The organism is Spiroplasma endosymbiont of Panzeria rudis, from assembly GCF_964019705.1.
GTDB classification, from domain to species: Bacteria; Bacillota_I; Bacilli_A; order Mycoplasmatales; family VBWQ01; genus Spiroplasma_E; species Spiroplasma_E ixodetis_A.
On record NZ_OZ026460.1, the window covers coordinates 346029 to 807401 of the forward strand.

Here is a 461373-nt window from a genome sequence, read left to right on the forward strand (position 1 = left end):
AATTTAATAAAAAAACTATTCATCCAATTTCTATTCTTAGTTTTAGTGCTTATTGTTGTCTTTGTTTATGACCTTTACAATTCTATCTTTTAGGATTTCAACTTTCTTTTGGTATTACTTTTTTGATTTTATTTATTAATAATAAATTTAAAAAATATAGTTATTGGATTAGAATGTTATTGATTAATTTTGTTTTATTTTTATTCACTATTCCTATTCAGTGACAAATAAATCATGGTTTTAGTTTATTAACTGTTGCATATTTATTATTTTTTACACCAATCATTATTTTTTGTGATGTTATTTTATTTTTAAATTTATTTTTAAATTCAATTTTAAGTTTTTTTTCTCCAATTTTAAATTTTTTAATTATTATTATTAAGTTAATAAATATGAGTAATATTTGAATTCCGACTTTTAAAATTGAAATTTGAATTTTACAACTTTATTTTTTAATTTTAATAGTTATTTATAACTGTTGACGATATTTTAATTGAAGAATGTTAACAGTTATTATTAATTTTGTTTTACTTTCAACATTATGAATGAATAGTATTATTAAACCTTATTATGAATTAACAATGATTAATGTTGGTAATGCTATGAGTTTTTTAATAACTAGTCCTTATAATAAATCTGCTATTTTAATTGATGCGGGCACAGAAGATTTAAAACCAAATAATCCAACTATTTATAATTATCTTTCAGCAAAAGGAATTCATAGTTTAAAAGCAGTATTTTTAACTCATCATGATTTAGATCATATTAGTAATATTGGATTTTTGAAAATGAACTTAAAAATAGATAAAATTTATGAAAATACCAATCAATTATCGCAATATGTTATTGATGGTTTTAATCCAATTCATAATTTAGTTTATGGTTTTAATTTGCAATATGTTTCTGAAAATAATAAAAGTTTAGTTTTGTTATTAAAAGTTTATAATTATAAAATTTTATTTACTGGTGATATTGAAGAACAAACCGAAAATTTATTAGTTAACACCCATGTATTAAGTAAAATTAATATTTTACAAGTTCCTCACCATGGTTCAAAAACTTCATCAACTATTAGTTTTTTAAAAACTCTTAATCCAGAACTAGCATTAATTTCCGGACATTATCAAAAACGAAGACAGTTTCCCAATATTGAAACATTGAATAATCTTAAAAAAATTAATGCTCAAGTTTATTATTCGGGAAAAAATAAAACTGTGATTATAAGAATATATATGAAACATTATGATATTATAACGTTAATATAAACTGATATAATAATATTGTGAGATTAGAAATAGTATTTATATTATTCATGTTCAATATGAGTATTTAGTAAAAGTATTGAATAATTAAAAGAAAATTACTTTTTAGAAAAGAAAGCTAAAAAATATATAATTAAAACAAAAGGGGAAAAAATATGAAAAAAATAAATCATTTATTAAAAATTTTGTTGTTACCTTCAATGTTAATAACTACTATTACATCCAATAGCAAGGCAGAAAAAACAGTTACTGATTATCATCAATTATACGTTCTTGGTGATAGTCTTTCTGATACTGGTAGTTTTGTTGGAGCTGGGAGTGACTTTGTCCAAAAATCACCATTAGCACCTTTATGAGTCGCTCAAGTAGAATTAGGAGATCCATATTATTTAAATCGCTCTTTCAGCAATGGTAAGGTTGCAGCAATTTTAGCTAATAAATTACATTTAAACTTACAAGCAGGATGAAAATATACGATTTTAAATGATGCAGCAACTTATGAACAATTTGGTAATAACTATGCGGTTGGAGGCGCTGTTGCAGCTGAAAATGATTCATGAACAGGAGAATTTTATTCAAATCGTTTTAGCCTTCAACATCAAATGGCTGCTTTATTATCTCAACATCAAAATTTACAAAGTGATGATTTAGTCTTTCTTGAATCAGGAAATAATGATATGTTGGCTGCTATTGATAGTGGTAACTATTATAAAGGACTTGATATTATTTATAATGCAATTATAAAAGAAGGAGATATAATTCAAGAATTAATTAATAAAGGCATTCAACATATTGTTGCTACTGATGTTCCAGATTTTAGTCTTGTCCCAAAATATTATGGAACTAAATCGCAAGTTTTAGCAAAACAATTATCTGATGCTTATAAAACACTTTGAAATCATGAGATATCTTTATATACAACTAATTATCCTAATTTTATTAGAAGATTTAGTTTAAGAGAAGAATTAAGTAAATATGCGTTGATATTTCAACAAGAAGGAAAAAATATTACTGAAAATGCAATTGAATCTGATTATGCTCATATGGCATTAGATGGTGCTGTTACAGCAACATATGTTAATGGTTCAACAAAAGAAACATATAATTATTTCTTCTTTGATGAAGTTCATCCAACAACATTAGTGCATCAAGCAGTTGCTGAAGATCTTTATAATTTAGTTGAAAAGTGATAATGTTTTAAAACATTAGATATAACAATTAGTATATAAGATAAAAGTTCAAATTTGGAATATTATCAAAAACGAAAGTGTTTTCCGAATATTGAAACACTGAATAATCTTAAAAAAGTTTATTATTGAGGAAAAAATAAAAGTGTGATTATATATGAAACATTATGATATTATAACATTAACATAAAATATATTAATAATTTTGTGAGGTTGGAAACATGGTTTATATTGTTCATGGTCAAGATGAGTATTTAGTAAGAAAAAATATTGAACAATTAATTAAAAAAAATCATAAAAAAGAAAATTATGATTATAATCTATATGAATTACAAGAGGATACAATTGTTAATATTATTAATGAAATTCAAATTATGAGTATATTTGAAGAAAATAAAGTAATCGTAATTAATGATAGCAGTAATTTATGGCAAAAATATATTAAAGAAAAAAAATTTGTTAATGCTTTGCTTAATCATAATCAAAAAACAATGATAATTATTAAAAGTTTAAATGTTGATTTTAAAATTAGTAGAGAATTTCAACAATTTAATATTATCAAAATTAAAAATTATACAAAATCACAATTATTATTATTAATTAATAAAGTTTGCAATAGTTTTAAAGTTAACATTACTCAAGAAGCAACTAATTTTCTTTTAGAATACTTGCCAAATGATGTCAGTATTATTTTAAATGAGTTATCAAAATTAAGGTTAATTGGAAAAAAAATAACTTCAGATATTATTATTGAGGTGGTTCCTAAATATTTTGAAACAAATATTTTTAAAACTGTTGAATGTATATTAAAAAAAGATTATAACAATTTTTGAACACAATATAACTATTATAATGTTATTAATTATGATAAAATTAAATTGATTAATATTCTTGTATATCAATTAGAATTAATTAGAGATATCAAAATTTTAGTTAAACAAAAAAAAAGTAATGAAGATATTTCCAATATATTAAATATTTCCAAGTTTCAAGTAAAAATATTAGAACAATATTTAAATATTAATTTAAATATTAATAATATTTTGTTAAAATTATATGAATTAGATTACAATATCAAAAAAGGAAAGTTTAATAAAAATATTGCAATTGATTTATTTTTTTTGAATATTTAGTATATAATTATAGATGTTTTAAACTCAAGAGGTGATACATATAATGAAAAGTAATAAAAATACTGATGTTACAGAAAAAAAGTTAGTAGAAGAAAATAGTGACATTACATTGGTTAAACCAAAAGTAAAAAGAGTTACAAAGAAAAAAACCGAAAAAGTGTACTCAGAAGAAGATTTAAATGTTGCATTATACTATGAAATATCAAGTACTATATATAACAGTTTAAATAATTTAATTGTTAGAAAATCTATTTTTGCTAATGAAGAACTTTTAAAAATTTTAGAATTACAAATTTCTAATTTATTTTTTCTTGAAAAAGAACTAAAAGAATTAAAAGATAAAAAGTATGCAATAGAATTTTTGCAGTTAATTTCTAATTTGGTAAATCGTAGTTTGAGTATTACTAAAAGTTCTCCTAAAAATCGTATTGAAATTCTTGAAGAGCGTAACTTATTAATAGTTACAATTACTAATATTTGTAAGACTGTGGAAAAAGAAAGTCTTGAACGAATAAGACAGTTTGATAATAATACTTTTAATGAATTAAATGATCAAATTACTGCATTAAATAATTTTAGTGATGATGCTACTGAGGTTAAGCCAAGTGTTACTCCAAATAATCAGAATGTTGATAATAATGTTGATACAAATCCTAATATTGGTGGCATTGGGAATCTAGGTAATAATTTAAATATTAATAATCTTGATAATAATAGTTTAGCAAATTTAGCGAAGTTAGGTGTATTACCGCAACATCCCGCCACAAATCCTAAATTTTACCCTTATATGAATAAACCAAAATATATTCCACTTTTAAAGAAAATATTATCAGCTTTTTTCTTATTAACAACAGTGCTAGCAATAGCTACTTATATACTAACTTATTTTATAGCAGGTACTTTTCAAATTAAAGATAATAGTACATCACCCGTTTATTATAATTTTGCACAACAATCAAAAACTATAGTTTTCACTATTGTTACAACAATAGTTTTAAATGGAGGCTTTTTATATTCAATTTTAAAACCACCAAAATTAGGTCGTGATTTATATCAAACATCATATTTTTTAATAGTTATTTTAATTTTTTGAATAATTTATACAATTTCAAATTTATTTTATATGACAACAGATGATTCATTATTAAGAACATTTACTTCTTTTTTAGATAAAGGTGACAAAATTAATCCTAATGCTTTACCCTGATTAAAAGGATTAGCAACTTTTAAAGCTTTTCAAATATTAACATATATTACAGCAGCATCAGCAATTTTACCAATTGCTATTATACTAGTTATTGCTATTCTTAATCCAAAAATTGATCGTAATAAAATTATGAGAGCCAATTCGGAATATCAAAATGCTATTAATAATGCTTTAAGTGGTAAACCCTATGAAATCGATCCATCACTTTTTGATGATAGTTTAGATAATGATAATAAAAAAGATACAAAAGATCATAAATTTTGACGTAATAGTGATTTATTTAAATAATAAAATTAAAAAGGACTAAAAGTCCTTTTTAATTTTATTATTTTTAATTATTAGTTTTATTATGCTTGTCAACGTAATTTTGAACTTGCAACTATTGTGTAAATACCAATCAATCCAAGTGCAACTCCTAGATATATTCCATAAGTTGTTGTAAAAGTAAAACTTGTTCCACTTCAAGCTTGAATAAATGGATCCATAGCGTATTTGAATGGATTAAAGTAAGTTCCGTATTTTAAAACAGGACTACTATTAATTAACTCAGCCGGGAAAAATACCCCACTTAAAAGTGCAACTGGAAAATAAATTACATTTGATGCTGCAACTAAAGCAGTTACTGATTTGAAAATTGAGGCTAATAACATTCCTAAACCCATTGATGAAAAGAAAATTAAGATAATAAATGGGATAGATTCTCCAATAAAATTTGCTGTTACTATATTACTTCACCCATAAGTACCACCAAACATAATTCCAGCTCATAATAAAGATCATAAGAATGTTGCTATCATAAAGAAAAATCCAATTATCATAACTGAAAGAACAAAGAAAATTGGTTTAATATTTGTTGCTCCAATTCGCTTCATTAAAACACTATTTTTAAATTCAACAATTGTTTGTGGAATAATGAAAATTCCTACTGCCATTGGTTGTAACATTGAAATTGAACCAACTAAAGTATTTAAACTTTTTACAGTATCACCTTCCATTTGTTTAAAAGCAAAACCTTCTAAGAACAACATTAGAATTGGAAATAAAACTAGAAAGAAGGGTACAAAAAATCCTCGATAATAATATTTAAACATTAAGTTTATTAATGGTCGACTTTTTTCGGGCATTTTGGCTTTATGAATTCATTTATTTTTTTTCTTATTTTTTTGATTTCAGCATTTTCTTTTTTTATTTCTTCATATTGTTTTTTTAAATCAACTTTTTTATTTTTATCAAACATTTTTCATGTAAAGTTATGAACTGAGCCATATTTTTTAACAATATCTTTAACATTTCCTGCTTCTTTTATAACTCCATTATGAATGTAAATATACTTTTCACAAAATTCTTCAAGAAAGGGTCACCCCTAAGTTGCAAAAAACAATGTTTTAACTTAGTAAGGAGACCTTTTTTATGACAAGATATAATAAGGAATTAAAATTAAAAATCATAGAACAATATTTTGCTGGTAAATCTGCTACAACATTAAGTAAAGAAAATAAAATTAGCAGAAAGATAATTTATATTTGAATACAAAAATGATACTTACAAGGTGAAAAAGGTTTAGTTTCGATAAGAAGTAAAATTAAAAAACAAGAGGTAAATGCTGTGAGTAGAGATTTTAAGAAAAGACCAAAGGAATCATTAAAAAAATATGAAAAACGTGTTGAAAAAGAATTATTATTACTACAAACTAAAATTGAAATATTGGAAAAGTCGAGGCTTTTTAATAATCTGTGTATCTTTGTTTTACAAAGTTACTAATTTAGATTAATTCTGTCTTCAAATTTTATCATAAAATGAGCAATTGCTGTATTTCAATTTTGAATAGGCAATGTTCATTTTTTTGTTATATTTTCAATTGCCAAGTAAAATATTTTGAAAACTGCCATATCATTAGGAAAAACTTTTTTATTTCTGATGATTTTTCGTAATTGACTATTAACAGATTCAATAGCATTTGTAGTATAAATCACTCTTTTGATTTCTACTGGATAACTAATAAAAACCATTAAATTATCTCAATTTTTATATCAAGATTTAGTAATTTGAGGATATTGTTTATTTCATTTACTTTCAAACGATTCTAAAGCTTGCATTGCTTGTTCTTCACTACATGCACTATAAATTGGTTTTAAATCTGCAACTAGACCTTTTCGATGTTTGTATGAAACATATTTTAAACTATTTCTAATTTGATGAACAATGCATAATTGATGTTCTGTTTTAGGATAAACTGATTGTATTGCTTCTGACATGCCTGTTAAATTATCACTACAAGCAATAAGAATATCATTTAAGCCACGATTTTTCATTTCTGTGAAATTAGATAATCAAAACTTAGAACCTTCATTTTCACTAATTCATAATCCTAAAACATCTTTTTTGCCTTCTAAATCAACTCCTAATGCTATATAAACTGATTTGTTAATAATCCGTTTATCTTGTTGTACTTTAACTACTATACAATCAAAATAAACAATAGGATAAATACTTTCTAATGGTCGATTTTGTCATGCTTTAACATCATCAATAACATCATCAGTAATTTGACTAATAACACTTTCACTAATATCAGCACCATGATATAACTCTTGCAACTGCATTCTAATGTCAGATAATGTCATTCCTTTTGCATACAAGGAAAGAACTTGTTGATCAAAACCATCAAATCTTCTTTGCCTTTTAGGAACTATTACAGGAGTAAAATTACTATTGCGATCTCTTGGTACATCAATTTCAATTTTACCTTGTTGAGTTATTAATTTTTTTGAACTTGTACCATTACGAGCATTTTCAGTAGTACTATGTTGATTTTTTTCATATCCTAAATAATTTTGCATTTCAGAATTCAACATTTTTTCAACTAATCTTTTTGTTAATTCTTTATATAAACCGCCAGGTTTAAAAACTGTTGTTAAATCTTCAGTATTTTCTAGTAATAAATCTACTGCTTTTGATATTGGATCATTATTATTAAAGTTATCTTTTTTAGCCATCTGTAACTCACTCTTTCTAGTCATTTAATTATATTTACTAGAATTAATTAAACATAGTTATTTTTGTAAGTTACACAGATTACTAAACATTTCCAAAGTTTTAAAAAACGACACATTGTGCGAATTTTATATTTAACTTTATTTTTAGCAATAATTTCTATTTTCTGCCTATTATTAGTGCTGCTTGCTTTAAAATATCATTTTCCATTCGTAACTGTTTTAATTCTTTTCTTAATTTAATTAATTCATTTTCTTCAATAGAACGATTATCTTTAGTTTTAAAACTGCCTGAATTAGTAAATTGCTTAATTCAATTATAAGTAGCTGCTCTTGTAACATTGTACTCTTTAGCAAGACAAGACACTGACTTACCGCTTTGATATAAAGCTACTATTTGTTTTTTAAATTCATCGGTATATGAGTTAATATTGGCCATAATTATAGTTCCTTTCTTTTAACTAATTTGTTCACTTGTCTACGTAATTAGTGTCCAATAAAGTGTAACCTATCCAATGCAAAAGGAATGACATTATCTGACATTAGAATGCAGTTGCAAGAGTTATATCATGGTGCTGATATTAGTGAAAGTGTTATTAGTCAAATTACTGATGATGTTATTGATGATGTTAAAGCATGACAAAATCGACCATTAGAAAGTATTTATCCTATTGTTTATTTTGATTGTATAGTAGTTAAAGTACAACAAGATAAACGGATTATTAACAAATCAGTTTATATAGCATTAGGAGTTGATTTAGAAGGCAAAAAAGATGTTTTAGGATTATGAATTAGTGAAAATGAAGGTTCTAAGTTTTGATTATCTAATTTCACAGAAATGAAAAATCGTGGCTTAAATGATATTCTTATTGCTTGTAGTGATAATTTAACAGGCATGTCAGAAGCAATACAATCAGTTTATCCTAAAACAGAAAATCAATTATGCATTGTTCATCAAATTAGAAATAGTTTAAAATATGTTTCATACAAACATCGAAAAGGTCTAGTTGCAGATTTAAAACCAATTTATAGTGCATGTAGTGAAGAACAAGCAATGCAAGCTTTAGAATCGTTTGAAAGTAAATGAAATAAACAATATCCTCAAATTACTAAATCTTGATATAAAAATTGAGATAATTTAATGGTTTTTATTAGTTATCCAGTAGAAATCAAAAGAGTGATTTATACTACAAATGCTATTGAATCTGTTAATAGTCAATTACGAAAAATCATCAGAAATAAAAAAGTTTTTCCTAATGATATGGCAGTTTTCAAAATATTTTACTTGGCAATTGAAAATATAACAAAAAAATGAACATTGCCTATTCAAAATTGAAATACAGCAATTGCTCATTTTATGATAAAATTTGAAGACAGAATTAATCTAAATTAGTAACTTTGTAAAACAAAGATACACAGATTATTAAAAAGCCTCGAAAATGCAGCAAAAATAAAAGGTAAAGGGCATTATAATCCATGAAATTTTTAAATTTTAAATTTTTCTATTAATTTATATAATGTAGTTTACAAAGTTATTGGATTTTTAATTAATAAAATAAAAAATTTCTTCAACCGAAACTAATATACAAGTTGAAGAAATTTTTTTATTACTTTCAAATTTTCCAGCAATAATTTTCATGTTTTTTTACTAAATGCACTATAAATTATTTTAAATTGATTTTCAATAGTCTTTAGTATTTTTCTAAACTGGTTCTAATTTAGTAAACATTATATAAATTTTAAAATTAGTTTAAATATGAAAAAATTATATAATTTAAGGTTAATGATAATATCATTAACCTTAAATTTCATTAACAACTGTTAAAATCATAGGTAACTTACCAGTTTCTTTTTTAATATAATCTTGTAAATCATTTTTCATTTTAGTCTTAACTTCACTAAGACTAAAAGCAGTATTAGTTTTATATTTTTCAATAACATTAATAATAATGTTTTGCAATTTTTTCAACATTTCTTCATTATTAGTTAAATAAACAACACCACGCATTTGTGCATCAATTAAAGAAACAATTTCCTTAGTTTTACGATTTATTGTCACTCCTGTAATTAAAATACCATCACGTTGTAATTGTTTTCTTTCACTAATAACAATTGAACCAATATCACCAACACCAATACCATCTACATATACATCACCAGTTTTTATTAAGTTATCTGTTGTTTTATTAGTAGCATTTTTATCATTAAAACGAGAAGGACGTGCAACATACTGTTTAACAAAATTATCAATTAATTTACCATTTTCAAAAGTAATAACTTCACCATTATCATGAATTAAAGCATTGTTATGTAACACACCAGCATCAATGGCTGCTGCTTGTGCTGCTACAAAATCTTTATATAAACCTTTAACTGGTAAAAAATATTTTGGTTCAATAATATTAACCATTAACTTAATATCTTCATAAGAAGCATTTAAACTTCAAGCTTGTTTTTCTGATATATTAATAACTTTAACATCAGTACGTGCTAAGTCATCTAATAAGGCTGCATGAGCCAATTCATTTCCTGGAATTGGTGGAGTTGCTAAAATTATTGTATCTTGCGATTCAAGTTTTAAATAATCATCATTACCAATAGCAATTTTATTCATTCTAGTAAATAAACGTTCACCACTACCAGTAACAATAATTACTGTATCTTTAGTACCAATTGTTTGTGCTAAATTAATAATTTGTGATTTATCAATATTGAAAGCGTTTAAATCATTAACTTTTAATAAAATATCATATAAAGTTGCACCATAAACTGCAATTTTACGTTTAGAGTCAGTTTCTTTAATAGCATTAAGAATTTCACTAACACGATATAAATCTTGATCATAACATGCAAGAATAACCCTTCCTGGTGCTTCTTTTAATACTGGTTCAATAATAGTTTGAATTTTATGCTTAGGAGCTGTAAAAGCTTTTCTATTGGCACATGTTGCTTCACTAATTAATAATAAAACATCATTTTTAGAAACACTAGCTAAATGTTGAATATCAGTAGTAAAATCACTACGATGTTCACCATCAAAAATATAATCACCCGTATAAACAATTGTTTCATTTAATTTAATATTTTCACCATTATTTACAGTTAAAACAAAACCTAAACTACCTGGAATTGAAGTAGTTGTTTTAAATGTTTTAACAACAACATTACCAAACGATACTTTTTGTTCAGGCTCAATAGTTTTAATTATAATTTCATTTTGATTAATAAAACGAAAACGTTCTAATTTCTGCTTAATCATAAAATCAGTTAATTTACTAGTAAAGATTGGAACTTTATACTCGGGTTTTATTTTATTAAAATCTTTTAAAATATAAGGTAGTGCTCCAAAAGCATCATCAGATGGTTTTGAAATAAATATACCTTGAATACGATGTTTATTTTCTTTTAAATATGTATAATCTGGAATAATAATATCAATTCCTAAAATTTCTCTTTCTGGGAGTCTAATGCCGGCATCAAATACAAATATCTTATCATTTACTTCAACAACATATAAGTTTTTACCACGTTCATCTAATCCACCCAGAGCAAATACTTTTATCTTTGCCATGTTTTCACCAGTTTTCAACTTTCTTTATTTTTATTTTATAAAATTTAATATCTTAGAAGAACATAAAAATTAAAATTTTAACTTAAATTCCCAAGATGCTGCTATATTATGTTATTAGTATTTTAACACTAATTTAATAATAAAACTGTAATTAATTTTCATTAAAAATAGTTTCAAATTATTTATCAATAATTTCTAAGCTAAGCTTACTATTATCTTCAACTTTAATTACTCGAACTTTAATTATATCATTGATTTTAACGACATTATTTAAATTATCAATACGTTTATTAAATTTTTTTGAAAATTCTGAAATATGAATTAAACCATCAATCTTATCTTGTAAATTAACAAAAACACCAAAATTAACAATTTTTACAACTTTACTATCAAATTCAGAACCGATTTTAATTTGAACAGGATTAACAATACTTTCAATAATTTGTCAAGCTTTATCAATGGCTGATTGTTCATTATGATAAATCATCAATCGTCCATCATCTTCAATATCAATTTTAACATTATCACAGTCGGTAATAATTTTATTAATAACTTTCCCACCAACACCAATAATATCACGAATTTTATCAATTGGAATTAACTTTTGAATAATTTTTGGAGCATTAGGTGCCAATGTAGTTCTAGGCTTTTTAATTACTTCATTCATGTTTGCTAATACTTGTAATCTCGCAACTCTGGCTTTTTCCAAAGCTTGTGTAATAATATTAAAATCAATACCAGTAATTTTAATATCCATTTGTAAAGCACAAATACCATTGGCTGTTCCTGCCACTTTAAAATCCATATCACCTAAGTGATCTTCTAATCCTTGAATATCAGTTAAAATTGTAAAATCTTTTTCTTCTTTAATTAAACCCATGGCAATACCAGCAATTGCAGCTCTAATTGGTACGCCACCAGCCATTAATGCCATTGATGAAGCACAAATTGCTGCTTGTGAAGTTGAACCATTTGATGCTAATACTTCTGATACTAATCTAATTGTATAAGGGAAATCTTTTTCAAGAGGAATAATTTGTAATAATGCTTTTTCACCAAGGGCGCCATGACCAATCTCACGTCGTGAAGGAACACCCATTCTTCCGGTTTCACCAACAGAAAATGGAGGAAAATTATAATGATGAATAAAACGTTTATACTCTTCTTTACCTAATCCATCAATAATTTGATGTTCAGCAAGTGCACCCAACGTTAAAACTGATAAAACTTGTGTTTCACCACGAGTAAACATTGCACTACCATGAACAATAGGTAAAACATCAATCATACTTGTTAATTTTCTAATATCATCAGCTTTTCGTCCATCAACTCGTACATTATTTTTTAAAATCATAGTACGCATTGCTTTTTGTAATAATTGATCAATACTTTTGCGTAAATTATGAATAGTTGTTTCTTCACCAATATTTAAAACTTCTTGATTAAATTCATTTTTAAAACTTTGAAATGTTTCTTCAACTAAATTTTTAATCAAGTTGCTTCGACTTTTTTTATCAACAGTAGTACTAATTTTACTAATTTGTGATTGACAATTTGTTTCTACAAATTGTTCAATATTAACAGGAATTAATGCTAACTGTGGCTCAAATTTATTTGGTTTTAATTTTTCAATGATACTTTCTTGAAAAATTATTAATTTAATAATATGTTCATGTGCAAATTTTAATGCTTTAATCATATCTTTTTCTAAAATATCATGACATCCTGCTTCAACCATATTGATGGCATCTTTTGTTCCACCAACAATTAATTCCATTTTTGAATTTAATAATTGCTCTTGTGTTGGATTAAGGACAAGTTCATCATTTATTTTACCAACAACAACAGTAGCACTAGGACCCTGAAATGGCAAACTACTTAATCCTAAAGCAAATGAAGTCCCAAAAGCTGCATTTACTCTAACATCACAAGCATCATCTAACGCAAAAACATTATTTACAACTTGCACTTCATTAACAAAACCTTTTGGAAATAATGGACGAATTGAACGATCAATTAATCTAGCACATAGTGTTGCATATTCACTAGGTCGACCTTCACGCTTTAAAAAACCACCCGGAATCTTACCAACTGAATATAACTTTTCTTGAAAAACTATTTGTAATGGAAAAAAATCTTGATTATTAATAACTTCATTATAAGATACAGTTGTTAATACAACTGTATTTCCATAAGTAATTTTTACTGATTTTTCTGCTAAATTAGCCATTGTACCTAATTCAACAATTAATTCATATTTTCCTTCTTTAAAAAGGAATTTTTCTTTTAACATTATTTTACTCCTTAACTTCCATTTTTTGTCGCAACTATGAGCATTATAGCATAATAAAATGTTAAAATAAGTTATAGAACAATTTTATTTTAGGAGGTCATAACTTATGTTTAAACATAAAATACAAAATGAAATTTCAATTTCAAATAAAGACTTTGATAAAATTAAAAATAAAGCTTTAATTATTGATGTTCGTGATGTTGCTGAATATCAAATTTTAAAAAAAATAACAAATGATAATGGTGAACTTAATATTGTTAATATTCCTTACTATGATTTGATTAAAAATCCTAGTAAATATATTGAAAGCAAAAATCAAGTGATTATAACTATTTGTAATGCAGGAAATCGTTCAACTGCTGCTGCACTAACACTCAGAGAATTGGGCTATACTAACACTTATGTTTTAATTAATGGTATTTATGGATATTACAAAAAATAACTTATTTCTCATTATTTAATTTAATAAGATCATTAATAGCAATACTTAAATTATTACAATAAGTTCCTAGGACTAAACTAACACTATCGTCTTGGTATAAAATACCACGATTTTTAATTTTTTTAAGATTATTAAAATTAATTTTTGAATGATCAATAATCTCTACCTTAATTTTATTTGCTGTTGCTGTTGTCCCTTTAATATTATCAATTCCTCCTAAATCAACAATAAAATTTTGTAATTTAAATGGGAATTTTTGTGGTTTATTAATGGGTTTTAAACTACTTTCTTGTTGATTACGTAATTTTTTAGCTGTACTAACATTTCATATTCAAATCCCAATACTAGCCACAGCAAATAACAATGCAATAACTAATAATACTATTTGTCAAATTGGCATGATTACCTTCCTTAATTAATATATTTTTAAATATTTTCTTAATCTTCTTGAATAAAAGCTTTTTTTACTTTAGCAAGTAAAGAATGATGATTAAGTCGATATTCTAAAACTTGTAACGTTAATTTTGATAATTTAATTGTTACCTTATCATTTAGTTTATCATTAAAATCAAAAGTATCAACAATTAATTTTCCAAAATAGCTCAATTTACTATCTTTTTTAATATTTTTCAAAGTAATTTCATGATTTTCATCCAAAATTAGTGGTGAATTTAAACTGCGATAACTATTATTAGCTACTGGAGCAATTTCATGAAATTGCATTAAGTTATGATTTGAAATTAAAACAGCACCACCAAGTGATTTCATTAAACCCGTCGAACCAGTTCTTGTTGCAATAACTAAACCAGAACCACGAAAGTTTTCAAATAATTGATTATTAATTAACACTTGACATGAAAGAGTTGTTGTTAAATTAACAAATTTAACTTCATTAATAGCATATAAAATCTTATTATTAATATTTACTTCTAATAATGAAAATTTATTTACTATTAAATTATTATCATTTTTATCAATTCACATTAATACTTTGTCAACTTCTGTGTTTAAAAAGTTTTCATAAAAACCAAGATTACCACATTTAAAACTAACAAACTTAACAGTATTGAGTATATTATTATAATCATGAACAGCTTTTAAAAATGTTCCATCACCACCAATAATAAAAACAATATCTGGAAAAGAAGTATCTTCAAGTGCTTTAAGGGCCAATAACTTGGCCCTTAATTCCTTATCTAATGATTGAGAATTCTCATATTTATTAGCAATAATTGTAAATTTATAATTTTTCATCATGTATTCCAATCATATTTCAATTAAAATATTTCACAAGAATCTTCAAATTCGTTTTCAATAGAACCACGTAAAAATAATTCAATCTCATCTTCATTATAACCAATTTGAATACGTTGTTTATTTTCTTGAACAATAATTGGACGTTTTAAAACAGTTGGTGAAGTTTTAATTAAATCAAAAACTTGTAACATTGTTAACTTTTCAATATTAATAGCATGTGTTTTAATAAACTTTGCTCTTGTTGAAATAATATCACCAACACCATTTGGTACAAATCTTAATAATAATTTAATTTCAGTATCGGTCAATGGATTATGGATAATATTACGTTTAATATATGGAATTTTATGCTTATCAAAAAATTGAATAACTTTTTTTGAAGACAAACAACTTGGCGAAACATATATTTTAATCATGACAATACCCCTCTTTGCTTTTAGACTACATTTGATTTAAATACTCTTTTTTTAAAATTAATATTTTTTTATCTTTTAAAGATAAAAGTTAATAAACTCTACATTACTATAATAATATATATTTCCACACTATCTTTGACCAAACTTAGAAAATAAGTACATGAAAGACCTTTTCCGCTATATCCTTCACCCACATATTATATCATATTATTTTTTGAAAAATAGATACTTTTATTCCTTAAATTTTATAAAAAAATTTAACATATATTTTACTGTCAAATTTTATTTATAATTTGAATTATAATATAATGAAATTATAAAATTAAATTTTCTTTATTTTAAAGTAAATAATTAAAAATAAATAATTTTTATGCGTAAAAAACAAGGAGTTAACTAAACATGCCTATTCAAAATAATAACAGTAAATATTTTAAAGAATTTATAATTGGAACTATAATTAGTTCCACCGGAATATTATTAACTGGTCTTAGTTTATCAACTATTTTATTTTTTTTATGATAATACAAGAAATGGAAAATCAATAAAAGATAAATTAAATACTATTTTAAATCCAAATAATTTAGTAGTATGCATAATGGATTCTGTATCTTTAATTCATAGTTTAAACATAACACAATTTGGTAATAAAAAAATAACAAATGCCACTAAGGGATTAATAGAAAATATGCTAGTATCATTTTCAAAATCTAAAAAAACAACTCCTTTATTAGCAAATAATGATGTAACGAACATCAATAACTTTGAATTACAAAACCCAGTCAATAATATAAATAATAAAGTAACAATTAATACTTTATAAATATTTATCTTTTAAAGACAAATAAAAAGACTTAGTATTTTTACTAAGTCTTTTTATTTTATGAATAAAATTTAATTTAAATACTTTAATAAATTAAACTGAACTTATCATTTTAATTGATTCTGTTGTTATATCAATACCAGAATCGTTAGAATTACTCTTTTCTAAGAGTGGCTTTACTTTAGTAAATGGTTCTATTTCTAAAAGTTGTTTTTTTGTTTCAATTTCTACTTCTATCTTAAAATTATCTAAACTAGAATCTGAAATAGATGATTCATTTTCATTAATTTTTATTTTTAATTCACTTTCTCTTACTATTACTGTTTCTATATTTTTATCAAGTTTATCTAAACTAATGGCATTTAATGAATTTAATTTATCACTTTTTTCTTTTTGAAGTATTTCTAAATCAGTTAATGGTTGCGTATTTTCAATTGAAATATTTTTTAATTTTTCTCTTTGTTGTTTAATTTTTAGTATTGTATTTTCTAATAAAAATTGTTTTTGACTATTAGTTACTTTTAAATCTTCTATTTCTTTAGTATTATTCTTTTTGCTTAATTGTGCTTTTAATACTAGTCAATTTTCCTTTAATATATTTGTCTCTTTTTTATGTTTTAATATTTCATCAGACAAATCTTTTTTTTGTTTTATTTTACTTTCATTTGTCATTCGTAAATCAGCAATTTCTTTATTTATATTACTTCGATTAACAAATTCTTTATCTAATTTTTTTTGAACACTTTTGTAACTACAAAAAATGCCAAAAGTTAATATTGCAATAACACGACGTCAATTACTATCTCTTCAATCTTGTAAAAGTAAAAGATTCTGAAAAATATTTTCTGAATCTTTTACTTTTAAATTAATATCTTTATCATTACTTTCATTACTTTCAATTTCTTCTTCTAAACGAGAAATTGAATTAGTTTTTGCATCTATCTTGTCATTTAATGTTTTAATATTTAAATTTATTTCATCTATTTTTGTGATTAATTGTTCTTTAGAAGTTTCATTATCATTAAAAATAGATTGTATTTGACCGTTATTTACATCAATCTCTGTTGTTAATTGTTCCTTGTTTTTTTCTAATCTTTCAATTTCTAATTCAATTTCTGATTTTTGTTTTATTAATGCAATTAACTTTTCTAAACTTTGTAATTCCACTTTCAATTCTTCTTTTTTTAAAATTTCTTTTTTTAAATTTAATATTTTAGTTTTTTCTTCTTGTAATTTTGTCATATTTTCTTTTAATGCTTTTAAACTACCATTAAAAAAGATGATTCTTGAATTATTTTTTTTTAAATTAAATAATTCATTTCTAATTCTTTCTAAGGTTCTTCTGTTATCTACTCTGTCTAGATTTCTGTTTTTTTATATCTTTACTAGTTTCTTTACTTTCAACTTCTAAAGTATATATATATATATTCATTAACTGCTTTTAATTTATCAGTCATCTGATTAACATATTGTTCAATAAATGTTTTTTTATCTTCACTATCTTTGATATTTCTTAATTGACTTTCAGCTTTCTTCAATATATCTTCTAGTTGTTTTCTTTCAAATTCAAAACTTGCTTGTTTTTCAGCAATATTTTGTTTCTTGATTTCTAATTCCTCGAGTTTTAACCCAAGAGTTTGAAGATATTCTTTCACATTGTTTCGATCTTTTATTTTCTTTAAATATTTTTGTAAATCATCCTTATATTTTTCTTCTCCAAATAACATAAAAAAACTCCTTTATAAAGTAAAAAACCCATTACTCTTAAAAAATAAAAGCTATGGGTCAAAAACTATTTTTAATTTATGTTTTTATTATATCAAAATCAAACAAATTTTAATATAATTAATTGAATTATTTAACTTTATCATTGATAATTAATTATATTAAAAAAATAATTTGGAGGAAGCAAAATATATGGCTCGTATTATATCGGGAATAACTAGCACTGGAAAATTAACTCTTGGTAACTACTTGGGAGCAATTAATAATTTTTTAAAATTGCAAGAAGAACATGAACTCTTAATATTTGTTGCAAATTTACATGGATTAACACTACCAATAAAAGCACAAGAATTAAGAGATAATATTAAAGATATTGCCGCTTGATATTTTGCTGCTGGTATTATACCAAATAAATCTCATATTTTTATTCAATCTGATGTTTTAGCCCATAGTCAATTAGGATATATATTATTATGTAATAGTTATGTCGGTGAATTAGAACGAATGACACAATTTAAAGATAAAAGTCAAAAAATGACAAATCAACAAAATAAAACGATTAGTATTCCAACAGGTATTCTTACATATCCAGCATTAATGGCTGCTGATATTTTACTATATGACGCTGATTTTGTGCCAGTTGGTGTTGATCAAACTCAACATTTAGAATTGACAAAAACTTTAGCAACAAGAATGAATAACAATTATAAAACTGATTTATTCAAAATTCCTAAAATCATTATTGATAAACAAGCACAGAAAATTATGAGTTTACAAGAACCTGAAAAAAAAATGTCAAAATCTGATACTAATCTAAAAAATACTATTTTTTTAAGCGATAGCAAACAAGAAGTTGCCAATAAAATTAAAAAAGCAGTTACTGATTCAGAAAATATTATTAAATTTGATCCAGAACATAAGCCTGGAGTTAGTAATTTATTAACTATTTATGCTAGCATTACTAAAAAAGATATCAAAACTTGTGAACAATACTTCAGCAATCACAATTATGGTTTTTTAAAAGAAGAAGTAATTAAAGTAATAAATGATTTATTAGAACCAATGCAAAAAAAACACCAAGAATTTATTAACGAAAAATCATCACAATTAGCAAAATATTTAGAAGAAGGTGCAAATTTTGCTAATAATATTGCTACTAAAAAATTAAACTTTGTTCAAGACACAATGGGTATTAATTTTATCGAGAAAGAAAGATAGGAGGAAGAGATAATGTCTTTATACAATAAAAAACAAAAACATTTAATCCTAGTTGATTTAGATGGTACTCTATTAAAAAGTGGTGGTCGAGAAATTCATATTAATACTAAAAAAGCACTAATTGATGCTCAAAAACAAGGTCATATTGTTTGTATTGTCACTGGTCGACCTTATCGTGGATCAATTAAATTTTATCGTGAATTAGGTCTTAATACATTACTATGCAATTTTAATGGTGGCCATATTCATGATCCAAAAATCAAAAAATTCAAACGATTAGTTTTTCCAATTTCTGAAACAATTGTTAAACATATTTTAAATGAAGACTATATTTTTCAACAAATTGAAAACGCGGTTATTGAATATTACAACAAAGCAGTATGTTGAAAAAAAGATGATTTCTTTGAAACTTATTTTCATTTAGATACTATTGAGAATGATACTTTTACAATTAGTAAATTAATTCGTGATTGAAAAGGGAGCGCTAATGCCATTTTAATTGAATTTAAAGAAAATACTAATCTTGATCAAGTATATCGTAACTTAGAAAAATATTCAAACTCAATTAAGGTAAATACTTGAAATCGCTATGATAATAATAAACTAATCTTTGAAATTTCAAGTAAATTTATTGATAAAGGAATGACAGCTCGCATTTTGGCTCAATATTATAATGTTGATATTAGAGATGTTATTGCTTATGGTGATGAAATTAATGATAAAGAAATGTTGATGGAAGTTGGCTATGGTGTAGCAATGAAAAATGGTAATATTGTTATTAAAAGTATTGCCAATGATATTACTACTAAAACTAATGATGAGGGTGGAGTTGGTGATCATTTAGCAAAATTATTAAATCTTTATGAAGAAAGTGAAATTTATATTTAATAGGAATGAAAATATATTAACTATTATTTCTATATTTGTAATATGATATAGTTTTTAAAAATTAATATAAGTTTTTAACCTATTTACTTTATTTTTAAAGTAAATAGGTTTTTATTTAAAAAAGTTTTTTATAAATTTAATATACTAAAATAAAAAAACCTATTGTTTTATTTTTTAAAACAATAGGGCATTAATTTCTACTAAATATAAATATTTTAATACTATTAATACAAAAAAACTATAAAACTTCTAAAGGCAAGAAGTCAAAAATTTCTGGGTGATTGGCACAAAACTTTAATTCCGAATCATTTTTTTGTTCTTCAATTTTAATTTTTAATTCATTTAATTGCTTTTTTATTTTAAGTAATTGAGCAGATGCTGGTGGTTGTTTATCTCATTCATCAAATAATATTTTACCTGTTTTAAAAAGTTTTTCATACTGACATTTTAAACAACTTTTTTGCTGTGATTCATGATCATGGATATTTTTGCCAAACATAAAATTACCTACTTTCCTCAATTCTTTTATTTAAATTTATTATACCAAATAATAAAAAAGGAGAAATAATTCTCCTTTTTAACTAGTAAAATGCTATAAAACCGTTGATAAATAATGTAAGAAAAAACTATTTTCTAATTCTCATCCTCAATCACGCTGATTCTGGGGCGTTAAAATTCACCTAGCAAAACTTTCGGCAAAAAATTCATCATCAAGATTTATATTATATTTACCATTAAATCAGGCACTACGACCATAATTACTATTAACTGTTATTAAACCAAATAATAATTTTTGCTTAATATTAGTTAATTTTGCTTGTTGACCTAAATAATCAATTAAATATCAAGTACGATCATAAATTTGTTTGTTATCATTGTTAACGGTTAGTTTATGAGAAACTGATGTCATATTAGTATTAATATCACTATAACTGCTATCTGGTCACTTTCAATTAGCATTAAATGAATTTCTTTCATCAGCACTTAAACCAATAAAATTACTTAAAGCATGACCATATTCGTGAGTTGTAACACTAATTATTTGATCTGAAGATCAAAATCCCTCTTGAAATTGTTGATCAATTAAATTAATATTTGCAAATTCAGGACCATAACCCATACGTTGATTATCAGCTTTTGAATTAAAAGCAGTTCATGCTACTGTGCTATCACTTACAGCAACTAGTGCTACTTTTTGAATTAGTTTAATAACAGTGTTTTTATGAAAAACTTTAGCAAAAATATTATAAAAACGTAATTGTTGTTGCTCTGCTAATTGTAATTGTTCATTATTTAAACCAGCTTTTTTATACATTTCAAATCAATTAACATCAATGGTTTTACCACCAATTTTAGTATGAGTTAAATCATATTGTAAACTATCATAATTACTTCAAATTACATCACTTTTATTTATTATCATACAAGTTATTAAATTCATCAATACTTTCTTTACTTGCCATTTGATGTATTTTATATTCATATTTTTTTACCATCTTTGCATCTTCTGGTGAAAGTTTTCATTTTAATAAACTAGCATTAGCATCATGCTTATTTAAATAGACATAATGATCACTGTCTGGAGAAAACGTTAACATTAAACCATTAACTGTTACAAGATTTAATGCTGTAATCATAGTTACTAATTTAATACCTTTTTTCATAATTAACCTCTCCTTCATATCATAATTATAATTATGATTTTACATTGTAGCATTTAAATAAAAATACTGCACTAACTATTCTCATTTATTTTTAATTTTTTTATTAGTAAAAATTTCAACTTCAAAAACAGCAAATTCTTTGCGAACCTTTATAACTTTAAATGAAAAATTTCGAAATTTTAAAAGTGGGCTATTTTTCCTTACTTTCTTTACTTTTGTTTTAAACATATATCATTCTTGGACAGTTTGTTTATTATAATTTGGAGGTTTTCTTTTTAAATAACGTTTAAATAATACTTCAAGTTTTGAAGAACCATCAACACGAAACTTATGTGTTCCTATTTCTTGTATCAATCCAATTTCATCAGTTTCATCATAAATTTCACCAACTAATTCTTCAAGAATATCTTCAAGTGTAATAATACCATTAAAATCTTTTTTATCTTTATTATTGCAGACAATAGCCATATGCATTCTTTCGGTTTGTAAAATTTCCAATGCTTCATTTAACTTAGTACGCTTAGAAATAAAAATTGCTGGTAACATTAATTGTAATAAATCTGGATTTTCATTTTCTAACATATTAATAATAAATTCTTTAATATTTAAAATACCAATTACATTTTGATTAACATGATCTAAAACAGGAATTCTACTATATTTTTCTTCTAAATATAGATGTTTAATAACTTTAGGTAGCGTATCATCATAAATATATTTAATTTTACTTTTGGGATGCATAGCTTGAAAAACTGATTTTTCATCAAATTTAATTGCAGATTCAATTAAATCACGTTCTGCTTTTTCAAGAACTCCTTCTCTTTCAATTATTGAAATCAGTTCAATAAGTTCTTGTTCAGAACTTGTTGGTTTTTTACTTTTAAATTGAAATAAAGTAACAATAAAAGTTATTGGATAAAAAATAATATTAAGAATATACAAAATATATGCATAATTTAAAGCTATTGTCTCAGGATGTAATTTTGCAACACTTTTAGGTATAATTTCACCAATAATTAAAACAACAATCGCCGAAACTAAAGTTGATATTAAAGGACCATAAGTAGGAGAAACATGAAAAGAATCAATAAATAATATGGTACTTAAAGTACCAATTCCAACATTAATTACTGTGTTACCAAGTAAAATTGTTGTTAAAGTTACATTATAATTTTTAACTAACTTAAATACAATATTAGCACGACGACTTTTCTTACTACGTAATTTACCAATAGATTTAATTCTTATAACATTTAAAGAAGTTAATGATGTTTCAGCAGATGAATAAAAACCACTTAAAAATAATAAAACTAGCAATATTATTAAATAAATATACCAATTACTGTCCATATAGAAAAAAAAATACTCCTTTTGATTTTTATATTGTTATTAAGATTATAACATAGTATACTTAGTACGTTATATTTAATTATTAATTTATTACTCATATAACTTTATGATATTATATTGAAGGTGATGAAAATAAATGCGTAAAAAATTTGGACTAATAGCAGCCTTAATAATAGGCACAACAACTAGTTTACAAGTTAGTGCTTGTACAGATGATTCAAAATATCAAGAATTTATTAGTGATGTTAATAGTGGGCATGCTTTTTTTGGCATACTTGGTGCTGCTGATAATCCACTTTCTAAGCAAATTATTGACGGTTTACACACAATGCAAATCAAAAATAATAATGTACCAAGTAAATGAGATAACTGATTAACAGAAAAGAAAACTGAAATAAACAGTGTTACTACTAATGGAACTATTGATATTAAAATTTATGAAAAATCTCCTTATGCCAACCCTAGTAGTGATATTGTTAACCAATTTTGAAATGATAAAAAAATTAGTTGACAACAACAAATTTATCATTGACTACTTGACCATAAAATTTCTGATAATAGTTCAGCACCTGTTGCTGATTCAGGTGTCAAGGAAATTCAAAATCCTGTTGATAAAGAAAGAGCATTTAAAGCTTTACCAATTGTTTTTATTGTTAATAAAGGTAAACTAATAACTGTTGGTCAAGAATGAGGAACTATTGATGGTCCAAATCAGTTTTTTGATCAACTAACAGCTTTAATCACAGGTAATCTATTAAAAACTGCTGCTAAAAAAACTATATAATTTTTAAAAGAAGATAATTATATATCTTCTTTTACTTTTTTATTTCTTAATATTTTTTATTCCATTTTTTATAAATTTATATAACTAAAATACGTGTTTATTTTTTATTGTATTTTATTTATAAGGTGCTAAAATTTTAGTAGATAAGCAGATTTAGTAAAAATAACAATAATTCTAAACATTTCTAACTCATTACTTTAAAAAAAGTAATGAGTTTTATAGTTAAAAAGAGGTATCTAAAATGAATGATTTACTTATTAATAATACCAGTGAATTGGTAACTTTTAATACTAACAGTACAGATCCTACTAATATAAAAAATATTACTTGAAAAAATTCTATTCAAGAATACAAAAATAAAGTTGAACAAACATATCAAAATTTTTTAAAATCACAAGAATGAGGAAAAAAGTTAAGACAACAAATAACAACGCCATTAACAACAACTAAAAACAAAAATAGACATAAAAAAAGAAGCACAAATATATTGGTTTCAACACTCACAACTGAACAAATACAAAGATTATCAACAAAACAAATAAAATGATTAACAAATTGACAAATTAAAACATTTACAGCAGAACAAATAAAAAGTTTTACACTTCAACAAATACAAGCACTCACAAGCGAACAAATACCCGCATTAATTCCACATCAAATTGAACAATTTACATTTTGACAAATCTCTGCTTTTACAACAGAACAAATACAAGTACTAACAGAAAAACAAATACAAGCATTATTACCTGAGCAAATACAAAGTTTTACAAGTGAACTGGATAGGTTACACTTTATTGGACACTAATTACGTAGACAAGTGAACAAATTAGTTAAAAGAAAGGAACTATAATTATGGCCAATATTAACTCATATACCGATGAATTTAAAAAACAAATAGTAGCTTTATATCAAAGCGGTAAGTCAGTGTCTTGTCTTGCTAAAGAGTACAATGTTACAAGAGCAGCTACTTATAATTGAATTAAGCAATTTACTAATTCAGGCAGTTTTAAAACTAAAGATAATCGTTCTATTGAAGAAAATGAATTAATTAAATTAAGAAAAGAATTAAAACAGTTACGAATGGAAAATGATATTTTAAAGCAAGCAGCACTAATAATAGGCAGAAAATAGAAATTATTGCTAAAAATAAAGTTAAATATAAAATTCGCACAATGTGTCGTTTTTTAAAACTTTCTAAATCAACATATTATTTTAATTTAAAGGAAAAAGAAAAAAAACAAAATAATATTTATGATGAAGCTGTTATTAGTGCTTTTAAAGAAAATAAAGAAGTTTATGGAACAAGAAGATTAAAAGTTGTTCTAAAAGAAAAGAATATTTATTTGTCACGCAGAAAAATTAAAGAAATTATGAATAAACATAATTTAATATCAAAATACACTAAATTATCATTCAAAAATCATCATAATAAAGTCAACGATAGTCAAATAACCAATATCGTTAATAGAAACTTTAATAATAGGCTTAAAAATGAAGTTATTGTTAGTGATTTAACTTATGTTCAAGTTAATGGTAAATGAAACTATATTTGCCTATTAATTGACCTATTTAACCGCGAAATTATTGGACATAGTGTAGGTACTAAAAAAGATGCATCATTAGTACATCAAGCATTTATGCACTCAAATCGTTGTTTAAAAGATATTCAAATATTTCATAGTGATCGCGGTAATGAATTTAATAATAAAATTATTGATAAACTTTTACTAGCATTCAATATTAATCGCTCTTTAAGCAAAAAAGGTTGTCCTTATGATAACGCTGTTGCTGAAGCAACTTTTAAAACTTTCAAAATTGAATTTATTAATGATAAAAATTTTACATCATTAATCCAATTAAAATTAGAATTATTTGATTACATCAACTGATATAACAACATAAGAATTCACAGCACTTTAAACTACTTAACTCCAGTTAATTATCAAAAATAAATGTCTACCAAAAAATAGTCCTAAAAAGGGTTGCCATTCCAGAACAAATACCTGCATTCACAATAGAACAAATTGAACTCTTTACAAAAGAACAAAAAGAAGTATTTTGACCAAAACAAGTAATCACAAAAATTAACACCATGGATTCGCAAAATCAATCAATAACAACTGAATTTAAGCCAAATTTACCAAAAATTTAAAAAAAATTGTAACTTAAAAGTTACAATCTTTTTAAAAATCAATTTAAAATAACTTATATTGAAATAAAATTAAATTTTTGACTACTATTAATAGTAGCCTCTCGTTCAGCATTTTCTATTATTTCTTGAATATTAAAAAAACTATCATAACTAATACTATGTTTTAATATTAAAGTTCAGCACTACCAAAAGTATTATATGTTCTAGTAAATCCAATAACAACTACTTCTTATAATGAATCAACTTCATTTTGCGTTATTTTTTTATATAAAACCATTCTTTCATTTTTTAAAAATATCACTAAAAAATAAGCAAGTAAACTATTACTAAAATGATATAACTAACATAGTATCTTTACTAAATTTTTTTAATTTATCTATTTTACTTAAACTATTATTTAAAATAGTTTCTAAACAAAAATTAATCTTTAAAAAAGAAAAACTATAAAAAAGAATTAATTAATTCACTACTAATAAAAGTAGTGGGTCTCATAATAAAGTCATTTCATCCATTTACAAATTCAAATTTGGTAGTATTTTTTCAATAGTTAGTTATTGCCACAATTGGTGACATAATTATTGAAACTGTTCATGATAAACTAATTAAACTAAATGGTTTTATTCCTGATTTTCAAATAGGAGTAGTGGTAGTTTTAATATTATTGTTATTATTAGTTAATAATGGTAATTATGAATCTGTTAATGATTATGACAAAATTAAATCATCCTTTTTATTTTCATTTTAACTATCTAATTTTGTTCTTGTAAAAATGTTAATAATTGCTCAATTGCTGAATTATGATGAGAAATTTTATTTTTATCTGCTAATGACAATTCACCTAAAGTAGCATGTACTACTGGAACATAAAATATTTGATCGTAACCAAAACCATCATTACCTTTTATCTCAGTAGTGATTTCACCTTCAAGTTTACCAATAAATGCTTTAGTAATCTTATGATCAAAATCAACATAAGCAATAGCAGAAATAAATACTGCTGCACGATTAGTTTCACCTTCCATTTGTTCTAAAATGTCTAACATTGCATCATGATAGGACATTTCTCCCTTTCATCGTGCTGAGTTAATACCAGGAAAATTATTTAAAGCCAATATTTCTAATCCTGAATCATCAGCAATAACAGGACCATTCACTAATTTTGCAAGTGTTGTTGCTTTTAAAATTGCATTTTCAATAAATGATGTACCTGTTTCATTAATTTCAAGAGGAGAATTAAGATCTAACATTGATTTGACATTATATCCCTTTGTTTGTAATATACTCTTTAATTCATTAATTTTACCGATATTATTAGATGCAAACCATAAGGTTTTAGCAGTCATTAATAATCAATCCCTTCACGAGCAATTTGACCTTGTTCAAAATAATGTTTAATTGATTTAACTTCACTAATTAAATTAGCACATTGTTCTAAGGCAAAAGATGCATATCTACCAGATAATGCAATTTCAATATGTCTTTTTTTATTTTTTAAAATTTCAATTAAGTCTTGTTCTTTAATCAAATTATTTTGAATACACCCTAAAATTTCATCAACAACAATAAGATCAGTATTATCACTTTGACTTAACAGTTTTAATCTAGTAAGACCATAATTAGTTTCTTGTTTTAATTTATTTTTTTCTTCTTCATCCATTTCTCAAAAAAATTTTTGCGAAGATTCATAAAAACTTTCAATTTTAAGTTTAGTATTTTGTTTTAAAAAATTAATTTCACCAGAAGGACGATTTTTTAAAAAACGTAAGTAACTAACATTAAGATTATTACCCAATGCTCTAATTACCATACCATTAAGAATTGAGGTTTTACCTCTTCCTTCACCTTTATAAATATGAATATAACCTTTTTTTAACATACTATCACTTACTTTCAATAATTTTTATTTAATAAATTGTATAATTTTATTACGGACAATACAAGCAAAATAGAGGTGTCATTTTGAAATTTAAAACTATTAAACCACCATATCAATTAGAACTATTAAAAACAAAAGGTTTAACCAATGACTTATTTTTAGTAAATAAACATTTTTTTTTAAAACAATCTAAAGATATTTTGCAACCTTTTTTGAATTTTACAAATCAAATTAATGTTATTAAATTAATTAAATCAAAAAAATTTACATTACCTATTAATGAAGTCAATATTAATAATAATAAACTATTAACCTTAATGCCATATTATCATAATTTAATTAATTTAAGCGAACAAATAATTAATAAACAAATATTAGAACAAATTTCATCATTGGTAAAACAACTACATAATATTAAATTTGATAATAAATCATTAATTAAAACTTGAAAAGGCTTAGAACAACTTAATTTATACTGTAATTTAACTACTAGTAATCCTTGCTTAGAAAAAATAACCAGTGAGGTAATCAAATGAATTGCTACTTATCAACCAACAACAATTGTTTTATCTCATAATGATTTAACATTAAATAATTTTGTTAAAAAAAATAATTGCTGATATTTAATTGATTGAGATTTTGCCTGTTGAAATGATGAATTATTTGATATTGCCTCTTTTGCTTCTGAAAGTTTAACTTCTGAAACCGAAATTAATACTTGATTTAATTGTTTTAATTTAAATAATGAACAAACAATTATTGCTAAAAAATGAATGAATTATCAAAATTTAATTTGATATTATTGAGCTTGTTATTTATACGAACAAACTAATTTAAACATATATAAAGAAATTAGTGAAAGTAAATTAACTAATCTATTAAAATAAGTTATTTAAATAATTCATCATTTTAAGTCTGATTATGTAGTTTTAACTTCTTAACAAATTGAACCATAATTAGGTAATTTATTAGTAGTCTGTTTTTTTTGTTCAATTTGTTTTCCTTGTAAATTTATTTCTACTATATTATTAACAGCTGAAATGTTTGATTCTATTTCAATAACTATACATTTATTATTTGAAGTGTGTTCTTGTAACAATGGCATTCTTTCATCATTTACAATTTGACAATTATCATTTGAAGTAATATTTTTATGTAAATTTTCTTTATAATCACAGTTTGCACAAATTTCATTATTATCTTTTATTTGATTTATAAATTCTTTTACTCAATATTTCATTATTTATTTACTCCCTTTTTTCTTTTTTATTTTTCATTAGCATATACAATAAAATTTAATTTTACTGGAAATAGTTTTTAATAAATAGTATTTATAATGTTTAATAATTATTGTAAATATAAAGAATATCACAATTATTATGGCTTTAATAATTTACTACTAGAATTAGCAAAATATTTAATTGTTTCTATTAAATCTTTATCCACTTGTTTTTTTAAATCATCTAAATTAGTAAATTTTAAATTATCACGAAGAAAATCTAAAAATCTAACTTTAATGATTTTTCCATATAAATCTTGATTAAAGTTTAATAAGTAAGTTTCAACTAACGGCTTATTATTACGTAACATAATTACTGTCATACTTTGATATCATTTATTATCTACTTCAGTAAGCGTAATATAAGTAGCAAGACCTGGTAGTGCATAGTTTGTTAATAACGATAAATTAGCAGTTGGAAAATTAATCGTTCTAGCCTCTTTAATACCATGAACTACTTTACCACTAATTGTATATGGCTCTTGTTGTAAACAAAGATTAGCACTACTAATATCTTTATTTTGTAAAAGTTGTTTAATATAAGTTGAAGAAACTTTGTTATTATTAACAATAATATCATTACAAAGATAAACTTGTAATGAAGATTGTTGTAATGTTTTAATATTACCTTGCCCTTGATAACCAAACCTAATATTTGGATTAACAACTACTGCTTTAACATTATTTGCCAATAATCACGAAATAAATTGCTCTGGTGAAAGTGTTGCTATTTCTTTACTAAACTTAATTTCCCAATAATAATCAAAATTATATTTAGCAATTGTTTTAATTTTATCTTCATTACTTAATAAAACCTCATTATTTTTATTACTAATTACACTTTGTGGTTTTCTATCAAAACTAATAATACATGTTTGATAATTATTTATTGTTGAATTAACTAATAATTGTTTAAATAAGGCTTGATGACCTTGATGAATACCATCAAAAAATCCTCAACAAGCAATAATTGGTTTAGACATCAATTTTTGATTTTGAATATTTAGATTTTTCAATTTTAATATCTTCATTACATTTAAAACCTCGTTGGCTTACGTATAAATTATTTTTTTGATTACGATAAATAGCTAATGGCAAATGTTCAGAATTAACAACTAAAACATATGGCTCATTAGTACTATCAATAACTAAAGGTTTACCATCAATAACACTTTTACTATTATCAACAACAATCGCTGGCATAATATTTTTAACACCATCATAAATACTAATATGATTTTTACTAACTGTTTCTTCATTGATAACATCTAAATTTAAGGCATTACTTAAATCAAAACCCGATTGATGAATTCTTCTCAAATAAGTTAAAGTTGCTGATGTATGTAAAATTCTAGCAATGTCAGTAACCAAAGCTCGAACATAAGTTCCTTTTGAACATACTACTTCAAAAGTAACTAAATCATTATTAAAACTAATTAATTTTAAAGATTTAATATAAACCTTACGTTTTGGTAATTCAACAGGAATATTCTCGCGAGCATATTCATAAAGTTTTTTACCATTAATTTTAACTGCTGCATAAGCAGGAATTATTTGCTCATATTGACGATTATTATAAAATTCAAGTGCTTTAACAATTTCTGATTCTTTTAAATCAAGATGTGGTTTTGATTCAATAATTTTACCAGTAATATCGCCGGTGTCGGTTTTTAAAAATAGTTGCATTTTTGCAATGTAAACTTTATCACTTTTTAAAATAAAATCACTAATTTTGGTTGCTTCATTCACAAGTACTACCATTAGTCCTGTTGCTAAAGGATCTAACGTACCTGTATGACCAATTTTATTTAATTTCAAACGTTTTTTAATAACAACAAGACAATCTTGTGATGTCATAAATGAAGGTTTATCTATTAATAATATATAATCTTTTAACATGCGTTTCACCTACTTTACTTCTTTATCAGAAGCTATTTCTTGATACTTTTCAACATGTTTACAATTTGGATAATTAGTACACCCTAAAAATTTTCGATTTTGTTTTGAAGATTTAACAACCATTCAACCATCTGTACATACTAAACAAGGTTTAATTTTTTCTAATTGTTTTTGAATATATCGACATTTTGGAAATGCTGAACAACCGTTAAATTTACCATATCTTCCTGTTCTTTGCACAAGTGGGGCACCACAAAGTGGACAATCTTGATCTAATAAAACTGGTTTAATTTTAAACTCAGTCATTTTATCAAAAGCATCATCAATCCTTGGTTCAAACTTAACTCAAAAGTCTTTTACCACTTGATGCATATCAAAATTACCATGAGCAATTTGATCTAATTGAGTTTCAACTTGTGAAGTATATGTCTCATTAATAATATCATAAAAAAACTCTTGAAGTTTATCATTAGTTAAAAGACCTTTCTCAGTAGCTTTAAAAGACTTATTTTCAATAATAACATAACCGCGTTCTTTAATAGTGTTCATAATTGGATTATAAGTTGATGGTCGACCAATTCCTAGTTCTTCTAATGTTTTAATTAATTTAGCTTCTGTGTATCTTGGTTTTGGTTTAGTAAAGTGTTGCTGTAAATTTACTGACTCAACTTTAATAATTTGATTTTTTTCAAATTTTGGTAAAACTAAAAGTTCTTCATTTTCAAGACTTTCTATATCAAGCGTTAAAAATCCTTTAAACTTGATTTGTTGTCCTGTTAAACGAAATTGATAATCATTATTTTTAAATAAAACAGTAGTACTAATTAATTGTGCTGGTGCCATTAATGAACTAAGGGCACGAAAATAAATTAAATTATAAAGTTTTAATTGATCTTTATTTAAAAAATCAATAGCACGTTTATTATTCATTGTTAAATCAGTTGGTCTGATTGCTTCATGAGCATCTTGCACATTTTTTTTATTAGTCTGTTCTTTCTTCTGCCCAAGATATTGGTCACCATATTCATTAACAATTAATGTTTTGGCATTTTCAATAAATTTATCATTTAAACGTATTGAATCAGTACGAGGATAACTAATAAATCCGGTAAGTGTTCCATTAACATCAATTCCTTCATACAATTGCTGAGCAATAAGCGTTGTTTTAGCAGTACTAAAATTTAATTGCGTTGATGCTGCTTGTAATAAACTACTAGTAGTAAATGGATTTAATGAATTACGCTTACGATTTTGTTCAGTAACAGAAATTACTTGATAACTATCACTTAATGCATTTTTAATAGCAACTGCTTCTTGTTCATTATTAATAACTAACAGTTCTTCTTTATATTTTTCACAATTTAATATTATTTTTTTTTGATAAGTACTATTAATTGTTCAAAATTCTTTACTAATAAAATTAGTAATTTCACGTTCTCTTGTTGCTATTAATTTTAATGCTACTGATTGTACTCTCCCTGCACTACGTGAACCGATCTTTTTTTGTAATAGATTACTTAAGCGAAAACCAATGATACGATCAACCATTCTTCTTGCTTCTTGACTACGAACTAATGGTAAATCAATACTATGTGGAGATTTAAATGCTGTTAAAATTGCATCTTTAGTAATTTCATTAAAAGTTATTCGTGATGATATATTACTTGTTGCTAATACTTGATCTAAATGATAAGCAATTGCTTCTCCTTCGCGATCATGATCGGTTGCTAGATAAACATGAGTAATACTTTTTAATTTACTTTTTAATTCTTTTACCTTTGGCATTTTTTTGCGATCAATTTTGTAAATTGGTTCAAAAGTTTCTAAATCAATTCCCAAACCATATTGACCTTTAATTGCTAAATTACGAATGTGTCCATCCGAAGATAACACTAAATAATCATTACCTAAATATGATTGTACTGCTTTACTTTTAACTGGAGATTCCATGATTACTAATTTTGATGGCATCTTATATCTTCCTCTATATATAATTTATTAACTTTATTCAAATACTATTTTGTAATATATATAACTTTAACGCGAAAGTCAATATTTTTTTGGATATATGCTTTTTTATAAAAATTTTAAATAACTTATTAACAATTAATATATAAATTATGCTATATTTATTTAGTAAAAATTTAATATAAGTTTTTATCCTATTTATTTTTGTAAATAAATAGGTTTTTATTTTGATTTGAAAGGAACATAAAAATGAAATTTTTAAACACAAATGAGAGCGAAATTAATTCTGAAATACTTTCTAATTTATTAAAATCAATACTTCCAAATAATCCTCTTACAGTGGGATTAGTGTGTCTTGCTGGTGGAATTGGTTACTATTCATGAAATTTTTACAAAAATAAAAAACAAGAATTAAATATAAAAGTAATAGAAAAAAATGAAAATGAAAAAAAATATTTAGATGAATATAAAGAAAAAACTACATTAGACTCAAACAATCTAGTAAATAATGAAGCAAGTAATATAAGTAAATATAAATGTAATATGACATTAGATAATAACAATAGCAAAAATGTTGAAGAAGAATATGATATGTTAGATGATGCAAAAGAAGCAATAAATGATGAAGATGAATGAGCAATAATTGATTTACCTTCTTATGGAAGTAATCATATTTAAAAATTTAATTATAATAAAAGTTACCATTAGGTAACTTTTATTATAATATGTCAATCTATAATCATTAATTTCATCTACTAATAATTGTTTTCTAAAATTCTTTTATTGCTTTCATAAAAAATAAATTTACTAAAATAATCATTTCAAAATAAAAAAAATAATTTTGTTTTAAAGAATAAAAAAATAATCAATTTCATTATTAAATTTGGAAAATTTTAAAGATATTTCAAAAATATAATATCAAATATCGGGAACTGAATTATTTAATATTATTCCAATTGCCTTTTCATCAGTTTTTTGAAATTTTTTTCACTTATTAATTTTATCTTCAACTATTTTAATTAAATTAATTCAATTTCTATAAAAATTTCCACCTTTTTGTTCATTAATTTGTTTATCTAACTTTTTACCAACTTTTTCAAAATCTCTTACTCCATTAGGAAAAACAAACAACACAGGATTTAATTCAACAATTTCAAGTCCTAATGTTTTTTTATTATTTATATTTTCTAAAATAAAATCTGGGCCATTTAATCTACCTTGTTCTTTTGTAGTACCTATATATTCTTTTAAAATATAATTCTTTCTTATAATTATAGGAATAGATAAATAATGTGTAGATTCATTAAATCATCTAATTTCACTATCAATATTATGCACTTTTGAAAATTTTTCGGTAATTGGTTGTTTCAAAAATGTATTAGGAATTATTTTTTTTAAACTAGGTCTTAAAATATCGGGTCCTTTATTATCATGATAGTATCTTAATCATTCATCATTAGTTTTATTATGTATTAAAAAATTGAAAAATCATGATTCTATTGATTCATTAGAATGGGGAACTAAAAAATTAATAAAATCAATTTCTTTTAGATAAGATAAGTATATCTTAATTAAATAATTTTTACAAAAATCATCTGCATATATAGAGTTACTAAATTTAAATAACTCTTGTTCTTGTTCTAATTTATTTAAATTTGTTAAATGTTCAGAAATCATTTTTTTAAAATAATTTAAATCTAAACTATGACTAAAAATATTTTCTTAACAACTTTTAAGTTGACATTTTTTATTTTGGAATTCATTGAAAGTAATTGGAATGGCAACCCTTTTTAGGACTATTTTTTGGTGGACATTTGTGTTTGATATTTAATGGGGGTTAAGTAGTTTAAAGTGCTGTGGATTCTTATGTTGTTGTATCAATTGATATAATCAAATAATTCTAATTTTAATTGGATTAATGATGTAAAATTTTTATCATTGATAAATTCGGTCTTAAAAGTTTTGAAAGTTGCTTCAGCAACAGCATTGTCATAAGGACAACCTTTTTTGCTTAAAGAACGATTAATGTTGAATGCTAATAAAAGATTATTAATAATTTTATTATTAAATTCATTACCGCGATCACTATGAAATATTTGTATATTTTTTAAACAGCGATTTGATTGCATAAATGCTTGATATACTAATGATGCATCTTTTTTAAATCCAACACTATGTCCAATAATTTCGCGGTTAAATAAGTCTATTAATAGGCAAATATAGTTTCATTTGCCATTAACTTGAACATAAGTTAAATCACTGACAATAACTTCATTTTTAACCCTATTATTAAAATTTCTATTAACAAGATTTGTTACTTGACTATTATTAACTCTGTTATTATGATTTTTGAATGATAATTTAGTGTATTTTGATATTAAATTATGTTTATTCATAATTTTTTTAATTTTTCGTCTTGATAAATAAATTCCTTTATTTTCTAGAACAACTTTTAATCTTCTTGTTCCATAAACTTCTTTATTTTCTTTAAAAGCACTAATAACAGCTTCATCATACATATTATTTTTAATTTTATCTTCTTTTTTATTTAAATTAAAATAATATGTTGATTTAGAAATTTTTAAAAAACGACACATTTTACGAATTTTATATTTAACTTTATTTTTAGCAATAATTTCTATTTTCTGCCTATTATTAGTGCTGCTTGCTTTAAAATGTCATTTTCCATTCGTAACTGTTTTAATTCTTTTCTTAATTTAATTAATTCATTTTCTTCAACAGAACGATTATCTTTAGTTTTAAAACTGCCTGAATTAGTAAATTGCTTAATTCAATTGTAAGTAGCTGCTCTTGTAACATTGTACTCTTTAGCAAGACAAGACACTGACTTACCACTTTGATATAAAGCTACTATTTGTTTTTTAAATTCATCTGAATATGAGTTAATATTGGCCATAATTATAGTTCCTTTCTTTTCACTAATTTGTTCACTTGTCTACGTAATTAGTGTCCAATAAAGTGTAACCCATCCATACATCAACTGATATAACAACATAAGAATTCACAGCACTTTAAACTACTTAACTCCAGTTAATTATCAAAAATAAATGTCTACCAAAAAATAGTCCTAAAAAGGGTTGCCATTCCATTGTTTCTCTTCCTCATTTATTTAAATTTTTTGACATAATTAACACCTTATAAAAATGATTATTACTATATATATATATATATATTATAAATAATAACTACTTTTTCTTTCTTCTTTTTAATACAAATATTGGAATAACAATTGCAAAAAATATTAAAGCAGTAAAACCAATAGTAATAATCATACATATTCTATTTATCTTTTTTTTGTACTGATTTAACTCTTGTGGATTAATAATTTCATAGCCATAATAACTTATAATATTACGTTTACGAAATTTAAAAATAACAATATTAATCATATGAATAAAGAAAATAACACCTAAAATAATTGTTAATGTTATTGCATCTTTAATAATATCAGGAACATTAACTGTTCATTTTTGAATAATAAAAGTTAATTTCTGACCACTAATCAAAAACATAATGCCAATAATAATACCAAGAACAATATAACTACTAATACTTATTCAATTAATAATTATCAAGTTAGCATGAATTTTACGATAATTTCTAATTATAAAATTAGGAGGTAATAGCGATCCTTTTAGTGTTCTTTCAATATATAAATCCACTTCTCTTCTTAATGTCACAAATTCAATAATATTAATCAAAATAATAGTAAGAGCAATAATTGCTAATGGAATAGTAATTACAGGATGAGGAATAATTTTTATGTTAATCATACCAAAATATAAACTAATAAAAGTTGAAGCAATAATTAATGTCATAACACCAATAAATAATAAAATCAATTGTTTTAGCTTCTCTGATTTAATTTCTCTGCTAATTGGTTTTGGAATTTTAAAACTATTTTTATAACTAACTATTTCCATAGTATTAAATGTTTGTGGTTGATCATAATACATATCTTTTTCTTTAGTAAAGTTTTCATTGATCGGCACTGTCTTTTTTTCTTGTAAAGGTATTATATAAGAACTAGTAACTTGTATATTTTTACCATCATATTTTTTTTCATTATAATCGTTTTCATTAAAATCAGAATTATGAATATTTTCTTTATTTTTATTAATTGGTGGTACAACATTGCTAAAATAAGTGTTATTATTAGTTGATTTTTGATAATCTTCTTTATCTGATAACCTATTTTTTTGTGAAAAAAATTTATCAAATAATTTAAATTTTATTTTAGACATATACATCACCTACATTTAATTAGTTAAAATATTTTTTTGTCTTTTTAGAAATATGTTTACTTGAATAAAATTTTCTTTGTAATTTGGCAATTTCATGTTCAATTTCCAAAATTTTATCTTCAAATTGATAATCTTTTTCTTCTAAACTTAAGTATCCTTTAATAGAAATCCTTTTGCGTAAATACATTATTAATAAAATTGATAATAATAACAGAAAAATCAAAAGTGCTAACCCACCCATTGAATATAAAAAAGTAGTAATTGGAATCTCAAAACCTAAAAACTTAATGGTATTAGTACTACTATCATCACTTACTACTGCTAACACTAATTTCACCTCATACATTAGTATATAAATATTATAACAAAAACACCAAATCTAATTAATATTATCTATTTAATAGCTTATTTTCTGTTATAATAATTATTTTAATAATAAAAAAGAATATTAATAATATTCTTTTTCATATGTTCATCCTTCGCTACGTAAATATTTTGCTGCAACAAATTGTGCAAATATTGCTAGAAACAGACCAAAGAAAGTAATCAATAATAAAATTGTATAATCAAGGATTGGACGATTAATTAAAAATAAATCTTCTGGTGGGCGCTGTAACTCTAAAATAAATCTAATTAAATTTCATCCAAAAAAGTAAAGTCCCATTTGAACACCTGCATGCATCATTCGATAATGATGTGGATTATTTATTTCATAAAGTTTTTTGCTTTTATTTATATAATCATTAATTTTCTTACCAGAAAGTTTGACTTCTGCTAATGCTTTATTTACTACATTTTTTGGTACTTGATTATAATAGTAAACTTCATTTCACATTTTAGTTCAAGTCAAATGCTTTGGGTCACGATTTACTTTATTTCAATATTTTGGATTAAAAGTTATTTTTCCTCAGTATTTAAAATTATCTTTAAAATCAAATTGAAACTTATCTGGTTCCACTTTTCATGGCTTTTTACCAAATCATTTACCAAGATTTGGAACAATAAATGTAATCGCTAATCATAAACCTAAATTAGCAATTGATTCATAAAGAAATATTGGTGCACGATAAACAATTTCACCATTAATCGTTTCGGGATTACCACTTGGTCCACCAATTAATTTAAAACAATTATCACGAATAAAAGCAGGTAATCATGATAATGAATCATAACTTACAACGTTACCAAGTAATTCATGATTAAAGAAATTACCTCAACGTCCTAATATCTGCCCTAATAAAATATTAGGAATAATTAAATCGCCATATATTCATAATGATATTTTATACTTACGACCAACAAAGTAAAAAATAATTGCACCAGCAATAATGCCAAATAAAACACCACCATGAATAGACATCCCTGGTTTTCAAAATGCAAATTTTTCAAAAAAACTAATTGACTTATCAGGATCATCCTTACCAAGAAAACTAGCACCAAATAATGAAGCAGGAATAATAAATATTATTGATCATGCTAAAGAATCAGTAGGAACACGATAACGTTTAAATTTTACTCAAGAAGCAATAATTGAAGCAAAAATACCTGACATAATAGCAAATGCATAAACATGAAATCATCCACCATAAGTATCAGTAATGCCGTGAGGTCCAACAAAATCTAAATTTAACATAACAAACACCTCACTTACAAGACCATCTTTTAATATAGAATACCATAATAGAATACCATAACTAACTAAGAATCACAATATAAATAAAGACAAACAATACATATTGCATATATAATTTTGATAAAGTGTAATTGTAATTCACATTTTTTTAGATTTTTTATTGTATATTATTTTTTGCAAATATAAACTTAAATTAAGATTTACCAAAAAACAAATACAAAAAATAATGTATTTTTGATAAATCTTAATTTATTTTTTAAAAAAAGGGGGAATGAAAATGAAATTTAAACAATTGTTATTATTAATTACCAGTGTTACAAGTTTAGGGATGATATTATCAAATAATAAAATAATTAATAGCAATCAAAATACTACTTTTTTAAATAAAAACAATGTTTCTAAAATTAGTTTTAACAAAATGACAGGCACTACTGGTGAAATTAATAGTTTAACTTTTAACGGTGAGCAAACTTATGCTGTTAATAATAAAGGTATTGTTTATAAAAGTGACAATGGTCAATCTTTTGAAGAAATAAATTTACTTAATTATGATTATAAAATAAAATCACTAATTACAACACCTAATGGAACAATTTACGTTGGAACTTATAATGAAAAAAATAATGAATTAAAAGTTTATATTCTTAAAAATGATCAACTTGCTGAAAAATATACTTTAAGTTCACACCAATTATTAGCAATGACTTTTGACAAAGAAAATAATATTTATATAGGAACAAATGAAGGGGTATATACTAATTCAAGTCCAACAACTGAATTAGAAAAAATAGATGGGGCAACAGGTAACATTACAGTTTTAAAAACAACTAAAAATGGCTTAATTTATGCCGGTAATACAGAAGGAATGATTTTTAAAAGTATTGGGGATAATCCTTTTAATTTAGTTGAGCAACTAGAAGATGGTGGTATTACAAGCATTGCTGTTGATAATAAAGAAACAGTCTTTGTTACTAACAACAGTAAAAAAGTTTATTATAAACGTGTTACTATTGCTAATTTTTTACCATATAAGCAAACTTTAGAAACAATAAATACAACAGTAATAACTTTTGGAACAGGAGTTTTAGTTGGTGATAAAGATGGTAATATATGAAAAAGTTATAAAGAAAACAACTTTAATTTAATGAATGAAAATAAACTAAATTCAATTAACGAATTGATTTATAATTCTAATAATTTTACTATTTATGCAACAACTACTGATGGAATATATAAAAATAAATAATCTAATTTAAAATAACTAATTTTAAGTTAGTTCTTTTTTAAAAAAAATTGTAATACTTATTGAAAAATTTAATAGTAAAATTATAAATCATTTTAATTTTTTATAGAGGCTTTTTAATAATCTGTGTATCTTTGTTTTACAAAGTTACTAATTTAGATTAATTCTGTCTTCAAATTTTATCATAAAATGAGCAATTGCTGTATTTCAATTTTGAATAGGCAATGTTCATTTTTTTGTTATATTTTCAATTGCCAAGTAAAATATTTTGAAAACTGCCATATCATTAGGAAAAACTTTTTTATTTCTGATGATTTTTCGTAATTGACTATTAACAGATTCAATAGCATTTGTAGTATAAATCACTCTTTTGATTTCTACTGGATAACTAATAAAAACCATTAAATTATCTCAATTTTTATATCAAGATTTAGTAATTTGAGGATATTGTTTATTTCATTTACTTTCAAACGATTCTAAAGCTTGCATTGCTTGTTCTTCACTACATGCACTATAAATTGGTTTTAAATCTGCAACTAGACCTTTTCGATGTTTGTATGAAACATATTTTAAACTATTTCTAATTTGATGAACAATGCATAATTGATGTTCTGTTTTAGGATAAACTGATTGTATTGCTTCTGACATGCCTGTTAAATTATCACTACAAGCAATAAGAATATCATTTAAGCCACGATTTTTCATTTCTGTGAAATTAGATAATCAAAACTTAGAACCTTCATTTTCACTAATTCATAATCCTAAAACATCTTTTTTGCCTTCTAAATCAACTCCTAATGCTATATAAACTGATTTGTTAATAATCCGTTTATCTTGTCGTACTTTAACTACTATACAATCAAAATAAACAATAGGATAAATACTTTCTAATGGTCGATTTTGTCATGCTTTAACATCATCAATAACATCATCAGTAATTTGACTAATAACACTTTCACTAATATCAGCACCATGATATAACTCTTGCAACTGCATTCTAATGTCAGATAATGTCATTCCTTTTGCATACAAGGAAAGAACTTGTTGATCAAAACCATCAAATCTTCTTTGCCTTTTAGGAACTATTACAGGAGTAAAATTACTATTGCGATCTCTTGGTACATCAATTTCAATTTTACCTTGTTGAGTTATTAATTTTTTTGAACTTGTACCATTACGAGCATTTTCAGTAGTACTATGTTGATTTTTTTCATATCCTAAATAATTTTGCATTTCAGAATTCAACATTTTTTCAACTAATCTTTTTGTTAATTCTTTATATAAACCGCCAGGTTTAAAAACTGTTGTTAAATCTTCAGTATTTTCTAGTAATAAATCTACTGCTTTTGATATTGGATCATTATTATTAAAGTTATCTTTTTTAGCCATCTGTAACTCACTCTTTCTAGTCATTTAATTATATTTACTAGAATTAATTAAACATAGTTATTTTTGTAAGTTACACAGATTACTAAACATTTCCTTAGAATTATTTGATTACATCAACTGATATAACAACATAAGAATTCACAGCACTTTAAACTACTTAACTCCAGTTAATTATCAAAAATAAATGTCTACCAAAAAATAGTCCTAAAAAGGGTTGCCATTCCATAATAATACTTATGCTTGATTTAAAAACGGAATTTATAAGTGTTTAACTAATGAAATGGAATTTAAACAAATGACAGGATTAGCAAGATCTATTACAAATGTAAAATTTGATGATAAAGATAATATTTATGTATTAGCTAAAAAAAATTATCCTTATAAATGCTTAGCTAATGAAATGAATTTTAAAGAAATTTGTAATAAACAAACATTCAATGATGAAAATCAATTTCAAGTAACGTATCGTTTTGCTGCTCACGATTGAATAATTATAAAAATTAGTTATGATATTTTTTTGAATATGGAACAAATATATAATGATGAAAATCAAAGTAATTTTCAAAAATTATTTTATAACATTATTATTGATTTTACTAAAAAAGATGAGACTGGGTTTGCTGGTGGTATTTTAGAATCAGATTATACTACAGCAATTTCAATAATAATTGAACATTTTGAAGAAATTAATCAATTTTTTAAAACTTTATCACAAGGTCAAGGTATAAAAATTATTACAAATAGAATTGGATCATGAGATAAAAATGATAATATGGGAATATTTAATCAGTAAAACCTAATTATAATTAAGTAATATTTAGTTTTTATTTTGATATTTTTTTCTAAAATTAAATTGTAAAAAAATATTAATTTAAAATTCGTGGTTTAGATTGAAAAGTATTACTAATACCATTATTACTACTATTACTATCAATAGTATTATTTATAATTGGCTTAATACGCATATCAAATATAGTAATAGCAACATTTTTAATACTAATAAAAAATTGCTTTAAAAAATCTAATTGTTCAAATGTAAAATTTAGTTCTTGATTACTAATCAAATCATTAATTTTTTTAATATCATAATTATTTTCATAATACACAGCAAAATTATCACATTGATTTTGTTTGATCAACATAAAAAAAGAATCAATAGTATTATTATCCAACTCTTCAATTGGTAATGCTTTTAAAATTTTAGGTTCAGTATCATTATAAGTTGTTGTTACTTTATATAAAATTTTTAAATCATTATCAATTTTATATTTTTCTAATTTATAATTTTTTAATTGATTGTTATCATTAACATAATATGATTTGTTTGCCATTTGATTACCACCTTTAAATAAAATAAATCCTTTTTCAATTTAAATAAATGAAAAGAGATTTAAGAAATCAAGTATTAGTTCTTATTTAATTTTACAACTAAATTATTTAGAAATAAAGTAAATCTATAATAAAATAATATATTTTATTATAGATTTAAATTTAATTTATATTAATTAGAAAATTTATTATTTGCCTGGAGTTCCAACAGCCATTTTTTGTGCAAGAATAACACTATCAAAATGTAACTGTAAAAATGCGGGTTCACCATCATTAAAAGTTTTTATTTCTTCTGTGCCGGTAGGTGAACTAAAAAAATGAGTTGTAAAAGATGTATTTAATACTTTAAGTAAAGTGGAATGGCAACCCTTTTTAGGACTATTTTTTGGTAGACATTTATTTTTGATAATTAACTGGAGTTAAGTAGTTTAAAGTGCTGTGAATTCTTATGTTGTTATATCAGTTGATGTAATCAAATAATTCTAATTTTAATTGGATTAATGATGTAAAATTTTTATCATTAATAAATTCAATTTTGAAAGTTTTAAAAGTTGCTTCAGCAACAGCGTTATCATAAGGACAACCTTTTTTGCTTAAAGAGCGATTAATATTGAATGCTAGTAAAAGTTTATCAATAATTTTATTATTAAATTCATTACCGCGATCACTATGAAATATTTGAATATCTTTTAAACAACGATTTGAGTGCATAAATGCTTGATGTACTAATGATGCATCTTTTTTAGTACCTACACTATGTCCAATAATTTCGCGGTTAAATAGGTCAATTAATAGGCAAATATAGTTTCATTTACCATTAACTTGAACATAAGTTAAATCACTAACAATAACTTCATTTTTAAGCCTATTATTAAAGTTTCTATTAACGATATTGGTTATTTGACTATCGTTGACTTTATTATGATGATTTTTGAATGATAATTTAGTGTATTTTGATATTAAATTATGTTTATTCATAATTTCTTTAATTTTTCTGCGTGACAAATAAATATTCTTTTCTTTTAGAACAACTTTTAATCTTCTTGTTCCATAAACTTCTTTATTTTCTTTAAAAGCACTAATAACAGCTTCATCATAAATATTATTTTGTTTTTTTCTTTTTCCTTTAAATTAAAATAATATGTTGATTTAGAAAGTTTTAAAAAACGACACATTGTGCGAATTTTATATTTAACTTTATTTTTAGCAATAATTTCTATTTTCTGCCTATTATTAGTGCTGCTTGCTTTAAAATATCATTTTCCATTCGTAACTGTTTTAATTCTTTTCTTAATTTAATTAATTCATTTTCTTCAATAGAACGATTATCTTTAGTTTTAAAACTGCCTGAATTAGTAAATTGCTTAATTCAATTATAAGTAGCTGCTCTTGTAACATTGTACTCTTTAGCAAGACAAGACACTGACTTACCGCTTTGATATAAAGCTACTATTTGTTTTTTAAATTCATCGGTATATGAGTTAATATTGGCCATAATTATAGTTCCTTTCTTTTAACTAATTTGTTCACTTGTCTACGTAATTAGTGTCCAATAAAGTGTAACCTATCCAAAAGACTCAAACTTTGTTTTGTTTAATTCATCAGTAAACTCTAATTTAAAACCAGAAGTTGGCTGATCGACCTTGAATCCTTGATCAGCAGTTAGTTTTAAATCATTTAAAGGTTCTTTTATAATATTACTTGTTATTACCTTTGAAACATTTAAATTTGCTGCCTTTATATTAATATTATAAGATTTAACAAGCTTAGCAGCAGTTTTGCTACTCATAATATCAATTTGACAAATACCATCCGCTACTTTAAAGTCAGTTGTGTCAGCAACTGATATTTCACCTGGAGCAGCAGTTTTAATTGTTACAATTAAATTGGTAATAGCATCAACATCGGGTTCTGAATAATCATTATCTTGATTACCAGATGTAAATCCCAATTCCCTTAAAAAGGTTGCAGAATCAGTATTTTTTGCTTTCCATTTACCATCAGTAGAACCTTCAACTAATAACTTTTCTTTAAACAACTTATTTTTAATAAGATTAGTAGAGTCAGCAGTGATAATACAAGTTCCAAGATTATCAAAATTTATTACTTAATCAATTATACTTGTATTTTCATCACTATATCATCCTAATAATTCTGCATATTTGCCATTTAATTGCGGATTATTAGGAATATTTGAACCATTATTACCGCATGCAACAACTGAAGGAGTTGCTCCTGCTGTTAATGCAAGGGCACCCATTAATCTTAATATATTTTTCATATTCACATATACCTCCAATAATATTATTTAAACTTATTATAATAACTATAAATTAACAACTTAGTTACTTTTTTCCAAATATAATATCATATAATAAGTTATCCAATATTTATATGTTTATAATGTTTAAAAATATGAAAAAAATAAACATTTTGTAAAATAAAATACTCCTTTTAAATTAAAAGGAGTATTAATATTATTTTTATTTTATAAAATTATGCAAGTGTTAATTCAGTTTTTGCTTCAAAAGTAACATCACCAGTTTTATAAGTTATTTCTAATTTATCACCAGCAGCTCAAGCATCACCAGCAGCAGTAATTATTCCTAAATTTGCCCCAATTTTTAAAGCAGTTAGAGTATTTAAAGCAGTAAACTGTTTTACTTGATCTGATTCTCCTTTAATTTGTATTGGTTCTCCTGGTTTTTTTGCAGTTTCTGGAATTGTAGTACCATCTACAAACATAATTTTTTGATTTGTAGTAACATCAGTATCTACTATTTTAATTTCAGCAGCTATTGTAGTAAGAGCAGCAGCAATAACACCTTTTGTTTTATCAGCTTTTAACTTAATACCATAAACATCACCAAGTTCCTCTTCACCTTTTTTAAATTGGAAATTAAAAGTACCACCAGTAATAGCATAATCTTTACCATCATCCATTTTAGCTAATTCTGGTTTAAAATCAGTAACTGCACCAGTAATTTTATCTAATTCTTCTTTATTAAATTTTCCATCTGTAGCTGTTTGTTTTAATTTACCAGTAAGAAAATCAGCACATGCTTGATTAGCAGCTTTATTATCTTCTCCTAATAATGCACTAGCTTTAATTGGTGTTTTTAAAGCATCAACAGTTCAAGTAACATTATCCTTGACAGTTGTATCAAGTGAAGCTGCTTGTACACCTTCTCCTTTATCATCTGTTAACCCTAATTGTTTTGATACTTCTACGTTCATGGCTACACCAGCTTTATCACCACAAGCAACAACTGAAGTAGTAGCTGCTGTTGTTAATGTTAATGCACCCATTAATCTTAATATATTTTTCATATTCATATATAGTACCTCCAATAATATGACTTTTGAACTACAAATACAATAACCACAATTTAGAATTACTTCTAAACATAATATTGAAATGAATCCAATTAACATTATACATCATATTTTACTTTCTACCATCAATATACTTTATAATAATATAAAAAAATATTAATTATTAACACCTTTAATATTACTATAAAAATTTGTCAAAAATAATAAATACTAAAAATGTATTAGTTATTATAACTAATACATTTTTAAACTTTTTTTATTCTTCATCTTCACGCCATTCGCCTTCTGACATCAATAATTCTTTACGTACATTTTTAGCAATTATATAATTAGGGTTTTTATCATCACCATTAATTAAAACATTACGTACTAAATAATTTTCAATTTCATTTTGTAGATTTTTTGCAACAAAAGGTCAATCATCTTTCACTCTAAATTCGCTATCCAATTCTTCTTGTAATTTAGGATTTGTAAGTGCTCTTTTTCTTTGCATTGGTTTATAATAAGCAAAGTATCAAATTAGAGCAAATGCAATGCTAGCAATTAAATAAACTAATTGTAAAACATTAGAAGTTATATCAGATATTCCTTTTGTAGTATCAGTTCCACCTTTACCAATAAGATTTGCTCCTGAAATTAAACCATTGATTAAAGATCTTAATCATTCTTCAAATTGTCAAACTAAGAAAAGTGTTGCTGCAAGTCAAATAATAATTTCAAAAATATTTTTTTTCAATTTCTTTTCTATAGACAGTTTAATTGCAATGGAAAGTACAAAAACATAAATAATAACCATAATAATACCGGCTTCAGCAGTTAATGTTCCATAATTAACAATCGAACTTAAAACTAATTGTCCATCCTTATAAACAGGATGTAACGTATCAACTATTACTCCAATAATATCAGGTAAAATTAATCATACAAAAGCTGAAGAAAAAGTAATAATTAAATTTAATCTAGAAGCTTTAAACGGAATGTTATCTTTTGATAATTCTTTATATTTAGGTGAAATATACCCTTCAACAGATAATGGTTCTAAAATAGCACCACTATATAAAGCATTTTGCATTCCAGCATTAGACTTTAATGAAATAGTACAAATTAACATTACAAGGATACCAATTATTCCTAATCATTGTGCATGAGCTTTATCACCTAAAATTTTAAAAATACTTAAGTTGGGATTATCTGAAAAATTGCCAGCAACAGCACCAATCATAAGAATTGTTACTGCCATATAAAAAATAGTAGATAAAATCATAACAATAACTAATGAACGACTAATATTTTTTTCAGGATTTCTAACATTTTTACCAATTGTTGAATAGGTTTCAAATCCTAAAAAGAAAAAGAAACACATGGCAAAAGCTTGTGAAAAGTTATTGGCAGTTAATTGTTGATGAGAAGTAGTCATATCTCAATTTGAAGTTCCTGCCATCACAAATAATATAATAGTTGCTATGATTAATAAAAAAGTTGTTCCTCATTTTAAATAACTAGAAATATTCACAAATTTTTTAAATGCAGCCATTCCTAAAAATAATACACAAGAAGCTAAACCATAAATTAGAATTCCAATCAAATCTAATCCTAAATGTTGTCATACTCCTCAATTAGCATATAAAAAAGAAGATGGATCAGTAAAGTTAATTCTAATCATTGATACAATTTGTGAACTAACTATAACAGGTAAAGTAGCATACTGTAAAAAAGAAATTAATCAACCTCAGAAGCGACCATAACTACTTCTAACATAAATATAAGCAGCACCATTATTACCCGGATGTACTCTTGAAAGTCTTGAAAAAGCTCAAGCACAAGTTCCTGCAATTAATCCTTCTACTAAAAAAATTCAAATCATATGAGAACCTAAATTTAAACTATCTTTATTAATTAAAATTGCAAAGTTAGCAGTAAAAGTAATTCCAACAGTATAATTAAAACCAAACCAGAATAATTCTGATAAAGTTAATTTATGATTTGTCCTTTCTTTTTTCTTAAAAAGTTTTAACATAATATTCTCCCTTCAATTATAATAATTATATATCTTTAAAGTGATTTCATTAATTAATAAAATAGTCAATAAAATCAAAAAAAATAAAAAAATATATGTAATTTATAATAACTAATTTTATTTTAAAATACTACTAATATTTAATTAAATTTTCAAATAATACTAATAAAAAAATAACATTTTTTTAAAAACTATTATTATAATAGTGTTACTTAAATAAAAATACTACTTTTTTAATAAGTTATTTTAAAAAATAAGCTTAAACATCTTTTATTCTACATGATAAATAGTGTATTATATAATAATACTTTTAAAAAAATAAAGAAGGAGGTATTAATCATATATGGGAATTACCAAAAAGAAAAAATTTCGTTTATTTCCATTTAAAATGCCAACAGCAATTACAGTCTTATTCTTTATTATTGCTCTAATTATCATTATTTCTTGGATTCCAGGAACAACAGGTAAATGATTAGAAGATGAATCAAAGCCTGTAAGCACCGATAACCCTTGACAAGACGGTGGGCCATTAGGTATCATGGACTTATTTTTGGCTCCAATTAAAGGTTTCATTGGTAGCAGTGATATTATTGTTTTTGTTTTAGTAATTGGTGGATATATTGGCATAGTTATGAAATCAGGTGCACTAGATGCAGGAATTGGTCGTTTAGTTAAACGTCTAAACGGAAAAGAAATTTGAATTATTCCTTCAATTATGACTATCCTATCGATTGGTGGAACAGTTGAAGGAATGTGTGAAGAAACTATTCCTTACTATTTAATTATTATTCCAGCAATGTTAGCTGCTGGTTTTGATGTTGTTACAGCTGTATTAATGATTTTATTGGGTGCTGGTGTTGGTGTTATGTTTTCAACACTTAATCCCTTTGCTATTGCTACAGCTTCACAAGCTAGTGGTTTAAATCCTGGTGATGGAATCATCTGACGTTTAATTTGTTGATTTTTAGCAACTATCGGTACTATTGCTTTTGTTATGTGATATGCAATCCGTGTTAAACGTAATCCTGAAAAATCAGTTGTTTTTCACTTACATAGCGAGCATCATGAAGAATTTATTAATAAAGAAGAAATACCTGAATTTACTAAACGTCGTAAAATTATTTTAGCACTATTTGGATTAACATTTTTAATTATGGTGCTTTGTATTATTCCATGAGGTAAAATTACAGGAACAACTATTTTTGATGATTTTCACAATACATTAATTAAATATTTTCCATATTTCACAAGTCAAATTAATGCATTTGGTGACTGAAACATTGAAATGTTAGCTTTCTTATTTTTCTTTGTTTCAATTATCATTGCAGCAATTGATTGAAAAGGCGAAGAACAATATGTTCGTAATTTTATTAGTGGTTCTTCAGAATTATTAGGTGTTGCTTTAATAATTGCTGTTGCTGGTGGAATTGGCTGATCATTACAACATTCAGGAATGCAACATGTTGTTGTTGGACAATTGCAAAGTATTGATAAATTACCAAGATTTGCTATTGTTATTATTGGTTTTTTTGCTTTTCTTTTGATTGCCTTTGTTATTCCTTCAACATCAGGATTTGCAAAAGCCGTTTTCCCTATTGTTTCAAAAATAGTAATTCCTTTAGGATTAGGTTCAGGAATGATTACTACTTTTGTTATGGCTAGTGGTTGAATTAATTTATTTGCACCAAGTGCAGGTGTAATGATGGCAGGACTTGCCATTGCTAAAGTTCCCCTAACAAGTTTTTATCGAGCAATTTGACCATATACTATTGGTATTACTGTCTTTGCCTTAATAATGTTAAGTATTGGAACTTTATTACCTCAATCAATATTTTAGTAGAATTTAAAGCACTATGTTAATTAAAACTTTTCTCTAATTAGAGAAAAGTTTTTTTATTTTTTATTTCATTTTTATAAAATTAAACAATATTTGGGAAAACATTCACTTTCAGGATTTGTTTGCGTTTGTTCATTATTTAGTAGACTTAATTGATCATCTGCTAATTCTGAAATTTCTACAACTTCATCTTCTGGTAAAAAAATTTGTTCTAATATTTTATTAATATTATTTCAATCATTTACAAAATTTTCACTCATTTTACTGTCTTTAATTATTTTTCCAGTAGCAGGATCATATTCTGTTGATTGACAAGAATTTAACAACATTTCTTCAACAAAAGCAGAAACTTTATAAATAATTAATAATTTTTGGTTAATATTATCATCACTTTTTTCTTTCTGTAATTGCTGTTTATACTTACTTAATTCATCTCATAATGATTTAATATTTTCCTTTTTTGCTGCTATTTTTCTAAAAATTTCTATAATTTCTTTATAATCAAATTTTATTTCAGATAGTAAAGATTTTAAATTCATATTTTTCCCCTTTCAAAATAAAAAACCTACTTGCTTAAAACTTAAACAATAGGTCAAAAACTTATATTTTTTTATTTATAGAAATATTATACTTTATTATTTTTATTTTTTTCAGATATTACTTTATAACAATAAATACTAATATAATTTTAATTTTTAATATAATAAAAATATATTAAAAATTAAAATTATAAGTGTTTTTTTATTTAATTTTACTATTAATAATTTACAAATACACTCTTAAAGGTTTAAAAAAACAATAAAATTTTTTTTATGTATTATAATAGTGTTAGTGAGTTATTTAAAATAATATGTTTTACATAAGATTATTGAAGATAATTTCTCACATCTATTCTAGATTTAACTGAGGAGGTTAAGAGAAAAATGAGGAATATGAGAACATTATTAAAGTTATTAGGTGCTAGTGTCATAACAACAGTACCAGTAACTACTGTTATAGCTTGTGGTAACAACAAAGAAGATCAGGTAAAAATATTACTAGATCAAGTATCAATAAATTTAGGTTTAACAAATGATGAAGGAAACGGTTTAAAAACTATTAGACTTAATTGAGAAAAAGATACATCCTTTTTCTGAATTGATAATTCCGATATTTTGGTTACTAAATTATTAGAAAAAGAGGCAACTACTGGTCAAGCCAAAGCTAAAGATAAAGACAGTTTCTATTTTTTAAAATCTGTTTTACAACAGAAATTAACATCAGGAACAACACCTGAAGATGGTACTTTTGATGCAGCGGAAGTTGCTAAAATTAAAAATAAAATATCTAATATAAAAGTTTCTACTAGTAAATTTGTAGAACCAAATGATGATGAAAAACTTGTAGTTGGTGATGGGACATATAATTTACAATTCTTTAAAGAAGATGGTAAAACAAATTTAGGGGATAAATATACAGTAAAAGTAATGACTGGAACTGATGCTTTATTTAATATTTTTGCAAGTGATAGTCCTGCTAAGTTAAGTTATAATGAATTTGGTTATGAAGGAAGTTCTATTGAGTATTTCCAAGCGGGTTATAAATTAGAAGAAACTGTTAATAAATGATTAAAAGATAAAACAGAAGTACCATTAATAAGCAAAAGCAGAACTGAAAAAGCTATTAAATTTAATAACTTTGAACAATTGGTTGGTTGAAAAGCAAAATTTAATGTTATAAATTTTGAAAGAACAGGAATACCTCGTCCAAATAATTTAACAGACGGAGATGAACTAACACTTTCTATTGCTTTAGTAAAAAACCAAGAAACTATTTCTTTAAAGTCAACAATAATAATAAGAATAAACAATTAATAGTAAAATAATAATGATATGATTAGCATAAAATTATTATTCAACTTTTCTAAAATATATTAATTAAGGTAATACTAGTCTAGTATTACCTTATTTTTTACTTCAAAATAATATATATTATTTTAATTCTTCGCTATTAATTTTCATTGCTGAGATTTGTTTTAATTAAAATTGTTCATGCACTACTGCTTCAAATTCTAAAACAACACCTACTTTAAACTTAAGAAAAGCATCATTAACATATTTTTTATTATTAAAAATTAAAACTGCCAATTGTTCAAAAGCATAATTTAAAATTTTATCAGAATTTGGTTCTAAAGAAAGATAACAAAATATTTGTTCATTCCTTAAATATTGCGATATCTCAAAACTATTATTTAATTTATCTAATTGTTTTCATAAACATGGTGTTAAAATAATTTTAGCAATACCATTATCACTATACTTAATACCATCTCTTTCGTAAGAAAAACCATTATTAAAAATAATGGTATTCATTCCTAATTCTTTATAATTAATAGTATATTCGGTTATTAACTCTGCAAAAATATTCTCATTACCTACTCAATCAGCACTAAATTCTAGATTTTTATTAACAGTAATAATAAGAGCATTTGTTATTTTTTTACTTCATTGTAAAAATAGTTCTCATCGTTCAAGAATAACAAAAACTATTTCATCAATCAAAGTATATGGCATTAAAGATTCTTCTGCTAAAGCTGAAATTTTAGAAACAATATTACTACTTAAAAAATTAGATAATAATCTTACCTTATCACTTATTTGTAAATTTTTATTTTTCTTGTAAATTTTAATAATATGTTTACATGTACTTTTTTTCAAAACTAATTTAGCAGTACCGCGACGTTGATTTGAAAAATATACAAATGTTAGTAAATTATAACCGAATTTCTTTGTCATTATAATTCCCCTGACTATCTTAAATTATAAATTAAAAACTATTTTACTTTAAATTAATATAGTTTAATTATAACAGAACTAGAAAATTTAATAAACATATAAGTTTATTTCAAAAAAATTAAATTAAAAATCTCAATAAGATTTGTCCATAATTATGAAGAAAAGCAATAATAAAAAATAAATAGTATTATTTCATATTTTTAGATATAATTATTTTAATTTAATAAATGTATATATCTAATATAGCTATTTTTCTATATTAGGATTTTTATTAAATTAAATATCCAAATAAAAAAGGAAAAATAAAATGTTAAAAAAAATATATAAAGAAATATTTTCAACTATGTTAGTAATTGATAATAAAGATAATAAATTTTGTTTTAAAATAAATATAATTAAAACTTCTAATAAAATTAGACAAAAATACAATATTAAAAAAGAAATAATCAATGACTTATTATTACCATATAAAAATGTTACTAGTTATTCTACTGAATTATTTCCACTACACTATTTATTAGAAAATATTAGCAAAGACATTATTAACAATAATGCCTTTCAAAAAATATTAAATAAAAATATAATAAATAAAATAGAAAAAATCTATAAAAAATATCAAGATTTTGACCATGACTTTCAAAAAAGATTCTTTTATTTAGAAGTTGCCTATAATATTAAAACACCTACAAGCCAATTAGAAAAGAATTTACAAAAACATGGCCTTCAATCATTTAAAAATATTTTAATAAATCAAGGAACTAAACCAATTAAAGAAATTTTTAATATTCAAAATAATAAATTATTAGCAACAGATATAAATAAATTAGATAATAACTTATTACCAATAAATAATTGTAATAATAAAAGTTTCTCTATTATATAATCCCACTATATTTTTTAACGGGCGCACAACTAATACGATGAATATCACAAATACCATAATTTTGTAATGCTATCTGATGATTTTTTGTATAATACCCTTTATGATTTTTAAACCCATAATTAGGATATTTAGTATCATAATTAATCATAATTTTATCTCTTACTACTTTAGCAATAATCGAAGCGCTAGCAATATTAAGTGATTTTTGATCACCTTTAACTATTGCTTCAACTTTTCCTAGAAAATTAGGAAATTGTGGTTTTTCAAAATCAACTAAACACACATCAGGTACTATTTTTAATTTATTAAATGCTTCTATCATTGCTAAAATACTAGTCTGCTTAGGATTATGAATATTAACAAATTGATGACTTTTAATACTAACAGAAACTGTTAGTGCATTATCAATTATAATTTGATACATTGCTATTCGTTGTTTTGTTGATAATTGTTTTGAATCTTTAATTAAAGGATGATTAAAGTTTGGTTTAAGAATAACGCTTGCAACAACAATTGGTCCTGCAATAGCTCCCCTTCCCACTTCATCAAAACCAGCAATTAATGTTCCTGATGAATAATTATCAATTTCGTATCGTAAACTACTTTTCATGTTTTAAAATCTTAGGTGGTATTTCAAATGAAATTAATCCTAATTTCCCTACTTGTAAATCATTAATAAATAAATTCATGGCACGATGAGTATTATCTTCATCATTAGCCAATTTTAAATGATATTTTTGTGCTAATTTCTTAAAATAAAGAAATAATGTTTCATCATTAATATTTTTAATTTCAAAATTAATATTATAATATTTTACTAATCTTTCATAATAATTCTCAAGTAAAAAGGTTAAAGCAAAATTAGCCATTTCTTCTAAAAATAAATGTTTAACAGGAATTGCTTTAATTAAAGCTAAAATCATTACTACTTTTTGATCATTCATTTTTGGTGGTAAAATACCAGGACTATCTAACAAATCAATCGTTGGATTTAATTTAATTCATTGTTGACCTCTAGTAACACCAGGTATATTAGCAGTTTGTGTTACTTTACGTTGTAATAAATTATTGATAAATGTTGATTTCCCCGTATTTGGTAATCCCATAATTAATACCTTAATTTTTGGATTAACAATACCTTTTGCCAATTGTTTTTCCATTTGTGGCTCCATTAATTTAGTAATTAAATTTAATAACTGCGGTTTCATTTTTGTAGTTAATGATTTTGCCAATAAAACAGAAAAACCTTGACTTTCAAAAAAATTAACTCATTCTTTAGTAAAATTATCATCTGCTAAATCAACTTTGTTAAGAACAATAATTCTTATTTTTTTCTCTAATAAACGATCTAATAAAGTACTTTTTGTTGCTAATGGTGCTCGTGCATCTAAAACTTCAATTGCAACATCAATAATTGGTAACTTAGTTTCAATTGCTTTAATGGCTTTCATCATATGACCAGGGAATCAATGAATTTGATTATGGGTACTTTCATTAGGCATTTTTTTTAACTCCTTTAATACATTTTATTATTATTTTATATCAATTTAGAAAACCACCATTGATTTTAATAACGGTGGTTTAATTATTATTTAACAGGTTTTACTGTTTTAATTTCTTTAATTCTAGCAGCTTTACCGCTTAATTTACGTAAGTAGAAAATACGTGCTCTTCTTACTTTACCCTTACGAATAACATTAATTTTATCAATTAATGGTGAATGTAAAGCAAATGTTTTTTCGACACCTTTACCACCAACAGTTTTACGAACAATAACATTTTGCGTAATTCCTGAACCTTTGCGAGCAATAACTACCCCTTCAAACATTTGAATACGTTCTTTTTTTTCTTCTTTAATTTTAGAAAATACTTGGATTGTATCTCCAGATTTAAAATTAGGAAGATTATGATTTAGTTGACTTTCACTAACTAATTTAATAATTGCATTTTGCATGTTTTATTTCTCCTTTCGTTTATTTTTTTTAAGTGAAGATTTATATTCTTCAATTATTATTTTATCTTTTGCAGATAATTGATATTTTTTAAATAAATCAATTCTTTTTTTATAAGTATTAATTAATGCTTGTTGATGACGATATTCTGCTATCTTTTCATGGTGACCACCAATTAGAACCTCTGGAACTTTCATACCTAATACTTCTTCTGGTCTTGTATATGTTGGATAATCCAATAATGAATTATTAAAAGAATCATTAAGATGAGATTGATGTTGAATAACATTAGGAATTAACCTAGTAATACAATCAATAATAACCATTGCTGGTAATTCACCACCAGTTAATACATAATCACCAATTGAAATCTCTTCATCAATATAAGACATAATGCGTTCATCAATACCTTCGTAATGACCACAAACTAAAATATAATTAATATTTTTTTGACTATATTTATAAGCTAATTGTTGATTTCATTGTTGACCTTGTGGACTAAGTAAAATTGTTTTAGCCTCAGGATATTTAAGTTTTACGCTATTAATAGCATTAATTACTGGCATTGCTTGTAAAACCATACCATTGCCACCACCATAAGGAGCATCATCAACTTGTTGGTGTTTATTATTAGCAAAATTTCTAATATCAATAATATCAATGCTAATTTGTTTTTTAGTAATAGCTCGTTTGATAATTGATGTTTGCATAAAATCATTAAAAGCATTGGGAAATAAAGTTATAATTGTGAATTGGTTTTTAGTCATTATTAATTAATTCTTCAATAATATTAAAATAAACTTTTTGTTCTTCTTTATTAATTTTATTAATAAATACTTTATTATTAGGAATAAAAAAGGTTTTTTTATTAGTCATTTTTATTTCTCATAAACCTTGATGATTATTATCTAAGAAAGCAATAACTTTTCCTAAAAAAGCATTATTATTAGCATCAAATGCTTCATAATTTAGAATATCTTCATAAAATCAAGGTAAGTTGTCATTAATTATTTCTTCAGTATTAATAACTAAATTTTTATTTTTCATACCTTCTACTAACTCAATAGTATTATAATTTTCAAATGTTAATAATAAAAACTGCTTATGATTTCTTACTCTTGAAATAATTAAAGGTGTTAGTTGTTTAGTTTCTTCTAAATAAACTGTTGTTTTTTCTTTTCATGAAAATTTATTACCATAATAATTACATAAAACCTTAACTTCACCAATAAGACCATGAGTATTAACAATAGTACCTAATTCTAAATATTTCATCTTAAAACTCATTAATTACTAATTTAATAGTATTATTTTCTAAATATGCTTTACTTTCAATAATTGTTGATAATGCACGAATAGTATTTCCTTTTTTACCAATCAATACTGATATTAATGATTTTGGTACCATTAATATTAAATCATAGTGATTTTTTTCTACTAATTCGCGAATCTCAACTTCACAAATTTTATCAAGTAAAATTGGTTCAATTAAATGTTCTAACAATGTTACATACATATTAATTAATCACTTGTAGCATATTTTAATATTAAGTAGCAGGTGCTTCTTCTTTTTTAATAGAATTAGTAGTAGCAGTTTTTTTATTTTTTACAGTAACTTTTTTTGTTATTTTTTTAGGTTTGCTACTTTTTCTCTCTTGTCTTAAATTATGAAATTTAGTCATAATTCCTTCTGTTGATAATAAACTACGAACAGTTTCTGTTGGTTGAGCACCATTTGATAAAAATTTTAATGCTTTTACTTCATTGATAGTTACTTGTTTTTCTTTGCTTGTTGGATTATAAGTACCTAATTTATCAATATATCTACCATTAAGTTTTGTTCTTGCATCAATCGCAACAATTCTGTAACTAGGTTGCACTGATTTACTTTTTCCTGTTGGTATTAAGCGTAATTTAACCATAAATTACCTCCTTCTATTAATTTGTGGCAAATAAACCTTTTTAATAATATCTTATTCACATAATGATGTCAAGTTAAAATACTTAACAGATAAAAAGATTTTAAAATAATAATTTCTTTATTTTTACTAAGTTACATATTTTTTCTAAATAAATAAGTTTTTTTATTAAAAACACTTACTGATATAAGTATTTAAATAATTTATTTATTAATATTTAATTATTAAAATAATTGTTAATTTTAATAACTACATTTATCTATTTATATTTTTGGCAAAATTGGTTTACTAAAAATACTGGTTGATTGAGAACTTACATCATCATCATTAATAAATGGATTTAATTTTTCTGGATAAGAAGATTCTTCACTATCGCTACTTGCATTTGAGTCAAAACCACTATCTTGTGAACAAAATGACCTTCTTTTTTTACTTAGTACTTCAATTGCTTCCTCTGCAATTTCACATTCAGGTTCATTATTAGTTTTTTCACTGAGCATTTTTTTAAATTCTTCTTCTAAAATGTCAACTTCTGCAAGAACACTAGTTATTTCAAACATATTTTTCTTTAGTTTTTCAATCAAAATAGTAGTTTTTTCTTCTTTTAGTTTTTCATTTTCTAATTCTTTCGCTTTTATCAATTCTTCATTATTAATTTTATAATTTTCTAATTCTTCTTGTTGAACTGTTATTTTTTTATTTCAATCTCAAAAACCAAAAGTAATAATTTTTAAAAAATTATTTTTTCATTTACTAATTTTTTTATTATTTAAACTTGTAATAATATTACTACATTTATTATTGACTACTAAACAATTATCAATAGTTTGTTGATTTTGATCTAAAATTTTGGCAATTTGTTCTATTTCATATTTATAATTTTCCTGATATTTTTTCTTAGTTTTTATTATTTCTTCTTTTAAAAAAATAAAAAAATTATTATATTTTTGTTCTTCTTCTATAGTTATATTAAATAATGAAAAAATATTGTTTAATTTTTCAATTAATTCATTATATATTTCTATATTTTCTCTTATTTCATGATAATAATATTGTTGCATCAAATCTATACTATTAATATTATTTGTATTTAAACTTTTTATAAACTTATTTATATTAACTAAATCATTTATCATTCTTCTTTACCTCTTATTTTTTTTATTAATAAACCCATTTACTTAAAAAAAGCAATGGGTAAAAAACTTATATTAAACTTAATAATTATATTGTACATATTATTTTTTGTTTTACAAAATTTATTTATTTTTCATAAAATTAGTTTTTTACTCTTATTAAAGTCAAAATACTACGATTTTAATAATCTATTTTATAATTAATTTATAGTAAAAAATGCTTTTAACCAATAATTATCGCTAATACTAAAGTTTTTTTTACAATTAATAATAATTTCCAAAAAGAAGAAGTTTCAAATATTATGTGTTAGAATAAGAATACAAGATTCACACTATCACATCTTGTCCCATAAGTGTTTAACTAAGTTTTTGATTATAAAATTAATATTTAAAAAATTAGAAAAAATATAAAAGTTTATAAAAAACTTGCATAACAAATTATACTTATTTAAAAATTATTAGACTCCCTTGTATAAAGAATTTGAGATAAAATATGAGCATTACTTCAATTTTAAAGTATATGTTGATGTTATATAAATATAATAATAATAACCTACTTTAAAATCATTAAATAATTTTAAAAATAACATTTTAGAATTTAAAGTTAATAATATTTTTTAACTTGTTTAAAAAATATTAAAATTGGTAATTTTTACTAAAATTTAAAAAAAGTCATTTATAATGATAGAATATTAAAGAAAATAGTTGACCTTAAAACACTTTTTAATTAAATTATTAAAACTACAAAAAAAGAAAGTTAGGTGCCAAATAATGTTAATTAATATAACAACTAATAATTGCATCATTAAAATAGAGTTTTTTATTTCAATGTTTCATTGATGCAAACTTAACTATTGAACAAAAAAAATACATCTGATTATCTAATGATTTAAAAAATTTTTAAATATTTTTTCAAGTCATTTAAAAAACTAAAGTTAATAGTCATTTTTTAACTTGTTTAAAAAAATATTAAAATTGGTAATTTTTACTAAAATTTAAAAAAAGTCATTTATAATGATAGAATATTAAAGAAAATAGTTGACCTTAAAACACTTTTTAATTAAATTATTAAAACTACAAAAAAAGAAAGTTAGGTGCCAAATAATGTTAATTAACAAAACAGCTGATGAGTGTATCATTGAAACTGGCGGTGCTTTATTCCAATGTTTCGTTGATACAAATTTAACTGTTGATCAAAAAAAAATGTGTATAAATTGAATTGTTTTATTTTTAAACTATCAAGATGCAGTTATTCTTTGTGATGAAGAAAAAATTAATAGTTTACAAAAAGAACTTTCAGAAACATTCACAACAGATTATTATAAAAATGCTTTAAAAGAATTTAATAATGCAAATCTTATATATAAAAAAACTATACTTACCAATTTTAAAAACGTATGTTTGGAAAATACTTCACAAGATATTATTAATATTATCACTCAATTCCATCAGTCATTTATTAAAACAATAGATGAACATAAAAAATCACTTACCTTTTTGAATTTAAATAAAATATATGAAAATCTTTTATTATTATTTTTTATAATTCACTACCATTTAGGCTATCAATTTAAACAAGAATTAATTCCAATCATTAGAAGTTTCACTAATATGATTAAAATTCCTATTTATATTGAACAAAATGATAGTCATGTTAAAATGTTATTAATGAAAAAAATTTTGCAAGATAATGAACAATTATTTGAAGATCTTGAATTAATTCAATTGAGAAATTTTATTCATAGTTTAGATGATATATTTGCTAATGGTCTTAATATTAGTAGTGCCATTGAAAAATTAATATTAACTAGACCACATAAAATAAAACATTCAATGAATATGTTATTTAAAAAACACGGTATTAAACTACAAGAAATACTTTGAAAAAATAACAAAGAAAGTAATCCTACCATTGGTAATATGATTATGCACTTATTTGCTTATGAAACATATTATGTGCAAAGAAATCACAACTATGAAACATATGAACAACTAGTATTAAATAATGTTTTAACAGATCCTCTTTTTCAAAAAATATTTGTTGAATATAAAACAAAAAATCAAATTAATAAGGTTATTTAAAAATAATAATTACTTTAATTTTTTACTTAGAAAATTAAAGTAATTTTTTTACACTTTTTTATACAAATTAAAAAACATAAATCAAAATATATATTATTTTTTTTATATCTAATCTTGATATTTAAAAATATAAATATTTTTAAATATCATTATAAAATTAACTTGTCACTACTATTGGTTTTTTCTCCAAAGTGACATAATTAACATTTTTTTATATTGAAAGGAACAATAATAAAATGTCAACAAATAAATATGATTTTGATATTGAAAAAGATAAAAATTGAGAACAAGCAGTGAAATGTAAAGAAAATATTTTTATTAAATGCCGAACAGAAAAAAATAGCATTATATGCAAATTATTAGAAGATAAAGATAAAACAGAAATTCAACAAAATGAAGTAAAAACATTTCAAACACTATTTAAAAAAAGAACGTCAGAAAATAATAATTTATGTAATGAAAATTTAGAAAATATACAATTTGAACAAATAACTACATGAAATAAATATTTACAAAAAGAAATTAACAGTAATACCACTAATTATTTTTTTGATAAAAAAAGAAGAAGCAATACTTTTTAATCAATATTATATTAATTTTACAATAAAAATGTACCTAAAAATTTAAAGGTACATTTTTATTATTTTCTATTTTTTATTAACTTTGTATCATTCTAATTCTAAATCTTGTGCAACATCCATAACTACTTCTGACATTGTTGGATGTGGATGACAAGAAGAGGCTAATTCAACAATAGTACCTTCCGTTTGCATAATATTAACAATTTCAGCAATTATATCAGTAGCCGTTGAACATAAAATATGAGCACCTAGGATTTCTCCATATTTTTTATCAATAATTATTTTAACAAAACCATCAGTCTCACCATCAGCCAATGCCTTACCATTAATAGTAAATGGTATTTTCTTCATCAAATATTCTTTACCTAAAGATTTACATTCAGTTTCAGTTAAACCAACACTTGCCACTTCTGGGAATGAATAAATACAACTAGGCATTTTATTATAATCTACTTCTTGCTCTTTCAATGGATGATTATCAGCATCCGTTCTACCTTCTTTAACTAAAATATTATTAAGCGCTGCTAATCCTTGTGTTGATGCAACATGAGCAAGCATTCTTTGACCATTAGCATCTCCAATTACATATATATTATCAATAACATTATTGTTAGCATCTAAAGCTTCCAATTTATTATTTACGGCAAATGCTTGATTAGGCTTAATTTGAATTCCCAAATTAGTAAAACCTTCAGTAATCGGCGTTCTTCCAGTACTTAATAAACAATAGTCACTAGTTACTGTTAATGGTTTTTTATGTTCTTTATCGGTTGCAGCATAATAAGTTAAAGTTTTATCCTTTAATTCATTAACACTATGACCAGTAATAATATTAACACCATTTTTTTCAAGAATTTTAGTTAAAGTTGTGCTAATATCTTCATCTAGTAATGCTAAAATACGATCTAAATATTCAATAATAGTAACTTTAGTACCAAGTGTACTAAATAAACAAGCAAACTCAATTCCAATAACACCACCACCAATAATAGTTAGTGTTTTTGGAACTTCTTTTAAAGAAAGAATTTCAGTCGAAGTTAATAATGTTTGGTTTGTTTTTAAATCTTTTTCACTTAAACCTTGTGGACCATTAGGATTATCAAACATTTTTACTTTTGAACCAGTAGTAATTATCATATATTTAGTAGTATATTTCTTTTCTTTACCATCTTTAGCTTTCACTAAAATCGTATTTTTATCAATAGCACTTCCAATCCCTAATAATTGTTCTACTTTATTAGCTTTCATTAAAAAGCCAACTCCACCAGTTAAACCTTTAACAACACCAGTTTTACGATCTTGCATTACTTTTCAATTAATTTCAATATTTTTTTTATCTTTAATAGCAACACCATATTTATCAGCATTTTCAATATAATGAAAAACTTTTGCGCCCTTTAGTAACGTCTTAGTAGGAATACATCCAACATTTAAACAGACTCCACCTCAGTTATCTTTTTCAACAATTGCAGTTTTTAAACCCATCTTTGCTGCTCGAGCCGCTGTTACATAACCACCAGGGCCTGCCCCGATAATTATTAAATCAAAATCATAGTTAGACATCTTTTACATTTTCTCCTTAAGCTAAAATTAATGTTGGATTTTCTAATAACTCTTTAAGTCGAGAAAGGAAATAACCAGCAGGTGCACCATCAATAACACGATGATCAATTGAAAGTGATAATGGAAAGAACTTATGTTCAACAATTTTACCATCAGCAATAATTAGTTTTTTTTGCATCATCCCTAGACCCAAAATTGCTACCTCTGGATAATTAATAACTGGTGTTCCCATTTCAATTCCTGCTGAACCAAAATTAGTAATAGTAAATGATCCACCTTGCATTTCATCACCTTTTAATAGCCCCTTACGAGCTTTATCACCTAATGAATTAACTTGTCTTGCTATTTCAAATAATGAAAGTTGATCAGCATTTTTAATAACAGGAACTACTAAACCCTTTTCAGTATCAGCTGCCATACCAATGTTATAATATTTTTTAACAAGAATTTCATTATTAGCCATGTTCAAAGTTGAATTAAGTAATTTAAATCGTTCTTCTTTTAACGCTTTAGCAACAGCCTTTACAAAGAATGGCATAAATGTTAATTTAGCACTACCATCTGGATCTTTTTCCGCTGGTTCTTTTAAAGTTGCACGTAATTGTACTAAGTTTTCAGCATCAACATTAATCATTAAACTAACATGTGGTGCTGTATAAACTGATAATGACATTTGATTAGCAACAGCCTTACGAATTCCTGATAATGGTAAATGTTCAACATTACCAAAACTTTCGATTTTAGTAACATTAATACCTTGTGAACTAATAGTTGTGGCAGAAACTGAAGATATTGAATTAATAGGTGTTGTTGATGCAGTAGTACTGGTTGTTGTACCACCATTCTTGGCATTTAATAAATCATCTTTTAAAATTCTACCACGAGGACCAGTTCCTTTAAATGTTCCCATATCAACACCTAAGTCACGAGCCATTCTACGTGCTAATGGTGTTGCTAATACTTTACCCGTTTGTTGAATAGGTTGCACATTTTGTTTTGGTAATTCAACTGGTGATACTTTAGATGTACTAGCAACTGATTCAGATTTTGGTGAAGAATTTGTTGATGAAGGACTTTTATTATCACTAATCGTTCCACCAAACTCAACAATAACAGCACCTGATTTAATACTATCTCCTTCTTTAACAAGAATCTTAGAAACTTTACCATCCGCTTCGGCTTTAATACTATCTGAAGCTTTATCTGCTTCAATATCAACAACATTATCACCTTTTTTTACATTATCTCCAACTTTAACATGAATTTGAGTTACAGTAACTTCATCGATTCCATCCATATCTTTAAACTTCAATTCCATCTTTTCACTTTCCTTTCTTTAAACAACTAACTAAACTGGATAATTCATCATTAGTTTAACTTTTTCCATAATTTTATCTGGACTAATTATAAATCATTTTTCACCTTTAGACAGTGGAACAGTAATATCATAACCTGTTAATCTTGTTGGAGGACATTCTAAATATTCAAAACACTTTTCATTAACAACGGTAATAATTTCTGAAGCAACTGAAAATGAACGAACCGCTTCTGAAACAACTAATAATCTTCCTGTTTTTTTAACAGAATTAACAACTGTTTCTTCATCTCATGGTTGTAATGTTTGTAAATCAATTAATTCAATTTTAAAATTTTCTTTTTCTTCTAAAATTTTAACAGCAGCTTCACAATCATAAACTTTTGAACCATAAGTTACAATCGTTAAATCAGGTTTTTCTTCAGACTTATATTCTTTAAGAACTTTAGCTTTACCAAGAACAGCCACTTCATAAGCATCACTAACTTCTTCTCTAACATCATATGTATAATTATTGCTAGTATAACTATTGAAATAAGTTCCTAAACATTCTAAAACAATAACAGGATCTGGACTTTCAATTGCTGCCAATAATAATTTTTTAGTATCATTAGGTTTTGAAATCATAACTACTTTTAAACCTGGAATATGACAAAATAAAGCTTCAATTGCTTCTGAATGATGCTCCAAAGCACCATTATTACCGTTATTTCAATCATATGAAGGCATACGTACTACCATTGGACAAGTGAATCTACCACGAGAACGATTTCTCATTCGTGCAGCATGACATAACAATTGTTGAAAAGCAGGGAAAGCAAATCCTGAAAATTGCATTTCAATAATTGGATTTAAACCATTAATTGCCATTCCAACGGCACTACCAGCAATAACTGCTTCAGCAATTGGTGCATCAAAACAACGATTAACGCCAAATTTTGCTTGTAAACCTTTAGTTGCTCGAAAAACACCACCAACATTACCGGCATCTTCACCATAAACAACAACATTAGGATTTTTTTTCATTGCTAATTCTAAGGCTAAAGTAATAGCTTGCACATTATTTCTTTTCATAATTATTTTTTCTCTCCTTCATTGAAGAAAGCTTTTGCTTCTGCTTTTTGTTCTATTAATTGTGGTGTTAATTTTTCATATGTATAATCAAATATTTCATCAATTGAAACATTTTCATTTTTTAATGCTCAAGTAATTGCATCATTAACCTTTTTAGTAATTTGTTTATCTAATTCTGCTTGTTTGTTGTCATCTCAAAGTTTAATTGATTTTAAATATTCTCTAATACGATCAATTGGATCTTTTTTTAATCATTCTTGTTCAATTTTATAATCTTCAGCAGAAAAATAATCTTTTTTAATATCAAAAGCAGAATGCGCATTTTGACGATAAGTAACAGCTTCAATTAATGAAGGACCATTACCTTTTTTTGCTCTTTCAATTGCTTCTTGTGTAGCATAATAAACAGCAAAAAAATCATTACCATCAACACGAATATTAGGTACGCCAAATGCTGTTCCTTTTTGTGCAAAAGTTGGACTCATTGTTGCTTTAGCAGTTGGTGTATCTAATGACCACTGATTATTTTCAACAAAGAAAACAACAGCTAATTTATGGATAGCAGCAAAATTAATTGCTTCAGAAAACTCACCTTCAGAAGTACCACCATCACCAATCGTAGTAATAACAATTCCTTTATCTTTTTTATATTTTTCAGCAAAAGCAATACCTGTTGCATGTGAATATTGAGTAGCAATTGGAATATTAACTGGTAAAATATTAACACCTTTCGGCATTTGACTTCCCATTTCATTTCCTAATCAATATTGAATTACTTTTTCAACTGGATATCCAGCAGTAATTCATGCTGCATTATTACGATAGGCTGGTACTAATCAATCAATACCTGGTCGTAAACAACTAGCATAAGCAACTTCAACACCTTCTTGACCTTTTGAAGATAAAAAGTTAATAACTTTTCCGATTACTTTTGGAATTCCATTTACTAATTTAACTTGTCCTTTTTCATCTTTTTCATAGTTTAATTCCATTTGCATTTGTTCTTGTATTCGTGAAAAACACATGTTTTCATATGCTTTTAATAAAACCTTACTATCAAATTTTTTTAAATAATCAACAAAATTAGGATTAATTACTCCTTTTTCATTTAATATTTGAAAAATTTCTTTTTGGGGATTATCAAATTTCTCAACTCACATTTAAATTTTCCTCCTAAATATTTTAGCTAATTGCAGTTACACTTTTAATTATACTAATTTTTAAAATAATGAATGAACATACCTTTTCATTATACTACTAATAATTGTTGGTTCAAGATAATTTGTACTAAAATATTAATTTATCTCCCGTTTTATTAATATCGTATTTTTTTATTTCCTATTATCATGTAAAAATGAAAAATATATTCTAACAATAAACAAAATAAAAAAATAATTCAAATAATAATATCGTTGTTTATTTATTTTTTTACAACATAAAGTCCTAATAAAATTAGGACTTTATAATAAAATTTATAATCATAAAACATTATCAAGATAATAAATATACAATAAAAATATTTTTATTTAATGTAAGATAAATATTCTTCATATCCTTCTGTAATCATTTCTGATAATGGAATAAAACGTAAAGCTGCTGAATTAATACAATAGCGTAAACCGCCTTCTTTTTGTGGACCATCCTTAAAAACATGCCCTAAATGAATATCAGTTTTTTTAGAACGTACTTCAGTACGCTGCAACATTAGATTAGTGTTATCTTCCTTTTTAAGGATAACTATTTCACTGATTGGTCTTGTAAAACTTGGTCAGCCATGACCAAAATTACATTTATCTGATGATGCAAATAATGGTTCACCTGATAAAATATCGACATAAATCCCCTTTTCCTTATTATCTCAATATTTATTTTTAAAAGGAAGTTCCGTTACTGATTTTATAATGACCTCATATTGTAAAGTAGTTAACTCATTAATAGTTTTAATTTTTCATTTTTGTTTCATATTTTTATTACCTTTTTCTAAATAAAATATTAATTTTTAGTTGAATAATTATTTTCTAACTTTCTTAACTCATCCCTAGTATCTTTAGGTAAACTTTCACCATAATCCATAAGTTTAACCATTTCCTTAAAAGCAGTTTTAGGAATAGCTAATTTTTCAATATCTTTTTCAGTAATATGTAAATTAATTTTATCAATTTGCATAGTTTTTATTTTTCTAACAAAATCAGGTTCGGCTACAAAAACAGAAGATAATCCTATCATATCCCCATATTCTAAGGCTTGGATAGGTTACACTTTATTGGACACTAATTACGTAGACAAGTGAACAAATTAGTTAAAAGAAAGGAACTATAATTATGGCCAATATTAACTCATATACCGATGAATTTAAAAAACAAATAGTAGCTTTATATCAAAGCGGTAAGTCAGTGTCTTGTCTTGCTAAAGAGTACAATGTTACAAGAGCAGCTACTTATAATTGAATTAAGCAATTTACTAATTCAGGCAGTTTTAAAACTAAAGATAATCGTTCTATTGAAGAAAATGAATTAATTAAATTAAGAAAAGAATTAAAACAGTTACGAATGGAAAATGATATTTTAAAGCAAGCATCACTAATAATAGGCAGAAAATAGAAATTATTGCTAAAAATAAAGTTAAATATAAAATTCGCACAATGTGTCGTTTTTTAAAACTTTCTAAATCAACATATTATTTTAATTTAAAGGAAAAAGAAAAAAAACAAAATAATATTTATGATGAAGCTGTTATTAGTGCTTTTAAAGAAAATAAAGAAGTTTATGGAACAAGAAGATTAAAAGTTGTTCTAAAAGAAAAGAATATTTATTTGTCACGCAGAAAAATTAAAGAAATTATGAATAAACATAATTTAATATCAAAATACACTAAATTATCATTCAAAAATCATCATAATAAAGTCAACGATAGTCAAATAACCAATATCGTTAATAGAAACTTTAATAATAGGCTTAAAAATGAAGTTATTGTTAGTGATTTAACTTATGTTCAAGTTAATGGTAAATGAAACTATATTTGCCTATTAATTGACCTATTTAACCGCGAAATTATTGGACATAGTGTAGGTACTAAAAAAGATGCATCATTAGTACATCAAGCATTTATGCACTCAAATCGTTGTTTAAAAGATATTCAAATATTTCATAGTGATCGCGGTAATGAATTTAATAATAAAATTATTGATAAACTTTTACTAGCATTCAATATTAATCGCTCTTTAAGCAAAAAAGGTTGTCCTTATGATAACGCTGTTGCTGAAGCAACTTTTAAAACTTTCAAAATTGAATTTATTAATGATAAAAATTTTACATCATTAATCCAATTAAAATTAGAATTATTTGATTACATCAACTGATATAACAACATAAGAATTCACAGCACTTTAAACTACTTAACTCCAGTTAATTATCAAAAATAAATGTCTACCAAAAAATAGTCCTAAAAAGGGTTGCCATTCCAGCTTCTAAACATTTATCAGGACTATTTATACCACCACTCACAATAATAGGAATACGTTGATTAATGTGTTGATAAACAACTTTATTCACTAATTGATTAAAATATTTCCCCTGAGATTGAACTTTATATTTATATATATTTCTTCCCCAACTGGCTAGTGCTAAATAATCAATTTTAATGTTTATTAATACTTGATCCATGAATTGTAAAAAATCTTCAATTGGATAACCTATTTCTTGACCTCTAGTTTCTTCAGCTGTAGCTCGATATCCTAAAATAAAATTTTCACTAGCGTGCTTATCAATTGTTTCTCTTACTGCTTGTAAAATTTCTAATCCCAAACGTGAACGATTTTCTAAATTTTGATTACCATAAATGTCATTTCTTTGATTACTAATTACTGAAAAAAAGCTTGAATTAAAAGTTTTTGTGCTGAAGAAATTTCGACACCATCAAAACCAGCTTCAATAGCCCTTAAGGTAGCTTTTTGATAATCTTTAATTAATTCTTTGATTTGCTTAATACTCAGTTCTTGAACTTCATGTGGAAAAGGATACATAAAAGATTGTTTAGAAGGTCCAACTACATAACCTAAACGATTTAAACTAATTATAGAAAAACGACCTGAATGTGCTAACTGTAAAATAGCTTTTGCACCTTTTGATTTCATAGCATTAGCAACTTGTTTTAATGAATCAATATGTTCGTCATTAGCAGCAGAAAAACCAAATTCAAAAATTTGTCCCTCTAAATTAATATAAGCAGCACTAGATATCGCTAAGTATGCACTATGAACTCTTTTAAGAGCATAATCAATATCTTCTTTACTAGCAAAACCATCATAACTAGAAACATTTAAGGTAATTGGTGAAAGCACAAACCGATTATCAAAAACAAAATTTTTAATTTTGATTGGTGAAAATAATTTAGAATATTTTTTATTCATGTTAACTCAAAATTAATTCTAACAATTGGTCATTATCTATTTTCTTAAAAAAATATGAAGAAATATCCAATTCTTGTAATTTTATTTTTAAATCTTGTTTAATCATTTTAGTACCTTCAAGACTTTTCTCAAAAATAGTTAAATCTTTTGTAGCAAAAAAATCACCACTAATTTTGCAACTTTTAATTTTACCATTATCAATTATTAATGAAATATTCATTGTTCCAATTTCTAAACGTGCTTCACAATTATATTGATAGCGGGGACTTAAACCATAAACCCATTCTCAATTCTTATACTTTTGATCAACTAACTTGTCAATTTCTAGTCATTGCTCATTTGATAAAACGTATCGTTCAACATCTGCTATTTTTTCTACATTCATCAATCGTTTAATAATTTCATCTTTAAACTCAAAAATAGTTAATTTTTTGAATTGTTCATTAAGGTGATTTTTTAATTTATCTACTCTTTGATTAATTGATTTAATTCCTTTTGATTCAATTTTTTTACGACTTGGTTTAAGTGCCAAGATCATAGCATCCAAATCAATATCATAAAGTAATGAATAACCACCATAAATAATATTTTCTTCTTTTAACATAGCTGCTCCAGAAACTTTTTTACCATTAATTGTCAAATCATTTTTTCCACTTTGCATGATATTTTTAATCCCCATATCTTTAAGCACTTTTATAATTGGCTTATAGAATTCTTGGTAATTAGCATAAATCGAATTAGTATTAGAATTTAATGGAATTAAAAAACAAAAATTTACTGAATTTGAATCAATAAAAATAGCTCCTCCTCCAGTATCACGACGCACAACTGGAATATTATTTTTATCCAAATATTCTTTATTAACTTCAACCTCTGGATTTTGAAAATATCCCAATTGAATATGAGGATCACAAATAAAAGGAAATATTATCGTTTTGTTTTTTACTTTTAAATTATGTAGTGCTCATACTTGAATCGCTAAAGCATAAGCTCCATCTTTGATATATTTACCATTTCTTATAGGTTCAATTAAAATCATAATATTCCTCCAATTTTATTAAGTTTGTAAATCAATTTTAATTATCTTCAAGTTCTAAAAATTCTTTTTCAACTACATCTGTTAATTTCAAAATTCAATTATCTTTAGACTTTTTTGAATTGAAAAGAGTTGGATTTTCAATTGCTCTTTGATTATATTCCAAAACCTTTCCTGTTAGTGGACTGCGCGCATGCAAAATAGCTTTTGAAGCTTCTACTGTTAATACTAAATCATTTTTATTAACTACATCATTTTCTTTATTATATTTAACATAACACGCCATACCCATATCATCTTGTAATTTGGGTGTAGGACTAATTATGTATATATTATCTTTTTTTTCTATTATTAAACAATTTGCATTTTTTTTCATTTTTTACCCCCTAAAATAAAATAAGAAATGTTCAATGAATAAATTAAGACTATAGTAACTTTTCTTAACTCTATCTAATTATTATTCATTTCATATTTATTAATAAAATTTTTTATCTCATTAATATAAGTTTGATGAGCATTTGGCAAAGTTTCAACATGACCAATATTTTCTAAAAATAAATAATTATAATTTTTATTATTACCTTTAATTTGAAAATTATGAATAACATTTGACATGAAAAATGGGACAAAATCATCTTTTTTACCATGAATTAATAAGGTAGGAACTTTAAATCCTGTTTTTAGTTTTTTTAATAAATCATATTCTAAAATATTTGTATTTGTAAATTTTTGATATCTTTTAGATATACCATTACTAATTAATCATCAAGGTTTTTTATAACGATATTGCATAACGTAACGAAATTGAACAAGTAAATTAGAGAATCCACAATCAGTAATTGCTCAATTAATTGAACTGATTGGTGCATAATTCAACAAATAATAATTAATTGTTGATGCACCCATACTATTACCAATTAAACCAATTGTTTCAACTTGATAATTAGTCTTTAATCAATTAATTAAACAATTAACATCTTGCGCACAAGTAAGACCAGTATCACTATATTGACCATAAGTTTTACCATGAGCAACACTATCAAATGTTAAAATATTATATCCTTCTTGATAAAATCAAGACACTAACCTTAAAGCTAAATATTTATTTTCAGTTCAACCATGAAAACCAATAACTCATTTCTTGCTTTTATTTTTTTGAATAACAGCTAAACAACTAATATCTTCATTATTATTATTTTTAATAACAAATTCTTGATAATTTTCTTTTTTTCAATCAATTGGATAACCATATTTATTAAGTTCTTTAATCTTACAATCATAATAATGATAATCAAAACTATTAATATCAACTAATTGATCATCATTAATTTTAACATTTCCTTCTTTTTGATAAGTAAAACAAAATTTAAAAAATTGTTTTTGATATTTTTTTGAATAAAAATAAACAAAAGGAAATAATAAAATAACTAATAAAATTTTGCTAAAAGAATAACAAAATTTTTGATAACCATTCATTAAAATTTCGTCACTAACAGAATCATTTATTACCTTCATTTCCCGGTCTCTCCTATCTAAAAAATTTGTATCAAATCCATATTTGATTAAAAAATAACTAGTTTTATTTCTTATGTACCATGTCCTTTTTTTGTTACAATCTAATTTTCCTTAAAAAATATTTTTTTTCAAGATCTATTTTTAAATTTTATAATTTTTCTTTTTTTAATTATAAAAATAATATATTATTCAATATTTAAATAAACTTATTGTATTTTTAAAAATTAAAAAATAAGAATATATTTTGTTTAATTGCTTATTTTCTAGTACCATGTAAAAAAGAAAAATATGATCCAACAGCAAACAAACCAATAAATGTTAGGCAAGAAAATACTGGTTGATAAATATTGGTGAATGATAGTTTATAATCAACTGAAGGAACAATCTGAAAAAAATTATAATAATTTTTATCACTTTGACTATAAAAAATAAAATTAATTCAAGTTATATATTTTTGTGGTACAAAATATCCAATAATAATGGTTGGTGTTGAAATTGTATATGTCATATCAATAAAAAAGTCACCAAATAAAATAGAAGTTAAAAAAATAATTATATTAATTGTTTGAATTATATAAGGATTTTTTATAGAACCAGAAATTAATAAAGCCAAGAAAAAAATAACAATAATATTTAGACTAATACTAAATATAAGACCAAATCATTGTGAAAAAGTTTTCATTGCTAATATTCATACTGTCATGATATTAGTTCCTTGTAACTGATCAAGAAAAAATAAATATCCAAGTAATATAAATACTGTACAAAAAGAAATAACAAAAATAACAATTAATAAACTTAAAATAAATGCAATCTTATTGATACCAAAATTGTGTAATTGTTTTAAAAAAACTGATTCGCGTCATTGACAAATAAGATGACCAATTAAAAAAATATTAAATAATATTGGTAATAAAATATAACTAGAAACTATAATATAACGATTATATTTAATAATTGACTGTGATGTTAAAAAATAAACTAAACTAAGTAAAATAACGGGCATTATTAAAAAGTAAATATAAGTTCTAAATGTTTTTAAAATTGTTTTAAACATATAACTTATACAATGACTAAAAATTACTATACTATTTTTATTTTTCATATTTCACATTTAAATTTCTATATTAAACACAAATGATTGTTGAGCAATAACATTATTGTTATAAACTGGTTTAATCATTAATTTTAACTGATTATGAATAGATTTTAAATTTTTTAAAAAATAATAGTTTTGATTAGTTTCGCCAACACGATATCATTTTTTTTCATCAAAATAATAAATAGCATAATAACTTAAATTTTCAATATTAACAGCATCTCATTGAAAACGAGCATTGTATAGTATTTGATTATTAACTGTTCGATTAATTACGTATTCTGATTTTGGATTTGAAATTACTGTATTTTCTTTGATTTGATTATTAGTTGTTGGACTATTTATTTCAAATTCACCAACATTAAACTTAAAATTATTATTAGTTGCTTTAATTTGTAATCCTAATTTAGAAATACGATTAAAAGTATTAATACCACCAATTTTCTTTAAATCCAAAGTAATTTTAACTCAACCACCTTGTAACTCTTCTTCATTATTTGGTGAAAAAGTTTGACGGTTTGCTATTAACGATTTTTGATCAGTAGTAGTAACTAAAAAATTAACTTTAGCATTATTATCACCATTAGTATTATAAATAAAACTGATCTGATGGTCATTTTTAATTAAATTAGTTCCCATAATATCTCAATCATAAACTTTACTTGTATTTCAATCGCCATTAATTATACTACCTTCTTCATTAAAACCCGAACCAATAGCAATTGAATTTCCTTTTTCATACACTTGATCATAATCATAAAAACCAGAAATTTTAGAGATATCTAATGGTTGTTCTGGATGAGCATCATCATAAATTTTTCATTGATAAGTTGGTAAAATATCAGTTAATCTACGATTTGTTCATGGATAATCATTAGCAACAATACTATTACCATTTTGATCATGATTAACAAATTTAATACCACTACCCATTGAAAAATTAGTTTTCTTATTTAAAATTTGATTATCATCAAATAAAGTAGTTCGTTCTTTAACTAAATCACCAATGCCATAACTTGATGAGTTATAACCATTATTAGTTAAATAATTATAAATAGTATCTTTAACAAATGGATTTGGTTTTCCTTTAGTAACTGCAGTTTTTATTCTAGGATCCGATATAAATGCTGCCTCTTGATAATTATCACTTGCATTTCAACCTTGATAATCATTTGCATTATTATTTGCTTGCATACCAATATTATTATTTCTAATAAAAGTATTTGTTCCTGAAAATTGAATATTATTAAATAAATTTGTTGTTTGTGTCGCAAATAAATAAGCTCTAGTACCATTAACATTATGATTTTTAGCTCAATTATAAGCATAAGATCCAAATGTTCCAGCACCATTATCTAAAAAATCAGAAATTCCAGTATACACATTTTTATTATATTGAGGTTTACCAGCAATCATTGTTTCTGCATACCCTAATTGTCGAAAATCATAACTTCCAAAAAATTGGGCATTAGCTCCAGCATCAAGAATAGTATTTAAATTTTTACCACTATAATTTGGATAATCTGTTAAAAATGATGTTGTTTTATCTGGTGTTTCACCAAAAGTTAATTGAATATCAGTTGGTGTAACTTCACCATTAGTTTTACGATAACCACTATCTGCCATTTTTAATGTTTCTATATCATTATATCCACTAACACCTTTTGAAACTGTAGCACCATTACGATAAAAAATTATTTTTAATGCTTGAATATTTGGATCACTAGCAGTATCTACTTTATAATTAAATTCTTTAATAATTTCGGCCATAACATTATAACCTAAAACTGTACCATTGGGAGCAGCGCCGTTTGATTCATTATTAATAAATCAACCATCAAAGCCATTATAATTAGCAATATTAATTAAAATATCAACTATTTTATAAGTACCATCACTATTTTTGCTAAGAAAATCTTTTAACATTTCTTTTGTTAAACCATGATATCCATCAAGAAAAAGATTACCAAATATTGGTGTTCCATTAATGTGTGCACTATCAATAACATCAGCTGGTGGTGGAACAATTGGCCCTTCAAATCAAGAACCTGATCAATTAATAAAATAATTAGTATATTGTCAATTTAATGGTGTATTTTCAAATGGATTTTTTGTCCCTACTATTGTATTATCAAAAGTACGATGTTTTCGTGTTGAAAATCTTAGTTGATTATAATTAATATTCTCATCTTGGTTACTTGAGTTGTATGTTGCTACAAATTGACGTTTCTGTAAAGGTACTGTTGCTCGATTATACTTTGCATCATAGTCTTTTTGTGGATTCCAATCTAAAATTGAATTCATTCTTAAATATTTTCGAGCTGAAGAAGTTATACCAAAATCAGAAGCATAATTACCATTAGGCATAAAACCTTTATTCAAAGGAACGCCAGTCACTGCTTGTTTTTTAATGTTTTGTGTTCATTGAAAACCAGTATTAAATTTTGAATAATTTAAATAATGACCAGTATTGCTTGGTTTAACATTTCCCAAATCATTAATATTACCAATATTATTAATAATATTTTGCGAGTTAGTATTATCAAAATTAATACCATCTCCATAATCTGAATTTGTTCAGTCAAAATTTGGTAAACCATTTAAATAATCACTACCATCTAAACTACCAATATTACAAGCAACTACTAAACTAGCAGGAGCAGAAATTAAACTAAAAACACCAAAAAGTAATAATATTTTTTTCATTATTTTTTATCCTTTCATTCCTCAATTAAAAAATCTTTTTGATAAATAAGAAAACAACATAGTAAATATCAAGATTCCAATTAATGTTTGCCAAATACTAGTAAAAACAACAAATGATATTTCATTATAATTTTGAATAATTTGACTTATTCCTAGTGGATCTAAAAATTGATATGAAGTAATCAACATATTAAACCAAATAAAATATTTAGTTGGACACAAATAATCAATAATAATAAATATTAAATTATTGTTAGTTACTGTTGGTTGAATTAAAACATCCGAAAAAATAATGAAAAATATGGTAAAAACAGCAAGCATTACAAATGATAAATTAAACTTAGGGAAAAATGTTGTAATAAATATGTTAGCAACTTTTAAAAAAATGTTAATAATATCATAGCAAATATATAGAAAATTCAAATAAATCATCTAATATTAGAAAGCAAATTTAGATGAAAATTAAATATTGAAATTAAAGAATAAATATTATAACAAATAATATTAATACTTACTGATAATGATACCATTATTAAATTTGATAAAAAAATTGTTAAAATAATATAATATTCATTAATACCAATTATTTTTATTCTTTTTAAAAAGTTTTTCTTTCGCCACTCAATCATAAATATTCCTAAATAAAAAGATGAAATAAAAACTGATATTGATAAAAAATTTAACAAAATGGGAGGTAAAATTTGATAGTAACTATAATTATTTCATAATCATGATGATAATGCAGAAATTAAAAAACCTAATAAAAATACAAAAATGTAAGTTCTAGGATTTACAAAAATTACTTTTGAAATTAAAGAAAAAAGTCTTGAAAATTTAGAAACAGTACTTTGTTTGAATAATTCTTTAGTTACCATTAACTTCATTTTGATAATACTCCACCATTATTTTACGTAAACTACCATATTTTTTTATAATTGCATCAATACTTTGGTCTTGATAAATTTCACCATTTTTTAAAATTACTACCCGATCATAAAGTAATTCAACTTCTTCTGGTGTGTGTGAAACAATTAATAAATTAATTTTTTTAATTTCTTTTCATGACTTAATAAAATTAACAAGTTTAATTTGCATTTTTAAATCTAAACCAGTAACTAACTCATCTAAAATTAAAATTTCAGGATCATTTAAAATTGATAAAAAACAATTAAATCTTTGTCTTTGACCACCCGAAAGTAAAGAAATTTCTTTTTTCAAAATATCATTTAACTCAAAAACATCAATTAATCCTTTGCCTTCTTCACTTTTAATATATTTTTTATTTTTATAAAATTTAATTAAATCAATAATTCGTGTACCAACTGGTCAATAACCTTCTTGAAATTGAACACCAATTTTCCGACTAACCTTTTTACCAACATCATCAAGAAATAATACTTTACCTGATGTTGGTTTTAAAACTTGTGAAATTATTTCAACCAAAGTAGTTTTACCAGAACCATTAGCACCTAAAATAGCAAGTGATTGTGAAGCAGGTATCTCTAAATTAATATTTTTTAAAACCTGATTTTTACCATAATTTTTACTTATATTTTCTAGAATAATCATTTTTATTTTCCTTGTAAATTATTATTTAAAATTTCTTCATATAATTGATTAAACATTTTTTTCATATCAGAATCCAAAATTAATAGTGGCTTTACTGTATTGGCAATGGTTCACATATATTCACCTTTGTTATTTCGTTCCACATATTTATCAAAAGTATAAAAATCAATATCAATTGATTTTTCAATTGTTCTACCTAAATCTTGAATTCAAATTTTTACTCATTGAAAATAAAAACCAGCTTCAAAATACTTCATAACTCATAAGTTTAAATATTCATTTGCATTAATATAATTACTACTTGGATCATTAATTTTATTAATAGTAAACTCAATAAAATATGTTCGCAATGTTAAGGCCATGTATATTTGCATTGATTGTGAATGAATAATTTTATTATTAATATAATCATTAATATCTGCTGTTGGTATACCAATTTCATCATAGCCAGGTTTACCAGCATTTTTACTTGCTGAATCACGGTATTTATCAAATTCAGCAAGATAAAAATTATTAAAACCATTAACAATATCATCATTAGTTTTACCTACTTTATCAATAGCATCTTGATATAAAAATTGTCAAACATTTAATTGATTTCTATCTTTTTTTGGTCAACCACGTGTTGGATAAAGAATATCATTTATACTATTTGTTTGATCAAAACTATTATTTACTAAAAATGTAATAACATTGCTAATTGGTGTTATAAAAATAAACATTATAAATAAAATCCATAAATATTTCTTCATATTTCCTCTTTAATATTAGTTATAAAAGTAAGAATATCATAAATAAGAATTTTATTCATTATTTTATTATACTTTTTATGATTTCTTCAACAAGAAAATTTTCACCAAAAATTTCATTAATATTAGCATTTTCAATGATATTAGTAATAGTTGCTAAATTATATTTTTGTTTTTCTAGTTTTTTTTCTAAACTAGTAGTACCTGCTGAGCCTAGGAAATCACCATATATTTTAATATTTTCAATAATTCCTGCCTTAACATTCATTCAAACGTGAATAGTTCCTTTACTAGGAAAAAGTGTTTTATGCTTTAAATCAAAATCTGGAGATTTACCATAAACTCAATCTCAAGTTCGATATTTAGTATTTGCTAATAATTCAATATCAGCAATCATTTTTTCAGAAAATTCCATAATCTTTGTATTTTTTGTACTTTTTAATTGTTCAATAATTAAATTTTGAAATTCTTCAATTGTTATTGGTGGATTTAATAATGGTAAAATATTTGTTACTCGTGCTTGTACTGATTTAATACCTTTTGATTTTAATTTATCCAAATCAGGTTTTAATACTTTTGGTAACATTTGCATATCAACATTAAAAAGAATAGTACCATGATGTAAAATTCGATTTTTATATGTATATTGGGCATTACCCGATATTTTTTTATCATCAACTAAAATATCATTTTTACCACTAAATTGAGCATTTAAACCTAGACTTTGTAAAACATTAACTATTGGTTTTGTAAAAAGAGCATAATTACGAGCATTATCTTTATTTTTATCAAAAATAAAAGTAAAATTTAAATTTCCTAAATCTTGATAAACAGCTCCACCACCAGATAATCTTCGTACAACATTAACTTTTTTTGTTCTTACATATTCATTATTAATTTCTTCAATTGTATTTTGGTTTCTACCAACAACAATAGTATTATTATTTTGTCATAATAATAAGATTTCATCAGTTATATAAGGATTAGTAATCAAATATTCTTCGGCTGCTAAATTAAAATATGGGTCTTTGCTATTATTAATATAATAAATCATTATTAATTTAATCTCCTTTATCTTCAGTTTTAAAATTTGTTCATTTATTAACAAATTTTAAAGTAGTTTTGCAATATGTATCATAATCGGTAGTGACGGCTCTTATATGTTTAGCAAATGGCATAATTAATAATTCACTTATTGTTTCTTCTTCATAATTTATTTTCTCTTCATACATTTTTTGTGCCATTGTTGCTGGTACAGTTTCATCATCATTACCATGAATAAATAATACAGGAATTGAAGAACAATATTTTAATTTATTAATAGGATCAATACTATTAATATTAAATTTATCTTTTAACCTAAAGAAAAATTTAACACCATAATAAAATCAAAATCAATGAAGGTTAAAGTATTGTTTACCCATAATTTTAATAATATGACTAAAACTATCAAATCCACAATCAGAAATTGCACATTTAACACCAAATTTACCAGTATCAAATCGAGATATTGTTTCCAAAACAGTACTAGCACCCATACTATTACCAATTAAAGTAATATTGGGGGGTTGTTTAAAATCTGTTTCTGTTAAATAATTATTAAGACTTAAAATAACAGCATATAAATCATCTGCTTCTTTATTGCCAAAAGTAATTGCATCATGAATATTATTACTACCATGACCTCTTGTATCATAAGTAACAATACTATATCCCTGCTCATAAAAATGTTTAACTAAATATAAAATGCTATAGCGATTTTGTTGTCAACCATGAGTTGCAATTATTCATTTATGATTTTTATTAGATTGATGATTATTAATGAAAAAAGCTGATAACAAGCGATTATCATAAGTAGTTATCGTCATATCTTGTGCTTCCATCATATCCCAATTACTATCATCAATCATTAGTTGTAGAGAATTTTGTAATTCCATATCTCGATTATAAAAACTCAAAGTATTAAGATCAATTTTATCAAAATTTGGATTAGTACTTCGTCCAATTCGTTGAAAATTTTCCATAACATTTCGCATCATTAAACCAATAAAAAAATTAGTAATTAAAAAATGAATAATCCATAATGGAAAACTAAATATCAAAATAATTTTTAATCATCAAGCAATTTTATATTTACTTTCTTTAACTGGTGAAGTCATTCTTGCTCTAAGTTTTAAATATTTTTCATTACTAACCATTATATTTTATTCCTCTCAAAATTAATTTGATAAGGCAATCTATTTTTTCTTACCTTTTAAATATGGATCTGGATATGTAACATCTTCTTTTGTTAAAATTCCTGTTGCTAAAAGTGCTGCCGCAGTAACAAAGTTATAAGGCTTATTAAAGTGTGGTAAAAAATACATATCAATTAATGGAATTTCATCAATAGTAACCTTTTTCAATATTGCTAATGAAAACATTGCAATTGTTTCTGTATGATCATGAGTTGAACCAATTTCAGCTCCAACAATACGACGAGAACTCTTTTCTCATATAATTTTAATTTTTACTTCATGATTTTCACTCATAAAAGGTGGAAACACTGTATCTTGATAAAAATATGCTTCTACATTATTAGAACCTAAAATTGCTTTTGCAGAAACTTCTGATAAACCAGTAGCACATAACTTTCAACCAAAAACAGCAATTGCATTTGTTCCTTGAACACCAGGAAAGGCGATTCTTGTTTTAGGATCTGTTTTTGCAACATTTAATCCAGCAATTAAACCACTACGTACAGCATTAGTTGCTAAGGAAATATTAACATTTTTATTTCAAGCATTTGAACGAATATTAATACAATCACCAATTGCATAAACATTAGGATCTGAAGTTTGAAAATATTCATTAACTTCAATTGCACCACGAGGATCTAAGTTAAGTTGAACTTTACCATTCTCATCTTTCAAGATAGCAGTATTTGGTAAGAAACCAACAGCCATAATTACTAAATCAGCTTTATATGTTCCTTTATTAGTTTTTACTTCACTCACTTTATCATCTTTAAGAATAAATTCTTGTAAAGTTTCTCCTAATTGTAATTTTACTCCTACTTTTTTCATATCTGCTTCAACATCATTTGTAAATTCTTCATCATAATAACGAGGCATAATACGATTTTCAAAATCAATTAAAGTAACTTCTTTTTTATCTTTATAAAAAGATTCTACTAATTCAATACCAATATAACCTGCACCAATTACTACTACTTTTTTTACTTCCGGTTTACTCAAATCAGAAATAATTTCTTGAGCATGTTGGTATAGTTTTGATAAATGAATGCCATTTGTTAATTTAACACCATTTAAAGTATCTTTAACAATCGCACCATCTTTATGAGCAATTAAACCAGGAATTTCTTTACCACCTGGATTTAAGATTGGTCATGAACCAATTCCTAATACTAACTTATCATAACTTTCAATAAATACTTCATTAGTATCTAAATTTTTAATAGTAACAGTTTTTGCTTTACTATCATATTTAATCATTTCATGTTTTTCTTTAATTTTAACACCTAATGCTCTTAACTTTTCAATTGTGGCATAAAATAATCCTTTTGGATCAGTAAATTCTTTACCAACTCAAAGCGCAATTCCACATCCTAAAAATGAAATATTATCATTACGATCATATGCTACTACTTCACTATTTGGATTAGACCTCATAATTGCCTTTAATGCTGTTGTTCCGGCATGATTAACACCTATAACAACTATCTTTTGTTTTCTTTCCATGCTAAAATCCTCTCTTACTTATTACTTTTTTTCAATTTCTTTTATTGTGTAATCACAAATACAAATATATACATTATTTTATCACTTTTTATTTAATAGTTACAACTCTTTCTTTGTTCAGTAAATGAATATAACAATAATTTTAAGAAACTGAAATTGCCATTGCTGATGGACTACTTCCATCATGATCATGATGATATTTATTAATTTCTAATAAGCCACGACAAGTATCTCAATTATTATTTAAGAACGGCTTATTAGTTTGTTTATTTTTTTTGTCATAATTATTTATTTTATTTATCATGCTTTTATCAAAATTTTCAATTTCATCTTTTTCAAAAATTTTAAAAATTTTCTTTTCTTTAATGTCTTTATATGTCATACTTTTTTCTCCTTGAATCTTTAAAGTATTTATTTTTAATTAAAATTTGATAATTATTAAGTATTTTCACTTAATTTAAACATTATATATCAAAACAAAAAACCTTAATATATTTTTTTCATTTTTTAAATATTTTTTAATAAATTATATGTATCTTGACAAATCATTAATTCTTCATTTGTTCTAATTTTAAAAATAGGAACTTCTGATTGTTTATCACTAATTTCTAAGTAATCATTATACTTATCATTATTTTTATTAGTTACTAATTTTAAAGTAAACACTTTAATTTCCTCAATAACTAATTGACGAATAATTGCAGAATTTTCACCAATACCTGCTGTAAATACTAATGCATCAATATTACTATCTAAATCATTACCATATTCAACAATATAATTAGCAATTCTTTGAACAAACATTTTTATTGCTAATTGTGATTGTAAATGATATTTATGGTTTTTATCATTACTACTTGCAAGAACATCACGTAAATCAGAAGAATGTCCACTAATTCCTAATAAACCTGAACTTTTATTTAAATCATTAGTAATAGTTTCAATAGTTGCTTCTGCTTTAACATTACACATATAACCATGAATAGAAGGGTCAATGATACCACTTCTAGAACCCATAATTAAACCTTCTAATGGTGTTAATCCCATGCTAGTATTAAAACTTTTACCATTTTTAATAGCACAAATACTAGCACCATTACCTAAATGACAAATAATAGCATTAATCTTATCTTTTGGTTTATTTAAAATATTAGTTAATTTATCTAAAATATAACGATAACTAGTACCATGAAAACCATATCTTCTTACCTCATATGTTTTATATCAATCATATGGAACTGAGTAAAGATATTTTTCTTCAGGAATAGTACTATGAAATGAAGTATCAAATACTGCCACATGTTTAGCATGTGGAACTAATTTTTGAAAAGATGATAATCCTTTTAAAGCTGGTGGATTATGTAATGGTGCTAATGGAATACATGCTTTGATACCAGCAATGACTTTCTCATCAATAACAATTGAGTTATTAAATTTTTGACCACCGTGAACCATACGATGACCAATTCGTTTAATATCATCAAAATTATTAATGACCTTATACTCAATTAATGCATCAATAACTGTTTGTGCTCCTATAACATGATCGGCAATATCTTTCGTTACTTCATGTTTAATAAAGTTATCACCATTAGCAATTTCAATAACAAAATTACTATTTTTAATAGCTATCCTTTCAACTAAACCTTTACAAAGAATAGTAAAATGAGGTTGTTTATCATTATTAATAGCATTAAAAAGTTGAAATTTAATAGAACTACTTCCAGCATTAATAACTAAAATTTTATTTTGTTCTGACATATTTGTTTTATCTCCTTATTAATTCTTAATTAATGTTTGAATAGCAGTGATCAATGCTGTGTAATAAATGTCATCAATAGTAGCACCACGAGAAAGATCATTAACTGGCTGATTTAAACCCAAAACAATAGGACCAATAGCTTTATAATCACCTAATCTTTGGGCAATTTTATAACCAATATTAGCAGCATCTAAAGTTGGGAAAATAAATGCATTACAATGATTTTTAATTGTTAATTCTGGTAATTTTTTATTTCGCACTTCTTGATCTCAAGCAGCATCAAATTGAATTGGTCCTGCTACTTGCACATTCTTTAATTTTAAATGCTGAACAAAGTTAGTAGCATTACGTACTTTATCAACACTTTCACCACTACCACTAGTATTAGTAGAATAAGATAACATTGCTAATTTAATTGGATTAAATTCTAAAAGTTCGCCAAAGTGAATTGTAGATTTTGCAATATCTGCTAATTGTTCAGCTGTTGGATTTAAATTAATTGAACCATCACTAAATAAAAATATTTCTTCATTTTTATTCATAATAAATGTACTTGAAACAGTTTTAGTACCTACTTTTGGTCCAATAATTTGTAAAGCCGGACGTAAAATATCAGCAGTAGTAAAAGTAATACCACCAACAAAACCATTAACTTCTTTATTATTTAATAACATCATTCCATAGTAATTACGACTTAATACCAATTTATTAGCTGCTTCTAAAGTTAAACCCTTTGCTTTTCTTAATTCATATAATTGATTAGTAAAATTTGTTACTTGATTTTCTTCAATAGATAATGTTTTAATATTAGAATTTTTAATATTACTAGGAATTTCTTTATCATTATTAAATAATAAAACTGGTGTAATAAAATTTTTAACAGGTGAATTATCATTAATAATTTTTAAAGCTACTGCCTGTACTTTTTCATTATCACCTTCTGGAAATAAAATTCTGATTGATGTTTTGCTTTTTTGTAAAATAGATAAAATAAAATCTAATAGTTTCATATTATTTTCTCTCCTTTAATTTGTTAATTTTGATTGCTAATAATAGTTGCAATTGCTTTATTTTGTACTGCTTTAATGATATTATTTTCAACCTTAATATCAAATACCATAATTTTCAAGTTAGCTTCCATGCACATTGTTGAAGCAGTTAAATCCATTACTTTTAATTGTTTATTAGTAATATCTTGATATGATAAATGTGAATAACGAATAGCATTTTTGTTAATATTTGGATCTTTATCATAAACACCATCAACGCCATTTTTTGCCATTAATAATATATCCGCATTAATTTCAGTAGCACGAAGTGCTGCTGCAGTATCCGTTGTAAAGTACGGTGAACCAGTACCACCAGCAAAAATACAAACATAGCCTTTTTCAAAACTACTAATAGCTTTTTTGTAATAAAAAGGTTCAGCAACTTGATTAATCTCTAATGATGTTTGCACAATAACTTTTACGTTAAGAGCTTTTAACTTTGATTCAATTACCAAAGCATTCATAATAGTTGCTAACATTCCCATATAATCAGCATTAATTCTTTTTAAACCAATCTTTTCTCCTTGTTTAGCACCACGTCAAATATTACCACCACCAATTACTAAACCAACTTCTACTTTTGCCTTAACTAGGGTTTGAATTTGTTGACAAACATTATCAATACTTTCATTATTATATAATTCATTACTACCATCACCTAAAGCTTCACCACTAATTTTTAATAATATTCGTTTATATTTAAATTGTTCCATTTTTGATCATCCTCCTTAAATTTAATATTATAAAAAGCCACAGATTGCTTTGTGGCTTCTTATTTATTTACTGTTATCACTAGATAATGAATCATTATTTGCGCTTTCAGCGACAGTTTCTAATTCAACGTTAGCAATAACTTTTTGTGCTAAATGATCTTTAACAAAAAGTTGTGCTTGTGGAGTAATAATTGTTAAACGTTTTTTAATTTTTTTAATACCCTGTTCATAAACAATTTTTAAAACATTTTTCTTTTGTTCCAATGCAACAATTTTACTAGTATTAACGCTTTGTCCAAAGAAATAAATATTATGTTCATCAACTGCGATACCAAAATCAAAACTAAAAATATATGCTAATCCTAACATGATAACTAAAAATATATACTCTACTATTAATAAACTTAAAAAAGCAGGATCAGATTTAATATATTCTGGTTCAAATGTTCAAACTTGCATTCCAATTGGAACAATCGAGATAACTAAACCAATTACCCCAACTATTAATGTTGCTACTAATAATTTTAAATTCAAAAATTTAATAGTTGTTTTTGGTTTATTAAAACTATATCATCCTCAAACAAGAATAACTAATAATAATATAAACATTACTAATGCAATATAATATATAATTTGAAAATTCACTTTATTTACCTCCTAAATGTTTATTTGGCAGAACTATCAATTTTTTCACCTAATTGATAACGTATCATAGCTATAATTGTAGCATGATTTTTAGTTAAATACTCTTTAACCTTAATTGTATTATCTTTAATATAAAGTTGATCAACAATAGTTAATTCAGATAATACTTTTTCAAAACGACCTCTTATAATATTTTCAAGAATATTATCAGGACGTTTTTTTGCTTTCAATTTTTCTTCTTCTTTTGTTTTTTCACTAATAATTGATAATTCTTTATCACGAACTGTTGCGGGTATGTGATCAATATCAATATATTTAGCATCTGCTGATACTAATTGCATAGCAACATTATTTGGAATATCACTTTCCTTATCAACACCTTTGATAATAACTAAACCACTATATTTACCACCACCATGGACATATGAACCAAAAACTTCATCACTATTTTTACTTAAATATTGAAAACGATTTAAAACAATATTTTCACCTAATTTAGCGATAGCAAATCTTATCTCATCATTTAAACTTTCACTACTTCCATCAGCTTTTAACATTAAAGCTTCTTCAATAGTTTTAGGTTGATGTTTTAAAATTGTTTCTAAAATCTTAGTAAATAAATCATTAAAATCTTCTAAATCAGCAACTTGTTCAGTTTGACAATTTAATTCAGCAATAATTGCATTATTACCACTAATAACAACTTTAGTAACCCCTTCAGTGGCTTTATTAATACTTTTTTTCTCTGCTTTTGCTAAACCTTTAATTTTTAATAGGGAAAGTGCTGCTTCAAAAATATTATTTTTTTCCATCAAAGCTTCTTTACAATCAGTAATTGGTAAATCGGTTGTATCTCTTAATTTTTTCAATAATTTAACATCTACTTTAACTTCTGACATATAAACTATTCTCCTTTATTCTTTATTTTTTCAATTCCATTTTCAGTTTTATTTTGATCAAGACTAGTAGTTTCTTCTACTACTATTTCTTTTTTATCAATAACTGGTTTTACACTTTGTCCTTCATTAATAGCTTCAGCAATTTTCTTTGTAATTAAAGTAATTGATTTTGTAGCATCATCATTACCAGGAATAATATAATCAATATTATCTGGATTTGAATTACTATCACAAATCGCAATAATTTTGATACCAAGTTTAACTGCTTCTTCGACAGCAATTTTATTAGTAATAGTATCAGTAACAAAAATAGCTTCTGGTAATTTATACATATTTCTAATACCACCAAGATTACGTTCTAAACGCGCTTTTTCTTTAATTACTAGCATTTGCTCTTTTTTTGTTAAAAGTTTAATTTCTCCACTTTTTTCTTTATTTTCAATATCAATTAACTTTTTAATACTTGATTTAATAGTTTTAAAATTAGTTAAATTACCACCTAATCAACGTTCTGTTACATAAGGTGAATTACAACTAATTGCAAGTTCTTGCACAGCTTCTTTGGCTTGTTTTTTTGTACCTACAAATAAAACTTTACCACCATTTTCACTAGTTTCTTTAACAAAGTGACAAGCTTCATCTAATTTACGCATTGATTTTTGTAAATCAATAATATGAATACCATTTCTTTGACCAAAAATATATTTACGCATCTTTGGATCTCATCTTTTAGTTTGGTGACCAAACTGAACTCCCGCTTCAAGGAGTTGTTCACGTGTTACAACTGACATATTGTCTCCTTCTAATTTGTTTTTCTTCCATTTATTTCTAACATTGGCCACTTTTTAATTAAAAAGCACTAGGCAATGAATTCACAAATGTGTTGCTTATTTTCATTAAATTAAGCCTATATATTGTAGCATATTTTTTATATTTTAAACAAATTATTTTTAAACATAAAAATAGAATTGTATTTTAATAAACTATATTATAAAAATATTTTTTTATTTTTCTTAAAAAAATAATACCAATAAAAACACACAATATATTATAAAAGTAAAAAGTAAATTACACATATAAAATATTTATTTATGATATAAAATAACAAAAACTTAATATTAAGTTTTTTAAACTAATTACTTTAATTTTAAAAGTAAATAATTTTTTTATATTTAAAAAGGAAGATGGAAGAAAAATGTTTAAATCTAAAACACAAGAAAGACAACAACTTAAATATCATTTGCAAAATCAACAAAATAGATTAAAAGAAACTGTACTAGAAGAACAAACAATATGTGGAGTTACAGAATCATTTGTGAAACTTACTGAACAACAATTAAAAAAGCACAACTATGCTAATAGAAATTGGAATGGCAACCCTTTTTAGGACTATTTTTTGGTAGACATTTATTTTTGATAATTAACTGGAGTTAAGTAGTTTAAAGTGCTGTGAATTCTTATGTTGTTATATCAGTTGATGTAATCAAATAATTCTAATTTTAATTGGATTAATGATGTAAAATTTTTATCATTAATAAATTCAATTTTGAAAGTTTTAAAAGTTGCTTCAGCAACAGCGTTATCATAAGGACAACCTTTTTTGCTTAAAGAGCGATTAATATTGAATGCTAGTAAAAGTTTATCAATAATTTTATTATTAAATTCATTACCGCGATCACTATGAAATATTTGAATATCTTTTAAACAACGATTTGAGTGCATAAATGCTTGATGTACTAATGATGCATCTTTTTTAGTACCTACACTATGTCCAATAATTTCGCGGTTAAATAGGTCAATTAATAGGCAAATATAGTTTCATTTACCATTAACTTGAACATAAGTTAAATCACTAACAATAACTTCATTTTTAAGCCTATTATTAAAGTTTCTATTAACGATATTGGTTATTTGACTATCGTTGACTTTATTATGATGATTTTTGAATGATAATTTAGTGTATTTTGATATTAAATTATGTTTATTCATAATTTCTTTAATTTTTCTGCGTGACAAATAAATATTCTTTTCTTTTAGAACAACTTTTAATCTTCTTGTTCCATAAACTTCTTTATTTTCTTTAAAAGCACTAATAACAGCTTCATCATAAATATTATTTTGTTTTCTTTCTTTTTCCTTTAAATTAAAATAATATGTTGATTTAGAAAGTTTTAAAAAATGACACATTGTGCGAATTTTATATTTAACTTTATTTTTAGCAATAATTTCTATTTTCTGCCTATTATTAGTGCTGCTTGCTTTAAAATATCATTTTCCATTCGTAACTGTTTTAATTCTTTTCTTAATTTAATTAATTCATTTTCTTCAATAGAACGATTATCTTTAGTTTTAAAACTGCCTGAATTAGTAAATTGCTTAATTCAATTATAAGTAGCTGCTCTTGTAACATTGTACTCTTTAGCAAGACAAGACACTGACTTACCGCTTTGATATAAAGCTACTATTTGTTTTTTAAATTCATCGGTATATGAGTTAATATTGGCCATAATTATAGTTCCTTTCTTTTAACTAATTTGTTCACTTGTCTACGTAATTAGTGTCCAATAAAGTGTAACCTATCCAAATGAAGTAACTAATTTAGAAATAGATCAAAGATTAAGAAATAGATTTGCCATAGAAAGAAAGACTAAAGGAACAACAAATTGTGGCATTTGTTCTGGTGATGTTTTATATGATAAAGAAATAAAAGCAAGTAAAATAAAATAGCACAAAACATAAAAACTGTTTATTATGCTCCACCTTCTACCCATTCAATGTGAATCCCTAAAAAACAAGATAAACAATGAAATGAAGAAATGAAAAATAAAAGTAATCAAAATGCTGGAAGTTCTCATTGAGATAGAAAACAAAATAGTAATCCTTTTAGTTCTCCATTTAAATAAAATTAAATATAACTATATAAAAAGAAGAGTGAAATTTCACTCTTCTTTGTTATATTTATTAATTTTAATAATTAAGATATAAATAAAGTCTCTTCAGTAGCAAATTGAATATCACCAATTGATATTTTTACTTTTATGGTATTTCCTTTAACAAAATTTCCTGTACCTTCTGCAGCTTCACTAACTTTAATTTTTAAAGCACCTTGTTTAATAAGGTCAGCAATACTTTTTACTGTTTTACCTTCAAGTTCAGTAGTTTTAAAATATTGTGTTAAATCTGTACCAACTGGAAATTTTGCTTTTGGTTCCCCAACTGCAAATCCAGGAATAGATTCAAAATTAGCATTTGATATTGTAGTTGGTAAAATTGATGTAACTAATCCTTGATCTGATTGACCCAAAATATCTAATGAGAAATTATCACCTAATGACTTATTATTTTTTTGAAAATTAAAAATTAGTGTTCCACCAGTAACTACATAATCAGCATTATCTGCCTTCTTAGAAATTGCAGGTGAATATGATTGAACATTGATACTAATTTCATTTGTTTTTTTAACCTCAAATATTCTGTTTTCACCTTCACCAGTTTTTGCTTCAATTTTTAAAACATTAACTAAAAAATTCGCAGCATCATTTGACTTAGCTTTTTGCTCACCAGTATCACCTTTTAATAAAGCTGTCGCAGTAATTGCTAATTGTTCAGATTTTCATGATGCTAATTTACTAGTTGCATTAATATCAATACTCAATTTAACTAGTGAATTAGCATTTGTATCTAAAAAACCAAAATCTTTTTTAACTTGAACATCCATTTCTTTAGTTGGTGTAGGATTTGGATTTGCTCCTCCTCCACAAGCCACAACTGAACTTGCTGCAACAGTACTTAAACTAACTGCTCCTAATAATTTTAACAACGTTTTTATATTTCTCATAATCGTTCCTCTTCAAAAATTTTTTTCCAAAAATAAAAATTATTTTCTGTTATTATTATACATTCTTTTTTCAGTATACATAATGTTTATAGTAAAAGTCATTTTTTAGTGTTATTTATTCTTTTAAGAAAAAAAATATGTAATTTTATATTAATTAATAAATATTTTTTATTTTTATATAACGATTTACAATAAAAACTATCTGGTAACTTAATACTTCCTGAAACACTATTTCATAAATTTTTAATAACAGGAATTGATATTCCTGCTAACATGGCACCCATCAAAAATTGAGGAAAATTACCACTAACTGCCTGACACTCTTGATCAGTCATTGGTTCTAAATCTTCTAAAATCATATTTATCAACCTCCTAAAACTTATTTTTATTTAAAAAATAGTTTTTTCCTTTTTAAATTTTATAAGTTTAAAAAAATTAAAAAAAAGAATATTTTATTTGAGTATCAAATAAAATATTCCTTTAACTAAAAATTTTAATTGTTAATAATTACAATAAATTCAATTTAAACTATTTTTATAATTTCTAAAATATTAATTAAAATTTTTGCTTATATATAAGTACCCTTCAGTTCCTGCTGCATATAAATTATCACCTTGATCAGTTGTTAAAGCAAGAATATGTTCTCAACCATTTTCTATTCCTATCATTTTATAAAATATAGATGAGTCTTTTACTTTTTTATAAACTTCATTTGAATCAACACCAATAAATAAACTACCTTCTTTATCTATTACTAAACGTTTAATTTCATGGCCTGTTTCTAACATTTTAGCATACATACTACCATTATCAATTTTATAAACATTACCATTATCAGAGCCAACAAAAATATTATTTGTACTATCTATTACTAAACTTTTCATTGACCCAGCATCATCTCGTTGTTTAATTAATTTAAATTCACTTATACCATCATAGCTTTTATAAATTTTACCACGATTATCAGCACCCGCATAAACAGAACCATCTTCACCTACTGCTAAACTATTAATATAATCATTGGATAGGTTACACTTTATTGGACACTAATTACGTAGACAAGTGAACAAATTAGTTAAAAGAAAGGAACTATAATTATGGCCAATATTAACTCATATACCGATGAATTTAAAAAACAAATAGTAACTTTATATCAAAGCGGTAAGTCAGTGTCTTGTCTTGCTAAAGAGTACAATGTTACAAGAGCAGCTACTTATAATTGAATTAAGCAATTTACTAATTCAGGCAGTTTTAAAACTAAAGATAATCGTTCTATTGAAGAAAATGAATTAATTAAATTAAGAAAAGAATTAAAACAGTTACGAATGGAAAATGATATTTTAAAGCAAGCAGCACTAATAATAGGCAGAAAATAGAAATTATTGCTAAAAATAAAGTTAAATATAAAATTCGCACAATGTGTCATTTTTTAAAACTTTCTAAATCAACATATTATTTTAATTTAAAGGAAAAAGAAAAAAACAAAATAATATTTATGATGAAGCTGTTATTAGTGCTTTTAAAGAAAATAAAGAAGTTTATGGAACAAGAAGATTAAAAGTTGTTCTAAAAGAAAAGAATATTTATTTGTCACGCAGAAAAATTAAAGAAATTATGAATAAACATAATTTAATATCAAAATACACTAAATTATCATTCAAAAATCATCATAATAAAGTCAACGATAGTCAAATAACCAATATCGTTAATAGAAACTTTAATAATAGGCTTAAAAATGAAGTTATTGTTAGTGATTTAACTTATGTTCAAGTTAATGGTAAATGAAACTATATTTGCCTATTAATTGACCTATTTAACCGCGAAATTGTAGGTACTAAAAAAGATGCATCATTAGTATATCAAGCATTTATGCACTCAAATCGTTGTTTAAAAGATATTCAAATATTTCATAGTGATCGCGGTAATGAATTTAATAATAAAATTATTGATAAACTTTTACTAGCATTCAATATTAATCGCTCTTTAAGCAAAAAAGGTTGTCCTTATGATAACGCTGTTGCTGAAGCAACTTTTAAAACTTTCAAAATTGAATTTATTAATGATAAAAATTTTACATCATTAATCCAATTAAAATTAGAATTATTTGATTACATCAACTGATATAACAACATAAGAATTCACAGCACTTTAAACTACTTAACTCCAGTTAATTATCAAAAATAAATGTCTACCAAAAAATAGTCCTAAAAAGGGTTGCCATTCCAATTTTTTTCAAAATTAATAAAAACGTTACACAACTCAGCAATTTTTTCTTTTCACTCTACCAATAAAAACTGTTCTAGATTTTCTTCTTGTATAATTTGTTTTCAAAAATTAATCGCATTATTGGGAAGTTTTAATTCAGGAAAAAAGTAATCAAAATTAATTCACGCTTGTTCTTGTTTAAATTTTATAATTTCAAAATATTGTTCTGGAAATGCTTCTTTAGCTATATTTTTTAATTCAGTAATTAAATTATGTTCTTCATTAAAAATTTGCCGTTCTTTTTCAATTCATTGTCATGAATTTTTTAAATTTTCTAATAAAAGTTCATCAAATACTAAAAACTTTTTATTATTATAAAGAGAAAATAACTCTTGATAAAGATGATGAACAATATTTAAAAATCAAAATAATGAATCTGCTTTAATTAAACTATTAAAAAATATAGCAAGGTCATCACTATTAATTGTTTTTATTAATTGTTTGCAATACTTTCTTTCTATTTTTGCACTTGTAATCTTAGAAATTATTTCTTTTCTAAAATGCTTAATATTTTTTTGCTTTTTATTATCAGAACCTATTTCTTGACTTTCTGTAGGCACTTCTTTACATCCTTTCAAATAAAAAACCCATTTATTTTATTAAAAATAAAACAATGGGCTTGAAAAACATATTTTTTTAAATTTTTTATTTTAAATTTTCATTAAAATAAGCAAAGGAACAATTCTAAAATAAATTAGTTATAATTTATTTGAAAAAGTTAATTAACAATTTCTAAAATCTCTTGTTAATTACCTATAATAATGCATATAGTTTATCTCTAATATTTAAGATAACTATTCCTAAATAATAGCATGTATAAAACGTATTGCAAATAATATACAAAAATCATACTTTATATTACATTAATTTTACTAATTAAAATGATAAATAAAAACATCATTGATATTATATAAAAATAATAAACACTGTTATTATGAAATAAATTTTATTATTACATGAAAAAATAACAAATAAACAAATTAAAACAATAAATCCCTTCTAAATTAGAAGGGATTTTTATTCTAAAATTAATGTAAGAACAATTTAAAAAATAAATAATTTTATTTCTTTATTATTAGAAAGAAATAAAAACCTATTTGTTCAAGATTAACTTAATTCATTTTTAAATTCATAAATATGAATATCAGTTTTATCAACAACAAAACCAATAACATACGAAATACCACAAAGAAAATCTATAATTCTTCTTCGATCATTTTCAACAGTTGTTGTTAAATTAACTTTAATTGGTTTTTGTAAAATCATAGCATTAGCAATTGATTCAATTTCTTGATAATTTTTAGGAGCAAATTCTTGTATTTGTTCTTGAAAACTGGTTTTATAATTACTATTTTCATCACTGTCTTTATATTTTTTACTTCTTCATCCCATAATTAATTAAACTTCCTTTCGTCTTCGTAAAAATGATGGTAAATCATCATCTGCTTCCATTGCTGCTTCTTGGACTAAATTTTGTTGTTCTTCTTCTTTTTTCTTTGTTTGTTCTTTAATTTCTTCGCTTAAATATTGAGTCTTATTAGTAATAAATTCATGATTATCAACTTTTGAACTATAAACAAAATTATTGGCATTAGCACCTTCTTCATCAAAACCAGTGGCAATAACTGTTACAATCATTTCATCATTTAAATTTTCATTAACAGCGACACCAAAAATGATATTAACATCATTACCCGCAGCATCACGAACTAAATCAACAGCAATATTAGCATCAGTTAATGTCATTGTTGTTCCACCAGTAACATTAACAATAGCATTTTTAGCACCCTTAATTGTCACATCATCAAGTAAAGGAGAAGAAATAGCTTTTGTTGCGGCTTGTTTAGCTTTATGTTCACCCTTTGACATTCCAATACCAAATAAGGCATTACCTTTATTTTCAATAATAGTACGAACATCAGCAAAATCTAAATTTATTAAAGCAGGAACAGCAATTAAGTCAGTAATAGTCTGTACACCTTGACGTAAAATATTATCTGCTTCTTTAAACGAATCTTTAAGAGGAATATTACCAATTACTTGTAATAATTTATCATTAGAAATAATAATAATTGCATCAACTTGTTTCTTTAAATTTTCAATTCCAACTACGGCATGAGCATTACGATTACGTCCTTCAAATTTAAATGGTTTAGTAACAATAGCAATTGTTAAAGCACCACATTCTTTAGCAATTCTTGCAACAATTGATGCAGCACCAGTACCAGTACCACCACCCATACCAGCAGCAATAAAAACCATATCTGCACCATCTAAAGCACGTTTAATCTCTGCTTCACTTTCAATTGCGGCTTGTTTACCAATTTCGGGATTAGCTCCCGCTCCAAGTCCCTTTGATAATTCTTTGCCCAAAATAATTTTATTTTCAGCTGGAGATGCATTAACTACTTGTGCATCAGTATTAGCAACATAAAAATCAACACCTTGTACCTCTGCTTCAATCATTCTATTAACAGCATTATTACCAGCACCACCAATACCAATTACCCGAATTGATGCTATTGGTTTAAATTGTGAATTATTATGTTCCATTTTATTTTCCTCCTGATTAATCAAATTGTCTTCTTCTATTTACTACCATCATTATACTGATAATTTGGTTGAAAGGGGGAATTATAATGCTTATTATCATGATTATTAGAATGCGTATAATGATTTAATTTTGATACAATTTCTGGTTTATGTATTGATGAAATATAATTATTACTAAAAACATTTACTAAATGTTGGTAGTGAGTATTACCGATTAAAGTAGTTCACTGATAACTATATGCACCAGGAGTTTGGCTAAGCATATATTTTACTTCTTTTAGTTTGCTATTATTTTTAAAATAGTTGGCAAAACCACATAAACCAATAGTAATTCCCGTAAAAATAATTTCCATATCTGAACTATTATTATCACTAACTTCATCAAGAAAATATTCAATACAAGCAATAATTTCATTAATTTGTTTTTTAACTGTTGCTTGTAAATCAGTTTTTGTTAAACGAACAATAGATTTTGTCTGCTCATCAACATACTTATCAACAACAACATCGCATAAATAATTACTACTTATATTAATAATTTTTTGTAAATATCTTTCAGCTTTATCATAACCACAATGCATTTGCTTCATTAATGATTGAATTATTTGATTTCAACCAATTTTAATATTTGTTGTTGCAAATAATACTGAATTACTAAAAACACTAATCTTAGTACTATTAATATTTCAATCAACTAAAACTGTATTACGATTAAAATCAGTATTTTTAATATTACATACTAATGCAAATTGATCTAAAGTAACCGTTAACAATTCTGTTTCGGCATTAGTTAATACTTCGAGGTGAGAATTATATAAACTTTTAGGTAATGAATAAACTAAAGCATCAACATGCATAACTTGTCCTTTTTTAGCAATTGGTAATTGTTCATTACCAATTGCATGATCAACTTTAAAATTGTATGGTTTAGTTAAACAAATAATTTCACTATTATCAATAGTAATGTTTTTAGCCATTTCAATCACTTTACTACAATCTTCATCAGTAATAATGTGGTTAGCATCTTTAAAATCAAGTGATGCTTGTGATTGATAAATTTTTAAATTATTTGAAGGTAAAGTTAAGGCAATACGTTGTACTTTTATATTTAAAGTATTATTAATTTTATTAATAATTTGCCTTAATAACTTACCTGTAGCAATTGAATTAATAATTACACCATTTTCAGAAAACTGTTCAGTATCAACAGTTTCTTTATATAAAACCTGAATTTGATTATTAACATAATTATTAACCATAACTTTTAAACTAAAGTCTTCAATTTGACATACAACATATAATTCTTGAAAATTCATATTGTTCACCTCCAAACATTTTTATGAATCAATATAAGTAATAACTCTTAACTTTGCACTTCGTGCTCTTGGATTTTTATTTATTTCATCAGGCTTTGGTGTAATTGGTTTTTTAATTATTAATTGATATTTTGTTTTTCAATTATTATGAACTGGTAATTTAGCATATAATTGCGCTTGTGGATCAATTAAAACTTCATTAAAAGTTTGTTTAACAATACGATCTTCTAAAGAATGAAAACTAATAACAACAATTCTACCATTAGAATTTAATAATTTCAAAGATTGTTTTAAAGAAGATTTTAATGTTTCTAACTCGTTATTAACAGCAATTCTTAATGCTTGAAAAGTCTTTTTGGCAGGATGATGATGCTTATTTAATACTCTTACTGGTAATGATTTTTTAATAATCGTAACCAATTGTAAAGTGGTATCAATTGGTTGAAAAGTTCTTGTTTTAATAATATTTTTAGCAATACTACTAGCAAATACTTCTTCACCATAATTTTTAATAATTGTTTTTAATTGCTCATAATTATAATTATTAACAATATCTCACGCATTTAATTTTTGACTTTGATCCATACGCATATCTAACTTAGCATCTTTCATATAACTAAATCCTCTAATATCTTCATCAACTTGTGGTGATGATATACCTAAATCATATAATATACCATCAACTTTAGTAATATTTCTTTTTAAAAGCTCAGATTGAATATTAGCAAAATTACTTTTAATTATTTCATATTTATCTTTAAAATCTTTTAAAATAATTTTACTATTATCAATGGCCATTTGATCTTGATCAAAAGCATATAGTTTGCCAGAGGTAAGTTTTGATAGTATAACTTTACTATGACCTGCTCGTCCTAATGTACAATCGACATAAATACCATCAGGTTTAATATTTAAGAAATCAATTGCTTCTGTTAACATTACAGAAATGTGTCTTGCATTGATATTATTCATAATTTTTATATCTCATCTAGAGCTGCTGCCGCTGACTCAAATTTATCCTTGGTATCTTGATTAAAACTATTTCAATTAGTTTCTGATCAAATCTCAATTTTATTGGATAGTCCAATCATAATTACTTTTTGTTTAATATCAGCTAGTGTCAATAATGAATGTGGAATATTAATGCGACCTTTACTATCAATAGTTAATTCTTCTGAATTAGCAAATACTTGTCTTGCCAAAATTCTGGCTTCTTTCTGACCTTCAGATTGTGATAAGATTTTATCTTGTCATTTAATAAATTCAATTTCGTTACGAATAACTAAACAGCCTTCAAAACCTTTAGAAACAATAACAATCTCATTGTTATGAAAATAACTTCTAAACTTAGAAGGAATTATCATTCGTTTCTTTTCATCTAATGTTGACAATGATTGTCCTAGTAGCATAATATCACCCACACTTTCCCACTATTACCCATATTATATAACCTTTGGCATATAATTGCAATTGATTACTTTAAATGTATGACTAGTCAGTAAAATAAAAGAGCAGATGTAATAATAAAAATAAAAACTCATTTACTTTAAAAAAATAAAGAAATGAGTTAAAACTTTTTAAACTTACCGTTTGTCAATATTATATGCTTTTATAAAAAACAAATATAATATTTTATTATACTATTCTAAGTTTTATTATAGTTAATTACTTAGAAATTAAATACTTTTGATCAAATTAAATAGTGTTATTAATAAAAAAGTTTTTAAATTTAGGTAATTTATTAGAATCAGAAATTGCTGAACCAACAGCAAAATGAGTGTGATCTAGTACATTGGATACATCTCACTTTGAAAGATCTTGATCAAATAATACTGAGCCAGCAAACATACCAGTCATAATTCTTACATTGGATACATCTCAAGTTGATAAATCTTGATTAAATGCTAAAGTATTGGCAAATGTACCAACCATATCTTCTACACTAGATACATCTCAAGCTGATAAATCTTGGAATGGCAACCCTTTTTAGGACTATTTTTTGGTAGACATTTATTTTTGATAATTAACTGGAGTTAAGTAGTTTAAAGTGCTGTGAATTCTTATGTTGTTATATCAGTTGATGTAATCAAATAATTCTAATTTTAATTGGATTAATGATGTAAAATTTTTATCATTAATAAATTCAATTTTGAAAGTTTTAAAAGTTGCTTCAGCAACAGCGTTATCATAAGGACAACCTTTTTTGCTTAAAGAGCGATTAATATTGAATGCTAGTAAAAGTTTATCAATAATTTTATTATTAAATTCATTACCGCGATCACTATGAAATATTTGAATATCTTTTAAACAACGATTTGAGTGCATAAATGCTTGATGTACTAATGATGCATCTTTTTTAGTACCTACACTATGTCCAATAATTTCGCGGTTAAATAGGTCAATTAATAGGCAAATATAGTTTCATTTACCATTAACTTGAACATAAGTTAAATCACTAACAATAACTTCATTTTTAAGCCTATTATTAAAGTTTCTATTAACGATATTGGTTATTTGACTATCGTTGACTTTATTATGATGATTTTTGAATGATAATTTAGTGTATTTTGATATTAAATTATGTTTATTCATAATTTCTTTAATTTTTCTGCATGACAAATAAATATTCTTTTCTTTTAGAACAACTTTTAATCTTCTTGTTCCATAAACTTCTTTATTTTCTTTAAAAGCACTAATAACAGCTTCATCATAAATATTATTTTGTTTTTTTTCTTTTTCCTTTAAATTAAAATAATATGTTGATTTAGAAAGTTTTAAAAAACGACACATTGTGCGAATTTTATATTTAACTTTATTTTTAGCAATAATTTCTATTTTCTGCCTATTATTAGTGCTGCTTGCTTTAAAATATCATTTTCCATTCGTAACTGTTTTAATTCTTTTCTTAATTTAATTAATTCATTTTCTTCAATAGAACGATTATCTTTAGTTTTAAAACTGCCTGAATTAGTAAATTGCTTAATTCAATTATAAGTAGCTGCTCTTGTAACATTGTACTCTTTAGCAAGACAAGACACTGACTTACCGCTTTGATATAAAGCTACTATTTGTTTTTTAAATTCATCGGTATATGAGTTAATATTGGCCATAATTATAGTTCCTTTCTTTTAACTAATTTGTTCACTTGTCTACGTAATTAGTGTCCAATAAAGTGTAACCTATCCACAATTAGTAGTTCCAGAAACTCCATCAAGTGTAGCAAAAATTGGAGCAATAATTTTTGAATCAAGACCAGGTGTTCAAAATAATGATCCTCCTCCAATAACTGCAGCAAAAGGACATAATAAATTAAAACCATCTTCAATTGACTTTAATATTTTATTAGTTGTTGAATCTTTATTAGTAAAATAAATACGTGTATAGTGTTGTTGTTCCAGCCAAAACACCAGAAATAGCAGATATTTCAAAACTAATAAATGGTAGTAAATTAGGAATTGTTAAATCTCAATTACTTGCTTTAGTAAATATTGTTTTAATAAAATTAACATCTAATGTTGTAACTATATATGAGGTATTTGTTAATATTTTTCAAACTTCTATTAATGTTGCTACTTTTTTACTATCTGGTAAAAATGTAAATGCTGTCCCAAAAACACCCCTATTTAAAGCATTTGCTAAATTTAATCATTGTGAAACTTGACGAGCATTATGTAATAATTTAGTAGTTGCACCAGCACTACCAGCACCAATAGCATTTAAAGCAATAGTAATAATTTTTTTATACTGTTCTTGATTATTTATCATTTAATTACTCTTCTTTCTAAGTTAAAATTTCTCTAATTAAACAGCAAAAAAACCTGTTTAGGTAATAATACTAAACAGGCTTAATGATTTAAGCACATATTTCTTGTCTGTTCATATACATTATAAAATCAAAACATTTAAAAAACAATATTCAAAATAAAGAAAATAGAAAAATATTAAGTAATGTAAACAACAATCTTTACATTACTTTTTTTCTTCAATGGTATTTAAAAATATTGATTAAATTTCCTATGGTTGTTGCAAGTGTTAAAACACTTAATCTTGTTAATAATGATTTCATAATTAGTCCCCTTTATTTTCCCCAATAACTTTTTCTTAAATCTATAAGTTATCTATATTTTAAATTGTTTAAAGAAAAAATGCAATAACCGTCTTGTATATTAAGATACTTTTTAAATTAAAATATCTAATTATTGAAGAAAATTATTAAAAATTATTGACTAATATGAAATAATTTTATTTTAAAGATTTTACTTGTAAGAAAATTAGCATTTTTAAATGTAATATCATAACTTTTATTATCTAAATTATTTTTAATTTTATAACTTAAAACTGCACTAACACTACCATCATCATGTTTAAATGTATTCATTGCAATATCACTTAAAGTAAAATAACTATTATTGTTAATATCAAAATATTTACTATACATATCTTTATATAAATTTTCTTGGTCCTTTAACATATTATCAAGAATACCATTATGATGTGTTTTATCAACTATTATATTTAGTAAGGAATTTAAACTACTAGTAGAAGTATTTAATCAATTAGAAAAGTTTACAAAAACACTATCTTGTTTAAAATTAGTTTCACCACCAAATTGAACACCTAATAATTGTAATATTTCTTTAGTTTTACTAATATTATCTGTTGTTGGATGATTAATAATATATTTAAGATTATTTAAAGCATTAATAAAATCTTTACTACCTAAAGTTAAATCTAAATATTTTACTAAATCTTTTAAATCAATTAATGGATTTGTTGTTAAATATTTATTAGTAAACTCAAATATTTTATTAATTGTGTCACTAATTGGAACATTTTTAATTGCTGATTCTAAACTATTAACAACTTGTTGAGGAATATCACTAATAGCTGAAATAAAAGAAAATTTCTTTTGAATCTCAGGTAATGTTCAATATGAATCAGTTCATGCAAAGGTATCTTTCGCAATAATATCTTCACCAAAAGGTCCGGTCATTAAATTGGTAACTAATTTAAGCATATTATCTTTTGAAGATATTAATTCTTGAAAAATAGTTAATACTTTTTTTAGTTGAACTGTATTATTTTTAAGTAGTGTTTTATCATCTCAAGTAATACTATCAATGCCAAAAGTTGGATTAGTTAATTTTAATACTTCGCTTTTAACCATTGGTATTATTGTTTTTATTAAATAAGGTCATGCCACTGGATTTGTTAAAATCTTATTAAGAGTTTCACTAAATGTAGCATTAAAATTATCAGAATTAAAACCAATAGGTCCAGCACCTCATAAAGCATATTTAATATTATCGCTAATCATTTCACCAATATATTTTCCTGATATTGACTTAAACATATAATTAAAATTAACACCAGCTATATATTCATAAAATTGATTTCAATTTCAATTTTTTGCTTCATCTTTAACATAGTATCACTTTTCATGACTTGGAATATTTCAAGCTTGAGCAAATGTCGCTTTCTTTGACATATAATCTTGCATTTTTTCAAAAGTAGTATTACCACTAAAATTATCTTCTTGATCTCAATCTGCTAATAATTCATCAATAGTATTAGTTATAATTGGAATATAATTAGTATAAGATAAGTAATCATTAATATTTGGTATTAAATTTTTAATATTTTTTAACATTCCATCAATCATATTAACAGTATCATCATTAGATAAAATAGAATTATTTAAATAATTTTTAACCATTGGCAATATGTCACGATAACTACTATAGCTATTAATATTATTGGCGATAGTGTCAACTTTAGATTGATTAATACCATTACGTTGAAATAAAGACTGAATAGTATTAATACTATTACCATCTAAGTTGCTAGTTCAATCATTAATAAAATCATTTCCATTATTCTTACCTGTAAGATTATCAATTTGAATAGAAGGGGCTTGATTATACATATTATTTAATAAATTATTAGTATTAAAACCTTTATTTTTACCAATTAATAACGATTTACCAACAATAGAGGTTTCATTAGCATACTTAGTTGCTGTTTTAGTATCAACATTGTTGTTAGCAAAATTATTAATACTAATATTGTTTGTATCAATTGTGAATGCTAAAAGCGACATACTAGAACTTAATAAAAGGCTGGTAGTAAAAAATAAATTTAATTTTCGTCTCATATTTTACACTCCATTTATAATGATTTTCTTATTATTATAAACTATTACAAAATAATGTACAGTAAATTTTATTTTTAAAAAAATATCTACTAATAAGTTAAATTAGTAGATTGGATGGGTTACACTTTATTGGACACTAATTACGTAGACAAGTGAACAAATTAGTTAAAAGAAAGGAACTATAATTATGGCCAATATTAACTCATATACCGATGAATTTAAAAAACAAATAGTAGCTTTATATCAAAGCGGTAAGTCAGTGTCTTGTCTTGCTAAAGAGTACAATGTTACAAGAGCAGCTACTTATAATTGAATTAAGCAATTTACTAATTCAGGCAGTTTTAAAACTAAAGATAATCGTTCTATTGAAGAAAATGAATTAATTAAATTAAGAAAAGAATTAAAACAGTTACGAATGGAAAATGATATTTTAAAGCAAGCAGCACTAATAATAGGCAGAAAATAGAAATTATTGCTAAAAATAAAGTTAAATATAAAATTCGCACAATGTGTCGTTTTTTAAAACTTTCTAAATCAACATATTATTTTAATTTAAAGGAAAAAGAAAAAAACAAAATAATATTTATGATGAAGCTGTTATTAGTGCTTTTAAAGAAAATAAAGAAGTTTATGGAACAAGAAGATTAAAAGTTGTTCTAAAAGAAAAGAATATTTATTTGTCACGCAGAAAAATTAAAGAAATTATGAATAAACATAATTTAATATCAAAATACACTAAATTATCATTCAAAAATCATCATAATAAAGTCAACGATAGTCAAATAACCAATATCGTTAATAGAAACTTTAATAATAGGCTTAAAAATGAAGTTATTGTTAGTGATTTAACTTATGTTCAAGTTAATGGTAAATGAAACTATATTTGCCTATTAATTGACCTATTTAACCGCGAAATTATTGGACATAGTGTAGGTACTAAAAAAGATGCATCATTAGTACATCAAGCATTTATGCACTCAAATCGTTGTTTAAAAGATATTCAAATATTTCATAGTGATCGCGGTAATGAATTTAATAATAAAATTATTGATAAACTTTTACTAGCATTCAATATTAATCGCTCTTTAAGCAAAAAAGGTTGTCCTTATGATAACGCTGTTGCTGAAGCAACTTTTAAAACTTTCAAAATTGAATTTATTAATGATAAAAATTTTACATCATTAATCCAATTAAAATTAGAATTATTTGATTACATCAACTGATATAACAACATAAGAATTCACAGCACTTTAAACTACTTAACTCCAGTTAATTATCAAAAATAAATGTCTACCAAAAAATAGTCCTAAAAAGGGTTGCCATTCCATTTCCAAAACTTTTTTATTATTTACTAAATCATTATTACTTTTAAACTTTCTATTCTTGATAATGCTATGATAAGAATTTGGAACACATAAACAATATTTTATTTTCCTTGATGATTTTATTTTCTTTTTTCTTAATTTCAGAAAAAATATTATTATAAAAGCAATTAAAAAAATAATACTCATGATAATAATTAAAATAACTATTAACTTCATATATTGCTCCCTAATTTTATTTTTAATTAATAAGTATTAATTTAACATTTTATTTTATAAAATAAAATACTTTTTATTAAAAATAATAACGTTTAGCAGAACCTATCTTTCTTTCAACTAAACTAAATAAGATAAAGATAAAAATAAATCTTAAAATTTCAATACCAAGTAAAATAAATAATATAATTACTGAATGATTATTAAAATTAAGAATATTATTATCATATTCATCAGGTCTTGGTAGGTTAGGACTAAAATAAAGTACTACTAAAGTTAAAGCAAAAGATAAAGTAGCAATAATCGCATTTAAGGGTACTATTACTAGACCAGCACTTATTTTTTTGATAGTATCTACTTTTAAATTTTTACTTTTATTGCACAATTTAAAAAGATAGTAGTAAATAAAATAAAAAGAAACAATAAATAAAATATTAGCAATATTATCAAAGAAAATTTGAATTGGTGGATGATCACTATCTGCTAATAAATGTAATCAAGGTTCGATAATACCAATTGCTAATGTATAATATAAACCAATAATTGGTAAAGCAAAAGCAATAATTAATGAATCAAAAATTCTTAATGGTAAAATTACTCCCATAAACTGAATAGGTATTTCAATTAATGAAGAAGCAACAGCTAATCCCAATAAAATTCCTGTCAAAGTAATATTAAAAATTTGTTGTTTTGAATTAATCTTTATTTTTTTCTTTGTTTTTATATCTACTTTTTCTTTTTCTTGGTCAACACTTTTAACTCTCATTATAACTTCTCCTTTTTAAAATAGGTATTTAATTAAATAAATAATTATTTATAAAAATTATAAATTAATTTTAATTAAAAAACAAGACATTTATTAAATTTTTATAAAAACTATTAATACTACTCTAATTTAGAAAATTAATTAACAATGAAAATATCATAATAATAATTTGATAAATAATTTTTATTACAATAAAAATAACAAAAACTAAAAAATAAATTTGGATAGGTTACACTTTATTGGACACTAATTACGTAGACAAGTGAACAAATTAGTTAAAAGAAAGGAACTATAATTATGGCCAATATTAACTCATATACCGATGAATTTAAAAAACAAATAGTAGCTTTATATCAAAGCGGTAAGTCAGTGTCTTGTCTTGCTAAAGAGTACAATGTTACAAGAGCAGCTACTTATAATTGAATTAAGCAATTTACTAATTCAGGCAGTTTTAAAACTAAAGATAATCGTTCTATTGAAGAAAATGAATTAATTAAATTAAGAAAAGAATTAAAACAGTTACGAATGGAAAATGATATTTTAAAGCAAGCAGCACTAATAATAGGCAGAAAATAGAAATTATTGCTAAAAATAAAGTTAAATATAAAATTCGCACAATGTGTCGTTTTTTAAAACTTTCTAAATCAACATATTATTTTAATTTAAAGGAAAAAGAAAAAAAACAAAATAATATTTATGATGAAGCTGTTATTAGTGCTTTTAAAGAAAATAAAGAAGTTTATGGAACAAGAAGATTAAAAGTTGTTCTAAAAGAAAAGAATATTTATTTGTCACGCAGAAAAATTAAAGAAATTATGAATAAACATAATTTAATATCAAAATACACTAAATTATCATTCAAAAATCATCATAATAAAGTCAAGGATAGTCAAATAACCAATATCGTTAATAGAAACTTTAATAATAGGCTTAAAAATGAAGTTATTGTTAGTGATTTAACTTATGTTCAAGTTAATGGTAAATGAAACTATATTTGCCTATTAATTGACCTATTTAACCGCGAAATTATTGGACATAGTGTAGGTACTAAAAAAGATGCATCATTAGTACATCAAGCATTTATGCACTCAAATCGTTGTTTAAAAGATATTCAAATATTTCATAGTGATCGCGGTAATGAATTTAATAATAAAATTATTGATAAACTTTTACTAGCATTCAATATTAATCGCTCTTTAAGCAAAAAAGGTTGTCCTTATGATAACGCTGTTGCTGAAGCAACTTTTAAAACTTTCAAAATTGAATTTATTAATGATAAAAATTTTACATCATTAATCCAATTAAAATTAGAATTATTTGATTACATCAACTGATATAACAACATAAGAATTCACAGCACTTTAAACTACTTAACTCCAGTTAATTATCAAAAATAAATGTCTACCAAAAAATAGTCCTAAAAAGGGTTGCCATTCCAATTAGTAATTGATGAAGATTATAAAGAAGAAGTAAATATTTGAAGACCTTGAGAAGAATCAGAAATAAAACAAAATAATGAAGAATCTTTAGTAATAGAAATAAAAAAAGATCAATTAAAATATATTATTTAAATATTAAAATGTTGTACTAAAATTTGTACTGGCCTAACTAATAATAAATATAAAAACAAAACTGAAGTAAATTTAATTAAATTAAATGGTACAAATACAATTCAAATCTTATCTTTAAGATCAGCAGCACCATACATGTCTAAAATAAAAGCTCAATTATAAAAAGCACTAATTAATGATACTAAAATACAAGTAATAACAATTGTTGGTATTTCAATAATCATTAATCGTTTTCAAGAATTATTAGATTGCGTTTTTCAAAATGGTAATTGCTTAAATAATAATTTAAAACTACTATATAATAACAATAAAGTAATAGTATTTAACATATAAGCAAATTCACCAATTGGTTCAGCATTACCAGAAGGAAAATGAGGTAAGATTAAACTTAGTCAAGGAACAATAATGGCAATTAAAAAACTATAAGTAAGTTTAATAATTAACAATGCAATTAAATTAATAGTATTACCAAAATCAATTTTTAAAAAAGGTAAAAAAATAGGTGGTGTTTCTAATAAGGTCATTAATGTCGTAACTGCTAATAAACTACTAACTAATGCTATTCTATGAGTAGTTAGTTTTAAAGAATTATTCATATTACTTTTAAATTGTTGTCACTTTTTCTCATATTTTAAACTCATCTTTTACTCCTTAAAATACATTTATTATTTTAATTATATATAAAAAAACGTTTATTTATTATATAATAAAATTAATTTTTAAAAGGAGATGAAGTATTAATGAATAAAAGCGAAAATAACATTGTGCAAATGGTAGTTGAAATTCCCAAAGGATCAAGTAATAAATATGAATATGATTGAAAATCTAAAACTATGATATTAGATCGTGTTCTTTATGGTGCTAATTTTTATCCCGGTGAATATGGATATATTCCTGAAACTTTAGATTACGATGGTGATCCTTTAGATATTATTAGTTTAATTACTTATCCAACTTTCCCTGGTTGCTTAGTAGAAGTTAGAATTTTAGGAATGATTAAAATGATTGACGGTGGTGAAGTTGATACTAAATTATTTGGTGTTGTTAATTCTGATCCACGCTTTAATGAGTATCAAGATCTAAAAGATGTACCACAACATTTACGTGATGAAATTGTTAATTTCTTTCTACAATATAAAGAATTACAAAAAAAGAAAGTCATAATTGAAGGTTGAGGTAACTTAAAAGAAGCATTAACTGAACTTACAACATGTAAAAATATGTTTAAACAATATCAAAATGAAATGAATAATTTACCAAAAGCACAATTAGTGTCATTATTAAACAAAAAATAAAGAAAAAATTTAATATATTAAAAATATATTAAATCATTTATCATTAAATACAACTAAATAAAATTAAATAGATGAACAACTGTTCATAAAAGGGAATTAAGTAATCTTAAGCTGCCCCAGCAACTGTGATACTGATAAAAGTTACATAATCCATTGAAATCAAAGATTTTGAGAAGGGTAACAAGTAAAATGAAGTTAAGCCAGTAGACCTATCTATTTAATACTACTAAACTAATCTCTGGGTGCAGATAACAGTTATATAATTTTAATTGATGTTTTATCTCCGATTAGTATAACTAAACCACCTTTATGAGGTGGTTTTAAATTTAAAAAATAAAGAAAGCCGAGAACAAATGGAAATGTTTAGTAATCTGTGTAACTTACAAAAATAACTATGTTTAATTAATTCTAGTAAATATAATTAAATGACTAGAAAGAGTGAGTTACAGATGGCTAAAAAAGATAACTTTAATAATAATGATTCAATATCAAAAGCAGTAGATTTATTACTAGAAAATACTGAAGATTTAACAACAGTTTTTAAACCTGGCGGTTTATATAAAGAATTAACAAAAAGATTAGTTGAAAAAATGTTGAATTCTGAAATGCAAAATTATTTAGGATATGAAAAAAATCAACATAGTACTACTGAAAATGCTCGTAATGGTACAAGTTCAAAAAAATTAATAACTCAACAAGGTAAAATTGAAATTGATGTACCAAGAGATCGCAATAGTAATTTTACTCCTGTAATAGTTCCTAAAAGGCAAAGAAGATTTGATGGTGGATAGGTTACACTTTATTGGACACTAATTACGTAGACAAGTGAACAAATTAGTTAAAAGAAAGGAACTATAATTATGGCCAATATTAACTCATATACCGATGAATTTAAAAAACAAATAGTAGCTTTATATCAAAGCGGTAAGTCAGTGTCTTGTCTTGCTAAAGAGTACAATGTTACAAGAGCAGCTACTTATAATTGAATTAAGCAATTTACTAATTCAGGCAGTTTTAAAACTAAAGATAATCGTTCTATTGAAGAAAATGAATTAATTAAATTAAGAAAAGAATTAAAACAGTTACGAATGGAAAATGATATTTTAAAGCAAGAGCACTAATAATAGGCAGAAAATAGAAATTATTGCTAAAAATAAAGTTAAATATAAAATTCGCACAATGTGTCGTTTTTTAAAAATTTCTAAATCAACATATTATTTTAATTTAAAGGAAAAAGAAAAAAACAAAATAATATTTATGATGAAGCTGTTATTAGTGCTTTTAAAGAAAATAAAGAAGTTTATGGAACAAGAAGATTAAAAGTTGTTCTAAAAGAAAAGAATATTTATTTGTCACGCAGAAAAATTAAAGAAATTATGAATAAACATAATTTAATATCAAAATACACTAAATTATCATTCAAAAATCATCATAATAAAGTCAACGATAGTCAAATAACCAATATCGTTAATAGAAACTTTAATAATAGGCTTAAAAATGAAGTTATTGTTAGTGATTTAACTTATGTTCAAGTTAATGGTAAATGAAACTATATTTGCCTATTAATTGACCTATTTAACCGCGAAATTATTGGACATAGTGTAGGTACTAAAAAAGATGCATCATTAGTACATCAAGCATTTATGCACTCAAATCGTTGTTTAAAAGATATTCAAATATTTCATAGTGATCGCGGTAATGAATTTAATAATAAAATTATTGATAAACTTTTACTAGCATTCAATATTAATCGCTCTTTAAGCAAAAAAGGTTGTCCTTATGATAACGCTGTTGCTGAAGCAACTTTTAAAACTTTCAAAATTGAATTTATTAATGATAAAAATTTTACATCATTAATCCAATTAAAATTAGAATTATTTGATTACATCAACTGATATAACAACATAAGAATTCACAGCACTTTAAACTACTTAACTCCAGTTAATTATCAAAAATAAATGTCTACCAAAAAATAGTCCTAAAAAGGGTTGCCATTCCAAAATTACTATTATTTTGTAATAATTTATTATTATGGTTCAATAATTTATTTATATTTTCAGTTATTTTATTAATATTAGTTATTAAATTTTTATGATTTTCTTTTTTTTCATTATAAGTTAAATTTAAAGTTTCAATTTTTTTCTGATTATTTAAATTTGTTTCTTTTAATAATTCACAATTTTTCTCTTCTTGTTGAATTAAATTATTAATATTTTGATTTATATTGATTTTTCCAAATGAAAAAATTTTAATAAAAAAATTTTTAAATATATTAATTTTTTGTTTTTTTAACTTTAAAATTTGATTTTTATAATTAATTATTTTTGTTTCTATTTTTTCCTTTTGTTCACTTCAAAAAATAATATTAGTTTTAAAATTTTTTATTGTAATTTGATTTATTGAAATTTCGTTTTGAAAATAATTTCTTTCTTTTTCTAAATTTTGAATTTGTTTTTCAATTTCTTCAATATTTTTTTGATTTTCTAATATTTGACCATTAATAAAATCTTGTTCTTTTTTTGTAATCATATTTTTTAAATCTCCTTAAAAATAAAAAACTCATTTACTTTAAAAATAAAGCAATGAGTTAAAAAAACTTTATTTAGTTCTTATTGAAATTATATATGTTTATATATAAATATCAATATTATTTGTTAAAATATCCATCGGGATATTTGCCATCTCATTTTATATCTCCTTGATGTCTTGATTTAATATCAAAATACAAAAATATTTTGTGTTGATTATTCATAGGTTGTGACCATATAATTGCTCCTTTACCACCAACAGTTTTTATACGGTCATAATTATAAAATGATAAATCTTTACTATTTTCGTGGGTAAGCACCCCCCATGATTAATCCTATTGTTCCGGTTGTAGCACCAGTTAGTGCTAATGCTAATGTTATTTTACTTAAATTTGTTTTTATTCATGTTTTCATCTTTAATTACTCCTTTTTTCCTTGATTTTACTTATAAATTGTACTATTTTTGATTATTTTTACAAGTATCCTTTTAAATGCAAAATATCGCCTAAATTAAAAGCGTTTATTTTGTGAGACCTATACTATTAATTATATGTAACTTGTTGATTATATTGAAAATATGAAAGTACTTTTTTTCACAATACCATTATTTTAGTAATAATTACGTTCTTATGTGGATTATTGTGAATAAAATAAAGAAAAATAGATTATTATTTTAATTTACCATATTTTAACACTTTAAATTTATGTAAATTAAAATTAATAATTGATGCAGAAACAGATTAGGAGAGTAAAAAAATATGAGTTTTAATTATAAATGAAATTTTAGAGAACAATATGCCAAAATTGATAAATTAGTTTTAGAACATATAACAAAGAAATGAGAAAAACGAGATTGAAGAATATTTAAAACAAGAGATAAAAAGAAATATAAAATAGTTGATTATCAATATCGAACAAGAAAAACATTATATGGATTAGTAACTTATAAAAGAAGAATTTATGAATATTTTGATGAAAAATTACAAAAATGAGTTCGTATTTGTTTAGTTGATGAATGACTAGAATTACCTAAATATAAAAGAATTGGTGAAGATGTTGAACAAACTATTATTGAATATTTTGCTGATGGAAAAAGATATCATGATATTTGTGCTATTTGTAAAAAAGCAGGTATTAGTGTTAGTACTATTCATAGAGTTTTTAAAAATTTAGAAGTAATTGAAGCAAATCCAGTAAAAGTAAAATTAGAAAAAAATCAACCTATTTTTGTAGCAATTGATGATGGACATCGAAAGTTTTGAGATTTTAAACGTAAAGGTATAAAACACTCTATGCGTTTAATAGTAACATATACAGATAATATTAATCACAAGGTACAAAATAAAAGAGTAAAAGCAATTATAAGACCAACAAAAACAGCAATTGGAGTTAAAAAAACTGCTGAATTTGTTAAAAAACATTGTCAAAAATTTTATGAAAATATTGGAGGCTTTTTAATAATCTGTGTATCTTTGTTTTACAAAGTTACTAATTTAGATTAATTCTGTCTTCAAATTTTATCATAAAATGAGCAATTGCTGTATTTCAATTTTGAATAGGCAATGTTCATTTTTTTGTTATATTTTCAATTGCCAAGTAAAATATTTTGAAAACTGCCATATCATTAGGAAAAACTTTTTTATTTCTGATGATTTTTCGTAATTGACTATTAACAGATTCAATAGCATTTGTAGTATAAATCACTCTTTTGATTTCTACTGGATAACTAATAAAAACCATTAAATTATCTCAATTTTGGAATGGCAACCCTTTTTAGGACTATTTTTTGGTAGACATTTATTTTTGATAATTAACTGGAGTTAAGTAGTTTAAAGTGCTGTGAATTCTTATGTTGTTATATCAGTTGATGTAATCAAATAATTCTAATTTTAATTGGATTAATGATGTAAAATTTTTATCATTAATAAATTCAATTTTGAAAGTTTTAAAAGTTGCTTCAGCAACAGCGTTATCATAAGGACAACCTTTTTTGCTTAAAGAGCGATTAATATTGAATGCTAGTAAAAGTTTATCAATAATTTTATTATTAAATTCATTACCGCGATCACTATGAAATATTTGAATATCTTTTAAACAACGATTTGAGTGCATAAATGCTTGATGTACTAATGATGCATCTTTTTTAGTACCTACACTATGTCCAATAATTTCGCGGTTAAATAGGTCAATTAATAGGCAAATATAGTTTCATTTACCATTAACTTGAACATAAGTTAAATCACTAACAATAACTTCATTTTTAAGCCTATTATTAAAGTTTCTATTAACGATATTGGTTATTTGACTATCGTTGACTTTATTATGATGATTTTTGAATGATAATTTAGTGTATTTTGATATTAAATTATGTTTATTCATAATTTCTTTAATTTTTCTGCGTGACAAATAAATATTCTTTTCTTTTAGAACAACTTTTAATCTTCTTGTTCCATAAACTTCTTTATTTTCTTTAAAAGCACTAATAACAGCTTCATCATAAATATTATTTTGTTTTTTTTCTTTTTCCTTTAAATTAAAATAATATGTTGATTTAGAAAGTTTTAAAAAACGACACATTGTGCGAATTTTATATTTAACTTTATTTTTAGCAATAATTTCTATTTTCTGCCTATTATTAGTGCTGCTTGCTTTAAAATATCATTTTCCATTCGTAACTGTTTTAATTCTTTTCTTAATTTAATTAATTCATTTTCTTCAATAGAACGATTATCTTTAGTTTTAAAACTGCCTGAATTAGTAAATTGCTTAATTCAATTATAAGTAGCTGCTCTTGTAACATTGTACTCTTTAGCAAGACAAGACATTATCAATAATTTTATTATTAAATTCATTACCGCGATCACTATGAAATATTTGAATATCTTTTAAACAACGATTTGAGTGCATAAATGCTTGATGTACTAATGATGCATCTTTTTTAGTACCTACACTATGTCCAATAATTTCGCGGTTAAATAGGTCAATTAATAGGCAAATATAGTTTCATTTACCATTAACTTGAACATAAGTTAAATCACTAACAATAACTTCATTTTTAAGCCTATTATTAAAGTTTCTATTAACGATATTGGTTATTTGACTATCGTTGACTTTATTATGATGATTTTTGAATGATAATTTAGTGTATTTTGATATTAAATTATGTTTATTCATAATTTCTTTAATTTTTCTGCGTGACAAATAAATATTCTTTTCTTTTAGAACAACTTTTAATCTTCTTGTTCCATAAACTTCTTTATTTTCTTTAAAAGCACTAATAACAGCTTCATCATAAATATTATTTTGTTTTTTTCTTTTTCCTTTAAATTAAAATAATATGTTGATTTAGAAAGTTTTAAAAAACGACACATTGTGCGAATTTTATATTTAACTTTATTTTTAGCAATAATTTCTATTTTCTGCCTATTATTAGTGCTGCTTGCTTTATGGAATGGCAACCCTTTTTAGGACTATTTTTTGGTAGACATTTATTTTTGATAATTAACTGGAGTTAAGTAGTTTAAAGTGCTGTGAATTCTTATGTTGTTATATCAGTTGATGTAATCAAATAATTCTAATTTTAATTGGATTAATGATGTAAAATTTTTATCATTAATAAATTCAATTTTGAAAGTTTTAAAAGTTGCTTCAGCAACAGCGTTATCATAAGGACAACCTTTTTTGCTTAAAGAGCGATTAATATTGAATGCTAGTAAAAGTTTATCAATAATTTTATTATTAAATTCATTACCGCGATCACTATGAAATATTTGAATATCTTTTAAACAACGATTTGAGTGCATAAATGCTTGATGTACTAATGATGCATCTTTTTTAGTACCTACACTATGTCCAATAATTTCGCGGTTAAATAGGTCAATTAATAGGCAAATATAGTTTCATTTACCATTAACTTGAACATAAGTTAAATCACTAACAATAACTTCATTTTTAAGCCTATTATTAAAGTTTCTATTAACGATATTGGTTATTTGACTATCGTTGACTTTATTATGATGATTTTTGAATGATAATTTAGTGTATTTTGATATTAAATTATGTTTATTCATAATTTCTTTAATTTTTCTGCGTGACAAATAAATATTCTTTTCTTTTAGAACAACTTTTAATCTTCTTGTTCCATAAACTTCTTTATTTTCTTTAAAAGCACTAATAACAGCTTCATCATAAATATTATTTTGTTTTTTTTCTTTTTCCTTTAAATTAAAATAATATGTTGATTTAGAAAGTTTTAAAAAACGACACATTGTGCGAATTTTATATTTAACTTTATTTTTAGCAATAATTTCTATTTTCTGCCTATTATTAGTGATGCTTGCTTTAAAATATCATTTTCCATTCGTAACTGTTTTAATTCTTTTCTTAATTTAATTAATTCATTTTCTTCAATAGAACGATTATCTTTAGTTTTAAAACTGCCTGAATTAGTAAATTGCTTAATTCAATTATAAGTAGCTGCTCTTGTAACATTGTACTCTTTAGCAAGACAAGACACTGACTTACCGCTTTGATATAAAGCTACTATTTGTTTTTTAAATTCATCGGTATATGAGTTAATATTGGCCATAATTATAGTTCCTTTCTTTTAACTAATTTGTTCACTTGTCTACGTAATTAGTGTCCAATAAAGTGTAACCTATCCAAAAATTTTAAAATTTTTAAGAACCCTCTTTAACGCTATTATCAACACGTGTTAGGGAACTAAAAAAGTGAACTACAACACAGTTGTTAAAAATAGTAGCTAGCATGTGGACTTGCATGGATAAATAAAAAGTGGAGTGATACCTAATAAAATATACTAACCATTTAATGGTAATTCTTGGGGTGGGAGCGGATTGGAAACTAGTATATATAGACCTGCTTAGGGAACCTACTATATTAATTCTATTCTTTATTTAACCAACCTTGCCACTCCCCAGTGAGCAAGTGTTGGTTTTATTTTTTTATTTTTTTTGGAAAATTTTTTGGGCGAGAAAATAAATTTCAAACTTGTAAAAAAAATTGAGCGGTGCCGGTTCAATTAAAATATTAATTTGTTTAACACAAATTAAATAAATATTGAATCGAATGCCTTAATGTTTTTTAAAATTTCACAATTTATTTTTGAGCCCAGAATTACTGGAATGAATAAAACTAATAATAGTATTATTAATAATTTAAAAATCAAAATATATGTCCTTTATGCTAGAAGCAACAGGACATATTAGGAAAGGATTATTATGCAAATAGAATTTAAAAAAGAACAAATTGTTAAAGATAAACCACAATCTATTCTTATTGATTATGTTGAATATAAATTATCACTTCCAAAATGAATGATTAAAAATAATTCTTTTATTGTTGATAATAATTACACATATTGGGTTTTTAATTCTGAAAATATTAAAAGAGAATTAAATGGTGATGAATTAACAAAATTATTAGAACCATATATTTCTGAACAGAAAATAACTGTTAATAAACCAGAAACACCCAAAGAATATTATCTTAATGATATAAAACTTGAACCATTAACATTTTATGAACAGCATAATAGTTGATTTATTGGTGAAATAACTGATAGTAAAACAAAGATTACTAATCCTTGTTTTAAATATAATGTTACATGAGAAGAAAACAGAAAAGGTTTTAAACTAAATAATCCATATAACCATAATGATTTGTCAATTAATTATATAGTCACTTCTTATAAACATATTTCAACTCATAATGAAAAGATATTTTATTTATAAAGAAAAAAACTATGAATAATAAAAGAGGCTTTTTAATAATCTGTGTATCTTTGTTTTACAAAGTTACTAATTTAGATTAATTCTGTCTTCAAATTTTATCATAAAATGAGCAATTGCTGTATTTCAATTTTGAATAGGCAATGTTCATTTTTTTGTTATATTTTTAATTGCCAAGTAAAATATTTTGAAAACTGCCATATCATTAGGAAAAACTTTTTTATTTCTGATGATTTTTCGTAATTGACTATTAACAGATTCAATAGCATTTGTAGTATAAATCACTCTTTTGATTTCTACTGGATAACTAATAAAAACCATTAAATTATCTCAATTTTTATATCAAGATTTAGTAATTTGAGGATATTGTTTATTTCATTTACTTTCAAACGATTCTAAAGCTTGCATTGCTTGTTCTTCACTACATGCACTATAAATTGGTTTTAAATCTGCAACTAGACCTTTTCGATGTTTGTATGAAACATATTTTAAACTATTTCTAATTTGATGAACAATGCATAATTGATGTTCTGTTTTAGGATAAACTGATTGTATTGCTTCTGACATGCCTGTTAAATTATCACTACAAGCAATAAGAATATCATTTAAGCCACGATTTTTCATTTCTGTGAAATTAGATAATCAAAACTTAGAACCTTCATTTTCACTAATTCATAATCCTAAAACATCTTTTTTGCCTTCTAAATCAACTCCTAATGCTATATAAACTGATTTGTTAATAATCCGTTTATCTTGTCGTACTTTAACTACTATACAATCAAAATAAACAATAGGATAAATACTTTCTAATGGTCGATTTTGTCATGCTTTAACATCATCAATAACATCATCAGTAATTTGACTAATAACACTTTCACTAATATCAGCACCATGATATAACTCTTGCAACTGCATTCTAATGTCAGATAATGTCATTCCTTTTGCATACAAGGAAAGAACTTGTTGATCAAAACCATCAAATCTTCTTTGCCTTTTAGGAACTATTACAGGAGTAAAATTACTATTGCGATCTCTTGGTACATCAATTTCAATTTTACCTTGTTGAGTTATTAATTTTTTTGAACTTGTACCATTACGAGCATTTTCAGTAGTACTATGTTGATTTTTTTCATATCCTAAATAATTTTGCATTTCAGAATTCAACATTTTTTCAACTAATCTTTTTGTTAATTCTTTATATAAACCGCCAGGTTTAAAAACTGTTGTTAAATCTTCAGTATTTTCTAGTAATAAATCTACTGCTTTTGATATTGGATCATTATTATTAAAGTTATCTTTTTTAGCCATCTGTAACTCACTCTTTCTAGTCATTTAATTATATTTACTAGAATTAATTAAACATAGTTATTTTTGTAAGTTACACAGATTACTAAACATTTCCGAAAAATATGGTAATTTATTTTTTGAAAATTTTGACCAAGCAAATTTAATAGTTTGTGGAGATAGTGCAAAATGAATTAGAAAAACTGCTACAATTTTAAATGCTAAATTTATTTTAGATAAATTCCATGCTTTTCATGTTTTATTTCTTGGCATAATGGCTGGAAGAAGAAAAAATAAAATTGCTAAATTACACTATAAAAATGCAATAAATGGATGGGTTACACTTTATTGGACACTAATTACGTAGACAAGTGAACAAATTAGTGAAAAGAAAGGAACTATAATTATGGCCAATATTAACTCATATTCAGATGAATTTAAAAAACAAATAGTAGCTTTATATCAAAGTGGTAAGTCAGTGTCTTGTCTTGCTAAAGAGTACAATGTTACAAGAGCAGCTACTTACAATTGAATTAAGCAATTTACTAATTCAGGCAGTTTTAAAACTAAAGATAATCGTTCTGTTGAAGAAAATGAATTAATTAAATTAAGAAAAGAATTAAAACAGTTACGAATGGAAAATGACATTTTAAAGCAAGCAGCACTAATAATAGGCAGAAAATAGAAATTATTGCTAAAAATAAAGTTAAATATAAAATTCGTAAAATGTGTCGTTTTTTAAAAATTTCTAAATCAACATATTATTTTAATTTAAATAAAAAAGAAGATAAAATTAAAAATAATATGTATGATGAAGCTGTTATTAGTGCTTTTAAAGAAAATAAAGAAGTTTATGGAACAAGAAGATTAAAAGTTGTTCTAGAAAATAAAGGAATTTATTTATCAAGACGAAAAATTAAAAAAATTATGAATAAACATAATTTAATATCAAAATACACTAAATTATCATTCAAAAATCATAATAACAGAGTTAATAATAGTCAAGTAACAAATCTTGTTAATAGAAATTTTAATAATAGGGTTAAAAATGAAGTTATTGTCAGTGATTTAACTTATGTTCAAGTTAATGGCAAATGAAACTATATTTGCCTATTAATAGACTTATTTAACCGCGAAATTATTGGACATAGTGTTGGATTTAAAAAAGATGCATCATTAGTATATCAAGCATTTATGCAATCAAATCGCTGTTTAAAAAATATACAAATATTTCATAGTGATCGCGGTAATGAATTTAATAATAAAATTATTAATAATCTTTTATTAGCATTCAACATTAATCGTTCTTTAAGCAAAAAAGGTTGTCCTTATGACAATGCTGTTGCTGAAGCAACTTTCAAAACTTTTAAGACCGAATTTATCAATGATAAAAATTTTACATCATTAATCCAATTAAAATTAGAATTATTTGATTATATCAATTGATACAACAACATAAGAATCCACAGCACTTTAAACTACTTAACCCCCATTAAATATCAAACACAAATGTCCACCAAAAAATAGTCCTAAAAAGGGTTGCCATTCCATTTATTTTCCAAAGGTCAATATTATGAATTAATTGATTTTTTACAATCATTGACTTTACAATATAAAAAATTAAAAGTTGGTTATTTTGTTAATGCAAAAGATGGCGTATTAAATCAAGCATTAGTTGAAAATATTGGTTGCTTTACTGAAACTAATATTAAACAAATTTTAAAGCATATGATTGGTGATAGAACTTATAACATTGATATGTATACCAAAATGGTTAATTTTAAATGTTATCAAATAAATACAGCAATACAATTATTATAAATTAACCATTTCAATTTAAAGATAACTAAAAATAAAATAAAACTTATTAAAGTAAAATTTAATAAGAATTTTTGAGTTATAAAAGTAAGTATTATTGTTGACTAATATTTTACAAGTGTTAAGATTAACACACAATTGCATATTGAAGTCTAAATTATTCTCGTCTAATCTTATAATTTAAAGACAAATTTGAATATTATTGACAACATCGGTACGCTCCCGAAAATTTAGAAAAAATTAAAAATGCAATAGTTAGTGGTCAATTATTTGGTAAAAAAACGTTAAAAAAAAGAAAAAGAGAATTAGCCAAATATGAACATGAAATTAAAGAAAAAACAACTCGGTTAACGAAATTAAAACAAAGAAAAGAACAATTAAATGAATATCAAAAGATAAATAGTAATATCCAAAATGAATTAAAAAATGATATTAAACAATTTTTAAATAATGAAGAAAAGAACAAAACCAAAATATTAACAAAAAATAGAAAAAAATAAAAAAACTAAAAATTAAACTTAATAAAATTAACATTTTACAAAAAGAATTAAAATATGAAAATAAAATATTAAAATTAGAAAATGAAATTAAACAAGAAAAAATTGAAAATGGTAAAAAAGTTGAACAAATATATGAAGAAATTTTGACAATAAATAATAATTGTTATTATATAACAACTTTTATACATAATAATCAATCAATTTCAGAAAAAATAATGTTTTTTCATAACTTTGATAATGATAATATACAAATATTAACGCAAACAAAACAATATAAAAATTTAAGTCAATACAAAAATGATCTTTTATTAATAAATAATAATAATAATAATTTTGATAGAATACCAATTAAATAGTTTATAAAAGAACAAACAAAATATAAAGAAAAACCATCTATAGTTGAATTCACAATGTGGGGTGTTATTTCAGTACTTTCTGTTGGTGTTCCAATATTGATTTCTTGTTTACCCTTTGTAAGGAGGGAAATTGCAACAGAATTAAAAGACAAACTTATAATTGGTTTAATTTCAATTACACTTGGCTTATTTATTAAAACTGCTGCAACAACAGTTTCAACTGCAATAAAAAAAGTTGATTCATGAATTTATAATAAAATGTTTAAAAATCAAGAAAAAATTGAAAAAGATAAAAAAGAATTTAAAACAATAATTAGAGACTTGACAAGTGATAAAGTAGAAACTCAATTAGAAAGACAATTTAATATTTTAAAACAAGAATTAGATAATAGGAAAAAGCAAAAAATAAATAAACTATTAAGTAATAAAATAACGTGAGAAAACCCAGATAAAGCAAAACCAACAGTTACTAATCCTGTTGCTAAAAATTTTGATTTAAGTGTTATAGTTAATTCTACTGATATACAACCCCCAATTAGCCCAGTAACAAAACAACGAAGTTATTCAATATAAAATATTGTTTTAAAAATAATTTTAATAGTTTTGTTAAAAAGAGTAAAATTATATATTTTTATATTTACGTTTATAAAAAATATATAATTTTACTGAGTATTTAAAGGGTAGAAAAAATATTCAAAGAATAATAAAGGAAGTAAAAAAATATGCCATGAGAACCACATGAAAAATGAAGTACAAAAGATAAAGATTCACTTGCAAAAAAAATAGATGAAGTAAATAATAGTTTTGGAAAAGAAAAAGAAAGAGAAAGACGAGGAAAAGTTGCTGATACATTTGAAAGTAATAAAAATAAGAACATAATAAATGATAAACCTTTAGTAAACATAGATAATAATGCTATTACTAAAGTTGCAAAATGTATTATTTTATAAATAATTAAAAACTACTTAATTAATTAAGTAGTTTTTAATTTAGTTTCATGATAAAAGAAAAAAGAAATTTTATATTTTATAAATTAAAGATGATAGTTAAAACTTGTTAATTTGAGTTTTACCTTATGTTATAATCAAATTAGAGGTGGACTATGGAATGCTACTTTACTAACCATAAAACTAATAATATTTTAATATTGGATGAAGAAGATAGTAAACATCTAATTAAAGTATTACGTCATAAAATTAATGATGAAATAGTTATTATTCATCAAGAACAAAAATATTTAACAAAAATTATTGAAATTACATCAGTTATTAAATGCGAAATTATAAAAACAGTGCCAAATAGTAATTCAGAATTAAGATGTAAAATCACATTAGTAATATCTTTATTAAAAGAACAAAAATTTGATTTAGTCATTCAAAAAGCAGTAGAATTGGGAGTTTATCAAATTGTGCCATTGCAGTTAAAACGATGTGTTAGTGTTTTAACAAGAACAAAAGCAGAACAGAAAGTTTTACGTTGACAAAATATTGCAAAAGCTGCTGCCAAACAATCAAATCGCAATTTAATTCCGATTGTTACACCCGTTGTTTTTGATTTAAAACAATTAGAGCGATATCGGTCTCATCTTAATTTGGTTGCATATGAAAATTCATCAGAAACTAGTTGAATTAGTCAAATAAATAATAAATTATCATCAATAACAATTATAGTTGGACCCGAAGGAGGAATCACTAAAGAAGAAATTGCAACTTTAACACAACTTAATTTTAGTAATATTAGTTTAGGAAAATTAATTTTACGTGCTGAAACTGCACCTTTATTTTTAATGTCAATCATTAATTATGAAACAAGTTTAAAAAGTTAGAGGAGTACAAGATGATTAGAATTGGTATTATTGGAACTGGAAAAATTGTTCAAAGATTTATAAAGCAAGCGTTAACTAATAAAAAAGTTAAAATAACTTCTATATATTCAAGAAGTTTAGATAAAGCAGAAACATGAGCAAAAAAATATAATATTGCCCATAGTACTGATGATTTAAATAAAATGATAGAACATATTGATGCTATTTATATTGCTTCACCAAATGGTTTGCATTACAAACAAAGTAAATTATTTTTAAAAAATAATATTCATGTTTTGGTAGAAAAAACTATTACTTTTACAGTTGAAGAAGTTAAAAACCTAATTTCTTTAGCAAGAAGTAAAAAAAATAATTTTATTAGAAGCTTATGTTACTGTTCATTTACCTATTTTTTCTAAATTAAAAAAATTAGTGCATGAAATAAATCCAGAAGTAGTTAACCTTAATTTTAATCGTATTTCTTCAAGAATGCCATCAGTTGAAAAAGGAATATATGATTCTGTTTTTGATAAAGATTTTGGTAAAGGTTCAACTTATGATAGTTTAGTATATCCATTACAATTAGTATTGTATTTATTAGGTAAAGTAAAAACAGTTAAAGCGATGGCAATTAAATTACCTAATGGTGTTAATTTAAGTAATCATGTTATTTTGAAGCATGAAAATGGAACTATTACTACTATTACTTGTAGTAAAGGAGTAACCTCTTATGCACAAAGTGAATTTATAGGTCATAATAGTAGTCTTGTTTTATCACAAGTTCATCCATTAAGTGGAATTAAGGTTTATACTAAAAACGGAATAAAAGAAATCGCAGATAATACCAATGAAGAAAGTTTAATGACATATGAATTAAATGACTTTGTAAAAATGATTAAAAATAAAGATTATTTAAGTCGAGATTATTGATTAAATCATAGTTTAATGAATCTTGAAGTTATTGAAGCAATTATTAAAAGTGAAAATGAATTAGGAGTTGAAGTTTATGAAAAGTAATATTAATTTAAATGAATATATTGATCATACATTATTAAAACCAGAAGCAACATTATCAATGATTGATACATTATGTAAAGAAGCTAAAACTTATTATTTTAAAGCAGTTTGTATTAATCCATTTTATGTTAATCGTGCTGTTACTTTATTAAAAAATAGTAATGTTAAAGTATGTACAGTGGTTGGTTTTCCATTGGGTGCCAATACTACACAAACTAAAGTAGCAGAAACAATTAATGCGATTAAAGATGGTGCTCAAGAAATTGACGTTGTTATTAACATTGGGGCACTAAAGGATAATGATCAAAAACTTGTATTGCAAGATCTACAAGCAGTTCGTAATGCATGTCCGTCAAATATTATTTTAAAAGTAATAATTGAGTGTAGTTTATTAACAACAGAACAAAAAATTATTGCTTGTCAGTTAGTAACTAAAGTAAAAGCAGATTTTATTAAAACTTCAACTGGTTTTGCTAATGGTGGTGCAACGGTTGCTGATATTAAATTAATGAAAGCAAATATTGGTCTTCATGTTGCAATTAAAGCTTCTGGTGGTATTAAAAATGAAGATGATGCAATGGCGATGATTAATGCTGGTGCTACTAGAATTGGTACTAGTAATGGTGTTGCTATTATTTCAGGGCATGAAGCTAAGGGTGGTTATTAAATAGATATATTGATAATTATAATAAATAAAAAAAAGAAATTAAGATATTTAAAAATATTAATTATATGTAAAAAATAAAATTTACCTAGGTAACTTTTATTAATAAAAAATCCCTAATTAAAGGGATTTTGCCTAAGAAACCACGTACTTAACATACGCTTAGTAATCAAGTGGTATACGGTTTATCTTAAAGGACTTTATTATATTTTACTATACTTTTATATATGATTCAAGTATAATAAATTTGATAACTTATGAAAGTGTAGTATATAATGGTATTTATAATATTAGATGAATCCGGGACTTTATCAATAAATAATAGACATAAATATTTTGTCATAGCAGGCTATATATGTAAAGATATAAGAAAAGTAAAATTTATATATAACAAAGTAAAAAATAATTTAAAAGAAAGTTTAAAAAATAAAATTGAAATAAAAGCTAAAGATTTAAATGTTACAGAAAAAGCAATTTTTATAAATCAATTATTAACCTTAAATGATGTTAAATTAATAGGAATTTATATTAATGCAAAAAATCCAAAACTTTTAAAAAATATAAAACATATTGCAGATAAATATAATTTTTTAACTAAAGTTATGTTAAATAAAATTTTTGAAAATATTAAAGAATATTTTGAAGATGAAAGTGAAATTAATTTTAGGATTGATGAAAGACAAGATAAAGGATTATTTCCAAATGGTTTAGAACAATATTTAAAACAAAATTGAAAACTATGTAATGTTAATGAAAATATAAAATTAAATGTAAAATATTTAGATTCTAAAACAAATTTAGATATTCAAATGGCAGATTATATTGCTAATATAATTTTTGTAAAAAAAAATTATCCTGAACATTCACAACCTATAAATTTTATTAATGACTGGGAATTAAATAATAAACTAATATGAGATTATGAAGATTATCATAATAAAAAAATAATTGAAAAAGATGAAGTAAAAACAACAAAGAATACACATGTTACACATGTAAATCTAGTAAATGTTAAAAAAATAGATAAAATTAAAGAGTTTAAAAAAGTAAATAATAATGTTTTGATAGAAAATATATATCAAAAGGTGAATTTTTGAACATTAACGCACTATAAAAATGGAAGAATATTAATTCAAGGTAAAGAAATTATTGAATTAATAAAAATTTTAGAAATAGAAAATTTTTAGAAAAAACTGTTTAAAATGGTAATTTTTTATAGTAAAAAATAAGCAGTTTCTCATAATTACATTCTATTTTTAAATATTTCACCAATCTTTTTATCATTCCAAATAAAATATTTGATTTATTAGTATTTTATTTCCAAAAATTTGAAAAACTTATCAAAAAAAATAGATTTTTCTGATAAATCAATATATAATTTATGAGATACGAAAGTAAGGAGGCAACAGACTATGGCAGTACCAGCAAGAAGAACGTCAAAAATGCGTAAAAATACACGTCGTGCCCATGATAGTTTATCTGCAACAACTACAACTAACTGTTTAAATTGTGGAGCAATTACTAAACCACATCATGCCTGTATGAAATGCAAGACATACAAAGGTGTAAGTATTACTAATCCATTACAAGCAGAAAAAACATCATCAACAGAAAAAAAATAAAATATGAATATATCTTATCTTAGATTACCTTCCTCTTATTTATTTAAAATATTATTTTAAATATTAGAGGTTTTTTACTTTACAAAATTATTTTATAATAGTTAATAATATATTAAAATATAGATTATAATTTATTAAAATAGACACTATTTATTAGGAAGTGTAGAGTATGAAAAATAAGGGTTATTATGATTTATTATTAAAGATTAGTGATGATATTAGCAATAATTTCCAAACATCACATATTAATGATGAAAAAGAATTAATTAAAGACATTGATCATTATTTAGTTAAACAACTAAATAATACTTTAATTGAAAAATTAAAAACGATTAAATCACCAGAAGCAAAAATTGATTTTTTAAATCAAATCATAAGTAATTTTACTACTAATAAATTTAGTAATAACATTTTATTACAAGTAAATGATAATATCATAGATAATCCTTTAACTTCTAATATTAGATTAAGTGATAATTATCTATTTACTAATGAAAACCAACAAGTATTAATTAATCATTTAAATCAGGAAATTAGAACTTGTGATGAAGTATACTTCATTTATCCTTTTATATCAAATTCAATTATTAATAAGTTACGTTCATCATTTACTTACGCTTTAAATCATAATATTACTATTAATTTTATTACTACTACTTTTGATGATATGGCTTTATTTGTTAATTTATATGCATTAGTTAAAATAATAAAAAAGTATCCTAATATTAAAGTTAAAGTTGAAAATAATTTAGAAAAACGTAGTGAAAGAATTCATATTAAAGCTGCTATCTTTAAACGAAATTCAGGTTTTTCTTCAGCAATAATTGGTTCATCAAATTTAACGCAAAAAGGTTTAGCTAGTGGTCGTGAATGAAATATTAAAATTAATGAATTTGATAATAAGCAACTATATCAAAACATTTTAAATCAGTATTATAAATTATGAAATGATAATTTAGTTGATTTAAATGATGAACAACAACGATTACAATTACTATCACGAATTGAATATAATCGATTGCTTGTAAATAAAAAAGATGAACAATGATTAGCAACTAATTATTTTCTTTATGATTTTCAAATTGCCTTAATTAATAAATTAAAGTTAAGAAGAAAACTTAAAAAAACAAAACATTTAATTGTCATGGCAACAGGTGTTGGTAAAACAGTAGTATCTGCTTTTGACTATTTAAATCAAATCAAAGAAAATAATAATCAAAAACCTTCAATTTTATTTTTAGCACATCAAAGAGAAATTATTGAACAAGCAATTATTACTTTTCGAAAAGTAATAAATGATAAAAAATTTGCAACTATTTTAAATAGTAAACAAAATAATTTTCAAGAACAATATTTATTTGCAACAGTACAAACTGTACATAGACATCTAAATAAGTTTAAACGTCAACAATTTGATATTATTATTTTTGATGAAGCTCATCATTTGGCTGCCAAAACTTTTCAGACAATTTTAAATTATTTTTATCCTAAACAAATTATTGGTTTAACAGCAACACCAGAACGAGAAGATAATAAAAACATTATTAATTATTTTGATAATGAGTTTTCACATGAATTACGATTGTGAGATGCAATTAATGAAAAACTTTTATCACCATTTGATTATTATTGTATTGATGACATTACTGCTGATTTAACTGGTATTGATTTAAATAATGATCAACAATTATTTAAAAAATTAAATACTGAAGCAAGAAATAAGTTATTATTAGATGTAATTAATGACTATATTGGATTTTATAGTAATCGGATTTGTTTAATTTTTTGTATTAACATTACTCATGCACAAATTGTTGCTAGATTTTTGCAAAATCAGGGCTTAAAATCAGATTTTTTAACAAGTAAAAATAAAACTAATCGTAGTAAAATAATTAATGATTTTAAAAATAGAATTATTAATTATTTATGTGTAGTAAATATTTTTAATGAGGGAATTGATATTCCTGAAATTGATACTATTATTTTATTACGACCAACTAATTCAAAAACAGTATATTTACAGCAATTAGGAAGAGGATTGAGAAAAACAGAAACTAAACATTGTTTAGAGGTTTATGATTTAATTGCTAATATTGATAAAAAATATGACATAACCATTGGTATTAAAAATCTTTCGAACTCACATATTATAAATGTTAATAAACAATTAACTAATAGTTTTAATTTACCTTATGGATGTACTATTACTTTAGAACCAAGAAGTCAAAACGTCATTTTAACTAATTTAAAGCAATGATATCAATCACGAAAAAAAATTTATTTGGTAATTCAATCATATTATCAACTTTATAATGATAATGCTATTTTTAAAATATTAATTGATTATGATTTGACAATTCAAGAATTTTATAATTTTTTAAATGATTTTTATTTACGAATAGCAAAAAAAATAAAAAATTATCAAACCCATGATAATGATACTAATCGTAATCAAAATATCTTAAAACAATTCTTATTTTTAAATGATTATCAAATAGTTAATTATTTTTATTTAAGATTAAGTCAAGAATTAGATACTGAATTAATTAATTATCATTATGACAATTTATTAATAGCATCATTATTATATGAGGTTACAAGTAATAAAGTATTTAATCATATTTTTCCAAATTTTAATGAAATACCATGTTTAGTTACAAATTTCATTGAAAATAACAAATTGGTTGTTAATGAACTAAAAATTATTCTTAAATATAAACTAGATTATGAAACATTGTTACTTAATGAACATTTTAATCAAGATTATCCTTTATTATCTTATCATTCAACATTTACTGTGCATCAGGCACTATGTACAATTAATCGTGTTAATTTTAATAAAAAACTTGGACCTTTAAAAATTATTGCCTTTCAAGCGGGTCATTTGACATTTAATGAAAATAAATCAGTAATTTTTGCAGATATTGATGGAACAAATTATGGTAAATTAACTAGTTATAATAAATTAACAAAAGAATATTACTGATCAATACCAGAAAATAAAACGATTAATTCAAAATTAGTGAAAGATTTACAAAATAATAATATTGAAAAAATATTATTTTTAAATAATGATTGTAATAAAAAATTTAAAAATCTTGCTTTAAAGTTGTATGACTTTATTGGTATTGGTCAATATCAATTAACAATTAAGAGTGATTATATTACTATTAAATTTTTAGTAGAATAAATAATATTTTATTTTTTTAATTTTATAAAAAATTTTAATGATTTTAATTTTAAAAAAATAATGTTTTTTTATGATAATTAGGTTGACAATAATTATGGCATGTTGTACTATTGTTATTGTCCCAAAAATAAATGGGTTACAAACTAGAAAAAACGATCTTTGAAAACTAAATAGAACAAGAATTAATCCGTCAATTTTTTATTAAAAATTAAATAAGTCAGACATCATCTTTTAACAAAAACAATTTTATTGAGAGTTTGATCCTGGCTCAGGATTAACGCTGGCGGCATGCCTAATACATGCAAGTCGAACGAAAGTAGCAATACTTTAGTGGCGAACGGGTGAGTAACACGTATCTAACCTACCATTTAGTGGGGAATAACTGTTGGAAACGACAGCTAATACCGCATATGTTATTTATTTGCAATGATAAATAATGAAAGGAGGATTTGCTTCGCTAATTGATGGGGATGCGGCGCATTAACTAGTTGGTAAGGTAATGGCTTACCAAGGTAACGATGCGTAGCCGATCTGAGAGGATGAACGGCCACATTGGGACTGAGACACGGCCCAAACTTCTACGGAAGGCAGCAGTAGGGAATTTTTCACAATGGGCGAAAGCTTGATGGAGCAATGCCGCGTGACTGATGAAGGTCTTCGGATTGTAAAGGTCTGTTGTAAGGGAAGAAGTGCTAGAATAGGAAATGATTTTAGTATCGACCATACCTTACCAGAAAGCCACGGCTAACTATGTGCCAGCAGCCGCGGTAATACATAGGTGGCAAGCGTTATCCGGATTTATTGGGCGTAAAGCGTGCGTAGACGGTTTTGCAAGTCTGAGGTTAAATTTAGGGGCTCAACCCCTAACCGCCTTGGAAACTACATTACTAGAGTATAGGAGAGGTTAGTGGAATTTCATGTGTAGCGGTGGAATGCGTAGATATATGAAGGAACACCAGTGGCGAAGGCGGCTAACTGGCCTATTACTGACGTTGTGGCACGAAAGCGTGGGGAGCAAATAGGATTAGATACCCTAGTAGTCCACGCCGTAAACGATGAGTACTAAGTGTTGCCATGAGGCAGTGCTGTAGCTAACGCATTAAGTACTCCGCCTGAGTAGTATGCTCGCAAGAGTGAAACTCAAAGGAATTGACGGGGACCCGCACAAGCGGTGGAGCATGTGGTTTAATTCGAAGCAACGCGAAGAACCTTACCAGGTCTTGACATACCTTGCGAAGCTATAGAGATATAGTAGAAGTTAACAAGGATACAGGTGGTGCATGGTTGTCGTCAGTTCGTGTCGTGAGATGTTTGGTTAAGTCCAGCAACGAACGCAACCCTTGTCCTTAGTTGCCAGCATTAAGTTGGGGACTCTAAGGAGACTGCTAGTGTAAGCTAGAGGAAGGTGGGGACGACGTCAAATCATCATGCCCCTTATGACCTGGGCTACACACGTGCTACAATGGCTGATACAAAGAGTCGCTAAACCGCGAGGTCAAGCAAATCTCAAAAAGTCAGTCTCAGTCCGGATTGAAGTCTGCAACTCGACTTCATGAAGTCGGAATCGCTAGTAATCGCGAATCAGCAATGTCGCGGTGAATACGTTCTCGGGTCTTGTACACACCGCCCGTCAAACCACGAGAGTTGGCAATGCCAGAAGTCGGTGTCCTAACCGCAAGGAGGGAGCTGCCAAAGGCAGGGTTGATGATTGGGGTTAAGTCGTAACAAGGTATCCCTACCGGAAGGTGGGGATGGATCACCTCCTTTCTATGGAGTTTAGTTTCTAATAAGAAACCAAGACAACAAGAAAAATTAGATGGATGATTTATTGGATTACTTCTTTTGTTCTGTTTAGTTTTCAGGGATTGTTTTCTCTGAGCAATTGTTCTTTAAAAACTGGATAATAGACATCTTTTAAAAAAATAAGATAATTTTTATCTTGCAATAGGATATTCTAAAAATAAATTATTAAGAGCGTATGGTGGATGCCTTGGAATTGGAAGACGATGAAGGACGCGATTACCTGCGATAAGCTTCGGGGAGCTGGAAATAAGCTTTGATCCGGAGATGTCCGAATGGGGAAACCCACTATCTTTAATCAGATAGTACTGTACAATGAATTCATAGTTGTGCAGAGTGATACCTAGAGAATTGAAACATCTTAGTACCTAGAGGAAAAGAAAGCGAATGCGATTCCCTTAGTAGCGGCGAGCGAAAAGGGAGCAGCCTAAACCAGTCGTCAGACTGGGGTTATAGGACTGTCTATTAGGTTCGACCTATGAAGAGTTACAAAATTTATATATAGCAGAAGTTGTTGGGAAGCAACGCCATAGATGGTGAAAGCCCAGTATGCGAAATGTATAAATCTCTTGACAGTATCCTGAGTACGGCGAGGCACGTGGAACCTTGTCGGAATTTGCGCAGACCACTGCGTAAGGCTAAATACTAACCAATTACCGATAGTGAACCAGTACCGTGAGGGAAAGGTGAAAAGTACCCCGAGAGGGGAGTGAAATAGTTTCTGAAACCATATGCTTACAACAAGTCGGAGCCCGTTAATGGGTGACGGCGTGCCTTTTGTAGAATGAGCCGGCGAGTTACGATTACATGCAAGGTTAAGTTGAAAAGACGGAGCCGAAGTGAAAGCGAGCCTGAATAGGGCGTTTAGTATGTGGTCGTAGACCCGAAACCAGGTGATCTAGCCATGAGCAGGTTGAAGTTAATGTAACAGTTAATGGAGGACCGAACCAACGTTCGTTGAAAAGACCGTGGATGACTTGTGGCTAGCGGTGAAATTCCAATCGAACCTGGAGATAGCTGGTTCTCCCCGATATAGTTTTAGGACTAGCGTCAGAATTAGTGCAATGGAGGTAAAGCTCTGAATGTATGATGGCCCCACCTCGGGGTACTGAATGCAATTAAACTGCGAATGCCATTGTTACATATCTGGCAGTCAGTCTATGGGTGATAAGGTCCATGGACGTGAGGGAAACAGCCCAGATCATCAGCTAAGGTCCCCAAATCAATGCTAAGTGGAAAACGATGTGGAATTGTTCAGACAGCTAGGAGGTTGGCTTAGAAGCAGCCATCCTTTAAAGAGTGCGTAACAGCTCACTAGTCGAATGATTCTGCGCGGAAAATGTACCGGGGCTAAGCATTGTACCGAAGCTATGGGTCTATATATATGTTTACATATATTGTGGGCGGTAGGGGAGCGTTCTAATCTGCGACGAAGTTAGACCGGAAGGACTAGTGGAGCGTTTAGAAGTGAGAATGCCGGCGTGAGTAACGATTGAAGGTGAGAATCCTTCATGCCGATTGACCAAGGTTTCCTGGGCTAGGTTCGTCCACCCAGGGTTAGTCAGGACCTAAGGCGAGGCCGAAAGGCGTAGTCGATGGATAACAGGTTGATATTCCTGTACCACCATGGTGACTGATGGAATGACGGAGAAGGCTAAAATGTCCCAGTGGTTGGTAGTGCTGGGCTAAGTACAAAGAGGGTTGTGTAGGCAAATCCGCACAGCGTTAACCTTGAAGTACGATGGGGAGTGAACGGTTCGCTTAGTAACGAAGCATTTGATGCCATACTTCCAAGAAAAGTTTCTAAAGACATCACCATGGTGCCTGTACCGAGAACGGACACACGTGGTCAAGGAGAATATCCTAAGGCAAGCGAGATAACTATAGCTAAGGAACTCTGCAAAATAACCCCGTAAGTTAGCGAGAAGGGGAGCTCATAGCAATATGAGTCGCAGTGAAGAGGTCCGGGCGACTGTTTAGCAAAAACACAGCTCTCTGCTAAGTCGTAAGACGATGTATAGGGGGTGACGCCTGCCCAGTGCTGGAAGGTTAAAGAGATTTGTTAGCGTAAGCGAAGCTTTGAACTGAAGCCCCAGTGAACGGCGGCCGTAACTATAACGGTCCTAAGGTAGCGAAATTCCTTGTCAGGTAAGTTCTGACCCGCACGAAAGGCGTAACGATCCGGACGCTGTCTCGGCTATAGACTCGGTGAAATCTTAGTACCTGTGAAGATGCAGGTTACCCGCGATTAGACGGAAAGACCCCGTGGAGCTTTACTACAACTTGATATTGAATTTTGGTGTAGTTTGTACAGCATAGGTGGGAGACGTTGATATGCAGACGCTAGTAGGCATGGAGTCACCATTGGGATACCACCCTTGCTATATTGAAATTCTAACTTGAGACCATAATCTGGTCTAAGGACAGTGTCTGGTGGGTAGTTTGACTGGGGCGGTCGCCTCCTAAAAAGTAACGGAGGCGCCCAAAGGTACCCTCAATATGAATGGAAATCATATGTAGAGCGCAAAGGTAAAAGGGTGCTTGACTGCGAGACATACAAGTCGAGCAGGAACGAAAGTTGGGCTTAGTGATCCGGCGGTGCTGTGTGGAAAGGCCGTCGCTCAACGGATAAAAGTTACCCCGGGGATAACAGGCTAATCTCTCCCAATAGTTCATATAGACGGGGAGGTTTGGCACCTCGATGTCGGCTCATCGCATCCTGGAGGTGTAGTCGCTTCCAAGGGTTGGGCTGTTCGCCCATTAAAGCGGTACGCGAGCTGGGTTCAGAACGTCGTGAGACAGTTTGGTCCCTATCTGTCGTGGGCGCAAGAAATTTGAGGAAAGCTGTTCCTAGTACGAGAGGACCGGAATGGACCTACCTCTGGTGCACCAGTTGTCACGCCAGTGGCACAGCTGGGTAGCTATGTAGGGCATGAATAAGCGCTGAAAGCATCTAAGCGCGAAGTCAGTTCCAAGATGAGATTTCTCATTCGAAAGAAGTAAGATCCCTTGAATACTACAAGGTTGATAGGTTAGGTGTGTAAGCATAGTGATATGTTCAGCTTACTGATACTAATAGATCGAGCATTTATTGAAGAATATATTCTCTATTGCAAATCAAAAGTAATCAAATTTAAAGATGTCTGTTTCTAGTTTTTAGGGAGCAATTGCTAAACTATTTGGTGTCCATGGCGGAGTGGTCACACCTGTTCCCATCTCGAACACAGCAGTTAAGCACTCCAGCGGCGAAAATACCAGCAATGGGAAAATAGCACGATGCCAAATTTTTTTGTTTGTGTTAGTATTTAATTTAAAATTTAAATTTTTTTTTATGTTAAGATTGAGAGTATTAAAATGTAAAAAAGATTTTAAGAAAAAAGGAGAAAAAATGGATAAGGTTGAAAAGAAATTAGATAAAAAATTATATATTGGAGCTAAAATTGGATTCATAACAAATATTATAAATATTATTTGAAGTGTAATTATTACAATTATTTTAGCAACAGCAAGTAGTGTCATTTTTAAAAGTTTTACAAAATATGATCACACTTCATTAACATCAGGAGTTAGTACAATATTTATTGTTGGATTGATTTTTGGACTTTTAATTGCTATTGGATTTTCAATAGCAATAATTATTATGTGCAATAATATTTTAAAAGGAAATGCTAATAGTGGTTTAGCTGTTGGAATTGTAACTTTGGTTTTAGCAGGTTTTTCTTTAATAGTTATGTTTTCATCAAATTTTAATTTTATTAGTGGTATTAATATTATTTTTTTAGGACTTAATATTGCTTCAGGTGTATTATTAATTATTGGTAAATATCTTCCAGTTACTAATAAACCAGAAGAAGTAGTTTCTATGGTAAATGAATAATTAAAAATATTTAATAAATTGTATAAATAAGGCTTTAGAAATTAAAATCCTTATTTTATTTTTTATAATTTAAAACCATAAGGATAAGTAATGATTGGAAAATTTGGTTTATCATCATCATGCTTTTTTTTATATTGTATGTTATTAATTCATAAATAAAGGTATTGTAAACCAATACTAATAATTAACAGAAAAATAATAGCAGTAACTAATACTCCTACACCATATTTTTGGTAGTTGAAAAAAAAGTAAGGATAACAAGTATTAATATTTTCTCCTTGTTTAACACGTAGTACACCACGAACCATTACCATTACTACATAAAAACAAGGATAAAATAAAATAAATCACATATAAAGTTTATGATGATTTTTTAGTGAATAAAAATCACGTCCACATGATAAAGCAAAATTTAAAATCATAACAATTGGCATAATTAGATTTAGAATTATTGTTTTAAATCATAAATAAATATCAGTTCCATATTTACTTCTTTCTTGGCTATTACTAATGATACCTATTCAAAATACTAACATTGTAATTGTAATATAAATAGTAATGCTTAATAAAATATAAAAACTTGGTTTTGAATTTTCTTTAAATTTACTTTCAAATAAAAAAGCAAATAAATAAATGAGTACTAAATAATTAGTTTGAGTTGTAAAATAAAAATAATAAATTGCCAATCTTTCAGTTGGTTTATCAACATTAGGAACAATGAAAGCATTGGGATAATTAATAGTAATTATTAAATCAAAAATTAAGAATAAAGAAATAATAAGTAGACCAAATAAACGTCAAATAAATTTAATAAGATTTCTTTTTTTTAATCGGTATTCACTACTATTTTTTCAATTCATATTTTTTCTCCTATTTATATTAGAATTAAATTTAATTAAATTTTTGATAGGAAATTTAATTTTTTATTATGATTGAATATGCTACTTATTTAGTATATCAAGTTTTTTCTTATCACTATTAATATTTACTAACTGATTATTTAAAACACTTAATAAGTTAAAAAAATTAACTTATTAATTATTTAATCTTGATTTTTTGGTAATAAAGTTTATTATTAATGTTAAGGATATAATTTTATCCTTATAATTTTAATGAATATATAAGTAATTATATAAGTATTAAAATTATATATGTTGATTTAACAAAAAGTTTAATAATTGATTATATATCCTTAGTTTTATTTTATTAAAACTAAGATTTTAAGTATTTAATTAAATACTTAATTTAATATTATAATTATAAACACAAATAATAGGTAAAAAAGGAGTAATCATAATGACAAATTTCTTATCTTTTAGTTTTAAAAAAACTAAAAGTTTTAAAACAATAAGTTTGGCTTTGGCATTATCTCTTACTAGTAGTTTAATGATAGTTACTAATCATCAATCTAATATTAGTACTGTTAATGACAGTAACAAACTTTCTGGGTTTCATATTACTGTTAAGGAAAATAATAAAAATTTAATTAGTGAAGCCAATACTTGAAATTCAATTAATAATAAGTATGAAGATTTTATTAGATTGCATAAAGAAGTAATAACAGAACAATTTAATGATTGATCAGACCTTATTAATAAGGTTAATAATAATTCAAATGATGATATTAGTAAAGAAGTTAATAAGAAATTTAAGGAACAAATCGAAAACAAAGCTAATAATATCTTACCAGATAATGGTATTAAATATTTTACTGATAAAGTTATTGGTCGTAGTGTTGCTAAACAAAGTTTTAATGATATTGCTAGTTTTGGTTATGTTTATGTTGGTTACCATGATAATAGTTTACCAGCACAGATTAACAATGGTATTTTTGCAACGGTAAATCCTAGGGCAGATTTTAATAATTATTTTAGTATTCCTTATATGATTAAACCAAGCGATGATTTTTTAAATAGTCATAAAAGCGTTCAAGATCGGTTAGCAATTTTACCACTTAATAATGGTAATCCCAATGATACTAATCAACCAATGTTAGCTATTTTAGCAAAAAATAAAAATGATAAGAATGAACAATTATTAATAAATGATAAAAATGATGAAGTTTTTGATAATGGTTCAATTAGTTATGCAATATTAAATCATAAACCAGACGATCATTTAAAATCAACTAGTTTTAATGTTAGTGTTAAAGATAGTGGCTATAGTAAAACTATTAAGTTAACAAATAATAGTTCAAATATTCAATTTATTACTATTAGTGATGAAAAAGTTAAAGAAAATCCTGTAATTACACCTCAATATTTAGTTCAAAATAATTCACAAGATAATAAAAATACATTAATAGTTATGAATAAAGCTATTGAGAAAGCTAAAGTAAATATTAGTGATTCACAACAACATTGACTAAAATGAAAAGTTGATTCACAAACTTTACAAAAAGCAAAAAATGATTCAGGAACACCTATTAAAGATGGTGATAATTTAACTCTTAATCAAGGAAGTAATTTTCAAGTTTATTGTATAGGTTTAGATACATCTGACTTACAACGTCAAGCTGCTTCTGAACAATATATTACTGTTTATAGAAGCAATACAAAAATACCTAATTTTCCAAATTGTACTGATTTTTTTGAAAAAACTAATAATTTATTAGCAGGTTTTCAACAATATTTAAATAGTACTACTAATAATAGTATTAAAATTGAAGATTTAAAAAATAATGCTGCTGGTGAGTTTTTATCATGATTTATTCAATATCAAGGTGATATTACTAAACAAAATTATGTTAATTATTTACAAAGTAATAATTCAGATCGTCCCTGAGATGTTAATATACCATTAACATCTAAAATGTTAGTTAATAATTGAAATATTATTATCATTTGTGGCTTCATTATTAGTTTTTTAACTATAATTCCAATAGTTGTTGTTATTATTCGTAAAAAGAAATATTTAAAATAAAGTTTATTATTTTTAAGTAGTACTTGTTAAAATGCAATATATTATATAAAAATATAAAATGATAAGTGTAAAAAATGTTATTACTTGTTTTTTCTTTTTAGTGAGTTACAATAAAAATAGCAGTTATAAATGTTTAGAAAATATTTAAGTAATGCCGGTTTTAATTTTATATTTGACTTTAAGTCCTTGTATGCTATATATGCTATACAAGGAGTTTTTATATAATTTTAAAATAAAATATATTAAGAAAAAGGAGGGAAAAAATAACAAAATAATATTTAAAAAAATAATACAATTTCAAATTTTACTTTTCACAAATATATATTCCTCCCTACAATTATTTTACATTAAAAATTTGTATCTCTTAAAGCTGCTATTGGTTTATTATTTTTCTTATAAAGAATATTATTATAAAGAGTAAAAAGTAACATCAAAATTATGTATAAGATTAAAATTGCAAAGATATAAATAAAGAAAGTAGTTAAACTTTTATGAAAATCTAAAAATGGATATGGAAATGAATAATCAATTTCTGTCGTTCCTTTTCTTAAAAAACCAACAAAATTTCCTTTAGCAAGTGCATAACCTAAATATGCAAACATGTAAATAGAAATAATTGGTATTCAAAGATATGTTTGTTTTCCGAGTTTTCAGTAGTATTTACCAGCAGAAAACATAAAATATAAAATCACTATCACTGGTACTATTAAATGTAATAAAAATGTATTTATAAAATTTAATATGCTAATACTATTACTACTATCTAAATTATTTATCATTGGTTTAAATAATACAGCAAAAAATACGATAAGAGTTACGGTAATATAAACAGTAATTGCTAATGAAAATCGCCCAAAAACAAATTGTGCGCGATTGTCATGAAAACGATTTGTTAATACAAAACAAAAGAAAAGAAAAACTAAAAAATTTGATTGAATAGTAAAGGTAGAAATCATTGTTCAAATACCAACTCATGGGCCATCTGGAGTTCATAAATTATGAGGATTAGGTGTTCCAACTGTTATTGGTTTATACTCAATTAAAACTATTGCAAATTTCATTATTAGACCTATAACAGCAATAATTAGCCCAGATCAAAGTAAAAAATCAGAAAATTTACTTTTAAATCCTATATTTTTTCTTATTCCCATATGGATCAACTCACAATTCTATATTTTTTCTATTTTAATTACATTATACATGATATTATAATAAGTATGTAAGATATTAGAAAATTATTAATAGCAACTAAATGAAATAATAAGGTGATGTTATGTATCAATTATATTTAGATACAACAAATAACAAATTAACAGTGGTGATTTTGCAAGGTAATAAAATTTTAGCAAGTTCATCATTTATTGCTTGACAAAAACAAACAGAATTGGCAATTCCAACTATTACTAATTTACTTGTAAAATGTAAAATAAAATTAAAAGATATTTCAAAAGTAGTTATTGCAAATGGTCCTGGCAGTTATACTGGAATTAGAGTAGCAATTACTTTTGTCAAAACACTTAAAGTTTTGAATAGTTTTTTAACAGTTTTTACTATTAATAGTTTATTATTACAGGCAGGATTAATAAAATCAATAAGTGTTTTGTCAGCATACAATAATAAAAGTTATTTGGCAGTATGTGATAATGGAAAAATAATTATTCAGCCGCAATTAGTAGATGAAAATGCTAAAATTGGTATTATTAGTGATTTACTAGATTATAAAATAATTGAAAATTTAGAAAAGTGTAATATTGTGGAAAATTTTCAAAAGTTGTCACCATATTTTATCGAAGTAAAAAACATGGAAGATTTGCAACCATATTATATTAATGATCCATTTTCATCACATAATTAAAAAATAATAATATTTAAATATTTTACATTAGTTTAAAAAGGAGTTTTTACATGCTTATCAATGATAATTTTTGATCTAGAGTATCAAAGGAAGAAAATAATTTCACAAAAAAAGAAAAAGTTCTTATTAACTATATTAATAAGAATAGTCAAAAAATGGATCAAGTTACTATTAGTTCTTTGGCTAAAGAAAATACTGTTGGTTATAGTGTTGTTTATAATTTAATTAAGAAGTTGGGATTTAAAGGTTATCGTGAATTTATCATTAGTTTAGCTGCGCAAGAAACTACTTTCAAAGCTTTAAATCGTGAGTTTTTTGGTGATCGTAGTGTTTTAAAAGAACATTATAAAAAACTGATGGATTTAAATGATTCAACGATTAATTATGAGGAATTACAAAGATTTATTAATTGAATAGATGATAATCGTAAAGCTTGTATTTATTTAGCAGGCATTGGTCATTCTGGTTTAGGTGCGGAGGATTTATCAAATAAATTATATCGGTTTGGTTTACGATCAATCTGTTTAAATAAAGATGATGATAGTATTTTAATGCATGCTTCTTTAATTATTCCAGAAGATGTAATAATTCTTTTTTCATTATCAGGTAAAACCGCTACTATTGTTGAAGCAGCTAAACTTGCTAAAAAGAATAATGCTAAAATTGCAGTTGTTACATCACAAGATAAAACTGAATTAGTGACTTATGCTGATTGAACATTTAATATTGTTTCTTCAGGACTTTATGAATCACAAGAAATATTTATTTCTCCATTATTTGCTATTACTTATTTTAATGATTTAGTAACAACATATTTATTAAAATCAAAGCATAAAGATTGATATTTAGAAAATAGAATTAAAACTAATAAAGTAATTAAAAAATTTAATTAATTTTTTAAATAAAAAAACTGTTTTTTTAAAAATAATAATTTAATATTATGTCATGAATATTTATTAAGTAAGGAGATGAAGTATGGTGTCTAAACAAGATGATATTTTGACAGTAGAACATGTTTTTCTTGAATCTGATTGTAAAACACAAGCAGAAGCTTTTCAAGAAATAGCAACTTCTGCTAAAAAATTAGGTTTTTTGAAAAAAAATATTAGTGAAAAATCACTAGTTAATAGTTTTCTACAAAGAGAAGGAGAAGGAACTACTGGTTTTGGTGATGGTGTTGCTGTGCCGCATGCCCGTAATGAAGATATTGTTAAATCAGGAATTTTTATTATGCGTTTTAAACAGCCAATTCCTTGGAAAGCACTAGATGAACAACCCGTTAAAGCAATAATTGCTTTAATTGTGCCACTAAAAAGTGCTGGTAATGAACACTTGGAAATTTTATCAAAAGTGGCACAAAGATTAACAAAACCGGAATTTCAATCAATATTATTTAATTCAAAAGATAAAAAAGCAATTATTCAATCACTAAATATTAATAATAAACCTAATGTTGAAACTAGTAGTAAAACTATTAGTGAAGATATGAAAGGTTCTTCAAAAAAAACTAAAAATATTATAGCAATTACTGCTTGTCCAGTTGGGGTAGCACATACTTATATTGCACAAGATAAATTAGAAATTGCTGCAAAAAATTTAGGCTATAATATTAAAGTTGAAACTCATGGTAGTATTGGTATTAAAGGTGCTTTTACAGCAACTGATATTGCCAATGCTGATTTAGTTATTATTGCAGTATCAGCCGGTGTTGCAGATTTAAAATTAGAACGTTTTAATAATAAACCATTATATAAAGTAGAAATTAGCAAAGTTATTAAAAATCCTGAAAGTATTGTTAATGATGCTTTTGCTAACGCAAAACCTTATGAAATAAACAAGTCAGAATCGGGACAAAAAGCGGAAAAAGAAAATAAATCAAATGATTTATTTACTACTGATAAACAAGGAATTATGAAACATATTATGGCTGGTGTTGGCTATATGGTTCCATTTGTTGTTTTTGGTGGAATTATGTTAGCATTATCAATTGGTATTGCTAAAGCAGTTTATGGTGCTGACTTTGATATTTCCAAGTTACCACACAATCATTTTCTTTATTTTATGAATCAAGCCGGAAGTATTGCTTTTACATTAATGATTCCAATTTTAGCTGGTTTTATCGCTAATTCAATTGCAGGACGTGCTGCCTTGGTTCCGGCAATGGTAAGTGCATATGTTGCTAATACAGCAGGATTAGTTTATCCAATTGCTGGTTTAGAGCCAAAGGTTTCTGCTGGATTTTTAGGAGCATTATTAATTGGTCCAAGTGTTGGATATTTAGTAAGATGAATTATTACTTGAAAAGTACCAAAGACTATTGCTCCAATTATGCCAATTTTCTTTATTCCTATTGTAGTAACATTTTTAATTAGTTTCACTTTTATTTATGCAATTGGAGCTCCAATTGGTTGAATAATGGAACAATTTCAAAATGGGTTAACCCACATGCCACGTGAAGCAATGGCAGCAATTGGAATGTTGCTAGGAGCAATGGTTGGATTTGATATGGGTGGTCCAATTAACAAAGTTGCTTTTTTAGCAGCTTCAACAACGATAACTGCTGATCCTAGTTCACAATTATTTATGGGAGCAGTAGCTGCAGCTATTCCTGTTGCACCACTTGGAATGGGTTTAACAACTTTGATTTTTCGTAAATTCTTTAATGAAAGTGAACGTACATTAGGTTTAACAGCTATGTTAATGGGGTGTATTGCTATTTCTGAAGGTGCGATTCCTTTTGCAGTAAGAGATCCAAAACGTGCTATTATTAGTAATATTATTGGTAGTGCTGTTGCTGGTAGTATTGCTGGTACTTTCTTATTAACTGATGCTGCGGGTCATGGTGGTCCTATTGTTGCTATCTTAGGTGCAGTTAGTTCAGTTAATTATGTGCTTTGGGTAAGTATTCTTTTATTCTTTTTAGCCATTATTGTTGGAAGTATTGTTACTTGTTTAGTATATGGTGGATTATTAATTATTCAATCACGTAATATTAAGGTTTTTAAATTAATGAATGAAAGAATCATGAAAATATTTAATAGTAAAAAATCTAAATCTAAAAATAGTAAAAATAAAGTTTAATTGAACAAATAATCAAAGTTTAGGAGAATGAATATGAATAATAGCACATCACAAATAATTTTTTTAAAACCTGCTTTTATTCGCAAATTATGAGGTAGTCAAAAATTAGCACACAAATTTAATTTTGATTTACCTAAAAATACACCAATTGGTGAAGCATGATTAGTTAGTGCTCATCCCAATGGAATGAGTTATGTTTTAAATGGCGAGTATAAGGGATTAAGTTTAGCAGAATTGTTTAAACAGCAACCCAGTTTATTTGCTAATCTTGATAGTTCAGGTAATGTGATTAATAAAGAATATCCGTTGTTAACAAAAATTTTAGACGCAAATGATAGTTTAAGCGTTCAAATTCACCCTGATGATAAATTCGCAGAAAAAAATCATCAATGTTTAGGAAAAACTGAATGTTGGTATATATTAGAATGTTTACCCAAAGGTAAAGTTATCTTGGGTCATAATGCTAAAACCAAAGATCAGTTTAATCAATGATTGGTAAAAGAACAATGACATAAACTATTAAAATATATTCCAATTAAAAAAGATCAATTTATTTATGTTCCTTCTCTAAAAATTCATGGCTTATTGGCACATACTATGGTTTTTGAACTACAACAATCATCAGATATTACATATCGTTTATATGATTATGGTCGTAAAGATGAACTTGGTAATTTACGAAATTTGAATTTGAAAGAAGCATCAACTATTGTTTTAGCTCCTGATTTAAATAGTAGTGAAGCTAATGGTCATGATAATTATTTAGTTGATAATAAGTTTTTTAAGTTAATTAAATTAATTAATGAGGGAATTAAGCATTATAGTTATCGTAATACTAGATGATTGCAAATCTCAGTATTGGATGGTAATGGTATAATTGATGATACTAGTATTAAAAAAGGTGACTCATTTATTTTACCAAATGGTTATACTGATTTTTGTTTAAGTGGAAACATGTTATTGATGGTTGCATATTGCTAATAAATTGTTTTATATATAAATAATTATTATAGTTTTTTTAATGCTTGTTCCAAATCATTTCATAAATCTTCAACATATTCAATACCAATTGAAAGACGAACAAGACCTTCTGAAATATTTGCATCTGCTAATTCTTGTGCATTATAAGTAGAATGTGTCATTGAAGCTGGATGTTCAATCAATGACTCAACTCCACCTAAAGAAACTGCCAAAATTATTAATTTTAAATTATTTAATAGTTTGATTCCTCCATCATATCCACATTTTAATTCGAAACTAATCATTGCTCCCGGTAATTTCATTTGTTGTTCATAAAGTACTTGTTCTGTTGCTGAATTAGTTAGTACAGGATAAAATACTTTTTTAATCTTAGGATGTTCTTTTAATCTTGCTGCAATTATTCTTGCATTTTTGCAAGCTCTTCATAATCGTAATTCTAAAGTTGATAGTCCTCTTAAAACAAGAAAGGCATCATGAGGTGATAATACAGCTCCTGTTAAATCTTTTAATCCTTCAAAACGAATTTTATGGGCGTATCAAGTTAATGGTTAGATTTAAAAAGAACTTAAATGAGAGATAATACTCTCATTTTTTAATTGTTTAACAATTATAATTAATTATTTTGATAAATCTGTACTTTATTAAAGTAATTAATTATTACATAACTGAATAAAAATTATTAAAGGCTATAGTGCAGATATAACTAATAGTAATTTTTGTCATGCTCTTTTAAAACTTGATATTTTTTGGTTCCCTTCCCCTAGAACCCCTACCCTCCAAGGCTTTGCTACTTACAGTAGCATAAGCCTATACGTAGTAGATAGATAAGTAGTTAGTAGTAATAAGCCTTTTATCACTGTAGGTGATAAGGCTTATACATAGAAAGGATACGTAATGATTAATGTTAATTTAGATATTAAAAATAAAATTAAAGAAACAACTAAAGGTATGTTATTAGAAATTGGTGAATATGAAACATGATTTCCTATTAAAGATACTATTATTGATGAAAAAAATAAAAAAATAGCATTAAAAATAATTGAAGATTTTTATTATAAATTAGGTAAAAAATCAATAACAAAAGATATTGAAAGTGTTAAAGGTAGTGATATTTTAAAATATATTAAAAATATTCCAAATATTACTAAGAATGAAAATGAATTAATATCTTGTGAATTTTATGAACAATATAATGGTTATTATATTTTTAAAAATGATAAAAATCAAAAATGTTTTAAATATAACATTACATGAGAACAAGATATGAAAAGTTTTAAAATAAATAATCCATATAATGATAATGATTTAGCAATAAATTATATTGTTACACCAATGAAAGATATAAAAACTCATAATCAAAAAATATTTTATTTAAAGTATTAAAGGAAATTAATATGCTATTAAATATTGAAAAAATAGAATTAATTAAAAATTTATGTAATGAAAAATTACTTAAAAATCAAAAATATATTGAAATAAATGAAATATTAAAAATTATAGAAAGAGATTAAAAATGGAAGAAATAGATAATTTAGAAATGCAAGAAGATAATAAAGAATTACAAAATAAGTTATTAAAAGAACAAATTGAATTAATTGAAGAACAAAAAGAATTTTATAAAAAATCATGAAAAAGTAGAATTATATTTTTAGTAATTGGAATAATTATTATGATTTTAACATTAATAATTATTGCTTCTAAACATTAATGAAAGGAATGAATAATTATGGAATGTAGAGAATATAGAATTAAAGGTTCATGTGATATTTGTCATAAAAATTCATCATATGGAAATAGAACTTGTAATAAATGTTTTTATAAATTAATAGGTGAAAAAAATGAAATGTAATATTCATAATGAAAAATATATATGATTTTCTGAATTAGAAAATACATATTATTGTAATAAATGTATTAATGACATGATTGAAGAAGATATGTATTTAACATCAAATAATTGAGATTCTTTATATGAATATTATATTAATGAATTACAATTAGAAAATTTTAAAGGAGTGTAATAATATGCAAAATAAAGGTTTTCAAGATATGAAAAATGATTTACAAATGTTTTTTAAAGATATTGAAAATGGTAAATATGGTCAAAGAATTAAAGAATTATTTATGAATAAAGAAAGTAGTGAATAAATATGGTAGCAGCACCTAAAAAGAAACCAGAAGATTTAATGATTAAACAAATTATTGTTCATTTAAGATTTACTGAAAAAGATTATGAAACATTAAAAGAAATTTGTGAAGAAAAAAATATGAAAATTAATGGATTTATAAGAAGTTTAATTAAAAATGCAATAAATAAATAGAAAGAGTGATTATAATGAATAATTTATATAAAAAAATACTTAAATTACAATTAGAAATTGGTAGTACACCTAAAAATGGTTTTAATAAATTTGGAAATTATAAATATTGATTATTAAGTGATATTTTTAATAAATTTAAATTATTATGTAAAGAATTAAATATTGTTATTACACATGAAGATATATTAACAACTGATAGAAAAATAAATTATTTAGATACTAAAGAAGTAGAAATAACTTATTTTAAAAGATATACAATTATTGATTTAGATAATGATAAAGAAATAAAATATTTTGATATACTTGCTTGTGCTAAAAATACAGATATAGCAAAAGCAAAAGGTAGTGCAGAAACTTATGCTTATAGATATTTTTTAATGAATTTATTGTTATTAAGTGAAGATGAACTTGACCCAGATAATGATAATGTTAATTTAATACAAAATAATAATAAACAACAAAATAATTATATTAATAATAATGTAAAAATACAAAATGAAAAATGAGAACCAAGTGAAAAACAATTAGATTATTTTGAAAAATATATGATTACAAATACAGTTTTATTTGATGAATGTATAAGAGAAGATATGGAAAGATTAAATCCAAATAATAATAAAGATTTTTTAATATTAATGGGTGAAAATTATTTAAAAGTATTATTTGATAAATTTAAAGAAATTCGTGAAAGATTTAAAAATTTAAAAAATAATAATAAAAATGAGTATAGAAATTATGAATAATTATTTACTTTCAGTAGACCCAAGTATAAAAAATACAGGTTTTACATTATGAGAAAATAAAAAACCAATTTGAATAAATAGTTATAGTTTTAAAAATTATAATTATGATTGAAAAAAAATACAAAAACAAATAAGTTATTTAATAGATATGAATAAATATAATTTATTAATGGAACGTGGTACTTTTCATTCAAAAAATGGTATTGGTTATGAAACACAAGAACATTTAAGAGGCTTTATTGCAGGAACATTTAATAAATTATTAACAAAAGATATGTTAATAAGTCCTTCTTCATGAAAGAAATGATATATAGATAATAATATTACTAATATTTCTTTAAAAAATTGAAATAAAAAAATAAGTGAAGATATATGTTTTTATTTAAATGAAAAATATGAATGAAATATTAATATTAATAATCATGATGAAGCAGATAGTTTATTAATTGGTTGATATTATTTAAATAAGGAAGTGAAATAATGACACCCATAGAAATATGAATACTTAGTTTAGTAACAGTAATAATTGGAATATTACTTTTATTTGGAATTACTGTATTTATTGCATATTTAATAGATTTAATTAAAGGAGAATAATTAATGCAAAAACAAAAACAAGAAAAAGTATTATTAAAATGTATTGTTAAAGATTGTAATAGTAAAGTATTAGTTACTTTAAAAACTTTAAATATAGAAGATAGTATTATTCAATTTTTTAATATGTGTTATTTTCATAAAAAACAATTTAAAAATAAAGTAAAAGAAATAAAAGAATATTATAAAAATCAAGTTAAAATGAAAAATAATGGTGTATAATTAAACCAAACTTAATATAAGTTTTTAACTAATTACTTTAATTTTAAAGTAATCAGTTTTTTTATTTTTTAAAAAGTAAAGGAAGATATTCAAGATTATGAAATATTTTAATCCAAGTTATTGATTTAAATTATGAGTATTATCTGCACCATTATTTAATAATGAAACTATAGGTATTAATGCTAAGTCAATTGATAATAAAAAGATTAAAGATTGAGCTAACAACAATACCAGTTTAGATTTAATAAATCAAGAAATAAGTTTTACAAATTCAACTAGTAATTATCAACCATATAATTTAAGTCCAACAAATCAAAATATAAACTCTATTTATCAAACAGAACTAGAAACAAGTACACATAAACATCGTCATAAAAAAAGCAGAAACAGAGATAAAAGACAACCTAATCCAAATCGAAGAGCAATTTTTCAATTAACTGAACAATTAACTATTGATAGTAATAATCGCCAACAATATAGAAATAGTTTTCAATCAGTTCTTCACTCATTAGTAAATAATAATATATTAAGAGTTGTTTTTGATAATACCGAAAATACAAATTGAGGAGAAATTAATAGAATATTTACTTTAAATACTCAAAATTATGGTTATTTTCGGCTTCCAATTGTAATTAGATGACAACAAAATGAACAAAGTCTTCAAAGAAATTTTGAATTAGTTTTAAGAACCGATAATTTATATATTCAAGGTTTTATAGTTACTGAAAGAGGTTCTCATATAGGAGAAATCTCTACTTATTATCATTTTGATTTTAGAGAAATTTATGAAGGAAGAAATTATATAAATCACCAGCAAAATCAATTATCAGAAAATCAAAGAAGATTATTACAAATGTGAAATAGACAACCTGCTGCTGTTAGAGATGATTCAGTTCCTCTTTTAACACAAATTGATGGAATGCAAAATAGACAGTTAACTGGAATTAGTCCAGATTATAGAGATATGATTCCAACTCAAAATAACAATATTAATTGAAATAGTGTTGTTAATTCTTTTATAGTATTAACTAATGATATTAATGTTTCTGAAGAGCATAGTTTAGGAAACTTAGCCAGATCTTTGGGACAAGTTGTTTTTATGACTGCAGAAGCAATAAGATTTCCAGATATTTATGCCCGTATAGTAACACATTTAGTTAATAGAGATGAAAATTTAGAATTTAACCGAAGAAGTGAAATTTATAGAATTTTAGTTAGTTGAAGTCAAAGATCAAGAAATAATCTTCTTCAACAAAGACTAATAGAAGCTATTGATAATATTAATAATCCAAACTGAAATGGTTTCACATTGTTCGACCTTACAAGAGAATTAAATTCACCGTCAGTTCAAGTTTTACTTGGCTATATTAATTTTAGATTAAGAAATAATGGAGGAGATGTAAATTGTCGTAGAGGAAAAAGAGAAATAAAAAATACTTATTGACATGAAAAATTTTGTGATTTAAAGCCAAAAAGTGATAAAATTCAAGGAAAAATAACTTCAATAAAAATTTTAGATGAAAAGACACAAGGTGGTAATTTAAAAGCTGGAACTATTTATGTTGGAACTGAAAATGGTGTATATTTAACTTATCCTGAAGGTGAAGTACATAAATTTAATAATTTAAATTTTCCAATTAAAGATATAATTTTAGATGGAAATGGTAGTGCTTATGTAATTAATGAAAAATGCGAAATTTATCATTTAAATTTAATAGGTTGAGATTCTAAAAAAGAAAATATGGAAAGCTGTGATTTAAATAAAGAATTAAAAATATATTATAATAATGATAAAGCAAGAGAACAAATTAATTTTGAACCAAGTAATTCTGAAATTAGAAAAAAAAGAATTTTTACTTTAAATTTAGGAAAAATTAATCCAGTTGATAACTATAAAAAAATTGAACTTTTAGGTGATTACTATTCCGATAAGTGAGGAACAAGAGTAAAATGAGGCTCTTATATTTATGATTCAAATCATATAACAAACAAAGGAAAAAATTCTGATATCGGTACAGTTATGAGAGAAGGAAGTAATAAATTAGTAGATAATATTAAAAATTATAAAGTTAATGATGATACTACTATGTGATGAATTGAAAACCATTATGCTCCTTTGCTTATTCAAAGTGTTAGTGATACTGATTTTATAGCTTGAGTGGAAGGGTTACAAAAATTTGGATTTACTTTCTATTGAGAAAATGAGAATTATTATTTACAAGCTATAACTTTTCAATATTTAGATTGAAGAGCTTCAGAAGCTAGTCTTGAATGTTGAATGAAAATTGGTAATGGTATTAGATTATATAATGATGATGAAAATATAAGAACAAAAAGAGAAATATTTGATAAAAATAATTTAGAAGACAAACCTAATAAAAGAGTTATTAGTAATGAATTAAAAAATCTAACTAAATGAACTGATGATTTTACAAAAACTATTAATCATGAACAACATTTATCAATTGATAATAAACCTAATTTTTCTACAAATAATATAACAAGTTTATAGTAAATTTAAATATATAAGTAAAAAAAGTTACCAATTAAGGTAACTTTTTAATTAGGTGCCAACCTAATTATTTAGAATTAATATAAATTTGAGAACTTTTTTATTTCATATACTTACATAAGTAAGTAATATAATTATATATTATTTAAGATTGTGGTGGAATATTATTTTGTTTAGGTTTTATTTTAAGTTTAAAAATGGATTTTAATTTTGGAAATTTTTTAATTATTTTTAGAATTATTGGAATAAAGTAAAAACATAATAACTCAATACATCCAAAAATAATAAATATGTAATAAACACTTTTTATATTTAAATTATTAGCAAAAAAATAAAAAAGTAAAGGACATATAAGAAAAAAAGTTAAACTAGTATATATATATATATAGTTTTTAAAATTCTTATTATCACAAAAACGAATAAATAATTTGTATGGTACAAACATTAGAAATAAAAATGTTAGAGATATTGTAATTGAAATTGTGTAAGGAGAATTTATAAAATCATTTCATCATGGTCAAAATTCATTACGATTTAAAAAATACATTTTTATTCACTTCCTAAAATTTAATTATATTTTTATTTTACCAAATTATCTTGCATTTAAAACTATTTTATTAATATTAGATTTAATATTTGATATATATCTATATGCTCAACTTTTATCTGGTTCTCTTTGTGCAGAATTGGTATATTCTATTTTACCTAAATTACCTTGTAAATAAATAATTCAATTTAATTTTTCAGAGTTATTAACTATGCTAAACACTATAGGATAATCATTATTTATTTTTTGTTCATAAGAATTATAACTCTTCTTAATTTTTAAATCAAATTCGTAATTACAGAAAGAATATGAAGTAAAAATATTATATTTACTAAAACTTTTGTAATAAGCATTTGCAAAATAATCAGTAACTTCATTAGGAGCAATTGTACCAAACTTACTAAAAAATTCAGATTCTGGAAAATTGTCTTTATTTATTTTTAAATCTTTTAAATCAATAGTTATACTTGTATTTTTAATTTCTTTTGAAGGATTAAAAGTTTCGTTATTAATATCAATAGTATTTAAATCAGAACTTTTTGAATTTGATATCGTTTCAATTTTATAACTATAATATATTGTTATACTTTTGTAAAATCTTTGTAAATCATTAAAAGTATTAATTAATAATGTAGGGTCTAATAATGAATTTAAATCAATTTCATATTTACTAAATTTACTTATATTTTTTTCTTTTCATTCTTTTATATTACTATATCCTTTTTTTATTAATGATACATCATTTGCTGTCATTTCAATTTTTAAATTTGGAATAATAACAATTGTTTTAGCAATATTTTGTGGACTTGGTGGTAATATTTTTGCAGGATATGAAAATGTTGTTTCTTCACTTTCTTCATATTCATCATGATTTAATTTATATAAAGTTGTTCAATTAAAAGCATTACCAGTTAAATAACCCATATTATTATATCTAAACTGAGCAATTGATATTTCATTATAATCACCTTGATAAGTAAATGGATTATCACTATAAAATGTATGTCTTTCTTCTCCTTGATGTAATGATTGAGTTACAATTGTATCAATAATATAAGCATAATTTGAACCATCAATAACTCCATTACTTGTTGGATTTCATTGACAATCTTTATCTTCATTTGTAAATGGTGAAGCAATATCTAAAAATTCAGTATCTTCTGCTAAAATATATACTTTATTATTTTTCTTTTGTGATAAATCAACAGTTGATATTTGTTCTTTAACTTCTAATTTTTTACCAGTAGTAGGGTCTCATGGATAAACACTTATTCTATCACTTAATTTCATTGTCATAGCAGTTGTTGAAACATTTGCACCTAATAATTTACCAATAGTAAAATCATTATCATTTGTAAAAGCATTTAAAGGAATTAAACCACCATTACCAATAATACTTTCTAAATTACTTGTAAAAAATGCACTCATAAAACCATTAAAATATAACATTTTTTTATATTGTTGAACATTTTGAGTAATAACTCAACTACTTCAAATACCTAATGTTAAAGAATTTAATAATTTACCAATTAAAGGTATATCACTTAATGCAAATGGTAATCATTGTTGACTATCATAAGGCATTTGAATTAAAGGACTAAATACTACACTATTAAAATTTAATATTGCTGACATATATTTTTGTGATATTTTACTATAATCAACAGTTGGACTTCCTATAATTAAATGAGTTTCTGGGTCTTTATATTTAAAATTACTTGACATATCAACATTATAATTACCTTGTAAATTATTTATATTTCATTCACTATCTCAAAAGAATTTAGCATTACCAATGGCTGTACCATTACTTTTTGTTGCTTTATCTTTATCAAAAGAAAGCATACCTTTAAAATCTTTTGTTACAAATAAATTATCTTGAAAATTTAATGAAGTTTTTAATCATTCTGTAAAATTTTTAAAATTAGTAAATCCAGTAGGTTTTGCATCCATAATATTATAAAATGTTGTTTCTGGATGACTACTTGTTGTTATTTTATCATTTATTCCAGCAAGTAAACCACCATTATTTTTAATATCAGTTGTAGATAAATCATTATTACCAGCAATAAATAATCTTCTTGAAGCAAATACTTTACTTTCAAATATTTCTTCATTATTTTGTTGAAGTGGTTCTTGACCTTGAATTATTGGTCTTCCATAATAATAACAACTTGATAATAATTCTAATCCATAACTTTGTCTATGACTATAACGTACACCAATATCACGCATTAAAGTACGATTTAAGGTTACTTTTCCTTGTTGAATAGTAGGAAAAGCATAACCACTACCTGGACTTGCATATTGTACAAAATCAAGTGTATTTTGACCACTTGCAACTACTCTATCATTTAAACTACTAAAAGTTAAAACTTGCATACTAAATGCACCATTATAAGGACTATAATAATTTGTTACATTTGAAATATATAATAATTGTCTATCTTGATTTTTACCAGAATTACCACCAATATTTTCATTTTCATCATTAAATACAACAAAAAATTGTAAATAATCATCAATTGTAATATGTTCTTCAAACATTACTAAAGTATATTGTCTTTTAGTTTGTACTGTTTTAAATATTTGATTATTTGGTAAATTACTAAAATCAACACCACTTGTATCATCAATTAAATAAGCATTTCAATAATCACCAATTTTATATTCTTTTGTATAAAATTCATCTTGACCTGTAACTTTATGTGTTTCTTCATTAATTTTACCTTTATTTTTTTGATATATTTTAGTACTATTTTTTCAAATACATACAACCGGCGTATTACCAGTTAAAATTAATTCATATTGTCCAAAATCACTTATTTTACTATTAATTGGTTTATAACCAGTTTCAGTTAAAGGAATTGCTCCATTATTTATAATAAATGGAAATATTTTTCAATGACTTTGTCTTTTAATTAATATTTGTTGCATCTTTAATCTCATGTGAGCGTGTTTCATTAATTGTATTTGTTGATGTCTGCTCATTTTCATTACCTCCTAAATTTTTATTTAATTTTTGATTTTCATTAATAATATTTTCTAATTTATTTTCAGCCATAAGTTGGTCAATATTATCATATTCACCAATTGCTTCAATTATTGTCATTGTGCCATTATTTAATCTTGAATTAATAATTTGATCTTGTATAATTTGGTCAGTCATTGCTATAGGTATAAATTTAAATGAATAAGGTCTTTCACCAATACCATTTCATAAATTTTCACTAATAAGAAGTAAATCAAATATACGATAAAAATAAGCACTATAAAATGCTATTTTTATTTCTGTAGTTTCCATATCATATTTATTATTAAACATACTTTGTGTTTTATTAGTATAAACATCATTACAATGTTCATCATAATCATAACCAGCACCATTAAATATTGCTTTAGCAGTACCATTATAATCTAATCAATATTCATTAAATTTTGGATTACCTTGAATAATTTGCATACCACCATTACCATTTTTATCATAACCAGCACTACCAACATTAACAAACATATCTTTTTTAGGATTTTCAATAATATTACCATTTTCTTGCATTTCTTTAACTGTTTCATTATCTAATGCAGCAAATAAAGTAGTAACATTTAATTCTCTTTCTAATCTTTTTTGTCTAATAACACGATTTAAATCTCAAATTAAATCTCATACTGGTGTACAATCTGGATATGCATTTAAAGTTGTAGCATTACCATATAAATTTATTATTGGTAAATTAGTTATTTCAAAAATAGGTATATAATTAAATGGATTTTTAATTTCATAAGTTTTTAATGGAGTAATATTTGGTTTTAATTTAGTACGTGTAGAACCTAAAATAATATCTTTATTATTATCTTTATATGTTTCATATTTAACTTTTCCATTTTTAATTGTTACTCATGTTAAAGTTGCACTATCTGCTTGTTCATTAATAAAATAAAATTCTGCTGCTTGTTCTTGTTCATTATATTTAGCAACTCTACCACAAAAACTATTAGGTAATATTTTAAGTGATTTACTATTATCTTCATTAACTATAATCATTATAAATACTTTACCCATTAAACTATTTTGTAAACCAAATTTATAAAATTTTTCTAATCATTTATCTTTTAAATTCATTTCATTTAAATAATCTAATATTTCTTTTTTACTTGAATTAAATAAAAAACCTTTACCTAATCATAATTTAGTTGATTTTTGAGCAATAATCATAGGTATATCAATATATCAATTTGATTTATCACAGCTTAAATATTCCATTGTATTTATCATAATTCATCACCATTAAATTTATTTTTATTAATTAATAATTTATTATTAATACCATTAATTAATCATTTCATTTCATGCATTAAAGCATACATATCACTATCTCAAGTATCATCATGTAAATCTAACATTTTAGGAGTATTATTATTAGTATCTAATTTCTTTTTATCTAATCATTGCATTAAACTATATTGTCTTCTAGTTTCTATACATCTTTCTCAATTAAAACTAATAATATTTTTAAGCATACAAATTGTTGTAAAATCAATTCTATCATTTAAATATAAAATTGATTTATCTACTGCTATAAATTTTAATCATGTTATATTACGTTTTTTAACTCAACTTTTTAAAACATCAATAAATACTAATCCACCATTACCATAATCAACATAACAAATAAAACCAAATAACATTGCTATATAACGTTTACTTTCATTTAAATAATAATTAATAATATCATTTGCTAAAGTATCAGTATCTTTATATTGCATAGTAACATTACTATGATAAAATTCACTTTCTTTATGTGCTCTTCTACCATTATCATTTTCACCAATAAATCATAATGAAGCAGCAGTAGGATGACCACTACTACTTGTTGCCATACCTATATCTAAACCACCAGTTAATCTTTGTACTTGAAAATCTAATTTAGTTCCTACTTTATCAAGATATCTTGCAAATATAGCACCTTGTAAAACACTAGGAACTCCATAATATCAACTTTGTGCTTTAATAGGGTCTAATACTTTTAATTCTTCTAAATCATTAATCATATCTAATGTCAAATTATGAGAGTTTACTTTTCAATTACTATAATGAAATAATTTAAATATATTATTATCAAATATTGATTTAATTTGTTCATTATTAGATTTCATAATTTCTAAATTAAAAGGTACAATTTTATTCATATATTCAATAAAATATTGATAAATATTATCTGGATTACAACTTTTTATTTTAATTCTTTTTTCAGCATTACCTAATGCAAATGTTATTGCTTGAAATTCTGCTTGACTAAATTCATTTGCTTCTTCACATCATTCAATTGCTAAATCAAAACCTTTTATTTCACTACGAGAAAGACCTTTTAAAGGTATTCTATCATTTGAATTACTATATACACCCATTACTCTAATAAATGATTTTGAACCTTTAAAACGAAAGTCTGCTTGTTTATTTGGATATTTTAAAGTAAAATTTTTATAATCATTAAAACTAATTGTTATTAAAGCATTATATATTTCTTTAACTAAATCATTAATATCTTTATTTAATTTTCTAAAACAATATATAGCAATTGATTTATTAACTTTAATTGAAATAGCAATTAATATTGCTAATTCTTCTGCAATACTATATGTTTTACTAGAATATCTACTTCCACTTAAATTATATTCACTATGAGTAAAATCACTTTTATTTAATAATCAATAACTAATTTCATGTAAATAAGTAAATTCTTTATTCATAATATTATTCCTGTAATTCTTCTAATTTTAAAAGTTGACCATATCTTGTAGGGTCACTAACAATAGCAATTGTATCATTTTGCATTTGTAAAGAAACCATTATTCTATCATTAACTTTATCTCAATCCAAAGTTTGAACATCAGTATTTAACTCACCATATAAAAATTCTTTACAAATAAAAGCAAATTTCTTATTACTTGTTTGACTTTCAAAATTATAATAAATTTTATATTTAATATTTGATTTAAAATTATATTTAATATGATTTATATTAACTTTTGTTCCTACTTCTTTTCACTGTGGAATATGTGGTTGTTTTTTATTTAATTCATTAATAGCACCAGAAACAGTTTTATTAGTAGTTTCTAAATTAGGGATTTCAGTACCAATAGTATTAATAGCAAAAGCATATTTAAATTGGTCTTTATCCATTTTATCTTCTAATTTTTTATCTACTTCTTCTTTTTTATAATAATCAGATAAATCTACTTTACCACCAGTAGCACTAATTTTATTATTTTCATCAATAGTAATATTTTCACCAGCAATTAATTTATCTTGTTTTTTATTTAATAATTCATTTGTTTCTTCTTTTTTATAATAACTAGATAAATCAGGAATTTTATTATCAACATATTGTTTAGTAGTAGCATCACTTAAAAATGTAGGTGTACCAACATCAATAATTCTTTTACCATTAACATCAATACCTTTAAAATCTTTTGGCTTTATAAAATTAGGATTATCTGTAATAATTTCTCATAATGAATTATCAATATCAGTTTTAATACCAGTAGTATCAATATTAACTACTGGTCTTAATAAATTTTGTGGATGATTAATAGTAATTTTAGTTCTAGAATCTAATGATTTTATATTATTATAAGGTATGTATGCATTTAATGGACTATCTTCACCACAATTTGAAATAAATTTATTAAATCAATTATTTTTTTGTGGTTCTATACCTTTTAAATTAAAACCTTTAATATTTGGATATTCTTTAATTTTTCTTAAATAATTAAATACTTCTGGTGGTATAAAATAAGGGTCATCTGGATTAGTTTCACTATAAGTTAATCCACCTTGACTAATTGAACCTTGACCACGTAAATAATCTACATCTTTAGTTAATAAAAACCTAACATAGTGAGTAGTTGCTGTTTGAATATTATCTGTAAAATCAGTTGGTGTTATTTCTGGTCATTTTTTTGAAATAGTAAAACCACTTAAATAATCAATATTGCTACTTGCTACAGATATTGCAAATCAAATTTCATTATCTGGAGTAGTTACTTTATCAAATAATAAATCATTAAAATATTTAGAATTTTTAAATTCTTCAACTGTTATAAATAAAATTGGGTCTTTAATAGCCATAATAATTTACTCCTTAATGTAAAATAAAGGGTATTTAAACCCTTTAAATTCCAACTTTAGTTGCTTTTTTCTTATCTTTTTCTGATAATTCTTTTTTAGAAGCTCTTTGACTAATAATAGTATTTTTAAATACTTCATCTTTTTCATTATCATTATTAAAACTATCTAAAGATTTAGCAATTGATGTAGTTTCTAATTGTAATTGAGAATTTATTTGTTTAATATTTGATTTAATAAATTCAATTTCTTTATCTCTTTTTAATTCTTTTGCTAATTTATTTTTCTTTGATTTTTTAATTAATTTACTAAATAAAGCTAATCCTCCTGATATAGCTATTCCAGTAGCTACTGCTCCACATATTGCTGAAATTCATTCTATTGAAAAATTCATTTTTTATTCCTCCAATTGTATTTTATTTGAATGTTGTTTACATAATTGACATTCTTTTTTATGTTTTCTAATTTCTTTATATTGATATATTAAATAAGGACTTGTAATAATAATTGGTATTGTTATTAATATATATTTAATTAATTTTCCATAATTACCTAATTTAGTTACTAAGTTTAATCCAATATGACCAAACATAGGAAATAAAGTTAATATTAAATGGTCTGGTCAAGTAAAATTATATTGATTAGTATAATTACCTATTCCCATTGATATTGGTATTTTAGGTATTAATCAAGGTGTTATTGTAAAAAATAATGTTATTAACATACCTATAATATGACTTGTTATTTTTAAAATATTTGATATTAAAATTTTAATTTTATCAATATGAGTACTATTTTTACTAAATCAAATTTTATTTAATCTTTTGTATTCTTTATTATCTTTTGATATTGGATTAATAGTATTTCATATACCAATTGGTTTAATTGGTTTATCTAATTCAATAATAATTATCACCTACTTTCATGTTTTATATTTACTTTTATTTTTATAAATTGAAATACCAATATTTTTATTTAAATTATTAATTTTATGAAAAGTTAAATATTCTTTTCTTTCTACTCTTCATGCTCTACTACCTAATTCAGTTTTTGGTAAAGTTTTAAATTCTTTAAGTTTAAAAAATCCACGCTCTAATCTATTAATAAATGCAGTTGTTTTTAAAACATTAATATTAGTTGATTTAATAACGTTATAACGTTGTTTACCTTTATTAATACCTTTCTGTTCTTTAAGTTGTTTCTTTACATATAAACGTATTTGACTTGGTAAAAAACCTCTTAAAAAATATCTTCAAAATATTGTTCCAGCACCATTACCATTTTTACCTTTTTGAACTTTCATTAAATTTCAAGTTTCTTCTGGTACATTTGGATAAGTATATACACCATATCATCGTTTATTTTTAGATGTATCACTTTGAAATAAACCTTGTAATATTCCAACTTTTAATGACTGATTAGATTTATAAAATAAACCTTTTTTAAATCATGAACTTGATAATATTACTCAACCTTTATCATCTTGACTATTTTGTTCAATATCTTTATTATTAATATCTTTTTTATCTTCTTTAAATAAATTATTAATTTTCTTTATAGGTTTAAATATTAATTTATCTAATTGTGATTTTAATTCAGTTAATTCACTAGGTTTCATAATTGAAATAAGTTTTTTAATAATATTTGGATTAAAAGTCGAATATGGTTGGTCAAGTTCTGTCTCATTAACATTTTCACTATCTAAAACTGATTTTAAACTTTGATTTTTACTATATAACTTTAATAAACTAATAATTGCAGTTTTAATATCATTAGTTTCTAATGCAGAATAGATAATTCTAATAATTAAAGGTAACATTATAAACTCATATGGTTATAATCTCAATTTAAGGAAGCATTATCTAATATTACTTCACTCATATTATCACTACCATATTGACTAGTTGTTTCACTATTAATTGTGAATCTATTATCATTAATTAATCTTGTAGTTTCATTAGTAAATGTTGTTTCTTGCATTTCTTGATTATGATTTGTAGTTTCCATAGGTAATAAATTATGAATAATTTCACTTGCACCAGCAATAATTGTTGGAATAGCATAAGCATTATTAAAATCATTATTAATACCCATAGCAACACCACTTGATATTAAACATCCCCCAGTAGCCATATTACAAATCTTTCTTATTGTTTCAAATCTATTAGGAATTAATTCAGTTAATCCACTAATAAGATTTGAAATACCATAAGCATTTAAACTAATATATGTATCTCAATCCATTAATTTATTATTTTTTAATAATAAATCTGGAAATGGATTTGGATTTGGATTAATTGAAGAATTAGTAAATTTAGCATAATTTGCTAAACCAATTGTTCCTAAACCTAATAAGATTTTTTTAGAACTATTAATTAATTTAGTTTTAGTAGTTGGTCTTTGATTTAAATTTCATATATCTAAACCTAATTTTTTACCAAATAATAAACTATTAATTGAACCTAATAATGGATTTGCAATTACTTGACCATAATAAGCACTTGTACCAATCATTGCCGATAAAGGACTTATTGAAGAACGAATTATCTTTAATAAAGTATAATTACTTGATTGTATAGTGATATCATTTGGCATTTTCATTTACTCCTTTTAATAAATTAGTTTGTTTTTCAATTTTAATAATTACTTTACCTTCACAATGGATATTATCTCCTACACATATAGCATAATTATCATGTACATCACTAATAATAAAATAATCATTTCTTAATTTAGGATATTCATCTAATAAAATTGCTCTAATATCATTACTTGTAGTTAAATCTTCTGGTTTAGCAGAATAAATAGTAATATGTGCTTTTTCATTAAAATATTTATATATAAATTCCATAATTATTTTTTAGTAAATTCTAATTTTACTGTTCCATAATAATCTTTATTATTACCAGAAATAATAGCACTTGTTGATGTAATATTACTAAATGTTACTTTACCTTTTTCATAACCATTATTACCAATATTTATTATTGTAGTTTCTAATTCATCATTAGTAGGAGTAGTTCCTGCCATAGTAATTTTTCCTAAATTTTTATAATAAATTACATCTTGTAAATCTAAAATATTCATATTATCATAATCAGTTGATTGATAAGTTGCATTAATATTAGTTGCATCAACTTTATAATTTTTTGTTCTTGCTTCTTTAATTTCATCTATTGTTGGCATTTTTTCTTGAATTATATACATTAAATTAGGTCTTATTGCTGATGGTAATGAATATAATGCTTTACCAATAATACGAATATTATCAGTAGCATTATCTAATTTATTTCTTACTTTTGTAAATGAAATAGGCATACCTCACATATAGCGATTATAAACTACTCCAAATAAATCTAATAATTTATAATCTTTTTCTAAATGCATACCAGAAACAGTATCATGTATAAAATCTTGTTCTAAATAAAAACTTTCATAAAATTCCATTCCCATAATTTGATTTGTATATCTTTTACCAGTTGCTAAAGTATTTGCAGCAATTTGTCCATAATTTAATAAAGTAAATGCTTTTGCTAAATTAAAACTACTATCAATACCACAAGCACCAGTTAAATCTGCTTTATTAATACCAACTGTAATATCATCTACTTTTTTAATTAATTTATTATTTTTTTCTCCAATTATATAATAAGCATTTAATGCTTGTTCTTTAGTCATATTATTTAAATTTAAAGGTAATACTAATGATTTAGCAATTGCATAATCTTTTGTACCTTGTAAAAATATTAATTCAAAATTTTCTCTTAAATTTCTCATAAATGAACTTGTTCAATTTGAAACAATTTGTGTTGCTATATTTGCTGGTGAAGTCATAAATCTTTCAATATCAAATTCTGGAATATTAAAATCAATTGTTAATTCTTTATCAATAATTAATGTTGTTGTTTTAACTGTTCCTTTTTGTCTTTTTGTACCAGTAAATTCATCTCATGTTGAACCTCATAATACACGAACAGTTGCTCTATATATTGCCATTGCTACACCACTAATATTTGCTATTTGGTCAGCAGTAACAGTATTTCTCATAAATAAAGTACTTAATTCAGCAGTTAATTCACCACGAACTTGTGCTTCAAGTACACTTAAAACAGCATTTTCAGTAGGAGAATTACCACCAATAATAAATGCTTTAGGTATTTGTGGAATTGCCATATTATCCTCTTTCTATTTAATAGATTGAAGTGCATTTCCTCTTGCTAAATTTACAAGTTTTTCTAATTCATTAGGGTCAGTAATACCTGTAGTTTTTGCTTTTTCATTTAATTTTCTTTCTAATTCTTCTGGATTAATACTATTTGTATGTAAATCTAAAAGAGTTTTAGGATTAAAATCATTTGAATTAGATTTATTTTCTTGTTTAATAGATTCTGTTTTATCAATTAAAAATTCTTTATAATCTTCATTTATTTTATTAAATGCTTCTTGTTTAGATAAAGATTTATAATTATCAGTACTCATTAAATTTTTAATTAAATTTACTTTTTTAGTATCTTTAATATTAGAAAATAATTGTTGCTCTTCAAAACTATTAATTTTATTTTCATATTCTTTTAATTTAGGTTTAAACATTTTATTTTCCATAAATTGTTCATGTTCTTTTATTAAACGTTGTATATTTTCTGGATTAGAATAATCTACATTGTTATCTCATTTAAAATTTTCCATTTTAAACTCCTTATTTAATAATAATTATTCCTATTATTAGGCAAATAGTCACGCCATGTTTCATGTTAATTATATCATTTTTATCCTTTAAAATAAATGAAAAAAACCTATATTTATTATAGGTTTTTAATCATCATTTTCAATTTTTCTTGGTTCACAAAGATTAATAATTATATTACTTTGTGTATTATTATCATCTTCATTAATATCAAATTCATTTGGATGAGATTTTAATCAATGTGTATAAATTAATTCTGGTTTTATTAATGCTTTTTCTAACATATGAGTTGAAATAATACTACGTGCTTTATCATAACTTTTTAAAAAATTACGTTGTCATGGACTGCTTCTGCGTCGGCAATCAAATATAAATTTTCTATCAATTCCAAGAGCATTATTTAATCCTTGTGGTGTTAATGTTTTATTTTTTGTTCTTAAATAATTACTAATTGTAACATCATAATTTCCTAGTTCTTTTCTTTTTGCTGACATATTATCACCTATATTCAATATTTATATACTAATTATAACATTTTCATAAAGTCATATTTCACCACTTTAATAATAATTATTACTATAATCAATTCATAAATTAAGAAAGGAAATAATATTATGAATTTTCTTAACAATGAACTTAATTATGATGAACTTGATAATCAAATTAAAAATAATGGTTTAAATTATTTCACAAATCTATTAAAAGCATTTGATGATTTTTGACATCAATATATATATGATAAAAGTAAACATAAATATGTTAAAACTGCTCCAAGAAGTCCAAATACTCAATATGGTAAAATAAATAATTTTTATCGTAGATGTTATTTAATATTAGAAACTAATGAATATTATTATCCTTTAGATGATTATATAAAAATTAAAAAAAGAAAAAGAACACTTACAAGTTTAGAGCATACAATAATAAAAAATTCAGGCAATGGTAAAAGACAAAGTGATGTACAAGATACTATAAAAAATAGTAATTTTTCAAAAACATATATTACTAATGTAATGAAAAATGCAGTAATAAATGTTGAAGAAATAAAGGAAAAGAAAGTAGTATTACCAACTGAAAAATTATTTGTAAATATGGATGATTGTTTTATAAGTTCTTTATTTGATAATAAAAAACAAAAAAATCGTATTCGTACAATTAGTGCAAATAAAGGTAAAGATTTAGAAAAATCTACTAAAAGTAGAAATGTTTTAAAAGATAAAAAAATTACTTATATGAAAACTAAAAATGGTCAAAGAATTAAAAGACAAGAATTAATTGATAAAATTTATGAATTTCTTGATTTACAATTTATTTATACTAAAAGTAGTTTAGTATTTATTGGTGATGGTGCGCCTTGAATTAAAACTACTGCTAAAAAAGAAAATATTCCTTATGTAATTGATAGACATCATGCATTTAAAGCATTGAAAAAAGGATTTATTTTTAATAGAAAAGTAGATAATAAAAAATTAACAAATGCATATGATTTATTTGTTAATGGTAAATATTATCAATTATTAGATTTTTTAAAAGAAAATAATGGATAGGTTACACTTTATTGGACACTAATTACGTAGACAAGTGAACAAATTAGTTAAAAGAAAGGAACTATAATTATGGCCAATATTAACTCATATACCGATGAATTTAAAAAACAAATAGTAGCTTTATATCAAAGCGGTAAGTCAGTGTCTTGTCTTGCTAAAGAGTACAATGTTACAAGAGCAGCTACTTATAATTGAATTAAGCAATTTACTAATTCAGGCAGTTTTAAAACTAAAGATAATCGTTCTATTGAAGAAAATGAATTAATTAAATTAAGAAAAGAATTAAAACAGTTACGAATGGAAAATGATATTTTAAAGCAAGCAGCACTAATAATAGGCAGAAAATAGAAATTATTGCTAAAAATAAAGTTAAATATAAAATTCGCACAATGTGTCGTTTTTTAAAACTTTCTAAATCAACATATTATTTTAATTTAAAGGAAAAAGAAAAAAAACAAAATAATATTTATGATGAAGCTGTTATTAGTGCTTTTAAAGAAAATAAAGAAGTTTATGGAACAAGAAGATTAAAAGTTGTTCTAAAAGAAAAGAATATTTATTTGTCACGCAGAAAAATTAAAGAAATTATGAATAAACATAATTTAATATCAAAATACACTAAATTATCATTCAAAAATCATCATAATAAAGTCAACGATAGTCAAATAACCAATATCGTTAATAGAAACTTTAATAATAGGCTTAAAAATGAAGTTATTGTTAGTGATTTAACTTATGTTCAAGTTAATGGTAAATGAAACTATATTTGCCTATTAATTGACCTATTTAACCGCGAAATTATTGGACATAGTGTAGGTACTAAAAAAGATGCATCATTAGTACATCAAGCATTTATGCACTCAAATCGTTGTTTAAAAGATATTCAAATATTTCATAGTGATCGCGGTAATGAATTTAATAATAAAATTATTGATAAACTTTTACTAGCATTCAATATTAATCGCTCTTTAAGCAAAAAAGGTTGTCCTTATGATAACGCTGTTGCTGAAGCAACTTTTAAAACTTTCAAAATTGAATTTATTAATGATAAAAATTTTACATCATTAATCCAATTAAAATTAGAATTATTTGATTACATCAACTGATATAACAACATAAGAATTCACAGCACTTTAAACTACTTAACTCCAGTTAATTATCAAAAATAAATGTCTACCAAAAAATAGTCCTAAAAAGGGTTGCCATTCCAGTTTGTCAAGTTTTATTAGATACATATAATATTAATTTATTACCTAATAATCCACATGGTATTAAATGAAAAATAACTAAGGATGGTGGATGTATTATTTTTCCTAATAATCAACAAATTGACTTTATTGGTTATGCTAATGGTAATAAGATTTTTGGAAAAGAAGCCGGTGGTTCAAGTTTTTTAGGTTCAAGAACAGATGAAATTATTATGGCAGAAGAAAAAGAAACACTAACAGAAAAGCAATTAACATATCGATATGAACGTTTACAAAACTCTATGTTTAGAAGTAATCGTATTAAAGTATCAAAAGAACCTATTAAAGAATGAAGTTGAACGTTTATTGATAAAAATATATATAGTCCTAATTTTGGAAAAAAAATTACTCGCTATTTTTATAAAAGTTTCTTTATTACTTTTACATGTAATCCTTATGATAAATATCATCCATTTTATTTAAAATACTGTACGCCATTTTTACCATTAAATGATAAAGTGATGGAAAATCTTAAAAAAAATGGCAAAATTTATTATGAAAATCAAGATATGTTTAGTGGTTTAGGTTTATTTGTTTTAAGATTTACTATTCAACCATTTTGAAATAAATTACCAGATATTCAAAAAAAGAACATTATTAGAAATGAAAAAAAGTAATCCTGATGAATTTAATACTGTTTTTTATGGTTTTGAATTTTTAGATAGTGATGCAACAATTTTCCCATTTCAAAAAACTGTAAAGTGCTGACAACCATATGATTTAAAAGAATTTTATAATTCAAAAAAAGATATGTATAAATTTGATTTTTATTCAGTTGGTGTGGATTGAGCAACTGGTCATAAAGACCATACTGTATTTATAGTAGTGGGTTTTAAAGAATATAATAATACTGGTTATTATGATGCTTATATTATTTGTGAATTAGTAGTTACTCCAAATGATTTTATAAATGAAAATGAAAAAATTAATGCTTATGTTAATGAAATTTTAAGATTAATTGATAATTTTGAAAATTTTGAACAAGCAATTTATTTTTATGATGATAAAGCACGAACTGCCATTGATTGATTAAATCAAAAATTAATAGATGAACATAATACTATTTTAATCACACAAACTGCTATTAAACATGCTTCAAATTTAAATCAAGAAGCAGGATTAACTAATAGAGTAGTTTGAATGAGAAACATTATGAGTTATGGAAACTTTTATGCAAATAAAGATGATTTACCAAAGACTACTCAATGTTTAGAAGAATTACGTTATGACCAAACCAAAACTAACATTCCTGATAAAAATATGTATCAAGACCCGTATGATGGATTATTTTATGCATTGTATCCATATAAAAATGTAATTAGGGGTAAAAATAATGCTACTGTGAAAAAAAGCATCTTCACATTTGCCATATAATAAACAACTACAATATCATTAATAGTATAGGTATCACAAAATAAACGCCTTTTATTTAGGCGTTATTTTGCGTTTAAAAACGTACTTGTAAAAATAATCAAAAATAGTACAATTTATAAGTAAAATCAAGGAAAAAAGGAGTAATTTAATATGAAAACATGAATAAAAGCAAATTTAAGTAAAATAACATTAGCATTAGCACTAACTAGTGCTACAACTGGAGCAATAGGATTAATCATGGGGGGGTGCTTACCCATAATCTTAGTGGACTTAAATATTATTTAAATTCATATAAAGAACCTATAATGGGTGTTCAGAAAATATGAATGTTTGACATTCATGGTATTTCAGTTTCTATAAAAAGTGAATTTAAAATATACTTTGCTGATAATCCTAAAAAAACAAAATTTTATAATGGTGGAGATACTATTGAAAGAATAGATATACCATGAGATGGCAATTATCCATATGGTTATTTTAATAAATAACATTTAAATTTCTAAATTAATATAAGAAATATTTTCATTATATTTGTCAAATAAATTAATATTAGTTAAGTTTATTTCTTGTTTGTCAGTTATTAAAATTAAATAATAATTACCAGCACCAAATATTCCACTAATTTCAATCCGATTTAAATTATTAATTGGATTTTTAATTTGCAATTCAAATTCATTTTTATTATCAATTTGTAATATCTCTTCATAAAATTCTAATTTAGAAAATAATTGAGATTTATTTGAACCATATAAATTTAAAGCATTCTCAATTTTATTGTTACTAATAATTACTCTTGTAAAGTATTTTCCATATTCGCCATTTCCTAATGTTCAATCTGCTGGAATTAATGACGGAATATTATTGCTTTCTAATTCATTTGTAATAGATAATCAATTTAATTGATTATCATCAAGTTTAAATAATTCATTTTGACTAATATCATTATTTTTTAATTTAATATTATTCATATCTGTAAAATCAAAATATTCAGATTTTAGTATTACTTTTACATCTTTATATTTTCAACTATCATCCTTATTAGAATGTATAGGATTTGATTTTAATTCAAAATAATAAGGTAATAAAATTTTTGGAATGGCAACCCTTTTTAGGACTATTTTTTGGTAGACATTTATTTTTGATAATTAACTGGAGTTAAGTAGTTTAAAGTGCTGTGAATTCTTATGTTGTTATATCAGTTGATGTAATCAAATAATTCTAATTTTAATTGGATTAATGATGTAAAATTTTTATCATTAATAAATTCAATTTTGAAAGTTTTAAAAGTTGCTTCAGCAACAGCGTTATCATAAGGACAACCTTTTTTGCTTAAAGAGCGATTAATATTGAATGCTAGTAAAAGTTTATCAATAATTTTATTATTAAATTCATTACCGCGATCACTATGAAATATTTGAATATCTTTTAAACAACGATTTGAGTGCATAAATGCTTGATGTACTAATGATGCATCTTTTTTAGTACCTACACTATGTCCAATAATTTCGCGGTTAAATAGGTCAATTAATAGGCAAATATAGTTTCATTTACCATTAACTTGAACATAAGTTAAATCACTAACAATAACTTCATTTTTAAGCCTATTATTAAAGTTTCTATTAACGATATTGGTTATTTGACTATCGTTGACTTTATTATGATGATTTTTGAATGATAATTTAGTGTATTTTGATATTAAATTATGTTTATTCATAATTTCTTTAATTTTTCTGCGTGACAAATAAATATTCTTTTCTTTTAGAACAACTTTTAATCTTCTTGTTCCATAAACTTCTTTATTTTCTTTAAAAGCACTAATAACAGCTTCATCATAAATATTATTTTGTTTTTTTTCTTTTTCCTTTAAATTAAAATAATATGTTGATTTAGAAAGTTTTAAAAAACGACACATTGTGCGAATTTTATATTTAACTTTATTTTTAGCAATAATTTCTATTTTCTGCCTATTATTAGTGCTGCTTGCTTTAAAATATCATTTTCCATTCGTAACTGTTTTAATTCTTTTCTTAATTTAATTAATTCATTTTCTTCAATAGAACGATTATCTTTAGTTTTAAAACTGCCTGAATTAGTAAATTGCTTAATTCAATTATAAGTAGCTGCTCTTGTAACATTGTACTCTTTAGCAAGACAAGACACTGACTTACCGCTTTGATATAAAGCTACTATTTGTTTTTTAAATTCATCGGTATATGAGTTAATATTGGCCATAATTATAGTTCCTTTCTTTTAACTAATTTGTTCACTTGTCTACGTAATTAGTGTCCAATAAAGTGTAACCTATCCAATTTAATTAATAATGGTCAATATGAACAATTAATTAACTATTTATATAATCAATTAGATAATCATAAAAAATTAAAAAAACAATACTTTAAAAATAATAAAGAAGGTATTGAAAATCAAGGTGCAAAATGAAATATTGGTTGTTTTACAGAAACTAATATTTGACATGTTTTAAAAGAAATGCTTGGTAATAGAACATATAATATTTCAATTTATATTAAAATGGTTATTTTTAAATGTAATAAGATAAATTTAGAAACATAATTTAATGAACGTAATAATTACTTATTATTTCACAATTTGCAATAGCATCTCAAAAATTATTATTTTTGATTTTTACTTTTAAACCAATAATGAAAAAAGTTAACGAAATAGTAATAATTGTTAAAATTGGAACTAAAATATAACAAAAAATAATTCCAATTTGTAACTGAATTCAATTATTATAATTGTTATTATTTTCAGTAAAATAACATATAAAACTTGGAGAATGAATTAAAATATAATTCATACTTAAAATATTTAACAATTTAAATCCATGTATTTGTCTTAAAATTAATTTTGAATTTTTATCAATTTGTACATAATCATAGTAATTTGAAATACCTATTAAAATTAAACCAATAGTAATAATTATAATAGTTAAAATAAATAATGATACAGTTAATAACTGTAATTTTTTAAGTGCTTTAATTGTCATCTTTAAATTCTCCTTAATTTTATTTCATAAGTTTAACACTTACTAAACTTAATTATAAGTATTTTAGTTGCAATAAATTTAAAAAAATTGTATTATTTAAATACAATTTCGGAAATGTTTAGTAATCTGTGTAACTTACAAAAATAACTATGTTTAATTAATTCTAGTAAATATAATTAAATGACTAGAAAGAGTGAGTTACAGATGGCTAAAAAAGATAACTTTAATAATAATGATCCAATATCAAAAGCAGTAGATTTATTACTAGAAAATACTGAAGATTTAACAACAGTTTTTAAACCTGGCGGTTTATATAAAGAATTAACAAAAAGATTAGTTGAAAAAATGTTGAATTCTGAAATGCAAAATTATTTAGGATATGAAAAAAATCAACATAGTACTACTGAAAATGCTCGTAATGGTACAAGTTCAAAAAAATTAATAACTCAACAAGGTAAAATTGAAATTGATGTACCAAGAGATCGCAATAGTAATTTTACTCCTGTAATAGTTCCTAAAAGGCAAAGAAGATTTGATGGTTTTGATCAACAAGTTCTTTCCTTGTATGCAAAAGGAATGACATTATCTGACATTAGAATGCAGTTGCAAGAGTTATATCATGGTGCTGATATTAGTGAAAGTGTTATTAGTCAAATTACTGATGATGTTATTGATGATGTTAAAGCATGACAAAATCGACCATTAGAAAGTATTTATCCTATTGTTTATTTTGATTGTATAGTAGTTAAAGTACGACAAGATAAACGGATTATTAACAAATCAGTTTATATAGCATTAGGAGTTGATTTAGAAGGCAAAAAAGATGTTTTAGGATTATGAATTAGTGAAAATGAAGGTTCTAAGTTGAGGCTTTTTAATAATCTGTGTATCTTTGTTTTACAAAGTTACTAATTTAGATTAATTCTGTCTTCAAATTTTATCATAAAATGAGCAATTGCTGTATTTCAATTTTGAATAGGCAATGTTCATTTTTTTGTTATATTTTCAATTGCCAAGTAAAATATTTTGAAAACTACCATATCATTGGGAAAAACTTTTTTATTTCTGATGATTTTTCGTAATTGACTATTAACAGATTCAATAGCATTTGTAGTATAAATCACTCTTTTGATTTCTACTGGATAACTAATAAAAACCATTAAATTATCTCAATTTTTATATCAAGATTTAGTAATTTGAGGATATTGTTTATTTCATTTACTTTCAAACGATTCTAAAGCTTGCATTGCTTGTTCTTCACTACATGCACTATAAATTGGTTTTAAATCTGCAACTAGACCTTTTCGATGTTTGTATGAAACATTGGATAGGTTACACTTTATTGGACACTAATTACGTAGACAAGTGAACAAATTAGTTAAAAGAAAGGAACTATAATTATGGCCAATATTAACTCATATACCGATGAATTTAAAAAACAAATAGTAGCTTTATATCAAAGCGGTAAGTCAGTGTCTTGTCTTGCTAAAGAGTACAATGTTACAAGAGCAGCTACTTATAATTGAATTAAGCAATTTACTAATTCAGGCAGTTTTAAAACTAAAGATAATCGTTCTATTGAAGAAAATGAATTAATTAAATTAAGAAAAGAATTAAAACAGTTACGAATGGAAAATGATATTTTAAAGCAAGCAGCACTAATAATAGGCAGAAAATAGAAATTATTGCTAAAAATAAAGTTAAATATAAAATTCGCACAATGTGTCGTTTTTTAAAACTTTCTAAATCAACATATTATTTTAATTTAAAGGAAAAAGAAAAAAAACAAAATAATATTTATGATGAAGCTGTTATTAGTGTTTTTAAAGAAAATAAAGAAGTTTATGGAACAAGAAGATTAAAAGTTGTTCTAAAAGAAAAGAATATTTATTTGTCACGCAGAAAAATTAAAGAAATTATGAATAAACATAATTTAATATCAAAATACACTAAATTATCATTCAAAAATCATCATAATAAAGTCAACGATAGTCAAATAACCAATATCGTTAATAGAAACTTTAATAATAGGCTTAAAAATGAAGTTATTGTTAGTGATTTAACTTATGTTCAAGTTAATGGTAAATGAAACTATATTTGCCTATTAATTGACCTATTTAACCGCGAAATTATTGGACATAGTGTAGGTACTAAAAAAGATGCATCATTAGTACATCAAGCATTTATGCACTCAAATCGTTGTTTAAAAGATATTCAAATATTTCATAGTGATCGCGGTAATGAATTTAATAATAAAATTATTGATAAACTTTTACTAGCATTCAATATTAATCGCTCTTTAAGCAAAAAAGGTTGTCCTTATGATAACGCTGTTGCTGAAGCAACTTTTAAAACTTTCAAAATTGAATTTATTAATGATAAAAATTTTACATCATTAATCCAATTAAAATTAGAATTATTTGATTACATCAACTGATATAACAACATAAGAATTCACAGCACTTTAAACTACTTAACTCCAGTTAATTATCAAAAATAAATGTCTACCAAAAAATAGTCCTAAAAAGGGTTGCCATTCCAAATCTTCTATAAAAATATTTTCTTCATCACTAGTATACATTTATTTTTTCTCCTTCTATATATGTTAAAAATAACATTTTTTATAATCTGATTTTTAATTAAATTTAAAAATAAAAATATCAGAATAGTTCTAATTTATATTAGTAGTTTCCTTGTACCAATATTAAGATTCATCAAAAATATAATTTTTTTAATTTTATTTAATATAAACAATTGTAAATTTAAAAAAGTATAAAATAATATTGAATTATATGGTATTTTGATTAAATCCCAATTTAAATTTATAATTGAAAAAATAAATATACAATAAAAAAAGTACTTTAATTTACTAAAATACTTTTTTTGATTTATTAAATTTCAAAATCACATAATTATATAATATAGAAATATTATTATACATTTACTATATACTGTTTTATATAGTAAATGAGCGTGGCTTTGAAAGAAATGATTGTTCAAACTCTGTTTTAAGAATTGAACTACTAATTCCACCATCCAAAGAATTTGTACCCTCACAATAGTTATTGAATGTTCCATAGTTATTTCTTGGCTTAGTAGTAGATCCAAAATTACTATCTACTTTCTGCTCTTCAACAGCATCAAAAAATTCTTCATCACTTTCAAAAGATAGTTTTGATTTTTCAAAATTTCATTCTTCTTCATTACATAATTGTCCAATAACACTAGAAAATTCTTCAATACTTTCTAATTCACTAAAAACATCTACTAAACAAGAATCATTAATAGAGGATTGACATGATGTTACTGATTGTTCAATATTACCATTATTTTGTTGATAACCAGTTCATCTTTTAATAGTATCTATAACAGTACTCAGTTTTGGAAGAAATGGTATTCCTTCTTTATTAACCATACAATTAAGTAAAGATGAAACTAGAGAAAGAGTTATACCACCAATAACTTTTGGAGCATCTGTTGACAGTTTTTTTCAAGTAAATTCTTGATTAGATATATAATTCTCAGTACCTCATGTTATAGCCATTGATATTGGTGTTATAAAAAATAATGGTAAAATATTTTTATAAAAAAAATTACTATTTTCATCACTATTTTGTTCACTATTAAGAAGTTGATTTTCTATATCATTAATATTGTTATTAAATAAACTTTTAACTTTTTCTCAACCTAATTTTATTACTTTTTCTATCCTAGAAATGATTGCACCATGAAAAGTCATATTTAACACATAACTAGTAAATTCAATAGTTGTCTGTCCAAGAATTTCCATTGAAATTCAACTATCTAAAATATTATTAGAAGCTCTATCCAAAATTACACCAGAATAACTTAAAAATAATAAGAAAGGAATAACTTTTATTATTTCTTTTCCTACATTAATATTATTTTCATTGTTTTTTCATTTATCTATAACTCAATTTTCAATATTTTCGATTGAATCAAAAATAAAAGGTTCAATAGCTGTATCACAACCAATAAGTATACCACTAAATATCAAACTATCCTTAATAGTTTGTCAATTTCATGGTGTTTTAGCAACAGTAGTACTAATTATCATTTGAGCAGTGATATTACCAGAAAGAGCAACAATAAAAGTAATATTTTTACCTAAAAGTTTAGTTATTTTTGATAAATATTTGTTTTCTTTAATAGCAGTTTCTTCAAAAATAGATATTGTACTACTATTAGATATGCTAGAAAAATCACCACTTGAACCCAATAAACTTATTGCACTATCATCAGACATTCTACGAATATTAGGATTTTGATTACCTGTAAATAAAGGAGACATTTTAAACACTTCTTTCATATATAATAATATTTTTTTAAGTTGCTACTTTTTTAAAATAAAAAGTAGCTTCCAGTAATATAATTATTACGTGAAACTACTTCTTTTAGTCGCATATATTATTTAACCTAAAAAGGTATGAAAAAATAATAGCATGTGTTTTATAACTTGTCTATATTTTTTTAATTTTTTTAAAACAAAAATAGTTATAAAAGTAATTTTTATTATTAATTTTTATCTTTTCAAAAAGGAACTAAAAATTTATTAATTAACTATTAGTAGTAAAAATAAAAGTTAAACCTTCATATTTATTACCAAAAGCAATATCCTTTGAATTTTTACCCTCTAATCCAATTTTTATATAATCATAATATTTATCACCAAATTTTTTATTACCAGTAATAGCAATAACATTATTATATCCACCAGCATTTAACAAATATGGTTTAAAATTATCAAAAGTTAACCAAGTAACGGGTTTTTTTGGAATAAAATTTAACAATGGAACTAAAATATTACCAAGTAAAGGGTTTTTCACTTCTTCAGAAGGAATTCACTCTTGAAATGATTTTCAAAAATTTTCAGCTGCATCTGAATTATTTCTTAAATATTGTTCTTTTTGATTTTTTTCTTCTCTTTTAAAAGTAGCACCAGCAGTAACTAAATCATTATAAAATCCACCACTATCCTTTTTATTAATTGATAAATATTGTGTTCCATTAACTAATGGTTCTAATTTTTCATTTATATAATCTTGTAATGGACTAAAATTAGCATTAAAACTACAATCTTTTACTGCAGAATTATTATAAATAGTTAAATGAATTTTAATGTTAGTACTATTAATTTTTTTTATTTCATCTTGACCATTAGTAATTTCATAAGTAATATTACTAAAATCTTCTGGAGCAGTATTAAACAAGTTCCAAATATTGTCTTCAATTAATTTTTTAAAATCAGAAACATGAGTTTTATTTTCGGGTTTTAAAAAATTAGTAAAATTGGGATAAGTATTATTAGCAATTAAATTTGCAGCATCTTCTAATAATTGCTGATAATCAACTGATGAATTGTGAAAAACATCACATGCGCTAATATTAATACTAGTAATACTAGTAAATGCAAAAACACTTATAATTTTTAATATTTTTTTCATAATAAACTTCCTTAGATAATCACTACTTTTTTAGTATTATCTTCAAATTTTTCTTTTTTGTATTAATAATTCTATTTTTAATTTGTGAAATTTCAGCGTGATCTGTTATTTCATAAAATAAATGATAATAAATATATTTCAACTCACTAACTTTAATATTTTGTTTTTCAACAAATATTAGAAATTGATAAATTTCATGTAAAAGTTCAAATATTTTATTTTTTTCTTCATTAGTTAATACTTTTTGTTTTAATTCATTTCGAATAATTATTGGTGCTTCTTTAACAAATAGAAAATCACTAATGATATTTTTATAATCTCAATTATAAAATATTTTAAAATCATCAACTTTGGTTTTAACATCTTTAATATTTTTTAAAATAGTTTTAACATCGTTTTTAACTAAACTTTGAATAAAGACTGCTAATATTAATGCTAAAGAACTAGCGGGAATAAAGTACTTTAAAACTTGATCAATGTTAATAGCACCCTTAGTAAAATTCAAAATTGAATTTTTTACAATTAAATATAAAACTTCAAAACCTAAAATAATAAATAATGATCGTTTTTCTATATCTTTTCATCAAGGATTACCAAGAATCTGATTTTTTTCTTCTAATATTTTTTCTAAAATAATATAAATAATAAAATAACAAAATCAATAAGTTAAAACAAATAATGTGGTAAAAACATTAGTAAAACAAAAAATATAAGTAATGTTTCTAGCAACATTTAATACTAATAAAGCTTTAAAAATAAAGAAATTATTTTCAAAATTTGAAATTACCTTATATTTATTTTCAATATATTTTTTCATTCAACATCTGATTTGAATAAATATTAAAGTATTACTTGCAATACAACTACTAAAAATAGCAATATATAAATAAGTTTTTAAAGTAATAATAGTTTCATCAGTAATACTAGCATTATTAAAAAAATCAAATGTTAAAATTTTATTAAAAATACTACTTTTAACTTCTCATAAAATTGCACAAATAATCAAACAAATTGTTAACAATATTCATAAGATCGTCTGCATCAAATATTTATTGTTAAATCATTTTCAACTTGATTTTAATAATTGATAGTTATTCATAATTTTATCTACCTTATTTTTAAATTATTGTAAAGTAATTTATATAAATTATTATTATAATTGTAAGCTATTAACTCACATTTGTGCTTGCGTTAAATTTAAAATATCTTTACTAATCATTGCTAATAATTTATTAATAAACTTTTCAAGATTAGTAGTAGTGGGTAAAACCATCAATTTTCCTTTTCCATCATTATATGGATTTTTTCCTAATTCATATTTTCAACTTAATGTTAATTGTTCATTTTCTATGTGAATAACTGGTAAATCCTTATTTCCTAAACTATAAGCAAATTCATTAAGTAAATTCATTACTTTTGGTTCTAAAATTAATCTTAATTTAATTTGATTATCACATTTTACTTCAAATAAATCTTCAAATAAATGTGATTCTAATTGAACTTTCTTTTTACTACGAAATTTTTTTGAAAATATATTACGTGGTGTTAATGTCATTGTAAAATTATTATTCCTAATAATAGTTGTGTAATAAACAAAACGTGTATAATAACAAGTAATTTTTTCTGTTTCAATAACTTGAGCAGCACTATTATATCCAGAACTTGTTTCATACATAACTTTTTGGTTAATGATACTTCCATAGTTAAAATTTTGACCATTAATACTTCCTATCATTACTTGTTCGCAATAATTATAATAATAATTAGGTTGTTCATCTAAAGGTAAATTACCTTGTGGTTCAATTGTTCAATAATCACTAATAGTTGTTAAATTCATTTGTGAATTATTATCTTTAATAACTCATTGATAATAGTTAATAATTGGTAATTCTTCTATTAATTTTTCATGAATTTTAGTTTTTAATACAAAACTCTGTACTAATAAAAAACATCCAACAATAAATCCAATAATACTAATAATGGTAAATGGTTTTTTAATAAATGATGATTTGTTAATACCAATACTAGCACCAATAGCAATTAGAGCAATAATGGCAGTAATAATTCATAAACTAATTCATAAACGATTATTTATTAATTTAATTCATCAATGATTACTACTATTATTATAGTCAGTATGAATATTATTAACAATCTCATTTACAACCTTTGGCGATAAATTATGTTTCATAATTATTCCATTCTTTTTTAATTCTTAATATAGTTTATAACTAATTTTGTTTTATAAAAAATAGAAAAAGACTAACTATAGATGTAATAATCTATTTAGAAGTCTAAAAACCTATTATTATAAAACTAATTACATTATAACATATATATTATTAGTTTTTTTCTAAAAAATCATTAATTTCAGTAATATTAACAGGTGCATTTTGTGGAGGTTTACCTGCATTACCACCATGCATATATTTTGCAGGAACTGCTACCATAAAAACTTTAGGATCGATTCGAACTATTTTTGTTTTAAAAAAATTATATTCTAATAATGACATTGTTGTCATCATCATTTTATATTCATTACCTGAATACAAACCTTTCACATTTCAAACATTACCACCACGTAAATAATTATTTCGATAAATATCATTACGGATTTGCTCTAATTCATTAGAAATAATAAAGACACTCATCAACATATATTTTGGATAAACTCTATTCATAACAAAAGCTGCTACATAAATATAAACAAGCGTTGACATAAAATAAGGTCTAACTAAAAAATTATCAACAAGACTAGTTTTCTGTAAAAAAGTTCCATCAAGAATTAAAACAATAACAACAATAATAATATTAGTATTTCTAATAATAGTAGCAATTGAATATTTACGTTTCATAGAAATATAAGTACTAATAAAATCCATACCACCACTAGATCCACCAGTTTTAAATAAAATACCAATACCAGCACCATAAATTAATCCACCTAAAGCAGCAAAAATAAAAGTACGTGGTAAAACTAAGTGCCAATAATCTGTAGTACCTTTTAATGGCTCATTACCTAAAACTTGAAAATTTTTAAGAACATCAATTGATGTTAACAAAAAGTTAATTCCGTTTTGAAATAACAAATAAATAATAGTATAAAGAGTAAAACGAAATCCAACCTTGAATAATCCTCAAATAATGATAGGACCATTAATAAGAAAATATACTGGATAAAATCAAAATGCTTGGGTTGTTTCTTGTTCAGTAATACTGCCATTATAAGATAAGGCAATAAATTTAGCTATTAATTGTGCAAAAGCTGATAAACCATTAGTATATAAACCAGCACGATTAATAAAATAAAAAAAGGAAACAGTTGTTAAAAAAGCACCAATAAAAATTAATAATAAATTTTTGGAAGTTATTTTTCAATTAAAGTTTTTTCATGAAGAATGGATCTCTTGCTTAACACCAATATTTTTAAAAGTAAAGGCATCAACAATTAACGGTGGCTCTTTATCTTTATTTTTTGCTTCTGAATTATTGGACATATTAAACTCCTTTTTAACTATTAAATTGAAGTATTGTTGGAACATAATTACTATCATCATAAGGCGAAGGTAAAGACATGTCAATTAATGAATCTTGAAAACTAATCACAAAATTAACTTTAAGTTCTAATTTATTAGGACCAGAACTTGTAACTTTTTGACCATCAATTCCTTTGATATTAATATTAACAGAATTAACATGAGGATTATTATTTAATGCTAAACTTATTCCTTCTTGAACTAAAGTTTTAGTTTTTTGAGAAAAATCAGCATATGTTTTATCAATATCAGGTTTAGTTTTTTCATCAACACTAATTGGTACTATTTGTTCTGATAATTTAGTAACATCACTAACACAACTATAAACTATGTAATCGCTTTGTGTATAAGAACATTTTATATTAAAAGTTTTTTTTATGTATTGTTCAACTTTAAAACTTTTATCATTATTTACTACTCCAACTTGACAAGTAATATTAATACTAATTCTACCAGTTGAAGCATCAACATCTCAAGTTCTTGATTTTGTTAATTCATCTATTTTACCATTATCAATCGTAAAATAATAACATTTAGTACCCACTTCTAATTGACTATCAAATCAAGTTGGTTCTTTAATATTTGCTTTATCTAAAATTAATTTGGCAAGTGATTGTGCAAGACTGTTTTCTAATGCTTCATTTTTAATAACTTGTTCTTTTTCAGGTCTTTGACCATCAATAGGAACATCCACTGGTTTTTTAATACCAACTTTTGACAAAGTTGCTTCTCAACCATTATAATTACCATTACCATTAGTAATTGCTTTTAAAATACTATCTTGTTGTTGATCAGAACAAGCTAAAACTGGCGTTACTATTCCACTACCAAAAGCAATAGTACCCATTAATGTTAAAATTTTTTTCATAATTATAATCATTCCTTAATTTATAAAATATCATATATAAATTGTAACTTATTTTTATTATTTTGCTATACACTATCTTCAAAATCTTTATAATTAATATTAGTTTATATTAAAGGAATTGATAATATGTTTAAAATTTTATATACACTAGTTACTATTTCACTAGTCACTTTTACTAATTTAAGCCAAGTGAAAATAAATAATTATCATCATAAAGAAATAAAATCAGAAAATACTATCCTAAACGAACAAAGTTTAACCTTAGCTTTTGAAAGTGGAAATTTTTATAATTGAAATGAAAATGATTCAACTAATTCTATTGCTGGTATTTTTACAAATTCACAAGCACAATCTTATTTATTAAATAAGGATGGCACATATAATAATTTAGACTTACAAATTAGTAATTTTATTAGATTTGATGATAACTTAGGAATTGCTACTTTAAATAATTTTCATAAAAGTGATGATAGTAATTTTATTAATAATTCATTTTTAATGACTAAAAATGGTATTAGTGATGATGCTACTGCCATTGAAACTCCAAATCATACTTTTACTAACTTTGGTAATAATATCGTTAGTACCGATATTGGTGCTGACTTAATTAATACAGACGGAAAAGTAACTAACTTAGTTACTCCCTATCATTATGGAAAAGGTAAAACTAGTTTTACTACTATAAATGCTACTTTTGGCGTTTTTGTTGGTGGTGATCAAAATTCTTATATTCTAAAAGTTGATGGTAATATCAAACCAATTAATATTAATGTTCCTAATCCAATACTATTAAATTCTTTTGTTGCCATTAATGATAATGGTGGCATTATTCGTGATGTTAATCGGCAATTATTTTATTTAACAATAGATGATAATGGTAATGCTACAACAAAACCATTAATTATTAATAAGGAACCACTGTTTAGTACTACTACTGTTTTTTTTAGCAAGACTGGTAACAATCAAGGAATTTTAAACGTAAATCTCAAAAATAGCTCCAAATTTTTTGGACAACCTTATCATTTAAGCATTACTGATAGTAATGATATTAAACTTACAAAAATTAATGAACATTATATGAATAATTTCATTTTACTTCATGATGGTTTAGGTGTTTTTATTGATGAACAAGAAATTGGCTATTTTGTAAATGAATTAGGTACTTTTACTAAAATTGGTTATTGTGCCAATTTCCAAAGAATAAATGATAATCTTGGTTTTATTAATAATAATACAAGTAAATTATTACTAAGTGATAGTAAAAATAACAATTGAAGTCGAATTAATACTATTAAATTTACTAAAACTAAAGATGAACAATTGACTAATTTTATTAATTCATATATTGATAAAGATAAACTCACTGCAGTTAATCGTACTAATAATTGAATTAGTAATAATAGTTTAATTTTAAATGTAACTAATGATGAGCTAAAAGATATTACTATTAATGATAATCAACCATTATTACCAAATATTAATAATAGTATTACGACTATTATTAATAGTAATTCTGAAATTAATATTAAATTTGAAGATGAAATAATAACTTACTATGTATTAATATATAATCAAAATATTTTGCCAACACTAGATAATAGTACTAATACTAATATTAAATATGTTGGAATAGTAAATAATAATTTATATGATATTAATAGCACTAATACTAATGACGGTTTTACAATTAATTTTGGGAGATTGTCAAAAATCCGGAATAAATTAATTCATATATAGTCTTATTATATTTCAGACAAGAAATAATTTGGATTTTTATGAAATTGTACTTAAATAATATAATTTTTTTGAATTTATTGCAACTAAAATACTTATAATTAAGTTTGTTAAATGTTAAACTTATGAAATAATGTTAAGGAGAATTTAAAGATGAAAATTAAAACACTGAAAAAATTACAGTTAATAACTGTATTACTATTTATTTTAAGCATTTTAACTTTAATTATAGGATTAATATTAATAGATTTTAGTCACTTTAATCTTTTTTATTTTGATAAAAATTTAAATTGTATTAATGGATTTAAAATGTTAAAACATTTTCAATTAAGTTTTATCATAGAGCATTCTGCAAAATATTTTTATAATCTTGGAACTCATCATATTAAAGAGAATTATTATGAATGAACTGAATTACGAAGTGGAATTTTTTTGGTTTTAATTTTAGTTCCAATTTTATTTTTTATAACTATGTTATTTACTTTTTTCATTATTGGTTTAAAAATAAAAATAAAAAATAATAATTTTTGAGATGCTATTCAAAATTGCGAAATAATCAATAATTACTATATTCATTAAATTATGTTTCTAAATTTATTTTGTTACATTTAAAAATAACCATTTTAATGTAAATACTAATATTATATGTTCTATTACCAAGCATTTCTTTTAAAAAATGTCAAATATTAGTTTCAGTAAAGCAACCTATATTTCACTTTGCACCTTGATTTTCAATACCTTGTTTATTATTTTTAAAATACTGTTTTTTTAATTTTTTATGATTATCTAATTCTTTATATAAATAGTTAATTAATTCATCATATTGACCATTATTAATTAAATTTTTACAGTGATTATATTCTTCTAAATATTTTTCTTTATTTCCAGCCATTATTCCAAGATATAATGTTCTAATTAAATGAAATTTATCTAAAACAAACTGTGCACCTAAATAATCAGCAACTTCTTTAATTCATCCTGCACTATCACCACAAATAATAATTTTTGCTTGTTCAATATTTTCATAAAATTTTTGACAATGTTCTTTAACAAATTCAGCAGTTTTTTTAACTCCAATTGGAGTTCTTGTTTTTCTTATAATTGCTTTTACTCTTTTATTTTATACTTTATGATTAATATTATCTGTATATGTTACTATTAATCTCATAGAGTGTTTTGTACCTTTACGTTTAAAATCTCAAAATTTTCGATGTCCATCATCAATTGCTACAAAAATATGGAATGGCAACCCTTTTTAGGACTATTTTTTGGTAGACATTTATTTTTGATAATTAACTGGAGTTAAGTAGTTTAAAGTGCTGTGAATTCTTATGTTGTTATATCAGTTGATGTAATCAAATAATTCTAATTTTAATTGGATTAATGATGTAAAATTTTTATCATTAATAAATTCAATTTTGAAAGTTTTAAAAGTTGCTTCAGCAACAGCGTTATCATAAGGACAACCTTTTTTGCTTAAAGAGCGATTAATATTGAATGCTAGTAAAAGTTTATCAATAATTTTATTATTAAATTCATTACCGCGATCACTATGAAATATTTGAATATCTTTTAAACAACGATTTGAGTGCATAAATGCTTGATGTACTAATGATGCATCTTTTTTAGTACCTACACTATGTCCAATAATTTCGCGGTTAAATAGGTCAATTAATAGGCAAATATAGTTTCATTTACCATTAACTTGAACATAAGTTAAATCACTAACAATAACTTCATTTTTAAGCCTATTATTAAAGTTTCTATTAACGATATTGGTTATTTGACTATCGTTGACTTTATTATGATGATTTTTGAATGATAATTTAGTGTATTTTGATATTAAATTATGTTTATTCATAATTTCTTTAATTTTTCTGCGTGACAAATAAATATTCTTTTCTTTTAGAACAACTTTTAATCTTCTTGTTCCATAAACTTCTTTATTTTCTTTAAAAGCACTAATAACAGCTTCATCATAAATATTATTTTGTTTTTTTTCTTTTTCCTTTAAATTAAAATAATATGTTGATTTAGAAAGTTTTAAAAAACGACACATTGTGCGAATTTTATATTTAACTTTATTTTTAGCAATAATTTCTATTTTCTGCCTATTATTAGTGCTGCTTGCTTTAAAATATCATTTTCCATTCGTAACTGTTTTAATTCTTTTCTTAATTTAATTAATTCATTTTCTTCAATAGAACGATTATCTTTAGTTTTAAAACTGCCTGAATTAGTAAATTGCTTAATTCAATTATAAGTAGCTGCTCTTGTAACATTGTACTCTTTAGCAAGACAAGACACTGACTTACCGCTTTGATATAAAGCTACTATTTGTTTTTTAAATTCATCGGTATATGAGTTAATATTGGCCATAATTATAGTTCCTTTCTTTTAACTAATTTGTTCACTTGTCTACGTAATTAGTGTCCAATAAAGTGTAACCTATCCAATAGGTTGATTTTTTTCCAATTTTACTTTTACTGGATTTGCTTCATTTATTTCTAAATTTTTAAAAACTCTATGAACGCTACTAACACTAATACCTGCCTTTTTACAAATCGCACAAATATCACGATATCTTTTTCCATCAGCAAAATTTTCAATAATAGTATCTTCGATATTGGATAGGTTACACTTTATTGGACACTAATTACGTAGACAAGTGAACAAATTAGTTAAAAGAAAGGAACTATAATTATGGCCAATATTAACTCATATACCGATGAATTTAAAAAACAAATAGTAGCTTTATATCAAAGCGGTAAGTCAGTGTCTTGTCTTGCTAAAGAGTACAATGTTACAAGAGCAGCTACTTATAATTGAATTAAGCAATTTACTAATTCAGGCAGTTTTAAAACTAAAGATAATCGTTCTATTGAAGAAAATGAATTAATTAAATTAAGAAAAGAATTAAAACAGTTACGAATGGAAAATGATATTTTAAAGCAAGCAGCACTAATAATAGGCAGAAAATAGAAATTATTGCTAAAAATAAAGTTAAATAAAGGGAGCGTACCGATGTTGTCAATAATATTCAAATTTGTCTTTAAATTATAAGATTAGACGAGAATAATTTAGACTTCAATATGCAATTGTATGTTAATCTTAACACTTGTAAAATATTAGTCAACAATAATACTTACTTTTATAACTCAAAAATTCTTATTAAATTTTACTTTAATAAGTTTTATTTTATTTTTAGTTATCTTTAAATTGAAATGGTTAATTTATAATAATTGTATTGCTGTATTTATTTGATAACATTTAAAATTAACCATTTTGGTATACATATCAATGTTATAAGTTCTATCACCAATCATATGCTTTAAAATTTGTTTAATATTAGTTTCAGTAAAGCAACCAATATTTTCAACTAATGCTTGATTTAATACGCCATCTTTTGCATTAACAAAATAACCAACTTTTAATTTTTTATATTGTAAAGTCAATGATTGTAAAAAATCAATTAATTCATAATATTGACCTTTGGAAAATAAATTTATTGCATTTTTATAGTGTAATTTAGCAATTTTATTTTTTCTTCTTCCAGCCATTATGCCAAGAAATAAAACATGAAAAGCATGGAATTTATCTAAAATAAATTTAGCATTTAAAATTGTAGCAGTTTTTCTAATTCATTTTGCACTATCTCCACAAACTATTAAATTTGCTTGGTCAAAATTTTCAAAAAATAAATTACCATATTTTTCAATTAATTTGGCAGTTTTTTCAGCACCAATTTCTGTTTTTGATACTCTAATTTTACATACAGCTCTTTTATTAATTAATTTTCCATTCTTCTTTTTACCAGTACAAAATACTAATAATCTCATTGAACATTTTTTACAATTTTTAGTATTATGTTTTTCATTAAACTTAAATTTTCTATGTCCATCATCAATATTTACATATAAATTTTGATATGGTTGTAATGGTATTTTGAGGATATTGGCTTTTGGTAATTGAAACTTTTTATATGTTCTACAAACTGTACTATTACTTATTAAACCTTCAATAAAAGTATCACAAACATCATGATACTTTTTACCATCTGCAAAATATTTCAAAATTTGTTTAATAACATTAGGTGCAAGTTTACTATATTTTTTAACACCAAGATAATTATCTAACAATGAAAGAAATTCCATTTTTTGTGTTTTTGGGTTATAATATGTACAAATACGTCGTTTATAAGTTAATAAACCTTTTTTTGTTTTTAATTTTCTTTTTCTAAATCTATATGACTTATATAAAGATTTATCACATGCATTTCATAAATAATCATCTATTTTTTTAAATAATTCTTCTGTTTGTTGTAAATTTAATTCATCTTGATTAAAATTGTGTTTGTCTCAATCAAAATGATTTACAAATGGTAATATAAACATTTTTAATGTTCCTTTCAAAATTTTATTTGTTAATAATTTAAGTTTAATTTTTTTTAAAAATAAGGAGTAAATATGGCTTTTATCACTAGTTATGTACAATTAAATAAAAAATATAATCTTAATTTTAGTGATAATAATTATGGTTTTAGTTGGGATATTTTTAAAGAATTTGTTGGTGATGAATGAGCAGAATATTTTACTACCAATTGTTTTTATCGTTTTGTACCAACAGCACGTGGAACAAGAAAAACTTGAAATTGTTTAGCATTTGATTTATTTATATGTTGTAATTTTAGTGATAGTAGTGTTCAAGAAGTAAGAAGATATGAAAATACTCATAGTGAAACTACAATTGGTGCTTTAATGAATGTTTGTCAAGTTTTATTAGATACATATAATATTAATTTATTACCTAATAATCCACATGGTATTAAATGAAAAATAACTAAGGATGGTGGATGTATTATTTTTCCTAATAATCAACAAATTGACTTTATTGGTTATGCTAATGGTAATAAGATTTTTGGAAAAGAAGCCGGTGGTTCAAGTTTTTTAGGTTCAAGAACAGATGAAATTATTATGGCAGAAGAAAAAGAAACACTAACAGAAAAGCAATTAACATATCGATATGAACGTTTACAAAACTCTATGTTTAGAAGTAATCGTATTAAAGTATCAAAAGAACCTATTAAAGAATGAAGTTGAACGTTTATTGATAAAAATATATATAGTCCTAATTTTGGAAAAAAAATTACTCGCTATTTTTATAAAAGTTTCTTTATTACTTTTACATGTAATCCTTATGATAAATATCATCCATTTTATTTAAAATACTGTATGCCATTTTTACCATTAAATGATAAAGTGATGGAAAATCTTAAAAAAAATGGCAAAATTTATTATGAAAATCAAGATATGTTTAGTGGTTTAGGTTTATTTGTTTTAAGATTTACTATTCAACCATTTTGAAATAAATTACCAGATATTCAAAAAAGAACATTATTAGAAATGAAAAAAAGTAATCCTGATGAATTTAATACTGTTTTTTATGGTTTTGAATTTTTAGATAGTGATGCAACAATTTTCCCATTTCAAAAAACTGTAAAGTGCTGACAACCATATGATTTAAAAGAATTTTATAATTCAAAAAAAGATATGTATAAATTTGATTTTTATTCAGTTGGTGTGGATTGAGCAACTGGTCATAAAGACCATACTGTATTTATAGTAGTGGGTTTTAAAGAATATAATAATACTGGTTATTATGATGCTTATATTATTTGTGAATTAGTAGTTACTCCAAATGATTTTATAAATGAAAATGAAAAAATTAATGCTTATGTTAATGAAATTTTAGGATTAATTGATAATTTTGAAAATTTTGAACAAGCAATTTATTTTTATGATGATAAAGCACGAACTGCCATTGATTGATTAAATCAAAAATTAATAGATGAACATAATACTATTTTAATCACACAAACTGCTATTAAACATGCTTCAAATTTAAATCAAGAAGCAGGATTAACTAATAGAGTAGTTTGAATGAGAAACATTATGAGTTATGGAAACTTTTATGCAAATAAAGATGATTTACCAAAGACTACTCAATGTTTAGAAGAATTACGTTATGACCAAACCAAAACTAACATTCCTGATAAAAATATGTATCAAGACCCGTATGATGGATTATTTTATGCATTGTATCCATATAAAAATGTAATTAGGGGTAAAAATAATGCTACTGTGAAAAAAAGCATCTTCACATTTGCCATATAATAAACAACTACAATATCATTAATAGTATAGGTATCACAAAATAAACGCCTTTTATTTAGGCGTTATTTTGCGTTTAAAAACGTACTTGTAAAAATAATCAAAAATAGTACAATTTATAAGTAAAATCAAGGAAAAAAGGAGTAATTTAATATGAAAACATGAATAAAAGCAAATTTAAGTAAAATAACATTAGCATTAGCACTAACTAGTGCTACAACTGGAACAATAGGATTAATCATGGGGGGTGCTTACCCATAATCTTAGTGGACTTAAATATTATTTAAATTCATATAAAGAACCTATAATGGGTGTTCAGAAAATATGAATGTTTGACATTCATGGTATTTCAGTTTCTATAAAAAGTGAATTTAAAATATACTTTGCTGATAATCCTAAAAAAACAAAATTTTATAATGGTGGAGATACTATTGAAAGAATAGATATACCATGAGATGGCAATTATCCATATGGTTATTTTAATAAATAACATTTAAATTTCTAAATTAATATAAGAAATATTTTCATTATATTTGTCAAATAAATTAATATTAGTTAAGTTTATTTCTTGTTTGTCAGTTATTAAAATTAAATAATAATTACCAGCACCAAATATTCCACTAATTTCAATCCGATTTAAATTATTAATTGGATTTTTAATTTGCAATTCAAATTCATTTTTATTATCAATTTGTAATATCTCTTCATAAAATTCTAATTTAGAAAATAATTGAGATTTATTTGAACCATATAAATTTAAAGCATTCTCAATTTTATTGTTACTAATAATTACTCTTGTAAAGTATTTTCCATATTCGCCATTTCCTAATGTTCAATCTGCTGGAATTAATGACGGAATATTATTGCTTTCTAATTCATTTGTAATAGATAATCAATTAAATTGATTATCATCAAGTTTAAATAATTCATTTTGACTAATATCATTATTTTTTAATTTAATATTATTCATATCTGTAAAATCAAAATATTCAGATTTTAGTATTACTTTTACATCTTTATATTTTCAACTATCATCCTTATTAGAATGTATAGGATTTGATTTTAATTCAAAATAATAAGGTAATAAAATTTTATTATCATCATTTAGACCTTTATTTATTGATAATGTTGAATAAATATACTTTGATAACATAATAAATACTTGTTTAAATATTTTAACTTGTTGCAAATTTATGTAATTTGGATAATCAAGTTCTCATTTTCTAAATAAATTAGTAATAACTTCATCAGGTTTTTGACCTGAGAATTTATCACGTAATTTTGCTATTTCATTTGTTGGTTTACCTTTATCATCATAATCTGCGCCATCAAAATTACGATTATAATTATAGGTATAACTTAGCATATCTAATAATAATTGTTGTAAGCTATCAATAGTTGGTGCATCTTTAATTTCAATTTCAATATCATTAAATTTATTATTAGTTGCAATATAACTATAAAATTGACTTTCACCTACAAAATCTCAAACTTCTTTATCCTTTAATTCTTTTTGACTTTTTAATGGTCATTTACCACCTAAAACATTACTAAACTCATATCCTAATCAAGCATGAGTTATTCTTGCATTATTAATAACTTCTCTTCTTGTTACAGAACCACTACTAATTTTAATTAAATCTAAAACTGATTTTTCTTGTCCGATAAATTGTTTTGCTAAATTTCAAGGTAATATTTGCTCACTAAATCATTGTTGTAAAATTCTAACTTTTGGTTGAGTTTCAATAGGCATTGATAACAGCGGAAATGCTATCTTATTTTTAACAAATAACTTTGGGTATACTTCCATATTGTCAACTTCACCAAGTACCTTTATATTGCCAAAAATCATGCTTCTAGGGGCTTTAATTTTTAAACCAGTAACTTTTTTATCTTTATCTAATGGTTTTTGTAATTTAATAATGATTGGATAACCATCTCTTGTTTTAAAATCTTTAATTTTAATAATAGTTATACTTTTAGTACTTCTAGTTTTTGGATTTTGATAAGGTTGTGAATAATTATTAATTATATATAAATTATCAATATTATTTTCAGTTAAAGGTTCATTTATACTAACTGCATATAACTTAAATTGATTTAATAAATTTATTTCTTGAAATATTAAATTTTTAATATCAGTCATACTATATTCAATTGTATTATCATTAATATTAGTACTTGCTCTTTGATTTAATTGCATAGTAAAATCAGATGTTTCAACAGCAGTAGTTTTTAATACTTTATCAATATCAATAAAACCTATTTTAATAGTATTTGCTGAAAATTTTAAACTATTATTTTCATTATTTTTAAATAAACGTTCAATTTCATAAATATATATCGTTCTTTTTTTAAATTCATCATATGCTCTATTAATATCTGGGTCACTAGTAGCACGCATCATATTAGTAAAGTCATAAGGAATGTTATCAATTAAATAATCATTTTCTACTTCTGCTTGATTAAGTTTAGTTTGTTTCTGTGGAAATTTCGTTTGTGGTTTGTTGTTGTTTTCCATTGTTCTCTCCTATTAATTGGTTATTTTCGGGATTAAATAATTTTAATTTAACTATTAAATTATTAATTTCTTGATCATCATTAATATTAAATGTTTTACTATTTAATAAATCTTTATCTACACTTACTAATATTTGAATAAATTTAAGAATATCAATATTAAATTGTCATAATTTTTGTTCAATATAATTAATAGTTGAAATATTTACTGCTGTACTTTCGGGAACTGATTGTTGTGCTGATTTCTTTTGACTTGGTATATGAATACCACAACGTTTAAATATTTCATTAACATTTCAATCATATATATCAGTTAAATTTTTACCTTTAAAATTACTATTTGTCATATTGATATTTTCGTTTTGTTCATTATTATCTCCACCGCTTTTAAATATGTAATTTTTAGTAACTAATGTTCTTACTGCGTCTTCTATTAAAGATTGAACATTGCCATAAGTTTGACTAAATATAAATTTAGGTGAGTTTAAAATAGTATCTAAAACAATTTGTTCATAAATAACATCTAATGCTTTAATTTTATCCATTACTTTATTACAATCTGCTAGCTCATTTGCTTTATTTCTCATAATTGCTATTGGTATATAGTTAATATTTAGTGTTTGTTCTTGTGCTAAATTAGGGTTATTAATGAATGATTTAAAATCTAATGGAAATTGTTTTTTATTATCATTAATACTATAAATTGCACGATTAATAGTTATTTGTTCATTATTTAATGTATAAACTTCAAATAATCTTACCATTTGTGCATTTTGTTCATAACTATCATAAAAAATAGTACATTCAATTAATTTACCAGTAATATCATAAACTCTTTGTTGTATATCTACTACTTGAAAATATAAGTCATCATTAGCAATATAAATTAAATAAGCACTAATTCCTAATTTACTTAATTTAAAAATTGAATTTCAATTTTTTCTGTAAAATTCTTGTTGAATTAAATATTGTTTAATAGTTTCATTATTAATATCTAATGGAGCATTATATAAATTAGCATTATTTTCTGCTACAAAATCAGTGAAATAAGTTTCATGGTTAAAATCATTAAAACCAAAATAATTTAAAATTGAAGCATGAGTACTTTTATTTTTATTAGTTAAAAATTTTACTTTTTCATTTTGATTATTACTAATATTACTTTTTTCTTTTCTTTTAAATAGACTTAACATAATATTCACCACCTTTTTTTAAAATATTTGATTAATTTTTAATACAATTTTTATAATAATAAATATAATTAAACCTGCTGTTGCTGATGATAAAATTACTCCTATTAAACCTAAAATAATTTTTATAATTTTAAAAAACATAATATTATTCCTGTAATTCTTCTAATTTTTTAAAAATATAATCTCTACCCATACCCCACATTATTCTATTATTATAAATATTAATTTCAGTATCCGCATTAACATTATTATTTGATATTCATAAACTATTTTTTAAAACATTTGTATCTAATTGATAATAAAAATTAATTATTTGTCAACTATAATTTTTATTATTTTCTTTACTAGTATAATCACCAAAACTATAATATATTCTATAATGTGTTTTATCTTTAAATATATATTCTATATGTGTAATATTATTTTTATCTACTACGACTTTACCTACTTCTTTTCAATTTGAACCACTTGGACTGGGTTGTGGTTGTTTTTCTAATATTTCATTAATTGCTTGTAATAATTTTTTATTTTGATTTTTTAATAATTTATATTCATTATTTTCTAATAAATCTTTACAAAGTAATGAATTTTCTTCATCATTTAATGCAATTTCATTTGTTTCAGTATTATATTTAAAATAATCATTTGAAAATTTTTTATCTTTTATTTTTTCTTTTAATTCATTAATAGCACCGGCAATAGTTTTATCAGTAGTTTCTAAATTAGGAATTTCTGCACTAATAGCATTTATTTGAAATGCAATAGGAAATTGTGATTTTACATCTTCTAATTTTTTATCTACTTCTTCTTTTTTATAATAATCAGATAAATTAGGAATTTTATTATTGATTTCATTAATTGCAGGAACGATTTGTTTAGAAACTGTTTGTAAAGCATCATCATTGATATTTTGCTTTTTATCTAATAAATTATTAGTTTCTAGTTTTGTGTAATAATCATGTTCAGTACTTTCTTCTGTTATAAATTCAGTTGGTGTATCTATTCCTTGATATTGATATATTTCTTGTATATCACCAATTAAATTAATTTTTCCACGTTCAGGATAGGAATTACCTCCACCACTAAATTTTTTATTTCTATTGTCATAGTAAATAGTTCCAATATTTAAAATATTTTTATTTTGTATTTGTTCTTTATAAGTCATGGAATCAACATTTAACAATTCAAATTCATGAAAAATATTATTTAAATAAATTTTAATTATTTTATAAAATTTCATAAAGTTATTTTCTGTTGAATATTGATAACTGATTTTAATAAAATATCATTTCAACATTTCTATATTATTATTTTCAACTTTTTTTCATAAAGGACTAGTTTCAATATTAAATCAATTATTTTTGATATCATCAATGTTTTCATTTGTTTTAGTTAATTCACTATTTAATTTGGTAATTTCATTTTCATTAGTAGTAATTCGTTTTTGTTGTTTAGCAGAAAAATCACAAGTTGGTGCATGAGTAAAATCACCAATTTGCGGATTATTTTGTAATGCTTCTGGTGGTAATGTTCCAATTTCATCTGGTCAATCTAAAATCATTGTGGAATGGCAACCCTTTTTAGGACTATTTTTTGGTAGACATTTATTTTTGATAATTAACTGGAGTTAAGTAGTTTAAAGTGCTGTGGATTCTTATGTTGTTATATCAGTTGATGTAATCAAATAATTCTAATTTTAATTGGATTAATGATGTAAAATTTTTATCATTAATAAATTCAATTTTGAAAGTTTTAAAAGTTGCTTCAGCAACAGCGTTATCATAAGGACAACCTTTTTTGCTTAAAGAGCGATTAATATTGAATGCTAGTAAAAGTTTATCAATAATTTTATTATTAAATTCATTACCGCGATCACTATGAAATATTTGAATATCTTTTAAACAACGATTTGAGTGCATAAATGCTTGATGTACTAATGATGCATCTTTTTTAGTACCTACACTATGTCCAATAATTTCGCGGTTAAATAGGTCAATTAATAGGCAAATATAGTTTCATTTACCATTAACTTGAACATAAGTTAAATCACTAACAATAACTTCATTTTTAAGCCTATTATTAAAGTTTCTATTAACGATATTGGTTATTTGACTATCGTTGACTTTATTATGATGATTTTTGAATGATAATTTAGTGTATTTTGATATTAAATTATGTTTATTCATAATTTCTTTAATTTTTTTGCATGACAAATAAATATTCTTTTCTTTTAGAACAACTTTTAATCTTCTTGTTCCATAAACTTCTTTATTTTCTTTAAAAGCACTAATAACAGCTTCATCATAAATATTATTTTGTTTTTTTTCTTTTTCCTTTAAATTAAAATAATATGTTGATTTAGAAAGTTTTAAAAAACGACACATTGTGCGAATTTTATATTTAACTTTATTTTTAGCAATAATTTCTATTTTCTGCCTATTATTAGTGCTGCTTGCTTTAAAATATCATTTTCCATTCGTAACTGTTTTAATTCTTTTCTTAATTTAATTAATTCATTTTCTTCAATAGAACGATTATCTTTAGTTTTAAAACTGCCTGAATTAGTAAATTGCTTAATTCAATTATAAGTAGCTGCTCTTGTAACATTGTACTCTTTAGCAAGACAAGACACTGACTTACCGCTTTGATATAAAGCTACTATTTGTTTTTTAAATTCATCGGTATATGAGTTAATATTGGCCATAATTATAGTTCCTTTCTTTTCACTAATTTGTTCACTTGTCTACGTAATTAGTGTCCAATAAAGTGTAACCTATCCATCTAATTTTGTTGGTAAATTATTACAATTTGTTATATGTTTACCAAGTTCATTAACTTCACTAAAACAACATGGTATATTTTCTTTATTCATTATCAATGTCTCCTAAATTTCTTCAACTTCTTCTATTTCATTTATTAACTGATTCTAATCAACAACTATTACAGGTATTGGATAAAAAGTTTTCTGGATAGGTTACACTTTATTGGACACTAATTACGTAGACAAGTGAACAAATTAGTGAAAAGAAAGGAACTATAATTATGGCCAATATTAACTCATATACCGATGAATTTAAAAAACAAATAGTAGCTTTATATCAAAGCGGTAAGTCAGTGTCTTGTCTTGCTAAAGAGTACAATGTTACAAGAGCAGCTACTTATAATTGAATTAAGCAATTTACTAATTCAGGCAGTTTTAAAACTAAAGATAATCGTTCTATTGAAGAAAATGAATTAATTAAATTAAGAAAAGAATTAAAACAGTTACGAATGGAAAATGATATTTTAAAGCAAGCAGCACTAATAATAGGCAGAAAATAGAAATTATTGCTAAAAATAAAGTTAAATATAAAATTCGCACAATGTGTCGTTTTTTAAAACTTTCTAAATCAACATATTATTTTAATTTAAAGGAAAAAGAAAAAAAACAAAATAATATTTATGATGAAGCTGTTATTAGTGCTTTTAAAGAAAATAAAGAAGTTTATGGAACAAGAAGATTAAAAGTTGTTCTAAAAGAAAAGAATATTTATTTGTCATGCAGAAAAATTAAAGAAATTATGAATAAACATAATTTAATATCAAAATACACTAAATTATCATTCAAAAATCATCATAATAAAGTCAACGATAGTCAAATAACCAATATCGTTAATAGAAACTTTAATAATAGGCTTAAAAATGAAGTTATTGTTAGTGATTTAACTTATGTTCAAGTTAATGGTAAATGAAACTATATTTGCCTATTAATTGACCTATTTAACCGCGAAATTATTGGACATAGTGTAGGTACTAAAAAAGATGCATCATTAGTACATCAAGCATTTATGCACTCAAATCGTTGTTTAAAAGATATTCAAATATTTCATAGTGATCGCGGTAATGAATTTAATAATAAAATTATTGATAAACTTTTACTAGCATTCAATATTAATCGCTCTTTAAGCAAAAAAGGTTGTCCTTATGATAACGCTGTTGCTGAAGCAACTTTTAAAACTTTCAAAATTGAATTTATTAATGATAAAAATTTTACATCATTAATCCAATTAAAATTAGAATTATTTGATTACATCAACTGATATAACAACATAAGAATCCACAGCACTTTAAACTACTTAACTCCAGTTAATTATCAAAAATAAATGTCTACCAAAAAATAGTCCTAAAAAGGGTTGCCATTCCATTCTTTTACTTTATTGCACATAGAACATTTATCTTCATATTTCATATTATTTCTCCTTATTTTCAATTTGATTAGCAATTTCACTTAATATTTTTAATACTTTATATTCATTTTTTAATTCTTTACTAATAAATATTAAAAATATTATTAGTGTTATGCTTGTTATTAATATTGGTACTATTAATAAAATTTTTCATAATATCATTTTTTACTCTTTTCATTTTTTAAATCATTTAACATTTATTGAACAAAATGCACGATTTTTAGGAATATTTAAAGTGTTAAAAATTTGACCAGTTACAATAATTTCATCGTTTTTGTTTAATAAAATACAGCGTCTATAAAATTTTGGGTTGTTAAAAATTAAAGTAACATAGTTTAATCCATTTCATTGACCTCGAACACTATAATATAATTCTTTATTACCTTTTTCGTAATATTTTGTTTCAATAGTGTTACTCAGTTTTACTGTTAATTTGACATAATTGGCTTTCTCTTTCATTTTTATAATTCCTTAAATAATATTTAATATGCTTATATGCATCTTGTTCATGTTTTGTTAATTTTATATTTCCTTTATAATTTTCTATTTTGTTTTTATTTTTTGGTTCACTTTCTAAATAATCTCAATTCATAACATCTTCTGCTAATACTATTAAAGCACCAATAATTTTAGGAGTTGCTAATGGATTTGTTAATAATTGTTTTGAATTTAAAAAGAAATTTTCTACAATAACTAATATTTTTTTATTATCAAAATGTTTTTTAATTAATAAAAAGTATTCTTTAAATAGATTTTTGCTTTTTAAAACTGTTTTAGTTTTAAATGTTTCATTAAAAACAATATTATTAGTTTCATTTGAGTATATAATAATTCCATTACTACCAATACCAGCAGAGTCAATTCCAATAATTAAGTCATATTGCATTAATCAAATTAACCTCTAACAATTGTTTTAATAATTTCTAAATCACAATTACTTCAGCAATATTTACATTCTTCGATAAACTCTTTATGTCCACAAACTAAATTATTTTTTTGTAAACTATCAATTTGTTTGATTAATCCTACTTTATATTCAATAATCTTTTTTTCCATTATGTAAATCATCCCTTTTCAATTATTTTTGCTGTTTGTTTAAGGTATTTAGGTATTTTGTTATAACAACTGTCACATATTAAATAAGGTATTGGTCAATTTTTATATTTAATAGTTTTAGTAGAATTATTAATACATTCTTTTCAAACTTTATCCATACAAACTCTTAATTCACATTTTTTATTTTTATTATTCATAGTTTTTTTCTTTATAAATAAAATATCTTTTCATTATGAGTTGAAATATGTTTATAAGAAGTGACTATATAATTAATTGACAAATCATTATGGTTATATGGATTATTTAGTTTAAAACCTTTTCTGTTTTCTTCTCATGTAACATTATATTTAAAACAAGGATTAGTAATCTTTGTTTTACTATCAGTTATTTCACCAATAAATCAACTATTATGCTGTTCATAAAATGTTAATGGTTCAAGTTTTATATCATTAAGATAATATTCTTTGGGTGTTTCTGGTTTATTAACAGTTATTTTCTGTTCAGAAATATATGGTTCTAATAATTTTGTTAATTCATCACCATTTAATTCTCTTTTAATATTTTCAGAATTAAAAACCCAATATGTGTAATTATTATCAACAATAAAAGAATTATTTTTAATCATTCATTTTGGAAGTGATAATTTATATTCAACATAATCAATAAGAATAGATTGTGGTTTATCTTTAACAATTTGTTCTTTTTTAAATTCTATTTGCATAATAATCCTTTCCTAATATGTCCTGTTGCTTCTAGCATAAAGGACATATATTTTGATTTTTAAATTATTAATAATACTATTATTAGTTTTATTCATTCCAGAAATTCTGGGCTCAAAAATAAATTGTGAAATTTTAAAAAACATTGAGGCATTCGATTCAATATTTATTTAATTTGCATTTAGCAAATTAATATTTTAATTGAACCGGCACCGCTCAATTTTTTTTACAAGTTTGAAATTTATTTTCTCGCCCAAAAATTTTTCAAAAAAAAATAAAAAATAAAACCAACACTTGCTCACTGGGGAGTGGCAAGGTTGGTTAAATAAAGAATAGAATTAATATAGTAGGTTCCCTAAGCAGGTCTATATATACTAGTTTCCAATCCGCTCCCACCCCAAGAATTACCATTAAATGGTTAGTATATTTTATTAGGTATCACTCCACTTTTTATTTATCCATGCAAGTCCACATGCTAGCTACTATTTTTAACAACTGTGTTGTAGTTCACTTTTTTAGTTCCCTAACACGTGTTGATAATAGCGTTAAAGAGGGTTCTTAAAAATTTTAAAATTTTACAATTACAAAAAAAGACAAGATTTTTATTCTCATCTTTTGTCATTTATTTTTAATTTAAGGATTTAAAAAAGAAAGGAGCTATTTAAAACTTTTTAGTTATCGACATCTTCGGTACGCTCCCAATATGGGAGCGTACCGATGTTGTCAATAATATTCAAATTTGTCTTTAAATTATAAGATTAGACGAGAATAATTTAGACTTCAATATGCAATTGTATGTTAATCTTAACACTTGTAAAATATTAGTCAACAATAATACTTACTTTTATAACTCAAAAATTCTTATTAAATTTTACTTTAATAAGTTTTATTTTATTTTTAGTTATCTTTAAATTGAAATGGTTAATTTATAATAATTGTATTGCTGTATTTATTTGATAACATTTAAAATTAACCATTTTGGTATACATATCAATGTTATAAGTTCTATCACCAATCATATGCTTTAAAATTTGTTTAATATTAGTTTCAGTAAAGCAACCAATATTTTCAACTAATGCTTGATTTAATACGCCATCTTTTGCATTAACAAAATAACCAACTTTTAATTTTTTATATTGTAAAGTCAATGATTGTAAAAAATCAATTAATTCATAATATTGACCTTTGGAAAATAAATTTATTGCATTTTTATAGTGTAATTTAGCAATTTTATTTTTTCTTCTTCCAGCCATTATGCCAAGAAATAAAACATGAAAAGCATGGAATTTATCTAAAATAAATTTAGCATTTAAAATTGTAGCAGTTTTTCTAATTCATTTTGCACTATCTCCACAAACTATTAAATTTGCTTGGTCAAAATTTTCAAAAAATAAATTACCATATTTTTCAATTAATTTGGCAGTTTTTTCAGCACCAATTTCTGTTTTTGATACTCTAATTTTACATACAGCTCTTTTATTAATTAATTTTCCATTCTTCTTTTTACCAGTACAAAATACTAATAATCTCATTGAACATTTTTTACAATTTTTAGTATTATGTTTTTCATTAAACTTAAATTTTCTATGTCCATCATCAATATTTACATATAAATTTTGATATGGTTGTAATGGTATTTTGAGGATATTGGCTTTTGGTAATTGAAACTTTTTATATGTTCTACAAACTGTACTATTACTTATTAAACCTTCAATAAAAGTATCACAAACATCATGATACTTTTTACCATCTGCAAAATATTTCAAAATTTGTTTAATAACATTAGGTGCAAGTTTACTATATTTTTTAACACCAAGATAATTATCTAACAATGAAAGAAATTCCATTTTTTGTGTTTTTGGGTTATAATATGTACAAATACGTCGTTTATAAGTTAATAAACCTTTTTTTGTTTTTAATTTTCTTTTTCTAAATCTATATGACTTATATAAAGATTTATCACATGCATTTCATAAATAATCATCTATTTTTTTAAATAATTCTTCTGTTTGTTGTAAATTTAATTCATCTTGATTAAAATTGTGTTTGTCTCAATCAAAATGATTTACAAATGGTAATATAAACATTTTTAATGTTCCTTTCAAAATTTTATTTGTTAATAATTTAAGTTTAATTTTTTTTAAAAATAAGGAGTAAATATGGCTTTTATCACTAGTTATGTACAATTAAATAAAAAATATAATCTTAATTTTAGTGATAATAATTATGGTTTTAGTTGGGATATTTTTAAAGAATTTGTTGGTGATGAATGAGCAGAATATTTTACTACCAATTGTTTTTATCGTTTTGTACCAACAGCACGTGGAACAAGAAAAACTTGAAATTGTTTAGCATTTGATTTATTTATATGTTGTAATTTTAGTGATAGTAGTGTTCAAGAAGTAAGAAGATATGAAAATACTCATAGTGAAACTACAATTGGTGCTTTAATGAATGTTTGTCAAGTTTTATTAGATACATATAATATTAATTTATTACCTAATAATCCACATGGTATTAAATGAAAAATAACTAAGGATGGTGGATGTATTATTTTTCCTAATAATCAACAAATTGACTTTATTGGTTATGCTAATGGTAATAAGATTTTTGGAAAAGAAGCCGGTGGTTCAAGTTTTTTAGGTTCAAGAACAGATGAAATTATTATGGCAGAAGAAAAAGAAACACTAACAGAAAAGCAATTAACATATCGATATGAACGTTTACAAAACTCTATGTTTAGAAGTAATCGTATTAAAGTATCAAAAGAACCTATTAAAGAATGAAGTTGAACGTTTATTGATAAAAATATATATAGTCCTAATTTTGGAAAAAAAATTACTCGCTATTTTTATAAAAGTTTCTTTATTACTTTTACATGTAATCCTTATGATAAATATCATCCATTTTATTTAAAATACTGTATGCCATTTTTACCATTAAATGATAAAGTGATGGAAAATCTTAAAAAAAATGGCAAAATTTATTATGAAAATCAAGATATGTTTAGTGGTTTAGGTTTATTTGTTTTAAGATTTACTATTCAACCATTTTGAAATAAATTACCAGATATTCAAAAAAGAACATTATTAGAAATGAAAAAAAGTAATCCTGATGAATTTAATACTGTTTTTTATGGTTTTGAATTTTTAGATAGTGATGCAACAATTTTCCCATTTCAAAAAACTGTAAAGTGCTGACAACCATATGATTTAAAAGAATTTTATAATTCAAAAAAAGATATGTATAAATTTGATTTTTATTCAGTTGGTGTGGATTGAGCAACTGGTCATAAAGACCATACTGTATTTATAGTAGTGGGTTTTAAAGAATATAATAATACTGGTTATTATGATGCTTATATTATTTGTGAATTAGTAGTTACTCCAAATGATTTTATAAATGAAAATGAAAAAATTAATGCTTATGTTAATGAAATTTTAGGATTAATTGATAATTTTGAAAATTTTGAACAAGCAATTTATTTTTATGATGATAAAGCACGAACTGCCATTGATTGATTAAATCAAAAATTAATAGATGAACATAATACTATTTTAATCACACAAACTGCTATTAAACATGCTTCAAATTTAAATCAAGAAGCAGGATTAACTAATAGAGTAGTTTGAATGAGAAACATTATGAGTTATGGAAACTTTTATGCAAATAAAGATGATTTACCAAAGACTACTCAATGTTTAGAAGAATTACGTTATGACCAAACCAAAACTAACATTCCTGATAAAAATATGTATCAAGACCCGTATGATGGATTATTTTATGCATTGTATCCATATAAAAATGTAATTAGGGGTAAAAATAATGCTACTGTGAAAAAAAGCATCTTCACATTTGCCATATAATAAACAACTACAATATCATTAATAGTATAGGTATCACAAAATAAACGCCTTTTATTTAGGCGTTATTTTGCGTTTAAAAACGTACTTGTAAAAATAATCAAAAATAGTACAATTTATAAGTAAAATCAAGGAAAAAAGGAGTAATTTAATATGAAAACATGAATAAAAGCAAATTTAAGTAAAATAACATTAGCATTAGCACTAACTAGTGCTACAACTGGAACAATAGGATTAATCATGGGGGGTGCTTACCCATAATCTTAGTGGACTTAAATATTATTTAAATTCATATAAAGAACCTATAATGGGTGTTCAGAAAATATGAATGTTTGACATTCATGGTATTTCAGTTTCTATAAAAAGTGAATTTAAAATATACTTTGCTGATAATCCTAAAAAAACAAAATTTTATAATGGTGGAGATACTATTGAAAGAATAGATATACCATGAGATGGCAATTATCCATATGGTTATTTTAATAAATAACATTTAAATTTCTAAATTAATATAAGAAATATTTTCATTATATTTGTCAAATAAATTAATATTAGTTAAGTTTATTTCTTGTTTGTCAGTTATTAAAATTAAATAATAATTACCAGCACCAAATATTCCACTAATTTCAATCCGATTTAAATTATTAATTGGATTTTTAATTTGCAATTCAAATTCATTTTTATTATCAATTTGTAATATCTCTTCATAAAATTCTAATTTAGAAAATAATTGAGATTTATTTGAACCATATAAATTTAAAGCATTCTCAATTTTATTGTTACTAATAATTACTCTTGTAAAGTATTTTCCATATTCGCCATTTCCTAATGTTCAATCTGCTGGAATTAATGACGGAATATTATTGCTTTCTAATTCATTTGTAATAGATAATCAATTAAATTGATTATCATCAAGTTTAAATAATTCATTTTGACTAATATCATTATTTTTTAATTTAATATTATTCATATCTGTAAAATCAAAATATTCAGATTTTAGTATTACTTTTACATCTTTATATTTTCAACTATCATCCTTATTAGAATGTATAGGATTTGATTTTAATTCAAAATAATAAGGTAATAAAATTTTATTATCATCATTTAGACCTTTATTTATTGATAATGTTGAATAAATATACTTTGATAACATAATAAATACTTGTTTAAATATTTTAACTTGTTGCAAATTTATGTAATTTGGATAATCAAGTTCTCATTTTCTAAATAAATTAGTAATAACTTCATCAGGTTTTTGACCTGAGAATTTATCACGTAATTTTGCTATTTCATTTGTTGGTTTACCTTTATCATCATAATCTGCGCCATCAAAATTACGATTATAATTATAGGTATAACTTAGCATATCTAATAATAATTGTTGTAAGCTATCAATAGTTGGTGCATCTTTAATTTCAATTTCAATATCATTAAATTTATTATTAGTTGCAATATAACTATAAAATTGACTTTCACCTACAAAATCTCAAACTTCTTTATCCTTTAATTCTTTTTGACTTTTTAATGGTCATTTACCACCTAAAACATTACTAAACTCATATCCTAATCAAGCATGAGTTATTCTTGCATTATTAATAACTTCTCTTCTTGTTACAGAACCACTACTAATTTTAATTAAATCTAAAACTGATTTTTCTTGTCCGATAAATTGTTTTGCTAAATTTCAAGGTAATATTTGCTCACTAAATCATTGTTGTAAAATTCTAACTTTTGGTTGAGTTTCAATAGGCATTGATAACAGCGGAAATGCTATCTTATTTTTAACAAATAACTTTGGGTATACTTCCATATTGTCAACTTCACCAAGTACCTTTATATTGCCAAAAATCATGCTTCTAGGGGCTTTAATTTTTAAACCAGTAACTTTTTTATCTTTATCTAATGGTTTTTGTAATTTAATAATGATTGGATAACCATCTCTTGTTTTAAAATCTTTAATTTTAATAATAGTTATACTTTTAGTACTTCTAGTTTTTGGATTTTGATAAGGTTGTGAATAATTATTAATTATATATAAATTATCAATATTATTTTCAGTTAAAGGTTCATTTATACTAACTGCATATAACTTAAATTGATTTAATAAATTTATTTCTTGAAATATTAAATTTTTAATATCAGTCATACTATATTCAATTGTATTATCATTAATATTAGTACTTGCTCTTTGATTTAATTGCATAGTAAAATCAGATGTTTCAACAGCAGTAGTTTTTAATACTTTATCAATATCAATAAAACCTATTTTAATAGTATTTGCTGAAAATTTTAAACTATTATTTTCATTATTTTTAAATAAACGTTCAATTTCATAAATATATATCGTTCTTTTTTTAAATTCATCATATGCTCTATTAATATCTGGGTCACTAGTAGCACGCATCATATTAGTAAAGTCATAAGGAATGTTATCAATTAAATAATCATTTTCTACTTCTGCTTGATTAAGTTTAGTTTGTTTCTGTGGAAATTTCGTTTGTGGTTTGTTGTTGTTTTCCATTGTTCTCTCCTATTAATTGGTTATTTTCGGGATTAAATAATTTTAATTTAACTATTAAATTATTAATTTCTTGATCATCATTAATATTAAATGTTTTACTATTTAATAAATCTTTATCTACACTTACTAATATTTGAATAAATTTAAGAATATCAATATTAAATTGTCATAATTTTTGTTCAATATAATTAATAGTTGAAATATTTACTGCTGTACTTTCGGGAACTGATTGTTGTGCTGATTTCTTTTGACTTGGTATATGAATACCACAACGTTTAAATATTTCATTAACATTTCAATCATATATATCAGTTAAATTTTTACCTTTAAAATTACTATTTGTCATATTGATATTTTCGTTTTGTTCATTATTATCTCCACCGCTTTTAAATATGTAATTTTTAGTAACTAATGTTCTTACTGCGTCTTCTATTAAAGATTGAACATTGCCATAAGTTTGACTAAATATAAATTTAGGTGAGTTTAAAATAGTATCTAAAACAATTTGTTCATAAATAACATCTAATGCTTTAATTTTATCCATTACTTTATTACAATCTGCTAGCTCATTTGCTTTATTTCTCATAATTGCTATTGGTATATAGTTAATATTTAGTGTTTGTTCTTGTGCTAAATTAGGGTTATTAATGAATGATTTAAAATCTAATGGAAATTGTTTTTTATTATCATTAATACTATAAATTGCACGATTAATAGTTATTTGTTCATTATTTAATGTATAAACTTCAAATAATCTTACCATTTGTGCATTTTGTTCATAACTATCATAAAAAATAGTACATTCAATTAATTTACCAGTAATATCATAAACTCTTTGTTGTATATCTACTACTTGAAAATATAAGTCATCATTAGCAATATAAATTAAATAAGCACTAATTCCTAATTTACTTAATTTAAAAATTGAATTTCAATTTTTTCTGTAAAATTCTTGTTGAATTAAATATTGTTTAATAGTTTCATTATTAATATCTAATGGAGCATTATATAAATTAGCATTATTTTCTGCTACAAAATCAGTGAAATAAGTTTCATGGTTAAAATCATTAAAACCAAAATAATTTAAAATTGAAGCATGAGTACTTTTATTTTTATTAGTTAAAAATTTTACTTTTTCATTTTGATTATTACTAATATTACTTTTTTCTTTTCTTTTAAATAGACTTAACATAATATTCACCACCTTTTTTTAAAATATTTGATTAATTTTTAATACAATTTTTATAATAATAAATATAATTAAACCTGCTGTTGCTGATGATAAAATTACTCCTATTAAACCTAAAATAATTTTTATAATTTTAAAAAACATAATATTATTCCTGTAATTCTTCTAATTTTTTAAAAATATAATCTCTACCCATACCCCACATTATTCTATTATTATAAATATTAATTTCAGTATCCGCATTAACATTATTATTTGATATTCATAAACTATTTTTTAAAACATTTGTATCTAATTGATAATAAAAATTAATTATTTGTCAACTATAATTTTTATTATTTTCTTTACTAGTATAATCACCAAAACTATAATATATTCTATAATGTGTTTTATCTTTAAATATATATTCTATATGTGTAATATTATTTTTATCTACTACGACTTTACCTACTTCTTTTCAATTTGAACCACTTGGACTGGGTTGTGGTTGTTTTTCTAATATTTCATTAATTGCTTGTAATAATTTTTTATTTTGATTTTTTAATAATTTATATTCATTATTTTCTAATAAATCTTTACAAAGTAATGAATTTTCTTCATCATTTAATGCAATTTCATTTGTTTCAGTATTATATTTAAAATAATCATTTGAAAATTTTTTATCTTTTATTTTTTCTTTTAATTCATTAATAGCACCGGCAATAGTTTTATCAGTAGTTTCTAAATTAGGAATTTCTGCACTAATAGCATTTATTTGAAATGCAATAGGAAATTGTGATTTTACATCTTCTAATTTTTTATCTACTTCTTCTTTTTTATAATAATCAGATAAATTAGGAATTTTATTATTGATTTCATTAATTGCAGGAACGATTTGTTTAGAAACTGTTTGTAAAGCATCATCATTGATATTTTGCTTTTTATCTAATAAATTATTAGTTTCTAGTTTTGTGTAATAATCATGTTCAGTACTTTCTTCTGTTATAAATTCAGTTGGTGTATCTATTCCTTGATATTGATATATTTCTTGTATATCACCAATTAAATTAATTTTTCCACGTTCAGGATAGGAATTACCTCCACCACTAAATTTTTTATTTCTATTGTCATAGTAAATAGTTCCAATATTTAAAATATTTTTATTTTGTATTTGTTCTTTATAAGTCATGGAATCAACATTTAACAATTCAAATTCATGAAAAATATTATTTAAATAAATTTTAATTATTTTATAAAATTTCATAAAGTTATTTTCTGTTGAATATTGATAACTGATTTTAATAAAATATCATTTCAACATTTCTATATTATTATTTTCAACTTTTTTTCATAAAGGACTAGTTTCAATATTAAATCAATTATTTTTGATATCATCAATGTTTTCATTTGTTTTAGTTAATTCACTATTTAATTTGGTAATTTCATTTTCATTAGTAGTAATTCGTTTTTGTTGTTTAGCAGAAAAATCACAAGTTGGTGCATGAGTAAAATCACCAATTTGCGGATTATTTTGTAATGCTTCTGGTGGTAATGTTCCAATTTCATCTGGTCAATCTAAAATCATTGTGGAATGGCAACCCTTTTTAGGACTATTTTTTGGTAGACATTTATTTTTGATAATTAACTGGAGTTAAGTAGTTTAAAGTGCTGTGGATTCTTATGTTGTTATATCAGTTGATGTAATCAAATAATTCTAATTTTAATTGGATTAATGATGTAAAATTTTTATCATTAATAAATTCAATTTTGAAAGTTTTAAAAGTTGCTTCAGCAACAGCGTTATCATAAGGACAACCTTTTTTGCTTAAAGAGCGATTAATATTGAATGCTAGTAAAAGTTTATCAATAATTTTATTATTAAATTCATTACCGCGATCACTATGAAATATTTGAATATCTTTTAAACAACGATTTGAGTGCATAAATGCTTGATGTACTAATGATGCATCTTTTTTAGTACCTACACTATGTCCAATAATTTCGCGGTTAAATAGGTCAATTAATAGGCAAATATAGTTTCATTTACCATTAACTTGAACATAAGTTAAATCACTAACAATAACTTCATTTTTAAGCCTATTATTAAAGTTTCTATTAACGATATTGGTTATTTGACTATCGTTGACTTTATTATGATGATTTTTGAATGATAATTTAGTGTATTTTGATATTAAATTATGTTTATTCATAATTTCTTTAATTTTTTTGCATGACAAATAAATATTCTTTTCTTTTAGAACAACTTTTAATCTTCTTGTTCCATAAACTTCTTTATTTTCTTTAAAAGCACTAATAACAGCTTCATCATAAATATTATTTTGTTTTTTTTCTTTTTCCTTTAAATTAAAATAATATGTTGATTTAGAAAGTTTTAAAAAACGACACATTGTGCGAATTTTATATTTAACTTTATTTTTAGCAATAATTTCTATTTTCTGCCTATTATTAGTGCTGCTTGCTTTAAAATATCATTTTCCATTCGTAACTGTTTTAATTCTTTTCTTAATTTAATTAATTCATTTTCTTCAATAGAACGATTATCTTTAGTTTTAAAACTGCCTGAATTAGTAAATTGCTTAATTCAATTATAAGTAGCTGCTCTTGTAACATTGTACTCTTTAGCAAGACAAGACACTGACTTACCGCTTTGATATAAAGCTACTATTTGTTTTTTAAATTCATCGGTATATGAGTTAATATTGGCCATAATTATAGTTCCTTTCTTTTCACTAATTTGTTCACTTGTCTACGTAATTAGTGTCCAATAAAGTGTAACCTATCCATCTAATTTTGTTGGTAAATTATTACAATTTGTTATATGTTTACCAAGTTCATTAACTTCACTAAAACAACATGGTATATTTTCTTTATTCATTATCAATGTCTCCTAAATTTCTTCAACTTCTTCTATTTCATTTATTAACTGATTCTAATCAACAACTATTACAGGTATTGGATAAAAAGTTTTCTGGATAGGTTACACTTTATTGGACACTAATTACGTAGACAAGTGAACAAATTAGTGAAAAGAAAGGAACTATAATTATGGCCAATATTAACTCATATACCGATGAATTTAAAAAACAAATAGTAGCTTTATATCAAAGCGGTAAGTCAGTGTCTTGTCTTGCTAAAGAGTACAATGTTACAAGAGCAGCTACTTATAATTGAATTAAGCAATTTACTAATTCAGGCAGTTTTAAAACTAAAGATAATCGTTCTATTGAAGAAAATGAATTAATTAAATTAAGAAAAGAATTAAAACAGTTACGAATGGAAAATGATATTTTAAAGCAAGCAGCACTAATAATAGGCAGAAAATAGAAATTATTGCTAAAAATAAAGTTAAATATAAAATTCGCACAATGTGTCGTTTTTTAAAACTTTCTAAATCAACATATTATTTTAATTTAAAGGAAAAAGAAAAAAAACAAAATAATATTTATGATGAAGCTGTTATTAGTGCTTTTAAAGAAAATAAAGAAGTTTATGGAACAAGAAGATTAAAAGTTGTTCTAAAAGAAAAGAATATTTATTTGTCATGCAGAAAAATTAAAGAAATTATGAATAAACATAATTTAATATCAAAATACACTAAATTATCATTCAAAAATCATCATAATAAAGTCAACGATAGTCAAATAACCAATATCGTTAATAGAAACTTTAATAATAGGCTTAAAAATGAAGTTATTGTTAGTGATTTAACTTATGTTCAAGTTAATGGTAAATGAAACTATATTTGCCTATTAATTGACCTATTTAACCGCGAAATTATTGGACATAGTGTAGGTACTAAAAAAGATGCATCATTAGTACATCAAGCATTTATGCACTCAAATCGTTGTTTAAAAGATATTCAAATATTTCATAGTGATCGCGGTAATGAATTTAATAATAAAATTATTGATAAACTTTTACTAGCATTCAATATTAATCGCTCTTTAAGCAAAAAAGGTTGTCCTTATGATAACGCTGTTGCTGAAGCAACTTTTAAAACTTTCAAAATTGAATTTATTAATGATAAAAATTTTACATCATTAATCCAATTAAAATTAGAATTATTTGATTACATCAACTGATATAACAACATAAGAATCCACAGCACTTTAAACTACTTAACTCCAGTTAATTATCAAAAATAAATGTCTACCAAAAAATAGTCCTAAAAAGGGTTGCCATTCCATTCTTTTACTTTATTGCACATAGAACATTTATCTTCATATTTCATATTATTTCTCCTTATTTTCAATTTGATTAGCAATTTCACTTAATATTTTTAATACTTTATATTCATTTTTTAATTCTTTACTAATAAATATTAAAAATATTATTAGTGTTATGCTTGTTATTAATATTGGTACTATTAATAAAATTTTTCATAATATCATTTTTTACTCTTTTCATTTTTTAAATCATTTAACATTTATTGAACAAAATGCACGATTTTTAGGAATATTTAAAGTGTTAAAAATTTGACCAGTTACAATAATTTCATCGTTTTTGTTTAATAAAATACAGCGTCTATAAAATTTTGGGTTGTTAAAAATTAAAGTAACATAGTTTAATCCATTTCATTGACCTCGAACACTATAATATAATTCTTTATTACCTTTTTCGTAATATTTTGTTTCAATAGTGTTACTCAGTTTTACTGTTAATTTGACATAATTGGCTTTCTCTTTCATTTTTATAATTCCTTAAATAATATTTAATATGCTTATATGCATCTTGTTCATGTTTTGTTAATTTTATATTTCCTTTATAATTTTCTATTTTGTTTTTATTTTTTGGTTCACTTTCTAAATAATCTCAATTCATAACATCTTCTGCTAATACTATTAAAGCACCAATAATTTTAGGAGTTGCTAATGGATTTGTTAATAATTGTTTTGAATTTAAAAAGAAATTTTCTACAATAACTAATATTTTTTTATTATCAAAATGTTTTTTAATTAATAAAAAGTATTCTTTAAATAGATTTTTGCTTTTTAAAACTGTTTTAGTTTTAAATGTTTCATTAAAAACAATATTATTAGTTTCATTTGAGTATATAATAATTCCATTACTACCAATACCAGCAGAGTCAATTCCAATAATTAAGTCATATTGCATTAATCAAATTAACCTCTAACAATTGTTTTAATAATTTCTAAATCACAATTACTTCAGCAATATTTACATTCTTCGATAAACTCTTTATGTCCACAAACTAAATTATTTTTTTGTAAACTATCAATTTGTTTGATTAATCCTACTTTATATTCAATAATCTTTTTTTCCATTATGTAAATCATCCCTTTTCAATTATTTTTGCTGTTTGTTTAAGGTATTTAGGTATTTTGTTATAACAACTGTCACATATTAAATAAGGTATTGGTCAATTTTTATATTTAATAGTTTTAGTAGAATTATTAATACATTCTTTTCAAACTTTATCCATACAAACTCTTAATTCACATTTTTTATTTTTATTATTCATAGTTTTTTTCTTTATAAATAAAATATCTTTTCATTATGAGTTGAAATATGTTTATAAGAAGTGACTATATAATTAATTGACAAATCATTATGGTTATATGGATTATTTAGTTTAAAACCTTTTCTGTTTTCTTCTCATGTAACATTATATTTAAAACAAGGATTAGTAATCTTTGTTTTACTATCAGTTATTTCACCAATAAATCAACTATTATGCTGTTCATAAAATGTTAATGGTTCAAGTTTTATATCATTAAGATAATATTCTTTGGGTGTTTCTGGTTTATTAACAGTTATTTTCTGTTCAGAAATATATGGTTCTAATAATTTTGTTAATTCATCACCATTTAATTCTCTTTTAATATTTTCAGAATTAAAAACCCAATATGTGTAATTATTATCAACAATAAAAGAATTATTTTTAATCATTCATTTTGGAAGTGATAATTTATATTCAACATAATCAATAAGAATAGATTGTGGTTTATCTTTAACAATTTGTTCTTTTTTAAATTCTATTTGCATAATAATCCTTTCCTAATATGTCCTGTTGCTTCTAGCATAAAGGACATATATTTTGATTTTTAAATTATTAATAATACTATTATTAGTTTTATTCATTCCAGAAATTCTGGGCTCAAAAATAAATTGTGAAATTTTAAAAAACATTGAGGCATTCGATTCAATATTTATTTAATTTGCATTTAGCAAATTAATATTTTAATTGAACCGGCACCGCTCAATTTTTTTTACAAGTTTGAAATTTATTTTCTCGCCCAAAAATTTTTCAAAAAAAAATAAAAAATAAAACCAACACTTGCTCACTGGGGAGTGGCAAGGTTGGTTAAATAAAGAATAGAATTAATATAGTAGGTTCCCTAAGCAGGTCTATATATACTAGTTTCCAATCCGCTCCCACCCCAAGAATTACCATTAAATGGTTAGTATATTTTATTAGGTATCACTCCACTTTTTATTTATCCATGCAAGTCCACATGCTAGCTACTATTTTTAACAACTGTGTTGTAGTTCACTTTTTTAGTTCCCTAACACGTGTTGATAATAGCGTTAAAGAGGGTTCTTAAAAATTTTAAAATTTTACAATTACAAAAAAAGACAAGATTTTTATTCTCATCTTTTGTCATTTATTTTTAATTTAAGGATTTAAAAAAGAAAGGAGCTATTTAAAACTTTTTAGTTATCGACATCTTCGGTACGCTCCCAATATAATTCGCACAATGTGTCGTTTTTTAAAACTTTCTAAATCAACATATTATTTTAATTTAAAGGAAAAAGAAAGAAAACAAAATAATATTTATGATGAAGCTGTTATTAGTGCTTTTAAAGAAAATAAAGAAGTTTATGGAACAAGAAGATTAAAAGTTGTTCTAAAAGAAAAGAATATTTATTTGTCACGCAGAAAAATTAAAGAAATTATGAATAAACATAATTTAATATCAAAATACACTAAATTATCATTCAAAAATCATCATAATAAAGTCAACGATAGTCAAATAACCACAATATCGTTAATAGAAACGAGGCTTTTTAATAATCTGTGTATCTTTGTTTTACAAAGTTACTAATTTAGATTAATTCTGTCTTCAAATTTTATCATAAAATGAGCAATTGCTGTATTTCAATTTTGAATAGGCAATGTTCATTTTTTTGTTATATTTTCAATTGCCAAGTAAAATATTTTGAAAACTGCCATATCATTAGGAAAAACTTTTTTATTTCTGATGATTTTTCGTAATTGACTATTAACAGATTCAATAGCATTTGTAGTATAAATCACTCTTTTGATTTCTACTGGATAACTAATAAAAACCATTAAATTATCTCAATTTTTATATCAAGATTTAGTAATTTGAGGATATTGTTTATTTCATTTACTTTCAAACGATTCTAAAGCTTGCATTGCTTGTTCTTCACTACATGCACTATAAATTGGTTTTAAATCTGCAACTAGACCTTTTCGATGTTTGTATGAAACATATTTTAAACTATTTCTAATTTGATGAACAATGCATAATTGATGTTCTGTTTTAGGATAAACTGATTGTATTGCTTCTGACATGCCTGTTAAATTATCACTACAAGCAATAAGAATATCATTTAAGCCACGATTTTTCATTTCTGTGAAATTAGATAATCAAAACTTAGAACCTTCATTTTCACTAATTCATAATCCTAAAACATCTTTTTTGCCTTCTAAATCAACTCCTAATGCTATATAAACTGATTTGTTAATAATCCGTTTATCTTGTCGTACTTTAACTACTATACAATCAAAATAAACAATAGGATAAATACTTTCTAATGGTCGATTTTGTCATGCTTTAACATCATCAATAACATCATCAGTAATTTGACTAATAACACTTTCACTAATATCAGCACCATGATATAACTCTTGCAACTGCATTCTAATGTCAGATAATGTCATTCCTTTTGCATACAAGGAAAGAACTTGTTGATCAAAACCATCAAATCTTCTTTGCCTTTTAGGAACTATTACAGGAGTAAAATTACTATTGCGATCTCTTGGTACATCAATTTCAATTTTACCTTGTTGAGTTATTAATTTTTTTGAACTTGTACCATTACGAGCATTTTCAGTAGTACTATGTTGATTTTTTTCATATCCTAAATAATTTTGCATTTCAGAATTCAACATTTTTTCAACTAATCTTTTTGTTAATTCTTTATATAAACCGCCAGGTTTAAAAACTGTTGTTAAATCTTCAGTATTTTCTAGTAATAAATCTACTGCTTTTGATATTGGATCATTATTATTAAAGTTATCTTTTTTAGCCATCTGTAACTCACTCTTTCTAGTCATTTAATTATATTTACTAGAATTAATTAAACATAGTTATTTTTGTAAGTTACACAGATTACTAAACATTTCCCCTTTAATTTTTTCATTTAATTTTGCTAATTTTTTTTGATGTTTTATAATTTTGTTATTTGCTCTAACATGTTTTGGAGTTGTGATAAATCTTTTTAATAAAACAATAATTTCTCTGCAAATTAATGTTCCAACACTTGTTCCAATAATTATTAATTCATGTAAAAATTCTTTCATCTCAATATTTTCCTTTCAATTATTTATTTTTTCTTTATTCATAAATTATTCACCTCCTTTATAAACTCATGTGATTATAATCTCAATTTAATGAAGCATTATCATGATTTAATGGCACTTCGCTCATATTATCACTACCATAATATTGACTTGCAGTTTCACTATTAATAGTAAATCTATTATCATTAATTAATCTTGTAGCTTCATTTGTAAATGGTGTTTCTTGCATTTCTTGATTATGATGTGTAGTTTCAATAGGTAATAAATTATGGATTATTTCACTTGCACCAGCAATTATGGTAGGTACTGCATAAGCATTATTAAAATCATTATTAATACCCATTGCTACACCACTAGAAATTAAACAACCACCAGTAGCCATATTACAAATCTTTCTTATTGTTTCAAATCTATTAGGAATTAATTCAGTTAATCCACTGATAAGATTTGATATACCATAAGCATTTAAACTAATATAAGTATCTCAATCCATTAATGACTGATTTTCTTGTTTATTTAATAGTAATCATGGAGGACCTTCTGTTGTAGTTGTAGTAGTTATTGGAGTTGGTGTTGTTGGAATAATAGGAGTAATATTATTTTCACTTCATTTACTATAATTTGCTAATCCAATTGTTCCTAAACCTAATAATATTTTTTTAGAACTATTAATTAATTTAGTTTTAGTATTTGGTCTTTGATTTAAATTTCAAATATCTAAACCTAATTTTTTACCAAATAATAAAGTATTAATTGAACCTAATACTGGATTTACAATTACTTGACCATAATAAGCACTTGTACCAATCATTGCACAAATTGGACTTATTCCAGTTCTAATTAATTTAATTAAAGTATAATTTGATTGATTTTCTATATTTGGCATTTTATTCTCCTTTAATTTTCTAATTTTTTAATTGTTACTTTAATTCAACCTTGATAAACATCATTATCACCAACTATTAATGCAACATTACTTTCTGGGTCCGAAACAATTATGTGTTTGGATTTAACATTTGGGTATTGTCTTAAAATAATTGCTCTAATATCATTACTTGTATGAATTGCTTTTGGAAATGGTGATAATATTTCAATTTCATCTTTATTTTCAAACAAAGTAGGTAATATTATCATTAGTCAAATTCTCCATTTTCAATTCTTTCTTTTAAAGAAAAGACATATTCTGTATAAGTTCTATGTGGATTTTTATCATTTATAATTTCATCGATATCTAAAATTAATTTTTCTTTATATTCATTAATATATTTTTGGGCAATTTTTCTTCTTATATTTTCAACTTTTATCATATGTTTATCACAAAAATATCTTACTTGAACATTATCTTTATCTAATTTTGTTGGTAAATTATTACAATTTGTTATATATTTACCAAGTTCATTAACTTCACTAAAACAACATGGTATATTTTCTTTATTCATTATCAATGTCTCCTAAATTTCTTCAACTTCTTCTATTTCATTTATTAACTGATTCTAATCAACAACTATTACAGGTATTGGATAAAAAGTTTTCTTTTACTTTATTGCACATAGAACATTTATCTTCATATTTCATATTATTTCTCCTTATTTTCAATTTGATTAGCAATTTCACTTAATATTTTTAATACTTTATATTCATTTTTTAATTCTTTACTAATAAATATTAAAAATATTATTAGTGTTATGCTTGTTATTAATATTGGTACTATTAATAAAATTTTTCATAATATCATTTTTTACTCTTTTCATTTTTTAAATCATTTAACATTTATTGAACAAAATGCACGATTTTTAGGAATATTTAAAGTATTAAAGATTTGACCAGTTACTATAATTTCATCGTTTTTGTTTAATAAAATACATCGGTTATAAAGTTTTGGATTGTTAAAAATTAAAGTAACATAGTTTAATCCATTTCATTGTCCACGAACACTATAATATAATCCTTGGAATGGCAACCCTTTTTAGGACTATTTTTTGGTGGACATTTGTGTTTGATATTTAATGGGGGTTAAGTAGTTTAAAGTGCTGTGGATTCTTATGTTGTTGTATCAATTGATATAATCAAATAATTCTAATTTTAATTGGATTAATGATGTAAAATTTTTATCATTGATAAATTCGGTCTTAAAAGTTTTGAAAGTTGCTTCAGCAACAGCATTGTCATAAGGACAACCTTTTTTGCTTAAAGAACGATTAATGTTGAATGCTAATAAAAGATTATTAATAATTTTATTATTAAATTCATTACCGCGATCACTATGAAATATTTGTATATTTTTTAAACAGCGATTTGATTGCATAAATGCTTGATATACTAATGATGCATCTTTTTTAAATCCAACACTATGTCCAATAATTTCGCGGTTAAATAAGTCTATTAATAGGCAAATATAGTTTCATTTGCCATTAACTTGAACATAAGTTAAATCACTGACAATAACTTCATTTTTAACCCTATTATTAAAATTTCTATTAACAAGATTTGTTACTTGACTATTATTAACTCTGTTATTATGATTTTTGAATGATAATTTAGTGTATTTTGATATTAAATTATGTTTATTCATAATTTTTTTAATTTTTCGTCTTGATAAATAAATTCCTTTATTTTCTAGAACAACTTTTAATCTTTGGAATGGCAACCCTTTTTAGGACTATTTTTTGGTAGACATTTATTTTTGATAATTAACTGGAGTTAAGTAGTTTAAAGTGCTGTGAATTCTTATGTTGTTATATCAGTTGATGTAATCAAATAATTCTAATTTTAATTGGATTAATGATGTAAAATTTTTATCATTAATAAATTCAATTTTGAAAGTTTTAAAAGTTGCTTCAGCAACAGCGTTATCATAAGGACAACCTTTTTTGCTTAAAGAGCGATTAATATTGAATGCTAGTAAAAGTTTATCAATAATTTTATTATTAAATTCATTACCGCGATCACTATGAAATATTTGAATATCTTTTAAACAACGATTTGAGTGCATAAATGCTTGATGTACTAATGATGCATCTTTTTTAGTACCTACACTATGTCCAATAATTTCGCGGTTAAATAGGTCAATTAATAGGCAAATATAGTTTCATTTACCATTAACTTGAACATAAGTTAAATCACTAACAATAACTTCATTTTTAAGCCTATTATTAAAGTTTCTATTAACGATATTGGTTATTTGACTATCGTTGACTTTATTATGATGATTTTTGAATGATAATTTAGTGTATTTTGATATTAAATTATGTTTATTCATAATTTCTTTAATTTTTCTGCATGACAAATAAATATTCTTTTCTTTTAGAACAACTTTTAATCTTCTTGTTCCATAAACTTCTTTATTTTCTTTAAAAGCACTAATAACAGCTTCATCATAAATATTATTTTGTTTTTTTTCTTTTTCCTTTAAATTAAAATAATATGTTGATTTAGAAAGTTTTAAAAAACGACACATTGTGCGAATTTTATATTTAACTTTATTTTTAGCAATAATTTCTATTTTCTGCCTATTATTAGTGCTGCTTGCTTTAAAATATCATTTTCCATTCGTAACTGTTTTAATTCTTTTCTTAATTTAATTAATTCATTTTCTTCAATAGAACGATTATCTTTAGTTTTAAAACTGCCTGAATTAGTAAATTGCTTAATTCAATTATAAGTAGCTGCTCTTGTAACATTGTACTCTTTAGCAAGACAAGACACTGACTTACCGCTTTGATATAAAGCTACTATTTGTTTTTTAAATTCATCGGTATATGAGTTAATATTGGCCATAATTATAGTTCCTTTCTTTTAACTAATTTGTTCACTTGTCTACGTAATTAGTGTCCAATAAAGTGTAACCTATCCAAATAAAAGAATTATTTTTAATCATTCATTTTGGAAGTGATAATTTATATTCAACATAATCAATAAGAATAGATTGTGGTTTATCTTTAACAATTTGTTCTTTTTTAAATTCTATTTGCATAATAATCCTTTCCTAATATGTTCTGTTGCTTCTAGCATAAAGAACATATATTTTGATTTTTAGATTATTAATAATACTACTATTCGTTTTATTAATTCCAGCAATTCTGGGCTCAAAAATAAATTGTGAAATTTTAAAAAACATTGAGGCATTCGATTCAATATTTATTTAATTTGTGTTAAACAAATTAATATTTTAATTGAACCGGCCCCGCTCAATTTTTTTTACAAGTTTGAAATTTATTTTCTCGCCCAAAAAAATTTTTCAAAAAAAAATAAAAAATAAAACCAACACTTGCTCACTGGGGAGTGGCAAGGTTGGTTAAATAAAGAATAGAATTAATACAATAGGTCCCTATAACAGGTCTATATATACTAGTTTCCAATTCGCTCCCACCCCAAGAATTACCATTAATGGTTAGTATATTTTATTAGGTATCACTCCACTTATTATTTATCCATGCAAGTCCACATGCTCTGGCTACTATTTTTAACAACTGTGTTGTAGTTCACTTTTTTAGTTCCCTAACACGTGTTGATAATAGCGTTAAAGACGGTTATTAAAAATTTTAAAATTTTACAATTACAAAAAAAATACAAGATTATTTCTTGTCTTTTTCCTTAATAAGTTTGAGAATAATTTTTTTTAAATGTATATTTTTTAAAATACGTCGAATATAAATTTAAATTTAAGGGTTAAAGAGAGTAATTTTGTCTAATTTTCATTATTTTTCAAATAATTCATTTTTGGAAATAAGTTACTAATATAATAATTAATTATTTCGTAAATTTGACAACCGCCCTTACTTTTAACTATGATAATACTATCCAATTTGTAAATATTATTACTATTGATAGTACTACTATGAATAAAATGAATTTATGAACATTAAAACCAAAAACTACTTTTAAATTAAATGCCAAAAGCAATAATAATGTATATTTACTACAAACTGTTAATTGAAATAATATTAGCAACTGACAATATTTTACTATTTATCATGGTAATAATTTACCTATTGTTGAATTTTGAACTACTGATACTGGTATAAAATTATGAAATGCTGCTTTAAAACTTAATTATACTTCTAAGGAGCTAGAAAATATGAATGCAAAAGAAATTAATAATCTAAGAAATTTATCAGTTAATTGAACAATTAATGAAGCGCGTGGTAATACTTTAGGTTATATTATTTCTGGTTTTCTTGGTATTGGTTTCATTTTAACTATTATTGCTATTATTTATGATTGATACTTAAAACAACAATTTAAAAAAAGCAATCTAACACAAAGACAAATTTGAATTAATACAAAATAACTGTTCTTTTATTTTTTTGGAATTAGGTTTATCATTTTCTAAGCTATTTACTGCTTCAACATTAACTGATAAACTTAGTTCATTAGATTTCCGTCTTTCACTTTGTTCTTCTCTTATTTTTCTAACTCAAGGATTAAATGAATTAGCAAAACCTAAAAAATCAGTTTGTTTTACAAAACAATTATTTGGAACATAATATCCTTTTGTTTTTATATAAAACAAAAAAGGTTCTAGAAATTTTTTTCATAAAAAAATTCCATCATTAAAAGGTTCATAAACAGCAAAATAAGAAATAGTCTGTTTATCTACTTTTATTCCATTGGGAAATGTAAAATCAGTTAATAATTGTTGATTAGGCAAAAAAAATGTATAAAAATTTTCATTAAAATCTTTAGAATAAGGATTAACAAGTTCAAAGGTATGATGAATCGGACATAATTCATCCTTTAATCCTCTTTCATATCCTAAATTTTTATTTAATTTATCAAGAAATTCTTTAGTTTTATCCAATACATTTCCTCCACCTTCTTCATCTTGTTCAAAATCTTTGCCTTTTGCGCGACTATTAGGTTTTTTAAAAATTTTTTTAAAATATCTTTCTTTATAACCAACTGATCAACTATTTAGTTTAAATGCTGCAAATGAATTTGTAGGTATTCGTGGTTGATGATTTTTTATTGCATCATCTATTTCTCAACAAACCGCAAAAAGATCATAATCAGGAATTATTGGTTTTTTTTCTTTAGAAATTTCTTGACAAAAAATAGAAATTGGAAAATAAATTAAATTATTTTTTTCAATTTCTATTATTTCTTTTAAATCTCTATTATTTAAATTTTTAATATTATTTTCTTCATCAAGCGCAAAAATATAATAAACATTATACATATTATTATTTTTTTCTTTTTCTAAATAAAGTACTATCTCATTTTTTTTATTTTTTGGTTGACAACATTTAACAAAAAGTTTATCCAAAAAAAATTCAGCATCAATAATTCCAAATTTTTCCATGTTAACTAATAAAAATAAAACATGTTCATTAGTAATTTTTAAAATAGTTTCATTATTTTTTAATTTTAAAGAAACAGGATTTATTTTATTATCTTTATTATTTTTATTTAATTTTATTGAAAATTTCTTACAAAGAAGATTTATTTTTTCAGTTTGTGTTTCATTATCTTTTAATCCTATCTTACTTAAAAATGTTAACTCATCTAAAGAAATTATAAATCCAGATTGTATACCTCAATCAGAACTTTTATTTTTAATACTTGATGATTTTGTTGGATATTTTTGTGGTAACAAATATTTAGTAATTGGATTAACGGGTCTTAAAATAATAACTACATTTTCTTCTTGAGCAGTTTTAACAAAACCTTGAAAGTGTTTCTCTAAAACTCCATTATTTTCACATGTTTCAACATTTTTATTAATATAAATTTCCATATTTTATTTTTCCTTCTTTATCTTATGTATATTTTTTACTTACTCTAATGCTATTTTTTCACATTTTTTATATGATTATCATATTTTAATAAATACAAGTACATTTTTTTTCCTTCTTAGATATTTTTTTAATCAACAAAAATATTTCTTTCATAATATTTTTATATATAAATTAAAATTTATACTTTAATTATTTTTTATGTCACAAATATATAAAGTGAAACAGAAATAATAATTGAAAATATTGATAAAATTAAAAATAAAATACCTAAAACTAACATTTTATGTTTTTTACAAGCTATAATAGAATTAATTTGAATTTGTTCTGATAAATAGTTTTCTTTATTTTGTAAAATTCCTTCTCTAATACTATCAGGTTTCATTTTTTGTAAATCTTTATAATACATATTAGAATTATTTGTTTTTACTTTATTAATTTTTTTAGGTTTACTTCTTGGAAAAATTGTTAAAATAAAAAATAAAAATGCTAAACATAAAAACACTACATATAAAAATACAAAAGTAATTAAAAAGCATGTTTTAATTGTCATATTACAACAATTTTCAATATTTTTAAATATTGGTATTCAACCAAAAGACAGTCCTAAAAGAGCACCGGCAATAGCTGATAATATGTTAGCCTTTCCATCAAATCTTTCTATTTGTTTTTTAATTTCATTTAGTAAATTAACTTCATTGTCATTCATTAGTTAAAATTCCTTTTTATTAGTTATTGATTTAAATAAAAAATAAATTAAATTAATAACTAAATTTTATTTTTTTTAATTTCTATTTCTTTAAGCTACATTTAAATTTTTAAGTGTAACTAAAAACAACAACTATTCTTATCTTTGAAATTATTTTTATCAAGTTTATTTTTAATTTTGTTTTATAAAACATTATGATATGATGATTTTTTGCAAACTTTGATAATTATTATTAACTATTAATAAAAAACTATCTAAAAAATAGTTTTTGGTTTTTTCAAACTAAGATTATTTTTATGGTTTTTGATAAGAAAATTTTTAAACATTAGAATGTTTTATAAAAGCATATTCAATTAAATTAATATTTGACTGTAAGTTATTATTAATTATAAAATTACATTAATATTTTAATATTGTTAATAAAAATTGACTTTAATTATAAATTAACTTTTGTTAATATTTTTAAATACTATTTTGATAATAATTTAAAACATTAATAATTAATATATTTAAATATATTTAACACTAATTCTTTTACCATTTAACTCCAGAGATAGTATAACGTTTTTATTTTTTATGTTCAACTATCAATATCAAATTATATTTTATATAAAAAAAACAAAATTATTAATTATTTACAACATACTATCAAATAAATAATTAAGTATTTCTAATTATTTTAATAACTTAAAATATCCTATTTAAATAAATTTTAAATAGGATAATAGTAATTTTTATAATTCTTTTTTTAATAAAATACTTAAATATTTAAGCCATTTTCTTTAATGTTTTTTATTATTTTCTAATATTTTAAGTTTATAAATATAATTAATTATAAAGAAATATTATTTTTTTCAATAACGAAAGTAGATACTGTATCTTCTTTATTGATATCTAATACTACTGTTGCAGAAAAACTTCTTGTAACTGATTCACTATTTCTTTCAATAAATTGATCAAGCGCCTTTTGTACTTCTGATATTTTTAACAAACTTGCATATAATTGTTCAGCATTACCTTTCAATAATAAACGATTTAAAAAACCCTTTTGTATATTATCTGTGATTTTCATTTTGTTTAAATTAAAAATTGTATTAAGTAATATACTATTTTCGGTTTTTTCAATATTTGGAGCAAAATAATTAGATATACCTTTATATTTTACTTCTAAGTTTTTATAAAAATGATTCATTATCTGAAAAAGATTTTTTTTACTAATAATTTCTTCGGGAAATAACTCTTTTAATAAATCAAGTCGTTTTAATTCTGTAATATTTAAATCTTTTTTTCATTATACTCTGACTTCATTTTTTTCCTACTTTCTTTAATTTTCATTAACTCTAAATAAAATAAACCATTGTCGTTTAAAAACGACAATGGTTTATTTTACACTAGTAATTAATTGATATCATTATAATATACTTATTAAATTAAATCTACTAAAATTTAATAATTTTTCTATATTAAGTATGGATTATACTTTGAGTATCTTCCTTAACACAATCATGAATTTTAACATCATAACTATTAAATAAATTTTCATAATCAACATTAAATGGCGCTAGTAATTGGTTTTTATTAGAAAAACGAGTAATTAATAAGTGCAAATAATGATGATCATTATTAGCATTTAAAGTTTGTTCATAATAAGCGAACCGTTCTTTATACTTAAATTGAATTGCTAATACTTTAAAATTATGTGATAAATAATTACGAACATCTTTAATATATTCTAACTGTTCTAATAAAATTTTACTATCATTAAATTCTTTGATACCAAAATAATGAGCAATCTTAGCGATACTTTTATCATTTAAAGTTTGTAATAATTTCATTGTTCATTCAAATGACATAACTTCTATTAAACTGCGTATTGTTCGTGATTTTAAAACACCACTTCTATTATATTTATTATAACCAGCACGAATCAAACGTAAAGCTGTTTTCATTTGAGCTAGGTGTTCTGAATTAAGAAAAGTAGCATTATCTAAATTTTGAACATTATCATTAAAAAGTTGATGTAATAAAGCATTTTTTAAAGAATTTTCAATCATTAAAATATGTTTTAAATACAATAAACGTAAATCAATGTTCAATAAAAATAAATCTTTAAGTTGATGTTGAGGATAATTACGCTTTAATAATTCTAAATATTTTTCTTCAACAATATTTTCTACAAATCATTCTTCATTTAATAACATGTAATTCACTCCTTAAATAAACTAACCTCTAATTTTATAAATACCAACGCGAATAGAAGAATTTTCAGATTCTTTTGTTTCACTTTTAATATCTACTTCTTTTTTTCTTCGTAACAACTCTTGTTCAATAAAGTCATCAACGTTCATATTGGTACTTTGATAAGTAGCAGTTCAATCAAATGTTTTATTAGTAAAGTTATTTTTAGGTTTATTACTATCTTTAAAAAATTCTTGTACTTCTTGATTCATAAATGCTTTTTGCTTACGTTTACGTGAAAATAAATTAGTAAAAAATTTCTTAAAATTAAAAATTGATCAAAACTGACGAAAATTAATAGTCATTGCTAAACCAAAAATTAAAATTGATGAATACAATAATGAATAACCGATAACTCGTAATACAAAACTATAATCTGTGAAATTATATGTTGGTGGATATTTATCAAAGAAATAAAGACATCCAAATAATGTTACTGCTAAAATTGGAATAATTAACACTAAAGTATTTTGAATAATAAAACGTAAATCACTATTATACGTCAAATGTTTTCAAACATAAACTCAGATTGAAATTAAACGATAAACTCAACCAATACAACTTGATAAAAGAATCATATATAAACTTAATGATAAATATTGATAACTTTGATGTTTTCAACCTAAATTTGATAGTATTCAACCCAAAATAACACCTAAAACAAGATTGATTATTGATTGAATATATGAACCTCAAATTGTTTCTTTGTGTTTTACAGTAGCATTTACAATAACTTTTCCTGGTTCGGTTGCCACTTGAATTGTATTTTTTAAAGATAAAAGTAAAATAAATCATGGTTGTGACAAAAATAAATTAATAAAAAGATTTTTTGAAGAATCAAAATTACCATCAGAATTATTAATATTTGTAATACTTAAAGCAGACACTAAATATTGAGTAATAATAAATTGATTAATAAATAAAAAACCAGCAATCATATAAGCATATAACTCAAATTTAGTATAGACAGTTCATCTAATTCGTCCACTTTTGGCAATTCAATATCCAAAAACTTCGCGAAAAGAACTAATTAAAATTAAAGCAATTGAGCGCATCGTTGTAGCAATAATAATATAAATAGTGTAAATTGATGTTGTTGTCAGTGATAAAAATAAAGTAATTAAAATAATATCAATGTTAGAAATAATCATGTCAGGTAAACGATTCAGGGCTACTCATCACGATTGTTTTAGCATCCTTTTTTGTTGTGTTCATTTTTTATGTTGTAATCATGGATATTCAATTTTAATAACGATAAAAGTAACAAATGCTTTTAATACACCACAAACAAAATAAGCAAAAAAAGGAATATACATATCTATCGGTTTACCATCAGACTTTCTAATAACTAATAACGTCATTAGTAAAATATACATAATAATCTCTGAAAAAATAAAAATTAAACGATTTAAATAACCTTTTTGATCAGCTTGAATTAAATTTTGATAAGCACCACTAAAATAAAAAAAGATTAATTCACGTGATCCTAAAGAAATAATAATAAGTGCTACTTGTCAAAAAGGAATTTCCATATCTAAACCAATTTCTGGTAAATGAACACTAGCTAATCCTAAAATAAAACCAGCACTGACAAGAATAATTAAATATATTCTTCCTGAATGATGATAATTTTTTCTTGTCGTATTAATAATATCGTTGACGGTTTCATAATCATCATTTTGTAACGGACGATATAAAGAAAAAATGGTAATTAAACCAAGTCCTCCTTCTGTCAAACTAAGGTAAGTCAAAAAAGAAATAATAACACGAATTAAACCATTAATTTTTTCACCGTATGCTAAACCAGTAACATAAAGAAAAGTTAACTGTAAAATAGAGATAACAATTGTCATGATAACACCAACAATTGTATTAAAAATACCTTTTTTAGTTGTCATTACTTCACCCAATCTATATAAATAAAACTAATTTTGTTTTTTATTTAAATATGTTAACAACCCAAAATTAAAAGTTCAATATTATTAATCACTATTAAAAATAAAAAATAGCAAAAAAATAAAAATGTAATCTATATATTAGTATAGATTAATTTTATCATTTTTCTTTTTTAATCTGTTTAATTAAATCTGTTTTTAAATCTTTTATTATGAAATTTTGATCATTCAAATAAGTAAATGGTTCTTCTAAATCATTAAATGACAAATAATAAGCAAATAATGCAATTTTATTAGGGGTAACTATTGTTGACCCATACTTAGTGTCACCAACAATTGGCAAATTTAAAAATTGTAAAGTACTACGAATTTGATGTTTTCTACCAGTAACTAATTGACACTCAACTAAAGTAAAGTCTTTAGTATTAAATATTGGTGTAAAGATGGTGCTACAACTTTTACTTTGTTCACTTGGTTCAATTGAAAATTTCATTTTCATTGTTAACTCATCATGAGTAATATAACCAGAAATATTTAAATTTTTAGTTAATTGGCCAGAACAAATAGCCAAATATTTTTTAATAATTTGACCATTTTTAGTAGCATTATGAAGTGCGTTTTGTGTCATTTTATTTTTTGGATAAATAATTAAACCCTTAGTTAGTTTATCTAAACGATACTGATGACTAATATTAAATGTTTGCTCACGTTTCTTCTTCGGGTATTTTTGTTGTAAATAATATTTTACCATGTTATCTAAGCAAGAACCATATGGTTGGTGGACAACAATATTATGATCTTTATTAACAATTAAAAAATTATCATCTTCATAAAACAATTCAATTGGTGCTTCTTTAGTAATTTTTTCTGGTTTATAGTTAACAACTAAATTACTTTCATAAATGACTACTAAATCATTTTCTTGTAAGCGATATTTAAAATCAGTAGTAGTTTTATTATTAACTCTGATTTTTTTTGTTCTAAATAAACGATAAATTTTTGACAGTGGTAGTGTTTTAAATACTTTTTTTAAATAATTAATTAAAGTTTGATCAGCATCATTGGCAGTAATTGTTAAGGTAGTCATAATTTCTCCTTTTAATTTTTATTAATAAAACTAGAAATAGTTGCAATTAGATTAGAAAAAGCATGTAAACCAATAGTATATGTAGTATTACCCCGTGTCATTATAAATAATAAGGGTAATATAATACTAAATCCTAAATAACCAATAATATTATTTCAATCACCACTATCCATAACATGCATTGATGGGAAATAAATTAATGAAGCTGCATATGCTAATCAACGATAACGAACAATGGTAAAAGTACCATGACGATATGATATTTCTTCATTAATTGGAGCAATAAAAATAGTACTAAGAACTAAAACAAAAATGCCATACGGACTATTCATTAATAAGTTTAAAACATCTTGATTTTTTGAAGTATTATTACTTGTTAACATATTAAATTCACTAAATTTAGGAATTATGTTGAAAATAATATTTAAAATAGTACCAATAACAGCAAAAATGGTAACTCAAGTTATTAAATCTAATTTTGCTTCTTTTAAAGTAGTAATAATTCTCTCACGTAATGATCTACAAAATACTAATACTAAAATTGATCCTAACAATTGAAATAACTGTTGAATTAAAAATGTAGTAGCAAGCGAAGTTACATCATCATCTTTACCACTAATAACTTTTGTTGCAATAAAAAATAAAAGAACAAATACTACACTAATAAAACCAAATACACTATGACTATAAGCAGCCCACCCGCCTTTTTTAATCATATCTTCTCAATCAATACCAAGTGAAACAACTAAGCCAAAAATTGGCAATAAACTAAAAATAAAAAGACTAAGAAATGAACTTTGACTAGTATCTTTTACAGCATAAGTTTTGATTAAACTATAAAGAATTGGAATTATAATAAAAGATATAAGATAAATTATTGTTAGAGTTCAACTGGCTGTTTTGAAATTAAAGTTATTGGTGTCATCACAACTAAGTGATTTTGAAGTAAATTTATCAATAAATGATTGTTTTTGTTCATTTTTTTCTAAATTATTACTATTAATGTTATCAGTTTGGTTTACATTAATTCTACGTATGATATCATTGTTGTGAGAAACATTAATTTGATTAGATTTTTTATTAAACATGTATAAGTACTGCATGAAAACTTTCACCCTTTGTTAGTAAAATTAGTATTTAATATTAATTTTTAGTATAACATATAGTGAGAAATCTTGTAATATAATAAACTTGTAATTTTACATTAATTTATTATAATGCAATGCAATATTTATATGTGAAGAGTTTAAAAAGAAAAGGAGGATAGAAAAGAATGCCTAAATACAAGATTAATATTATCGATTTACCATATAATTATGATGCTTTAGAACCTTACATTTCACAAGAAACAATTAAACATCATTATGAAGAACTTCATAAGAAATATTTAACTTCTTTAAAATTAGTGATGGATAAACATCCGAAAGTTTTTTCTGATTATAATCTTGAAACTAAAGGGGAACTAAATCGTTTATTAAGTAATTATTGTAAATTAGAAGATATATGTGAGGATAAAGAAACTTGTAATGTAAAAAAATTACAAAGTAGCATTCGACAATTTGGTGGGGGAGTAATTAATCATAATCTTTTCTTTTCACTATTGGGGAAAAATAAAGGTTTTAATGAAAAATCAGCTATTGGTAAAGCAATCATTAATCGCTTTGAATCTTATGAAAAATTTGAAGCTGCTTTAACAAAAACTGCCATGGATATTTTTGGAAGTGGTTGAGCATGATTAGTAATTGATAATAATGGTACATTAAGACTATACAAAACTTTTAATCAAGACAATCCATGATTCTTGAACATGTACCCATTGATCGCTATTGATGTATGAGAACATGCACATTATCTACAATATAAAAATGAACAAGAGAAATACTTACAAGCATTATTAAAAGTTATCAATTGAGAACAAGTAAATAATAATTATCAAGAGTATTTAAATGAAAAAAATAAAAAATAAGTAAAAAAGAACTCAACTGAGTTCTTTTTTTTATAATATTATTAATATTAATCTAAGCTAAGTTATTTTTTAGAAGAATTTTTGGAAGAAATAGCAGCAATTCTAGTTTTTTTAATTTCTGATTTTTTTTCTATTTTGATTTTTTCAACATGTTTTTTAAAACCACATCGATTACAATTCAATTGAATATTTTTTGCTTCTAAAAATTCGGCAATTAAAATAACCCTACCACAACGATGACAAGCAAAAGCATTTTCTGGCTTTTGTGCTAAACGAACAGATGCATATGTATCTTTCATAACTTACTCCTAACTCATATAAAATTAAAGTAATTATCTTTAGTTTTAATACTATACTTAAAAATTATCAAAGGTTAATATTAAAAAATGTGTCTAGTTATATACAAAAAAACCTTTAAGTCAAATAAACTTAATAGGAGTTTAAAAAACCAAATGCTTAATTAGCCATTATTTTTTAATACTAATTTTATTATAATCATTTTTTTAAAAAAATGTATATTATTATTTATTTATTTTATTTACATTACTAAATTATACTTTTATAAAACAATATTACAATTAAAGTAATAATTCATTTATAATTAATTATGTCTTATTAACAAACCAATTAGGGGAGAAAGTAATATGAGTAACAAAAATAATGATATTAAAATTGAAATAATACAATTAAGAAACCAAATTAAACAATGAAATTATGAATATCATGTTTTAGATGCACCTACTGTTAGTGATGAACTTTATGATAACGCCTATCATAGATTAGTAAAATTAGAAGAACAATATCCCCAATTTAATAGTAATGATTCTCCAACTAAAACTGTTGGTAATAAACCAATTAATTCTTTAACAAAAATTTTTCACCAACAACCAATGCTAAGTTTGGGTAATGCCTTTAATTATGAAGATTTACTAAAATTTGATCAACAAATTAAAAAAACATTATCAGAAAATAACATTGAATATGTTTGTGAACTAAAAATTGATGGTCTATCAATTTCCATAACTTATGAAAAAGGAGAATTAAAAACTGCTGCTACCAGAGGTGATGGAATTGCTGGTGAAGACATTACCAATAATATTTTGACAATTAAAACAATACCAAAAATAATACCAATTAATTCTAAATTAGAAGTAAGAGGAGAAATATATTTAAGTAAAGAAGAATTTAATCGCATTAATGAAAAACAACAACAACAAAACTTACCACTCTTTGCTAATCCTCGCAATGCTGCAGCTGGTACTATTCGTCAACTTGATATTAATATTGTTAATTCAAGAAAATTAGATGGCTTTCTTTACTATTATATTAATGCTACTAATGATAATATTAAAACCCATGAACAAGCATTATTTACCTTACAAAAATATGGTTTCAAAATTAATGAACAATGACAGTTATGTAAAAATATTGAAGAAGTATGAATTTATATTCAGAAATATGAAAAGTTAAGAAATACATTACCATATGAAATTGATGGTATTGTCATTAAAATTAATGATCTAACCAGTTATGATATGTTAGGAAGAACTAATAAGGCACCAAAATGAGCAATAGCTTATAAATTTCCTGCTGTTACTAGTGTTACTAAACTTTTAGATATATTTCCAACTGTTGGTAGAACAGGAAAAATAACCTATAATGCTAGATTACAACCAGTGATAATTGCTGGTACTACCGTTACTTTTGCCACACTTCATAATGGTGATTATATTATTAATCGTGATTTACGTATTAATGATTTAGTAAGTGTTAAAAAAGCTGGTGATATTATTCCAGAAGTAATTGCACCAATTATTAGTAATCGTCAAATAAACAATATTATTTTTAAAAAAGCTATACATTGTCCCGTTTGTAAAACAAAATTAGAACAAGTTCCGCCAGAAGTTGATCAATTTTGCATTAATAGTGACTGTCCATCACGAATTCTTAAATCATTAATGCACTTCTGTTCAAGAAATGCTATGGATATTATTGGTTTAAATGAAAAAATATTATTACGTTTTTTAGATTTAAAATGAATTAAAACTATTAGTGATATTTACAATTTAGTTAATTTACGAAAAGAAATACTATCATTACCACGTTTTGGTGAAAAATCTTTCACTAATCTTGCTAATTCAATTATTCTATCAAAACAAAATTCCTTAGAAAGACTTTTATTCGGTTTGGGAATTCGCCATGTTGGTCAAAAAACAGCAATTATTCTTGCAAAAAAATATTTAACTTTAAATAACTTAATGGAAGCAACCTTTGATGATCTAGCTAATACTAATGAAATTGGTCCAATAATCGCTACTAGTGTTATTGATTATTTCCTTAATCCTACTAATCAACAACTAATTAATAACTTGCAAAACTTTAAACTTAACTTTAATTATTTACAAAAAAACCAATCACAAGTATTGAATGGTAAAACTTTTGTCTTAACAGGAACTTTAACTAAAAGTCGTAACGAATTCATTGAATTATTAAATAACTATGGTGCTAAAATTACCAATACTATTAGTAATAATACTTCTTATTTAATTGTTGGAGAAAATCCAGGAAATAAATTAGCACAAGCACGCAAACTTAATGTTAAAATTATTAATGAAGAGCAATTACAAAATTTATTGAAAGAGGTAGCTAAAAATGGATAAAATTGAAAAGAAAATGACAACAAAAATGCTACATGAATTTGCTAACGAACTTATGTTCAATTTAAGCGAAGAACAATGTGAAAATCTTTTACTAGAATTTAAAGCTATTGAAAAACAAATGGAAATTGTAACAAATATCAATACAAATGATATTGAACCTTTAAATTACCCATTTCCTATTATTAATAATTTATTACGTTCCGATAATGTTGGAGCTCATTTAACGTCTAAAAGTGTTTTAAATATTGCTCCAGAAGTTGAAAATAATTACATTAGTATTAATCAGGTGATTAATCATGAAAATTAATTACCACCAACTTTCAATTCGTCAACTTCATGAATTATTAAAAACAAAAATACTTACTCCAGATCAATTAACTAAATTAGTATACAAACGATTAGAACAATTCAAAAAATTAAATGCTGTTGTTACTTCACTAGAACAAAATGCCATTAAACAAACAAAATTAATTACTGAACAAGAAATTAATGATAATTTATTAGCAGCAATTCCATTTGTAATGAAAGATAATATTGCTACTATTAATTTCTTAACAACAGGTTCATCAAAAATTCTTGCTAATTTTATTCCTAATTATGACAGTACTGTTAATATGTTATTAACAAATAATAAAGCCATTAATATAGCTAAAACTGCTCTTGATGAACTAGGAATGGGTGGAGATGGTTTATATGCAGCTACTGGTCATGTCTTAAACCCTTGGAATTTAAAACATATCACTGGTGGTAGTTCTAGTGGCAGTGCAGCTTTAGTCGCTGCTGGAATTGTACCATTTGCTTTAGGAACAGATACTGGTGATTCAATACGTAAACCTGCCGCTTATTGTGGTATTGTTGGTTTTAAACCAACGTATGGTTTAATTTCACGAAATGGTGTTTTTCCTTATGCTCCAAGTTTAGACACAGTTGGTATATTTACTAATCATGTCGAAGATATTGCCATTGTCTTGGATAGTATTGCTTTATTTGATGAACAAGACTTTACTAGTGTTCAAAGTAAAGAAAAAAACTATACTAAAAACTTAAATCAAAATATAGAAGGTAAAAATATTGCTATTTTAAATTATAATGATTATCAGTGAAATGATATAGTTAAATCTAGTTTTGATGAAGCAATAAAGCATTTAACTGATGGTGGTGCAAAAGTTCAACAAATTGAATTTAATAAAGAATTATTACAATCTTTATTACCAGTCTACATGATTATTTCTTTTGCTGAAGCAACCAGTTGCCATGCAAATCTAACTGGTATTAATTTTGGTGTTCGTAAAAATGGTAAAAATTATCAAGAAGTTATGACAAATTCACGAACATTTGGTTTCGGTGATATGGTAAAACGCAGATACATTATTGGTGCATATGCTTTATCTGAAAATCATCAAGAAGAATTATTTAACAAAGCTAAAAAAGTAAGAAGATTAATTGTTGAACATTTAAATACTATCTTTAAAAAATATGATGCTTTCATTATTATTCCAAATATTAATCCAGCTCCAAAAATTAAAGATGTATTAGAACAAAAAAAAGTTATTAAAAGTGAACATGATTATTTAGAAGACTTACTACTACTTTCTAACTTAAATGGTGGACCAAGCATTAATATTCCGTTAACTACTGTTAATGGTTTACCGATTGGTTTTAATATTAATGGTGCACCTTTCAATGATCAAGTTATATTGAATATTGCTTCATTTTTAAGTAAAAAAATTAATTTTAATAATAAACTACTAGGTGATGATCATGAATAATAAATATGATGTTGTAATGGGTATTGAAATCCACTGTGAATTAAAAACTAAAACTAAATGTTTTTCCAACGCCGCCAATACTTTTGGTCAAAAACCAAATACTCAAATTAATGCCATTGATTGTGGCTATCCAGGAACATTACCAACAGTTAATCAAGCTGTTATTATAATGGCAATTCAAACATGTACTGCTTTAAAAATGAATATTGATCCACTATTACGTTTTGATCGAAAAAGTTATTTTTATCCCGATTTACCTAAAGGTTATCAAATCACACAATTTTTTCATCCAATTGGTACAAACGGTGAATTACCAATAGTTGTAAATAATGAAGAATTTATTGTTAGCTTTGAACGCTTACATATTGAAGAAGACACAGCAAAACAAATTCATAATAATAAAAAAACATTACTAGACTATAATCGAGCAGGAATTCCCTTATTAGAAATTGTTACTAAACCAATTTTTAACACAAGCGAACAAGTAGTAGCATATATTAATACTCTACGTCAATTATTAATTCATTTACAAGTTAGTGATGCTAAAATGAATGAAGGTTCATTACGATGCGATATTAATATATCGTTAAAACCACATGGTAGTGATACTTTAGGTACCAAAGTTGAAATTAAAAATTTAAATTCTACACATAATATTACTTTAGCAATAAATGATGAAATTAATCGTCAAACTAATATTTTAAATAAAAAACAAAAAATTAATCTTGAAACTAGAAGATTTGATGAAAAAACTAATAAAACCATTATCATGCGTAGCAAAGAAAATAAAATTGATTATAAATACTTTCCTGAACCAAATATTTTTCCAATTCAACTAGACGAAAAATGAATCAAAATGATTGCTAAAAATCTTCCTGAATTGCCTAAACAAATAATGGAAAGATTAAAAAAACAATACAATTTACCAATAAAAGATATTAATTTATTAATTGACAAAGTAGAAATATTAACTATTTTTGAACAAACAGTTGCCATTAATAATTTAATATTACCTACGTTTAATTATTTAGTAGGTCCTGTGCAAGCTTATTGTAATATTAATAACACTACTATTAAAAACAGCGAACTTACTGCTAATAATCTATCACAATTAGTTAGTCTAGTTTATGAGCAAAAAATTAATGATAAACAAAGTAAACAGTTATTAAATGCAATTATGATTAATAGTGAAAAAAGCCCTACCGATCTTATTAGAACATTAGGTATTACTTTAGTAAGTGATAGTAATGATTTAGAAAAAATATTAATCACAATTTTAAAAGCAAATGAAAACATGATTACTATTTATAAAGTCAATCCAGAAAAAGCATTAAAATTTTTTATGGGTCAATTAATGAAACTAACTAAAGGACAAGCAAATCCACAAGTTTCTAAAGAAATATTAAAAAAATTGATTGAAAACTATAATTAGTTTCAATCAATTTTTAATTATGAATTTTTATATTATACTTTGAATATTTTTATTATAAATTATATACTAATATTTTATTTAAAATCTACATCTTGGATAGGTTACACTTTATTGGACACTAATTACGTAGACAAGTGAACAAATTAGTTAAAAGAAAGGAACTATAATTATGGCCAATATTAACTCATATACCGATGAATTTAAAAAACAAATAGTAGCTTTATATCAAAGCGGTAAGTCAGTGTCTTGTCTTGCTAAAGAGTACAATGTTACAAGAGCAGCTACTTATAATTGAATTAAGCAATTTACTAATTCAGGCAGTTTTAAAACTAAAGATAATCGTTCTATTGAAGAAAATGAATTAATTAAATTAAGAAAAGAATTAAAACAGTTACGAATGGAAAATGATATTTTAAAGCAAGCAGCACTAATAATAGGCAGAAAATAGAAATTATTGCTAAAAATAAAGTTAAATATAAAATTCGCACAATGTGTCGTTTTTTAAAACTTTCTAAATCAACATATTATTTTAATTTAAAGGAAAAAGAAAAAAAACAAAATAATATTTATGATGAAGCTGTTATTAGTGCTTTTAAAGAAAATAAAGAAGTTTATGGAACAAGAAGATTAAAAGTTGTTCTAAAAGAAAAGAATATTTATTTGTCATGCAGAAAAATTAAAGAAATTATGAATAAACATAATTTAATATCAAAATACACTAAATTATCATTCAAAAATCATCATAATAAAGTCAACGATAGTCAAATAACCAATATCGTTAATAGAAACTTTAATAATAGGCTTAAAAATGAAGTTATTGTTAGTGATTTAACTTATGTTCAAGTTAATGGTAAATGAAACTATATTTGCCTATTAATTGACCTATTTAACCGCGAAATTATTGGACATAGTGTAGGTACTAAAAAAGATGCATCATTAGTACATCAAGCATTTATGCACTCAAATCGTTGTTTAAAAGATATTCAAATATTTCATAGTGATCGCGGTAATGAATTTAATAATAAAATTATTGATAAACTTTTACTAGCATTCAATATTAATCGCTCTTTAAGCAAAAAAGGTTGTCCTTATGATAACGCTGTTGCTGAAGCAACTTTTAAAACTTTCAAAATTGAATTTATTAATGATAAAAATTTTACATCATTAATCCAATTAAAATTAGAATTATTTGATTACATCAACTGATATAACAACATAAGAATTCACAGCACTTTAAACTACTTAACTCCAGTTAATTATCAAAAATAAATGTCTACCAAAAAATAGTCCTAAAAAGGGTTGCCATTCCATCTTCAATTAAATTTTCTTTAATTACTAAATCATCATTTGTCTTATTAATAATTAATGAATATTTTAATAAAATATTTGTTTTTATTCTTTTAAGTAACTTTCTTAATTTTAATTAAAATTATTTGTTGGTCTTAAAAATTGTAATGACATTGTTAAATTATTAACTAATGTTTTATTTGTCAATTCTGGTTTATTTAATTGGATGGTTATTGTTTGATCATTAATATTTCTTTGATTCAAATTTGATTCATTATTTTTTTGTTGTAATTGTTGTATCTTTTCATGTAATTCATTACTTTTTTGTTGTAATGTTTGCATTTGAACATGTAATTCATATTGTTTAATTTCTAAATTAGTAATTTGTTTTTCTAAAGATGCTATTTTAAAATTTGCTTTTTTTGGTATTTCTAAAAGAATTTTAAAATTAGTAAGTTTATTATTTTGATAATCAGCTTTTAATTCTTTTTCTAATTTATCTTTAATATCTTTAATATTTTCTTTTAATTTTGTCTTTTGATTCTCTATCAAGATATTTTTTTGTTTTAACTTCTGCTGTTGTTTTTGTAAAAATTTTATGTCCCTATCAAAAATCTCTTTTCATAAAAGTTTTATTTTACTATTTAAAGTTAGTAAATCGCTTTCTGCTTCTATCAATTTACTATTAAAATAAACTCTAAACCTTAATACTTTTAATAAAATTTTCTTTAAATGTTTTTTAGAAAAATTATCTTTTTCAATTTGTTTATTAATAAATAAATTTAATACTTTTATTTTTTTAAAATATTTTTCATTTATTATTAAATGAAAAATATCTTTATTTTTTTTAAAATTAATAAAATCTTCAAGTATTTTTGGTAAAAAAACCTCTTTTAAAGTAGTTAATTGAAAATTATATGAATAATTATTTATTTCATCATTTAATTCTAAGATTAAGGAATTTGTTCAATCTTCAATAATTTTAAGTGAATCAAATTTCCCTTTTAGAATTGGTATCTTTTTATCCAAACATTTTATTTTATATTGTGTTCATTTATTACTAAAAAAATAAATATAATTGTCCATTGTTCTTCATCCTTTACATAAAATTATTATTTTAAATACTAAATAAATAAATTTCCCTTAATTTAGTAAATCATTAAATATTTATAGATATCATCTCTAGTTATTTCAAAATTAGATTCTATTAATATTCTTTACTTATACTTTTGATATTTTTTCCTTTTAAATACTATTACTAATTACTTTACCATTGACATTAGAAAATATCTTATTTTCTGACATGTCTAAAATTATATCAATAATCTCGGGCGTTTTAGGTATCTCTGGTCTTTCAAATATCTCAATTTTAGTATTAACAACATCAAAGAAATCATTAATATCAGAAAATGTTTTATTTTCTGATATATCTAATATAATATCAATAATCTCGGGCGTTTTAGGTATCTCTGGTCTTTCAAACATATTAGTTTCAATGTTATTAATACCATTAGATAAATCTTTAACGTTAAATATATCTGCCTTGTGTACTATTTCTTGTTCTTCATTACTTTTAGTTACTGGCATTGGTACGATGTTAGAAAGCATTATCGTATCATCAACTTTTTGCTTTACTATAACTGTCGCATATTTTGTTTTAATATATTTTGAATTTTTGCAAATTTGAGTATCATATCACTCTATAGGACTTTGAGTATGTTCTCTCATTTTTTCTTTATTTTTTTGATATCATCTGTAATAATATTCTCGTTTTCTTGCTTTCACTTCTGACTTTTGATTATATTCTCGTTTTCTTGCTTTCACTTCGGGTCTTTGATAATATTCTCGTATTTTTTCTTTATTTTTTTGACATCATCTGTGATTATATTCTCGTATTTTTTCTTTATTTTTTTGGGACCATCTTTGATAAGATTCTCGTTTTCTCGCTTTCACTTCAGGCCTTTGAGCATATTTTTGCTTTTTTGCTTTCACTTCAGGCCTTTGAGAATATTTTAATTTTTTAGTTCCAACCTCAGGTTTTTGATTATGTTTCCGTATTCTTTCTTTGCTTAAATTTTTTTGATTAATTTGAATTATTTTAAAAATTTTTTCTATTTTTTTAATTAGTACTTTCTTATTTTTTTCCATTGTATACATAATATTTTCCTTTCAAAAAATAAAAAAACCTATTTACTTTAAAAAATAAAGCAATCGGTTAAAAACTTATATTTAGATTAAAACATATAATTTTTATTACAATGATAATACATTAATATTTCTAAAAATAAAAAACAATTTTCTTATAATTAATTTTGTTTTTTTAGTAGTGTTTTTTTTCTTTCTTAACTTCCTTTTTCTTTAATTTTTTATGTTTTTTCTTTTTCTTATTTCTTATGAATCAATTTCAAAATGAACGCTTTTTCTTTACCGTTTTAATAATAGTAGGCTCAAATATTTTATTAGTATCACCAATTGAAAAATCATTACAAACAGAATTAATATTTTCATTAGAACTAATAAATAATAGTTCATCATTTAACATTAATATTTCATTTCTACTAGGAATAATAACTTTACCGTGACGTTTAATTGCAACTAAGTTAATTTTATAATTGCTAGGAATTTTTAAAGTTTCTAGTTTTTTATTTGTAAACTTAGTATTTTTAACAATTACATTAGCTATTGAGTACTTTTCATCAACTGTAGTTAAATCTATTCCTAATTTTCAAATAGCACGATATGCAGCTTTCTTACCGGCTTCTGTTTCAGATAAAATAATATTAGTAATACCAATTGCTTCTAAAATTAGTTGGTGAGTACTATCAACAGCTTTAGCAATAAGATTAAGTGATGATAATGTATTGTGTTCACGATGAATTGCTAAAACATGAACAGCAGTAACAATTGAAGCTGCTAAATCAGAACCAATAGCAATAATAATATTTTGCACTTTATGAATTCCAGCATCATTTAATGCATCACGATTAGTCGAATCTAAAATTAAAGTTTCAGAAGCTATTGATGAAACTAATTGACAACGGTCTTCTCTTTTATCAATAGCTAATGTAACTTTACCTAATTCTTCTAAAGTTTTAACAACTGAAATTCCGAATTTACCTAAACCAATGACACAAAAATCATTTTCTGATGAAGACATCTATATCCTTCTTCCTTAAATAATATTTACTTAAATATGTTATATTATACTAAATTATAAACTAATTCTTAAAATATTGGTATTTTACATTTAAAACTAATATTTAATAGAAATGACTATAGTATAGTATAATAATAAAAGAAAATGTTATTTTAGGAGTTTTTTGATGCTATCTAAGGTTAATTATCGTAGTGTAAAAAATATTTTTAAAATTATTTTTGTTGGTAAAACCCGTCCCCGACAAATGTTTAATTTATATTTTTTCACTTTATTAGTTGGAACAATACTTTTAATGACACCAATTGCCACAACAAAAGGACAATGAAACTTTTTGCCTGCCCTTTTTACTGCTAGTAGTGCGTTTTCTGACACTGGTTTAACAGTAAAAAGTACTGCTAATGATTTTACTTTCTTTGGTCAATTTATTATTTTAATTTTAATTAAATTTGGTGGTATTGGTTTAATTACAGTTAAACTAGCAATATTATCCTTATTTGTATTTAATCGACATACCAGTTTAAGAGAAAGATTACTAATGCAAGGTGAACGTGGTTCTAATAAATTAGGAACGACTATTGATGTATTAAAAATTGGTATTATTGTTATGACAATTACTGAATTTTTAGGAGCAATTGTTTTATTTTTATATTTTTATTTTGTGCCTATCTCAGGAATAGAATATGGTCTAAACAATAATACAGGTTACTATAATCACATACTATTAGCATTATGATCGGGAATTTTCCACTCAATTTCTGCTGTTAATAATGCTGGATTTGATATAGTTGGTATAACTTCATTAGAACCTTTTCAAAGTGATTATTTTGTGCAGTGAATTTTTATTATTGAATTTGTAATTGGTGGTATTGGTTTTCCTGTTTATTATGATTTATATCATTGAATTAAAAGTAAAACTCATGGTAAAAAATTTAGATTTAGTTTATTCACTAAACTAACATTAATAACATATTTTTTAGTTGCGATATTGGGTGTTAGTAGTGTTATGTTTATTGAATATTTTTCACGTAATGTCATAACTCCGTCAAGGCAAGAGCCCATTTTTAAAAATTTATCGACATCTGATGCAATTATGGCTGTTTTTTTTAATACAATGTCAACAAGAAATGCTGGATACTATACAGTTGACTTAAATAAATTTCACCTTGCCTCACAAATGATCCAATCATTAATGATGTGAATTGGTTCTTCACCAGCAAGTACTGCCGGAGGAATTAGAACGACAACTTTAGCAATTATTCTTTTAACAATTTTTAATATTGCACGTGGCCGTAATGATGTTTTTGTATTCAAGCGTAAAATTCCTAATCAAACTGTTCGTATGTCATTTATAGTCGGTACACTTGGTTTTATTTTAGTTTTTGTATCAGTAATGATTATTACAATTGAAAATGTTTTTTTAACAGATAATTCTGATATGACCTTTGCACAAGTAATTTTTGATGTTTCAAGTGCTTTTGGAACAACAGGACTTTCATTATTTGATAATTCCAAATTAGGTATTTTTAGTCAACTTAGTTTAATTTTTGTCATGTTTGTGGGACAATTAGGAGTATCAACTACTGTTCTTGCTTGAAGTGATCGTAAATCAAAACCAACGATAAGTAGAGTTGAAGAAAACGTATTAATTGGATAAATTAAGAAACGGTGAACACATATGATAAAAATTTTAGATGGTAAAATAATTGCCCAGCAAATTAAAGCAAAAATTAAATCACAAGTAATAACTATTACTAATCGCAAACCTAAACTAGCAGTAATAATTATTGGTGAAGATTTAGCATCACAAATGTACGTACGAACTAAAATTAAAGCATGTCAAGAATGTGGTATTGATGGACAAGTATTTTCACTAACAACAACAGTAACACAAAAAGAAATAATTAATAAAATTGAACAATTAAATAGTGACAATAATATTGATGGAATTTTAGTACAATTACCACTACCAAAACATTTAGATACATTAGCAATTATTAATAGCATTACTATTAATAAAGATGTTGATGGTTTAACAAATATTAATGCCGGAAGATTATTACAAGGTGATAAAAAAGCAATGTTGCCTTGTACAGTAAAAGGTATTTTAAAATTACTAAATCACTATCAAATTCCCATTTCTAAACAAAATATTACTATCATTAACGATAGTAATATTGTTGGTAAACCATTGGCTTTATCATTAACTAATATGGGAGCAACTGTTAGCATTGTTCATAAATTAACCAAAGACTTAACTATTTATACTAAAGAAGCTGATATCATTTGTAGTGCTACTGGTGTCTATAATATTATTAATAGTAGTCAAGTTAAACGTGATGTTGTTATTATTGATGTAGCAATTAATTATCAAGGTAAAGAAAAAAAAGTTGTTGGTGATATTAATTTTGAAATAATGAAAAATACCGCTTCAGCAATTACTCCTGTGCCTGGTGGTGTTGGACCAATGACTATTGCCATGTTATTAGAAAATTTAATGATTTGCTATCAATTAAATAATAAATATAATTAAATTGGAAAATTAAATGTTAAAGAAAAATTGGATTAAAAAAAGATTAAATAATATTGAAAAAAATAATTTAGAATTATTAAAATTTAAGTTTTTAAAAGAAACTATTTCAACAAATAGTGTTTATTTTGATAGTCCTTTACATTTTTTAAAACCTGAAAATTATTCAGATTATCAAATACATAATGAAAATAATACTATTATTTTTAAAATAGAAGTTAATACACAAAAATTATATGATGATTGAATAAAAGGAATGAATAATTTTGCTTGAGATTATATTTTAAGTAAAAAATATATAAATATTAACACTGAATATAATTTAAAAACTAATGATTTTATTAATAAACTTAATCAAAACTTATTTCTTTTAAAAAATAATTTAATATCAAAAAATAATATTTATGTTGTAAGAGTTTGAACTTCAAAAATAGAAAAAAATAATTTCAATATTTCTTCCTTTGAAAAAGATTGAGAAGAATTTAGCGATGTTGGATATTGATGAACAGATAAAGACACTTTAAATAAAGAAGTTTCTTTAAATAAAAAATTACGTTTTACTTTTAGAAATTCATCAGACTCTTTAATAAAAGAACTATTATTTAAAGGAAACCATGAAATTACAATAAAATATGTTGAAACTGAAACTGAAATTACTACTAAAGGTTATGAATATAAAAATTCTAATGGAAATGTTTAGTAATCTGTGTAACTTACAAAAATAACTATGTTTAATTAATTCTAGTAAATATAATTAAATGACTAGAAAGAGTGAGTTACAGATGGCTAAAAAAGATAACTTTAATAATAATGATCCAATATCAAAAGCAGTAGATTTATTACTAGAAAATACTGAAGATTTAACAACAGTTTTTAAACCTGGCGGTTTATATAAAGAATTAACAAAAAGATTAGTTGAAAAAATGTTGAATTCTGAAATGCAAAATTATTTAGGATATGAAAAAAATCAACATAGTACTACTGAAAATGCTCGTAATGGTACAAGTTCAAAAAAATTAATAACTCAACAAGGTAAAATTGAAATTGATGTACCAAGAGATCGCAATAGTAATTTTACTCCTGTAATAGTTCCTAAAAGGCAAAGAAGATTTGATGGTTTTGATCAACAAGTTCTTTCCTTGTATGCAAAAGGAATGACATTATCTGACATTAGAATGCAGTTGCAAGAGTTATATCATGGTGCTGATATTAGTGAAAGTGTTATTAGTCAAATTACTGATGATGTTATTGATGATGTTAAAGCATGACAAAATCGACCATTAGAAAGTATTTATCCTATTGTTTATTTTGATTGTATAGTAGTTAAAGTACGACAAGATAAACGGATTATTAACAAATCAGTTTATATAGCATTAGGAGTTGATTTAGAAGGCAAAAAAGATGTTTTAGGATTATGAATTAGTGAAAATGAAGGTTCTAAGTTTTGATTATCTAATTTCACAGAAATGAAAAATCGTGGCTTAAATGATATTCTTATTGCTTGTAGTGATAATTTAACAGGCATGTCAGAAGCAATACAATCAGTTTATCCTAAAACAGAACATCAATTATGCATTGTTCATCAAATTAGAAATAGTTTAAAATATGTTTCATACAAACATCGAAAAGGTCTAGTTGCAGATTTAAAACCAATTTATAGTGCATGTAGTGAAGAACAAGCAATGCAAGCTTTAGAATCGTTTGAAAGTAAATGAAATAAACAATATCCTCAAATTACTAAATCTTGATATAAAAATTGAGATAATTTAATGGTTTTTATTAGTTATCCAGTAGAAATCAAAAGAGTGATTTATACTACAAATGCTATTGAATCTGTTAATAGTCAATTACGAAAAATCATCAGAAATAAAAAAAGTTTTTCCTAATGATATGGCAGTTTTCAAAATATTTTACTTGGCAATTGAAAATATAACAAAAAAATGAACATTGCCTATTCAAAATTGAAATACAGCAATTGCTCATTTTATGATAAAATTTGAAGACAGAATTAATCTAAATTAGTAACTTTGTAAAACAAAGATACACAGATTATTAAAAAGCCTCATTCTAATTGATGAAAAAGAGGAAATGTTTAGTAATCTGTGTAACTTACAAAAATAACTATGTTTAATTAATTCTAGTAAATATAATTAAATGACTAGAAAGAGTGAGTTACAGATGGCTAAAAAAGATAACTTTAATAATAATGATCCAATATCAAAAGCAGTAGATTTATTACTAGAAAATACTGAAGATTTAACAACAGTTTTTAAACCTGGCGGTTTATATAAAGAATTAACAAAAAGATTAGTTGAAAAAATGTTGAATTCTGAAATGCAAAATTATTTAGGATATGAAAAAAATCAACATAGTACTACTGAAAATGCTCGTAATGGTACAAGTTCAAAAAAATTAATAACTCAACAAGGTAAAATTGAAATTGATGTACCAAGAGATCGCAATAGTAATTTTACTCCTGTAATAGTTCCTAAAAGGCAAAGAAGATTTGATGGTTTTGATCAACAAGTTCTTTCCTTGTATGCAAAAGGAATGACATTATCTGACATTAGAATGCAGTTGCAAGAGTTATATCATGGTGCTGATATTAGTGAAAGTGTTATTAGTCAAATTACTGATGATGTTATTGATGATGTTAAAGCATGACAAAATCGACCATTAGAAAGTATTTATCCTATTGTTTATTTTGATTGTATAGTAGTTAAAGTACGACAAGATAAACGGATTATTAACAAATCAGTTTATATAGCATTAGGAGTTGATTTAGAAGGCAAAAAAGATGTTTTAGGATTATGAATTAGTGAAAATGAAGGTTCTAAGTTTTGATTATCTAATTTCACAGAAATGAAAAATCGTGGCTTAAATGATATTCTTATTGCTTGTAGTGATAATTTAACAGGCATGTCAGAAGCAATACAATCAGTTTATCCTAAAACAGTGGAATGGCAACCCTTTTTAGGACTATTTTTTGGTAGACATTTATTTTTGATAATTAACTGGAGTTAAGTAGTTTAAAGTGCTGTGAATTCTTATGTTGTTATATCAGTTGATGTAATCAAATAATTCTAATTTTAATTGGATTAATGATGTAAAATTTTTATCATTAATAAATTCAATTTTGAAAGTTTTAAAAGTTGCTTCAGCAACAGCGTTATCATAAGGACAACCTTTTTTGCTTAAAGAGCGATTAATATTGAATGCTAGTAAAAGTTTATCAATAATTTTATTATTAAATTCATTACCGCGATCACTATGAAATATTTGAATATCTTTTAAACAACGATTTGAGTGCATAAATGCTTGATGTACTAATGATGCATCTTTTTTAGTACCTACACTATGTCCAATAATTTCGCGGTTAAATAGGTCAATTAATAGGCAAATATAGTTTCATTTACCATTAACTTGAACATAAGTTAAATCACTAACAATAACTTCATTTTTAAGCCTATTATTAAAGTTTCTATTAACGATATTGGTTATTTGACTATCGTTGACTTTATTATGATGATTTTTGAATGATAATTTAGTGTATTTTGATATTAAATTATGTTTATTCATAATTTTTTTAATTTTTCGTCTTGATAAATAAATTCCTTTATTTTCTAGAACAACTTTTAATCTTCTTGTTCCATAAACTTCTTTATTTTCTTTAAAAGCACTAATAACAGCTTCATCATACATATTATTTTTAATTTTATCTTCTTTTTTATTTAAATTAAAATAATATGTTGATTTAGAAATTTTTAAAAAACGACACATTTTACGAATTTTATATTTAACTTTATTTTTAGCAATAATTTCTATTTTCTGCCTATTATTAGTGCTGCTTGCTTTAAAATGTCATTTTCCATTCGTAACTGTTTTAATTCTTTTCTTAATTTAATTAATTCATTTTCTTCAACAGAACGATTATCTTTAGTTTTAAAACTGCCTGAATTAGTAAATTGCTTAATTCAATTATAAGTAGCTGCTCTTGTAACATTGTACTCTTTAGCAAGACAAGACACTGACTTACCACTTTGATATAAAGCTACTATTTGTTTTTTAAATTCATCTGAATATGAGTTAATATTGGCCATAATTATAGTTCCTTTCTTTTCACTAATTTGTTCACTTGTCTACGTAATTAGTGTCCAATAAAGTGTAACCCATCCAGAACATCAATTATGCATTGTTCATCAAATTAGAAATAGTTTAAAATATGTTTCATACAAACATCGAAAAGGTCTAGTTGCAGATTTAAAACCAATTTATAGTGCATGTAGTGAAGAACAAGCAATGCAAGCTTTAGAATCGTTTGAAAGTAAATGAAATAAACAATATCCTCAAATTACTAAATCTTGATATAAAAATTGAGATAATTTAATGGTTTTTATTAGTTATCCAGTAGAAATCAAAAGAGTGATTTATACTACAAATGCTATTGAATCTGTTAATAGTCAATTACGAAAAATCATCAGAAATAAAAAAGTTTTTCCTAATGATATGGCAGTTTTCAAAATATTTTACTTGGCAATTGAAAATATAACAAAAAAATGAACATTGCCTATTCAAAATTGAAATACAGCAATTGCTCATTTTATGATAAAATTTGAAGACAGAATTAATCTAAATTAGTAACTTTGTAAAACAAAGATACACAGATTATTAAAAAGCCTCTATGGTTTTAATAACATAATTTTATTTTTCTTGTATTTAACTAAACTCAAATTTCCAATTCATATTTTTTTTATAATTTTTTAGGCAAATCAATTCTAAAAAAATTATCTAATTTTTCTCATGCAATATTACGTTGACTTTCTTCAGTATCTATTCACTGATCAAAGGCTTCGGCAAATAAATCAAAATGTGATTCTCGGCCATATTCACTTCTCACAATACCATATGCTAAAAGCTTTTGATAAATTGGATCGTTAATTTTTGTACCATTTGCTAATGATGAAATCATATAATTAGTTTCATCAGTTATTTCTCCTTTTTCTAGATTATCTTTTAATAAATAAGATGAATTAAAATAATTATTTCATCATTTACTAGGATCATTATCTGCAAGTGAATTTATTCTTTGTTTTCCTTGAAAATTTAAACGAATAAAAGAACCTAAAGCATGACCATATTCATGAACAATTGTTCTAATAATACTTTTTGAAGCTTTATAACCACTAACATATTGCCAATATTGAGTTCTTTTACTAAGAGAATTTGGATTTATTGCCATAACTTGAACTAATGAATAATTTTGAAATTGTGAATCATAAACATAACCAGATTTAACAAAGCCAAATAAACCATTTTTATTAATTTTAGCTACTCGATATAAAAGTTTAAGAACATTTTTTTTGCCATAAATTTGTGCAAATATATTATAAAATCGAACTAATTTATCTTTTATCTCTGCTTTTTCAGTAGCATTTATTGTAGATGAATTAATTAATGTATCCCAATTAACATTTGTATAAGTTTTGCCAAGATTAGTAGTATTAATTTGATTTTGTAAATCAGAAAAGTCTGTAAAATTACTCTTATTATTTGCTAACAAGTTAAATTCATTAATCGACTCTTTTTTTGCCTGATATTGAATTTTTTCTTCTAAATTAGTAACAAAGTTTAATTTTTTACTAGTTTTACTAAATCAATTTTGCGAATTTTTTAAATATCATTGTTTTAAACTAGCCACATCTTCGCCTTCAAAAAAATTTATGCGATCACTTACTACTTTATTAATTCTCTTATTGATATCAGGAACAATATAATTACCAGAAATATCTTGCTCATTTTCATCAGCAAAATCATAATCATTATTAGTACAACCTCACCTACAAGCAATAACATTTATTGTTGTTGCACTAACCAAAATATAATTTAAAAAAAATCTAATTATTTTTCTCATAACTTTATCTCCTGAATCTATATTTAAATAATTAGGGATTTATATTAATTTAATTATGTTATCATGAAATATTTAACTTATAATAAGGGACTTCTGTATAACTTTCTGATACTTTTGTTGAAAAAGCAAATATTTTTGATCCTGGTTTAGGAGTTATTTTTGCAGTTTTTAATTTTTTATTAAAACCCTCAATAAGAAATTCATTATATAAAATATCTTTATACTTATCAGCAAATTTTTTACCAAGTGTTTTTACTACAACATCATAAAATAATTTATTTTTATTATTTTCTGTATATAATCCTTCTAACTTAATATCAATTTCTTCATCATTTTTTGGTTGTTTACCTTGGTAGTTAATAAAAACTCGATTATTTTCTGTTGGTAATGGTAAAAAGTTTGCTTTAAATGATGAATAATTCATAATATTTTCAATTGCAAAACTAAATTCAATCTTTCCTTCATTATTAAAATTGGGAAAACTTAACTCATATATTTTTAATGCTGAACTAGTTAAAGCAAATGTAATCTCATTTTCATAAAATTTTATTAATTTATTACGATTTCCTAAATATTCCATAACTGTTGCAAATCTCCCAAATTGACTTGTTGGATGTAAGAATGTGCTTTTTTCATACATATCAGTATTAAAATAAATTTTTCCAAGATTTTGTTCATAAAAAATATCCGAAAATTCTACTGGCTTATTTAAAATATCTATTTTCCCTTGAAAGTGACTATTACTTTTTGCTATTAAAGAAATATTTTTATTATCTTGATTAATTAGTACATCTAAATCATTATTAGAAAACTTAGTACCATTCATAATATTAATTGCTTCTAAAATTAAATCTTTATCAACTATTCCGTTTTTTTCAAAACTTTTACTATAAGGCAATGCTTTTTTAGTTATTATTTGACTAATATCATTACTTAGTCAAAGCAAATTAACCTCTTTAACTAAAAAAGGTAAATCTGTTGTATCTGGCATATAACGAATAATAGCCTTTGTCATTCCATCTAACATATCAACATCAATATTATCAGTATTCATTTTTTCTTTTCTTAATTCACTTTTCAAACTAAATGAATTAGGAATTATAGTATAAGTTTCTTTAATACTATTATTTATTTTGCTTAGATTCGTACTTAATACATTTCCAAAAGTTCCTACAGTTGTTCCAAATGTTAAAAAACTTAATGTTGCTAATAATAACTTCATAAATTAAAACCCCTTTATATTGATAATGTAATTCTACATGATTTCTATGTTTACTTCTTTCTAATTATTTTTACCATTAATAGTATTCATTATTACAAATAATACTTAAGTTATTATTATATTTAATTTAAAAAAATGATTAATAAAGCATATACATTGCCGTAATCAAGAAAAAAATAAAAAAAACTTTATTAGTTATTGCAAATTATACTTTTCTTCAATATAATAATTAAGGTTTAGTAAATGCCCGGTTAGCTCAGCGGCAGAGCATTCGACTGTTAATCGAAGTGTCATAGGTTCAAATCCTATACTGGGCGCCATTATTCTAAACTCTTGTTTTCTACGGCTCGTTGGTGAATTGGTAAACACATAGGATTTTCATTCCTACATTACGGGTTCGATCCCCGTACGAGTCACCATTAATTAATATTTAGACTGCAAGTATTATAATTACTTGTTTTTTATTCCCCTAGATGTCTCGTTAGCTCAATTGGCAGAGCATCAGACTCTTAATCTGAGGGTTGTAGGTTCGAGGCCTATACGGGACACCAAAATGCGGAATTGGCGAAACTGGCAGACGCACCAGATTTAGGCTCTGGCGCCGAAAGGCATGAGGGTTCAAGTCCCTTGTTCCGCACCATACATTATTTTGTTAACCTTTATGTTTTTCATTAAAGGTTTTTTTTAACATTTTTATATAATAAAAAATTAAAATAAAATATTATATTTTAAACATAATATTTTATTTTAATTTAAGAAATTTTATTCTATGGAAATATATAGTATTTTATTATTTTATCTTTATAATATTAATAAAATAATAGAAAAAAAGAAAGCAGGAAATGATTGATGGTAAAAATAATTTTTACTGATGTAGATGGTACTTTATTTGATAGTGGCAGTGCCTTAAGTGAAATTAATCTTAATGCTTGTTTAAAAGCTCAAAAAAATAATATTAAAGTTGTAATTAATACAGGTAGATATGGTGAAAATGCTATTCGTGTTGGTAAAATGATTAATGCTGAAAAATATGATGGTTATATTATTGGTAATGATGGTGCTGAAATTTGATCATATACTAAACAAAAATGAATTTATTTACAACAATTAAATTCAGAAATAACAATTAAACTTTATGAATGATTAACCAAATATAATAAACAAATGATTTTACATTTTAATAGTATTGATACTTTGTATGTTAACCATGCGGCTAATAGTTGAAGTACATGAGTTGAAAATCTGCAAATTAAAATTATTAAGTTAACTAATAGTACTGATATTAAAATGCCAATCTCAAAAGTAATGGTTATTTTAGAAAAATATTGAAAGGCTAATGAAATTACAAAATTCATTAATAGTTTTGAAACTAACTTTCCAGATTTAACAATTGTTCAATATCATACAAATGTTTTTTCAATTGGTAATAAAAACATTAATAAAGGTTCGGCACTACAATGATTATGTAATCATTTAAATATTGACACTAAAGATGCATTAACGATTGGTGATGAATTTAATGATTTACCAATGTTTGAAGTATCTGGTCATCCAATAGTAATGGAAAATGCTAATATTGCTTTAAAACCATATGGTAAAACTATTGCTCCAAATAATGATGAGCATGGAGTTGGATACATTATTAATAATTATGTTTTTAAAAAATAAAAACTTAATATTTTTAAAAATATACTCTTATAGTTTATTAACACACTAATAATTAAAATATATTATAATAATAATATAAGAAAAGTGAAAGGAGAAGGAAAATATGGCAGCAAAAAAACCTACTGTTTTTAATATTTTTATGAAAACTACATTGCCAAAGGTTAAAGCAGAACACCCAGAATTAAAACACACTGAGGCTTTTGGAAAAGCAGCAGCATTATGAGCTAATGCTGAAGAAAATCCCAAAAACAAATAGATAGACAGATAATTGCTTAAAAGAGTCAGATTTAAAATCTGACTCTTTTAAATATAAAAAAATATTGAAATTTTAAAAAAAAACTAAAATTGCTATACAAATCAACAATGATAAAGTATAATCAAAATACTTACCTAGTAGGGTTATAGAGAAAGGTAAGTTTTATATTTTTGATAAACTTCATTTATTTTGACTTGTAGATGGTTTATCAATATCTTCTAAATTAATTGTTTCTCAATCATTATTTTCTCTTTCTTTTACTAATAGAGAAAGTTTGTTCTTATAATCATCAATTATCAGTTGATTAATTCTAATCAACTTTTCATCAGGCTTTGGTTCAACATTATTTTTTTTCTTCTATAATACCTATCATTTTTTGTAAAATAGATATCTTTTGATCAAGCTCTGCTTTTTTTTCTTCATTTTGTCTAGGCATTTAAATTCCCCCTTTTAAAAAATTAAAGTACTTTTTTATTTATTATTAATTTATATATTATCTAATATTTATATTTTCTTCATTTAAAAATTAATGAATTTCCAACAACAGTTATATCAGAAAGAGCCATTGCAATTGCAGCCAACGGTGGAATAATAAATCCGGCAGCAGCTAATGGAATAATGATAATATTATAACTAAATGCTCAAATAAAATTCATTCAAATATTATTTTTAGTTTTTTTAGTTAAAACAATTGCCTTATAAACAATACTAATATCATTATCAAGAATAGTAATATCACCAATTTTTTTAGCAATATCACTACCAGAGCCCATTGCAATTGCTAAATCAGATTGTTCTAAGGCAATAACATCATTAATACCATCACCAACAAACGCTACTTTTTTACCTTTTGCTTGTAAATCAGCAACAATTTGTGATTTACCTTGTGGTGTAACATTAGCAAAGGATGTTTCTATCCCAACACGATTAGCAATAGCAAGTGTTTGTGATTCATTATCACCACTAATTAAAATAACCTCAATTCCTTGTTTTTTAACTTTTTCAATTGTTAATAATGCATTTGTTTGTAATTCATCTTCTAAAATAAAAATATTAGTAACAACTTTATTAATTGCCAATGCCAATACTTTCTGGCTAGGAGTAACTGTTTCAAAGTCAAATGTTTTTAGAAATGGACTAAATGGCATTTTTGCTTTTTGTAAATTTTCAAGTGATGAAATTTGTAATTCTTCAGTTTGATATTTTGCTTTAATACCAAAACCAATTTGTTCTTTAACCTCGGTAATTGTCAATGATTGTCCAACATTATTAGTATTAGAATATAAAGAAAAAGCTAAAGCCAAAGGATGTGTTGAATGCTTTTCCATAGCAATTGCCTTATTAACATGTTTTTCTTGACCATAAATTTTAGTAATAACCAAATTACCAGTAGTTAATGTTCCTGTTTTATCAAAACAAATGGTATCAATCTTAGTAATTTTTTCAAAAGCACTAGCCTTATTATAAATGATTCCTATTTTTGCTGCTTTATTAATTCCAACAGCAACTGCTAATGGTGTTGCAATTCCTAATGCACAAGGACAAGCAATTATTAAAGTTGCAATTGCAATTTCTAATGATTCTTGCACACCATTACCTACTGCAAAATAACGAATAAGAAAAACTAAAATGGCAATTAAAATAACAGTTGGTGTAAATCACCCAGAGATTTTATCAGCCAATTTTTGTAATTTTGGTTTCTTAGATTGTGCATCTTCAACTGCCTTAATAATACTTGCTAATACTGTGTCTTTACCAATTTTAGTTGCTTTCATCCTAAAACTATCACCAACATTATTAGTTCCACCAATTAAATTTTGGTTAACTTGTTTCGTAATAACTTGCAATTCACCAGTTAACATTGATTCATTAATAAATGCTTCTTCACTAATTAATTGACCATCAGTAGGAATATTTTCACCTTTTCGAATAATTAAAATATCATTTAATTGTACATCTTCAATATTAATAAAAGTTTCTGTTTTGGTATTATAATCATATTTTAAGATTGATTTTGGCTTTAATGACATTAAACTTTCTAAGCCACTAGTAGCCCTTTTCTGTGCAACAGCACTAATTAAATCACCAAGTAAAACAATCATAATAATTGAAGCACTAACTTCAAAATATAAGTGTTCGGTTTTATTAATTATCATTAAATAAATAGAAAAAATAAATGCCGTTGTTGTTCCTAGTGCTACTAAAGTATGCATACCAGGTCATTTTTGTTTAATTAATTCTCGATAAATACCAATATAAAATTTACGACCAAAATAAAATTGAATTGGAATTGCTAGTGCAAATTGAACATAAGGATTACGTAAACTATCAAAAAATGAAGTATTAGGTATCATAATTAATAATAATGGTAGTAACAATATTCAACCAATAATAAGTTCAATTAAATCACGTAATTTAACATTATGTTGATGATTATGATGTTGTTCTGACATATGAGATTGATGTTGTTCACTACTATGACTATGACTACTATGATCATCTGTAATATCTTTCATATCAACTTGGTGACTCGTTTTTATATCTTTAATCTCAGTTTCAAACTTACAAATTTCATATCCTAAATGATGCATTGCTTTTTTAATTTTTTTTTCATTTCAAAACTTAGGATCATAACTAAATTGTGCTTTTTTAGTAGCAAAATTGATACTAACAGTAATACCATCTTCTTTAGTAAAATGTCTTTCGATAACACTAGCACAAGAGGTACATGAAACATCTGACAGTACTGCTCTACTAATAACAAAATTATCATTTATATCACTTGTATTATTCATATTAACTTCATCTCCTCAAATTTTAATATTTTAATCTTTTTTATTATTTTTTAACACACAATATATACAAAAATAAATTATACACATTTTAATGTTAAAAAATAATAAAAACACTAAATACCCAATCATGTTATTGGGGATTTATTACCTTAAAAAGTAATATATTTATATTATAACATAGACTACCTTAAATCTAAAATTTCATTATAAACTGGCCATTTTCTTTGATTCTATTTTTACTTCAATTTGTGAATCTATATTATTTATAGCGGTTTTTTTATCTGCAAACTTATCATTGTCAACTTCAATTTGTCTTCTTTGTTTTTCATCAAATTTTTTTGCTGCATCTATGCCAAAAATAATAGCACCACCAACAGCAGCACTAGTAGCAGCAGTTATAATATCAGTTTCTAATTGTTCTTCAGAACGGTTACTAACAGCACTGACACCACCCGCAACAGTAGCAGCAACTAAACCGCTCATTTGAGCAATAGGATTAATATACAAAGCACCAACAGCAGCACCAGTAGCAACATCTTTAGTCACTTTTATAATTTTTGCGGTTGTTCGATGTTTTGTTTTAAATTCTTTTCATTTTGTAGGTTTTTGTTCTACATTTTCTTCTGATTTTGCTTCAAGATTTTGTAAAATTTCATTTTTTATAGGCATTTCTTTTAATCTTCCTTTCAAATAAAAACTCATTTATTTTTATCAAAATAATGAGTTAAAAACTTATATTAAGTTTAATTATTATTATATTTCTATTGGGAGATTGTCAAAAATCCGGAATAAATTAATTCATATAGTCTTATTATATTTCAGACAAGAAATAATTTGGATTTTTATGAAATTGTATTTAAATAATATAATTTTTTTAACTTAAATGCAACTAAAATACTTATTTTTAAAAATTACTAAAAAATTAAAAAATAAATTTAATATTTATACACAACAAAAATTCTTATTAAAACACATTTAATAAATTTTATTTTATTTTGATTTTTTAAAAAAAAAATTCAATTTTAATCTATAATAATTGTATTTCTGTATTTATCTTATTACATTTAAAAATAACCATTTTAATATAAATTAAAATATTATATGTTCTATTACCAAGCATTTCTTTTAAAACATGTCAAATATTTGTTTCAGTATAACAACCAATATTTCACTTTGCACTTTGATTTTCAATACCTTGTTTATTATTTTTAAAATATTTTTTCTTTAATTTTTTATGATTATCTAATTCTTTATATAAATATTCAATTAATTTTTCATATTGACCATTATTAATTAAATTTTTGCAATAATTATATTCTTTTAAATATTTTCCTTTATTTCCAGCCATTATACCAAGATATAATGTTCTAATTAAATGGAATTTATCTAAAACAAACTGTGTACTTAAATAATCAGGAACTTCTTTAATTCATCCTGCACTATCACCACAAATAATAATTTTTGCTTGTTCAATGTTTTCGTAAAATTTTTGACAATGTTCTTTAACAAATTCAGCAGTTTTTTTAACTCCAATTTTTGTTTTTGTTGGTCTAATAATTGCTTTTACTCTTTTATTTTGTACTTTGTGATTAATATTATCTGTATATGTTACTATTAATCGCATAGAATGTTTTGTACCTTTACGTTTAAAATTTCAAAATTTTCGATGACCATCATCAATATTTACATATAAATTTTGATTTGGTTGCAATGGTATTTTGGGAATATTTGCTTTTGGTAATTCAAATTTTTGATATATTCTACAAACTGTACTATTACTTATTAAATCTTCAATAAAAGTATCACAAACATCACGATACTTTTTATCATCAGCAAAATATTTTAAAATTTGTTTAATAACATTAGGTGCAAGTTTACTATTTTTTTTAACACCAAGATAATTATCTAGCAATGAAACATATTCATTTTTTTGTGTTTTTGGGTTATAATATGTACAAATACGTCGTTTATAAGTTAATAAACCTTTTTTTTCTTTTAATTTTCGTTGTCTAAATCTATATGATTTATATTTAGATTTATCACATTCATTTCATAATTGCTCATCTATTTTGGTAAATAATTCTTCTGTTTGTTTTAAACTCAATTCATCTTGATTAAAATCATGTTTGTCTCAATCAAAATGATTAGGAAATGGTAATGTTAACATTTTTAATGTTCCTTTCAAAATTTTGTTTGTTAATAATTTAAGTTTAAGTTTTTTAAAAAATAAGGAGTAAATATGGCTTTTATTAGTAGTTATGCACAATTAAATAAAAAATATAATCTTAATTTTACTGATAATAATTATGGTTTTAGTTGAGATATTTTCAAAGAATTTGTTGGTGATGAATGAGCAGAATTTTTTACAACTAATTGTTTTTATCGTTTTGTTCCAACTGCACGTGGAACAAGAAAAACTTGAAATTGTTTAGCATTTGATTTATTTATATGTTGTAATTTTAGTGATAGTAGTGTTCAAGAAGTAAGACGTTATGAAAATACTCATAGTGAAACTACAATTGGTGCATTAATGAATTTTTGTCAAGTTTTATTAGATAAATATGATATTAATTTACTACCTAATAACCCACATGGTATTAAATGAAAAATAACTAAGGATGGTGGTTGTATCATTTTTCCTAATAATCAACAAATTGATTTTATTGGTTATGCTAATGGTAATAAAATTTTTGGAAAAGAAGCGGGTGGGTCAAGTTTTTTAGGTTCAAGAACAGATGAAATAATAATGGCTGAAGAAAAAGAAACTTTAACAGAAAAGCAACTAACATATCGATATGAAAGATTACAAAACTCTATGTTTAGAAGCAACAGAATTAAAGTGTCAAATGAACCTATTAAAGAGTGAAGTTGAACTTTTATTGATAAAAATATATATAGTAGTACATTTGGACAAAAGATTACTCGCTATTTTTATAAAAGTTTCTTTATTACTTTTACATGTAATCCTTATGATAAATATCATCCATTTTATTTAAAATACTGTACGCCGTTTTTACCATTAAATGATAAAGTGATGAATAATCTTAAAAAAGTTGGTAAACTTTACTATGAAAATCAAGACATATTTAGTGGTTTAGGTTTATTTGTTTTAAGATTTACTATTCAACCATTTTGAAATAAATTACCTGACATTCAAAAAAGAACATTATTAGAAATGAAAAAAAGTAATCCTGATGAATTTAATACTGTTTATTATGGTTTTGAATTTTTAGATAGTGATGCAACAATTTTTCCATTTCAAAAAACAGTAAAATATTGACAATCATATAATTTAAAACAATTTTATAATCAAGAAAAAGATATGTATAAATTTGATTTTTATAGTGTTGGTATTGATTGAGCTACGGGACCAAAAGACCATACTGTATTTATGGTAGTTGGTTTTAAAGAATATAATAATACTGGTTATTATGACCCGTATGTTATTTGTGAATTAGTAGTTACTCCAAACGATTTTATTAATGAAAACGAAAAAATTAATGCTTATGTTAATGAAATTTTAGGATTAATGGATAATTTTGAAAATTTTGACCAAGCAATTTATTTTTATGATGATAAAGCAAGAACAGCAATTGATTGATTAAATCAAAAATTAATTGATGAACATAATACTATTTTAATAACACAAACTGCTATTAAACATGGTTCAAATTTAAATCAAGAAGCAGGATTAACTAATAGAGTAGTTTGAATGAGAAATATTATGAGTTATGGAAATTTTTATGCAAATAAAGATGATTTACCAAAAACTACTCAATGTTTAGAAGAATTACGTTATGACCAAACCAAAACTAACATTCCTGACAAAAATATGTACCAAGACCCTTACGATGCTTTATTTTATTCACTATATCCATATAAAAATGTAATTAGGGGTAAAAATAATGCTACTGTGAAAAAAAGTATCTTCACATTTGCCATATAATAAACAAGTGCAATACAATTAATAGTATAGGTATCACAAAATAAACGCCTTTAATTTAGGCGTTATTTTTTATTTAAAGCATACTTGTAAAAATATCAAAAAATAAGTACAATTAAGCAATAAAATACTAGAAAATAAGGAGTATTTAAATATGAATCAATTTGAAAAACATAAAATAGAACAATCTATTAAAGATTTTAAGAAAAATATAGAAAATGTTTACACAGAAATATCTTTTTTAGAAAAGAAAAAAATTGAAAAATTTAATAATATATCTTTTAAAAATACAACTTTTGATTTTATTGATTGAAATAAAAAAATAGATTCTAAAATAAAATACCACGAATCTGTAATAGATTATTTTAATGAAAAAATATATCAAAATAATGAATTATTATTAATATTAAATACTAAAAAAGAACCAATTTTTTCAAAAAAAGTAATAAATAGTTTTGATAATAAAATAGAAAAATCTAAACCAATTAATATTACAAAAGGTAAAAAAATAAAACCATAAATATTCTTGTAGAAAGGAAAATAAAATGAAAACATGAATAAAAATAAATTTAAGTAAAATAACATTAGCATTAGCATTAACTGGTGCGGTGACAGGAACAATAGGATTAATCATGGGGGGGTGCTTACCCATAATATGGAAAATTCCTACTTAAAACCAAATGGAGAAAGAGTATATGGAACAACAACTATTTGATGAAATAAATGAAGTAGTCCAAATAAAACAAATTTATATTTTGCTAAAGTTAAACATCATGATGAAGATATAAAATGAGATGGTAATTATACAAATAATTAGGAAATGTTTAGTAATCTGTGTAACTTACAAAAATAACTATGTTTAATTAATTCTAGTAAATATAATTAAATGACTAGAAAGAGTGAGTTACAGATGGCTAAAAAAGATAACTTTAATAATAATGATCCAATATCAAAAGCAGTAGATTTATTACTAGAAAATACTGAAGATTTAACAACAGTTTTTAAACCTGGCGGTTTATATAAAGAATTAACAAAAAGATTAGTTGAAAAAATGTTGAATTCTGAAATGCAAAATTATTTAGGATATGAAAAAAATCAACATAGTACTACTGAAAATGCTCGTAATGGTACAAGTTCAAAAAAATTAATAACTCAACAAGGTAAAATTGAAATTGATGTACCAAGAGATCGCAATAGTAATTTTACTCCTGTAATAGTTCCTAAAAGGCAAAGAAGATTTGATGGTTTTGATCAACAAGTTCTTTCCTTGTATGCAAAAGGAATGACATTATCTGACATTAGAATGCAGTTGCAAGAGTTATATCATGGTGCTGATATTAGTGAAAGTGTTATTAGTCAAATTACTGATGATGTTATTGATGATGTTAAAGCATGACAAAATCGACCATTAGAAAGTATTTATCCTATTGTTTATTTTGATTGTATAGTAGTTAAAGTACGACAAGATAAACGGATTATTAACAAATCAGTTTATATAGCATTAGGAGTTGATTTAGAAGGCAAAAAAGATGTTTTAGGATTATGAATTAGTGAAAATGAAGGTTCTAAGTTTTGATTATCTAATTTCACAGAAATGAAAAATCGTGGCTTAAATGATATTCTTATTGCTTGTAGTGATAATTTAACAGGCATGTCAGAAGCAATACAATCAGTTTATCCTAAAACAGAACATCAATTATGCATTGTTCATCAAATTAGAAATAGTTTAAAATATGTTTCATACAAACATCGAAAAGGTCTAGTTGCAGATTTAAAACCAATTTATAGTGCATGTAGTGAAGAACAAGCAATGCAAGCTTTAGAATCGTTTGAAAGTAAATGAAATAAACAATATCCTCAAATTACTAAATCTTGATATAAAAATTGAGATAATTTAATGGTTTTTATTAGTTATCCAGTAGAAATCAAAAGAGTGATTTATACTACAAATGCTATTGAATCTGTTAATAGTCAATTACGAAAAATCATCAGAAATAAAAAAGTTTTTCCTAATGATATGACAGTTTTCAAAATATTTTCAATTGCCAATTGAAAATATAACAAAAAAATGAACATTGCCTATTCAAAATTGAAATATAGCAATTGCTCATTTTATGATAAAATTTGAAGACAGAATTAATCTAAATTAGTAACTTTGTAAAACAAAGATACACAGATTATTAAAAAGCCTCTTTTATTTAAATAATAAATTTTATAAAATAATAAAAAATAAGTTGATAAAATTGAAAATTTTTATTTACTTTATTTTAAAACCAACTATAATTAATGTGTATCAACATTATTTATAACATATGAATTTGACTGTAAGTCCTAATTTATCTCTTTAAGGAGTAAAATAGGGCTTATTATATTATTAGATAAATTCATGCTTTATAAACAATTTTGATTAGTAAATAATTTTATTTTTTTATTATTTAAGGAGAAAAAACTTATGATTTTTAATTATCTATCAGATGGACCTGATATAAATAAAATCATTGATGTAGCAAAACCTTATGTTTCGGCACTTGCAGGATTGCTAATTGCTGCTTTAATTGCATTTAGTGTTTTTAAAATAATTATATTGGCAAAAGATTTAGCGGCTGCTGGTGATGATCCACAACGTAGAAGTGAGATTAAAAAAGCGTTTATGTATACATTAATTGCACCAATTATTGGTATTACTGCATCAGCAATAATAATTGCTCTTGTGCAAGCCTTTGGTGGTAATCCAAATATTCTTCCTACTAACTAAAGAAAGTTATATATTAACTTGATATTAAGTTATGAAGAGAAAAGAGATGAAAATATGGATTGACTAACAGATATTATACTAGGAGCTTTATTATTTATACCTTGACTTATTTTCATTCAAGGACCATTATATTTAATTGACATTTTATTGAGATCACCTAATCATGGTCATGGCGGCATATTTGATTATTTAACAACTGATGCGATAACTAATTTAGTTTTTGGAGATTTTACTAAAGACCCACTTAATAGTAAAAATTTACCAGTATTTTTTTCAGCATTAGCAATTGTTTCAATTGGCGTAATACTTATTATGTTTATTATGCAATTAATTATTATCCAATTTACTGAAACACATACAATTAGAGAAAAATTAGGTAAGGCTATAAAAAATACATTTTTAGCTTTTTTAGTAATTGTTTTCATTCCATTTTTTATGAGTACTATAAATTATTTAATAACAGGATTATTGGCAGTTTTACAAATTACAGCTTTAGGAAAAAATGCTAGTTTAGCTGATTTATTATGAGGTATTGGTGCACCCGATGCTAATGCTGCTCAGCATGATCCTGGTGTTTATTCAATGCCATCTATTTCTCAATTAAAACATTGAAACTTTATTCTTGAAATTATTGCGGTGTGATTTACTTTATATGTATTATTTGTTGCATCAATGACATTGGTTGAAAGAATTATTGATTTATTACTTTTATTTTCAATATCACCAATTGTTGCTTCTATGATGCCTGTTGATCAAGGAAAAAGATTGGGTGTTTGAAAAGAAATGGTAATAGGTAAGTTTATTATTGGTCCAGGAACGATGTTACCTATTTATATATTCCTTGAAATATTACCAAAAGCAATAGTAGATATTACTAATAATACTAATTTTAGTTGACTTGAAAAACAAGTTTTATATACATTATTTTGTACAGCCGGTGCTATTAGTTGTTTAAGAACTCAAAAAATTATTAATCACTTAGTAACACAAAACTTAGGTGTACAAAGTGCTATTGATTCTAATGGAGCAGCTATTGCTGGAAATATTATGGGTAAAGCTCGGACTTTTGCTAGCCTTGCAGCCGGTGGTGCTGGTGCATTAAAACTTGGAAAACAAATTGCATTTGGTGGTGCTAAAGATGGAAGAAATCCTGATGGTAGCGAAAAGAAAGCAAATAGACTATTAAAAAATGGTATCGCGGGTTATTTAGGTAAAGGTACTAAAGGAGTTGCTAAAGGAATTGGTAAATTTCAAAATTCTAATGATCATGGTACTAAATGACAAGATACAAAAAATAATTTAAAAAGTCCTTTCGTTGGATTAAAAAATATGGCTAATGCTGCTTTTAAGGAACCTGTTGTAAATTTAAATAATATTAGAAAGAATGCAAGAAGAGGAGATTCTGATGAATAAAAAAGTAAAATATTAAAATCTTGGAGAAATAATCATGAAATTTAAAAAAACAAAAAATGAATTTAAAAAGAAAAAAAGTTATCGTTGAAGACGTAATGTAACTATTGGTATTTTATTATTAATAATATCAGGTATTGCTGGTGTTATTTCCCAATATGGGTAAAATATAAATTATTATAAAATATATAAAAAATAAAGGAACATAAAAATGAAATTTATTCGTCAAAAAAAATGAGTACTACCAGCAGTAATTATAATTGTTATACCCTTTTTAGTATTAATAAATACTTTATTAGTTTATGCTTTAGTCTTTGTTCGTAACATGTTTTCTCATAGTGGGGATAATCAACAACCATTTACACTTAAATTTTTAATACAGGATGTTATTAATTATTGATTAATATTTTTAATTCTATTTCTTATTGAATTTTCAGTTTTATTATCTTACTTTATGATTCATAAATATAAAATTTATCGTGAAACTCATAATAAAAGTCGCTTTTTACGTGATTCAAAAAATAAAGTGTATGGATCTGCTGCTTGATTAACACCCACTGAAATTGCTAATACCTTTCCTTTATCAAAAACTGTTGAAAATGATTACGGTATTGTTGTTCAAACAACAAAGACTAAAATTGGTGGTGTCCAATTTAATATTAAGTCTGATGCTCATAATATTGTAATTGGGGGAACAGGAAGTGGTAAAACTCAAAAATTAGTTATTCCAACTATATATTTAAATGCCCAATCAAAAATTAAACCATCAATGGTTATTACTGACCCAAAAGGAGAATTATTTCAAAATCATTCTAAAATATTAAAAGATAATGGTTACGATGTTTATGTTATTAATTTACGTGATACATCAGTATCTAATTCATGAAATCCTTTTGTTAAAGTATATGATTTTTATGTAGAATCAATGCGTTTAAAAAAAGAAAATAATCCTTTAAATGAATCAATTACTTATGAATCAATGGCATTATCATGAATTAATGATATTGTTGAAGCCTTATTTCCTGAATCAGATCCAAAACAAAAATTTTGAAATCAATCAGCGATGCAAGTTGTTAAATCAATTATGTTATTTATGCTAGAACAACTTGAAGATCAACCTGATGTTCCGTTAAAATACTTTAGTATGTCAAATGCTGCTATTGTTGCTACTAATCGTCAACGATATGTTGAAATTCTAAAAAAAATGCCAACTCATAGTTTAGCTCGTCAAATTGGTTTAGGTGCATTAGAAGGTGCTGAAGAAACTGCGGGATCAATTAGTCAAATGGTTGCTAATGGATTACGTTTATTTACTGATCCAGTGACACGAAATATTAGTTGTAGTAATGATATAAATTTAGATGAAATTGTAAAAAAACCAAGTGCTGTTTTCTTAGTTGTACCTGATGAAAGTAATGAACGTAATGCTTTTGTATCAATGTTTATTGCACAGTTATATAAAAATACAATTCGTTATGCAAGTACTTTGCCTGATATTAAATTACCACGTCCTTTATACTTTTTATTTGATGAGTTTGGTAATATACCAACGATTGCTAGTATGGCACAAATGATTACTGTTGCACGAAGTCGTAATATTTTTTTCATGATGATTATGCAAGATTTACAACAATTAACACAAAAATATGGTAAAGAAACAGCAGAAACTATTTTTAATAACTGTATTTTGCATACTTTTTTGCAAACTATGGATTTACAAACTGCTAATAAATATTCAGATATGTTCGGTGAAAAAACAATTATTAATTATAGCCATTCTGGTAATAAAGATAAAAAAGCTGATAATATTAATTCATCATTACAAGGTAAAAAATTAATTACAGGTAGTGAGTTAATGAAATTAGATTTTGATACTGCTGTTATTTTTTTAGCAAAACATAATCCAGCAAAAACACGTTTAATTCCGTTTTATGAATGAGGAAGTAAACCGGCAGGACAAGCAACTGTTACAAATGCTTCACGTTTAATTGATTTTAATAAAGATTATTATTTAAGTTATATTGGCTTATTCTATTATATTGAGAAAAGAAAAAATCCACAAGCTGCTGCCGAAAGAGAAAAATCAGAAAAATAAAAAACAAACAATAGTTAAGAAATTGTATATAAAAGAATATGGATAGGTTACACTTTATTGGACACTAATTACGTAGACAAGTGAACAAATTAGTTAAAAGAAAGGAACTATAATTATGGCCAATATTAACTCATATACCGATGAATTTAAAAAACAAATAGTAGCTTTATATCAAAGCGGTAAGTCAGTGTCTTGTCTTGCTAAAGAGTACAATGTTACAAGAGCAGCTACTTATAATTGAATTAAGCAATTTACTAATTCAGGCAGTTTTAAAACTAAAGATAATCGTTCTATTGAAGAAAATGAATTAATTAAATTAAGAAAAGAATTAAAACAGTTACGAATGGAAAATGATATTTTAAAGCAAGCAGCACTAATAATAGGCAGAAAATAGAAATTATTGCTAAAAATAAAGTTAAATATAAAATTCGCACAATGTGTCGTTTTTTAAAACTTTCTAAATCAACATATTATTTTAATTTAAAGGAAAAAGAAAAAAAACAAAATAATATTTATGATGAAGCTGTTATTAGTGCTTTTAAAGAAAATAAAGAAGTTTATGGAACAAGAAGATTAAAAGTTGTTCTAAAAGAAAAGAATATTTATTTGTCATGCAGAAAAATTAAAGAAATTATGAATAAACATAATTTAATATCAAAATACACTAAATTATCATTCAAAAATCATCATAATAAAGTCAACGATAGTCAAATAACCAATATCGTTAATAGAAACTTTAATAATAGGCTTAAAAATGAAGTTATTGTTAGTGATTTAACTTATGTTCAAGTTAATGGTAAATGAAACTATATTTACCTATTAATTGACCTATTTAACCGCGAAATTATTGGACATAGTGTAGGTACTAAAAAAGATGCATCATTAGTACATCAAGCATTTATGCACTCAAATCGTTGTTTAAAAGATATTCAAATATTTCATAGTGATCGCGGTAATGAATTTAATAATAAAATTATTGATAAACTTTTACTAGCATTCAATATTAATCGCTCTTTAAGCAAAAAAGGTTGTCCTTATGATAACGCTGTTGCTGAAGCAACTTTTAAAACTTTCAAAATTGAATTTATTAATGATAAAAATTTTACATCATTAATCCAATTAAAATTAGAATTATTTGATTACATCAACTGATATAACAACATAAGAATTCACAGCACTTTAAACTACTTAACTCCAGTTAATTATCAAAAATAAATATCTACCAAAAAATAGTCCTAAAAAGGGTTGCCATTCCAAATATTTATTTTAATATATAAATGTATATTATTGATAGATATAGAAAATAACGATATACTTATTTCATGAATAGATCAAAAATATAAGTTTTACTTTTTATAAATTATGCTAAAAAAGGTAAGTACATAATAATGTTAAATATTATAAATAAACTTATATGAAAGGATTTTAAATATGAATGTTCCCAATATTATTTCTTTAATAAGATTAATATTAGTTCCAATTATTGTTAGTTTAATGATTATCGGTCCAATAGATAATGATAATTTTTATCATCTTTGAATAACAAGTATTAATATTAATAATTATAGTTTACCAATTAGTTGGTTAATAGCAGCAATTTTATTTATTATTGCTGCCATTAGTGATTTTATTGATGGATGATGAGCAAGAAAATTTAATCAGGTAACAACTTTTGGTAAATTTTTTGATTCAATTGCAGATAAACTTTTAACTAATGGTGTTTTAATTGTAATGGCATGTGGTACTATAATTCCGGTTTGAATGGTAGTTATTTTGGTATTACGTGATTTTATTATTGATGTAGTTCGTCAAATTTTGGCTACTAAAGGCACAGTAATGGCTGCTGATAAATATGGTAGAATAAAGGCAGCAGTACAAATGTTAGGAATTACAATTTTATTTTTTATTAATTGACGATTTTTAAATGGTAGTGTTAATGGTCATAGTAATAATGATCAATATGGTTTAATTAATCAATTAGTAATGATACCAATGTACGTTGCTACAGTATTAAGTATTTTTAGTGCTTATAATTATATTAGTTCAAATAGTAAAAAAATGTTTAATATCTAAAAATAAAAGGAGTATTAATATAAATGATAAATAAAGTAATTGTTTTGAATCAGTGAGCAGTAGTTACAGGAGCGTCTAAAGGATTGGGATATTATTACTGTCAAGCATTATTAGCACAAGGTTATCACGTATTAGGGGTATCACGTGATAGTAAAAAAATATTAGAATTAGCAGATAAGTATCCACACTTACAAGTTAAAAATTATGATTTAGATTTATCTGATTTAAAAAATATTTATAAATTATTTGAGTTATCAAAAGAATTAAATGTAACAGTAGTTATTAATAATGCTGGTTATGGTGTTTGAGGAACATTTGCAGATAGCATGTTAGAACAAGAATTAAATATGATTAATTTAAATATTTCTTGTTTACATATTTTAACAAAGTTATTTGTTCAACGTTTTAGTAAAAATAATTATGGTCGTGTTATTAATATTGGAAGTATGGCAGCTTTTAGTCCAGGGCCTGTTTTTGCTAGTTATTATGCTTCTAAATCATATGTTTGAAGTTTAGGTGTTGCAGTTAATTATGAATTAAAAAGAGCAAAAAGTAAAGTAAGAGTAATTACAATTTGTCCAGGTCCATTAAAAACTGAATTTTGAAATCGTAGTAGTAATGGTAAAGGAAATAAAGAACATTATAGTTCATTATTACCAGTTTTAGATACTGAAACTTATGCTAAAAAGTCTTTACAAACAGCCTTAAAAACAAAAAGAAAAAGTTTTATTATTACAGGAATTTCTAATAAAATTACAAGAACTATTATTAGAATATTACCTTTAAAAACAGTACTTAAATTAGTATATAATTATCAAAAAAATCGCTAATAATGAATTTCATTTTTTATTTTAATCGTAAAAATTATTAAAAAACATTTATTATAAATGTTTTTTATTGTTTTTTTAAAAGAAAGGTTTATGATGTATCCAACTTCTTAAGATTTTAAGAAGTTATTAAAAAAGAGGTGTTATTTATGAAAAAATATTTATCAATGTTAACAACAGCAGCATTATCAGCAGCATCAATATTTTCAACTTCTTCGATATTAAATTCATATGTAAAAAATTCCAATTTAATAAATGTTGATAATTTACATGATGTAATACAACAAATTGATATTGTTGAATACCCTATTTTTGCTGATAATGGAGAAACTACAACTAAAACTTTTGAAAAAAATGTTATTGTTCTTTTTAGTGATCCTTCAAAATTAAAATATATAGAATTAACTGATATAAAAAGTCATGTCGATTTTCATATAAATGGAAAAGATTATTATTATAATGATCAAAGTAAGAATTCAGTTATTGTATCTAGTGATACAAAGTTTATTGATAATAGTATTTCACATGAAGGAAATATGAATAAAGTTCAACAAACAGTTAGTTACGATTATGATTGAAATCAAAAAGCATTTATTTTTAAATTTGTTAGTGTTGAAACAGTTACAGCAAATAATGAAAAAGATACTCAGTTTGTAAGAGGTTATTTTACTACTAGTTTAAAGTTAAATTTGCATGAATTTTAATTTATAGTTTAAAATATTATTTTTTTAACTTAATTAGAGAAATTATATTATAAAAGTAGTACTTAAGTATTACTTTTATTTATTTTTTTGTTTTTTAAAATAAAATAATTATAATAAAATAAATAATATTTATATTATAAAATTAATTAAAGCATTAATAATAATTTATAATAATGATTAATCAAAATATATTATATACAGTATGAGATTCTATTGTAATTTGGTTTAAATTTGTTATTATTATATTTGTCCTAAAACTTTAGGACAAAACATCAGTTTAATTAATTTAAAATTGTAAATTTGGCTTTATGCCCTTATATGAGTAATTTTCATGTAAGGGTTTTGTATTTTAATTTATTAATATGAGTCTTTAATTTAGTTTAAAAACTCAATTTAATATCTATTCCAATTTCATAAATTAATATTCCCACTTACCCTTAAACCAAAATTTATACAGACTAATAATTAAAAACATTTTAAAATTTATATCATTATAATTTAAAAGTATTAAGTTTAAGGTCAAATTTACTCTTTTATGGTAATTAAGTTTGTTTATAGTAAAAGTATTATTAAAACTTTAGAAAATGAGGTTTATTAAATGCATAATATTATAAATTGTGGCATTTATTTTGCCAATGTGCCATTAACAAAAACAACTAACGAAACTAGATGTGAAAATATAAATTGTAATTATCAATATTGTAATGGTTGCAAACTTGAAACGGTTATCATTTGAACACAAACTCCTGATCAAAAATGTTTAATAATTCCTATTATTAGAAATTCAATTGAACAACATGAGCAAAGCCTAGGCTTATTAGGTGATAACTTATCTATTATTAAATTGAAAAAATCTAATAATAATTCTATTTTAAGTTTTCGCGAGGAAGATATTAGTTATGCTGATCTTAATCGTGCAACTTGAATTAAAAACTTTAGAATTGGTGATGAATACTTAATCAATGGAGAACTTCGTGTCTTAAATGAAACTGAAATTCATGATTTATCTTTTAGAGTAAAAACATTATCAATATCAAGTATTAATACAATTGCCAATATTGGTATTAATAAAAATTTAAATTTAAATAATAAAATTGTAAGTTATAGTGACAATACTTTGAAAGAATAATTTCTTAAAACAATTAAAAATATAAAAATTCTTAATATTAAATTTCTCTCTCTTTTAAAATTAAAAAATAATAAAGAATTGTCTAAAGTATTTTAAAATTCAAAAATTAGATAAATATTCTTTATTTTTTTTATTTTTACATTATTTCATTGGTTGGTCTAATAATAATTTCATTTCAAGTAGCATCAGCAGGTAATTCAATTGCTTGTTTTATTGTTAGTTGGAATGGCAACCCTTTTTAGGACTATTTTTTGGTAGACATTTATTTTTGATAATTAACTGGAGTTAAGTAGTTTAAAGTGCTGTGAATTCTTATGTTGTTATATCAGTTGATGTAATCAAATAATTCTAATTTTAATTGGATTAATGATGTAAAATTTTTATCATTAATAAATTCAATTTTGAAAGTTTTAAAAGTTGCTTCAGCAACAGCGTTATCATAAGGACAACCTTTTTTGCTTAAAGAGCGATTAATATTGAATGCTAGTAAAAGTTTATCAATAATTTTATTATTAAATTCATTACCGCGATCACTATGAAATATTTGAATATCTTTTAAACAACGATTTGAGTGCATAAATGCTTGATGTACTAATGATGCATCTTTTTTAGTACCTACACTATGTCCAATAATTTCGCGGTTAAATAGGTCAATTAATAGGCAAATATAGTTTCATTTACCATTAACTTGAACATAAGTTAAATCACTAACAATAACTTCATTTTTAAGCCTATTATTAAAGTTTCTATTAACGATATTGGTTATTTGACTATCGTTGACTTTATTATGATAATTTTTGAATGATAATTTAGTGTATTTTGATATTAAATTATGTTTATTCATAATTTCTTTAATTTTTCTGCGTGACAAATAAATATTCTTTTCTTTTAGAACAACTTTTAATCTTCTTGTTCCATAAACTTCTTTATTTTCTTTAAAAGCACTAATAACAGCTTCATCATAAATATTATTTTGTTTTTTTCTTTTTCCTTTAAATTAAAATAATATGTTGATTTAGAAAGTTTTAAAAAACGACACATTGTGCGAATTTTATATTTAACTTTATTTTTAGCAATAATTTCTATTTTCTGCCTATTATTAGTGCTGCTTGCTTTAAAATATCATTTTCCATTCGTAACTGTTTTAATTCTTTTCTTAATTTAATTAATTCATTTTCTTCAATAGAACGATTATCTTTAGTTTTAAAACTGCCTGAATTAGTAAATTGCTTAATTCAATTATAAGTAGCTGCTCTTGTAACATTGTACTCTTTAGCAAGACAAGACACTGACTTACCGCTTTGATATAAAGCTACTATTTGTTTTTTAAATTCATCGGTATATGAGTTAATATTGGCCATAATTATAGTTCCTTTCTTTTCACTAATTTGTTCACTTGTCTACGTAATTAGTGTCCAATAAAGTGTAACCTATCCATTCTAATATTTGATTAATATATGGAACCATACTGTTTAAGTTAGCTTGCACACTAATAGGATCAACGTTATCTAGTACATTAATATTATTACTATCAGTATTTCCAGTAGTAGTTGTATGTTCAATTTTTAAATGCCCTAAAATAAATGTAGTTTTTTGCATATTTTATTCTCCTTTGTTACTAAAATAAATTATTATTTTTAGTTTTAGTTTATTTTAAGATTAAGATTTACCTAATGTAATATTTTTTTATTTTTAATATCGATAATAGTAAGATATTTATAATAATGTGAAAGTGATATTAGATAAAAATATTTTTTGTAAATCTTAATTTAAGTCTATAATTGAAAAAATGAATATACAATAAAAAAATAATGCTTGCATAAAAATATAAATTTTTCTAATATTTTATTTTAATAATGTTTAAAACAAAACTAAGCAAAAACAATTATTTTTTAAAATATTATCAATATTATCAATATTATCAATAGTTAAATTTGTATATTATAATGATTTTATATATTTATGTTATAATCAAGAAAATTATTATTACTATTAAAAATAAATCAGTATTGGAATTTTTTAAATATTAATTTGTGGGTGCTTTAATGACAAGAATGGAAAAGTATAAAAGTTTACGTGAACAAATTACTAAAGAAATTAAAGAAAATAGTAAGCTTTGAGAACAAGAACAAAAAATAGAAAATTATTATCAGCAACTAATAAAAATTGATCAATCATATTTTGAGCCAATTTTTCAAAAATTAAATTCTGATTTAAATTTAGTTAATTTTGAAAATTATTTTATTAAAAATAATGAACAACATTTAGATGATAATGATAAATTAATATTGGAAAATATGTTAGAAAATATTAATAATATTTTAAAAAAATATAGTGAAAATATTGATTTTGAAATAGTTGATGTGCCATTAATAAGTACTAACTTGGAATATCAAACGTTAATTAATAGTATGCATAATAAAATAAATGAATTTCAAAAAGACTTAGAAAGTAAAATTCATGATGTCAAAAATTTTGTTAAAAATTTAGAATTTAAATATAAAAAGTATAAAATAAATAATAGTGATCTTAATAAAGGACTAAAAGAAATTAATCAAGAACATAATAATTTTCAAGATGAATTACAAAAAATTAAAATTAAGCATAATTATAAATGAAGTTTAACAGTATTTAGTATTATCATTATTTGTTTAATTTTAATAGTCGTGTTAGTATTATCATTAATATTATTTATTAAGTAGAGAATGGAGAAAAACAATGTACCCAAAGATTAATATTGCAATAGATGGTCCAGCAGCTAGTGGTAAATCAGCGGCAGCATATTTGCTTTCTAAAAAAATTGATTATCAATTTATGGATACAGGAATTATGTATCGTAGTTTTACTAATCATTGTTTAAAAAATAAAATTGCTTTTGAAAGTGAAGATTTAATACTTGCAGCACTACAAATTTTTGATATAAGATGAGTTAATGGTCATTTTTTATTTAATGATCAACCACCAACAGAAGAAATTTATGATAAAAATGTTACTAGTAAAGTACCAATAATTGCTTCGTTATCTGAAGTTAGAAAAGTTATGGTTGCTAGAATTCAAGAAATGGTTAGAAGTCAAGGCTTTATTGTCGTTGGCAGAGATATTAGTAGTGTTGTTTTACCTGATGCTCAATTAAAGATTTTTTTAACTTCTAGTTTACACGCTCGTAGTGAAAGAAGATATAAACAGTATATTAAAGAGGGTATTAATATTACGCAAGAACAAGTATATAACGATATGGTAATTCGTGATAATGTTGATAAAACTCGTAGCACTGGCCAACTAGTAATTGTTGAAGATGCAGTTATTTTAGATAATAGTGATTATAATTTACAAACGACCGTTGATAAATTAAAAATTTTATATGATAATTACTTTAGTCATAAAAAATAATATTTTAAATATAAGGATTTGAATAAAATGAATAAGTTACCAAAAGTAGTAATTGTAGGACGCCCTAATGTTGGTAAATCTTCAATTTTTAATCGTATATTACAAAAAAAAGTAGCAATAATTGAAGATATGCCTGGAGCAACTAGAGATCGAATTTATGGCATTGGTGAATGATTAACACAAAATTTTGTGATTATTGATACGGGTGGTATTACTAAAACGATTACTAATTTTACTCAACAAATCAATCAACAAGTTAATATTGCTTTAGCTGAGGCTGATATTGTTTTATTTGTTTGTTCTTATCAAGAAGGTCTAACTCACGAAGATGAAGATATTGCCAAATTATTATACAGAACTAAGAAACCGGTTATTATTATTGCAAATAAATATGATAATGTTCAAAAAGATAATGATAAAATTTATGATTATTTAAAAGTTGGCTTTGGCGAACCAATTTTAGTATCTGCTAGTCATGGTGTTGGTTTTGGTGATTTATTAGATATGATAATTACTAAGTTACCAAAAGAGGTTCATACAGAAAAAAAAGAAAATATTAATTTAGCAATTATTGGTCGTCCCAATGTTGGTAAATCAAGTTTAGTTAATACTATTCTTCAAGAGAATAGAGTTATTGTTTCACCAATAGCAGGAACAACAACTGATGCTATTAATAGTAATTTTGTTTATAATAAAAAACAATATTGTGTTATTGATACTGCGGGAATTCGTAGAAAAGGAAAAATTACTGAAGATTTAGAAAAATATAGTTTAATTAGAACTACTAATGCCATTGAACGTAGTGATATTGTTTTGTTTTTATTAGATGGTAGTGTTGAAATTCAAGAACAAGATTTAACAATAGCAGGAATGGCAAAAAATTTAGATAAGCCAGTTATTATTATTGTTAATAAATGAGATTTAGTTAAAAAAAATGAAAAAACAATGCAAGAGTTTACTAAAAAAATTAAAGAAAAATTTAAATATCTTGAGTATTCTTTTGTTGTATATTTATCTGCTTTAGAAAATACTAGAATTCATACTTTATTTGCTACTATTAATGAAGTATTAGTTAATATGAATTTAAGAATTAAAACAAGTATTCTTAATGAAATAATTAATAAAGCTCAATTAATTAATGAGCCGCCTTACTTTAAAGGTGGTAGATTAAAGATATATTACACAACACAGGTTGAAAAAAATCCGCCTACTTTTATTTTAATGGTAAATGATCCACAACGATGTCATTTTTCTTATGAACGTTTTTTAATTAATCAAATTCGTGAACGATTTGGTTTTCAGGGTGTACCAATTAAATTAAGATTTAGAATGCGTAAGTCATTGTATAATAAACAATAAAAAAGTGTAAAATTTTGTGATTATATTTATTTTAAAGAAAATTATTGTATATATTGATTGTATAATAATATTATTAAGTAACACAATTCACCGCAAGATAATTTATTAAATTAAGTAACACAATTCACCGCAAGATAATTTATTAATTATTTTGTTTTTTATGTTATGATTAGTTTGTTAGTAAAAATATATAAAATTATTAAAAATGGTTGGAGTTTTATATATGCAAGAAAATTTTTATATTAAAAAAGTTTATTATGGTGCTTATGTAAAAAATATAATTTTACCTATGAGTGCTATTTTAAATAATAAGCGTAATGAAGTTGGTATTAAAAATTTAGGTATTAATGATAAAAAGTTACGTAATTCTACTATTCGTACTAAAACAAAATTAATACATAAAGCGTATCATAATTTTTATAATTCAAAAGTTTTAAGTTTTGTTACTTTAACTTATGCTGATAATATGCAAGATATTAATAAAGCAAAACATGATATTGCTATATTCTTTAAGCGTTTAAAACGTTGATGAAATGACCCTAAACGTGCTAAATATTTAGGTGAATTAAAATATATGTATGTTTATGAATATCAAAAACGCGGTGCTATTCACTTTCATATATTATTTAATAGAAAAATACATAAAAGTATGTTGCCACAATGATGACCATTTGGTTTTAATGATGTAAGAGTTGTTCAAAAAGGTACTAATGAAAATATAGTTAAGTATTTAAGTAAATATGTTGTAAAAGTACAAAATGATATAAAATCTCAAAATCAATATGATTTAGGTGTTCGTGCTTATGCTTTTTCTCGTAATTGTTCTAATCCAAAAGTAGTTAAAGGTCAAAAGATAATGTTATATCAACGTTTAATTGATGCTTCTGTTAATGCTTTACATACACAATTTTTTAAAAAGAAAATTGATAATTTGGGTCGTACTATACTTTTTGGTGGTAGTTTTGATACTACTGTTTTTGGTGATAATTTTAAAGATTATGATCAATATGTCTCAATTGATAGTATTAGATTTAGAAATGCAATTAAACGTGTACCAAGAATTTTACATTAAATTTATTTTTTTCTTTTTTTTATATTATAATTATTTTATTAAAAAGAAAGGTAGAAAAGTTAAAAATAATGAATTTTTTTGATATTAAAAAAAAGAGAATGGAATATATTAATAATTCTGTTGATGTAATCAAAAAAGATTTGGATATTAAAGAAAAATTGGATTTACATGTTGCAAAGTTAGATAATGACTGTATTATTTGTTATAAAATTTTATTAAAATTATCAAAAGAAAATGTGATTTTTTGAGGCTTTTTAATAATCTGTGTATCTTTGTTTTACAAAGTTACTAATTTAGATTAATTCTGTCTTCAAATTTTATCATAAAATGAGCAATTGCTGTATTTCAATTTTGAATAGGCAATGTTCATTTTTTTGTTATATTTTCAATTGCCAAGTAAAATATTTTGAAAACTGCCATATCATTAGGAAAAACTTTTTTATTTCTGATGATTTTTCGTAATTGACTATTAACAGATTCAATAGCATTTGTAGTATAAATCACTCTTTTGATTTCTACTGGATAACTAATAAAAACCATTAAATTATCTCAATTTTTATATCAAGATTTAGTAATTTGAGGATATTGTTTATTTCATTTACTTTCAAACGATTCTAAAGCTTGCATTGCTTGTTCTTCACTACATGCACTATAAATTGGTTTTAAATCTGCAACTAGACCTTTTCGATGTTTGTATGAAACATATTTTAAACTATTTCTAATTTGATGAACAATGCATAATTGATGTTCTGTTTTAGGATAAACTGATTGTATTGCTTCTGACATGCCTGTTAAATTATCACTACAAGCAATAAGAATATCATTTAAGCCACGATTTTTCATTTCTGTGAAATTAGATAATCAAAACTTAGAACCTTCATTTTCACTAATTCATAATCCTAAAACATCTTTTTTGCCTTCTAAATCAACTCCTAATGCTATATAAACTGATTTGTTAATAATCCGTTTATCTTGTCGTACTTTAACTACTATACAATCAAAATAAACAATAGGATAAATACTTTCTAATGGTCGATTTTGTCATGCTTTAACATCATCAATAACATCATCAGTAATTTGACTAATAACACTTTCACTAATATCAGCACCATGATATAACTCTTGCAACTGCATTCTAATGTCAGATAATGTCATTCCTTTTGCATACAAGGAAAGAACTTGTTGATCAAAACCATCAAATCTTCTTTGCCTTTTAGGAACTATTACAGGAGTAAAATTACTATTGCGATCTCTTGGTACATCAATTTCAATTTTACCTTGTTGAGTTATTAATTTTTTTGAACTTGTACCATTACGAGCATTTTCAGTAGTACTATGTTGATTTTTTTCATATCCTAAATAATTTTGCATTTTAGAATTCAACATTTTTTCAACTAATCTTTTTGTTAATTCTTTATATAAACCGCCAGGTTTAAAAACTGTTGTTAAATCTTCAGTATTTTCTAGTAATAAATCTACTGCTTTTGATATTGGATCATTATTATTAAAGTTATCTTTTTTAGCCATCTGTAACTCACTCTTTCTAGTCATTTAATTATATTTACTAGAATTAATTAAACATAGTTATTTTTGTAAGTTACACAGATTACTAAACATTTCCATCGCTCTTTAAGCAAAAAAGGTTGTCCTTATGATAACGCTGTTGCTGAAGCAACTTTTAAAACTTTCAAAATTGAATTTATTAATGATAAAAATTTTACATCATTAATCCAATTAAAATTAGAATTATTTGATTACATCAACTGATATAACAACATAAGAATTCACAGCACTTTAAACTACTTAACTCCAGTTAATTATCAAAAATAAATGTCTACCAAAAAATAGTCCTAAAAAGGGTTGCCATTCCAATGTTCCTGTAGTTATTGTGACACCAGCAATTACTTTTCTTTTTGTACTTATTTCACTAGGCATAATACTTTTCTTCCTTTTCTTTTTCAATATTTAATTTAATAAAAATCCTAATATAGAAATAATTTCTATATTAGTAATGAACAATTATTAAATTACAAAAAATATTATAATATAAAAAAATGAAAATATTTTATTTTTTTTAAAAAAAATATTACTTAAAGGTACATAATGAAATATCAAAATAATATTAAATATATTATTATTATTATTATTTTATTGAAAAGTAGCCAATTAATAATTGCATTTTTTAATCAAACAAGTTAAGATTACTTATGGTAAATGTTATGCCCACGTAGCTCAGTGGATAGAGCACCGCCCTTCTAAGGCGGGGGTCAGAAGTTCGAATCTTCTCGTGGGCGCCATTAAATTTTAAAATACTAAGAAGGTTTAACTAAATAATGATAAATCATGACAATTATTATCAAGACATTATTGGTAAAATTAACCACCTCATTAGTGAAAATAAATGAGATCAAGCAATGAAGTTGGTCAAACATGAATTAGAGATGCCTTATATTCCTATTCATCATGAAGTTACATTACAAGAGTTACATCATAATATTACTACTCATATTAGATTAAATAGTAAAAATGAAAGTCATGAGTGAAATTTAGAGAGAATAAGTCATGTATTAATGAATCCATTTGATGAAGATCTTCATCCGGTGGCATTTTATTATTTACAAAGTCATAATGCTAGGTTAATTTTACCAACAATTAAGATTTATCTTACAAATAAAAATATAAATAATATAAATAAAACACAACTATTATTTATATTAAATAATCAAGGTATTGATGAAGAAATAGAAGTAATAAAAGGTCATGATACATTTAAAATTAATCCAAAAAAAATAAAACAATGACAAGAATCACTCGTTTATTTAAAGATTACAAAAATATTTGAAGATGAAGTTCATATTGATAATCCAGGTATTTATGGTATTTGCTTGTTTTTATTGGATAGTTATTTTGAGAATTTGTTTCCAACATTACCTAATAAAAATCAAGCAGCAGCATTAGCAGCTGCTTTGTATATTCGTGCTTGTAGTTTCCAATTTATTAGTGTAAAATTGGTAGAAAGTGCTAAAAAATTTAAAACTACTACTACTTTAATAAAAAAATACTTAAGTATTATGATTCAACAACAAATTACATAAGGAGAGATTTGAAAAATGACATTAAATATTATAAAAGATGAAAAAAATGGTCTTGGAAAATGACATGTTACCATTGATGCTAAAACTTGAAAAGATCAATTGGCAAAAGCTGAAAATAAATTGATTGCACAAGTAGAAATTCCTGGATTTCGTAAAGGAAAAGTTCCTACTAAAATCGCTAAAAAACATGTAACTGAAGAACAAACTTTACAAACAGCAACTAAAGCAGTTATTACTATTGCTTATGATTTTGCCTTAAAACAAAAACCTAACTTAATGCCTACTAATCAACCCGAAGTTAATGTGGAAAAATCTACTATTAAAGAGTGTGAAATAATGTTTGTATTTGATTTACCAGCAGAAATTACTATTGGTAAATATCGTGGTATTGATATAGTAAAACCTGTAGCAACTGTTAATCAAGAAGAAATTGATACTCAAATTAAACTATTACAAGATCGTTTTGCTATTTTTAATCCAAAAGAAAAAGGAAAATTAGAAAAAGGTGATACTGCGGTTTTTAATTTTACTGGTTTTTTAGAAGGTAAAAAATTCCCTGGCGGTGAAGCTAAAAACATGGAATTAGAAATTGGTTCTGGTAAATTTATTCCTGGTTTTGAAGAAGGAATGATCGGTATGGAACCTAAATCTAAAAAAACTATTGAAGTAACTTTCCCAGAAGATTATCATGTTCCAAATTTAAAAGGTCAATTAGTACAATTTGAAATTGAATTAAACGAAATAAAAACAAAAGTTATTAATGAAGATTTAGAAGAATTAGTAAAAGATGTTAACATTCCAGATGTTACTACTACTGAACAATTATTAGAAAATATTAAAAAACAAATTGAAGTACAAAAAACAATGACAATTAAGGAACAATTTATGGAAGAACTTATTGCTAAAATTGTTAAAGATTCAAAAATAATAATTCCAAATTTTGCTGTTAAAAATGAAACTGAACGTTTAGAAAATGAATTTAAAAAACAATTAGCTAATCAAAACTTTACAATTGAAAACTATATGGCAGCAACCGGTTTATCTCATGAAGAAATTATTAATGAAATAAAAAAGGATGCAATTATGCAACTTCAGAATTTTTTAGTTATTGAAGAAATTATTAAACAAGAAAAAATAGAAATTACCGAAGAAGAAGTTCAAAAACAATTAACAACATTTGCCGACCAATTTAAAATAAGCATTGAAGAAGTTAAAGCAAATATTAAAGATTTAAGTTTAGTGACTACTACCCTAAAACGTAATAAAGCCTTTGATTTATTATGAGAAAGTAACGGTAAAAACCAAAAGCAAACAACAAGTGCTTAATTAATTTAATTTGATAATTATTATATAACCTAATTACCAATTTAATAATTAGGTTATTTTATCGTTTATTTTTTTTCAAAAAGTAAAAATTATCAAAAAAAAAATAAATGTAATAAAATACTACTAGTATAAATTAAATATGAATTAATAAGTGCTGCTGTAATAGTATAGTATAAATCAAAAATTAGATATTTTAGCAATTAAGTATTGCAAGTGCTAATGTTTTATATTATAATCCAGTTAATACATTATTTGAGGTGAGACAATGAAGATAAAAAATATTACTAATATTCCAGTACTAGTAACAAGAGGAAGTTTTGTTTTCCCAACAGTTGAAATAGAACTAGAAGTTGGCAGACATAAATCAGTAGCGGCAATTAATGAATCGGTAGCTAAGTTTAATTCAGAAATTATTTTAGTTTCGCAAAAGGATCCAAAAGTAGATAATCCTCAATTAAGTGAAGTCTACAATCATGGTACTTTGTGTAAAGTGCAAATTCAAAAAAGTCATAATGATGGTACACTTACCGTATTTTTTTATGGACAACAAAGAGTTAAAGTTTCTAAGTTTTATGATGATAAATTTTATACAGGAGATGCTGAAACTTTAGTTAGTCCTAATGTTTCAAAATCATTAGAAGAAGAGTTGATCCAAAGAATTGTAAATAATTTACAACAGATTTTAGATGTTCATGGTTCAATTCCACAAGGTGTAATTAGTCAAATCACCGATGGAATGAAAGCTAGTGAAATTATTGATAAAATGGCTCAATTTTTACCATTTTTAACTATCAATAAACGCCAAGAAATTTTACAAGAAATTGATATTAATAAACGTTTAGATTTATTATTGAAAGATGTTGGTGGTCAAAAACAAGTTGGTGCTATTGAAAAGGATTTAACAGCTAAAATTAAAGATCGTATTGATGAACAACAACGTGAATTTTATTTACGAGAAAGATTGCGTGCTATTAAAGAAGAATTAGGCGAAATTGATGGTAAGTCTAATGAAATGAAACGTTATTTAGAACGTTTAGAAACAGAAGAGTTTCCTGAAGCAATCAAAACTCGTGTTAAAGAAGAAATTAGTCGTTATGAAGATATGCCACAAGTTTCAAGTGAATCAAATATAATTCGTACATACATTGATTGAATGATGACTTTACCTTGATTTCAAAAAAGTGAAGAAAAATTTGATTTAATTAATGCAAAAAAAATTCTTGATAAATATCACTATGGTTTAGAAAAAGTTAAAGAAAGAATTATTGAATATCTTGCTGTTAAAAAAATGGCTAAGGCAATGCCAGGGCAAATTATTTGTTTAGTTGGTCCTCCTGGTGTTGGTAAGACTTCTTTAGCTAAATCAATTGCTGAAGCGATGGGGCGTACTTTCGTTAAAGTTTCACTTGGTGGAGTTAAAGATGAATCTGAAATTCGTGGTCATCGTAAAACTTATATTGGTGCGATGCCAGGAAGAATTATCCAAGGTATGAAACGTGCTAAAGTTATTAATCCATTATTTTTATTAGATGAAATTGATAAAATGTCATCTGATTATCGTGGTGATCCAGCTAGTGCTATGTTAGAAGTATTAGATCCTGAACAAAATGCTAATTTTTCAGATCATTATATTGAAGAAAATTATGATTTATCACAAGTTATGTTTCTAGCAACAGCTAATTATATGGAAGGTATCCCTGAACCATTAAAAGATCGAATGGAAATTATTGAGCTTTCTTCATATACAGAATTAGAAAAACTTGAAATTGCAAAAAAATATTTAATTCCTCGTGTTATTGAAATTACTGGTTTAAATAATAAAATGTTAAAATTTAAACCAAATTCAATTGAAGAAATAATTAAATATTATACAAGAGAATCAGGTGTTCGACAATTAGAAAGATTATTAAATAAAATTGCTCGTAAATTTATTGTTAAACTTTTGAATAAAAAAATTAGTACTGAAGAAATTGTTGCTGATAATGTTAAAGATTATTTAGGAAAACAAATTTTCGATTATACTAAAAAAGAAAATGAATCACAAATTGGAGTGGTAACTGGTCTTGCTTATACTCAATATGGTGGTGATATCTTACCAATTGAAGTAAACTACTTTAAAGGAAAAGGTAATTTAGTATTAACTGGTAAATTAGGTGAAGTTATGAAAGAATCTGCTACTATTGCTTTAGATTATATTAAAGCAAATGCTATTACTTTCAATATTCCTGATACTTTCTTTGCAGAACATGATATTCATATCCATGTTCCTGAAGGAGCAGTGCCAAAGGATGGTCCAAGTGCTGGTATTACTTTAACAACTGCAATTATTTCTGCTCTGACAAGTAGACCTGTATCAAAAGATATTGGTATGACAGGTGAAATTACACTTCGTGGTCATGTATTACCAATTGGTGGATTAAAAGAAAAATCAATTTCTGCTCATCGTAGTGGACTAAAAACAATTTTAATTCCAAAAGCTAATATAAAAGACTTAGAAGATATTCCAGAAGAAGTAAAGAAAAAATTAAATATTGTTTCAGTTGAATTTTATTCTGAAGTATATGATTTTATTTTTAATAAACATAAAGCAAAAATTCACTCACCTATTAATAATATTAAACCAACTTCAAGTATTATTGATGAAGGTTAAAATCTAATTAAATTATTAATAACTATAACTTTAAAAAAGTAAATACTAAAAACAAGTATTTACTTTTTTTATATAAAATTTTTTTATATTTGTGATAAATTTGATTTGCTTTTATTTGTTACAGAAAAATTAATTTCCGAATTTACACTTTTAATTATATTTTTTTTGTTAATTCGTAATATTAGTTCATTTATTTTTACTAAATTTTGTTGTTTAATTTCTTTGATTTTTGTTAAAATAGTTATTTTTGTTTCTATTTTTTTATTTCAATTAAATAATCCAATAGTAAGTATTTTCATTATTTTATTTATTTTTTTATTTATTTTTTTATTATTTAATTTTTTTGATAGGTTATTTATTGAATTTATAAAATTATTTTCTAATTTTTTTAAGGATTCTAAAGTTTTTATTTTTTTATTTAAAAATTGATAATGATTTTGAGTATTTTTTTTATTATTTTCTCAAAAGTCAAAAATATCATTGTAATCTTTACTATAAGTTTCAATCGGAAAATGTAAATAAAGATTAATAATATGATAATTATTTGCTATAAAGTTAACTTCTCTTTCTAAATCATTAATATCCATTTTTTAATGTCTCCTCTCTTTTAAAAAATAAAAAAACCTTTTACTTTTAAAATAAAGTAATGGGTTAAAACTTTGATCAAGTTTGTTTTTATATTATATATTATTTTAATTTTATAATTGAAAAATTAAATTATAAATAGTAAAAGTGTTGTTATTAATATTTTTTTATATTTTTATATAAAAATATTTAAAATTAAAAAATTGTGCATGGTGGACAACATTTTTTACCATATTGCATATTAATTAATTCTTCTGAATTTATACTATTTATATCATCATTAGTTATTAGAAAAGTACTATCTTTTAAATATTGATCTTCATTATTTAACTGTTGGAGGTTAAAATTAAATTCTAGATTTCCATTTTCAATTTCATCTAAATGTTCTTCATAATCTACTAATAATTTTTGTTTTAAGTTAACAATTTTTTCATTGATTAAAGCAATTTCTTTTAATATCTTTTCTTTATTATTAAGACTAAAATTTTTGTTAAATGGATTCAAACTTTTTTCTAATTCTTTTTTCTCTTTTTTTAATTTTTTTATTTCTTTTTTTTGTGCATTTTTTTTCATAATTTTCTCCTTTTAAAAATAAAAACTCATTTACTTTTTATGAAATTAATGAGTAAAAACCTAATAAAGTTTACAATATATTATATAATATTTTAATTTTTATAACTTAAAAAACAAGTAATATTTATGTAGTAATTATGATAAAATTATAAAGTTATAGGAAGGAAGTAATTATGATTAAAGATAAAAAAAATAATGTTGAAATCATTAATGTCAGTAAAAACTATGATAGTAATGAAGTCATTAAAAATGTTAGTCTGAATATTGCTATTGGTGCCAAAATTGGTATTGTTGGCCCCAATGGTACTGGAAAAACAACATTATGTGAAATGATTTCCCAACTTCGTAAACCAACAACAGGTACTATTAATATTAAACCTAATTTAAAAATAGGCATGCAATTACAAGAAACTAAATTTCCTCGTGGTCTAACTGGTTGAGATATGGCCCAATATTATATGAGAGTTTATCGTTTAAATAAGTCTGTTGAAGACATTCAAAAGTTATTGTACTATTTGGACGCTGAAGCATTTATTAATAAACCTATTATTACTTTATCGGGCGGTCAACAACAAAAAATTAATATTTTATTAGCATTAATTGTTGAACCAGATTTATTAATTTTAGATGAATTAGCTACGGGATTAGATTTAGAGGTACGTGAGCGAATTTATGAATTACTAGAAAAAGAAGTTTTTATTAAACCTAATCTTTCAGTATTGATTGTTTCACATAATATGCAAGAAATTGAACGTTTTTGTCAACAAATTATTTTCATGTTTGAAGGTTCAATTATTAGTATAAATGATGTTAAAACTGTTGTTAAAGAATATGGAAGTATTGAAGAATATGTTAAAACTAAATTTAAAGAATATAAAATAGGTATGTATGATAGCGAAGCGTTATTAAAAAGATTAGGAGGGGAAAATAATGAAAAATGAGCTAAGTCTTGAAAAAAACACCTTAAAAAACAAAAATAATGATTGATCTCTTCTTAATTTATTTTGAAGTTATTTAAAACGTAATCGTTCAATTATTATTTTTTCAGTTTTCGTTTCACCATTGATTTTTATTGGTGCATCAATTGGTGGAAATAATCAAATATTATCATCACCTGCTGGTAAAAATATTGGACGATTTATTTTGATGATTATTTGATTGACACAAACTGCTTCCTTTTCAATTCAAACTTTTTTAGCTATTTTACTAGATTTAAAACAAAGCGTAGTTTATCGACGCATTGGTTTAACAAGAATTAGCAAAACCAAGTTTATTATTATAACATCAATATTTAATTTAGCTTTAGTTTTAATTTCTGATATTATTATTTTTATTGGTGTTATTATTATTGGTTATGTTGTTCCTTTATCTGGAATGATTAGTTCCATTTTTAATTGACAATTATTAATTATTATTTTATTTACATTATTTTTTTCTATTACTATTACTAGTATTGCTTTGCTAATGTCAGTTATTATTAAAAGTCGTACTGGACAAGCAATTGTTAGTTTATTTACTAGTTTATTAATTGTTGCGCCATTAATTATTTTAACTTACTTTTTAGCTAGTCTTATTGGTGAAGGATTAGTTTCAAGTATTGGTGCTGTTGCTGTTGTTGTTATTTTAGTGGGTATATTTATTGCCTTAAATCTTATTAGTTGTGGCATTTATTATTTAACTTGAAAACTATTTAAATGATTTGATTAATTTTTATAAAAGTATGTAATGAATTATAAAATAACAAAGGAGTGAAAATATACAATGCCTAAAAATATAAGAAAATATGTTATTGATGAACAACCAATTAATTATTTTGATAAAGTTAAAGCATGATTAGATAATCAAAATAAATTTGAAAATTTAGAACTATTATCAGAAGTTGCATCTCAACAAAACTATTTAAAACAAAGTGATAAGTTAAATACTAAAGTAATAAATCAATTAGAAAATAAATATTTGGAAAATGTTTCAAATTTAAATCAAAAATTGAAAATGTTTTAATATAATAACTTACTTATTTTTATTAATTTATAGTCTAATTATTTTTTATAAATAATTAGATTTTTATATATTAACAATATTTTGAAATAATAGGTTTATTAAAATACTCCTTTAAAAATAAATTTAAAGGAGTATGAATATTTAAAAAATAAATTATGAGTATAATCGAAAACCGTTCCCTAAAATTGTTTTAATTTGTCCTCCACTTTCAGATCCTCATGTTTCACCATAATGAGCAATGATGATTTGAAAAAATCATTTTCCATTTTCTTCATAAAAAGTTAATCCTAATTTAATAGTTATTAATAAACTGGCAAGTAAGAAATTTTCTTTATTATTACATATGATAATATTACAAAAATTTGCTGGGTTAATAGGTCCATTTTTTGTTACTTTTGCATGGACGGTTGTCAAATTTACGAAATAATTAATTATTATATTAGTAACTTATTTCCAAAAATGAATTATTTTAAAAAAAATGAAAATTAGACAAAATTACTCTCTTTAATCCTTAAATTTTTAAATTTATATTCGACGTATTTTAAAAAATATACATTTAAAAAAAATAAAAATTATTATCAAAGTTATTAAGGAAAAGACAAGAAATAATCTTGTCTTTTTTTTGTAATTGTAAAATTTTAAAATTTTTAATAACTTTCTTTAATACTATTATCAACACGTATTAAGGAATTAAAAAAGTGAACCACAACACAGTTGTTCAAAATAGTGGCTAGCATGTGGACTTGCATGGATAAATAAAAAGTGGAGTGATACCTAATAAAATATACTAACCATTTAATGGTAATCCTTGGGGTGGGAGCGGATTGGAAACTAGTATATATAGACCTGCTTAGGGAACCTACTATATTAATTCTATTCTTTATTTAACCAACCTTGCCACTCCCAAGTGAGCAAGTGTTGGTTTTATTTTTTATTTTTTTTGAAAAAATTTATTTTTGAGCCCAGAATTTCTGGAATGAATAAAACGAATAGTAGTATTATTAATAATTTAAAAATCAAAATATATGTTCTTTATGCTAGAAGCAACAGAACATATTAGGAAAGGATTATTATGCAAATAGAATTTAAAAAAGAACAAATTGTTAAAGATAAACCACAATCTATTCTTATTGATTATGTTGAATATAAATTATCGCTTCCAAAATGAATGATTAAAAATAATTCTTTTATTGTTGATAACAGTTACACATATTGAGTTTTTAATTTAGAAAATATTAAAAGAGAATTAAGTGGTAATGAATTAATAAAATTATTAGAACCATATATTAAAGACCAAAAAATAACTGTTAATAAACAAGAAACACCCAAAGAATATTATCTTAATGATATAAAACTTGAACCATTAACATTTTATGAACAGCATAATAGTTGATTTATGGGTGAAATAACAGATAACAAAACTAAAATTACTAATCCTTGTTTTAAATATAACATTACATGAGAAGAAAACAGAAAAGGCTTTAAAATAAATAATCCATATAAACATGATGATTTACCAATTAATTATATAGTTACTTCTTATAAGGAAATTTCAACTCATAATGAAAAAGTATTTTTGTTGAACATGTAAACAAAATAAATTAGATTATTTATTTTTTAATACTAATGATATAAAAGCAAGAAAATATTTTTTAAGAGATAAAAATAGTAAAGCAATTTGTTATGACTGTATTTTAAATATTAGGTTAAGTAGGAGCTATAAATATGGATAAAGAATATTTAACTAAAAGAGGAACGATTTGCATACCGGATAGTAATGCTATTGAATTTAAAATAGGACTAATTAAACTGATTGATGATTTAAAAAAAGATAATTTAGTTTGTGGTCATAAAGAATTTATTGAAGAATGTAAATATTGTTGATGTAATTGTGATTTAGAAATTATTAAAACAGTTATTAGAAGTTAAGTAGGAGTTATAAATATGGATAAACAAAAACCATTTTCTTATAAAGACCAAGAAAATATTAATGAATATAATAAAAAACGTAATCAAGAAATAACAAAAGAACATTTATATAATATAGAAAAATTAAGAGAAGAGTTTAAACAAAAAGTAATTAATCAATATAAGGAAAATTTAATTAATTATCTTGAAAATGAATTTATGGAATTACTTAAAGATGATATTAGTGATGTAATTAAAATTGATATTACTAATTGAAAACTTAAATTAATAATGAAATTACAAGAAAAAATTCAAAATGGTGACTTTGAATAATGCAATATGACTTAATTATTGGAATTGACCCCGCTGGAATTGGTAATAATGGAATTGTTATATATTCAAATGAAACTAATAATATTGTTTTTAATGAAACATTCAAAACTAAAACAGTTTTAGAAAGTAAAAATTTGTATAAAAAATACTTTTTATTAATTAAAAAACATTCTGACAATAAAAAAATACTAGTTATTGTAGAAAATTTCTTTTTAAATTCAAAACAATTATTAACTAATCCATTAGCAACTCCTAAAATTATTGGTGCATTAATGGTATTAGTAGAAGACGTTATGAATTGAGATTTTCAAGAAAGCGAACCAAAAAATAAAACTAAAATAGAAAATTATAAAGGAAATATAAAATTTACAAAACATGAACATGATGCATATAAGCATATTCAATACTATTTAAGGAATTATAAAAATGAAAGATAAAGCCAATTATGTCAAATTAACAGTAAAACTGAGTAACACTATTGAAGCAAAATGTTACGAAAAAGGTAATAAAGGATTATATTATAGTGTTCGTGGTCAATGAAATGGATTAAACTATGTTACTTTAATTTTTAACAACCCAAAATTTTATAATCGATGTATTTTATTAAACAAAAACGATGAAATTATTGTAACTGGTCAAATTTTTAATACTTTAAATATTCCTAAAAATCGTGCATTTTGTTCAATCAATGTTAAATGATTGGAATGGCAACCCTTTTTAGGACTATTTTTTGGTAGACATTTATTTTTGATAATTAACTGGAGTTAAGTAGTTTAAAGTGCTGTGAATTCTTATGTTGTTATATCAGTTGATGTAATCAAATAATTCTAATTTTAATTGGATTAATGATGTAAAATTTTTATCATTAATAAATTCAATTTTGAAAGTTTTAAAAGTTGCTTCAGCAACAGCGTTATCATAAGGACAACCTTTTTTGCTTAAAGAGCGATTAATATTGAATGCTAGTAAAAGTTTATCAATAATTTTATTATTAAATTCATTACCGCGATCACTATGAAATATTTGAATATCTTTTAAACAACGATTTGAGTGCATAAATGCTTGATGTACTAATGATGCATCTTTTTTAGTACCTACACTATGTCCAATAATTTCGCGGTTAAATAGGTCAATTAATAGGCAAATATAGTTTCATTTACCATTAACTTGAACATAAGTTAAATCACTAACAATAACTTCATTTTTAAGCCTATTATTAAAGTTTCTATTAACGATATTGGTTATTTGACTATCGTTGACTTTATTATGATGATTTTTGAATGATAATTTAGTGTATTTTGATATTAAATTATGTTTATTCATAATTTCTTTAATTTTTCTGCGTGACAAATAAATATTCTTTTCTTTTAGAACAACTTTTAATCTTCTTGTTCCATAAACTTCTTTATTTTCTTTAAAAGCACTAATAACAGCTTCATCATAAATATTATTTTGTTTTTTTTCTTTTTCCTTTAAATTAAAATAATATGTTGATTTAGAAAGTTTTAAAAAACGACACATTGTGCGAATTTTATATTTAACTTTATTTTTAGCAATAATTTCTATTTTCTGCCTATTATTAGTGCTGCTTGCTTTAAAATATCATTTTCCATTCGTAACTGTTTTAATTCTTTTCTTAATTTAATTAATTCATTTTCTTCAATAGAACGATTATCTTTAGTTTTAAAACTGCCTGAATTAGTAAATTGCTTAATTCAATTATAAGTAGCTGCTCTTGTAACATTGTACTCTTTAGCAAGACAAGACACTGACTTACCGCTTTGATATAAAGCTACTATTTGTTTTTTAAATTCATCGGTATATGAGTTAATATTGGCCATAATTATAGTTCCTTTCTTTTAACTAATTTGTTCACTTGTCTACGTAATTAGTGTCCAATAAAGTGTAACCTATCCAGATTTAAAAAATGAAAAGAGTAAAAAAATGATATTATGAAAAATTTTATTGATAGTACCAATATTAATAACATCTATAACACTAATAATATTTTTAATATTTATTATTAAAGAATTAAAAAATGAATATAAAGTATTAAAAATATTAAGTGAAATTGTTAATCAAATTAAAAATAAGGAAATAAAATAATGAAATGTTTTCTATGTATGCATGGAGAAATATATTCTCCAAAAACGTTGTATAAAATAAAAAAATTGAAAAAAATAATTTACAAAGATAGAGATATTGATAGTGAAGATTTTAAGAAAAGATATGAATATCTTTTAAAAAAATTAGGTGATATTGATGAACAAATCATTTTAATAGAAGCTTTGGTAAATCAAGAAAAAAGATATAGAAAGGAGAAATTGAATAATGAATAAAGAAAAATTAATTACTGAGTTAAGAAATAGTATATATCTTGGGAAAATAGATACATGTTGTGCTGGAAATATACTTAAAATAATTATAAAAATAGAAAATGGTGAATTTGACTAATGATAATATTACCTACTTTGTTTGAAAATAAAGATGAAATCGAAATATTATCACCATTTCCCAAATCAATTCATACCAGTAATGATATTAGAACAATTATTTTAAGAGAATATCCAAATGTTAAATCAAAACACATAATTGTTTCTGACCCCGAAGGTAATGTTGCATTAATAGTTGGTGATAATGATGTTTATCAAGGTTGAATTAAAGTAACAGTTAAAAAATTAGAAATTAAAGGAGAATAAAAATGGAAACAAATAATTATACTTTAACTAAATTAATTAGAACTGGAATAAGTCCAATTTGTGCAATGATTGGTACAAGTGCTTATTATGGTCAAGTAATTGCAAATCCAGTATTAGGTTCAATTAATAGTTTATTTTTTGGTAAAAAGTTAGGTTTAGATATATGAAATTTAAATCAAAGACCAAATACTAAAACTAAATTAATTAATAGTTCTAAAAAAATATTATTAGGTTTAGGAACAATTGGTTTAGCAAATTATAGTAAATGAACAGAAAGTAATATTAGTCCTATTATTCCAACAACACCAATTCCAATAACTACTACAACTACAACAGAAGGTCCGCCATGATTACTATTAAATAAACAAGAAAATCAGTCATTAATGGACTGAGATACATATATTAGTTTAAATGCTTATGGTATTTCAAATCTTATTAGTGGATTAACTGAGTTAATATCTAATAAATTTGAAACAATAAGAAAGATTTGTAATATGGCAACTGGTGGATGTTTAATATCAAGTGGTGTAGCAATGGGAATTAATAATGATTTTAATAATGCTTATGCAGTACCTACTATTATTGCTGGTGCAAGTGAAATAATCCATAATTTACTACCTATGGAAACTACAAATCATATTCAAGAAATGCAAGAAACATCATTTAATGATGAAACTGCAAGATTAGTAAATGATAATAGATTCACAATTAATAGTGAAACAACTAGTCAATACGGTAGTGATAATATGAGCGAAGTAGCATTAAATCACGATAATGCTTCATTAAATTGAGATTATAATCACATGAGTTTATAAAGGAGGTGAATAATTTATGAATAAAGAAAAATTACTTGAATATTATAATCAGGAAATAAAAATATATAAAGAAAAAATAGAAGAATTCAATAAAGAAATATCTGTATTAGTAGAAATTATAAGTAATTCACAATCAATGATTGAAAGAATTAATGGTGGTCAATTTGATGAATAATTAAAAATTAAAAATAAATAGTTGAAAGGAAAATATTCAAATGAAAGAATTTTTACATGAATTAATAATTATTGGAACAAGTGTTGGAACATTAATTTGCAGAGAAATTATTGTTTTATTAAAAAGATTTATCACAACTCCAAAACATGTTAGAGCAAATAACAAAATTATAAAACATCAAAAAAAATTAGCAAAATTAAACGAAAAAATTAATAAAGGAGAAAAATAATATGACAAAAATTGAATTTAATGAAAAATATAGAAAACAAGATATCAGAATTGATAGGGATTTTGAATTACATATTGATAATTGTTTTAAATTTACTGATATTAACGCATTAGAAAATGCAGTTAATGATTATAAAAAATTAATAAATGAAATGCCACAATTAGTTAAAGATTGATTATTGGGATAAGATTAGGAGAATGTTAAATGTTAGAAAATGAAGATAATGTTCAACAAACAACTGAACCTTTAACTGAAAATAATGCTCAACAAGAAATAGAAAATAAAGTTAATGAAGCAGAAAATAAGTTAAATAAACTTAATCAAGAAATTAAAGAAAAAGAAATAATTAATATATTTAAAAAATATCAAGTTAAAACTGAATTTTATGATTATTTAAAATTTAAAACTCATAATTTAGAAAATTCAAAAATTGAAGAAACTATTAAAAAAATGATTAAAGAACAACCAGTATTTAAAGAAACAATTAATACAGGTGGCAATAAACAAATAATTATTAATAATAAAACAAATGATAAAGAAAATTTTTTAATTAATTATAAAAAGAAAAATTATTTATAAACGAAAGGAAGAAATAAAATGTCAGTACCATTTAATCAAAATTTAGACAATACAGAGAGATTAGTAGAAGCGCCGAGGCTTTTTAATAATCTGTGTATCTTTGTTTTACAAAGTTACTAATTTAGATTAATTCTGTCTTCAAATTTTATCATAAAATGAGCAATTGCTGTATTTCAATTTTGAATAGGCAATGTTCATTTTTTTGTTATATTTTCAATTGCCAAGTAAAATATTTTGAAAACTGCCATATCATTAGGAAAAACTTTTTTATTTCTGATGATTTTTCGTAATTAACTATTAACAGATTCAATAGCATTTGTAGTATAAATCACTCTTTTGATTTCTACTGGATAACTAATAAAAACCATTAAATTATCTCAGGAAATGTTTAGTAATCTGTGTAACTTACAAAAATAACTATGTTTAATTAATTCTAGTAAATATAATTAAATGACTAGAAAGAGTGAGTTACAGATGGCTAAAAAAGATAACTTTAATAATAATGATCCAATATCAAAAGCAGTAGATTTATTACTAGAAAATACTGAAGATTTAACAACAGTTTTTAAACCTGGTGGTTTATATAAAGAATTAACAAAAAGATTAGTTGAAAAAATGTTGAATTCTGAAATGCAAAATTATTTAGGATATGAAAAAAATCAACATAGTACTACTGAAAATGCTCGTAATGGTACAAGTTCAAAAAAATTAATAACTCAACAAGGTAAAATTGAAATTGATGTACCAAGAGATCGCAATAGTAATTTTACTCCTGTAATAGTTCCTAAAAGGCAAAGAAGATTTGATGGTTTTGATCAACAAGTTCTTTCCTTGTATGCAAAAGGAATGACATTATCTGACATTAGAATGCAGTTGCAAGAGTTATATCATGGTGCTGATATTAGTGAAAGTGTTATTAGTCAAATTACTGATGATGTTATTGATGATGTTAAAGCATGACAAAATCGACCATTAGAAAGTATTTATCCTATTGTTTATTTTGATTGTATAGTAGTTAAAGTACGACAAGATAAACGGATTATTAACAAATCAGTTTATATAGCATTAGGAGTTGATTTAGAAGGCAAAAAAGATGTTTTAGGATTATGAATTAGTGAAAATGAAGGTTCTAAGTTTTGATTATCTAATTTCACAGAAATGAAAAATCGTGGCTTAAATGATATTCTTATTGCTTGTAGTGATAATTTAACAGGCATGTCAGAAGCAATACAATCAGTTTATCCTAAAACAGAACATCAATTATGCATTGTTCATCAAATTAGAAATAGTTTAAAATATGTTTCATACAAACATCGAAAAGGTCTAGTTGCAGATTTAAAACCAATTTATAGTGCATGTAGTGAAGAACAAGCAATGCAAGCTTTAGAATCGTTTGAAAGTAAATGAAATAAACAATATCCTCAAATTACTAAATCTTGATATAAAAATTGAGATAATTTAATGGTTTTTATTAGTTATCCAGTAGAAATCAAAAGAGTGATTTATACTACAAATGCTATTGAATCTGTTAATAGTCAATTACGAAAAATCATCAGAAATAAAAAAGTTTTTCCTAATGATATGGCAGTTTTCAAAATATTTTACTTGGCAATTGAAAATATAACAAAAAAATGAACATTGCCTATTCAAAATTGAAATACAGCAATTGCTCATTTTATGATAAAATTTGAAGACAGAATTAATCTAAATTAGTAACTTTGTAAAACAAAGATACACAGATTATTAAAAAGCCTCAATTGAAATACAGCAATTGCTCATTTTATGATAAAATTTGAAGACAGAATTAATCTAAATTAGTAACTTTGTAAAACAAAGATACACAGATTATTAAAAAGCCTCTCCTAAAACATCTTTTTTGCCTTCTAAATCAACTCCTAATGCTATATAAACTGATTTGTTAATAATCCGTTTATCTTGTCGTACTTTAACTACTATACAATCAAAATAAACAATAGGATAAATACTTTCTAATGGTCGATTTTGTCATGCTTTAACATCATCAATAACATCATCAGTAATTTGACTAATAACACTTTCACTAATATCAGCACCATGATATAACTCTTGCAACTGCATTCTAATGTCAGATAATGTCATTCCTTTTGCATACAAGGAAAGAACTTGTTGATCAAAACCATCAAATCTTCTTTGCCTTTTAGGAACTATTACAGGAGTAAAATTACTATTGCGATCTCTTGGTACATCAATTTCAATTTTACCTTGTTGAGTTATTAATTTTTTTGAACTTGTACCATTACGAGCATTTTCAGTAGTACTATGTTGATTTTTTTCATATCCTAAATAATTTTGCATTTCAGAATTCAACATTTTTTCAACTAATCTTTTTGTTAATTCTTTATATAAACCGCCAGGTTTAAAAACTGTTGTTAAATCTTCAGTATTTTCTAGTAATAAATCTACTGCTTTTGATATTGGATCATTATTATTAAAGTTATCTTTTTTAGCCATCTGTAACTCACTCTTTCTAGTCATTTAATTATATTTACTAGAATTAATTAAACATAGTTATTTTTGTAAGTTACACAGATTACTAAACATTTCCGTTTTCTTTGAAAATTTAATATTTTATAATTAATAACTAATTTATTTTTAATAATTTTAAAAAATAAATATGCAAACAAAAAAATTCATAATAAAAACATTAAAAAAGAAAAATTTGAAAAAATTTGAAAAAAAATATTCATATTACTTTACTACTTTCTTTAATATTTATTAAGAACTTACTTAATGAGTTAGATTATACCAAAATATAATTTTTCTTAAATAAAAAATGAAATAAAGAATAAAATAATTAAATCTAATTAATATAAATTTTAATTTTAAATAAAATACCCTTTCTTCAAACAAATCATAAATGTTTATTCAAAACAATTTATTTGTCTAAAGAAAGGGATAAAAAACTAATTTAAATATATTTTCAAAAATAAATTTAATTTTATAAGTCAATTTTAATATCTTGACGATCGCTATCTGATGCAAGAAAGTAATCTTTTGAAACTAAATTTAATGTTGATGCTACAACATTACTTGGAAAGGTTTTAATTTTACTATTGAACACTTTAACATTAGCATTATAAAATCTTCTAGCAGCAGCAATATTATCTTCACAATCTTTGGCACCTGATTGTAATTGTAAAACAGTAGTATTTGCTTTTAAATCAGGATAATTTTCTAATAAAGCATTAAATTTTCCAAAAGCTGCATTAAGTCCACTATCTGCTTTTGAAAGATCACTCATTGTTTCCATTTTTTCACTTCGTAAAGATACAACATCTGTTAATGTACTTTTTTCAAATTTCATATAACCTTTAGTAGCATCTACTAATTTTGTTAATAAATCAAAACGACGCTTTAATTGTACATCAATATCAGAAGCAGTTTCTTCAATTGATTGTTGTAATCTTAGAAAATTATTACGAGAAACAATAAATAAAATTATTGGAAATATTAAAACAAAAGATAAATAAACCATAATTTTTCCAAATAGTGACGGTTGGGCAGTAAATGATTCATTGCTAGGTTTAATTGTTGACATAATTTTCTCCTTTCTTATCAATATCTAATAACAAACTATGTTTAATAACTAGTCCATTCTTGGTAAGTTAAATATTATTTACACACTAAACCATAATAATTTTACTATATTTTTAAATTTAAGTAATGTATTTTTTTAAGTTTTTATTTAAGCTTATAATATTTTTTATTTAAATTTATACTAAAATAATTACCTTTGCCAATAATAATATGATCAACTAAGGTAATATTAAAAACCTGAAAATTTTTTTTAATTTCTTCGATGATATATAAATCAGATAGTGAGGGTTCACTATTACCACTAGGATGATTATGAATACAAATTACTTTACTTGATTTATGAATAAGTGCCAGATGCAACATATCTTTAACATCAATTTTCATAGTATCATTAGTACCCTTATATAATAAATTTTGATGAATTAATTTATTTTGATTATTTAATAATAATAAATAAAAATGTTCTTGCGTTAAATTTTGATAATATGCATTAACTAAATTAAAAACATCTTCGGGAATAATAATTTTAAAATATTTTTTTTGACTTTCAATAGTTCTTATTCTTTTTACTATTTCTAAACAACTTAAAATTTCTAAAGCCTTACTAACACCAATACCTTTAATACTCATTAAAGATTTAATAGTTACTTTATTTAAATTTTCAAGACCATTAAAATTAGTAATTATTTCTTGCGCTAAAAATAATACATTTTTTTCTTTAGTTCCTGTTCGCAAAATAATTGCTAATAATTCATTATCACTAAGAGCGTCAAAGCCATATTTAATGGCTTTTTCTCTTGGTTTTTTTGTATTATTAAGTTCTTTAAAATTCATAAAAAGGCGGTATTAAATGTGTTAATTTTTCTTGAAATTTATTAAATTCATCTTTAATTTTTGCTAAATCTTTACTATCATCTTTAGAACTGTCTCATTTACTTTCAATACCACCTGGTAACTTAATACTTCCCGAAACACTATTTCATAAATTTTTAATAACAGGAATTGCTATCCCCGCTAACACGGCACCCATTAAAAATTGAGCAAAACCACCACTAACTGCCTGACACTCTTGATCAGTCATTGGTTCTAAATCTTCTAAAATCATATTTATCAACCCCCTAAAACTTATTTTTATTTAAAAAATAGTTTTTTCCTTTTTAAATTTTATAAGTTTAAAAAAAAGTAATAGGATTTTCTAAATTATATTTAAAAACTTTAACTTTTGTTGATAATTTTTCAATAAGTAATTGAAAAAGAAAATCAACAAATTTTTGTTCCATATAATGACCAACCAAAATAACATTAATTTTTCTATCTTTAGCTTCCATAATATAGTTTCATTTCATTTCTCCAGTAATTAATAAATCAATATTGTTAGATAAATTACTAATAATATCACCACCAGCACCAGCAGATAAAGCAACAGTCACTATATTGTTATCACTCAATTTATTATTAACCAATTGTATATTTGCAACATTAAAATATTTTTTTAAGTTATTAATCAATTCTTTTAATGGCATTTGTCTATCAAATTTACCAACTATTGCCAACTTTTCTTCATTAATAAAATGAATATTTTTAATTTTTAATTCTTTAGCCATCAACATATTCATACCTACTAATGATATATCAAAATTAGTATGTAATGAATATACATTAATATCTGCTATTAGTATTTTACTATATAATTCTTTTTTTCAATTTGAAATATTAGATTGATTAATATCTTTAGCAAAAACTAATGGATGATGAGAAATTATTAAATCAATATTATTATTAATGGCCTCAGTTAAAACTTCATTAGTAACATCTAAACAAACTAAAATTTTATTAATATTGGTTTTTGTTTTTGATTTAATTTGTATTCCTGAAAAATCTCATTCACAAACATCTTTTAAAGGAAAATATGTTTCTAAAACATTAATTATATTATTGATAGTTAACATGTTAACTATTATCCTTTATAAAATTCTTTAATATGTTTAGATTTAGACGGATGTTTTAATTTTCTAATTGCCTTTGCTTCTATTTGTCTAATTCTTTCTCTTGTAACAATAAATTCTTTACCAACTTCTTCTAGAGTTTTTGGAGAATCGTACTTAGTAATATGACGATGAACAACCTTATCACTTAACAATTCTGTTTTATCTAAACTAGTATCATAGTGTAACTGTAAATTATCAACTACTGTTTTTAATTCAGTAATTTCTTTTTCATCTTCACAAAGTTCTAATAATCTTCTTAATTTTGTTGGTAAAATTCCAAAACGCATTCTAATAACTTTTTCTTCTCGTTTTGTTAATACTTCAGCAAAAACACGATCCAATTGTTCTCTTAATCAATGTCTTTCAGCATATTCATCGGGAGATAGCATATTTTTATCTTTAATAAAATCACCAAAATGTGTATCATCTTCTTCACCAATTGGTTTTTCTAAAGATACTGGTTCAATAGCAAGTTTTTTAATTTCACGAACACGATCGGCTGTCATGTTTTGTCCCATTTTATTGGCAATTTCCTCATGAGTAGGATCACGACCTAATTCTTGTGTTAAGTTTCTTTCAATTCTTATTAACTTATTAATTCTTTCAACCATATGAACAGGTACACGAACCATTTTACCTTGATCAGCTAAACTTCGTGTAATTGATTGTCTAATTCATCAAGTAGCATAAGTTGAAAATTTAAAACCACGGCGATAATCAAATTTATCAACTGCTTTAATAAGACCAATATTACCTTCTTCAATTAAATCAGCAAAATCTAAACCACGATTTAAATGTTTTCTAGCAACAGAAACTACTAATTTTAAATTTGATTTAATTAATTGCTCACGACCATATGTTCTTTCCTCAACATCTTTTGATTCTAACATTTTAGCATATTTAATTTCCTCAACTTGACTCAATATTTGACTTGTTCCCAAAATATTAAAATAAGACTTAATTCCATCTTTTCTTCTTGTATCATTAGAGATCCCCATTGTATTTTTAAAACTCAAATCACTAACTAAAATATCAATATCTAAATCATCAGGTAATTGTTCATCATCAATATCGGGAAAATTAGCATCATCTTCAACTTCATCCATCAAAATATCAGTAAAGACTACTCCTTCTTTTTCTAACCGATCAAAAATTTCCTCAATCGTATCATCATCTAATTTTAAATGTGCAAACTCTTTAATGACATCTTCTTGTTTTAATTCTTTTGTTTGACTCTTTTCTAATTTTTTAATTAAATTACTTTCTACTTCCTCTAAAGTTAAAAGTTTTTTCAATTTCGTTTTTTGTTGTATAGCAGCCATATTTTCACCTTATCCTTAATTTATCATCATACTTATTTTTTCTTTATTTTATTTTTTATTACTGATATTTCTTTTAATAACAATATTTGTTTTTCAATATTTTTTTCAGATTTCAATTTATCATTGATCATTTTTATTTCATAATCAATTAGTTGATTATTAATAATTTTTAAGTAATCATTAATAATTTGAGGTTTTAAATCAAACTTTTTATTTTTATACTTATCAAGAAGTTTTTCTAAAATATTTAAAAGTGAATTACCTTTAAGTTCTTCTAAAATTAAATCAAAATTAATTGCTTCTATTTGATTATTTTGATATTTTTGACTAATTAAAAAGTATAAATTCATAAAATCTTGATTTGGAAAAATAAATTTTTCTTTTTCTAAAATTAAATAAACATTTCTTGATAACATTACTAAAAAAATAAGTTGTTCTTGTGCTTCAAAAAAAATATTTTTTACTTCTATTTTAGATTTATTTTTGATACTAAAAGTTGTAGTTACTAAATTATTATCAATATTTAAAATTTGTATTAAGTCTTCAGTGGATAAATTAGTTATTTTTGCTAACATATTTAAATAAAACTTTTGAGTAATAACATCATTGATTTTTGTTCAAATTGGAACTAATGATTTTAAAAATTCATTAAGTTCATAACTATCTTTTTTAATGTTATATTTAGTTAATGATAAATTAATTGCAAATTCAAAAGGATGAATAGTTTTTTTTATTATTTCATAAAATTTTTGAGGAAATTTATTTATTAATTCATCAGGATCAAATTTAGTATCATTATTGATAATTTGTACTTTAAAATTATTTGATAATAAAACACTAGCTATTTTTAAAGATGCTATTTTTCCTGGTAAATCACCATCTAAAAAAATAATAATATTAGTAGTAATTTTTTTTAAAAGTAAAATATGTTCTTTTGTTAAATTTGTTCCCATTAAAGCAACAACATTTTTAATATTTTGATTATTTAGAGCAATAACATCCATAAAACCTTCAGTCAAATAAATAACTTCATTTTTTTTAATATAATTTCTAACATTATTAAAGTTATATAAAATTTTACTTTTCTTAAAAAAATCTGTTTCTGGACTATTAATATATTTATAACTTTTATCTTCTCTATTATAATTTCTTGCAGAAAAACCAACACAGTCTCCATCTTCATCTTTAATAGCAAACATAATTCGATTTGAAAAGGTAGGAAGAAGTTGATCCTTATTATTAATTTTCATAAGTCCTAATTTTACAAATTCAATATTATCTTTATAACCTTGTGCATTAAGATAATCTATTAATTCATTATTAATAGGTGCATAACCAATATTAAAATATTTAATATTTTCAGTAGTAATATTACGATTTTGTAAATATTTCATTGCTTCTTGACCAATATCAGTTAGTAACTGATAACTAAAAAAATTCATTGCAATATTATTTAAAATTTTTAGTGGATTTTTTTTAGTTTCAACATTAAATTCAGATAAATTAATATCAAACTCTTTTAAATTTAAATTAACATTATCTGCTGCTTCTTTAAGAGCATTAATAAAATTAATATTTTTATATTTTTGTAAAAAAATAAAAACATTTCCTTGTTCACCACAAGAAAAACATTTATAAATTTGTTTTTCTTGTGAAATTGATAATGAAGGAGTAGAGTCTTCATGAAAAGGACAGATAGCTCAAAAATTATTGCCTTTACGGATCAAATTTAAATATTTACCCATAACTTCGACAATATTAATTTTTGCTTTAACTTCATTAATTTTTTTATTAAACTCGATATCCATATTTTTTCACACAATTCTAACAAATAATGTCTAATTTGTCATATAAATATTCTTTAAGTTGATCAACTTTAACTATAACTTGATTTGTAGTATCACGATCTCTAATTGTAACAGTACCTTTAGTTTTTGTGTCATAATCAATTGTTACACAATACATAGTACCAATACCATCTTGATAACGATAAGATTTACCAACACTTGATGATGCTTCATAAATTACTCTTAATTGTGTTTTATTTAACATTTCAAAAATTTCATATGCCTCTTTACCTAATTTTGTTTTATTTAAAGACATAACAGCTACTTGATAAGGGCAAATACTCTTATTTAATTTTAACACTAACCGTTCTTTATCGTCTTTTAAAACTTCTTTTGTAAATGCTTCACAAACTAAAGCTAATAAAAGCCTTTCAACACCAATTGAAGGTTCAATAACTGAAGGAATAACCATTCTTTTTACTGTAACATTAGGATCTTGAATCTCAAAATTTACACCAGAATTCTCACTATGTTTTGTTAAATCATAATTCCCACGATTAGCTATACCACATAATTCACTCATACCAAAAGGAAAATTATATTCAATATCAGTAGTTGCTAATGCATAATGTGCTAGTTGATTTTGTTCATGATTTTTAAATTTTATATTTTTTGAATTCAATAAACCTACTAGAGAGAGAAATTCTTTACATTGATCAACTCAATAATTAAATCAAGTATTATCATTTTTATCCTTTGGAATAAAGAAAAATTCTAATTCCATTTGTTCAAATTCTCTAGTACGAAAAATAAAATTACCAGGAGTTATCTCATTTCTAAAGCTTTTACCAATTTGACCAATACCAAATGGTACTTTTTTATTACAACTATTTCTTACATTATTAAAATTTATAAATATTCCTTGTGCGGTCTCAGGTCTTAAATAAATTTTATTTTTATCTTCTTTTAAAACACCTTGATATGTTTCAAACATTAATTGAAATTGTCTAACTTTAGTTCAATCTTCATTATTGCATTTAATACATTTAATATGATTTTGATTAATATATGTTTCTAATTTTTCATTACTTCAATTATCACAATTAATACTAGGAAAATAATGATTAATTAAATTATCAACTCGAAAGCGAGACTTACATTTTTTACAATCAATTAATGGATCACTAAAATTACTCAAATGCCCTGAAGCTTCTCAAACTTTAGATTTCATAATAATTGAACTATCTAGCCCAACATTGTATGGATTTTTTTCGACAAAAAAAACTCATCAACTTTTCTTAATATTATTTTTAAGTGCTACACCAAGCGGACCATAATCTCAACTATTAGCAAGACCTGAATAAATTTCTGATCCTTGAAAAATAAAACCATTTTCTTTTAAATGAGTAATTATTTCCTTCATTGACTTATCATTGATAATTTTATTAATCATTGCCCCTCCATTAATCATAAAAATTTTCTTAAATATCTTAAATAATACATAAAATCTCTAAAAAGAATAATCTTGTTAATAATATGTTCATAGATAGGTTTTGTCAACCTATTATAAGTGTTATATATTATTAAAAACAATATAACAACTAATTATTAAAATATTTATGTAATTATTAATTTATTATTATATTTTTGACAGTGGTTTTCTAAAATATTAAGAATTTTATTAAGTTCTTCTTTTTCAACTTTTCATTTATTAATATCTTGATAATTTAATAAATAAAGTTGATATATTTTTTTAAACAAAACAATGTCAAAATTAATTATAGCTAATTTTAAAGAACAATTTTTACAAAAAAACACCACCCAAATCATAATTAATTAAATACAAATTAGTTATTTGATTACAATTAATACAATTAGTAAAGTTAAACTGAATTCCTTGAAATATTAAACTATGAAATAAGAAAAAAACATAAACTTTCTTAAAATTACTATTTATCATTAACTGTTCATATAAATTAAATAAAAAAGAAAAGATATTTTTATTATTAATAATAATTTTTTCTAAATAATTAATAACTATCTTGTTAAAACTCTTAATCAATTGATAACTTTTTTCATTTATAAAACTATTAAAACTTTTTATTTTTTTATATGTTATACATAAGTTTGAACAATCATAATTTTGATTAAAAATAAAAATTCAACAATCTAAAAGACTATATTTATTTAAATTGATTTTTATTTCTGGTAAAGAAACTATTTTAACACCATAATTTGATGTTAAAATAGTAACATTATTTATTGATTTAATGTAGTTAATGTTTAAAATCAAACCAGTATCAATATTAAACATATTTTAACTATAACCTAACTCTTTTAATTTTCTAGGATTATTTCTTCAATCAGGTATTACTTTTACAAAAGTTTTTAATATAATATGAGAATCAAAAATACTTTCTAAATCTGTTCTAGCTCTTATTCCAATTTCTTTAATCATACTACCTCCTTTACCAATAATAATTCCTTTTTGTGAGTCTCGTTCAACAACAATAACAGCATTAATATCAGTAATATTAGTATTTGGATTATAATTAATACTTTCAATTAATACTGCTACACTATAAGGAATTTCTTCTTCTGTTAAATTTAAAATTTTTTCACGAATAATTTCCTTAATTAAAGTATTATCTGAAACATCATCGTTATTTTCGATTAAATGATTCTTTTCACCAATTGGTAAATACTCATATAGTTTTTTCAATAATATATCTAAATTCATTTCTTTTATAGCAGAAATTGGAATTATTTCTTTAAATGGTAATAAATCTTTTCACTCATTAATTTTATCCATTAATTTTTCTTTTGTTACTAAATCAACCTTAGTTAATAAAAGTAGAATAGTTGTATTTACCCTTTCTGATAATAATTTAATAATATGTTTATCGCTATTTCCAATGTATTCATTACATGGCGCTAATAAACAAATAATGTTAGTTTCTTTAGTGGCGCGATTAGCATCGCGATTCATCATTCGTCCAAGTTGGTTATTATGTTTATGAATGCCGGGAGTATCAAAAAATATGATTTGCATATCATCACTATTATAAATACCTTGAATTTGATTTCTGGTTGTTTGTGGTTTATTAGACACAATTGCCTTTTTTTCTTGAAGAATGGTATTTAATAAAGTTGATTTTCCAACATTACTTCTACCAATAAAACTAACAAAACCTGATTTAAAATTATTATTCATAAATTAATTCCCTTTCAATGAACTTGGTTTAAACGCTAAAGGTAATAAGTCTTTTACTAATATTTTACAAATTGTTTTAGTATCATTATTTTCATTTTTATTACTAATATAAATAGGACATGTTTCTGGCATAATTTCAATCATAAATTGACGACACATACCACAAGGAGAACCAACAGTTTCACTATCAGTAATTAAAAATAGACTAATAATATCTTCTTTTTTATAACCTTGAGCAATAACTTGTGACAAAGCCGCTCTTTCAGCACAAATGCCTACTGAGTATGCAGCATTTTCAACATTTACTCCTAACACTTCTTTACTATTTTTCAAAAGTACTATTGCAGCAACTCTAAATAAAGAATAAGGAGCATAAGCATTTTTTTGTATTGCTTTTGCTTTTTTCAATAATACTAATAAATCTATATCTTGTTCCATTATACCACCCCTTATTTTCTAGTAATACCAAGAATATTTAAAATTTCATCTTGTAAATCAAACATAACCTTTTCTTCTACGCTATTTTGATGATCATATCCTAATGTATGAAGTAATCCATGAATAAAAAGAAATGATAATTCTCTAATTAAACTATGGCCATATTCTTGTGCTTGCGCTACTGCCTTTGAATAACAAATATAAACATCACCTAAATCTCTAATATCAATATTAATATTTGGAAAATCATCATCATTATTTCCAAATGATAAAACATCAGGAACATAATCTTTATGACGATACATTTTATTTAATTCAATACTAGTCTGTTCGTCATTAAAAATAACAGCAATACACCATGTAATTTTCTGTTTTAACTTAATAGCTACTGCATTTAAAATTTTTTCTGATAAAATATTAAAATTTTTAATGTCATAGTTATGATCATTGTAAATATTTACAATATTAATTTTTGCTGGCATTTATCTACCTAACTTCTTTTTGATTAAATTATATCAATATTTACATTTATGTTGTAATATTATTTCAAATAAATGTTAACAAACTTTCTTCACCAATAATTATTAATACCATTTGATTTAAATATGTATTAGAATTAATATTTTCTTCAATTAAAAGTTGATTATTATCATTTCATTTTGGAAAAAAAATTGTTAAATAACATTTATTAATAGAGAAAAAAATAGTAATTTGATTAAAACTATTAAACTTTAAACATTCTTCTCTTTTAAAATCTAATAAATAAGCAAAGTGTCCCTTATTTTCATATCTTGTCTCACTTATAAAAATAGTTTGACCATTACCAGCATAAACATGAGGAATATTAATAATTTTTAAACCTAATAAGAGTCTTAAAAAAAAGAAAAATTGAACTACTCCCTAATAAATAAGTACTTTTTCTAAAAAAAATCATTATTCATTACCATCTATACTTTTATAATTATTTAAATCAATTACATTTTTAAATAATTTTACTAGTGTTAAATCATGACCTGCATAAATAATAATTATTTTTTTATAATGATTCAATAATAAAGTTATTAACTTTATTTTTAAATCATTATTGATGTTACTCAAAATTTCATCTAATAAAATTACTTTTCAATCATAAAAAAATAAACTTAAGAAAATAATTATTTGTTTTTGACCTTGACTAAGATTAGCCCCATATTCTTGACAATAATAAAATGTTGTTAAACCTAAACTGCCCAAGAGATCATTAAATCCTAATTTTTGAAAATTTATTAATTTTTCTTTTGTAATATTAAATGATAAAATATTTTCTAAAACTGTACCGTTATGAATAATAGAATTTGAATGTAAATAAATACATTTTTTTTGTCAAAATTCATATGAAATATTATCTAATCCAATTTCATTATTAATTAAAATTTTACCTTGAAAAGGCACATATTTCTGAATTAATAATGATAGTAAGGTTGTTTTACCAATCCCAGAAGGACCAATAATAATATTACTTTGTTTTAATATTAAATTTAAATTAATAAAAACTACTTTATTTCTTAAATTAAAATAACAATCTTTTAATACTATTTTATTAATTGATATTGAAAAAAATTTTTGTTATTCTTATATTGTAATCTACAATTAATAAAATTATTAAATCTTTGAAATGATTTAATAAAAACCGGAAAGAAAATAAGACTATTACCAATATTTTGAAAAAAAGAATTAATATAAATACTAATACTAGTAATAATATGGGCGGTTGTCAAATTTACGAAATAATTAATTATTATATTAGTAACTTATTTCCAAAAATGAATTATTTTAAAAAAAATGAAAATTAGACAAAATTACTCTCTTTAACCCTTAAATTTAATATTCGACGTATTTTAAAAAAAAATAAAAGATACATTTTGTAAGTTAAATTAAAATTATTATCAAGGAAAAAGACAAGAAATAATCTTGTCTTTTTTTGTAATTGTAAAATTTTAAAATTTTTAATAAACCTCTTTAACGCTATTATCAACACGTGTTAGGGAATTAAAATAGTGAACTACAACACAGTTGTTAAAAATAGTAGCTAGAACATGTGGACTTGCATGAATAAATAAAAAGTGGATGATGCCTAATAAAATATACTAACCAGTAATGGTAATTCTTGGGGTGGGAGCGAATTGGAAACTAGTATATATAGACCCGTGGGGGAACCAACTATTATTCTTTATTTAACCAACCTTGCCACTCCCCAGTGAGCAAGTGTTGGTTTTATTTTTTATTTTTTTGAAAAAATTTTTTTGGGCGAGAAAATAAATTTCAAACTTGTAAAAAAAATTGAGCGGGGCCGGTTCAATTAAAATATTAATTTGGAATGGCAACCCTTTTTAGGACTATTTTTTGGTAGACATTTATTTTTGATAATTAACTGGAGTTAAGTAGTTTAAAGTGCTGTGAATTCTTATGTTGTTATATCAGTTGATGTAATTAAATAATTCTAATTTTAATTGGATTAATGATGTAAAATTTTTATCATTAATAAATTGGACGTATTTCAAATGTGGATATAATTTAATTTTCTTTAAATAAAAGATAAAATAAATTATTAATTGTTATGAATATTATAACCCTATTTAGGGTAAATGTCAAGTTTTATAAAATAAAAATTCCTAACTATTTAGGTTTAGATTTATTAAATTTTATAAATTTAAACAAACACTTTTAATTTATTAATTCTTGCTTGTTTTAATTTTAATAAATTAAAAAATGCTTCTTTTGAATAAATTTTTGCATTATTATTAGATATAGATTTTATTAAATGATAAACATCACTTTCAGCACTACAACCAATATTTCAAATAGCATTTTGATTTCTAATTCCTTGTTTATTATTTTTAAAATATTCATATATTTTTTCATCAGCATTATTTTCTTTTAAATAATCTAATAATTTATAATAACAACCATTTAAAAATAATTTATAATAAGCATAATTTAATTTTTTATTATTTTCTTTTGTTCTTTTACCTTTTCCTACAATAAATACTTGTTTTAATTTTTGTAATGGATGTCATTTATCTACAGCATAATCAATTTTTAAATAATTAGCAGTAGATTTAAGATAAGTAGCACCATCACCAGTTAATTTTAAATTTTCATTAGTATAACCAATAAAAATATTATCTAAATTAGTTATTATAGATTTACCAAATTCTTTTTTAGTAATTCTTTGACCTTTTCTAGTTGATAAAACAAAAATATATTTATTTTCTAAAACATGTCTATTATCAGTAGATTTATTTAAATCATAACCAGTACTTATACTTACTGTTCTATGTCTAAATTTTCTTTTTTTATTATTATCAATTAAATTATTATATGATTCATCTGATTGAATATAAATATAATCAGTTGGTAATATTTTTATTTTTTCTTTTGGTAATTCTTGAACAAATATATTAGTTTTTTTTACTCTTCTACAAATTGTTGATAAAGATATATTTATTTTTAAATTATGTTTAATTATAGGATATGTAATATTATTTAAATCTGCATTCAATATTATTAATTTATTAACTCAATTTGTATAATTTTTATATTTATCAATATCAATATATGTTCTTGTTGGAGTTATAATTTCATTTGTTAATTTTGGATAGGTTACACTTTATTGGACACTAATTACGTAGACAAGTGAACAAATTAGTTAAAAGAAAGGAACTATAATTATGGCCAATATTAACTCATATACCGATGAATTTAAAAAACAAATAGTAGCTTTATATCAAAGCGGTAAGTCAGTGTCTTGTCTTGCTAAAGAGTACAATGTTACAAGAGCAGCTACTTATAATTGAATTAAGCAATTTACTAATTCAGGCAGTTTTAAAACTAAAGATAATCGTTCTATTGAAGAAAATGAATTAATTAAATTAAGAAAAGAATTAAAACAGTTACGAATGGAAAATGATATTTTAAAGCAAGCAGCACTAATAATAGGCAGAAAATAGAAATTATTGCTAAAAATAAAGTTAAATATAAAATTCGCACAATGTGTCGTTTTTTAAAACTTTCTAAATCAACATATTATTTTAATTTAAAGGAAAAAGAAAAAAAACAAAATAATATTTATGATGAAGCTGTTATTAGTGCTTTTAAAGAAAATAAAGAAGTTTATGGAACAAGAAGATTAAAAGTTGTTCTAAAAGAAAAGAATATTTATTTGTCATGCAGAAAAATTAAAGAAATTATGAATAAACATAATTTAATATCAAAATACACTAAATTATCATTCAAAAATCATCATAATAAAGTCAACGATAGTCAAATAACCAATATCGTTAATAGAAACTTTAATAATAGGCTTAAAAATGAAGTTATTGTTAGTGATTTAACTTATGTTCAAGTTAATGGTAAATGAAACTATATTTGCCTATTAATTGACCTATTTAACCGCGAAATTATTGGACATAGTGTAGGTACTAAAAAAGATGCATCATTAGTACATCAAGCATTTATGCACTCAAATCGTTGTTTAAAAGATATTCAAATATTTCATAGTGATCGCGGTAATGAATTTAATAATAAAATTATTGATAAACTTTTACTAGCATTCAATATTAATCGCTCTTTAAGCAAAAAAGGTTGTCCTTATGATAACGCTGTTGCTGAAGCAACTTTTAAAACTTTCAAAATTGAATTTATTAATGATAAAAATTTTACATCATTAATCCAATTAAAATTAGAATTATTTGATTACATCAACTGATATAACAACATAAGAATTCACAGCACTTTAAACTACTTAACTCCAGTTAATTATCAAAAATAAATGTCTACCAAAAAATAGTCCTAAAAAGGGTTGCCATTCCAGTAACAAATTATTATAGTCCTTATAATGGTGCATTTAGTATGCAAGTATTAACTTTTAGTAGTTTAAATGATAGAGTAATTAGTAGTGGTCAAAATACACTTGATTTTGTACAATATGCAAGCCCGGGTAGTGGTTATGCTTTCCCAACTATTCAACAAGGAAAAGTAACATTAAATCGTACTTTAATGCGTGATATTGGTGTACGTTATTCTCATAGACAAAGTTATGGATTAGAATTATTATCAAGTTGTTATTATTATGGAAGACCTATTATTCAAGGTCAAGAACCAATACAACAAAATAATGAAGAAATATTTGAAAGTAAAGTATTTGCTTCAAGAAGATTATTTATTGCTGGTAATAATGAAAAATCTACAACTAATATTAAAAATAATGGTGGTTTAATTGCTGGTATAAATGATAAAATAACAACAAGTAGTCATCCAGAAACTACATTTTATAATATTATGGATGCAAAACCAACTGGATTTACTAATTTTAAAAATTTTACAGAATGATTAAAAACTTCATTAAATTTTCAAGATAATTTATTTGTAACAAAAGATTTTAAAGGTATGCTTGCCTTTGATAAAGATAAAGCAAGATTAAGTAATGGTACATCAGTAGGAGAAGCAAAATTCTTTTGAGATAGTGAATGAAATATAAATAATTTAACTGGTAATTATAATGTTGATATGTCAAGTAATTTTAAATATAAAGACCCAGAAAGTGGATTAATTATAGGAAGTCCAACTGTTGATTATTCAAAAATATCACAAAAATATATGTCAGCAATATTAAATTTTAATAGTGTAGTATTTTCACCATTAATACAAATGCCTTATGATAGTCAACAATGATTACCATTTGCTTTAAGTGATATTCCTTTAATTGGTAAATTATTAAATGCTTTAACATTAGGTATATGAAGTAGTTGAGTTATTACTCAAAATGCTCAACAATATAAAAAAATGTTATATTTTAATGGTTTTATGAGTGCATTTTTTACAAGTAATTTAGAAAGTATTATTGGTAATGGTGGTTTAATTCCTTTAAATGCATTTACAAATGATAATGATTTTACTATTGGTAAATTATTAGGAGCAAATGTTTCAACAACTGCTATGACAATGAAATTAAGTGATAGAGTTAGTGTTTATCCATGAGACCCTACTACTGGTCAGAAATTAACTACAAAAGAACAAATAAGTACAGTTGATTTATCACAAAAGAAAAATAATAAAGTTTATATTTTAGCTGAAGATACTGAGTTTTTAGATATAGCAAGTCCTTTTACAAATGAAGATAAAAATTGTCAATGAAATCCAACAGGAAATGGAGTTATTGATGGTTCAAATTATGCTTATATTATTGATACAATTGTAACTCAATCATTACATCAAGGAGAAGAAAGACATACATTTTATAGTGATAATCCTTTTACTTATCAAGGTGATTATAATGAAATATCAGTTGCTCAATTTCGTTATAATAATATGGGTTATTTAACTGGTAATGCTTTTAATTGAACGACTTTGTATAAATTAAATCATGATGAATATGAAGAAAGTGAGGAAACTACATTTAGTTATCCAGCAAAAATATTACCACCAAGTCCACAAAATATTGCTAAAACCATAATTATTAATCCAGATAATTTTAATGTAATTAATAAAGGAACCGATATACCTTTAATTGGTTTTGATAGTTCGCATAATCCTTATGATAATACTAATGATTGATTTAATAATAACAAAATTAAAACTAATGATTTTGTATTAAATATAACATCAAAATTAGACCCTACATTATTGATTTATAGTTTTAATGATTTTAAGAGATATTATAAGTCCATAACTATTTATTATGAATATAATTTTGAAACAATTGAAAATAAACATAATGAACAAGGTATAAATTTTAACACAACAGAAAGTTTTAATCCGGCAAAAACAGAAAATACAAGTAAAACTATTGATTTAAAAGATTTAATATTTTTAAATCTACAAAATAAAAATGTTAAAGATTGAAAATTAGTTCCTAATGTTCAACCTTATTCTGCTTTTGGATATGCTTATAATTCCACAGTATTATCTAATTATAATCTTACTGGATATACATTTACATTAACTGAAAGTTATTATGGTATAAAAGAAGAATTTACTACGGATAGTGCATGTGGTATTAATATATTAGATGTAAGTAAAAATAATATATTAATTTGAAAATTTAATATTTACATAAATCTCGGAAAAATAGAATCAATTTATGGAGATGCAATTGGTGAAAAAATTGGATATGGTAAAAGATATATTTCAAATGTAACTTTAAAAATTACAAAATTAATATTTAACAATAGATAATTTAATATTCTTTGTTATAATTTTAATATTAATTTACAAAGGAGTTAAAATGGATTTACCTAGTACAATTGCTTTACTAATTGCTATAATGTTGCCAATAATAACTGCATTTATTTATTTTGGATTAAAATTATGTTTTAAAAATAACACTTATGGTATTTTATTGCTTTTTGTTGCATTAAATGTTTTTGGATTAATTTTTGGTTGTTGTATTATTTCTAATTTAAGATATAAAGAAAAAAAACATTATATGATAAATTAAATAATTATTTAGATAAACAAGAAAAAGATAAAACCCCACAATCTTAAATATTAATGTATAATATGAAAATACTTACCTAAGGGGTTAGAAAAGGTAAGTTGTATATATCAATTTATTTCATTTATATTTAAACTTAGGTTGGCACCTAATTAAAAAGTTACCTTAATTGGTAACTTTTTTTTAATATTAAATCTTTACAACCAAGTTGATTTATTTTTATTTGAATTTAGTTTTAATTTTTCCATTTCTTTAATTTGTTCTTCGATTTCTTTTTTAAATTTTCTATCTTCTTCTTTTTTTTGTAATTCCATTCTTTGTTGTTCTCTTCTTTCTCGTTCTTTTTGTTCACGTTCTCATGCTTTTTCATGAGCTTTTTGTTCTTCTACTTTTCTTCGTTCACGGTCTCTTCGTTCACGTTCTTCTTTGGCTCTTGCTTCTTTTTCTCTTCGTTCACGGTCTCTTCGTTCGCGTTCTTCCTTGGCTCTTGCTTCTTTTTCGGCTCTTTTTAGATTTTCTTTTATTTTTTCTTCTTCTTTTTTTCTTTCTTGTTGAAAATCATTATATCTCTTCATATCTTCTTTTTTTTGTTCTTTAGCTTTATCATTAAATTTTTTATATTTTTCATCTTTTTTTCACATAATTTAATCACCTTTCTTTTTTTTCTTTTTTTAAAAAAAACTCATTTACTTTAAAATAAAGTAATGAGTTATAAACTTATATTAAGTTTATATTTTTTATATCATAAATATTTACTAAATATGTATAATTTAATTAGTTATTTTTTCATAAATTAAATATCCAATACCAATAATTCCTAAAATTAAACCAATTACTCCAAATATTATTAAACTAGCAACTATTTCATATCATATTGGTACATTCATTAATTCTCATCTACTTAAATAAAATCAATGTGTAAATCAATATCAAAATGTCATTATTTATGTTTTTCCTTATGTTGCTTTGTTATTTGATTTAAAGTTTGACTTAAATTTATATAATTATTTATAATTTTACTTAATACTTCTTGTTCATTAGTATCTAATTTATTACTTATTTCATTAGTAAATTCTATAATTTTTTCTTCAATTTCTTTAGTCATTATTTACTCCTTATTTTTTTTTATATCATCATCTAATAATTAATTCACCTAAAATATTACCTATAATGGAACTAATAATAGTATTTACTATAAATATAATTCAATCATATCAAAACATTATTATTTACTCCTAATTATAATTTAATCTTTCTTCTTTTGTTTTTGGAAAATGATTATATGCACACATTTCTTGATTATCTAATTTAATAAATACTCTAATTTCATTTGGATATTGTTTATATGATAAAACTTTTCAATCTGCTAATTCATAACCTAATAAAGTACGGTCATCATCTAATTCACTACTTCCACCATTTCATGAAAAATATATTTCTGTATTTCTTGTATATATTTTAAAAACATTATATTTATCACTATATTTTAAAAAGTCTCATAAATTCATTATTTACTCCTTATTTAATTCTTTTTTTATTTTTAATCTTCATCTTCTACGATTTTCTTTATTAACACCTGCTCTTTTTGGATTACCATCTTCATTTTTACAACATCAATTTTTTGGCTTAAAAAACTTATGATTTTCTATCATACTTTTTACTCCTTATTTTTTATTTCTTTTACTTTATTTTTAAATTGTTTTTTATGAAAATAACACATATTAAAAAATTGAACAGCACTATCTTCAATATTTCCAATTTTTAAAGTAACTAATACTTTACTATTACAATCTTTAACAATACATTTAAGTAATACTTTTTCTTGTTTTTGCTTTTGCATTAATCAAATACTCCATTCTTTATTAATTGTAAAATTACATTAGTTTGTTCTATTGAACCTTTTATATGACTTTCATTATAAAGTTTAGTTTGTAATCTTTTATTATCCATTTCAATACATAAATTTAAATAATCAATTAATTTTTGTTTATATTCGTTTTTATATTCATTAATAATATCTTCAGTAGTAATTTCCATTATTTTTTCTCCTTATTTAAATAATATCAACCAATTAATAAACTATCTGCTTCATCATGATTCGTAATATTAAAATCTCATTCATTTTCTGAAATAATAATTTGTGCCATTGCTAATGATGTTTCTTTTGTTCATTTTTCATTTTTAATATCTCAATATGCTCCAAAAGGTCTATTTTTATATCATTTCTTTCATTCACTTGGACTTATTAACATATTTTTTGTTAATAATTTATTAAATTGTCCAGCAATAAAACCACGTAAATGTTCTTGTGTTTCATAACCAATACCATTTTTTGAATGAAAAGTACCACGTTCAATAATTAAATCTAATTCATTATCATTAACTTTTATATCTCAATAAAATTTTCTTTGTCCATCATATTTTTTTAAATTATAACTTTTAACAAATATTGGTTTTCATCTTATTATAAAATTATCACTTATATTTTCTTTTTCTCATAAAGTAAATCCAGTATTTTTAATACTTGGGTCAATTGAAAGTAAATAATTAGTCATAATTATTTCTCCTTAATTTAAACTTAGTCTTTTTAATATTTTCATTAATTGTTTATCTTTTTTTGCTACTTTAATTCCATGTTCAACTAATTTTTCATTATATTTAAATTGTTTTCTTTTATTCATTTTTAAATACTACTTTATCTAATTTATTTATATTTTGTTCTAAATTTTGAAAATTATTATTTAATAAATTACCATTTTGATAATTATTTTGATTATTTTTAAATATTTCATCTAAAAAAGATTTACCTTTTAAAATTATTAATTCTTTAAGTTTAAAATTATTATTATTTTGCATTTCTTTTTGTATTAAATTTTTAATAAAATTATTATTTTGCATTATATTTTGTAAATATAATAATTGTTTACCACTTGGTTCTCAATTATTATTTATATTTTGATTTTGTAAATTATGGTCACTATCCAATTCATCTTCACTTATTAAAAGTAAATTCATTAAAAAATATCTTAAACCATAAGTTTCAGCACTACCTTTTGCTTTTGCAATATCACTATTTTTTCCAGCAACAAAACAATTAAATAAAATACTATCTTCTAAATTATTACTAATTAATTTATATTCTTTTAAATATGAAACTTGTTTTTCTTTAATTAATTGACCTTGTTTATTATATGTTTCAATTTCACTAAAATTAAATGTATCTTTGATATCGCCATGAATAAACGTAACTTCATATTTTTTTAATAATTCTTTAAATTCAGTTAAAATATCACTTAATAATCAATATTTATATTTTCCATAATCATTAATCCCATTTTTAGATATTGCTTTAATTTCTGTTTGTATTTTATTTAATTTTTGATATATATTTAAATTTGTCATTTTATTTCAATTCCTTTCATGTTCAAATTGCTTTTTGTCATTCAATTAATAATTCATTTGTTATTTCAACTTTAATTAATTCAATGTCATTTTCTTTAACTCAACATATAAAATGAGTATTTGATAATTCATAATTATTATTTTTTAATAATCAATAATATGCTATTATTTGTAATTTTGATTTTTCTAATAATTCTTTAGTAAAAACTTTATAAGTTTTAAAATCTACTATTATATTTAAATTATTTTCTTTATAAATTAAATCTGGTGTTCCAGCAACAATATCATAATTAAATATTTTTTCACTAATATATTCATTATTATTAATAAATTTAATAGGTAAATAATCTAATAATGTATAACAATAATTTAAATAATTTTGTGAAAATAAATCTTTAATATAATTTTTAATTTGATTACTAATATTTTTAATATTTATATTTTTAAAATATAATTCTGCTACTTTATGAACTGCATTACCACGAATTTTTGCATTATAAATATTAAAACAATATTTACATTTATTACATTTACAATATGAATTACCTAAATAATAATCAAGTATTTTACTTACTGATATTAATTCTTTATTTTTAATAAAATATTGATGTGTTTCTTTTTTAAGAATTAAATTATTTTTTTGATTGTTTAATTGCATTTTTTATTAAATCCCTTACAAAATCATTCATAGTTATATTTCTTTCATAACAATATGTTTTTAATTCATAATGGTCATTTTTAGTAAGACGAATTTTTAAATTTTTAATTAATAATTTATCTTCATGTTTTTTAAGTGCTGCTGCTACCATATTTATTTATCTCCTTTAACCTTTAAAAATTCTTTTATAATCAATAATTGCTTGTTCTAATTGATTTACATTTTTATAATTAAAATAATCACAACTAATGTTTAAATCTCCATCATTGTCAATTCTAACGTCTAAACTACTTTCATATTTGTCATTAAATTCTTCTTGTAATTTTTCAAATTTTTCTATTAATTTCATTGCATTATGTAATTCTAATTGATTCATTATTTTTACACTCCTTTAAAATTTTCTAATTGTAATTCATTAATATAATATTCATATAAAGAATCTCAATTATTTGATGTTAAATACATATCTTCTTCAATAATGTCATTTATACATTTATTACAATAATAACTATTATCAATTTCACTAATTCATATATATTTTTCATTATGAGTATTACACTTCATAATCATCACTCATTAATTTATAAAAGCAGTTATTACAAGTTCTATTTGCAAATGATGAATTTTTATTACATATATCACATGAACCAAATATTTTTTCAATTTCTTCATATTTTAAATATATTCTTTTATCTTCTTTTAAATTCAACATAAATTAATTCTCTCTTTCTATAATTTTTAATATTTCTTGTATTTCAATATATTTTTTATTTTTAAGTAATTTTTCATTACATAAATTTTTAATTAATTCTATTTTTTCAACATTTAATAACATATTAATTTCCTTTAATACTTTAAATAAAATATTTTTTCATTATGAGTATTTATATCTTTCATTGGTGTAACAATATAATTTATTGCTAAATCATTATCATTATATGGATTATTTATTTTAAAACTTTTCATATCTTGTTCTCATGTAATGTTATATTTAAAACATTCTTGATTATTATTATTTTTAAAAATATAATAACCATTATATTCTTCATAAAATTCACATGATATTAATTCATTTTCATTTGTAGTAATATCTGAAATATTTTTAATATATTTTAAAATTTCACTACCTTTAATACTTTCAATATCTTTTGTAATTGATTTTTTACCTAATTTATAATTAAAATCTTCAATTATTTTTAATGTTATTTTTTTATTATTTTGATTAATAGTAGTATCTTTAATTGGAAATCATGTTTCATATTCACCAATTTCTAATAACATACCTTTAGTTGTTTCTCTAACTTTATTTTTAATATCTAAATTAACATTAATCATTACAAATCCTTTCTACGTATAAGCCTTATCACCTACAGTGATAAAAGGCTTATATACTACTAACTAAATACTTCTACTAATATACGTAAGGCTTATGCTACTGTAAGTAGCAAAGCCTTGGGGGTAGGAGGTCTGGAGGGAGGGGGAGAAAAAAATCTTAAATTTTTAAAGACCAGCAGAAAAATTACTATTTGCAAATTCCTATACAATAGCTTTTATAATTTTTATTAAATTTGGAATAATTAATTACTTTAATAAAGTATAGGTTTAATAAAATAATTAATTATAATTGTTCAACAATTAAAAATGAGAGTTTTATCTCTCATTTATATTTTTATTAAATCGTATCCAAGTTTGCAATGCGCCCAATAAATTCAATTTTGAAAGTTTTAAAAGTTGCTTCAGCAACAGCGTTATCATAAGGACAACCTTTTTTGCTTAAAGAGCGATTAATATTGAATGCTAGTAAAAGTTTATCAATAATTTTATTATTAAATTCATTACCGCGATCACTATGAAATATTTGAATATCTTTTAAACAACGATTTGAGTGCATAAATGCTTGATGTACTAATGATGCATCTTTTTTAGTACCTACACTATGTCCAATAATTTCGCGGTTAAATAGGTCAATTAATAGGCAAATATAGTTTCATTTACCATTAACTTGAACATAAGTTAAATCACTAACAATAACTTCATTTTTAAGCCTATTATTAAAGTTTCTATTAACGATATTGGTTATTTGACTATCGTTGACTTTATTATGATGATTTTTGAATGATAATTTAGTGTATTTTGATATTAAATTATGTTTATTCATAATTTCTTTAATTTTTCTGCGTGACAAATAAATATTCTTTTCTTTTAGAACAACTTTTAATCTTCTTGTTCCATAAACTTCTTTATTTTCTTTAAAAGCACTAATAACAGCTTCATCATAAATATTATTTTGTTTTTTTTCTTTTTCCTTTAAATTAAAATAATATGTTGATTTAGAAAGTTTTAAAAAACGACACATTGTGCGAATTTTATATTTAACTTTATTTTTAGCAATAATTTCTATTTTCTGCCTATTATTAGTGCTGCTTGCTTTAAAATATCATTTTCCATTCGTAACTGTTTTAATTCTTTTCTTAATTTAATTAATTCATTTTCTTCAATAGAACGATTATCTTTAGTTTTAAAACTGCCTGAATTAGTAAATTGCTTAATTCAATTATAAGTAGCTGCTCTTGTAACATTGTACTCTTTAGCAAGACAAGACACTGACTTACCGCTTTGATATAAAGCTACTATTTGTTTTTTAAATTCATCGGTATATGAGTTAATATTGGCCATAATTATAGTTCCTTTCTTTTAACTAATTTGTTCACTTGTCTACGTAATTAGTGTCCAATAAAGTGTAACCTATCCAAACTCCTTTTTATTTTTTCCCAATAACTTCTTATTTTTAAGAAGTGAATATATTTTATTTTTTTTCAAATAAATTTCAAATAAAAATAGAACAAATTTTAATTTAAACTAAAAATCATAAAAAAATATATTTTATATTTAAAAAAATATTTTGAATGTTATAATAGTAGTAAATATGGATTAATTTGCATATATTATATAAAGCAGGGGTGGCATTGCCTGAGAAATACCCTATAACCTGATCTAGTTAGTACTAGCGGAGGGAGACTTTATTTTTTATATTTTAAAAAATGATAACTCCTTTTTGTTATGTAAGATAAATTAAAGGAGTTATCATTTTATTATGTTTAAAGAACAACTATTAACAACTATCAATTATAATAAAATTAAAAGCAAACTGGGGGTAGGAATGTTAATTAAAGCATCAGCCATTTTTAGTTTAATTACTCTTTTAACATTAACAGTTATTATTAGTATTTTACCTGCTAGTAGTATTAATCACTTTTTTAAAGTTACTACTATTATTGGTTGACAATTTTATAGCAGTAAAATTTATTTAATATTAATTCTTTGTTTATTATTAATTTCAGCAATTTTATTATCTGTTATTACATGAACAGTTAAAATAGAAGATATGCATAAAAATATTGTTATTGTTACATTACTATCAATTTTTAGTATCAATCCCATTGCATTAATTTTTAATTGAATTAAACATTATCAATGACAAAAAGAAGAAACTTTTGCCATTTTAAAAACAAGATGATGAACTAATTTTAAATTTGCATTTGGTATTAAACGATGATTAGTTATTGATTATACAATTATTGGTTTATTTACTGGTGTAACTATTGCTTGTGCTTTTATTGAACAAAATTTATTACCAAAAATGCCATACGGCGGCGGTATTGCTATTAAATATATACCTTTAATGGTTATTAGTTATATTATTGGCTTTGCAGGTGGATGATTAACGGGTATGATTAGTGCTTTAATGTTATTATTATTTATTGGTGGTGGTTATGTTATTAATGCTTGAAGTTATTTATTAGATTATTTTTTGCCAATGACAACGCCCGCTATTATTTCATTATTACGTTTTAATTTAAAAGCTGATAAATCAATTTTTACTTATATTAATTATTTTTTACATTGTTTTTTAGTTTGTTTAATTATTTATTTTTGACAAACAATAGCAGGATATTTTATTTGATCACAAATTACTAATGCTGACGGAAGTAAAAATATTTGATCAGGATTTAATCCTCTTTTTTACTCATTAGTTTACAATTTTATTCATATTTTTTTGTTTACTTATCCAATTATGCAATTAACAATACCTTTTATTTATCGTGGTTTAGTTAGTCACTATGTAGAAAGATATCGTTAGAATAGTAATTGTAATTACTATTTCTTTTTTAAATAGCGTTATAATATTAATTGATAGAAAGGGTGATTATAATGAAAAATGATGAAATAATCAAAGAAGATATTATTATTATGGATGGTGATATTAAATTAATGAATAAAGCATTAAATGAGAAAAAGGTTGTATTAGCAGCAATTGAATTAGGAAAACATGCTCAACATACAATTGATATTGGTTGATCTGAACATTTTCAAGCATATGCTAAATTAAAAAGTACAACTACTACTGGTACTTGTTTTTGTAAAAAACCAGCAACTCATTTAGTTTATTTTTGGCGATAATAAGATAATATAATTTTTAAGTAATTTAATTAACTACTAGATGAGAATTAAAAATAAATTCTTTATCTAATTGATTTTGATATTCTGGATTTGTTATTAATCTTTGTTTTAGTTTTGGTTTATAATAAGTAAAATAAATAATAGTAGCAATTATAATAAATACTCAAAACATTAAAAACTTAATCGCAATTGCAATTAATATGATTCCTTTGTTGCTTACTAAATCATGAATCATATTATAATTAAAAATAATGAATTGACTAATTAAAAATAATAAACAGATAATAAACATAATTCATTCAATAACTTTTATTTTTATTTTTTTATAATAACCCATAACACAAGTTGCTGCTATAACAAAAAGATAAACAAAGATTGTTATATTAGTTGTAAATCCCAACATTTGGTTATAATTAAAACTAATTCCAATTAAATCCGGAATTATTAGCATAATAATACAAACTATAATTGTAATTATAAAATTAATAGTATTACCATACATTGCAATATTTTCTTTATTTAATTTGGCTATTTTTTCACTAATGTATCCTTCTTTGGCTAATGGTTGTAGCATAGCTCCAGAATATAGCGCTACTTGTATTACACCATTCAATTTAATTGATAAAGTACAAATAACTAGTAAAATGATACCCGTTGTACCAGCAATGCCAGCAATAACATTATTTGGGTTATAATTATTACCACCATTTGCTCATCCGTTATTACCATTAGGTCCCTGCGAACTGATGGCACCAATAATTAAAATTGTAATCATTAAATAAAAAATAGTTGTCAAAAATAAGACAATAATTGTTCCCCTACCTAAATTTTTATTAGGATTTTTAACATTTTTTCCAATAACAGTAAAGGTCTCAAAACCAAGGAAAAAGTAGAAAAAATTACTAAAAGCATTATTAAAAATATTAATTGTAAAATGAAGATGTTTAGTACCAACAAATGCTTGTTGATAAACTATAGTGCCGTTTTTGATTACCAGAATAATGGCACAAATAATCAAAAAACAAGTTGACAGTCATTTAATGATTCCTGAAATATTAACAAATCAACGAAAACCTCTTAATCCAAAATAGATACAACTTGTAACCAAACAATAAACTATAATTCCTAAACTATCAATAAATAAATTAGATCATCTATCAGGTAATCAAGAAAAAAATGATAATTGGTTTAAGTTAATTCTAAACATTGAAATAATACCACCAATAACAGTAGATGGTAAAATGATATATTGCATAAAGCCGGTTATTCATCCTCAAAAACGACCAAAAGTTGCTCTAACATAAATATATGCTCCAACCATTATTACCAGCATAAACTTTACTACATTTTAAAAAAGCACATGCACTAATACTAGCCATTATAGCGCCTAAAATCATAATTCAGATTAGATGTAATCCAACTCCGCCATTATTTCAATAATATATTCCTATAAAAGACATAGGAAAAGCTATTGTGCAAGTATAATTAAATCCAAAGTCACACTAGTTCTCCTAAGCCTATTTTTTGCTGCTTTGTTTTTTGTTTTAAAGACTTATTTAAAACTTTTTGTGTGTTCATAGAATCCTCCTTTGAATTTATTTAATATTAACGATAATTATATAGTATATTTTATTTGAAATACAATAAAAACTATTTCTTTTTTGTAGAAAATAAATATTAGCAAATGGTTTAATAACATTGATTGATAATTAACAAAATATTTAAAATATAATTTAATCAATAAGTAAACATTGCAACTTGTTAAATGATTATGATATTATGGTTTTATGATTACTTTACCTGAACATATTAAAGGAGAAAAACATGAGTTATAATCACCAACAAATAGAAAAAAAATGACAGCAGTATTGATTAAAAAATGAAACTTTTAAAACAAACATTGATGATAATAAAAAACCAAAATCATATATTCTTGATATGTTCCCTTATCCTTCAGGATCAGGTTTACATGTTGGCCATCCTAAAGGTTATTGTGCTACTGATGTTATTTCTCGAGTTAAAATAATGAATGGTTTTAATGTTTTGCATCCAATTGGTTGAGATGCTTTTGGTTTACCAGCTGAGCAATATGCCTTAAATACAGGTAATAATCCAGAGACATTTACTAAACAAAACATTAATAATTTTCGTAAACAATTACAAAGTATTGGTCTAAGTTTTGATTATAATAAAGAAGTTAATACTACAGACCCTCAATATTATAAGTGAACACAATGAATTTTCATTAAACTTTATGAACAAGGGTTAGCTGAAATTAAAGATGTTGAAGTTAATTTTTGTGAACAGTTAGGAACTGTTTTAGCTAATGAAGAAATAATTAACATTAATGGTCATATGGTTTCTGAACGTGGTAATTTCCCAGTTATTAAAAAACCAATGCGTCAGTGGGTTTTAAAAATTACTAAGTATGCTGAAAAATTATTAAAAGGATTAGATGATTTAGACTGACCAAATAGTGTTAAGGAATTACAACGTAATTGAATTGGTAAAAGTGTTGGAACATTAGTTGATTTTGTAGTTGAAAATAATAAATGTAAGGTTTCTATTTTTACTTCAAGGGTTGATACTATTTTTGGTGTTTCATTTTTAGTACTTGCTCCTGAACATCCATTAATTCATGATTTAACAACTAGTGAATATTCGCAAGCAGTTACTCAATACTGTTTAGATGCTAAAACTAAAACAGATTTAATGCGTCAAGGAGATGATACTTTAAAATCTGGTGTTTTTACTGGAAGTTATGCTATTCATCCTTTTACTAAAAGTAAATTACCAATTTGAGTTGGTGATTATGTTTTAAATCATTATGGGACAGGAGCAATTATGGGTGTTCCTGCACATGATAGTCGTGATTTTATTTTTGCTAAAAATAAAAATTTACCAATCAATTTTATTATGAAAACTAATAATAAAAATGAACCATTTTTGGGTACTAGTGAATATATTAACTCTGATTTTATTAATGGTAAGGATTTAGAAACAGCTACTAATTTAATTGTTAAAAAATTACTAACTTTAAAACAAGGAAAAGTACATACTGCATATAAGTTACGAGATTGACTTTTTTCTCGTCAACGTTATTGAGGTGAACCTTTTCCGATAATTTATTGAGAAGATGGTACAATCTCAACAGTAGATGAACAACAATTACCAGTATTATTACCAAAAATGACTAATATTAAGCCATCTAATTCGGGGAATGCACCTTTAACTAATGCACCAAATTCCTGATTACATGTAACTAGAAAAGATGGTGTAAAAGGAAAAAGAGAAATTAATACAATGCCACAATGAGCAGGTAGCTGTTGATATTATTTAGCATATATTTTAAAAAATGATGATGGTACTTATTGTGATTTTAATAGTGCTATTGCGCAAAAACGTTTTAACTATTGATTACCAGTTGATTTATATATTGGCGGTCAAGAACATGCTGTTTTACATTTATTGTATGCTCGTTTCTGACATTTAGTACTATATGATTTAAAATTAGTTAGTGTTAAAGAGCCATTTTTAAAATTGGTAAATCAAGGTATGATTCTTGGTGAAAATAATGAAAAAATGTCTAAATCACGCGGTAATGTTGTTAATCCAGATGATATTATTAATGAGTATGGTGCTGATACTTTACGAATATATGAAATGTTTATGGGACCATTAACAGCATCTTTACCGTGATTAAATAGTGGTTTAGTTGGTTGTTATAAGTTTTTAATGCGTATTTATCGTCTTGTTAATAAAGATGAGTATAAAATAAAAATTACTACTAAGAATGATAAATCATTAGATACAATTTATCATCAAACTGTAAAAAAAGTAACTAATGATATTAACGATTTAAATTTTAATACTGCTATTGCACAACTTATGATTTTTATCAATGCTTGTTATAAAGCACCAACTATTTATCAACAATATTTAGTTAATTTTTTAAAATTATTAAATCCATTTGCTCCACATATTGCTGAAGAATTATGATTTCAATTTGGTAATAAAGAAAGTATTAATAAAAGTCAGTTTCCAAGTTATGATGAAAAATTTTTGATTACTAGTGAAGTTACTATTGCTATTCAGATTAATGGTAAAACGAAAATAACTTTAGTAGTAAAAGAAAATTTAAATAATCAAGAACTTTTAAAAGTAGTTAATAATGAAGAAAAAGTAAAATATTGATTGCAAGATAAAACAATTATTAAGACAATTTGTATACCAAATAAGATTGTTAATTTTGTTGTTAAGTAAAGGAGGAATAATGAAAGTTGCTATTATTTTTGCAGCAGGAATTGGCAGTAGATTACAACCTATCTCAAATAATGTTCATAAATCGTTAATTAAATTTAAAGGTTTAACTTTAATTGAACATATAATTAATCATTTAATTGAAATACATGATTTAAAAAAAATTATTGTCATTACTGGTCATTTAAAAGATGAATTTAATTTTCTTACTCATAAATATTCAAAATTAATTTTAATAAATAATCAACATTTCCTTGATTATAATAGTGGTTATGCTTTGACATTAGTATCATCATATTTTAATGGTCAAGATGATATTTTTATTATTTCTGGTGATATGATTAGTACAAAAAATATTTTTTTAAATAATTTTTCAACTAATATGATGGCCGCTATTAATCGTGATCATGATAATATCAAAGAAGATTGAAGTTATAAATTAAACAAGAATGGTAATATTATTGATATTATTAAAAGTAAAAAAAAGGATAGTTTCTTGGCAGGAGAATGAAGTTATATTACTAAAAAATGAGCAAAAGTTCTTGGTGAAGATTTAATAAATCCACAACAAGAACTTGTATTGCAAACAACAATGGTTGGTAAATATTTAATTAGTAATAGTATTAAACATAATTTTGAATTAAAACCTTATGTTTTATCATTTGATTGTCATTGGGATGTTGATAATATTATTGATTTAGAACGAACTAATAAATATTTTAAATAATTTAAGTAGTTAATTTTTTTCCAGAAGTTGTTGTTGAAACTACTGGAATTTCTTCACGATTACAACTATGTGCAACATTTTGGAATGGATTAGTAGTATTACCGTTTAATTTTAGTGCTTCTGCTGTTGTTTCTGCTACTGATTCATTTTCTGGATCTAGTGCATCTACTTCTTTAAAACTAACTTGTCCATTACTACGAGCAATAACATTATTGTTTTGATTAACATTATCTTTATTTTTGATAATATTAACTGACTGATTTAGTTTAGGTTTTTTAGTTCGATTATTAAATAGTGAAACTAAAAGTTTTTTTAATCATATGTATGGAAAAAAAGAAATATAAGCGACATCTTTTGCAAATTTTACAATTCAATTTCTACTACTACCACCAGAAGAAGTATTTGCTTTTTCTTTTTTATCTTTTTCACCTTGTAATTTATCAAAAATTTCTTTATTTGGTTGTTGCTGTTGTTGTGCTGACATAATTTTTCACATCCTTTTTTATTTAAAAATAATTAGGTTCCACTTATCTAATAAAAAAGAATAAGTCGAACCTAATGGTCTTTAATAATTTAGTTTATTATGTTGTTAGTATAACATATTTTCAATTTTTAAGCACAATAATTAAAAAAATAACATCCTTACTTTTGAGTTAATAAATCATAATTTTATTTAAAAATTGGATAGGTTACACTTTATTGGACACTAATTACGTAGACAAGTGAACAAATTAGTTAAAAGAAAGGAACTATAATTATGGCCAATATTAACTCATATACCGATGAATTTAAAAAACAAATAGTAGCTTTATATCAAAGCGGTAAGTCAGTGTCTTGTCTTGCTAAAGAGTACAATGTTACAAGAGCAGCTACTTATAATTGAATTAAGCAATTTACTAATTCAGGCAGTTTTAAAACTAAAGATAATCGTTCTATTGAAGAAAATGAATTAATTAAATTAAGAAAAGAATTAAAACAGTTACGAATGGAAAATGATATTTTAAAGCAAGCAGCACTAATAATAGGCAGAAAATAGAAATTATTGCTAAAAATAAAGTTAAATATAAAATTCGCACAATGTGTCGTTTTTTAAAACTTTCTAAATCAACATATTATTTTAATTTAAAGGAAAAAGAAAAAAACAAAATAATATTTATGATGAAGCTGTTATTAGTGCTTTTAAAGAAAATAAAGAAGTTTTTGGAACAAGAAGATTAAAAGTTGTTCTAAAAGAAAAGAATATTTATTTGTCATGCAGAAAAATTAAAGAAATTATGAATAAACATAATTTAATATCAAAATACACTAAATTATCATTCAAAAATCATCATAATAAAGTCAACGATAGTCAAATAACCAATATCGTTAATAGAAACTTTAATAATAGGCTTAAAAATGAAGTTATTGTTAGTGATTTAACTTATGTTCAAGTTAATGGTAAATGAAACTATATTTGCCTATTAATTGACCTATTTAACCGCGAAATTATTGGACATAGTGTAGGTACTAAAAAAGATGCATCATTAGTACATCAAGCATTTATGCACTCAAATCGTTGTTTAAAAGATATTCAAATATTTCATAGTGATCGCGGTAATGAATTTAATAATAAAATTATTGATAAACTTTTACTAGCATTCAATATTAATCGCTCTTTAAGCAAAAAAGGTTGTCCTTATGATAACGCTGTTGCTGAAGCAACTTTTAAAACTTTCAAAATTGAATTTATTAATGATAAAAATTTTACATCATTAATCCAATTAAAATTAGAATTATTTGATTACATCAACTGATATAACAACATAAGAATTCACAGCACTTTAAACTACTTAACTCCAGTTAATTATCAAAAATAAATGTCTACCAAAAAATAGTCCTAAAAAGGGTTGCCATTCCAAAAAAGAATTAAGAAAAGGAAAGACAAAATCAAAACAATGATTTTTAAGTTTAACGCGTGAAGCAAAATTACAGGCATTTGCAAAAAGTTTTGGTAAAATTTGAGATAGTAATAAAAATAAAACATTTGAAAATATTCAAAAAGAATTAAGTAAAAAATTTGAAAAAAATAAACAAGATGTAAAAACTCAAGAATTTTCAAAAATTTATGCTCAAAAAGTTCAACAATGAAATGAAAATTGAAATGAAACAGTTGAATTTTCACAAAATTTAAAACCTAGAGATATCAGCAAAATAAAAGAAGTTTTTAATGAAAGTGATGCAACTAAAAAGCATATGTGTGATGGTTTTTTTATAAACCAAAACAAGTATGAGAAGAATTTCAAGAAGAAAAAAAATGGAAAATGTAAGAAATTTATTTGAAAATCCTGAAAAAAATGATAATCTTGAAAGAGAAGATATTAGAAAGAAATCACCAGTTAAAAATATGAGAAGAGCAAGTTTATAATTTAAAAAAGGAGACACATTATGGATGAAAAAGAAAAAGAAAAAGTAGATAAAATACTTACTAAATCAGCTATGCAAAGAGCTAAAGATATGAAAGAAAGACTAGCACAAAAAGCTGAGAAAGCAGCACGTGAAAAGGAAAAAGCAGATAGTACTAAAAAAGAACAGCAATCAAAAAAACATATTTCATTTTCAAAATAAATAGTTTTTTAAAAGTCTACTGATAAATAAAAAAAAGTTAGGTAATACTTATTTTAAAAATATTACCTAACTTTTTTTATGTTAAAGTTTTAATAAATTTTAGAACTTCATCATAGTTTGGTTCTAATGTTACTTCTTTAACAATTTGTAAATATATAACTTTGTTATTTTTATCAACAATGATAATAGTACGTGCTAATAATTGGATTTCATCAATTAATAAATTAGTAGTATTACTAAAATTATTTTCATTATTACGATAATCACTTAAAATATGAAAATTATTATTCATTTTTAGTTTTTCACAAAAGCGATTTTGAGCAAATGGTAAATCTTTGGAAATAGTAATAATAACTAAATCTTTTAATTTAGTGGCCTCTTTATTAAAGTGTATAGTTTGTAAAGCACAAGTTTTAGTATCAATGCTTGGTACACTAGAAATAATTTTAAATTTATTAGTGAATTTTTCCAAATTCATATTATCCATTGTTTTATTAACTGCAGAAAATGATAAAGTATCTCCAACTTTGATTATTTCATTTTTAATATGAACGGGTTTACCTTTAATTGTTAATTGTAACATAATATTTTTTCTCCCTTTTTATCAAATGTATTTATAATATTATTATAACTAAATTTATTAAAGATAATCTATTAAGGAGTAACAAAGTGTTAAAAATTTTAAATAAATTTAAAATTGTGATTCAAGAATTTAAAGTGGTTTTTAAAGCAGTGGGGACTAAATACATTTATAAAAATAAAAGAACAGTTATTAAAAGTATTGCACTATGTTTTATTCCATTTTTATATGCGTTTATTTCTTTATGAGCTTTTTTTAATCCATTGGGAAATATTAATCGTTTACCAATTGCTTTAGTTAATAATGATAGTTCTGCAGTAGGAATTAATCGTGTTATTAATAGACATAATTTAAATTTGGATGATGAAAATCCTAATAGTAGTGGTGCTTATGAATTTAAAATTAATGATTTACAAATTAACAATGAGAAAAAAACATTTACTGTTTATTATTATGATGATTGAAAAAGTTATTATCAACATCAAAATGACAAAACTTTTTTAACTGAAATTATTATTGATAGTTGTTTTACTAAGGATTTTAATGATTTTTTTAAAAAAGCTTTTAAAGTAGTTATTGAAAATATTAAAACTCCAGGAAGAATTTGGAATCTTATTAATCAAATTACTATTAGACCAAAAATTAGTTTACAAGCTTCATATAAAGTTAGTCCGATTTTAGGTGAAATTAATGATTTTGCTTTAAATGCATTAAAAGATAATATTTTAGTAAGTTTTTACCTGTTGTTATTAGTGATCAAGTATTTGATTATTGAGATAAAGATGCTTCTGATTCAGGTTATCAGCATTTACAACCAATTTTAAAAGAAATTTATGGTATTCTTTCAATTGCTGTTCCTGGTTTAGGTCTTCATGCTGAACAATTTAATGCTAATATTGATAGTGTAACAAGCAACAGAGATATTAAACATATTAAAGTTTTAGAACATGATTATTGAATGAATCATACTTTATTGGCACCTATTAACTTTATTAATTTTAATATTAATATTGAAGGTCAAGATAAATCTCCTTATGGATTTGGTTTAGGACCATATTTCATGTGTATTGGAATGTGAGTAGGTACTTTATTATTAACTTTTACTTTTATTAGAAATAAAGATATTCCAAAAACTAAATTTTGATCAAACTATTTAGCTAAATAAGCATGAATGATTATTTTTGGTTTAATTCAGTCAACAATTTTAGTAACTTCATTATTACTATTATTTAATAATATTGATTTATGACAACGTTTTTGACAAATGTTTTTATACATGTGATTAATAACAATTATTTTTGACTTGGTTGTTCAATCAATTGCTCACATGTTTCGTAATCATGATTTAGGTAGATTTTTAATTGTTATTCTTTTAATATTACAACTTTCTTCATCAAGTGGTACTTTTCCTGTTGAATTAGAACCCAAGTTTTTTCAAGTAATGTATAATTTTTTACCATTTAGTTATGCAATAAAAGGACTAAGAGAAATTCTTATTAATCCTAATCCAATGACTATTTTATGAAGTATTGGTTGTTTATTAATATTTATTATTATTTTAGTACCATTATCATTGTTACTTAATTGATGATATGATCATAAAGATGCAAAAAATCAAGTTGGAAATAAAAAAATTAAATTAGTTGTTAATAATTCTTCATCATTAAATAATAAAACTACTACTGATGAAAATTAAACATTATATTTTTAGGTGTCCTTTTTTATTAATATTTTCTAATAAAAATAGAGTACTTTAAAGAATGTTATATATTATTTTTTCAAAAAAACTTAATTTATAAAATAAAAAACATAAAAAAGTAAAAGAAGAAAATGACTTATGTATTAAAAAAATATTAATAATGTTACTATAACATATTTTGCTAGTTAAGGGACTATGCTTTCAATTAATACTCATGTTTCTAATAATAAATTGATTAAAATTTCTTTTGTAATAACCATGAAACATTTTCAAAATTGGAAGGAGTAAGTGGTGTAATTTAATTAATAACTAGCGAACAAAAAGGAATGTTTATTATGTGTAGAAATATATGATATATTCATATAGTTTAAAGATAATTTTATGATGTATTGTTAGCTGTTTAATAGTAATAATTAAAGTACTTTAATTATTAATCAAAGTGGAAAATTTTCTTAGCCCACACTTTATATATAATTTGATAAAATAGACTTAGAAAATATTAGAGTTAGGAGTAGAAAATGAAGAAAATTATTTTAAATCCAAATATTTGTGCTGATGAGATTGAACTTACTATTAAAAAACAAGGATGAGAAATTATTGATAAAAAATATGATTTTTATCAACCATACGTTAGTATTTTTGATAATTTAAATTATGAAGCAAAAGTAGATTTGTATATTGCTTTTAAAACTGCAGGTAACTTTGTTCATAAGGTATATTGCTATTTTTTAGAATTTGATACAAATAATATTTTTAAAATATCAGAAATTAAATCACCAGAACATCCTAAGGGACAAATGACAACACGAATTGCTGATTTTAAGTATTATAAAACTACTGGTAATCTAGGTTTTACTCCTTATAAAAGTCCAATATCTGGTCAACCATATAACTTAAGTCATAATTATCACAGTTTTTTTAATTCATTAATTGAATCAGAAGCAAGAAATGAATTAAACTATGTTTGTATTTTATTAAAATATGATAATCATGCTCGAAGCAAGAAAAGACTTCGATATTTTGTTAATTCGTATAAAAAGTTTATTAAATCATTTCTTTTTAAATTTGAAAAATTTGAAATTAGAAAAACACGTGCTTTATTAAGAGCAGAAATATTAAAAGGACAAAAAAAGAAAAAAGTTACCAATCCCGCAAAGCGAAACGTTATTAAACCTAATAATACTGAAACCGTTATTATTGAAGGTAATTTAAAAACTATTTTTGATCATAAAAATATGACTGTTAAAGTTATTAAAGAAACAGATAATATAGAAAAATCTACTTTAGAATCTAAAAATAAACTTAAAAATAGTAATCAAAAAAATAAAAAATAAATGTTGATAAACCTTCACTTAAAATTGTTAAAGAAGTGTTATAATTATTTATAAAAGGGAGGAAATATTTATTATGCTACTAACTTTTATTTTATATACAACTTCATTTGAATCCGAACACTTAGATTCTTTTTTAGCAAAGATTTTTGTAAATAAAAAAACTAATTTTGAAGTTGTTGTTGTTGATGATGGCATTAACAATGAAAATTTGGAGATATTTAGTAAATATTTTAAATTATATCCACAAAATTTAAAAATGATTACTAATTATCAAGTATCAGGTATTGCCATTAGTCGTAATCTTGGTCTTAAATATATTTCCGGACAATATGTAGTTATTTTAAATCCAACTGAAATTCTTAGCGTTAATTTTGTTGAAACAGTTAATAAAATTTTAGATAATAATAAAGATTTAGATTGTATTGAATATTGTGTTCGTTATGAATTTGATATAAATAATGTTTTTCATTCAACAATTAGAACTGAAGTTAATAAATTATATAATTTAAATACAACACAAGGAAAAATAGTCTTTGCTTTAACAACACCAGTTTTAACAACAAAAATCATGAAAGTTAGTATTATTAATGAATATAATTTACAATTTCGTAAAGAAATCCAATTTGATAGTTTATTTTTATACTCATTTTTAGCACATTGTAAAACATATTATGCAATTAATGAAACATTATTAACGTCTAAAAATAACACATTGGAAAATGATAATATTTTTGAACTAATGCATCAATGAATACATATTTTAAACTATTATAATAATTATAAAATTAAAAAAGTTTTATATGAAGAGTTGGAATATGCTTTTGTTAGATACTATCTATATACTCTTTTAAGATTTATTAGTATTTCTAAAAAACCTGCATTAATTGAAAAAACATATAATCGTGTCAAAGAAATTATTGAATTTAAATTTAAAAATTTTAAAAAAAATTCTTATTTTAATACTATTAATCCAAATGATAAATTTACCACTTATGCTCCTGATCTAAGTACTTATTTTAAGAAATATTTTAAAGATAATAATATTAGAGATGATTCAAAATATTGAGAGTAAAAAAATGAATATTAAAAAATTAGATACAACCGAAACATATATAATAGCTAAAACATGAAAACGTATTATTGCACGTATTTTTGACGTGATTTTTGTTAGTTTAATCCCATTAATAATTGGATTAGCAATCCATTATTTAGATAATAAAGGTAATCAAGAATCATGACAATTAATAATTATTTTTATTATTAATATAATTATTGTTATTATATATTTTGTTATTATTCCATGAAAATGTAAGGGTCAAACTTTAGGAAAATTAATTTTTCAAATAAGATTAGTAAATGAAAAAAATCAAGATTTAAAGTTAAAACATTTTTTTTATCGTGAACTATTTTTAGTTTTTATTCCTTTATTATTAACCACTTCAATAATTCTTTTTATGAAATTGACTTTTAATGAAAACATTGCTACTATTAATAGTAATAGTACTTTAAATTCTTGATTAAATATTCTTATTCGTTCTGTAGTTAGTTTTGATTTTGCTTGGTATTGTGGGATTATGATCGTCACTAAAATTGATAAATATCATCAGCTATTCTTTGATCGTAATCATAAAACTTTTGTCATTAACAAGAAACCGCTTGCAACTAATAAACGGAAGATATTAACTAACGTTAATGATCCACATATTCATTTAGTTTATTCTCAACCAGGAAATATTAATGATGACGAATTAGAAAATATAAATAGTCTTTAATAGTATATACTCTTACTAACTTAAGGATAAATAACATGGATAAAACAAAACTTTTAGAAAATCTAAATGAACAACAACTACAAGCAATTATTAATGTTGATGGCCCATGTCGTATTATTGCGGGGGCTGGAGTTGGAAAGACGCGGGTTATAACATATAAAATTGCTTACTTAATTAATGTAATTAAAATTGCTAGTGAAAAAATATTGGCATTAACTTTTACTAATAAAGCAGCACGCGAAATGAAAGAACGAATAATGCAACTTTTAAATGATATCAACATTAATGTTAATATTGTTACTTATCATGCATTATGTGCCAAAATATTAAGAAGAGATATTCATCATTTAAATATTAATAATAATTTTAATATTATTGATCAAGAAGATCAACGAAAAATATTAAAAGATATTTTTCAAAAAGAATTTTCACATAAAGCTGAATTGCAGGAGTTAAGATTATTAAGTTCTAATATTTCTAACTGAAAAAATAATTATCTTTCTCAAGATGAATTATTAGCTGATTATCAAAATCAAGATGAGTGAATTTTACGTATCAAAGTTTTTGAATCGTATAAAAAATATCAATTTATTAATTCATGTTTAGATTTTGATGATTTATTATTATTAGTTGAACGTCTATTTAAAGAATTTCCACATATTTTAACAAAATGAGAAAAGAAATTTGATTTTATTTTAGTTGATGAATTTCAAGACACTAATGATATTCAATATAATATTTTATTGTCACTTGCTAAAAATCATAAAAATATTACTCTAGTTGGTGATCCCGATCAAACTATTTATAGTTGAAGAGGAGCAAATATTAATTTAATATTGAATTTTACTAAACAATTTCCTAATACACAAACATTTATTTTAAATCAAAATTATCGTTCAACAACTAAGATTTTAAATACAGCTAATAGTTTAATTAAAAATAATGTTCAACGTATTGAAAAAGAACTGTTTACTAAAAATGATCTTGGTAATGATATTGTTATGTATCATGCTAGTAGTAGTGATCAAGAAGCACATTGAGTTGCAACAACTGTTAAAAAAATTCATTTAAAATATCATTTAGATTTGAATAAAATTGCTATTCTTTATCGTAATAATTATTTATCAAAAGATTTAGAACAAGCTTTGATTAATAATAATATAAATTATAAAATTTTTGGTGGTTATAAATTTTTTGAACGTAAAGAAATTAAAGACATTTTGGCATATTTAAAAATTATTGTTTGAAATGATAATATATCAATGATTAGAATTTTAAATGCAACACCTAAAATTGGACCAAAAGCTATTGATAACTTATTATTACTTGCTAATGAACAATCACTAACTTTAAATGAATACTTATTTAAATTTCAGTATGGATTACCAAAAAATTATCGTCAACATTTACAACCTTTAATTAATTTAATTAATGAGATGCAAACTAATATCAAAGATGTTACTTCTTTACATAAAATGGTTGAAAATTTATTAAATAAAACTAATTATTTAAAAAAACTAGAAGATAATCTTGAAAAAGAAAGAATTGAAAATGTTCAACAATTATTAGAACAATTGCTTGAATATGATAGTAGTAATAATGAATTACAAGGCGAAGAATTATTAACGTCATTTTTACAAGAAGTAAGTTTATATACTGATTTAGATGAAAATAGTACTAATAAAGCCGTTAATTTAATGACAATTCACAGTGCTAAAGGTTTAGAATTTGATGTTGTTTTTATAGTTGGCATTAATGAAGGTATTTTGCCTGGAATAGGTAAATCTAGTATAGAAAACTTAGATAAAATTGAAGAAGAACGACGACTTTTTTATGTTTCAATTACTAGGGCAAAAAAATGATTATTTTTATCTAGTGCCGGTGGATATTCATATATCTTGGATCGTATGAAACAACCATCTCGTTTCTTAAAAGATTTAGATCTTAAATATTTAAAAATCATTAATAACGAACATCAAGAAATGGCAGCAACTTATCAAAATCGTAATCATTCTAAATTTAATTACTATAAAGCTGATAATAAAGATAAGGTTGAAATAACTAATAATTGAAATGTTGGAGATATAATTATTCATGAAATTTTTGGCAAAGGTATTATTACTAAATTAATTGGTGATAAAATTCAAGTTGCTTTTCATAAAAATCATGGTGGTATTAGAATTATTAGTTCTAATCATAGTGCTATTAAAAAATTTGTATAAATTTATTTTTATTAAAAATGTCTATTTTTTGGACATTTTTAAGTATTTTTAATTAATTTCTTATAAAAAAGTACTTTTTTATAAGAAATTTTTTATTACATATTAATTTTTTCAAGTATAAAATTAGAATTAAGATTTATTTTAATTTAATTTTCCTAATAATATTTTAAAATTGGTGCTAAATTGCCAATTATTTTTTATTTTGAAATAATTTTAGAAAAATTAATATTTTAATAAATCTTATTATTTTAATGAAAGGAAAAAAAAGTAATTATGATAAAAATAAATTTAGAAACGTGAAAAGGTTTAATTCGTAATTGAATTGAAGTTAACCCTAATCGTGATGGTCAATCAGTTACTAATAAAGTTAAACAACATGCTAACTATTTATTCCAACCTTATTATGATGGAGGATTATGAATAGGAACAACTCCTAGAGACTTAATTAATGGTAAAGAAATTATATTACATGATGGTAAAAAAGTTTTTAATAAAATAAAAGATTTAAAATCTATTACTTTGGCTTTTGTTCAGCAAGCAATTGCAATTAAAGATAAGTTAGAATTAACTATTGCTGGACAGTCTTTGGGCGCCGGATATGATTATTGAGTAGAAAATAAATTGAAACCAGAAGTGCTTAAACCTTTAGTAAAGAATGATGGTTTTAATAATATTGTTGTTGCTTATGGTGGTGCTGCTTCAACTGTTGGTTATAATCCATGAGATGTTGCATATACGCTATCTAATAAAGATATTAATAAAGCAGTAGCAATGCTACAACCAGCTTTGATTGAGTATCAAGAACGCATTACTAAATTTGCAGGTTTTGAAACTAAAGATATGCCATTAAATTTAGACTTAGATATTGAAGGGATAAACTTTGATAGTGATCATATTAATGAAATGAAGGTTTTATTTACTACATTAACAAAAATGAAAAGAAATAATCAAAATTGAAACTTTAGTGTTACATTACCAGTAATGCCAACAGGGCTAGTTGGTAGAGATATTGAGAATGTTATTAAAATAGCTTTAGAAATATATCAAAAAGCAGATTTAAAAGTTGAAGATTTATTTACAATTAACATTATGGCTATGGATTATGGTGAAATTGTTGGACAAGAAGTAATTGATAAAGGTTTAACTTTTTTTGATATTGCTAAACAAGCAATTAAAAGTACTGCTAACCAATATTTTGAATTAATAAAACAATATTTTCCAAAATCTAATTTATTACTTACTGATGTTTATCAAAAACTAGGTATTACACCAATGATTGGTATTAATGATGTAAATAATAACTATTTTACTTTAGAAGATGCTAAAGATTTATATAATTGAGCACAAACAAATAAATTAGCAAACATTAGAATATGATTATTAAATCGTGATAGTAATGGTAAGATAGATGAAGTTTGAGGAACAAATAATCACGGATTAAAATATTTAAATGAAGGTGATTTTACAAATGTTTTTACTGGTAATTGAACTTATTGAGTAAAAAGTCCAGTTCGTAAAGTTTAATGTTTTTTTTGATAATTATTATAAAAAATATCAAAATTTAAATAAGAAGAAATTAAGATTTTTTTACTCATTATTTAAGGAAAATTAAGTAAAATAATTAGTAATTCTTTATATAACAAATTATAATAATATAATTTGTTATATTTTATTGTTTAATTTGCTAATCACTTTAAAACTACTTTTGTTCTAATATCATAAAATTTTGATAATTAAAAAATAAAAATATTTTTTTAAGTTATAATTAAAAATAATTTATTTTTTGAAAGGAATTACTAATTGAATGTTTAATTTAAAAAAATTAAAATTTTGAGCAAAATCATCTCGTGCTAATAATGAAAAAATTAGTCTTAATGAATTAATATGAATTGGTTTTAACTATACTTGTGGTATTGCATTTCCAATGGCATTAATTGGCATTTATTATTGAAATAATGGTGGCGTTGATTTACATATGCTATGAGTTATTTTATTATGTGCTTTAATTGCTGCGGGAACTGCACTTGCTTTTACTAAATGTAGTCGTGTTTATCATGACACTAATGGTGGCGCTTATGTTTATGTTCGTGGAGTTTTTGGTCGTTTTTGAGGTTGAATAATTGGTTTTATTCAATATATTACTTTACCTTCAACAATTATTGTAACTATTATTTCTATGTTTCGAGTGAATTTAGATCAATTATCAATTTTTGATTGAGCTCCTGAACGATGATCAAGTTTAATTATTGATAGTATTGGTATTTTTATTTATGCTGCTGTTGCTAGTTGCATGTATTTTGGAATGAAGGGATTTCGTTGATTTGTTAATTTTTCTGGTATTATTAAATGAGGTTCTGCTTTGTTTTTAATTGTTTGTGCTATTATTTTGGTAGTAACTAATAAAGGTTTAGCATTTTCAGAAGCGGCTGAAGGAACAAAAAACATTAATTTAACTTTACCAAAAATTAATAATGCATTTAGTGGATTCTTCTATTTCTTTATTGGTTTTGAAACTTTTATTGTTGTTGGAAAAAATGTTAAAAATCCAACTAAAAACTTTGGTAAAGGTATTTTAATAGTTTTATTATTATCAACTATTTTTTATTTAGCTGTATCAGTATTAATATTTGGTGCCATTACTATTGACGGTACAAATGGCCAAAATGGTTGATCTGGAGCTACTAATGAATATAATCCAAATAATGTTATATCAGGAATTGCTGGTATTACTGGTATGATTGTACTAGTTGTTTCTACTTTATCATTGAAATTAAATGGTGCTATGCAAAATTCTTTATATTCTGGTGGTATGATTCAACCATTAGCCAAAGAAGGATATATTACTGAAAAATTAGCCAAATTAAATAAAGAAAATATTGCAATGCGTGCTAGTACAGCTAATTTAATTATTACTATTATTGCTTGTATTATTATGTTAATAATCCCAGATTTAATTGGTGCACCTTTTGATTTTAATACAGTACTAGGATTTTCTACTAACATTACTATTGCTGTATATATTTTTGTATTAGCTGCCACATGTGTTATGGGTTATCGTAAACAAATTAAAATTAAAATTTGAGAATGAATTATTTTTGTTGCTTGTGGTTTATTTTTGCTTAGTCAGTTTGTTGTTTTTAATTATGGCATGGTTAATGACATGATTAATAAAAGAGGCGAAGTATTAATAGCTGTTATTATTGAGTTCTTAATGTTTTGAATGTTTATTGCAATTGCTGTTATTTGATATTTTATTTATTATCAACCAAAATTAAAAATACGCTTATCATCAAATTTAGATTATCAAAATCAATTAGATCAAGAATTCATACCAATGACTGAAGAAGAAGCAATAAAATATTTACTTAATGAACCCGAAACAGAATTAGAACGAATTAAAATTCATGAAAATGAAGCCAGATCAGTTACAACTTAATTTCTTTAAAATAATTATTAGTGTAATCTATTTTATTTTTTGTCAAAAAATGATTTAATTACTATTATATTTGGAGGAATAAAAATGATAAATACACAAGTATTGATTTTAGATTTTGGAAGTCAATATACACAATTATTAGCAAGAAGAGTAAGAGAAGCAAATGTTTATACTGAAGTTTTATCTTTTAATATTAGTTATCAAAAAATAAAAACATATCCCAATTTAAAAGCAATTATTTTATCTGGTGGACCATCAAGTGTTTATTTACAAAATGCTTATAAAATTGATCAAGCAATTTTTAATTTACCAGTTGCCATTTTAGGCGTTTGTTATGGCATGCAATTATTGACAAATCATTTTAAAGGGAAAGTAGAATTAGCAGATGAACAAGAATTTGGAAAATCAATTTTATATCTTGATCAACCAAATAATAAATTGTTTAAAAAAGTTGCTAATCAATCAAAAGTATGAATGAGTCATGCTGATCATGTAACAAAAATTCCAAAAGATTTTATACAAATAGCTCATTCTGATTCTTCAATTTCAGCAATTGCACATTTGACTAAACCAATTTATGGTATCCAATTTCATGCTGAAGTTACCCATTCAGAATTTGGTAAGCAAATAATTGAAAATTTTTTATTTACAATAGCAAGTTGCACGAAAGATTGAAGTTTAGATGATTTTATTAGTAATCAAATTTCAGAAATTAAAGATAAAGTCCAAGATAAACAAGTTATTTTAGGTTTAAGTGGTGGAGTTGATTCTTCAGTTGCCGCTGCCATTATTTCTAAGGCAATTGGTAAACAGTTAACTTGCATTTTTGTTGATACAGGTTTATTGAGAAAAAATGAAGCAATTGATGTGATGGAAATTTATAAACAAAATTTTAAACTTAATCTTGAAATGATTGATGCAAGTAAACATTTTTTTACTGCCTTAAAAGGTGTTAAAAATGCTGAAGAAAAAAGAAAAATTATTGGTAAACAATTTATTGATGTATTTACAACAGCAGCAAGAAAATTTAAAACGGCTGATTTTTTAGCACAAGGAACAATTTATCCAGATATTATTGAATCTTCAAGTAAACATGCAAGTTCAAAAACAATTAAAACTCATCATAATGTTGGTGGTTTACCTGATGATTTACAATTTAAATTGTTAGAACCATTAAAAACCTTATTTAAAGATGAAGTAAGAGAAATTGGTTTAAAACTTGGGTTACCTGAAACATTAATTAATCGTCATCCTTTCCCTGGTCCTGGATTAGGAGTTAGAGTTATAGAAGAAGTAACAAAAGAAAAATGTTTAATTTTACAAGAAGTTGATCATATTTTTATTACCAAATTGAAAGAAAAAAATATATATAATCAAGTATCACAAGCATTTGCCACTTTGCTACCAGTTAAAACTGTGGGCGTAATGGGTGATAATCGCACTTATGATTATGTTGTTAGTTTAAGAAGCGTTAATACAATTGACTTTATGACAGCAACAAGTTCACATTTACCATGAGAATTTCTAGATGAAGTTGCAAATGAGATTATTAATAAAGTAGATGGTGTTAATAGAGTAGTTTATGATATTACATCAAAGCCACCAGGTACTATAGAATGGGAGTAAACTATGAATAAAGATTTAAATCAAAAAATAATATGTGAAGGAATTACTTTTGATGATGTATTATTAGTTCCAGGATATTCAGAAGTTTTACCAAATCAAGTTTCTTTAAAAACTAAATTAACAAATAAAATTGAATTAAATATTCCAATTTTATCTGCTGCTATGGATACAGTTACTGAATCTGATCTAGCAATTGCCATGGCAAGAGTTGGTGGTATTGGCATTATTCATAAAAATTTATCAATTGCTGAACAAGCTTTAGAAGTACAAAAAGTGAAAAGAAATGAGTCAGGTTTTATTACTGATCCAATTACTATTGGTGTTCAAACTTTAATTAGTGAAGCAAAATCAATTATGAGTACTTATCGAATTTCTGGATTGCCTGTTGTAAATGAAGAAAATCAACTAATTGGAATTGTTACTAATCGTGATTTGAAATATCTTGATAATGATAATGCATTAGTTAAAAATATTATGACTACCAAAAATTTAATTGTTGGTGATAAAACAACAACAATCGAACAAGCAAAACAAGTTATGTTAAAAAATAAAATTGAAAAACTACCAATTGTTGGTTCAAATAATAAATTGATTGGTTTAATTACAACAAAAGATATTGATAAAGCTATTGATTATCCAAATGCTTGTAAAGATGATCAAGGACGATTAAGAGTTGGTGCTGGTGTTGGTGTTGGTGAAGACACTTTAGCAAGAGTTGAGGCATTAGTTAAAGCAAAAGTTGATGTATTAGTTGTTGATTCAGCACATGGTCATAGTTTAGGGATTTTAAAAACAGTTAAAATAATTCGTAAAACTTATCCAAAATTAGATATTATTGCTGGAAATATTTGTACTGCAGTTGGAGCACAAGCACTTTATGAAGCTGGCGCAAATTGTATTAAAGTTGGTGTTGGTCCTGGTAGCATTTGTACTACTAGAATAATAGCAGGAGTTGGTGTGCCACAAATTACTGCTATTAATGATGTTTATAATTGAGCAAAAAATAAAAACGTAACTGTCATTGCTGATGGTGGTATTAAATATTCTGGTGATATTGTAAAAGCAATTGCTGCTGGTAGCAATTGTGTAATGTTAGGTAGCATTTTAGCCGGAACAGAAGAATCACCAGGTGAGGAAATTATTGTCAATGGTAAAAAATATAAAAATTATGTTGGTATGGGTTCATTAGTTGCCATGAAACGTGGTAGTAGTGATCGTTATTTTCAAAAAGGAATTAAAAAATTAGTGCCAGAAGGAATTGAAGCACGCGTTCCTTTTAAAGGAAAAGTACAAGATGTTGTTTTTCAATTAGTTGGTGGTATTAGAAGTGGTATGGGTTATGTTGGTGCTAAAAATATTTTATCTTTAATCCAAGATTCTAAATTTGTAAAAATTTCAAGTGCTGGTTTAAGAGAATCACATCCTCATGATGTTGAACTAACAAAAGAAGCACCAAATTATAATAAATAAAAAATTTGTATATTTAAAAAAAGTAAGTTTTAATAAAACTTACTTTTTAATTTTAATTAATATTTAATTTTTTTATTAATAACAATTTCATCATTTTGTTGTACGTTATGACTTTTAATTGTAATTTCTTTGTTAGTTTTATTTATAGAAATTTCAGAATAACCACCAAAAAGTGCACTACCACTTAAAACATCATAAATTGTTTTTTTACCAACATTAACTGCAATTATTTTTTCATCATATTTGGTTGGCACAAAGTGTTGATGTCCAGTTAACATTAAAATAACATTGTATTTTGCTAAAATTGCATTTTCAAATTCAGTTCTTTGTTCTTTATTTCATCATTCTTGATCAATTGAAAAATCATCATATCCATAATGAAAAGCTAAAACAATTGGCATATTACTCAAACCAACATTTATTTCTAAATCTTTTTGTAATTCAGTTAATGCTGGCCCAAGATCACTTCTTCCAAAATTTCAACCTGAAGTATCTTTATTAATTGGCGCTAAACTGCATTGAACAAAATGTATACCTAATCAATTTCAAGAATATACAGGAACTTCATTTTTTGAAGTATAATAGAGTAAGTGAGTTGCTGTCATAGCATTTTGTTTAACAATATTTTGGTTAAGTCAAGTTTGGTTAACTTTACAAGTAGTATCAGAATCATTGGTTACCAAAACCTGCTAAAAGATGATTAGAGATTGATGCTAACATTAATTTATAAGAAAATAAATTCCCTATATATTTAACATAACCTGTTAAATCACCAGAAATAATAACACCTCTATTATTATTTTCTGGTAAATGTTTAGCAAGGGCACTAATTGTTTTGTCACTAACTGATTGAGGATATCCAGCATGAATATCTGCTGTTGCTAAAAAATTAATTTCATCATTACTTTTTATTATACTTGTTAAATTTGAATTAATATTATAAGAAAAATTACTATTGGTCATTGATAAAGTATTACTTATTGCAAGTAGTAATAATATTTTTTTCATATCTTTTCCACTCCATATTAATTATAAAATTGCACTTATTGCTGGATTTAATACTAATGGTGGTTCTACTTCATTATTATTTATTGAATTTATTTGTGTTTGTGATAGTAAAGGTGTTGTTTCATCAATTTCTCTACTATTTGTTTGTCTTCTATTTTCATAAAGTACTTTTACATATTCAATAGTTTTTACACTAACAGTTGAAGTTATTGCCATTGTTACTGCTGAAATTAAACCTCATATTAAAACACCCTTAACTGTAGAACGATATGGATTAAAATCATTGTTTATATAATTATCAATAAAATCATATTCCATAATATCTAATCATTCAGCAATCATTGTTGGGATTGAATATCATCCAGCAATATTTCCTATAACTTCACCGAAAATGGTTGAACTTAGTATAATTTTATTTTGTAGAGGCTTTTTAATAATCTGTGTATCTTTGTTTTACAAAGTTACTAATTTAGATTAATTCTGTCTTCAAATTTTATCATAAAATGAGCAATTGCTGTATTTCAATTTTGAATAGGCAATGTTCATTTTTTTGTTATATTTTCAATTGCCAAGTAAAATATTTTGAAAACTGCCATATCATTAGGAAAAACTTTTTTATTTCTGATGATTTTTCGTAATTGACTATTAACAGATTCAATAGCATTTGTAGTATAAATCACTCTTTTGATTTCTACTGGATAACTAATAAAAACCATTAAATTATCTCAATTTTTATATCAAGATTTAGTAATTTGAGGATATTGTTTATTTCATTTACTTTCAAACGATTCTAAAGCTTGCATTGCTTGTTCTTCACTACATGCACTATAAATTGGTTTTAAATCTGCAACTAGACCTTTTCGATGTTTGTATGAAACATATTTTAAACTATTTCTAATTTGATGAACAATGCATAATTGATGTTCTGTTTTAGGATAAACTGATTGTATTGCTTCTGACATGCCTGTTAAATTATCACTACAAGCAATAAGAATATCATTTAAGCCACGATTTTTCATTTCTGTGAAATTAGATAATCAAAACTTAGAACCTTCATTTTCACTAATTCATAATCCTAAAACATCTTTTTTGCCTTCTAAATCAACTCCTAATGCTATATAAACTGATTTGTTAATAATCCGTTTATCTTGTCGTACTTTAACTACTATACAATCAAAATAAACAATAGGATAAATACTTTCTAATGGTCGATTTTGTCATGCTTTAACATCATCAATAACATCATCAGTAATTTGACTAATAACACTTTCACTAATATCAGCACCATGATATAACTCTTGCAACTGCATTCTAATGTCAGATAATGTCATTCCTTTTGCATACAAGGAAAGAACTTGTTGATCAAAACCATCAAATCTTCTTTGCCTTTTAGGAACTATTACAGGAGTAAAATTACTATTGCGATCTCTTGGTACATCAATTTCAATTTTACCTTGTTGAGTTATTAATTTTTTTGAACTTGTACCATTACGAGCATTTTCAGTAGTACTATGTTGATTTTTTTCATATCCTAAATAATTTTGCATTTCAGAATTCAACATTTTTTCAACTAATCTTTTTGTTAATTCTTTATATAAACCGCCAGGTTTAAAAACTGTTGTTAAATCTTCAGTATTTTCTAGTAATAAATCTACTGCTTTTGATATTGGATCATTATTATTAAAGTTATCTTTTTTAGCCATCTGTAACTCACTCTTTCTAGTCATTTAATTATATTTACTAGAATTAATTAAACATAGTTATTTTTGTAAGTTACACAGATTACTAAACATTTCCATTCTGTCTTCAAATTTTATCATAAAATGAGCAATTTCTATATTTCAATTTTGAATAGGCAATGTTCATTTTTTTGTTATATTTTTAATTGCCAAGTAAAATATTTTGAAAACTGCCATATCATTAGGAAAAACTTTTTTATTTCTGATGATTTTTCGTAATTGACTATTAACAGATTCAATAGCATTTGTAGTATAAATCACTCTTTTGATTTCTACTGGATAACTAATAAAAACCATTAAATTATCTCAATTTTTATATCAAGATTTAGTAATTTGAGGATATTGTTTATTTCATTTACTTTCAAACGATTCTAAAGCTTGCATTGCTTGTTCTTCACTACATGCAATATAAATTGGTTTTAAATCTGCAACTAGACCTTTTCGATGTTTGTATGAAACATATTTTAAACTATTTCTAATTTGATGAACAATGCATAATTGATGTTCTGTTTTAGGATAAACTGATTGTATTGCTTCTGACATGCCTGTTAAATTATCACTACAAGCAATAAGAATATCATTTAAGCCACGATTTTTCATTTCTGTGAAATTAAATAATCAAAACTTAGAACCTTCATTTTCACTAATTCATAATCCTAAAACATCTTTTTTGCCTTCTAAATCAACTCCTAATGCTATATAAACTGATTTGTTAATAATCCGTTTATCTTGTCGTACTTTAACTACTATACAATCAAAATAAACAATAGGATAAATACTTTCTAATGGTCGATTTTGTCATGCTTTAACATCATCAATAACATCATCAGTAATTTGACTAATAACACTTTCACTAATATCAGCACCATGATATAACTCTTGCAACTGCATTCTAATGTCAGATAATGTCATTCCTTTTGCATACAAGGAAAGAACTTGTTGATCAAAACCATCAAATCTTCTTTGCCTTTTAGGAACTATTACAGGAGTAAAATTACTATTGCGATCTCTTGGTACATCAATTTCAATTTTACCTTGTTGAGTTATTAATTTTTTTGAACTTGTACCATTACGAGCATTTTCAGTAGTACTATGTTGATTTTTTTCATATCCTAAATAATTTTGCATTTCAGAATTCAACATTTTTTCAACTAATCTTTTTGTTAATTCTTTATATAAACCGCCAGGTTTAAAAACTGTTGTTAAATCTTCAGTATTTTCTAGTAATAAATCTACTGCTTTTGATATTGGATCATTATTATTAAAGTTATCTTTTTTAGCCATCTGTAACTCACTCTTTCTAGTCATTTAATTATATTTACTAGAATTAATTAAACATAGTTATTTTTGTAAGTTACACAGATTACTAAACATTTCCAAAAAAATAGATCATACAGATTATATAATTACAGGTGATACAATAACTATATTTTTTGAAAAAAATAATAAACAATTATCTGACAATTATTTATTAAATATTTTATCCAAACCAAATGATGGTCTTGTATTACCTAAATTACCAACCACATCTAACATATCATTAAATAACTTTAATGATATTCCAGAATTTAAAATTGGACAACCTAAATCAAAATTATTAGTTGATACAGATTTAACAAACTATCTAAAAAGTCCAATTTATTCTTTAGGAGAAAGAATTGCTGATCTTATGAAACAAGGTGACCACTTTAAAGTTAAAGTAAGTAAATCCGTAAATGATGGAACTTATTTTTCAAAAGGTGATGTTATTAAAGTAAAATTTTCAATTGGTGAAATTCAATTTAATAATGAATATAATAATTATTCATTTTTTTATTATTAATTAAATATTAAAAGTAACATTTCATGATATTAATTTATCTATATTACTGATGTTAATCTCTTTGTTTGAGATTTACTACCTTCAATAACACTATTATTTTCTGATTCATTTATTTTTTCTACTATATATGTCATAGCAGAAACCGTTCCCACCGCAATAATACTACCAGCTCCAATTATAATACCACTAATAGCAGCAGCAGAAAGAACAGTAGTTGCAATAACTGTTTCAGATGGTGTTGGATCGATTATATGATTTTTAATTACTTTTTTTAACTTAGATATTTTTTTAAAACTTTTTTAATTTTTTTATTCATAAAACCTTTTTCTCCTTATTTTAATTAAAAACCCTTTACCTTAAAACTTAAGTAAATGGGTATAAACTTATATTAATTTTATAAAATTATACCATATTGTCTATATTAGATATCAATAATTGATAATAAGTAAACTATTCTAAAACAGTTATTTTTTTATTTTTTAAATAATCAAATTCTTGATCATTTCAAAAACTATAATTTGATCTAATCTTATTTTTACTAAGAGCATAATAAAGTGGAATAGCAACAAAATAAGCAAAGATAGCTTGAATACTATCAGTAATTAATTCATTAACTGTAATAGCATAATCTTGATAAATTACTAAATAAGACAATGGGTAAATAAGTAATAAAATACCAGCAAAAAAGAAAGTATAAATAGTACTTCATCAAGATTTATTAATTAATAACTTAATAACAAAAAACATTAAAATTCTAATAAAAATTGTAATAGGAATAACCACAATTTTAACACCACTAATTAAATCAAAAATGCCACCCGCAATTGGTCCTGCAAATAACAGCATTGGCCCTTCAAAAAAAGCACAAAACGGAATAAAAACAGCATCAAATAATTGCAAAGTAGAATTTCCACCAAATAAACTAGTAATTGCTCAACCAAAAAGAAAAGTTGAACAATAACCAATTGTTACTAATAAACCAGTAATAATACCAGTCATTGCTAGATATTTAATTGAGCGAAAACGATACATCTTTTCCTCCTAGATTACCAAAAAATATTAGTTATTTTTTTATTACTATTTAAAGATAAAACCAATTGCAATTGGATTAATTTTAGAACCATAGTAACAAGCTGCTATAATTTCTTTTTTACCTGCTGGTTGAATAACCTTAATTACTATGTTATTAGTTTTAGTGGCAACAATAATACCTAATTTATTTATTGCAACAATTGTTCCTGGCAAAGCATTTGATAATTCATTAGTTACTGTTACTTGATGAATTTTGTATATATTATCATTCAATGTAGTATAAGCGATTGGTGTATTATACAATCCACGAACATGACATGAAATTAATTGTGCTGAAAGATTTCAATTAATTTTTTCATCACTTCTTTTAATATTTAAACCAAAAGTTACTTTATTTTCATCTTGTTCTTGCTCTTGTATTTCATTATTAATGATTTTTAATAAATATTTTATTAACATATTTTGTGCTAAAGTTATCAACTTATTAACTAAAGAAGTATATGTATCCTCAATACCAATTGAAACTTGTTCTTGAACATAAATTGCTCCTGCATCCATTTTACTTACCATTTTCATTAATGTAATACCAGTAGTTTGTAATCCATTAATAATTGCTCATTGAATAGGGGCACCACCACGCAATGATGGTAATAATGAAGCATGAATATTTAAACATTTATATTTTGGTAAATTTAAAATTGCTTTTGGTAAAAATTGACCATAAGCACAAGTAAGAATAACATCAATATTTAATAATTGTAAACTTTTTAAACTTTCAATAATATTTTCTGGTTGGAAAACAGGGATTTGATATTCTTCTGCCAATTGTTTAATTGCTAAAGGAACAACTTCTTGTTTACGACCAATTTTACGATCTGGCTGACAAACAACACCAACTATTTCAACTTCATTTTTCATTGTTATTAACAATGTTTTTAAAATATTTTCAGAAAAAAAAGAAGAACCCATAAATAAAATTTTAAATTTTTTCATAATTTTCGCCCTCAATTTTTGCTTTGTACATTTCAATAATATTTTTTACATGTCAGAATAATACTACCATACCTAAAGTATCTTGAGCACAATATTTTAACATATTTTCACGAAAATTATGAATTCAATTAGTTAAACTAATGTTATTTTCAACTCTTCTACGAAAAACTTCTGATGCCATATCTCCTTTTTTAATAACTAATCCTTCATAAGAAAAGGAAGGTTCAAATGCTGGTAAAGTTTTTTTAATTGAAAGAGAACCATAAAACTGTTCTTTATAAATTTTAAATTCTTTAAAAAAATCTTGTAAATCAATAGTACCATCATGGATTAATGATAATTTATTTTTATATTGAGGATAATAATAAGCTAATTTTTTAAGAACAGATTTCTCAAATGATTGATTATAAGCAACATACGTACCCTTACCATGAATATTAATTAAATCATGACATAATTTTTTTGTTAACATTTCTCTTGGATCATCATTTCCATCTGCTAAAAATTCATAATGTTTAATTGATTTATAAGTTTTAAAATCAAAATCTGGTGCCAATAATACATGGACAGAATATTGAAAAGGAATTTGTTGATATGGTTTACTATTTTTAAACTTAGGTATTGCAGATTTCATAGTCTCAAAATCATACATATAAATTGGATATTGGTACTTTTTGTATTCAATTTTTAAATCAACAAATTTATTGCCATCAATTAATTTTTCACCATTTTTAATTACATCATATTGTCTTAAATGTAAATTAGACTTTGTTAAAAATGGTAATAATCTTTCATCATTAATTTCTAACAAATCTTCTTCATAATATCACAATGCTTTCTTAGTTTTTCTTAAACGATATAATTCAAAAATAGTATTATGAATAGAAAAATATTTAAAAATATGAGGACAAAATTGATTACTATTTTCATGACAATAAGGTAAAGTTAATAATTTAACTATTTCATCAATATCACTAATTTTAATAATATTCTTAATATTTTCATATTGTAATTTCAAATTATTATTTAAAATTTCATCTTGAATTGATTCAAAAAGACTAAAACTTTTTTTAGTATTAGGACTTTTTTGCCAAGTTGATCCATTAACAATAAATAATTCATTTAAATCTATTTTTTCTTTCTTAACATAATTATTATTTAAATACATAATATAAGTATTAACTACTTTAATTCCACATTTGGTTAAAATATCATACTGATAAAGTAAATCTCACATATGTTCTTCTTTAACTCAAGTTACTGCTTTTACTTCAATTAAATCCCAACCATCATTATTTCGTTTTAAAATATCACACTTAGTAACACAGCCCTGATATTCAAATCTTGGTTCAAATAAAACATCATACTCTTTATTATTAATAATTTCTATGACATTATTACCCGGTTCAGACTCAAAATTAAAATAAGAATATTTTACTTTAAAATATTCTTGAGCATAGTGCCCAGTTTCAATACCATCTGCAATTGTTTCACCAAGATAAAATTCAGAATCATCTTCTTCATTATAATTATTTTCAAATGTATCATCATCTAAATCAGAAATAGTAATTAAATTAGATTTAAATTTACTACTTGTTTTAGTATGCGTTAGTTCAACAAAATTTATTATCTTTTTCTCTTCAATTAAATGCTTAGCTAAAGCATAATTTTTTGCATTTAAAAATCATGAAAGTTTTCGACAAATACGGAAATGCTTATAATCATCTTTATAAATTTTCATTACATATCACCCAATTGCCTACTTAAAAATAAAGATTTATTTATCTTTTCATCCAGAAAATTTATCATGAATTGCAATTTTAGGTTTTTCTAAATTTTTAGCACGTTTTTTATTTTCTTTATTTTGTAAACGTTCTTCTTCAATTGCAAGTTTAACGGCTTCATTTTCTTTTTTAATTGCTGTTTTTTCTTCTGCTGTCTTTCTTTTTATTTTAATTTTACCACTACGTTTTTTTGACATTTCAATTTTCTTAAGTGTTTCTTCTAAATCCAATTCACAATTTACTTTTCAAATTGTTTCAAATTCTTTCTTTGATAATTGCTTAGTAAATCCTTCTACCTCAAATGCTTTAGTTGCAAATAAATCATTTTTCTTAGAATCATATAATTTTACAATTACATCAAAAACATCACGATAGCGATATTCTTTACTACTACGTGAAACTACTTGTTCAAATTCTACTGTTTTATGTTGCAATTTTAATTCATCACGCATAAAGGATTTAATAATATTTTTTACTTCTTTTTGACGTTGTTTTTTCTCTTCTTTTTTCTTCTTTTTTGCTGAAATGGTTGTAAAAATAAAAATTATTAAAACTACTCCTATAAGCGCTAACATTCATCATTGACTAGATAAATTTCCCATTTTTTATTCCTCTTTTTTTGATTTATAAATTTTCCTCGATTACTGCTAATAGTTTAGTTGGACTCATCGGTGAAATTGTTAAAATTAAATTAACATCTTTTTTAATTACAAAATAAAGATGTGTTTTATTTACTCTAATATATTTAAAACTTTTTGTCTCTTCAATATCATAAGACTCATTAATCAATTTTAAACAATATTCACGTAATTGGATATCATTTAAGTCTTGCAATTTTAATCTTGTTCTAATCCTACCAATACTATGGTAAGAAAATTGATAAGGGTTACGAAAATAGTAACTCATTTATTTACCACACCTACATTTATCATTAAAGTTTTTAAACAAATCATTTACATTAAAAGTGTAAAAAAATTAAAATATACTATTAACAAAAAGCTAACACATTAATTATACTGAAAAAATAAAAAATATTATACAACATTTATGATTTTTGTTATAATTATTTTTGTTGTAATTAATCTATAAAACATGTTCAAAACAAAAAAGGAGAAAAAATGGCTAACATTGCATCACAAATTAAAAGAATTAAAACAAACCAAAAAAGAAATGAAATTAATAAAAGTTATAAATCTAAAGTTAAAACTGCTTTAAAAAAAGCTGAAATATCAATAAAAAACAAAGCAGAAAATGCTACAGTACTTGTTAATGAAGTATGTAGTTTAATTGATAAAGCTGTTGTTAAAGGCATTTATCACATTAATAAAGCTGCTCGTCAAAAATCTAAAATTATGACTAAATTAGCAAAAGCAAAATAACTATAATTTATTTTAAAAAGAGACACTATTAATAGTGTCTCTTTTTAAAATATAATTGATATTTTTAAACTAAATTTTTGTTTTAATAAAATACCAAATTCAAAAATTATTTAGCTAATAATGTAAAGTTAGAACTTGATGCTCTAATCTCAGCAAAAATTTTATTTTTTTGAAATTCATCTGATGTATCCATAACTATAAAAATACTAAAATTACTAATATCTAATTTATTACGATCAAATGTACTGTGAATTTTATAAATAGAAGCACCATTTTTAGTAATAATATTAATAATTTCGCTAATAGTACTATTATTAATTTTACCGTTAACTGAAAAAGGAACTCGTCGATGTGAACTAATTAAGGCACTATTAATAATTGTTCCTAATGTAGTAATATCAACATTGCCACCACTAATTACACAAACAACATTTTTATCTTTACCAATGATTTTATCTAATTTACCAGAAAGAATAGCAGCAACACTAACAGCACCACTACCTTCAGTTACAATTTTACATTTTTCTAATAAAAATAACATTGCTTGTGCAATTTCTTCTTCGCTAACAGTAATAACTTTATCAACATTTTTCTTTAAAATATTAAATGTTAATTCCCCTGTTTGTTTAACAGCAATTCCATCAGCAATTGAACTTTTACCTTGAATTTTAAATGGTTTTCCTTGTTTTAAAGCTTGATTATAAGAATCAACATTTTCTGCTTCAATACCAATAAATTTAATATTTGGATTTTTACTTTTTAAATAAATTGAAATACCACTTAAAAGTCCTCCTCCACCAATTGGAACTAAACAATAATCAATTTCTTTACCCATTGCATTCATTTGTTCATATATTTCCAAACCAATTGTACCTTGACCAGCAATAACAAAATTATCATCATATGGATGAACTAACGTTAACCCTTCTTCTTTTTCAAGTCTTAATGCTTCAGACATTGCATCATCAAACATATTACCACAAAGTTTAACAGTACATTTAGCACCACCAAATTCTTTAGTAGCAGCAATTTTGGCTAGTGGTGCTGTTACAGGCATAACTATCTTTGATACTAAATTTAAACTTGAAGCTGCTAAAGCGACTCCTTGTGCATGATTACCAGCACTAGCAGCAATTAAACCCTTTGCTTGCTGTTCCTTTGATAAATTAAGAATTTTATTTAAAGCGCCTCTAATTTTAAAACTACCTGTTTTTTGTAAATTTTCTAACTTTAAAAATATATTATTACCAGAAAATGAAGAAAGTTTATCTGCTTTTATCAAACTTGTCTTACTAATTTTATCTTTAATTTTTGAATACGTTTCTTCAATTATTTCTTCACTTACTAAATTTTCCACAATGGTTCCTCCTGAGTTTCTATCTAATTTCTCAAATATAATTAATTATACAATATAATAACTTTTATTTATAAAACAACAAAAGTAATCATTAATAGTGAAAGGGTCACCCCTAAGTTGCAATAATTATACTCTAGTGAAAAAGTAATTGAAATACTCTTTCTGGAGTATTTTTAATTATTGTGTGAAATCTTGTATTATTGTATTTTCAAATAGCATGATTCATATGTAATAAAAAGGTATTTTTATTTTTGAATTTTTGTCTTTTAAAATAAACAACTTTTAAAGTTTTAAATACAGTTTCAACAATTGCATTTTGATATGAAGCATAGCCATCTGTCATGCTTAATTGAATATTATTTTTTTTAGCATAATTTCAATAATCATGAGTTCGAAACTGTAGGAAATGTTTAGTAATCTGTGTAACTTACAAAAATAACTATGTTTAATTAATTCTAGTAAATATAATTAAATGACTAGAAAGAGTGAGTTACAGATGGCTAAAAAAGATAACTTTAATAATAATGATCCAATATCAAAAGCAGTAGATTTATTACTAGAAAATACTGAAGATTTAACAACAGTTTTTAAACCTGGCGGTTTATATAAAGAATTAACAAAAAGATTAGTTGAAAAAATGTTGAATTCTGAAATGCAAAATTATTTAGGGAGGCTTTTTCTTTCTTCTCTTTCGGCTTTTAATTTAGCTTGGTCTCTTTCAATTTTTCGTAGTTGTTCTGCTTGTTTTTCGGCTTCTTTTTGTCTTTCTTGTTCTTCTTTTTTATTTTTATTAAAACCTCACATTGTTTATGTCCCCTTTAAAATTAGAAAATAAAAACCCATTTTACTTTAAATGAAGCAACGGGTAAAACTTATATTAAGTTTACAATGATTATATAATATTATATAAATTAATTGTTAAATAAATATAAATAAGAAAAATGATTTATTTTAAATTTTTAAAATCTAGAAAATAATGAATATGAAATTTAAATAATACATTTTTTATGATAAAAGTATTAAAAAAATATTATTGTTCTTTTGCAATAATAAATCAAAAATCGATTATAGAAAGATATTACATATATCAATTATGTTATACTATTTTTATAAGTTATTTTGTGGAGACTGTTAAGAGGTGATATTCTTATGATTAAAAATGGCATTAAAATATCAAAATCTCAATCTCGTGGTGATGAAGTTGGGTTACTTTTTTTCTTATTAGTAATCTTCTTTTTCCTAATAGTTAGTTTAACTAGATTTTCAATAATTGGTAAAGTACTTGATGATTTTCTTTTTTCTTTTTTATTTGGATGAGTGAAATATGCTGTTTATTTCTTTCTTTTTTTAATGATTATTCCTTTAGCTTTTGGTTATCGCATGCAATTTAAATTGAAGTATATTTTTGTTACTTTTTTATTTTTAGTGATTAGTTGTTGGACAACACAAACTTTAACTTTAATAATTTTAGGAAAGAATAATTTATGAACTAGTTATTATAATTTAAACCTATTAAATATTAGTGAAATATACGTTAAAACATGATGAAATACAAATGCTATAAATAATTATCTAGGTTTTTTTGCTTCACCAATTTCTTTTAAAGACTTTAGTGTTGAAACCTTTTTTCCAGCATATGCTACTGGTGGCATTATTAGTAATGTTTTAATAGGTATTTTTAATTATGGTTTTTTTGTTACTAATTTAATTGCAAACTTTATTAGTATTTTTTCTTTAACTTGTTTATTTATTTTTAATAAACCTTTTATTTTCTTTAGCAAAATGAAACAAATTATTAAACAAATTATTATTAATAATAAAAATAAAAAGCAAAAAAATAAAATAAATGCTGATTTAAAACAAAAACATATTAAGTTAAAAAAAGAAAAATTATTAATTGATAAACAAGTTAAAAAATCTTTTAGAAAAGAAAATAATTTTAATAAGGAATCAAAGAAGGAACCATCTATATCACCAGTAAAAAAAGCAGAAATAAAACAAAATGATAATAGCGACATTATCAATAAACCTTCTTTACCTATTGTTTATTTTAATGAAAATAGTTATTTAACTCCTTTTGGTAAAATTGACCCTGAAAAACAAAAAGATGTAATGAGTAATAGCAAAGGTACTCTGGTAGTTAAAAAAAGTTTAGAAGATAGTATTTTAAATCGTGAAATTATTAATGATAACGAGACTATTATTAATAACGAATCATAAGTAATTAATAATGAATAAAATTAAGAGTTTACTTTAGGATAAAACATTATATTAATGTTAAAATCAAAGTATCTTTTAATTTGTTAATAAATTTAGGTGAACTAATGGCAGAAAAATCTTTACTACAAATGAAAATTAAACTTTTACCTAATATTGCTGGATGCTATTTATTTAAAGATATACATAATAATTTAATTTATGTTGGTAAAGCTAATTCATTAAAAAAACGAGTAACTTCATATTTAAATAAAGCCAGTAATTTTAAAACAATGTTATTAGTTAATGATATTCATGATGTTGAATACATTACGACATCTAATGAAAAAGAGGCTTTAATTTTAGAACAAACATTGATTAAAAAACATCATCCTAAATATAATATTTTGTTAGCAGATGATAAAAAATATCCTTATATTCAAATCACTAATAATCGTGATCCACAATATCGTTATGTACGTAGTGCTACTAAAAAAGAGGGACATTATTATGGACCATTTCCCGATGGTACTGGTGCGCGTGAAATTTTAAAGTTATTGGAACGAATTTTTCCATTACGAAAATGTGCTGGTAATCTTGGTAAACCTTGTTTATATTATCATTTACAGCAATGTTCTGGCGCTTGTTTTAAATCAGTACCTATTACTTATTATGAAGATATGATTAGTAAAATTGATCAATTTTTCAAAGGGAATGTTACTGCTGTTAAAAAAATATTAATTAATAATATGAATATTAGTGTTGAAAACTTACAATTTGAAAATGCTAATCGTATTAAAATTTTGTTATCAAAAATAGATCTATTTTTATCACAACAAGTTGTTGAGTTTCAAGATTATGGAAATCGCGATTTTATTAATTTTTTAATTGAAAATGAAATGGTTGTTTTAATTACTTTATTTTATCGTAATGGTAAATTGCAAGCTAAAGATGAACAAATAGTTCAAAATAATTACTTAGAAATTCAAGATTTAATTCGTAATTATTGTCAACAACTATATAGTAAAAATACATTGCCAAATGAAATATATTTACCATCAAATATTGATTTAAAACAATTAAAATTATTATTTCCACAAATAAAATTTATTAATCCAATTAAAGGAACAAAAGAACATATTTTAACATTGGCAAAAACCAATGCCATTTATGCATGAAATAATTATTTACAGACTAATCAGTTTAATGCGCCGTTAAATATGATGAAAGTATTATCACAATGATTAAAAATTCCTAATTTAAATCATTTAGAGGTTTTTGATGTTTCTAATCTTCAACAAAGTGCTAGTGTTGGTGGTATGATTGTTTATAAGAATGGTAATCCTAGTTTTAATGATTATCGCAAATTTTTATTAGATCCAAAAATTGTTGATGATTATCATCGTTTTTGTGAAATGATTTATCGTAGATATCATCACTTAGTTATTAATAAATTGCCACTTCCTGATTTAATTATTGTTGATGGTGGAAAACCACAAATTAGTGCTACATTAGAACAACTAACATTATTAAACTTAACAATTCCTATTATTGGATTAGTTAAAAATAAAAAACATCAAACTGATAAAATTATAAATGATAAAATGCAAATTATTAATATTCCTAAGACTGATGCTTGTTTTTTATTTTTGAGTAAATTACAAGATCAAGTTCATAATTATGCAATTAAATATCATAAAGCAAAGCGAAGTCAATCAATGATAAGTAGTGTTTTATCATCAGTACCAGGAATTGGTTTACAATTACAAAATAAAATATTACAGCAATTTCCAACTTGACAATTATTGCAAAATGCTACAAAAACAGAACTTTCATCATTAGTTAAATCAAAAGTAATTTTAGAAAAACTATGAAAAGAATTACATAGTTTTGAATAATATGTTATTAAGAAATAAATAATAACGTAAATAAGATATTTATCTAAGTTACTAATGTAAAAATATCAAAAGTTAGATAAAAAATATCTTAATGTTTTAAGATATTGAAAATTTTAACGTATTGCTTTCGTTTGTGAAAGAATTTTGCATTTGTAAATCGATACTACTAATATGTTCTCAACTCTCAATACTATTTTTATCTTTTGGCATATAATAGTCAATATTTTTTTTCTATTTTCACTAGCATTTTTATTAATTTCTTGTTTTTCAATTGGATTTCAATTTGGAGATGAAGGAATTAATTGTTTTATAAATACTTTATTTTTATAAGTTAATTGATGTTCTTTTTAATAGTCAAAGTATTTTTTGGTTGTAATAACATACAAGCATGATTTCATGCCGAATTTCCCGAATTATCTTGATAATCAATATCAACTGGTCATTCATTTATTAAATAAGTTACTAATTTTTGTCAATCATTTAATACTGCTATATGTAATAATGAATAATTTTCTTTTCCAAACTTTAGAATATTAATAAAATCTTTTTTTAGAGAATGATTATTAAGTTCTGAATTAATATTTTTAAGTTTTTGATTTAAATTATGTTTATAGTTATCAATGATTTCAATAATTTCTTCTTGATTATTTTTTCAAATTTCATTATCATTTTGATTATCTTTTATTTCATTAGTTTTTTTTAGTTGTTCATTTAAAACATTATTAATGTTTTGGAATGGCAACCCTTTTTAGGACTATTTTTTGGTAGACATTTATTTTTGATAATTAACTGGAGTTAAGTAGTTTAAAGTGCTGTGAATTCTTATGTTGTTATATCAGTTGATGTAATCAAATAATTCTAATTTTAATTGGATTAATGATGTAAAATTTTTATCATTAATAAATTCAATTTTGAAAGTTTTAAAAGTTGCTTCAGCAACAGCGTTATCATAAGGACAACCTTTTTTGCTTAAAGAGCGATTAATATTGAATGCTAGTAAAAGTTTATCAATAATTTTATTATTAAATTCATTACCGCGATCACTATGAAATATTTGAATATCTTTTAAACAACGATTTGAGTGCATAAATGCTTGATGTACTAATGATGCATCTTTTTTAGTACCTACACTATGTCCAATAATTTAGCGGTTAAATAGGTCAATTAATAGGCAAATATAGTTTCATTTACCATTAACTTGAACATAAGTTAAATCACTAACAATAACTTCATTTTTAAGCCTATTATTAAAGTTTCTATTAACGATATTGGTTATTTGACTATCGTTGACTTTATTATGATGATTTTTGAATGATAATTTAGTGTATTTTGATATTAAATTATGTTTATTCATAATTTCTTTAATTTTTCTGCGTGACAAATAAATATTCTTTTCTTTTAGAACAACTTTTAATCTTCTTGTTCCATAAACTTCTTTATTTTCTTTAAAAGCACTAATAACAGCTTCATCATAAATATTATTTTGTTTTCTTTCTTTTTCCTTTAAATTAAAATAATATGTTGATTTAGAAAGTTTTAAAAAACGACACATTGTGCGAATTTTATATTTAACTTTATTTTTAGCAATAATTTCTATTTTCTGCCTATTATTAGTGATGCTTGCTTTAAAATATCATTTTCCATTCGTAACTGTTTTAATTCTTTTCTTAATTTAATTAATTCATTTTCTTCAATAGAACGATTATCTTTAGTTTTAAAACTGCCTGAATTAGTAAATTGCTTAATTCAATTATAAGTAGCTGCTCTTGTAACATTGTACTCTTTAGCAAGACAAGACACTGACTTACCGCTTTGATATAAAGCTACTATTTGTTTTTTAAATTCATCGGTATATGAGTTAATATTGGCCATAATTATAGTTCCTTTCTTTTAACTAATTTGTTCACTTGTCTACGTAATTAGTGTCCAATAAAGTGTAACCTATCCAAACCTTTAACTTTAAATTATAAAATTGATTTAGTTCTTTTATCGACATTATCTTTAAATAAATAAATATATGATAAAATGAAAATGAAATAAATTGTAGTAAGGAGTTTTTTTTCATGGCAAATAAACCAAAAAACAGTGTTTATAATGAATCATCAATTCAAATTTTAGAAGGTCTAGAAGCAGTTAGAAAAAGACCTGGAATGTATATTGGTTCTACTGATAATCGTGGTCTTCATCATCTAGTTTGAGAAATTGTTGATAATGGTATTGATGAAGCATTAGCTGGTTTTTGTACTAGTATTGTTGTTACTATTAATGTTGATAAGTCAGTTACTGTTGAAGACAATGGTCGTGGTGTTCCAACTGGTATGCATGCTTCAAAAAAAAGTACTCCCGAAGTTATTTATACGGTTTTACATGCTGGTGGAAAATTTGACACTAATAGTTATAAAACCTCGGGTGGTTTACATGGCGTTGGTGCTTCAGTAGTAAATGCTTTAAGTAATTGAATGATTGTTACTATTCATCGTGATAAAAAAATTCATGAAATTAAATTTAAAAATGGTGGTAAGATTGATCAAAGTTTAAAAATGATTGGTAACACTTATAAAACAGGAACTAGGGTACAATTTTTACCTGATTTTCATCGTGTTTTTCTAGGTTGTGATTGAAATGTTCATTTATTTGAACAACATTTACGTGAAAGTGCTTTTTTAATTAATGATTTAAGTATTCAATTAATTGATAAGAGGATAGGTACTGAAGAAACTTTTCATTATGAAAATGGCTTAGTTGCTTTTATGCAATATTTAAATAAAGATAAAAAAAATTTATCACCAATTGTTAGTTTAAAAGGTAAACAAAATAATATTGACGTTGAAATTGTATTACAATATACGGAAGATTATAGCGAAACGTTAGTAGGGTTTGCCAATAACGTTAAAACTGTTGATGGTGGAAGTCATTTAGTTGGTTTTAAAAGTGGTTTAACAAAAGCTATTAATGAATATGCAAGAAAACAAGAATTATTAAAAGCAAAAGATAAAAATTTAGAAGGTAATGATTTGCGAGAAGGTTTGGTTGCTATTGTTTCGTTGCGTATTCCTGAAAATTTAATTCAATACGAAGGTCAAACAAAAGGTAAATTAGGAACGCCCGAAGCAAGAATTGTTGTTGATAATATTGTTAATGAAAGATTTTCATTTTGACTTCACGAAAATAGTGATGCTGCTAAAAAAATTATTGATAAAGCCATTAAGGCTCGTGATATTCGTAATGCTTTAAGAAAAGAACGTGAATCATTGCGTAATAAAAGTAAAGATACGCAAAAATTTTTAGTAGGTAAATTGGTGCCCGCACAAAGTAAAAATCCTAATATTAATGAATTATTTTTAGTGGAAGGAGATTCCGCTGGTGGCAGTGCCAAGTCAGGTCGTGATCGTAAGTTCCAAGCGATATTACCGTTAAAAGGAAAAGTAATTAATGCCGAAAAAACTAAAGTAATTGATCTTTTTAATAATGAGGAAATTAGTATGATTATTAATGCGATTGGTGCTGGTGTTGGTAACGAATTTAGTATTGAAAATTGTAATTATAATAAAGTCATTATTATGACTGATGCCGATACTGATGGTGCCCATATTCAAATTTTATTACTAACTTTTTTCTATCGTTATATGCGAGATTTAATTACTTCGGGTAATATTTATATTGCATTACCGCCTTTATTTAAAATTTCTTTTAAAGAAGAAGAGCAAGAGAAACATGTATATGTTTGAAATGAGTTAGAATTAAAAGATAAAGTTGAAACAATTAAAGGTAAATATGACCTGCAACGTTATAAAGGTTTAGGAGAAATGAATGCTGAACAATTATGAGAAACAACTATGGACCCAAACGTCCGTCAATTAATTAAAATTACTATTGAGGATGCTCTATCAGCAGAAACAGAAATTCAAATATTAATGGGTGATAAACCAGAAAAAAGACGAAAATGAATTGAAGAAAATATTTCTTTTGAAGCTAGTGATTATTAAGAAAAAAAGGAGTTTATAAGTTATGAATAGTAAAGAAGAGATTCAACAAAATAATGAACAAATTTTATCTTATCCTATTGATGATATTGTTGCAGAACGTTTTGGTCGATATGCCAAATATATTATTTTAGAACGAGCATTGCCCGATGTCCGTGATGGTTTGAAGCCAGTTCAACGTCGAATTTTGCATGCTATGAATGATTTGGGTTTAACCAATGATAAAGCATATAAAAAAGCAGCTCGTGTTGTTGGAGAAGTAATTGGTAAATATCATCCTCATGGTGATACAGCGGTTTATGCTGCGATGTGTAGAATGGCACAAGAGTGAAAGGTAGCATGACCATTAGTACAAATGCACGGTAATAAAGGTTCAATTGATGGTGATAATCCTGCTGCGATGCGATATACAGAAGCACGTTTATCATTAATTTCAGAATTATTATTGAAGGATATTAAGAAAAATACTATTAGTTTAATTAAAAATTTTGATGAATCAGAAACAGAACCAACAGTTTTACCTGCCTATTTTCCAAATTTATTAGTAAATGGTGCTTCTGGAATTGCCGTTGGAATGGCAACTAATATTCCACCTCATAATTTACAAGAAGTAATTAATGCAATTGTCATGAGAATTAATAATCCACAATGTAATTTAAGCGAATTAATGCGTGTTATTAAGGGTCCTGACTTTCCAACCGGAGGAATTATTCAAGGTATTAAAGGTATTAAAGAAGCTTATCGTTCTGGTAAGGGGCGAATTGCAATTCGTGCCAAAACTCATATTAATAATGAAGGTGAAATTCCACAAATAATTATTACCGAAATTCCATTTGAAGTTATTAAACAAGATTTAATTAAAAAAATTGATGATGTTAAAACATTAGCAAAAATTCATGGTATTAAAGAAGTACGTGATGAAACGGATCGTTTTGGTTTACGAATAGTTATTGATTTAGTAGAAGATAGTAAACCACAAGAAATTTTAAATTATTTATTTAAAAATACCAATTTACAAATTTATTATAACTTTAATTTAGTAGCAATTGCTAACAAAAAACCAGTACAAATGAGTTTAATTAATATGTTAGATTTTTATATTAATCATCAAATTGATGTTGTTACTAAGCGTTCACAATATGACTTAGCACAATTAGAACGAAGATTAGAGATTGTTAATGGTTTAGTTATTGCATTAAGTGAAGTTGATAAAGTAATTAAAATTATTAGAACATCAACTGACCGTATGCAAGCAAAATTAAATTTAATATCAGCTTTTAATTTTACTGATATTCAAGCAGAAGCAATTGTACAATTGCGTTTATATCGTTTAACTGCTACTGATATTCAATCATTAGTTTTAGAAAAAGCAGATATTGAAAGTAAAATTATTGTTTTACAAGAAATTCTTAATAATGAAAATTCACTACGTCAAGTTATTATTACTGAGTTAGAACAAATTAATTCTCATTTTTCTGGATTAAGAAAATCACAAATTCAAGGTGAAATTTCTGAAATTACAATTGATGAAAAAGCAACATTGCGACAAGAAAATGTATTTGTTAGTATTAGTTATGATGGTTGAATTAAGGTAATAAGTAGTAAAGTATTTTTACAAAATCTTGATTATCAAGATTTTGGGCGTAAGCCAAATGATGTTATTATTGGTGGAGCAATGTTCAATAATTTTAATAATTTATTATTTTTTACAAATAAAGGTAATTATTTTTTAATACCAATTTTTAAATTAGAAGAAAATAAATGGAAAGATAATGGTATTCATGTTAATACGTTATGTAAACTTGAAGGAAATGAAAAAATTATTAGTGTTGCGCAAGTTAATAGTTTTGAACAGCCAAATGTAAATATAGTAGTCGCTACTAGATATGGTTTAATTAAAAGAATGCCACTTTTAGAGTTAGCAACTACCAGATTTAATAAAACCGCCAAATATGTTAAGTTAAAAGAGAACGATAGTGTTATTAGTGTTAATAGTACTACCGGTCATGATTTTATTGTTATTAGTACTCGCAAGGGTATGACTTTAAAATATTTAGAAACGAAAGTTCCATTATTAACTAAAACTGCAACAGGTGTTAAAGCTTTGAAAATTAATTCTGAAGAAGATGAAGTGGTAGGAATGGCTTGTGGTAATAGTAATGATATTTATGCAATGTTAACATCAGTTGGAACAATTAAACGAATGTTATTCAATACTATTGAACAAACTTCACGAACAACAAAAGGTAATAAAGTAATAAAAGTTCCTAAAAGTAAAAGTATTAGTATTATTAAAACTTTCTTATCACCAGCAACATCTTTTATTAATATATTAACGAAAAAAGAAAAATGATTAGTGATTAAAGCAAGTGACATTAATCTTAGCAAGGTAAATGAAGGAACTGGCAAAGTAGTTGCTGATGATATTATTGCTGGCGGTAGTAATTTAGTGATTGATTTAAAAACTGATGTTATTGATGCTGATATATCATCAATATCAGAAAATTTTGATGGAAAAGAAAGCAACAATGGTATTTAAAATAAACTTTTTTGTTGAAAATTATGGACTTTTTAAAGAATTAGTTTTTTTGATTTTCATAATATAAATTTAAATAATAATTTTAGTTAAGAGTGAATAGGATATGACTTATATCAATGCTATAATTATTATGGTAGTGATTTAAGGAGGAAGTATAGATGACAAATAATATTATTAAATATCAATCTCTAATTAATGGTGAGTTGTATGAAAATGGTAATTGAATATCAGTTATCAATCCCACCACTAATAAAATAGCAGGCCAAGTTCCTGCCTTAACTAAAGTTGAAATTAAAAAAGTATATGAATCTGCAAAATTTGCTCAAAAAAATTGAGAACAAATGCCTATTTTAAAAAGAATTTCTTTTTTAAATTCTTGAAAACAATTAATTATTCGCGATAAATTAATACTTGCTGAATTAATGACTAATGAAATTGCTAAAGGCACAAAAGCAGCTTGCAGTGAAATTGATAGAACAGTTGAATATATTGAATATACTTTACAAGAAGCATTACGTCTTCATCCTGAATCTTATACAGGTGATAGTTGAGGAAGTATGAACAAATTAGCTGTTTTTGAATACGTACCAAAAGGAATTGTTCTTGCTATTTCCCCTTTTAATTATCCGATAAATTTATCAGTCTCTAAAATATTTCCAGCACTTGTGACTGGTAATAGTGTTGTTTTTAAACCCGCAACACAAGGATCATTGGTGGGATTACACTTAGCTAAATTAGCTAAAGAAGCTAACATTCCTAATGGTGTTTTTAATTCTATAAGTGGTAAAGGTAGTGAAATTGGTGATAGTTTAGTTGAAAATGAAGCAATTAATGTTATTTCTTTTACTGGTAGTGCTGTTGTTGGTAATCGTATTTCACAGAAATCTTTAAAAGCTGATTTGATTTTAGAATTAGGAGGTAAAGATCCAGCAATAGTGCTTAATGATGCTGATCTTGAAGATACAGCAACCAAAATCATTAAAGGTGCATTTAGTTATTCAGGACAACGCTGTACTGCTATTAAAAGAGTGTTAGTACAAAGAACAATTAGTAGCAAATTAATTCCAATTTTAAAAGAAAAAGTTGAAAAGTTAACTGTTGGTTTGCCCACAGATGATTGTGATATTACTCCTGTTATTGATCAACCAACAGTTGATAATGCTAAAAAATTAATTAAAGATGCTTTAGATAAAGGAGCCAATTGTTTAGTTGGTAATAAATTTAAAGAAAATTTAATGTGACCAACTATTATTACTGACGTAACAACAAAAATGAATTTAGCATGAGAAGAACCTTTTGCACCATTGTTGCCGATTATTATTTTTGATGAAGTAAAAGAAGCAATTAATATTGCAAATGATTCACAATATGGTTTACAAGCTTCTGTTTTTACTACTAATATTAATAGTGCAATGAGTATTGCTAAATTATTAGAAGTTGGAAGTGTTAATATTAACGATCAGTCACAACGTGGTCCCGATCACTTTTCTTTTGTTGGTGTTAAGGATTCGGGTCTTGGCGTACAAGGTATTCGTCCTTCGTTACTTGCTTTTACTAGACCAAAAGGGATTGTTATTAATTGAAAAACAAAAATTTAAAAGAAAAAATAAGTTTTATTTTTTTAACATTCTTATATAAAAAGCATAATAAAAATATTACATATCATTGTAACTTTTATTTTAAAAAGTAAGTTATTAAAATAGTGCCGAGGATAAAGTACTGTTACATGAAATGCAAAAAATATGGAGGTAAATATGGCAAAACGAAAAATTGTCCTTGTTGGATGTGGAGCTGTTGGTAGTAGTTTTATTTACAGTGCCATTAATCAAGGTTTAGCCCAAGAATATGTATTAATTGATGCTTTTGAAGGTATAGCTGAAGGTAATGCGATTGATTTTGCTGATTGTCAAGCAGCTTTAGATCATCCTTTTATTTCAATTAAGGCGGGAAATTACAGCGATTGTAAAGATGCTGATATTATTGTTATTACTGCTGGAAGACCACAAAAAGATGGTGAAACAAGATTAAATATGGTAGCAGATAATGCCAAAATTATGAAGAGCATTGCTTTAGAAATTAAAAAATCAGGATTTAAAGGTGTTACTATTATTGCATCTAATCCTGTTGATATTATGACAACTGTTTATCAAAAAATTACACAATTTGATTATCATCAAGTATTAGGTTCTGGTACAATTTTAGATACCTTACGTTTACAATATTTAATTGGAGAAAAAATTGCAGTTAATCCAAAGTCAGTTGCTGCTTATGTAATTGGTGAACATGGTGATTCTTCAATGATTCCTTGAAGTTCGGTTTCGGTAGGTAATAAAACTATTTATCAACAAATTACTGAAGGTAGAATTAAAGAAAAAGATTTAGAAGAATTAAGAAAAGAAGTAGCACAAAGAGCTTATAAAATTATTAAATTAAAGCGTGCAACTTTTTATGGTATTGGTACAGCATTGGCATTATTAGTAAGAAATATCCTTGAAGGACAAAATCACGTTTTAGTAGCAGGTGCTTATTTACAGGGAGAATATGGACAGCAAGGTTTTTATATTGGTGTACCAACAATACTTTACGAAAAAGGTTGAAAAAGAGTAGTTCAGTTACCATTAACGAAAGAAGAGCAAACGGCATTTGATAAATCTTGTGCAATTATTAAAGAAACTTTAGAAACAGCTTTTGCTGCTATTAAATAAAAGATAGGAGTAGTTTATTCGTGAATACAAGTGTAGAAAATATCAATAATGAAGAAACATTAACAAGTATTGAAACTTATATTGCTGTTTATAAGTATGCATTAAAGAAAGCAGAAAGTCCGTTATTAAAAACTTTTTTAATGGGTATTGCGGCTGGACTTTTTGTTGGTATTGCTTATATTGCGGCTATTTTTGGTAGTAGAGGATTAAGTGATAATGGTATTAAAAATTTAAAATTTGGTTTTATTTTTACTTTAGCAATTACTATGATTGTCTTTATGGGTGGTGAACTTTTTACTTCTAATTCCATGATATTTATGCCATTAATAAAAAAACAAGTTAAGTTAACAAGAATGTTAATTAACTTACTAGTAGTATTAATTGGTAATTTTATAGGTTGTTTTATTCTTTCATTATTTACATGATGAGCAGGATTTTTTGATAATCAAGCTTTTTTGGATAATGCTGTTAGTATTTTTAATCATAAATTAGTAATGTCTTGATGAAAAGCCTTTTTAGTGGTATATTATGTAATTTTTTAGTAGCAGGAAGTGTTTATATTTCTCATGCCACTCGTTCATCTACTGCTAAATTTTTATTAATAGGATTAGTAATTATGGTTTTTGCCTTATCTGGTTTTTCTCACGTTGTAGCAAATTCTTATGTTTGAGGATTAGGGCCTTTATTTAATATTTATGGAATTCATAGTGGATTTAATGACTTTTTACAATTTGGTTATCAAGTACAACTTCCAACCTTATTTGGTAATTTTATTGGTGGTGGTATTTTATTACCTGGTATGTATTATTTAATCTTTAGAAAAGAATTACCAAAAATAACATTATAAATATATTATTAATTTTATGAAAATAAATTAATTGTAAATAGAAGTTATTTGATAAGTATATTTTAAAATTTGTCAAATTAAAGATTTTAAAAAGTGGATAGGTTACACTTTATTGGACACTAATTACGTAGACAAGTGAACAAATTAGTTAAAAGAAAGGAACTATAATTATGGCCAATATTAACTCATATACCGATGAATTTAAAAAACAAATAGTAGCTTTATATCAAAGCGGTAAGTCAGTGTCTTGTCTTGCTAAAGAGTACAATGTTACAAGAGCAGCTACTTATAATTGAATTAAGCAATTTACTAATTCAGGCAGTTTTAAAACTAAAGATAATCGTTCTATTGAAGAAAATGAATTAATTAAATTAAGAAAAGAATTAAAACAGTTACGAATGGAAAATGATATTTTAAAGCAAGCAGCACTAATAATAGGCAGAAAATAGAAATTATTGCTAAAAATAAAGTTAAATATAAAATTCGCACAATGTGTCGTTTTTTAAAACTTTCTAAATCAACATATTATTTTAATTTAAAGGAAAAAGAAAAAAACAAAATAATATTTATGATGAAGCTGTTATTAGTGCTTTTAAAGAAAATAAAGAAGTTTATGGAACAAGAAGATTAAAAGTTGTTCTAAAAGAAAAGAATATTTATTTGTCACGCAGAAAAATTAAAGAAATTATGAATAAACATAATTTAATATCAAAATACACTAAATTATCATTCAAAAATCATCATAATAAAGTCAACGATAGTCAAATAACCAATATCGTTAATAGAAACTTTAATAATAGGCTTAAAAATGAAGTTATTGTTAGTGATTTAACTTATGTTCAAGTTAATGGTAAATGAAACTATATTTGCCTATTAATTGACCTATTTAACCGCGAAATTATTGGACATAGTGTAGGTACTAAAAAAGATGCATCATTAGTACATCAAGCATTTATGCACTCAAATCGTTGTTTAAAAGATATTCAAATATTTCATAGTGATCGCGGTAATGAATTTAATAATAAAATTATTGATAAACTTTTACTAGCATTCAATATTAATCGCTCTTTAAGCAAAAAAGGTTGTCCTTATGATAACGCTGTTGCTGAAGCAACTTTTAAAACTTTCAAAATTGAATTTATTAATGATAAAAATTTTACATCATTAATCCAATTAAAATTAGAATTATTTGATTACATCAACTGATATAACAACATAAGAATTCACAGCACTTTAAACTACTTAACTCCAGTTAATTATCAAAAATAAATGTCTACCAAAAAATAGTCCTAAAAAGGGTTGCCATTCCATATTCAAATTATTGATTCATCAGGTCAAGTTATTAAAGGAAAATATAATTTTGAAATTTCTGATGATTATGATTTATTGAATATTAATAGTCAATTATTACTTTTATTTGATCGACAACAAAAAATGACAGTTAGAATAATTGAGAGAAATCTTAATTCTGAAAATGAATTAGTTGTATTAAAAACAATAAATTTAACTAATGAAATAAGTGAAATAAAATTATTAAATAATCAAGAAAATAAGGGTAAATCTTCAACTAATTTTTTCGTTAAAACATTAAATAATCCAAATTATGTTCTTAATATTGATGCAAATATAAACAAAATTGAGAATTTAGAAGTTAATACTAAAAGTATTCCTGATGGAATGAATGGCGAAATTAATAGATATAATAAAACAGTTAGTATTTTTACACAGTATAAAACTGATGACTTATATTGATATCAAGTATTTTAAATAATATTATTTAAATAATTACCTAGTTACTGATATTTTGTATTTTTAATATTAGTAACATTTTTTCATATAAGGAAGTTTAAAAATAATTCCTTTATTTAATTGAACTAACTATTTAATTATGCAATAATATTGTATTGTATATAACTCAATTATTATTAAGGAGGCGCACAATGCGTGATGGATTAACTTTAAGATGTGAAGTTTGCAAAGAAGAAAATTATATTGCTGATCGTAATAAAAAAACTAAGCCTGAAAAATTAGAAACAAAAAAACATTGTTCTCGTTGTAATCAACATACACTACATAAAGAAAAGAAATAAGTAAAACTTATTTCTTTTCTTTAATTTGCAGTACAATATACTTAGTTATTAATTAATGATTTATTAAAAGGATTGAATTTAAAATGAAAAATTTAAATAAAAAAGAAATTATTGAAACAATATTAACCAAAAATAAAATAGATGCTATGTTATTTTACTCTCCCGAAAATCGCTTTTGATATAGTGATTTTATTTCAACGTTAGGTTATTTATTGATTAGCAAAAATGATGCAAATTTATTATTAGATGGAAGATATATTACTGAGGGAAAAGAAAATGCCAAAAATGTTAAATGCATTCAATTTAGTAATATTTTTTCTTCGTTGAAAGATTTATTAAAATCACAAAAAATTAAAAAAATTGGTTTTGAAGCAGAATATATTACTATTGCTCAATTAGAAAGTTGAAAGCAAGAAATTAAAGATATTGAATTTGTTCCAATTTATGTTAGTTCATTAAGAATGATTAAAGATGAAATCGAAATTGCACGAATTGCAAAAGCTTGTGCTATTGGTGATTTGGCTTTTAATGAAGTTTTAAGCTTTATCCGACCTGGTGTTAGTGAAAAAGATGTTGAAGATATAATATTACGTTCATTTGTTAAAAATGGTGCAACAAAAGCATCATTTGATACTATTGTTGCTTCTGGAGAAAGAGGAGCAATGCCTCATGGTAAAGCTAGTAATAAAAAAATTGGCAATAATGAGTTAATTACTTGTGACTTTGGTTGTGTATATGAAGGTTTTTGTTCAGATATGACTAGAACTTTTGCGATTGGTAAAGTTAATCCAAAATTAATTGAAATTCATGAAATAGTTAAATCAGCACAAATGGCAGGAATTAAGGCTGTAAAACCAGGTATAGCTATTGGTGAAATTGATAAGATTTGTAGAGAATATATTAAAGAAAAGGGTTATGAACAATATTTTACTCATGGTACTGGTCATGGACTTGGTATTGAAATTCATGAATCGCCTTGAGTTATTAAAAATGAATCTACTATTTTAGTTCCGGGAATGGTTATTACTGTTGAACCAGGTATTTATATTCCTAATTTAGGTGGTGTTAGAATTGAAGATGATATTTTAGTTACCAAAGATGGTTATCAAATTTTAACAAAATCATCTCGTGAAATTGACATTTGAAAGGAGAAAAAATAAAAATGATTAACGTTAATGATTTTAAACCAGGAATTACTTTTTTACATAATAAAACTGATATTTTAATAGTTATTGAATCAACACATTCTAAAAGTGGACGTGGACAAGCGCATGTGAAGGTAAAAGCAAAAAATTTAAGGACACAAGCTATTATTAGTATTACTTTTACCGGTGGTGATACAGTTTATCCAGCTATTATTGATAAACGACCAGCAATTTATAGTTATGATGATGGTATGTATTCAGTTTTTATGGATAATGAAGATTATAATGAAATTAGGATTGATCAATCACGCTTATCATGAGAAAAAAAATTTTTAGTTCCTGGTAATGAAGTATCATTAAGGGTTTATAAAAATTTAGAAATATTAGGTATTGATTTACCTCCTTCGGTAGTATTAGCGGTTGTTGATGCTCCACCAGGAGTCAAGGGAAATAGTGTTTCTAATACGACAAAAACAGCTATTTTAGAAAATGGTTTACAATTACAAGTACCAATGTTTATTAATAATGGTGATAAAATTGTAGTAAGTACAGATGAAGGGAAATACAAAAATCGCGCTTAAGAAAGGTGAATATTATGGAAATACTTATTGAAGAAAGTAAAGTTGGAACATTAAAATTATCTTCGTTAGTTATTAAAAAATTTATTTATATGTTATTAATTAATGATAACTATCAATTAACATTAGAAGATGTTGAAGTTCTAATGTTAGAAACAAATGATATTACTGCTATTAATAATAATATTGTTGTGCGAATAAAATTAATTGTTAATCCAAATGAAGATTTAGTAAATTTAAAAAATAAAATTAATAATTTAATTTTAAGACGTACTGAATCAGCTTTAAATTTATTTTTATTAAATATTCATATAATATTTATTGCTAAAACTAAGGAAGTAGAAATCAACAATGCAAGAACAAAAGAAGATAACCCAGCATCATAAAAGAATTGGCATGATGGAAGTATTATATCAATATTTCCTTGAAGGCCAATCACAACAAGCATTTAAACAATTTCTTTTTGAAGAAGAAGGTAAGAGTTTAATTACTGAACAATGTGAGATATTAAATAAAATAATTGATTATGAATATGATTTAATAGATTTAATTAATAAAAATTTAAAACAAGGATGAGATTTTGAAAATTTAAAACCAATTGAACAAGCAATTTTAATTTTAGCAGTGTATGAAATTGTCCATACTAAAACAGATAAAAAAATTATTATTAATGAAGCTATTATTATAACTAAAGCTTATTGTCCAAATGATGCTTATAAATACATTAATGGTGTTTTAGATAAAATAAATAAGTAATTATAACTAGTATATGATTGAATTTAGTTGATAACTATATTTCTAATATAAATATATTATCTTATTTTAAAGATATTTTTTATGTTATAATGTAATATTTTTGTTCAATGTAACTATTTTTTAAAAATTAATAGTTAAAAAACAAAAAAATAAAGTATAATATACTTTAATAAACTTAATATAAGTTTTTACCCATTGTTTTTTTAAAGCAAATGGGTTCTTTTGTTTTTAAAAAGGAGAAGTATATATGCCATTAACTAAAGAAGAATCTTTTTTACTATTAAATAAAGAAATTAATAAATTAGATGAAAAAATATCTTATATTGATAAAAAAAATACAGAATTAAAATTAAATATTTCATTAATCGAAGAGGAGGAATTTTTTACATTAGATGAAGAAATCAATGAATTAACTGGACAAATATTTGATGAAGAAGATAAAAATATAAAATTAATAGGAGAAATTAAAGTATTAGAAAAAAATATTAAAGTTCTAGAAAAACAAAAAAACCAAAAAAATTGAAAACTAACTTTTTTAAATGTATTTACTTTTGGTATTTTTAAATATTATAAAAACAAAAATATTGATAAGCAAATTAAAGAAATAAAAATTAAGAGAGAATGTTTGAAACAAACGATAAATAATAATAAAAATATTATTAAATTGTTAAAAATTCAAAAATTAAAAATTATTAAAAAAACTAATATTCTTTTAAAAAACTTATTTTTTGCTAACAATCGATTAATTAAAATTAATAAAGAATTTTTTCAACAGTTAGATAATTTAAAAAATCAAATAGCAAAAATAGTAGATCCTATTAATAATGATTCTTCATTAGAACAAAATTCTTCTGGATATAATAGTGATGATGATAGTCATATTGAAGTACTTTCTGAATCTGAGAAAAAAGATGATATTTTAAAAATATCTTTAAATAAAAAAAGTATCTTTAGTGAAGAAATAGAAGTAGATGTTACTGTTAATAAATTAAATTTTAATGATGATGATAGTGATATTGAAGTACTTTCTGAATCCGAGCAAGAAGATGATATATTTTTAAGTAAAGATAGTGGTTTTAATGAAGATGATGATAGTGATATTGAAGTACTTTCTGAGTTAGAACAAGAAAATGATAATGTAAAAATATATTCAAAGTCAAGCACTATCAATTTTGAAAGACAATTATCAGATATACCAGAAGAAGAAATTACAATAACATCTTCAAGTAAGGATAGTAGTTTTAATGAAGATGATGACGGCAGTGATATTGAAGTACTTTCTAAATCAGTGGAAGAAGAAGATGCTAAAATATTTGGAAATTGTTGTTTTAGTCAAAATTTAATAAACAATTTCGCGAAAAGTTTTTCTACAGTACCTCCTATTTTACAAAAAAGTATTTTAACTAGTTAAAATACTTTTTTTAAAACATATTAGTGAAAAAAATAAAAATAATAATTAAAAATAAAAAAGTAAGTATAATTTAATTTATAAACTAAATATAGTTTTTAACCTATTGCTTTATTTATAAGTAAATGGGTTTTTTTAATTTTTAAAGGAGAAAAAATGTTAATCGAAAAAATTAATATATTAAAAAAAGCAAAAGAAGAATTGGATAAAGAAATATTTTTTATTGAGAAAAAAAGTGAAGAAATAGTTGAGCAAATTGAATCTTTAGAAAATAAAATTAAACGTTTAAAAAAATTAAAAAAATCAAAAAAAATACAACTATTTTCAAATATTAATAAACAAATTAAAAAAACAGAATTAAATATAAAAACTTTAATAGAAGAAATTGATAAAAATGAAAAAAATGCACAACCATTTAAAAATTCAAAATTAAATATTTTAAAAGAAATTATTGATTTACAAGGTCAGTTATATGAAAATAAAGTTAAGAGATATAAAGAAATATTTGAACAATTAGATTTTATTTTAAAAAATAAAAACTTTGAAGAATTAGAACATTCTATATATCCATCTAAGAAAAATCCTTTTGAAGAAGATGGTGATACAGAATTATTTGATAGTATTAGTTTCTCAGCAATTCAAATTAAGGATTTAGAACAAAAAATATTTGATTTTCAAGAAAAAAATAAAGAAATATTAGATAAAATTGATTTACTTGAATGTGATATTCAAGATTTAAGAGAAAAAAAAGCAGAAAAAAATTGACAAATAACTTTTGTAAATACTATTAGTTTTGGTATTTTTAAATATGTTAGAAACAAAAAAGTTAATAAAGAAATTAAAGAAATAAAATTGAAAACAAGAAATTTAAGAGAAGAAATAAATGAAAATGAAAAAAATATTAAACCACTTAAAGTTTTAAAATTAAATATTTTTGAAAATATTATTAATTTACAAGTCAGTTTGATTAATAAAATTACAAATGAAAAAAATGAAGAAATTTTTGATAAATTAAATTTAATTTCAGAAAATGAAATATCAAAGCAATTTGATGAAAAGAATCCTTTTTCTAGTAAAAAAGAATTAATTTCAAGAGTTAATAGTCAATATAGTGATCTTGGTTTTGAAACAGATATTGAAAAAAATCAATCTTGTTTTATTTTGCCAAATGAAGATAAAGCAGAAGAAAAATTAAGTTCTTCTTTGAGATTAATAAATTCTTTATAAGAAAAAAAGATTTTAGTTAAGAATGGATTTAAAAAGTTATTATTTAAAATAACTTTTTAAATTTATATATTAAATATAATTAATTATCAATGATATTATTGGCAATTAAATATAATAAATAAGTAACATTATGTACTTATTTATTTCAATGTTATAATTATTTTAAGATTAAATTTAAAAATATATAATTAGATTGGAAGTAAAAAATGATTCCCGAATATCGATTATTTAAACATCTTTTGCTTTTAAAAAGTAATTATTTTTTTAAGCGCGAAATTAAAAAAAAAATAGGTCATTTAAAAGCAAAAGATTATCGTAATACTTATAACTTAATATTTAATAGTAATCAAAATTTAATGTTTATGAAAATAATAAGTGTTTATTTATATTTCAATAAAATTTCTTATAAAGAATATTTAAGATTAGTTGCAAATTTTATATTAACTATTTCTGCTTTAATTCCTACTTTTAAGAGTCAAGAAAAACAGTTAGATGATTATCAAAATGCCAAGGAACTTTTATTATTACTTGGATGTAAAGATCAAATAAAAGTTTGGTTTGATGATACTTCAAAAGTAGTATTACCTGATTTTTTGATAAATAATTCTAATTTGAAAAAAGAAAGTTTGCTAATAATTAAAAGATTGGTAAATATTAGTGGTAATATTTTTATTAATTTAACTAAGAATGAAACAAACATAAAAAATAATTATGAGTTTGGAAGTTTATTAATGTTATTTTATTTGTTGGATTTAGAAACCAGAAAAACATTGCTGACAAAAGATAGTACTGATTTAAATTTAAAAGCTTTTTTTTCATATGAAACTTTATTTACTAATAAGTTGATAATTTTAGATGAATTGGTTAAATGCGCTATGCGCTTAGAACAAACTAATTTTAATTTTTATATTAGAATAATGAATTATTCTTTGTTAGGAAATTATCAATAAATTAAGGATAAAAAATATGAATAATTATGATGTAAAAGTTGATAATATTAAAAGTAAATTTTTAAATATTAATAAAGATATTATTATTGCTTTACCTTCTATTTATGATCAAAATATTGCTTATGAAGTTTATTTAGTTTTTGATGGTAAAGATATGTTACTTAATAGTAATAGTAATATTTTATTTGAAAATAATAGTAATTGTATTTTTATTGGTATTGGTAGTACCAATAATATGACTCGTTTTAATGATTTAGCAACTTATACCAATGATGATGTAAAAATATTAATGACAAAATATTTTCTTGAATTAAAAAAAGTAACATTGATTTTCTTGGTGGTAATGGTAAAAATTACTTAGAATTTATTATTAATGAGGTTATACCATTTGTTATTAAAAAGTTTAATTTTTAAATTAAAAATTTAAATGCCATTGGTTGTTCTTTGGGGGCATATTTTTGTTTACAAATGTTATATTTATCAAAATTACAATTTACAAAATTATTATTATTTTCGCCAGCAATTTGATTTAATTCACAAATTATTGAAGATTTAAAAACTAAAGTTTTAAATAATAATCAACCTTTAATAGTTGAACTATGGGTAGGAAAAAAAGAACCAAAGTTTTTTGAAGGCAAATTAGTAACAAATTATGAAAGTAATACTATTGAATTAAAAAAAATATTAACTAATAGAAAAATTACTACTAATCTAGTAATTGATGAAAATGGTGCTCATGGTTTTAAATGATGAATTAAATATATTAATGAAAATCCTTTAATTCTTATTAGCTAATTGAAACTATGGTTTTTCTTTTTTTCTAAAAATATTATTAATTTTTAGAATTAAAATAATACTTGCAAAAAATAATACAATAGTATTAGTTGTAATAATAGCAGGTTGATTAGACAATATTGCAAAAATAATTAATGTTATTGCTGATAGTACAAAAATAATATACATATATAATGATAATAATTTTGTATCTCTGGTGCGAATTATTTTAAAACTTTGGGGAATTAAAACAATACTAGTTAAAATTGCTCCAATTCAAGATAAAATATTAATTGTAAGTTCCATATCTTTCTCTCCTAAATTCTTACTATATTTTAGTATTCTAAATTTTATTATAAGATATTAATGGTTAAGTTGATAGTAAAAATAATAATTTTAAGTATAATTATTTTAATAAATTAATATATGGGAGGAAAAATGAGCAGAAATAATAGTATTATAAAGTTTAATGAGAATGAATTAAAAATTATTAAAGAAAATATACATTCAATTTATAACAAGATTTTAAATACTTCCTTTAAGCGAATGTTTATAAGCAATGTATATAAAATTATTGCTTATATTATTTTGGCATTAGGTTTTTTACTATTATGTTAGGGATAATTTTTCTGAGTAGTTTATTACCTGAAAAAGTGTCTAGCACATTTTATTTAGTAATAGTTATTATTGGTATTATTTTTATTTTAGTTGGAACATTGTTAGTAACAGTTGGACAAACTTTTTCCAAAAAAATAAAACGAGAATTTTTAGAATATAATATTAATTATTTAAAAATGGCAGTTAATTCTGCTTTTAAAGCAGTTGAAATTACTAATGTTACTAAAAATTTTACCATTGTACCACAAAAATTCTTAGTTATTGGTAGTGATTTTAATCATCGTGTTTGAACTGAAAAAGTTATTATTAGTAGTATTAATGATAAAAATTTTAATTGTGGAACAACGTTAGAAAAGATTACTAGAACTTACAAGACAGGAAAAACTACAACTACTAGTACTACATATAATCGATATCTTTATTTTACGTGTTTAATTGATATGCAAGATGTAATAACAACGATTGTTCCTGAAACATTAGGTTCAAGAATTATGGGTTCAAATCGTGGTGATCAACTTGAATCAGCAGCATTTGAGAAGTTATTTGCTCTTGATTATAGTGATCCAATTAAGTTAAGAAAGTTATTAGTGCCAAAAGTAATGAGCAAAATGGTTGATTTAGCAAATATACAAGAAAAAATACCAAGTATTTATGTTAATAAAAATCAAGTCACTCTAATGCTTCCTTATATGAATATTGGTTCTGATAATAGTTCTACTGCTAATTTATTAAATTTAGTTATTGCTAATAGTGAAGAAAAATTATTAGAAAATATTGTTGAAATGTTAAATTTTACATTAGATATTATAATAAACTCTTATCAATGAGTAGTAAGTTTAGATTTAAGTAAGGAATTATTATTTAAATAATTAAAAAATTTTAAAAGTGATTGGGAATTCCAATCACTTTTAAAATTAGATTATTAATCTTGTCATTTTAATTTGCGAGCAGCAATTCCCATAAAAATTGCTAGTATTATTAAACTAATACCTCCATATAAATACATTTCTCATGTCATTTTAAATGTTCCATTTCAACATTCAAAGTAAGGCAAAGTAGAGTATTTAAATGGTGAGAAATAACTAATAATATTTAATACTTTACTACTTGTAATTCAATCAATAGGCATAATTGAGCCACTTAAGTAAGCAACAGGTAAATATAATACGTTGGCAACAGCAATAAATGAAGTAATAGTCTTAAATAATGATGCTAACATTATTCCCAAACCAATAGTAGTAATAAAAATAATAATAATTCATGGAATCGAAGCACCAATTTGAGTAGGAAGAGGAGGCTTTTTAATAATCTGTGTATCTTTGTTTTACAAAGTTACTAATTTAGATTAATTCTGTCTTCAAATTTTATCATAAAATGAGCAATTGCTGTATTTCAATTTTGAATAGGCAATGTTCATTTTTTTGTTATATTTTCAATTGCCAAGTAAAATATTTTGAAAACTGCCATATCATTAGGAAAAACTTTTTTATTTCTGATGATTTTTCGTAATTGACTATTAACAGATTCAATAGCATTTGTAGTATAAATCACTCTTTTGATTTCTACTGGATAACTAATAAAAACCATTAAATTATCTCAATTTTTATATCAAGATTTAGTAATTTGAGGATATTGTTTATTTCATTTACTTTCAAACGATTCTAAAGCTTGCATTGCTTGTTCTTCACTACATGCACTATAAATTGGTTTTAAATCTGCAACTAGACCTTTTCGATGTTTGTATGAAACATATTTTAAACTATTTCTAATTTGATGAACAATGCATAATTGATGTTCTGTTTTAGGATAAACTGATTGTATTGCTTCTGACATGCCTGTTAAATTATCACTACAAGCAATAAGAATATCATTTAAGCCACGATTTTTCATTTCTGTGAAATTAGATAATCAAAACTTAGAACCTTCATTTTCACTAATTCATAATCCTAAAACATCTTTTTTGCCTTCTAAATCAACTCCTAATGCTATATAAACTGATTTGTTAATAATCCGTTTATCTTGTCGTACTTTAACTACTATACAATCAAAATAAACAATAGGATAAATACTTTCTAATGGTCGATTTTGTCATGCTTTAACATCATCAATAACATCATCAGTAATTTGACTAATAACACTTTCACTAATATCAGCACCATGATATAACTCTTGCAACTGCATTCTAATGTCAGATAATGTCATTCCTTTTGCATACAAGGAAAGAACTTGTTGATCAAAACCATCAAATCTTCTTTGCCTTTTAGGAACTATTACAGGAGTAAAATTACTATTGCGATCTCTTGGTACATCAATTTCAATTTTACCTTGTTGAGTTATTAATTTTTTTGAACTTGTACCATTACGAGCATTGGATAGGTTACACTTTATTGGACACTAATTACGTAGACAAGTGAACAAATTAGTTAAAAGAAAGGAACTATAATTATGGCCAATATTAACTCATATACCGATGAATTTAAAAAACAAATAGTAGCTTTATATCAAAGCGGTAAGTCAGTGTCTTGTCTTGCTAAAGAGTACAATGTTACAAGAGCAGCTACTTATAATTGAATTAAGCAATTTACTAATTCAGGCAGTTTTAAAACTAAAGATAATCGTTCTATTGAAGAAAATGAATTAATTAAATTAAGAAAAGAATTAAAACAGTTACGAATGGAAAATGATATTTTAAAGCAAGCAGCACTAATAATAGGCAGAAAATAGAAATTATTGCTAAAAATAAAGTTAAATATAAAATTCGCACAATGTGTCGTTTTTTAAAACTTTCTAAATCAACATATTATTTTAATTTAAAGGAAAAAGAAAAAAACAAAATAATATTTATGATGAAGCTGTTATTAGTGCTTTTAAAGAAAATAAAGAAGTTTATGGAACAAGAAGATTAAAAGTTGTTCTAAAAGAAAAGAATATTTATTTGTCACGCAGAAAAATTAAAGAAATTATGAATAAACATAATTTAATATCAAAATACACTAAATTATCATTCAAAAATCATCATAATAAAGTCAACGATAGTCAAATAACCAATATCGTTAATAGAAACTTTAATAATAGGCTTAAAAATGAAGTTATTGTTAGTGATTTAACTTATGTTCAAGTTAATGGTAAATGAAACTATATTTGCCTATTAATTGACCTATTTAACCGCGAAATTATTGGACATAGTGTAGGTACTAAAAAAGATGCATCATTAGTACATCAAGCATTTATGCACTCAAATCGTTGTTTAAAAGATATTCAAATATTTCATAGTGATCGCGGTAATGAATTTAATAATAAAATTATTGATAAACTTTTACTAGCATTCAATATTAATCGCTCTTTAAGCAAAAAAGGTTGTCCTTATGATAACGCTGTTGCTGAAGCAACTTTTAAAACTTTCAAAATTGAATTTATTAATGATAAAAATTTTACATCATTAATCCAATTAAAATTAGAATTATTTGATTACATCAACTGATATAACAACATAAGAATTCACAGCACTTTAAACTACTTAACTCCAGTTAATTATCAAAAATAAATGTCTACCAAAAAATAGTCCTAAAAAGGGTTGCCATTCCACAAAAATAAATTATTAATTATAATAATTAATGAATAATATAAATAATTTGGAATCAAAAATGGTGAAAAATTTTTAATTTTATTCATCTTTTTTTTATTAGTAATAAAGAATTTATTTATTATATTAGTTGAAATAACAACATTTGTAAAAATTTTTGCAAAATCTTCAATATTTTTTCAACTAAGTTCAATATCTTCTGGATTTGCCACCAGTCATTTATTTTTTTTCTTTTTGTAAATAACTACAAAATGAAATCCAACATTAGCATTATATATTTGAATAATTAACGGTTTAACAATTATTAGTGATTTTAATTTATCAAAATTAATATTATAAGATTTTAATAATAAATTATAATTACTAGCCAATTGTTTTAATTCTAAAAGATTAATTCCCAATTTTGTTAAAAATATATCTTTTTTTATGTCATTAATTAATAACTTCTTCTTAAAATAAAACCTATATATCATAGCAAGACATGCCAAACCACAATCATTTTCTATTTCTTGTTGAACAAAAGGATATTTCATATAAAAAATCCGCCAGGAAATGTTTAGTAATCTGTGTAACTTACAAAAATAACTATGTTTAATTAATTCTAGTAAATATAATTAAATGACTAGAAAGAGTGAGTTATAGATGGCTAAAAAAGATAACTTTAATAATAATGATCCAATATCAAAAGCAGTAGATTTATTACTAGAAAATACTGAAGATTTAACAACAGTTTTTAAACCTGGCGGTTTATATAAAGAATTAACAAAAAGATTAGTTGAAAAAATGTTGAATTCTGAAATGCAAAATTATTTAGGATATGAAAAAAATCAACATAGTACTACTGAAAATGCTCGTAATGGTACAAGTTCAAAAAAATTAATAACTCAACAAGGTAAAATTGAAATTGATGTACCAAGAGATCGCAATAGTAATTTTACTCCTGTAATAGTTCCTAAAAGGCAAAGAAGATTTGATGGTTTTGATCAACAAGTTCTTTCCTTGTATGCAAAAGGAATGACATTATCTGACATTAGAATGCAGTTGCAAGAGTTATATCATGGTGCTGATATTAGTGAAAGTGTTATTAGTCAAATTACTGATGATGTTATTGATGATGTTAAAGCATGACAAAATCGACCATTAGAAAGTATTTATCCTATTGTTTATTTTGATTGTATAGTAGTTAAAGTACGACAAGATAAACGGATTATTAACAAATCAGTTTATATAGCATTAGGAGTTGATTTAGAAGGCAAAAAAGATGTTTTAGGATTATGAATTAGTGAAAATGAAGGTTCTAAGTTTTGATTATCTAATTTCACAGAAATGAAAAATCGTGGCTTAAATGATATTCTTATTGCTTGTAGTGATAATTTAACAGGCATGTCAGAAGCAATACAATCAGTTTATCCTAAAACAGAACATCAATTATGCATTGTTCATCAAATTAGAAATAGTTTAAAATATGTTTCATACAAACATCGAAAAGGTCTAGTTGCAGATTTAAAACCAATTTATAGTGCATGTAGTGAAGAACAAGCAATGCAAGCTTTAGAATCGTTTGAAAGTAAATGAAATAAACAATATCCTCAAATTACTAAATCTTGATATAAAAATTGAGATAATTTAATGGTTTTTATTAGTTATCCAGTAGAAATCAAAAGAGTGATTTATACTACAAATGCTATTGAATCTGTTAATAGTCAATTACGAAAAATCATCAGAAATAAAAAAGTTTTTCCTAATGATATGGCAGTTTTCAAAATATTTTACTTGGCAATTGAAAATATAACAAAAAAATGAACATTGCCTATTCAAAATTGAAATACAGCAATTGCTCATTTTATGATAAAATTTGAAGACAGAATTAATCTAAATTAGTAACTTTGTAAAACAAAGATACACAGATTATTAAAAAGCCTCCACCGCCAATAATAATTAACAGTGATTACCATTTTTTCCTTTTTATTACTTACGATGTTTTTTCTTTTTAGCAGCAGCGCTTTGTTTTTCGCGTTTTTCATCACGCGCAGAAAGAAAATGTTTATGTCTTTTTTCTGCTCTTTTAGTCTCTTGGGTCTTTTTACTAAATCCTTTTAAAAGACGTTGAAACTCTTGTTCACTACTTGTTCGTTCTTCGTTTTCTTTGTTGTCTGATGATGGTGATTTTTTCACTGAATGCATTCATGTCAGCTCCTATTTTTTATTTTACTTTAACAATTATATTAGTAAAATAAAAAATTATCAATATTTTTATACAATATTAAACTTTTAATTTTTTTTAAAAATAAAAAGTAAGATTATCTTTTAAAATTTCACACTTACTAACTATTATTTAATAATACTTAATGATTTTATCATATTTTAAATGTTTATGTTTTTAATAAATAAAATAAAAATTTATTTATAAAATAAATCTAAATGAACGATTTGACACTAAAAATGGAATAAAATTTAAATCTTCTTTAGAAAGTTTACCAACAACGTTACGAATACCATCATTTTTAATTTTATTTGTAATAATATGTAATTCACCGCGATAATTTTGTGCTTTATTATTAAGAATAACAACATCACCTTTTTCTAATCATTGATTAGTATTGTTAGCAGGGATATCTAATTCTTGATATATAACTCGAGAAATAACACTACGAATTATATCTCGTGCTAAATCAGATCTAACTTTATGAATATTTTTGTCAAAAAGAATCTGTTGTTCACTATCAGTAATATTAGAATTTAACTCAATTTTTAACGATAAATTTTTATAATCAATTTCATTTATCATTTTCAAATCATATTCTGTTAAAAACTGGTTAGCAATAATTATCATATCAATGCATAAAGCAATATAATGACGAATTTGTGTTACCAATGGTCAATCACGATGCAGTTCTAATGTTGGTAAATTATCATTATATTTTCAAGGTCCAATTTTATCTTTTCCTAATAATGTAACAAAGCTGGCAAATGGAATTTTATTAACAACGCTTTCAGATTGATTTAAACAAAAAAAGTCAATATCAGCACCGGTATATCTTTGTGGATAAAAATTATAACAACTAATAAGGTTATTAACATTAGCTTTATAAAATAATATTAAGTAGTTGATATCATTAACAACATATGAACCATTAATAAATATTTTAAAATTTAAACGATTTTGACTTAATTTTGCTTGATGTTTAATATCAATTCCTTCGTTGCAACGAATACCCGATAAACCATACATTTTAAAAAACTTTATGAAATCAAGTCGTTTATTAAGATTCAGATTAAATTCATTAATAAATTCAATATTAATATCTGTAAAAACATGCATATTATACTTTTTAGCAATTTGTGTTAATACTACTAATTTTTTTAAATTTTCATAATCTGTTTTTTTAAAAATAATTAAAGTTGTAAAAATAGTTTTAATATTATTCTTGGCTAATAATTCGGTATAATTTTTAATTTCTTCTAAATTTGCTAAATGTAAATAAACTGCAGCACCAATTTTTTCCATTTACTTCCTCCTTTACTTTTTATATATTAATTTTATCATTTTGTAACTTAATAATTTTTAATTTTTACAATAAATAATGTAAAGGATTCCTAGTTTGATAAAATAACTACTTCTACATAAAAATAAGAAAATTGACTACGCTAATCTTAATTTTAATACACCTTATACATTAATAAATCTATAATTTACATTTATTCATGTTAAGTATTAACTTTATAAATATAATTATTTTTTATGCTAATATTTATTTATAATTTAATAAAAGTTGATTCCTAATATAGAAATTTATTTATATTAGGTTTTTTATTAAATTAAAATTAAAGAAAGGAAAAAGATTAAAAGATATGCCTTTAACTTATATAGAAAAAGAAAAACTATTACAAAATGAATGAGAAAAAAGAAAAAAAGAAGCAATAAAAAATATTAACAAAAAAATACCAGGTGAATATTTATTAAAAATATTTGAAACTATAATCTTAGATAATGATACAAAAGTTAATGAGGAAAATCTTCAACAATCTCAAGAATTCGAAACATTTGAAGAAAAACCATTACAAGATAATGAAAATAAACAAGAATCAAAAAACTGAACACAATTTAAAACAGATTTTCCAAATATTGCACAAATAATAAAAAATAGCAAAAATACTGGCATCAAAATATTAACATCTTTAATTACATTTTTTGAAATTAATGATGACCAACTTGGAATTACAGAATATATACTAAATTTAAATGAAGAACGTAAAAAAGAAATAATGAACATTAAAGAAATTGAAGAAAAAATTAAAAATATTTGAAAAGAAATCAAAGAATTAGAAAGCAAGCTATTTTCAGATGAACCATTATCATTATTATCTTGTTCTTCTGAATTAAAAGAAGAAAAAATTAGTAAAAAATTGAACTTGAACTAATAAGAATAGGGAGGTTCGAAGTATCACAAGCACAAATGGAACAATATTCACCAGAAATAAAACAAATTATAAACGATTCAAAACAACTTTTAAAAGAATATGATGATAAATTAAATAAATCAATTACATTATAAATAATTTGTGTAATTACTTAATAAAAGGTAAATTTTTAGTGTTTATTAAACAAAAACAAACATTTATACTTTTTTATCTTATTTAATTATTATTTTTGATATACTATAAGTGTTTATTACTATATAAATTAAAAAAAGAGGATAAAATGAAACAAAAGCAGATTCAAAAAACAAATGATAAAAATAATCAAAAATTAAAAAAACTATCGAAACAATTGATATTCAAACTAAAAATAATTTGAATTCAAAAGAAAATGATGAACAAACTGAAAATGATAAATACGAATTAAAAAAACTTAAATTTTATTTTATAATTAAATTATTAACAATAATATTTGCATTTTTATTGACAGTAGTTTTATATTTAGGTTTTTTATTAACAAATAAATTAGACTTAGATACATTATTAGAATTTGAATGACCTTTATTACTACTAATGGGAATTACAACCACAACATTACTTCCAAGTAAAATATCTAAAACTACTAAAATTTAAAATAATTTTATAATTATTATTTCTTATTGCTTAAATTATATCCTTTTAACAAAAAATATTATTAATCTCTTTAAAAATAAAATTTTAAAGAGATTAATTTTTATTTTAAATTAAAAAAATAAATTATCACCAAATAATAACGTCTTATAATAAATTTTGATATGAAAAACTCTTTTCTACAATATTATGTTCATCTAAATCATTTATTGATTTTCATTTTTTACCATAATTTAAACTACTACTTCCTAATATTTTAGTTTTCTTTTCTAATTTATTAACTTTAGTTTTTAAAATTTCAATATCACTTTCTAACTTATTAATTTTAGTATTTAATCCATTATGTTCGCAAATTAATTTATCAAAACTATCCTTACTATATTTATTATTAATTGCTTTAATTTTATTACTTTCTCACATTCCACAAGTCAAAAATTTAAGTGGTCAATGTCACCATCTTCTTGCTAATTGTTTTTCATTTTTGAAATTCAAATTAAAATTATTAATTTGTCCACATATTTTATTTTTAGCTTCTTTTAGTATTTTTAAATCATGTATTTTTTCTTGCATTTCTTTAAAAATTTCACTAATGTCTGAACTATCATATAGTGTTAAATTATCTAAACTTTTAGAACTATCTCTATGCTTTATTTCAACTTCTAAATCAGTTTGTAAACCTAATACAAATAACTTATCTTCTGAAGTAGTTAAAACATTACTTAAATCATATTTATATATATTTTTAAAATCTATTGCCAATGTTCCCTTATTTGCTTGTGCTTCTAAAAAACTAATAGTTACAGTAAACAAAGATAAAATTGGCATTATTGCTTTATCAGAATATTTTTTTGTACTTTTTCCACAATTATATTGAAGATATTTAAGATTTTTAATAACATTAGGAATATCTGCAACCAAAAATATTCCTTTTAATTCTTCAATAATTCTTTTAAAATAAGGAATTTGAGTATTATGTTGTTTTTGATATCTTAACTTTATACTTTCAAGTTTTTTTATTAACTTTGTTGCAGATAACATTTTTTCTTTTACCATTTTTTAATTTCTCCTCTTTTAAAAAATAAAAAAAACCCATTTATTTTTAATAAAAATAAGGGTTATAAAACTTATATTAAGTTTATGATTTTTATTATACTATCTTTTTTTTAAGATTTTATTAATATACTTTTGGCATAAAATAATAATTAGTTTTTCTAAATTTTAAAAAATTATTTATGTAAAAAAACTAAACATTTTCCTTTTTTAATAATTAGTTTTGGTCTTTCTTTTTTGTTAAATTCATTACTAATAGTTTGTGTACTATTATTAGTAACAGTAATATCCTGATTTGGATAAAACTTACAACCACTAAAATTATAAATTACTTCTTCATTGTCTAAACTAAAAAAAGAAATATATTTATATGTTAATTGTCAATTGTAAAAAATATATTCTGATTTTGCTTTTAATAAAAAACAATAATTATTTTCACCTAATAAAATTGGGTTAAAACATTCATATTTTTTTATTATATTAATACTAGCAAGTAACATATCCCAACGTATTCCATCACTTACTATCACTATTTGTTGAAAATTAATTTTTTTGGAAATTGCAGTAACTATCGCAAGTTCACTATCAATAAAATCTTTTTCTTTATTAAAAGTAATAATTTCAAAATTATGTATTTTACTTTGATCATTTAAAATCTTTAACTGTTGTTTATTAATGGTATCATTATCACAACAAATAAACTTAATTGGTTTTTTATATTTTAATAATGATAAAACACCAGTTTCAACACCAATAAAAATTGGATTAATAAATTGTTCTCAATTTAAATTATAATCACGACAAACAATTACTAATTGTTTAATATCACTATTTTTCATAATTTGTTAACATCGCAACTTGTTTTTTTACTGAATTATCACTATTTAATAAATAACTACCCGCTACTAGGTAATTAGCACCAGCAGTAATACAATCATTTGCTGTTAAATTATTAATGCCGCCATCAACAGCAATTGTAATATTTGGAAAATTATTATCGATATGTTTTACTAACATTTTAATTTTATTAATAGTTAAATCTAAAAAACGTTGTCCACCCGCACCTGGTTGCACACTCATAATTAAAATTGTATCAAGATCTTTCAAATAATCATAAATTTTTGAAATTGGTGTATCAGGATTAATGGCAATTCCTTTTTTAAAACCAGGGTTTTTTCACTGCAGAAATTCTTTTAATTGTTCTTCTGTTAATGCTTCATAATGCAAAGTAATATTTTTAACTTGCGGTAAAATTATAAATGGTTTTAAATAATCACATACTTTTAATGTTGTTATCTTTACCATCATATGACAATCAATATTGATATTAGAACTAAATTTACATACATCACTTAATATTTTTGCACCAAAACTTAAATTTTCAACAAAATGATGATCCATAACATCAAAATGAATTCAATTAATTCCTGCATTTTGTAAATTTAATAAATCATCTTTTAAAGATAGAAAGTTAGCAGTTAAAATGCTAGCGGCAATTGTTACTTCTTTTTTCATATATTACCATCCTTTATTTTAAATTATTAATTTTATTGAATTCTATTAAAATTTTACAATAATCTTCATAAAAAAAACCAGAAATTATTTTATTTGCAACTGCTTTTTTAATTGCACATTCTGGTTCTTGCTGATGTAAGCAAGTACGAAACTTACAATTTTGTCAAATATTAGTAAAACTAGGAAAATTAGTAGCAATATCAATACTACTTAAACCTTGCAATTGAAAGACCGAAAAACCAGGTGTATCTGCAATAATACCATCATGTAAAAAATAAAGGCGAGTTTTAGTTGTGGTATGTTTACCACGATTTAAACTTGTAGAAATATCCTGTGTTCATAGTTTTAAATTATTATCCAAACTATTTAAAGTTGAACTCTTTCCCACTCCTGAAGTACCTGTTAATATTGATAACTTGTTTGTAAAAACTTTTTTTAAATCTTCAATACCATTTTTTTTAACATTTGAAATAAAAATTACTGGTAAATTTAAATTCTGATATGCTTTAACTTTTGTTCAAACTTCATTATCTTTAGTTACCAAATCAATTTTTGTAAATATTAAAATTATTTTTAAATGATAATAATTAAAAATAGTTAATAATTTATTTAATAGAAAACTACTAAGAAAAGGATTAACAAGAGAACTAACAATTAATACTTGATCAACATTAGCAATGCTTGGTCGATATAGTTCATTAAATCGAGGTAAAATTGATTCAACCAAAGGATTTTTATCATCTTTAAAATTAACTTTAACATAATCACCAACTAAAATTTTTGCTGTTTGAAATTTTAAATTTCCTTTGATTAAACAAGAATAAATTTGATTTTCAATTCTTACTTCAACAAAGTTATTTGCAACTCCAATAACTATTCCTTGTTTAAAGTTCATAGTGTCCTCCAATTAATATAAAATTAATATGCTTATAATAACACCAATAAGTAATAATATAATTAAAATTAAAGATGATAAAAATTCTTTTTTTAAATAAAATGGTTTTTTTAATTTTTGTGAATTTAAGTAATTTTTCTTAAATAACATATTATTTTTATTTTCCATTTTTAAACAACAATCTAAATCATTACTCAATTCACTAATTGTCCGATAGCGATCATTAATATCCTTAGCAGTTGCCTTCAAAATAATATTTTCTAAACTTTGTGGAATATTTTTATTAATTTCATGAATTAATGGCATTGGTTCTTTAATATGTTTGGCCGCTAATATTTGTGGATTTTTATGAAAAAAAGGTGGTTTACCAACTAATAATTCATATAATATAATACCTAAAGCATAAATATCACTTTGAATTGTTGGTTTTTGAAATTTTACTACTTCTGGAGCAATATATTTCATTGTTCCTACAACTTGATTAGCGTGTTTTTTAACTTCATAATCATCAATAACAGCAATACCAAAGTCTAAAACTTTAATTGCTCCACTACTAGTTAAAATAATATTTTCGGGTTTTAAATCACGATGAATAATATTGACTGCATGACACGCATTAACCCCTTTTAAAATTTCTTTCATAATAACTATAACTTCATTAACTGATAAAACTGAATAATTACTTAAATATTCTTTTAATGTTTTACCTTCTAATAATTCAAAAACTAAGCATCAATCTTTCTTATCAATAAAAACATCATATACCAAAATAACATTGGGATGTCTAACTCTAGATACTGCTCTAATTTCTTGCAAAAATCGTTCTTTTATTAAGTCATCTAGTGGTGAAATTGGATTAATTACTTTTAAAGCAACTTGCCGATTTAAATATTTATCTTGTGCTTCATAAACTTTAGCCATACCACCCGAACCAATAATTTTTAAAATATGATAACGATTATTCAATAATTTATTTATTTCCATTAGTTTCACCATTACTTTTAAATTTATTTTTTAAAAATTACTAACTTATTTATAATTTATATTTTACACAAAAATGTCAAAAGACTAAAATTTTATTTCCATTAATAATACAGTAACATTATCAGTTGAAACATTAAGTAATGCTTGCTTAATTAATAACTTAACTTTGTTATTAATATTTCCATTTTTTTCTAAAATATTAACTATTTCATATTCTTCTAAAAAATCATGAACACCATCACTAGTTAAAAGAAAATATGATGGAATTATTAAGGGTAAATGAAAAATATCGGTTTTTAATGGCTTACGTGGACCAAGAGCACTAGTTAATGCCTTTCAATAAGTGTGATTTAAATCAACACTTGATTCTTTAGTTGTGTTTTTTTGTAAATATAGATTTAAAATATTATGATCAACTGTTAACTGTTTTAATCCTTGTTCACTATATTGATAAATACGTGAATCACCAATATTTACTAAATAAGCTTTGTTATTAGTAATTAAAATTATTACCATAGTTGTTCCCATATCAAGCGCTTGTTCATTACTTAAACTAAAATTATTCATTTCAATTTGAATAATATCTATCTTTTCTTGTAATCATGCATGAATTTGTTTATCATGTTTTAATTTAGTAAAATCTGTTGTTTCAAAAAATTTTTTTAACATACTAACAGCCATATTACTGGCCACTTCACCACATTTATGACCACCCAAACCATCACAAACAACACCAATAACTTGTCCCGTATTATTTGTTAAATATAAAACGGCATCTTGATTATTTGTACGATAATTACCAACATCTGTTTTATAACTAGCATTTATTTTCATAAACTGACCCCCTATATTCCTTTTTTTAATTTACAAATATAAAATCCATCAGTATTGTTATTAAAACCAAAAAATTGTTTTTCTGCAATGATTGTCATATCTGCGTGATTTTTAACAAACTTCTCAATTTGATTTTGATTTTCTTTAATATTGAAAGTACAAGTAACATACACAATTATCGCTTCGGGTTTTAAAAGTTGATAAGCCTTATTTAATAATTTTGATTGAACAATAATTAAGTGATTAATTTCTTCTTTACTTCAATTGATAAGTTTAACTTCTGGTTTTCTTTTAATTAAACCTCAAGCAGTACTAGGAGCATCAATTAAAATTTTGTCAAACTTATTATTAAAATCCAATATTGTAGAATCACCATATTTAAGTTCAGTATTTGTTACGCCTAATTTTTTTAAATAAGTAGCACCAATTTTTAATCGTTCTTCATTGATATCACAAGCAACTATCTTACCGTGATTAGACATTAAAGCTGCCATATGAGCTGTTTTACTAGCAATTCCTGCACACATATCTAATACTTCATCATATGGTTGTGGATCTAAAAAATGACTAACTAACATACTTGCTTGGTCTTGTTTAATAATTTCACCATTTTCATATAATTTTGTGTTAAAAATTGACTTTGAACTAATAATACCATCAGATACTATCTCGCTTAAACAAAAGTTAAAAGATTTATAATTTTCATTGTTTAACACTTTATTAACAGTAGTTTTTAATGTATTAACTCTAAAACTAATTAATGGCATTCTTAAGTTATCTTTTATCAATTGATTTGCAATATTAATACTAAATTGTGATTTTATTAAAGAATATAATCAACTAGGATAACTATATTTAATTAATTTAATATTTTGTTTACTTTCTTTTTGTAAGTTAAATTCTGATCTAAATTCAGTAAAACATAAATCTAATACTTTAGAAATAATAAATGTTAGTTTATTATCAATGGTGCTTACTTTTTTTAAAGTATTTTCAATGAAAATTTCTTTATTAGTAATTTCTAAAAAATAGATTTCATATAAAACTATTCATAATAAAATAGTTATGTGAAAAGGAATAGTAATTACTGATTTCAAAACATTTCATATTTGATTTAATATATAATCTAAATAAATTTGATTTTTTAAAGTTCCTAGTACTATCTTTTCAATTGCTTCTTTTTCTGATAATGTTAGATTTTTATCTCGCATCATTTGTGCTAATAAAACATTACAATGACCTTTTTCTAGGATTACTTGTACTAGAATTTTATAAACATCATTTTGAATTATCATTATTTAACCCCACAAAACTTTTAATTATACATATATTATAACTTAAATTATTATTTTTAATTTTGATAAGTATTTTACTATTATAACTATTAAAAAATGCATCATTACAATGCATTTTTAGTAATAAATTATTATTTTTAATAAAAAATAAACTATTAAAAGTTGCTCTTTATATTTACTTTACCTTTTTATTTTTTACAAACTTCACAATATTTATACATATTATTAATTTTAATACCAAGAATAATTCCTGATCATATTGCACAAGGTGTATTAGCACAAATTATAACTAAATCTTTCATTAAAATTGTTGATTCAGATCCGCCATGATATGATAAATGAATAATGCCCCACAATACTCATAAACTGTTAGCTGTTGTATAAAGAATAAATGTAAGTAAAGAAATACCATCTGTTTTTTTAGTTTTTATTGTTTTTAAAGATTGTGGACAAAATGCTATAACAGCAATAAGTGCTCCAATAATCCCTATTATAGTAATAATTCATCATTCAGTATTTGCCATTATTTTTATTCCTCCAAAGTTCTAGCATTTTCGCCCAACGTTTTCATATTTTTTACTTTAACATAAATAATACAATTAGTTGCAGTCATTGTTACTGTATACGGTATTATTAAGGTAGAACCTCAAATTGCAATTTCAAGAGTATCAGCACCTTCTGGTCACATTACTGGTAATGTTACTGAAAGTATTCCAAATATCAAGAAAAAAAGATTAGCAATATTATAAATTATATAAGTTGATAAGATTATATTTTTAGTTTCCTTAGTTTTTATTGTTTTTATTGCTTGTGGAATAAATGTTATAATAGATAATATTCCGGCTAAATAACCTATAATTCCAATAAAAGTTTGCATTTTCATCCTCCATTAAATTTTAAAAATATTTTAGTAGTTTTTTTAAAACTATTAATATATTTATTTCTTGTTTTATTAAAAACAACATTATTTTACTTTTAATCATTTAAAATAGAAAGTGTTTAATTAATATTTTTTCAAATAAATCTAAAAAAATTAAAAATAATTTATAATAAAAAAATAAAAAACCACTAAAATAGTAAAAATTTATTTAAAATAAAATAATAAATTTAAAAAATATTAGTTAAAAATTAAATAAAATTTTAATTTTACAATAAATATAAAATTATGAAATAAATTCGCCTTTTTATAAAAAAGTGATTTTTTTATTGTATATTCATTTTTTCAATTATAGACTTAAATTAAGATTTACTTAGAATTCAAAAATAAACAATAAATAATAATTTTTCAATTAAAACTATATTCTATAAAAAAATAATTTGTTATCAATTTATGTTATTAACAATATTTTTAATATTGTCATAAATTTAACTTATCATTTTATTTTTTATAAATTTACAAACTAATTTAATGTTCTTACACCATTTCGTATTTTTTTAAAATCCTAAATATTATAAATATAATCTATGTTCTAAGTAAATCTTAAATTATGGGAATATATAAAAAAGTATTGGAGTTAAAAATGAAAAAAAATAATTTTATTTATGCGAGATATGATAAAGAAGATAACTGTTTAGGTGTTTATGACACTATGGAAGAAGCAATATTAAAAGTTTACCACATTGATAAAACTAATAAAAAACGCTATTATCAAGCCTATAATAATATTTGTCGTTCTTATCAAAAATATAAAAATAATTTTGGAAATGTTGTTTGTTATGAAGGTTTTTGATTTAAAATACCACTAAATGAAAATCGCTATTAAAATTAAAAAAATAAAATAGTTATACTATGAAATGGTTAAGGATACTTAATAAAAACATTTTTTAATTTTATAGTTAAAGCTCAATAAATTAAAAAACCATTACTTTGATTTATAGATATTTATTTTATTAAATTTTTTCAATTATTTCTTTAGTTTAAAACTTTAACTATTAATAAGAATTTAAATCATAATATTTAATATTTTATTATTTATAATTTATAAGTTGAAAAAAATCTGAATGTTAGTAAACTAAATTAACCTTTACTAACATTCTTTTTTAGATTTAAATTTTTTTATATATTTTTCTAAAAAAACAGCATACTTAATCAATCTTTTATAAAACTACTTTTTTATTAGACTTCTTTTACTCATTGATTAGGTACTACTGAAAAACCAATAGTATTATTACCAGTATGTGTTTTTAAAATATTACATAATGGTTCAACTTTATATTTGGTAAATCCTCTATTTTTTACTTTTTTAATTGCTTCATCAATAATATCTTTTCTACATCAACCATCAATAATATATATTGTTTCTTTAGTAACATCTTTAATTTTAGTAATAATATCTAACATTTCTTCCATAGCTTTACTTAAAGTTCTAACTCTACCAATATTATCAATTGTTTCTTTACATCTTAAAATTGGTTTAAAACGTAAAAAATTACCAATTCTTGCTTTACTCATTGGTAATCTACCACCACGAGCTAAAAATTTTAAATCATTAGGAGCAATATAAGATTCATAAGTTTTGCGGAATTTATTTAAAATTTCTAAAATTTCAGGAATTTTTTTTCCATTTTTAACAAGAGTAAAAGCAATTAAAACCATAAATTTTAAAGGTATTGAAGCAGCACCTGTTTCTAAAATATGGACTTTATTTTTATATTTTTCTTCTTTTTGTAAAACTTGCGAACTTGCATATTGTCCTGAAGCATTATTAGCAATTGGTAAAAATAAAATTTGATCATATTTACTCAAAGCATTATCTCAATATTGTTCAAGTTTACCACGACTAGTTTGACTAGTTTTTAAAATATAGTGTTCATCAATCATCTTTTTACGAATTGTTTCACTATCAATATCAATATTATTATCATCATAAGCATTTTCTCCTTCAATAATATTTAAAGGAATAATTATTATTTCAGGATATTTTTTCATATCTTCAAGGGTAAAACCAGTAGCTGAATCACTTACAATTCCAATTTTCATTTTGTTTGCTCCTAACCTTTTATACTAATAAATTATAGTAAAATTATAACAAATTTATTTTACTATATATCGTTTTAATTTGAAAAAATATAAAGTGACTATAAACTTATTAGTAGTAAAAATAAAAATAGTCTTAATTATTGAGTAATTAAGACTATTTTTTAATTAGTTTTAAGTTAAATAAATAATACGATCAGCAATAATTTCTGTATAGTAAAAATCATTAGATTTATTAGCAAATGTTTGAATTCTACCTTTAATACCAATAATTGCATTCTTTTTTAATAGTGTTTTTAATTCCTCTGTATTAGCTATTCAAGTTTTAATAGTGATAAAATCAATTTCAAATTGATTTTGACGATTTTTAAAAGGTCTTTCAACTGCCATTATAAACTTGGTTCATTTTGTTGGAATTTGTTCTCTGGTTGGTATTATTTCTGGTTCATTCATTAATTTACCTACTAATACAACATTATTTATCATTTTAACACCCCCTCTTATTTGATAATTATAAATTTAGTTCATAAATAAAATATCAAATTATTTTATTTATGAATAAAAGAAAAAATAAATTAATTCAACAAACTCAAATATTAAAATAAGATTAGATAAAATAATTTATTAATTAACACAAAAAGAGCATTGTCAACTGCTCTTTTTGTAAAATATAATTGTGTTAATATAGTTTTAATCTAAAACTGGTAATGATCCAATTCTTGAATCTTTTAGTGCATTTATTTTCCCAAAATCTACTTGTAATCACACTCTCTGAACATTAATAAATCTAGTAATTTTATTACCATTTTTAGCGGCATCATAAAAAAATGTATAAACTTTTGTATTTAATAAACCAATTAAATCTTCTCATTGCTTTTGTTTATATGGTGAAAATTCTAATTTAAAACCAGAGGCTAAACTTCCTTTTTTAACTCCCAGATTATTATAAAGTTTCAAATCAGGTAAAATTTTTCGAAATTCTTCACTAACATCTAAATCCTTATTGTCGGCTGTATTAATAATATAAGATTTTAAAATTTCATTATTTTTGATAATATCAATTTGACATTTACCTGCTTCTAATTCAAAACCATCTTCGGTATATTTTTCTTTAATTTCTCCTGGAAAAGTATTTTTAATACTAACAGTTAAACTAACAATTTCAGCATATTCTTCATATGAATAAACACCAATTTCATCACCAGTTTTGAAACCTAAATCTTTTAAAAATGTGCTGCATTAGCATTTTCTGCCCTATATTTATGAGGTTGTACACCTGTTCTTAACAATTTATTTTTAAAAAGATCATTAATTTTCATTAAGTGATCATCTGCAATAACAGAATATTTTTCACTATCAGATGTATTATCATAGTTTAATTTTTGTAAAATTAAACTTTTACCATCAGTATCATATCAACCTAATAATTGTGCATATTTACTGTCTAATTGTGGTAATGAATAATTATCACATGCAACTGTACTAAGGGTTGCTGTTGTTGATATTCCCACAGTAGCTGTCGTTGCTAATTGGATAGGTTACACTTTATTGGACACTAATTACGTAGACAAGTGAACAAATTAGTTAAAAGAAAGGAACTATAATTATGGCCAATATTAACTCATATACCGATGAATTTAAAAAACAAATAGTAGCTTTATATCAAAGCGGTAAGTCAGTGTCTTGTCTTGCTAAAGAGTACAATGTTACAAGAGCAGCTACTTATAATTGAATTAAGCAATTTACTAATTCAGGCAGTTTTAAAACTAAAGATAATCGTTCTATTGAAGAAAATGAATTAATTAAATTAAGAAAAGAATTAAAACAGTTACGAATGGAAAATGATATTTTAAAGCAAGCAGCACTAATAATAGGCAGAAAATAGAAATTATTGCTAAAAATAAAGTTAAATATAAAATTCGCACAATGTGTCGTTTTTTAAAACTTTCTAAATCAACATATTATTTTAATTTAAAGGAAAAAGAAAAAAACAAAATAATATTTATGATGAAGCTGTTATTAGTGCTTTTAAAGAAAATAAAGAAGTTTATGGAACAAGAAGATTAAAAGTTGTTCTAAAAGAAAAGAATATTTATTTGTCACGCAGAAAAATTAAAGAAATTATGAATAAACATAATTTAATATCAAAATACACTAAATTATCATTCAAAAATCATCATAATAAAGTCAACGATAGTCAAATAACCAATATCGTTAATAGAAACTTTAATAATAGGCTTAAAAATGAAGTTATTGTTAGTGATTTAACTTATGTTCAAGTTAATGGTAAATGAAACTATATTTGCCTATTAATTGACCTATTTAACCGCTAAATTATTGGACATAGTGTAGGTACTAAAAAAGATGCATCATTAGTACATCAAGCATTTATGCACTCAAATCGTTGTTTAAAAGATATTCAAATATTTCATAGTGATCGCGGTAATGAATTTAATAATAAAATTATTGATAAACTTTTACTAGCATTCAATATTAATCGCTCTTTAAGCAAAAAAGGTTGTCCTTATGATAACGCTGTTGCTGAAGCAACTTTTAAAACTTTCAAAATTGAATTTATTAATGATAAAAATTTTACATCATTAATCCAATTAAAATTAGAATTATTTGATTACATCAACTGATATAACAACATAAGAATTCACAGCACTTTAAACTACTTAACTCCAGTTAATTATCAAAAATAAATGTCTACCAAAAAATAGTCCTAAAAAGGGTTGCCAGGAAATGTTTAGTAATCTGTGTAACTTACAAAAATAACTATGTTTAATTAATTCTAGTAAATATAATTAAATGACTAGAAAGAGTGAGTTACAGATGGCTAAAAAAGATAACTTTAATAATAATGATCCAATATCAAAAGCAGTAGATTTATTACTAGAAAATACTGAAGATTTAACAACAGTTTTTAAACCTGGCGGTTTATATAAAGAATTAACAAAAAGATTAGTTGAAAAAATGTTGAATTCTGAAATGCAAAATTATTTAGGATATGAAAAAAATCAACATAGTACTACTGAAAATGCTCGTAATGGTACAAGTTCAAAAAAATTAATAACTCAACAAGGTAAAATTGAAATTGATGTACCAAGAGATCGCAATAGTAATTTTACTCCTGTAATAGTTCCTAAAAGGCAAAGAAGATTTGATGGTTTTGATCAACAAGTTCTTTCCTTGTATGCAAAAGGAATGACATTATCTGACATTAGAATGCAGTTGCAAGAGTTATATCATGGTGCTGATATTAGTGAAAGTGTTATTAGTCAAACTACTGATGATGTTATTGATGATGTTAAAGCATGACAAAATCGACCATTAGAAAGTATTTATCCTATTGTTTATTTTGATTGTATAGTAGTTAAAGTACGACAAGATAAACGGATTATTAACAAATCAGTTTATATAGCATTAGGAGTTGATTTAGAAGGCAAAAAAGATGTTTTAGGATTATGAATTAGTGAAAATGAAGGTTCTAAGTTTTGATTATCTAATTTCACAGAAATGAAAAATCGTGGCTTAAATGATATTCTTATTGCTTGTAGTGATAATTTAACAGGCATGTCAGAAGCAATACAATCAGTTTATCCTAAAACAGAACATCAATTATGCATTGTTCATCAAATTAGAAATAGTTTAAAATATGTTTCATACAAACATCGAAAAGGTCTAGTTGCAGATTTAAAACCAATTTATAGTGCATGTAGTGAAGAACAAGCAATGCAAGCTTTAGAATCGTTTGAAAGTAAATGAAATAAACAATATCCTCAAATTACTAAATCTTGATATAAAAATTGAGATAATTTAATGGTTTTTATTAGTTATCCAGTAGAAATCAAAAGAGTGATTTATACTACAAATGCTATTGAATCTGTTAATAGTCAATTACGAAAAATCATCAGAAATAAAAAAGTTTTTCCTAATGATATGGCAGTTTTCAAAATATTTTACTTGGCAATTGAAAATATAACAAAAAAATGAACATTGCCTATTCAAAATTGAAATACAGCAATTGCTCATTTTATGATAAAATTTGAAGACAGAATTAATCTAAATTAGTAACTTTGTAAAACAAAGATACACAGATTATTAAAAAGCCTCGAAATATTTGAAACACTTTTATTTGAAGAAGACCATCAAAAATTAATGAAATATTTTTCAAATATTTCCATACTTAATGATTTAATACAGAAATTTAATCAAATTGAAAATTGTGTAGAAACAGAATTTGAATATCATCCAAATTTTAAAAAAGAAATTGAACGAATTAAAAAACTAATTATTAATTCACAAATAGAAAATAATAATGCTAATAATGATATTGAAATTAAACAAGTAATATCTTTAGCAAATAAAACAATTAAAACTATGGAACAACAAAATAATAAACCAATAGCATTAGTAACTAATTGAGGACGTAATCTTTTAGTTAATTTAACTTTAGAAACACTAACATGGGCAGGTAGTCATATTATTCTAACTGGTTCATCAGAAAATACTTCTAAAGAAGATTTTAATTTACATGATTGAATCACGAAAGACATTTTTACTACAGGTGCTTTAGCAGCAAATATAAGTCGTTATTTCGTTATGAGACCAATTAATAATATTTTTAAATCGGGTTTAACAAACTTAGGAATTCCAACTAATCTTTGTCCTGAAAAACTTTCAAAATGAGTTGAAAAACAAACTAGATATAAAAAAATATTAATGGCAATCCCTTTATTTTTATCAGTCACTTGTACTGTTAATGCTGTTAAAACAGAAGCTGCATTAGTTACTGAATATGGATTTCAAAAAGCCACAAAATTATTTTATGAAAAATTTGTTAGATGAACAACATTAGGATTTTCAATTGGTGTAACAGCAATTGATATGATTGCTTTTGCTATTTCTGATTTTTATAAAGATGTATTTAATCAACCAATAACTATAAAAAAAATCACAGAAATATTAACTAGTTGTTGTGGATTTACTAAAAAAGAAGCAGTTTTTCTTGAAAAACATTTAGAAAAATTAGAAAACAATGGGAAATTCACAACTCTTGATGAATTGTTTAAAAAATATCAGGAAGAAGAATTTGAAGATTCTGGTATTGAAGAAGTTTTATCACAACAAATAGAATCAGAAAAATCATCAAATGAAAAAGAAACTGATGACGAAACATCAATAGAAGAATTTCCTATTGACAATCCATATCAATTTGCAAATGATATAAATAACCAACCATCAACAAGTACAGGAATATACCATCCAATGTCATTCAATTAAAAGCACTATTTAAATTTAATTTTTAGTCACTCTTTTAAAAAGAGTGACTTTTTTAATATTTTATATTTATTTTTTTTCTAAAAAATGTACACTGATTTTGCGTATTTTAGATGTATAAGAATAAATATGCCAAAAAAAATAGTGAGAAAGGGATTTTTATGGATGAAAAAAATAAAAGAGAAAAAGAAATAGCAAGAATAAAAGAAAAAATTGCAGATAATAAATTAAAAAAAGAATCCGAAAAAGCTGAAAAAGAAAGACAACAACAAGAAATCGAAAATAAGAAAAAAAATGAAAATAAAAAAACTTTATAAAAATAATATTTAAAGAAAAAATCACTTAATAATTAAGTGATTTTTTTATAAAAATGAATAATTTTAATATTTTGGTTTTCTTTTTCATTTTGAATTATTATCAACATTACGTTTAAAATCATTTCTATTGTTATGAGATGAAAAATTTAATTTAGTCGGTACTTTAACAACATTTTTAGGTAAATCTCAACCTGTAGTATCTAGTAAAGTAATTTCGTGATTTTGATAATATTGAATTTCTTGAATTTCATTATATTGAACTCTATTACTTACTAAAGTAATAGCAGTGCCTTGTGCTCCAGCACGAGCTGTTCTACCAATACGATGAGTATAGTACTCATATTCGTGTGGAATATCATAATTAAAAACATAATCAATACCATTAATGTCAATTCCTCTAGCAACAACATCAGTAGCAATTAGTACTTTAACCTTACCATTTTTAAATTGTCTCATTGCTTCCATACGTTCTCTTTGACTTTTATCACCGTTAATAACAGCACATTTAATATTATTTTGTTCTAATAATTGTGCGATTTTGTTAGTAAAATCTTTTGTATTTGAAAAAACAATACTTAATTGTGGTTGTAATTTTTGATATAAAGCAACTAATGCAGTTTCTTTTGTTATATTACGACAATCAAAATAATATTGTTTAATATTTGCTTGTTGTAATTTTTGACTTTCATCTTCAACACTAATACTAACTGGATTATTTTGATAATCATCAGCAATTTTTAAAACTGGTTTTGACATTGTCGCTGAAAAAAGAACAGTTTGAATATTTTGAGGTGAATTTTCAAATAAGAAATCAATATCTTTTTTAAATCCCATTTTTAACATTTCATCTGCTTCATCTAAAACTAATGTTTTAATTGAATTTAATCTTAAACTGCCACGATTAATATGATCAGTAATTCTTCCTGGTGTTCCAACAACTATGTTACTAGTTCTTAAATCATATAATTGATTTCTAATATTAACACCACCGCATAATAAAGCAACATTAACGCCATTTAAAAAATAAGCATATTTTTTTACTTGTTTAGCAACTTGGATTGCCAATTCTCTAGTTGGACAAACAATAATGGCTTGATTACGATATAATTTTATATCTAAATTATGTAATATAGGTAAGACAAAGGCAGCAGTTTTTCCGGTTCCGGTATGACTTTTTCCAATAATATCTTTTTTTTGTAAAGAAACTGGAATTGTCTTCTTTTGAATTGGTGTTGGGGTAGTATAACCCCATTTAGCAATAGCAGCAGTTAATTCTTGTTTTAATTTTAGTTCTGTAAAACTCATATATTTCTCCTTAAAAATAAATTTTGAATAAATTTAGAAAAAATGATAATTATAACCTGAAAAATAACCTCTAAAAGAGGATTATTTTAAAAAAGGATTAGTTTTATTTATTATTTATATATAATATACTTACTTACATTTTAAAGTATTAATTCATCTAATTTTTCTAAAATTAAAAGTTGTCAAATAATTTCATGATATTATTTATTTCTTTGACATCATTAACAACTTTTTTTGATATTTTTTTATCAATCATATCTTAAAAGAAAATTGCGAATTAATCAACAACTTAAATATAATACACTATTTTTAATTAAATGTAAATATAAATTTATAGAAATGAAAATATAAAAATAATAATTAAAATACTATACAAATTTTTAAATTTATTAAAATTAAAAATTTAAATTATATTAGAAATTTTTTATCATAACAAAAAATTTTGAAAAATAATATAAATTATCAAACATCAGTATCTGCTTTTTTAATAATTCAATTATCAAATAAAATATGATTATTTTTATGATTCTTAATCATTCCAGTTAAAAAATTAGTGTTTGCATAACGAATAGTTAAATAATTATAACCATGCATACCACCCGCATTTCTTTTAACTTTAAATGTATTATCATCTACTTTTTCCACACTAGTTCTATCACTTAAAGTTGGATTTTTTGCTCCTTTTCAAAGACCATTTAAAGTAACTGAAATATTACCTTTAATAAGATTTTCGGTTGTAGCTTTAGAACTTATTTTTGAACTAATATAGTCACTAATATCACTCATTGTTTTATTATTTTGAACAAAATTATCAAAATCTCCGGGATTCATATATATTGTTAAATTATTATCAGTAGTGATATCAATACGCCCTTTAGCAAATTCACTTTTTGTATAAAATATTTTACCTAATGCTGTTGCTGTTTGCTTTGCTCATTCACCTTGCGTTTGATTAGGGCTAATATTAATAAAATCTAAAGTCATTGGCGTTAATCTTAATCCTGAAATGCTTCAATCACTAATAGTGATTTTTCCAAAAGCATTAATTTTATTTTTACTTTCTTCAGGCACTCCTTGTTTTCCAACAAGTCACTTAGTAATCTCATCTGAAAAAGTTGTTGCTGTTGGTGATAAATAATTTTTCAAAGAATCAATTGCTTCATCAATTGTAGATTTAGTAAGCGCTTCATACATATGATCACCACTAGCATAAACATCATTTTTTTGAAGAACTTCTGATTGAGCATTAATATCAACTTTAGTAATATTAACTTTATTGTTATTAAGTTTTCTAGTAATTAATTCTTTTGCTTTTTGTAATAAACTTTCACTATCAGTAGTGGTGCTTTCTATTTGTATCATAAAATCTTTTAATACTTTTGTTACATTACCAGTTGAAGCTTCAATTAAAGACTTTAAATTAGCTCCAGTATTAGCGTAATTAAAATCAAAAATATTAGATACTTCAATTTCTGTCTTTTTGTTACTTTCATCTTTATAAGATAATTTTAATTTTAAGTCTGCAGCAAGTTTATATCACATTGTTATGTTATACGTTGCTGGATCATAATTTTCAATACCAAAATCAGCTTTTTCCTTAGTTCAATTGAATTGTTTATTTGTCATTTTTGTTCCATTAAAATCAATTTTTAAAATTTCACTAGTAGTTATATTATTAAATAATGGTTTTAAATCAGATGGTTGTAATAAATAATCCTCAATAATAAGATTTGTAATATCTTTTTGAAGCCTAGTTAAAAATATATCCTTTATTTTACTATCAACCAGAGTGTCACTATCTTTAGGTAAACTATTTAAATTATTAGTAATATCTTTTCCAGATTCACCAAATTCATCTTCAAAAGTTAAATTCTTATATTCACTAATTAAATTTGCAAGTCCTAAACTAATTTGCTCTTTAGCTTTTTTTAATAATTCTTGTACATCAGCATTTTCCGATACTTCATCATCAGTATCAGAACTATTACCATTTCCACATGCCACTACATTTACTGCTAATGGTGCTGTTAATCCAAAAATTGATAATAATTTTAATATTCCCTTCACTCTAGTACCCTCCTAAAATTTCTTTTAATATATTTTATTAAAGTTTTAGTATATTCTATAATATTTATAATTAAAATGTTGTGAATATATTAACTTTAATATTTCAGTAAACTAATAAGTTTATAAAAAATCAAGTTTAATTTAATAATTAAAAAATAAGCATTGTAATCATAATTATTAGATTATCTTTTATATCAAAATTTGTTAAATGGAATGGCAACCCTTTTTAGGACTATTTTTTGGTAGACATTTATTTTTGATAATTAACTGGAGTTAAGTAGTTTAAAGTGCTGTGAATTCTTATGTTGTTATATCAGTTGATGTAATCAAATAATTCTAATTTTAATTGGATTAATGATGTAAAATTTTTATCATTAATAAATTCAATTTTGAAAGTTTTAAAAGTTGCTTCAGCAACAGCGTTATCATAAGGACAACCTTTTTTGCTTAAAGAGCGATTAATATTGAATGCTAGTAAAAGTTTATCAATAATTTTATTATTAAATTCATTACCGCGATCACTATGAAATATTTGAATATCTTTTAAACAACGATTTGAGTGCATAAATGCTTGATGTACTAATGATGCATCTTTTTTAGTACCTACACTATGTCCAATAATTTCGCGGTTAAATAGGTCAATTAATAGGCAAATATAGTTTCATTTACCATTAACTTGAACATAAGTTAAATCACTAACAATAACTTCATTTTTAAGCCTATTATTAAAGTTATCTTTTTTAGCCATCTGTAACTCACTCTTTCTAGTCATTTAATTATATTTACTAGAATTAATTAAACATAGTTATTTTTGTAAGTTACACAGATTACTAAACATTTCCACAAAAATTTCTACACAATTTTTTAGTGATATTAATAATTGAACACCAGTAACAGGAAATTTTCCAAACTCAAAAGTTTTTTTAGAAATTCATTTTGGTAATGTAAGTATCCATAGAATTGATTGTGGAATAGCTCCTACAGAATAAATTAAATTCGATTTTCATTACTTTCAAAATTTTAAAAATCAACTTTCAATAGCCTTACTTAAATAAAATTCTTCAATAATATAAATAAACATACAAAAAGTTATCAGAAATGATAACTTTTTGTAAATAAATTAAATATAAATCTTATATAATTACTTCAATTATGTTAATTTACTATAACTTGTATTGGGTTTATTACTATCATTATACTTTTTTTCATGATTAACAATACTCTTAATGTTATTGAAATTATTTTTTTGTTGTTCTAAAATTCTAATTTTTTTATCTTTTTCTATCCTTAATAAATTCATTTCGGATTTTAAATTATTTTTTTCTTGTTCTTGATTTTTATTTAAAAATTCTAAGTTAATAATTTTTCCTTCAATATATTTAATATGTCTTCAATGAAATGTAATTCTTTCTCTCATTGCTCTATTTTCTTGACAATTTCCACTTTTTTCTAAACATGGTGAAGATAATAATTTTTTATGTTCTGAATCTTCTCTTTTAAGTTCTTCTAAAAAATTAGATACTTGTCTTTGATTATCACTTATATTTTTGATACAAGTTTCTAAATTACTTTTAATAATAGCCATTTTTTGTTCAATTAAATTTATTTCTACATTTAATATATTTATTTCTTGCTCTCTATTCATCTTTTTTTCCTTTCAATCTAAACTCATTTATTTTAAAATAAAAACTATATTAAGTTTATAATAATTATAAATTAATAATTTTTAATTTTAATTTTTTAACTTACTTTGTATATCCTTTTTTAATTATTTACTTAATTTATATAAAAAAATATTAAAAATGAGAGTATTATCTCTCATTTATCTTTTTAATAAAATTAATATTTCAAAATTATATGATTAACAGTAAAACTAAATAAATATAATCTGTTAAATTCTAACTAAAGGTTACACCTTGCAAGTTAATATTCCATACTCGATCACGGAAACATTTAACTGTATCAACGCTTCAATTAATGCTTACATAAACATTTTCTTCATCATGTCAAATATGAATATAACCATGTAATTCAAGAAAGGCTCCTCAAAATCCACCATCATAATAGTAACTAAGCTCAAATATATTTTTGTTTCTATCATTACTAATATCATTAGTACTAATACTTAATTGCGAACCTTTTAATTTTTGATCAGTATAAGTATTACAATAAAGACTAAAATACGAATTATCACCAAAACTTAATTTACTAAACTTATTAGAAAAACTATCTCAATCTGGTGCATAATTTGTTCAATTAGATAATAGAGGAATATCAGAGCTGGTTCAAGTACTTTTTAACGAACCAACACTATTAGTTTCATTATAATTATAATTTAGTTGATCATTATTAATACTACTACTATCAATAGTAAAATCAGCAACTATCTTTCCTTTATAAATAGTTTCATCACCACTAATAGTTACTTGTTGATTAGTAATATCATCTTCACTAAATTTAATTGCATCTAGCTTTACATTTGGATTACTTTTGCTAATCGCAGTTTTAATTTCTTCAATATTTGGTTTTGATAATCCATTAGTTTTAATTGTTCCTAAATTTAAATTTTTAAAAACATCACTTAAAAGCTCTGTTTTATCACAATCATAAGTAACAACAATACTATCATTGCTATAAAATTTACCATCACCATTAATAACTGCACTATTATCAGTAATTTTATCAACTATAATTTTGCTTACATCAAGATTATAGTTAGCGGTTTTAAGTGCTAAAATTAATTGCTCTTTACTTGGTGTATTTTGTCCAGGAATATTCAAAGTTGGTAATTTATTATTTAAAATACTATTTAAATCAATAAGTAAATTATTAATTACTACATCAGCACCAGAACTATAATTATGGCCAATATTAACTCATATACCGATGAATTTAAAAAACAAATAGTAGCTTTATATCAAAGCGGTAAGTCAGTGTCTTGTCTTGCTAAAGAGTACAATGTTACAAGAGCAGCTACTTATAATTGAATTAAGCAATTTACTAATTCAGGCAGTTTTAAAACTAAAGATAATCGTTCTATTGAAGAAAATGAATTAATTAAATTAAGAAAAGAATTAAAACAGTTACCAATGGAAAATGATATTTTAAAGCAAGCAGCACTAATAATAGGAAGAAAATAGAAATTATTGCTAAAAATAAAGTTAAATATAAAATTCGCACAATGTGTCGTTTTTTAAAACTTTCTAAATCAACATATTATTTTAATTTAAAGGAAAAAGAAAAAAAACAAAATAATATTTATGATGAAGCTGTTATTAGTGCTTTTAAAGAAAATAAAGAAGTTTATGGAACAAGAAGATTAAAAGTTGTTCTAAAAGAAAAGAATATTTATTTGTCACGCAGAAAAATTAAAGAAATTATGAATAAACATAATTTAATATCAAAATACACTAAATTATCATTCAAAAATCATCATAATAAAGTCAACGATAGTCAAATAACCAATATCGTTAATAGAAACTTTAATAATAGGCTTAAAAATGAAGTTATTGTTAGTGATTTAACTTATGTTCAAGTTAATGGTAAATGAAACTATATTTGCCTATTAATTGACCTATTTAACCGCGAAATTATTGGACATAGTGTAGGTACTAAAAAAGATGCATCATTAGTACATCAAGCATTTATGCACTCAAATCGTTGTTTAAAAGATATTCAAATATTTCATAGTGATCGCGGTAATGAATTTAATAATAAAATTATTGATAAACTTTTACTAGCATTCAATATTAATCGCTCTTTAAGCAAAAAAGGTTGTCCTTATGATAACGCTGTTGCTGAAGCAACTTTTAAAAATTTCAAAATTGAATTTATTAATGATAAAAATTTTACATCATTAATCCAATTAAAATTAGAATTATTTGATTACATCAACTGATATAACAACATAAGAATTCACAGCACTTTAAACTACTTAACTCCAGTTAATTATCAAAAATAAATGTCTACCAAAAAATAGTCCTAAAAAGGGTTGCCATTCCACTAATAGCAATATTTGTTTTTAAAATTTTTTGTGTATTTAAAGCCATTTCTATAGCACATTGTTTACTTATTACACCATATTTTTCAATGGTTGTTTTTTTAATTTTAATAATATTGATTTTTGATTCATTAGTATACGTTATAAAACCACCACTAAAATATTTAGAAGCACCAGCAATACTAGTAATCTCTTGAGCAAAAAGTCCACCAGTAATACTTTCACAACAACTAATTCTTTAATTAAATTTATCTAATAAAACTAAAAGTTCAGTCATTTTCAAACCTTCAATCAAATAATTTACAATACAAAAAAAGAATAAAAAAATCATAAGCCACGTTCTGTTCTTGCTTCTTGCAAGTGCTAACCATTTATCTACTATTGTAAACAATAGTTCGGTTTATTATTCATTTCTAATAAACCAATGCCCCTACCTAAATTTGGGTTTCTCGCTTGTGGGGTTTATCTCGTTCCAGCTTTTAAGTTTCCTTAAAACTCGTCTCTATGACACTTTTATAGACTAGAACCTTATTTAATAAAAAACTTAGGTTTTTGTCAGCCGTCAGAATTACTGCTTAGAGTTATCGTTTTCTCTAACACAAACATTACTTTCATCACAGAAAGTGCGAGCGTGGACTTTCCTCTACATACTAATGCAGCGATTAGCTCATTTTTTATTCTTTTAGAAGAAAATTATAACATATTTATTCTTCATGTACAATACTTTCTAATTTGCTTAATCTCGTAATAATATCAACATTTTCTACACCTTTTTCTTCTAATTTTTGTTTTTCTTGTTTTAAAACTAAAATTTGTGTTTTTAAAATATCAATTTCTTTAAGTAACTTGTAATTATTATTTTCTAAAATTGCATTTTGCTTTTTTAGTTTATTTACAAATTCTTCTAGTATTTCATAATTAGTAGCTACTAAATCAAGAAATAAATCTACTTCTTTAGAATCATAGCCTTTATAATCAACAGTAAATTCTTTATCTATAATATCCTTTTTACAAATATTCATATTTATACCTCCTTTAATTAAAAGGAAAACTATTCCAAAGTTAGTAATATTCTATATGTAAGGGGGAATTAAAATAATGTTTTATGCTAACCGCGGAATGTTTCTTGAAACTATAATTAATTATACTATTGAAATTATAAATAATGAAAAACAAGCACTAATTTTTAAACAAAATCCACCAAGTTTATATCAAAACAATAAAATTTTTAAAGAAAAAAGTAATGTTGATTATCATGGAGTTTATCATGGTAAATATTTGTGTTTTGAAGCAAAAAGTACTAAGTCTTTAACATTACCATGAAATAATTTTAAAAAATATCAACTTGAATACTTAGAAAATGCTTTTTATCTTAATGCTATTAGTTTTGTTATTATTTATTTTTCACAACATAATGCCTTTTTCTTAGTTTTTTGAGAAAAATTAAAATTTTTAAAAGTTCAAAAAAAAGCACTGACATATAAAAAAATAGAACAAAATGGATATAAATTAGAAATTATATATCCATTTTATCTTGATTTTTTAAAATTTTTAATTTAAGAAACTAAAGTTTCTGTTTGTTGATTAGTATGTTTTTTAAATTCAGAACTAGCTTTAAATTTAGGTGCTTTAGAAGCACTAATTACAATAGATTCACCAGTTTGGGGATTACGACCTGTTCTTGCTTCACGAATAATAGTTTCAAATATTCCAAATTTTGGTATATTAATTTTACCACCATTTGCAACTTCAACTTTTATCTCTTCAAAAAATAAATCAATAATATTAGTCGCTAAGGCAATTGTGACGTCAGACTTTTGCGCCACTATCTTAATAATTTCTGTCTTTGTTTTAGAATTACTTTTTGCCATAAAAGATTTCCTCCTAATGTTTTAAGAATTATAATTATAATGTCTATTATAGATATTATTATAACTACGTTATCTTCAAACCAATTTAAAAATGTTACTGGTCTGTAATCAAATTATATAGTAACATTTTATAAAGTGAACCATAAAATGTATTTTTTTTCTAAAAAAATGATAAAATTACTTTAATAATATTTTTTTACACTTATAAAGGTTAAAAAATAAAAATAAAATTTAATTTTCAATACTGATAATAAAATATTAAATAAATATTTTATTAAAATTAAAATGAAAAAAATTATTAAAGTGAAAAATAATTAATTAAAAAAAGAAAAGAAAATCATGTAAAATATATTTATAGTTGTTCAAGTTTTAATAATTAATGATGCTAATTTTATATTACTATTAATTATTTAATATCACCTAAATAACTTAAAAATAACGCTACATTTTACTAATATATTCAATGATGCAAAACATAATAATTTTAGAAAGAGTGATAAACTATGAAAAATATTATTCATACTCCTAATGTTCCTGCTGCCATTGGGCCATATAGTCAAGCAATAATTGCAGGTGACTTTTTATATATTTCTGGGCAATTACCAATTAATAGTAAAACAGGTGAATTTATTGGCACTGACATTTCTTCACAAACTAAACAAAGTTTATTAAATATTAAAGCAATTTGTGAAGCTGCTAATATTACTTTAAATAATATTGTAAAAGTTAATATTTTCTTAAAAGACTTAAATCACTTTGTTGAAATGAATAAAGTTTATGGAGAAATATTTGGTGCACACGCTCCAGCAAGAGCAGCAGTTCAAGTTGCTAGAATTCCCAAAGATGCATTAATTGAAATTGAAGCAATTGCTTATTTAAAATAATTTTTCTAATTTTATTTTTTTATTGCATATATAAATTTTTAACTATAAAATTAAATCAAGATTTATTTAGAAAAAGTACTTTAAAATTTAAAAAGTTTTATTCATATAATAATGATATTAGTAAAATGAACTAATATCATTTTTAATGATACATTACTACACTTTCCAATTTAATATTCTTACTACAATTTCACACTTTTCTCAAAATTCTAAATATTTTATACTTAAAACAATAATAAAATACATTCTAAATAAATCTTAACTTTAAAAATAAATTATAAATTAACAAAAAATAATATTCAACATTACTTAAAGTATAAATAAAATAATAATTGAATTTAAAATATAAATTTAAAGATTACTAGTAAAAGTAACCTTTTTTATATTCCAATTGATAATTAAATTTTAATACATATAATATAGGTTTTAATTATAATAAATTGGAATGGCAACCCTTTTTAGGACTATTTTTTGGTAGACATTTATTTTTGATAATTAACTGGAGTTAAGTAGTTTAAAGTGCTGTGAATTCTTATGTTGTTATATCAGTTGATGTAATCAAATAATTCTAATTTTAATTGGATTAATGATGTAAAATTTTTATCATTAATAAATTCAATTTTGAAAGTTTTAAAAGTTGCTTCAGCAACAGCGTTATCATAAGGACAACCTTTTTTGCTTAAAGAGCGATTAATATTGAATGCTAGTAAAAGTTTATCAATAATTTTATTATTAAATTCATTACCGCGATCACTATGAAATATTTGAATATCTTTTAAACAACGATTTGAGTGCATAAATGCTTGATGTACTAATGATGCATCTTTTTTAGTACCTACACTATGTCCAATAATTTCGCGGTTAAATAGGTCAATTAATAGGCAAATATAGTTTCATTTACCATTAACTTGAACATAAGTTAAATCACTAACAATAACTTCATTTTTAAGCCTATTATTAAAGTTTCTATTAACGATATTGGTTATTTGACTATCGTTGACTTTATTATGATGATTTTTGAATGATAATTTAGTGTATTTTGATATTAAATTATGTTTATTCATAATTTCTTTAATTTTTCTGCGTGACAAATAAATATTCTTTTCTTTTAGAACAACTTTTAATCTTCTTGTTCCATAAACTTCTTTATTTTCTTTAAAAGCACTAATAACAGCTTCATCATAAATATTATTTTGTTTTTTTTCTTTTTCCTTTAAATTAAAATAATATGTTGATTTAGAAAGTTTTAAAAAACGACACATTGTGCGAATTTTATATTTAACTTTATTTTTAGCAATAATTTCTATTTTCTGCCTATTATTAGTGCTGCTTGCTTTAAAATATCATTTTCCATTCGTAACTGTTTTAATTCTTTTCTTAATTTAATTAATTCATTTTCTTCAATAGAACGATTATCTTTAGTTTTAAAACTGCCTGAATTAGTAAATTGCTTAATTCAATTATAAGTAGCTGCTCTTGTAACATTGTACTCTTTAGCAAGACAGGGTGAGTAAAGTTAATAGTTATAATTTAATTTTCTTTAAATAAAAGACAACATTAAATTATTTAATTGTATTTACATTATATACTATTTTATATTATTTTACAAGTTTTTTAGTGTATAGATTTTAATTATTTTAAAACTAAAATTCCTAACTATTTAGGTTTAAGATTTATTAAATTTTTAACAATTTAAAGTAAAAGATTTAATTTATTAATTCTTGCTGAATTAATGATAAGCATATTATCAAGTACTTTATCATTATAAATTTTAGCACCATATCCTTTTAAAGATTTAACTAAATGTGAAACATCACTTTCAGCACAAACACCTTGATTTCAATTTTCTTTTTGATTTATAACTCCTTCTTTATTATTTTTAAAATATTTATATATTTGTTCATCAACTTTATTTTCTTTTAAAAAATCTAATAATTGATAATATTCACCATTAACAAATAAATCATATGCATTTGTTAATTTTTTATTATCTATTTTTCTATTAAAAATAAATCCTTTTTTAAGTGCTTTAAATGCATGATGTCTATCAATTACATAAGGAATATTTTCATTTTTAGCAGAAGTTTTAATTCAAGGCGCACCATCACCAATAAATACTAAACTACTTTTATTATAAATATATTGTAAATCAAGAAATTCATAAATTTTATTAATAAATTCTTGTTTTTTAATTCTTTGACCATTTTTAGTTTTCATATAAGTAATTTTTTTATCTTTTAAAACATTTCTACTTTTAGTAGATTTTTCTAAATCTTTTCCTTTATTTGCACTAATTGTACGAATACGATTTTTTTGTTTTTTATTATTAAATAATGAACTAATAAAACAATCATCCATATTTACAAATAATTTTTCAGTTGGTAATACTATCTTTTTTTCTGTTACTTTTTCAACATTTATTACTGCATTTTTCATTACATTAGTCATATATGTTTTAGAAAAATTAGTATTTTTTATTATATCTTGTACATCAGATTGTCTTTTACCATTACCTGAATTTTTTATTATTGTATGTTCTAAACTAGTAAGTGTTCTTTTTCTTTTTTTAAGTTTTATATAATCATCTAAAGGATAATAATATTTATTAGTTTCTAATATTAAATAACCTCTACGATAAAAATTATTTATTTTACCATATTGAGTATTTGGACTTCTTTTTGCTGTTTTAACATATTTATATTTAGTTTTATCATATATATTTTGATGTCAAAAATCATCATATGCTTTTAATAAATTTGTGAAATAATTTAAACCATTATTTTTAATTTGATTATCAAGTTCATCATAATTAAGTTCATTATTAAGAAAATTCATAATATTATTTCCTTTCTTAATTTATGATTTTTATTATAGTAATTTTAGAAAAAAAGTTTGGAAATATGATAATTGTAAAATGATATAATTAAATATATATGTTTTAAAATAAGGTGATAATATGCCAGAAAAAGAGAAAAAATATGGTGAAAAATTAAGTGTTAATTATAAAACTCAAATTGATAATTATTTAAGAACCAAGAAAGTTATATTAACACCACAAGGATTAAATAATGCACTTGGAATTGATAGAAAATTTGTTTATGATTGCCGACGTAGAAGCAATCCATGACGTAAAAATTTTATTAAAGATTATGATAATGCAAGAGCAATAATTTCAACTCATATGTTAGAAAAATCATTAGTAAAACCAGAATTAATTTATAAACATTGACAAGTTAGTTATCCAAATGAAATTGATATTAATGAAGAAGATAATAACACACAAAGTAATATAATTATTAATATTTCTGAACCTAGAAAAATAGAAAATAATGATTAGAAACCTATAATAAATATAGGTTTTTTTCTTTATTTTAAAGGGTAAAAATGATATAATTTAATAAAGCGATTATGTTATTTTTAACATAAGTTACAAGGGATTATCAAAAAAGCGATTATTAAACAAGGGAGTATTTTTATGTCTAATTTTGAAGTTAAAGAAAAAAAAGAAACTTATTCTTTTGAAGAATTACAAGAAACTTTAAAACAACAAAGAAATGTTGTATATGCTCAAGCAAAAGATGAATTTCTTAAAAAAGAATTAGAACCTAAATTAACTGAATATGAAACTAAAATAAAAGAATATGAAAATAAAATTAATAGTTTTGAAGAGCAACAATTATTTTCAAATATTAAAGATACTAAAAAAGTAAATTTAATTAAAAATTTAATGAGTACTGATAATTATAAATCTTTATCAAAAAAAGAAGCATTTAATAAAATAAATGAAGATTATAAAGATTTTTTAATTGATAAAACAGAACCTATTAAACAAGAAAATAAACTTAATTCAAATGATTTTAATCCTAAAACTCTTTTAGATTTACATACAAATAGTATTAATCCAGAAGAATTAGAAAGAAAATTAAATGAAAAAGCAAAAACTACAGGTATTACTGATGTTAATGAATTAGAAAAACTTGTAAATTTAGCAAGAGGAAATGCACTTCAATCTATTAAATAGAAAGAGGATAAAATGGCAATTCCACAAATACCTAAAGCATTTATTATTGGTGGTAATTCTCCTACTGAAAATGCTGTTTTAAGTGTACTTGAAGCACAAGTACGTGGTGAATTAACTGCTGAATTAAGTACTTTATTTATGAGAAATACTGTTACTGCTGACCAAATAGCAAATATTAGTGGTGTAGCAATGGCAATTTATAGAGCAACTGTTCGTGTATTATGAGGTTCAACATGAGATGAATTTACTGGTACAAAAAGACAAAAAGGAACAGTTAAAACAACAACATTAATTATTGATAAAGAATTAACAATTGATTTCAATATTCCAGAATTTGATATTGAAAGATTTATGACTTCACCAGCAAATATAGCAACACAAATTGTATCAAATTGAACAAGTTCATTTATGAGAAATTTAAGAGAAAATTTTGAATTAATATTTTTACAAGGTACAAAAGATTATGCAATTGCTAAATCATTAGTATTACCTTTAAATTTAAATAATATGACTAAAGAACAAGCATTAAATGCTTATTATACAATTGGAGAAAAAAATAATAAATTAATTAAAAAAGTAGATGATATTACAGTTGGTATTAATAAAGTAGATTTAACTGGTGCTTGTGGTATTGATAGTAGTTTTAATCTTGCAAAAGCATTTACATTATTAAATTATGGACAAATTTCAGCAAATACTTTAGCAACTGGAAAAAGATATACAAATCAAATTATGGGAATGGAATTTTATGAAAGTTTTTATTTAGAACAAAATTTTATACATGATACTGTTTCTGGTATGCATTTAGAAAAGGATTATAAATTATTAGATTTATTTGGAGTAGTTTATAACAGATATATGTGAGGTATGCCTATTTCATTTACTAAAGTAAGAAATAAATTAGATAATGCTACAGATAATATTCGTATTATTGGTAAAGCATTATATGCATTACCAAGTGCTATTAGACCTAATTTAATGTATATTATTCAAGAAAAAATGCCAACAGTAGATGAAATTAAAGAAGCAAGAACAAAAAATTATAAAGTTGATGCAACTAATATTAATGCTACTTATCAAAGTACTGATTATGATAATATGAATATTTTAGATTTACAAGATGTAATTTATTATAAAGATTTAGGAAAAATTACTATTGCTGGTGATAATCCTACTAGTGATGAATTAGATACTGCAGTAGTAAAAATTGGTAATGTTGGATTTACACCTAAGAAAGCCACATATAGTGCTATAACATCTACTTCTGCTACTATGACTGGTAATAAAACTGATTATTATGGAACAGTTAAATTAACATTTACTAAGGCTTAAATTATGGAATTTATATATAAGTATTTTAATGATAAATCACATATTATTATAAATTCACCAAAGCCAGAAGATTTAAATAGTTCACAAGATATATTAGCAATATTACTTTATGAATTTTCAACATTAAATCCTAATTATATAAGAGTAAGTAATGTACATGATAATTTTGCTGTTTGTGTTGGAGATAATATTAATTTAAAAGGTAAAATAGTTATTAAAATTGAAAAATCTACTAATTTATTAAAAGGAGTAAATAAATATGCCACAACATGCTGAGACTACACAATTGAATAATTATACTTTATTAAAAATAATACGCTCTTCAATAAGTCCATTATCTGCAATGATAGGTATATCTGCTTATTATGGTCAATTAATAGGTAATCCAGTGTTAGGTTCAATTAATAGTTTATTATTTGGTAAAAAATTAGGTTTAGATATATGAAATTTAAATCAAATGCCAAGTGCAAAAACTAAATTATTAAATAGTTCTAAAAAAATATTACTAGGTTTAGGAACAATTGGATTAGCCAATTATAGTAAATTTATAAACACTATAATTGAACCAATAGAACCAACTACAACACCTATGCCTATAACTAGTACTACTATAATCCCTATACATACAACAACATTAAGTACTACAACTACTAGTACAACAACTGTTAATCCATTTCCAGATAATTTATTTAGTATTTTATTTAATAATAATTCTAATAATTTAATGGATTGAGATACTTATATTTCATTAAATGCTTATGGTATAGCAAATGTTATTAGTGGTTTAACTGAGTTAATACCAAATAAATTTGAAGCAATAAAAAAGATTTGTAATATGGCTACTGGTGGATGTTTAATATCAAGTGGTGTTGCAATGGGTATTAATAATGATTTTAATAATGCTTATGCTATTCCTACAATAGTTGCTGGTGCAAGTGAAATTATTCATAATTTATTACCAATGGAAACTAATCATAATAATACAGAAATGCAAGAAACTTCATTTACAAATGAAATAGCACATTTAATTAATAATGATAATAGATTTTCAATTAATAGTGAAACAAATAGTCAATATGGTAGTGATAATATGAGTGAAGTACCATTAACATGAGATTATAATCACATGAGATTATAATGTTACCTTTAATTATTGAATGAATATATTATGCTTTAGCTAGTAATGATATTAAATTAGCATTAATAAATGCTTTAAAACAATATTATAAAAATCAATCATTAAAAGCAGTATTTGAAAATGAAAATATTAGTGAAAAAGAAATACATCAACCATATAGTGTTTTTAATCCAAATATACTTAAAAAATTAATAAGTATATTAAAACCTAGTGAATTATCTATATTACAAAATGAAATTAATAAATTTAAAAATCCAGTAAATAGTTTTAAAAAATCTATTATGTCAACAGAAATTAGAACTGTTAAAAATTATGTAAATAAAGTAAATAATTTATTTAAAGATAATGAAGAAGAAATACCAGATAATGCATGAGAAGTATTATCAAGTTCATGATTTAAAAAAGGAAGATTTATTATTGATAATAAAAATTTAAAAATTGGAACTTTAACAACATTATTTCAAAGTGATAATGATAAAAGACAAATATGATATGGTCCTTATACTTATCCAGCATTTCCACAAGAAATATGAATATTAATGACACAAGCTAAAGGTAAAAATGGTACTGGTGCTGGAACTATATTTTGAAAATTTTGAAATAGAAAATGATTACCAAGTCAATTAAGAAAATATGTTAAAAGTGAATTAGCAAAAAAAGGTAAATATTATGGTTCACAAGATACTAGTGTAATTTATCCAAATAATATTAATGTACAAAAAACTATGCATTTTATTAATAGATTAGAAAAAGGTTTTTTTAAATTAAAAGAATATAAAACTTTATCTAAAAATGAAATAGGAAGTAATCAATGAAGATATGAAAGAAAACAATTATTAAAAAATTCTTTACATACAAATAAATATATAAAAATTAAAAGAAATTCTAATTTTTATAAAACATGAAAGTAGGTGATAATTATTATTGAATTAGATAAACCAATTAAACCAATTGGTATATGAAATACTATTAATCCATTAAGTAAAGATAATAAAGAATATAAAAGATTAAATAAAATTTGATTTAATAAAAATAGTACTCATATAGATAAAATTAAAATTTTAATATCAAATATTTTAAAAATAACTAGTCATAGTCTTGGTATGTTTATAACATTATTTTTTACAATAACACCTTGATTAATACCTAAAATACCAATATCAATGGGAATAGGAAATTATACAAATCAATATAATTTTACTTGACCTGACCATTTAATATTAACTTTATTTCCTATGTTTGGTCATATTAGTTTAAATATTATTACTAAATTAGGTAATTATGGAAAATTAATTAAATATATATTAATAACTATACCAATTATTATTACAAGTCCTTATTTAATATATCAATATAAAGAAATTAAAAAACATAAAAAAGAATGTCAATTATGTAAACAACATTCAAATAAAATACAATTGGAGGAATAAAAAATGAATTTTTCAATAGAATGAATTTCAGTAATATGTGGAGCAGTAGCTACTGGAATAACTATATCAGGAGGATTAGCTTTATCTAGTAAATTAATTAAAAAATCAAAACAAAATAAAATATCAAAAGAATTAAAAAGAGATAAAGAAATTGAATTTATTAAATCAAATATTAAACAAATAAATTCTCAATTACAATTAGAAACTACATCAATTGCTAAATCTTTAGATAGTTTTAATAATGATAATGAAAAAGATGAAGTATTTAAAAATACTATTATTAGTCAAAGAGCTTCTAAAAAAGAATTATCAGAAAAAGATAAGAAAAAAGCAACTAAAGTTGGAATTTAAAGGGTTTAAATACCCTTTATTTTACATTAAGGAGTAAATTATTATGGCTATTAAAGACCCAATTTTATTTATAACAGTTGAAGAATTTAAATCATCTAAATATTTTAATGAATTATTATTTGATAAAGTTACTACTCCAGATAATGAAATTTGATTTGCAATATCTGTAGCAAGTAGTAATATTGATTACTTAAGTGGTTTTACTATTTCAAAAAAATGACCAGAAATAACACCAACTGATTTTACTGATAATATTCAAACAGCAACTACTCATTATGTTAGATTTTTATTAACTAAAGATGTAGATTATTTACGTGGTCAAGGTTCAATTAGTCAAGGTGGATTAACTTATAGTGAAACTAATCCAGATGACCCTTATTTTATACCACCAGAAGTATTTAATTGTTTAAGAAAAATTAAAGAATATCCAAATATTAAAGGTTTTAATTTAAAAGGTATAGAACCACAAAAAAATAATTGATTTAATAAATTTATTTCAAATTGTGGTGAAGATAGTCCTTTAAATGCATACATACCTTATAATAATATAAAATCATTAGATTCTAGAACTAAAATTACTATTATTCATCCACAAAATATGTTAAGACCAATTGTTAATATTGATACTACTGGTATTAATACAAGTACTACTATACCAGATTTTAAAAGTCCCAAAGAAACTATAGATATTAAATATTATGAATCTAATCATACTGTAAATGCAGATATTAGTAATAAAATACAAAATGAAATAGATAAAAAACAAAATAAAAGTGAAACAGTTTTTATTTGAAAAAATAGTATTGGTTCTAGTGGTAAATATGATGGTGGTGGCTATTTAAGTATGTCTAATAAGCAAATTACTAGTCTTGGAACTCCTACATCACCAAGCGATGCAACTACAAAACAATATGTTGATGATAAAGTAAATATTAAACAAGATAAATTAACTGCTGGTGAAAATATTACTATTGATGAAAATAATAAAATTAGTGCTACTGGTGGTGGTAGTGAATCATTATGAGAAATAGACCAAAATAGTCCAAATATAATACAACCTAAAGAAAAAAGAATTATTACTTTAAATAATACTAGAATGGTTGATATAGCAGACCCTATACAAGCACAAGATGCTGTAAATAAAAGATATGTTGATAATAAGATACAACCAATTCCAAGTATTCCACAATGAAAAGAAGTAGGAACAAAAGTTAATATAAATCATATTAAATATGATTTTAAATCAAATACTAAATATAAAATTTATTATAATTTTGAAAGTCAATCAAGTAGTAAAAAATTTGCTTTTATTTGTAAAGAATTTTTATATGGTGAGTTAAATACTGATGTTCAAACTTTGGATTGAGATAAAGTTAATGATAGAATAATGATTTCTTTACAAATGCAAAATGATACTATTGCTATTGTTAGTGACCCTACAAGATATGGTCAACTTTTAAAATTAGAAGAATTACAGGAATAATATTATGAATAAAGAATTTACTTATTTACATGAAATTAGTTATTGATTATTAAATAAAAGTGATTTTACTCATAGTGAATATAATTTAAGTGGAAGTAGATATTCAAGTAAAACATATAGTATTGCAGAAGAATTAGCAATATTAATTGCAATTTCAATTAAAGTTAATAAATCAATTGCTGTATATTGTTTTAGAAAATTAAATAAAGATATTAATGATTTAGTTAAAGAAATTTATAATGCTTTAATAACAATTGGATTAAATGATTATAAAGATTTTACTTTAAAATATCCAAATAAACAAGCAGATTTTCGTTTTAAAGGTAGTAAATCATTTATTAGAGTTATGGGTGTATATAGTAATAGTAATGATAGAATCCCTTTAAAAGGCCTTTCTCGTAGTGAAATAAAAGGTTTTGATTTAGCCATTGAATGATGTGAAGAAGCCAATGAATTTAGTCAACAAGAATTTCAAGCAATAACATTTGCATTAGGTAATGCTAAAAAAAGAATAAAAATAAAAAGTTGTAATCCAGATAATATTTATCAATATTTTATTGAATATATGAATAAAATTGTACCTTTTAATTTAGAAATAATGAAGTCTAAAAATGAACAAATTAAATCAATTTTTGATAATAATATATTTAAATTATTTCATTATTCAAATTGAAAAGTAAATTCTCATAATTTGACATTAGATATGATTAATGATTTAGAAGAATTAAAAATATTAGACCCTATTAAAGCACAAAGTTGATATTATGGGGTACCTAGTATTCTTACTGGTGCTATATTTGCAAGATATTTAGATAAAGTAAATACTACATTAGATTTTCAAGTTTCTAAAATAACTGGTGGTTTAGATATAGGTATGGCAACAAGTTCAAGTGGTCATCCAACTGCTGCTTCATTATGATTTATTGGTAAAAATAATATTGGTAGAAGAGCACATAAAGAAAGTGAATTTTATCATTCAAATGTAACAATGCAATATAAAGATACTGATACTTTAGCAAATGATATTATTAATTATTATTTAAATGAAAGTAAACGTTATATAGCAATGTTATTTGGTTTTACTTGTTATGTTGATTATGGTAATGGTGGATTAGTATTTATTGATGTTTTAAAAAGTTGAGTTAAAAAACGTAATATAACATGATTAAAATTTATAGCAGTAGATAAATCAACATTATATTTAAATGATAGAATTGATTTTACAACAATTTGTATGCTTAAAAATATTATTAGTTTTAATTGAGAAAGATGTCCAGAAACTAAAAGACAATATAGTTTAATGCAATGATTAGATAAAAAGAAATTAGATAGTAATAATAATACTCCAAAAATGTTAGATTTACATGATGATACTTGAGATAGTGATATGTATGCTTTAATGCATGAAATGAAATGATTAATTAATGGTATTAATAATAAATTATTAATTAATAAAAATAAATTTAATGGTGATGAATTATGATAAATACAATGGAATATTTAAGTTGTGATAAAAGTAATTGATATATTGATATACCTATGATTATTGCTCAAAAATCAACTAAATTATGATTAGGTAAAGGTTTTTTATTTAATTCAAGTAAAAAAGAAATATTAGATTATCTTAATGAAATGAATTTAAAAGATAAATGATTAGAAAAATTTTATAAATTTGGTTTACAAAATAGTTTAATGGGTAAAGTATTTATTATGATTATAGTTAATGAAGATAATAGTAAATCACTTAAAATATTACCTAATAGTTTTTGTGGTAGAGTTGCTAAATATAATGAACAAGAACAATCAGCAGAATTTTATTTTATTAATGAACAAGCAGATAGTGCAACTTTAACATGAGTAACAATACAAAATGGAAAAGTTAAATATGAAACATATAAAGATAATAATAAAGATATTATTTTAGGTTCTACAAGAACAAAATTAAAACCAAATATTACTCCTTTAAAAATTTATGAAATTAAAAATCCATTTAATTATATACCTATTTTTGAAATAACTAATTTACCAATTATTAATTTATATGGTAATGCTACAACTTTAAATGCTTATCCAGATTGTACACCAGTATGAGATTTAATTTGAGATTTAAATCGTGTAATTAGACAAAAAAGATTAGAAAGAGAATTAAATGTTACTACTTTATTTGCTGCTTTAGATAATGAAACAGTTAAAGAAATGCAAGAAAATGGTAATATTGTAGAAAATCCTAAAAAAGATATGTTTGTGAATGTTGGTAGTGCTGGTTATGATAAAAATGGTAATGGTGGTATGCAAATTATTCAAGGTGACCCAAAATTTAATGAATATTGATTAGATTATAATGGTACTGCTAAAGCCATATTTAATGGTGCTGGTTATGATTATGATGAACATGGTAATGATGTTTATACTAATAAAACACAATCAATGTTTAATAATAAATTTGATATGGAAACAACAGAAATAAAAATAGCATTTTATAGTGCTTATTTTTATCGTATATTTGATTTATTACTTATTAGTGAAAATTTATGAAATGGTATTGGTGAAAAACCTTATAGTTTTAAATTTATTCCTATAGCAATGACTGACCAAATAATACAAGACCAAATTATTAATTCAAGATTAAATAATGGCACAATGACAATAACTGAAGCAATTGGTGAATATGATAATATTGACCAACTTATGGCTGAAAATAAATTAGAAAATATTATTAATGAAAATCAAAAATTAAATAAAGATTTAGGAGGTAATAATAATGAGCAGACACCAACAAATACAATTAATGAAACACGCTCACATGAGATTAAAAATGCAACAAATATTAATTAAAAGACAATCACATTGAAAAATATTTCCATTTATTATAAATAATGGTGCAATACCTTTAACTGAAACTGGTTATAAACCAATTAATAGTAAAATAAGTGATTTTGGTCAATATGAATTAATATTAACTGGTAATACTCCAGTTGTATGTATTTGAAAAAATAGTACAAAAATATATCAAAAAAATAAAGGTAAAATTGACCCAAATACTCATAAAGCGAAAGGTCAAGATGAATTTTATACAAAACAATATAAAATTGGTGATTATTGAAATGCTTATTTAATTGATGATACAAGTGGAGTTGATTTTAGTAATTTACCAAATAATCAAATATTTAAAACTGTACAAACTAAAAGACAATATACTTTAGTTATGTTTGAAGAACATATTACAATTGATGATTATTTACAATTCTTTTGTGTATTTAATGATGAAAATGAAAATATTGGTGGTAATACAGGTAAAAATCAAGATAGACAATTATTATATATTTCAAATGTAACAAATTATTATAGTCCTTATAATGGTGCATTTAGTATGCAAGTATTAACTTTTAGTAGTTTAAATGATAGAGTAATAAGTAGTGGTCAAAATACACTTGATTTTGTACAATATGCAAGCTCGGGTAGTGGTTATGCTTTTCCTACTATTCAACAAGGAAAAGTAACATTAAATCGTACTTTAATGCGTGATATAGGAGTAAGATATTCTCATAGACAAAGTTATGGATTAGAATTATTATCAAGTTGTTATTATTATGGAAGACCTATTATTCAAGGTCAAGAACCTATTCAACAAAATAATGAAGAAATATTTGAAAGTAAAGTATTTTCTTCAAGAAGATTATTTATTGCTGGTAATAATGAAAAATCTACAACTAATATTAAAAATAATGGTGGTTTACTTGCTGGTATAAATGATAAAATAACAACAAGTAGTCATCCAGAAACTACATTTTATAATATTATGGATGCAAAACCTACTGGATTTACTAATTTTAAAAATTTTACAGAATGATTAAAAACTTCATTAAATTTTCAAGATAATTTATTTGTAACAAAAGATTTTAAAGGTATGTTATCTTTTGATAAAGATAAAGCAAGATTAAGTAATGCTGAAGATATTGGTAATGCTAAGTTTTTTTGAGATAGTGAATGAAATATAAATAATATTTCTGGTAATTATAATGTAGATATGAGTAGTAATTTTAAATATAAAGACCCAGAATCTGGATTAATTATTGGTTCACCAACTGTAGATTATTCAAAAATAAGTCAAAAATATATGTCAGCAATATTAAATTTTAATTCAGTTGTATTTAGTCCTTTAATACAAATGCCTTATGATTCAAATCAATGATTACCTTTTGCTTTAAGTGATATTCCTTTAATTGGTAAATTATTAAATGCTTTAACATTAGGTATTTGAAGTAGTTGAGTTATTACTCAAAATTTTCAACAATATAAAAAAATGTTATATTTTAATGGTTTTATGAGTGCATTTTTTACAAGTAATTTAGAAAGTATTATTGGTAATGGTGGTTTAATTCCTTTAAATGTATTTACAAATGATAATGATTTTACTATTGGTAAATTATTAGGTGCAAATGTTTCAACAACTGCTATGACAATGAAATTAAGTGATAGAGTAAGTGTTTATCCATGAGACCCTAGTTCTGGTAAGAAATTAGAAACTAAAGAACAAATAAGTACAGTTGATTTATCACAAAAGAAAAATAATAAAGTTTATATTTTAGCAGAAGATACTGAATTTTTAGATATTGCTTCACCATTTACAAATGAAGATAAAGATTGTCAATGAAATCCTACATCAAATGGAGTAATTGACGGTTCAAATTATGCTTATATTATTGATACAATTGTTACACAAAGTTTACATCAAGGAGAAGAAAGACATACATTTTATAGTGATAATCCATTTACTTATCAAGGTGATTATAATGAAATATCAGTTGCTCAATTTCGTTATAATAATATGGGTTATTTAACTGGTAATGCTTTTAATTGAACTACTTTATATAAATTAAATCATGATGAATATGAAGAAAGTGAAGAAACAACATTTAGTTATCCAGCAAAAATATTACCACCAAGTCCACAAAATATAGCAAAATCAATCGTTATTATTCCGGATTTAAAAATTGATATGACAGCAAATAATTTACCTTTAACAGATACAAGTTCAATACCAGTAAAAGATAATACTGAAAATTGATGACAAGTAAATAAAAGTAAACAAGTTAATTATGAAGTTGATTTAAAATCATTATTAGACCCAACATTATTAATTAATACTTTTAATGATTTAAAACGTTATTATAAGAGTATAACTATATATTATGATTATGATATTAAAACCGAAAAAGCAATCCATAATAATTCAATTCCAACTATAACATCAACTTTGTATACTGATTTTTACATAGAAGAAAAATTTTTAAATCCAAAAAAAGATGTTGGTTTTAAAGAAATTCAATTAAAAGATTTAATTTTTAGAGATATACCACCACGTAATGGAAATCATATTTATCATTGAAATCATAATAAACAAGGTACTACGGTACAACTTGAAAGAGAAAGCGGGATATCATATATGTATGGAAGAACTGATACTGATTACCATTTAAATGGTTATAATTTTACTATAAATGATAATGGTAATGTTGGTGGTTGAAACATAAAATATGAAAATAATCAATTATTAGGTTTTTGTATAGTTAATAACTATCTTAAATGAAATTTTTATTTACAAACAACCATAGGTAAAATCGAAGATATGTGATATATTACAGGTAAAATTGGTGAAAATGATAAAGCATACGCTAGCATATATATTAATAGTATTAAAGCAAATATATATAAAATAGTACTAAATTCAAGATAATTATGATAATATAATATTATTAAATAATAAAGGAGTAAATGATGGATACAAAAAAAAATGTTACAATTCATGAAATAGAAAAAGACAAATTTACTACTAAACTTTTTAATAATAATTTTTTTCTAATTTCTGTTACTATAATATCTATAGTAGTTTTAATGATAATAGTTGCTTCTCTATTTTTTGCATTCTTTTGAAAATAATATTCCCCCACAATCTTAAATAATGTATAATAAGATTACTTACTTATGTAAGTATATGAAATAAAAGTTCTCAAACTTATATTGTTGTTAGGTTGGCACCTAATTAAAAAGTTACCTTAATTGGTAACTTTTTGTTTATAATTAATAGATTTAGTAAATTATACAGCAGCAATGGAACATACTCCTCTACCAATTGTTGCTACTCCATTAATAATATTGCCAATTACAGGAACAGAAGTTCCAACAGTACCAGCAACACTAATAACAGTACCAACACCACTGGTAGCAAGTCCTATACCATTACATTTTGATATATTTTGTAAGTCTTTAACTCTTTTATCTAATTCATTAATTTCATTTTTTAAATTTTCAAAACTATCTTTTAATCCTTGTACATTTTTGTTTAATTCTTCTAATTTTCAGTCGTGTTCTATTAAGTTTGAAATATAATTTCAATCTCTAATATAACCTTTAATTATTTCTTTTTCTGTATTTTTAGCATTTCATTTTTGACTTTCAGTATATGTTTTCAAAATTTCAATTTTTGTTGGTAAATTTTGATTATAATCATTAATGTGTTCTAGTCATTGTATAACTTTTGAATCGTTTGCTATAAAATTATTTAATTCATTAATTTTAGTTTGAGTTATATAATTAAATATTGGTTTTAACTCACCATAAGAATAATCTTTAGTGATAATACTAAACAGTTTCATTGAATAAGTTGAACTAAAATGCGAATAATCAGTTTTTTTTACAATAGAAATATTATTGGCATTAAAATTAGGGTATTTCTGTTTAAGTGCTCCAATAATGTTATTGTTATTATTATCCATAATCACTCCTAAATAAATATTTATATCTTTATTTCAATCAGGAAAATCTCTTTGTAAATTATCAAGATATTTATTTGGATAAGAATTTTGATCATTACTATCTACTTCAGAACCTATATATGTATATATTTCTCATACCTCTTGATTATCCTTATCGAAATTAATTTTTATTCGATTTTTTTTACTACTATCCTTAAAATTATTATTAATTGATGAAAAAGACAAATGAGTTTGAAATCCAATTTTTTCAATATCATTTCAACTAACTCTTCAATCTAATTCAAAATTATTATTATTATACATAAAATATATTTTATCCTTAAACCTATCTGAAAAATGATTAGCTATATAATAATCATTACTACATTCAGAATTAATATAATAATCTTTTATAATTTCTTCTCAAAATTCTGGTGTAAATTCACAATAAAATTTTCCACCTGCTCAAAAACTGTAATCAATTTCATTTTTCTTATTATTTAGACTTCTTTTAACTATATTTCTGCTTTTTTCATTGCGATGTTTGTGTGGAATTGCTTCAAATTCAACTGGGTTTAAATTACTACTTCATGGTTTGATATCTAAATGTGTTTGATGATTTTTTGTAGAATTTAATTCTACACTAGTAATATTTTTGCTAGCTCAATCTTTAATCTTTTGATTATTATCAATTGACTTAGCATATATACCTTGATTTTCAGAATTAAATAATGGTGCACTTAATACTCATAATTTAAATCAATAACTTGGATTAAAATATTTCATTATAAATATTTCCTTTCATTAATAAATATGTGTTAAAAACAAAAAAAGAAAAAACTACTCTAATTTCAACGAATTAGAAAGGCTCTTCTTTTTATTTTATCTATTTAAATAAAAATATTTTCATTAAGTTTTTAACAATTTAATTATATACATAAAAATTTTAAAATGTGAAAATATAATTTTTTTAAAATTTAATTTAATTATTTTTATAATATTCTTTAATTTCTTTTATTTTATTATTAAAATCTAATTTATGTTTTTTACACATTTTAAAAAATTGAATTGTAGTATCTTCTAAATCTAAATTTTTTAAAGTAACTAATACTTTATTATTACAATCTTTAACAATACATTTTAGTAATACTTTTTCTTGTTTTTGCATTAATTATCTTCCTTTTTACAATTACATAAATTAATTGATATATTTAATTGTTTTAATTTTTTTAAATTTTCTGATGATTCGATAATTGCATTTTTTGTAAAAATATCCATTTCAAATTCTATTTTCATTATTTACTCCTTATTTAAATAATATCAACCAATTAATAAACTATCTGCTTCATCATGATTTGATATTTTTATATTTCATTCATATTTTTCATTTAAATAAAAACATATATCTTCACTTATTTTTTTATTTCAATTTTTTAAAGAAATATTAGTAATATTATTATCTATATATCATTTCTTTCATGAAGAAGGACTTATTAACATATTTTTTGTTAATAATTTATTAAATTGTCCAGCAATAAAACCACGTAAATGTTCTTGTGTTTCATAACCAATTCCATTTTTTGAATTAAAAGTACCGCGTTCAATAATTAAATCTAATTCATTATAAGTTATTATTTCTGTTTTCCTAATCATATTAATTATAAAAATTTGCATACCACTATGTACATCTATATTTTTAAAACTATAACTATTAACAAATATTGGTTTTCATTTGTATATGTATTCTATTTCATTATAATTAACTTCACATTCACTAATTCTTTTTGTTTTTTCTCATAAAGTAAATCCAGTATTTTTAATACTTGGGTCAATTGAAAGTAAATAATTATTCATAATTTCTATACTCATTTTTATTATTATTTTTTAAATTTTTAAATCTTTCACGAATTTCTTTAAATTTATCAAATAAAATTTTTAAATAATTTTCACCCATTAATATTAAAAAATCTTTATTATTATTTGGATTTAATCTTTCCATATCTTCTCTTATACATTCATCAAATAAAACTGTATTTGTAATCATATATTTTTCAAAATAATCTAATTGTTTTTCACTTGGTTCTCATTTTTCATTAGATGCTTTTATATTATTAACGTAATTATTTTGATATTTATTATTATTTTGTATTAAATTAACATTATCATTATCTGGGTCAAGTTCATCTTCACTTAATAAAAGTAAATTCATTAAGAAATATCTATAAGCATAAGTTTCTGCACTACCTTTTGCTTTTGCTATATCTGTATTTTTAGCACAAGCAAGTATATCAAAATATTTAATTTCTTTATCATTATCTAAATCAATAATTGTATATCTTTTAAAATAAGTTATTTCTACTTCTTTAGTATCTAAATAATTTATTTTTCTATCTGTTGTTAATATATCTTCATGTGTAATAACAATATTTAATTCTTTACATAATAATTTAAATTTATTAAAAATATCACTTAATAATCAATATTTATAATTTCCAAATTTATTAAAACCATTTTTAGGTGTACTACCAATTTCTAATTGTAATTTAAGTATTTTTTTATATAAATTATTCATTATAATCACTCTTTCTATTTTTTATTTTTTTTAATTGCATTTTTAATTAAATTTCTTACAAATTCAGATACAGTTATATCTTTTTCTTTACAAAAATCTTTTAAGTTTTGAAATTCTAATTCTCTAAATCTAATTATTAATATTTTATTTAATAATTCTTTTTTAGATATATTTTTAGGTGACATTATTATTCACTACTTTCTTTTTTAAAAGCATTTTTAATACTTTCACCATATATACCATTTTCAATATCTTGAAAAAATTGTTGTAAATTATTTGTTATTTCTTGAAAACTTTTATTTTTCATTATTTATTACACTCCTTTAAAATTTTCTAATTGTAATTCATTAATATAATATTCATATAAGTAATCTCAATTATTTGATGTTAAATACATATCTTCTTCAATCATGTCATTAATACATTTATTACAATAATAATTATTATCAATTCCATGTAATTCAGAAAATCAAATATATTTTTCATTATGTATATTACATTTCATTTTTAAATTCCAATTTATCTTTTATTATTTGATTTTTTCTAATTATTTCTTGTTCTAATGAATAAATATATTCTGACATTCTATTTATTATTAAATTTATATAGTGTAATTCTTCGTCAATATTATTAAATGCAATAGTTCCTATTTTATTTTTTAAGTTTTCTAATAACTTTTCCATATCTTTTTTCATTACTATATCACTCATTTGTTTTTGATTTTGATTAAAATTCATTATATTTTTTCTCCTTTTTGTAAAATATCTTTTATTATTTCTAATTCAGTCATTGTAATTTCATTTACTTTAATAAAATTTTGTAATTTTTCAATTTCTTCTTTATACTCTTTAATATTTTCTTTATGTTGATTAATTCTGTCATTAATATATTCTAATGGTGTATTTTTAATCATTATTATCACTCATTAATTTATAAAAACATTTATTACAAGTTCTATTCCCATATGATGAATTTTTATGACAAATATCACATGAACCTTTAATTCTATATTCTCTACATTCCATAATTATTTATCCCTTTCTATAATTTTTAATATTTCTTGTATTTCAATATATTTTTTATTTTTTAATAATTTTTCATTACATATTTTTTTTATTAATTCTATTTTTTCAACATTTAATAACATATTTAATTTCCTTTAATACTTTAAATAAAATATTTTTTCATTATGAGTTTCTATATTTTTCATTGGTGTAATAATATAATTTATTGCTAAATCATTATGTTTATATGGATTATTGATTTTAAAACTTTTCATATCTTGTTCTCATGTAATGTTATATTTAAAACATTCTTGATTTTTATCATTTTTAAAAATATAATAACCATTATATTGTTCATAAAATTCACAAGATATTAATTCATTTTCATTTCTAGTAATATTTGGAATATTTTTAATATATTTTAAAATATCACTACCTTTAACACTTTCAATATCTTTTGTTATTGATTTTTTACCTAATTTATAATAAAAATCTTCAATTATTTTTAATGCTATTTTTTTATTTTTTTCATCAATAATAGTATCTTTAATAGGAAATCATGTTTCATATTCACCAATTTCTAATAACATACCTTTAGTTGTTTCTTTAATTTTATTTTTAATATCTAAATTAACATTAATCATTACGTTATCCTTTCTATGTATAAGCCTTATCACCTACAGTGATAAAAGGCTTATATACTAATAACTACTTATTACTATACGTAAGGCTTATGCTACTGTAGGTAGCAAAGCCTTGGAGGGTAGGGGTTCTAGGGGAAGGGAACCAAAATTTTTGAAATTTTCAAAGAGCAACACAAAAATTACTATTGGAATATTCCAGCACAATAGCCTAAATAATTTTTTTATTTAGTTATGTAATAATTAATTACTTTAATAAAGTGCTGGTTTAATAAAATAATTAATTATAATTTTTTAACAATTAAAAAATGAGAGTATTATCTCTCATTTAAGTTTTTATTAAACATAACCATTAACTTTATACGCCCAGACAGGGTGAGTAAAGTTAATAGTTATAATTTAATTTTCTTTAAATAAAAGACAACATTAAATTATTTAATTGTATTTACATTATATACTATTTTATATTATTTTACAAGTTTTTTAGTGTATAGATTTTAATTATTTTAAAACTAAAATTCCTAACTATTTAGGTTTAAGATTTATTAAATTTTTAACAATTTAAAGTAAAAGATTTAATTTATTAATTCTTGCTGAATTAATGATAAGCATATTATCAAGTACTTTATCATTATAAATTTTAGCACCATATCCTTTTAAAGATTTAACTAAATGTGAAACATCACTTTCAGCACAAACACCTTGATTTCAATTTTCTTTTTGATTTATAACTCCTTCTTTATTATTTTTAAAATATTTATATATTTGTTCATCAACTTTATTTTCTTTTAAAAAATCTAATAATTGATAATATTCACCATTAACAAATAAATCATATGCATTTGTTAATTTTTTATTATCTATTTTTCTATTAAAAATAAATCCTTTTTTAAGTGCTTTAAATGCATGATGTCTATCAATTACATAAGGAATATTTTCATTTTTAGCAGAAGTTTTAATTCAAGGCGCACCATCACCAATAAATACTAAACTACTTTTATTATAAATATATTGTAAATCAAGAAATTCATAAATTTTATTAATAAATTCTTGTTTTTTAATTCTTTGACCATTTTTAGTTTTCATATAAGTAATTTTTTTATCTTTTAAAACATTTCTACTTTTAGTAGATTTTTCTAAATCTTTTCCTTTATTTGCACTAATTGTACGAATACGATTTTTTTGTTTTTTATTATTAAATAATGAACTAATAAAACAATCATCCATATTTACAAATAATTTTTCAGTTGGTAATACTATCTTTTTTTCTGTTACTTTTTCAACATTTATTACTGCATTTTTCATTACATTAGTCATATATGTTTTAGAAAAATTAGTATTTTTTATTATATCTTGTACATCAGATTGTCTTTTACCATTACCTGAATTTTTTATTATTGTATGTTCTAAACTAGTAAGTGTTCTTTTTCTTTTTTTAAGTTTTATATAATCATCTAAAGGATAATAATATTTATTAGTTTCTAATATTAAATAACCTCTACGATAAAAATTATTTATTTTACCATATTGAGTATTTGGACTTCTTTTTGCTGTTTTAACATATTTATATTTAGTTTTATCATATATATTTTGATGTCAAAAATCATCATATGCTTTTAATAAATTTGTGAAATAATTTAAACCATTATTTTTAATTTGATTATCAAGTTCATCATAATTAAGTTCATTATTAAGAAAATTCATAATATTATTTCCTTTCTTAATTTATGATTTTTATTATAGTAATTTTAGAAAAAAAGTTTGGAAATATGATAATTGTAAAATGATATAATTAAATATATATGTTTTAAAATAAGGTGATAATATGCCAGAAAAAGAGAAAAAATATGGTGAAAAATTAAGTGTTAATTATAAAACTCAAATTGATAATTATTTAAGAACCAAGAAAGTTATATTAACACCACAAGGATTAAATAATGCACTTGGAATTGATAGAAAATTTGTTTATGATTGCCGACGTAGAAGCAATCCATGACGTAAAAATTTTATTAAAGATTATGATAATGCAAGAGCAATAATTTCAACTCATATGTTAGAAAAATCATTAGTAAAACCAGAATTAATTTATAAACATTGACAAGTTAGTTATCCAAATGAAATTGATATTAATGAAGAAGATAATAACACACAAAGTAATATAATTATTAATATTTCTGAACCTAGAAAAATAGAAAATAATGATTAGAAACCTATAATAAATATAGGTTTTTTTCTTTATTTTAAAGGGTAAAAATGATATAATTTAATAAAGCGATTATGTTATTTTTAACATAAGTTACAAGGGATTATCAAAAAAGCGATTATTAAACAAGGGAGTATTTTTATGTCTAATTTTGAAGTTAAAGAAAAAAAAGAAACTTATTCTTTTGAAGAATTACAAGAAACTTTAAAACAACAAAGAAATGTTGTATATGCTCAAGCAAAAGATGAATTTCTTAAAAAAGAATTAGAACCTAAATTAACTGAATATGAAACTAAAATAAAAGAATATGAAAATAAAATTAATAGTTTTGAAGAGCAACAATTATTTTCAAATATTAAAGATACTAAAAAAGTAAATTTAATTAAAAATTTAATGAGTACTGATAATTATAAATCTTTATCAAAAAAAGAAGCATTTAATAAAATAAATGAAGATTATAAAGATTTTTTAATTGATAAAACAGAACCTATTAAACAAGAAAATAAACTTAATTCAAATGATTTTAATCCTAAAACTCTTTTAGATTTACATACAAATAGTATTAATCCAGAAGAATTAGAAAGAAAATTAAATGAAAAAGCAAAAACTACAGGTATTACTGATGTTAATGAATTAGAAAAACTTGTAAATTTAGCAAGAGGAAATGCACTTCAATCTATTAAATAGAAAGAGGATAAAATGGCAATTCCACAAATACCTAAAGCATTTATTATTGGTGGTAATTCTCCTACTGAAAATGCTGTTTTAAGTGTACTTGAAGCACAAGTACGTGGTGAATTAACTGCTGAATTAAGTACTTTATTTATGAGAAATACTGTTACTGCTGACCAAATAGCAAATATTAGTGGTGTAGCAATGGCAATTTATAGAGCAACTGTTCGTGTATTATGAGGTTCAACATGAGATGAATTTACTGGTACAAAAAGACAAAAAGGAACAGTTAAAACAACAACATTAATTATTGATAAAGAATTAACAATTGATTTCAATATTCCAGAATTTGATATTGAAAGATTTATGACTTCACCAGCAAATATAGCAACACAAATTGTATCAAATTGAACAAGTTCATTTATGAGAAATTTAAGAGAAAATTTTGAATTAATATTTTTACAAGGTACAAAAGATTATGCAATTGCTAAATCATTAGTATTACCTTTAAATTTAAATAATATGACTAAAGAACAAGCATTAAATGCTTATTATACAATTGGAGAAAAAAATAATAAATTAATTAAAAAAGTAGATGATATTACAGTTGGTATTAATAAAGTAGATTTAACTGGTGCTTGTGGTATTGATAGTAGTTTTAATCTTGCAAAAGCATTTACATTATTAAATTATGGACAAATTTCAGCAAATACTTTAGCAACTGGAAAAAGATATACAAATCAAATTATGGGAATGGAATTTTATGAAAGTTTTTATTTAGAACAAAATTTTATACATGATACTGTTTCTGGTATGCATTTAGAAAAGGATTATAAATTATTAGATTTATTTGGAGTAGTTTATAACAGATATATGTGAGGTATGCCTATTTCATTTACTAAAGTAAGAAATAAATTAGATAATGCTACAGATAATATTCGTATTATTGGTAAAGCATTATATGCATTACCAAGTGCTATTAGACCTAATTTAATGTATATTATTCAAGAAAAAATGCCAACAGTAGATGAAATTAAAGAAGCAAGAACAAAAAATTATAAAGTTGATGCAACTAATATTAATGCTACTTATCAAAGTACTGATTATGATAATATGAATATTTTAGATTTACAAGATGTAATTTATTATAAAGATTTAGGAAAAATTACTATTGCTGGTGATAATCCTACTAGTGATGAATTAGATACTGCAGTAGTAAAAATTGGTAATGTTGGATTTACACCTAAGAAAGCCACATATAGTGCTATAACATCTACTTCTGCTACTATGACTGGTAATAAAACTGATTATTATGGAACAGTTAAATTAACATTTACTAAGGCTTAAATTATGGAATTTATATATAAGTATTTTAATGATAAATCACATATTATTATAAATTCACCAAAGCCAGAAGATTTAAATAGTTCACAAGATATATTAGCAATATTACTTTATGAATTTTCAACATTAAATCCTAATTATATAAGAGTAAGTAATGTACATGATAATTTTGCTGTTTGTGTTGGAGATAATATTAATTTAAAAGGTAAAATAGTTATTAAAATTGAAAAATCTACTAATTTATTAAAAGGAGTAAATAAATATGCCACAACATGCTGAGACTACACAATTGAATAATTATACTTTATTAAAAATAATACGCTCTTCAATAAGTCCATTATCTGCAATGATAGGTATATCTGCTTATTATGGTCAATTAATAGGTAATCCAGTGTTAGGTTCAATTAATAGTTTATTATTTGGTAAAAAATTAGGTTTAGATATATGAAATTTAAATCAAATGCCAAGTGCAAAAACTAAATTATTAAATAGTTCTAAAAAAATATTACTAGGTTTAGGAACAATTGGATTAGCCAATTATAGTAAATTTATAAACACTATAATTGAACCAATAGAACCAACTACAACACCTATGCCTATAACTAGTACTACTATAATCCCTATACATACAACAACATTAAGTACTACAACTACTAGTACAACAACTGTTAATCCATTTCCAGATAATTTATTTAGTATTTTATTTAATAATAATTCTAATAATTTAATGGATTGAGATACTTATATTTCATTAAATGCTTATGGTATAGCAAATGTTATTAGTGGTTTAACTGAGTTAATACCAAATAAATTTGAAGCAATAAAAAAGATTTGTAATATGGCTACTGGTGGATGTTTAATATCAAGTGGTGTTGCAATGGGTATTAATAATGATTTTAATAATGCTTATGCTATTCCTACAATAGTTGCTGGTGCAAGTGAAATTATTCATAATTTATTACCAATGGAAACTAATCATAATAATACAGAAATGCAAGAAACTTCATTTACAAATGAAATAGCACATTTAATTAATAATGATAATAGATTTTCAATTAATAGTGAAACAAATAGTCAATATGGTAGTGATAATATGAGTGAAGTACCATTAACATGAGATTATAATCACATGAGATTATAATGTTACCTTTAATTATTGAATGAATATATTATGCTTTAGCTAGTAATGATATTAAATTAGCATTAATAAATGCTTTAAAACAATATTATAAAAATCAATCATTAAAAGCAGTATTTGAAAATGAAAATATTAGTGAAAAAGAAATACATCAACCATATAGTGTTTTTAATCCAAATATACTTAAAAAATTAATAAGTATATTAAAACCTAGTGAATTATCTATATTACAAAATGAAATTAATAAATTTAAAAATCCAGTAAATAGTTTTAAAAAATCTATTATGTCAACAGAAATTAGAACTGTTAAAAATTATGTAAATAAAGTAAATAATTTATTTAAAGATAATGAAGAAGAAATACCAGATAATGCATGAGAAGTATTATCAAGTTCATGATTTAAAAAAGGAAGATTTATTATTGATAATAAAAATTTAAAAATTGGAACTTTAACAACATTATTTCAAAGTGATAATGATAAAAGACAAATATGATATGGTCCTTATACTTATCCAGCATTTCCACAAGAAATATGAATATTAATGACACAAGCTAAAGGTAAAAATGGTACTGGTGCTGGAACTATATTTTGAAAATTTTGAAATAGAAAATGATTACCAAGTCAATTAAGAAAATATGTTAAAAGTGAATTAGCAAAAAAAGGTAAATATTATGGTTCACAAGATACTAGTGTAATTTATCCAAATAATATTAATGTACAAAAAACTATGCATTTTATTAATAGATTAGAAAAAGGTTTTTTTAAATTAAAAGAATATAAAACTTTATCTAAAAATGAAATAGGAAGTAATCAATGAAGATATGAAAGAAAACAATTATTAAAAAATTCTTTACATACAAATAAATATATAAAAATTAAAAGAAATTCTAATTTTTATAAAACATGAAAGTAGGTGATAATTATTATTGAATTAGATAAACCAATTAAACCAATTGGTATATGAAATACTATTAATCCATTAAGTAAAGATAATAAAGAATATAAAAGATTAAATAAAATTTGATTTAATAAAAATAGTACTCATATAGATAAAATTAAAATTTTAATATCAAATATTTTAAAAATAACTAGTCATAGTCTTGGTATGTTTATAACATTATTTTTTACAATAACACCTTGATTAATACCTAAAATACCAATATCAATGGGAATAGGAAATTATACAAATCAATATAATTTTACTTGACCTGACCATTTAATATTAACTTTATTTCCTATGTTTGGTCATATTAGTTTAAATATTATTACTAAATTAGGTAATTATGGAAAATTAATTAAATATATATTAATAACTATACCAATTATTATTACAAGTCCTTATTTAATATATCAATATAAAGAAATTAAAAAACATAAAAAAGAATGTCAATTATGTAAACAACATTCAAATAAAATACAATTGGAGGAATAAAAAATGAATTTTTCAATAGAATGAATTTCAGTAATATGTGGAGCAGTAGCTACTGGAATAACTATATCAGGAGGATTAGCTTTATCTAGTAAATTAATTAAAAAATCAAAACAAAATAAAATATCAAAAGAATTAAAAAGAGATAAAGAAATTGAATTTATTAAATCAAATATTAAACAAATAAATTCTCAATTACAATTAGAAACTACATCAATTGCTAAATCTTTAGATAGTTTTAATAATGATAATGAAAAAGATGAAGTATTTAAAAATACTATTATTAGTCAAAGAGCTTCTAAAAAAGAATTATCAGAAAAAGATAAGAAAAAAGCAACTAAAGTTGGAATTTAAAGGGTTTAAATACCCTTTATTTTACATTAAGGAGTAAATTATTATGGCTATTAAAGACCCAATTTTATTTATAACAGTTGAAGAATTTAAATCATCTAAATATTTTAATGAATTATTATTTGATAAAGTTACTACTCCAGATAATGAAATTTGATTTGCAATATCTGTAGCAAGTAGTAATATTGATTACTTAAGTGGTTTTACTATTTCAAAAAAATGACCAGAAATAACACCAACTGATTTTACTGATAATATTCAAACAGCAACTACTCATTATGTTAGATTTTTATTAACTAAAGATGTAGATTATTTACGTGGTCAAGGTTCAATTAGTCAAGGTGGATTAACTTATAGTGAAACTAATCCAGATGACCCTTATTTTATACCACCAGAAGTATTTAATTGTTTAAGAAAAATTAAAGAATATCCAAATATTAAAGGTTTTAATTTAAAAGGTATAGAACCACAAAAAAATAATTGATTTAATAAATTTATTTCAAATTGTGGTGAAGATAGTCCTTTAAATGCATACATACCTTATAATAATATAAAATCATTAGATTCTAGAACTAAAATTACTATTATTCATCCACAAAATATGTTAAGACCAATTGTTAATATTGATACTACTGGTATTAATACAAGTACTACTATACCAGATTTTAAAAGTCCCAAAGAAACTATAGATATTAAATATTATGAATCTAATCATACTGTAAATGCAGATATTAGTAATAAAATACAAAATGAAATAGATAAAAAACAAAATAAAAGTGAAACAGTTTTTATTTGAAAAAATAGTATTGGTTCTAGTGGTAAATATGATGGTGGTGGCTATTTAAGTATGTCTAATAAGCAAATTACTAGTCTTGGAACTCCTACATCACCAAGCGATGCAACTACAAAACAATATGTTGATGATAAAGTAAATATTAAACAAGATAAATTAACTGCTGGTGAAAATATTACTATTGATGAAAATAATAAAATTAGTGCTACTGGTGGTGGTAGTGAATCATTATGAGAAATAGACCAAAATAGTCCAAATATAATACAACCTAAAGAAAAAAGAATTATTACTTTAAATAATACTAGAATGGTTGATATAGCAGACCCTATACAAGCACAAGATGCTGTAAATAAAAGATATGTTGATAATAAGATACAACCAATTCCAAGTATTCCACAATGAAAAGAAGTAGGAACAAAAGTTAATATAAATCATATTAAATATGATTTTAAATCAAATACTAAATATAAAATTTATTATAATTTTGAAAGTCAATCAAGTAGTAAAAAATTTGCTTTTATTTGTAAAGAATTTTTATATGGTGAGTTAAATACTGATGTTCAAACTTTGGATTGAGATAAAGTTAATGATAGAATAATGATTTCTTTACAAATGCAAAATGATACTATTGCTATTGTTAGTGACCCTACAAGATATGGTCAACTTTTAAAATTAGAAGAATTACAGGAATAATATTATGAATAAAGAATTTACTTATTTACATGAAATTAGTTATTGATTATTAAATAAAAGTGATTTTACTCATAGTGAATATAATTTAAGTGGAAGTAGATATTCAAGTAAAACATATAGTATTGCAGAAGAATTAGCAATATTAATTGCAATTTCAATTAAAGTTAATAAATCAATTGCTGTATATTGTTTTAGAAAATTAAATAAAGATATTAATGATTTAGTTAAAGAAATTTATAATGCTTTAATAACAATTGGATTAAATGATTATAAAGATTTTACTTTAAAATATCCAAATAAACAAGCAGATTTTCGTTTTAAAGGTAGTAAATCATTTATTAGAGTTATGGGTGTATATAGTAATAGTAATGATAGAATCCCTTTAAAAGGCCTTTCTCGTAGTGAAATAAAAGGTTTTGATTTAGCCATTGAATGATGTGAAGAAGCCAATGAATTTAGTCAACAAGAATTTCAAGCAATAACATTTGCATTAGGTAATGCTAAAAAAAGAATAAAAATAAAAAGTTGTAATCCAGATAATATTTATCAATATTTTATTGAATATATGAATAAAATTGTACCTTTTAATTTAGAAATAATGAAGTCTAAAAATGAACAAATTAAATCAATTTTTGATAATAATATATTTAAATTATTTCATTATTCAAATTGAAAAGTAAATTCTCATAATTTGACATTAGATATGATTAATGATTTAGAAGAATTAAAAATATTAGACCCTATTAAAGCACAAAGTTGATATTATGGGGTACCTAGTATTCTTACTGGTGCTATATTTGCAAGATATTTAGATAAAGTAAATACTACATTAGATTTTCAAGTTTCTAAAATAACTGGTGGTTTAGATATAGGTATGGCAACAAGTTCAAGTGGTCATCCAACTGCTGCTTCATTATGATTTATTGGTAAAAATAATATTGGTAGAAGAGCACATAAAGAAAGTGAATTTTATCATTCAAATGTAACAATGCAATATAAAGATACTGATACTTTAGCAAATGATATTATTAATTATTATTTAAATGAAAGTAAACGTTATATAGCAATGTTATTTGGTTTTACTTGTTATGTTGATTATGGTAATGGTGGATTAGTATTTATTGATGTTTTAAAAAGTTGAGTTAAAAAACGTAATATAACATGATTAAAATTTATAGCAGTAGATAAATCAACATTATATTTAAATGATAGAATTGATTTTACAACAATTTGTATGCTTAAAAATATTATTAGTTTTAATTGAGAAAGATGTCCAGAAACTAAAAGACAATATAGTTTAATGCAATGATTAGATAAAAAGAAATTAGATAGTAATAATAATACTCCAAAAATGTTAGATTTACATGATGATACTTGAGATAGTGATATGTATGCTTTAATGCATGAAATGAAATGATTAATTAATGGTATTAATAATAAATTATTAATTAATAAAAATAAATTTAATGGTGATGAATTATGATAAATACAATGGAATATTTAAGTTGTGATAAAAGTAATTGATATATTGATATACCTATGATTATTGCTCAAAAATCAACTAAATTATGATTAGGTAAAGGTTTTTTATTTAATTCAAGTAAAAAAGAAATATTAGATTATCTTAATGAAATGAATTTAAAAGATAAATGATTAGAAAAATTTTATAAATTTGGTTTACAAAATAGTTTAATGGGTAAAGTATTTATTATGATTATAGTTAATGAAGATAATAGTAAATCACTTAAAATATTACCTAATAGTTTTTGTGGTAGAGTTGCTAAATATAATGAACAAGAACAATCAGCAGAATTTTATTTTATTAATGAACAAGCAGATAGTGCAACTTTAACATGAGTAACAATACAAAATGGAAAAGTTAAATATGAAACATATAAAGATAATAATAAAGATATTATTTTAGGTTCTACAAGAACAAAATTAAAACCAAATATTACTCCTTTAAAAATTTATGAAATTAAAAATCCATTTAATTATATACCTATTTTTGAAATAACTAATTTACCAATTATTAATTTATATGGTAATGCTACAACTTTAAATGCTTATCCAGATTGTACACCAGTATGAGATTTAATTTGAGATTTAAATCGTGTAATTAGACAAAAAAGATTAGAAAGAGAATTAAATGTTACTACTTTATTTGCTGCTTTAGATAATGAAACAGTTAAAGAAATGCAAGAAAATGGTAATATTGTAGAAAATCCTAAAAAAGATATGTTTGTGAATGTTGGTAGTGCTGGTTATGATAAAAATGGTAATGGTGGTATGCAAATTATTCAAGGTGACCCAAAATTTAATGAATATTGATTAGATTATAATGGTACTGCTAAAGCCATATTTAATGGTGCTGGTTATGATTATGATGAACATGGTAATGATGTTTATACTAATAAAACACAATCAATGTTTAATAATAAATTTGATATGGAAACAACAGAAATAAAAATAGCATTTTATAGTGCTTATTTTTATCGTATATTTGATTTATTACTTATTAGTGAAAATTTATGAAATGGTATTGGTGAAAAACCTTATAGTTTTAAATTTATTCCTATAGCAATGACTGACCAAATAATACAAGACCAAATTATTAATTCAAGATTAAATAATGGCACAATGACAATAACTGAAGCAATTGGTGAATATGATAATATTGACCAACTTATGGCTGAAAATAAATTAGAAAATATTATTAATGAAAATCAAAAATTAAATAAAGATTTAGGAGGTAATAATAATGAGCAGACACCAACAAATACAATTAATGAAACACGCTCACATGAGATTAAAAATGCAACAAATATTAATTAAAAGACAATCACATTGAAAAATATTTCCATTTATTATAAATAATGGTGCAATACCTTTAACTGAAACTGGTTATAAACCAATTAATAGTAAAATAAGTGATTTTGGTCAATATGAATTAATATTAACTGGTAATACTCCAGTTGTATGTATTTGAAAAAATAGTACAAAAATATATCAAAAAAATAAAGGTAAAATTGACCCAAATACTCATAAAGCGAAAGGTCAAGATGAATTTTATACAAAACAATATAAAATTGGTGATTATTGAAATGCTTATTTAATTGATGATACAAGTGGAGTTGATTTTAGTAATTTACCAAATAATCAAATATTTAAAACTGTACAAACTAAAAGACAATATACTTTAGTTATGTTTGAAGAACATATTACAATTGATGATTATTTACAATTCTTTTGTGTATTTAATGATGAAAATGAAAATATTGGTGGTAATACAGGTAAAAATCAAGATAGACAATTATTATATATTTCAAATGTAACAAATTATTATAGTCCTTATAATGGTGCATTTAGTATGCAAGTATTAACTTTTAGTAGTTTAAATGATAGAGTAATAAGTAGTGGTCAAAATACACTTGATTTTGTACAATATGCAAGCTCGGGTAGTGGTTATGCTTTTCCTACTATTCAACAAGGAAAAGTAACATTAAATCGTACTTTAATGCGTGATATAGGAGTAAGATATTCTCATAGACAAAGTTATGGATTAGAATTATTATCAAGTTGTTATTATTATGGAAGACCTATTATTCAAGGTCAAGAACCTATTCAACAAAATAATGAAGAAATATTTGAAAGTAAAGTATTTTCTTCAAGAAGATTATTTATTGCTGGTAATAATGAAAAATCTACAACTAATATTAAAAATAATGGTGGTTTACTTGCTGGTATAAATGATAAAATAACAACAAGTAGTCATCCAGAAACTACATTTTATAATATTATGGATGCAAAACCTACTGGATTTACTAATTTTAAAAATTTTACAGAATGATTAAAAACTTCATTAAATTTTCAAGATAATTTATTTGTAACAAAAGATTTTAAAGGTATGTTATCTTTTGATAAAGATAAAGCAAGATTAAGTAATGCTGAAGATATTGGTAATGCTAAGTTTTTTTGAGATAGTGAATGAAATATAAATAATATTTCTGGTAATTATAATGTAGATATGAGTAGTAATTTTAAATATAAAGACCCAGAATCTGGATTAATTATTGGTTCACCAACTGTAGATTATTCAAAAATAAGTCAAAAATATATGTCAGCAATATTAAATTTTAATTCAGTTGTATTTAGTCCTTTAATACAAATGCCTTATGATTCAAATCAATGATTACCTTTTGCTTTAAGTGATATTCCTTTAATTGGTAAATTATTAAATGCTTTAACATTAGGTATTTGAAGTAGTTGAGTTATTACTCAAAATTTTCAACAATATAAAAAAATGTTATATTTTAATGGTTTTATGAGTGCATTTTTTACAAGTAATTTAGAAAGTATTATTGGTAATGGTGGTTTAATTCCTTTAAATGTATTTACAAATGATAATGATTTTACTATTGGTAAATTATTAGGTGCAAATGTTTCAACAACTGCTATGACAATGAAATTAAGTGATAGAGTAAGTGTTTATCCATGAGACCCTAGTTCTGGTAAGAAATTAGAAACTAAAGAACAAATAAGTACAGTTGATTTATCACAAAAGAAAAATAATAAAGTTTATATTTTAGCAGAAGATACTGAATTTTTAGATATTGCTTCACCATTTACAAATGAAGATAAAGATTGTCAATGAAATCCTACATCAAATGGAGTAATTGACGGTTCAAATTATGCTTATATTATTGATACAATTGTTACACAAAGTTTACATCAAGGAGAAGAAAGACATACATTTTATAGTGATAATCCATTTACTTATCAAGGTGATTATAATGAAATATCAGTTGCTCAATTTCGTTATAATAATATGGGTTATTTAACTGGTAATGCTTTTAATTGAACTACTTTATATAAATTAAATCATGATGAATATGAAGAAAGTGAAGAAACAACATTTAGTTATCCAGCAAAAATATTACCACCAAGTCCACAAAATATAGCAAAATCAATCGTTATTATTCCGGATTTAAAAATTGATATGACAGCAAATAATTTACCTTTAACAGATACAAGTTCAATACCAGTAAAAGATAATACTGAAAATTGATGACAAGTAAATAAAAGTAAACAAGTTAATTATGAAGTTGATTTAAAATCATTATTAGACCCAACATTATTAATTAATACTTTTAATGATTTAAAACGTTATTATAAGAGTATAACTATATATTATGATTATGATATTAAAACCGAAAAAGCAATCCATAATAATTCAATTCCAACTATAACATCAACTTTGTATACTGATTTTTACATAGAAGAAAAATTTTTAAATCCAAAAAAAGATGTTGGTTTTAAAGAAATTCAATTAAAAGATTTAATTTTTAGAGATATACCACCACGTAATGGAAATCATATTTATCATTGAAATCATAATAAACAAGGTACTACGGTACAACTTGAAAGAGAAAGCGGGATATCATATATGTATGGAAGAACTGATACTGATTACCATTTAAATGGTTATAATTTTACTATAAATGATAATGGTAATGTTGGTGGTTGAAACATAAAATATGAAAATAATCAATTATTAGGTTTTTGTATAGTTAATAACTATCTTAAATGAAATTTTTATTTACAAACAACCATAGGTAAAATCGAAGATATGTGATATATTACAGGTAAAATTGGTGAAAATGATAAAGCATACGCTAGCATATATATTAATAGTATTAAAGCAAATATATATAAAATAGTACTAAATTCAAGATAATTATGATAATATAATATTATTAAATAATAAAGGAGTAAATGATGGATACAAAAAAAAATGTTACAATTCATGAAATAGAAAAAGACAAATTTACTACTAAACTTTTTAATAATAATTTTTTTCTAATTTCTGTTACTATAATATCTATAGTAGTTTTAATGATAATAGTTGCTTCTCTATTTTTTGCATTCTTTTGAAAATAATATTCCCCCACAATCTTAAATAATGTATAATAAGATTACTTACTTATGTAAGTATATGAAATAAAAGTTCTCAAACTTATATTGTTGTTAGGTTGGCACCTAATTAAAAAGTTACCTTAATTGGTAACTTTTTGTTTATAATTAATAGATTTAGTAAATTATACAGCAGCAATGGAACATACTCCTCTACCAATTGTTGCTACTCCATTAATAATATTGCCAATTACAGGAACAGAAGTTCCAACAGTACCAGCAACACTAATAACAGTACCAACACCACTGGTAGCAAGTCCTATACCATTACATTTTGATATATTTTGTAAGTCTTTAACTCTTTTATCTAATTCATTAATTTCATTTTTTAAATTTTCAAAACTATCTTTTAATCCTTGTACATTTTTGTTTAATTCTTCTAATTTTCAGTCGTGTTCTATTAAGTTTGAAATATAATTTCAATCTCTAATATAACCTTTAATTATTTCTTTTTCTGTATTTTTAGCATTTCATTTTTGACTTTCAGTATATGTTTTCAAAATTTCAATTTTTGTTGGTAAATTTTGATTATAATCATTAATGTGTTCTAGTCATTGTATAACTTTTGAATCGTTTGCTATAAAATTATTTAATTCATTAATTTTAGTTTGAGTTATATAATTAAATATTGGTTTTAACTCACCATAAGAATAATCTTTAGTGATAATACTAAACAGTTTCATTGAATAAGTTGAACTAAAATGCGAATAATCAGTTTTTTTTACAATAGAAATATTATTGGCATTAAAATTAGGGTATTTCTGTTTAAGTGCTCCAATAATGTTATTGTTATTATTATCCATAATCACTCCTAAATAAATATTTATATCTTTATTTCAATCAGGAAAATCTCTTTGTAAATTATCAAGATATTTATTTGGATAAGAATTTTGATCATTACTATCTACTTCAGAACCTATATATGTATATATTTCTCATACCTCTTGATTATCCTTATCGAAATTAATTTTTATTCGATTTTTTTTACTACTATCCTTAAAATTATTATTAATTGATGAAAAAGACAAATGAGTTTGAAATCCAATTTTTTCAATATCATTTCAACTAACTCTTCAATCTAATTCAAAATTATTATTATTATACATAAAATATATTTTATCCTTAAACCTATCTGAAAAATGATTAGCTATATAATAATCATTACTACATTCAGAATTAATATAATAATCTTTTATAATTTCTTCTCAAAATTCTGGTGTAAATTCACAATAAAATTTTCCACCTGCTCAAAAACTGTAATCAATTTCATTTTTCTTATTATTTAGACTTCTTTTAACTATATTTCTGCTTTTTTCATTGCGATGTTTGTGTGGAATTGCTTCAAATTCAACTGGGTTTAAATTACTACTTCATGGTTTGATATCTAAATGTGTTTGATGATTTTTTGTAGAATTTAATTCTACACTAGTAATATTTTTGCTAGCTCAATCTTTAATCTTTTGATTATTATCAATTGACTTAGCATATATACCTTGATTTTCAGAATTAAATAATGGTGCACTTAATACTCATAATTTAAATCAATAACTTGGATTAAAATATTTCATTATAAATATTTCCTTTCATTAATAAATATGTGTTAAAAACAAAAAAAGAAAAAACTACTCTAATTTCAACGAATTAGAAAGGCTCTTCTTTTTATTTTATCTATTTAAATAAAAATATTTTCATTAAGTTTTTAACAATTTAATTATATACATAAAAATTTTAAAATGTGAAAATATAATTTTTTTAAAATTTAATTTAATTATTTTTATAATATTCTTTAATTTCTTTTATTTTATTATTAAAATCTAATTTATGTTTTTTACACATTTTAAAAAATTGAATTGTAGTATCTTCTAAATCTAAATTTTTTAAAGTAACTAATACTTTATTATTACAATCTTTAACAATACATTTTAGTAATACTTTTTCTTGTTTTTGCATTAATTATCTTCCTTTTTACAATTACATAAATTAATTGATATATTTAATTGTTTTAATTTTTTTAAATTTTCTGATGATTCGATAATTGCATTTTTTGTAAAAATATCCATTTCAAATTCTATTTTCATTATTTACTCCTTATTTAAATAATATCAACCAATTAATAAACTATCTGCTTCATCATGATTTGATATTTTTATATTTCATTCATATTTTTCATTTAAATAAAAACATATATCTTCACTTATTTTTTTATTTCAATTTTTTAAAGAAATATTAGTAATATTATTATCTATATATCATTTCTTTCATGAAGAAGGACTTATTAACATATTTTTTGTTAATAATTTATTAAATTGTCCAGCAATAAAACCACGTAAATGTTCTTGTGTTTCATAACCAATTCCATTTTTTGAATTAAAAGTACCGCGTTCAATAATTAAATCTAATTCATTATAAGTTATTATTTCTGTTTTCCTAATCATATTAATTATAAAAATTTGCATACCACTATGTACATCTATATTTTTAAAACTATAACTATTAACAAATATTGGTTTTCATTTGTATATGTATTCTATTTCATTATAATTAACTTCACATTCACTAATTCTTTTTGTTTTTTCTCATAAAGTAAATCCAGTATTTTTAATACTTGGGTCAATTGAAAGTAAATAATTATTCATAATTTCTATACTCATTTTTATTATTATTTTTTAAATTTTTAAATCTTTCACGAATTTCTTTAAATTTATCAAATAAAATTTTTAAATAATTTTCACCCATTAATATTAAAAAATCTTTATTATTATTTGGATTTAATCTTTCCATATCTTCTCTTATACATTCATCAAATAAAACTGTATTTGTAATCATATATTTTTCAAAATAATCTAATTGTTTTTCACTTGGTTCTCATTTTTCATTAGATGCTTTTATATTATTAACGTAATTATTTTGATATTTATTATTATTTTGTATTAAATTAACATTATCATTATCTGGGTCAAGTTCATCTTCACTTAATAAAAGTAAATTCATTAAGAAATATCTATAAGCATAAGTTTCTGCACTACCTTTTGCTTTTGCTATATCTGTATTTTTAGCACAAGCAAGTATATCAAAATATTTAATTTCTTTATCATTATCTAAATCAATAATTGTATATCTTTTAAAATAAGTTATTTCTACTTCTTTAGTATCTAAATAATTTATTTTTCTATCTGTTGTTAATATATCTTCATGTGTAATAACAATATTTAATTCTTTACATAATAATTTAAATTTATTAAAAATATCACTTAATAATCAATATTTATAATTTCCAAATTTATTAAAACCATTTTTAGGTGTACTACCAATTTCTAATTGTAATTTAAGTATTTTTTTATATAAATTATTCATTATAATCACTCTTTCTATTTTTTATTTTTTTTAATTGCATTTTTAATTAAATTTCTTACAAATTCAGATACAGTTATATCTTTTTCTTTACAAAAATCTTTTAAGTTTTGAAATTCTAATTCTCTAAATCTAATTATTAATATTTTATTTAATAATTCTTTTTTAGATATATTTTTAGGTGACATTATTATTCACTACTTTCTTTTTTAAAAGCATTTTTAATACTTTCACCATATATACCATTTTCAATATCTTGAAAAAATTGTTGTAAATTATTTGTTATTTCTTGAAAACTTTTATTTTTCATTATTTATTACACTCCTTTAAAATTTTCTAATTGTAATTCATTAATATAATATTCATATAAGTAATCTCAATTATTTGATGTTAAATACATATCTTCTTCAATCATGTCATTAATACATTTATTACAATAATAATTATTATCAATTCCATGTAATTCAGAAAATCAAATATATTTTTCATTATGTATATTACATTTCATTTTTAAATTCCAATTTATCTTTTATTATTTGATTTTTTCTAATTATTTCTTGTTCTAATGAATAAATATATTCTGACATTCTATTTATTATTAAATTTATATAGTGTAATTCTTCGTCAATATTATTAAATGCAATAGTTCCTATTTTATTTTTTAAGTTTTCTAATAACTTTTCCATATCTTTTTTCATTACTATATCACTCATTTGTTTTTGATTTTGATTAAAATTCATTATATTTTTTCTCCTTTTTGTAAAATATCTTTTATTATTTCTAATTCAGTCATTGTAATTTCATTTACTTTAATAAAATTTTGTAATTTTTCAATTTCTTCTTTATACTCTTTAATATTTTCTTTATGTTGATTAATTCTGTCATTAATATATTCTAATGGTGTATTTTTAATCATTATTATCACTCATTAATTTATAAAAACATTTATTACAAGTTCTATTCCCATATGATGAATTTTTATGACAAATATCACATGAACCTTTAATTCTATATTCTCTACATTCCATAATTATTTATCCCTTTCTATAATTTTTAATATTTCTTGTATTTCAATATATTTTTTATTTTTTAATAATTTTTCATTACATATTTTTTTTATTAATTCTATTTTTTCAACATTTAATAACATATTTAATTTCCTTTAATACTTTAAATAAAATATTTTTTCATTATGAGTTTCTATATTTTTCATTGGTGTAATAATATAATTTATTGCTAAATCATTATGTTTATATGGATTATTGATTTTAAAACTTTTCATATCTTGTTCTCATGTAATGTTATATTTAAAACATTCTTGATTTTTATCATTTTTAAAAATATAATAACCATTATATTGTTCATAAAATTCACAAGATATTAATTCATTTTCATTTCTAGTAATATTTGGAATATTTTTAATATATTTTAAAATATCACTACCTTTAACACTTTCAATATCTTTTGTTATTGATTTTTTACCTAATTTATAATAAAAATCTTCAATTATTTTTAATGCTATTTTTTTATTTTTTTCATCAATAATAGTATCTTTAATAGGAAATCATGTTTCATATTCACCAATTTCTAATAACATACCTTTAGTTGTTTCTTTAATTTTATTTTTAATATCTAAATTAACATTAATCATTACGTTATCCTTTCTATGTATAAGCCTTATCACCTACAGTGATAAAAGGCTTATATACTAATAACTACTTATTACTATACGTAAGGCTTATGCTACTGTAGGTAGCAAAGCCTTGGAGGGTAGGGGTTCTAGGGGAAGGGAACCAAAATTTTTGAAATTTTCAAAGAGCAACACAAAAATTACTATTGGAATATTCCAGCACAATAGCCTAAATAATTTTTTTATTTAGTTATGTAATAATTAATTACTTTAATAAAGTGCTGGTTTAATAAAATAATTAATTATAATTTTTTAACAATTAAAAAATGAGAGTATTATCTCTCATTTAAGTTTTTATTAAACATAACCATTAACTTTATACGCCCAGCAAGACAAGACACTGACTTACCGCTTTGATATAAAGCTACTATTTGTTTTTTAAATTCATCGGTATATGAGTTAATATTGGCCATAATTATAGTTCCTTTCTTTTAACTAATTTGTTCACTTGTCTACGTAATTAGTGTCCAATAAAGTGTAACCTATCCACTTTTACTAGCATTCAATATTAATCGCTCTTTAAGCAAAAAAGGTTGTCCTTATGATAACGCTGTTGCTGAAGCAACTTTTAAAACTTTCAAAATTGAATTTATTAATGATAAAAATTTTACATCATTAATCCAATTAAAATTAGAATTATTTGATTACATCAACTGATATAACAACATAAGAATTCACAGCACTTTAAACTACTTAACTCCAGTTAATTATCAAAAATAAATGTCTACCAAAAAATAGTCCTAAAAAGGGTTGCCATTCCAGAGTAGTAGGATTAGATAAGTTGGATAATATATTACAAACTGAAAAGAAAGAAACTGAAAATACTGTATGCCGTGCTTGTTATTATAGAAATAAATATTCTAAGAAAAATAAGAAAGATGTTAAAATAGAGTAAACCTATATTATTGGTCGAAGCCAACCAGAACCTTGGTTGGTTGGCCGTGGCGTTTACGCCACTGGGGTAAGTTGCGAAGCAACTAGGGGCAACGCCCCTATATACTTGTTCTTTTTTAGTATTTGATATTTTTATTTTTTGTTGTTTATAAAGATTATTTAATTCATTAAATTTGTCGATAAGAATTCATATTGATTCATGATATTTTTTTATTTCTAAATTTAGTTGATTAATTTCTATTTTCTGTTTTTCAGTGGACGTATAAGATTAATGGATAGAAAGGAACATCAAGAGCGATAAACTGATGTATTTCTATTTTTTGTTAATTTAATTATATCATAAATTTTAAAAATATTAAAAAATATAATTACAAAATTACATTTAAATAACACAAAAATTCTAATCTTAAAATTAGATTTAAAAAATATTAAATTGTATTATTTTAAGTACTATTCATATAACTTCTAGAATTTAAATAATTTGCTTTTGCTATTAACATATTATTTAATGTTTGATAATTATATATTTTAGCACCATTAGTTAAAGATTTTAAAAAATGATAAACATCACTTTCAGCACTACAACCAATATTTCAGCTAGCATTTTGATTTACAATACCATGAGCATTATTTTTAAAATAATTATAAGTTTTTTCATTAACATTAGGTTTTAAAATATTAATTAATTCATTATAATTACCACTTGAAAAAGTAGTTGAAGAATCTAAAAATTTTTTTCAGTCATGAGATTCTTTTTTCTTACCACGAACTCCAACAAAAGATTTTCATAAATAACTATAAGCGTGATATTTATCTAAAATATAATAACATCCTAATCAAGTAGCCATTGCTTTAATTCATAATGCACCATCACCAGCAATTACTAAATTATAATTATGATATTCTCATTGAACACCTAATATATTTAAATTAATATCATAATGATTAAGAATAGTTTGTGTTGTAAATTGATATAATTCATGTTGATTTAAACAATTACCAGATTTAAATAATAAAAATGCAGTTATTTTCTTGTCTAATTTATTTCTATATGAATAAATTTCTTTTTTTCCTAAATTAAAAGTTAAAATTCTACAACAATATTGCTGTTTTAAACCATTTTCATCTCAACAAGTTACAAAAGCATCATCTGCACATATATTTAATTTTTGATTATCTAATACTTTAAATTTTTGTTCTGGTATTAATTTTTCAATTTTTGCATTTTTAAAAATTCTTGAAATAAAATTTTTAGAAAAATAAGTATATTCATATTCTGCTTGAATATGTGTATAAGTTTTTTATTAAATTACTAAGTATTTTTAATTTTAAATCTTTCATAACTCTTGCACGTTTTTCAATATTAAATTCTTCATCAGTAAAATAACGAGTTCTTTTTTCTATAATATCTCAATATATTCTTCTATTAAAAGTTACAAATCCAATTTCAGTATTTACTGTTCTATTACGTTTTTTTGAAACTTTATATCTTTCTTTTTCTTCTTTAGTTCTATTTTGAAAAAAATTTTCATCTCAATACTCGACTTCTTTGACAAAATATGATTTAATATCATTGATTTTATTGTTCAAATAATTTTGAAAATTAAACATCTTTCAACACCTTTCTATTGATTTTTTAACTCCAAGCATTGTATCAAATTTATTAATTTAATGTTGAAAAATATTTATTTTAATAGTATAATATTAAAGAACGATAAAATTGATAGTGATGTATTTCTAATTTAACCGTTTAAAGATAACTTTTATTAGTTATCTTTTCTTTTTTAATAAAATAATGTACAATAAAGAAAAATGTAAATAGAAAAGGAAAAAAATAATAAATGATAGCACTATGAATATTATTAGGAATAATAGGGGCAATTACGTGAATTTTATTAATAAAGTATGGAATTAAATATTGTAATAAAAATAATGCCATAGGAGTGGTAATGTTATTTATTTCTTTAAATATATTAGGATTAGTTATTGGGTTAGCCATTTTATGAAATATTAAAAATAATAATAATGAAATATTAAGATGAAAATTAATTGATTATTTAGATAAACAACTAGAAGAGAAAATAAAAAAATAGCAATATAATGCTATTTTTTGTTATAATTATATTATAAAAATTCAATAAAAAAATATATGAACTATTTAATAAAGTTTTATAAGTTATTGTTGCTACACCTAACTTAAAAGTTATATTAAGTATATCATAAATTTTTGTGTTTTTAAAGCATATGAAAGGAGATTTTTATGTGCAAGAAGAAAAAATAAAAATAAGAACAATTTTTAATGATGCAAAAGCATTAAGAGAAAAATTAGAAGAATATTTTAATCATTGTAAACAAACTGAAGAAGTACCAACTAAAATTGGTATGCTAGTTTATTTAGATATTACAGAAAATACTCTTTATAGTTGAAAACAAAAAAAGAGAAATACTTTTTTACAACAAATTAATTGAGCATATTTACAAATACGCCATATTAATACACAAAGATATTTAAAAGCAAATGCAAATAATACTGCATGATATTTAGAAAGAGCATTTGTGAAAGAATATCATTTATCTACAAAAATTGATATAAAAAGTAGTGATAATACAGCCCCTATAGCAATTAGTTTAGAAAATAAAGGTAAGAATAAATGTTAAGTAATTTTGGTTATTTATTAGATATTGCTAAAAGAATGTATTTAAAACAACCTTTAAATATTACTAAAATTAAACAATTAGGTAGTCGTAAATCTGGTAAAACATTTAGTGATATTGAATTTCTTGGTATTTTATTAATGTTAGAGAATATTAATATTCATGCTTATTTAATTCGTAATATGTCAAAACAATTAAATGATAGTTGACAAGAATTAAAACAAATTATTAGAGCAACTTATCCTAGTATTAATTTTATTATTAGTGAAACTAAAAAAACTATTGAATTTAATGGAAGTAAAATAACTTGTAAATATTTACATGCACAAGATAATAGTAATGTTAAATTAACTGGATTAGCAAGTAATTATTTATATGATTATGTAATTATATGAAGTGATGAAAGATATGAAATTACTGAAAATGATTATCAAGATTTAAAAGATGCTATTCGTGGAGCAAAACAATTATTAGAAATTGAAAGTTGTAATCCTTGGTCAATTCTTAATGAATTTATTAAAAAAACTATAAATGCTTGTCCACAAAATGAAAAGCAAATTATTAATGAATATGAACAATTTACTATTATTGATAATACTATTTATCATTATCAAAATTGAAAATTAAATACTCATTTAAAAGATAGTGATAAACAACAATTATTAGAAATAGAAACTCTTGACCCAATATCTGCAAGAGTAAGAAGTCATGGTTTAGTAGGTTATGAATCTGGTGGTATATATTCACATTTACTTCCAAAGATTAGTAGAGTAATACAAAAAAGTTATAGATTTAGTGCTGGATTAGATTATGGGTTTAAAGATGATGCATTAGCATGTGTATTAATAGGTTTTGATTATGATTTTAATTTTGTTAATGTTATTGATTGTTTAAAAATAGAAAATAAATTAGTACGTTATGATAATAAACAATTAGCAAAATTAGTAGTTGAATTTTATATTAAATTAGCAAAAGAAAATGTTTATTTAGATGAATATGGGTTAACTGTATATTGTGATTTTAGTAATTATACATTTATAGAAATGTTAAATGATACAGCAATTAAATATAGGGTCAGTTCATGGCTATATTTTAAAGATTGTGTGAAATTAAGGTTAGAGTTTAGAATAGGTAAGAATGTGGCTTTAATGGCATCAGAACGCTTAAATATAAACATAAAAAATAATGCTCAGTTATTATTAGATGAATTTAGATTGGCTGTATGAGACCCTAAAAGTATTAAACAAATACCATTACCAGGTAATGACCATTTACGTGATGCATTTGATTATGCAATTGAGCCATATATTAGAAATTTAAGTGCAAATATAAATCCTTATTTTGAAAGGAAGTAAGATATGAGTAATACTGAAATATTAACTCCTAAATGATGTATGATAAATCTTCAAGAAATTATAGCAAATCATGCTTCTAAATTATTATGGGGTAATGGTTATACTTTAACAAGTGAAGATGAAGAATATAAAAAGGCAATTGAAAAATTAAAAGAATGAAATAATTTTGATTCATTATTTTATCAAGATTGTCATATTAAATCTGGTTATGGTTATAGTATTGTTCAAATTGATAAAAGTAAAACTGGTAGAATAGCATTAAATTTTGCTCAACCTTATGCTCAATCAAGAGTTGCAAGAGTATTAGAAACTGAATATAGTGCATCAACATGGTCAAGAGTACAATATGATGACCAAAGTATTTATGTTAAAACAACATATACTCCAAATCAAATAATTAGATATTTTACTAGTGATTTTGTTATTTTAGATGGTTTACAAAAACAAATAAGTGATGATTTAAAATTACCTTTAATAGAAAATCATAATTTAGGTATTATTCCAGTTAAATTTATGCAAAATTTACCTAAAAAGAATTTCTTTGGTGGAGTTATTGGTGATTATTATCCAGATATGACACCAATTAAAAAATTACAAGAATTATTAAATAAAACATTTGAATCAATTAACCATGAACTTGAATGTAATGTTACTCGTGTATTTTTAGATATTACTGAACAAGAAATAAATCAATCTAAAACTGCTTTTGATTTAAAAAAATTAATAGGTAAATTTATTTTACAAGCAAATTTAAGAAGTATGGGAAGTACTAGTGGAACACCACCAATTGCAATATTACAAGGTAATCCAATATTAGATAAATATGCAGATTTTATACAATTTATTATTGATAAAGCATTTGAGGGTAGTGGATATAGTCCAGTAAATGATACTACAAGTCAAAAAACAGAAGCAGAAGTATTAATTACTAATTCAAGAGATATGGAAACTACAAGAATTAAAAGAACTTTAAATCAAAGTGATTGAAATGAAATATTTCAAAGATGTTTTATATTAATGGGATTAGATGGTGATAAATCTAAATGAACATTTGAAATTAAAGAAAATACTATTATAGATAGATTAAAATCATTAGAAATTAATGAGAGAAAATTAGCATTAGATTTAACTAACAGAAAACGTATTCTTGTGCAAGAAGAAGGTGTTAGTGAAGAAGAAGCAATGAACATTCTTGAAGAAAATAGAAGAATGAGAAAAGAAGAAATTGATTTTGATAATAAGTTAGTAAAAGATATTGATGGAGAAACTAAAAATGATACCGAAAATAAATCATCAATTAATTAAAACAGTTTGAAAATCAACTGGTGAAATTGAAAAAGATTTTACACAAAATAAAGATTTACAATTTCGTGTATGTCCTTTTACTATTATTTTAGGTGCTATAAATTCAACAGAAACTGGTTATAAACCACCAACTAGTATTCCTAATGATTATACTTCATTTAGTAAAATCTTTACAGGACGTGAAGCAATACAAGCAATTTGAGACCATTCTTATTTTCCTATTCAAAATAAAGATAATCCAGATGAAGCATATAAACAATTACAAATTGGTGATGTGTTTTATGGAAATATATTATCAGACCAATTAGGTATTACTTATAGTGCTACACCAGCAAATAATGCTTTTATTCAAGAACAAGCAATTAAAAATGTGGTTATTAATATTCCAAATGAAAAAAAGAATTTTGATTTTATTAATAATATTGTTTCAAATTTATATAAGTTATATATGATTCCAGAAATTAATAAAGTTATAAATACTGATAAATCTATTAAAGTTGATAGACAATGATATATTCTTGAAGTTGCTAGTAAAACTTATAATAATGAAAATAAAGAACTTGCTTATATTCAATGTACTTTTAGTTCGTTAAATGATAAATTAGCACATAGTGGATTAGCAATTAATCAATATGTGCAATTAGGGGCACCTGCTGACCCCGTAGCATTACCAGCATTAGATGAAAATAATAATATTGTTTTGGATGGTAATTATTTAACTCCATTACCAGTTACTCATTGTCAAATATCTTTTTATGGTTCAGTAAAACCTATTTCAATAGCATTATGGGGTAGAGATATTGATAATAATCCTATTAATACTAAACAACATAAATATCGACAATATCCAAGTAAATTATTATTTCCATGACAATATCAATGTTCAACTTATGACCCAGTAAGTTTTCAGGCATTACCAGAAACTAATTATGTTTTAACTGTACGTGGTGAAAGTACAATGGATAGTTATCAAGATTGACAAAAAGTAATTTCTCCAAATTATGATGATGGTGCAACTAAACATTATGAAGGTCATTTAAGAACTAATGTTGAAAAAACTAAAAATACTAATAAAGTTGATGTTTCAAATAGATTAGTAAATTATTGAGATAATAATTTTTTAAATGGTGCTGAAATTGAAGATTATAATTATGCAACTGCTGGTAATCCATATTTTCAATATTATAATAAAAATAATAAAAAATTTATTGGTAATACTCATTATAATATGAATAATAATAAATTTAAGCAATTAAATACTATTAATGCTTTACATTATTTTATTTATAATCCTATTAGTGAAATACCTTTAACAGTACGAGAAACTATTAAAATTAATCTTAATACTATTCCAGTATTTGGTTCATTTATGAATTTCTTTGTTGGTGGTTTAGATATTGGAGCAAAGTTAAGTAGTAACTTGTTAATTCCACAATTTAATTATATAAATGGCTTAATATCTGCTGAATTATATAATTTTTATACAACATTATTATATAGTTCACAAAGTACTAATCCAGCATTAATTCCATTAGATGTATTTAGAAATGAAACACCAGATACTATTCAATCTGTATTAGGTACAGCAAGTCATATGACATCATTTACATTTAATTTAACTGATAAATTATCAATGGCAAGTTTTGATATTAATAGTCAAGAATTTAATGATAATACTATACAAGAAACAGTTAATTTAGGTCAATTAGATATTAAAAATAAAAATTTAGTTAATTTATTAGCAAAAGATGATATTGATAAATCATTATTACAAGTACCAGATTTTACTAATACTAATATTGTTAAATGAGCAATTGATATGATTGATATTAAAGTTATTGGAAAAAGTAATTTTAAAATAACATTTTATAGTATGCCTGATAATAGAAGTGGTGCTGTTAATGATAATTTTAGTATTTGAAGTGGTACTTATCAAACAGTAGGTAAAGCAAGTAATAATAGTAGATTAATTCAAAATACATTTATTTTAGCAAATAATACTTTTAAATTTGACCAACCATTTAATTATCCACAAGCAATACAACCACCACCATTAATGCCAAGAGCACATCCTATATTTATTGATTTAAGTAATCAAAGCCAATATGGAATTAATAATAATATTAATTTGATAGGCGGTGCTACTTTAAATTATAAAATGAGACCAAATTGAAAAGAAAATCAAGAGAAAGGTAAATTTTTAAACTATATAGATATTAATGTTAAAGATTATGGATATGAAAATATTGATAAATTTATGAATGATTATGAAAGTATAACATTTAATTTTAATTTTATTATGAATGCAATATACAAAGAAACAAGTAGTGATATTTATAAAAATAGTAAAAATTGAATTACACCTATTAAAATCAATTTAAGTGATATTGGTAATATAACTGATGGTCAAGGTTTAAATGCAAGTTTTCAAGATAATGATATTATTTATAATAACAATTCTGGTAACCATACAGATATGAATAATAATTGAATATTTAATGTAAATAATGAAATTAATTTTAATATTCCTAAACAAACTGCTTCTTTAACGCATGCAGAAAGATTAAATAAAATATATATTAATAATTTATTATGAACAAATGATAATCCATCTAGTGGCCACACAATACCAAGTTCTACTTGATTTAAAATAATGGCATTTAAAGGTGATAGTGATGATTGAATATCAATTCAATATCAATTTATAACAACATTAATTCCAAGAAATGATGATTTTTCATCTGCTAATTGAAATCTTCAAACCACATCCTTAGTAATTAATCCAAAAAATTCAATATAGAAAGGTGGTGGTAATTATGTTAAATGAAAATGAAATGAAAGAAGGTAATACTATGGAAGAAAAAGAAAAAGATGAACAAGAAGAAACTAAGGAAGAAGAAGTAAAATCAGAAGAAAATACTGAAAAAGAATCTGAATCTGAAGATAAAAAAGAATCAGAAACTGAAGAATCTAAAGAACCAACTTTAGAAGATAAATATAAAGAATTAGAAGAAAAATATAATGCTTTATATAAAGAAAAAACTGATAAAGATAGAGAAATTAGACATAGTGAAAGTTATAAAAAATATGATTTATCACAAGAAAATATTAATTTATTAAAAAGATATCTTGGAGATAAAGAAGATATTGATGAAGAATTATCAAATTTAAATAAAGATTTTCCACATTTATTTAATAATAAAAAAGATACAAATATTAGTTCTTCTTTAGATGTTAAAGATAAATTTAAAGAAAATAAAAAACAAGATATAGATACTAGTAAATTAGGAATGGTAGATGGTTAATATGACAAAAATTGAATTTAATGAAAAATATAGAAAACAAGATATCAGAATTGTTAGTGATTTTGAATTACATATTGATAATTGTTTTAAATTTACTGATATTAATGCATTAGAAAATGCAGTTAATGATTATAAAACATTAATAGATGAAATGCCACAATTAGTTAAAGATTGACTATTAGGCTAATATAGAAGGAGATAAATAAAATGGCAATTATTACAACACAATCAACGACAATTAATGACCCTAGTAATCCTAGTGGTAAAGCAGATTTATCTGTAAAATATATTAAAAATTTAAAAGTTTTATTATCAAAAAGAGTAGCATTAATTAATGCAACAGTAGAAAATAGAGAGCAATTAGATTCTGGTACTGCTGTTTATGATATTACTAAAAGAAATATAACACAAAATTATACAAGAGGAGCAGGTGCTAATAATGGTACTGCAATTAGAACAAAAAAGATTCTTTTAGATAAAGAAAAAGAAATTAATTATGAAATTGAAACATTAGATTTAAAAAGATTAGGTGCTAAATTTGAAGATGGTGGTATTATTATTGCTGATAGTTATGCTAGTGGTTGAATTGATGGAAAAGCAAAATCAGTAGAAATATATTTAGTTGCTAAATTAATGCAATTAGCAGTTAAAACAGCCAAAGATAATGGAATTGTTAATATTACATTACCAAGTAATCCAAAAATAGATGATTATAGAATGTTATTATGATTAAAATTAGCAAATACATTAGCAACATTAAAAGCAAGAATTAATGATGAATATATTGGTACAGATGAAGAAGATTATACTTTATGAGTATCTAGTTTTTTTAAACCATTAGTATTATTAGCAACTACAACATTGGGTAGTGATAGTGCTTCACAAGCATTAAAAGATGGTAATATTGTAGAAATTGGTGGAATTAAAATTGTAGAATGTCCATGATTAGGAAGAAAATATCCAGTTGGAGTTATTGATAAAGAAGAAGAATTTGATTTTTTAAGTTGTGATGCTGTATTAGTTCATAAAGAAGCATTGGCATTCCCATTTAATCGTGGTTTAGATAATACATTTATTTTACAAACTAATGCTAATATTAAAAATTTTCATAAGTTTTTAGTAAGTGATGGTGAAGCATTAAGACCAGATTTAGTTAAAGGATTTAAATTAACTAGTAATGTAGATATTGCTTCAGCAATTGAATTTGCTAATTTAGGTGATATTAAAATGGCTGGTGATACTCCAACTGCAGATGAAGTAGAAAAAGCAGTTAGTGCTAAAAATCCTAATTATGTTAAAGGTAATGCTAATTATTCTAATTTAACAGCAACAAGTGCTAATGTTGAAGGTAAAAATTTATATGATGGTTCAATTCAAGTAATTTTTAAAAAGAAAGCATAATTAAATGCCTATTATTTTACTTTTAAGAATAATATTAGAAACTGCTGTTAGTGATATACAAACTGCTGAATTAATAGAAAAATTTAAAAAAAATAATAATTTATTTAATAGTTTTTTAAAAAATCCAGCAGGAATATTAAAAAATCAATTAATGTCAAAAGTATTAGGACAAGATAAATCTCAAAAAGAATTATCTGAATTTCAACAAGTTTTACAAAAATTAACTAATTTACCAGTAATTCATAAAAAAATCATGACACATATTACTAATAATAATATTGCTAAATTACAACATATTCAAAAAACATATTTAAATGGTAAGTCATTAATGGATAAAGGTAAAGAAATTATTATGAATTCTTTAACTGAACAAGATTATGATTCTATGATTGGAGTTTATGTAAATCTTTCTAGTAGTGCATTAGCGGGTGGTATATGAACTCCAGTAGTGCAACAACAATCTAGTACTTATGGTATTGCTACACTTACATATAGAACTAATTTAAGTAAATCATATGATTACTTTATGATATCAAAAGAAATGTGAATTGATATGTGTAAAGCCACTGGTGCTTATGGTACTGGTGCTAATTCAATACTTATAAGACAGTATTATCATGGTGGATTAGATAAAGAAGATAAAGAATATTTAGCACGTAGAAATGCTAAAAATATAGGTAAAAAAGTTATTCATCAAAAGAAATATAAATCAGTTATTGGTGTAGTTAATAAATCACAAGCAGTACATGGATATGAAAGGTATAAAGA

Annotated in this window: 489 protein-coding genes, 5 tRNA genes, 3 rRNA genes, 1 other RNA gene, 27 pseudogenes and 2 riboswitches (2 of these 527 running past the window's edge); of the genes and pseudogenes, 238 read left to right on the forward strand and 287 right to left on the reverse strand. The window is 23.6% G+C overall.

Features of this window, described 5'->3' with window-relative positions:
* From AACK89_RS01940 to AACK89_RS01955, 4 genes are all read left to right on the forward strand, one after another.
* On the forward strand, window positions 1–1265 hold the 3' portion of the coding sequence (locus AACK89_RS01940) for a ComEC/Rec2 family competence protein (protein ID WP_338978907.1). Its footprint begins 598 nt before the window's first position; only the last 1265 of its 1863 coding nucleotides appear in the window; its start codon lies beyond the left edge, outside the window; the stop codon is at window positions 1263–1265.
* A 152-nt stretch (window positions 1266–1417) separates the two neighbouring features.
* Window positions 1418–2455 carry an SGNH/GDSL hydrolase family protein gene (locus tag AACK89_RS01945; protein ID WP_338978909.1) on the forward strand — a complete coding sequence of 346 codons (1038 nt, stop codon included), beginning with the start codon at window positions 1418–1420 and terminating at the stop codon, window positions 2453–2455.
* 215 nt (window positions 2456–2670) lie between these two features.
* Entirely contained in the window at window positions 2671–3582 is a 912-nt protein-coding gene (holA, locus tag AACK89_RS01950) for a DNA polymerase III subunit delta (RefSeq protein WP_338978910.1), read from the forward strand.
* A 43-nt stretch (window positions 3583–3625) separates the two neighbouring features.
* Window positions 3626–5077 carry a hypothetical protein gene (locus tag AACK89_RS01955; RefSeq protein WP_338978911.1) on the forward strand — a complete coding sequence of 484 codons (1452 nt, stop codon included), beginning with the start codon at window positions 3626–3628 and terminating at the stop codon, window positions 5075–5077.
* A gap of 59 nt (window positions 5078–5136) precedes the next feature.
* Here AACK89_RS01955 and AACK89_RS01960 read toward each other — a convergent pair whose 3' ends face one another.
* Both AACK89_RS01960 and AACK89_RS01965 read right to left on the reverse strand, forming a co-directional pair.
* Window positions 5137–5817: an ABC transporter permease gene (locus AACK89_RS01960; protein ID WP_338978913.1), complete on the reverse strand. Its 681-nt coding sequence runs from the start codon at window positions 5815–5817 to the stop codon at window positions 5137–5139.
* Window positions 5818–5888: 71 nt separating this feature from the next.
* Window positions 5889–6026, reverse strand: a complete 138-nt coding sequence (locus tag AACK89_RS01965) for a hypothetical protein (protein WP_338978915.1) — start codon at window positions 6024–6026, stop codon at window positions 5889–5891.
* A 173-nt stretch (window positions 6027–6199) separates the two neighbouring features.
* Here AACK89_RS01965 and AACK89_RS01970 point away from each other — a divergent pair, with 173 nt between their 5' ends.
* Window positions 6200–6550 (forward strand): helix-turn-helix domain-containing protein, encoded by a 351-nt coding sequence (locus tag AACK89_RS01970; RefSeq protein WP_338978917.1) that lies wholly within the window; start codon window positions 6200–6202, stop codon window positions 6548–6550.
* Here the strand turns inward: AACK89_RS01970 and AACK89_RS01975 are convergent.
* The gene (locus tag AACK89_RS01975) at window positions 6547–7785 is read right to left on the reverse strand and encodes an IS256 family transposase (protein WP_338979264.1); all 1239 of its coding nucleotides are present in this window, start codon (window positions 7783–7785) and stop codon (window positions 6547–6549) included. The genes AACK89_RS01970 and AACK89_RS01975 overlap by 4 nt on opposite strands.
* A 157-nt stretch (window positions 7786–7942) precedes the next feature.
* Window positions 7943–8221 carry a transposase gene (locus tag AACK89_RS01980; protein WP_338977702.1) on the reverse strand — a complete coding sequence of 93 codons (279 nt, stop codon included), beginning with the start codon at window positions 8219–8221 and terminating at the stop codon, window positions 7943–7945.
* Between the two features lie 78 nt (window positions 8222–8299).
* Between AACK89_RS01980 and AACK89_RS01985 the strand changes: the two are divergent.
* Window positions 8300–9175: pseudogene (locus AACK89_RS01985) on the forward strand (IS256 family transposase); the annotation flags it as partial.
* Between the two features lie 408 nt (window positions 9176–9583).
* On the opposite strand, the gene AACK89_RS01990 reads toward AACK89_RS01985, so the two are convergent.
* A complete protein-coding gene (locus tag AACK89_RS01990; RefSeq protein WP_338973821.1) occupies window positions 9584–11353 on the reverse strand; it encodes a ribonuclease J in 1770 nt (589 codons plus the stop codon).
* Window positions 11354–11531: 178 nt separating this feature from the next.
* Window positions 11532–13646: a polyribonucleotide nucleotidyltransferase gene (locus AACK89_RS01995; RefSeq protein WP_338978921.1), complete on the reverse strand. Its 2115-nt coding sequence runs from the start codon at window positions 13644–13646 to the stop codon at window positions 11532–11534.
* A 106-nt stretch (window positions 13647–13752) separates the two neighbouring features.
* On the opposite strand from AACK89_RS01995, the gene AACK89_RS02000 reads away from it, so the two are divergent.
* Entirely contained in the window at window positions 13753–14088 is a 336-nt protein-coding gene (locus AACK89_RS02000; protein ID WP_281749170.1) for a rhodanese-like domain-containing protein, read from the forward strand.
* 1 nt (window position 14089) lies between these two features.
* On the opposite strand, the gene AACK89_RS02005 is transcribed toward AACK89_RS02000, so the two are convergent.
* The 3 genes from AACK89_RS02005 to AACK89_RS02015 are packed head-to-tail and all read right to left on the reverse strand — an operon-like array spanning window position 14090 to window position 15761.
* Entirely contained in the window at window positions 14090–14488 is a 399-nt protein-coding gene (locus AACK89_RS02005; protein WP_338978923.1) for a hypothetical protein, read from the reverse strand.
* Window positions 14489–14526: 38 nt separating this feature from the next.
* Window positions 14527–15342 carry an NAD(+)/NADH kinase gene (locus AACK89_RS02010; RefSeq protein WP_338978925.1) on the reverse strand — a complete coding sequence of 272 codons (816 nt, stop codon included), beginning with the start codon at window positions 15340–15342 and terminating at the stop codon, window positions 14527–14529.
* A 23-nt stretch (window positions 15343–15365) separates the two neighbouring features.
* A complete protein-coding gene (locus AACK89_RS02015; RefSeq protein ID WP_174481244.1) occupies window positions 15366–15761 on the reverse strand; it encodes a Spx/MgsR family RNA polymerase-binding regulatory protein in 396 nt (131 codons plus the stop codon).
* A 595-nt stretch (window positions 15762–16356) separates the two neighbouring features.
* On the opposite strand from AACK89_RS02015, the gene AACK89_RS02020 reads away from it, so the two are divergent.
* The gene (locus AACK89_RS02020) at window positions 16357–16581 is read left to right on the forward strand and encodes a hypothetical protein (protein ID WP_338978926.1); all 225 of its coding nucleotides are present in this window, start codon (window positions 16357–16359) and stop codon (window positions 16579–16581) included.
* A 93-nt stretch (window positions 16582–16674) separates the two neighbouring features.
* Here AACK89_RS02020 and AACK89_RS02025 read toward each other — a convergent pair whose 3' ends face one another.
* Together AACK89_RS02025 and AACK89_RS02030 are read right to left on the reverse strand one after the other, a co-directional pair.
* Complete coding sequence (locus AACK89_RS02025; protein ID WP_338978927.1) at window positions 16675–17823, reverse strand: hypothetical protein; 1149 nt, start codon at window positions 17821–17823, stop codon at window positions 16675–16677.
* Between the two features lie 152 nt (window positions 17824–17975).
* On the reverse strand, window positions 17976–18308 hold the full coding sequence (locus tag AACK89_RS02030) for a hypothetical protein (protein WP_338978928.1): 333 nt from the start codon (window positions 18306–18308) through the stop codon (window positions 17976–17978).
* A gap of 190 nt (window positions 18309–18498) precedes the next feature.
* On the opposite strand from AACK89_RS02030, the gene trpS reads away from it, so the two are divergent.
* Together trpS and AACK89_RS02040 are read left to right on the forward strand one after the other, a co-directional pair.
* On the forward strand, window positions 18499–19524 hold the full coding sequence (gene trpS / locus AACK89_RS02035) for a tryptophan--tRNA ligase (RefSeq protein WP_338976206.1): 1026 nt from the start codon (window positions 18499–18501) through the stop codon (window positions 19522–19524).
* Window positions 19525–19536: 12 nt separating this feature from the next.
* On the forward strand, window positions 19537–20412 hold the full coding sequence (locus AACK89_RS02040) for a Cof-type HAD-IIB family hydrolase (protein WP_338978930.1): 876 nt from the start codon (window positions 19537–19539) through the stop codon (window positions 20410–20412).
* Window positions 20413–20650: 238 nt separating this feature from the next.
* On the opposite strand, the gene AACK89_RS02045 is transcribed toward AACK89_RS02040, so the two are convergent.
* The 4 genes from AACK89_RS02045 to AACK89_RS02060 all read right to left on the reverse strand — a co-directional run bounded on the left by AACK89_RS02045 (window position 20651) and on the right by AACK89_RS02060 (window position 23426).
* Window positions 20651–20911: a hypothetical protein gene (locus AACK89_RS02045; RefSeq protein ID WP_281749201.1), complete on the reverse strand. Its 261-nt coding sequence runs from the start codon at window positions 20909–20911 to the stop codon at window positions 20651–20653.
* 93 nt (window positions 20912–21004) lie between these two features.
* On the reverse strand, window positions 21005–21835 hold the full coding sequence (locus AACK89_RS02050; RefSeq protein WP_338978931.1) for a hypothetical protein: 831 nt from the start codon (window positions 21833–21835) through the stop codon (window positions 21005–21007).
* Window positions 21822–22076, reverse strand: a complete 255-nt coding sequence (locus tag AACK89_RS02055) for a hypothetical protein (RefSeq protein ID WP_338978932.1) — start codon at window positions 22074–22076, stop codon at window positions 21822–21824. The genes AACK89_RS02050 and AACK89_RS02055 overlap by 14 nt, the downstream gene beginning before the upstream one ends.
* A gap of 75 nt (window positions 22077–22151) precedes the next feature.
* Entirely contained in the window at window positions 22152–23426 is a 1275-nt protein-coding gene (locus tag AACK89_RS02060; RefSeq protein WP_338978933.1) for a hemolysin family protein, read from the reverse strand.
* 136 nt (window positions 23427–23562) lie between these two features.
* Here AACK89_RS02060 and AACK89_RS02065 point away from each other — a divergent pair, with 136 nt between their 5' ends.
* The 3 genes from AACK89_RS02065 (at window position 23563) to AACK89_RS02075 (ending at window position 26162) form a co-directional block, all read left to right on the forward strand.
* A complete protein-coding gene (locus tag AACK89_RS02065) occupies window positions 23563–24210 on the forward strand; it encodes a hypothetical protein (RefSeq protein ID WP_338973840.1) in 648 nt (215 codons plus the stop codon).
* A 241-nt stretch (window positions 24211–24451) separates the two neighbouring features.
* Window positions 24452–25015, forward strand: a complete 564-nt coding sequence (locus AACK89_RS02070; protein WP_338978934.1) for a hypothetical protein — start codon at window positions 24452–24454, stop codon at window positions 25013–25015.
* 47 nt (window positions 25016–25062) lie between these two features.
* Window positions 25063–26162, forward strand: a protein-coding gene (locus tag AACK89_RS02075; protein WP_338977768.1) for an IS3 family transposase whose coding sequence is annotated in 2 segments (ribosomal slippage) — window positions 25063–25306 and window positions 25306–26162 — 1101 coding nt in all. Because the reading frame shifts where the segments join, the coding sequence is not laid out codon by codon here.
* Between the two features lie 949 nt (window positions 26163–27111).
* On the opposite strand, the gene rdgB is transcribed toward AACK89_RS02075, so the two are convergent.
* Window positions 27112–27705, reverse strand: a complete 594-nt coding sequence (gene rdgB / locus AACK89_RS02080; RefSeq protein ID WP_338978935.1) for an RdgB/HAM1 family non-canonical purine NTP pyrophosphatase — start codon at window positions 27703–27705, stop codon at window positions 27112–27114.
* Window positions 27705–28256, reverse strand: a complete 552-nt coding sequence (locus AACK89_RS02085) for a cob(I)yrinic acid a,c-diamide adenosyltransferase (protein WP_338978936.1) — start codon at window positions 28254–28256, stop codon at window positions 27705–27707. The genes rdgB and AACK89_RS02085 overlap by 1 nt, the downstream gene beginning before the upstream one ends.
* Window positions 28257–28321: 65 nt before the next feature.
* On the opposite strand from AACK89_RS02085, the gene AACK89_RS02090 reads away from it, so the two are divergent.
* Entirely contained in the window at window positions 28322–29125 is an 804-nt protein-coding gene (locus AACK89_RS02090; protein ID WP_338978937.1) for a phosphotransferase, read from the forward strand.
* Between the two features lie 50 nt (window positions 29126–29175).
* On the opposite strand, the gene AACK89_RS02095 is transcribed toward AACK89_RS02090, so the two are convergent.
* From AACK89_RS02095 to topA, 4 genes are all read right to left on the reverse strand, one after another.
* Complete coding sequence (locus AACK89_RS02095; protein ID WP_338978938.1) at window positions 29176–29478, reverse strand: hypothetical protein; 303 nt, start codon at window positions 29476–29478, stop codon at window positions 29176–29178.
* Between the two features lie 137 nt (window positions 29479–29615).
* Window positions 29616–30500: a riboflavin biosynthesis protein RibF gene (ribF, locus tag AACK89_RS02100; RefSeq protein ID WP_338959141.1), complete on the reverse strand. Its 885-nt coding sequence runs from the start codon at window positions 30498–30500 to the stop codon at window positions 29616–29618.
* Window positions 30493–31416 (reverse strand): tRNA pseudouridine(55) synthase TruB, encoded by a 924-nt coding sequence (gene truB, locus AACK89_RS02105; RefSeq protein ID WP_252320746.1) that lies wholly within the window; start codon window positions 31414–31416, stop codon window positions 30493–30495. The genes ribF and truB overlap by 8 nt, the downstream gene beginning before the upstream one ends.
* A gap of 9 nt (window positions 31417–31425) precedes the next feature.
* Window positions 31426–33387, reverse strand: a complete 1962-nt coding sequence (gene topA, locus AACK89_RS02110) for a type I DNA topoisomerase (RefSeq protein WP_338978939.1) — start codon at window positions 33385–33387, stop codon at window positions 31426–31428.
* A 246-nt stretch (window positions 33388–33633) separates the two neighbouring features.
* Here topA and AACK89_RS02115 point away from each other — a divergent pair, with 246 nt between their 5' ends.
* The gene (locus AACK89_RS02115) at window positions 33634–34062 is read left to right on the forward strand and encodes a hypothetical protein (protein WP_338978940.1); all 429 of its coding nucleotides are present in this window, start codon (window positions 33634–33636) and stop codon (window positions 34060–34062) included.
* 168 nt (window positions 34063–34230) lie between these two features.
* Here the strand turns inward: AACK89_RS02115 and AACK89_RS02120 are convergent, their stop codons facing one another.
* Together AACK89_RS02120 and AACK89_RS02125 are read right to left on the reverse strand one after the other, a co-directional pair.
* On the reverse strand, window positions 34231–35061 hold the full coding sequence (locus tag AACK89_RS02120) for a hypothetical protein (protein ID WP_338978942.1): 831 nt from the start codon (window positions 35059–35061) through the stop codon (window positions 34231–34233).
* Window positions 35062–35180: 119 nt separating this feature from the next.
* Window positions 35181–36301, reverse strand: a protein-coding gene (locus AACK89_RS02125; protein WP_338977698.1) for an IS3 family transposase whose coding sequence is annotated in 2 segments (ribosomal slippage) — window positions 35181–36058 and window positions 36058–36301 — 1122 coding nt in all. Because the reading frame shifts where the segments join, the coding sequence is not laid out codon by codon here.
* Window positions 36302–36380: 79 nt separating this feature from the next.
* On the opposite strand from AACK89_RS02125, the gene AACK89_RS07655 reads away from it, so the two are divergent.
* Window positions 36381–36452, forward strand: coding sequence for an IS3 family transposase (locus AACK89_RS07655; RefSeq protein ID WP_422397455.1), 72 nt, complete (start codon window positions 36381–36383; stop codon window positions 36450–36452).
* A gap of 138 nt (window positions 36453–36590) precedes the next feature.
* Here AACK89_RS07655 and AACK89_RS02130 read toward each other — a convergent pair whose 3' ends face one another.
* From AACK89_RS02130 to AACK89_RS02140, 3 genes are all read right to left on the reverse strand, one after another.
* A complete protein-coding gene (locus tag AACK89_RS02130) occupies window positions 36591–37649 on the reverse strand; it encodes an MSC_0882 family membrane protein (protein ID WP_338978943.1) in 1059 nt (352 codons plus the stop codon).
* 19 nt (window positions 37650–37668) lie between these two features.
* Window positions 37669–37977, reverse strand: a complete 309-nt coding sequence (locus AACK89_RS02135) for a hypothetical protein (RefSeq protein WP_174480536.1) — start codon at window positions 37975–37977, stop codon at window positions 37669–37671.
* Between the two features lie 120 nt (window positions 37978–38097).
* Window positions 38098–39282, reverse strand: a complete 1185-nt coding sequence (locus AACK89_RS02140) for a prolipoprotein diacylglyceryl transferase (RefSeq protein ID WP_338978944.1) — start codon at window positions 39280–39282, stop codon at window positions 38098–38100.
* A gap of 277 nt (window positions 39283–39559) precedes the next feature.
* Here AACK89_RS02140 and AACK89_RS02145 point away from each other — a divergent pair, with 277 nt between their 5' ends.
* A complete protein-coding gene (locus AACK89_RS02145; protein ID WP_338978946.1) occupies window positions 39560–40528 on the forward strand; it encodes a hypothetical protein in 969 nt (322 codons plus the stop codon).
* Between the two features lie 147 nt (window positions 40529–40675).
* Here AACK89_RS02145 and AACK89_RS02150 read toward each other — a convergent pair whose 3' ends face one another.
* Entirely contained in the window at window positions 40676–41914 is a 1239-nt protein-coding gene (locus AACK89_RS02150; protein ID WP_281749630.1) for an IS256 family transposase, read from the reverse strand.
* 28 nt (window positions 41915–41942) lie between these two features.
* On the opposite strand from AACK89_RS02150, the gene AACK89_RS02155 reads away from it, so the two are divergent.
* Both AACK89_RS02155 and AACK89_RS02160 read left to right on the forward strand, forming a co-directional pair.
* On the forward strand, window positions 41943–42098 hold the full coding sequence (locus tag AACK89_RS02155) for an IS3 family transposase (RefSeq protein ID WP_422397456.1): 156 nt from the start codon (window positions 41943–41945) through the stop codon (window positions 42096–42098).
* Between the two features lie 30 nt (window positions 42099–42128).
* Window positions 42129–42707, forward strand: a complete 579-nt coding sequence (locus AACK89_RS02160) for a hypothetical protein (RefSeq protein ID WP_338978948.1) — start codon at window positions 42129–42131, stop codon at window positions 42705–42707.
* 73 nt (window positions 42708–42780) lie between these two features.
* On the opposite strand, the gene AACK89_RS02165 is transcribed toward AACK89_RS02160, so the two are convergent.
* From AACK89_RS02165 to AACK89_RS02190, 6 genes and pseudogenes are all read right to left on the reverse strand, one after another.
* Entirely contained in the window at window positions 42781–43245 is a 465-nt protein-coding gene (locus tag AACK89_RS02165; protein WP_338976152.1) for a hypothetical protein, read from the reverse strand.
* A 394-nt stretch (window positions 43246–43639) separates the two neighbouring features.
* Window positions 43640–44738, reverse strand: a pseudogene (locus AACK89_RS02170) (IS3 family transposase).
* A 69-nt stretch (window positions 44739–44807) separates the two neighbouring features.
* Window positions 44808–45281 (reverse strand): hypothetical protein, encoded by a 474-nt coding sequence (locus tag AACK89_RS02175; protein WP_338978949.1) that lies wholly within the window; start codon window positions 45279–45281, stop codon window positions 44808–44810.
* Between the two features lie 69 nt (window positions 45282–45350).
* Window positions 45351–45524, reverse strand: a complete 174-nt coding sequence (locus AACK89_RS02180; protein ID WP_338978951.1) for a hypothetical protein — start codon at window positions 45522–45524, stop codon at window positions 45351–45353.
* A 215-nt stretch (window positions 45525–45739) separates the two neighbouring features.
* Complete coding sequence (locus AACK89_RS02185; protein ID WP_338978952.1) at window positions 45740–46579, reverse strand: hypothetical protein; 840 nt, start codon at window positions 46577–46579, stop codon at window positions 45740–45742.
* Between the two features lie 256 nt (window positions 46580–46835).
* Entirely contained in the window at window positions 46836–48596 is a 1761-nt protein-coding gene (locus AACK89_RS02190) for an APC family permease (protein WP_338978954.1), read from the reverse strand.
* A gap of 343 nt (window positions 48597–48939) precedes the next feature.
* Here AACK89_RS02190 and AACK89_RS02195 point away from each other — a divergent pair, with 343 nt between their 5' ends.
* A complete protein-coding gene (locus AACK89_RS02195) occupies window positions 48940–50433 on the forward strand; it encodes a YfcC family protein (protein WP_252319388.1) in 1494 nt (497 codons plus the stop codon).
* Between the two features lie 74 nt (window positions 50434–50507).
* Here AACK89_RS02195 and AACK89_RS02200 read toward each other — a convergent pair whose 3' ends face one another.
* Entirely contained in the window at window positions 50508–50972 is a 465-nt protein-coding gene (locus AACK89_RS02200; protein WP_338978956.1) for a hypothetical protein, read from the reverse strand.
* 384 nt (window positions 50973–51356) lie between these two features.
* Between AACK89_RS02200 and AACK89_RS02205 the strand changes: the two genes are divergently transcribed.
* Complete coding sequence (locus tag AACK89_RS02205; protein WP_338978958.1) at window positions 51357–52286, forward strand: hypothetical protein; 930 nt, start codon at window positions 51357–51359, stop codon at window positions 52284–52286.
* 165 nt (window positions 52287–52451) lie between these two features.
* On the opposite strand, the gene AACK89_RS02210 is transcribed toward AACK89_RS02205, so the two are convergent.
* On the reverse strand, window positions 52452–53207 hold the full coding sequence (locus AACK89_RS02210; RefSeq protein ID WP_338978960.1) for a hypothetical protein: 756 nt from the start codon (window positions 53205–53207) through the stop codon (window positions 52452–52454).
* A 307-nt stretch (window positions 53208–53514) separates the two neighbouring features.
* Between AACK89_RS02210 and AACK89_RS02215 the strand changes: the two genes are divergently transcribed.
* A complete protein-coding gene (locus AACK89_RS02215) occupies window positions 53515–54090 on the forward strand; it encodes a hypothetical protein (RefSeq protein ID WP_338974998.1) in 576 nt (191 codons plus the stop codon).
* Here AACK89_RS02215 and AACK89_RS02220 read toward each other — a convergent pair.
* The 8 genes from AACK89_RS02220 to AACK89_RS02255 form a co-directional block, all read right to left on the reverse strand.
* Complete coding sequence (locus AACK89_RS02220; RefSeq protein ID WP_338978961.1) at window positions 54083–54700, reverse strand: ribonuclease HII; 618 nt, start codon at window positions 54698–54700, stop codon at window positions 54083–54085. The two genes, AACK89_RS02215 and AACK89_RS02220, sit on opposite strands and share 8 nt — an antisense overlap.
* Window positions 54690–55592, reverse strand: a complete 903-nt coding sequence (ylqF, locus tag AACK89_RS02225; protein ID WP_281747933.1) for a ribosome biogenesis GTPase YlqF — start codon at window positions 55590–55592, stop codon at window positions 54690–54692. The genes AACK89_RS02220 and ylqF overlap by 11 nt, the downstream gene beginning before the upstream one ends.
* An 86-nt stretch (window positions 55593–55678) precedes the next feature.
* Complete coding sequence (gene rplS, locus AACK89_RS02230) at window positions 55679–56044, reverse strand: 50S ribosomal protein L19 (protein ID WP_252319419.1); 366 nt, start codon at window positions 56042–56044, stop codon at window positions 55679–55681.
* 3 nt (window positions 56045–56047) lie between these two features.
* Entirely contained in the window at window positions 56048–56809 is a 762-nt protein-coding gene (gene trmD, locus AACK89_RS02235) for a tRNA (guanosine(37)-N1)-methyltransferase TrmD (protein WP_338978963.1), read from the reverse strand.
* On the reverse strand, window positions 56802–57317 hold the full coding sequence (gene rimM, locus AACK89_RS02240) for a ribosome maturation factor RimM (protein WP_338978965.1): 516 nt from the start codon (window positions 57315–57317) through the stop codon (window positions 56802–56804). The genes trmD and rimM overlap by 8 nt, the downstream gene beginning before the upstream one ends.
* 1 nt (window position 57318) lies before the next feature.
* The gene (locus AACK89_RS02245; protein ID WP_338962636.1) at window positions 57319–57558 is read right to left on the reverse strand and encodes a KH domain-containing protein; all 240 of its coding nucleotides are present in this window, start codon (window positions 57556–57558) and stop codon (window positions 57319–57321) included.
* 31 nt (window positions 57559–57589) lie between these two features.
* On the reverse strand, window positions 57590–57964 hold the full coding sequence (gene rpsP, locus AACK89_RS02250) for a 30S ribosomal protein S16 (RefSeq protein ID WP_338978967.1): 375 nt from the start codon (window positions 57962–57964) through the stop codon (window positions 57590–57592).
* Between the two features lie 260 nt (window positions 57965–58224).
* Entirely contained in the window at window positions 58225–59097 is an 873-nt protein-coding gene (locus tag AACK89_RS02255; RefSeq protein WP_338978969.1) for a hypothetical protein, read from the reverse strand.
* A gap of 1101 nt (window positions 59098–60198) precedes the next feature.
* Between AACK89_RS02255 and AACK89_RS02260 the strand changes: the two genes are divergently transcribed.
* Window positions 60199–61176 carry a hypothetical protein gene (locus AACK89_RS02260; RefSeq protein WP_338974992.1) on the forward strand — a complete coding sequence of 326 codons (978 nt, stop codon included), beginning with the start codon at window positions 60199–60201 and terminating at the stop codon, window positions 61174–61176.
* A gap of 236 nt (window positions 61177–61412) precedes the next feature.
* A complete protein-coding gene (locus AACK89_RS02265; protein ID WP_338978970.1) occupies window positions 61413–61757 on the forward strand; it encodes a hypothetical protein in 345 nt (114 codons plus the stop codon).
* 66 nt (window positions 61758–61823) lie between these two features.
* Here AACK89_RS02265 and lpdA read toward each other — a convergent pair whose 3' ends face one another.
* From lpdA to AACK89_RS02295, 6 genes are all read right to left on the reverse strand, one after another.
* Window positions 61824–63320: a dihydrolipoyl dehydrogenase gene (gene lpdA / locus AACK89_RS02270; protein WP_338978972.1), complete on the reverse strand. Its 1497-nt coding sequence runs from the start codon at window positions 63318–63320 to the stop codon at window positions 61824–61826.
* 16 nt (window positions 63321–63336) lie between these two features.
* Window positions 63337–64638, reverse strand: a complete 1302-nt coding sequence (locus AACK89_RS02275; protein WP_338978974.1) for a dihydrolipoamide acetyltransferase family protein — start codon at window positions 64636–64638, stop codon at window positions 63337–63339.
* Between the two features lie 30 nt (window positions 64639–64668).
* The gene (locus tag AACK89_RS02280; protein WP_338978975.1) at window positions 64669–65709 is read right to left on the reverse strand and encodes an alpha-ketoacid dehydrogenase subunit beta; all 1041 of its coding nucleotides are present in this window, start codon (window positions 65707–65709) and stop codon (window positions 64669–64671) included.
* Between the two features lie 2 nt (window positions 65710–65711).
* Window positions 65712–66869 (reverse strand): thiamine pyrophosphate-dependent enzyme, encoded by a 1158-nt coding sequence (locus AACK89_RS02285; RefSeq protein WP_281749245.1) that lies wholly within the window; start codon window positions 66867–66869, stop codon window positions 65712–65714.
* A 362-nt stretch (window positions 66870–67231) separates the two neighbouring features.
* Window positions 67232–67672 (reverse strand): peptide-methionine (R)-S-oxide reductase MsrB, encoded by a 441-nt coding sequence (gene msrB / locus AACK89_RS02290; RefSeq protein WP_338962616.1) that lies wholly within the window; start codon window positions 67670–67672, stop codon window positions 67232–67234.
* A 29-nt stretch (window positions 67673–67701) separates the two neighbouring features.
* Window positions 67702–67935, reverse strand: a complete 234-nt coding sequence (locus AACK89_RS02295; protein WP_338978976.1) for a hypothetical protein — start codon at window positions 67933–67935, stop codon at window positions 67702–67704.
* A gap of 95 nt (window positions 67936–68030) precedes the next feature.
* Here AACK89_RS02295 and AACK89_RS02300 point away from each other — a divergent pair.
* Window positions 68031–69130 (forward strand): IS3 family transposase gene (locus AACK89_RS02300; protein WP_338978978.1). Its coding sequence is split into 2 segments (ribosomal slippage): window positions 68031–68274 and window positions 68274–69130, totalling 1101 coding nucleotides; the frame shifts between segments, so codons are not numbered across the junction.
* Between the two features lie 4 nt (window positions 69131–69134).
* Here AACK89_RS02300 and AACK89_RS07660 read toward each other — a convergent pair.
* The 18 genes and pseudogenes from AACK89_RS07660 to rpsB all read right to left on the reverse strand — a co-directional run bounded on the left by AACK89_RS07660 (window position 69135) and on the right by rpsB (window position 88390).
* A pseudogene (locus AACK89_RS07660) lies at window positions 69135–70117 on the reverse strand (NADH-dependent flavin oxidoreductase).
* Window position 70118: 1 nt separating this feature from the next.
* Window positions 70119–71156, reverse strand: coding sequence for a lipoate--protein ligase (locus tag AACK89_RS02315; protein WP_338978981.1), 1038 nt, complete (start codon window positions 71154–71156; stop codon window positions 70119–70121).
* A 37-nt stretch (window positions 71157–71193) separates the two neighbouring features.
* A complete protein-coding gene (locus AACK89_RS02320; RefSeq protein WP_338978982.1) occupies window positions 71194–71529 on the reverse strand; it encodes a hypothetical protein in 336 nt (111 codons plus the stop codon).
* 74 nt (window positions 71530–71603) lie between these two features.
* Complete coding sequence (locus AACK89_RS02325) at window positions 71604–72668, reverse strand: alpha/beta hydrolase (RefSeq protein WP_338975252.1); 1065 nt, start codon at window positions 72666–72668, stop codon at window positions 71604–71606.
* A gap of 256 nt (window positions 72669–72924) precedes the next feature.
* Window positions 72925–73371 (reverse strand): hypothetical protein, encoded by a 447-nt coding sequence (locus AACK89_RS02330; protein WP_338978984.1) that lies wholly within the window; start codon window positions 73369–73371, stop codon window positions 72925–72927.
* 411 nt (window positions 73372–73782) lie between these two features.
* Entirely contained in the window at window positions 73783–76473 is a 2691-nt protein-coding gene (locus tag AACK89_RS02335; RefSeq protein ID WP_338978985.1) for an endo-beta-N-acetylglucosaminidase, read from the reverse strand.
* Between the two features lie 864 nt (window positions 76474–77337).
* A complete protein-coding gene (locus AACK89_RS02340) occupies window positions 77338–78042 on the reverse strand; it encodes an ABC transporter ATP-binding protein (protein WP_338978986.1) in 705 nt (234 codons plus the stop codon).
* Between the two features lie 2 nt (window positions 78043–78044).
* Window positions 78045–78764, reverse strand: coding sequence for a hypothetical protein (locus tag AACK89_RS02345; RefSeq protein ID WP_338978987.1), 720 nt, complete (start codon window positions 78762–78764; stop codon window positions 78045–78047).
* Between the two features lie 88 nt (window positions 78765–78852).
* A complete protein-coding gene (locus AACK89_RS02350; protein ID WP_338975246.1) occupies window positions 78853–79845 on the reverse strand; it encodes a lipoate--protein ligase in 993 nt (330 codons plus the stop codon).
* Between the two features lie 7 nt (window positions 79846–79852).
* Window positions 79853–80989 (reverse strand): alpha/beta hydrolase, encoded by a 1137-nt coding sequence (locus tag AACK89_RS02355; protein WP_338978988.1) that lies wholly within the window; start codon window positions 80987–80989, stop codon window positions 79853–79855.
* A gap of 39 nt (window positions 80990–81028) precedes the next feature.
* Window positions 81029–82531 carry an FAD-dependent oxidoreductase gene (locus AACK89_RS02360; protein WP_338978990.1) on the reverse strand — a complete coding sequence of 501 codons (1503 nt, stop codon included), beginning with the start codon at window positions 82529–82531 and terminating at the stop codon, window positions 81029–81031.
* Window positions 82532–82673: 142 nt separating this feature from the next.
* Window positions 82674–82913 (reverse strand): hypothetical protein, encoded by a 240-nt coding sequence (locus AACK89_RS02365; protein ID WP_338978992.1) that lies wholly within the window; start codon window positions 82911–82913, stop codon window positions 82674–82676.
* 125 nt (window positions 82914–83038) lie between these two features.
* Window positions 83039–84292, reverse strand: coding sequence for an acetate kinase (locus AACK89_RS02370; RefSeq protein ID WP_338978994.1), 1254 nt, complete (start codon window positions 84290–84292; stop codon window positions 83039–83041).
* An 18-nt stretch (window positions 84293–84310) separates the two neighbouring features.
* Window positions 84311–85303: a phosphate acetyltransferase gene (gene pta / locus AACK89_RS02375; RefSeq protein WP_338978995.1), complete on the reverse strand. Its 993-nt coding sequence runs from the start codon at window positions 85301–85303 to the stop codon at window positions 84311–84313.
* A gap of 23 nt (window positions 85304–85326) precedes the next feature.
* Complete coding sequence (gene pyrH, locus AACK89_RS02380; RefSeq protein WP_174481596.1) at window positions 85327–86055, reverse strand: UMP kinase; 729 nt, start codon at window positions 86053–86055, stop codon at window positions 85327–85329.
* 63 nt (window positions 86056–86118) lie between these two features.
* On the reverse strand, window positions 86119–86700 hold the full coding sequence (locus AACK89_RS02385; RefSeq protein ID WP_281749272.1) for a hypothetical protein: 582 nt from the start codon (window positions 86698–86700) through the stop codon (window positions 86119–86121).
* A 20-nt stretch (window positions 86701–86720) separates the two neighbouring features.
* Window positions 86721–87599, reverse strand: a complete 879-nt coding sequence (gene tsf / locus AACK89_RS02390) for a translation elongation factor Ts (RefSeq protein WP_338974964.1) — start codon at window positions 87597–87599, stop codon at window positions 86721–86723.
* A 5-nt stretch (window positions 87600–87604) separates the two neighbouring features.
* Window positions 87605–88390 carry a 30S ribosomal protein S2 gene (gene rpsB, locus AACK89_RS02395; RefSeq protein WP_338978996.1) on the reverse strand — a complete coding sequence of 262 codons (786 nt, stop codon included), beginning with the start codon at window positions 88388–88390 and terminating at the stop codon, window positions 87605–87607.
* A gap of 404 nt (window positions 88391–88794) precedes the next feature.
* Here rpsB and AACK89_RS02400 point away from each other — a divergent pair, with 404 nt between their 5' ends.
* A complete protein-coding gene (locus tag AACK89_RS02400; protein WP_338978998.1) occupies window positions 88795–88986 on the forward strand; it encodes a hypothetical protein in 192 nt (63 codons plus the stop codon).
* A 20-nt stretch (window positions 88987–89006) separates the two neighbouring features.
* On the opposite strand, the gene AACK89_RS02405 is transcribed toward AACK89_RS02400, so the two are convergent.
* Window positions 89007–90106, reverse strand: a protein-coding gene (locus tag AACK89_RS02405) for an IS3 family transposase (protein ID WP_338977819.1) whose coding sequence is annotated in 2 segments (ribosomal slippage) — window positions 89007–89863 and window positions 89863–90106 — 1101 coding nt in all. Because the reading frame shifts where the segments join, the coding sequence is not laid out codon by codon here.
* Between the two features lie 267 nt (window positions 90107–90373).
* On the opposite strand from AACK89_RS02405, the gene AACK89_RS02410 reads away from it, so the two are divergent.
* The gene (locus AACK89_RS02410; RefSeq protein WP_338974961.1) at window positions 90374–90502 is read left to right on the forward strand and encodes a hypothetical protein; all 129 of its coding nucleotides are present in this window, start codon (window positions 90374–90376) and stop codon (window positions 90500–90502) included.
* A gap of 71 nt (window positions 90503–90573) precedes the next feature.
* Here the strand turns inward: AACK89_RS02410 and AACK89_RS02415 are convergent, their stop codons facing one another.
* The 3 genes from AACK89_RS02415 to AACK89_RS02425 all read right to left on the reverse strand — a co-directional run bounded on the left by AACK89_RS02415 (window position 90574) and on the right by AACK89_RS02425 (window position 92321).
* Window positions 90574–91437: a hypothetical protein gene (locus AACK89_RS02415; RefSeq protein ID WP_338974959.1), complete on the reverse strand. Its 864-nt coding sequence runs from the start codon at window positions 91435–91437 to the stop codon at window positions 90574–90576.
* A gap of 86 nt (window positions 91438–91523) precedes the next feature.
* Window positions 91524–91796 (reverse strand): hypothetical protein, encoded by a 273-nt coding sequence (locus AACK89_RS02420; RefSeq protein WP_338978999.1) that lies wholly within the window; start codon window positions 91794–91796, stop codon window positions 91524–91526.
* Window positions 91797–91988: 192 nt separating this feature from the next.
* Window positions 91989–92321 (reverse strand): hypothetical protein, encoded by a 333-nt coding sequence (locus AACK89_RS02425; RefSeq protein WP_338979000.1) that lies wholly within the window; start codon window positions 92319–92321, stop codon window positions 91989–91991.
* A gap of 213 nt (window positions 92322–92534) precedes the next feature.
* Here AACK89_RS02425 and AACK89_RS02430 point away from each other — a divergent pair.
* Window positions 92535–93621: pseudogene (locus tag AACK89_RS02430) on the forward strand (IS3 family transposase).
* A 20-nt stretch (window positions 93622–93641) separates the two neighbouring features.
* Here AACK89_RS02430 and AACK89_RS02435 read toward each other — a convergent pair.
* From AACK89_RS02435 to AACK89_RS02485, 11 genes are all read right to left on the reverse strand, one after another.
* Window positions 93642–94262: a hypothetical protein gene (locus tag AACK89_RS02435; RefSeq protein ID WP_338979002.1), complete on the reverse strand. Its 621-nt coding sequence runs from the start codon at window positions 94260–94262 to the stop codon at window positions 93642–93644.
* A 547-nt stretch (window positions 94263–94809) separates the two neighbouring features.
* A complete protein-coding gene (gene sepF / locus AACK89_RS02440) occupies window positions 94810–95094 on the reverse strand; it encodes a cell division protein SepF (RefSeq protein WP_281748120.1) in 285 nt (94 codons plus the stop codon).
* Between the two features lie 6 nt (window positions 95095–95100).
* Window positions 95101–96255 carry a cell division protein FtsZ gene (gene ftsZ, locus AACK89_RS02445; protein WP_338975219.1) on the reverse strand — a complete coding sequence of 385 codons (1155 nt, stop codon included), beginning with the start codon at window positions 96253–96255 and terminating at the stop codon, window positions 95101–95103.
* 35 nt (window positions 96256–96290) lie between these two features.
* Entirely contained in the window at window positions 96291–97571 is a 1281-nt protein-coding gene (locus AACK89_RS02450; protein ID WP_338974795.1) for a hypothetical protein, read from the reverse strand.
* Window positions 97572–97592: 21 nt separating this feature from the next.
* Window positions 97593–98543 (reverse strand): 16S rRNA (cytosine(1402)-N(4))-methyltransferase RsmH, encoded by a 951-nt coding sequence (gene rsmH / locus AACK89_RS02455; protein WP_338962268.1) that lies wholly within the window; start codon window positions 98541–98543, stop codon window positions 97593–97595.
* Window positions 98544–98548: 5 nt separating this feature from the next.
* Complete coding sequence (gene mraZ, locus AACK89_RS02460) at window positions 98549–98992, reverse strand: division/cell wall cluster transcriptional repressor MraZ (RefSeq protein ID WP_281748124.1); 444 nt, start codon at window positions 98990–98992, stop codon at window positions 98549–98551.
* A 274-nt stretch (window positions 98993–99266) separates the two neighbouring features.
* Window positions 99267–99551, reverse strand: coding sequence for a BspA family leucine-rich repeat surface protein (locus AACK89_RS02465; protein WP_338979004.1), 285 nt, complete (start codon window positions 99549–99551; stop codon window positions 99267–99269).
* A 30-nt stretch (window positions 99552–99581) separates the two neighbouring features.
* A protein-coding gene (locus tag AACK89_RS02470) for an IS3 family transposase (protein WP_338978355.1) occupies window positions 99582–100681 on the reverse strand; the annotation gives its coding sequence in 2 pieces (ribosomal slippage) (window positions 99582–100438 and window positions 100438–100681; 1101 coding nt in all).
* Window positions 100682–100750: 69 nt separating this feature from the next.
* Complete coding sequence (locus AACK89_RS02475) at window positions 100751–100978, reverse strand: hypothetical protein (protein WP_338979006.1); 228 nt, start codon at window positions 100976–100978, stop codon at window positions 100751–100753.
* On the reverse strand, window positions 100932–101336 hold the full coding sequence (locus tag AACK89_RS02480; RefSeq protein WP_338979008.1) for a hypothetical protein: 405 nt from the start codon (window positions 101334–101336) through the stop codon (window positions 100932–100934). The genes AACK89_RS02475 and AACK89_RS02480 overlap by 47 nt, the downstream gene beginning before the upstream one ends.
* A 454-nt stretch (window positions 101337–101790) precedes the next feature.
* Window positions 101791–103725 (reverse strand): hypothetical protein, encoded by a 1935-nt coding sequence (locus AACK89_RS02485; RefSeq protein ID WP_338979010.1) that lies wholly within the window; start codon window positions 103723–103725, stop codon window positions 101791–101793.
* Between the two features lie 187 nt (window positions 103726–103912).
* On the opposite strand from AACK89_RS02485, the pseudogene AACK89_RS02490 reads away from it, so the two are divergent.
* Window positions 103913–105011 (forward strand): annotated as a pseudogene (locus AACK89_RS02490) (IS3 family transposase).
* Between the two features lie 331 nt (window positions 105012–105342).
* On the opposite strand, the gene AACK89_RS02495 reads toward AACK89_RS02490, so the two are convergent.
* Complete coding sequence (locus AACK89_RS02495; protein ID WP_338962254.1) at window positions 105343–106029, reverse strand: hypothetical protein; 687 nt, start codon at window positions 106027–106029, stop codon at window positions 105343–105345.
* Window positions 106030–106326: 297 nt separating this feature from the next.
* Between AACK89_RS02495 and AACK89_RS02500 the strand changes: the two genes are divergently transcribed.
* Together AACK89_RS02500 and AACK89_RS02505 are read left to right on the forward strand one after the other, a co-directional pair.
* Window positions 106327–107426 (forward strand): IS3 family transposase gene (locus AACK89_RS02500; protein WP_338979012.1). Its coding sequence is split into 2 segments (ribosomal slippage): window positions 106327–106570 and window positions 106570–107426, totalling 1101 coding nucleotides; the frame shifts between segments, so codons are not numbered across the junction.
* A 30-nt stretch (window positions 107427–107456) separates the two neighbouring features.
* On the forward strand, window positions 107457–107600 hold the full coding sequence (locus AACK89_RS02505; RefSeq protein ID WP_338979014.1) for a hypothetical protein: 144 nt from the start codon (window positions 107457–107459) through the stop codon (window positions 107598–107600).
* Here AACK89_RS02505 and AACK89_RS02510 read toward each other — a convergent pair.
* On the reverse strand, window positions 107597–108241 hold the full coding sequence (locus tag AACK89_RS02510) for a hypothetical protein (protein ID WP_338979015.1): 645 nt from the start codon (window positions 108239–108241) through the stop codon (window positions 107597–107599). The two genes, AACK89_RS02505 and AACK89_RS02510, sit on opposite strands and share 4 nt — an antisense overlap.
* 99 nt (window positions 108242–108340) lie before the next feature.
* Here AACK89_RS02510 and AACK89_RS02515 point away from each other — a divergent pair, with 99 nt between their 5' ends.
* The 3 genes and pseudogenes from AACK89_RS02515 to AACK89_RS02525 all read left to right on the forward strand — a co-directional run bounded on the left by AACK89_RS02515 (window position 108341) and on the right by AACK89_RS02525 (window position 110853).
* Window positions 108341–108895: an inorganic diphosphatase gene (locus tag AACK89_RS02515; RefSeq protein WP_338974782.1), complete on the forward strand. Its 555-nt coding sequence runs from the start codon at window positions 108341–108343 to the stop codon at window positions 108893–108895.
* A gap of 52 nt (window positions 108896–108947) precedes the next feature.
* A riboswitch (cobalamin riboswitch) is annotated at window positions 108948–109126 on the forward strand.
* A gap of 218 nt (window positions 109127–109344) precedes the next feature.
* A pseudogene (locus AACK89_RS02520) lies at window positions 109345–109680 on the forward strand (transposase); the annotation flags it as partial.
* A gap of 75 nt (window positions 109681–109755) precedes the next feature.
* Window positions 109756–110853 (forward strand): annotated as a pseudogene (locus AACK89_RS02525) (IS3 family transposase).
* A 4-nt stretch (window positions 110854–110857) separates the two neighbouring features.
* Here the strand turns inward: AACK89_RS02525 and AACK89_RS02530 are convergent.
* Together AACK89_RS02530 and AACK89_RS02535 are read right to left on the reverse strand one after the other, a co-directional pair.
* Entirely contained in the window at window positions 110858–111424 is a 567-nt protein-coding gene (locus AACK89_RS02530; protein ID WP_338979019.1) for a hypothetical protein, read from the reverse strand.
* Window positions 111425–111542: 118 nt separating this feature from the next.
* A complete protein-coding gene (locus AACK89_RS02535; RefSeq protein ID WP_338975502.1) occupies window positions 111543–111743 on the reverse strand; it encodes a hypothetical protein in 201 nt (66 codons plus the stop codon).
* Window positions 111744–112181: 438 nt separating this feature from the next.
* On the opposite strand from AACK89_RS02535, the gene AACK89_RS02540 reads away from it, so the two are divergent.
* A complete protein-coding gene (locus tag AACK89_RS02540; RefSeq protein ID WP_338979020.1) occupies window positions 112182–112925 on the forward strand; it encodes a UPF0236 family transposase-like protein in 744 nt (247 codons plus the stop codon).
* Here the strand turns inward: AACK89_RS02540 and AACK89_RS02545 are convergent.
* The 6 genes and pseudogenes from AACK89_RS02545 to AACK89_RS02570 form a co-directional block, all read right to left on the reverse strand.
* Window positions 112912–113184, reverse strand: a pseudogene (locus tag AACK89_RS02545) (transposase); the annotation flags it as partial. The gene AACK89_RS02540 and the pseudogene AACK89_RS02545 sit on opposite strands and share 14 nt — an antisense overlap.
* 36 nt (window positions 113185–113220) lie before the next feature.
* Window positions 113221–114120 (reverse strand): IS3 family transposase, encoded by a 900-nt coding sequence (locus tag AACK89_RS02550; protein WP_338979269.1) that lies wholly within the window; start codon window positions 114118–114120, stop codon window positions 113221–113223.
* The gene (locus AACK89_RS02555; protein ID WP_338979023.1) at window positions 114042–114275 is read right to left on the reverse strand and encodes a hypothetical protein; all 234 of its coding nucleotides are present in this window, start codon (window positions 114273–114275) and stop codon (window positions 114042–114044) included. Before AACK89_RS02555 ends, AACK89_RS02550 begins: the two co-directional genes overlap by 79 nt.
* Window positions 114232–114597 (reverse strand): DDE-type integrase/transposase/recombinase, encoded by a 366-nt coding sequence (locus AACK89_RS02560; RefSeq protein WP_338979025.1) that lies wholly within the window; start codon window positions 114595–114597, stop codon window positions 114232–114234. Before AACK89_RS02560 ends, AACK89_RS02555 begins: the two co-directional genes overlap by 44 nt.
* 56 nt (window positions 114598–114653) lie before the next feature.
* A complete protein-coding gene (locus AACK89_RS02565; protein WP_338979027.1) occupies window positions 114654–114794 on the reverse strand; it encodes a hypothetical protein in 141 nt (46 codons plus the stop codon).
* Window positions 114795–114911: 117 nt separating this feature from the next.
* Window positions 114912–116011 (reverse strand): IS3 family transposase gene (locus tag AACK89_RS02570; RefSeq protein ID WP_338978978.1). Its coding sequence is split into 2 segments (ribosomal slippage): window positions 114912–115768 and window positions 115768–116011, totalling 1101 coding nucleotides; the frame shifts between segments, so codons are not numbered across the junction.
* 652 nt (window positions 116012–116663) lie between these two features.
* Between AACK89_RS02570 and AACK89_RS02575 the strand changes: the two genes are divergently transcribed.
* Entirely contained in the window at window positions 116664–117176 is a 513-nt protein-coding gene (locus AACK89_RS02575) for a hypothetical protein (RefSeq protein WP_338979028.1), read from the forward strand.
* A 66-nt stretch (window positions 117177–117242) separates the two neighbouring features.
* On the opposite strand, the gene AACK89_RS02580 is transcribed toward AACK89_RS02575, so the two are convergent.
* Both AACK89_RS02580 and AACK89_RS02585 read right to left on the reverse strand, forming a co-directional pair.
* On the reverse strand, window positions 117243–118481 hold the full coding sequence (locus AACK89_RS02580; protein ID WP_338979271.1) for an IS256 family transposase: 1239 nt from the start codon (window positions 118479–118481) through the stop codon (window positions 117243–117245).
* A gap of 57 nt (window positions 118482–118538) precedes the next feature.
* The gene (locus AACK89_RS02585; RefSeq protein WP_338979030.1) at window positions 118539–118730 is read right to left on the reverse strand and encodes a hypothetical protein; all 192 of its coding nucleotides are present in this window, start codon (window positions 118728–118730) and stop codon (window positions 118539–118541) included.
* Window positions 118731–118863: 133 nt separating this feature from the next.
* Between AACK89_RS02585 and AACK89_RS02590 the strand changes: the two genes are divergently transcribed.
* The 16 genes from AACK89_RS02590 (at window position 118864) to AACK89_RS02665 (ending at window position 135105) form a co-directional block, all read left to right on the forward strand.
* Window positions 118864–119984 (forward strand): IS3 family transposase gene (locus tag AACK89_RS02590; protein WP_338977698.1). Its coding sequence is split into 2 segments (ribosomal slippage): window positions 118864–119107 and window positions 119107–119984, totalling 1122 coding nucleotides; the frame shifts between segments, so codons are not numbered across the junction.
* 12 nt (window positions 119985–119996) lie between these two features.
* Complete coding sequence (locus tag AACK89_RS02595) at window positions 119997–120278, forward strand: hypothetical protein (protein WP_338979031.1); 282 nt, start codon at window positions 119997–119999, stop codon at window positions 120276–120278.
* A gap of 712 nt (window positions 120279–120990) precedes the next feature.
* Window positions 120991–121131 carry a hypothetical protein gene (locus AACK89_RS02600; RefSeq protein WP_338979032.1) on the forward strand — a complete coding sequence of 47 codons (141 nt, stop codon included), beginning with the start codon at window positions 120991–120993 and terminating at the stop codon, window positions 121129–121131.
* Window positions 121132–121185: 54 nt separating this feature from the next.
* A complete protein-coding gene (locus AACK89_RS02605) occupies window positions 121186–121704 on the forward strand; it encodes a hypothetical protein (RefSeq protein ID WP_338979033.1) in 519 nt (172 codons plus the stop codon).
* Window positions 121705–121853: 149 nt separating this feature from the next.
* The gene (locus AACK89_RS02610; RefSeq protein ID WP_338979035.1) at window positions 121854–122081 is read left to right on the forward strand and encodes a hypothetical protein; all 228 of its coding nucleotides are present in this window, start codon (window positions 121854–121856) and stop codon (window positions 122079–122081) included.
* 152 nt (window positions 122082–122233) lie between these two features.
* A complete protein-coding gene (locus AACK89_RS02615; RefSeq protein ID WP_281747884.1) occupies window positions 122234–122956 on the forward strand; it encodes an RsmE family RNA methyltransferase in 723 nt (240 codons plus the stop codon).
* An 11-nt stretch (window positions 122957–122967) separates the two neighbouring features.
* Window positions 122968–123354: a Gfo/Idh/MocA family oxidoreductase gene (locus tag AACK89_RS02620; RefSeq protein WP_338979036.1), complete on the forward strand. Its 387-nt coding sequence runs from the start codon at window positions 122968–122970 to the stop codon at window positions 123352–123354.
* 13 nt (window positions 123355–123367) lie between these two features.
* Entirely contained in the window at window positions 123368–123952 is a 585-nt protein-coding gene (locus AACK89_RS02625) for a Gfo/Idh/MocA family protein (RefSeq protein ID WP_338979038.1), read from the forward strand.
* Complete coding sequence (gene deoC, locus AACK89_RS02630; protein ID WP_338979040.1) at window positions 123942–124619, forward strand: deoxyribose-phosphate aldolase; 678 nt, start codon at window positions 123942–123944, stop codon at window positions 124617–124619. Before AACK89_RS02625 ends, deoC begins: the two co-directional genes overlap by 11 nt.
* Before the next feature lie 272 nt (window positions 124620–124891).
* Entirely contained in the window at window positions 124892–125803 is a 912-nt protein-coding gene (locus AACK89_RS02635; RefSeq protein ID WP_338979041.1) for a DUF3800 domain-containing protein, read from the forward strand.
* A gap of 225 nt (window positions 125804–126028) precedes the next feature.
* Complete coding sequence (gene rpmF, locus AACK89_RS02640) at window positions 126029–126238, forward strand: 50S ribosomal protein L32 (protein WP_281747878.1); 210 nt, start codon at window positions 126029–126031, stop codon at window positions 126236–126238.
* 169 nt (window positions 126239–126407) lie between these two features.
* Window positions 126408–129428: a DEAD/DEAH box helicase family protein gene (locus AACK89_RS02645; RefSeq protein WP_338979042.1), complete on the forward strand. Its 3021-nt coding sequence runs from the start codon at window positions 126408–126410 to the stop codon at window positions 129426–129428.
* Between the two features lie 245 nt (window positions 129429–129673).
* A 16S ribosomal RNA gene (locus AACK89_RS02650) occupies window positions 129674–131195 on the forward strand.
* A gap of 191 nt (window positions 131196–131386) precedes the next feature.
* Window positions 131387–134324: ribosomal RNA gene (locus AACK89_RS02655) — 23S ribosomal RNA — on the forward strand.
* Window positions 134325–134406: 82 nt separating this feature from the next.
* A 5S ribosomal RNA gene (gene rrf, locus AACK89_RS02660) occupies window positions 134407–134513 on the forward strand.
* Together the 16S, 23S and 5S rRNA genes form the textbook arrangement of a ribosomal RNA operon.
* 103 nt (window positions 134514–134616) lie before the next feature.
* The gene (locus tag AACK89_RS02665; RefSeq protein WP_338979044.1) at window positions 134617–135105 is read left to right on the forward strand and encodes a hypothetical protein; all 489 of its coding nucleotides are present in this window, start codon (window positions 134617–134619) and stop codon (window positions 135103–135105) included.
* Window positions 135106–135167: 62 nt separating this feature from the next.
* On the opposite strand, the gene AACK89_RS02670 is transcribed toward AACK89_RS02665, so the two are convergent.
* Window positions 135168–135965, reverse strand: a complete 798-nt coding sequence (locus tag AACK89_RS02670) for a Pr6Pr family membrane protein (RefSeq protein ID WP_338979046.1) — start codon at window positions 135963–135965, stop codon at window positions 135168–135170.
* Window positions 135966–136401: 436 nt separating this feature from the next.
* On the opposite strand from AACK89_RS02670, the gene AACK89_RS02675 reads away from it, so the two are divergent.
* Window positions 136402–138027 carry a hypothetical protein gene (locus tag AACK89_RS02675; RefSeq protein ID WP_338979048.1) on the forward strand — a complete coding sequence of 542 codons (1626 nt, stop codon included), beginning with the start codon at window positions 136402–136404 and terminating at the stop codon, window positions 138025–138027.
* Between the two features lie 347 nt (window positions 138028–138374).
* Here the strand turns inward: AACK89_RS02675 and AACK89_RS02680 are convergent, their stop codons facing one another.
* Window positions 138375–139088, reverse strand: a complete 714-nt coding sequence (locus AACK89_RS02680; RefSeq protein WP_338979050.1) for a hypothetical protein — start codon at window positions 139086–139088, stop codon at window positions 138375–138377.
* A gap of 212 nt (window positions 139089–139300) precedes the next feature.
* Here AACK89_RS02680 and tsaB point away from each other — a divergent pair, with 212 nt between their 5' ends.
* The 4 genes from tsaB (at window position 139301) to AACK89_RS02700 (ending at window position 143944) form a co-directional block, all read left to right on the forward strand.
* Entirely contained in the window at window positions 139301–139882 is a 582-nt protein-coding gene (gene tsaB, locus AACK89_RS02685) for a tRNA (adenosine(37)-N6)-threonylcarbamoyltransferase complex dimerization subunit type 1 TsaB (RefSeq protein ID WP_338960461.1), read from the forward strand.
* 50 nt (window positions 139883–139932) lie between these two features.
* Entirely contained in the window at window positions 139933–140775 is an 843-nt protein-coding gene (locus AACK89_RS02690) for a MurR/RpiR family transcriptional regulator (RefSeq protein ID WP_338979052.1), read from the forward strand.
* Window positions 140776–140857: 82 nt separating this feature from the next.
* The gene (locus AACK89_RS02695) at window positions 140858–142963 is read left to right on the forward strand and encodes a fructose-specific PTS transporter subunit EIIC (RefSeq protein ID WP_338979054.1); all 2106 of its coding nucleotides are present in this window, start codon (window positions 140858–140860) and stop codon (window positions 142961–142963) included.
* Between the two features lie 33 nt (window positions 142964–142996).
* Window positions 142997–143944, forward strand: a complete 948-nt coding sequence (locus AACK89_RS02700) for a type I phosphomannose isomerase catalytic subunit (RefSeq protein ID WP_338979056.1) — start codon at window positions 142997–142999, stop codon at window positions 143942–143944.
* Window positions 143945–143970: 26 nt separating this feature from the next.
* Here the strand turns inward: AACK89_RS02700 and AACK89_RS02705 are convergent, their stop codons facing one another.
* The gene (locus tag AACK89_RS02705; protein ID WP_338979273.1) at window positions 143971–144402 is read right to left on the reverse strand and encodes a PLP-dependent transferase; all 432 of its coding nucleotides are present in this window, start codon (window positions 144400–144402) and stop codon (window positions 143971–143973) included.
* Between AACK89_RS02705 and AACK89_RS02710 the strand changes: the two genes are divergently transcribed.
* The 11 genes from AACK89_RS02710 (at window position 144356) to AACK89_RS02760 (ending at window position 150336) form a co-directional block, all read left to right on the forward strand.
* Entirely contained in the window at window positions 144356–144496 is a 141-nt protein-coding gene (locus AACK89_RS02710; protein ID WP_338979058.1) for a hypothetical protein, read from the forward strand. The two genes, AACK89_RS02705 and AACK89_RS02710, sit on opposite strands and share 47 nt — an antisense overlap.
* Window positions 144497–144838: 342 nt before the next feature.
* Entirely contained in the window at window positions 144839–145327 is a 489-nt protein-coding gene (locus AACK89_RS02715) for a hypothetical protein (RefSeq protein WP_338979060.1), read from the forward strand.
* 130 nt (window positions 145328–145457) lie between these two features.
* Window positions 145458–145652 carry a hypothetical protein gene (locus AACK89_RS02720; protein ID WP_338979062.1) on the forward strand — a complete coding sequence of 65 codons (195 nt, stop codon included), beginning with the start codon at window positions 145458–145460 and terminating at the stop codon, window positions 145650–145652.
* Between the two features lie 18 nt (window positions 145653–145670).
* Entirely contained in the window at window positions 145671–145793 is a 123-nt protein-coding gene (locus AACK89_RS02725) for a hypothetical protein (RefSeq protein ID WP_255495881.1), read from the forward strand.
* Entirely contained in the window at window positions 145783–145965 is a 183-nt protein-coding gene (locus AACK89_RS02730) for a hypothetical protein (protein WP_338979065.1), read from the forward strand. The genes AACK89_RS02725 and AACK89_RS02730 overlap by 11 nt, the downstream gene beginning before the upstream one ends.
* Window positions 145966–145969: 4 nt before the next feature.
* On the forward strand, window positions 145970–146092 hold the full coding sequence (locus AACK89_RS02735) for a hypothetical protein (protein ID WP_338979066.1): 123 nt from the start codon (window positions 145970–145972) through the stop codon (window positions 146090–146092).
* Window positions 146093–146094: 2 nt separating this feature from the next.
* Window positions 146095–146265 carry a hypothetical protein gene (locus tag AACK89_RS02740; protein WP_338979067.1) on the forward strand — a complete coding sequence of 57 codons (171 nt, stop codon included), beginning with the start codon at window positions 146095–146097 and terminating at the stop codon, window positions 146263–146265.
* A gap of 14 nt (window positions 146266–146279) precedes the next feature.
* Window positions 146280–147008: an ERF family protein gene (locus AACK89_RS02745; protein ID WP_338979069.1), complete on the forward strand. Its 729-nt coding sequence runs from the start codon at window positions 146280–146282 to the stop codon at window positions 147006–147008.
* Window positions 147001–147489 carry a hypothetical protein gene (locus AACK89_RS02750; protein WP_338979071.1) on the forward strand — a complete coding sequence of 163 codons (489 nt, stop codon included), beginning with the start codon at window positions 147001–147003 and terminating at the stop codon, window positions 147487–147489. Before AACK89_RS02745 ends, AACK89_RS02750 begins: the two co-directional genes overlap by 8 nt.
* 119 nt (window positions 147490–147608) lie before the next feature.
* Window positions 147609–147824: a hypothetical protein gene (locus AACK89_RS02755; protein ID WP_338979073.1), complete on the forward strand. Its 216-nt coding sequence runs from the start codon at window positions 147609–147611 to the stop codon at window positions 147822–147824.
* A gap of 97 nt (window positions 147825–147921) precedes the next feature.
* Window positions 147922–150336: a ribosome-inactivating family protein gene (locus AACK89_RS02760; RefSeq protein WP_338979075.1), complete on the forward strand. Its 2415-nt coding sequence runs from the start codon at window positions 147922–147924 to the stop codon at window positions 150334–150336.
* 592 nt (window positions 150337–150928) lie between these two features.
* Here the strand turns inward: AACK89_RS02760 and AACK89_RS02765 are convergent.
* The 12 genes from AACK89_RS02765 to AACK89_RS02820 all read right to left on the reverse strand — a co-directional run bounded on the left by AACK89_RS02765 (window position 150929) and on the right by AACK89_RS02820 (window position 163187).
* Window positions 150929–153874, reverse strand: a complete 2946-nt coding sequence (locus tag AACK89_RS02765) for a hypothetical protein (protein WP_338979076.1) — start codon at window positions 153872–153874, stop codon at window positions 150929–150931.
* Complete coding sequence (locus AACK89_RS02770; protein WP_338979077.1) at window positions 153801–155156, reverse strand: hypothetical protein; 1356 nt, start codon at window positions 155154–155156, stop codon at window positions 153801–153803. Before AACK89_RS02770 ends, AACK89_RS02765 begins: the two co-directional genes overlap by 74 nt.
* Window positions 155150–156631 (reverse strand): hypothetical protein, encoded by a 1482-nt coding sequence (locus AACK89_RS02775; protein WP_338979080.1) that lies wholly within the window; start codon window positions 156629–156631, stop codon window positions 155150–155152. The genes AACK89_RS02770 and AACK89_RS02775 overlap by 7 nt, the downstream gene beginning before the upstream one ends.
* 4 nt (window positions 156632–156635) lie before the next feature.
* Window positions 156636–158012, reverse strand: a complete 1377-nt coding sequence (locus AACK89_RS02780) for a hypothetical protein (RefSeq protein ID WP_338979081.1) — start codon at window positions 158010–158012, stop codon at window positions 156636–156638.
* Window positions 158013–158055: 43 nt separating this feature from the next.
* Window positions 158056–158403 carry a hypothetical protein gene (locus AACK89_RS02785; RefSeq protein ID WP_338979082.1) on the reverse strand — a complete coding sequence of 116 codons (348 nt, stop codon included), beginning with the start codon at window positions 158401–158403 and terminating at the stop codon, window positions 158056–158058.
* Between the two features lie 3 nt (window positions 158404–158406).
* Window positions 158407–158925, reverse strand: coding sequence for a hypothetical protein (locus tag AACK89_RS02790; protein WP_338979083.1), 519 nt, complete (start codon window positions 158923–158925; stop codon window positions 158407–158409).
* Window positions 158926–159828 (reverse strand): hypothetical protein, encoded by a 903-nt coding sequence (locus AACK89_RS02795; RefSeq protein WP_338979084.1) that lies wholly within the window; start codon window positions 159826–159828, stop codon window positions 158926–158928. It lies immediately after the preceding gene.
* Window positions 159828–160604: a hypothetical protein gene (locus AACK89_RS02800; protein WP_338979085.1), complete on the reverse strand. Its 777-nt coding sequence runs from the start codon at window positions 160602–160604 to the stop codon at window positions 159828–159830. The genes AACK89_RS02795 and AACK89_RS02800 overlap by 1 nt, the downstream gene beginning before the upstream one ends.
* On the reverse strand, window positions 160573–160860 hold the full coding sequence (locus tag AACK89_RS02805) for a hypothetical protein (protein WP_338979087.1): 288 nt from the start codon (window positions 160858–160860) through the stop codon (window positions 160573–160575). Before AACK89_RS02805 ends, AACK89_RS02800 begins: the two co-directional genes overlap by 32 nt.
* Before the next feature lie 2 nt (window positions 160861–160862).
* Window positions 160863–162182: a hypothetical protein gene (locus tag AACK89_RS02810; protein WP_338979088.1), complete on the reverse strand. Its 1320-nt coding sequence runs from the start codon at window positions 162180–162182 to the stop codon at window positions 160863–160865.
* A 12-nt stretch (window positions 162183–162194) separates the two neighbouring features.
* Window positions 162195–162695 (reverse strand): hypothetical protein, encoded by a 501-nt coding sequence (locus tag AACK89_RS02815; RefSeq protein ID WP_338979089.1) that lies wholly within the window; start codon window positions 162693–162695, stop codon window positions 162195–162197.
* A gap of 126 nt (window positions 162696–162821) precedes the next feature.
* Window positions 162822–163187 carry a hypothetical protein gene (locus AACK89_RS02820; protein WP_338979091.1) on the reverse strand — a complete coding sequence of 122 codons (366 nt, stop codon included), beginning with the start codon at window positions 163185–163187 and terminating at the stop codon, window positions 162822–162824.
* Window positions 163188–163307: 120 nt separating this feature from the next.
* On the opposite strand from AACK89_RS02820, the gene AACK89_RS02825 reads away from it, so the two are divergent.
* The 6 genes from AACK89_RS02825 (at window position 163308) to AACK89_RS02850 (ending at window position 167349) form a co-directional block, all read left to right on the forward strand.
* A complete protein-coding gene (locus AACK89_RS02825) occupies window positions 163308–164240 on the forward strand; it encodes an Mbov_0401 family ICE element transposase-like protein (RefSeq protein WP_338979093.1) in 933 nt (310 codons plus the stop codon).
* 69 nt (window positions 164241–164309) lie between these two features.
* A protein-coding gene (locus tag AACK89_RS02830; protein WP_338977768.1) for an IS3 family transposase occupies window positions 164310–165409 on the forward strand; the annotation gives its coding sequence in 2 pieces (ribosomal slippage) (window positions 164310–164553 and window positions 164553–165409; 1101 coding nt in all).
* Window positions 165410–165660: 251 nt separating this feature from the next.
* Window positions 165661–166104, forward strand: a complete 444-nt coding sequence (locus AACK89_RS02835; RefSeq protein ID WP_338979094.1) for a hypothetical protein — start codon at window positions 165661–165663, stop codon at window positions 166102–166104.
* On the forward strand, window positions 166091–166861 hold the full coding sequence (locus AACK89_RS02840) for a hypothetical protein (protein ID WP_338979095.1): 771 nt from the start codon (window positions 166091–166093) through the stop codon (window positions 166859–166861). Before AACK89_RS02835 ends, AACK89_RS02840 begins: the two co-directional genes overlap by 14 nt.
* A 150-nt stretch (window positions 166862–167011) precedes the next feature.
* Window positions 167012–167146 (forward strand): hypothetical protein, encoded by a 135-nt coding sequence (locus AACK89_RS02845; protein ID WP_338979097.1) that lies wholly within the window; start codon window positions 167012–167014, stop codon window positions 167144–167146.
* Window positions 167107–167349: a hypothetical protein gene (locus AACK89_RS02850; RefSeq protein WP_338977753.1), complete on the forward strand. Its 243-nt coding sequence runs from the start codon at window positions 167107–167109 to the stop codon at window positions 167347–167349. Before AACK89_RS02845 ends, AACK89_RS02850 begins: the two co-directional genes overlap by 40 nt.
* A 3-nt stretch (window positions 167350–167352) precedes the next feature.
* Here the strand turns inward: AACK89_RS02850 and AACK89_RS02855 are convergent, their stop codons facing one another.
* From AACK89_RS02855 to AACK89_RS02865, 3 genes are all read right to left on the reverse strand, one after another.
* Window positions 167353–167829, reverse strand: coding sequence for a hypothetical protein (locus tag AACK89_RS02855; protein ID WP_338979098.1), 477 nt, complete (start codon window positions 167827–167829; stop codon window positions 167353–167355).
* A gap of 164 nt (window positions 167830–167993) precedes the next feature.
* Window positions 167994–169093 (reverse strand): IS3 family transposase gene (locus AACK89_RS02860; RefSeq protein WP_338977768.1). Its coding sequence is split into 2 segments (ribosomal slippage): window positions 167994–168850 and window positions 168850–169093, totalling 1101 coding nucleotides; the frame shifts between segments, so codons are not numbered across the junction.
* A 340-nt stretch (window positions 169094–169433) separates the two neighbouring features.
* Window positions 169434–169868 carry a hypothetical protein gene (locus AACK89_RS02865; protein ID WP_338979100.1) on the reverse strand — a complete coding sequence of 145 codons (435 nt, stop codon included), beginning with the start codon at window positions 169866–169868 and terminating at the stop codon, window positions 169434–169436.
* Window positions 169869–170072: 204 nt separating this feature from the next.
* Between AACK89_RS02865 and AACK89_RS02870 the strand changes: the two are divergent.
* Window positions 170073–170747: pseudogene (locus tag AACK89_RS02870) on the forward strand (IS256 family transposase); the annotation flags it as partial.
* Window positions 170748–170776: 29 nt separating this feature from the next.
* On the opposite strand, the pseudogene AACK89_RS02875 reads toward AACK89_RS02870, so the two are convergent.
* Window positions 170777–171199 (reverse strand): annotated as a pseudogene (locus tag AACK89_RS02875) (transposase); the annotation flags it as partial.
* Between the two features lie 69 nt (window positions 171200–171268).
* On the opposite strand from AACK89_RS02875, the gene AACK89_RS02880 reads away from it, so the two are divergent.
* Window positions 171269–172368, forward strand: a protein-coding gene (locus tag AACK89_RS02880) for an IS3 family transposase (protein ID WP_338978554.1) whose coding sequence is annotated in 2 segments (ribosomal slippage) — window positions 171269–171512 and window positions 171512–172368 — 1101 coding nt in all. Because the reading frame shifts where the segments join, the coding sequence is not laid out codon by codon here.
* Between the two features lie 456 nt (window positions 172369–172824).
* Here AACK89_RS02880 and AACK89_RS02885 read toward each other — a convergent pair.
* From AACK89_RS02885 to AACK89_RS02910, 6 genes are all read right to left on the reverse strand, one after another.
* Window positions 172825–174180, reverse strand: coding sequence for a hypothetical protein (locus AACK89_RS02885; RefSeq protein WP_338979102.1), 1356 nt, complete (start codon window positions 174178–174180; stop codon window positions 172825–172827).
* 265 nt (window positions 174181–174445) lie between these two features.
* A complete protein-coding gene (locus AACK89_RS02890) occupies window positions 174446–175333 on the reverse strand; it encodes a hypothetical protein (RefSeq protein WP_338975061.1) in 888 nt (295 codons plus the stop codon).
* Between the two features lie 22 nt (window positions 175334–175355).
* Window positions 175356–176432 (reverse strand): hypothetical protein, encoded by a 1077-nt coding sequence (locus AACK89_RS02895; RefSeq protein WP_338979103.1) that lies wholly within the window; start codon window positions 176430–176432, stop codon window positions 175356–175358.
* 54 nt (window positions 176433–176486) lie between these two features.
* Complete coding sequence (locus tag AACK89_RS02900) at window positions 176487–177524, reverse strand: DUF3137 domain-containing protein (RefSeq protein ID WP_338979105.1); 1038 nt, start codon at window positions 177522–177524, stop codon at window positions 176487–176489.
* A 151-nt stretch (window positions 177525–177675) separates the two neighbouring features.
* The gene (locus AACK89_RS02905) at window positions 177676–178830 is read right to left on the reverse strand and encodes a YitT family protein (protein WP_338979107.1); all 1155 of its coding nucleotides are present in this window, start codon (window positions 178828–178830) and stop codon (window positions 177676–177678) included.
* 13 nt (window positions 178831–178843) lie between these two features.
* Entirely contained in the window at window positions 178844–179737 is an 894-nt protein-coding gene (locus AACK89_RS02910; protein WP_338979109.1) for a hypothetical protein, read from the reverse strand.
* Between the two features lie 126 nt (window positions 179738–179863).
* Between AACK89_RS02910 and AACK89_RS02915 the strand changes: the two genes are divergently transcribed.
* Complete coding sequence (locus AACK89_RS02915) at window positions 179864–181474, forward strand: hypothetical protein (RefSeq protein WP_338979110.1); 1611 nt, start codon at window positions 179864–179866, stop codon at window positions 181472–181474.
* A 150-nt stretch (window positions 181475–181624) separates the two neighbouring features.
* A complete protein-coding gene (locus tag AACK89_RS02920; RefSeq protein WP_338978046.1) occupies window positions 181625–182050 on the forward strand; it encodes a hypothetical protein in 426 nt (141 codons plus the stop codon).
* 1 nt (window position 182051) lies between these two features.
* Here the strand turns inward: AACK89_RS02920 and AACK89_RS02925 are convergent, their stop codons facing one another.
* From AACK89_RS02925 to AACK89_RS02935, 3 genes are all read right to left on the reverse strand, one after another.
* Complete coding sequence (locus tag AACK89_RS02925) at window positions 182052–182363, reverse strand: hypothetical protein (RefSeq protein ID WP_338979112.1); 312 nt, start codon at window positions 182361–182363, stop codon at window positions 182052–182054.
* A gap of 228 nt (window positions 182364–182591) precedes the next feature.
* The gene (locus AACK89_RS02930) at window positions 182592–182720 is read right to left on the reverse strand and encodes a hypothetical protein (protein ID WP_338979114.1); all 129 of its coding nucleotides are present in this window, start codon (window positions 182718–182720) and stop codon (window positions 182592–182594) included.
* A gap of 30 nt (window positions 182721–182750) precedes the next feature.
* Window positions 182751–183850 (reverse strand): IS3 family transposase gene (locus tag AACK89_RS02935; RefSeq protein ID WP_338977768.1). Its coding sequence is split into 2 segments (ribosomal slippage): window positions 182751–183607 and window positions 183607–183850, totalling 1101 coding nucleotides; the frame shifts between segments, so codons are not numbered across the junction.
* Window positions 183851–184174: 324 nt separating this feature from the next.
* Here AACK89_RS02935 and AACK89_RS02940 point away from each other — a divergent pair.
* Window positions 184175–184453, forward strand: a complete 279-nt coding sequence (locus AACK89_RS02940) for a transposase (RefSeq protein ID WP_338977702.1) — start codon at window positions 184175–184177, stop codon at window positions 184451–184453.
* A gap of 251 nt (window positions 184454–184704) precedes the next feature.
* Here AACK89_RS02940 and AACK89_RS02945 read toward each other — a convergent pair whose 3' ends face one another.
* Window positions 184705–185865: an Mbov_0401 family ICE element transposase-like protein gene (locus AACK89_RS02945; protein WP_338977750.1), complete on the reverse strand. Its 1161-nt coding sequence runs from the start codon at window positions 185863–185865 to the stop codon at window positions 184705–184707.
* A 72-nt stretch (window positions 185866–185937) separates the two neighbouring features.
* On the opposite strand from AACK89_RS02945, the gene AACK89_RS02950 reads away from it, so the two are divergent.
* Both AACK89_RS02950 and AACK89_RS02955 read left to right on the forward strand, forming a co-directional pair.
* The gene (locus AACK89_RS02950) at window positions 185938–187644 is read left to right on the forward strand and encodes a hypothetical protein (protein ID WP_338979116.1); all 1707 of its coding nucleotides are present in this window, start codon (window positions 185938–185940) and stop codon (window positions 187642–187644) included.
* 244 nt (window positions 187645–187888) lie between these two features.
* The gene (locus AACK89_RS02955) at window positions 187889–188131 is read left to right on the forward strand and encodes a hypothetical protein (protein WP_338977753.1); all 243 of its coding nucleotides are present in this window, start codon (window positions 187889–187891) and stop codon (window positions 188129–188131) included.
* Window positions 188132–188134: 3 nt separating this feature from the next.
* On the opposite strand, the gene AACK89_RS02960 is transcribed toward AACK89_RS02955, so the two are convergent.
* The 5 genes from AACK89_RS02960 to AACK89_RS02980 all read right to left on the reverse strand — a co-directional run bounded on the left by AACK89_RS02960 (window position 188135) and on the right by AACK89_RS02980 (window position 194058).
* A complete protein-coding gene (locus AACK89_RS02960; RefSeq protein WP_338977755.1) occupies window positions 188135–190162 on the reverse strand; it encodes a hypothetical protein in 2028 nt (675 codons plus the stop codon).
* A complete protein-coding gene (locus AACK89_RS02965) occupies window positions 190113–191354 on the reverse strand; it encodes a hypothetical protein (RefSeq protein ID WP_338977757.1) in 1242 nt (413 codons plus the stop codon). Before AACK89_RS02965 ends, AACK89_RS02960 begins: the two co-directional genes overlap by 50 nt.
* 18 nt (window positions 191355–191372) lie before the next feature.
* Entirely contained in the window at window positions 191373–191495 is a 123-nt protein-coding gene (locus AACK89_RS02970) for a hypothetical protein (RefSeq protein WP_338977759.1), read from the reverse strand.
* 4 nt (window positions 191496–191499) lie between these two features.
* Window positions 191500–192915, reverse strand: a complete 1416-nt coding sequence (locus tag AACK89_RS02975) for a hypothetical protein (RefSeq protein ID WP_338979117.1) — start codon at window positions 192913–192915, stop codon at window positions 191500–191502.
* 43 nt (window positions 192916–192958) lie between these two features.
* Window positions 192959–194058 (reverse strand): IS3 family transposase gene (locus tag AACK89_RS02980; RefSeq protein ID WP_338979119.1). Its coding sequence is split into 2 segments (ribosomal slippage): window positions 192959–193815 and window positions 193815–194058, totalling 1101 coding nucleotides; the frame shifts between segments, so codons are not numbered across the junction.
* 338 nt (window positions 194059–194396) lie between these two features.
* Between AACK89_RS02980 and AACK89_RS02985 the strand changes: the two genes are divergently transcribed.
* Window positions 194397–195496 (forward strand): IS3 family transposase gene (locus tag AACK89_RS02985; RefSeq protein ID WP_338978355.1). Its coding sequence is split into 2 segments (ribosomal slippage): window positions 194397–194640 and window positions 194640–195496, totalling 1101 coding nucleotides; the frame shifts between segments, so codons are not numbered across the junction.
* An 87-nt stretch (window positions 195497–195583) separates the two neighbouring features.
* Here AACK89_RS02985 and AACK89_RS02990 read toward each other — a convergent pair.
* The 7 genes from AACK89_RS02990 to AACK89_RS03020 all read right to left on the reverse strand — a co-directional run bounded on the left by AACK89_RS02990 (window position 195584) and on the right by AACK89_RS03020 (window position 199442).
* On the reverse strand, window positions 195584–195742 hold the full coding sequence (locus AACK89_RS02990; RefSeq protein ID WP_174480528.1) for a hypothetical protein: 159 nt from the start codon (window positions 195740–195742) through the stop codon (window positions 195584–195586).
* Window positions 195743–195745: 3 nt separating this feature from the next.
* Window positions 195746–196039 (reverse strand): hypothetical protein, encoded by a 294-nt coding sequence (locus AACK89_RS02995; RefSeq protein WP_338975222.1) that lies wholly within the window; start codon window positions 196037–196039, stop codon window positions 195746–195748.
* Complete coding sequence (locus AACK89_RS03000) at window positions 195993–196466, reverse strand: hypothetical protein (protein WP_338979121.1); 474 nt, start codon at window positions 196464–196466, stop codon at window positions 195993–195995. Before AACK89_RS03000 ends, AACK89_RS02995 begins: the two co-directional genes overlap by 47 nt.
* Window positions 196467–196474: 8 nt before the next feature.
* Window positions 196475–196636 (reverse strand): hypothetical protein, encoded by a 162-nt coding sequence (locus tag AACK89_RS03005; RefSeq protein WP_338975224.1) that lies wholly within the window; start codon window positions 196634–196636, stop codon window positions 196475–196477.
* Window positions 196636–196794 (reverse strand): hypothetical protein, encoded by a 159-nt coding sequence (locus tag AACK89_RS03010; RefSeq protein WP_338979122.1) that lies wholly within the window; start codon window positions 196792–196794, stop codon window positions 196636–196638. The genes AACK89_RS03005 and AACK89_RS03010 overlap by 1 nt, the downstream gene beginning before the upstream one ends.
* A gap of 50 nt (window positions 196795–196844) precedes the next feature.
* Window positions 196845–197357, reverse strand: coding sequence for a hypothetical protein (locus AACK89_RS03015; protein ID WP_338979028.1), 513 nt, complete (start codon window positions 197355–197357; stop codon window positions 196845–196847).
* Window positions 197358–198281: 924 nt separating this feature from the next.
* The gene (locus AACK89_RS03020) at window positions 198282–199442 is read right to left on the reverse strand and encodes an Mbov_0401 family ICE element transposase-like protein (protein ID WP_338977750.1); all 1161 of its coding nucleotides are present in this window, start codon (window positions 199440–199442) and stop codon (window positions 198282–198284) included.
* A 72-nt stretch (window positions 199443–199514) separates the two neighbouring features.
* On the opposite strand from AACK89_RS03020, the gene AACK89_RS03025 reads away from it, so the two are divergent.
* Together AACK89_RS03025 and AACK89_RS03030 are read left to right on the forward strand one after the other, a co-directional pair.
* The gene (locus tag AACK89_RS03025) at window positions 199515–201221 is read left to right on the forward strand and encodes a hypothetical protein (protein ID WP_338979116.1); all 1707 of its coding nucleotides are present in this window, start codon (window positions 199515–199517) and stop codon (window positions 201219–201221) included.
* Window positions 201222–201465: 244 nt separating this feature from the next.
* Window positions 201466–201708 carry a hypothetical protein gene (locus tag AACK89_RS03030; protein WP_338977753.1) on the forward strand — a complete coding sequence of 81 codons (243 nt, stop codon included), beginning with the start codon at window positions 201466–201468 and terminating at the stop codon, window positions 201706–201708.
* 3 nt (window positions 201709–201711) lie between these two features.
* Here AACK89_RS03030 and AACK89_RS03035 read toward each other — a convergent pair whose 3' ends face one another.
* The 5 genes from AACK89_RS03035 to AACK89_RS03055 all read right to left on the reverse strand — a co-directional run bounded on the left by AACK89_RS03035 (window position 201712) and on the right by AACK89_RS03055 (window position 207635).
* Window positions 201712–203739, reverse strand: a complete 2028-nt coding sequence (locus tag AACK89_RS03035; RefSeq protein ID WP_338977755.1) for a hypothetical protein — start codon at window positions 203737–203739, stop codon at window positions 201712–201714.
* A complete protein-coding gene (locus AACK89_RS03040; protein WP_338977757.1) occupies window positions 203690–204931 on the reverse strand; it encodes a hypothetical protein in 1242 nt (413 codons plus the stop codon). The genes AACK89_RS03035 and AACK89_RS03040 overlap by 50 nt, the downstream gene beginning before the upstream one ends.
* Before the next feature lie 18 nt (window positions 204932–204949).
* On the reverse strand, window positions 204950–205072 hold the full coding sequence (locus tag AACK89_RS03045) for a hypothetical protein (RefSeq protein WP_338977759.1): 123 nt from the start codon (window positions 205070–205072) through the stop codon (window positions 204950–204952).
* A gap of 4 nt (window positions 205073–205076) precedes the next feature.
* On the reverse strand, window positions 205077–206492 hold the full coding sequence (locus AACK89_RS03050; protein ID WP_338979117.1) for a hypothetical protein: 1416 nt from the start codon (window positions 206490–206492) through the stop codon (window positions 205077–205079).
* Window positions 206493–206535: 43 nt separating this feature from the next.
* A protein-coding gene (locus AACK89_RS03055; RefSeq protein WP_338979119.1) for an IS3 family transposase occupies window positions 206536–207635 on the reverse strand; the annotation gives its coding sequence in 2 pieces (ribosomal slippage) (window positions 206536–207392 and window positions 207392–207635; 1101 coding nt in all).
* Between the two features lie 338 nt (window positions 207636–207973).
* On the opposite strand from AACK89_RS03055, the gene AACK89_RS03060 reads away from it, so the two are divergent.
* Window positions 207974–209073 (forward strand): IS3 family transposase gene (locus AACK89_RS03060; protein WP_338978355.1). Its coding sequence is split into 2 segments (ribosomal slippage): window positions 207974–208217 and window positions 208217–209073, totalling 1101 coding nucleotides; the frame shifts between segments, so codons are not numbered across the junction.
* Window positions 209074–209160: 87 nt separating this feature from the next.
* Here the strand turns inward: AACK89_RS03060 and AACK89_RS03065 are convergent.
* The 6 genes from AACK89_RS03065 to AACK89_RS03090 are packed head-to-tail and all read right to left on the reverse strand — an operon-like array spanning window position 209161 to window position 210934.
* Window positions 209161–209319 (reverse strand): hypothetical protein, encoded by a 159-nt coding sequence (locus tag AACK89_RS03065; protein ID WP_174480528.1) that lies wholly within the window; start codon window positions 209317–209319, stop codon window positions 209161–209163.
* A gap of 3 nt (window positions 209320–209322) precedes the next feature.
* Window positions 209323–209616 carry a hypothetical protein gene (locus AACK89_RS03070; RefSeq protein ID WP_338975222.1) on the reverse strand — a complete coding sequence of 98 codons (294 nt, stop codon included), beginning with the start codon at window positions 209614–209616 and terminating at the stop codon, window positions 209323–209325.
* On the reverse strand, window positions 209570–210043 hold the full coding sequence (locus tag AACK89_RS03075; protein WP_338979121.1) for a hypothetical protein: 474 nt from the start codon (window positions 210041–210043) through the stop codon (window positions 209570–209572). Before AACK89_RS03075 ends, AACK89_RS03070 begins: the two co-directional genes overlap by 47 nt.
* Window positions 210044–210051: 8 nt before the next feature.
* Entirely contained in the window at window positions 210052–210213 is a 162-nt protein-coding gene (locus tag AACK89_RS03080; RefSeq protein ID WP_338975224.1) for a hypothetical protein, read from the reverse strand.
* Window positions 210213–210371: a hypothetical protein gene (locus tag AACK89_RS03085; RefSeq protein WP_338979122.1), complete on the reverse strand. Its 159-nt coding sequence runs from the start codon at window positions 210369–210371 to the stop codon at window positions 210213–210215. The genes AACK89_RS03080 and AACK89_RS03085 overlap by 1 nt, the downstream gene beginning before the upstream one ends.
* Before the next feature lie 50 nt (window positions 210372–210421).
* Window positions 210422–210934, reverse strand: a complete 513-nt coding sequence (locus tag AACK89_RS03090) for a hypothetical protein (RefSeq protein WP_338979028.1) — start codon at window positions 210932–210934, stop codon at window positions 210422–210424.
* A 713-nt stretch (window positions 210935–211647) separates the two neighbouring features.
* On the opposite strand from AACK89_RS03090, the gene AACK89_RS03095 reads away from it, so the two are divergent.
* Window positions 211648–211995, forward strand: coding sequence for an IS3 family transposase (locus AACK89_RS03095; protein WP_338979124.1), 348 nt, complete (start codon window positions 211648–211650; stop codon window positions 211993–211995).
* Here AACK89_RS03095 and AACK89_RS03100 read toward each other — a convergent pair.
* The 10 genes from AACK89_RS03100 to AACK89_RS03145 all read right to left on the reverse strand — a co-directional run bounded on the left by AACK89_RS03100 (window position 211992) and on the right by AACK89_RS03145 (window position 217473).
* Window positions 211992–213230 (reverse strand): IS256 family transposase, encoded by a 1239-nt coding sequence (locus AACK89_RS03100; RefSeq protein ID WP_281749630.1) that lies wholly within the window; start codon window positions 213228–213230, stop codon window positions 211992–211994. The two genes, AACK89_RS03095 and AACK89_RS03100, sit on opposite strands and share 4 nt — an antisense overlap.
* Before the next feature lie 57 nt (window positions 213231–213287).
* Window positions 213288–213542: a hypothetical protein gene (locus AACK89_RS03105; protein ID WP_338979125.1), complete on the reverse strand. Its 255-nt coding sequence runs from the start codon at window positions 213540–213542 to the stop codon at window positions 213288–213290.
* A gap of 16 nt (window positions 213543–213558) precedes the next feature.
* Complete coding sequence (locus AACK89_RS03110; protein ID WP_338978063.1) at window positions 213559–214386, reverse strand: hypothetical protein; 828 nt, start codon at window positions 214384–214386, stop codon at window positions 213559–213561.
* An 11-nt stretch (window positions 214387–214397) separates the two neighbouring features.
* A complete protein-coding gene (locus tag AACK89_RS03115; protein ID WP_174480108.1) occupies window positions 214398–214634 on the reverse strand; it encodes a hypothetical protein in 237 nt (78 codons plus the stop codon).
* Window positions 214634–214939 (reverse strand): hypothetical protein, encoded by a 306-nt coding sequence (locus AACK89_RS03120; protein ID WP_338979127.1) that lies wholly within the window; start codon window positions 214937–214939, stop codon window positions 214634–214636. The genes AACK89_RS03115 and AACK89_RS03120 overlap by 1 nt, the downstream gene beginning before the upstream one ends.
* A 137-nt stretch (window positions 214940–215076) precedes the next feature.
* Window positions 215077–215235: a hypothetical protein gene (locus AACK89_RS03125; protein ID WP_174480528.1), complete on the reverse strand. Its 159-nt coding sequence runs from the start codon at window positions 215233–215235 to the stop codon at window positions 215077–215079.
* Window positions 215236–215238: 3 nt separating this feature from the next.
* Entirely contained in the window at window positions 215239–215460 is a 222-nt protein-coding gene (locus AACK89_RS03130; protein ID WP_338979129.1) for a hypothetical protein, read from the reverse strand.
* A gap of 12 nt (window positions 215461–215472) precedes the next feature.
* Window positions 215473–216147 (reverse strand): IS3 family transposase, encoded by a 675-nt coding sequence (locus AACK89_RS03135; RefSeq protein WP_338979131.1) that lies wholly within the window; start codon window positions 216145–216147, stop codon window positions 215473–215475.
* A gap of 30 nt (window positions 216148–216177) precedes the next feature.
* Window positions 216178–217277 (reverse strand): IS3 family transposase gene (locus AACK89_RS03140; protein WP_338978355.1). Its coding sequence is split into 2 segments (ribosomal slippage): window positions 216178–217034 and window positions 217034–217277, totalling 1101 coding nucleotides; the frame shifts between segments, so codons are not numbered across the junction.
* A 22-nt stretch (window positions 217278–217299) separates the two neighbouring features.
* Window positions 217300–217473, reverse strand: a complete 174-nt coding sequence (locus AACK89_RS03145) for a hypothetical protein (protein WP_338979133.1) — start codon at window positions 217471–217473, stop codon at window positions 217300–217302.
* 789 nt (window positions 217474–218262) lie between these two features.
* On the opposite strand from AACK89_RS03145, the gene AACK89_RS03150 reads away from it, so the two are divergent.
* Entirely contained in the window at window positions 218263–218790 is a 528-nt protein-coding gene (locus tag AACK89_RS03150; protein ID WP_338979136.1) for a hypothetical protein, read from the forward strand.
* On the opposite strand, the gene AACK89_RS03155 is transcribed toward AACK89_RS03150, so the two are convergent.
* From AACK89_RS03155 to AACK89_RS03185, 7 genes are all read right to left on the reverse strand, one after another.
* Complete coding sequence (locus AACK89_RS03155) at window positions 218755–220236, reverse strand: anthrax toxin-like adenylyl cyclase domain-containing protein (protein WP_338979138.1); 1482 nt, start codon at window positions 220234–220236, stop codon at window positions 218755–218757. The two genes, AACK89_RS03150 and AACK89_RS03155, sit on opposite strands and share 36 nt — an antisense overlap.
* Window positions 220237–220433: 197 nt before the next feature.
* Window positions 220434–220943, reverse strand: coding sequence for a Pycsar system effector family protein (locus tag AACK89_RS03160; protein ID WP_338979140.1), 510 nt, complete (start codon window positions 220941–220943; stop codon window positions 220434–220436).
* Between the two features lie 832 nt (window positions 220944–221775).
* Window positions 221776–222135, reverse strand: a complete 360-nt coding sequence (locus tag AACK89_RS03165; RefSeq protein WP_338979142.1) for a hypothetical protein — start codon at window positions 222133–222135, stop codon at window positions 221776–221778.
* A gap of 271 nt (window positions 222136–222406) precedes the next feature.
* Window positions 222407–223144, reverse strand: coding sequence for an Abi family protein (locus AACK89_RS03170; RefSeq protein ID WP_338979144.1), 738 nt, complete (start codon window positions 223142–223144; stop codon window positions 222407–222409).
* Window positions 223145–223165: 21 nt separating this feature from the next.
* Window positions 223166–225079 carry a hypothetical protein gene (locus tag AACK89_RS03175; protein ID WP_338956634.1) on the reverse strand — a complete coding sequence of 638 codons (1914 nt, stop codon included), beginning with the start codon at window positions 225077–225079 and terminating at the stop codon, window positions 223166–223168.
* Between the two features lie 154 nt (window positions 225080–225233).
* Window positions 225234–226163 (reverse strand): RluA family pseudouridine synthase, encoded by a 930-nt coding sequence (locus AACK89_RS03180; RefSeq protein ID WP_281748084.1) that lies wholly within the window; start codon window positions 226161–226163, stop codon window positions 225234–225236.
* Window positions 226164–226174: 11 nt separating this feature from the next.
* Window positions 226175–227251, reverse strand: a complete 1077-nt coding sequence (locus tag AACK89_RS03185) for a type II CAAX endopeptidase family protein (RefSeq protein WP_338979146.1) — start codon at window positions 227249–227251, stop codon at window positions 226175–226177.
* 185 nt (window positions 227252–227436) lie between these two features.
* Here AACK89_RS03185 and AACK89_RS03190 point away from each other — a divergent pair, with 185 nt between their 5' ends.
* The gene (locus AACK89_RS03190; RefSeq protein WP_338960088.1) at window positions 227437–228129 is read left to right on the forward strand and encodes a superoxide dismutase; all 693 of its coding nucleotides are present in this window, start codon (window positions 227437–227439) and stop codon (window positions 228127–228129) included.
* A gap of 62 nt (window positions 228130–228191) precedes the next feature.
* Here AACK89_RS03190 and AACK89_RS03195 read toward each other — a convergent pair whose 3' ends face one another.
* Window positions 228192–228428 carry a hypothetical protein gene (locus AACK89_RS03195; protein WP_281748081.1) on the reverse strand — a complete coding sequence of 79 codons (237 nt, stop codon included), beginning with the start codon at window positions 228426–228428 and terminating at the stop codon, window positions 228192–228194.
* A gap of 345 nt (window positions 228429–228773) precedes the next feature.
* Between AACK89_RS03195 and ligA the strand changes: the two genes are divergently transcribed.
* The 5 genes from ligA (at window position 228774) to AACK89_RS03220 (ending at window position 235259) form a co-directional block, all read left to right on the forward strand.
* Window positions 228774–230789, forward strand: coding sequence for an NAD-dependent DNA ligase LigA (gene ligA, locus AACK89_RS03200; protein ID WP_338979148.1), 2016 nt, complete (start codon window positions 228774–228776; stop codon window positions 230787–230789).
* A complete protein-coding gene (gene gatC / locus AACK89_RS03205; protein WP_286640705.1) occupies window positions 230782–231096 on the forward strand; it encodes an Asp-tRNA(Asn)/Glu-tRNA(Gln) amidotransferase subunit GatC in 315 nt (104 codons plus the stop codon). The genes ligA and gatC overlap by 8 nt, the downstream gene beginning before the upstream one ends.
* Window positions 231086–232558 (forward strand): amidase family protein, encoded by a 1473-nt coding sequence (locus AACK89_RS03210; protein ID WP_338979150.1) that lies wholly within the window; start codon window positions 231086–231088, stop codon window positions 232556–232558. The genes gatC and AACK89_RS03210 overlap by 11 nt, the downstream gene beginning before the upstream one ends.
* Window positions 232551–233990: an Asp-tRNA(Asn)/Glu-tRNA(Gln) amidotransferase subunit GatB gene (gene gatB / locus AACK89_RS03215; RefSeq protein WP_338979152.1), complete on the forward strand. Its 1440-nt coding sequence runs from the start codon at window positions 232551–232553 to the stop codon at window positions 233988–233990. The genes AACK89_RS03210 and gatB overlap by 8 nt, the downstream gene beginning before the upstream one ends.
* Window positions 233991–234159: 169 nt before the next feature.
* A protein-coding gene (locus AACK89_RS03220) for an IS3 family transposase (RefSeq protein WP_338978355.1) occupies window positions 234160–235259 on the forward strand; the annotation gives its coding sequence in 2 pieces (ribosomal slippage) (window positions 234160–234403 and window positions 234403–235259; 1101 coding nt in all).
* Window positions 235260–235409: 150 nt separating this feature from the next.
* Here AACK89_RS03220 and AACK89_RS03225 read toward each other — a convergent pair.
* The 3 genes from AACK89_RS03225 to AACK89_RS03235 form a co-directional block, all read right to left on the reverse strand.
* Window positions 235410–236363, reverse strand: a complete 954-nt coding sequence (locus tag AACK89_RS03225; RefSeq protein WP_338979153.1) for a hypothetical protein — start codon at window positions 236361–236363, stop codon at window positions 235410–235412.
* 159 nt (window positions 236364–236522) lie between these two features.
* Window positions 236523–237425, reverse strand: a complete 903-nt coding sequence (locus tag AACK89_RS03230) for a hypothetical protein (RefSeq protein ID WP_338979154.1) — start codon at window positions 237423–237425, stop codon at window positions 236523–236525.
* 172 nt (window positions 237426–237597) lie between these two features.
* Window positions 237598–238434: a TrkA family potassium uptake protein gene (locus AACK89_RS03235; protein WP_338979155.1), complete on the reverse strand. Its 837-nt coding sequence runs from the start codon at window positions 238432–238434 to the stop codon at window positions 237598–237600.
* A 166-nt stretch (window positions 238435–238600) separates the two neighbouring features.
* Between AACK89_RS03235 and AACK89_RS03240 the strand changes: the two genes are divergently transcribed.
* The 5 genes and pseudogenes from AACK89_RS03240 to AACK89_RS03260 form a co-directional block, all read left to right on the forward strand.
* Window positions 238601–240088: a TrkH family potassium uptake protein gene (locus tag AACK89_RS03240; protein ID WP_338976048.1), complete on the forward strand. Its 1488-nt coding sequence runs from the start codon at window positions 238601–238603 to the stop codon at window positions 240086–240088.
* A 21-nt stretch (window positions 240089–240109) separates the two neighbouring features.
* A complete protein-coding gene (locus AACK89_RS03245; RefSeq protein WP_338975032.1) occupies window positions 240110–240964 on the forward strand; it encodes a bifunctional 5,10-methylenetetrahydrofolate dehydrogenase/5,10-methenyltetrahydrofolate cyclohydrolase in 855 nt (284 codons plus the stop codon).
* A 13-nt stretch (window positions 240965–240977) separates the two neighbouring features.
* On the forward strand, window positions 240978–241661 hold the full coding sequence (locus AACK89_RS03250) for a hypothetical protein (protein WP_338979157.1): 684 nt from the start codon (window positions 240978–240980) through the stop codon (window positions 241659–241661).
* Window positions 241662–241743: 82 nt separating this feature from the next.
* A pseudogene (locus AACK89_RS03255) lies at window positions 241744–242983 on the forward strand (IS256 family transposase).
* A gap of 156 nt (window positions 242984–243139) precedes the next feature.
* Window positions 243140–243916, forward strand: a pseudogene (locus AACK89_RS03260) (IS256 family transposase); the annotation flags it as partial.
* Window positions 243917–243958: 42 nt separating this feature from the next.
* Here the strand turns inward: AACK89_RS03260 and AACK89_RS03265 are convergent.
* A protein-coding gene (locus AACK89_RS03265) for an IS3 family transposase (RefSeq protein ID WP_338979159.1) occupies window positions 243959–245061 on the reverse strand; the annotation gives its coding sequence in 2 pieces (ribosomal slippage) (window positions 243959–244818 and window positions 244818–245061; 1104 coding nt in all).
* Window positions 245062–245137: 76 nt separating this feature from the next.
* On the opposite strand from AACK89_RS03265, the pseudogene AACK89_RS03270 reads away from it, so the two are divergent.
* Window positions 245138–245599, forward strand: a pseudogene (locus tag AACK89_RS03270) (transposase); the annotation flags it as partial.
* Between the two features lie 112 nt (window positions 245600–245711).
* On the opposite strand, the gene AACK89_RS03275 reads toward AACK89_RS03270, so the two are convergent.
* Entirely contained in the window at window positions 245712–246872 is a 1161-nt protein-coding gene (locus tag AACK89_RS03275) for a hypothetical protein (RefSeq protein WP_281748074.1), read from the reverse strand.
* A gap of 58 nt (window positions 246873–246930) precedes the next feature.
* Entirely contained in the window at window positions 246931–248094 is a 1164-nt protein-coding gene (locus AACK89_RS03280) for a hypothetical protein (RefSeq protein ID WP_338979160.1), read from the reverse strand.
* Between the two features lie 245 nt (window positions 248095–248339).
* On the opposite strand from AACK89_RS03280, the gene AACK89_RS03285 reads away from it, so the two are divergent.
* The 6 genes from AACK89_RS03285 to AACK89_RS03310 all read left to right on the forward strand — a co-directional run bounded on the left by AACK89_RS03285 (window position 248340) and on the right by AACK89_RS03310 (window position 250018).
* A tRNA-Asn gene (locus AACK89_RS03285) sits at window positions 248340–248414 on the forward strand.
* A 24-nt stretch (window positions 248415–248438) separates the two neighbouring features.
* Window positions 248439–248513: transfer RNA gene (locus AACK89_RS03290), tRNA-Glu, on the forward strand.
* Window positions 248514–248569: 56 nt separating this feature from the next.
* Window positions 248570–248645 (forward strand) — tRNA-Lys (locus tag AACK89_RS03295).
* 4 nt (window positions 248646–248649) lie between these two features.
* Window positions 248650–248734: transfer RNA gene (locus AACK89_RS03300), tRNA-Leu, on the forward strand.
* Between the two features lie 209 nt (window positions 248735–248943).
* The gene (locus AACK89_RS03305) at window positions 248944–249762 is read left to right on the forward strand and encodes a Cof-type HAD-IIB family hydrolase (protein WP_338975333.1); all 819 of its coding nucleotides are present in this window, start codon (window positions 248944–248946) and stop codon (window positions 249760–249762) included.
* Between the two features lie 103 nt (window positions 249763–249865).
* Window positions 249866–250018, forward strand: a complete 153-nt coding sequence (locus AACK89_RS03310; RefSeq protein ID WP_281749279.1) for a hypothetical protein — start codon at window positions 249866–249868, stop codon at window positions 250016–250018.
* Between the two features lie 162 nt (window positions 250019–250180).
* On the opposite strand, the gene AACK89_RS03315 is transcribed toward AACK89_RS03310, so the two are convergent.
* The 4 genes from AACK89_RS03315 to AACK89_RS03330 all read right to left on the reverse strand — a co-directional run bounded on the left by AACK89_RS03315 (window position 250181) and on the right by AACK89_RS03330 (window position 254980).
* Entirely contained in the window at window positions 250181–250336 is a 156-nt protein-coding gene (locus AACK89_RS03315; RefSeq protein WP_174480153.1) for a hypothetical protein, read from the reverse strand.
* Between the two features lie 179 nt (window positions 250337–250515).
* Window positions 250516–252813, reverse strand: a complete 2298-nt coding sequence (locus tag AACK89_RS03320) for a cation-translocating P-type ATPase (RefSeq protein ID WP_338979161.1) — start codon at window positions 252811–252813, stop codon at window positions 250516–250518.
* Between the two features lie 204 nt (window positions 252814–253017).
* Entirely contained in the window at window positions 253018–253482 is a 465-nt protein-coding gene (locus tag AACK89_RS03325; protein ID WP_338979163.1) for a hypothetical protein, read from the reverse strand.
* A 358-nt stretch (window positions 253483–253840) separates the two neighbouring features.
* Window positions 253841–254980 (reverse strand): Mbov_0401 family ICE element transposase-like protein, encoded by a 1140-nt coding sequence (locus AACK89_RS03330; RefSeq protein WP_338979164.1) that lies wholly within the window; start codon window positions 254978–254980, stop codon window positions 253841–253843.
* Window positions 254981–255052: 72 nt separating this feature from the next.
* Between AACK89_RS03330 and AACK89_RS03335 the strand changes: the two genes are divergently transcribed.
* From AACK89_RS03335 to AACK89_RS03400, 14 genes and pseudogenes are all read left to right on the forward strand, one after another.
* The gene (locus AACK89_RS03335; protein ID WP_338979165.1) at window positions 255053–256759 is read left to right on the forward strand and encodes a hypothetical protein; all 1707 of its coding nucleotides are present in this window, start codon (window positions 255053–255055) and stop codon (window positions 256757–256759) included.
* Window positions 256760–256910: 151 nt separating this feature from the next.
* The gene (locus tag AACK89_RS03340; protein ID WP_338979166.1) at window positions 256911–257276 is read left to right on the forward strand and encodes a hypothetical protein; all 366 of its coding nucleotides are present in this window, start codon (window positions 256911–256913) and stop codon (window positions 257274–257276) included.
* A gap of 25 nt (window positions 257277–257301) precedes the next feature.
* The gene (locus AACK89_RS03345; RefSeq protein WP_338979167.1) at window positions 257302–257430 is read left to right on the forward strand and encodes a hypothetical protein; all 129 of its coding nucleotides are present in this window, start codon (window positions 257302–257304) and stop codon (window positions 257428–257430) included.
* Complete coding sequence (locus AACK89_RS03350; protein ID WP_338979169.1) at window positions 257412–257573, forward strand: hypothetical protein; 162 nt, start codon at window positions 257412–257414, stop codon at window positions 257571–257573. Before AACK89_RS03345 ends, AACK89_RS03350 begins: the two co-directional genes overlap by 19 nt.
* A 93-nt stretch (window positions 257574–257666) precedes the next feature.
* Window positions 257667–258906 (forward strand): annotated as a pseudogene (locus AACK89_RS03355) (IS256 family transposase).
* Between the two features lie 302 nt (window positions 258907–259208).
* Window positions 259209–259511, forward strand: coding sequence for a hypothetical protein (locus AACK89_RS03360; RefSeq protein ID WP_281749399.1), 303 nt, complete (start codon window positions 259209–259211; stop codon window positions 259509–259511).
* A 54-nt stretch (window positions 259512–259565) separates the two neighbouring features.
* On the forward strand, window positions 259566–260924 hold the full coding sequence (locus AACK89_RS03365) for an Mbov_0396 family ICE element transmembrane protein (protein ID WP_338979170.1): 1359 nt from the start codon (window positions 259566–259568) through the stop codon (window positions 260922–260924).
* A gap of 34 nt (window positions 260925–260958) precedes the next feature.
* Window positions 260959–261087, forward strand: coding sequence for a hypothetical protein (locus AACK89_RS03370; RefSeq protein ID WP_255495888.1), 129 nt, complete (start codon window positions 260959–260961; stop codon window positions 261085–261087).
* Window positions 261088–261132: 45 nt separating this feature from the next.
* The gene (locus AACK89_RS03375) at window positions 261133–263016 is read left to right on the forward strand and encodes a VirD4-like conjugal transfer protein, CD1115 family (RefSeq protein WP_281749401.1); all 1884 of its coding nucleotides are present in this window, start codon (window positions 261133–261135) and stop codon (window positions 263014–263016) included.
* A 115-nt stretch (window positions 263017–263131) separates the two neighbouring features.
* Window positions 263132–264231, forward strand: a protein-coding gene (locus AACK89_RS03380) for an IS3 family transposase (RefSeq protein WP_338979172.1) whose coding sequence is annotated in 2 segments (ribosomal slippage) — window positions 263132–263375 and window positions 263375–264231 — 1101 coding nt in all. Because the reading frame shifts where the segments join, the coding sequence is not laid out codon by codon here.
* 216 nt (window positions 264232–264447) lie between these two features.
* Window positions 264448–265089, forward strand: a complete 642-nt coding sequence (gene pgsA / locus AACK89_RS03385; RefSeq protein ID WP_281749402.1) for a CDP-diacylglycerol--glycerol-3-phosphate 3-phosphatidyltransferase — start codon at window positions 264448–264450, stop codon at window positions 265087–265089.
* Between the two features lie 23 nt (window positions 265090–265112).
* Entirely contained in the window at window positions 265113–265919 is an 807-nt protein-coding gene (locus tag AACK89_RS03390; protein ID WP_252320132.1) for an SDR family NAD(P)-dependent oxidoreductase, read from the forward strand.
* A 146-nt stretch (window positions 265920–266065) separates the two neighbouring features.
* Window positions 266066–266620, forward strand: coding sequence for a hypothetical protein (locus AACK89_RS03395; protein WP_338973674.1), 555 nt, complete (start codon window positions 266066–266068; stop codon window positions 266618–266620).
* Window positions 266621–267218: 598 nt separating this feature from the next.
* Window positions 267219–267749, forward strand: a complete 531-nt coding sequence (locus tag AACK89_RS03400) for a hypothetical protein (protein ID WP_338979174.1) — start codon at window positions 267219–267221, stop codon at window positions 267747–267749.
* 262 nt (window positions 267750–268011) lie between these two features.
* Here AACK89_RS03400 and AACK89_RS03405 read toward each other — a convergent pair.
* Both AACK89_RS03405 and AACK89_RS03410 read right to left on the reverse strand, forming a co-directional pair.
* Window positions 268012–269110: pseudogene (locus AACK89_RS03405) on the reverse strand (IS3 family transposase).
* Between the two features lie 22 nt (window positions 269111–269132).
* Window positions 269133–269348 (reverse strand): hypothetical protein, encoded by a 216-nt coding sequence (locus AACK89_RS03410; protein WP_338979176.1) that lies wholly within the window; start codon window positions 269346–269348, stop codon window positions 269133–269135.
* Between the two features lie 434 nt (window positions 269349–269782).
* Between AACK89_RS03410 and AACK89_RS03415 the strand changes: the two genes are divergently transcribed.
* The 5 genes from AACK89_RS03415 (at window position 269783) to AACK89_RS03435 (ending at window position 273872) form a co-directional block, all read left to right on the forward strand.
* Window positions 269783–270451, forward strand: coding sequence for a hypothetical protein (locus AACK89_RS03415; protein ID WP_338979178.1), 669 nt, complete (start codon window positions 269783–269785; stop codon window positions 270449–270451).
* A 16-nt stretch (window positions 270452–270467) separates the two neighbouring features.
* Window positions 270468–271139, forward strand: a complete 672-nt coding sequence (cmk, locus tag AACK89_RS03420; RefSeq protein WP_338979180.1) for a (d)CMP kinase — start codon at window positions 270468–270470, stop codon at window positions 271137–271139.
* A gap of 27 nt (window positions 271140–271166) precedes the next feature.
* Window positions 271167–272498, forward strand: coding sequence for a ribosome biogenesis GTPase Der (gene der, locus AACK89_RS03425; RefSeq protein WP_338979183.1), 1332 nt, complete (start codon window positions 271167–271169; stop codon window positions 272496–272498).
* Between the two features lie 223 nt (window positions 272499–272721).
* Window positions 272722–273570: a rolling circle replication-associated protein gene (locus tag AACK89_RS03430; protein ID WP_338979185.1), complete on the forward strand. Its 849-nt coding sequence runs from the start codon at window positions 272722–272724 to the stop codon at window positions 273568–273570.
* A 98-nt stretch (window positions 273571–273668) separates the two neighbouring features.
* Entirely contained in the window at window positions 273669–273872 is a 204-nt protein-coding gene (locus AACK89_RS03435; protein WP_338979187.1) for a hypothetical protein, read from the forward strand.
* Here AACK89_RS03435 and AACK89_RS03440 read toward each other — a convergent pair.
* On the reverse strand, window positions 273859–275097 hold the full coding sequence (locus AACK89_RS03440; RefSeq protein WP_338979276.1) for an IS256 family transposase: 1239 nt from the start codon (window positions 275095–275097) through the stop codon (window positions 273859–273861). The genes AACK89_RS03435 and AACK89_RS03440 overlap by 14 nt on opposite strands.
* Window positions 275098–275193: 96 nt before the next feature.
* Here AACK89_RS03440 and AACK89_RS03445 point away from each other — a divergent pair.
* Window positions 275194–275400, forward strand: a pseudogene (locus tag AACK89_RS03445) (IS3 family transposase); the annotation flags it as partial.
* On the opposite strand, the gene AACK89_RS03450 reads toward AACK89_RS03445, so the two are convergent.
* Complete coding sequence (locus tag AACK89_RS03450) at window positions 275374–275505, reverse strand: hypothetical protein (protein WP_338979189.1); 132 nt, start codon at window positions 275503–275505, stop codon at window positions 275374–275376. The pseudogene AACK89_RS03445 and the gene AACK89_RS03450 sit on opposite strands and share 27 nt — an antisense overlap.
* A 286-nt stretch (window positions 275506–275791) precedes the next feature.
* On the opposite strand from AACK89_RS03450, the gene AACK89_RS03455 reads away from it, so the two are divergent.
* The 4 genes from AACK89_RS03455 (at window position 275792) to lon (ending at window position 280641) form a co-directional block, all read left to right on the forward strand.
* Window positions 275792–275867, forward strand: a tRNA-Arg gene (locus AACK89_RS03455).
* 36 nt (window positions 275868–275903) lie between these two features.
* The gene (locus AACK89_RS03460; protein WP_338979191.1) at window positions 275904–276665 is read left to right on the forward strand and encodes a DUF3196 family protein; all 762 of its coding nucleotides are present in this window, start codon (window positions 275904–275906) and stop codon (window positions 276663–276665) included.
* Window positions 276666–276680: 15 nt separating this feature from the next.
* Window positions 276681–277991: a trigger factor gene (tig, locus tag AACK89_RS03465; protein ID WP_338979193.1), complete on the forward strand. Its 1311-nt coding sequence runs from the start codon at window positions 276681–276683 to the stop codon at window positions 277989–277991.
* A gap of 265 nt (window positions 277992–278256) precedes the next feature.
* Window positions 278257–280641, forward strand: coding sequence for an endopeptidase La (gene lon, locus AACK89_RS03470; RefSeq protein WP_338979195.1), 2385 nt, complete (start codon window positions 278257–278259; stop codon window positions 280639–280641).
* Between the two features lie 83 nt (window positions 280642–280724).
* Here the strand turns inward: lon and AACK89_RS03475 are convergent, their stop codons facing one another.
* Together AACK89_RS03475 and AACK89_RS03480 are read right to left on the reverse strand one after the other, a co-directional pair.
* Window positions 280725–281228 carry a hypothetical protein gene (locus tag AACK89_RS03475; protein ID WP_338979196.1) on the reverse strand — a complete coding sequence of 168 codons (504 nt, stop codon included), beginning with the start codon at window positions 281226–281228 and terminating at the stop codon, window positions 280725–280727.
* A gap of 193 nt (window positions 281229–281421) precedes the next feature.
* Window positions 281422–281799, reverse strand: coding sequence for a hypothetical protein (locus AACK89_RS03480; RefSeq protein ID WP_338960183.1), 378 nt, complete (start codon window positions 281797–281799; stop codon window positions 281422–281424).
* A 173-nt stretch (window positions 281800–281972) separates the two neighbouring features.
* Between AACK89_RS03480 and AACK89_RS03485 the strand changes: the two genes are divergently transcribed.
* Genes AACK89_RS03485 through AACK89_RS03495 form a run of 3 tightly spaced genes read left to right on the forward strand, consistent with a single transcriptional unit; the run spans window position 281973 to window position 283800 of the window.
* Window positions 281973–282779, forward strand: coding sequence for an ABC transporter ATP-binding protein (locus AACK89_RS03485; protein WP_338979199.1), 807 nt, complete (start codon window positions 281973–281975; stop codon window positions 282777–282779).
* Window positions 282730–283506 (forward strand): hypothetical protein, encoded by a 777-nt coding sequence (locus tag AACK89_RS03490; RefSeq protein WP_338979200.1) that lies wholly within the window; start codon window positions 282730–282732, stop codon window positions 283504–283506. The genes AACK89_RS03485 and AACK89_RS03490 overlap by 50 nt, the downstream gene beginning before the upstream one ends.
* A gap of 54 nt (window positions 283507–283560) precedes the next feature.
* A complete protein-coding gene (locus AACK89_RS03495) occupies window positions 283561–283800 on the forward strand; it encodes a hypothetical protein (RefSeq protein WP_338960177.1) in 240 nt (79 codons plus the stop codon).
* 153 nt (window positions 283801–283953) lie between these two features.
* Here AACK89_RS03495 and AACK89_RS03500 read toward each other — a convergent pair whose 3' ends face one another.
* A complete protein-coding gene (locus AACK89_RS03500; protein ID WP_338979202.1) occupies window positions 283954–284214 on the reverse strand; it encodes a hypothetical protein in 261 nt (86 codons plus the stop codon).
* 658 nt (window positions 284215–284872) lie between these two features.
* Here AACK89_RS03500 and AACK89_RS03505 point away from each other — a divergent pair.
* The 5 genes from AACK89_RS03505 to AACK89_RS03525 all read left to right on the forward strand — a co-directional run bounded on the left by AACK89_RS03505 (window position 284873) and on the right by AACK89_RS03525 (window position 286809).
* On the forward strand, window positions 284873–285391 hold the full coding sequence (locus tag AACK89_RS03505; protein ID WP_174481154.1) for a hypothetical protein: 519 nt from the start codon (window positions 284873–284875) through the stop codon (window positions 285389–285391).
* A 134-nt stretch (window positions 285392–285525) separates the two neighbouring features.
* A complete protein-coding gene (locus AACK89_RS03510) occupies window positions 285526–285729 on the forward strand; it encodes a hypothetical protein (protein ID WP_338979204.1) in 204 nt (67 codons plus the stop codon).
* 15 nt (window positions 285730–285744) lie between these two features.
* The gene (locus AACK89_RS03515) at window positions 285745–286041 is read left to right on the forward strand and encodes a hypothetical protein (protein WP_174481152.1); all 297 of its coding nucleotides are present in this window, start codon (window positions 285745–285747) and stop codon (window positions 286039–286041) included.
* The gene (locus tag AACK89_RS03520; RefSeq protein ID WP_338979206.1) at window positions 286041–286478 is read left to right on the forward strand and encodes a hypothetical protein; all 438 of its coding nucleotides are present in this window, start codon (window positions 286041–286043) and stop codon (window positions 286476–286478) included. Before AACK89_RS03515 ends, AACK89_RS03520 begins: the two co-directional genes overlap by 1 nt.
* Window positions 286468–286809: a hypothetical protein gene (locus AACK89_RS03525; protein WP_338979208.1), complete on the forward strand. Its 342-nt coding sequence runs from the start codon at window positions 286468–286470 to the stop codon at window positions 286807–286809. The genes AACK89_RS03520 and AACK89_RS03525 overlap by 11 nt, the downstream gene beginning before the upstream one ends.
* Here AACK89_RS03525 and AACK89_RS03530 read toward each other — a convergent pair.
* A protein-coding gene (locus AACK89_RS03530) for an IS3 family transposase (protein WP_338977768.1) occupies window positions 286783–287882 on the reverse strand; the annotation gives its coding sequence in 2 pieces (ribosomal slippage) (window positions 286783–287639 and window positions 287639–287882; 1101 coding nt in all). The two genes, AACK89_RS03525 and AACK89_RS03530, sit on opposite strands and share 27 nt — an antisense overlap.
* A gap of 103 nt (window positions 287883–287985) precedes the next feature.
* On the opposite strand from AACK89_RS03530, the gene AACK89_RS03535 reads away from it, so the two are divergent.
* Genes AACK89_RS03535 through AACK89_RS03575 form a run of 9 tightly spaced genes read left to right on the forward strand, consistent with a single transcriptional unit; the run spans window position 287986 to window position 290538 of the window.
* Entirely contained in the window at window positions 287986–288147 is a 162-nt protein-coding gene (locus AACK89_RS03535; RefSeq protein ID WP_174481149.1) for a hypothetical protein, read from the forward strand.
* Window positions 288147–288380, forward strand: coding sequence for a hypothetical protein (locus AACK89_RS03540; RefSeq protein WP_338978131.1), 234 nt, complete (start codon window positions 288147–288149; stop codon window positions 288378–288380). Before AACK89_RS03535 ends, AACK89_RS03540 begins: the two co-directional genes overlap by 1 nt.
* Window positions 288373–288495, forward strand: a complete 123-nt coding sequence (locus AACK89_RS03545) for a hypothetical protein (RefSeq protein ID WP_338979210.1) — start codon at window positions 288373–288375, stop codon at window positions 288493–288495. Before AACK89_RS03540 ends, AACK89_RS03545 begins: the two co-directional genes overlap by 8 nt.
* Entirely contained in the window at window positions 288495–288740 is a 246-nt protein-coding gene (locus AACK89_RS03550) for a hypothetical protein (RefSeq protein ID WP_338979212.1), read from the forward strand. Before AACK89_RS03545 ends, AACK89_RS03550 begins: the two co-directional genes overlap by 1 nt.
* A 2-nt stretch (window positions 288741–288742) precedes the next feature.
* Window positions 288743–289555 (forward strand): hypothetical protein, encoded by an 813-nt coding sequence (locus tag AACK89_RS03555; RefSeq protein WP_338979214.1) that lies wholly within the window; start codon window positions 288743–288745, stop codon window positions 289553–289555.
* A 16-nt stretch (window positions 289556–289571) separates the two neighbouring features.
* A complete protein-coding gene (locus AACK89_RS03560) occupies window positions 289572–289730 on the forward strand; it encodes a hypothetical protein (protein WP_338975872.1) in 159 nt (52 codons plus the stop codon).
* Between the two features lie 40 nt (window positions 289731–289770).
* Window positions 289771–289959, forward strand: a complete 189-nt coding sequence (locus AACK89_RS03565; RefSeq protein ID WP_174481134.1) for a hypothetical protein — start codon at window positions 289771–289773, stop codon at window positions 289957–289959.
* A 1-nt stretch (window position 289960) separates the two neighbouring features.
* Window positions 289961–290146 (forward strand): hypothetical protein, encoded by a 186-nt coding sequence (locus tag AACK89_RS03570; protein ID WP_338979215.1) that lies wholly within the window; start codon window positions 289961–289963, stop codon window positions 290144–290146.
* 17 nt (window positions 290147–290163) lie between these two features.
* Window positions 290164–290538: a hypothetical protein gene (locus tag AACK89_RS03575; RefSeq protein ID WP_338975874.1), complete on the forward strand. Its 375-nt coding sequence runs from the start codon at window positions 290164–290166 to the stop codon at window positions 290536–290538.
* A gap of 116 nt (window positions 290539–290654) precedes the next feature.
* Here the strand turns inward: AACK89_RS03575 and AACK89_RS07665 are convergent.
* Window positions 290655–290921: pseudogene (locus AACK89_RS07665) on the reverse strand (transposase); the annotation flags it as partial.
* A 91-nt stretch (window positions 290922–291012) separates the two neighbouring features.
* Here AACK89_RS07665 and AACK89_RS03585 point away from each other — a divergent pair.
* On the forward strand, window positions 291013–292251 hold the full coding sequence (locus tag AACK89_RS03585; RefSeq protein ID WP_281749630.1) for an IS256 family transposase: 1239 nt from the start codon (window positions 291013–291015) through the stop codon (window positions 292249–292251).
* A 147-nt stretch (window positions 292252–292398) separates the two neighbouring features.
* Here the strand turns inward: AACK89_RS03585 and AACK89_RS03590 are convergent.
* From AACK89_RS03590 to AACK89_RS03665, 16 genes and pseudogenes are all read right to left on the reverse strand, one after another.
* Window positions 292399–293028 (reverse strand): annotated as a pseudogene (locus AACK89_RS03590) (IS256 family transposase); the annotation flags it as partial.
* Window positions 293029–293515: 487 nt separating this feature from the next.
* Complete coding sequence (locus AACK89_RS03595) at window positions 293516–294115, reverse strand: LemA family protein (RefSeq protein ID WP_338979219.1); 600 nt, start codon at window positions 294113–294115, stop codon at window positions 293516–293518.
* Between the two features lie 143 nt (window positions 294116–294258).
* Window positions 294259–294948, reverse strand: a complete 690-nt coding sequence (gene radC, locus AACK89_RS03600) for a RadC family protein (RefSeq protein WP_338979220.1) — start codon at window positions 294946–294948, stop codon at window positions 294259–294261.
* Window positions 294938–295219, reverse strand: coding sequence for a hypothetical protein (locus AACK89_RS03605; protein ID WP_338979221.1), 282 nt, complete (start codon window positions 295217–295219; stop codon window positions 294938–294940). Before AACK89_RS03605 ends, radC begins: the two co-directional genes overlap by 11 nt.
* 67 nt (window positions 295220–295286) lie before the next feature.
* Window positions 295287–296063 carry a Nif3-like dinuclear metal center hexameric protein gene (locus AACK89_RS03610; RefSeq protein ID WP_338976242.1) on the reverse strand — a complete coding sequence of 259 codons (777 nt, stop codon included), beginning with the start codon at window positions 296061–296063 and terminating at the stop codon, window positions 295287–295289.
* 8 nt (window positions 296064–296071) lie between these two features.
* Window positions 296072–297424, reverse strand: coding sequence for a sigma-70 family RNA polymerase sigma factor (locus AACK89_RS03615; RefSeq protein ID WP_338979224.1), 1353 nt, complete (start codon window positions 297422–297424; stop codon window positions 296072–296074).
* Between the two features lie 32 nt (window positions 297425–297456).
* On the reverse strand, window positions 297457–299244 hold the full coding sequence (gene dnaG / locus AACK89_RS03620; RefSeq protein WP_338979226.1) for a DNA primase: 1788 nt from the start codon (window positions 299242–299244) through the stop codon (window positions 297457–297459).
* A gap of 4 nt (window positions 299245–299248) precedes the next feature.
* On the reverse strand, window positions 299249–300664 hold the full coding sequence (locus AACK89_RS03625; RefSeq protein ID WP_338974931.1) for a glycine--tRNA ligase: 1416 nt from the start codon (window positions 300662–300664) through the stop codon (window positions 299249–299251).
* A gap of 164 nt (window positions 300665–300828) precedes the next feature.
* Window positions 300829–300972, reverse strand: a complete 144-nt coding sequence (locus tag AACK89_RS03630; RefSeq protein WP_338979228.1) for a hypothetical protein — start codon at window positions 300970–300972, stop codon at window positions 300829–300831.
* A 43-nt stretch (window positions 300973–301015) separates the two neighbouring features.
* Window positions 301016–301525 (reverse strand): hypothetical protein, encoded by a 510-nt coding sequence (locus tag AACK89_RS03635; protein ID WP_338979230.1) that lies wholly within the window; start codon window positions 301523–301525, stop codon window positions 301016–301018.
* Between the two features lie 3 nt (window positions 301526–301528).
* Entirely contained in the window at window positions 301529–302425 is an 897-nt protein-coding gene (gene era, locus AACK89_RS03640; RefSeq protein ID WP_338962520.1) for a GTPase Era, read from the reverse strand.
* A 3-nt stretch (window positions 302426–302428) separates the two neighbouring features.
* Complete coding sequence (gene cdd / locus AACK89_RS03645) at window positions 302429–302863, reverse strand: cytidine deaminase (RefSeq protein ID WP_281748063.1); 435 nt, start codon at window positions 302861–302863, stop codon at window positions 302429–302431.
* 11 nt (window positions 302864–302874) lie between these two features.
* Entirely contained in the window at window positions 302875–303345 is a 471-nt protein-coding gene (gene ybeY / locus AACK89_RS03650; protein ID WP_338962514.1) for an rRNA maturation RNase YbeY, read from the reverse strand.
* A gap of 451 nt (window positions 303346–303796) precedes the next feature.
* On the reverse strand, window positions 303797–304453 hold the full coding sequence (locus tag AACK89_RS03655; protein ID WP_338979278.1) for an ATP-binding cassette domain-containing protein: 657 nt from the start codon (window positions 304451–304453) through the stop codon (window positions 303797–303799).
* A gap of 803 nt (window positions 304454–305256) precedes the next feature.
* Complete coding sequence (locus AACK89_RS03660) at window positions 305257–305454, reverse strand: IS3 family transposase (protein ID WP_422397457.1); 198 nt, start codon at window positions 305452–305454, stop codon at window positions 305257–305259.
* A gap of 98 nt (window positions 305455–305552) precedes the next feature.
* Window positions 305553–306404, reverse strand: a complete 852-nt coding sequence (locus tag AACK89_RS03665; RefSeq protein WP_338979233.1) for a hypothetical protein — start codon at window positions 306402–306404, stop codon at window positions 305553–305555.
* A gap of 169 nt (window positions 306405–306573) precedes the next feature.
* Between AACK89_RS03665 and AACK89_RS03670 the strand changes: the two genes are divergently transcribed.
* The 3 genes from AACK89_RS03670 to AACK89_RS03680 all read left to right on the forward strand — a co-directional run bounded on the left by AACK89_RS03670 (window position 306574) and on the right by AACK89_RS03680 (window position 310340).
* Window positions 306574–307673 (forward strand): IS3 family transposase gene (locus AACK89_RS03670; RefSeq protein ID WP_338978355.1). Its coding sequence is split into 2 segments (ribosomal slippage): window positions 306574–306817 and window positions 306817–307673, totalling 1101 coding nucleotides; the frame shifts between segments, so codons are not numbered across the junction.
* 80 nt (window positions 307674–307753) lie between these two features.
* Window positions 307754–310078 (forward strand): hypothetical protein, encoded by a 2325-nt coding sequence (locus AACK89_RS03675; RefSeq protein ID WP_338979234.1) that lies wholly within the window; start codon window positions 307754–307756, stop codon window positions 310076–310078.
* A gap of 49 nt (window positions 310079–310127) precedes the next feature.
* On the forward strand, window positions 310128–310340 hold the full coding sequence (locus AACK89_RS03680) for a hypothetical protein (protein WP_338979236.1): 213 nt from the start codon (window positions 310128–310130) through the stop codon (window positions 310338–310340).
* A gap of 194 nt (window positions 310341–310534) precedes the next feature.
* On the opposite strand, the gene AACK89_RS03685 is transcribed toward AACK89_RS03680, so the two are convergent.
* From AACK89_RS03685 to AACK89_RS03765, 17 genes are all read right to left on the reverse strand, one after another.
* Window positions 310535–310978 carry a hypothetical protein gene (locus AACK89_RS03685; RefSeq protein ID WP_338978641.1) on the reverse strand — a complete coding sequence of 148 codons (444 nt, stop codon included), beginning with the start codon at window positions 310976–310978 and terminating at the stop codon, window positions 310535–310537.
* A gap of 129 nt (window positions 310979–311107) precedes the next feature.
* Window positions 311108–311278, reverse strand: a complete 171-nt coding sequence (locus tag AACK89_RS03690; protein WP_338978643.1) for a hypothetical protein — start codon at window positions 311276–311278, stop codon at window positions 311108–311110.
* On the reverse strand, window positions 311278–311442 hold the full coding sequence (locus AACK89_RS03695; RefSeq protein WP_338978645.1) for a hypothetical protein: 165 nt from the start codon (window positions 311440–311442) through the stop codon (window positions 311278–311280). The genes AACK89_RS03690 and AACK89_RS03695 overlap by 1 nt, the downstream gene beginning before the upstream one ends.
* Window positions 311443–311572: 130 nt before the next feature.
* Window positions 311573–311845 carry a hypothetical protein gene (locus AACK89_RS03700; RefSeq protein ID WP_338978648.1) on the reverse strand — a complete coding sequence of 91 codons (273 nt, stop codon included), beginning with the start codon at window positions 311843–311845 and terminating at the stop codon, window positions 311573–311575.
* A 3-nt stretch (window positions 311846–311848) separates the two neighbouring features.
* Window positions 311849–311989 carry a hypothetical protein gene (locus tag AACK89_RS03705; RefSeq protein WP_338978652.1) on the reverse strand — a complete coding sequence of 47 codons (141 nt, stop codon included), beginning with the start codon at window positions 311987–311989 and terminating at the stop codon, window positions 311849–311851.
* Between the two features lie 5 nt (window positions 311990–311994).
* Window positions 311995–312177, reverse strand: coding sequence for a hypothetical protein (locus AACK89_RS03710; RefSeq protein ID WP_338978655.1), 183 nt, complete (start codon window positions 312175–312177; stop codon window positions 311995–311997).
* The gene (locus AACK89_RS03715; protein WP_338978656.1) at window positions 312177–312374 is read right to left on the reverse strand and encodes a hypothetical protein; all 198 of its coding nucleotides are present in this window, start codon (window positions 312372–312374) and stop codon (window positions 312177–312179) included. Before AACK89_RS03715 ends, AACK89_RS03710 begins: the two co-directional genes overlap by 1 nt.
* The gene (locus AACK89_RS03720; protein WP_338978657.1) at window positions 312374–312892 is read right to left on the reverse strand and encodes a hypothetical protein; all 519 of its coding nucleotides are present in this window, start codon (window positions 312890–312892) and stop codon (window positions 312374–312376) included. The genes AACK89_RS03715 and AACK89_RS03720 overlap by 1 nt, the downstream gene beginning before the upstream one ends.
* 118 nt (window positions 312893–313010) lie before the next feature.
* Window positions 313011–313739 (reverse strand): ERF family protein, encoded by a 729-nt coding sequence (locus tag AACK89_RS03725; protein WP_338978659.1) that lies wholly within the window; start codon window positions 313737–313739, stop codon window positions 313011–313013.
* A gap of 1 nt (window position 313740) precedes the next feature.
* Window positions 313741–314397, reverse strand: coding sequence for a PD-(D/E)XK nuclease family protein (locus AACK89_RS03730; protein WP_338978662.1), 657 nt, complete (start codon window positions 314395–314397; stop codon window positions 313741–313743).
* Window positions 314372–314548 carry a hypothetical protein gene (locus tag AACK89_RS03735; protein WP_199188879.1) on the reverse strand — a complete coding sequence of 59 codons (177 nt, stop codon included), beginning with the start codon at window positions 314546–314548 and terminating at the stop codon, window positions 314372–314374. The genes AACK89_RS03730 and AACK89_RS03735 overlap by 26 nt, the downstream gene beginning before the upstream one ends.
* A gap of 15 nt (window positions 314549–314563) precedes the next feature.
* Complete coding sequence (locus tag AACK89_RS03740) at window positions 314564–314773, reverse strand: hypothetical protein (RefSeq protein WP_338978665.1); 210 nt, start codon at window positions 314771–314773, stop codon at window positions 314564–314566.
* Window positions 314774–314778: 5 nt separating this feature from the next.
* Window positions 314779–314967, reverse strand: coding sequence for a hypothetical protein (locus tag AACK89_RS03745; protein WP_338978668.1), 189 nt, complete (start codon window positions 314965–314967; stop codon window positions 314779–314781).
* Window positions 314951–315109, reverse strand: a complete 159-nt coding sequence (locus AACK89_RS03750; RefSeq protein WP_338978670.1) for a hypothetical protein — start codon at window positions 315107–315109, stop codon at window positions 314951–314953. Before AACK89_RS03750 ends, AACK89_RS03745 begins: the two co-directional genes overlap by 17 nt.
* A gap of 134 nt (window positions 315110–315243) precedes the next feature.
* Complete coding sequence (locus AACK89_RS03755) at window positions 315244–315732, reverse strand: hypothetical protein (protein ID WP_338978672.1); 489 nt, start codon at window positions 315730–315732, stop codon at window positions 315244–315246.
* A gap of 337 nt (window positions 315733–316069) precedes the next feature.
* Window positions 316070–316873: an IS3 family transposase gene (locus AACK89_RS03760; protein ID WP_338979280.1), complete on the reverse strand. Its 804-nt coding sequence runs from the start codon at window positions 316871–316873 to the stop codon at window positions 316070–316072.
* On the reverse strand, window positions 316795–317073 hold the full coding sequence (locus AACK89_RS03765; protein ID WP_338977702.1) for a transposase: 279 nt from the start codon (window positions 317071–317073) through the stop codon (window positions 316795–316797). Before AACK89_RS03765 ends, AACK89_RS03760 begins: the two co-directional genes overlap by 79 nt.
* 270 nt (window positions 317074–317343) lie before the next feature.
* Window positions 317344–317431: riboswitch (TPP riboswitch) on the forward strand.
* Window positions 317432–317491: 60 nt separating this feature from the next.
* Here AACK89_RS03765 and AACK89_RS03770 point away from each other — a divergent pair.
* Both AACK89_RS03770 and AACK89_RS03775 read left to right on the forward strand, forming a co-directional pair.
* Window positions 317492–318538, forward strand: a complete 1047-nt coding sequence (locus tag AACK89_RS03770) for an energy-coupled thiamine transporter ThiT (protein WP_338979238.1) — start codon at window positions 317492–317494, stop codon at window positions 318536–318538.
* A gap of 71 nt (window positions 318539–318609) precedes the next feature.
* Window positions 318610–318858 carry a hypothetical protein gene (locus AACK89_RS03775; RefSeq protein WP_338975120.1) on the forward strand — a complete coding sequence of 83 codons (249 nt, stop codon included), beginning with the start codon at window positions 318610–318612 and terminating at the stop codon, window positions 318856–318858.
* Between the two features lie 25 nt (window positions 318859–318883).
* On the opposite strand, the gene AACK89_RS03780 is transcribed toward AACK89_RS03775, so the two are convergent.
* Window positions 318884–320191: an APC family permease gene (locus tag AACK89_RS03780; RefSeq protein WP_338979240.1), complete on the reverse strand. Its 1308-nt coding sequence runs from the start codon at window positions 320189–320191 to the stop codon at window positions 318884–318886.
* A 491-nt stretch (window positions 320192–320682) separates the two neighbouring features.
* On the opposite strand from AACK89_RS03780, the gene leuS reads away from it, so the two are divergent.
* Together leuS and AACK89_RS03790 are read left to right on the forward strand one after the other, a co-directional pair.
* Window positions 320683–323121: a leucine--tRNA ligase gene (gene leuS / locus AACK89_RS03785; RefSeq protein WP_338979241.1), complete on the forward strand. Its 2439-nt coding sequence runs from the start codon at window positions 320683–320685 to the stop codon at window positions 323119–323121.
* Between the two features lie 10 nt (window positions 323122–323131).
* Window positions 323132–323845 carry a sugar phosphate nucleotidyltransferase gene (locus tag AACK89_RS03790; RefSeq protein ID WP_281747899.1) on the forward strand — a complete coding sequence of 238 codons (714 nt, stop codon included), beginning with the start codon at window positions 323132–323134 and terminating at the stop codon, window positions 323843–323845.
* 1 nt (window position 323846) lies between these two features.
* On the opposite strand, the gene AACK89_RS03795 is transcribed toward AACK89_RS03790, so the two are convergent.
* Entirely contained in the window at window positions 323847–324329 is a 483-nt protein-coding gene (locus tag AACK89_RS03795) for a hypothetical protein (RefSeq protein ID WP_338975198.1), read from the reverse strand.
* 273 nt (window positions 324330–324602) lie between these two features.
* Here AACK89_RS03795 and AACK89_RS03800 point away from each other — a divergent pair.
* Both AACK89_RS03800 and AACK89_RS03805 read left to right on the forward strand, forming a co-directional pair.
* A pseudogene (locus AACK89_RS03800) lies at window positions 324603–325701 on the forward strand (IS3 family transposase).
* Between the two features lie 568 nt (window positions 325702–326269).
* The gene (locus tag AACK89_RS03805; protein ID WP_338960250.1) at window positions 326270–326449 is read left to right on the forward strand and encodes a hypothetical protein; all 180 of its coding nucleotides are present in this window, start codon (window positions 326270–326272) and stop codon (window positions 326447–326449) included.
* 76 nt (window positions 326450–326525) lie between these two features.
* Here AACK89_RS03805 and tpx read toward each other — a convergent pair whose 3' ends face one another.
* Entirely contained in the window at window positions 326526–327032 is a 507-nt protein-coding gene (gene tpx / locus AACK89_RS03810) for a thiol peroxidase (RefSeq protein ID WP_338975203.1), read from the reverse strand.
* Window positions 327033–327118: 86 nt separating this feature from the next.
* Here tpx and AACK89_RS03815 point away from each other — a divergent pair, with 86 nt between their 5' ends.
* The 11 genes from AACK89_RS03815 to guaB all read left to right on the forward strand — a co-directional run bounded on the left by AACK89_RS03815 (window position 327119) and on the right by guaB (window position 340588).
* Window positions 327119–327853 carry a hypothetical protein gene (locus tag AACK89_RS03815; protein WP_338979243.1) on the forward strand — a complete coding sequence of 245 codons (735 nt, stop codon included), beginning with the start codon at window positions 327119–327121 and terminating at the stop codon, window positions 327851–327853.
* 134 nt (window positions 327854–327987) lie between these two features.
* A complete protein-coding gene (locus AACK89_RS03820; protein WP_338979244.1) occupies window positions 327988–328194 on the forward strand; it encodes a hypothetical protein in 207 nt (68 codons plus the stop codon).
* A gap of 6 nt (window positions 328195–328200) precedes the next feature.
* Window positions 328201–328725, forward strand: a complete 525-nt coding sequence (locus AACK89_RS03825) for an ABC transporter permease (protein ID WP_338979246.1) — start codon at window positions 328201–328203, stop codon at window positions 328723–328725.
* Window positions 328726–329246: 521 nt separating this feature from the next.
* Window positions 329247–330062, forward strand: coding sequence for a hypothetical protein (locus AACK89_RS03830; protein WP_281749372.1), 816 nt, complete (start codon window positions 329247–329249; stop codon window positions 330060–330062).
* A 73-nt stretch (window positions 330063–330135) separates the two neighbouring features.
* Entirely contained in the window at window positions 330136–331134 is a 999-nt protein-coding gene (locus AACK89_RS03835) for a glycosyltransferase family 2 protein (protein ID WP_338979250.1), read from the forward strand.
* 4 nt (window positions 331135–331138) lie between these two features.
* Entirely contained in the window at window positions 331139–331834 is a 696-nt protein-coding gene (locus AACK89_RS03840; RefSeq protein ID WP_281749370.1) for an RDD family protein, read from the forward strand.
* A gap of 35 nt (window positions 331835–331869) precedes the next feature.
* Window positions 331870–334056, forward strand: a complete 2187-nt coding sequence (locus AACK89_RS03845) for an ATP-dependent helicase (RefSeq protein ID WP_338979252.1) — start codon at window positions 331870–331872, stop codon at window positions 334054–334056.
* A gap of 273 nt (window positions 334057–334329) precedes the next feature.
* Entirely contained in the window at window positions 334330–335580 is a 1251-nt protein-coding gene (locus AACK89_RS03850; RefSeq protein ID WP_338979253.1) for a hypothetical protein, read from the forward strand.
* 280 nt (window positions 335581–335860) lie between these two features.
* Window positions 335861–337492: an APC family permease gene (locus AACK89_RS03855; RefSeq protein WP_338979255.1), complete on the forward strand. Its 1632-nt coding sequence runs from the start codon at window positions 335861–335863 to the stop codon at window positions 337490–337492.
* 84 nt (window positions 337493–337576) lie between these two features.
* Entirely contained in the window at window positions 337577–339118 is a 1542-nt protein-coding gene (gene guaA / locus AACK89_RS03860) for a glutamine-hydrolyzing GMP synthase (protein WP_338975106.1), read from the forward strand.
* A gap of 3 nt (window positions 339119–339121) precedes the next feature.
* Window positions 339122–340588, forward strand: coding sequence for an IMP dehydrogenase (gene guaB / locus AACK89_RS03865; protein ID WP_338979256.1), 1467 nt, complete (start codon window positions 339122–339124; stop codon window positions 340586–340588).
* A gap of 56 nt (window positions 340589–340644) precedes the next feature.
* On the opposite strand, the gene AACK89_RS03870 is transcribed toward guaB, so the two are convergent.
* The 5 genes from AACK89_RS03870 to AACK89_RS03890 all read right to left on the reverse strand — a co-directional run bounded on the left by AACK89_RS03870 (window position 340645) and on the right by AACK89_RS03890 (window position 344619).
* A complete protein-coding gene (locus AACK89_RS03870) occupies window positions 340645–341271 on the reverse strand; it encodes a hypothetical protein (RefSeq protein WP_338979258.1) in 627 nt (208 codons plus the stop codon).
* Window positions 341240–341596, reverse strand: a complete 357-nt coding sequence (locus tag AACK89_RS03875; RefSeq protein ID WP_338979259.1) for a hypothetical protein — start codon at window positions 341594–341596, stop codon at window positions 341240–341242. Before AACK89_RS03875 ends, AACK89_RS03870 begins: the two co-directional genes overlap by 32 nt.
* Before the next feature lie 21 nt (window positions 341597–341617).
* Entirely contained in the window at window positions 341618–341938 is a 321-nt protein-coding gene (locus AACK89_RS03880) for a hypothetical protein (protein ID WP_338979260.1), read from the reverse strand.
* 122 nt (window positions 341939–342060) lie between these two features.
* A complete protein-coding gene (locus tag AACK89_RS03885; RefSeq protein WP_281749630.1) occupies window positions 342061–343299 on the reverse strand; it encodes an IS256 family transposase in 1239 nt (412 codons plus the stop codon).
* Between the two features lie 57 nt (window positions 343300–343356).
* The gene (locus AACK89_RS03890) at window positions 343357–344619 is read right to left on the reverse strand and encodes an IS256 family transposase (protein ID WP_338979281.1); all 1263 of its coding nucleotides are present in this window, start codon (window positions 344617–344619) and stop codon (window positions 343357–343359) included.
* Window positions 344620–345004: 385 nt separating this feature from the next.
* Between AACK89_RS03890 and AACK89_RS03895 the strand changes: the two genes are divergently transcribed.
* Window positions 345005–345157, forward strand: coding sequence for a hypothetical protein (locus AACK89_RS03895; RefSeq protein WP_338977332.1), 153 nt, complete (start codon window positions 345005–345007; stop codon window positions 345155–345157).
* 450 nt (window positions 345158–345607) lie between these two features.
* Here the strand turns inward: AACK89_RS03895 and AACK89_RS03900 are convergent, their stop codons facing one another.
* The 5 genes from AACK89_RS03900 to AACK89_RS03920 are packed head-to-tail and all read right to left on the reverse strand — an operon-like array spanning window position 345608 to window position 349872.
* Window positions 345608–346189, reverse strand: coding sequence for a hypothetical protein (locus AACK89_RS03900; protein ID WP_338960836.1), 582 nt, complete (start codon window positions 346187–346189; stop codon window positions 345608–345610).
* Between the two features lie 45 nt (window positions 346190–346234).
* Window positions 346235–347182 carry a methionyl-tRNA formyltransferase gene (gene fmt / locus AACK89_RS03905; protein ID WP_338977334.1) on the reverse strand — a complete coding sequence of 316 codons (948 nt, stop codon included), beginning with the start codon at window positions 347180–347182 and terminating at the stop codon, window positions 346235–346237.
* Window positions 347169–348923 carry a DUF2779 domain-containing protein gene (locus AACK89_RS03910; RefSeq protein ID WP_338975295.1) on the reverse strand — a complete coding sequence of 585 codons (1755 nt, stop codon included), beginning with the start codon at window positions 348921–348923 and terminating at the stop codon, window positions 347169–347171. Before AACK89_RS03910 ends, fmt begins: the two co-directional genes overlap by 14 nt.
* 36 nt (window positions 348924–348959) lie before the next feature.
* A complete protein-coding gene (locus AACK89_RS03915) occupies window positions 348960–349568 on the reverse strand; it encodes a hypothetical protein (protein ID WP_281747823.1) in 609 nt (202 codons plus the stop codon).
* A gap of 22 nt (window positions 349569–349590) precedes the next feature.
* Entirely contained in the window at window positions 349591–349872 is a 282-nt protein-coding gene (locus AACK89_RS03920) for a hypothetical protein (protein WP_174480491.1), read from the reverse strand.
* Between the two features lie 212 nt (window positions 349873–350084).
* Between AACK89_RS03920 and rpsT the strand changes: the two genes are divergently transcribed.
* The gene (rpsT, locus tag AACK89_RS03925; protein ID WP_338960848.1) at window positions 350085–350345 is read left to right on the forward strand and encodes a 30S ribosomal protein S20; all 261 of its coding nucleotides are present in this window, start codon (window positions 350085–350087) and stop codon (window positions 350343–350345) included.
* Window positions 350346–350451: 106 nt separating this feature from the next.
* Here the strand turns inward: rpsT and ilvA are convergent, their stop codons facing one another.
* Together ilvA and AACK89_RS03935 are read right to left on the reverse strand one after the other, a co-directional pair.
* Entirely contained in the window at window positions 350452–351702 is a 1251-nt protein-coding gene (gene ilvA, locus AACK89_RS03930) for a threonine ammonia-lyase (protein WP_338977336.1), read from the reverse strand.
* A 133-nt stretch (window positions 351703–351835) separates the two neighbouring features.
* Entirely contained in the window at window positions 351836–352045 is a 210-nt protein-coding gene (locus tag AACK89_RS03935) for a hypothetical protein (RefSeq protein ID WP_338977338.1), read from the reverse strand.
* Window positions 352046–352198: 153 nt separating this feature from the next.
* Here AACK89_RS03935 and AACK89_RS07670 point away from each other — a divergent pair.
* The 3 genes and pseudogenes from AACK89_RS07670 to uvrC form a co-directional block, all read left to right on the forward strand.
* Window positions 352199–352372 (forward strand): annotated as a pseudogene (locus tag AACK89_RS07670) (IS256 family transposase); the annotation flags it as partial.
* 479 nt (window positions 352373–352851) lie between these two features.
* On the forward strand, window positions 352852–353922 hold the full coding sequence (locus AACK89_RS03945; protein WP_338977340.1) for a hypothetical protein: 1071 nt from the start codon (window positions 352852–352854) through the stop codon (window positions 353920–353922).
* Between the two features lie 104 nt (window positions 353923–354026).
* Window positions 354027–355796: an excinuclease ABC subunit UvrC gene (uvrC, locus tag AACK89_RS03950; protein ID WP_338977341.1), complete on the forward strand. Its 1770-nt coding sequence runs from the start codon at window positions 354027–354029 to the stop codon at window positions 355794–355796.
* A gap of 331 nt (window positions 355797–356127) precedes the next feature.
* Here the strand turns inward: uvrC and AACK89_RS03955 are convergent, their stop codons facing one another.
* Window positions 356128–356538, reverse strand: a complete 411-nt coding sequence (locus tag AACK89_RS03955; RefSeq protein ID WP_338977343.1) for a hypothetical protein — start codon at window positions 356536–356538, stop codon at window positions 356128–356130.
* A gap of 30 nt (window positions 356539–356568) precedes the next feature.
* A pseudogene (locus AACK89_RS03960) lies at window positions 356569–357668 on the reverse strand (IS3 family transposase).
* Window positions 357669–357859: 191 nt separating this feature from the next.
* Between AACK89_RS03960 and parE the strand changes: the two are divergent.
* The 18 genes and pseudogenes from parE (at window position 357860) to AACK89_RS04050 (ending at window position 374819) form a co-directional block, all read left to right on the forward strand.
* Window positions 357860–359782 carry a DNA topoisomerase IV subunit B gene (gene parE / locus AACK89_RS03965; RefSeq protein ID WP_338977345.1) on the forward strand — a complete coding sequence of 641 codons (1923 nt, stop codon included), beginning with the start codon at window positions 357860–357862 and terminating at the stop codon, window positions 359780–359782.
* A gap of 22 nt (window positions 359783–359804) precedes the next feature.
* Window positions 359805–362318 (forward strand): DNA topoisomerase IV subunit A, encoded by a 2514-nt coding sequence (gene parC, locus AACK89_RS03970; RefSeq protein WP_338977348.1) that lies wholly within the window; start codon window positions 359805–359807, stop codon window positions 362316–362318.
* Window positions 362319–362476: 158 nt separating this feature from the next.
* The gene (locus tag AACK89_RS03975; protein WP_338977351.1) at window positions 362477–363916 is read left to right on the forward strand and encodes an NADP-dependent glyceraldehyde-3-phosphate dehydrogenase; all 1440 of its coding nucleotides are present in this window, start codon (window positions 362477–362479) and stop codon (window positions 363914–363916) included.
* Window positions 363917–364072: 156 nt separating this feature from the next.
* Window positions 364073–365023, forward strand: a complete 951-nt coding sequence (locus AACK89_RS03980; RefSeq protein WP_338977354.1) for an L-lactate dehydrogenase — start codon at window positions 364073–364075, stop codon at window positions 365021–365023.
* Window positions 365024–365043: 20 nt separating this feature from the next.
* Window positions 365044–365565, forward strand: coding sequence for a formate/nitrite transporter family protein (locus AACK89_RS03985; RefSeq protein ID WP_338977357.1), 522 nt, complete (start codon window positions 365044–365046; stop codon window positions 365563–365565).
* A complete protein-coding gene (locus tag AACK89_RS03990) occupies window positions 365526–365870 on the forward strand; it encodes a formate/nitrite transporter family protein (RefSeq protein ID WP_338977360.1) in 345 nt (114 codons plus the stop codon). The genes AACK89_RS03985 and AACK89_RS03990 overlap by 40 nt, the downstream gene beginning before the upstream one ends.
* 170 nt (window positions 365871–366040) lie before the next feature.
* Window positions 366041–367139: pseudogene (locus AACK89_RS03995) on the forward strand (IS3 family transposase).
* Between the two features lie 30 nt (window positions 367140–367169).
* Window positions 367170–367637 (forward strand): hypothetical protein, encoded by a 468-nt coding sequence (locus AACK89_RS04000; RefSeq protein WP_338977362.1) that lies wholly within the window; start codon window positions 367170–367172, stop codon window positions 367635–367637.
* A 173-nt stretch (window positions 367638–367810) separates the two neighbouring features.
* The gene (rpmG, locus tag AACK89_RS04005) at window positions 367811–367960 is read left to right on the forward strand and encodes a 50S ribosomal protein L33 (protein ID WP_174481164.1); all 150 of its coding nucleotides are present in this window, start codon (window positions 367811–367813) and stop codon (window positions 367958–367960) included.
* A gap of 83 nt (window positions 367961–368043) precedes the next feature.
* On the forward strand, window positions 368044–369120 hold the full coding sequence (locus tag AACK89_RS04010; protein ID WP_338973802.1) for a M24 family metallopeptidase: 1077 nt from the start codon (window positions 368044–368046) through the stop codon (window positions 369118–369120).
* 2 nt (window positions 369121–369122) lie between these two features.
* Entirely contained in the window at window positions 369123–369686 is a 564-nt protein-coding gene (gene efp / locus AACK89_RS04015; protein ID WP_338977363.1) for an elongation factor P, read from the forward strand.
* A gap of 14 nt (window positions 369687–369700) precedes the next feature.
* Entirely contained in the window at window positions 369701–370069 is a 369-nt protein-coding gene (locus tag AACK89_RS04020) for a hypothetical protein (protein ID WP_338977364.1), read from the forward strand.
* Window positions 370035–370439, forward strand: a complete 405-nt coding sequence (gene nusB, locus AACK89_RS04025; RefSeq protein ID WP_281748253.1) for a transcription antitermination factor NusB — start codon at window positions 370035–370037, stop codon at window positions 370437–370439. The genes AACK89_RS04020 and nusB overlap by 35 nt, the downstream gene beginning before the upstream one ends.
* Window positions 370440–370686: 247 nt before the next feature.
* Window positions 370687–371850 (forward strand): hypothetical protein, encoded by a 1164-nt coding sequence (locus tag AACK89_RS04030; RefSeq protein ID WP_338977365.1) that lies wholly within the window; start codon window positions 370687–370689, stop codon window positions 371848–371850.
* 153 nt (window positions 371851–372003) lie between these two features.
* Complete coding sequence (locus tag AACK89_RS04035; protein ID WP_338977367.1) at window positions 372004–373074, forward strand: hypothetical protein; 1071 nt, start codon at window positions 372004–372006, stop codon at window positions 373072–373074.
* A 206-nt stretch (window positions 373075–373280) separates the two neighbouring features.
* On the forward strand, window positions 373281–374024 hold the full coding sequence (locus tag AACK89_RS04040) for a hypothetical protein (RefSeq protein WP_338977369.1): 744 nt from the start codon (window positions 373281–373283) through the stop codon (window positions 374022–374024).
* Window positions 374025–374040: 16 nt separating this feature from the next.
* The gene (locus AACK89_RS04045) at window positions 374041–374385 is read left to right on the forward strand and encodes a hypothetical protein (protein WP_338977372.1); all 345 of its coding nucleotides are present in this window, start codon (window positions 374041–374043) and stop codon (window positions 374383–374385) included.
* Window positions 374386–374492: 107 nt separating this feature from the next.
* Complete coding sequence (locus tag AACK89_RS04050) at window positions 374493–374819, forward strand: hypothetical protein (RefSeq protein WP_338977375.1); 327 nt, start codon at window positions 374493–374495, stop codon at window positions 374817–374819.
* Window positions 374820–374825: 6 nt separating this feature from the next.
* On the opposite strand, the gene AACK89_RS04055 is transcribed toward AACK89_RS04050, so the two are convergent.
* Window positions 374826–375104: a SemiSWEET family sugar transporter gene (locus tag AACK89_RS04055; protein ID WP_338977378.1), complete on the reverse strand. Its 279-nt coding sequence runs from the start codon at window positions 375102–375104 to the stop codon at window positions 374826–374828.
* A gap of 132 nt (window positions 375105–375236) precedes the next feature.
* Here AACK89_RS04055 and AACK89_RS04060 point away from each other — a divergent pair, with 132 nt between their 5' ends.
* Together AACK89_RS04060 and AACK89_RS04065 are read left to right on the forward strand one after the other, a co-directional pair.
* Window positions 375237–375416, forward strand: coding sequence for a hypothetical protein (locus AACK89_RS04060; RefSeq protein WP_338977382.1), 180 nt, complete (start codon window positions 375237–375239; stop codon window positions 375414–375416).
* Between the two features lie 35 nt (window positions 375417–375451).
* A complete protein-coding gene (locus AACK89_RS04065) occupies window positions 375452–376285 on the forward strand; it encodes a DUF3137 domain-containing protein (RefSeq protein WP_338977385.1) in 834 nt (277 codons plus the stop codon).
* A 53-nt stretch (window positions 376286–376338) separates the two neighbouring features.
* Here the strand turns inward: AACK89_RS04065 and AACK89_RS04070 are convergent, their stop codons facing one another.
* Together AACK89_RS04070 and AACK89_RS04075 are read right to left on the reverse strand one after the other, a co-directional pair.
* Entirely contained in the window at window positions 376339–376635 is a 297-nt protein-coding gene (locus AACK89_RS04070; RefSeq protein ID WP_338977386.1) for a hypothetical protein, read from the reverse strand.
* Window positions 376636–376751: 116 nt separating this feature from the next.
* Window positions 376752–377789, reverse strand: a pseudogene (locus AACK89_RS04075) (IS256 family transposase); the annotation flags it as partial.
* Between the two features lie 72 nt (window positions 377790–377861).
* Here AACK89_RS04075 and AACK89_RS04080 point away from each other — a divergent pair.
* A pseudogene (locus tag AACK89_RS04080) lies at window positions 377862–378960 on the forward strand (IS3 family transposase).
* Window positions 378961–378980: 20 nt separating this feature from the next.
* Here the strand turns inward: AACK89_RS04080 and AACK89_RS04085 are convergent.
* Window positions 378981–379532 carry a cysteine peptidase family C39 domain-containing protein gene (locus AACK89_RS04085; RefSeq protein ID WP_338977389.1) on the reverse strand — a complete coding sequence of 184 codons (552 nt, stop codon included), beginning with the start codon at window positions 379530–379532 and terminating at the stop codon, window positions 378981–378983.
* A gap of 109 nt (window positions 379533–379641) precedes the next feature.
* Between AACK89_RS04085 and AACK89_RS04090 the strand changes: the two genes are divergently transcribed.
* Window positions 379642–380880: an IS256 family transposase gene (locus AACK89_RS04090; protein ID WP_281749630.1), complete on the forward strand. Its 1239-nt coding sequence runs from the start codon at window positions 379642–379644 to the stop codon at window positions 380878–380880.
* Window positions 380881–380967: 87 nt separating this feature from the next.
* Here the strand turns inward: AACK89_RS04090 and AACK89_RS04095 are convergent, their stop codons facing one another.
* Both AACK89_RS04095 and AACK89_RS04100 read right to left on the reverse strand, forming a co-directional pair.
* Window positions 380968–381183 carry a hypothetical protein gene (locus AACK89_RS04095; RefSeq protein ID WP_338977391.1) on the reverse strand — a complete coding sequence of 72 codons (216 nt, stop codon included), beginning with the start codon at window positions 381181–381183 and terminating at the stop codon, window positions 380968–380970.
* A gap of 220 nt (window positions 381184–381403) precedes the next feature.
* The gene (locus AACK89_RS04100; RefSeq protein WP_338977394.1) at window positions 381404–382507 is read right to left on the reverse strand and encodes a MupG family TIM beta-alpha barrel fold protein; all 1104 of its coding nucleotides are present in this window, start codon (window positions 382505–382507) and stop codon (window positions 381404–381406) included.
* 344 nt (window positions 382508–382851) lie between these two features.
* Here AACK89_RS04100 and AACK89_RS04105 point away from each other — a divergent pair, with 344 nt between their 5' ends.
* Together AACK89_RS04105 and AACK89_RS04110 are read left to right on the forward strand one after the other, a co-directional pair.
* Window positions 382852–383421, forward strand: coding sequence for a hypothetical protein (locus AACK89_RS04105; RefSeq protein WP_338977397.1), 570 nt, complete (start codon window positions 382852–382854; stop codon window positions 383419–383421).
* Window positions 383422–383793: 372 nt separating this feature from the next.
* Entirely contained in the window at window positions 383794–384051 is a 258-nt protein-coding gene (locus AACK89_RS04110; RefSeq protein WP_338975951.1) for a hypothetical protein, read from the forward strand.
* Window positions 384052–384195: 144 nt separating this feature from the next.
* Here the strand turns inward: AACK89_RS04110 and AACK89_RS04115 are convergent, their stop codons facing one another.
* The 9 genes from AACK89_RS04115 to AACK89_RS04155 form a co-directional block, all read right to left on the reverse strand.
* Window positions 384196–385101, reverse strand: coding sequence for a hypothetical protein (locus AACK89_RS04115; RefSeq protein ID WP_338977399.1), 906 nt, complete (start codon window positions 385099–385101; stop codon window positions 384196–384198).
* A gap of 173 nt (window positions 385102–385274) precedes the next feature.
* On the reverse strand, window positions 385275–385937 hold the full coding sequence (locus tag AACK89_RS04120) for a hypothetical protein (protein WP_338977400.1): 663 nt from the start codon (window positions 385935–385937) through the stop codon (window positions 385275–385277).
* Window positions 385927–386613 carry a ribulose-phosphate 3-epimerase gene (locus AACK89_RS04125; protein ID WP_281749492.1) on the reverse strand — a complete coding sequence of 229 codons (687 nt, stop codon included), beginning with the start codon at window positions 386611–386613 and terminating at the stop codon, window positions 385927–385929. Before AACK89_RS04125 ends, AACK89_RS04120 begins: the two co-directional genes overlap by 11 nt.
* Window positions 386614–386626: 13 nt before the next feature.
* Window positions 386627–387508, reverse strand: a complete 882-nt coding sequence (rsgA, locus tag AACK89_RS04130; RefSeq protein ID WP_281749493.1) for a ribosome small subunit-dependent GTPase A — start codon at window positions 387506–387508, stop codon at window positions 386627–386629.
* A gap of 12 nt (window positions 387509–387520) precedes the next feature.
* A complete protein-coding gene (locus AACK89_RS04135) occupies window positions 387521–388492 on the reverse strand; it encodes a serine/threonine-protein kinase (protein ID WP_338977401.1) in 972 nt (323 codons plus the stop codon).
* An 84-nt stretch (window positions 388493–388576) separates the two neighbouring features.
* Entirely contained in the window at window positions 388577–389326 is a 750-nt protein-coding gene (locus tag AACK89_RS04140) for a protein phosphatase 2C domain-containing protein (protein ID WP_338977402.1), read from the reverse strand.
* Between the two features lie 11 nt (window positions 389327–389337).
* Window positions 389338–390621 carry a methyltransferase domain-containing protein gene (locus AACK89_RS04145; RefSeq protein WP_338977405.1) on the reverse strand — a complete coding sequence of 428 codons (1284 nt, stop codon included), beginning with the start codon at window positions 390619–390621 and terminating at the stop codon, window positions 389338–389340.
* A gap of 188 nt (window positions 390622–390809) precedes the next feature.
* Window positions 390810–391145, reverse strand: coding sequence for a SemiSWEET family sugar transporter (locus AACK89_RS04150; RefSeq protein ID WP_338977408.1), 336 nt, complete (start codon window positions 391143–391145; stop codon window positions 390810–390812).
* Window positions 391146–391150: 5 nt separating this feature from the next.
* Entirely contained in the window at window positions 391151–391498 is a 348-nt protein-coding gene (locus tag AACK89_RS04155; RefSeq protein ID WP_338977411.1) for a SemiSWEET family sugar transporter, read from the reverse strand.
* Window positions 391499–392141: 643 nt separating this feature from the next.
* On the opposite strand from AACK89_RS04155, the gene AACK89_RS04160 reads away from it, so the two are divergent.
* Window positions 392142–392384: a hypothetical protein gene (locus AACK89_RS04160; protein WP_338977413.1), complete on the forward strand. Its 243-nt coding sequence runs from the start codon at window positions 392142–392144 to the stop codon at window positions 392382–392384.
* Window positions 392385–392737: 353 nt separating this feature from the next.
* On the opposite strand, the gene AACK89_RS04165 is transcribed toward AACK89_RS04160, so the two are convergent.
* The 4 genes from AACK89_RS04165 to AACK89_RS04180 form a co-directional block, all read right to left on the reverse strand.
* Window positions 392738–393601, reverse strand: coding sequence for a DegV family protein (locus AACK89_RS04165; protein WP_281748924.1), 864 nt, complete (start codon window positions 393599–393601; stop codon window positions 392738–392740).
* Window positions 393602–393772: 171 nt separating this feature from the next.
* On the reverse strand, window positions 393773–394084 hold the full coding sequence (locus AACK89_RS04170) for a single-stranded DNA-binding protein (protein ID WP_338962401.1): 312 nt from the start codon (window positions 394082–394084) through the stop codon (window positions 393773–393775).
* Window positions 394085–394288: 204 nt separating this feature from the next.
* A complete protein-coding gene (locus AACK89_RS04175) occupies window positions 394289–394555 on the reverse strand; it encodes a hypothetical protein (protein ID WP_338977415.1) in 267 nt (88 codons plus the stop codon).
* 266 nt (window positions 394556–394821) lie between these two features.
* Window positions 394822–395109 (reverse strand): hypothetical protein, encoded by a 288-nt coding sequence (locus AACK89_RS04180; RefSeq protein WP_338977418.1) that lies wholly within the window; start codon window positions 395107–395109, stop codon window positions 394822–394824.
* A 95-nt stretch (window positions 395110–395204) separates the two neighbouring features.
* Between AACK89_RS04180 and AACK89_RS04185 the strand changes: the two are divergent.
* From AACK89_RS04185 to AACK89_RS04200, 4 genes and pseudogenes are all read left to right on the forward strand, one after another.
* A pseudogene (locus AACK89_RS04185) lies at window positions 395205–396303 on the forward strand (IS3 family transposase).
* Window positions 396304–396433: 130 nt separating this feature from the next.
* Window positions 396434–397672: an IS256 family transposase gene (locus tag AACK89_RS04190; protein ID WP_338979284.1), complete on the forward strand. Its 1239-nt coding sequence runs from the start codon at window positions 396434–396436 to the stop codon at window positions 397670–397672.
* A gap of 87 nt (window positions 397673–397759) precedes the next feature.
* The gene (locus AACK89_RS04195) at window positions 397760–398884 is read left to right on the forward strand and encodes a hypothetical protein (RefSeq protein WP_338977420.1); all 1125 of its coding nucleotides are present in this window, start codon (window positions 397760–397762) and stop codon (window positions 398882–398884) included.
* Between the two features lie 158 nt (window positions 398885–399042).
* On the forward strand, window positions 399043–399198 hold the full coding sequence (locus AACK89_RS04200; protein WP_338977422.1) for a hypothetical protein: 156 nt from the start codon (window positions 399043–399045) through the stop codon (window positions 399196–399198).
* Window positions 399199–399261: 63 nt separating this feature from the next.
* Here the strand turns inward: AACK89_RS04200 and AACK89_RS04205 are convergent, their stop codons facing one another.
* The 5 genes and pseudogenes from AACK89_RS04205 to AACK89_RS04225 all read right to left on the reverse strand — a co-directional run bounded on the left by AACK89_RS04205 (window position 399262) and on the right by AACK89_RS04225 (window position 405473).
* Entirely contained in the window at window positions 399262–400503 is a 1242-nt protein-coding gene (locus AACK89_RS04205; protein WP_338977423.1) for a DEAD/DEAH box helicase, read from the reverse strand.
* 459 nt (window positions 400504–400962) lie between these two features.
* Window positions 400963–402570, reverse strand: a complete 1608-nt coding sequence (locus AACK89_RS04210; protein ID WP_338977425.1) for a hypothetical protein — start codon at window positions 402568–402570, stop codon at window positions 400963–400965.
* Window positions 402571–402820: 250 nt separating this feature from the next.
* Window positions 402821–403303, reverse strand: a pseudogene (locus AACK89_RS04215) (IS3 family transposase); the annotation flags it as partial.
* 417 nt (window positions 403304–403720) lie between these two features.
* Window positions 403721–404215: a hypothetical protein gene (locus tag AACK89_RS04220; protein ID WP_338973740.1), complete on the reverse strand. Its 495-nt coding sequence runs from the start codon at window positions 404213–404215 to the stop codon at window positions 403721–403723.
* Between the two features lie 253 nt (window positions 404216–404468).
* Window positions 404469–405473, reverse strand: a complete 1005-nt coding sequence (locus AACK89_RS04225; RefSeq protein ID WP_338977427.1) for a hypothetical protein — start codon at window positions 405471–405473, stop codon at window positions 404469–404471.
* On the opposite strand from AACK89_RS04225, the gene AACK89_RS04230 reads away from it, so the two are divergent.
* Window positions 405432–406531 (forward strand): IS3 family transposase gene (locus AACK89_RS04230; RefSeq protein ID WP_338977430.1). Its coding sequence is split into 2 segments (ribosomal slippage): window positions 405432–405675 and window positions 405675–406531, totalling 1101 coding nucleotides; the frame shifts between segments, so codons are not numbered across the junction. The genes AACK89_RS04225 and AACK89_RS04230 overlap by 42 nt on opposite strands.
* Window positions 406532–406535: 4 nt before the next feature.
* On the opposite strand, the gene AACK89_RS07675 is transcribed toward AACK89_RS04230, so the two are convergent.
* The 3 genes from AACK89_RS07675 to AACK89_RS04240 form a co-directional block, all read right to left on the reverse strand.
* Window positions 406536–406805, reverse strand: a complete 270-nt coding sequence (locus AACK89_RS07675) for a CinA family protein (protein WP_422397458.1) — start codon at window positions 406803–406805, stop codon at window positions 406536–406538.
* 90 nt (window positions 406806–406895) lie between these two features.
* An RNA gene (gene rnpB / locus AACK89_RS04235) (RNase P RNA component class B) lies at window positions 406896–407245 on the reverse strand.
* A gap of 29 nt (window positions 407246–407274) precedes the next feature.
* Entirely contained in the window at window positions 407275–407592 is a 318-nt protein-coding gene (locus AACK89_RS04240; protein WP_281749393.1) for a DivIVA domain-containing protein, read from the reverse strand.
* Window positions 407593–407668: 76 nt separating this feature from the next.
* On the opposite strand from AACK89_RS04240, the gene AACK89_RS04245 reads away from it, so the two are divergent.
* Complete coding sequence (locus AACK89_RS04245; RefSeq protein WP_338975498.1) at window positions 407669–408130, forward strand: Holliday junction resolvase RecU; 462 nt, start codon at window positions 407669–407671, stop codon at window positions 408128–408130.
* Here AACK89_RS04245 and AACK89_RS04250 read toward each other — a convergent pair.
* A complete protein-coding gene (locus AACK89_RS04250; protein WP_281749389.1) occupies window positions 408127–408441 on the reverse strand; it encodes an HU family DNA-binding protein in 315 nt (104 codons plus the stop codon). The genes AACK89_RS04245 and AACK89_RS04250 overlap by 4 nt on opposite strands.
* Before the next feature lie 503 nt (window positions 408442–408944).
* Here AACK89_RS04250 and AACK89_RS04255 point away from each other — a divergent pair.
* A complete protein-coding gene (locus AACK89_RS04255) occupies window positions 408945–409325 on the forward strand; it encodes a RidA family protein (RefSeq protein WP_338977433.1) in 381 nt (126 codons plus the stop codon).
* Window positions 409326–409807: 482 nt separating this feature from the next.
* Here the strand turns inward: AACK89_RS04255 and AACK89_RS04260 are convergent, their stop codons facing one another.
* Window positions 409808–410707 carry an IS3 family transposase gene (locus tag AACK89_RS04260; protein WP_338979269.1) on the reverse strand — a complete coding sequence of 300 codons (900 nt, stop codon included), beginning with the start codon at window positions 410705–410707 and terminating at the stop codon, window positions 409808–409810.
* Between the two features lie 310 nt (window positions 410708–411017).
* Entirely contained in the window at window positions 411018–412160 is a 1143-nt protein-coding gene (locus AACK89_RS04265; RefSeq protein ID WP_338977434.1) for an Mbov_0401 family ICE element transposase-like protein, read from the reverse strand.
* Window positions 412161–412281: 121 nt separating this feature from the next.
* Between AACK89_RS04265 and AACK89_RS04270 the strand changes: the two genes are divergently transcribed.
* The 12 genes from AACK89_RS04270 (at window position 412282) to AACK89_RS04325 (ending at window position 424817) form a co-directional block, all read left to right on the forward strand.
* On the forward strand, window positions 412282–412662 hold the full coding sequence (locus AACK89_RS04270; RefSeq protein WP_338977436.1) for a hypothetical protein: 381 nt from the start codon (window positions 412282–412284) through the stop codon (window positions 412660–412662).
* A 138-nt stretch (window positions 412663–412800) separates the two neighbouring features.
* The gene (locus tag AACK89_RS04275) at window positions 412801–413346 is read left to right on the forward strand and encodes a hypothetical protein (RefSeq protein WP_338977437.1); all 546 of its coding nucleotides are present in this window, start codon (window positions 412801–412803) and stop codon (window positions 413344–413346) included.
* A 12-nt stretch (window positions 413347–413358) separates the two neighbouring features.
* Entirely contained in the window at window positions 413359–414678 is a 1320-nt protein-coding gene (locus AACK89_RS04280; protein WP_338977439.1) for a hypothetical protein, read from the forward strand.
* 3 nt (window positions 414679–414681) lie between these two features.
* Window positions 414682–414972, forward strand: coding sequence for a hypothetical protein (locus tag AACK89_RS04285; protein ID WP_338977442.1), 291 nt, complete (start codon window positions 414682–414684; stop codon window positions 414970–414972).
* On the forward strand, window positions 414938–415816 hold the full coding sequence (locus AACK89_RS04290) for a hypothetical protein (protein ID WP_338977444.1): 879 nt from the start codon (window positions 414938–414940) through the stop codon (window positions 415814–415816). The genes AACK89_RS04285 and AACK89_RS04290 overlap by 35 nt, the downstream gene beginning before the upstream one ends.
* Entirely contained in the window at window positions 415816–416727 is a 912-nt protein-coding gene (locus AACK89_RS04295) for a hypothetical protein (protein ID WP_338977445.1), read from the forward strand. The genes AACK89_RS04290 and AACK89_RS04295 overlap by 1 nt, the downstream gene beginning before the upstream one ends.
* Window positions 416728–417246, forward strand: coding sequence for a hypothetical protein (locus tag AACK89_RS04300; protein WP_338977448.1), 519 nt, complete (start codon window positions 416728–416730; stop codon window positions 417244–417246).
* 3 nt (window positions 417247–417249) lie between these two features.
* Window positions 417250–417597 (forward strand): hypothetical protein, encoded by a 348-nt coding sequence (locus tag AACK89_RS04305; protein WP_338977451.1) that lies wholly within the window; start codon window positions 417250–417252, stop codon window positions 417595–417597.
* Between the two features lie 43 nt (window positions 417598–417640).
* The gene (locus AACK89_RS04310) at window positions 417641–419080 is read left to right on the forward strand and encodes a hypothetical protein (RefSeq protein ID WP_338977453.1); all 1440 of its coding nucleotides are present in this window, start codon (window positions 417641–417643) and stop codon (window positions 419078–419080) included.
* 4 nt (window positions 419081–419084) lie between these two features.
* A complete protein-coding gene (locus tag AACK89_RS04315; RefSeq protein WP_338977456.1) occupies window positions 419085–420566 on the forward strand; it encodes a hypothetical protein in 1482 nt (493 codons plus the stop codon).
* Window positions 420560–421915, forward strand: coding sequence for a hypothetical protein (locus AACK89_RS04320; RefSeq protein WP_338977459.1), 1356 nt, complete (start codon window positions 420560–420562; stop codon window positions 421913–421915). Before AACK89_RS04315 ends, AACK89_RS04320 begins: the two co-directional genes overlap by 7 nt.
* Complete coding sequence (locus AACK89_RS04325; protein ID WP_338977462.1) at window positions 421842–424817, forward strand: hypothetical protein; 2976 nt, start codon at window positions 421842–421844, stop codon at window positions 424815–424817. Before AACK89_RS04320 ends, AACK89_RS04325 begins: the two co-directional genes overlap by 74 nt.
* A gap of 361 nt (window positions 424818–425178) precedes the next feature.
* Here AACK89_RS04325 and AACK89_RS04330 read toward each other — a convergent pair whose 3' ends face one another.
* The 11 genes from AACK89_RS04330 to AACK89_RS04380 form a co-directional block, all read right to left on the reverse strand.
* Entirely contained in the window at window positions 425179–426621 is a 1443-nt protein-coding gene (locus AACK89_RS04330) for a hypothetical protein (protein ID WP_338977464.1), read from the reverse strand.
* 196 nt (window positions 426622–426817) lie between these two features.
* A complete protein-coding gene (locus AACK89_RS04335; protein ID WP_338977466.1) occupies window positions 426818–427003 on the reverse strand; it encodes a hypothetical protein in 186 nt (61 codons plus the stop codon).
* Entirely contained in the window at window positions 427003–427131 is a 129-nt protein-coding gene (locus tag AACK89_RS04340; RefSeq protein ID WP_338977469.1) for a hypothetical protein, read from the reverse strand. The genes AACK89_RS04335 and AACK89_RS04340 overlap by 1 nt, the downstream gene beginning before the upstream one ends.
* 3 nt (window positions 427132–427134) lie before the next feature.
* Complete coding sequence (locus tag AACK89_RS04345; RefSeq protein WP_338977472.1) at window positions 427135–427689, reverse strand: hypothetical protein; 555 nt, start codon at window positions 427687–427689, stop codon at window positions 427135–427137.
* Window positions 427682–428407: an ERF family protein gene (locus AACK89_RS04350; protein WP_338977474.1), complete on the reverse strand. Its 726-nt coding sequence runs from the start codon at window positions 428405–428407 to the stop codon at window positions 427682–427684. The genes AACK89_RS04345 and AACK89_RS04350 overlap by 8 nt, the downstream gene beginning before the upstream one ends.
* A gap of 14 nt (window positions 428408–428421) precedes the next feature.
* The gene (locus tag AACK89_RS04355; RefSeq protein ID WP_338977476.1) at window positions 428422–428592 is read right to left on the reverse strand and encodes a hypothetical protein; all 171 of its coding nucleotides are present in this window, start codon (window positions 428590–428592) and stop codon (window positions 428422–428424) included.
* A 128-nt stretch (window positions 428593–428720) separates the two neighbouring features.
* On the reverse strand, window positions 428721–428912 hold the full coding sequence (locus AACK89_RS04360; protein ID WP_338977477.1) for a hypothetical protein: 192 nt from the start codon (window positions 428910–428912) through the stop codon (window positions 428721–428723).
* Window positions 428902–429144 (reverse strand): hypothetical protein, encoded by a 243-nt coding sequence (locus AACK89_RS04365; protein ID WP_338977480.1) that lies wholly within the window; start codon window positions 429142–429144, stop codon window positions 428902–428904. Before AACK89_RS04365 ends, AACK89_RS04360 begins: the two co-directional genes overlap by 11 nt.
* Complete coding sequence (locus tag AACK89_RS04370; protein ID WP_338977482.1) at window positions 429144–429320, reverse strand: hypothetical protein; 177 nt, start codon at window positions 429318–429320, stop codon at window positions 429144–429146. Before AACK89_RS04370 ends, AACK89_RS04365 begins: the two co-directional genes overlap by 1 nt.
* Window positions 429321–429566: 246 nt before the next feature.
* On the reverse strand, window positions 429567–430055 hold the full coding sequence (locus tag AACK89_RS04375; RefSeq protein WP_338977483.1) for a hypothetical protein: 489 nt from the start codon (window positions 430053–430055) through the stop codon (window positions 429567–429569).
* Window positions 430056–430613: 558 nt separating this feature from the next.
* The gene (locus AACK89_RS04380; protein WP_338977434.1) at window positions 430614–431756 is read right to left on the reverse strand and encodes an Mbov_0401 family ICE element transposase-like protein; all 1143 of its coding nucleotides are present in this window, start codon (window positions 431754–431756) and stop codon (window positions 430614–430616) included.
* A gap of 121 nt (window positions 431757–431877) precedes the next feature.
* On the opposite strand from AACK89_RS04380, the gene AACK89_RS04385 reads away from it, so the two are divergent.
* The 12 genes from AACK89_RS04385 (at window position 431878) to AACK89_RS04440 (ending at window position 444413) form a co-directional block, all read left to right on the forward strand.
* Entirely contained in the window at window positions 431878–432258 is a 381-nt protein-coding gene (locus AACK89_RS04385) for a hypothetical protein (protein WP_338977436.1), read from the forward strand.
* Window positions 432259–432396: 138 nt separating this feature from the next.
* Window positions 432397–432942, forward strand: coding sequence for a hypothetical protein (locus AACK89_RS04390; RefSeq protein ID WP_338977437.1), 546 nt, complete (start codon window positions 432397–432399; stop codon window positions 432940–432942).
* A gap of 12 nt (window positions 432943–432954) precedes the next feature.
* Window positions 432955–434274, forward strand: coding sequence for a hypothetical protein (locus AACK89_RS04395; protein ID WP_338977439.1), 1320 nt, complete (start codon window positions 432955–432957; stop codon window positions 434272–434274).
* A 3-nt stretch (window positions 434275–434277) separates the two neighbouring features.
* Entirely contained in the window at window positions 434278–434568 is a 291-nt protein-coding gene (locus AACK89_RS04400; RefSeq protein WP_338977442.1) for a hypothetical protein, read from the forward strand.
* Complete coding sequence (locus tag AACK89_RS04405; RefSeq protein ID WP_338977444.1) at window positions 434534–435412, forward strand: hypothetical protein; 879 nt, start codon at window positions 434534–434536, stop codon at window positions 435410–435412. Before AACK89_RS04400 ends, AACK89_RS04405 begins: the two co-directional genes overlap by 35 nt.
* A complete protein-coding gene (locus tag AACK89_RS04410) occupies window positions 435412–436323 on the forward strand; it encodes a hypothetical protein (RefSeq protein ID WP_338977445.1) in 912 nt (303 codons plus the stop codon). Before AACK89_RS04405 ends, AACK89_RS04410 begins: the two co-directional genes overlap by 1 nt.
* Entirely contained in the window at window positions 436324–436842 is a 519-nt protein-coding gene (locus AACK89_RS04415; RefSeq protein WP_338977448.1) for a hypothetical protein, read from the forward strand. It begins immediately after the preceding gene.
* A 3-nt stretch (window positions 436843–436845) separates the two neighbouring features.
* Window positions 436846–437193, forward strand: coding sequence for a hypothetical protein (locus AACK89_RS04420; protein WP_338977451.1), 348 nt, complete (start codon window positions 436846–436848; stop codon window positions 437191–437193).
* Between the two features lie 43 nt (window positions 437194–437236).
* Window positions 437237–438676, forward strand: coding sequence for a hypothetical protein (locus tag AACK89_RS04425; RefSeq protein ID WP_338977453.1), 1440 nt, complete (start codon window positions 437237–437239; stop codon window positions 438674–438676).
* Between the two features lie 4 nt (window positions 438677–438680).
* Entirely contained in the window at window positions 438681–440162 is a 1482-nt protein-coding gene (locus tag AACK89_RS04430) for a hypothetical protein (protein WP_338977456.1), read from the forward strand.
* Entirely contained in the window at window positions 440156–441511 is a 1356-nt protein-coding gene (locus tag AACK89_RS04435; RefSeq protein ID WP_338977459.1) for a hypothetical protein, read from the forward strand. The genes AACK89_RS04430 and AACK89_RS04435 overlap by 7 nt, the downstream gene beginning before the upstream one ends.
* Window positions 441438–444413, forward strand: a complete 2976-nt coding sequence (locus AACK89_RS04440) for a hypothetical protein (protein ID WP_338977462.1) — start codon at window positions 441438–441440, stop codon at window positions 444411–444413. The genes AACK89_RS04435 and AACK89_RS04440 overlap by 74 nt, the downstream gene beginning before the upstream one ends.
* A gap of 361 nt (window positions 444414–444774) precedes the next feature.
* Here AACK89_RS04440 and AACK89_RS04445 read toward each other — a convergent pair whose 3' ends face one another.
* The 11 genes from AACK89_RS04445 to AACK89_RS04495 all read right to left on the reverse strand — a co-directional run bounded on the left by AACK89_RS04445 (window position 444775) and on the right by AACK89_RS04495 (window position 450103).
* The gene (locus AACK89_RS04445) at window positions 444775–446217 is read right to left on the reverse strand and encodes a hypothetical protein (protein WP_338977464.1); all 1443 of its coding nucleotides are present in this window, start codon (window positions 446215–446217) and stop codon (window positions 444775–444777) included.
* A gap of 196 nt (window positions 446218–446413) precedes the next feature.
* Window positions 446414–446599 carry a hypothetical protein gene (locus AACK89_RS04450; protein ID WP_338977466.1) on the reverse strand — a complete coding sequence of 62 codons (186 nt, stop codon included), beginning with the start codon at window positions 446597–446599 and terminating at the stop codon, window positions 446414–446416.
* A complete protein-coding gene (locus AACK89_RS04455; protein WP_338977469.1) occupies window positions 446599–446727 on the reverse strand; it encodes a hypothetical protein in 129 nt (42 codons plus the stop codon). Before AACK89_RS04455 ends, AACK89_RS04450 begins: the two co-directional genes overlap by 1 nt.
* 3 nt (window positions 446728–446730) lie before the next feature.
* Window positions 446731–447285, reverse strand: a complete 555-nt coding sequence (locus AACK89_RS04460) for a hypothetical protein (protein WP_338977472.1) — start codon at window positions 447283–447285, stop codon at window positions 446731–446733.
* Complete coding sequence (locus AACK89_RS04465) at window positions 447278–448003, reverse strand: ERF family protein (protein ID WP_338977474.1); 726 nt, start codon at window positions 448001–448003, stop codon at window positions 447278–447280. Before AACK89_RS04465 ends, AACK89_RS04460 begins: the two co-directional genes overlap by 8 nt.
* 14 nt (window positions 448004–448017) lie before the next feature.
* Window positions 448018–448188, reverse strand: a complete 171-nt coding sequence (locus tag AACK89_RS04470; RefSeq protein ID WP_338977476.1) for a hypothetical protein — start codon at window positions 448186–448188, stop codon at window positions 448018–448020.
* A gap of 128 nt (window positions 448189–448316) precedes the next feature.
* Window positions 448317–448508, reverse strand: a complete 192-nt coding sequence (locus AACK89_RS04475; protein ID WP_338977477.1) for a hypothetical protein — start codon at window positions 448506–448508, stop codon at window positions 448317–448319.
* A complete protein-coding gene (locus AACK89_RS04480; protein ID WP_338977480.1) occupies window positions 448498–448740 on the reverse strand; it encodes a hypothetical protein in 243 nt (80 codons plus the stop codon). Before AACK89_RS04480 ends, AACK89_RS04475 begins: the two co-directional genes overlap by 11 nt.
* Complete coding sequence (locus AACK89_RS04485; protein ID WP_338977482.1) at window positions 448740–448916, reverse strand: hypothetical protein; 177 nt, start codon at window positions 448914–448916, stop codon at window positions 448740–448742. The genes AACK89_RS04480 and AACK89_RS04485 overlap by 1 nt, the downstream gene beginning before the upstream one ends.
* Before the next feature lie 246 nt (window positions 448917–449162).
* Window positions 449163–449651 (reverse strand): hypothetical protein, encoded by a 489-nt coding sequence (locus AACK89_RS04490; protein ID WP_338977483.1) that lies wholly within the window; start codon window positions 449649–449651, stop codon window positions 449163–449165.
* A gap of 314 nt (window positions 449652–449965) precedes the next feature.
* Window positions 449966–450103, reverse strand: a complete 138-nt coding sequence (locus AACK89_RS04495) for a hypothetical protein (protein ID WP_338977485.1) — start codon at window positions 450101–450103, stop codon at window positions 449966–449968.
* 76 nt (window positions 450104–450179) lie between these two features.
* Between AACK89_RS04495 and AACK89_RS04500 the strand changes: the two are divergent.
* Window positions 450180–450410, forward strand: a pseudogene (locus tag AACK89_RS04500) (IS3 family transposase); the annotation flags it as partial.
* A gap of 617 nt (window positions 450411–451027) precedes the next feature.
* Here the strand turns inward: AACK89_RS04500 and AACK89_RS04505 are convergent.
* A complete protein-coding gene (locus AACK89_RS04505; RefSeq protein ID WP_338977488.1) occupies window positions 451028–451432 on the reverse strand; it encodes a hypothetical protein in 405 nt (134 codons plus the stop codon).
* 403 nt (window positions 451433–451835) lie between these two features.
* Window positions 451836–452195, reverse strand: coding sequence for a UPF0236 family transposase-like protein (locus tag AACK89_RS04510; protein WP_338977491.1), 360 nt, complete (start codon window positions 452193–452195; stop codon window positions 451836–451838).
* A gap of 230 nt (window positions 452196–452425) precedes the next feature.
* On the opposite strand from AACK89_RS04510, the gene AACK89_RS04515 reads away from it, so the two are divergent.
* From AACK89_RS04515 to AACK89_RS04555, 9 genes are all read left to right on the forward strand, one after another.
* The gene (locus AACK89_RS04515) at window positions 452426–452677 is read left to right on the forward strand and encodes a hypothetical protein (RefSeq protein ID WP_338977493.1); all 252 of its coding nucleotides are present in this window, start codon (window positions 452426–452428) and stop codon (window positions 452675–452677) included.
* Between the two features lie 169 nt (window positions 452678–452846).
* Window positions 452847–453242: a terminase small subunit gene (locus AACK89_RS04520; protein ID WP_174480004.1), complete on the forward strand. Its 396-nt coding sequence runs from the start codon at window positions 452847–452849 to the stop codon at window positions 453240–453242.
* Complete coding sequence (locus AACK89_RS04525) at window positions 453236–454594, forward strand: phage terminase large subunit (RefSeq protein WP_338977494.1); 1359 nt, start codon at window positions 453236–453238, stop codon at window positions 454592–454594. Before AACK89_RS04520 ends, AACK89_RS04525 begins: the two co-directional genes overlap by 7 nt.
* Before the next feature lie 3 nt (window positions 454595–454597).
* Entirely contained in the window at window positions 454598–455899 is a 1302-nt protein-coding gene (locus AACK89_RS04530; RefSeq protein WP_338977495.1) for a hypothetical protein, read from the forward strand.
* Window positions 455868–458699: a hypothetical protein gene (locus tag AACK89_RS04535; protein ID WP_338977496.1), complete on the forward strand. Its 2832-nt coding sequence runs from the start codon at window positions 455868–455870 to the stop codon at window positions 458697–458699. Before AACK89_RS04530 ends, AACK89_RS04535 begins: the two co-directional genes overlap by 32 nt.
* A 16-nt stretch (window positions 458700–458715) precedes the next feature.
* Entirely contained in the window at window positions 458716–459204 is a 489-nt protein-coding gene (locus tag AACK89_RS04540) for a hypothetical protein (protein ID WP_338977498.1), read from the forward strand.
* A 1-nt stretch (window position 459205) separates the two neighbouring features.
* Window positions 459206–459391, forward strand: coding sequence for a hypothetical protein (locus tag AACK89_RS04545; protein WP_338977500.1), 186 nt, complete (start codon window positions 459206–459208; stop codon window positions 459389–459391).
* A 20-nt stretch (window positions 459392–459411) separates the two neighbouring features.
* Window positions 459412–460605 (forward strand): hypothetical protein, encoded by a 1194-nt coding sequence (locus tag AACK89_RS04550; protein WP_338977502.1) that lies wholly within the window; start codon window positions 459412–459414, stop codon window positions 460603–460605.
* Between the two features lie 4 nt (window positions 460606–460609).
* Window positions 460610–461373 carry the 5' portion of a hypothetical protein gene (locus tag AACK89_RS04555; protein WP_338977503.1) on the forward strand. It continues 19 nt past the right edge of the window, so 764 of the gene's 783 nt are visible here — the first part of the coding sequence; it begins with the start codon at window positions 460610–460612; its stop codon lies beyond the right edge, outside the window.